The organism is Symploca atlantica LB2515, from assembly GCF_052546295.1.
In genome coordinates this window covers 1-461,373 of record NZ_JBQWMT010000001.1, presented here as the reverse complement: position 1 = coordinate 461,373, position 461,373 = coordinate 1, and the positions used below count along the sequence as shown (strand labels likewise).

The 461,373-nt window shown below is 44.3% G+C and carries 381 protein-coding genes, 3 tRNA genes and 3 pseudogenes; 238 read left to right on the top strand and 149 right to left on the bottom strand.

Annotation, left to right across the window (positions count from 1 at the left end; translation table 11 throughout):
- The first annotated feature begins 384 nt into the window (after positions 1-384).
- From pstS to hppD, 5 genes are all read left to right on the top strand, one after another.
- Complete coding sequence (gene pstS, locus ACT7WV_RS01940) at positions 385-1,431, top strand: phosphate ABC transporter substrate-binding protein PstS (protein WP_445101280.1); 1,047 nt, start codon at positions 385-387, stop codon at positions 1,429-1,431.
- 564 nt (positions 1,432-1,995) lie between these two features.
- Positions 1,996-2,997 (top strand): phosphate ABC transporter permease subunit PstC, encoded by a 1,002-nt coding sequence (pstC, locus tag ACT7WV_RS01935; protein WP_445101279.1) that lies wholly within the window; start codon positions 1,996-1,998, stop codon positions 2,995-2,997.
- 20 nt (positions 2,998-3,017) lie between these two features.
- Positions 3,018-3,902 carry a phosphate ABC transporter permease PstA gene (gene pstA / locus ACT7WV_RS01930; protein ID WP_445101278.1) on the top strand — a complete coding sequence of 295 codons (885 nt, stop codon included), beginning with the start codon at positions 3,018-3,020 and terminating at the stop codon, positions 3,900-3,902.
- Between the two features lie 27 nt (positions 3,903-3,929).
- A complete protein-coding gene (gene pstB / locus ACT7WV_RS01925; protein ID WP_463424208.1) occupies positions 3,930-4,718 on the top strand; it encodes a phosphate ABC transporter ATP-binding protein PstB in 789 nt (262 codons plus the stop codon).
- 193 nt (positions 4,719-4,911) lie between these two features.
- Positions 4,912-6,027: a 4-hydroxyphenylpyruvate dioxygenase gene (gene hppD / locus ACT7WV_RS01920; protein ID WP_445101276.1), complete on the top strand. Its 1,116-nt coding sequence runs from the start codon at positions 4,912-4,914 to the stop codon at positions 6,025-6,027.
- Positions 6,028-6,290: 263 nt separating this feature from the next.
- Here the strand turns inward: hppD and ACT7WV_RS01915 are convergent, their stop codons facing one another.
- Positions 6,291-6,923, bottom strand: a complete 633-nt coding sequence (locus tag ACT7WV_RS01915) for a CPP1-like family protein (RefSeq protein ID WP_445101275.1) — start codon at positions 6,921-6,923, stop codon at positions 6,291-6,293.
- Between the two features lie 511 nt (positions 6,924-7,434).
- Between ACT7WV_RS01915 and ACT7WV_RS01910 the strand changes: the two genes are divergently transcribed.
- Positions 7,435-8,157: a response regulator transcription factor gene (locus ACT7WV_RS01910; RefSeq protein ID WP_445101274.1), complete on the top strand. Its 723-nt coding sequence runs from the start codon at positions 7,435-7,437 to the stop codon at positions 8,155-8,157.
- A 347-nt stretch (positions 8,158-8,504) separates the two neighbouring features.
- On the opposite strand, the gene ACT7WV_RS01905 is transcribed toward ACT7WV_RS01910, so the two are convergent.
- Both ACT7WV_RS01905 and psbH read right to left on the bottom strand, forming a co-directional pair.
- Positions 8,505-8,792, bottom strand: coding sequence for a TatA/E family twin arginine-targeting protein translocase (locus ACT7WV_RS01905; protein ID WP_445101273.1), 288 nt, complete (start codon positions 8,790-8,792; stop codon positions 8,505-8,507).
- A 114-nt stretch (positions 8,793-8,906) separates the two neighbouring features.
- Positions 8,907-9,110, bottom strand: a complete 204-nt coding sequence (gene psbH, locus ACT7WV_RS01900) for a photosystem II reaction center phosphoprotein PsbH (protein ID WP_445101272.1) — start codon at positions 9,108-9,110, stop codon at positions 8,907-8,909.
- 83 nt (positions 9,111-9,193) lie between these two features.
- Between psbH and psbN the strand changes: the two genes are divergently transcribed.
- Positions 9,194-9,325 carry a photosystem II reaction center protein PsbN gene (psbN, locus tag ACT7WV_RS01895; RefSeq protein WP_445101271.1) on the top strand — a complete coding sequence of 44 codons (132 nt, stop codon included), beginning with the start codon at positions 9,194-9,196 and terminating at the stop codon, positions 9,323-9,325.
- Positions 9,326-9,460: 135 nt separating this feature from the next.
- Here psbN and ACT7WV_RS01890 read toward each other — a convergent pair whose 3' ends face one another.
- Positions 9,461-12,733: an alpha-mannosidase gene (locus tag ACT7WV_RS01890; RefSeq protein WP_445101270.1), complete on the bottom strand. Its 3,273-nt coding sequence runs from the start codon at positions 12,731-12,733 to the stop codon at positions 9,461-9,463.
- Between the two features lie 127 nt (positions 12,734-12,860).
- Here ACT7WV_RS01890 and ACT7WV_RS01885 point away from each other — a divergent pair, with 127 nt between their 5' ends.
- Positions 12,861-14,771, top strand: a complete 1,911-nt coding sequence (locus tag ACT7WV_RS01885; protein WP_445101269.1) for a hypothetical protein — start codon at positions 12,861-12,863, stop codon at positions 14,769-14,771.
- A gap of 16 nt (positions 14,772-14,787) precedes the next feature.
- On the opposite strand, the gene ACT7WV_RS01880 is transcribed toward ACT7WV_RS01885, so the two are convergent.
- The gene (locus tag ACT7WV_RS01880) at positions 14,788-17,292 is read right to left on the bottom strand and encodes a DUF3769 domain-containing protein (RefSeq protein WP_445101268.1); all 2,505 of its coding nucleotides are present in this window, start codon (positions 17,290-17,292) and stop codon (positions 14,788-14,790) included.
- Positions 17,293-17,646: 354 nt separating this feature from the next.
- A complete protein-coding gene (locus tag ACT7WV_RS01875) occupies positions 17,647-17,763 on the bottom strand; it encodes a photosystem II reaction center protein I (protein WP_445101267.1) in 117 nt (38 codons plus the stop codon).
- A 425-nt stretch (positions 17,764-18,188) separates the two neighbouring features.
- On the opposite strand from ACT7WV_RS01875, the gene glgP reads away from it, so the two are divergent.
- Positions 18,189-20,750: an alpha-glucan family phosphorylase gene (gene glgP / locus ACT7WV_RS01870; RefSeq protein ID WP_445101266.1), complete on the top strand. Its 2,562-nt coding sequence runs from the start codon at positions 18,189-18,191 to the stop codon at positions 20,748-20,750.
- Between the two features lie 126 nt (positions 20,751-20,876).
- Here the strand turns inward: glgP and ACT7WV_RS01865 are convergent, their stop codons facing one another.
- The 3 genes from ACT7WV_RS01865 to recN form a co-directional block, all read right to left on the bottom strand.
- A complete protein-coding gene (locus ACT7WV_RS01865) occupies positions 20,877-23,186 on the bottom strand; it encodes a CHASE2 domain-containing protein (RefSeq protein ID WP_445101265.1) in 2,310 nt (769 codons plus the stop codon).
- 403 nt (positions 23,187-23,589) lie between these two features.
- Positions 23,590-26,244 carry a GAF domain-containing protein gene (locus ACT7WV_RS01860; RefSeq protein WP_445101264.1) on the bottom strand — a complete coding sequence of 885 codons (2,655 nt, stop codon included), beginning with the start codon at positions 26,242-26,244 and terminating at the stop codon, positions 23,590-23,592.
- Between the two features lie 148 nt (positions 26,245-26,392).
- Positions 26,393-28,219: a DNA repair protein RecN gene (gene recN, locus ACT7WV_RS01855; RefSeq protein ID WP_445101263.1), complete on the bottom strand. Its 1,827-nt coding sequence runs from the start codon at positions 28,217-28,219 to the stop codon at positions 26,393-26,395.
- 469 nt (positions 28,220-28,688) lie between these two features.
- On the opposite strand from recN, the gene ACT7WV_RS01850 reads away from it, so the two are divergent.
- The 6 genes from ACT7WV_RS01850 to ACT7WV_RS01825 all read left to right on the top strand — a co-directional run bounded on the left by ACT7WV_RS01850 (position 28,689) and on the right by ACT7WV_RS01825 (position 35,617).
- Positions 28,689-30,773: an ABC1 kinase family protein gene (locus tag ACT7WV_RS01850; protein WP_445101262.1), complete on the top strand. Its 2,085-nt coding sequence runs from the start codon at positions 28,689-28,691 to the stop codon at positions 30,771-30,773.
- A 305-nt stretch (positions 30,774-31,078) separates the two neighbouring features.
- Positions 31,079-31,624 (top strand): filament integrity protein FraC, encoded by a 546-nt coding sequence (gene fraC, locus ACT7WV_RS01845; protein ID WP_445101261.1) that lies wholly within the window; start codon positions 31,079-31,081, stop codon positions 31,622-31,624.
- Between the two features lie 8 nt (positions 31,625-31,632).
- The gene (locus tag ACT7WV_RS01840) at positions 31,633-32,673 is read left to right on the top strand and encodes a DUF5357 family protein (protein WP_445101260.1); all 1,041 of its coding nucleotides are present in this window, start codon (positions 31,633-31,635) and stop codon (positions 32,671-32,673) included.
- 51 nt (positions 32,674-32,724) lie between these two features.
- Positions 32,725-33,498 carry an ABC transporter permease gene (locus ACT7WV_RS01835; protein WP_445101259.1) on the top strand — a complete coding sequence of 258 codons (774 nt, stop codon included), beginning with the start codon at positions 32,725-32,727 and terminating at the stop codon, positions 33,496-33,498.
- 87 nt (positions 33,499-33,585) lie between these two features.
- Positions 33,586-34,413 (top strand): ATP-dependent sacrificial sulfur transferase LarE, encoded by an 828-nt coding sequence (gene larE / locus ACT7WV_RS01830; RefSeq protein WP_445101258.1) that lies wholly within the window; start codon positions 33,586-33,588, stop codon positions 34,411-34,413.
- Positions 34,414-34,603: 190 nt separating this feature from the next.
- Positions 34,604-35,617: an IS701 family transposase gene (locus tag ACT7WV_RS01825; RefSeq protein ID WP_445101257.1), complete on the top strand. Its 1,014-nt coding sequence runs from the start codon at positions 34,604-34,606 to the stop codon at positions 35,615-35,617.
- Between the two features lie 86 nt (positions 35,618-35,703).
- Here the strand turns inward: ACT7WV_RS01825 and ACT7WV_RS01820 are convergent, their stop codons facing one another.
- Positions 35,704-36,276 (bottom strand): hypothetical protein, encoded by a 573-nt coding sequence (locus ACT7WV_RS01820; protein ID WP_445101256.1) that lies wholly within the window; start codon positions 36,274-36,276, stop codon positions 35,704-35,706.
- 122 nt (positions 36,277-36,398) lie between these two features.
- Between ACT7WV_RS01820 and ACT7WV_RS01815 the strand changes: the two are divergent.
- The 3 genes and pseudogenes from ACT7WV_RS01815 to ACT7WV_RS01810 all read left to right on the top strand — a co-directional run.
- Positions 36,399-37,886 (top strand): annotated as a pseudogene (locus ACT7WV_RS01815) (TIR domain-containing protein); the annotation flags it as partial.
- Between the two features lie 66 nt (positions 37,887-37,952).
- Positions 37,953-38,534 (top strand): Uma2 family endonuclease, encoded by a 582-nt coding sequence (locus tag ACT7WV_RS25780; protein WP_463424207.1) that lies wholly within the window; start codon positions 37,953-37,955, stop codon positions 38,532-38,534.
- Complete coding sequence (locus ACT7WV_RS01810) at positions 38,534-38,695, top strand: hypothetical protein (RefSeq protein ID WP_445101254.1); 162 nt, start codon at positions 38,534-38,536, stop codon at positions 38,693-38,695. Before ACT7WV_RS25780 ends, ACT7WV_RS01810 begins: the two co-directional genes overlap by 1 nt.
- A gap of 39 nt (positions 38,696-38,734) precedes the next feature.
- Here the strand turns inward: ACT7WV_RS01810 and ACT7WV_RS01805 are convergent, their stop codons facing one another.
- The 4 genes from ACT7WV_RS01805 to ACT7WV_RS01790 all read right to left on the bottom strand — a co-directional run bounded on the left by ACT7WV_RS01805 (position 38,735) and on the right by ACT7WV_RS01790 (position 47,042).
- Entirely contained in the window at positions 38,735-39,274 is a 540-nt protein-coding gene (locus ACT7WV_RS01805; RefSeq protein WP_463424206.1) for a transposase, read from the bottom strand.
- Between the two features lie 2 nt (positions 39,275-39,276).
- A complete protein-coding gene (locus ACT7WV_RS01800) occupies positions 39,277-39,573 on the bottom strand; it encodes a transposase (RefSeq protein ID WP_445101253.1) in 297 nt (98 codons plus the stop codon).
- A gap of 196 nt (positions 39,574-39,769) precedes the next feature.
- Positions 39,770-44,863, bottom strand: a complete 5,094-nt coding sequence (locus tag ACT7WV_RS01795; protein WP_445101252.1) for an nSTAND1 domain-containing NTPase — start codon at positions 44,861-44,863, stop codon at positions 39,770-39,772.
- Between the two features lie 85 nt (positions 44,864-44,948).
- Complete coding sequence (locus tag ACT7WV_RS01790; protein WP_445101251.1) at positions 44,949-47,042, bottom strand: caspase family protein; 2,094 nt, start codon at positions 47,040-47,042, stop codon at positions 44,949-44,951.
- A 426-nt stretch (positions 47,043-47,468) separates the two neighbouring features.
- Between ACT7WV_RS01790 and ACT7WV_RS01785 the strand changes: the two genes are divergently transcribed.
- Entirely contained in the window at positions 47,469-48,017 is a 549-nt protein-coding gene (locus ACT7WV_RS01785; protein WP_445101250.1) for a hypothetical protein, read from the top strand.
- A gap of 140 nt (positions 48,018-48,157) precedes the next feature.
- Entirely contained in the window at positions 48,158-48,841 is a 684-nt protein-coding gene (locus tag ACT7WV_RS01780; RefSeq protein ID WP_445101249.1) for an SAM-dependent methyltransferase, read from the top strand.
- 39 nt (positions 48,842-48,880) lie between these two features.
- Here the strand turns inward: ACT7WV_RS01780 and ACT7WV_RS01775 are convergent, their stop codons facing one another.
- Positions 48,881-49,168 carry an iron uptake porin gene (locus tag ACT7WV_RS01775; protein WP_445101248.1) on the bottom strand — a complete coding sequence of 96 codons (288 nt, stop codon included), beginning with the start codon at positions 49,166-49,168 and terminating at the stop codon, positions 48,881-48,883.
- Between ACT7WV_RS01775 and ACT7WV_RS01770 the strand changes: the two genes are divergently transcribed.
- Positions 49,153-49,284 carry a hypothetical protein gene (locus ACT7WV_RS01770; protein WP_445101247.1) on the top strand — a complete coding sequence of 44 codons (132 nt, stop codon included), beginning with the start codon at positions 49,153-49,155 and terminating at the stop codon, positions 49,282-49,284. The genes ACT7WV_RS01775 and ACT7WV_RS01770 overlap by 16 nt on opposite strands.
- A gap of 51 nt (positions 49,285-49,335) precedes the next feature.
- Complete coding sequence (locus ACT7WV_RS01765) at positions 49,336-49,917, top strand: substrate-binding domain-containing protein (RefSeq protein ID WP_445101246.1); 582 nt, start codon at positions 49,336-49,338, stop codon at positions 49,915-49,917.
- Positions 49,918-50,040: 123 nt separating this feature from the next.
- On the opposite strand, the gene gifA is transcribed toward ACT7WV_RS01765, so the two are convergent.
- Positions 50,041-50,241, bottom strand: a complete 201-nt coding sequence (gene gifA / locus ACT7WV_RS01760) for a glutamine synthetase inactivation factor IF7A (RefSeq protein ID WP_445101245.1) — start codon at positions 50,239-50,241, stop codon at positions 50,041-50,043.
- 138 nt (positions 50,242-50,379) lie between these two features.
- The gene (locus ACT7WV_RS01755; protein ID WP_445101244.1) at positions 50,380-51,291 is read right to left on the bottom strand and encodes an alpha/beta fold hydrolase; all 912 of its coding nucleotides are present in this window, start codon (positions 51,289-51,291) and stop codon (positions 50,380-50,382) included.
- Positions 51,292-51,446: 155 nt separating this feature from the next.
- Between ACT7WV_RS01755 and speB the strand changes: the two genes are divergently transcribed.
- From speB to ACT7WV_RS01725, 6 genes are all read left to right on the top strand, one after another.
- The gene (speB, locus tag ACT7WV_RS01750) at positions 51,447-52,355 is read left to right on the top strand and encodes an agmatinase (RefSeq protein ID WP_445101243.1); all 909 of its coding nucleotides are present in this window, start codon (positions 51,447-51,449) and stop codon (positions 52,353-52,355) included.
- A gap of 99 nt (positions 52,356-52,454) precedes the next feature.
- Complete coding sequence (locus ACT7WV_RS01745) at positions 52,455-53,000, top strand: thioredoxin family protein (protein WP_445101242.1); 546 nt, start codon at positions 52,455-52,457, stop codon at positions 52,998-53,000.
- A gap of 238 nt (positions 53,001-53,238) precedes the next feature.
- Positions 53,239-53,967 (top strand): UMP kinase, encoded by a 729-nt coding sequence (pyrH, locus tag ACT7WV_RS01740; protein WP_445101241.1) that lies wholly within the window; start codon positions 53,239-53,241, stop codon positions 53,965-53,967.
- Entirely contained in the window at positions 53,954-54,502 is a 549-nt protein-coding gene (gene frr, locus ACT7WV_RS01735) for a ribosome recycling factor (protein WP_445101240.1), read from the top strand. Before pyrH ends, frr begins: the two co-directional genes overlap by 14 nt.
- A gap of 489 nt (positions 54,503-54,991) precedes the next feature.
- A complete protein-coding gene (locus ACT7WV_RS01730) occupies positions 54,992-56,122 on the top strand; it encodes a geranylgeranyl reductase family protein (protein WP_445101239.1) in 1,131 nt (376 codons plus the stop codon).
- Between the two features lie 170 nt (positions 56,123-56,292).
- On the top strand, positions 56,293-57,435 hold the full coding sequence (locus ACT7WV_RS01725) for a geranylgeranyl reductase family protein (RefSeq protein ID WP_445101238.1): 1,143 nt from the start codon (positions 56,293-56,295) through the stop codon (positions 57,433-57,435).
- A gap of 258 nt (positions 57,436-57,693) precedes the next feature.
- Here the strand turns inward: ACT7WV_RS01725 and ACT7WV_RS01720 are convergent, their stop codons facing one another.
- The gene (locus ACT7WV_RS01720; protein ID WP_445101237.1) at positions 57,694-58,614 is read right to left on the bottom strand and encodes a DUF6816 family protein; all 921 of its coding nucleotides are present in this window, start codon (positions 58,612-58,614) and stop codon (positions 57,694-57,696) included.
- A gap of 206 nt (positions 58,615-58,820) precedes the next feature.
- Between ACT7WV_RS01720 and ACT7WV_RS01715 the strand changes: the two genes are divergently transcribed.
- Positions 58,821-62,567: a CHAT domain-containing protein gene (locus ACT7WV_RS01715; protein WP_445101236.1), complete on the top strand. Its 3,747-nt coding sequence runs from the start codon at positions 58,821-58,823 to the stop codon at positions 62,565-62,567.
- Positions 62,568-62,609: 42 nt separating this feature from the next.
- On the opposite strand, the gene ACT7WV_RS01710 is transcribed toward ACT7WV_RS01715, so the two are convergent.
- The 5 genes from ACT7WV_RS01710 to mnmA all read right to left on the bottom strand — a co-directional run bounded on the left by ACT7WV_RS01710 (position 62,610) and on the right by mnmA (position 67,517).
- On the bottom strand, positions 62,610-63,581 hold the full coding sequence (locus ACT7WV_RS01710; protein ID WP_445101235.1) for a PhoH family protein: 972 nt from the start codon (positions 63,579-63,581) through the stop codon (positions 62,610-62,612).
- A gap of 194 nt (positions 63,582-63,775) precedes the next feature.
- On the bottom strand, positions 63,776-64,192 hold the full coding sequence (locus tag ACT7WV_RS01705; RefSeq protein ID WP_445101234.1) for a KH domain-containing protein: 417 nt from the start codon (positions 64,190-64,192) through the stop codon (positions 63,776-63,778).
- Positions 64,167-64,415 (bottom strand): 30S ribosomal protein S16, encoded by a 249-nt coding sequence (gene rpsP, locus ACT7WV_RS01700; RefSeq protein WP_445101233.1) that lies wholly within the window; start codon positions 64,413-64,415, stop codon positions 64,167-64,169. Before rpsP ends, ACT7WV_RS01705 begins: the two co-directional genes overlap by 26 nt.
- Before the next feature lie 114 nt (positions 64,416-64,529).
- The gene (gene ffh / locus ACT7WV_RS01695) at positions 64,530-65,990 is read right to left on the bottom strand and encodes a signal recognition particle protein (RefSeq protein ID WP_445101232.1); all 1,461 of its coding nucleotides are present in this window, start codon (positions 65,988-65,990) and stop codon (positions 64,530-64,532) included.
- A gap of 423 nt (positions 65,991-66,413) precedes the next feature.
- A complete protein-coding gene (gene mnmA / locus ACT7WV_RS01690) occupies positions 66,414-67,517 on the bottom strand; it encodes a tRNA 2-thiouridine(34) synthase MnmA (RefSeq protein WP_445101231.1) in 1,104 nt (367 codons plus the stop codon).
- Between the two features lie 189 nt (positions 67,518-67,706).
- On the opposite strand from mnmA, the gene ACT7WV_RS01685 reads away from it, so the two are divergent.
- The 4 genes from ACT7WV_RS01685 (at position 67,707) to ACT7WV_RS01670 (ending at position 72,281) form a co-directional block, all read left to right on the top strand.
- Positions 67,707-68,225 carry a hypothetical protein gene (locus tag ACT7WV_RS01685; RefSeq protein ID WP_445101230.1) on the top strand — a complete coding sequence of 173 codons (519 nt, stop codon included), beginning with the start codon at positions 67,707-67,709 and terminating at the stop codon, positions 68,223-68,225.
- 101 nt (positions 68,226-68,326) lie between these two features.
- Positions 68,327-69,916, top strand: coding sequence for an NAD(P)H-hydrate dehydratase (locus ACT7WV_RS01680; protein ID WP_445101229.1), 1,590 nt, complete (start codon positions 68,327-68,329; stop codon positions 69,914-69,916).
- Positions 69,917-70,028: 112 nt separating this feature from the next.
- On the top strand, positions 70,029-71,012 hold the full coding sequence (locus tag ACT7WV_RS01675) for a cellulase family glycosylhydrolase (RefSeq protein WP_445101228.1): 984 nt from the start codon (positions 70,029-70,031) through the stop codon (positions 71,010-71,012).
- A gap of 336 nt (positions 71,013-71,348) precedes the next feature.
- Positions 71,349-72,281, top strand: coding sequence for a sulfotransferase domain-containing protein (locus tag ACT7WV_RS01670; protein WP_445101227.1), 933 nt, complete (start codon positions 71,349-71,351; stop codon positions 72,279-72,281).
- 180 nt (positions 72,282-72,461) lie between these two features.
- Here the strand turns inward: ACT7WV_RS01670 and ACT7WV_RS01665 are convergent, their stop codons facing one another.
- From ACT7WV_RS01665 to ACT7WV_RS01645, 5 genes are all read right to left on the bottom strand, one after another.
- Positions 72,462-73,883, bottom strand: coding sequence for a (Fe-S)-binding protein (locus ACT7WV_RS01665; RefSeq protein WP_445101226.1), 1,422 nt, complete (start codon positions 73,881-73,883; stop codon positions 72,462-72,464).
- Positions 73,884-73,985: 102 nt separating this feature from the next.
- Positions 73,986-75,302 carry an FAD-binding oxidoreductase gene (locus tag ACT7WV_RS01660; protein WP_445101225.1) on the bottom strand — a complete coding sequence of 439 codons (1,317 nt, stop codon included), beginning with the start codon at positions 75,300-75,302 and terminating at the stop codon, positions 73,986-73,988.
- Between the two features lie 193 nt (positions 75,303-75,495).
- Entirely contained in the window at positions 75,496-75,849 is a 354-nt protein-coding gene (locus tag ACT7WV_RS01655; RefSeq protein ID WP_445101224.1) for a DUF1257 domain-containing protein, read from the bottom strand.
- Positions 75,850-75,993: 144 nt separating this feature from the next.
- Positions 75,994-77,505, bottom strand: coding sequence for a stress-responsive protein Ycf46 (gene ycf46 / locus ACT7WV_RS01650; RefSeq protein ID WP_445101223.1), 1,512 nt, complete (start codon positions 77,503-77,505; stop codon positions 75,994-75,996).
- 88 nt (positions 77,506-77,593) lie between these two features.
- Positions 77,594-77,947 carry a slr0373 family blue light stress response protein gene (locus ACT7WV_RS01645; RefSeq protein WP_445101222.1) on the bottom strand — a complete coding sequence of 118 codons (354 nt, stop codon included), beginning with the start codon at positions 77,945-77,947 and terminating at the stop codon, positions 77,594-77,596.
- A 225-nt stretch (positions 77,948-78,172) separates the two neighbouring features.
- Here ACT7WV_RS01645 and ACT7WV_RS01640 point away from each other — a divergent pair, with 225 nt between their 5' ends.
- Positions 78,173-78,850, top strand: a complete 678-nt coding sequence (locus tag ACT7WV_RS01640; protein ID WP_445101221.1) for a response regulator — start codon at positions 78,173-78,175, stop codon at positions 78,848-78,850.
- A 94-nt stretch (positions 78,851-78,944) separates the two neighbouring features.
- Positions 78,945-79,850: an ion channel gene (locus ACT7WV_RS01635; protein ID WP_445101220.1), complete on the top strand. Its 906-nt coding sequence runs from the start codon at positions 78,945-78,947 to the stop codon at positions 79,848-79,850.
- Between the two features lie 214 nt (positions 79,851-80,064).
- Here ACT7WV_RS01635 and ftsH3 read toward each other — a convergent pair whose 3' ends face one another.
- Complete coding sequence (ftsH3, locus tag ACT7WV_RS01630) at positions 80,065-81,906, bottom strand: ATP-dependent zinc metalloprotease FtsH3 (protein WP_445101219.1); 1,842 nt, start codon at positions 81,904-81,906, stop codon at positions 80,065-80,067.
- Positions 81,907-82,796: 890 nt separating this feature from the next.
- On the opposite strand from ftsH3, the gene ACT7WV_RS01625 reads away from it, so the two are divergent.
- The 6 genes from ACT7WV_RS01625 to ACT7WV_RS01600 all read left to right on the top strand — a co-directional run bounded on the left by ACT7WV_RS01625 (position 82,797) and on the right by ACT7WV_RS01600 (position 88,760).
- Positions 82,797-83,915 (top strand): formylglycine-generating enzyme family protein, encoded by a 1,119-nt coding sequence (locus tag ACT7WV_RS01625; protein ID WP_445101218.1) that lies wholly within the window; start codon positions 82,797-82,799, stop codon positions 83,913-83,915.
- Between the two features lie 206 nt (positions 83,916-84,121).
- Positions 84,122-85,135 carry an arsenosugar biosynthesis radical SAM (seleno)protein ArsS gene (arsS, locus tag ACT7WV_RS01620; RefSeq protein WP_463424137.1) on the top strand — a complete coding sequence of 338 codons (1,014 nt, stop codon included), beginning with the start codon at positions 84,122-84,124 and terminating at the stop codon, positions 85,133-85,135.
- 186 nt (positions 85,136-85,321) lie between these two features.
- Positions 85,322-86,194 carry a phosphate ABC transporter substrate-binding protein gene (locus ACT7WV_RS01615; protein WP_463424205.1) on the top strand — a complete coding sequence of 291 codons (873 nt, stop codon included), beginning with the start codon at positions 85,322-85,324 and terminating at the stop codon, positions 86,192-86,194.
- On the top strand, positions 86,175-87,029 hold the full coding sequence (pstC, locus tag ACT7WV_RS01610) for a phosphate ABC transporter permease subunit PstC (RefSeq protein ID WP_463424136.1): 855 nt from the start codon (positions 86,175-86,177) through the stop codon (positions 87,027-87,029). The genes ACT7WV_RS01615 and pstC (ACT7WV_RS01610) overlap by 20 nt, the downstream gene beginning before the upstream one ends.
- Complete coding sequence (gene pstA, locus ACT7WV_RS01605; RefSeq protein ID WP_445101215.1) at positions 87,022-87,933, top strand: phosphate ABC transporter permease PstA; 912 nt, start codon at positions 87,022-87,024, stop codon at positions 87,931-87,933. The genes pstC (ACT7WV_RS01610) and pstA (ACT7WV_RS01605) overlap by 8 nt, the downstream gene beginning before the upstream one ends.
- Positions 87,894-88,760: a phosphate ABC transporter ATP-binding protein gene (locus tag ACT7WV_RS01600; protein ID WP_445101214.1), complete on the top strand. Its 867-nt coding sequence runs from the start codon at positions 87,894-87,896 to the stop codon at positions 88,758-88,760. The genes pstA (ACT7WV_RS01605) and ACT7WV_RS01600 overlap by 40 nt, the downstream gene beginning before the upstream one ends.
- 239 nt (positions 88,761-88,999) lie before the next feature.
- Here ACT7WV_RS01600 and ACT7WV_RS01595 read toward each other — a convergent pair whose 3' ends face one another.
- Positions 89,000-91,597 carry a sensor domain-containing protein gene (locus ACT7WV_RS01595; protein WP_445101213.1) on the bottom strand — a complete coding sequence of 866 codons (2,598 nt, stop codon included), beginning with the start codon at positions 91,595-91,597 and terminating at the stop codon, positions 89,000-89,002.
- A gap of 969 nt (positions 91,598-92,566) precedes the next feature.
- On the opposite strand from ACT7WV_RS01595, the gene ACT7WV_RS01590 reads away from it, so the two are divergent.
- Positions 92,567-93,808 (top strand): IS701 family transposase, encoded by a 1,242-nt coding sequence (locus ACT7WV_RS01590; protein WP_445101212.1) that lies wholly within the window; start codon positions 92,567-92,569, stop codon positions 93,806-93,808.
- A gap of 346 nt (positions 93,809-94,154) precedes the next feature.
- On the opposite strand, the gene ACT7WV_RS01585 is transcribed toward ACT7WV_RS01590, so the two are convergent.
- On the bottom strand, positions 94,155-95,336 hold the full coding sequence (locus ACT7WV_RS01585) for an RtcB family protein (protein WP_445101211.1): 1,182 nt from the start codon (positions 95,334-95,336) through the stop codon (positions 94,155-94,157).
- A gap of 329 nt (positions 95,337-95,665) precedes the next feature.
- Between ACT7WV_RS01585 and ACT7WV_RS01580 the strand changes: the two genes are divergently transcribed.
- From ACT7WV_RS01580 to ACT7WV_RS01535, 10 genes are all read left to right on the top strand, one after another.
- Positions 95,666-96,556: a class I SAM-dependent methyltransferase gene (locus ACT7WV_RS01580; protein WP_445101210.1), complete on the top strand. Its 891-nt coding sequence runs from the start codon at positions 95,666-95,668 to the stop codon at positions 96,554-96,556.
- Positions 96,557-96,565: 9 nt separating this feature from the next.
- Positions 96,566-97,294, top strand: a complete 729-nt coding sequence (locus tag ACT7WV_RS01575) for an HAD family hydrolase (RefSeq protein ID WP_445101209.1) — start codon at positions 96,566-96,568, stop codon at positions 97,292-97,294.
- A gap of 85 nt (positions 97,295-97,379) precedes the next feature.
- Positions 97,380-97,452: transfer RNA gene (locus ACT7WV_RS01570), tRNA-Ala, on the top strand.
- Between the two features lie 305 nt (positions 97,453-97,757).
- Positions 97,758-97,970: a hypothetical protein gene (locus ACT7WV_RS01565; RefSeq protein ID WP_445101208.1), complete on the top strand. Its 213-nt coding sequence runs from the start codon at positions 97,758-97,760 to the stop codon at positions 97,968-97,970.
- A 189-nt stretch (positions 97,971-98,159) separates the two neighbouring features.
- Positions 98,160-99,221, top strand: coding sequence for an amino acid ABC transporter substrate-binding protein (locus ACT7WV_RS01560; RefSeq protein WP_445101207.1), 1,062 nt, complete (start codon positions 98,160-98,162; stop codon positions 99,219-99,221).
- A 9-nt stretch (positions 99,222-99,230) separates the two neighbouring features.
- Positions 99,231-100,433, top strand: coding sequence for an amino acid ABC transporter permease (locus ACT7WV_RS01555; protein WP_445101206.1), 1,203 nt, complete (start codon positions 99,231-99,233; stop codon positions 100,431-100,433).
- Between the two features lie 7 nt (positions 100,434-100,440).
- Positions 100,441-101,652 (top strand): amino acid ABC transporter permease, encoded by a 1,212-nt coding sequence (locus tag ACT7WV_RS01550; RefSeq protein WP_445101205.1) that lies wholly within the window; start codon positions 100,441-100,443, stop codon positions 101,650-101,652.
- 219 nt (positions 101,653-101,871) lie between these two features.
- Positions 101,872-103,470, top strand: a complete 1,599-nt coding sequence (locus ACT7WV_RS01545) for an SAM-dependent methyltransferase (RefSeq protein ID WP_445101204.1) — start codon at positions 101,872-101,874, stop codon at positions 103,468-103,470.
- On the top strand, positions 103,463-105,718 hold the full coding sequence (locus ACT7WV_RS01540) for a hypothetical protein (RefSeq protein ID WP_445101203.1): 2,256 nt from the start codon (positions 103,463-103,465) through the stop codon (positions 105,716-105,718). Before ACT7WV_RS01545 ends, ACT7WV_RS01540 begins: the two co-directional genes overlap by 8 nt.
- 109 nt (positions 105,719-105,827) lie before the next feature.
- Positions 105,828-110,720 (top strand): hypothetical protein, encoded by a 4,893-nt coding sequence (locus ACT7WV_RS01535; protein ID WP_445101202.1) that lies wholly within the window; start codon positions 105,828-105,830, stop codon positions 110,718-110,720.
- Between the two features lie 104 nt (positions 110,721-110,824).
- Here ACT7WV_RS01535 and ACT7WV_RS01530 read toward each other — a convergent pair whose 3' ends face one another.
- Positions 110,825-111,094, bottom strand: a complete 270-nt coding sequence (locus ACT7WV_RS01530; RefSeq protein ID WP_445101201.1) for an HNH endonuclease — start codon at positions 111,092-111,094, stop codon at positions 110,825-110,827.
- 478 nt (positions 111,095-111,572) lie between these two features.
- On the opposite strand from ACT7WV_RS01530, the gene ACT7WV_RS01525 reads away from it, so the two are divergent.
- Together ACT7WV_RS01525 and ACT7WV_RS01520 are read left to right on the top strand one after the other, a co-directional pair.
- Complete coding sequence (locus tag ACT7WV_RS01525) at positions 111,573-112,043, top strand: TOBE domain-containing protein (RefSeq protein WP_445101200.1); 471 nt, start codon at positions 111,573-111,575, stop codon at positions 112,041-112,043.
- A gap of 193 nt (positions 112,044-112,236) precedes the next feature.
- Positions 112,237-112,446 carry a TOBE domain-containing protein gene (locus tag ACT7WV_RS01520; protein ID WP_445101199.1) on the top strand — a complete coding sequence of 70 codons (210 nt, stop codon included), beginning with the start codon at positions 112,237-112,239 and terminating at the stop codon, positions 112,444-112,446.
- A 52-nt stretch (positions 112,447-112,498) separates the two neighbouring features.
- Here ACT7WV_RS01520 and modB read toward each other — a convergent pair whose 3' ends face one another.
- Both modB and modA read right to left on the bottom strand, forming a co-directional pair.
- Positions 112,499-114,385 carry a molybdate ABC transporter permease subunit gene (modB, locus tag ACT7WV_RS01515; protein WP_445101198.1) on the bottom strand — a complete coding sequence of 629 codons (1,887 nt, stop codon included), beginning with the start codon at positions 114,383-114,385 and terminating at the stop codon, positions 112,499-112,501.
- A 278-nt stretch (positions 114,386-114,663) separates the two neighbouring features.
- Positions 114,664-115,476, bottom strand: a complete 813-nt coding sequence (gene modA / locus ACT7WV_RS01510; protein ID WP_445101197.1) for a molybdate ABC transporter substrate-binding protein — start codon at positions 115,474-115,476, stop codon at positions 114,664-114,666.
- Between the two features lie 388 nt (positions 115,477-115,864).
- Here modA and ACT7WV_RS01505 point away from each other — a divergent pair, with 388 nt between their 5' ends.
- Together ACT7WV_RS01505 and ACT7WV_RS01500 are read left to right on the top strand one after the other, a co-directional pair.
- Positions 115,865-116,095, top strand: coding sequence for a hypothetical protein (locus tag ACT7WV_RS01505; RefSeq protein ID WP_445101196.1), 231 nt, complete (start codon positions 115,865-115,867; stop codon positions 116,093-116,095).
- A 198-nt stretch (positions 116,096-116,293) separates the two neighbouring features.
- Positions 116,294-117,067: an amino acid ABC transporter ATP-binding protein gene (locus ACT7WV_RS01500; protein WP_445101195.1), complete on the top strand. Its 774-nt coding sequence runs from the start codon at positions 116,294-116,296 to the stop codon at positions 117,065-117,067.
- Positions 117,068-117,081: 14 nt separating this feature from the next.
- Here the strand turns inward: ACT7WV_RS01500 and ribD are convergent, their stop codons facing one another.
- The gene (ribD, locus tag ACT7WV_RS01495; protein WP_463424135.1) at positions 117,082-118,236 is read right to left on the bottom strand and encodes a bifunctional diaminohydroxyphosphoribosylaminopyrimidine deaminase/5-amino-6-(5-phosphoribosylamino)uracil reductase RibD; all 1,155 of its coding nucleotides are present in this window, start codon (positions 118,234-118,236) and stop codon (positions 117,082-117,084) included.
- A 69-nt stretch (positions 118,237-118,305) separates the two neighbouring features.
- Complete coding sequence (locus ACT7WV_RS01490; RefSeq protein ID WP_445101194.1) at positions 118,306-120,324, bottom strand: WD40 domain-containing protein; 2,019 nt, start codon at positions 120,322-120,324, stop codon at positions 118,306-118,308.
- A gap of 225 nt (positions 120,325-120,549) precedes the next feature.
- Here ACT7WV_RS01490 and ACT7WV_RS01485 point away from each other — a divergent pair, with 225 nt between their 5' ends.
- The gene (locus tag ACT7WV_RS01485; RefSeq protein ID WP_445101193.1) at positions 120,550-121,347 is read left to right on the top strand and encodes an HAD family hydrolase; all 798 of its coding nucleotides are present in this window, start codon (positions 120,550-120,552) and stop codon (positions 121,345-121,347) included.
- A gap of 80 nt (positions 121,348-121,427) precedes the next feature.
- Here the strand turns inward: ACT7WV_RS01485 and mreD are convergent, their stop codons facing one another.
- From mreD to ACT7WV_RS01470, 3 genes are all read right to left on the bottom strand, one after another.
- Entirely contained in the window at positions 121,428-121,982 is a 555-nt protein-coding gene (gene mreD, locus ACT7WV_RS01480; protein ID WP_445101192.1) for a rod shape-determining protein MreD, read from the bottom strand.
- 147 nt (positions 121,983-122,129) lie between these two features.
- Positions 122,130-122,867, bottom strand: a complete 738-nt coding sequence (mreC, locus tag ACT7WV_RS01475; RefSeq protein ID WP_445101191.1) for a rod shape-determining protein MreC — start codon at positions 122,865-122,867, stop codon at positions 122,130-122,132.
- Between the two features lie 126 nt (positions 122,868-122,993).
- Positions 122,994-124,001, bottom strand: a complete 1,008-nt coding sequence (locus ACT7WV_RS01470) for a rod shape-determining protein (protein ID WP_445101190.1) — start codon at positions 123,999-124,001, stop codon at positions 122,994-122,996.
- Positions 124,002-124,336: 335 nt separating this feature from the next.
- Here ACT7WV_RS01470 and ACT7WV_RS01465 point away from each other — a divergent pair, with 335 nt between their 5' ends.
- The 4 genes from ACT7WV_RS01465 to murI all read left to right on the top strand — a co-directional run bounded on the left by ACT7WV_RS01465 (position 124,337) and on the right by murI (position 128,889).
- Positions 124,337-124,708, top strand: coding sequence for a single-stranded DNA-binding protein (locus ACT7WV_RS01465; RefSeq protein WP_445101189.1), 372 nt, complete (start codon positions 124,337-124,339; stop codon positions 124,706-124,708).
- 686 nt (positions 124,709-125,394) lie between these two features.
- The gene (locus tag ACT7WV_RS01460) at positions 125,395-126,921 is read left to right on the top strand and encodes a cation:proton antiporter (protein ID WP_445101188.1); all 1,527 of its coding nucleotides are present in this window, start codon (positions 125,395-125,397) and stop codon (positions 126,919-126,921) included.
- Positions 126,922-127,408: 487 nt separating this feature from the next.
- Entirely contained in the window at positions 127,409-127,906 is a 498-nt protein-coding gene (locus ACT7WV_RS01455) for an AMIN domain-containing protein (RefSeq protein ID WP_445101187.1), read from the top strand.
- Between the two features lie 149 nt (positions 127,907-128,055).
- Positions 128,056-128,889: a glutamate racemase gene (gene murI, locus ACT7WV_RS01450; RefSeq protein WP_445105550.1), complete on the top strand. Its 834-nt coding sequence runs from the start codon at positions 128,056-128,058 to the stop codon at positions 128,887-128,889.
- A gap of 265 nt (positions 128,890-129,154) precedes the next feature.
- Here the strand turns inward: murI and ACT7WV_RS01445 are convergent, their stop codons facing one another.
- Positions 129,155-129,520: a hypothetical protein gene (locus ACT7WV_RS01445; RefSeq protein WP_445101186.1), complete on the bottom strand. Its 366-nt coding sequence runs from the start codon at positions 129,518-129,520 to the stop codon at positions 129,155-129,157.
- A 576-nt stretch (positions 129,521-130,096) separates the two neighbouring features.
- On the opposite strand from ACT7WV_RS01445, the gene sds reads away from it, so the two are divergent.
- Positions 130,097-131,068 (top strand): solanesyl diphosphate synthase, encoded by a 972-nt coding sequence (sds, locus tag ACT7WV_RS01440; protein ID WP_445101185.1) that lies wholly within the window; start codon positions 130,097-130,099, stop codon positions 131,066-131,068.
- Between the two features lie 209 nt (positions 131,069-131,277).
- On the opposite strand, the gene ACT7WV_RS01435 is transcribed toward sds, so the two are convergent.
- Positions 131,278-131,763, bottom strand: coding sequence for a hypothetical protein (locus ACT7WV_RS01435; RefSeq protein WP_445101184.1), 486 nt, complete (start codon positions 131,761-131,763; stop codon positions 131,278-131,280).
- A gap of 92 nt (positions 131,764-131,855) precedes the next feature.
- Here ACT7WV_RS01435 and hetZ point away from each other — a divergent pair, with 92 nt between their 5' ends.
- From hetZ to ACT7WV_RS01375, 12 genes are all read left to right on the top strand, one after another.
- Entirely contained in the window at positions 131,856-133,019 is a 1,164-nt protein-coding gene (gene hetZ / locus ACT7WV_RS01430; RefSeq protein ID WP_445101183.1) for a heterocyst differentiation protein HetZ, read from the top strand.
- Positions 133,012-134,109, top strand: coding sequence for a hypothetical protein (locus tag ACT7WV_RS01425; RefSeq protein WP_445101182.1), 1,098 nt, complete (start codon positions 133,012-133,014; stop codon positions 134,107-134,109). Before hetZ ends, ACT7WV_RS01425 begins: the two co-directional genes overlap by 8 nt.
- A gap of 72 nt (positions 134,110-134,181) precedes the next feature.
- Positions 134,182-136,500: a transglutaminase TgpA family protein gene (locus ACT7WV_RS01420; RefSeq protein WP_445101181.1), complete on the top strand. Its 2,319-nt coding sequence runs from the start codon at positions 134,182-134,184 to the stop codon at positions 136,498-136,500.
- Between the two features lie 2 nt (positions 136,501-136,502).
- Entirely contained in the window at positions 136,503-137,363 is an 861-nt protein-coding gene (locus ACT7WV_RS01415; RefSeq protein ID WP_445101180.1) for an alpha/beta fold hydrolase, read from the top strand.
- Between the two features lie 164 nt (positions 137,364-137,527).
- A complete protein-coding gene (locus ACT7WV_RS01410) occupies positions 137,528-138,610 on the top strand; it encodes a class I fructose-bisphosphate aldolase (protein ID WP_445101179.1) in 1,083 nt (360 codons plus the stop codon).
- Between the two features lie 535 nt (positions 138,611-139,145).
- Positions 139,146-139,484, top strand: coding sequence for a DUF3040 domain-containing protein (locus ACT7WV_RS01405; protein WP_445101178.1), 339 nt, complete (start codon positions 139,146-139,148; stop codon positions 139,482-139,484).
- Between the two features lie 345 nt (positions 139,485-139,829).
- Entirely contained in the window at positions 139,830-141,458 is a 1,629-nt protein-coding gene (locus ACT7WV_RS01400) for a mechanosensitive ion channel family protein (RefSeq protein ID WP_445101177.1), read from the top strand.
- Between the two features lie 797 nt (positions 141,459-142,255).
- Positions 142,256-142,993, top strand: a complete 738-nt coding sequence (locus ACT7WV_RS01395; RefSeq protein WP_445101176.1) for a TVP38/TMEM64 family protein — start codon at positions 142,256-142,258, stop codon at positions 142,991-142,993.
- Positions 142,994-143,109: 116 nt separating this feature from the next.
- Positions 143,110-145,311 (top strand): caspase family protein, encoded by a 2,202-nt coding sequence (locus ACT7WV_RS01390; RefSeq protein WP_445101175.1) that lies wholly within the window; start codon positions 143,110-143,112, stop codon positions 145,309-145,311.
- A 74-nt stretch (positions 145,312-145,385) separates the two neighbouring features.
- Complete coding sequence (locus ACT7WV_RS01385; protein ID WP_445101174.1) at positions 145,386-146,198, top strand: ABC transporter ATP-binding protein; 813 nt, start codon at positions 145,386-145,388, stop codon at positions 146,196-146,198.
- A gap of 85 nt (positions 146,199-146,283) precedes the next feature.
- Positions 146,284-147,165 carry an ABC transporter permease gene (locus ACT7WV_RS01380; protein WP_445101173.1) on the top strand — a complete coding sequence of 294 codons (882 nt, stop codon included), beginning with the start codon at positions 146,284-146,286 and terminating at the stop codon, positions 147,163-147,165.
- 183 nt (positions 147,166-147,348) lie between these two features.
- Entirely contained in the window at positions 147,349-148,608 is a 1,260-nt protein-coding gene (locus ACT7WV_RS01375; protein ID WP_445101172.1) for a hypothetical protein, read from the top strand.
- A 17-nt stretch (positions 148,609-148,625) separates the two neighbouring features.
- On the opposite strand, the gene ACT7WV_RS01370 is transcribed toward ACT7WV_RS01375, so the two are convergent.
- The gene (locus ACT7WV_RS01370; protein ID WP_445101171.1) at positions 148,626-149,135 is read right to left on the bottom strand and encodes a CAP domain-containing protein; all 510 of its coding nucleotides are present in this window, start codon (positions 149,133-149,135) and stop codon (positions 148,626-148,628) included.
- 341 nt (positions 149,136-149,476) lie between these two features.
- Between ACT7WV_RS01370 and ACT7WV_RS01365 the strand changes: the two genes are divergently transcribed.
- The 5 genes from ACT7WV_RS01365 (at position 149,477) to ACT7WV_RS01345 (ending at position 155,553) form a co-directional block, all read left to right on the top strand.
- Positions 149,477-150,772, top strand: coding sequence for a cytosine deaminase (locus tag ACT7WV_RS01365; protein ID WP_445101170.1), 1,296 nt, complete (start codon positions 149,477-149,479; stop codon positions 150,770-150,772).
- Between the two features lie 183 nt (positions 150,773-150,955).
- Positions 150,956-152,125 carry a fatty acid desaturase gene (locus ACT7WV_RS01360; protein ID WP_463424134.1) on the top strand — a complete coding sequence of 390 codons (1,170 nt, stop codon included), beginning with the start codon at positions 150,956-150,958 and terminating at the stop codon, positions 152,123-152,125.
- 5 nt (positions 152,126-152,130) lie between these two features.
- Entirely contained in the window at positions 152,131-153,135 is a 1,005-nt protein-coding gene (locus tag ACT7WV_RS01355; protein ID WP_445101168.1) for a methyltransferase domain-containing protein, read from the top strand.
- Positions 153,136-153,322: 187 nt separating this feature from the next.
- Entirely contained in the window at positions 153,323-154,687 is a 1,365-nt protein-coding gene (locus ACT7WV_RS01350) for an FAD-binding oxidoreductase (RefSeq protein ID WP_445101167.1), read from the top strand.
- A 53-nt stretch (positions 154,688-154,740) separates the two neighbouring features.
- Positions 154,741-155,553 (top strand): creatininase family protein, encoded by an 813-nt coding sequence (locus ACT7WV_RS01345; RefSeq protein WP_445101166.1) that lies wholly within the window; start codon positions 154,741-154,743, stop codon positions 155,551-155,553.
- Between the two features lie 16 nt (positions 155,554-155,569).
- Here ACT7WV_RS01345 and ACT7WV_RS01340 read toward each other — a convergent pair whose 3' ends face one another.
- Positions 155,570-156,937 (bottom strand): sensor histidine kinase, encoded by a 1,368-nt coding sequence (locus ACT7WV_RS01340; RefSeq protein ID WP_445101165.1) that lies wholly within the window; start codon positions 156,935-156,937, stop codon positions 155,570-155,572.
- Positions 156,938-157,380: 443 nt separating this feature from the next.
- On the bottom strand, positions 157,381-157,899 hold the full coding sequence (locus ACT7WV_RS01335; RefSeq protein ID WP_445101164.1) for an EVE domain-containing protein: 519 nt from the start codon (positions 157,897-157,899) through the stop codon (positions 157,381-157,383).
- A gap of 481 nt (positions 157,900-158,380) precedes the next feature.
- On the opposite strand from ACT7WV_RS01335, the gene ACT7WV_RS01330 reads away from it, so the two are divergent.
- From ACT7WV_RS01330 to ACT7WV_RS01310, 5 genes are all read left to right on the top strand, one after another.
- A complete protein-coding gene (locus tag ACT7WV_RS01330; protein WP_445101163.1) occupies positions 158,381-159,148 on the top strand; it encodes a cysteine hydrolase family protein in 768 nt (255 codons plus the stop codon).
- An 89-nt stretch (positions 159,149-159,237) separates the two neighbouring features.
- Complete coding sequence (locus ACT7WV_RS01325; protein WP_445101162.1) at positions 159,238-159,690, top strand: cupin domain-containing protein; 453 nt, start codon at positions 159,238-159,240, stop codon at positions 159,688-159,690.
- Between the two features lie 167 nt (positions 159,691-159,857).
- Positions 159,858-161,501, top strand: coding sequence for a CocE/NonD family hydrolase (locus ACT7WV_RS01320; RefSeq protein WP_445101161.1), 1,644 nt, complete (start codon positions 159,858-159,860; stop codon positions 161,499-161,501).
- Between the two features lie 83 nt (positions 161,502-161,584).
- Positions 161,585-161,947 (top strand): DUF952 domain-containing protein, encoded by a 363-nt coding sequence (locus tag ACT7WV_RS01315; RefSeq protein ID WP_445101160.1) that lies wholly within the window; start codon positions 161,585-161,587, stop codon positions 161,945-161,947.
- Between the two features lie 145 nt (positions 161,948-162,092).
- The gene (locus ACT7WV_RS01310) at positions 162,093-162,443 is read left to right on the top strand and encodes a hypothetical protein (protein ID WP_445101159.1); all 351 of its coding nucleotides are present in this window, start codon (positions 162,093-162,095) and stop codon (positions 162,441-162,443) included.
- Between the two features lie 93 nt (positions 162,444-162,536).
- Here the strand turns inward: ACT7WV_RS01310 and ACT7WV_RS01305 are convergent, their stop codons facing one another.
- Complete coding sequence (locus ACT7WV_RS01305; protein ID WP_445101158.1) at positions 162,537-162,803, bottom strand: hypothetical protein; 267 nt, start codon at positions 162,801-162,803, stop codon at positions 162,537-162,539.
- 409 nt (positions 162,804-163,212) lie between these two features.
- Between ACT7WV_RS01305 and ACT7WV_RS01300 the strand changes: the two genes are divergently transcribed.
- Both ACT7WV_RS01300 and ACT7WV_RS01295 read left to right on the top strand, forming a co-directional pair.
- The gene (locus ACT7WV_RS01300; protein ID WP_445101157.1) at positions 163,213-164,220 is read left to right on the top strand and encodes a zinc-dependent alcohol dehydrogenase family protein; all 1,008 of its coding nucleotides are present in this window, start codon (positions 163,213-163,215) and stop codon (positions 164,218-164,220) included.
- Positions 164,221-164,339: 119 nt separating this feature from the next.
- Positions 164,340-165,488, top strand: coding sequence for a DUF711 family protein (locus ACT7WV_RS01295; protein ID WP_445101156.1), 1,149 nt, complete (start codon positions 164,340-164,342; stop codon positions 165,486-165,488).
- 30 nt (positions 165,489-165,518) lie between these two features.
- On the opposite strand, the gene ACT7WV_RS01290 is transcribed toward ACT7WV_RS01295, so the two are convergent.
- Positions 165,519-166,187, bottom strand: a complete 669-nt coding sequence (locus ACT7WV_RS01290) for a 2OG-Fe dioxygenase family protein (RefSeq protein ID WP_445101155.1) — start codon at positions 166,185-166,187, stop codon at positions 165,519-165,521.
- Positions 166,188-166,344: 157 nt separating this feature from the next.
- On the opposite strand from ACT7WV_RS01290, the gene ACT7WV_RS01285 reads away from it, so the two are divergent.
- Positions 166,345-169,920, top strand: coding sequence for an SMEK domain-containing protein (locus tag ACT7WV_RS01285; RefSeq protein WP_445101154.1), 3,576 nt, complete (start codon positions 166,345-166,347; stop codon positions 169,918-169,920).
- A 195-nt stretch (positions 169,921-170,115) separates the two neighbouring features.
- A complete protein-coding gene (locus tag ACT7WV_RS01280) occupies positions 170,116-170,613 on the top strand; it encodes a hypothetical protein (RefSeq protein ID WP_445101153.1) in 498 nt (165 codons plus the stop codon).
- On the opposite strand, the gene ACT7WV_RS01275 is transcribed toward ACT7WV_RS01280, so the two are convergent.
- Positions 170,584-171,132: an NUDIX hydrolase gene (locus ACT7WV_RS01275; protein WP_445101152.1), complete on the bottom strand. Its 549-nt coding sequence runs from the start codon at positions 171,130-171,132 to the stop codon at positions 170,584-170,586. The genes ACT7WV_RS01280 and ACT7WV_RS01275 overlap by 30 nt on opposite strands.
- Positions 171,133-171,293: 161 nt before the next feature.
- On the opposite strand from ACT7WV_RS01275, the gene ACT7WV_RS01270 reads away from it, so the two are divergent.
- Positions 171,294-173,216, top strand: coding sequence for a pentapeptide repeat-containing protein (locus ACT7WV_RS01270; protein WP_445101151.1), 1,923 nt, complete (start codon positions 171,294-171,296; stop codon positions 173,214-173,216).
- A 221-nt stretch (positions 173,217-173,437) separates the two neighbouring features.
- Here the strand turns inward: ACT7WV_RS01270 and ACT7WV_RS01265 are convergent, their stop codons facing one another.
- Positions 173,438-174,238, bottom strand: a complete 801-nt coding sequence (locus ACT7WV_RS01265) for a TrkA C-terminal domain-containing protein (protein WP_445101150.1) — start codon at positions 174,236-174,238, stop codon at positions 173,438-173,440.
- A gap of 983 nt (positions 174,239-175,221) precedes the next feature.
- On the opposite strand from ACT7WV_RS01265, the gene ACT7WV_RS01260 reads away from it, so the two are divergent.
- Positions 175,222-177,051 (top strand): alpha-glucosidase family protein, encoded by a 1,830-nt coding sequence (locus ACT7WV_RS01260; protein ID WP_445101149.1) that lies wholly within the window; start codon positions 175,222-175,224, stop codon positions 177,049-177,051.
- 99 nt (positions 177,052-177,150) lie between these two features.
- Positions 177,151-178,860 carry an alpha-amylase family glycosyl hydrolase gene (locus ACT7WV_RS01255; protein WP_445101148.1) on the top strand — a complete coding sequence of 570 codons (1,710 nt, stop codon included), beginning with the start codon at positions 177,151-177,153 and terminating at the stop codon, positions 178,858-178,860.
- 48 nt (positions 178,861-178,908) lie between these two features.
- Here ACT7WV_RS01255 and ilvN read toward each other — a convergent pair whose 3' ends face one another.
- Positions 178,909-179,427 carry an acetolactate synthase small subunit gene (gene ilvN, locus ACT7WV_RS01250; RefSeq protein WP_445101147.1) on the bottom strand — a complete coding sequence of 173 codons (519 nt, stop codon included), beginning with the start codon at positions 179,425-179,427 and terminating at the stop codon, positions 178,909-178,911.
- Between the two features lie 300 nt (positions 179,428-179,727).
- Here ilvN and ACT7WV_RS01245 point away from each other — a divergent pair, with 300 nt between their 5' ends.
- A complete protein-coding gene (locus tag ACT7WV_RS01245; protein WP_445105549.1) occupies positions 179,728-180,090 on the top strand; it encodes a phospholipid-binding protein in 363 nt (120 codons plus the stop codon).
- Positions 180,091-180,159: 69 nt separating this feature from the next.
- On the opposite strand, the gene ACT7WV_RS01240 is transcribed toward ACT7WV_RS01245, so the two are convergent.
- Positions 180,160-181,113 carry an alpha/beta fold hydrolase gene (locus tag ACT7WV_RS01240; RefSeq protein ID WP_445101146.1) on the bottom strand — a complete coding sequence of 318 codons (954 nt, stop codon included), beginning with the start codon at positions 181,111-181,113 and terminating at the stop codon, positions 180,160-180,162.
- 220 nt (positions 181,114-181,333) lie between these two features.
- Between ACT7WV_RS01240 and infC the strand changes: the two genes are divergently transcribed.
- From infC to ACT7WV_RS01220, 4 genes are all read left to right on the top strand, one after another.
- Positions 181,334-181,867, top strand: coding sequence for a translation initiation factor IF-3 (gene infC / locus ACT7WV_RS01235; RefSeq protein ID WP_445101145.1), 534 nt, complete (start codon positions 181,334-181,336; stop codon positions 181,865-181,867).
- Positions 181,868-181,950: 83 nt separating this feature from the next.
- Positions 181,951-184,959 carry a HEAT repeat domain-containing protein gene (locus tag ACT7WV_RS01230; protein WP_445101144.1) on the top strand — a complete coding sequence of 1,003 codons (3,009 nt, stop codon included), beginning with the start codon at positions 181,951-181,953 and terminating at the stop codon, positions 184,957-184,959.
- 173 nt (positions 184,960-185,132) lie between these two features.
- Positions 185,133-185,615 carry a Crp/Fnr family transcriptional regulator gene (locus ACT7WV_RS01225; RefSeq protein WP_445101143.1) on the top strand — a complete coding sequence of 161 codons (483 nt, stop codon included), beginning with the start codon at positions 185,133-185,135 and terminating at the stop codon, positions 185,613-185,615.
- A gap of 137 nt (positions 185,616-185,752) precedes the next feature.
- A complete protein-coding gene (locus ACT7WV_RS01220) occupies positions 185,753-188,230 on the top strand; it encodes a GH116 family glycosyl hydrolase (RefSeq protein ID WP_445101142.1) in 2,478 nt (825 codons plus the stop codon).
- A gap of 141 nt (positions 188,231-188,371) precedes the next feature.
- On the opposite strand, the gene ACT7WV_RS01215 is transcribed toward ACT7WV_RS01220, so the two are convergent.
- Together ACT7WV_RS01215 and ACT7WV_RS01210 are read right to left on the bottom strand one after the other, a co-directional pair.
- Positions 188,372-188,686, bottom strand: coding sequence for a hypothetical protein (locus ACT7WV_RS01215; RefSeq protein WP_445101141.1), 315 nt, complete (start codon positions 188,684-188,686; stop codon positions 188,372-188,374).
- Positions 188,687-188,862: 176 nt separating this feature from the next.
- Complete coding sequence (locus tag ACT7WV_RS01210) at positions 188,863-190,194, bottom strand: hemolysin family protein (RefSeq protein ID WP_445101140.1); 1,332 nt, start codon at positions 190,192-190,194, stop codon at positions 188,863-188,865.
- A 184-nt stretch (positions 190,195-190,378) separates the two neighbouring features.
- Here ACT7WV_RS01210 and mfd point away from each other — a divergent pair, with 184 nt between their 5' ends.
- Positions 190,379-193,873 carry a transcription-repair coupling factor gene (gene mfd / locus ACT7WV_RS01205; RefSeq protein WP_445101139.1) on the top strand — a complete coding sequence of 1,165 codons (3,495 nt, stop codon included), beginning with the start codon at positions 190,379-190,381 and terminating at the stop codon, positions 193,871-193,873.
- Positions 193,874-194,154: 281 nt separating this feature from the next.
- Entirely contained in the window at positions 194,155-194,505 is a 351-nt protein-coding gene (locus tag ACT7WV_RS01200) for a Mo-dependent nitrogenase C-terminal domain-containing protein (protein ID WP_445101138.1), read from the top strand.
- A 472-nt stretch (positions 194,506-194,977) separates the two neighbouring features.
- On the opposite strand, the gene ACT7WV_RS01195 is transcribed toward ACT7WV_RS01200, so the two are convergent.
- From ACT7WV_RS01195 to gyrB, 3 genes are all read right to left on the bottom strand, one after another.
- Positions 194,978-195,514: a proprotein convertase P-domain-containing protein gene (locus ACT7WV_RS01195; RefSeq protein ID WP_445101137.1), complete on the bottom strand. Its 537-nt coding sequence runs from the start codon at positions 195,512-195,514 to the stop codon at positions 194,978-194,980.
- A gap of 1,756 nt (positions 195,515-197,270) precedes the next feature.
- Positions 197,271-197,987 (bottom strand): biliverdin-producing heme oxygenase, encoded by a 717-nt coding sequence (locus ACT7WV_RS01190; RefSeq protein WP_445101136.1) that lies wholly within the window; start codon positions 197,985-197,987, stop codon positions 197,271-197,273.
- A 260-nt stretch (positions 197,988-198,247) separates the two neighbouring features.
- Positions 198,248-200,170 (bottom strand): DNA topoisomerase (ATP-hydrolyzing) subunit B, encoded by a 1,923-nt coding sequence (gyrB, locus tag ACT7WV_RS01185; protein WP_445101135.1) that lies wholly within the window; start codon positions 200,168-200,170, stop codon positions 198,248-198,250.
- Positions 200,171-200,297: 127 nt separating this feature from the next.
- On the opposite strand from gyrB, the gene miaA reads away from it, so the two are divergent.
- From miaA to glcD, 4 genes are all read left to right on the top strand, one after another.
- Positions 200,298-201,347 carry a tRNA (adenosine(37)-N6)-dimethylallyltransferase MiaA gene (gene miaA, locus ACT7WV_RS01180; protein WP_445101134.1) on the top strand — a complete coding sequence of 350 codons (1,050 nt, stop codon included), beginning with the start codon at positions 200,298-200,300 and terminating at the stop codon, positions 201,345-201,347.
- 196 nt (positions 201,348-201,543) lie between these two features.
- The gene (locus ACT7WV_RS01175; protein WP_445101133.1) at positions 201,544-203,448 is read left to right on the top strand and encodes a WG repeat-containing protein; all 1,905 of its coding nucleotides are present in this window, start codon (positions 201,544-201,546) and stop codon (positions 203,446-203,448) included.
- 158 nt (positions 203,449-203,606) lie between these two features.
- A complete protein-coding gene (locus ACT7WV_RS01170) occupies positions 203,607-204,347 on the top strand; it encodes a GDSL-type esterase/lipase family protein (RefSeq protein ID WP_445101132.1) in 741 nt (246 codons plus the stop codon).
- Between the two features lie 117 nt (positions 204,348-204,464).
- Entirely contained in the window at positions 204,465-205,949 is a 1,485-nt protein-coding gene (gene glcD, locus ACT7WV_RS01165; protein ID WP_445101131.1) for a glycolate oxidase subunit GlcD, read from the top strand.
- A 331-nt stretch (positions 205,950-206,280) separates the two neighbouring features.
- On the opposite strand, the gene ACT7WV_RS01160 is transcribed toward glcD, so the two are convergent.
- Complete coding sequence (locus ACT7WV_RS01160; RefSeq protein ID WP_445101130.1) at positions 206,281-207,030, bottom strand: glutathione peroxidase; 750 nt, start codon at positions 207,028-207,030, stop codon at positions 206,281-206,283.
- 226 nt (positions 207,031-207,256) lie between these two features.
- Between ACT7WV_RS01160 and ACT7WV_RS01155 the strand changes: the two genes are divergently transcribed.
- Complete coding sequence (locus tag ACT7WV_RS01155) at positions 207,257-209,989, top strand: CHAT domain-containing protein (RefSeq protein ID WP_445101129.1); 2,733 nt, start codon at positions 207,257-207,259, stop codon at positions 209,987-209,989.
- Between the two features lie 179 nt (positions 209,990-210,168).
- Here the strand turns inward: ACT7WV_RS01155 and ACT7WV_RS01150 are convergent, their stop codons facing one another.
- Complete coding sequence (locus tag ACT7WV_RS01150) at positions 210,169-211,389, bottom strand: urease accessory protein UreH domain-containing protein (protein WP_445101128.1); 1,221 nt, start codon at positions 211,387-211,389, stop codon at positions 210,169-210,171.
- Positions 211,390-211,482: 93 nt separating this feature from the next.
- Here ACT7WV_RS01150 and ACT7WV_RS01145 point away from each other — a divergent pair, with 93 nt between their 5' ends.
- The gene (locus tag ACT7WV_RS01145; protein WP_445101127.1) at positions 211,483-212,133 is read left to right on the top strand and encodes a hypothetical protein; all 651 of its coding nucleotides are present in this window, start codon (positions 211,483-211,485) and stop codon (positions 212,131-212,133) included.
- Positions 212,134-212,812: 679 nt separating this feature from the next.
- The gene (locus ACT7WV_RS01140; protein ID WP_445101126.1) at positions 212,813-213,589 is read left to right on the top strand and encodes a WecB/TagA/CpsF family glycosyltransferase; all 777 of its coding nucleotides are present in this window, start codon (positions 212,813-212,815) and stop codon (positions 213,587-213,589) included.
- Between the two features lie 146 nt (positions 213,590-213,735).
- On the opposite strand, the gene ACT7WV_RS01135 is transcribed toward ACT7WV_RS01140, so the two are convergent.
- Entirely contained in the window at positions 213,736-214,590 is an 855-nt protein-coding gene (locus ACT7WV_RS01135; RefSeq protein ID WP_445101125.1) for a methyltransferase domain-containing protein, read from the bottom strand.
- Between the two features lie 196 nt (positions 214,591-214,786).
- Here ACT7WV_RS01135 and ACT7WV_RS01130 point away from each other — a divergent pair, with 196 nt between their 5' ends.
- Positions 214,787-216,121 carry a TrkH family potassium uptake protein gene (locus ACT7WV_RS01130; RefSeq protein ID WP_445101124.1) on the top strand — a complete coding sequence of 445 codons (1,335 nt, stop codon included), beginning with the start codon at positions 214,787-214,789 and terminating at the stop codon, positions 216,119-216,121.
- 115 nt (positions 216,122-216,236) lie between these two features.
- A complete protein-coding gene (locus tag ACT7WV_RS01125; RefSeq protein ID WP_445101123.1) occupies positions 216,237-216,932 on the top strand; it encodes a potassium channel family protein in 696 nt (231 codons plus the stop codon).
- Here the strand turns inward: ACT7WV_RS01125 and ACT7WV_RS01120 are convergent.
- Both ACT7WV_RS01120 and queA read right to left on the bottom strand, forming a co-directional pair.
- The gene (locus tag ACT7WV_RS01120; RefSeq protein ID WP_445101122.1) at positions 216,921-218,246 is read right to left on the bottom strand and encodes a tetratricopeptide repeat protein; all 1,326 of its coding nucleotides are present in this window, start codon (positions 218,244-218,246) and stop codon (positions 216,921-216,923) included. The two genes, ACT7WV_RS01125 and ACT7WV_RS01120, sit on opposite strands and share 12 nt — an antisense overlap.
- An 89-nt stretch (positions 218,247-218,335) precedes the next feature.
- Positions 218,336-219,577: a tRNA preQ1(34) S-adenosylmethionine ribosyltransferase-isomerase QueA gene (queA, locus tag ACT7WV_RS01115; RefSeq protein WP_445101121.1), complete on the bottom strand. Its 1,242-nt coding sequence runs from the start codon at positions 219,575-219,577 to the stop codon at positions 218,336-218,338.
- Positions 219,578-219,733: 156 nt separating this feature from the next.
- Here queA and ACT7WV_RS01110 point away from each other — a divergent pair, with 156 nt between their 5' ends.
- Entirely contained in the window at positions 219,734-220,123 is a 390-nt protein-coding gene (locus tag ACT7WV_RS01110; protein ID WP_445101120.1) for a hypothetical protein, read from the top strand.
- Positions 220,124-220,261: 138 nt separating this feature from the next.
- Here ACT7WV_RS01110 and ACT7WV_RS01105 read toward each other — a convergent pair whose 3' ends face one another.
- Positions 220,262-220,792, bottom strand: a complete 531-nt coding sequence (locus tag ACT7WV_RS01105; protein WP_445101119.1) for a YraN family protein — start codon at positions 220,790-220,792, stop codon at positions 220,262-220,264.
- Positions 220,793-220,954: 162 nt separating this feature from the next.
- Here ACT7WV_RS01105 and ACT7WV_RS01100 point away from each other — a divergent pair, with 162 nt between their 5' ends.
- On the top strand, positions 220,955-221,491 hold the full coding sequence (locus tag ACT7WV_RS01100; RefSeq protein ID WP_445101118.1) for a pentapeptide repeat-containing protein: 537 nt from the start codon (positions 220,955-220,957) through the stop codon (positions 221,489-221,491).
- A 72-nt stretch (positions 221,492-221,563) separates the two neighbouring features.
- On the opposite strand, the gene dnaG is transcribed toward ACT7WV_RS01100, so the two are convergent.
- Complete coding sequence (gene dnaG, locus ACT7WV_RS01095) at positions 221,564-223,507, bottom strand: DNA primase (RefSeq protein ID WP_445101117.1); 1,944 nt, start codon at positions 223,505-223,507, stop codon at positions 221,564-221,566.
- A 189-nt stretch (positions 223,508-223,696) separates the two neighbouring features.
- Between dnaG and tftA the strand changes: the two genes are divergently transcribed.
- The gene (gene tftA / locus ACT7WV_RS01090; RefSeq protein WP_445101116.1) at positions 223,697-225,052 is read left to right on the top strand and encodes a hormogonium tapered terminus morphoprotein TftA; all 1,356 of its coding nucleotides are present in this window, start codon (positions 223,697-223,699) and stop codon (positions 225,050-225,052) included.
- Between the two features lie 19 nt (positions 225,053-225,071).
- Here tftA and ACT7WV_RS01085 read toward each other — a convergent pair whose 3' ends face one another.
- Both ACT7WV_RS01085 and ACT7WV_RS01080 read right to left on the bottom strand, forming a co-directional pair.
- Entirely contained in the window at positions 225,072-225,842 is a 771-nt protein-coding gene (locus ACT7WV_RS01085) for a hypothetical protein (protein WP_445105548.1), read from the bottom strand.
- 223 nt (positions 225,843-226,065) lie between these two features.
- Positions 226,066-228,921, bottom strand: a pseudogene (locus ACT7WV_RS01080) (CHAT domain-containing tetratricopeptide repeat protein).
- Positions 228,922-229,055: 134 nt separating this feature from the next.
- Between ACT7WV_RS01080 and ACT7WV_RS01070 the strand changes: the two are divergent.
- Together ACT7WV_RS01070 and ACT7WV_RS01065 are read left to right on the top strand one after the other, a co-directional pair.
- Positions 229,056-229,283 carry a DUF433 domain-containing protein gene (locus ACT7WV_RS01070; RefSeq protein WP_445101113.1) on the top strand — a complete coding sequence of 76 codons (228 nt, stop codon included), beginning with the start codon at positions 229,056-229,058 and terminating at the stop codon, positions 229,281-229,283.
- Entirely contained in the window at positions 229,280-229,648 is a 369-nt protein-coding gene (locus ACT7WV_RS01065) for a DUF5615 family PIN-like protein (RefSeq protein WP_445101112.1), read from the top strand. Before ACT7WV_RS01070 ends, ACT7WV_RS01065 begins: the two co-directional genes overlap by 4 nt.
- Positions 229,649-229,864: 216 nt before the next feature.
- Here ACT7WV_RS01065 and ACT7WV_RS01060 read toward each other — a convergent pair whose 3' ends face one another.
- Positions 229,865-235,666, bottom strand: coding sequence for a CHAT domain-containing protein (locus tag ACT7WV_RS01060; RefSeq protein WP_445101111.1), 5,802 nt, complete (start codon positions 235,664-235,666; stop codon positions 229,865-229,867).
- A 512-nt stretch (positions 235,667-236,178) separates the two neighbouring features.
- On the opposite strand from ACT7WV_RS01060, the gene ACT7WV_RS01055 reads away from it, so the two are divergent.
- A complete protein-coding gene (locus ACT7WV_RS01055; protein ID WP_445101110.1) occupies positions 236,179-236,826 on the top strand; it encodes an ABC transporter permease in 648 nt (215 codons plus the stop codon).
- A gap of 89 nt (positions 236,827-236,915) precedes the next feature.
- Here the strand turns inward: ACT7WV_RS01055 and ACT7WV_RS01050 are convergent, their stop codons facing one another.
- A complete protein-coding gene (locus ACT7WV_RS01050; protein WP_463424133.1) occupies positions 236,916-237,563 on the bottom strand; it encodes an ABC transporter permease in 648 nt (215 codons plus the stop codon).
- Positions 237,564-237,794: 231 nt separating this feature from the next.
- Here ACT7WV_RS01050 and ACT7WV_RS01045 point away from each other — a divergent pair, with 231 nt between their 5' ends.
- From ACT7WV_RS01045 to ACT7WV_RS01025, 5 genes are all read left to right on the top strand, one after another.
- On the top strand, positions 237,795-237,980 hold the full coding sequence (locus ACT7WV_RS01045; protein ID WP_445101108.1) for a hypothetical protein: 186 nt from the start codon (positions 237,795-237,797) through the stop codon (positions 237,978-237,980).
- A gap of 605 nt (positions 237,981-238,585) precedes the next feature.
- On the top strand, positions 238,586-241,468 hold the full coding sequence (locus ACT7WV_RS01040; protein WP_445101107.1) for a GAF domain-containing protein: 2,883 nt from the start codon (positions 238,586-238,588) through the stop codon (positions 241,466-241,468).
- Between the two features lie 150 nt (positions 241,469-241,618).
- The gene (locus ACT7WV_RS01035; protein ID WP_445101106.1) at positions 241,619-243,619 is read left to right on the top strand and encodes an ATP-binding protein; all 2,001 of its coding nucleotides are present in this window, start codon (positions 241,619-241,621) and stop codon (positions 243,617-243,619) included.
- A gap of 78 nt (positions 243,620-243,697) precedes the next feature.
- The gene (locus tag ACT7WV_RS01030) at positions 243,698-244,624 is read left to right on the top strand and encodes a diguanylate cyclase (RefSeq protein WP_445101105.1); all 927 of its coding nucleotides are present in this window, start codon (positions 243,698-243,700) and stop codon (positions 244,622-244,624) included.
- Positions 244,625-244,757: 133 nt separating this feature from the next.
- Positions 244,758-246,101: a hybrid sensor histidine kinase/response regulator gene (locus ACT7WV_RS01025; protein ID WP_445101104.1), complete on the top strand. Its 1,344-nt coding sequence runs from the start codon at positions 244,758-244,760 to the stop codon at positions 246,099-246,101.
- A gap of 328 nt (positions 246,102-246,429) precedes the next feature.
- On the opposite strand, the gene ACT7WV_RS01020 is transcribed toward ACT7WV_RS01025, so the two are convergent.
- Positions 246,430-247,389 (bottom strand): ABC transporter ATP-binding protein, encoded by a 960-nt coding sequence (locus ACT7WV_RS01020; RefSeq protein WP_445101103.1) that lies wholly within the window; start codon positions 247,387-247,389, stop codon positions 246,430-246,432.
- 151 nt (positions 247,390-247,540) lie between these two features.
- Positions 247,541-248,410, bottom strand: a complete 870-nt coding sequence (locus ACT7WV_RS01015) for a glycine betaine ABC transporter substrate-binding protein (protein WP_445101102.1) — start codon at positions 248,408-248,410, stop codon at positions 247,541-247,543.
- 368 nt (positions 248,411-248,778) lie between these two features.
- Between ACT7WV_RS01015 and ACT7WV_RS01010 the strand changes: the two genes are divergently transcribed.
- The gene (locus ACT7WV_RS01010; protein WP_445101101.1) at positions 248,779-249,609 is read left to right on the top strand and encodes a metallophosphoesterase; all 831 of its coding nucleotides are present in this window, start codon (positions 248,779-248,781) and stop codon (positions 249,607-249,609) included.
- Positions 249,610-249,827: 218 nt separating this feature from the next.
- Positions 249,828-250,973, top strand: a complete 1,146-nt coding sequence (locus ACT7WV_RS01005) for a histidinol-phosphate transaminase (protein ID WP_445101100.1) — start codon at positions 249,828-249,830, stop codon at positions 250,971-250,973.
- Positions 250,974-251,050: 77 nt separating this feature from the next.
- Here the strand turns inward: ACT7WV_RS01005 and ACT7WV_RS01000 are convergent, their stop codons facing one another.
- Both ACT7WV_RS01000 and ACT7WV_RS00995 read right to left on the bottom strand, forming a co-directional pair.
- A complete protein-coding gene (locus ACT7WV_RS01000) occupies positions 251,051-251,638 on the bottom strand; it encodes a hypothetical protein (RefSeq protein WP_445101099.1) in 588 nt (195 codons plus the stop codon).
- 1,018 nt (positions 251,639-252,656) lie between these two features.
- The gene (locus tag ACT7WV_RS00995; protein WP_445101098.1) at positions 252,657-253,292 is read right to left on the bottom strand and encodes a GNAT family N-acetyltransferase; all 636 of its coding nucleotides are present in this window, start codon (positions 253,290-253,292) and stop codon (positions 252,657-252,659) included.
- Between the two features lie 1,181 nt (positions 253,293-254,473).
- Here ACT7WV_RS00995 and ACT7WV_RS00990 point away from each other — a divergent pair.
- The 3 genes from ACT7WV_RS00990 to ACT7WV_RS00980 all read left to right on the top strand — a co-directional run bounded on the left by ACT7WV_RS00990 (position 254,474) and on the right by ACT7WV_RS00980 (position 259,649).
- Complete coding sequence (locus ACT7WV_RS00990; protein WP_445101097.1) at positions 254,474-258,208, top strand: response regulator; 3,735 nt, start codon at positions 254,474-254,476, stop codon at positions 258,206-258,208.
- A gap of 138 nt (positions 258,209-258,346) precedes the next feature.
- Positions 258,347-259,108, top strand: a complete 762-nt coding sequence (locus ACT7WV_RS00985; protein WP_445101096.1) for a DUF3747 domain-containing protein — start codon at positions 258,347-258,349, stop codon at positions 259,106-259,108.
- Positions 259,109-259,397: 289 nt separating this feature from the next.
- Entirely contained in the window at positions 259,398-259,649 is a 252-nt protein-coding gene (locus ACT7WV_RS00980; protein WP_445101095.1) for a hypothetical protein, read from the top strand.
- 238 nt (positions 259,650-259,887) lie between these two features.
- Here ACT7WV_RS00980 and ACT7WV_RS00975 read toward each other — a convergent pair whose 3' ends face one another.
- From ACT7WV_RS00975 to ACT7WV_RS00960, 4 genes are all read right to left on the bottom strand, one after another.
- On the bottom strand, positions 259,888-260,736 hold the full coding sequence (locus ACT7WV_RS00975; RefSeq protein WP_445101094.1) for an ABC transporter permease: 849 nt from the start codon (positions 260,734-260,736) through the stop codon (positions 259,888-259,890).
- A gap of 138 nt (positions 260,737-260,874) precedes the next feature.
- The gene (locus ACT7WV_RS00970; RefSeq protein ID WP_445105547.1) at positions 260,875-261,858 is read right to left on the bottom strand and encodes an ABC transporter permease; all 984 of its coding nucleotides are present in this window, start codon (positions 261,856-261,858) and stop codon (positions 260,875-260,877) included.
- Positions 261,859-262,010: 152 nt separating this feature from the next.
- Entirely contained in the window at positions 262,011-263,135 is a 1,125-nt protein-coding gene (locus ACT7WV_RS00965; RefSeq protein ID WP_445101093.1) for an ABC transporter substrate-binding protein, read from the bottom strand.
- Between the two features lie 205 nt (positions 263,136-263,340).
- On the bottom strand, positions 263,341-264,471 hold the full coding sequence (locus tag ACT7WV_RS00960; protein WP_445101092.1) for an ABC transporter ATP-binding protein: 1,131 nt from the start codon (positions 264,469-264,471) through the stop codon (positions 263,341-263,343).
- 269 nt (positions 264,472-264,740) lie between these two features.
- On the opposite strand from ACT7WV_RS00960, the gene mrdA reads away from it, so the two are divergent.
- Positions 264,741-266,534: a penicillin-binding protein 2 gene (gene mrdA, locus ACT7WV_RS00955; RefSeq protein ID WP_445101091.1), complete on the top strand. Its 1,794-nt coding sequence runs from the start codon at positions 264,741-264,743 to the stop codon at positions 266,532-266,534.
- Between the two features lie 307 nt (positions 266,535-266,841).
- Here mrdA and ACT7WV_RS00950 read toward each other — a convergent pair whose 3' ends face one another.
- Positions 266,842-267,282, bottom strand: a complete 441-nt coding sequence (locus ACT7WV_RS00950) for a hypothetical protein (RefSeq protein WP_445101090.1) — start codon at positions 267,280-267,282, stop codon at positions 266,842-266,844.
- A gap of 58 nt (positions 267,283-267,340) precedes the next feature.
- On the opposite strand from ACT7WV_RS00950, the gene ACT7WV_RS00945 reads away from it, so the two are divergent.
- Positions 267,341-268,003, top strand: a complete 663-nt coding sequence (locus ACT7WV_RS00945; protein ID WP_445101089.1) for a class I SAM-dependent methyltransferase — start codon at positions 267,341-267,343, stop codon at positions 268,001-268,003.
- A 243-nt stretch (positions 268,004-268,246) separates the two neighbouring features.
- Positions 268,247-268,426: a ribbon-helix-helix domain-containing protein gene (locus ACT7WV_RS00940; protein ID WP_445101088.1), complete on the top strand. Its 180-nt coding sequence runs from the start codon at positions 268,247-268,249 to the stop codon at positions 268,424-268,426.
- A 303-nt stretch (positions 268,427-268,729) separates the two neighbouring features.
- On the opposite strand, the gene ACT7WV_RS00935 is transcribed toward ACT7WV_RS00940, so the two are convergent.
- On the bottom strand, positions 268,730-269,791 hold the full coding sequence (locus tag ACT7WV_RS00935; RefSeq protein WP_445101087.1) for a mannose-1-phosphate guanylyltransferase: 1,062 nt from the start codon (positions 269,789-269,791) through the stop codon (positions 268,730-268,732).
- A gap of 214 nt (positions 269,792-270,005) precedes the next feature.
- Between ACT7WV_RS00935 and ACT7WV_RS00930 the strand changes: the two genes are divergently transcribed.
- Positions 270,006-271,499, top strand: coding sequence for an LCP family protein (locus ACT7WV_RS00930; protein WP_445101086.1), 1,494 nt, complete (start codon positions 270,006-270,008; stop codon positions 271,497-271,499).
- 103 nt (positions 271,500-271,602) lie between these two features.
- Positions 271,603-272,133, top strand: a complete 531-nt coding sequence (locus ACT7WV_RS00925; RefSeq protein WP_445101085.1) for a pentapeptide repeat-containing protein — start codon at positions 271,603-271,605, stop codon at positions 272,131-272,133.
- On the opposite strand, the gene ACT7WV_RS00920 is transcribed toward ACT7WV_RS00925, so the two are convergent.
- Positions 272,119-272,829 carry a GDSL-type esterase/lipase family protein gene (locus tag ACT7WV_RS00920; RefSeq protein ID WP_445101084.1) on the bottom strand — a complete coding sequence of 237 codons (711 nt, stop codon included), beginning with the start codon at positions 272,827-272,829 and terminating at the stop codon, positions 272,119-272,121. The two genes, ACT7WV_RS00925 and ACT7WV_RS00920, sit on opposite strands and share 15 nt — an antisense overlap.
- Before the next feature lie 282 nt (positions 272,830-273,111).
- Between ACT7WV_RS00920 and ACT7WV_RS00915 the strand changes: the two genes are divergently transcribed.
- The 6 genes from ACT7WV_RS00915 (at position 273,112) to ACT7WV_RS00890 (ending at position 277,063) form a co-directional block, all read left to right on the top strand.
- Entirely contained in the window at positions 273,112-273,342 is a 231-nt protein-coding gene (locus tag ACT7WV_RS00915) for a DNA-directed RNA polymerase subunit omega (RefSeq protein ID WP_445101083.1), read from the top strand.
- Positions 273,343-273,358: 16 nt separating this feature from the next.
- Positions 273,359-274,000 (top strand): hypothetical protein, encoded by a 642-nt coding sequence (locus tag ACT7WV_RS00910; RefSeq protein WP_445101082.1) that lies wholly within the window; start codon positions 273,359-273,361, stop codon positions 273,998-274,000.
- Entirely contained in the window at positions 274,000-274,365 is a 366-nt protein-coding gene (locus tag ACT7WV_RS00905; protein ID WP_445101081.1) for a DUF1818 family protein, read from the top strand. Before ACT7WV_RS00910 ends, ACT7WV_RS00905 begins: the two co-directional genes overlap by 1 nt.
- 47 nt (positions 274,366-274,412) lie before the next feature.
- Positions 274,413-274,486 (top strand) — tRNA-Pro (locus tag ACT7WV_RS00900).
- Between the two features lie 192 nt (positions 274,487-274,678).
- Positions 274,679-276,496 (top strand): purple acid phosphatase family protein, encoded by a 1,818-nt coding sequence (locus ACT7WV_RS00895; protein WP_463424132.1) that lies wholly within the window; start codon positions 274,679-274,681, stop codon positions 276,494-276,496.
- A gap of 135 nt (positions 276,497-276,631) precedes the next feature.
- Positions 276,632-277,063 carry a ribosomal maturation YjgA family protein gene (locus ACT7WV_RS00890; RefSeq protein WP_445105546.1) on the top strand — a complete coding sequence of 144 codons (432 nt, stop codon included), beginning with the start codon at positions 276,632-276,634 and terminating at the stop codon, positions 277,061-277,063.
- Positions 277,064-277,173: 110 nt separating this feature from the next.
- On the opposite strand, the gene ACT7WV_RS00885 is transcribed toward ACT7WV_RS00890, so the two are convergent.
- Positions 277,174-277,539 carry a response regulator transcription factor gene (locus ACT7WV_RS00885; protein ID WP_445101079.1) on the bottom strand — a complete coding sequence of 122 codons (366 nt, stop codon included), beginning with the start codon at positions 277,537-277,539 and terminating at the stop codon, positions 277,174-277,176.
- A 697-nt stretch (positions 277,540-278,236) separates the two neighbouring features.
- On the opposite strand from ACT7WV_RS00885, the gene ACT7WV_RS00880 reads away from it, so the two are divergent.
- Together ACT7WV_RS00880 and ACT7WV_RS00875 are read left to right on the top strand one after the other, a co-directional pair.
- A complete protein-coding gene (locus ACT7WV_RS00880; RefSeq protein WP_445101078.1) occupies positions 278,237-278,575 on the top strand; it encodes a hypothetical protein in 339 nt (112 codons plus the stop codon).
- 77 nt (positions 278,576-278,652) lie between these two features.
- Positions 278,653-280,110: a bifunctional orotidine-5'-phosphate decarboxylase/orotate phosphoribosyltransferase gene (locus ACT7WV_RS00875; RefSeq protein ID WP_445101077.1), complete on the top strand. Its 1,458-nt coding sequence runs from the start codon at positions 278,653-278,655 to the stop codon at positions 280,108-280,110.
- 77 nt (positions 280,111-280,187) lie between these two features.
- Here the strand turns inward: ACT7WV_RS00875 and larB are convergent, their stop codons facing one another.
- From larB to ACT7WV_RS00850, 5 genes are all read right to left on the bottom strand, one after another.
- Positions 280,188-280,970 carry a nickel pincer cofactor biosynthesis protein LarB gene (gene larB, locus ACT7WV_RS00870; RefSeq protein WP_445101076.1) on the bottom strand — a complete coding sequence of 261 codons (783 nt, stop codon included), beginning with the start codon at positions 280,968-280,970 and terminating at the stop codon, positions 280,188-280,190.
- Positions 280,971-281,030: 60 nt separating this feature from the next.
- Positions 281,031-282,764 carry an ABC transporter substrate-binding protein gene (locus ACT7WV_RS00865; protein WP_445101075.1) on the bottom strand — a complete coding sequence of 578 codons (1,734 nt, stop codon included), beginning with the start codon at positions 282,762-282,764 and terminating at the stop codon, positions 281,031-281,033.
- An 87-nt stretch (positions 282,765-282,851) separates the two neighbouring features.
- Positions 282,852-284,762, bottom strand: coding sequence for an ABC transporter substrate-binding protein (locus ACT7WV_RS00860; protein ID WP_445101074.1), 1,911 nt, complete (start codon positions 284,760-284,762; stop codon positions 282,852-282,854).
- Between the two features lie 39 nt (positions 284,763-284,801).
- Positions 284,802-286,598 (bottom strand): ABC transporter substrate-binding protein, encoded by a 1,797-nt coding sequence (locus ACT7WV_RS00855; RefSeq protein WP_445101073.1) that lies wholly within the window; start codon positions 286,596-286,598, stop codon positions 284,802-284,804.
- A 53-nt stretch (positions 286,599-286,651) separates the two neighbouring features.
- Entirely contained in the window at positions 286,652-288,436 is a 1,785-nt protein-coding gene (locus tag ACT7WV_RS00850) for an ABC transporter substrate-binding protein (protein WP_445101072.1), read from the bottom strand.
- Between the two features lie 666 nt (positions 288,437-289,102).
- Here ACT7WV_RS00850 and msrA point away from each other — a divergent pair.
- From msrA to ACT7WV_RS00830, 4 genes are all read left to right on the top strand, one after another.
- Positions 289,103-289,765, top strand: coding sequence for a peptide-methionine (S)-S-oxide reductase MsrA (msrA, locus tag ACT7WV_RS00845; protein ID WP_445101071.1), 663 nt, complete (start codon positions 289,103-289,105; stop codon positions 289,763-289,765).
- A 504-nt stretch (positions 289,766-290,269) separates the two neighbouring features.
- On the top strand, positions 290,270-292,753 hold the full coding sequence (locus ACT7WV_RS00840; protein WP_445101070.1) for an ATP-dependent Clp protease ATP-binding subunit: 2,484 nt from the start codon (positions 290,270-290,272) through the stop codon (positions 292,751-292,753).
- A gap of 206 nt (positions 292,754-292,959) precedes the next feature.
- Positions 292,960-293,700 (top strand): cytochrome c biogenesis protein CcdA, encoded by a 741-nt coding sequence (locus ACT7WV_RS00835; protein WP_445101069.1) that lies wholly within the window; start codon positions 292,960-292,962, stop codon positions 293,698-293,700.
- Between the two features lie 9 nt (positions 293,701-293,709).
- Complete coding sequence (locus ACT7WV_RS00830; protein ID WP_445101068.1) at positions 293,710-295,122, top strand: cytochrome c biogenesis protein; 1,413 nt, start codon at positions 293,710-293,712, stop codon at positions 295,120-295,122.
- Between the two features lie 98 nt (positions 295,123-295,220).
- Here the strand turns inward: ACT7WV_RS00830 and queF are convergent, their stop codons facing one another.
- The 8 genes from queF to ACT7WV_RS00790 all read right to left on the bottom strand — a co-directional run bounded on the left by queF (position 295,221) and on the right by ACT7WV_RS00790 (position 302,401).
- Positions 295,221-295,646 carry a preQ(1) synthase gene (gene queF, locus ACT7WV_RS00825; RefSeq protein ID WP_445101067.1) on the bottom strand — a complete coding sequence of 142 codons (426 nt, stop codon included), beginning with the start codon at positions 295,644-295,646 and terminating at the stop codon, positions 295,221-295,223.
- A 21-nt stretch (positions 295,647-295,667) separates the two neighbouring features.
- Positions 295,668-296,042, bottom strand: coding sequence for a hypothetical protein (locus ACT7WV_RS00820; RefSeq protein WP_445101066.1), 375 nt, complete (start codon positions 296,040-296,042; stop codon positions 295,668-295,670).
- Positions 296,043-296,203: 161 nt separating this feature from the next.
- Positions 296,204-296,575: a phasin family protein gene (locus tag ACT7WV_RS00815; protein WP_445101065.1), complete on the bottom strand. Its 372-nt coding sequence runs from the start codon at positions 296,573-296,575 to the stop codon at positions 296,204-296,206.
- A 229-nt stretch (positions 296,576-296,804) separates the two neighbouring features.
- Positions 296,805-297,407, bottom strand: coding sequence for a Uma2 family endonuclease (locus ACT7WV_RS00810; protein ID WP_445101064.1), 603 nt, complete (start codon positions 297,405-297,407; stop codon positions 296,805-296,807).
- A 37-nt stretch (positions 297,408-297,444) separates the two neighbouring features.
- Positions 297,445-298,311, bottom strand: coding sequence for an NAD(P)-dependent oxidoreductase (locus tag ACT7WV_RS00805; RefSeq protein ID WP_445101063.1), 867 nt, complete (start codon positions 298,309-298,311; stop codon positions 297,445-297,447).
- A 145-nt stretch (positions 298,312-298,456) separates the two neighbouring features.
- Positions 298,457-300,205, bottom strand: coding sequence for a M48 family metallopeptidase (locus ACT7WV_RS00800; RefSeq protein WP_445101062.1), 1,749 nt, complete (start codon positions 300,203-300,205; stop codon positions 298,457-298,459).
- A 107-nt stretch (positions 300,206-300,312) separates the two neighbouring features.
- Positions 300,313-301,362 carry a DUF1611 domain-containing protein gene (locus tag ACT7WV_RS00795; protein WP_445101061.1) on the bottom strand — a complete coding sequence of 350 codons (1,050 nt, stop codon included), beginning with the start codon at positions 301,360-301,362 and terminating at the stop codon, positions 300,313-300,315.
- Positions 301,346-302,401 carry a dipeptide epimerase gene (locus ACT7WV_RS00790; protein WP_445101060.1) on the bottom strand — a complete coding sequence of 352 codons (1,056 nt, stop codon included), beginning with the start codon at positions 302,399-302,401 and terminating at the stop codon, positions 301,346-301,348. The genes ACT7WV_RS00795 and ACT7WV_RS00790 overlap by 17 nt, the downstream gene beginning before the upstream one ends.
- 100 nt (positions 302,402-302,501) lie before the next feature.
- Between ACT7WV_RS00790 and ACT7WV_RS00785 the strand changes: the two genes are divergently transcribed.
- Positions 302,502-302,714 (top strand): high light inducible protein, encoded by a 213-nt coding sequence (locus ACT7WV_RS00785; protein ID WP_445101059.1) that lies wholly within the window; start codon positions 302,502-302,504, stop codon positions 302,712-302,714.
- Between the two features lie 116 nt (positions 302,715-302,830).
- Here the strand turns inward: ACT7WV_RS00785 and ACT7WV_RS00780 are convergent, their stop codons facing one another.
- The 6 genes from ACT7WV_RS00780 to ACT7WV_RS00755 all read right to left on the bottom strand — a co-directional run bounded on the left by ACT7WV_RS00780 (position 302,831) and on the right by ACT7WV_RS00755 (position 311,034).
- Entirely contained in the window at positions 302,831-303,127 is a 297-nt protein-coding gene (locus tag ACT7WV_RS00780; protein WP_445101058.1) for a DUF6464 family protein, read from the bottom strand.
- A 397-nt stretch (positions 303,128-303,524) separates the two neighbouring features.
- A complete protein-coding gene (gene speD, locus ACT7WV_RS00775; protein WP_445101057.1) occupies positions 303,525-303,923 on the bottom strand; it encodes an adenosylmethionine decarboxylase in 399 nt (132 codons plus the stop codon).
- A gap of 112 nt (positions 303,924-304,035) precedes the next feature.
- Positions 304,036-305,745 (bottom strand): ATP-binding protein, encoded by a 1,710-nt coding sequence (locus ACT7WV_RS00770; protein ID WP_445101056.1) that lies wholly within the window; start codon positions 305,743-305,745, stop codon positions 304,036-304,038.
- 384 nt (positions 305,746-306,129) lie between these two features.
- Positions 306,130-306,570, bottom strand: coding sequence for a response regulator (locus tag ACT7WV_RS00765; RefSeq protein ID WP_445101055.1), 441 nt, complete (start codon positions 306,568-306,570; stop codon positions 306,130-306,132).
- Positions 306,567-310,340: a PAS domain S-box protein gene (locus tag ACT7WV_RS00760; protein ID WP_445101054.1), complete on the bottom strand. Its 3,774-nt coding sequence runs from the start codon at positions 310,338-310,340 to the stop codon at positions 306,567-306,569. The genes ACT7WV_RS00765 and ACT7WV_RS00760 overlap by 4 nt, the downstream gene beginning before the upstream one ends.
- A 52-nt stretch (positions 310,341-310,392) precedes the next feature.
- The gene (locus tag ACT7WV_RS00755; protein WP_445101053.1) at positions 310,393-311,034 is read right to left on the bottom strand and encodes a hypothetical protein; all 642 of its coding nucleotides are present in this window, start codon (positions 311,032-311,034) and stop codon (positions 310,393-310,395) included.
- A gap of 299 nt (positions 311,035-311,333) precedes the next feature.
- On the opposite strand from ACT7WV_RS00755, the gene ACT7WV_RS00750 reads away from it, so the two are divergent.
- Positions 311,334-311,468, top strand: a complete 135-nt coding sequence (locus ACT7WV_RS00750) for a hypothetical protein (RefSeq protein WP_445101052.1) — start codon at positions 311,334-311,336, stop codon at positions 311,466-311,468.
- A gap of 32 nt (positions 311,469-311,500) precedes the next feature.
- Here ACT7WV_RS00750 and ACT7WV_RS00745 read toward each other — a convergent pair whose 3' ends face one another.
- The 3 genes from ACT7WV_RS00745 to ACT7WV_RS00735 are packed head-to-tail and all read right to left on the bottom strand — an operon-like array spanning position 311,501 to position 316,177.
- Positions 311,501-314,023: a phospholipid carrier-dependent glycosyltransferase gene (locus tag ACT7WV_RS00745; protein ID WP_445101051.1), complete on the bottom strand. Its 2,523-nt coding sequence runs from the start codon at positions 314,021-314,023 to the stop codon at positions 311,501-311,503.
- A 14-nt stretch (positions 314,024-314,037) separates the two neighbouring features.
- On the bottom strand, positions 314,038-314,475 hold the full coding sequence (locus ACT7WV_RS00740; protein WP_445101050.1) for a GNAT family N-acetyltransferase: 438 nt from the start codon (positions 314,473-314,475) through the stop codon (positions 314,038-314,040).
- Positions 314,447-316,177, bottom strand: coding sequence for a glycosyltransferase family 39 protein (locus tag ACT7WV_RS00735; protein ID WP_445101049.1), 1,731 nt, complete (start codon positions 316,175-316,177; stop codon positions 314,447-314,449). The genes ACT7WV_RS00740 and ACT7WV_RS00735 overlap by 29 nt, the downstream gene beginning before the upstream one ends.
- 733 nt (positions 316,178-316,910) lie before the next feature.
- On the opposite strand from ACT7WV_RS00735, the gene ACT7WV_RS00730 reads away from it, so the two are divergent.
- Positions 316,911-317,558: a hypothetical protein gene (locus tag ACT7WV_RS00730; RefSeq protein WP_445101048.1), complete on the top strand. Its 648-nt coding sequence runs from the start codon at positions 316,911-316,913 to the stop codon at positions 317,556-317,558.
- A gap of 126 nt (positions 317,559-317,684) precedes the next feature.
- Complete coding sequence (locus ACT7WV_RS00725) at positions 317,685-319,223, top strand: ammonium transporter (protein WP_445101047.1); 1,539 nt, start codon at positions 317,685-317,687, stop codon at positions 319,221-319,223.
- A gap of 70 nt (positions 319,224-319,293) precedes the next feature.
- Here the strand turns inward: ACT7WV_RS00725 and pruA are convergent, their stop codons facing one another.
- Complete coding sequence (pruA, locus tag ACT7WV_RS00720; RefSeq protein WP_445101046.1) at positions 319,294-322,281, bottom strand: L-glutamate gamma-semialdehyde dehydrogenase; 2,988 nt, start codon at positions 322,279-322,281, stop codon at positions 319,294-319,296.
- A gap of 150 nt (positions 322,282-322,431) precedes the next feature.
- Between pruA and coaD the strand changes: the two genes are divergently transcribed.
- The 5 genes from coaD (at position 322,432) to ACT7WV_RS00695 (ending at position 326,816) form a co-directional block, all read left to right on the top strand.
- The gene (coaD, locus tag ACT7WV_RS00715) at positions 322,432-322,986 is read left to right on the top strand and encodes a pantetheine-phosphate adenylyltransferase (RefSeq protein WP_445101045.1); all 555 of its coding nucleotides are present in this window, start codon (positions 322,432-322,434) and stop codon (positions 322,984-322,986) included.
- Positions 322,893-323,579 (top strand): ATP synthase subunit B family protein, encoded by a 687-nt coding sequence (locus ACT7WV_RS00710; protein WP_445101044.1) that lies wholly within the window; start codon positions 322,893-322,895, stop codon positions 323,577-323,579. Before coaD ends, ACT7WV_RS00710 begins: the two co-directional genes overlap by 94 nt.
- A gap of 144 nt (positions 323,580-323,723) precedes the next feature.
- Positions 323,724-325,073, top strand: a complete 1,350-nt coding sequence (gor, locus tag ACT7WV_RS00705; RefSeq protein ID WP_445101043.1) for a glutathione-disulfide reductase — start codon at positions 323,724-323,726, stop codon at positions 325,071-325,073.
- Positions 325,074-325,277: 204 nt separating this feature from the next.
- A complete protein-coding gene (dapB, locus tag ACT7WV_RS00700; RefSeq protein WP_445101042.1) occupies positions 325,278-326,105 on the top strand; it encodes a 4-hydroxy-tetrahydrodipicolinate reductase in 828 nt (275 codons plus the stop codon).
- A 9-nt stretch (positions 326,106-326,114) separates the two neighbouring features.
- The gene (locus ACT7WV_RS00695; RefSeq protein WP_445101041.1) at positions 326,115-326,816 is read left to right on the top strand and encodes a phosphate ABC transporter permease; all 702 of its coding nucleotides are present in this window, start codon (positions 326,115-326,117) and stop codon (positions 326,814-326,816) included.
- Between the two features lie 395 nt (positions 326,817-327,211).
- On the opposite strand, the gene ACT7WV_RS00690 is transcribed toward ACT7WV_RS00695, so the two are convergent.
- The 7 genes from ACT7WV_RS00690 to ndhN all read right to left on the bottom strand — a co-directional run bounded on the left by ACT7WV_RS00690 (position 327,212) and on the right by ndhN (position 333,711).
- Positions 327,212-327,283 (bottom strand) — tRNA-Gln (locus ACT7WV_RS00690).
- Between the two features lie 200 nt (positions 327,284-327,483).
- Complete coding sequence (locus tag ACT7WV_RS00685; RefSeq protein ID WP_445105545.1) at positions 327,484-329,205, bottom strand: R3H domain-containing nucleic acid-binding protein; 1,722 nt, start codon at positions 329,203-329,205, stop codon at positions 327,484-327,486.
- Positions 329,206-329,376: 171 nt separating this feature from the next.
- A complete protein-coding gene (ldpA, locus tag ACT7WV_RS00680) occupies positions 329,377-330,597 on the bottom strand; it encodes a circadian clock protein LdpA (RefSeq protein ID WP_445101040.1) in 1,221 nt (406 codons plus the stop codon).
- A gap of 333 nt (positions 330,598-330,930) precedes the next feature.
- The gene (locus ACT7WV_RS00675; protein WP_463424131.1) at positions 330,931-331,551 is read right to left on the bottom strand and encodes a vWA domain-containing protein; all 621 of its coding nucleotides are present in this window, start codon (positions 331,549-331,551) and stop codon (positions 330,931-330,933) included.
- Positions 331,552-331,990: 439 nt separating this feature from the next.
- On the bottom strand, positions 331,991-332,446 hold the full coding sequence (locus ACT7WV_RS00670; protein WP_445101038.1) for a salt stress protein, Slr1339 family: 456 nt from the start codon (positions 332,444-332,446) through the stop codon (positions 331,991-331,993).
- A gap of 29 nt (positions 332,447-332,475) precedes the next feature.
- Entirely contained in the window at positions 332,476-333,081 is a 606-nt protein-coding gene (locus ACT7WV_RS00665) for a vWA domain-containing protein (RefSeq protein WP_445101037.1), read from the bottom strand.
- A gap of 171 nt (positions 333,082-333,252) precedes the next feature.
- Positions 333,253-333,711 carry an NAD(P)H-quinone oxidoreductase subunit N gene (gene ndhN / locus ACT7WV_RS00660; protein ID WP_445101036.1) on the bottom strand — a complete coding sequence of 153 codons (459 nt, stop codon included), beginning with the start codon at positions 333,709-333,711 and terminating at the stop codon, positions 333,253-333,255.
- Between the two features lie 788 nt (positions 333,712-334,499).
- On the opposite strand from ndhN, the gene rplC reads away from it, so the two are divergent.
- The 30 genes from rplC (at position 334,500) to prfA (ending at position 352,783) form a co-directional block, all read left to right on the top strand.
- Positions 334,500-335,135: a 50S ribosomal protein L3 gene (rplC, locus tag ACT7WV_RS00655; protein WP_445105544.1), complete on the top strand. Its 636-nt coding sequence runs from the start codon at positions 334,500-334,502 to the stop codon at positions 335,133-335,135.
- Positions 335,136-335,224: 89 nt separating this feature from the next.
- A complete protein-coding gene (gene rplD, locus ACT7WV_RS00650; protein ID WP_445101035.1) occupies positions 335,225-335,857 on the top strand; it encodes a 50S ribosomal protein L4 in 633 nt (210 codons plus the stop codon).
- Positions 335,850-336,152 carry a 50S ribosomal protein L23 gene (locus ACT7WV_RS00645; RefSeq protein ID WP_445101034.1) on the top strand — a complete coding sequence of 101 codons (303 nt, stop codon included), beginning with the start codon at positions 335,850-335,852 and terminating at the stop codon, positions 336,150-336,152. The genes rplD and ACT7WV_RS00645 overlap by 8 nt, the downstream gene beginning before the upstream one ends.
- 55 nt (positions 336,153-336,207) lie before the next feature.
- Positions 336,208-337,071: a 50S ribosomal protein L2 gene (gene rplB, locus ACT7WV_RS00640; RefSeq protein ID WP_445101033.1), complete on the top strand. Its 864-nt coding sequence runs from the start codon at positions 336,208-336,210 to the stop codon at positions 337,069-337,071.
- Between the two features lie 113 nt (positions 337,072-337,184).
- The gene (gene rpsS / locus ACT7WV_RS00635; RefSeq protein WP_445101032.1) at positions 337,185-337,463 is read left to right on the top strand and encodes a 30S ribosomal protein S19; all 279 of its coding nucleotides are present in this window, start codon (positions 337,185-337,187) and stop codon (positions 337,461-337,463) included.
- A gap of 45 nt (positions 337,464-337,508) precedes the next feature.
- On the top strand, positions 337,509-337,868 hold the full coding sequence (gene rplV / locus ACT7WV_RS00630) for a 50S ribosomal protein L22 (RefSeq protein ID WP_445101031.1): 360 nt from the start codon (positions 337,509-337,511) through the stop codon (positions 337,866-337,868).
- Between the two features lie 44 nt (positions 337,869-337,912).
- On the top strand, positions 337,913-338,641 hold the full coding sequence (gene rpsC, locus ACT7WV_RS00625; protein ID WP_445101030.1) for a 30S ribosomal protein S3: 729 nt from the start codon (positions 337,913-337,915) through the stop codon (positions 338,639-338,641).
- A gap of 131 nt (positions 338,642-338,772) precedes the next feature.
- Entirely contained in the window at positions 338,773-339,186 is a 414-nt protein-coding gene (gene rplP / locus ACT7WV_RS00620) for a 50S ribosomal protein L16 (protein ID WP_445101029.1), read from the top strand.
- 9 nt (positions 339,187-339,195) lie between these two features.
- Positions 339,196-339,456, top strand: a complete 261-nt coding sequence (rpmC, locus tag ACT7WV_RS00615; RefSeq protein WP_445101028.1) for a 50S ribosomal protein L29 — start codon at positions 339,196-339,198, stop codon at positions 339,454-339,456.
- A 6-nt stretch (positions 339,457-339,462) separates the two neighbouring features.
- The gene (rpsQ, locus tag ACT7WV_RS00610; RefSeq protein WP_445101027.1) at positions 339,463-339,711 is read left to right on the top strand and encodes a 30S ribosomal protein S17; all 249 of its coding nucleotides are present in this window, start codon (positions 339,463-339,465) and stop codon (positions 339,709-339,711) included.
- 144 nt (positions 339,712-339,855) lie between these two features.
- Entirely contained in the window at positions 339,856-340,224 is a 369-nt protein-coding gene (rplN, locus tag ACT7WV_RS00605) for a 50S ribosomal protein L14 (RefSeq protein ID WP_445101026.1), read from the top strand.
- Entirely contained in the window at positions 340,224-340,586 is a 363-nt protein-coding gene (gene rplX, locus ACT7WV_RS00600) for a 50S ribosomal protein L24 (protein ID WP_445101025.1), read from the top strand. The genes rplN and rplX overlap by 1 nt, the downstream gene beginning before the upstream one ends.
- Before the next feature lie 105 nt (positions 340,587-340,691).
- Positions 340,692-341,237, top strand: a complete 546-nt coding sequence (rplE, locus tag ACT7WV_RS00595) for a 50S ribosomal protein L5 (protein WP_445101024.1) — start codon at positions 340,692-340,694, stop codon at positions 341,235-341,237.
- Between the two features lie 27 nt (positions 341,238-341,264).
- Positions 341,265-341,666 (top strand): 30S ribosomal protein S8, encoded by a 402-nt coding sequence (rpsH, locus tag ACT7WV_RS00590; protein WP_445101023.1) that lies wholly within the window; start codon positions 341,265-341,267, stop codon positions 341,664-341,666.
- A gap of 133 nt (positions 341,667-341,799) precedes the next feature.
- On the top strand, positions 341,800-342,339 hold the full coding sequence (gene rplF, locus ACT7WV_RS00585; RefSeq protein ID WP_445101022.1) for a 50S ribosomal protein L6: 540 nt from the start codon (positions 341,800-341,802) through the stop codon (positions 342,337-342,339).
- A 2-nt stretch (positions 342,340-342,341) separates the two neighbouring features.
- On the top strand, positions 342,342-342,704 hold the full coding sequence (rplR, locus tag ACT7WV_RS00580) for a 50S ribosomal protein L18 (RefSeq protein ID WP_445101021.1): 363 nt from the start codon (positions 342,342-342,344) through the stop codon (positions 342,702-342,704).
- 109 nt (positions 342,705-342,813) lie between these two features.
- Positions 342,814-343,335, top strand: a complete 522-nt coding sequence (rpsE, locus tag ACT7WV_RS00575) for a 30S ribosomal protein S5 (RefSeq protein WP_445101020.1) — start codon at positions 342,814-342,816, stop codon at positions 343,333-343,335.
- A 54-nt stretch (positions 343,336-343,389) separates the two neighbouring features.
- Complete coding sequence (gene rplO / locus ACT7WV_RS00570; RefSeq protein ID WP_445101019.1) at positions 343,390-343,839, top strand: 50S ribosomal protein L15; 450 nt, start codon at positions 343,390-343,392, stop codon at positions 343,837-343,839.
- Positions 343,840-343,908: 69 nt separating this feature from the next.
- Positions 343,909-345,255, top strand: coding sequence for a preprotein translocase subunit SecY (gene secY / locus ACT7WV_RS00565; protein WP_445101018.1), 1,347 nt, complete (start codon positions 343,909-343,911; stop codon positions 345,253-345,255).
- 148 nt (positions 345,256-345,403) lie between these two features.
- Positions 345,404-345,976, top strand: coding sequence for an adenylate kinase (locus ACT7WV_RS00560; protein WP_445101017.1), 573 nt, complete (start codon positions 345,404-345,406; stop codon positions 345,974-345,976).
- Between the two features lie 370 nt (positions 345,977-346,346).
- Positions 346,347-346,571: a translation initiation factor IF-1 gene (gene infA / locus ACT7WV_RS00555; RefSeq protein WP_006276978.1), complete on the top strand. Its 225-nt coding sequence runs from the start codon at positions 346,347-346,349 to the stop codon at positions 346,569-346,571.
- 274 nt (positions 346,572-346,845) lie between these two features.
- Entirely contained in the window at positions 346,846-347,229 is a 384-nt protein-coding gene (rpsM, locus tag ACT7WV_RS00550; RefSeq protein ID WP_445101016.1) for a 30S ribosomal protein S13, read from the top strand.
- Positions 347,230-347,284: 55 nt separating this feature from the next.
- Complete coding sequence (gene rpsK / locus ACT7WV_RS00545; protein ID WP_445101015.1) at positions 347,285-347,677, top strand: 30S ribosomal protein S11; 393 nt, start codon at positions 347,285-347,287, stop codon at positions 347,675-347,677.
- A gap of 198 nt (positions 347,678-347,875) precedes the next feature.
- On the top strand, positions 347,876-348,820 hold the full coding sequence (locus ACT7WV_RS00540; protein WP_445101014.1) for a DNA-directed RNA polymerase subunit alpha: 945 nt from the start codon (positions 347,876-347,878) through the stop codon (positions 348,818-348,820).
- Positions 348,821-348,872: 52 nt separating this feature from the next.
- Positions 348,873-349,223 (top strand): 50S ribosomal protein L17, encoded by a 351-nt coding sequence (gene rplQ, locus ACT7WV_RS00535; RefSeq protein WP_445101013.1) that lies wholly within the window; start codon positions 348,873-348,875, stop codon positions 349,221-349,223.
- Between the two features lie 62 nt (positions 349,224-349,285).
- Positions 349,286-350,137 carry a tRNA pseudouridine(38-40) synthase TruA gene (gene truA, locus ACT7WV_RS00530; RefSeq protein WP_445101012.1) on the top strand — a complete coding sequence of 284 codons (852 nt, stop codon included), beginning with the start codon at positions 349,286-349,288 and terminating at the stop codon, positions 350,135-350,137.
- 101 nt (positions 350,138-350,238) lie between these two features.
- Positions 350,239-350,694: a 50S ribosomal protein L13 gene (gene rplM, locus ACT7WV_RS00525; protein WP_445101011.1), complete on the top strand. Its 456-nt coding sequence runs from the start codon at positions 350,239-350,241 to the stop codon at positions 350,692-350,694.
- Entirely contained in the window at positions 350,694-351,107 is a 414-nt protein-coding gene (gene rpsI / locus ACT7WV_RS00520; RefSeq protein WP_445101010.1) for a 30S ribosomal protein S9, read from the top strand. The genes rplM and rpsI overlap by 1 nt, the downstream gene beginning before the upstream one ends.
- 113 nt (positions 351,108-351,220) lie before the next feature.
- Positions 351,221-351,472 (top strand): 50S ribosomal protein L31, encoded by a 252-nt coding sequence (gene rpmE, locus ACT7WV_RS00515; protein ID WP_445101009.1) that lies wholly within the window; start codon positions 351,221-351,223, stop codon positions 351,470-351,472.
- Between the two features lie 198 nt (positions 351,473-351,670).
- Positions 351,671-352,783: a peptide chain release factor 1 gene (gene prfA / locus ACT7WV_RS00510; RefSeq protein ID WP_445101008.1), complete on the top strand. Its 1,113-nt coding sequence runs from the start codon at positions 351,671-351,673 to the stop codon at positions 352,781-352,783.
- A gap of 55 nt (positions 352,784-352,838) precedes the next feature.
- Here the strand turns inward: prfA and ACT7WV_RS00505 are convergent, their stop codons facing one another.
- Together ACT7WV_RS00505 and ACT7WV_RS00500 are read right to left on the bottom strand one after the other, a co-directional pair.
- Complete coding sequence (locus tag ACT7WV_RS00505) at positions 352,839-354,320, bottom strand: carotenoid oxygenase family protein (RefSeq protein ID WP_445101007.1); 1,482 nt, start codon at positions 354,318-354,320, stop codon at positions 352,839-352,841.
- A gap of 95 nt (positions 354,321-354,415) precedes the next feature.
- Positions 354,416-355,891: a folate/biopterin family MFS transporter gene (locus ACT7WV_RS00500; RefSeq protein WP_445101006.1), complete on the bottom strand. Its 1,476-nt coding sequence runs from the start codon at positions 355,889-355,891 to the stop codon at positions 354,416-354,418.
- A 173-nt stretch (positions 355,892-356,064) separates the two neighbouring features.
- On the opposite strand from ACT7WV_RS00500, the pseudogene ACT7WV_RS25775 reads away from it, so the two are divergent.
- The 7 genes and pseudogenes from ACT7WV_RS25775 to ACT7WV_RS00460 all read left to right on the top strand — a co-directional run bounded on the left by ACT7WV_RS25775 (position 356,065) and on the right by ACT7WV_RS00460 (position 363,570).
- Positions 356,065-356,748, top strand: a pseudogene (locus ACT7WV_RS25775) (response regulator).
- Between the two features lie 162 nt (positions 356,749-356,910).
- Positions 356,911-357,744 (top strand): sensor histidine kinase, encoded by an 834-nt coding sequence (locus tag ACT7WV_RS00485; RefSeq protein ID WP_445101005.1) that lies wholly within the window; start codon positions 356,911-356,913, stop codon positions 357,742-357,744.
- A gap of 136 nt (positions 357,745-357,880) precedes the next feature.
- Positions 357,881-358,867, top strand: coding sequence for a sodium-dependent bicarbonate transport family permease (locus tag ACT7WV_RS00480; RefSeq protein ID WP_445101004.1), 987 nt, complete (start codon positions 357,881-357,883; stop codon positions 358,865-358,867).
- A gap of 4 nt (positions 358,868-358,871) precedes the next feature.
- Entirely contained in the window at positions 358,872-359,165 is a 294-nt protein-coding gene (locus ACT7WV_RS00475) for a P-II family nitrogen regulator (protein WP_445101003.1), read from the top strand.
- 263 nt (positions 359,166-359,428) lie between these two features.
- Positions 359,429-360,100 carry a carbonic anhydrase gene (locus tag ACT7WV_RS00470; protein ID WP_445101002.1) on the top strand — a complete coding sequence of 224 codons (672 nt, stop codon included), beginning with the start codon at positions 359,429-359,431 and terminating at the stop codon, positions 360,098-360,100.
- A 589-nt stretch (positions 360,101-360,689) separates the two neighbouring features.
- On the top strand, positions 360,690-362,603 hold the full coding sequence (locus tag ACT7WV_RS00465; protein ID WP_445101001.1) for a CHASE2 domain-containing protein: 1,914 nt from the start codon (positions 360,690-360,692) through the stop codon (positions 362,601-362,603).
- 118 nt (positions 362,604-362,721) lie between these two features.
- Positions 362,722-363,570: a universal stress protein gene (locus ACT7WV_RS00460; RefSeq protein WP_445101000.1), complete on the top strand. Its 849-nt coding sequence runs from the start codon at positions 362,722-362,724 to the stop codon at positions 363,568-363,570.
- Between the two features lie 84 nt (positions 363,571-363,654).
- On the opposite strand, the gene psbM is transcribed toward ACT7WV_RS00460, so the two are convergent.
- From psbM to ACT7WV_RS00440, 4 genes are all read right to left on the bottom strand, one after another.
- Positions 363,655-363,771 carry a photosystem II reaction center protein PsbM gene (gene psbM / locus ACT7WV_RS00455; RefSeq protein ID WP_445100999.1) on the bottom strand — a complete coding sequence of 39 codons (117 nt, stop codon included), beginning with the start codon at positions 363,769-363,771 and terminating at the stop codon, positions 363,655-363,657.
- 387 nt (positions 363,772-364,158) lie between these two features.
- Positions 364,159-364,521: a 2Fe-2S iron-sulfur cluster-binding protein gene (locus ACT7WV_RS00450; protein WP_463424130.1), complete on the bottom strand. Its 363-nt coding sequence runs from the start codon at positions 364,519-364,521 to the stop codon at positions 364,159-364,161.
- 112 nt (positions 364,522-364,633) lie between these two features.
- Complete coding sequence (locus ACT7WV_RS00445) at positions 364,634-366,658, bottom strand: TolC family protein (RefSeq protein ID WP_445100998.1); 2,025 nt, start codon at positions 366,656-366,658, stop codon at positions 364,634-364,636.
- Between the two features lie 220 nt (positions 366,659-366,878).
- On the bottom strand, positions 366,879-367,403 hold the full coding sequence (locus ACT7WV_RS00440; RefSeq protein ID WP_445100997.1) for a PadR family transcriptional regulator: 525 nt from the start codon (positions 367,401-367,403) through the stop codon (positions 366,879-366,881).
- A 134-nt stretch (positions 367,404-367,537) separates the two neighbouring features.
- Between ACT7WV_RS00440 and ACT7WV_RS00435 the strand changes: the two genes are divergently transcribed.
- From ACT7WV_RS00435 to ACT7WV_RS00420, 4 genes are all read left to right on the top strand, one after another.
- Positions 367,538-368,827: an efflux RND transporter periplasmic adaptor subunit gene (locus ACT7WV_RS00435; RefSeq protein WP_445100996.1), complete on the top strand. Its 1,290-nt coding sequence runs from the start codon at positions 367,538-367,540 to the stop codon at positions 368,825-368,827.
- Between the two features lie 133 nt (positions 368,828-368,960).
- A complete protein-coding gene (locus ACT7WV_RS00430) occupies positions 368,961-372,173 on the top strand; it encodes an efflux RND transporter permease subunit (RefSeq protein WP_445100995.1) in 3,213 nt (1,070 codons plus the stop codon).
- Positions 372,174-372,363: 190 nt separating this feature from the next.
- Positions 372,364-372,570: a hypothetical protein gene (locus tag ACT7WV_RS00425; RefSeq protein WP_445100994.1), complete on the top strand. Its 207-nt coding sequence runs from the start codon at positions 372,364-372,366 to the stop codon at positions 372,568-372,570.
- A 145-nt stretch (positions 372,571-372,715) separates the two neighbouring features.
- Complete coding sequence (locus ACT7WV_RS00420) at positions 372,716-373,186, top strand: GNAT family N-acetyltransferase (RefSeq protein ID WP_445100993.1); 471 nt, start codon at positions 372,716-372,718, stop codon at positions 373,184-373,186.
- Between the two features lie 43 nt (positions 373,187-373,229).
- Here ACT7WV_RS00420 and gmk read toward each other — a convergent pair whose 3' ends face one another.
- Both gmk and remA read right to left on the bottom strand, forming a co-directional pair.
- On the bottom strand, positions 373,230-373,793 hold the full coding sequence (gmk, locus tag ACT7WV_RS00415; protein ID WP_445100992.1) for a guanylate kinase: 564 nt from the start codon (positions 373,791-373,793) through the stop codon (positions 373,230-373,232).
- Between the two features lie 18 nt (positions 373,794-373,811).
- Positions 373,812-374,078, bottom strand: coding sequence for an extracellular matrix/biofilm regulator RemA (gene remA, locus ACT7WV_RS00410; protein WP_445100991.1), 267 nt, complete (start codon positions 374,076-374,078; stop codon positions 373,812-373,814).
- Positions 374,079-374,419: 341 nt separating this feature from the next.
- Between remA and ACT7WV_RS00405 the strand changes: the two genes are divergently transcribed.
- From ACT7WV_RS00405 to ACT7WV_RS00380, 6 genes are all read left to right on the top strand, one after another.
- Positions 374,420-375,310: a mechanosensitive ion channel family protein gene (locus ACT7WV_RS00405; RefSeq protein WP_445100990.1), complete on the top strand. Its 891-nt coding sequence runs from the start codon at positions 374,420-374,422 to the stop codon at positions 375,308-375,310.
- Between the two features lie 18 nt (positions 375,311-375,328).
- The gene (locus tag ACT7WV_RS00400; RefSeq protein WP_445100989.1) at positions 375,329-377,101 is read left to right on the top strand and encodes an Rqc2 family fibronectin-binding protein; all 1,773 of its coding nucleotides are present in this window, start codon (positions 375,329-375,331) and stop codon (positions 377,099-377,101) included.
- Between the two features lie 569 nt (positions 377,102-377,670).
- Positions 377,671-378,282, top strand: coding sequence for a cysteine dioxygenase family protein (locus ACT7WV_RS00395; RefSeq protein WP_445100988.1), 612 nt, complete (start codon positions 377,671-377,673; stop codon positions 378,280-378,282).
- Positions 378,283-378,337: 55 nt separating this feature from the next.
- Positions 378,338-378,685, top strand: a complete 348-nt coding sequence (locus tag ACT7WV_RS00390) for a nucleoside triphosphate pyrophosphohydrolase (RefSeq protein WP_445100987.1) — start codon at positions 378,338-378,340, stop codon at positions 378,683-378,685.
- 31 nt (positions 378,686-378,716) lie between these two features.
- Positions 378,717-379,184 carry a VOC family protein gene (locus tag ACT7WV_RS00385; protein ID WP_445100986.1) on the top strand — a complete coding sequence of 156 codons (468 nt, stop codon included), beginning with the start codon at positions 378,717-378,719 and terminating at the stop codon, positions 379,182-379,184.
- A 186-nt stretch (positions 379,185-379,370) separates the two neighbouring features.
- Complete coding sequence (locus ACT7WV_RS00380; protein WP_445100985.1) at positions 379,371-379,760, top strand: protease complex subunit PrcB family protein; 390 nt, start codon at positions 379,371-379,373, stop codon at positions 379,758-379,760.
- A gap of 192 nt (positions 379,761-379,952) precedes the next feature.
- Here the strand turns inward: ACT7WV_RS00380 and ACT7WV_RS00375 are convergent, their stop codons facing one another.
- Positions 379,953-380,117 carry a hypothetical protein gene (locus ACT7WV_RS00375; RefSeq protein ID WP_445100984.1) on the bottom strand — a complete coding sequence of 55 codons (165 nt, stop codon included), beginning with the start codon at positions 380,115-380,117 and terminating at the stop codon, positions 379,953-379,955.
- Positions 380,118-380,450: 333 nt separating this feature from the next.
- Here ACT7WV_RS00375 and ACT7WV_RS00370 point away from each other — a divergent pair, with 333 nt between their 5' ends.
- Together ACT7WV_RS00370 and ACT7WV_RS00365 are read left to right on the top strand one after the other, a co-directional pair.
- Positions 380,451-381,428 carry a M48 family metallopeptidase gene (locus tag ACT7WV_RS00370; RefSeq protein WP_445100983.1) on the top strand — a complete coding sequence of 326 codons (978 nt, stop codon included), beginning with the start codon at positions 380,451-380,453 and terminating at the stop codon, positions 381,426-381,428.
- Between the two features lie 298 nt (positions 381,429-381,726).
- The gene (locus tag ACT7WV_RS00365; protein WP_445100982.1) at positions 381,727-383,082 is read left to right on the top strand and encodes a hypothetical protein; all 1,356 of its coding nucleotides are present in this window, start codon (positions 381,727-381,729) and stop codon (positions 383,080-383,082) included.
- Positions 383,083-383,113: 31 nt separating this feature from the next.
- Here the strand turns inward: ACT7WV_RS00365 and ACT7WV_RS00360 are convergent, their stop codons facing one another.
- The 4 genes from ACT7WV_RS00360 to ACT7WV_RS00345 all read right to left on the bottom strand — a co-directional run bounded on the left by ACT7WV_RS00360 (position 383,114) and on the right by ACT7WV_RS00345 (position 386,863).
- Positions 383,114-383,617, bottom strand: a complete 504-nt coding sequence (locus ACT7WV_RS00360) for a pentapeptide repeat-containing protein (RefSeq protein ID WP_445100981.1) — start codon at positions 383,615-383,617, stop codon at positions 383,114-383,116.
- Positions 383,618-383,838: 221 nt separating this feature from the next.
- Complete coding sequence (locus ACT7WV_RS00355) at positions 383,839-384,264, bottom strand: hypothetical protein (protein ID WP_445100980.1); 426 nt, start codon at positions 384,262-384,264, stop codon at positions 383,839-383,841.
- A 37-nt stretch (positions 384,265-384,301) separates the two neighbouring features.
- Positions 384,302-386,296 (bottom strand): FHA domain-containing protein, encoded by a 1,995-nt coding sequence (locus tag ACT7WV_RS00350; RefSeq protein ID WP_445100979.1) that lies wholly within the window; start codon positions 386,294-386,296, stop codon positions 384,302-384,304.
- Positions 386,297-386,311: 15 nt separating this feature from the next.
- The gene (locus ACT7WV_RS00345) at positions 386,312-386,863 is read right to left on the bottom strand and encodes an FHA domain-containing protein (protein WP_445100978.1); all 552 of its coding nucleotides are present in this window, start codon (positions 386,861-386,863) and stop codon (positions 386,312-386,314) included.
- Positions 386,864-386,958: 95 nt separating this feature from the next.
- Between ACT7WV_RS00345 and ACT7WV_RS00340 the strand changes: the two genes are divergently transcribed.
- A complete protein-coding gene (locus ACT7WV_RS00340; protein WP_445100977.1) occupies positions 386,959-387,402 on the top strand; it encodes a hypothetical protein in 444 nt (147 codons plus the stop codon).
- Here ACT7WV_RS00340 and nfi read toward each other — a convergent pair.
- On the bottom strand, positions 387,385-388,053 hold the full coding sequence (nfi, locus tag ACT7WV_RS00335; RefSeq protein ID WP_445100976.1) for a deoxyribonuclease V: 669 nt from the start codon (positions 388,051-388,053) through the stop codon (positions 387,385-387,387). The genes ACT7WV_RS00340 and nfi overlap by 18 nt on opposite strands.
- A gap of 400 nt (positions 388,054-388,453) precedes the next feature.
- Between nfi and ACT7WV_RS00330 the strand changes: the two genes are divergently transcribed.
- Positions 388,454-389,536: a hypothetical protein gene (locus ACT7WV_RS00330; RefSeq protein ID WP_445100975.1), complete on the top strand. Its 1,083-nt coding sequence runs from the start codon at positions 388,454-388,456 to the stop codon at positions 389,534-389,536.
- Between the two features lie 33 nt (positions 389,537-389,569).
- Here ACT7WV_RS00330 and dprA read toward each other — a convergent pair whose 3' ends face one another.
- Entirely contained in the window at positions 389,570-390,694 is a 1,125-nt protein-coding gene (gene dprA, locus ACT7WV_RS00325; RefSeq protein ID WP_445100974.1) for a DNA-processing protein DprA, read from the bottom strand.
- 266 nt (positions 390,695-390,960) lie between these two features.
- On the opposite strand from dprA, the gene ACT7WV_RS00320 reads away from it, so the two are divergent.
- Entirely contained in the window at positions 390,961-392,049 is a 1,089-nt protein-coding gene (locus ACT7WV_RS00320; RefSeq protein WP_445100973.1) for a Fe(3+) ABC transporter substrate-binding protein, read from the top strand.
- Between the two features lie 58 nt (positions 392,050-392,107).
- Here the strand turns inward: ACT7WV_RS00320 and ACT7WV_RS00315 are convergent, their stop codons facing one another.
- From ACT7WV_RS00315 to ACT7WV_RS00300, 4 genes are all read right to left on the bottom strand, one after another.
- Positions 392,108-392,755 (bottom strand): ElyC/SanA/YdcF family protein, encoded by a 648-nt coding sequence (locus ACT7WV_RS00315; RefSeq protein ID WP_445100972.1) that lies wholly within the window; start codon positions 392,753-392,755, stop codon positions 392,108-392,110.
- A 70-nt stretch (positions 392,756-392,825) separates the two neighbouring features.
- Positions 392,826-393,437 (bottom strand): hypothetical protein, encoded by a 612-nt coding sequence (locus tag ACT7WV_RS00310; protein WP_445100971.1) that lies wholly within the window; start codon positions 393,435-393,437, stop codon positions 392,826-392,828.
- 1,091 nt (positions 393,438-394,528) lie between these two features.
- Positions 394,529-395,188 (bottom strand): DUF2301 domain-containing membrane protein, encoded by a 660-nt coding sequence (locus ACT7WV_RS00305; RefSeq protein WP_445100970.1) that lies wholly within the window; start codon positions 395,186-395,188, stop codon positions 394,529-394,531.
- Between the two features lie 95 nt (positions 395,189-395,283).
- On the bottom strand, positions 395,284-396,087 hold the full coding sequence (locus ACT7WV_RS00300) for an SAM hydrolase/SAM-dependent halogenase family protein (RefSeq protein WP_445100969.1): 804 nt from the start codon (positions 396,085-396,087) through the stop codon (positions 395,284-395,286).
- A 296-nt stretch (positions 396,088-396,383) separates the two neighbouring features.
- On the opposite strand from ACT7WV_RS00300, the gene ACT7WV_RS00295 reads away from it, so the two are divergent.
- From ACT7WV_RS00295 to ACT7WV_RS00270, 6 genes are all read left to right on the top strand, one after another.
- On the top strand, positions 396,384-397,022 hold the full coding sequence (locus ACT7WV_RS00295) for a DUF1361 domain-containing protein (protein WP_445100968.1): 639 nt from the start codon (positions 396,384-396,386) through the stop codon (positions 397,020-397,022).
- 714 nt (positions 397,023-397,736) lie between these two features.
- Positions 397,737-398,858 carry a phospho-N-acetylmuramoyl-pentapeptide-transferase gene (gene mraY, locus ACT7WV_RS00290; protein ID WP_445105542.1) on the top strand — a complete coding sequence of 374 codons (1,122 nt, stop codon included), beginning with the start codon at positions 397,737-397,739 and terminating at the stop codon, positions 398,856-398,858.
- A gap of 583 nt (positions 398,859-399,441) precedes the next feature.
- A complete protein-coding gene (locus ACT7WV_RS00285; protein WP_445100967.1) occupies positions 399,442-399,606 on the top strand; it encodes a hypothetical protein in 165 nt (54 codons plus the stop codon).
- Positions 399,587-399,793 carry a hypothetical protein gene (locus tag ACT7WV_RS00280; protein WP_445100966.1) on the top strand — a complete coding sequence of 69 codons (207 nt, stop codon included), beginning with the start codon at positions 399,587-399,589 and terminating at the stop codon, positions 399,791-399,793. Before ACT7WV_RS00285 ends, ACT7WV_RS00280 begins: the two co-directional genes overlap by 20 nt.
- Positions 399,794-399,957: 164 nt before the next feature.
- Positions 399,958-401,019: a glycosyltransferase family 2 protein gene (locus ACT7WV_RS00275; protein WP_445100965.1), complete on the top strand. Its 1,062-nt coding sequence runs from the start codon at positions 399,958-399,960 to the stop codon at positions 401,017-401,019.
- Positions 401,020-401,038: 19 nt separating this feature from the next.
- Entirely contained in the window at positions 401,039-401,725 is a 687-nt protein-coding gene (locus tag ACT7WV_RS00270; protein WP_445100964.1) for a response regulator transcription factor, read from the top strand.
- Between the two features lie 1,218 nt (positions 401,726-402,943).
- Here the strand turns inward: ACT7WV_RS00270 and ACT7WV_RS00265 are convergent.
- The 4 genes from ACT7WV_RS00265 to ACT7WV_RS00250 form a co-directional block, all read right to left on the bottom strand.
- Entirely contained in the window at positions 402,944-403,654 is a 711-nt protein-coding gene (locus ACT7WV_RS00265; protein WP_445100963.1) for a PHP domain-containing protein, read from the bottom strand.
- A gap of 502 nt (positions 403,655-404,156) precedes the next feature.
- Entirely contained in the window at positions 404,157-405,368 is a 1,212-nt protein-coding gene (locus ACT7WV_RS00260; protein ID WP_445100962.1) for a HetZ-related protein, read from the bottom strand.
- Positions 405,369-405,803: 435 nt separating this feature from the next.
- Positions 405,804-406,466, bottom strand: coding sequence for an L-threonylcarbamoyladenylate synthase (locus tag ACT7WV_RS00255; protein WP_445100961.1), 663 nt, complete (start codon positions 406,464-406,466; stop codon positions 405,804-405,806).
- 53 nt (positions 406,467-406,519) lie between these two features.
- Positions 406,520-406,663, bottom strand: a complete 144-nt coding sequence (locus ACT7WV_RS00250) for a hypothetical protein (RefSeq protein ID WP_445100960.1) — start codon at positions 406,661-406,663, stop codon at positions 406,520-406,522.
- An 8-nt stretch (positions 406,664-406,671) separates the two neighbouring features.
- On the opposite strand from ACT7WV_RS00250, the gene larC reads away from it, so the two are divergent.
- The gene (gene larC / locus ACT7WV_RS00245) at positions 406,672-408,072 is read left to right on the top strand and encodes a nickel pincer cofactor biosynthesis protein LarC (protein WP_445100959.1); all 1,401 of its coding nucleotides are present in this window, start codon (positions 406,672-406,674) and stop codon (positions 408,070-408,072) included.
- Positions 408,073-408,168: 96 nt separating this feature from the next.
- On the opposite strand, the gene ACT7WV_RS00240 is transcribed toward larC, so the two are convergent.
- Positions 408,169-408,804, bottom strand: coding sequence for a DUF6658 family protein (locus ACT7WV_RS00240; RefSeq protein ID WP_445100958.1), 636 nt, complete (start codon positions 408,802-408,804; stop codon positions 408,169-408,171).
- Between the two features lie 1,467 nt (positions 408,805-410,271).
- Between ACT7WV_RS00240 and aroF the strand changes: the two genes are divergently transcribed.
- The 3 genes from aroF to ACT7WV_RS00225 all read left to right on the top strand — a co-directional run bounded on the left by aroF (position 410,272) and on the right by ACT7WV_RS00225 (position 412,263).
- Positions 410,272-411,138, top strand: coding sequence for a 3-deoxy-7-phosphoheptulonate synthase (gene aroF / locus ACT7WV_RS00235; RefSeq protein ID WP_445100957.1), 867 nt, complete (start codon positions 410,272-410,274; stop codon positions 411,136-411,138).
- 150 nt (positions 411,139-411,288) lie between these two features.
- On the top strand, positions 411,289-411,744 hold the full coding sequence (locus tag ACT7WV_RS00230) for a hypothetical protein (protein ID WP_445100956.1): 456 nt from the start codon (positions 411,289-411,291) through the stop codon (positions 411,742-411,744).
- 75 nt (positions 411,745-411,819) lie between these two features.
- Positions 411,820-412,263: a hypothetical protein gene (locus ACT7WV_RS00225; protein ID WP_445100955.1), complete on the top strand. Its 444-nt coding sequence runs from the start codon at positions 411,820-411,822 to the stop codon at positions 412,261-412,263.
- A gap of 117 nt (positions 412,264-412,380) precedes the next feature.
- Here ACT7WV_RS00225 and rsgA read toward each other — a convergent pair whose 3' ends face one another.
- From rsgA to grpE, 5 genes are all read right to left on the bottom strand, one after another.
- Complete coding sequence (gene rsgA / locus ACT7WV_RS00220) at positions 412,381-413,508, bottom strand: small ribosomal subunit biogenesis GTPase RsgA (protein ID WP_445100954.1); 1,128 nt, start codon at positions 413,506-413,508, stop codon at positions 412,381-412,383.
- On the bottom strand, positions 413,505-413,774 hold the full coding sequence (locus ACT7WV_RS00215) for a sulfurtransferase TusA family protein (RefSeq protein WP_445100953.1): 270 nt from the start codon (positions 413,772-413,774) through the stop codon (positions 413,505-413,507). Before ACT7WV_RS00215 ends, rsgA begins: the two co-directional genes overlap by 4 nt.
- On the bottom strand, positions 413,771-414,895 hold the full coding sequence (dnaJ, locus tag ACT7WV_RS00210) for a molecular chaperone DnaJ (protein ID WP_445100952.1): 1,125 nt from the start codon (positions 414,893-414,895) through the stop codon (positions 413,771-413,773). Before dnaJ ends, ACT7WV_RS00215 begins: the two co-directional genes overlap by 4 nt.
- A gap of 163 nt (positions 414,896-415,058) precedes the next feature.
- Positions 415,059-417,059, bottom strand: coding sequence for a molecular chaperone DnaK (dnaK, locus tag ACT7WV_RS00205; RefSeq protein ID WP_445100951.1), 2,001 nt, complete (start codon positions 417,057-417,059; stop codon positions 415,059-415,061).
- A 142-nt stretch (positions 417,060-417,201) separates the two neighbouring features.
- The gene (gene grpE / locus ACT7WV_RS00200; RefSeq protein WP_445100950.1) at positions 417,202-417,996 is read right to left on the bottom strand and encodes a nucleotide exchange factor GrpE; all 795 of its coding nucleotides are present in this window, start codon (positions 417,994-417,996) and stop codon (positions 417,202-417,204) included.
- Positions 417,997-419,136: 1,140 nt separating this feature from the next.
- On the opposite strand from grpE, the gene ACT7WV_RS00195 reads away from it, so the two are divergent.
- The 4 genes from ACT7WV_RS00195 to ACT7WV_RS00180 all read left to right on the top strand — a co-directional run bounded on the left by ACT7WV_RS00195 (position 419,137) and on the right by ACT7WV_RS00180 (position 424,430).
- On the top strand, positions 419,137-421,140 hold the full coding sequence (locus ACT7WV_RS00195) for a GspE/PulE family protein (RefSeq protein WP_445100949.1): 2,004 nt from the start codon (positions 419,137-419,139) through the stop codon (positions 421,138-421,140).
- A gap of 62 nt (positions 421,141-421,202) precedes the next feature.
- Positions 421,203-422,327, top strand: coding sequence for a type IV pilus twitching motility protein PilT (locus ACT7WV_RS00190; protein WP_445100948.1), 1,125 nt, complete (start codon positions 421,203-421,205; stop codon positions 422,325-422,327).
- Positions 422,328-422,568: 241 nt separating this feature from the next.
- A complete protein-coding gene (locus tag ACT7WV_RS00185; protein ID WP_445100947.1) occupies positions 422,569-423,783 on the top strand; it encodes a type II secretion system F family protein in 1,215 nt (404 codons plus the stop codon).
- Between the two features lie 56 nt (positions 423,784-423,839).
- Entirely contained in the window at positions 423,840-424,430 is a 591-nt protein-coding gene (locus tag ACT7WV_RS00180) for a hypothetical protein (RefSeq protein ID WP_445100946.1), read from the top strand.
- A 23-nt stretch (positions 424,431-424,453) separates the two neighbouring features.
- Here ACT7WV_RS00180 and ACT7WV_RS00175 read toward each other — a convergent pair whose 3' ends face one another.
- Positions 424,454-426,400, bottom strand: coding sequence for a cation:proton antiporter domain-containing protein (locus ACT7WV_RS00175; RefSeq protein WP_463424204.1), 1,947 nt, complete (start codon positions 426,398-426,400; stop codon positions 424,454-424,456).
- 390 nt (positions 426,401-426,790) lie between these two features.
- Positions 426,791-427,831: a (S)-8-amino-7-oxononanoate synthase BioU gene (gene bioU, locus ACT7WV_RS00170; RefSeq protein ID WP_445100944.1), complete on the bottom strand. Its 1,041-nt coding sequence runs from the start codon at positions 427,829-427,831 to the stop codon at positions 426,791-426,793.
- A 368-nt stretch (positions 427,832-428,199) separates the two neighbouring features.
- Between bioU and ACT7WV_RS00165 the strand changes: the two genes are divergently transcribed.
- The 3 genes from ACT7WV_RS00165 to ACT7WV_RS00155 are packed head-to-tail and all read left to right on the top strand — an operon-like array spanning position 428,200 to position 429,275.
- Positions 428,200-428,409 carry a DUF2997 domain-containing protein gene (locus tag ACT7WV_RS00165; RefSeq protein WP_445100943.1) on the top strand — a complete coding sequence of 70 codons (210 nt, stop codon included), beginning with the start codon at positions 428,200-428,202 and terminating at the stop codon, positions 428,407-428,409.
- 36 nt (positions 428,410-428,445) lie between these two features.
- Positions 428,446-428,832 (top strand): DUF1257 domain-containing protein, encoded by a 387-nt coding sequence (locus tag ACT7WV_RS00160; protein ID WP_445100942.1) that lies wholly within the window; start codon positions 428,446-428,448, stop codon positions 428,830-428,832.
- The gene (locus tag ACT7WV_RS00155) at positions 428,832-429,275 is read left to right on the top strand and encodes a ferredoxin (protein ID WP_445100941.1); all 444 of its coding nucleotides are present in this window, start codon (positions 428,832-428,834) and stop codon (positions 429,273-429,275) included. The genes ACT7WV_RS00160 and ACT7WV_RS00155 overlap by 1 nt, the downstream gene beginning before the upstream one ends.
- A 133-nt stretch (positions 429,276-429,408) precedes the next feature.
- Here ACT7WV_RS00155 and tnpA read toward each other — a convergent pair whose 3' ends face one another.
- Positions 429,409-429,852 (bottom strand): IS200/IS605 family transposase, encoded by a 444-nt coding sequence (tnpA, locus tag ACT7WV_RS00150; RefSeq protein ID WP_445100940.1) that lies wholly within the window; start codon positions 429,850-429,852, stop codon positions 429,409-429,411.
- Positions 429,853-429,855: 3 nt separating this feature from the next.
- On the opposite strand from tnpA, the gene ACT7WV_RS00145 reads away from it, so the two are divergent.
- Positions 429,856-431,178 (top strand): IS200/IS605 family accessory protein TnpB-related protein, encoded by a 1,323-nt coding sequence (locus ACT7WV_RS00145; protein WP_445100939.1) that lies wholly within the window; start codon positions 429,856-429,858, stop codon positions 431,176-431,178.
- Between the two features lie 102 nt (positions 431,179-431,280).
- Here ACT7WV_RS00145 and ACT7WV_RS00140 read toward each other — a convergent pair whose 3' ends face one another.
- The 3 genes from ACT7WV_RS00140 to ACT7WV_RS00130 form a co-directional block, all read right to left on the bottom strand.
- Positions 431,281-432,966, bottom strand: a complete 1,686-nt coding sequence (locus ACT7WV_RS00140) for a DUF4335 domain-containing protein (RefSeq protein WP_445100938.1) — start codon at positions 432,964-432,966, stop codon at positions 431,281-431,283.
- Positions 432,967-433,062: 96 nt separating this feature from the next.
- Positions 433,063-433,650 carry a DUF3038 domain-containing protein gene (locus ACT7WV_RS00135; protein WP_445100937.1) on the bottom strand — a complete coding sequence of 196 codons (588 nt, stop codon included), beginning with the start codon at positions 433,648-433,650 and terminating at the stop codon, positions 433,063-433,065.
- A 206-nt stretch (positions 433,651-433,856) separates the two neighbouring features.
- Positions 433,857-436,337 carry an endonuclease MutS2 gene (locus ACT7WV_RS00130; RefSeq protein WP_445100936.1) on the bottom strand — a complete coding sequence of 827 codons (2,481 nt, stop codon included), beginning with the start codon at positions 436,335-436,337 and terminating at the stop codon, positions 433,857-433,859.
- A 215-nt stretch (positions 436,338-436,552) separates the two neighbouring features.
- On the opposite strand from ACT7WV_RS00130, the gene ACT7WV_RS00125 reads away from it, so the two are divergent.
- The 6 genes from ACT7WV_RS00125 to ACT7WV_RS00100 all read left to right on the top strand — a co-directional run bounded on the left by ACT7WV_RS00125 (position 436,553) and on the right by ACT7WV_RS00100 (position 444,010).
- The gene (locus ACT7WV_RS00125; RefSeq protein WP_445100935.1) at positions 436,553-437,716 is read left to right on the top strand and encodes a GuaB3 family IMP dehydrogenase-related protein; all 1,164 of its coding nucleotides are present in this window, start codon (positions 436,553-436,555) and stop codon (positions 437,714-437,716) included.
- Between the two features lie 578 nt (positions 437,717-438,294).
- On the top strand, positions 438,295-438,618 hold the full coding sequence (trxA, locus tag ACT7WV_RS00120; protein ID WP_445100934.1) for a thioredoxin: 324 nt from the start codon (positions 438,295-438,297) through the stop codon (positions 438,616-438,618).
- A 559-nt stretch (positions 438,619-439,177) separates the two neighbouring features.
- Entirely contained in the window at positions 439,178-440,242 is a 1,065-nt protein-coding gene (locus ACT7WV_RS00115; protein ID WP_445100933.1) for an LOG family protein, read from the top strand.
- A gap of 87 nt (positions 440,243-440,329) precedes the next feature.
- The gene (locus ACT7WV_RS00110) at positions 440,330-441,529 is read left to right on the top strand and encodes an anhydro-N-acetylmuramic acid kinase (RefSeq protein WP_445100932.1); all 1,200 of its coding nucleotides are present in this window, start codon (positions 440,330-440,332) and stop codon (positions 441,527-441,529) included.
- A 255-nt stretch (positions 441,530-441,784) separates the two neighbouring features.
- Complete coding sequence (locus tag ACT7WV_RS00105; protein WP_445100931.1) at positions 441,785-442,249, top strand: hypothetical protein; 465 nt, start codon at positions 441,785-441,787, stop codon at positions 442,247-442,249.
- A gap of 225 nt (positions 442,250-442,474) precedes the next feature.
- A complete protein-coding gene (locus ACT7WV_RS00100) occupies positions 442,475-444,010 on the top strand; it encodes a serine/threonine protein kinase (protein ID WP_445100930.1) in 1,536 nt (511 codons plus the stop codon).
- A 96-nt stretch (positions 444,011-444,106) separates the two neighbouring features.
- On the opposite strand, the gene ACT7WV_RS00095 is transcribed toward ACT7WV_RS00100, so the two are convergent.
- The 4 genes from ACT7WV_RS00095 to ACT7WV_RS00080 all read right to left on the bottom strand — a co-directional run bounded on the left by ACT7WV_RS00095 (position 444,107) and on the right by ACT7WV_RS00080 (position 448,346).
- Positions 444,107-445,516, bottom strand: coding sequence for an NAD(P)(+) transhydrogenase (Re/Si-specific) subunit beta (locus ACT7WV_RS00095; RefSeq protein ID WP_445100929.1), 1,410 nt, complete (start codon positions 445,514-445,516; stop codon positions 444,107-444,109).
- Positions 445,513-445,806: an NAD(P) transhydrogenase subunit alpha part 2 gene (locus tag ACT7WV_RS00090; RefSeq protein ID WP_445100928.1), complete on the bottom strand. Its 294-nt coding sequence runs from the start codon at positions 445,804-445,806 to the stop codon at positions 445,513-445,515. Before ACT7WV_RS00090 ends, ACT7WV_RS00095 begins: the two co-directional genes overlap by 4 nt.
- A gap of 88 nt (positions 445,807-445,894) precedes the next feature.
- Positions 445,895-447,040, bottom strand: a complete 1,146-nt coding sequence (locus tag ACT7WV_RS00085) for a Re/Si-specific NAD(P)(+) transhydrogenase subunit alpha (RefSeq protein ID WP_445100927.1) — start codon at positions 447,038-447,040, stop codon at positions 445,895-445,897.
- A gap of 1,018 nt (positions 447,041-448,058) precedes the next feature.
- The gene (locus tag ACT7WV_RS00080; RefSeq protein ID WP_445100926.1) at positions 448,059-448,346 is read right to left on the bottom strand and encodes a hypothetical protein; all 288 of its coding nucleotides are present in this window, start codon (positions 448,344-448,346) and stop codon (positions 448,059-448,061) included.
- A 342-nt stretch (positions 448,347-448,688) separates the two neighbouring features.
- Between ACT7WV_RS00080 and ACT7WV_RS00075 the strand changes: the two genes are divergently transcribed.
- From ACT7WV_RS00075 to ACT7WV_RS00025, 11 genes are all read left to right on the top strand, one after another.
- The gene (locus ACT7WV_RS00075) at positions 448,689-449,228 is read left to right on the top strand and encodes a DUF2808 domain-containing protein (protein WP_445100925.1); all 540 of its coding nucleotides are present in this window, start codon (positions 448,689-448,691) and stop codon (positions 449,226-449,228) included.
- 172 nt (positions 449,229-449,400) lie between these two features.
- Positions 449,401-449,538, top strand: a complete 138-nt coding sequence (rpmH, locus tag ACT7WV_RS00070) for a 50S ribosomal protein L34 (RefSeq protein WP_445100924.1) — start codon at positions 449,401-449,403, stop codon at positions 449,536-449,538.
- A gap of 61 nt (positions 449,539-449,599) precedes the next feature.
- A complete protein-coding gene (gene rnpA / locus ACT7WV_RS00065) occupies positions 449,600-450,022 on the top strand; it encodes a ribonuclease P protein component (RefSeq protein WP_445100923.1) in 423 nt (140 codons plus the stop codon).
- The gene (locus tag ACT7WV_RS00060; RefSeq protein ID WP_445100922.1) at positions 449,994-450,386 is read left to right on the top strand and encodes a PH domain-containing protein; all 393 of its coding nucleotides are present in this window, start codon (positions 449,994-449,996) and stop codon (positions 450,384-450,386) included. The genes rnpA and ACT7WV_RS00060 overlap by 29 nt, the downstream gene beginning before the upstream one ends.
- A 68-nt stretch (positions 450,387-450,454) precedes the next feature.
- Positions 450,455-450,676, top strand: a complete 222-nt coding sequence (locus ACT7WV_RS00055; protein ID WP_445100921.1) for a hypothetical protein — start codon at positions 450,455-450,457, stop codon at positions 450,674-450,676.
- Positions 450,677-450,727: 51 nt separating this feature from the next.
- Positions 450,728-451,885 carry a membrane protein insertase YidC gene (yidC, locus tag ACT7WV_RS00050; protein ID WP_445100920.1) on the top strand — a complete coding sequence of 386 codons (1,158 nt, stop codon included), beginning with the start codon at positions 450,728-450,730 and terminating at the stop codon, positions 451,883-451,885.
- Between the two features lie 2 nt (positions 451,886-451,887).
- Positions 451,888-452,379: a Jag family protein gene (locus tag ACT7WV_RS00045; protein WP_445100919.1), complete on the top strand. Its 492-nt coding sequence runs from the start codon at positions 451,888-451,890 to the stop codon at positions 452,377-452,379.
- A 142-nt stretch (positions 452,380-452,521) separates the two neighbouring features.
- Positions 452,522-453,025: a YceD family protein gene (locus ACT7WV_RS00040; protein ID WP_445100918.1), complete on the top strand. Its 504-nt coding sequence runs from the start codon at positions 452,522-452,524 to the stop codon at positions 453,023-453,025.
- A gap of 82 nt (positions 453,026-453,107) precedes the next feature.
- Positions 453,108-454,622: an AAA family ATPase gene (locus tag ACT7WV_RS00035; protein WP_445100917.1), complete on the top strand. Its 1,515-nt coding sequence runs from the start codon at positions 453,108-453,110 to the stop codon at positions 454,620-454,622.
- Between the two features lie 91 nt (positions 454,623-454,713).
- The gene (locus tag ACT7WV_RS00030) at positions 454,714-455,187 is read left to right on the top strand and encodes an SH3 domain-containing protein (protein WP_445100916.1); all 474 of its coding nucleotides are present in this window, start codon (positions 454,714-454,716) and stop codon (positions 455,185-455,187) included.
- A gap of 376 nt (positions 455,188-455,563) precedes the next feature.
- Positions 455,564-455,740 carry a hypothetical protein gene (locus tag ACT7WV_RS00025; RefSeq protein ID WP_445100915.1) on the top strand — a complete coding sequence of 59 codons (177 nt, stop codon included), beginning with the start codon at positions 455,564-455,566 and terminating at the stop codon, positions 455,738-455,740.
- A 73-nt stretch (positions 455,741-455,813) separates the two neighbouring features.
- On the opposite strand, the gene ACT7WV_RS00020 is transcribed toward ACT7WV_RS00025, so the two are convergent.
- The gene (locus tag ACT7WV_RS00020) at positions 455,814-456,485 is read right to left on the bottom strand and encodes an SH3 domain-containing protein (protein WP_445100914.1); all 672 of its coding nucleotides are present in this window, start codon (positions 456,483-456,485) and stop codon (positions 455,814-455,816) included.
- A gap of 483 nt (positions 456,486-456,968) precedes the next feature.
- Between ACT7WV_RS00020 and ACT7WV_RS00015 the strand changes: the two genes are divergently transcribed.
- Positions 456,969-458,066: a peptidoglycan-binding domain-containing protein gene (locus ACT7WV_RS00015; protein WP_445100913.1), complete on the top strand. Its 1,098-nt coding sequence runs from the start codon at positions 456,969-456,971 to the stop codon at positions 458,064-458,066.
- A gap of 31 nt (positions 458,067-458,097) precedes the next feature.
- On the opposite strand, the gene ACT7WV_RS00010 is transcribed toward ACT7WV_RS00015, so the two are convergent.
- The gene (locus tag ACT7WV_RS00010; RefSeq protein WP_445100912.1) at positions 458,098-459,483 is read right to left on the bottom strand and encodes a GH1 family beta-glucosidase; all 1,386 of its coding nucleotides are present in this window, start codon (positions 459,481-459,483) and stop codon (positions 458,098-458,100) included.
- A 408-nt stretch (positions 459,484-459,891) separates the two neighbouring features.
- On the opposite strand from ACT7WV_RS00010, the gene ACT7WV_RS00005 reads away from it, so the two are divergent.
- Positions 459,892-461,298, top strand: coding sequence for a hypothetical protein (locus ACT7WV_RS00005; RefSeq protein WP_445100911.1), 1,407 nt, complete (start codon positions 459,892-459,894; stop codon positions 461,296-461,298).
- Positions 461,299-461,373: the final 75 nt, after the last annotated feature.

Genomic DNA, 461,373 nt, shown 5'->3' with positions numbered 1-461,373 from the left:
ACAATGCTGCTATTCGAGGCTGCACTTATTAATAAATCACCTTTTTTTTGACAAATTTTCTTTTTACTATACGTAATAAATAAAATAATTAATAGAGACTGCATCAATAATCAAAACTAATCTCTGAGTCAGTTAGTTTAAAAGTAGAAACAACACAAATTACTTGAATATCATATCCCAAGACTTGAACATCATATCTCAAGAGATGATTGACTAAAATTAAAGTTAGGCTAGCATACAATGAGCCAGTTTGCTTCTTAAAAATAACTTAAACAAAGCTTTTATTTTTGATTACCTTAACTTAAAAAACTAAGCATATTATCTGCAAGAGATCCAAAGATGCTGGGACGCTGGTATCTATACGCCTCTTTAGGAATAAGTAAGATGACTTTCTCTACGACCAATTGGCGTCGTGCTATGACAATTTCCGTAGCCACGTTCGCTCTTTCTGTCAGTTCTTTAGGAGCGATTGCCCAAGCACTCACCCTCAATGGTGCGGGAGCGTCATTTCCTAAGCCTCTTTACGACCGCTACTTCTCCGAGTTCAAAAAACAAAAAAATCATCAGGTTAATTACGAAGCCATTGGCAGTGGCGGCGGCATCAAGCAATTCATTGCCGACACGGTTGACTTTGCTGGTAGCGATGCGCCTCCAAAACCAGCAGAGATTGCCAAAATGAAACATGGCATGCTTTTAGTTCCTACTGCAGGCGGTGCCGTAGCCGTTGCTTATAATCTTCCTGGTGTTTCTGATCTCAAGTTGTCTCGAGAAACCCTGCCAGCAATCTTCATGGGCAAAATTACTCGTTGGAATGATGCTAAGATTGCGGCACAAAACCCTGGCGTCAATCTGCCCGACAGACCGATTAGAGTAGCTGTGCGCTCTGATGGCAGTGGAACTACCTTTATCTTTACCAGTCACTTAAGTGCCATTAACTCGGAATTTGCCGATAAAGTTGGCGCAAACAAGGCACCTACTTGGCCCGGAACCACAGTCGGTGGTGCCAAAAATGCTGGTGTCGCTGCTGTGGTACAGCAGAATGAGGGTGCTATTGGCTATGTAGAAGCCGACTACGCTACTCAGAACAAACTCTCTACCGCCATGATTGAAAATAAGGCTGGTAGTTTCGTAGCACCTACTTTGGCAGATGCGAATAAGGCCCTAGAAGGAGTGGAGTTTAACAACGACTTCACTACCAAAAATTCCCAAGATCCCAGTGATGGCTATCCTATTGTTGGTGTCACCTGGCTGCTAGTTAAGAAACAATACGGCGACGCTGAGAAAGCAGCAGTGATGAAAGAGCTAGTTGAGTGGATTCTCACTGACGGTCAAGACATTAATGGTGAGCTTCAGTACACCGAGATTCCTAACACGGTAGCTCAGCGCGCGATTAGTTCAATAAAAGAAGGCGTTTCCGTGGCTGGTAGATAGGAACATCTGAAGTTGTTGTCTAGCACTTCAGTATATTAGCCCAAGGTTACAAGTCCTTAAATTTAGTTTCTTCGCTGGTTTTGGGGACATCACCGTATTGGGGATATCCTCTCATTGTCTGAGTGACATCCCACACTCAATCAAAGATTAGAGTGTGGGGTTCCAAAAATCACTTCTTGGATTTCCTGGTTACTCCCTTGCGGGATTTCGACACTTACCTAGGCTGAAACGAGTATATTTCAACCCCCGGTAGCTCGTCTGCCCAGGCAGTTTCCTTTCCTGCTAGCCCAGCAGTACTACTAGGTTTTGTTTCGCTCTTTTTCGCTACTCAACTCACGGTGCAGCAATTGTCCCGCCGAAGGCGGGCCCGCTTCGCTAACAGCTAGCGGAAGTGAGCCTATGTATAGAGTCTGGCTAGTTTACCACTTAGGTGCTGGGGAAGTCGATGTTGTTACTGAGCTTGTCGAAGTATCCCGGCGCTAATTCTAGCAATATAGCGCGGGTTCCTTCACTTCGTTCAAGGACATGCTTATAGCTCCCCCAAACCCCTTCAAATAGATAAATATGACTAATTTTTCTAAACAAGCCGACAATTGGCAAGAGCAACCTACGGCAACTGATGCTGAATTGGATCTAACTAGTAATCAAGGAGAAGGCTTCTGGCTAGAGCAAGGATTTACAGGATTGGTTTGGATCTTTGCTATAGCAACAGCGGCAGTCCTTTTTTGGATGAGCTGGATAGTTTTTAAAGATGCTCGACCAGCCATTGAGGAATTCGGTCTGCAATTTCTCTGGAGCGACAATTGGAATGTCGGAAATCTCAAGTTTGGCGCTCTACCTTTTATCTATGGAACTTTAGTAAGTTCCGCCCTGGCTTTATTATTAGCAGTTCCTACAGGATTGGCAGTAGCAATTGTCACCAGTGAAGATTTTTTACCCCTATGGGTGCGATCGCCTTTGGGATTCCTCGTTGAACTCATCGCTGCTATTCCTAGCGTAATTATTGGCTTGTGGGGCATTTTTGTCCTAATCCCCTTTCTGTTACCTTTCCAACAGTGGCTATTTAGCAATTTTGGCTGGTTTCCCCTCTGGAGTACCGAACCCTTTGGCCCAGGAATGTTTTCTGCTGGTGTTGTGCTGGCGATTATGATCTTGCCGACTGTCGCCGCTATTAGTCGGGAAGTGCTACTGGTAACTCCTCAAGAGTTACGTAGTGCCTCTATGTCATTAGGCGCTACTCGCTGGGAAACGATTTTGAAAGTTGTCTTACCCGCTGGTAGTTCCGGTGTTTTGGGAGCAGTTATCCTCGCCTTAGGGCGTGCTTTAGGGGAAACAATGGCGGTAACGATGGTGATTGGTAATTCAATCAACATCAGCCCTTCACTCCTAGCTCCTGGTTATACTATTCCAGCAATTTTAGCTAACCAATTTCCTGAAGCCTTAGAAGATTTGCACATCGGGGCTCTGATGTACTTAGCGCTGATTCTTTTTGTCATCACCTTAGTAGTTAACATCATTGCCTTGCTAATAGTTCGGTGGTTTGGTCCAAAAGAAGTTAAAAATTAAAGATTTTTCCCCATATTGATATGACTAATGACCAACTTTTCGAGAGGGAAATTCACCAACCCCTACCTCTAGGTCGAACCTTGTTAAGCAGAGGCATGACAATCATTGCTTTCGCCCTTACAGCTGCAGCGTTGTTACCTCTGTTTGCTATCTTATTTGAAATTCTCTACAAAGGACTCCCTCAACTAAGCCTCGAAGCGTTGATTTCTCTGCCAGCACCCGTGGGGCAAGAAAATGAGCCTAACGGTTTCGCCAACGCAATCCTGGGAACCTTGATCATGATAGTAATTGCTTGCCTACTGAGCGTGCCTTTTGGTCTACTCACAGGTATCTTTTTATCAGAGTTTGCCAAGGATTCCGCGATCGCTTCTTACATCCGCTTTATTGTCTCCATCCTCAGCAGCGTTCCCTCGATTGTGGTTGGCGTCTTTGCCTACGGTGTCATCGTCTTAGCTTTTGGCTTTTCTGCTTTGGGTGGTGGTTTTGCCCTGGGTATCATTATGCTACCGATTATTGCTTTAAGCACTGAAGAAGCCTTAAAACTGGTGCCAACTTCCCAGCGCCTTGCCTCAGCTGCCTTGGGAGGCGGACGTCTACCTACTACTTTCCGGATTGTGGTATCTGCGGCTCTTCCTAGTATCACTACAGGTATTTTGTTGGCTCTTTCTCGTGCTGCTGGTGAAACTGCTCCATTGATATTTACCGCCTTATCGACTCAATTTTGGCCAGACGGATTGTTGAGTCCAACTCCTTCTCTATCGGTACTGATTTACAACTACGCCCAATCACCTTTTAAGGAACAAACTCAACTAGCTTGGACAGCCTCTTTGGTTCTGATCGGGCTAGTTTTGCTCAGCAGCATTTTGTCTCGTCTGGTAACTCGCAAACGCCTAGAGAATCGTTAAATCATGTCAGTTTTCCCTGTCACAGAAATAAACGGGGCTTTGACTCCGGCCATGAACGTTAATAACTTAAGCTTCTACTATGGCAATAGCAAGACAAAAGCGATAGAAGGAATATCACTGGAAATCTACGAAGGTCAAATCACAGCGATTATCGGTCCTTCTGGTTGTGGTAAATCAACCTTTCTCAAAACCCTCAACCGGATTGGTGAACTAGAGGGAAAAGTAAGGGTCGAAGGTACAGTGAAGTTTTTTGGTCAAGACATCTACCATCCCCAAGTCAATCCCAATCGAGTGCGCCGCAGAATTGGCATGGTTTTCCAAAAGCCCAATCCTTTCGCTATGAGCATTTATGATAACGTTGCTTATGGAATCCGGTTGGTGGGTCGCCGTAATCGAGAAGAATTAGATCAAGTGGTTGAATCAGCGCTTCGTGGTGCTGCTCTTTGGGATGAAGTCAAGGATAAGTTGAATCAATCGGCCCGGGGACTTTCTGGTGGTCAACAACAGCGGCTTTGTATTGCCAGAGCGTTGGCAGTGAAACCTAAGATCTTGCTGATGGATGAACCTTGTTCGGCTCTTGATCCAATTGCCACTATGAAGATAGAAGAACTACTCAAAACCCTTAAAAAGGAGCTAACAATCGTCATTGTTACTCATAATATGCAACAGGCTTCTAGGATCTCAGACTATACTGCCTTCTTTAGTACTGATGAGAGTCGTATCGGTCAGTTAGTGGAATTCGGAGCTACCCCAAGGCTGTTTACAGACGCAACCCATCCCAGCACCCGCGAATATGTGGAAGGTCGCTTTGGTTAAGGTATTAGCTATCTTTTCTGAAAGTAACCGTGTACACTAAAGCGCAAGCTGCGTTAATTGAGGCTAATATTCAGCGAGAAAGCCACCCATTTTTATGATTTTGGGCGATTCTGTCTCAGGAGTGGCCTGTAAATCCCAGAAAAAAGGCAGAATTTACAATCAGGTAAGCTTTTAGACTGGATTTCTACCACTAATGAAAATTGATCACGTTCACTTCTATGTTGAAGATGCCAGAGCGCTCCGTAACTGGTTCGTTCAGCTCCTAGGCTTTCAATTAGTTGCCAGCGGTAGCAGCAGTCACACTCGCACGGAAGTGGTCAACAGCGGCTCAATTTACTTTGTTTTATCTTCACCCAGAAACTCAACTAGTCCGATTGCTAAGTTTTTGAGTAGGCATCCCCCCGGTGTTGCAGACTTAGCTTTTCTCGTCCAGGATGTCGCAGTGTTGATCAAAAGAGCTCTGAAACACGGTGTTGACGTCCTGCAACCAGTTCGGGAATGCTCTTTGGGTGGGGGAAGTCTCAAGTGGGGCAAATTTGCTGCTTGGGGATCACTGACTCACACGATTCTGGAACGTAGTGCTATTGGTGAAATGTCCTGGATACCAACCCCGGTGGACTGGGTTGAAGATACCAATAGTAGCGAAGTACTCCCTCTGAAAAACCAGAAAATTGAGGGCAATTGCCATCCCTTACAGTTGTTTACTAACATTGATCATGTGGTGCTCAATGTGGCGGCTGGTGATTTAGGGCAAGCGGCACGCTGGTATCAAGAGGTTTTGGGATTCCTTCCACAACAGATGTTTGCGATCAAAACTGAGCAATCTGGCTTATGCTCTCAGGTAATGGTTCATCCTGGTGAAGGGGTACAATTGCCGATCAATGAACCAACTTCGGCTAATTCTCAGATTCAGGAATTTCTGAATGTGAATCAGGGGCCAGGCATACAGCATATTGCCTTGCGTACTAGCAATATTCTACAGGCAGTCGCCCAACTTCGGTCTCAAGGTCTACCGTTTATTGAGGTTCCCCCTAGCTATTACACTCAACTGGAGCAGCGATACCCCTTTGACTTAAAGGAATGGGCAGAAATTGCGGCTCAACAAATTTTGGTTGATTGGCAGCAAGAACACCCCAAAGCCTTATTGCTTCAGACTTTTAGCCAGCCAATTTTTAGAGAGCCTACTCTATTTTTTGAGGTAATTGAGCGTCGCCAACAAGCAAAAGGTTTTGGGGAAGGAAATTTTCGTGCTTTGTTTGAAGCCATTGAGCGGGAACAGCTCCAAAGAGGAAGCTTGAGTACAAAGTAACTAGGAGACAACAACCCGATTAAACTGCTTCTAGCCCATCTGCGGTCTCTACAGCTCTGAGATGGGCTAAATGTCGATCTTGTACAGCAAGTAACTTGGTTGCCTATTTCGGTGGATTAATTATTTTTAATAAAATTTTACATTGTGTTACCTTCAATGGGACGATTAAAAAGCATGATTATTTTGATGATGGTAAAAGCATTGGCAGAACTACCGCTAGCTTTCTCCACATCAATCTCAAATCAAAAGTTACTTTGGTTTGCTTAACGTAGAAAGCTACTAATCAACCAAAGAATGAAAAAAGTCACCAAGGTGGCAAACTTTTCACTGGTTAAATCATTAATACCGGCGATTGGCGTCCCCATTAAACTGCCTAACCAGCTGCCCAATCCAAAGCCGATAAGTAGACCGATTAGAGTGAGTAAAACAGCTCGCCAAAATTTTTGCTCTTTGCGATTGACAAAGTAAATACTACATCCGAAGCCTAACGCCAAGACCAACGGTAGAGTTGATTCACTACCAGGAGCCGAATAAAAAACACTCAGACTTGCCAATGCCAAGAATGAGACACCTGGCCAGATTATATCGCTGGCAGTTGGTGTATCCAGTAGTTCTTGTAACCAAGCCGGAGAACCATCCATCGGCACTTGAGGAAAACTCGGCTGAGATTGATAGGTTTTCTCCGGAAAACGAATGCGTTCCGGAACCTTAATTTTTCCCTCTTGGCGCATACGCAGGCGATCCATGATAATCGCATCATAGGCAGCTTCCACGCTCTCTACAAGCTTTTTATCATGGCGATGCTGTTGCATTAGACGCCCTTTAGCATCTTGGATTTCATCAAAAGAAGCATCTTCGGTGACCCCAAGTTTTTCATAGGGATTTTGATCCGTCATTCAAAACCTCCGAAACATCCCTTATTTTCACTCTTTATGACAGTGACTCTACACTGGTTATATCTTAGTTAAGAACTGTTGACGCTTTATACTGCTGTTTGCGGGTAACAGCTTAGTTATTGGTGAGTGTCGTACTAGTTCCTCTGAAAGATAGTTTAGCCTGATCTCCGAGTACAAGTATTCGGCGAGACAAGCGATGCCCAGAGCAAACAAGTTCCGCCAAAAATCGGGTGTAAAATCCGGAAGGCTACAGCTTAAGTATGTATATCTACAGTACGCTTACAAAAGTGAGATGCTGCCCACTTACCATTACCAAACAAACTTGCTTCAATTGCCAAAAGTATTCCTGATCTTGGAAAATTGCACAACTGCATTACCGAGGAATGATATCAACAGCTATTGGCATCCCCCAATTCTACGACGATAATTGACTAAAATGCACTAGGCACCTGTTGTGTCAAAAACCTTGCGTCTTGATTCGAGCTCCAGTTCTCCGTGGAAAGTTATGCCCATGGCCTCTGCCAAGATTCTTGTCGTGGATGATGACCCGGCAATCAGAAATCTAATTCAACGCTTTTTAAGTCAGAAGAACTATCAAGTGCAGTCTGCTCATAATGGTCAGACAGCTTTATCGATATTTGAACAGTTCAACCCAGATCTAGTAATTCTGGATGTGAATCTACCTGATGCCCTTGGTTATAACTTGTGTCAGGAAATGCAAAACCGCACTGACGTCTTTGTCCTATTTCTCACTAGTAGGTCAGACGCCGCTGACAAACGCCAAGGGTTTCAACAAGGTGGCGACGATTACATAACTAAGCCTTTCGATTTACAAGAACTAGAAAACAGAGTCGGCGCGATTATGAGGCGTCGGCGGGTTGTTACAGCCACTGAATCTAAACGCCTCGTATTCGAGGATTTAGTTATTGATCCAGGTCGTCGAGAGGTGACCATTAAAGAGGAAATCGTGCCTTTAACCGCCTTGGAATTTGATCTACTCCATTACCTGGCCTGTCATCCTGGTCGGGTGTTGCGTCGTTCTGAACTAATCCAGGAAGTTTGGGAATACGACTATGTAGGAGACCAACGGGTAGTTGACGTTCATATCGGTCAAATTCGCCGTAAAATTGAGGTGGATATTAGTCAGCCTTCCTTAATCCAAACAGTGCGGGGCGTCGGCTATAAATTTGAGGCTCCTTCTCAGCCAAAGAATGGCAAATCAGATATCAAGTAGAGCCGTTTGAAAAAGTCTCAGCAGGATATCTGTTGGAGTTTAACTGGCAATTGCTGCTAGTTAAGAAAGTGCTGAGCTTATTTTTTTGCAAAGATCGTATGCTGCCACCCTTAGCTTGGCTAATAATATCCCGATTAGGGTGAAAAATTAGTGGAGTTGGCTCTTAAAAGAGATAGCCTGCTCAAGCAAAATTTGCTGATACATTTTTATCGATGTCTTTTGGTGGAAATAAAGTCTGGAACTAAATTAGGTAACAGGTTAACAACTGGTACATAGCCTTCCGTTAAACCACACCTTAAAACTTAAAGCCCGCCAAAGCGGGCTTTAAGGGATTCTAAGCATCGGTTTTAGCTTTGTTGAGAGGAAGTAACAGCGTGATTGTTAGACTCAGCTGCATTAGTCTGATTGGTCGCAACTTCTTCAGCTTCCTGAAGTTTGGGCTGCTTCACTGCTTGCTCTAGCTGTTGAGCTTCACGATTAAACTCGCTTTCAAACTCCTTGGAAGCTTCTTGAAAACCTCGAATTGCCTTGCCTAAACTTTTACCAATTTCGGGCAGCTTTTTTGGTCCAAATACCAATAAGGCAACGACCAGAATCAACGCCATTTCCGGTAGACCTATACCAAAAACGTTCACTTAACAACCTCCTGCGATTTTTCGAGTGCTAGTCCCAGTCCCCAGTATAGAACTTACGAAAAAACCCGGACGAGCCGGGGAGTAGAATAGTGATTTTAGTTTGCCGTATCCAGACTACTGGCCTAAGCTTCTCCAATCGACATCTACGCCGTTAATCAGCAATGAGGAGTTGTAAATCTGCAAGATAATCACTAAAAAGAGGAAAAATAGCAGCATAAAGAATGCCATTAGTGGCGTAGTACCCCAACCAGGGGCGACCTTACCATACTCAGAGTTCAGTGGTCTGAGAAGATTTCCTAGCCGCGTCTGTTGTGCCATAGGTCACCTATGATTAATTTTGATCGGTGTTTTGTAATGTTCTGTAATATTATAGGATAATAGGATTCACAATTTATTTAAACATGGAAACCGCAACAGTTCTTAGCATTTCTCTAGGCGTTATTGTTATTGCGATTACTGGCTTCTCTATCTACACCTCGTTTGGACCGCCTTCTGCTCAACTCAACGATCCTTTTGAAGATCACGAAGACTAATAGGTGGTTAGTCGCTAAAAATTTATTACTGCCCAGTGTCTAGCTTCAGCCGTCACGGTGACCACAACCGAACAACCAAAATTTCCCCAATTCTCAATTTTCATGGGGATGTTGTGAGAGTTTAACTATTTATCACTAGTGAGACGCAGGGAAGTCTTCGAGATTCCCTAAAATCCTGAAGCTAGCTATTTGCCAAGGCGCAACCTGGAAAGTTTCTCCAACGTACTGCTCATCAGAGTCAAAAACTGGAGTTTGGGGCAAGTTTACCTGTCTCTCTAATAAATCTACAGCGTGGCTCACTCTCAAATTCAAATCACCCTCCAAAGAAAAATTAGCTGACTCTCCTTGGCATTCGTAACACCGCACAATCCATTGCTCTGGGAAGTCTTCTGATTGCTTAACAGCCTGCAAGACCAGATTAGGGGAAGATAAATCTAGTAACCGACTAATTGGATTTAATAACGTACTGCCAGTTCTTAGAGGATATTTAACCACAACTTGCAGTGGTAGATTTAGTTCATAACCCCGTTGCACCGTACCAGCAGCAGACCAGTTGCCGCCGTGAGGATAGAGAGCATAAGTAAATTGATGGATACCTAGGTCAGCTTGCGGATCCGGCCAAGTAGGACTTCGCAGTAACGTCAGGCGCAATTGAGAAGATTGCGCATCGTAGCCATATTTGCCATCATTGAGCAAGCTGACACCGTAAGTAGACTCACTCAGATCTGCCCAATGTAGAGCCGGGACTTCCCATTTTGCTCCCTCGGCTGCTGTTTGGGGGTTTGTAGGACGTTGGATAGCTGCGCCAGCAATCTCATAGGTAGCCTGGTTGGTTTCTAAATTTAGAGGGAAAGCCGCTTTAACTAAAACATGTTTTTCCTGCCAGTCTACGACTGTCTCAATTTTGAGAAGCTGTGAGTGAGTATCTAAGATATAATCCTGCTGGAACTGCGATTGCCCTAATTGCCGCACAACTCGCAGACGCTGACGTAGCCAACCTCTTTCTATCCATTGGATAGATTTTAACTGGGTTGAGGGTAAGCGGTGCTGCTCATAGTTAGGGTCAATGTTCCAGGCATCCCAGTACTGACCCTCATCTTGGAAAGCTTGTAGCTGATTGCCAGCACCCCTGATGACTTCTCGCTGATGAATTTTGTCAAAAACACTGGTCAAATTCCCAGTGTCTGGGTCAACAATTACTCGCAGATTTTCGTTTTCTAAAATAAAGTCTGCTGGCGATTGAGTACCTGGCTTTGTCCCATGATCACCACAGCACAACCAAAAGACACGATACCCCACAGAAGGCACATCTAACGCCTCAAACAGTAGCGTCGATTTTTCAGCAAGCTGAGAAGGTATTTCCTGACCTGAAAGATCGTAAACTTGCCAATGTTCAATTGTGTCAGGGTGGAGTTTGATAGTTGAGGTATTTAGGGCAACAGCAACAATTTCTGAACGCTGCCAATTAAGGGGATTGAAGACAACAAGGGGTTGGGCGTCTGGTTGTGGTGGTGATGGTAAGGTAATTTGAGAGGCGATCACTCCTAAAGACTCTGCTAAAATCTCTGAAGCAACTTGCTCCACTTCCTGCCAAGCCTGATTAGCCTCTACAAAGACTTCGGGAATGGATGTTCCTGGTAAAATGTCGTGGAATTGGTTAAATAACAGTTTCTTCCAAGCCTGTTCTAGCTGCCTTTTGGGATAGCTGATGCCAGTAATTATGGTTGCCAGAGAAGCAAAGAGTTCTGCTTGGTACAATAACCCCTCACACAAACGATTCCAGCGCTTTTGGTCGGCATGAGTGGTGTAGCAACCGCGATGGAATTCTAGATATAATTCATCATTCCAGATGGGAATTGAGTAATTTGGGGATGGAGAAGGGATTTCACCTTTCTGGTTATCTGTTTGATCTCCCTGCTGTTGCCTTAATTGGCTACTAATCTGCTGCAAGTAGCTCTCGGCCGTAGTAAACTCCAAGCGCGGGAAGAAGGGGGAGTGTTGCCAACGTGCAGCCACCTCCAACATATCCCGGCTAGGCCCACCGCCATGATCCCCCACACCAGGTAACCAGAAGGCGTCTTGAAGATTAGTCTGAATTTCCCAATCAATGGCATAATCTGCCATGGTTATAGGATTAGTATCCATAACCCCAGTGATGTTGGGAGGAGACATAATACTAAAAATTTGCGACCCATCAGGCGATTGCCACCAAAAGGCACCGTAGGGAAACTTCGTAGTGTCATTCCAATGTAGCTTTTGCGTGACCAAGTATTCAATGCCACCTTGCTTGAGAATTTGTGGCAGTTGCCAAGGAAAACCAAAGCTATCAGTTACCCATGCCACTTTGCTTAACTGACCAAATTTCTCTTGGACGTAACGTTGGGCGTAGAGAACCTGCCGAACAATAGATTCAGTATTGATTAAATTTAATTCTGGCTCTACCCACATGCCGCCCACAATTTCCCAGCGACCTGCTGCGATTTGTTGTTTAATAGCAGCAAATAGGTCAGGGCGATGCTGTTCTATCCAAGAATAAAGTGCTGGTGTAGTATGGCAGAATGTCAGACTGGGGAATTCTTGCTGTAGCTGCAATACTGAGGTGAAAGTGCGCACAGCCACATCCCAAGTTTCGCTTACCGTCCACAGCCAAGCCATATCGAGGTGAGCATGACCTAGCATCTGAATACGGCGTTGTTTGGGTGAAGAAACATGCTGTTTTTCTACCAGTGCTTGGAGATTCCGGCGTAGGGTAGAAAGTGAGCAGGCAAATTTTTCCTGATCTGAGACAACTTCCCAATCAATTTCAGCTACAGTTGTCGCCAGCGCGCCTAATTTTTCTGGCTCAAAAGCTGCTACATACTTGCACAAGACAGCTAGTTCATTAGCGACAAAGCCCGGATCGAGTTGATCCCTAGCTTCGTATAACAAAAATGAGCGCATCAATCCGCCAATATCGTGACCAGGACTAACTAACCGCAAGGCTACCGTAACTTCTTCCCCTGGCACTACAGCTGAACTTAGCACCACTCTGGCTGAAGAATCAAATAAATCCCCAGTATGCACTAGTTGACCATTGACAAAAATTTGGGCATCTTGAGCCCACCAAGTCAGTACTAACCGTAAAGTTGAACCCGCTAAAATATAGCCTTGTAAATCTTGGGGAATCACCCAACTTTGACCTAGCCAGATCACTTGATGCCCAGCTGACCAAATAATGTAACCTTTGCTATTAGGCTGGGCAATTGACCAATTTTGCCACCGTTGAGATTGAGTAGCCACAGCCACAGGTAAGTCTTCTAAACGAAATAGCCAGCAGTTTTGAACCTTGACTTGAGTCAAGGCGAGTAGTCTGTCAACGGCTTCGTTAATTTGACGTATTTCAGCATTTGAGGTCACGGGTTGGGTCATCTTTTCGATAAAATCATTGCACCTCTAATTTTTTTGTAGTTAAGGAGCTGGTCGTAGCATACTAAGGCTGACAGTTTGCCAGATCACAAGTTAATCTACCTAATTTACCATTGAGTAACTAACTACCATGCCCTCTGCCCCCCCTGGCCGCTACCGCAGCAGATTATTGAATTTTCTTAACCGGCAATCTCGGCGATTAGCTGATCAAGGTTGGCGCGCAGCAAGGCATCTAAAAGTCGCCGCCATTTGGGGGACGCAAATTCTACTGTATCCGCTATACCTGCTAGTACAAACAGCTCTATCAATTGGACCTCGAATCTCATGGGTACTCAAATCAGGATTACCTAAATTAAAGACATTAACCCAATCCCAACCTCCAGAAAATCCAGCGAATTCAGATGCTGCGATTGTGCAAGTATTAGAGCGGTTGAAAGTTACTAAAAAAATAGTCAGGGAAGGTTTATCAACAACTTCGGCTTCTCAGATAGCATCTTTAGACCAGTCTCTACAAGTTACTCAAGAGTTAGCAAATACCGAGTATGCAGTAATTATTAGCTGGGAAAAAAATCGGAAAAAAGCAATCCCAACTAGCCTGCCACCTGTAATCCCCCAAACTGCAACCTCTCAAAGTGCCACTCAAGCTAATCAAGATTTTGTGATTCAAGGCATCGCGAGTCTTTTGCCAGAACGCACTCTGGTGATAGTGGTTGTACATAATCGCATTTTGGATATTTTGACACCCCAGCAGCAACAAAAACTATCCTCTAGAATTAGTTGGGAAATAGCTGACCTAATGCGTCGTAGGCGTCTAGTTTTTCCGCCGGATCTGAACAAATCTCAGCGTCGGTTTGCTAACTTGGATGGTCCTCCAGTTTTTCCACCAGCAAGGCTTTTCTGGCGTTTAATGGCTTGGGTGCAGACTAGCCCTGTGGCGGTGACAGCAAATCTGTTTGGAGAATCCGCCCTTGTCCCTGTTTCTCAGGATACAAACCAAACTAGTGACATACAACTCCATTCAACTAGCACTTCCCTTAATGACGCTGTTGATCAGAGGACATCACATCAGTTAGTTCCAGAATCTCAAGTCGGCTTAGAGAGGCGTGATCTAGCTAAACCCGGCCTTAGCGGGAATATTCAGAGACTACTCTCACCCAGGTCAAGAGAATCATCTATCACATCGGCAGCATCAGTCAAATCTCCCGATGCCTCTCGGACTAATTTATTTAAGATTCAAGCCTTAATTTACGCTGCAATTGACTACTTTTTTGGCAGAGTTAGTTCGAGGCGTCTTGATGAGGCAGATCCGTCACCATCAACCGTCGCCGGAAACTTTCCAGAAGAGGGGCGTAATCCTAACTTAGGCACTCCTGTGTTTGACGGATCTGCTGGTTTTTCGGGCAATTTACCTCAAAATCTTCCCTCTTTTGCTTCTACTGCTGGGGAAATTTTACCTGCTACAAAACAAGTAGATAAAAATGTTCCCGATCCTTGGTTAACCTCAAAGGATTTATTTGGCAAATCAGAGACACGGGAATTGGCTCGAAATCCTATCTTCTCCCTTGCTGAAAACCAAGATCAAGCTCGACTACCCAGGGCTTTTCAGGGCAGTATACCTCCTGTAAAAGGAAATTCCGTTCAGCGTATTGTCAAGCGTTACTTTGGTCGCAAGCAGTCTCCAGGAAAGCTATCAGCACCTGCTAACAATAAGCAGTCAGCCTTTGATACGACTAAACCCCAACCTCAAGAACTCGTTACCAGTGTACCCAATCCTCTCTCCTCAACCCTGGTGGGTTCCCGTAGCCAAAGTGTCACACAACGGGAGGTAGTGAATAATGTAATTACTACTCCTTCTAGTACTGTGCCAGAAGCACCCTTCGAGTCAGGGGAAAACTGGATTGAAACTCCGGCAACCCCAACAGGCTACGTTAAGCACCCACTAGAGCAATTACTAGAGCGGTTAGACAGCACTCTACTCTGGATTGAGGAGCTAGTGATGAAAGTTTGGCGGTGGTTAAAACGGTTAGGATCTGGTAGCTAGGGTTGGTGTTTGAGTTTTATTGAGTTACTCCCTGGATTACAGGACGCACCTCAGAACCATCAAAGAGCCCCGGATTACCTGTCCAGTTAAAGTCGTTAATCCGCAGGTTGATCGAAGCAAGTTGCTGGACTGGATTGTACCGCAAGAGAATATTGTAGGTACGACGGCTGTATTCCACAAACAAGTCTGTGCTGATTTCGTCTCCAGTCTCTAAATTTAATGATGTCTGGAAACCTACTCTAAATGGGCCATAGATTTGTTGGGTGATGCCACCGGAAAGGACGCTGCTATCTGCAACTCGGTCAAAGAGAAAAGGTGACAGGTTACCCAGTGCTACTTTTGTATAACTGAGGTTAAAACCGGTGAAGTCAAAATACCGCCTTGAAAAATGACCGAGTTGTCCGACTATACCAATCGTGCCACTAAGAGATTCCTGGGTATCGCCATTACTATAAGCACTACCAACACCGCTAACAATCGTGCTTAGTGCCAGGTAGGGGGTTACTGGTGCTGGTGTATATCGCAATCCCTCCGTGGCTGTAGCTGGCAAAGCCTGACCCTGCCAGAGCAAAAAAGCTTTACTTAGAGTAGCAGTGCCTTGATAACGGGTCAGGTTTACTCGGTAGTTTTCCGGAAATGGTTCAAAAAGTTCTAATCCTAGCAAGTCTCTTTGGTCTGTTCTAGCGTTGATCAGCTGAACACCTGCCTGATAATTTAGGTTGATGCCAGTTCTACCTAGAGGAATCACCGGTGAAGTTATCACCGCACCTAGGCTACTCTGAACAGTCTGAAAGCCAAGGGAGCCGTTGAAGAGGCGATCGCGGTAACTATATTCCAAATTAAGGTTATGAGGGAGACTAGTGCCGATAACTTGCCGTAGTCTTACACTTGCTCGTGCCTCGTCTTCTAATTCACCTGGATCCAAACTAGTTAGAACCGCAGACCCCACTAGTGTTGTTCGTGGACTGAAAGTGCCATCAAGTCTAGCTTTAAGACCAAACGCTGAGGGGTTGATCACACCACCACCGTCACCATCACTATCCCCAAAAATTGCTTTCTGGACAAAGTATTGTGGTGTAACTTTTAATCTCCAGTTGGGATTGCTGATTAGATTAAAACCGCGCTCAATAAACAAACCACCACGATCATCGTCATCAAAACCTATGTTGAATAGACTGGGCTCTCGTTCACGGCGATCAATCACAATACGATTGCGAAATGTTGGTAAGGAAAAACCTTGATCAAAAACGATGCGGGGTTTTGAGGCAACCACTTCATCGACCAAAGGTGCAATCCGTCGAAATCGAGCCGTATTTGCCCGTAACTCTAACTCTGGTGGTGAAAAGGGGTCGTTGGTAATTCTGACATTAGTCGCGATCGCTTCTTTGCCTTCAAAATCAATCCGATCAGCTTGATAGCGCAAGCGGTTAATATTTCCACCGGATTCCAGACCAGTTAGACTAGGCTGGGTTGCTCCTGTTTCCGAGTCTACATCTACAGAAGCACCAAATCCGAAGGAATAACCGCCAGGATTAGTTATCCCTTGTAAGGGTTGGTTGCTGGTAATGCGATCGCTCACCAGTCGCCGTTCTGGTGTAGCAGCACTCTCCTCAGTGGCAGGATAAACCTCACCACTAGCATTCAAAACAACACCACTGTCCTGGACAAAGTAATACTCAAATCTTTCTCCCCGCAGTACTTGTCCTTCTCTCGTTAGAGCGACATTGCCTTCAGCAACGATGATCCGATTCGGTAAGTTAACTTGGAGGCGATCAGCATCAACTAAGGCACCCTGGAATCGCAAAACAACATTACCTTCGGCTGTAATTATTTGTCTTTGTTCGTCGTATTCTTGTCGATCTGCGGTCAGTTCAATGACGCTATTGTCACTTAAGGGATTAGTTGGTACAGTTGTCTCCGACTCTGGAACTGGAGATGGTTGGGGTGCAGCTTCACCCTCTTCTAGTGCTGGTTTAGCCTCTTGTTCTGGCGAAGGTTGAGTAGTTGGCTGGGGGGCATTAAATTCAAATTCTCTAACCTCTCCCCCACGCTCTTGAGTTAGAAGAATCTGCACCTTTGGTACTGTAGCTTGGTTGCGCAGGTGGAAATGAATATACGCATTATCAACAATTGGGGTTGAGCTTGTTGCCGACAACTCAGCCTGAGTATAGTCATCTTTCAGGGGGGAGGAGTGTTCTTCTCCCATTCTCTTGCTCTGCCTTAGGCTTGCCGTAGTAGTAGAGCTATGGAGATGGTAACTTACCTCACTTGCCGATTGTAGAGAATAACCTAGGGAAATTGGAGGCCCAAGGGCTGCGGCATTTTGAGCAGTTGTCAATAAGGAAGAATTAGGTACAAAACTTTCTGAAGGAATCGGTGTAGATGGTGGAGTTGTTGCCAGGGGTTGGTTTTTTAATGAACCTGAGATGTTCCTAGAGGAATCATCTAGAATGGCGAGTTCCTCAGAGCTTATATATCTAACTATTGCAGGGATTTCAGGCGGTTGAACTGGTTGGGGCATCTTTCAAGACTCAGAGTCGAAGGGAAAGCACCTAGATGTTAACCATCACATGGGGATGAGAAATTTAGGATTTGGGATTATTTATTTTAAGCTCCCTAAGATCCTGAGATTTAGGATTTGCTATTGAGGTTACTGGTTAGATGCACAATTTTTTGCTTTTCCACCAATCAACCCTAATCTCATATCTAAAAAATTGCCAATTCGGAATTGAGTGATACGTCGATTTAGTTTAACCAAGGCTCAAATCTCTAACCTAAAATCTCCAATTGGATCAGCAATAACCGCGCCGAACCTTGAAAAAGGGCGAGGTACACCTCGCCCCTTGACCAAAGTGAGGGATCAAAAAAATCCTATCTAGTCCAAATCCCGGCGATTGGGGTTACGAGCAGGGTCGTTTGACAAGAAGCCAAAGACAAATAAAGCAATGAAGAAACCGACAACGGCGTATACAACTATTTTGAGGGTCAGCATGTTTATATTTTCCAGAGTATCAACAGTTGAATTTCTTAGGGGTTACCATAAAGGTCACCCATCATATCATACCCAAAGGCGGCTTACTTTTCGGTCATGGTACTAAACTAGCTAACTCAATTCTCTGAGACAGTTCAGTGTTAATCTGTTGAGCAGGTCACTTGCTGCATCATTTTGAGGGTTTTCTCTGCTTGCTCCTCTTTGTTAACTGATGGTGGTTTTTCCAGCTAAAAAAAGAGCTTCCAAGAGTGGCATTTTACAACAACTGATGGTTAGCTTTGAGAATGGCATGATCAAACGGAGTAACTTTTTCCCCGCATAACTAGTGGAAAACTGCAAGTTTCAATCAGTAAGACAGTATTAAAAGTTTCTGACCTCCATAAGTACAAAATGTTAACCGTGTAAGACTTGGGACTTCTCGCTCTATGCAGCCAATTCGCACTTTTAATGTCTCTCCTAACCTGCCACAGCAGCTTCAACCATTACGGAAGCTCGCTCATAATTTACATTGGGATTGGAACTTCGAGACTAAAGATTTATTCCGACGTTTAGACCCTGACTTGTGGGAGTCTAGCCACCATAACCCGGCCTTGATTCTGGGTATCATTAGCCAAGAACGACTGAGTGAGGTTGCTGAAGACGATGGCTTTCTGGCGCAAATGGAAAGAGCGTCTCGACAGTTGGACGAGTATCTGCAAGAACGGACTTGGTATCGCAAACATCGAGGCAAAAGCGAAGTTAAAGAATGCTATGCCTACTTCTGTGCAGAGTATGGTTTGGTTGATTGCCTACCAATTTACTCAGGTGGTTTAGGTGTTCTTGCTGGTGACCATCTAAAATCAGCTTCGGATCTAGGTTTGCCTCTTGTTGCAGTTGGTTTGCTTTACCAAGAAGGCTATTTTGCTCAGTACCTCAATGCTGATGGCTGGCAGCAGGAACACTATCCGATCAACGACTTCTACAATATGCCACTGTACCTGGAGCGTCATCCTGATGGTTCAGAATTGCGGATTGAAGTAGACTATCCAGGTCGTACTGTCTATGCCCGTGTCTGGCGCGTGCAGGTAGGGACTGTATCTCTGTATTTGCTCGACACTAATATCGAACCCAACAATCCCTACGACCACGATATCACCGACCAATTGTATGGTGGTGACCTAGATATGCGGATTCATCAAGAGATGATGTTGGGCATCGGAGGGATCAGAGCCTTAAAAGCGTTGGGAATTCAACCGACAGTTTATCATCTCAATGAAGGTCATTCTGCCTTTTTGATTCTAGAGCGCATCCGCCGACTTATAGAAGAAGAGGGTCTCTCCTTTGTCCAAGCCAAACAAGTAGCGCAAGCGACGCAGATCTTTACTACCCATACACCAGTATCTGCCGGATTTGACTTGTTTCCTCCAGACAAGACGATGTACTACGTGGGACACTACGCTAACATCTTTCGCTTATCGAGAGAGGAATTTCTTGCCCTAGGCCGAGAAAAAACCGGGGATTTGGAATCGCCCTTTAGTATGGCAGCCTTAGCCCTCAAAACCTCCAGCTTTGTTAATGGCGTCTCTCTGTTGCATGGGGAAGTGTCACGGGAGATGTTCCACGGACTCTGGCCAGATTTACCACGACAGGAAGTACCGATTACTGCCATTACCAATGGTGTACATGCTCGTAGTGTCGTCGCCAAGCCCAACCAGGAATTGTATGACCGTTACTTGGGTCCAAGCTGGTCAGATAAAGGCTCTGAAGACCTTCTGTGGGAACGTGTGACCTCAATTCCTGATGAAGAGTTGTGGCGCAATCACCAGGGTTGTCGGTCAGAAATGGTGATGTATGTACGGGAACATTTGAAAAAACGCCTTAGTGAGCGCGGAGCAACGCCCGGTGAGATAGCTCAAGCCCAAGAAGTTCTAGACCCTAATATCTTAACCATCGGCTTTGCTCGTCGGTTTGCCACCTACAAGCGGGCAGACTTATTTATGCGGGATATGGAGCGGATTAAGAAAATCTTGATGGGTAACCCAAAGCGGCAAATGCAATTTGTCATTGCTGGCAAAGCCCATCCTAAAGATATGCCAGGGAAAGATTTAATCCGCCAAATCATTCACTCAGCTCGCCAAGCTGGGATCGGGGATCATGTGGTTTTTGTTCCTGGCTACGATGTCCATCTGGCAAGGCTGATGGTTGCTGGTTGCGATGTTTGGTTAAACACTCCCCGGCGTCCTCGGGAAGCCTCTGGAACTTCTGGGATGAAGGCATCGATGAACGGCTTGCCCAATCTCAGCATTCTCGATGGCTGGTGGAACGAAGCTGACTATGTGCGTACTGGCTGGCCGATTGGTCACGGGGAGGATTACGACGATCCTGAGTACCAGGATGAGGTAGAAGCCAACGCTCTCTACGACTTGCTAGAAAAGGAAGTTGTCCCCCTATTTTACGAGCGTGATGGCGAGGGAATTCCTCGGGGGTGGGTAGCGAAAATGAAAGACGCTATCAGGCTCAACTGTCCTTTCTTTAACACAGCCCGAATGCTGCGGGACTACGCTGTACGTGGTTATTTCCCAGCAAGCGATCGCTACTTTACTATGACCAGGGATGCTTATACAGCAGCTAAGGAGTTAGCCGACTGGAAACAGAAGCTCTTTGAGCGCTGGTACGACATCAAGATTGTAGATATTGACGTAGCTGCATCAGAGGAGTTGGTGGTCAACCAATCTTTTCCTGTCAAAACCAGAATTAATCTAGGGGGACTGACTTCCGACGATGTTCAGGTAGAACTCTATCAGGGCAGAGTTGACGCTGATGGACAGATTGTCAATGGTTTACCGGTGACCATGGATTATCAAGGAACCGATGAGCAAAACATCAGTTTTTATGCTGCTGATATTTTGTACCAATCCAGCGGTCTCCAGGGCTTATCTCTACGGGTGTTGCCTAAACATGAGAATCTTGCGAGTTCTTTTGAGACAGGTTTAGTACTCTGGGCTTGATTTAGGGTATAGCCCTCTATATAGAGAGAGGTGGCCGAAAAACTTGCTTGTTTAGCAGGTACGCAGGTTGACAAGATAACTTCTTAACTTGCAACCTGCTATCCCCACAACCCACTAACTTTTCTTTCAAGTATTAATTAGCTTTAACTCCTTGATTACCAAACTGGCTGACTGGTATCTTTCAAAGGATTTGAAGCGCACCATTTTATCTAAGACTATTGCTAATTGATCACTAACCTTTGCCAAAGGACGCCAGTTAATTTCCTCATCATCGGAATGAGGCAAATCGTAGGGAGCAATACCAGTGAGTGCTTGAATTCCAATCATGCCCAAGGCGTAAATATCGCTGGCAAAACTAGGGCGTCCACTATATTGCTCTGGCGGTGCATAGCCACGAGAACCAATGGCAATCGTAGCTTCCTGGTCTGATTGAATCTGTTTAACCGCCCCGAAGTCAATTAAGACAAATTTATTGTCTGGTTCGCGGCGCATAATATTACCCGGCTTGATATCCCGATGAATAACGCTATGTTGGTGGACAAACATCAGAATTTCTAAGACTCCCTTAAGTAGTTCCACTACTTGCGCTTCTGGAAGTCGTTGATCTGCTTGTAGTTCTTCGCTTAAAGAATGACCTTGAATATATTCTTGAACTAAGTAAAATTCTTGCTTTTCTTCAAAATAAGCCATTAGCTGGGGAATTTGAGAATGATTCCCCAATTTTTGTAAAATTTCTGCTTCAGTGCAAAAGAGACGTCTGGCAACCGCTAAAAACTTGGGATCCTGACAAGCTGGTTTTAACTGCTTGACCACACATTGGGGATAACCCGGTAGATGAATATCTTCTGCGAGATGGGTAAGACCAAAACCACCAGAACCCAGAACACGTTGGATTTTATAGCGTCCAGTTAGGAGTTTAGCATCCCTTGTTGTTGATGCTTTGGGCTTGATTAAATTGTCTTTCTCCTCTTCAGACCAGACTTGCGTTGGGTCATCATCTGAGTTTTCTTCGGAATGCCACACCTGAGTTGGGTCATCTGAGTCATCAGGAAGTAGCTCTGCTTGTGTCGATAGCTTTTCTGTTTCAGTTAAGGGAGGTTTATTATTTCTCTCTTTGAGCAGAACATGCAATTGTTGAATATTAAATTCCTGTTCCTTAACTTTTTGCTCAATGTATTGACGCTCTTGCTCCGCTTGTTGTTGCTTGAGCTTAGCCTGGTAGGCACTGTAAATAACAACACCAGTACCGGAGGCAATTAACCCTAGGGCTGGTGCCGCTACTGGCACCCATCCGGCTCCGAGAAAGAGCAGCCACGATGTTCCTGACATCAGACTAAGTAGGGCACTTTCTCCTAGCAGCAGTTGTAGAGGATTGCGGGCAATTAGCACCAGAAGACCGCCAGTAAGTGACCAGCCCCAAATCCACAAGATTTCTCCCCACTCCGACCAAAACCAAAATAGTCGTTGCCCATCTAGTACAGTACTCAGAATTTGACTCACTAACTGACCATGTACTTCAACTCCTGGCATTTTATTGATGTGTTGTTGACCAGAGTTGTAGGGGGTAAGGAAGGTATCTTTAAGGCTAGGAGCAGTAGAACCAATCAGGACAACGCGGTCTTTGATTAAACTGGGGTCAACTTGCTCGTTGAGTACCTCACTTAAAGTAACACTCTCGGCTAAAGAGTTAGCCGAGCGGTAATTGAGCAATATTTGGTAGCCTCCAGTGTCTCCGTTTTGATAGCCACCGTCGTTAGGCAATAATGGATGGAAGACTACTTCACCTAACTTTAGTTGTCCTTCTGGAGTCAGCTCAGGCTCGATTCCCTGTTGTGTTTCTAGATATTTTCGTGCTAGTTGAAAGCTAAAAGAAGATGTCGTGGAACAGGGAGAAATGGGTTCTCCAACAAATAATAAACCCCTCCGGACTACGCTACTGGGGTCAAGAGCAATATCAATAAAGCCAACACGAGGCTCAGGAACCCCTGGCGGAGGAGACGTGCCTGAATCCTTGGCATTACTCATTCTACAGGCCGTGACGATGCGATCGCTTGTTTGCAGCCTCTCAGATAATTCTCCATTACCTGGTGGCACTGGTAAATCGCGATAGATATCCAAGCCGATGACTGCGGGTTGATACTGCTCTAATTGCTTGAGCAGTTTATTGATCACGGCATCAGTCAACGGCCAATCCTTTTGGGCGCTAAGATCTTGCTCGGTAACCTCTACGACTAAGAGACGGGGATCTGGAGGTAAGGCTGGTTGCAACTGCATCATCTTGTCAAAGGCACTTAGTTCCAACGCCTGCAACAGACCTAGTTGACGACCTCCCAGCAGTAAACCAGTGACGGCGATACTGGCTAATAATGCCGGATTTTTCCACACAGAGCCACCGATACGCTTCAAACGAGACGAGACTGTAGACAGCCTAGTCACGATAGAGAGCTTTGTGTTTGAGCTTGTTTGAAGCCCGCTCTGGTTTTGGAATTCGGGGTTTGGAGTTAACTTCCCACTTGTCACTTTCACAAGCTGACCACTTACAACTAATAATTAAAAAATAAGCAATAGATCACCCTCAGCATCGCGTTTCGACCAAAATTAAATAGTGACGCTTACCAACTTTAACTGCTTGTCACAGAAATACCTGTGATCGTCTCCCCATTGACGCTAGTGAAGTTAGGGAAGTTTCTCCTAGGATATAGCCTGCTCATCCAGAAAAACAGCTTAATTGTTGATTTACCCTCATATTCCCTATGCCCATACTAGCTGTAGAGGAGTATGGACTTGACTTTCATCGATCTTAAAAAATAAATAGACAATGAGCTTTTTTGGGTTCACCCTACTTCTCTGTCATTGTCCAGACACCCTCCCAATCGTCGAGTGGGGGATTGTTAACAAAGTGCTGACTCCGTTCCATGTATAGTTTGGCAGCTTTATCGTTCGGATCCAACTCTTCGACAATAGTGGCAAACTCGTTCCAAGCTTGACGAAACTTGCGATCCAGGTAAAGTTTGCGCCCTTGGTGGTAGGTATCAATTAACTTCCTCTGTTGATCAGAAATGGAGCCGTTCTTGAGTCCCACCAATGCATAAATCGATACAGGCTTGCTTCTACCCTTGACGATGATCTTGTCGAGTTCACGAACCACTACCTGATCTGCACAGGGTTTTAGGGTGTTTTCGCTAATAATGATGTCGCAGCCGTATTGCTTGGTAGCACTTTCCAAGCGAGAACCCAAGTTTACACCATCACCAATCGCGGTGAACTCCATCCTTTTACTAGAGCCAATATTGCCACTGATTACGGTGTCAGAGTGAATACCAATACCAATACGAACTGCTGGCTTGTTTTGTTGAGCGCGATGCTCATTAAACTCAATTAGCCTTTTGCGCATATCCAATGCAGTTTGCACTGCTCTCCAAGCATGATCCACTAAGGGTAACGGCGAACCAAACACTGCCATTATGGCATCGCCAATATATTTGTCTAGGGTGCCTTTGTGCTGAAAAACTGCCTCGACCATTGACTCAAAATATTCATTGAGCATACTAACCACTTCTTCTGCCTGTAATTGTTCTGTCAAAGTGGTATAGCTGCGAATATCAGAGAAAAGAACAGAAACTTCTTTGCGATCGCCCCCTAGTTTAGTATCGTCAAGTTTCAGTAACTCCTCTGCCAACTCTTGAGTCATGTAGCGATACATGGTGTTCTTGAGTCGCTTTTCATGGCTGATGTCTTCCATAACCACCAGCACACCACGTACTTTCGCTTCCTCGGTAGCGTCAGTAATAGTATTAATTGACAAATTAACACTACGCTGTTTCTGGCTTCCCTTAGACAATAAAGTCTGATCAGGATAGTATTGCTGGCGTGCTTTGGGGTCGCTGCCTATTAAAGCCTCATGGAACCATTGAGCAAATTTATTCCTATCGAGTTTGTCTTTGTCCTCGACTTGGAGTACTTCCGTAATTAGTTCCCCTTCTAAACGTTCTAAGCGCAGTGTTTCAGAAAAACCCAGTAATTCCCTGGCTCTTTGGTTCACCGCAATAATTCGGCCTTCTTTATCTGTAGAAATCACTCCGTCTGAGAGACTGCGCAGGATATCGCGCTGCATTCGCTCCTGCTGTTTAACTATGGCGAATAACTTGGCATTTTGTAGGGCGACACCAGCTTGAATATTAAACGCCTCCATGAACTCCTGGTCAGCGCGATTAAAGCTAGCACGCCAGCACTCAGGTGCCTCTGGCCAATGAACTGGATTGTATTCAGGATGGTCACCCGGTTTCTTTTTGTTGACTAATTGTGTGACACCAATTAACTCACCGTCGGCGTTAAACACTGGCATACACAACAAACTACAGGTGCGATAATTTGTCTTTTGATCTGTTTGTCTAGAAGTTTCAGCGTCCTTACGGGGCTGACCATCATCTTCATAGTACAAATCAAAGCCAATATTCAATGGTTTGCCACTGATAGCTACCTGACCAGCAAAAGAATGCCGATCCTTAATAATCCGAATCTCTTGTAAAGCGCCATTGATCGGAAGTTTTGTCCATAGTTCATCGCGTTCATCATCAATCAGCCACAGCGTGCTGCGGTCTGCATTCATTAAAAGTTTGGCTTCATCCATCACCTTCTTGAGGGTTTCTTCAAGGTCTAAACTAGCTTTGCTCAACGAGTTATTGGCGTTGATTAAGGCATCAACTGCTCTTTGTCTTTGAGTTGCTTGCCTTAGTGACCGAGAAGACTCCAAAATCAGGCGCATTAAAGGAGCAAATTCCTTGAAAATCCTCTCATCTTCCCCGTTAAAGCCTTGGAGATCTATCCTTTCTTCCAATGGCGCACTAGGGTCGTTTGGAGAATTTAACTTATTAATCAACTGGACTACCGCTAAGAGATTTCCTTGCTCTGTTAAGAGGGGAAGAGCAAGCATGGTGTAGGTTCGGAATCCAGTTCTCTCATACTGAGCTTTTGCTTCACCTGAGCGAGGATCGTCAAAAACATCGTAGGGGATATTAACAGGTTCTTTAGAGGTAGCCACCTGAGCAGCAATACTGCCCTGATCGGAAGGAATACGAATTTCTAAAGAACCGCTACCGTCTTTGTCAACGATTGCCCATAATTGATTTCTATCTTCATCATTTAAAAAAATGGTTGTTGTCCCGGCACCTAAGAGCTCCCCCGTTTTTGCCGTAATTGAACGGAGCATTTCATCGAGAATGGCATCAAACCCTTGGCTGTCGAGGACGCTGTCGAGCATCGACAGGGTTTGGTTGACCACCTTGAGCCTATTTTCCACCTCCTGGACGGCTTTTCCAAAGCTATTTTTATTAAGGGGAGCGAGAAACGCAGAAAAGGTTCCCTTGCTTGGTGCTAAGGCATCGCTAGACGATTGCTGTGTTTCTTGCCGACTCTGAACTTCGACCTCTGCGGGGGTATCGGTGTTTGTCTCACAAGGCTCCGAAGTAGACCGAGGGGAAGGTGCAGCTGTCATATCTCTTGTTTGAGTCAGAGAACTTTTATTTAGTTTAGAGAACTCGGACACCGAATGAGGCTTTGAGTATTCTCTAGGCAGACCGCTGATGGTTAGGGCCCCTGTCAGCCAATTTTAGACTATTCTCCTCTTAGAGTTCATTAGTTAATCAGTTTTGGCGGGAATTAGCAGCCTTTGTCAGGAGAGATTCAGCAAAAGTCATTGCTTCTTGGGCAGATTGTCCCCCGGCAAGTTGAGCGATTTCTTCACTGCGTGTGCGGTGATTATCTAGAAGACTGACACGAACTACAGTGCGCTCATTGGTTAGTTCAGAGGGCAAAAGTTGGGCTTCAATTGCGGGCACAATTTTGCTGTTACCTCGATTTGATGATGGTTTTTTCGTCTTAGTTACTGAGTCAATTGCCTCTGGCAGAGAACAGGGGGTAATTACTTGCTTATCAACTCGGAAGTGACGATCTGCCATGGCGGCGATTAGAGGTTGATGGGTAACACAGAGGACTTGATGTTGATGCGCTAGCCGGTAGAGTCTTTCGGCGATCGCCTGTGCCACATGACCCGAAACACCGACATCAATTTCATCAAAAACCTGGGTTTTAGTAGCTTCAGTGGCATTGGAAAAACAAGCTTTCAGAGCCAGCAAAAAGCGGCTCATTTCCCCGCCGGAAGCCGTGATCGAGAGGGGTTTTAATGGTTCTCCTGGGTTAGGAGAAAAGTAAAAAGTAACTTGATCGGCACCACTGGCGGTGGGGGCAATAGGCGCTATTTCTACTTGAAAGAGTACTTTTTCCATTGCCAAGGGTTTCAGTTCAGTTACCAAAACTCTTTCTAGTTCTTCTGCTGAGGTACGGCGCAGTTGGGTCAATTTTGCTGAGTGATTTCTTAGGGTTTCTTGACACAGTAATTGAGTTTGGGTTAAGTCCTCCAGAGATTGACCAGAATCGGTCAGTTCTGCCAGTTCTACCTCTAGCTTTTCGTAGTAGGCAATTACGTCACTAAGGGTAGGACCGTATTTGCGGCAAATTTGCTTAAGAGCCACAAGACGCTCTTCTACCGTTTGTAGACGCTCTGGATCCGTCTCCAGTCCCCCTCCATAAGCGTTAATTTGATGACTTGCTTCTACCACCTGCGTCAGCGCCACACTAACTAGTTCTAGCAATGGCTGCAATTGGTCATCATATCGTGCCATTTCCTGTAAGTTTGCTTCGGCTTCTCCTAACAAATCGGCAGCCGCCGCAGCTCCGCTATCACTTTGGTAGAGTGCTTGATAAGTTTGGTAGCTTTGTTGTTGTAGCTCTACCACATGGCTCAAGCGCTGGCGTTCTTGTTCAAGCTGTTCGAGTTCTTCTGCCTCTTTCAGGTTGGCAGCGCTCAGTTCTTGAATTTGATATTCTAGCCAGTCAAGCTTTTGTAGGCGTTCTTGCTCGGATTGCCGCCGTTGTTCTAAAGCTTGTGACGCCTCTTGGTAAGCAACGTAGGCAGACTCTACTAGCAATCGCTCCTGGAGTATGGAGACACCTCCAAATAAGTCTAGTAAGCCTCGCTGTTGCGCTGGTGCCATCAGTTGCAGCGTTTGACCTTGAGCGGTGATTTCTACTAAGCGATCGCGCAGTAGTTCGATGAGTTGCCGATTGACCAAGACGCCATTAACTCGCGATCGAGATCGGCTGCTTCCCTGATTAGCCGTAATCTCTCGGCTACAAACTAAATCCGTCTCATCAAGCAAGTCAATTTCCTGCTCACTTAACCACGCCCTCAAATTCCTGTCCGCCTGAAAGGTGGCTTCCACTAGCGCCCTTTTTGTACCAGTACGAATTAGTCGGTTGCTGACTTTCCCACCCAAGGCAACATCAATGGCATCCAAAATAATTGATTTGCCAGCACCTGTTTCACCAGTCAAGACATTAAGACCAGTGCCAAATTCTAATTCTAGATTGTCAATTAAGGCGAAGTTATGAATTCGCAAAGAAAGCAGCATGGCAGTTTGAGACTTTTAACGGGGGTTAAATACTTTTAAAGGACACAATGAACAAGCAGGAGAAATAATCATCAATCAAGGAACCTCTGTGGCGATCTTGCCCCAGAGACTTGAGGACACAATATGGTCTTACCCCTGGCTGAATCTTGTCAAGTATTGTTTATAATGTCGCCGTAACATCCCAAAGGAGTAAGGCGGGTCACCAAGTTCGACTAGAGGGAAGAAGCAATAAACAATAAATACCCAGATACTTATAAGCAACAGACTTTGCTCATAGTAGTTGAACCCAGATAAGACGGCGATAATTGCTACTAGTAATCAGTTTAAAGTTATTGTCCAGTTGATTGTGAGGTTAACTTTTCTGCTTTCTGGAAAGTTCTAGGCAATCTGAGACTAGATAGTACTTAGGTCTACAAGAGTTATTGTTACAATACTTTACAGAGCTGCTCCTATCGGTAAGTAATAAGTTATGAATCTTAAAACAGTTTCCCCAGCCTCCCCAGAAACAGACTCAAAAGCCTTGATGGAAAAGCAGGTTGTGCCCATACCAACAGCGCCAATAGCTGTCGAGTCTAACTCAAGTCAGACAGCAGTGCCAGCACCACCGACCAAGCAACCGATAGAGAATAAGCCACCTGTCATCGAGGAAGAGGCGCTGCGTTATGACCCAGTGGCGATCGCTGCTGAATACAGCAGATCTCCTTTACAAGTCCTAGGGAGGTCTTTAGGAATTGTTCTGCCATTTGTCTTCTTTGCTGTCGGCATTTGGTGGGATGGTCTTTGGGGTAGGCGCACCTCGAATGAGCGGCGTAGAGCGGTTCAGATGCGGAAAATATTGACCAACTTGGGGCCTGCTTACATTAAGGTAGGACAAGCCCTTTCAACACGGCCGGATTTAGTGCCACCGCTTTTCTTGGAAGAGTTGTCACGCTTACAAGACCAGTTGCCAGCTTTTCCTAATGAGGTTGCTTTCCAATTTATTGAAGAAGAATTAGGCGCTCGCCCAGAGCAAGTTTACGCTGAACTCACTCCAGATCCAGTAGCGGCGGCTTCCTTGGGGCAAGTTTATAAAGGCAAGCTTAAGACTGGGGAAACTGTGGCAGTGAAAGTACAGCGACCGGGATTAGCACGTCGTATTGCCCTAGATATCTACATCCTGCGACTCCTTGCCATGTGGGTGCAGAATAACATCAAGCGGGTGCGCAGTGACTTAGTGGCAATCATGGATGAATTTGGCACCCGCATCTTTGAAGAGATGGACTACACACAAGAGGGGCGCAATGCTGAGCGCTTTGCCCAGCTTTACGGTCACCTGCAAGATATTTATATTCCCCACATTTACTGGCAATATACAGGTCGTCGTGTCTTAACCATGGAGTGGGTGACAGGCACGAAGCTAACTGATATGGAGGCGATTAAAACTGGTGGAATTGACGCCAAGTACTTAATTGAAGTTGGGGTTCAATGTTCATTGCGCCAGTTGTTGGAACATGGTTTCTTTCACGCCGATCCTCATCCCGGCAACTTACTAGCAACTCCAGACGGCAAACTAGCTTATCTTGATTTTGGCATGATGAGCGAGGTCAAGCCTTATCAGCGCTACGGTTTACTTGAGGCTGTAGTTCACCTGGTTAATCGCGACTTTGAAGGCTTGGCTAAGGACTATGTGAAGTTGGAGTTTCTCACGCCAGATACCGATCTGACACCAATTATCCCAGCATTGGCAAATGTTTTTAACGATGCCTTGGGTGCCAGTGTTGCGGAACTTAACTTCAAGAGCATTACTGACCAGTTATCGGCTTTGATGTATGAGTATCCGTTCCGGGTGCCTGCTTACTATGCGCTGATTATTCGTTCTCTAGTAACCTTAGAAGGGATTGCAATTAATGTTGATCCCAACTTTAAGGTACTTAGTAAAGCCTATCCTTACGTGGCTAAGCGCTTGTTAACCGATCCCTCACCGGAATTAAGGACTTCTCTAAAAGATTTGCTGTTTAAAGATGGCAGTTTCCGCTGGAATCGTTTAGAAAACTTATTGCGTAACGCTGGCCAATCACAGGATTATGACATCAACCAGGTCTTGGATCAGACTTTAGATTTTCTCTTTTCTGATCGAGGTGCCTTTATCCGTGAAAGATTAGTAGATGAAGTTGTTAAGGCTTTAGATGCCTACGGTCGTCGGACTTTCGACAATGTAACCTATTCTCTGCGCGAACGGGTTGGCTTAGCTACAAGCAAGCAAGTTGCCACCAAGGTGGAAGCTTCTCAGAATGCACAAAATCTCCAGAAAATTTGGGAGATTCTCAAGGAAACTCCTGGTTTTGATCCGATGCAGCTAGTGCCAGTAATTCCTCAACTCCTGATGAAGCAAGAAACTCAGCGCATGGGTCAAAAAATTGCTGGTCGTTTAGCGCAGCGAGTAATCGCGCGGATGATTAGAGAGGCATTACTCCAAGATGTTTCTGAGGAAGTACTGCACAATGGTCACAAGAACAGCCAGAAAGAGGCTCCGGGGACAAAATTCATTCTACCCCCGGCCGCAGCGATTCGGTAAGAATTGGTTAATCTACTCTGCCCTATAGATAACAAAAGAGTCTATTTGGGGAGGCGAGGAATATAAGGGAAGTTTAACAACAGATTCTGTCTACCCATCTTACGAGTACCCCCTGTCTTGGAGCGGCTAGGGGGTAATTTCTTGGCGTTCCACCATCAAGGGATCAAGACAAACAGGACAATCCCAATTAGACCGATCTTTTAGACAGGCTTACTCCTAACCTACCGTAACCATTAAACCTATATATTATAAGGGGAAGCTTAGAGTCTTCAACTTCTCAACCAACTGGTAAGGAGCAGACCGTTATGCCAGAATCAGTTTTGCCGATGCCGATCATTTTGTGGCAAGTCGTATTGCTATTAGTCGCGATCGCACTGGAAGCTATAGTTATGTACCGGAGGCTAGGAATCAGCCGCAGAACCAGTGTTCAATATGCTATTTCAATTAATCTAATCTGGAGTGTCGTCGGTTGGTTAGTTTGTTTTTTACTTTTCTACCTGCTATCTCCAGAATTAAAAACTCAGCTCATTAGTTTTATTTTTTTTGGTCACACTCTGGATTTTCCCCGAGAAAACTTAGGTTTAATTATTGCTTCAATTGGCATTGTTATCTTCTTTGCTGCCTTCCTAATTAAACTCAAGGGACTAGAATTATTAGAAGCTTTTCTACAGAGTTCTCAAGATTCTGCTGATTCAGGTAACAGACCACGCCTAACAGATCGGCTTAATCGAGCAATTGTTTATACCGATGCTAACGAAGCCATGGTCGTTTTCTTGGCTAATGCCTATAGCTGTAGTGCCATTTTAGTACTAATGTTTCTTCGTTATTTGATGATCGACGTTCAGGGCTAATATTTATTATGAAATTTTTCGGCAACTTAATCAAACTTATTGCTGAAATCTTCCTGGTCAAATGGCTGCTAAATACTTTTAAACCACCTGGTTTTTTTTCCTGGCAGACCCTATTTTGGCTCAGCATATTTTCCTACTTTATGTCAGTCCTGGCAAATTCGTCTGGCTTAGGACGTCATTTTCTAGCCAATATGGGTTGGCTGTTTTTAATCTTAATGGTTGCCTGGTGGGCGAGTACTGCTAAAGATTTGAAAATCGGTGGTCCAAATGGGATTCACTTGGCTCCCTGGATTACTGGGGCGCTGTTAAGTGTTTATATCTTCGAGATTCTGGGTAGTAATAGAGGGCAAATTACGCCAGAGACTATAATCTTCTGGCCAATAATCTCGGCTCTGTTGGTGGCGATTGCCCTGTTTGTGGGAGAAGGATTCAAACTAACAGCTCCGCCGCCGGATAAGCGTCAATTCCTAGTAATTTTATTAGGTACTCAGGTACTCTTAAGCTGTTGGTTACAGTTTTACTTTGTGGTACAAAACTGGTTAGAACAATACCCTAGTATGCTTGCTGACGACTTAAGTGAAAGTGCTTTCTTGGTGAAACTGGAATCTCCACAGTCCGCAAGACCTAGAGGAGCTGCTATCTTGGACTTGATGGGTTCGGAGTTAGAAAAGCAGTTCAGGGATATGCCTTGGTCACAGGTAGAACGAGTACTTCTACCAGAAGAGCGCAATAAGTTGATCAATGAGGTGAAACAGAAAGCTCAACAAATCATTGCCCCAGTTGAGGAAGACAAGTATTGGGAAATTACTGATAAAGTATCATCTCAGGGTTCTGGATATAACTTGGAACTGAGGGCGATTTGGCAAGGGCCTCGTTTAAAACCTCAACAAGAGTATTCTTTGGCTAAGTCTTGTCAAATGACTCAGGTTTTCCCACAAACTGGTAATGCAAATAGCTCAGTTACTAATGTTGAGTGCGGCCCAGTTAGGGGCTGGGGAATCGGCAACCCTGTAGTTATCAATATCCCCAAAATACCTGATATTCCATAAAACTAAGTCTTGATTAGATAATGATTTGAGGATCACAATTGGAGGTGAGGGGTGAGTTTGGGCAGAATTTGGGCAATCGCCTCCAATGGTTTTCGGGAAGTGATTCGCGATCGCATCTTGTATCTCATTGGTTTGTTTGGTCTACTGTTAGTAATTGCCCAACGACTTTTACAGGAAGTAGCAGCAACTACAGAGAATAAAATTTTTCTAGACTTTGGTCTGGCGGCAATTGGTATCTTTGGCGTAATTGTTGCTGTGTTTGTCGGTAGCAGTTTAATCAGCAAAGAAATAGAAAAGCGCACCGTATTGGTCTTAATTTCTAAACCAATCAGCAGTGCTGAATTGATTATTGGCAAACACCTGGGGCTATCTGGCGTTCTCGCCGTGCTACTGGTCGCCATGACCGTAATTTATCTGATTCTCCTCAGTTTATCTAAAGTTGATTACCCACTGGTTAGCATCCTGGTGTCAACGGTTTACCAGTTTTTAGAGTTATCTCTAATTACAGCAATATCTCTATTATTTGGTGTATTTACTAGCCCCATCCTAGCAACACTGCTTACCTTTGGGGTTTATTTGATGGGTTCTTCCAGTCGCGATTTAGTAGATTTAGGTAAATTGAGTGAAGACCCTGGGATTAAAATATTTACTGAGGGTCTTTATCTGGTCTTACCAGATCTATCGCGCCTCAATTTGAAAAATGAGGCAATTTACAGTCTCTTGCCCTCCCCATTGACGCTGCTTGCTAATTTAGCTTATGGTCTTCTCTACACATTCCTCGTCTTAGCAATCACGATCTTAATCTTCTCACGACGTGAATTTTGAGGCGGTCTTTATCATAGTAATCTCAGGGAGAAAATCAACAGTCAGATAATTAGCTATATCAATAACAATAGAGATTTTTAACTAACAATGCTAGAGCATAAATTTAAGCAATTAGAAAAAATATTTTCTGAAATGGAACAGGCTTTAATTGCCTACTCCGGTGGCGTCGATAGTACTTTAGTTGCTAAGATTGCCTACGATGTTTTGGGTGATCAGTCTCTCGCGATAACTGCTGAGTCTCCTTCGCTACTTCCAGAAGAATTAGAAGATGCCCGTATCCAAGCCGCCACCATTGGTATCACTCATGAGATAGTCCAAACTCATGAAATGGACAATCTTAATTACACCTCAAACCCCATCAACCGCTGCTATTTTTGCAAAAGTGAACTCCACGACACCCTGAAGCCTTTAGCACTACAGCGAGGCTATCCCTATGTGGTGGATGGGGTAAATGCCGACGATTTACAAGACTATCGCCCAGGAATTCAGGCGGCCAAAGAAAGGGGGGCACGATCGCCTTTAGCCGAAGTGGGTTTAACCAAAGCCGAGGTGCGCCAACTCTCTAAGCAATTGGGACTTTCTTGGTGGGATAAACCAGCGCAACCTTGTCTAAGTTCCCGTTTTCCTTACGGTGAAGCAATTACTGTCGGTAAGCTACAAAGGGTAGGGCGTGCAGAAATCTATTTGCGTAAGCTGGGTTTTTCCAATCTGCGCGTTCGTTCTGAGGGAGACACAGCCAGAATTGAGTTGCCGCCAGAGCAAATTAAGCAGTTCGTCTTAGCGGTAGAGTTACCCCAAGTAGTGGCAGCTTTTCAGGAGTTTGGCTTTGTTTACGTCACCCTAGACTTAGAAGGTTATCGCAGTGGCAAGCTAAATCGTATCTTAAAACCGGAAGAGTTGGGCGTTAGAGCCTGAACTTATTGAGTAATAATCAGGACTTACGCAACTGGCACAGCGTGAGCGCAACTTTATAGTATTTATGTACTATGTCAAAGTGGCGTACCCAGATGGCATTGCTGAAATTAGTAACAGTGATTGGCTATGTTAAGTATTCTTCAAATCATGAGAAAATTAGTTGAGGACGCATAAAAAAATCTTTTAGTTGATGAGATTTACTAAACTTAACTATTGTCAGTATTTGTTAAGTAGTCAAATTAATTATACTCTGACAAATTTGGCAGAGCATCTAGAGCAGATTAGCCATGATAAAATCAACCGCTATCTCAAAAATGAAAAGCTAACACCGCGCCTACTTTGGGATAATCTCAAAGATATCATCGAAATAAATAAGAATTCATATGTCGTGTTTGATGATACAGTACTTGATAAACGACATGCCACAGAAATAGAGACAAGTAAACGGCAGTATAGTGGCAATGAACATGGTGTTATCCAAGGAATTGGTGTCATAAATTGTATATATGTCAATCATGAACTCGGAAAGTTTTGGGTAGTGGACTATCGTATTTATGACCCAGACCGAGATGGAAAAACCAAGATAGATCATGTAATAGAGATGCTACAAAACCTTGTGTATCATAAGGTTTTGCCGTTTCAAGCTGTCTTGATGGACACTTGGTATGCAACCAACAAACTGATGTTATATATTGATGGTTTAGGGAAATATTATTATTGCCCTCTGAAACGTAATCGGCTTGTTGATGATACGTCAGGTCAAGAAAATTATAAAAAAGTTGATTTGTTATCTTGGGATGAGCAGGAGTTGAAATCCGGTAAAATAGTTAAAATAAAAAAGTTCCCAGGTGCTAAAAAAGTGAAACTATTCCGGGTGACTGTCTCCACCGACAGAACGGATTTTATCGCTACAAACGATTTATCTCAAGATTCTACGGACGTTGTACAAAAAGTGTGTAAGGTTCGATGGAAGGTTGAGGAGTTTCATCGAGAATTAAAACAATTGACTGGGATTGAATCGTGTCAATGTCGCAAGGGTCGCCTTCAAAGAAACCATATTGCCTGCGCTATTTTAGTTGGGCTTAGACTCAAAGATTTAGCTTATAAAAGTAGTCAAACAATTTATCAAATTAAACATGGATTATTGTCAAATTATTTAGTTCAGCAACTCAAACGTCCGGATGTTCCCATGTTTGTCCTCTAGTTGTTTAGCGCTTGGCGCGGCGTAGCTACGCCCTTGCTTGTGACAGTTGCGTAAGTCCTGATAATTTTATGTTGGCGATCGCTTACCTACACCCAGACTTTGAAGACATAGAGAAAATATACAAGATAGCAAGCTCCAATCAAGCCAATACTGATTTTCCCTGGAAGAGATTTGTAGGTTCTAAACAGAATCACACAACCCACGATCACAACTAGTATTTCTAGCTGGGTAACAATTCTGCCGTAGTAATTAGGATCCCAATAAGAAACAGGGCTTCTAAATCGCCAATCAGAAAAGGGAAAGAAATGACGGTGGGCATCATCGTGGTGCAGGGGTAAATCGCCCAACACATGCAGCATCATGCTGGTAAAAAGCAATCCTCCTACTTGGGAATTAACCCACACCGATATCAGTAATCCTACTAACATCAGTGGCACTGAGTTAAATAAGTCAATCAAATTCTGCCAACTTTCCTGATAGTAGGATTGAGTCCAAATTATCCGCTCTGGCTTACCCAGAATAATCTTCTCAACAAAGTAAAATAGGAACATTGGAGCATCTGGTAAAACTGCCCCTAGCACAACAGGCGTGAGGATTTGGGACTGATCGCGTCGTCCTAAACAGAGTAAATTGACAACGACATGAGCAGGAGTATTCATCTAGAGAATGGGTAATAAATTATCTGAATTAAAGGTCAGATTGTTTTATCCCAAGCTAGCACTTGTTGCTTGAACAGGGATATTATTATTATCGAATAATACATCGTAAAGGAGCAAACACTGTGTCAGACGATGCATTACAATTCAATCCAACAGCTAATATTTACATCTCTTATGCATCCTCGGAGCAAGCTTTACTCGATGAGTTACTCAAGCATTTAGCAGCTTTGCCGTGGGATAATATTGCTATTTATTCTTATCATCAAGGACAAATTTCAGAACTTAGGCAAAGAGAGGAAATTGAATCACGGATTAATGCCGCTGATGTAGTTGTGATCATAGTGAGTTCTAGCTATCTTGATTCGGTGGATAGGAGAAGATGGGAGTTAGATGAAATTGCCGGAAAATCCGTTGTTATTGCTATCAATTTAAGTCCTGTTAGCTTAAAAGCTTCCCAATTACAAAGAATTTGTTCTGCATGGCTTGATTATTCTTCTGTTACCTCTCGGTCAGGTCAGCTGGAGAAATTAAAAATTGCAGCAGCAACTATTTATGAAAAAGTATCTTTCTTAAACTTGCTACACCCTGAAGCTGGTGAGGTTCTAGATGACATTAAAACAATCGGTGAATCCTATTCTTCTAGGGGAGTAGAGGTAGAGGCGGGTGTAAAATATGGAAAACATGTTAATGTAAACATTGCTAAAAGTTCTCTATCAGTTGAAGAATCTCAGAGATTACAACACTCTGCTACTGAATATTCAGAGCCGTTTTTCAAAGAACAACTTGGGCAAGTTTATCGAATTTCAGAAATTTCTCAACAACCTACGAAGACTAACAAAGACCTAGTAGATTGCAGCGTCTTTAGTCCTCCGGCTGTTGCTTGCGGCGATATTTTTTTAGTTCAAGTTTTTGTCCATCTCCCTGAGCAAGCTGAAATTGCCAAACAACAAGCACAAGAGTTTGACTCAGATGCCAAACAATTAGGAGTAAGAAGTTTAGGAATTCCTCTTGAACGAGGAACAGAACTGACTTTTTATCTCTCTATTCCTAAGCTTGAAGTTGATGAACCCATTCAGCAATTAAATTGGCAGGGAAGAGCCGAATCAGTGCAATTTGGAGTAACGGTTCCTGATGATTTGAGTCAGAAGACCGTGATTGGAACTATTACTGTGAGTCAAAATAGTATTCCCCTTGGACATCTGAAATTCAAACTATCGATTATTTCTACTGCCTCTACTGCAAAAGAACCCCAACCCCTAGGAGATGCGGCACGAATCTACAAAAAAGCCTTTGTTTCTTACTCGTCAAAAGACCGTAAAGAAGTCCTAAAACGAGTACAAGGACTTGCTGTTACTGGAATTGAAGTATTTCAGGATATTTTGAACCTAGAACCAGGCGATCGCTGGGGGAAGGAACTCTATCGTAATATTGATGAATGCGACCTTTTTCTGTTGTTTTGGTCTACAGCCGCTAAAGAGTCGGAGTGGGTGCTGAAAGAGGCATTATATGCTCTGGAACGGCAAGGTAAGGATGGATTAAATCCGCCTGAGATTATTCCTGTGATTATTGAAGGGCTGCCTCCTGTTTCTCCTCCGAATCAACTGCAACATCTTCATTTCAATGACAAACTTCTTTATTTAATAGCACTGTCTAACTCAAGGGTAGGTACTTGTCTTATGTCTATGACTATTGCAGATTTAGAGCAATTACAAGCCGAGCATCCTGATTGGCAGATGGAGTTAGTAGAGGGGAATATTTTAGTTATGGGGCCGTCTGATTACGAGTCAGAGGAAATTGGTTCTCGGTTGTTGACTTTCCTTAATAATTGGGTGATGCCTCGTCGTTTGGGTCGGGTGACAGGCTCTAGTGCTGGTTTTATTTTGCCTAGTATAGAAGAAAATGGGAGTAAAAATGGTGAGGAGCAACCAAGAAATCTCCGCGATCCAGATGTGTCTTTTGTTCGAGCGGATAAACTTAAGAAGACTAAGCGCGATTTTGTGGAACTGTTGCCAGATTTGACGGTTGAAGTGAAGTCTAAGACTGACAGAATTAAGCCGCTTGTAGAAAAGATTGAGTTATTTTTGAAGCTCGGTACTCAGGTTGGTATTTTGATTGACCCGGATAAGTTGACGCTTGCTGTCTATCGTTTAAATCAGCCTGCTGTTGTACTCAAAGATGGAGATACTCTGACCATTCCAGAGTTACTACCAGGGTGGGAATTAGCTGTATCAGAATTATGGCCTCCTGAGTTTGACTAATGAATTGGGGATGGTTGATAAGATGGGTTTTTAGGGTTAGCGATCGCTTTACTCACTTCGCGATCGCCCTACATTCCTTCTCTTCTCTTATCGGAGACGTTCCGCGAACAGGCCCTAGTGCAGGCGTTGCTGTTAACGAAGCGGGACGAAGTCCAGGCTAGCGCAGATCGCAACTTTTATAGAACCCATTTGGGATCTATCTAGCCATTTGCCAGTCTTTTGAGCATCAGTCGGACAAAACAAAGATTAATTTTGGTGGTAGAATTCTCAAGAGTTTTTTCAAAGTTCTTGACCAAACTTTTACATCTCTCCATCCAAGAATTGCTTCTTTCAATAACCCACCTTGCTTTGACTGGAACAAAACCTGTTTTTCCTTCTTTTTCTTTTTGGGTTTTGTCTGGTTTGGCTGATAGATTAAATCTAATCTTGGTCATTATCTGGGGATAAACTTTTTTCAACTCTTCTGCCAATTTTTCAGGATGATATCCGTTGTCAAGAAGGATAGTAATTTTGGGAATATTGACAGGTTTAGATTGGAAATAATCAATATTATCTGAGAGCATTTCAATTAAGCCCCGGTCATCGGAAATCGATGCTTTGGTGCAGTGAGTAAAAAAAGGAAATCCCAAAGTATCTACGGCTAAGTGCCTTTTGATGCCGTTTGTTGATTTGTAAAAACAAAAACCAGACGATTCTTTACTAGCATTACAAGTGTTCTTTACCGCCTGTGAGTCAATAATTATTAAGGTTGTCCATAATGGTTTTTTTTAACCTTCTGCCGCAGTTGTCCATGCAGAATATCTCGTATTTTCTCAATTATTCCTTGTTCTCGCCACTGTTTGTAATGCCAAAATACAGTCGAATAGGGAGGTAGATCTTTTGGCAAATCACACCAATTACAACCATTTTTGAGTTGATAGAGAACCCCATCTAAAATTTCCCTCTTGCTCCATGTTGGGGGTTTGGTTCTTTTTTTCTTAGGTAGGAGGGGTTCAATAATTTCCCACTCTTTATCTGTCAAACTGCTTGAATAGCTCATTGTCTCTTAGATCAACTCAAGTTATGGAAGGTGCCAAGCACCTTCGACAAAGAACGGTGCAGGGCAATCACACAGTTCGAGTAAGTTTGTATTCGATAACCAGTATCTTGGATTATTATACCGGAGAATGTAAAGATACCAAATGGGTTCTATAGAGTGGGTTAGGTGAAGTGTAACCCCCTCTATAGATTCCTATTTACGGCTGAGACTTACCAATACCATCGCATAAATGGCGATCGCTGCTCGTCTCATCAAGATTGGTTAGATAATCACGCATTCTATCGCAACCTTTTGCAAGTAAATCGTCAAAGCTTCCCAACTGCCATAACTTAGCGCTACCATCACTTCCAATAACAGCCAGTGTACTACCATCAGGGCTAAAACTAATGCTGGTGATACATTTATCTACCTGAATGTTGCATTCATGGCCTTGAAATTTTGTTAGCAACTTTCTGCCTTGCAAGTCCCACAACTTAACGATATTTTTACTATCTGTACCAACGCTAGCCAGTAAACTGCCATCGGGACTAAAAGCTAGGCTGTCTGAACGTTCTGGTTTTATTTCTCCTAGTAAAATATCCTGTCTTTCTCCCGACATATTCCACTGGGAAACAGTGGCAGCGACTGCCCCGCTAAATGTGTCTTCTGTGACTATTCTTGGCTCATCATTTAGTTGAAATTTGATGCCATATACTGTATAACTAGAGTCAATTTTTGATGAAGATTTCTCCAACTCTAACTTGTCACTATCCAATCTCCATAATTTAGCTAAATAAGTATCAGCTCCATCAGTATCTTCGCTATCAGAACCTAATGTGGCGAGACGTTGACCATCAGGGCTAAAAACGACACCTATGACATTTTTTGAGTGTGCTTTGATTGACCCTAACTCCTTGCCATTCTGGCGGAACAAGCTAACAGTACCATTATCACTGCCAGTAGCAATAATCTTGCCATTAGGGCTAAAACTGATACCTGTGACTTTGCTTGAAGTGGCAGGAAATTCCGATAATTGCTTGCCACTGGGGTCGAACACACGGATAGTGGTACCGTCATTACCTACAGTAGCAACAGTCTTACGGTCAGGACTAAAACTGATATTCTGGATACCGTCTTGCAGAAATTGATATTGGTTTGATTCGTTTGGTTGTGGGACATCTACATCCCATAAGCGTACAGTTCCATTCTCGTCTTGTGTAGCTAGCTCCTTGCCATCTTGACTAAAAATTATACTTTGAACTGTGCCGGAGGGTAATTTAATTTCGTTAAAATTGGTTAATGCACTTTCACCATAAGCTGATAGGTTATAAATGCGAACAGTATTATTAACAGCGAAAGCAACTAGCTTACCATCAGCACTAAAACTATTTATTTGAGCTTCAGCAATATGAGCTTTATCGATTTTATCGATATCTGAAACTACAACTTCTTCCAATTTAGTACCGTTCCAATTCCACATTTTCGTATGAAAGCTGCTTCCATAGATTTCGGTGAATACTATATAATTTCCATCACGACTGAAAGAGACTCGTACCTCTTCAGATGAAGGTTTTATTATATTAGGTATTGGGATTGGTTGGCTTGATAAACCTGACAATATTATCCCATCATCTTTTTGATAAGCAACTATCGGACTGTTATCACTTTTAAAACCAAAACCAACTGTGTTTTTATCCAGTGTTTGGTTGCGGCCTTGTATATTCCACCACCGAACACTTTCATGAATATTTGAGTAGTGTTCCTTATTGTCGTATCCTCTTGTAAAAAATGCCTCACTATTAGGACTAAAACTGAATTCATTAATTCTGTAACCTACCTGAAAATTCCTGCCCAGATTATTTCCATTCCAGTCCCACAGACGAACCTTGCCTGTTGAATCAAGGGTAGCTATTTTGCTACCATCAGGGCTAAAAAAGACGTTATCAGAAGAATCTCCTTTAAATTGATGTCCTGGTAATTGGATAACTGGTTGTTCTTTTCTTTTTATGTCCCATAGTTGGACTGTGTCGTTATGGCTTTTGGTTGCTATCAATAACTGACCATTCGGATGAAAAAACATACTCCGTACTTCCATCCCTTGCATGGGTTTCCATCGGTTACGTTCTCTCATTCCATAGAAAACTTTTCGCAAGGTTTGTACTACTTGCTTCCGTAACTGAGGGTTTGGTGGGACTGCTTGTAACAGAGGATAACTAAAATTTTTTCCTGCCTGTGCGCTACTAATTAGCGCATCTAGTTCTTCATTTGAGAGAAAAAGTGCTTCAGAAGCTTGTCTAGAAGTGCTAATTTGATTTATTACTGCCTTCCTCTGCTCACTTAAAGCCCACCAAGTCAACCTCGACAATACCAAGATTACTACTATCACAGCCCCCCGAAACGCAATAGTATATCTGCGTCTTTGCCAAACGCTTTGCTGTACGAACTCAGTTTCTACCTGGTTAAACCAGTAGTCATAAGCTTTTAGTCTATTTTTTAATACATCCAGGTAAGGGTTTCCATTCCAAAGAAACTGCCTCTTTTTCTCTCGGAGACGTTCTTGAACATTCTTCTTGATTTTGTTTAATAAGTCTTCGGCAGAGTCAATTCTCTTATCGCACCAATCCCAAAAAGGTTCAGTCTTGCCTAATAAACTTGATGACTGTTCCTTACTTTTCCACTCAAGGGCGACTGGTGTTAGTTGCCGTTGTAGGAGTAAATCTCGCTGCTCCTTCTGCTGCCATTGCTGTAACTTATCCCAGCTTCTGACTAAGAAATCATGAGCTGGCTCTACATAAGATTCCCCCGTTGCTTGTCCACTGATAATGAGGCGAGCTTCAACGAGACGATCGATAACTTCTTTGACACGCTTATTTTCTTCATCATCTGCATACACAAACTCTGAGCGTGGTACCCGACGCCGTGCTGACTCTCCACCCTCAGTTGTCACCATTCGCAGCATTACCCGCCGCAAAGTAGCTCTTTTGTCATCATCGAGTAAGTCGTCATATTCTTTATTCGCTCTGCGTGTTAGTGAACCTGCAACACCTCCCTCTTTGTCAAAATCAGCATCAAGTTTTAGGGCGCGATCGCTCGTTTCCTGAAGTCTCCACTTCTCGGCGAGTTTCAGGTAGAGTTCGCTAAGGGTGAAAGATAGCAAGGGTAAAGCTCCGGGCATTTGCCCCACTTCACCAATCAGTCTATCTACCAAGTTAGACGGCTGGAAGTACAAAGCCATCTCTGCTGCCGGACGCTCAATCGCTTGCCGCAACTCATCAGGATACATAGCCCGTACTGGAAATCGTGCCTTTGTCCAGTGAGACTTCAACGCATCCGAGTTAAGGAAGCGAGGTTCAAAATCGGAGCGCAACGTTACTATAATTCGGAGTTGCTCAAGATTTGCACTCAGAGCTTTTTCTAGCAGGCTTAAAAACTGTTGCCATTCCTCTTGCTTGTTCTCCTGCTGAACTTCCTGAGTCGCCTGGTTTGAGGGCTTTTTATGCTGCTGTTGTTGGTTGTTTTGCTTATCTTTTTCCTTGCTCTGACTGAGAGTAATTAACTCTTCAAGTTGGTCGATCGTCAGCAACAGCTTGACACCAGGATTCTTGTGGCTCCATGCCCTCACAATATCAATCAACTGATTGGGGTCTGACTGTAAGCGCAAACTTAGTGGATCGAGGCAATCCGAAACGACTTGCTGTAACTGCTGTTTTTCCGCTGAATTCCGGCATAAAGTATATAGTTCCTCTTCATGCTCAACAATCACCAACTGCTTGGCTTTTTGGGTATCCTGCTTCCACCCTTTAGTAATTGAGATGAGTTTCTCAACTTCTTTTTTCAAACGCAAGGTTTCTGAACTTTCCTCTCCATTGTCATATGAAGAGTCAGCAATTTTTTTGTCTAAATACTCAACTTTTAGTTTCAAAACTTCACTAATAAAATTCAGGCTATCTAAGCGATCGCTGACCTTAAGGAAATTCAGACTATCTGGTTGATTACTATCAGTGACATCAGCAAGAGGCAAAATTGCCTTGGCTAAGGCTTTGAAGGGTTGCTCTCCCGGACGCATGGGCTTGAGAATACGCCAGTGATGAGCATAGTTAATCGGTAAAAATTTCGGGGACACCTGAGAAAAAGCCTGAACTACGGCTGATGTCAGTATGTAAGCGCTAACAAAATAGACGGCAAATACGTCGGATTTTGATAGTTTTTTAAAACAAGGAATTAACCCGGCTTTGACAATACTTGACTTACCAGAACCCGATACCCCTAAAACTACAGTTAGCGGTTGTTTAGGCGCAGAAACTCGAATCAATAATTGTTTAATTAATTCTTTTCTGCCAAAGAAAAATTGGGAATGCTCTTCATCAAAAGACTCTAACCCTCGATAGGGATTGTTTTTTTCATTAACTTTCGGTGCAGGTTTTAATTTTAGTTCAGCACCAGGAGCTAAAAAGATATATTCGCCTCGCTCGTGCTTGGGCAAAGACCATAATCCCGGTGTTTGGCGTTCCTTAGAACCGATTTCTACATGATCGCGCAGATAGAGATAAAGTTCTGTTGCCGTAATTACTCCATCGCCTGCGGGTTGACCATTTTTGCTAGCAGGAAAGACATCCGCTTCACCCTGCAAAGCCCTAAACAACCCCTCAGCAAAGGGTGAGTGATTTGTCCCTTCAACCGTTCCTCGGCTATCACACAAAGTATCGAATGCTTCTTGGTCGTGAGATGCTGAAGTAATGGCTTGCCATGCGGGTGAATTGATAAAGCGATCGTAATGCTCTTTATGAATAACTCTAGGAAATGTTCCCCCTTTCCTAGTACTTGACCAACGGAATCTTCCAGCAAAGCAACAATCAAGAACCACCAGGAAATGACGACAATTGAGCGCTGCTAAATATTTGTATAACTCCTGCATCGGCAAAAGACTGTCTCGTTTTTTGCTGTCAGCATCTAGCGGCACGAGATAGCCTTTTGGCCCCTCATCACTGTTATCAGGTATTCCATGTCCAGCAAAGTAGAATAGTAAACGGTCTTCTTTTGTCGGATTAATTTCTGATGGTAGTCTCTTACTTAATAAATTTAGTAAGTCGTTCAACGTGGGTTGATACTTATTCTTAACAGGCAATTCTTGCCCTTTGAGATACTCCTTATAAGTCTCATCGGCTACCAAAATCACATAGTCATACTTATGCTCTATAGCTAATATCTCTGCTAGCCGTTCAGCATCATATCTTGCCGTCTGTAGCTTTGGGTAATCTTGGTATTCATTAATCCCAATCACGACTGCCAAACTGCGATTAAATTCTGCCATATTCAGCAAGCACCCTTTTTGTATTTGGTTTAACTCAGACTTGTATCCACTGTGGGCATTAAACGCTCATTACCCCATTTACGACTTAACTGGCTGTCACCTTTACCGTCACCTGCTTCGTCGTCCAGCCTCGACTGGGATCGGCGTAAACTCTTCCAGCTTTTGTTGTCTCACGAGGTTGATTGTCAGCGCCAATAGTCGCTAAGAGTTCTTCTAGCAAGTTGCTTGGCACTTTGAGTCCTCTTGTTGCACTTTTGGGAATTGGTTGGTCGAGAGGCGGTAATTCGAGCCATCGGAAATCCGGTTGCCCGACGGTAGCAAACACTTTATAGATATCTGTTACCTCGTTGTATCCTTCTAGAACATCGAGCATTTTTATTGGAATCAGCTCTTCTTGCTCAGGATCGAACGGTTCAAACCTTGCCCCCTCATTCAATAATTCAAGTTGGTCGATCGCCCAATCGGATTGTAGATTTAGTAAGGTAACATTGAGTACTTGAGAATAGTTATTTCGGATACGTAAAAAAATCCATTCCCCTGCCTTCACGGTCGGATTCATGGGGTCATCAAACGGCTCAGGTGTTGGTCGTCTTCCTGGTTTATAGTTGGTTTGCTTGCCTGCTAATTCAACTACGAGTTTATTCGTTAACGGTGTAAAATTGTCAAGCTCCTCAGTGGCTTTATATTTAGTGAGATGGACTAAGCGCTTCACCACACCTGTAGCTGCATTGCGCTCTCCAACCTTCAGGGGTGGTCGTAAATTGGCAATTGGCGTTCCGGATGCATCCCAAATCTTGTACTCACCTGCTGTGTTAATCGCAACTTGGTAGTCGGCAGCTTCATTCTCAGAAACTAATTTCACCCAGCCATTTCCAGCCAACGCCGTCTCAATTGCTTGCAAGGCTGCATTCTGTTCGATACCTGGAGGCAATTGGCTTTCTGGTTGATAAACTAGACGCACTTTCCGGACAACCTCGACGGGGGCTGACAGGAGTACAGCTTGTGCCGCTTGCTCGATTTCTCCTGCACGAATCGTCTTAACAATCTGGGCCCAAGCATCTGTTGCACCGATTTCTGTGATTTCTGCGATCGCTAATTGCTTCTCTTCCTGCGTGAAATCGGTTGTTCCTGGTGGATAGATAGCCAACTGTGCGCCTTCGCTTAGACCTTGCGCTTGACCTGCATTCAATTGCACACGGACTAGATTTGTTGCTGCATCTACCTGCATCACCGTCACGGCATACTGTAGGGATGCAGAATCGCTGCCAAAGACTAAACGGTTGCCCTCCCCAAAAAGCATGGGCGTTTGTGAAGAAAATTTACTGTGGACTTTGGCGTTGATGCGATCGTAGATTACTCTATATGTCAGGTCTGGACTATAGTTTTTTAGAGAATCCAGCAGCCAATAGGTCAACGCTCCGTTGTTTTCCTTACCGTTGAATGGATACTCGTTAGCGAGTTCGGACGGACGGCAGGCAGCCAACATCACATAGCCCTTAGCTCCTGGCAGGAAACTAATATTTGATTTACCACTACGAGTTGTTTCTTGTGCCAAATCCTGCCAAGTTTTCGCTAAATCCGCAGCCGATGCCACCAAGCTTTCTGTTGGTCGCGGTGTTGTATCAACAGTTTCCCTATCTGCGCCGCGAATAGCAGAGTCACCTGCTCGTGTTGTTCCTCCAGAATGGCAGCTATCCAGTACGACTGTAACAACTAACCCCTTATCCACCATCGTTTGTAGGAGTGCTGCTAACTCAAAATCGCGGAGATATCGCGCTTTCGGGTTGCCAATATTAGTGGGAACGAGCGCCTCATCAATTCCCTTTGTTCCCTTGAGTTCTAGGGAATTTGTCACAGCACGTCCCCCGTGACCAGAGTAGTGAATATACACCTGGTCTTGAGGTTGAGCCCTCTCGGTAAGTTCTTTAAACTTCCCTACAATATTCTCGTAGGTGGGCCACTGCTCTGGTGACTCAGATGGCTCAGAAGATCCGTCTACATTAGAAGCTGTGAGCTTGTAAATCCGTTCTGATGGCAAATTGAACTGGCGCTTTAGGAAAGCCTCTACATCAGTAATATCACGCACACATCCATTAAGGCTCCTATAGGAAGCACCATCAGGTAATTGATTAGGTAGATAGCAATCGATACCGATTAGCAAAGCATAGAAATCATTCATCGGTTAAAACCTGTATCAATACTTTTGATACTTTTTCCCTAGGAATCTACCCCTGAGATAGATTCTGACGAAACCTACAAGTCATGAAGAGCAAATTTCGGATTTTACACAAACTTTTAATGAGCAGATGTCTAGTAAGCAATCAGCTCAGATATGCCATTAAGACAGCCTCTGTGCAATTACCAACTCAGATACGGAAGCTGTATGTCGTCTATTACCAATTTGAATCTGAAGTTACCCCTAGACGGGGATTTCAGCCTCAATTACCGCGATGTACAGAGGCTGTTCCATTTAAAGTCTAAAAATTTTGTTCGTGAACAATATCTGCAAAAATGGGGAAAATTCTTTATTGAGCCTAAATTTTTATCGTTTTTCAGACTTCAAATTAGCACCATCAACAATTTTAGAATAAGGACGAAATAAACTATGCAATTACTACGCAGTGGATTAATTGCTGTTGTAGCCCTAGGGGTAGCAGTCTCTGCTCAAGCGCAACAGGTTTCTGAGGTGCAGGTTAGTGCCATGGTAGACGCTCTGCGCATGGTTGCACCACAGACAGACACGCCAAACGATGGACTTTATAGCCGATGGCAAGTTAAAGGGGACATCATCCCCGATTGGTCTAGACGATGTACTGGAAACGAACTGACACCCACGCAATTTGAGAATAGCCCAGAAACAGCGCGAGCCATTGTATCCTGTATCCTGAAACGTGAGCTACAACAGCAGTTTAGTGCTACCAATAATAATGAGACAGCGTCCGTGAGTCGCGTTGCCTGCTGGTGGCTAACTGGCAATCAAACAGGTTGCGACAGTGGCCCACAGGCTGCCTATGTCCAAAAAGTTCTTGGTTCCTACCAGGAGGCACGCTCAAGGCAATCGGCACCAAGTCCCTCTCCGTCTCCATCGCCGAGTCCATCACCAAGTCCCTCTCCTTCTCCATCGCCGAGTCCATCACCAAGTCCCTCTCCCTAAAGCTGGATACTTTAGCCATACTGAGTAATAAAGATTGAACAGATTAGGGGTATACAACTTGTACACCCCTAGGTTCTTGTTGCTATATCTACTTTTGTTAATCTTTGGTGTGCAACAAGACAAAGAAGCTCGGAGATAACATGGCATTTAAGCTAGAAAAAGTTATTCCTTGGGGACGTTCCCTCAAAGAATATGTGGGAATGTTTGCCCTCACAACTGACAACTTTAAAGTGAAAATTCTCGATTGTGCTGGTGGCCCTGCCAGCTTCAATACCGAGATGACTCGTCAAGGATACCAAGTTATCTCTTGCGATCCAATTTATCAATTTAGAGCTAACGAAATTGCTCAGCGTATTCAAGAAACTTATCAAACAGTGGTAGATGGCGTTAAGGCAAATCGGGAAAACTATAATTGGCAAAATGCTCAATCACCTGAGCAACTAGGGCAAATTAGAATGTTAGCAATGCAGCAGTTTCTAGAAGATTTACCGCTAGGAATTCAACAGGAACGTTATATTAACGGCGAGTTACCAGTGCTGCCATTCCAAAACAGTCAGTTTGAGTTAGCTCTTTGCTCGCACTTTTTGTTTACTTATTCCGATTTACTCTCACAAAAGTTTCACCTTGCCTCAATTTTGGAATTGTGCCGCGTTGCTGATGAGGTGCGTATTTTTCCTTTATTAAACATCTCAGGAGAGCCATCACTACTGTTGCCATGGGTAATGAGCGAATTAGAAGCCCAAAACTATCGCGTGGAGATTAAACAGGTGCCTTATGAGTTTCAAAAGGGTGGTAACCAAATGTTGCGAGTGTGGAAAGATTGACAAGGTTGCAAATATCACTAAGAAAACGTGGTTTTATTGTTACCCCATACCACCGACAGTTTGATAAATTGAAAAATCAAACGTTGTGCGCAGCACGCCCACATATTGGGTATCATTTTCACTATTGTTTCCGGGATTAAATATCACCCAAAAATCAGGAGTTACTGAGATATGATCGTTCACACGCCAGCTATAAAATGCTTCGATGTGATAGGCATTTTCCTGATTTTGGCGAACATCACTCTGGGATAGGTGTGGTGGTATACCAAAGAGAATTCCTGGCAGATTGCCCTCACCTCCTAGATCGGAAAATGATAAGTGCTTCACACCGAGATTTGAAGCAGGAAATTGCAGCAATTGATAATTTGCACCGTCGTAGGGTAGACGGTATCTTAGTAGCCGACTCTCGAATTAATAAACACCATACACAGCAACTAGCCTAAATTGCTGTACCCACAGTTTCTATTAATAGTCAAACTGAAGAGCAACCGGAAATGTTTCACTCAGTGGCAATAGACGACTACTTAGGTGCTAGATTAGCTGTAGAACATCTCATCAGTTTGGGACACACTCGCATTGGTTATTTGGGCGTAGGCGATCGCAGCAAGTCAAACCAGCAGCGTTTAGCAGGATATTGCCTGGCTCTAAGTGCAGTTGCTTTACCACAAATGATTGATTGGGTGGCAATTAATGAGCAAGATAATATCAGAGCTAGTGATGTGAATACTGGTCAAAGAATGGTGTCTAAGTTAGTCTCTACCGGGGTAACAGGCATCGTTTGTTACAACGATATGGTAGCGGTTGGCGCTCTCTTGGCTTGCCATGAATTAGGTATTTCAGTACCGCAAGATTTAAGTATAGTTGGGTTTGATGGTATCGCTCTTTCAGGTTACGTTACACCACCACTGACTACAGTTTGCCAGCCCATGTTAGAAATTGGTCGCTGTGCTATGCAAATGTTACTCGATTTACTAGCAGAAAAAACTGTAGAAGATCGAGTTTTAAAACCTTTCTTGGTGAAGCGAAGTAGTAGTGCAGCATTAAAGGCGGAAGCTGGACACTCCCTGTCTTTTTAGCTATGCATTACTCCGATTTTTCTTAACAATGCGTCAGACTTAAAAGAAGGGGAGGGTTGAGGTGGAGTATTAGCCGGAACAATGCGGCAAAACTCCCCTTCAACTCTCGAAGCGCGAGTCAACCTAACTTAGTGAAGCATTGCTGCGGTCGTAGGTTTTCCGGAAGCTAGGATGTGGTTTGCCTTGGATGTGGTTCCAGTAGTTAACCTTGTCCACTTGCATACCAACTTCAGCGGCGGTTCGACCGAGCATGGATTGCTCACGATTTTTAATCAGACGATGGTGGCGCGTCATTAAAGCGCGAGCTTGTTCTTGAGTAGACATCTTGGAGTTCTCCTGAGAGCTCTCTGAAGTGTGCTTTGAAGGGTTTTACCACCCTTGAGTACAACTTTAGCAAAAAATTCTGTAAAAAATGCTACAAAAGTGCAGAGTTTTACGTAAAGAAATGTAAGGTTGATTAGGTCACCGTTGGGCAGAATGCTGCAAAATCCAATCGAGCAAAACTGGGTTGACTATCTCTGGAGCTTCATCTTGGGGGCAATGACCCAAACCTGCTAAAGGAATAAACTCTTCCACTGTCGGAAAGTTAGCTAACTCCCGCCCCAGTTCAATCGGTTCCCAGGGATCCTCTGTACCCCAGAAAATTGTGGCGGAGCAGGGTAAAATAGGCAGCAGGTCTTCTGGTAGTGGTCCTTGAGAATAGCGGGTGAAAGCAATAAAGACATCCCCTGCCCCGACATCTGCTGCTGGTGCCATCAGCATATCCACCAGTTCGTCTGTTACGGCTTCAGGATGCCGATAGGCTTGCAAAAGGATATTGCGTACTACCTTGGGTTTGGCAAGTTGACCAAAAAACAGCTGACCAATCCAGTTAACACTGAGCAACCCTTGAACTAATGGAGCGCCAAAACTTCGATACCAGGGAAGTTCGGCACGTTTACGGTCATGTAGTAGGCGCAAGGAACAATTGAGTAGAGCAATTCCCAAGGCAATATCAGGATGATCTACTGCGGCTTGCATAGCAGCGATACAACCAATGGAATTACCTATCAAGAAAACTGGACCACCAACGACTTCGCGACAAAAATCAGCAATTTGCTGTCCCCACGTTTCAAAGGTGTAGTCCACCTCAATGCCAGGAGCAGGTTTAGCTGAAGCACCAAAGCCAATCAAATCAATGGCATAACACCGACAGTTTTCTGCCAATACTGGTAAGTTCTTGCGCCAGTGCCCGGAAGATGCACCAAAGCCATGTACCATCACGACTGCTGGTCCTTGATTTCCTTGAGTTTTATAGCCAATGGGGAAACCCCGCCAACTCCAGGTTTTTGTCTCGATGTTAGTGCTGATTGGGGCAGTGGAGGAGGAACTCATAGAGGTAAAAGATACGGTTACAGACCTTTACTCTTTACATTGTGTAATAAAACTAAATATTTTATCCTCCTCGACTCTTGATCAACTTTTTCCTTTGCTGGCGTATCTAAAATTGTATTACGCTTAATTTCTGCAAAGTCTTTGGTGTTTCCTGAATGTTGGCTCAAACATCTACCACTGTCATCCCCTTTCTCGGCCCTGAAATTCGGGCGTCCTACGACGCGTCGCGAGTGGTCATCTTGCCAATTCCCTACGAGGCAACGACCACCTATCGCAAAGGCTGTGAGAATGGTCCCCATGACCTTTTAGAAGCTTCTGTACAACTGGAATATTACGACGAGGAATTGGAGCGAGAAACTTGCTGGAATGCGCAAATTTACACTCACGAAGCTATTGCCGATACCCGTAGCACTCAACCAATTTCCTCGGAAAAGATGCTGCAAGTCACCCGCGAAAAAGTATCGCAGTTGATTAGTGATGACAAGTTTGTAATTGCCCTAGGTGGTGAACATAGCATTACCACCGGCATAGTAGATGCCTATCGTCTTGCCTCCCCAGAATCATTTACCGTGATTCAGATAGACGCCCATGGTGATATGCGTCATGAGTATGAAGGCTCAATTCATAACCATGCTTGTGTGATGCGTCGAGTTATAGAGATGGGTTTGCCAACGCTGCCTATTGGCATCCGCAGTATCTGCCAAGAAGAGGCTGACTTAATTAAAGAAAAATCAATCCCTGTAATTTGGGCGCGGGAGATTGCTCAAGATTCTGATTGGATAGAACGGGCGATATCGAGAATCTCTACGAAAAAAGTGTTTATTACCGTCGATTTAGACGGAATTGACCCGGCTTTGATTCCAGGGGTAGGGACGCCAGAACCTGGTGGCTTGAACTGGTATGCTCTGACTGCGTTTTTGAGACGAATTTTTGAAACTCATCAAGTTCTTGGCTGCGATGTTATGGAACTAGCACCAGTAGCTGATTCTGTAGTTTCTCAATTTACCGCTGCCAAACTCGTCTATAAGTTAATTGGCTATCAAAGTCTGGCTAGAGGCTGGTAAGGACAACTAGAAGAATTCTCCATTACCTCCGATCCATAATACATAATGGGTTCTGGTGGTGAGAATTTTTGTTGATACAAACTAAGCCCTATAACTCTAATGGAACAGATTGGTACTCCCGTTGGCAGTTATGCTCCGGATTTTGAACTACCGGGAGTTGATGATCAAGTCCACCACCTCTCCCGCTACTTGGAACAGTCAAGGGCGGTAGGGGTAATTTTTATCTGCAACAACTGTCCCCAGGTTTTGTCCTATCTGGAAAGACTCAAACAACTTCAAGCCCAGTTTCAGAACCAAGGATTTACCCTGATTGGTATTAACGCCAATGATGTCAGACAACATCCAGAAGAGGGATTTTTAAACATGAAAAAGTTTGCCCAGGAAAGGAATCTTAATTTTCTTTATCTTTGGGATTCAACTCAAGATGTAGCTCGGAGTTTTGGTGTAAAGAAAACCCCAGAGGCATTTCTCATTGATGAAATGGGGATCGTTCGCTACAGAGGTCTAATTGATGATAATGCCCAAAATCCCCAAGCTGTAAGGCTGCCTTATTTACAAAACGCGATTAGGGCCCGACTAGTAGGGCAAGATGTTTTCCCACCAGCAACGGAGGTAGTTGGCAGTTCTCTTGAATGGCGAAATTAACCAGTGGAGAGTTGACGAGAAGCCAGGGAACTTAATAAAAGAAAATTTTTCTGTAGACTGCTTGTGTGACTATCTGTAATCTAGGCATTTGTGCTAACCTGACTCTTAGGAATTGCTCCCAAGCAGCAAATTGTCTTTGAGCTATAAGAGAAACACAAAAGTTTTGTCAATAGAGACATATAAGTTTTTGTGCTGTTATCTTATGGGGGAGGTAATTTGAGAAAAAAGAAGTCGTGGCATGGGGATGAAATACCGGAGGGTTTTACTAAAGCTGAGCGGTGAAGCCTTGATGGGCGAACAGGGCTACGGCATTGATCCAGAAGTAGTGCAGGAAATTGCCTCTGAAGTAGCAGAGGTAGTGAGCGGTGGCGTTCAAATGGCAATTGTTGTCGGTGGCGGCAATATTTTTCGCGGTCTCAAAGCCTCAGCGGCGGGAATGGATCGTGCAACGGCTGATTACATTGGCATGATTGCTACTGTGATGAATGCTCTGACTTTGCAAGATGCCCTCGAACAAATTGGGATACCGACACGAGTGCAAACAGCAATTGCTATGCAAGAAGTGGCAGAACCCTATATCCGGCGTCGTGCTATCCGTCATCTGGAAAAAGGACGGGTAGTGATTTTCGGTGCAGGTTCGGGAAATCCTTTCTTCACCACTGACACTACCGCTGCACTAAGAGCAGCGGAAATCGATGCTGAGGTAATTTTTAAGGCTACTAAAGTTGATGGGATTTATGACTCTGATCCCCATCTCAATCCTAATGCCCGTCGCTATCAAACGCTTACTTACGGACACGTCCTCGCTCACGATTTACGGGTGATGGATGGTACCGCGATCGCACTATGTAAAGAGAATAATATCCCGATTATGGTATTTGATCTTACAGTGCCCAGCAACATCCACCAGGCTGTTAAGGGAGAACCTGTAGGAACAATTGTGGGAGGTTTTTGTGAAGTTACCTGATGCCGAAAGCAGTATGAAGAAAGCAGTTGAGGCAACTCAACGGGCTTTTAATACCATTCGCACGGGACGTGCCAGTGTTAGTCTACTCGACCGGGTGATGGTTGAATACTATGGTACTCCAACACCCCTAAAGTCTCTGGCTAGTATCAACACGCCGGATGCCAGTACGATTAGTATTCAACCTTATGACAGAAACACCTTGAACATTATCGAGAAAGCAATTTCTTTGTCAGATATTGGCTTAACTCCCAACAATGATGGAGAAGTTGTACGGTTGAATATTCCCTCTCTGACTAGTGAAAGACGGCAAGAATTTGTGAAAATGGCAGGAAAGTTTGCTGAAGAAGGTAGAGTTTCCATTCGCAATGCTCGCCGCGACGCTATCGACTTTGTTCGTAAACAGGAAAAAAATAGCGAAGTTTCTGAAGATGAATCGCGAGATATTCAGGACAACGCCCAAAAATTGACCGATAAGTACATTGCCAAAATCGATCAATTGCTAACTGAGAAAGAAAAAGATATAACTACCGTCTAAAAACAACAGTATAACTGTAAATTTCGGCTCAGTTTAGCACAGAAGGTAAGGGTCGCCCTAGATAGCCAACTATTACCCAGTGAGGTTTACCCTTCACTAGCAAGGTAAAATACGGCTGATCACAGGCGTCCCCCCATACTCCTACAAAAAAATATTCAATTGCTTCTTTATTATTGTTTATTTCAGATTAATAGCTGAGGACATCTAACGGGTGACCACAAAAAAAAATCCGGATATAATGCGGAAGCTAGGAAAAAACTAGAAGCAGTATTAAAAGGTATCAAGGCTGGCGATTTGCTGCCGAAAGACCAGCGAAAACGCTGCTTTTTTTTAACTGATTACAGAGAGGAACTGCTTAATTTTACCAGTTAGTGTATTTTACCATCCAATCTATTAACCGGTGATAGTCCTCTCAAAAAATTTTAGCTTCACCGGTCAGCTCTAATCCCTAATTTATTGAACCGTATTCAGGAGTAAAACATAAGCATTATGTTTGACTGCGTAATTGTCGGTGCCGGCCCTGCTGGCGGAACTGCAGCATATCATCTTGCCAAACGAGGGCACTCGGTTATGGTTCTGGAAAAAGAATCATTACCTCGGTACAAGCCCTGTAGCGGCGCGGTTTCGCCACAAGTACAAAAGTGGTTTGATTTTGACTTTTCACCCGTTATTTCTCTAAAAGCTGAAACAGTTCGTTATACCTGGAATCTGGAAGATCCAGTAGAAGTCAAACTGGAGACAAAAGAACCAGTATGGATGGTGCAGCGAGATGTTTTTGACCACTTTTTGATTGAGCAAGCACAAAAACAGGGAGCTGAAATCCAAGACCAAACTGCAGTTACTGGCGTTGAGTGGAAAGGCAGTCACTGGCAAGTAAATACAGCTAACGGGCCAGTTGAAGGTCGCTACCTGATTGCTGCTGACGGTGCCAAAGGACCGATGGCAAAATGGCTAGGTTTCAAGGAACGTAAGCAACGTTTGGCAGCATCCCTAGAAGCTCAAAACCTAGCATCGGCTAACAGCACACAGATCCAGTTTGACTTTGGTCAGGTCAAAAACGGTTACATCTGGAAGATTCCTAAAGCCGGTGGCTACTCAATTGGCATTGGCACATTGCGGGGCGGTGACCAGAAAAACTTGCAACAGTTGGCAGCAGATTATGCCAAGAAGTCTGGCATTGACCTCAAAAATTGTCAGCAGTACGAACATGCTTTGTGTGTCTGGGAAGGTAACCAAAAGCTACATGGGCAAAACGCCCTCTTAGCAGGAGAAGCCGCATCTGTTGTAGATCCCATGACCGCCGAAGGGATTCGTCCCTCGATGCTGAGTGGCCTGAAGGCAGCGGAGGCAATTGATGGCGCTTTGGCTGGTCAAGGAGATGCCCTAGAAAAATATACCCAGTTCATGAATGAAGAATGGGGCTCTGATATGGGGTGGGCTGGTAAGTTAGCTGGCACTTTCTACCGCTTTCCTAAAATTGGCTACAAAGTGGGTATTAAGAAGCCTCAGGCTACCGAACTTATGCTCAAGATTTTATGCGGAGAACTACGTTACTCAGAAGTAGTCAACCGTGCCCTTAAGCGCCTGGGTGGTGGTCTAATTCCAGGAATGGGTGGTTAACAACAACAACATCCAACTTGAGAATAAATACCAAAGCACTACCAAAGAAGAGTAATATCGAATCTTGATGCACCGCTATCTAAATTAAAGTCCTTTGGCATGATTAACAGCTAAATCAGCCTTGGCAGACAAATTCGGTGCAACAGGAATCGATATCAAGCTTAAGCAAAATGTTTGACTGTATAGTCGTCGGTGCTGGTCCTGCTGGTGGAACTGCCGCCTATCACCTTGCCAAACGGGGACACTCTGTTCTGATTGTAGAAAAAGAGTCCTTGCCTCGATATAAGCCCTGTGGTGGCGGTGTTTCACCAATAGTACAAGAGTGGTTTGATTTTGACTTTTCACCAGCCATATCTGTAAAAGCAACCAAGATTCGCTATACCTGGTATCTAGAAGATCCGGTAGAAGTGAAACTGGATAGAAAAGAATCAGTATGGATGGTAAAGCGAGACGTTTTCGACCATTTTTTAGTCCAGCAAGCAGAAAAACAAGGTGCCGAACTCCGAGATCAGACGGCAGTGACTGGTATTGAATTTAAAAGCGATCGCTGGCAGGTCAACACGATCAAAGGCACGGTCGAAGGTCGCTATTTAGTGGCTGCTGATGGTGCTAAAGGACCAATGGTCAAGTGGCTCGGCTTTAAGCAACGCAAAAGACGCATGGCAGGAGCTCTTGAATCAGAAGCATCAGTACTAACTTCTGGTGAGCCGATTATTTACCTTGACTTTGGTCAAGTCAAAAATGGCTATATCTGGAATTTTCCCAAGGCAGAAGGTTACTCAATTGGCGTCGGGACATTCCGGGGCGGTGGTACTCAAGACCTCAAAAGTATGGTGACTGAATATGCTCATCAGTTCGATGTAGATCTTAATAGCTGTCAGCAGTATGGTCATGCTTTGTGTTTATGGGATGGTAGTCAAAAGCTGCACGCGCAAAATGCGTTACTAGCGGGGGAAGCTGCTTGTATCGTTGATCCATTTACAGCCGAGGGGATTCGCCCTTCGATGTTTAGTGGTTTGAAAGCTGCTGAAGCAATTGACCGTGCTTTGGCTGGCGAAGATAACGCACTAGAAAAATATACACAGGTGATCAACGAAGATTGGGGTTCTGAGATGGGGTGGGCTAGTAAGTTAGCTGGTACTTTCTACCGCTTTCCCAAAGCTGGTTATCAACTTGGTATAAAGCAACCTAGTGCGACTCAGAGCATGCTGAAGATTATGTGCGGGGAATTACGTTACTCAGAAGTAGTCAACCGTGTCCTCCAGCGCTTAAGTAGTAGCCTCATTTCCGGGATAAGTGTCCAAGTTCGATGAGCTTGCTCACACTTCGGTTACCAAAACTGTTACCAGCCTCAAGTCACTAGTCTATTGCCTCTAGAATCCAATTTTAGCTAAGACTCCTCATGCTCAATGCCGTGGAACGTTCTGTTCCACGGTTTTTTATTGGATTTGAGAAAAGAAAATAGTCAATTGTTGCTGTCCGGGCAAATGGTTAATCGAAAATTGAATCTCAGCGCCCAAGAGCGGTCTTTCCTCCTCTACCCTTTCAGAAGAGGGTGATGTTGCTTCCCCTCAGGCTGGAGGGAAGCTGGCTGTCAACTCCACTGGCAAAAGTTCTAGTTGGTATCGATAGAGGGCGACTGGTTTGTCCACAGCTTGGAAATAATCTGCATCCTGGGGTGAAAGGTAAACTGCGGTGACCTGGTCAGCCTCGATTGCTAAACTAGGTGAGCGGCGTAGTCGATATGCTGTTGTTGTTTCTACCTGGTTGAAGTAAGGTTGGGGTGTCCCACGAAAGATTTGATGGGTAACTTCTGTAGCAATAAATTGATCAGAACTCAGTGTCTCGCTGGCTCGACCAGTAACTACCGAGATCAGTTGACGACCTTTACGCAATAGTGTGATTTGACGATTTGGTGAATTAGGGTCTACCTTGACAGCTCTAATTAAGCGATCGCCCAAATAGGCTTTGGCAATATTCAAGCCGTTGAATGCCCGATCTGCCACGACTCCAGTGAGATTAATGTTAGCCACATTTGGAGTTATTACTTGAGACTCTCCACAAGAGCTATCTTCACAAAATTGTGAGTTTTGAGTCTTGATGGGAAGAAACTGACCGCTAATAGCTATTTGTTGAGAATGACCAGATGGTGCAATTGGTTGGCTGACGGCTTGAAAGCGTACTGTGAAACTAACCCCTTGATTAAGGTAGCGGCGATTGCTTTCAAAACCTGGCGTAACAATCTCCGGAGCTAAAGGCGCTACTTGAGCAACCAAAGTACTAGTAACTTTCCAAGTGCCTGCCATCCAGTCAGGATAAATCAAATCACCTTCAGCCGAGCCAACTAGTGGTTTACTCTCCCATAGAGGAAACTGTGCTAAACGATCAGCCAACTGCCCGGCTTGTGCTTCCCCTCCGCAGAACAATAAAACTATAACTAGGCAAAATCCCCAAATTTCTCTCACTTTTCGCCACAAGTTAGTCAAAAACATGACTATTTTACTAAGCTCACAAAAACAAAAGATAGTATCAAGCTGCATTTAATCTCCAAGAAAAGAACAAATATCTATAATCAGACTAAACTTGGGGAAATAATGACGGTTTGCCCTCACTAGTATTCTTCGGTGCACTATCAGTGAGAGCAAGACACTGCCGTTCATTGAGACGCTCCGCATCTATCGCTTCAGGGATTTGCCAGATGAAACTAGCTGTGAGGGTAATCAGTCAGTCGATAGCTGCTCTCTATTTTTCTACAGGGTTCCTTGGTCTGAGACAAGTTCAAGCAGAGGAAATCACTCCAGCCGCTGACGGCACTGGCACTACAGTGTCGGCTGAAGGCAATCTTTTTGAGATCAGCGGCGGCAGTCTTTCTGCTGATGGGAGCAACCTCTTTCACAGCTTTAGTGAATTTGGTCTCAGTCCAGACCAAATTGCTAACTTTCTGTCACAACCAGCCATCCAAAACATTCTAGGTAGAGTCACCGGTGGGAATGCCTCCTTAATTGATGGTCTAATTCAAGTTACAGGAGGCAACTCTAATCTGTTCTTAATGAATCCGGCTGGTATCGTTTTTGGCCCTCATGTTCAGTTAAATGTACCAGCTTCTTTCTCCGCTACAACCGCGACTGGTATTGGTTTTGGTAATGATCAGTGGTTCAGTGCTTTTGGTAAGGACAATTACTCAATCTTAATGGGTACACCAAGTACTTTTGCCTTTGGCACACCTGGAACGCCAGGAGCAATTATCAACATGGGTCAACTGGCAGTAGCTCCAGAACAGAGTTTAACCTTACTAGGTGGCACGGTAATTAGCGTCGGTAATCTGGAAGCACCAGCAGGAAGCGTTACTGTGACCACTGTACCAGGGAAAAGTTTGGTTAATATTAGCCTGGCAGGACACCTGCTTAGTCTGGAAGTTCAGCCTCCTCAGACTACTTTGACTCCTCTGTCTTTGCCTCAGCTTTTGACCGGAAGTAGCACAGAGCATGCTACGGCAGTCAGTCTAAATTCAGATGGTAGCGTGCAACTGACGGGTTCGGGTTTTTCTGTGGAGTCCGGTGATCTAATAGCGAAGAATGTCAAAGCGCAAACGGCTAGCCTGAGTGCATTCCATAATCTGACTTTAGTAGAGAGCCAGCTAAGTACAACCGGAGACTTAAACCTGCTAGCGCAGCAGGGGATTTTGGTCAGAGATAGTACAGAGGCTCCTTTTCTGGCTCAGGCAGGAGGTAATCTTTATCTCCAGGGCAATCATCACCTTGATATCCAAGCGCTCAACTATTCCCGAACACCTTTTCAAAGTGGGGGTAAGTTAAGTTTAGTCAGCGATGGTGATGTCTCTTTGGATGCTCATTTTGCTAGTGGCGGTGGTTTCTCGCTGCTTAATTTATCAAATGCTCCCACCAACTTTGCTAGCCTTTATGACCCGATTATCAGCGCTAAGGGAAATGTTGAGTTTGGCGATTACACTGGTGTTGCCCTTAAGGTCGAGGCTACAGGTAGTATTCAAGGAGGGAATATTAACATTATTGGATCAGACACTGACACCTCTATTCCTGCTACAGATCCCCACTTTCAGGAGTTAACAGAAAGCCGAAGTCTGATTTTACAAGCAGGGAAAAATACACTGGATAATCCTGTTAATGTTCCTCAATTTGGTGTAGGAGGAGATTTTACTACAACCGTTGCACCCTCTGTACCTGCCAGTATTGTTACGGGAAATATTGACGTGAGTTCTGCTGCTGCTGGTATCGATCCCATAACCTCTAGTAATGCTGGTTCTGTAATTTTGGAAGCGACCGGGAACATTACTACTGGCAGCATAATTACTACAGATGTGGGTAGTGCTAATTCTGGTTCTGTAAACTTGTACACCACAGCAGGCAACATCTCTACTGGTACTATCAATACTAGCGAGTCTAGCGATGGCAATGCTGGTGATGTAACCTTGTCAGCTCCAGGTACTCTTACCGTTAATGGCGATATCATCACGACGGATCGAGGCCTTGGTGATGCTGGTGATGTAACTTTTTCAGCTCCTTTGGAGAGCGGTAGCAACCAAACCACAATAGATACTAGGGATTTTGGACCAGGTGATGACAGCCTCAACGATGGCATAGTTACTGACACTCCGGAGCCACCACCTTCAGAAACTCCAGAAATACTACCTCCGAGTGTTCCTGAATCATCGCCTCTGAAAGCTCCAGTACTGCCACCGCTTTCAGAAACTCCAGAAACACCGCCTCTAGAGAACCCAGAGCTGCCAACTTCAGAAACTCCAGAAACACCGCTTCCAGAGAACCCAGAGCTGCCAACTTCAGAAACTCCAGAAACACCGCCTCTAGAGAACCCAGAGCTCCCAATCTCAGAAACTCCAGAAACACCGCCTCTAGAGAACCCAGAGCTCCCAACTTCAGAAACTCCAGAAACACTATCCTTAGAAGCTCCCAAACCGCCACTTTCTGAAATTCCTGATACTTCTTATCCTGAAAACCCAGAAATTAGCAACCTACTGATACAACAGCCCCGATTACTGCTAACACCGGTCGATCAACAGCCGATTGAGACCGCTGACTATACAAGGGTGCCAGTTTTAGCTGGCAGTGACCCAGTATATTTCCTGGAAGAAGCCTTTACCAAGGAATTCGAGAATCATTTCCAGCGACCATTCAAGGCAAAAATCAATACTTACAATGATGTCCGTAATTGGATTAGGCAACTTGATCAGGCTACAGGGATTAAGACAGGAGTAATTTATGCCAGTTTTACGCCGATGTCTGCTGGAGTTGCAGAAACTGAATGTGATCAAGCATCACCGCCATCATCGCCTTCCACAGAGAGAGATCTACGCTTTGGTTGGCGACGCTCTGAGATGCCAACGCAACAGGAAGGCTGTTCAACTCAAAACAGCGAGCAGCTAGAACTGGTAATGGTTACAGCCCAAGGAGAGCCGATGCGCTGGCGAGTTACTGGGGCTAGTCGTGACACAGTTTTAGCAACAATTCAAGAATTTCAGCAGGCATTAACCAATCCCCGGAAAACTAACGCGACTAACTATCTGAGCTGGGCAAAACAACTTTACCAGTGGCTTGTGGCACCATTGGCAACGAGTTTAGAGTCCTATGAAATTCAGAGTCTGGTTTTTTCCATGGATGAAGGTCTGCGTTCTCTACCAGTGGCGGCTCTCCATGATGGGCAAAAATTTCTGGTGGAGAGGTATAGCGTTAGCCTAGTGCCTAGTTTGAGCCTGACTAATTCTCGTTATCGAGATTTAAGGCCACTCCAGGTTCTGGCTATGGGTATGTCGGAATTTACAGATCAAGCTCCTTTGCCAGGAGTGCAGACAGAATTAGATCTAATTACTGAGAAAGTTTGGCACGGTCAATCTTTCCTCAACGAGAAATTCACACTGAAAAATTTTCAGGATCAGCGCCATCAAGGCAGATTTGGTATTGTTCACCTAGCAACCCATGCAGAGTTCCAGCCTGGAAATCCCCATAATTCCTACATTCAGTTATGGGATCGCAAGCTACGGCTTGATGAGTTCAACGAGCTACAACTGTCTGACCCACCAGTGGAGTTGTTGGTACTAAGTGCTTGTAGAACTGCTCTGGGAGATCGGGAAGCCGAGTTAGGTTTTGCTGGTTCGGCATTACTGGCGGGGGTGGACTCTACTCTCGCAACGCTGTGGCATGTTAGTGATCAAGGTGCTTTGGGTCTAACGACGGAGTTTTACTCTCAGTTGAGTCAGGGAGCCAGCAAAGTCGAGGCCTTGCGACAAGCACAGTTAGCGATGATCAAAGGTCTAGTACGCATCGAAAATAATCATCTATATAGCTCTACTAAGAGTGTTTGGTTACCACCAGAATTTTCAACATCTGTCAACCAAAGCTTATCTCATCCCTACTACTGGGCGGCTTTTACCCTAATTGGTGAGCCTTTTTAAATATTATTGAAAACCTTAAAATTGCCTTTTGCCTTAACATTTTTAGTTTTCATATTTTTCGTAAGCTGCGACAATTTGCTGAACCAGGGGATTGCGGACAACATCCTGGGCAGTCAGTTCGCAGAAAGCGACGCCATCAATATTGCCCAGGATTTTTTTTGCTACTGCCAATCCTGATTGTTGGTTTGCTGGTAAATCGGTTTGGGTAACATCGCCAGTTACTACCATACGAGAGCGGAAACCTAGGCGAGTTAACACCATCTTCATTTGTGCTGGTGTTGTGTTCTGAGCCTCATCGACGATGACAAAGGCATTACTTAGGGTACGCCCTCTCATGTAAGCCAAAGGAGCAACTTCAATAACGCCTCTTTCCATCAAACTGGGAATTTTCTCGGCATCAATCAGTTCATAAAGAGCGTCGTAGAGGGGGCGCAAGAAGGGATTGACTTTCTGTTGTAAGTCTCCTGGTAAAAAGCCTAGCTTTTCACCAGCTTCGACAGCTGGTCGTGTCAGAATTAGTCTTTCATACTGAGAATTCAGTAGAGCTTGGGCTGCTATGACTACTGCTAGGAAGGTTTTGCCACTGCCTGCTGGGCCAATGCAAAAGGTCAAGTCTTTGTTGAGGATGGCTTGAACATACTGTCGTTGCCGGAAAGTTTTGGCTCGAATTACCTCACCGCGACGAGTACGGGCAAGAATGTCCTGTTGTAAATCTTGGAGTTTATCGAGTTGCCGAGTATCTAGGGCATGGAAGGCGGTAAGAATATCCACTTCCGTGACATTTTTGCCTTCTTCCCAGAAGGGTTTCAGGGATTGCACCAAGGCATAAGCCCGTTCAACTTTCTTTTCTGTGCCGGATATCAACAGTTCCTGCCCTCGCAGCACCAAGACAGCACCAGTTCGTTGCGATAGGGTTTGGATGTTCTTTTCTCGGTCACCGGCTAAAGCGATCGCACTTTCTTGACTCGGCAGTTGAATTGTCTTCGTACTTTCTGTTTTTGATACTTCGTTCATGCCAACTGTGGCTTTAGAAGTTGAAAGTTGAAAGTAATCTCAAGTATGAAGTTCAATGGACCAAACGGTCAACAGGCAATAGAAAGAGTTTTTACTCAACTGTGAGTGAGGTGGTTGCTAATCACCCTCTTTTTTATACCCTTGAGAGTTGAGTCTTCATGCTTGAGCTTTCAACCTTCTAACCTTCAACTCTTTTACTCAGAGCGGAATTTGGGAGCTGCTTTTTTCGCAGACGGTCGTGTCGGCGCTCCTCTTTTTATTTTTACGCGGTCGCTACCAGAGGAGCTCTCTCGGCGGGAGGTTACAGTGTCACTATCATAGATATCCAGATTAGCAGATTGACCCGCTGCTTGGGCAATTGCTTGAATTAACGTCCGAATAGCTTGAATGTTGCGACCACCCCTACCGAATACTCGCCCCTTATCTGCTCCTTCAAATGCCAAGCGAATCCAGACTCGCCCATTGGTATTTAAGCGCTCGCAATCTACACTCAAGGAACTCGGCGACTCTAAGAATGGCTCTATCAAAAACCTTACGAGACCAACATAATCAGGGTTGGCATGTTGAGTTGAGGCAGAACTAATCTCAGGCACTGACTTGTTCAAAGACATTGGCTTTTCGCAAAATGCTGCGCACTGTTTCTGTCGGCTGAGCTCCATCTTTGAGGCGCTTGACAATTGCCGGAACGTTCAGCCTTGTTTCATCAGTTCTGGGATTGTAAAAGCCCAGTTCTTCTAGGGGACGACCATCGCGGCGGTCACTACTATTCATCGCCACGATTCGGTAACTAACTTCGCGCTTTTTGCCGTATCGTTTTAGTCTCAGTTTGATCATTTTTGCTAATAATTCTCCTGTTTGATTCTAAGCGATCATCGAGGCTGGAAGATTAGTCGAGTGGAAATTTTAACCTATAAGTCTTTCCCACCGGGTGTATCCAACTTTAAACCTTTACAACTGACCAAATCCCTTCTTCTTCTTTTCCTTTTTCTTTTTCTTTTGAGAATTGCTACCCCGCCAACCAGGCATTGAAGGACGATTGCCGCCCATACCGCCCATACCACCCATACCGCCCATACCACCCATACCACCCATACCGCCCATTCCCGGCATCTGGCCTTGACCCATTTGCTGCATGAGCGATCGCATTTTGGTAAACTCACTCACTAGGCTGCTAACATCTCTGTCGGTATAACCAGAACCACTGGCAATCCGGCGTCGGCGGCTAGGAGAACTGGCTAGCAAATCAGGGTTACGGCGTTCTTCAGAGGTCATGGAGTTAATCATGGCTTCTGATTGCTTGAGTTTATCTTCTCCCTTTGCCAGTTGGTCAGAACTCAGCTTGCCCATCCCTGGAACCAACTTCATTAAGCCGCCGAGAGAACCCATGTTCTTCAACAACCGCATCTGTTTTAAGAAATCGCTGAAGTCATACTTTGCCGAGAGCATTTTCTCTTGTAGCTTCTCAGCATCTGCCAAGTCAACCTGCTCAGTAATTTTCTCGACTAGGGTGATCGTATCTCCCATGCCGAGAATTCTCGATGCCATCCGTTCAGGATAAAACGGTTGCAACGCTTCAACTTTCTCACCGACACCAACAAATTTAATCGGCTGACCAGAAATCCGCCTTACCGAAAGGGCTGCACCACCGCGACTGTCTCCATCTAGCTTGGTGAGAATTGCTCCGGTAATGCCAATTTGTTCGTGGAAGGTGCGGGTGAGAGTTGCCGCCTCTTGACCCGTCATGGCGTCTACAACCAAGAGGGTTTCGTGAGGTTTCACGGTTTCTTTGATGCGGGCGAGTTCCCCCATCATTTCTTGGTCTATTTGTAGTCTGCCTGCGGTGTCGATAATTACTGTATCGACGCCCAGTTCCTCAGCTCTAGCGACACCTTGGCGGGCAATCTCTACCGGGTTGGCATCCTTACCCAGTTCAAATACTGGGATGTCAATTTGTTGACCTAGAGTAATTAACTGGTCAATTGCTGCTGGTCGGTAAACGTCTGTAGCGACCATCAGGCAAGTAAGTTCTTGCTTGCGCAACTGTAAAGCTAGCTTGGCAGTTGCGGTGGTTTTACCAGTACCTTGTAAACCAGCCATCAGTATAACTGTCGGCGCGGTGTCGGCTTTGGCTAGGGGAACATTGGTTTCCCCCATGACCTGCACTAGCTCATCGTAGACAATTTTGATGAACTGTTGGTCAGGACGGACGCCGGAAACTACCTCAGCACCCTGGGCCTTGGCTTCTACTTCGGCGACAAAATCTTTGACAACTTGGAGGTTAACATCTGCTGATAAGAGGGCGCGGCGTACTTCTTTGAGGGCATCTTGTATGTTGCTCTGAGAAATTTTGTCCTGGCCTCGCAGTTTTTTCCAGGCGTCTTCTAAGCGTTCGGCTAGGGCATCAAACATATGTCAATTTTTTTAGTTGATTTTTAATGTACTCCCAAGGTGTCTGTTTGCCAGACTTCTTACACAATAACGTTTTAGTAAACCTTGATTATAACCGAGGCAGGATACAGCAAAGTAGGGACTAGGCTAGGAAATACTGATTCAAGTGTCAATTGACAATTAAACAACTTCCAATTGACACTTTACTTGATTAGCCTCAGCAAGAAGGATTCAGCGGTAAACAGCGATCGCTTTTGCCCGGTCATTCCTGAGAATACCGGGGCTTAATTGTGTTTATAGCCGTTGATAAAATTCCAAACTAGGGAATTACTCAATAGGAGATAACTCCCCAAAAAAACCGCTATCTCTCTATTTACCAGATTAGTTTAGGCAAAAGGTCTATTGAACTATTTTCTTGGGAAGCAAAAAAAACACCCTAAAAGATTAGATCTGTTGACTATCGCTAACCACGGACTTCTCAATAATGCCTCCACCCAACAGCAGATCACCGTTGTAAAAAACAGCCGCTTGTCCTGGAGTAATACTGAACTGTGGTTCATCAAAAACCAGCTTCAGGCGATCGCCTGTAAGTGGAATCACTGTCACAGGGACAGCAGGTGAGCGGTAGCGGACTTGCACTGAGGCTTTAATGGGATTAGTGGGTACTGGAATCGACACCCAATTGACTCGCCCAACCTGACATTCTGATTGATTAGCACTGTGGCGATCGCCAACAATTACGCGGTTACGTACTGGATCTAAGGCGATTACGTACAGGGGTTGAGCAGCGGCAATACCGATTCCCCGACGCTGTCCAATAGTGTAATGGTGAATCCCACTATGTTGACCTAATACTTTGCCCTCAGAGTCAACGATGTCGCCTTGAGTTGGAGAAATGTACTTGTCCAGAAATGTCTGCATTGAGCCGTGAGACTCGACTAAGCACAAGTCTTGACTTTCTGGCTTATCGGCAGTCTTGAGTTGGTACTCAGTAGCAATGCGCCGAGTTTCTGTCTTCTTGACTTCTCCCAACGGAAATACTGAGGCTGCTAGGAGATCCTGAGTCAAGTCATAAAGGAAGTAAGACTGGTCTTTTGTTAAGTCTAGGGCTCTGAGCAACTGATAGCGATCGCTCTCGGCATCATACCTGATACGTGCGTAATGACCAGTGGCAATCTTGTCAATGCCCAGCTTTTCTTGGGCATAGTTGAGCATCGGGCCGAATTTCACGGCTTTATTGCACTGAGAGCAAGGTAGAGGGGTAATTCCGGCTTGGTAGCCAGACACTAAATAATCGATAATATTTTGCTCAAAGACATCACGACTATCGACAATATGATGGGGAATACCCAGTTGTTCACAAATAAACGCAGCATCGACCATCCCCTCAGAACAACATTGACCTTTCCCTTTCATTAACCAAAGGGTTAGACCAACTACTTGATATCCTTGACGATGCAGGGTGGCGGCAGCGACGGAACTGTCAACCCCGCCAGAGAGGCCGACGACAACTTTGTTCATGGAATCACACGGAACATTTTTTGACACACAACATAATCTAGGCTAACAGTTCACCAAAATTCTGTTCAACAAAAGTTAGTAAAAGCTTTAACTCTCAACCCCTGCTTACCTGTCTTGGTTGAGAGAATTTATTCTTGTTGAATTTTCCGATAGTCTTTTAATAGGGAAAAATGTCACGACACCCATCAGCTCCAGTTAATTGGGGAAGCTTGCTTAATGACAAAATTTAGCCTACTCAGACTTCCGAAAAAGCCAGTTAAGGCGGCTGCTTGGATATTTTTACTCTTGCTTGAGAGTTGGGTGATACCTCCTCTTGCCCCGGCCAATGCTCAAAGTACGCCGGAAGAAAGGATATTTGGGGATGATTTGCCGCCGCCATTGCCCTCATCTGTCCCAACAATCGATTCTCCACCTTCGTCTTTGCCCTCAAATTTACCAAGGGAAGCCCCCCCAGAGCGTGAGTTGAATTTCCAGGCTCCAGAACCACTAAACTCACAAGGTAATCCTGACTCTTCCTCCTATTTCGTGATCATTCCTGGAGAACCAACTCAATTGTCGGATATTGCGGCTCAGATTTCTCAGCTTGGCTTCGGGCAAAACGCAGTGCAACAAAGAGCAGGATCAAGAGGAGCGCACGTTGCAGTTGGTCCCTTTGACAAACGTCAAGAGGCAGACTACTGGAGTAGCTATTTACAGTCTATGGGTATGGATGCGCGAGTTCATTTTGGTAGATAGGTGGTGAAGTGATAAGGGGAGAAAAGCGGATTTGTGCGTTGACTGGGTAGCCTCACTCCCACCTTGATCAAAAACCTATCAATTACTGGAGGGAAGCAATCGTGAGACAACCTCAAAATCGGCAAGAAGAAATAGAGAAAGTCGTGGTAAACGCCCAGCAAATGCGCGAGATTGAAGGGCGCATCTTTGAGGCAGGAATGCCAGTAGCGGCTTTGATGGAAAAGGTGGCTGGGTTGATTGCTCAGCGAATTCAAGAGTTTTACCCCCCGGATCAACAGCACCGAGTTGGTGTGTTAGTTGGGCCTGGTCATAATGGTGGTGATGCTTTAGTGGTAGCCCGTGAATTGCACCTGCAAGGCTACGATGTAGTGATTTACCGTCCCATTGCCAAGCTCAAGGAACTAACTTCGCAGCATGCTCAGTATGCGGATAGTTTGGGGATTCCTTTTTACGAGCAGATTCAACCTTTACATCAATGTGATTTGATTATTGATGGCCTGTTTGGCTTTGGGCAAACGCGATCCCTTGAAGGTGAGATTGCTCAGGCAGTTGAGCTATTAAATCAATGGTCACAGCCTGTGGTTAGTATTGACCTGCCTTCTGGTATCCACACTGATACTGGTGAAGTGTTAGGTACTGCTATCCGTGCCAGCAAAACCTTTTGTTTGGGGTTATGGAAACTGGCGTTTTTGCAAGACCAGGCTTTGGAGTATCTTGGTGAGGCGGAACTAATTGATTTTGGTATCCCCCCGATGGATGTCTGGGCAATTCTGGGTCAACCAGCGGGGATGCAACGCCTGACAGCCGCAGTGGCACGAGATTATTTGCCTTTACCAAGGAAACAGACGACTTATAAGTACAAAGAAGGGCATTTACTGCTGATTTGTGGCTCAGAGCGCTATTCTGGTGGGGCGATTTTGACGGGCTTGGGAGCACGGGCTAGTGGCGTGGGGATGCTCTCAATTGCTGTACCGGAGTCTTTGAAACCTTTACTGGTTAGTCATTTGCCGGAGGCACTGATCATTGGTTGCCCAGAGACAGACTCAGGTGCGATCGCGCATTTGCCAGAAGCAGTGGACTTGAGTGATTATAATGCGATCGCCTGTGGCCCTGGTTTGACGCTTGAGGCAAAATCACTGGTGCAAGAAGTATTAGCAGTTGCTTCTCCTTTAGTGTTAGATGCTGATGGTTTGAATAGCCTTGCCGAGATGAGAACCGTGCCTACTTTATTAAGGCGTCAGGCTCCTACAATTTTAACTCCTCATATTGGTGAGTTTAAGCGATTATTTCCTGATTCAGCGCAGTTACTGCCGGATAGAGTTAGTGCAGTGCGTAAAGCCTCACAGCTTAGTAAAAGTATCGTGTTATTGAAGGGAGCGAGAACGGCGATCGCAGATTCAGGAGGCTCTCTCTGGCTGATTCCTGAAAGTACACCTGCTCTGGCTCGTGGTGGCAGTGGTGATGTTCTCACGGGACTAATCGGGGGTCTAGTGGCGTATCCCGCCTTGAGGGAACAGCCTTTGGCAGCAACGGTAGCAGTGGCTGCTTGGTGGCATGCTCAAGGTGGGATTTGGGCTGCTCAGGAGCGGACTGAGTTAGGGGTAGATGCCTTTACTTTGTCTGAATACTTAATACCTGTAGTACACTCTCTCCAGTCCTACTCAATAGTGGGAAATCAACAAGCTCTGTAGTTATTTCACTGCTGTTCTACAGATTGATTATTTGGTCACAATTGATGAAGAATAGATGCTGAAAATAAATAAGCAATTAAGAAAAATAATCTTATTTATCTTACTATTTTGTGTGAGCAGCTTACTTATTGCCTCCCTGCGACAGAAGTTTGCTCCCAGTTTTTATATCCAGGGACGCCATCTTTATGCCAAGGATGGAGAAAAAGTAGTCCTACGCGGCGTCAATAGGATGGCTGTATGGGTAGAACCAACAGGGGAATTCAGTCTACCTCAAATTGAGAAAACTGGTGCAAACGCTGTCAGAATTATGTGGATGTTGGCAAAACCGGCAGCAGAATTTGAGGCAATTATCAAGAATACTGTTAAATTGGGAATGATTCCGATAATTGAAATTCATGATGCTACTGGTAACTGGAGCAAACTACCAGCAGTAGTAGATTACTGGATTGATCCTGCCACAGTAGAAGTAATCAAGCGTCATCAAGACTATTTGCTGGTTAATATTGCCAATGAAGCTGGAAATTATCAAATTTCAGATGATCAATTTAAACAAGGATATAAGTCTGCTGTTTCTAGGATGAGGGCAGCAGGTATACACGTACCTCTGATTATTGATGCCTCTGGCTGGGGCAGAAATATAGAGCAGTTATTGAATACGGGACTATGGTTACAAGAGCAAGATCCTGATCATAACCTGATGTTTTCCGTTCACTGGTGGCACAGCGATAATGATCAAGAAAGAATTACCCAGGCACTTGAGCAGTCTGTGGAGTTAAATCTTCCTTTAATGGTGGGTGAATTTGCTCATAAGGAAGTTGGTTGTAAGGGAACTATCGCTTATCAACACTTGATCAAAGAGTGTCAACGTTTGGCAATAGGATGGCTAGCTTGGTCATGGGGAGGTAAGCCAGGTAATGCTGATTGCCACGAAATGGACATGACACCAAGCGGACTTTTTGCAGATTTACAAAACTGGGGTAAAGAGGTTGCCGTAACTGATGAAAATAGCATCAAAAACACTTCGGTTAGACCTCAGTTTATTCGTCAAGCTAGTAATAGCTTAAAAGCAAAGCCCAAAATGTTATTTAGTAGATAAAATAGCTCAATTATTTTTATTTGTCGAATAAATATTTTAGTGATTATAAGTAAAACTTTTTTCTGTGCGTGTAAAATTATAAGTTTTTAATAAAGTTATGAAAAGCACAAATGAATCCTTCCTTATTTGGCAATTATTTTTATTTAAAAAATTTATGGACATCACTAAATTTATAAGTTAGGCTAGGCGTGTTTGCCGTTTTTATATATTTTTGATTCATTTATTTTTTGCTTGCATATTTAAACAAACTCGTAAAAACTTTACAGATATTTCATGAACTATTAGCAAAGAAAGTCTACAATTCAAAATAATGGTTAAGTAGTAAAGGAAACTATCATGCGGCTACCAGATTTTTTAATTATCGGTTCTTCCAAGGCAGGAACAACAACTATTTACCATTATTTATGTAAGCATCCACAAGTTTACATGAGTGACCCCAAAGAGCCGGAATATTTTGCTTCTGAAAAAGATGAAAACTACGCTAAAGGAATAGATTGGTACGCTTCACATTTTAGTAAAGCTGAACCACATCAAGTCTGCGGTGAAGCATCAGGAAGATATACGCATTGGCCAAAGTTTTCCGCAGCTTCCGAGCGAATTGCAGCAGCGCTTCCTCAGGTAAAGCTAATCTATATTATGCGGAATCCAGTAGACCGAGCCTATTCTCATTACGCGCAAGATATCAAATATGCTCAAAACTTACTGGGTAAATTCGAAGTAACTGAAACCTTTGAAGAAAATATTAAACAGGATAGCTATTATTTAGATTGCAGCAATTACATGCAGCAAATTGAACAGTATCTGCGATTCTTTCCCAAGGAATCATTCCTATTTTTGCTGATGGAAGATTTAATCCAGCAACCAGCAGATATTTTGCACAAAATGTGTAATTTTCTTGGCATCGATAGTGGAGTTGATTTAGTTGGAGAAAAAGAGATTAAAGCTAACGAGGGGCGTCACCATAATGAGTGGTTCTTGCGCTCACGAATTACAGATCCCCTCAAGAAAATTCCGGGAGTTGCCCAGGTAGCCGCCTTGTTACCCCAAGAAGCGCGAGACCAAGCTTACCATTTATTAACAAACTTGCCCTATAAGCAGTCGATGGAAGAAAAATATATACCTCAGCCAATGCTTCCAGAAACTCGTCAGATGCTATTGGAAAAGTTTCGTGAACCTAATCAGAAACTGGCTGAATTTTTGAATCGTGATCTATCTCATTGGGATACTCAATTAAAGTCTGCGATCACCTCTGGAACTGCCAGAAGTTAGGTTTACCTTCAATACTAACTATTGGCAGCTAAACTTGCAGTCAAGAAACACTGCATCAACTTCCTTGTCGGATTGGGCAGGCTACAAAGAAAGCATCAACATTGCCCCATGCTAATCGCATTACCGAAAACTGATCGCAGTAAAATCATTGACTGCATCCCTAATTACTCTCAATCATCTCTATTGTTCCAGCTTAATTCCCCTAATCGCATAATCCAACAACTCCATCGGATGCATCAGGGTAATCTCTTTTTCTTTTAACTGCAAATGCTTCTGAATTTGCAAAGAACAACCTGGATTAGATGAAGCAATTAAATCTGCACCAGTATTCAGCAGATTTTCTACCTTTTGCTGTCCCAACTCAGCAGCTACTTCTGGTTGCAGCATGTTGTAAACTCCAGCACTACCACAACATAAAGCCGCATCTATTGGTTCCTGTAACTTCACACCAGGAATTTGCCGCAACAACTGACGGGGTTGCACCGAAATTTTTTGCCCGTGCAATAAATGGCAAGCATCTTGATAAACTATTGCCAATGGTTCGTCAGTTAGTGGCGAAAGCTTTGCCGTCAAACCCACTTGTGCCAAAAATTCTTGAGCATCTTTTACCTTAGCGGCAAATTTTAGAGCTTTTTCTGCATACTCTGGATCGTTTGCCAAGATGTGTCCGTATTCCTTGAGAGTATGACCACAACCAGCCGCATTAATAATTACAGCATCGACATCTGTATCGGCAAAACTATCAATCATCTGCCGTGCCAAGGCTTGCGCTTGTTCAGTTTGTCCTTGGTGTTCCGGGAGTGCTGCACAACAGCCTTGAGTTTTGGGAATAACTACTTCACAGCCATTAGCAGTTAAAACACGCACCGTGGCTTCGTTTACAGGCGAGAAGAATAAGCGTTGCACGCAACCCAGAATTACACCCACACGGTAGCGTTGCTTCCCTTGGGCAGGTATAACATTTGGCAGATTGTCCCGAAAAGAGTCTAAGGTAATTTGTGGCAAAATTGAATCCATCGCCGCCAAGCGAGGAAATACTTTCTCTAGTAATTGAGTAGAACGCACCAACTTTTGCAACCCCGATTTCTGATAGAGATAGAGGGGAGCAAGTAAGGGACGTAAGCGTTCAGGATAGGGAAATAAATTAAAGATTAGACTTCTAACAATGCGATCCGGTAAATGGCGTGGTTGGTTCCGTTCAACTTGATGTCTTGTCGCCGAAATCAACTTGTCATACTGGACGCCAGACGGACAGGCACTCACACAGGCAAGACATCCTAGACAAGTATCAAAATGTTGAGTTGTTGCCTCAGCAAGGGCAGCTTCACCCTGGTTAATCGCATCCATCAAGTAAATACGACCCCTCGGAGAATCCATCTCTTTGCCAATCACCCGATAACTAGGACAGGTAGAGAGGCAAAAGCCACAATGAACACAAGTATCGATCAGTTCCTGCTGTGGTGGTTTGTCTAAATCAAAGCCAGAGATGAGAGTTTGAGGCGTTCCTTCAAGGGAAATATTCTGCGAAGATGCAGCTGAACTCTTACTAACAGAGTCAGGTGTTGGGAACTGAGGATTACTATTGGGAGATGCAGTCTGCATAGTCTAAAGTATTTTATCAACTTGGTGTTTAATTTCTTGGGCAGAAGACGGGAGCAAAAAGCTGTTGTAACCTGCAACCTTTAATCTTTCCACCTGCAACCTCTAAATCCCCTCCACAAATCGGCAGGGACTCAAAAGATTTTTTGGGTCAAACTGCTGTTTAATACGGCGCATCATATCCAGAGTATTGCCGGCGTAACCCCAGACATCTAACTGCTGCTTCAATGATATCGGTGCTTCTAACACCGTCAGGAAGCCACCATGAGATTGGCAGCGCTGCCGCAGTTCCCTAATTGTTTGAGAACCTACTGTTGCTGAGTTAAGCCGCAAGTTTCCTAGTCCACTCCCGGCATGAATTAACCCTAATGCATTAGCAGAAGTCAGGTTATCTAGTTCAGTTAGAATTGCGACAGCGGCAGTGGGTAATACCCCTATTTTGCAAGTAATTCGTTCCTGTAGAGAGTCTGTCCAAATTTGTTTTGGTAATGATTGCCATAGATTTGCTTCCTCTGCATCACCATAGAGAGTGCCTGTTAAACTTAGTTTCTGCCCAACTTCTAGTAACCGGGTAGACTGTTCCTTAACGCTCTTGTTGACACTTTGGAAACGCACCATCAAACCCATACCCTGTCCCCAACCTAATTGGGCAACCAACGAAGTTGATAGCAAATCTACCGCAGTGGGTGTCAAAGCAGAAGCCAATAAAGTTTTCGTCGCACTTGTCAACGCTTCTGCTTCACCTGTCAATAAAACTGTCCCCGATGTCTCCGGCAGAGGATAAACTCGTAAAGTTGCCTGGGTGATCATGCCCAATGTCCCGTAAGAGCCGGTGAATAACTTCATCAGGTCATAACCTGCAACATTTTTTACTACCCTTCCCCCAGCTTTGGCAATTTGCCCATCGCAGCGAACCAAGGAGATGCCTAATAGCAGATCTCGAACCCCACCATAACGCTGGCGCCAAGAACCACTGTCTGCTGTGGCAATGATACCGCCGACGGTGGCTTCTTGGGGATATGCTGGTTCTAAAGGAAGAAATTGACCAGTTTTTAAAAGAATCTCTTGTAAATCGGTGAATTTGACTCCGGCTTCCACAGTAACAGTCAAGTCACCAACAGCATGTTCAATGACACGGTTCAGGTGTTCGGTACTGACGACAATGTCAACTTCCTTGCCTAAACCCCCCCAACCTAGTTTAGTACCACGGCCACAGGGGAGAACAGTCCAGCCTTGGCTATGAGCGCAAGTTATTACACTAGACATTGTTTCTACAGTGCTAGGGAAAACAACAGCACTGGGAAAGTTACCTACGGGATTCACTTTTGCGATCCGCTCTTGCCAACCTGGCTGCGAGTTTTCCCCATCATTAATACCAGAGTTACCAACAATCAGTTGTAGTTCTTGCGCGATCGCTTTCATCAAAGGTTATATCTAAAATGAGGCTCTTCCAATAGCCTATACCTTTGATGGTAAATAATCCCATATCTATTTTCCCCAGAGGAGTATAGATATGGGACTATGAGTAAATATCCATCTAGGATTTTATTAAGGGAAAAAACGGGTTAACCCGAACCAAATTGGTCAACCCGTGAGCTTGGGAACGCTAGGGATACTACTTTTGCAGCACCAGCTTGACGTTAGCGTTTTGTAGACCGCGCTGCTTGACTTCTGTCAAGGTCTTGTTGACGGCATACTTCTGGTTGATCGAGTTGATCAGCTCGGTTTGGTTATGCTTTTTGGCAACGCCCCAGAGGTCAGCAATCAGGTCGAAAGAACCATCGCTATTGCGAGACCAACCTAGGTCATACTCACCTTCAAGAACGGCAACGATGTCTGAACGAACACGCTGACCATTGTAGCCACGAACGTCGGCTTCGGTCTTAACGGAGATGCCCAAGTCACTGAGAGAAGCCTTCAAGATTTCGGCGTCTGTGATTTTGGTACGGAGGGTGCTAAAGTGAGACATTTGGATTTCCTCAGTAGAGATAGAAAAGAAACGAAAACGTAGCGTTTTTAGGTGACTAGCCGCTAATAGTAAGCGCGGCTTTTTGTCAAACTGCTAGCAAGATGTTGCTAGCCTTTACTCCTGTTGGGAGCAGGAGAAAGCTTGTTAAAACTCCAGTCGCTGATACTCAGCAACAGAAGAGGCTGCAGGTCGCGCACGCTGCCTAGCCCAGTCCCTAAGGGCTGCAACCTGCTCGGTCATCGTCCTAGAAAGCGGCTGAGTTGACTTAATTGCCGCAATGATGTCGAGTTGAGTGAACTCCCGATCTTGAGCGAAAGCTTCGTACATCGCTGCAATTAGCGCTTGCTCAATTTCTGCCCCAGAGAAGCCATCTGAGACTTTCGCTAGTTGCTCAATATCGAAGCGATTGATATCTCGACGCCGCTTACTAAGATGTATTTTAAAGATTTGCTGCCGCTCTTCCGTGGTCGGCAAATCTACAAAGAATATCTCATCGAAACGACCTTTGCGGAGAAATTCCCCTGGCAAGCGTTCCACTCTGTTGGCTGTTGCCATGACAAATACTGGGGATGTTTTCTCTTGCATCCAGGTTAGGAAGGAACCGAATATACGGCTTGAGGTACCCCCATCAGAGTCGGAAGAGCCACCGCTGCCAGCGAAGGATTTATCTAGTTCATCGATGAATAGGATGACTGGCGAAATCGATTCTGCAGTTTTTAGGGCGTTGCGGAGGTTAGCTTCTGACCTACCCACCATTGAACCATCATACACCCTGCCCATGTCTAGGCGTAGTAGGGGCAGACCCCACAGTCGGGATGTTGTTTTAGCAATCAGAGACTTACCACACCCAGGTACACCGAGAATCAACATACCCTTCGGCTGGGGCAAACCGTATTCCCTTGCCCTTTCAGTAAAGGCATCGGAACGTTGTTTCAGCCAGCGCTTGAGTTCTTCCAAGCCTCCAACCGCATCCAGTGTCTCATCCTCTTCAATATAGTCTAAAATTCCGTTGCGGCGGATGAGTTGTTTCTTCTCTGAAAGTACAATATTAACTTCACCTTCGGTGAGACGCCCAGCTTTAACGTGAGCTTTGCGATAGACTTTTTCTGCCTCGTCTCTGGTCAAGCCCAAAGCAGACTTGAGTAGTTTTTCCCTAACTTCTGTACTGGTGCGACGAGACTTAGATAGTTCAAGCTGATGAGAGAGAACCTGATTGAGTTCAGTCAGGTCTGGCAAGGGGTAGTCGAGTACAACTACTTCTTTCTCCAGCTCGATTGGAACCTGCTGCACCGGAGACATTAAAATAATAGCTTTTTGTGTACCTTTGAAGCTAGCGATCGCATCCCGAAGCCATCGGGTCGTTGCTGGCGCATCAATAAATGGATGTAAGTCTTTAAAAATATAAATACCGGCTTCTTTCTGCTGAATAACCCATTGGATTGCCGCTTCAGGGGAAACAGTATTGTGTTGAGTTATCTGGCGTGATTGACCGTACTCAACAATTCCGTGGGTTACAGTCCAAACGAAAACACGTCTCTGTTGGGACTTCGTCTGAGCAATTATGGCGATCGCTTTTTCCGTCCGCTCTTCCTCAGAAGTCACGAGGTAAATAAGAGGGTACTGAGCTTGAATTAAAATACTGAGCTCTTCTTGCATAACTATCGACCTAACTAGAGAAAGCACAACCACTGCTCAAACCAGATCAAGAGAGCAACGTGGTCTACTCTTCTTGACTTAAGCAACATCAACAGGGAACTAACTCTTCTTCCCCATGAGAATTTGTACTAGAACTTACTTCTTCCCGTTCTCTCACCTTTTCCACCGGGAGCTCATCTATTGCACCGGGCTGGTTTTTCAGGGTGACCATTTCATCTTCTTTGATGACTAGAGGGCTACTACACTCTGGGCAAGCGTAGACCCGATGGCTACTCCCGTAGGCTGCTTCTACTTCGTCTACCACTTCTGGGTGCCGCATGTAGAAGACAATTGCCCTCTCAACCATTCCCGACATTGATTCAGAATCAACAGCCGCTCGGATTTTGAGCTGGCGATGGAGTTCCGGCGGGAGATACAACGTAACCTTTTGCTTGTCTTGCATATACTTTCAATCGTTTTACCCGGGTATGTATGTAAGATTATCGGTTTATTGAGATGCTGTCAAGACGCTTAGCCAGCATGACAGCATTATTATTACATTACTTTACATAAACTGATTAATTAACGGCAAGAGAATTGCTCAGCCAAGAATTTCCCAAAAGTCACATCCCCTGGGATATTTGATATTTGTAAAATAGGTTTGACCGCATTGCCTTTAACAACAGTCATGTCATCCGAAACCCCGCCATCTCTAAATTTGCCTAGGGAAATTACACCCTTACGGATCTTGATTGTCGAAGATGACCCGATGATGCAGCTAGGTCTAGAACAATCTTTAGCAGCGCAGCCAGAAATCACCATTGTGGGACAAGCCGAAGATGGCTACATGGGAGTCGAGGCCGCAAAAAAGTTAAGGCCCGACCTAGTAGTGATGGATATTGGTCTGCCACGTTTAGATGGTATTGCCGCCACCGAGCAAATTAAAGCAGCACTTCCCGATGTCAGAGTGGTGATGTTAACATCTCATACTACTGAGCAAGAAATAATTGCGGCCCTATCTAGTGGTGCAGATGCCTACTGTATTAAAGGGGCGGATGTAGAACGTTTACTTAAAGCGATCGCGGCTGCTGCCGAAGGCGCTACCTATCTTGACCCTCAAATTGGTCGTCAAGTGATCAAGCATCTCTCACCACCTTCTCCGGCGGCCAATGCCAATAATTTGTCGCAGAGGGAGATGGAAGTCTTAAAACTGATAGTCGAGGGCTATAGCAATCCAGAAATTGCTTCTGCTCTCTACCTAAGTGCTAATACAGTCAAGACTCATGTACGAGGGATTATGAACAAACTAGCGGTTGACGACCGAGTTCAGGCTGCCGTTGTCGCACTTCGCTCTGGTTGGGTTTGATCTAATTCTATCTTTGCTGAACTAAATATTCTTTCCAGGGCAGTCCATAGAATCTGATTTCTGATTAGGGATAATCCACACCGAATGAAACTGAATGGATAAAACTCATCGCACGCTCCCCAGGACACGCCTCGTCAACCAGGATAGACGCAGTGGAGTAAACATTCTCATCAAAGGTTCATCGTCCGGTTATTGGCGCGATCCTTACCATTTGCTGCTTACTCTTGAATGGTTTCCTTTCCTCGCCCTAATTGCGGTAAGTTATGTACTCACCAATGCCCTGTTTGCTCTTTTGTATCTGGCGGGAGGAGACTGTATTGAAAATGCCCGCCCTGGATCTTTAGCCGACACATTTTTCTTCAGCGTGCAGACAATGGCTTCCATCGGCTACGGTGCCATGTATCCTCGCACCGACTATGCGAACGTATTAGTTGCTATTGAAGCCTTGGCAGGTTTGACGGGTCTATCAATGGCAACGGGGCTAATGTTTGCCCGCTTCTCTCGTCCTACTGCCAGAGTACTCTTCTCTCAGGTAGCAGTTGTTGCTCCCTACAATGGTGTACCTACACTGATGTTCCGTGCCGCCAACGAGCGTCGTAACCAAATTCTTGAAGCCCAAATGGGTGTCAGCTTAGTGCGCAACGAAATCACGGCAGAAGGGTATTTCATGCGTCGGTTTTACGACCTCAAGTTAGTTCGTAGCCAAACATCTATCTTTTCATTAACCTGGACTGTAATGCACAAAATTGACGAGAGTAGTCCCTTGTGCGGGTTTACAGTGGAGTCGCTGGACGAGGCTGAGGCAGAGATTGTGGTTACTTTAACTGGTCTTGATGAAACAGTTTCACAGACCATTCATGCTCGTCACTCCTACATTGGTTCGGAGATTTTGTGGGGTAAAAGTTTTGTCGATATCTTATTAAGGGGGCGGGACGGGCGACGTGTAATTGATTACAGTCGTTTTCATGACGTCTTACCTGTAGAAATATCCAGAAACTAAATCTCGGCTGAGGCAGCAATCAATTTCATACTAAGTTGTGTTAATCCGAGGAAAACACCTGTTCTCTATTCCACTTAGATTTAACGGTAGTATGTCTGTTACTTCCTCCTGAGCTTGTACCTCCTATCTACCAAAGATACAAAGATAAAAAAAAGAAGGGACAGCAGATGCGCCCCTTCTACCTAATTAAGCATTCAGCAAATTTCTACTCTGGCTAAGCGATCGCTGCCATTTTGACATCACTATTAGCTAACACCTCTTGTAGTTCCTCTGCGTCCACAGTTTCCTTCTCAACAAGCATTTCTGCCAATTTGTCAAGAACATGTTTGTTACCTACCAAAACCTCTTTAGCGCGCTGGTAGGCTTGATCTACAAGCTTACGGACTTCTTCATCAATCGTGGCAGCCGTAGTGTCTGAGAAATCTCGGTCTGAGGCAATCTCCCGACCAAGAAACATGTTGCCATTCTGGCGTCCCAGAGCAACAGGGCCAAGACGTTCGCTCATGCCGAAGCGAGTTACCATCTGACGCGCTACACGGGTAACCTGTTGCAAGTCACCGGAGGCACCAGTAGTTACTTCTTCTTCGCCAAAAATAATTTCTTCAGCGAGCCGACCACCCAAAGCTACTGCCATTTGGTTTTGTAGGTAAGAGCGGGAATACAGGCCAGAATCCATTCGGTCTTCACTCGGCGTGAACCAGGTCAAGCCACCAGCACGACCACGAGGAATAATGCTAATCTTCTGCACTGGATCATAGTCAGGCATTAAAGCACCAACCAAAGCATGACCAGCTTCATGATAAGCAACCAGAGTCTTGCGCTTCTCGCTCATAACTCGGTCTTTCTTCTCTGGCCCTGCCAGTACGCGGTCAATGGCGTCGTTAATCTCATCCATTGAGATTTCTGTGAGGTTGCGACGTGCTGCCAAGATGGCGGCTTCATTGAGCAGGTTGGAAAGATCTGCACCAGTAAAACCTGGGGTACGACGGGCAATTTTCTCCAAGTCTACGTCCTTTGCCAGCGTCTTGCCGCGTGCATGGACGTTGAGAATCTCGAGACGCCCTGCGTAGTCAGGTCGATCTACCACCACCTGTCGGTCGAAACGACCAGGGCGCAGTAGCGCAGCGTCCAAAACGTCTGGGCGGTTTGTAGCAGCAATAATGATGATGCCTGTATTGCCCTCAAAGCCATCCATCTCGGTCAGTAACTGGTTGAGGGTTTGCTCCCGTTCATCGTTACCGCCGCCCAAGCCCGCACCGCGCTGACGCCCCACAGCATCTATTTCGTCGATAAATACGATGCAAGGAGCATTAGTTTTGGCTTGTTCAAACAGATCACGGACACGGGAAGCACCGACACCTACGAACATTTCCACAAACTCAGAACCTGAGATGGAGAAAAAGGGTACACCAGCTTCACCAGCTACTGCGCGAGCCAAGAGCGTTTTACCAGTTCCTGGAGGTCCAACTAAGAGTACACCTTTAGGAATTTTGGCACCAACAGCAGTAAAACGGTCCGCATTTTTGAGGAAGTCAACTACTTCGTTAAGTTCTAGTTTGGCTTGCTCAATACCAGCAACATCTCCAAAGGTTACCTGGGTTTGCGGCTCCATCTGCACTCTGGCTTTGGATTTACCAAAGTTCATGGCTTGAGAGCCAGGACCATTCTGAGCTCGCCGTAGCAAGAAAAATAATCCGACCAGGAGTAGCACTGGGAAAAAGAGGCTGCTGAGCGCTCTAAACCAGAAGTTTTCGTCCTTCTGGGGCAAAACTGAAATGTCTACACCATGCTCACTGAGAATGCTGATCAGTTGTGGGTCATTGGGAAGGTTAACCAAAACTTGGTTGCCATCTGGAGCAACGGCAATTGCTCTAGTGCGGTCAGCACTTAACTTAACCGTATCGATCTTATTAGCTTCAACTTCTTCAATGAGTTTGCTATATTTCCAGGTTTCCTGGGTTTGGCGGTTGCTGCCATCAAAAAACGCTGTTGCCAAGGCGATGACTACTATTGCTAGCAATGCATACAACCCAGCGTTTCTCCATTTTTTATTCACTAGGTGTTACCTCCTAATACTGAGGATGTGAAAATGTCCAATAGGCTTCTTGTATGAACTAATGTTAACCTTTATCAGAATTAATTGACATTCTATAGAAGAGATTGCCTTGAACAGTCTTCACTGAAGCCTTGATCTATCTGCTAGTCTAGCGCTTGTCCTTAGACTGACCCAAGTCTCTGAAACTAGACCTCGACTGGCTTCTTCCTTAAAAAAATAGCGATCGCTATTTTCCGTAGTGTAATACCTGATTTCTAAGGGGAGAGCACAGAGAGGACGCTTCTAGTGAGTCGGTAAAATTTCTGATGATTTACTAGGAGCATCCCCCTGACCATCGGAAACAAGGTAATAAATAACTTTAGTGCTTTGTACTGGTTATAGGGGTAAATTAAATTTACTTATCGGTGACTGGGAAGATTGATAATTTAAAAATATGATAAATTTTATACAAAATTTTTGATAAAGAATTTCATTAAGCTGGTAACTTGTTAACTAGTACTAACTTAAGATAAGTGTAACGGCATAGGAATCTAGAATGGGTAGCCTCTTGCAATCTGTGTTTCTTTGTTGAACAGTGTCTTACACCAAAATCGGCTGTAGGAAATTCACTGTAATATTTGCCAGGTGCTAGATAATTGGAAGCTTTAAGCAAAATAGTCTCCGATTATCTTCAATTGCTGAGGCAAAGGTGCCAAGCATGGGCTTAAGTTCCCTTTATCCAAATCAGGGTGATCAGTGAGTCTCAAGGGAAAACCAGAGGCTCGTCAAGGCTGCAACCAGAATCATCAGTAATGAGTAAGAACACTTTTAATCTAACTGCATCATCCCCTAATGATGACAGCCTCATCTTCTTAGGCAAATTTTTCATTAGCTGGGTGTTTCTGTGCATAATGGCTGACCTCAAGAGAGGTAGATTAATTCCTGGTATGGTCGCTTCTTTTGAGTCTACAAACATTGATCCGGCTTCAGTTTCTGTTGCCACCTGCCTCTTATTGATGGCGGATCTGACTACAGTAGAGATCGATTTTACTAAAGTAAAGGATGCATTTAAGGTTCCTAAACCAGTTATCCTCACCCTAGTTATGAAGTGGCTGAGTAACAGAAGTAGACAGTTAGCAAATCTGCATTATAAGGTTAGCGAGAATCCTCAAGGTATAGAAAACAAAAATATTGAAATCCAAGATCCGTTTTGCCTAACAATCGATTTGAGCATCTATGAGAACCTTCCCAACCCTGAGATTGGCATAGAAATGGTTGCCATTCCTGAGGGTACATTCATGATGGGTTCACCTAAAGATGAAGAACATCGTTCTTACCGGGAAAATCCGCAGCACTTGGTAAAAATTCAACCCTTCTTTATGGGTAAGTATCCCATCAGCCAAGCTCAATGGCGAGCTGTCGCAGCCCTACCCCAAGTTAGCTGTCCCCTAATGCCTGATCCATCTGCATTCAAAGGGGCTGATCGTCCTGTAGAGCAGGTTTCTTGGTATGAAGCAGTTGAGTTTTGTGCAAGGCTTTCTCGGAAAACTGGATGGGAATATCGACTGCCTAGCGAGGCAGAATGGGAATATGCCTGCCGTGCTGGCACGACAACAGCATTCAACTTTGGTAAAACTATTACCCCAGAATTGGCAAATCATCACAGTATAGAAAGTTATGGCTTCAGTTCTAATGGGAAGCAATGTGGTGCAACAACCCCGGTAGGAAGTTTTAAAATTGCCAACGCTTTCGGGTTATACGATATGCACGGCAACGTCTGGGAGTGGTGTTCTGATCCGTGGCACTCAAACTATCAAGGAGCGCCGTCAGATGGCACTATTTGGGAAAGCGCAGGAGATCAGCGGCGTCGGTTACTGCGGGGTGGATCTTGGCGCGTCTATCCTAAATACTGCCGTTCAGCCTTTCGCGTTAGTGACTATGCCAACACCAGGAATAGCCAATACGGTTTTCGGTTGGTGCTATCACCGCCTCTTGACTACCCTAATCTCAGCAAGAACTTATCTAACTGAATTTTAATTAACTTTTGGTTAGTCAAACGGCTCACCATATTCTTCGGGTAGTTGGCAAGATGGCATCTGTTGTGCTTGGTTGGACAACTATCAAGTGAAGCTCCCTCATCAATGATCGGAAATATTTCCGTCAAAAAATAAGTAGATACTAGAGCTTAGGTAGCAGTGCAGAGCAACCACGACAGATGCAGATTACGAGGATAAACATGGTTCAAAAACAAGTTAGCAATGGCATAGCGAATCCAGTTGTCGTGCCTTTTCAAAACCAAGTTAAAGCACCATTAACTAAAAATAAAATTACAGTTTTACAAATTAACTTAGGTAAGCGCTGTAACTTGGCTTGTGCTCACTGCCATGTAGAAGCTGGACCAAAACGGACAGAAGAACTTTCTCCAGAAATTTGTGGACAGCTAATAGAATTAATTCATCGATTCCCCCAAATTAGGACTGTTGACTTAACTGGGGGGGCACCAGAGATGAATTATGGATTTAAGCTTTTAGTAGAAGCGGCACATAAAACTGGTAAGCAAGTAATTGTCAGGTCAAATTTGACCATTTATTTTGAGCTGGGATTTGAGGATATCCCAGAATATTTCGCTAAGCATCAGGTTAAGGTTGTTGCCTCACTACCTTGCTATTTAGAAGACAATGTGGACAAAATGCGAGGTAAGGGCGTTTATGATGATTCAATTCGGGCAATTCAATGGCTCAATCAGCTAGGGTATGGGAGAAATCCTAATCTGATACTTGATTTAGTCTATAATCCACCACTGCCAGTAAGCAAAAATTTTTCGCTAACTCCCGATCAAGCGAAGTTAGAGAAGGACTATAAAAAGTTTCTCAAAGAACATTTTAATCTTGACTTTAATCAGTTATTTACAATCACCAACTTACCAGTTGGGAGAACCAAGTTTCATTTGCAAAGAACCAAACTACATCTTCCCTACCTGAAGTTTTTAGAGAGTAACTTCAACTCAGGAACCCTGGAGCATTTGATGTGTCTCAATGAACTCTCCATTGACTATCTTGGGAATGTCTATGATTGCGATTTCAACCAAATGGAAAGTATAGCAGCCCAGTCTGGTGCAGGAGAAAAGTTGACGGTTGGCAAGTTATTAGCTGCTGGAAGTTTGGACATCATTGAGGAGATTTCCACAGCCTCTTACTGCTATGGTTGTACCGCTGGTTGTGGTTCTAGTTGTGGCGGTGCCTTGATTTAAAGACCTCTCTGTGTCAAGTATCAGACTAAGACCACTTTACCTATTGCAACTACAACCATTGGGGTGGATTTCAGCCCGTTTCTACTGATAACTATTTCTAATAGTGCCATAAATGAGATTAGCACATCTTTGTTAAGTAACGGTTAAAATGTGACCGTTTACTCAAACAGGATTTTGCATGTGGTCATGTCTGTGTTTAGTCTGGCTGTAACTTCCCTAGGCAGAAGTAAAATTTGCCTAGGTTTTGCCGCTTGCCTCTGGCTGCAATCCTGCACCCAAACCCAGGAAGTAACAAAGTTACCAACTGATTCATTACAAGGCAAGCTAGTCTTAACGGGCTCTAGTACAGTGGCACCACTAGCCTCAGAAATTGGCAAGCGCTTTGAAGCTGAGCATCCTGATGCACGGGTGGATGTACAGACTGGAGGCTCATCTCGGGGCATTACTGATGCTCGTCAAGGAGTTGCTAACATTGGCATGGTTTCTCGCTCCCTCAAAGAAGAAGAAAAGGATCTCCAGGCTTTCACTATTGCTCGTGACGGCATTGGTATTATCTTGCACCAAGACAATCCGGTGCAGTCTTTAAGTGATCAACAAGTAGTCGATATCTACACAGGCAAAGTTGACAACTGGCAGAAAGTTGGGGGTAAGAACGCAACAATCACTGTAGTCAACAAAGCTGAGGGGCGCTCTACCTTAGAACTTTTTACCGATTACTTCAAACTCAAGAATAGTGATATTAAGGCTCAAGTAATTATTGGAGACAATGAACAAGGGATTAAAACAGTAGCAGGTAATCCTAACGCCATTGGTTATGTGTCAATTGGAACAGCGGAATACAGCCTTACGAATGGAGTTCCGATTAAGCTACTGCCAGTCAGTGGGATAGCAGCTACCACGGAAAATGTACAGAATGGCACTTTTCCCCTTTCCCGTCCCCTTAATTTGGTCACCAAAACCCAACCACAAGGGTTAGACGAAGAGTTTATTGATTTCGCGCAATCTCCACAGGTGGAAGATATTGTCAAAGAGCAACACTTTGTGCCACTCAAAAACTGACGCAATCCTGATCGGGATACTTCGCTGCTTCGCTCTAGTAGCGGGTGTCATCGTGATTTTGATTATGCTATTTCTGGTGGGGGAAGCGCTGCCAATTCTGCGACAAGTGGAACTACTGCGTTTCCTGAAAGATCCTTCCTGGAATCCCGCCGAGCAATTTTACAACTTTACCCCAATGCTTTGGGGCACCCTCTTAATCACAGTCGGTTCTGTAGTTATTGCCGCACCATTGGGAATTTGTTGTGCAGTTTTTTGTCAGTACTATGCTCCTCCAGTAATTGCCACAGTTTTCCGACGGCTGATTGAGTTATTGGCAGGGATTCCCTCTGTTGTCTATGGCTTTTGGGGTTTAGTCGTGCTTGTGCCCTTAATTGGACGCCTCCAGCCACCAGGAACCAGCTTATTAGCCGGAATTTCCATCCTCACAGTAATGATTTTGCCCACTATTGCCCTGACAGCAGATGCCAGTTTTGCCAAAGTGCCTGCCGACTATTTGCGGGGTGCAGCGGCACTGGGAATCTCGCGTTGGGCAACAGTGCGGGGTGTGGTTTTGCCTGCTGCCAAGTCAGGACTATTTACTGGCTTGATTTTAGCTACAGGACGTGCGATCGGTGAAACGATGGCAGTGCTGATGGTTTGTGGCAATGTCGTGCAGACGCCCAAAAGTTTCTTTGAGCCAATGCGGACGCTCACTGCCAATATTGCCTTAGAAATGGCTTATGCCACAGGAAATCATCGCTCGGCGCTTTTCGTCAGTGGTTTGGTTCTGATGGCAATGATTGTGGCACTTGTCGCTGCAGCAGAAGTGGTGAGTAAGGGGCAAATTTATGAATGAACAGCCAGGAGTTAAATCTCAGGCGTCAGAATCTAGTTTCCTTTCATTTTTTCGGAGGGTTAAGCCCTCTGACAATCTTCCCTCCCTACTTCCCACTATTATTGTCTGGGCAGTCGCTCTTGCTGTAACCGCTGTCTTCCTCTGGATTTTGAGTGATATTATCCGGCACGGTGTGGGACAAATTTCTTGGGAATTTCTCACCAGCGAGCCAGCTAAAGCAGGACGCGAGGGGGGTATTGGGCCAATTATTGTCTCAACTGTTCTGATTTTGGGCGTGTGTCTGGCAGTTTCCCTGCCCATCGGAGTAGGTACGGCAGTACTATTGGCTGAGTTCACGGCTACTGAAAGTGCTTTTGGGCTGCTGGTGCGTCGCAGCTTGGATGTTTTGGCTGGGGTGCCATCGATTGTCTTTGGACTGTTTGGCAATGCCTTTTTCTCGAAGACACTGGGGTTAGGATTTTCTATTTTATCCGGTGGTTTGACCCTGGCTTGCATGGTGTTGCCGATTTTGATCCGCGCCACCGAAGAAGGATTTCGTGCTGTTCCGCCAGATTATCGACTGGGAGCATCAGCATTAGGAATCTCGCGCACAACTACACTCTGGCAATTGCTCTTACCAGCAGCTGCACCTGGATTATTGGTGGGATTGGTATTGGGAATAGGACGTGCGATCGCTGAGACGGCAGCTTTAATCTTTACTAGTGGCTACGTGGATCGGATGCCTGAGTCTTTACTCGATTCTGGGCGATCGCTCTCGATTCATATTTTCGATCTGTCAATGAATGTTGCTGGTGGGGATGCTAATGCTTACGCTTCTGCTTTAGTACTGCTAGTTTTGCTGTTGCTGATCAACGGCACAGCATCATGGATGACTCAGCATTGGTTACATCGGAGGATTACCTGATCGTGATTGAGCCTGAACCTCTAGAGACAATTGAGCAATCATCCCTTAATTGGCAATCGTCTGTGCCTTTAATTGAGACTAAGCAGCTAAGTTTGCATTACGGTAAGAAAGCCGCTTTTACAGACGTAAATTTGCCAATATATGGTGGTTGTATTACAGCACTGGTTGGTCCTTCGGGCTGCGGTAAGACGAGTTTCTTGAGTTGCCTCAATCGCTTGACCGATTTGATTCCTCGTACCGTTGTCTCAGGAAGTATCCGTCTGGGTTCGTTGGATGTACTTGATCCTCAGATTGATGCGATCGCACTGCGTCGCCGCGTCGGCATGATCTTCCAAAAACCCAATCCTTTCCCTTTTTCTATTTGGAAGAACCTATCATTTCCTTTACGGGAACATGGCATAAAAAATAGGGAAGAAATTGATCAGATGATCGAAACGACCCTACAGGATGTGGGATTGTGGGACGAAGTAAAGGATCGCCTCAATGTCCCTGCCCTCTCCCTCTCTGGTGGTCAAAAGCAGCGTTTGTGCATTGCCCGTGCTTTGATTTTAAAACCGGAAGTTCTCCTGTTAGATGAACCCTGTAGTGCTCTTGATCCCCTCTCCAGTGGTCTAGTCGAAGATCTCATTGCTAGTCTGCGAGGAAATTACACACTGTTGATTGTCACCCACAACCTTGCCCAAGCCCGACGCATTGCTGACTATGTTGCCCTATTTTGGGTTCAAAATGAAGTGGGACGATTGATTGAGCACGGTTCAGTACAGCAGATTTTTGAAACGCCCCAGGAGTCTTTAACTGCCGCTTATGTCAATGGTATCAGAGGGTGACTTACCGACATGTCTCTGGCGAGTAAGTGCAGGTTTCTCCAAGACTCTTTGTTAAAGACATTGACTGAGCTTTTAAGCCATAGGAACTTTGGATTACCAGCAATTCATCGTTTTTTTCTATAGGCTGCATTTCTGCATTTAATTGGGCTAAACCTATTCTTTAGATCACCAGAATCCGGTTCGCAATTCATCTTATCGCCTAACCGAAAGGGAGGTGACGAGATCAACTGAGATCGAAGTTAAATTTTTCCTTCTGGAAGCAATTGTGTCTTTAATAGCAATCTAGCAGCATCTTTGTCTACGGGTCGAGAGAAAAAGTATCCCTGTCCATATTGGCATTGCATCGCAATCAGTGGTGATATTTGCTCTGAGAGCTCAATTCCTTCTGCCACTACATCCATACTCAAGGCTCGGGCTAGCTTGACAATCGTCTGGATGATCTCTAAGTTCTCACCCAGTGAACCAATTCGGCTGACAAAGGAGCGGTCAATCTTGAGGGTGTTTACCGGAAAGTGTTGCAAACGAGACAAAGAAGAATAGCCAGTGCCGAAGTCATCAATACACAAATTAATCTTTCTTTCCTTGAGTTGCAGGAGCAAAGCCCTTACCAAATCTGGGTTTTCCATGACCTCACTTTCTGTAATCTCCAGCTTGAGACTGCTAGCCGCCAGTCTTGTTTCCTTGAGAATTTGGTCAATTTGCTCTAAGACATTCGGTTGAGTAAACTGTTTGCAAGAAAGATTGACGTTGATTGTCAAAGGTGGGCTGCCCCTAAATTCTTCTTGCCATGCCTTCATCTGGCTACAGGCTTCTCTGAGTGTCTGCCAGTCTATTAGAGTAATCAGTCCCGTTTCTTCTGCTGTAGGAATAAATTCGTTGGGAGATACCAAACCCCGATGAGGATGCTGCCAGCGTAACAATGCCTCAAAACCCTTAATTCTGCCACTAGCAAGGGAGACAATCGGTTGATAATATACCTGAAACTCTTGCCTTTCAACCGCTCGTCGCAAATCTGTCTCTAACTGCAATCTATCTACAATACGGCGATGCATAGTGCTATCGAACACTTCGTAGCAAGATTTGCCTTGCGCCTTGGCGCGATACATGGCAATACTAGCATTGCGCAGTAAGTCTTCTGGTTGCAAGAAGCCATCATCTCCTAATTGGTGATGATCACTGGTAGTACTAAAAGCGATGCCAATGCTGAGAGTCATGAACACTTCCGACTCTTCAAAGCGGAAAGGCAAATTCAGTGTTGTCTGAATCGCATCAGCTACACGATTGGCAGCGCTAAGATCTTGGATACCTTCTAAAAGAATAGCAAACTCGTCTCCCCCCAGACGTGCCAGTGTATCGGTAGAGCTTAGGCACCTCTGAAGCCGACTAGCAAAATGCTGTAGCAATTGGTCACCAACTTGGTTTCCTAAGCTATCGTTGACCAGCTTAAAGCGATTTAGATCTAGAAATAGCACAGCCAACAGATAAGGCGGATTTTGGGGATGGCTCCTCGAACTCTGTTTGACTCGTTGAACTGCTTGCTTTAAACGATCCATGAATAGAGCACGGTTAGCAAGTCCTGTAAGCTGGTCGTAAAAAGCATTGTAGATTAGTTGCTCCTCTGCCTGTTTGCGCTCGGTAATGTCAAAGGCGTAAATGCGAAAGCACTGGATTTCTGGCAGATAGTGCAGCACTTGTTCGTAATAAACTTTTCCGATTTTTACCTCCCTGCGCAGAGAGCCTTCCTGTTGCAATATCTTTGCCATCGATAAAACTCCTGCCAGAAACGGATGCTCGAAACCAGTTTCCTGTAGATTAGGTAATATCTGCATCGCTTCAGGATTAAGATACTTAACGTTACCCTCTAAATCTGTTTCAACCACAGGATTAGGGTTGAGTAAGGGAAAAGAGGCCAACCGAGCAGTCTCTTGCTCAGCAAATCTTCGCTCTGTAATGTCTCGTCCCACTGACTGAAACTCTAGGAGGTAGCTATTTTCTTCCCCTGTTTTGGTTAAAGCAAGCGAAGTTGGTTGCAGAGAATGAGAACCAGGATAATGAGCCGATTCTTCAAAAATTATCCTATCAGTCCACTGCTGCCAGCGAATATCTCCATTAGACATTATCAGACGATATTCTCTAGTGGCGACTGGGTTTTTCAGGCTCAAGTTGGCGATATGGTGTGGCAATTTATCGCGATATTCGGCAGGAATCAGGGTGAAGAAACTGTGACCAATTAGTTGATCACGAGTTTTGTTAAAGTAGCGACAATACGCGTTGTTAACAAATGTCAGAGTGCCATCGGACAAAAACCGACAAATTGGTTCTGTTTGCTCTTCAACAATGGCACAATATCGTTGTTTATTATGTTGCAAATCTTCTTTTAATTGCCTGTGTTGAGTAATATCAATCCCGGCATAACAAAACAAGTTAAGTCCGCCATTTTTTTTGAATACAGGCTGGCTACGCCACTCTACCAAAAGTTTTCGACCATCCTTAGTCAATACCCAACTTTGGTTGAGTATTGGCGATCTCGCTTCTTCCTCAGAAGCCTGATTTCGCATCTGGACGAAAGTACTAGAGAATTTTTTCCGGTCGGCTTCCCCAATGAAAGTTGATAGGTAATCGCTTTCTACAACCTCGTTGAAGGTGTAGCCTAGAGCGTCAAGAAATCCTTGATTCATCATAAGTGTTTTGCCGTCGGCAGCAACCACAGCAAAAAAAGCTGAGCTGGTTTCAATTAAAGTTTTGACTATGTCTCTTTCTTGGCGTAGCTGTTCCCAACTTTGTTGACGCTTTGTCAATAATTTTGATAGTCTCACTGCGGTAGCCATTAGTTTCATTAGTCGCTCATTAATTTTTAGCAATCGACCAATTAACAAAGTGAGTAAAATGGCAATCAAATAATAGAATAAGGAGACTATTGAATCCAAGTTAACTTGTAACCAAAACAATTCTGGTTTCATGAGATAGTAATGCTCTTTTAGCATATGTAATCCCTCAAAGAATCGACGTTCCAACAATTTGCAAATAAACGCTATTAGCAAGCTTTAGTAATTAACCTCACTACCATTGCTGGAACTGACGTCGATTTCTCAAAGCTTATGACGTCAATTTTCTGAAGGCTAATTATGTAGGATTATTACGGATCTGCTCTGAGGGTTTTAGCCATTGGCTTTTAGGAAAATTCAGCACAAAGCTAGAAAACTACCTAAAAGCATAACTTGTTCCGCTTGGTAAATGCGTAGCTGGAGATGCAACTCTCAAAGCATAGTGCCTACTTGCCTGTATTTCTAGATTGTCACACTGAGCTTAAAACCCATTAGCTAGAAACCCGATAAAATTACCCGAATTTATTAATTAGTCTCAAACACCCTAGCTTTGTGTAACCGATTAGTAGACTTACTCAGGCTTAAATGTCGCACCTGAAGCACATGTTTGACATTTTTATAAGCTCTATTTTACTTCAATTTGCTATATTTATGCATTACTACTTGCTGCTTAGTGTATCAGAAACTTTTTTGTAAATTTTAATGCCAAATGTTGAGTTTTGCTCAAAACAATTGACTTAACTCGATTACCGTAACCAATGAATTACAATAATTGCCAATATTACCAGCAATCTTCAGAAAAATTTGATAATAACAGCCTAGTTTGGTCTTTTTTTATCCCCTCGATTGATCAAAGTTGTCTCATTCCTTCATTTCCTAGCGGGACTTAAACGAAAATAAAGAGTTAATAAAGGTATAATTTAGGCATGGCAGCCATTTGACATTAGAGTGTAAGACAGGAAAGAGACAACCCCCGCCGCCATGCCTCCTTGCTTCGATAGATGGTGCAAACGCTTTGATGATGTCTGGAGACATCAAGCGCAAAAAAGGGAGTTTAGGAACTATATTGGGGGATTATTAGGGGAAAGTGAAGGAAAAAACCTGTCTCAAATGGCGGATAACGCGGTGGGAGTGACTTACCACCGATTACATCATTTTTTAACGGAAGCCCCCTGGAATGCTCAACAGGTAAATGAGCGGCGTCTACTGGTGATGAATCAGTGTAGCCCAACCCGAATAAGTAGAGGATTCACGTTAATTGTAGATGACTCAGGACATAGGAAAAGTGGCAATTTCACGGCGGGAGTAGGACGACAGTACATTGGAGAAATCGGGAAGACAGACAACGGAATAGTAGTGGTAACAACTCATCTATATGATGGGAAAAAAAGCCTACCGTTAGATATAGAGTTATCTCAACACGCTAGTTCTTTAGCTGAAGGAAAAAAAGATATTGAATTCCAGAAAAAGCCGGAGTTAGGCTTAGCATTAATTGACCGCAGCATGAACAGAGGATATCGACCGGGTATCGTATTAATTGATGCTGGGTATGGAAATAACACAACGTTTTTGCTGGAACTGGAAAAAAGGAAACTCAAGTATATAGGAGGATTAGCCAAAAACCGTAAGGTGATAATTGAAATAGGGATAAGTCAACGAGAAGAGATTCGCCTAGATAAGTTAGCCGAATCCTTGTCGCCAAAAGATTTTACCCCTGTTCAAATCAATCTAGATAAACTGAAAACCGTTTGGGTGGCTCCTGTAGAAGTTGAACTCTCACAGCTTGAAGGAAAGAGAACAATTGCTATCGTCATGAATGCCTCAACCTTCGACCAAGCTAGTGATGTTGACTATTTTATTACCAATGTTGAATCAACAAAAGCCACAGCCGATTGGATAGTAACTACCTACTCTCAAAGAAATTGGGTAGAAGTTTTCTATCGGGAAGCCAAAGGCTGGTTGGGTTTATCTGAATATCAAGTCAGAGATTATAGAAGCCTGATAAGACATTTCATGCTTGTGTTTTGTGCCTATACATTTATTTTATGGCACACTTTAACCGGAGGATTAAGACGGCGTTGGGCATCGAAACCTTTAAACACCTTTACTGAAGCATTAGAGGCGTTTCGGACAGCGATGTCTTTCCGTTTTATGGAGTGGTTGAACCACAATCGGGACGTATTCTTTGCTCACAAAGCTGCTTTGGGCTTTGTTTGGGCTTGAAATCTGTCTAAGTCCCACTAGGCATCTTTAACAATAAATGGGCAATATTTAGGTTGTTTTCAAATCTTTATAGAGGGTATTGTTATTCTTTGAGATACATAGATACACGCTTAGCAACTATCTCTGGATAAGAGAAAAAGCATTATTTTTAATTACTCTAAAATTAGAAAATACCATAAGTCTTATCCAATAATTTTTCTTACAGTCATCGAAAAAACTAAACCCTAGCCGTAAAAGGTAGGGTTTAGTTTTTAGTGAAGCATGAAACCTAGATGGCGGATGACGAAATTGAGAGGGAAAATAGTTTACTACTTAACTTAGGCAAAATTCTGATGGTGTTACTTACTCAACCTTTAACGCAGACAACTTGTTTAAGCTGAGCCACAACCTCCACTAAGTCAGATTGATTACTCATTACTTGATCAATCGACTTGTAAGCACCTGGTATTTCGTCTAAAACGCCTCTATCCTTACGACACTCAATGCCCTGAGTTTGCTCAACTAAATCATCCAATGTGAACTGCTTCTTTGCCTTAGTGCGAGACATCAAACGACCAGCACCGTGGGAGCAGCTACAGTAGCTTTCATGATTACCCTTGCCCTTAACAATAAAAGACTTTGCCCCCATCGAACCAGGGATAATGCCATAGTCTTCTTCACGTGCCCTCACTGCACCTTTACGGGTAAGATAGACTTCTTCGCCGAAGTGTACTTCCTTCTCAGCATAGTTATGATGACAGTTCACTGATAGTAGAGGTTTAGTCTGCTTGCCACCGGTAAGATGCTTTTCTACAATTCGCTGGAAACGAGTCATCATAATCTCGCGGTTGCAACGAGCGTAATTCTGCGCCCACTGTAAATCGCGCCAGTAAGCCGCAAATTCCGATGTCCCAGCCACAAAGTAAGCCAAATCTGGGTCAGGTAGACGATATTGAGCCAACTTTGCTAATTCTTTGGCAGTGCTAATGTGGCATTGAGCAAGCATATTACCGATATGGCGCGAACCAGAGTGTAGCATCAACCAAACTTGGTTTTCGTTATCAAGGCACAATTCAATAAAGTGGTTGCCACCACCGAGAGAACCCAGTTGTTTCATCGCCTTGCCATCCAAACGCTGCACTCCTGAGTGCAATTCCTTGAAATCGCCCCAACCCTGCCAGTTGGTTACCGCTTTCTCAACGTCTTTATTTTGCTCAAAGCCAACCGGAATAGCTGCTTCAATATCCAGCCTAATTTTTTTGAGTTTTCCTTCCAATTGCTTAGCAACGAATGGTGTTTTAATCGCCGCCATACCGCAACCAATATCTACCCCCACGGCGGCTGGAATTACTGCGTCTTTAGTAGCTAGCACAGAACCCACAAGAGCACCCTTACCTAGATGAACATCCGGCATCAGTGCCACATGCTTGAAGACAAACGGCAGCGAAGCCACATTTTTTGCCATTTTTGTTTCCTGAGAGCCAAGGGCATGATTTGCCCAAGAGAGAACCGGCTTTGGGGTGGTAATTTCTAGCTTCTCGTATGGCATAAAATTTAGCCTCTAACAGCGTTTGAATAAGATACTAGATGACAGATGTGCGTTGATAGCGGTTTTGACGACAACTACCGCCTATTACTGTCATTTTTGGCGTAACTTGCCTCTATTAATTAAGTAATCAAGACTGACAAGAGATTGCCCTGGCATTAAGTCTTTATGTTACAAATATACTACAAAAAACACCTATCTGTAATCTGAATTAGACACCACTGGTCAAGCCTGGGTGTAAGGGATAAACTACTTTAAGATTTGTAAAAAGGGTAGAGTCGTTTTGCTTTGCTCAGTGTTACAGCAGTCCAAGACAACACAGGTTTCAAGCCATGCCAGTTCGTAAGGACACAATTTGGGAACGTTTCTTATCACCGATTGTCAGAAGCTTGATTGATGAAGAAAAGCTGCGACAGTTTTACGAAAGCACAGACTGGCAAGCCGAAAGCGATCGCTTCCGACGCTCCGATTTAGTTTATCCTCACTATTACAGTAGTCAGAACTTCCATGGAATTGAGGGCGGCTATCTCAATGGTGGTGCGGCAACCACCTACGATCCGATTACTCAATACGTTTTACCACCAAACGAAACTTGGATACGCCAAGGTTTAATTGATGCTATTAAAGGACAACCCAAGAGGATTTTAGACTTAGGCTGCGGCACGGGTTCGACAACCTTAATGTTGAAGCAAGCTTTTCCCCGAGCACAAGTAGTTGGTTTGGACTTGTCGCCTTATATGCTGGTAATGGCAAACTACAAAGCTCAAAGAGCCGGGTTAGATATTCAGTGGCATCACGGCAATGCTGAAGTAACGGGCTTTCCCGAAGCTTCATTTGACTTGGTTTCGGCATCTTTGTTGTTTCACGAGACACCGCCCACAGTGGCTAAATCGATTCTGCGTGAATGTTTCGGGTTATTAAAACCCGGAGGACAAGTCTTGATTCTCGATGGCAATCAGAAAACTTTACGTCAAGTGGATTGGCTAACTGAAGTTTTTGAAGAACCGTATATCAAGGATTACGCTGTTAGTAGTGTTGATGCCTGGATGGGAGCAGCAGGTTTTGCTACAGTGCAAACACAGGATTTGTGGTGGGTACATCAAATAACCCAAGGAATGAAACCTATTCCGGTTAAAGATACGGCTGTGTCAGCTTCTCAGGTAGATACCAAGAGCAATTTAGAAGATTTTGGTTCCAATGGCTTTCCCGCCCCAGCTTTTTAGTACAGCAGCATGACTCTAAAAGCAGTTCTGTTTGATTTCAACGGCGTAATTATTAATGATGAGGTAATTCACCAACAGCTAATTGAAGAAATTCTCATCGGAGAAAATTTACGTCCCTCGGCAGATGAGTACCGTGATGTTTGTTTGGGTAGAAGTGATCGCGCCTGTCTGCGGGAGTTACTTAAGCTTCGGGGTAGGTTAGTTAAGGAAAGTTACTTAACTGAACTAGTCAAGCGTAAAAGCGAAAGTTATCAGCGCCAGTTAGCCACCCTAGATAAACTGCCCATCTATCCTGGTTTAGAGGATTTGATTTTCAAAATTCGTGTTGCTCGATTGCCGATGGGTATTGTTACTGGGGCAACTCGTGAGGAGGTAGAGTTGGTGCTCAGTAGCGCTAAATTAGCACAAAATTTTACGGTAATGGTTACTGGAGAAGATGTAACGATTAGTAAACCAGAACCAGATGGTTATCTTCTCGCCGTAGAAAGACTAAATCAAAAGTATCCTGAACTGAGGGCGCAAGCCTCTGAATGTCTGGTTATTGAAGATACTTTCGCAGGGATCGAAGCTGCTAAACGAGCTGGAATGTCAGTAGTAGGCGTGGCAAATACCTATCCCTTTCACATGCTTCAGCGTCAGGCAAATTGGACTGTAGATTACCTTCACGAGTTAGAACTAGATCGAGTGCAGCAGCTTTATCAGCAAAAGCTGCCTCAACAAACGAGAAGGTTAGGTTGAAGATACAGTCAATTCAGCCTCTATGACTACCCCTAAGTGGGAGAGACTAGTAGGCTCTGAATGCTAAAATATTCTTGCATGGTATGGGGAATTAGCTCAATTGGTAGAGTGCTGCGATCGCACCGCAGAGGTAACGGGTTCGAATCCCGTATTCTCCATAATCGCTTTTAACCTTAGTTTTAGGTAATTTTCCAAGAAAGAACTTACCACAATATCGTCAATTTATCCTGATTTTTAAGTCAAGTTATTCATCCCTTTGTTAAGGGTCTGGTAACTCTTGTATCATATTGCGTGATTTCGCCTCTGGAATTTCTAGATTCGGGTATCTTAAAAAAAATGAATAAATTATTAAAGAACTCTAAAAGTAAGCTAATGTTCTAAACTAAATCACGATACGGGACTATAAAATCAGTTTTCTCGTAGCTCCCCTAATGCGCCTACTTTGATCTATTCAGGAGATTTCATGAATCCTACAATGCTGCGCCAGTTATGGTCTTTAATTGAGAAGACTCAAGCCAATCTTTTGCTGAAATTGGATGATGCCAGCCTGGTGCAGTCCCTGCTGCAGCAATTTAAACAAGAGAGGACACTGAATCACGAGGAAATTCACATCCTGAATGACTATCTTTACAATCGGCTATCTTTAATTCGAGATCTAGCTCAGCAACGCTATTAAATTAAGTAACAGTGATTCTCAGAATTAACAGCGACTGATAGTACCGTAGATTGCTTAATTTTCTGGTTTGCTAGCATTTTAACAACAATAAAACACACTAGAATACACCGAATTTTTCTAGTAAATCTGCTGCTAGCTAACAGGTTAAAGTGTATTCGTTATGGTAATAGTGGAAGTAAAAAAGCGTTTATGCGTAAATGGAGTTGGTTGCTGCTAGCGGTCATGATTTTTGTAGCTCCTCTAGCAGCTTGTAGAAGCCGTTCTGGCGATACCTCAGCTCAAGGAGGCAGCGCCTCAGGGTCGAGCTTGCTTAATAAAGTGACAGAACGTGGCAAAATTCTGTGTGGAGTTAGTGGAAATTTACCTGGTTTTAGCTATGTGGAGCAGCAGGGTAATTACTCTGGACTAGATGTAGATATCTGCCGTGCTATAGCTGTAGCAATGTTTGATGATCCAGAAGCTGTAGAGTTTCGCAACCTTAATGCCAAAGAGAGATTTACAGCATTGCAATCAGGCGAAATAGATATTCTTAGCCGTAATACGACATGGACGATCAGCCGTGATACTTCTGTAGGTCTAGAGTTTGCGCCTACCGTATTTTACGACGGTCAGGGAATGATGGTGAAAAAAGGTTCCGGCATCACCGAATTGAAAGGCTTTGAGGGGAAATCAGTCTGCGTTCAGACGGGAACCACCAATGAGCAGAACCTAGCAGACCAGATGAGTAAACTAGGCGTCAAGTACACACCCATTGTCTTTGAAGATGTCAACGCCACTTACGAAGCCTATGCGCAAGATCGCTGCGAAGGTGTTACGAGCGATCGCTCTCAGTTAGTATCTCGCCGTAGTGTGCTACCGAATCCTGATAACCATGAAGTTCTTAAGGTAGTGATGTCAAAAGAACCTCTAGCACCAGCAGTTAAAGACGGCGATTCCCAATGGTTTGATACAGTGAAGTGGGTAATCTTCGGCCTGATCGAGGCAGAAGAACAGGGAATTAACTCCCAGAACATTGACCAATTTGCTAATAGCAATGATCCAGTAGTCAAGCGATTACTGGGGACAGAAGGAGATTTAGGTAAAGGCTTAGGTCTGTCTAACGATTTTATGGCACGTGCCATTAGAAAAGTCGGCAACTACGGCGAGATTTACGAGCGTAACCTCGGTGCTAACACGCCATTTAAATTGGAACGGAGCCAGAACGACATCTGGGAAAATGGTGGTTTAATGTATGCACCACCGTTCCGCTAAAGTCAGCCAATGAGTAGGTTACCTCAACCAGGCAACACCCACAATGGCATCAACTGGAGACAGTTGCTACGGGATGTCCGATTCTGGAAAATTGCCGGACAGGTAATTGCTATCGTTGTGCTAGTCAGCGTGGTGGCAATCTTCACCGACAATCTCCTCTATAACTTAGGGCGATTAAACATCGAGCTAGGATTTGACTTCTTAGATTCCCAAGCGTCCTTCGATATTGGTGAGAGTTCGATTGCCTACGACCGTTCCAGTAGCTATGCTAGGGCGCTCTTGGTCGGGTTGATTAACTCCTTAAAGGTAACAGGGCTGGGGCTGATTTTCGCGACAATTATCGGCTTAGTAGCAGGAATTGCCCGTCTCTCCGATAACTGGCTACTACGGAAGCTTGCCTTAGTATATGTTGAGATATTTCGTAACTTACCTTTACTGCTGCAACTTTTCTTCTGGTACTTTGCCGTTTTCTTAAAACTACCGCCTGTAGAGAAAGCGATCGCACTACCAGGTAGAATCTTTTTCTCTAATCGCGGTGTGTTTCTTCCCTGGTTTTCCAGCCATCAAGCCACAGCTATCTGGTTAGTGTTGCTGGGGGTGGGAGTTGTGGCGGCACTTGGGGGCTGGCGTTGGCGATCGCAGATGATGGTCGAGCAAGGTCGCCCCAGTTTCCCCGTGCTGTGGGCATCTGGAGTGTTTCTCTGCGCCGTTCTGCTAGCTTTAATTATTACCAAGACAGGGCCATTCCTCTTCAGTCTGCCCCAAATGAACGATGCTGCACAACTAGAGGGCGGATTACGGCTAACTCCAGAATTTTGCACCATCCTCGTTGGACTGGTAGTTTATACTGGCAGCTTCATCGCCGAGATTGTCAGAGGGGGAATTCAGTCAGTTCCCCAAGGTCAGAGGGAAGCAGGAAGCGCCTTAGGATTAAAATCAGGTCAGCTAATGCGACTGGTGATTTTGCCCCAAGCGTTGAGAGTAATTATTCCTCCACTGACAAGTCAGTATCTCAACTTAGCCAAAAATTCTAGTTTAGCGATCGCGATCGGTTTCCCCGACATTTATTTTGTTGCCTCTACCACCTTTAACCAGACAGGTAGGGCTGTTGAAGTCATGTTGTTAATTATGGTTACCTACCTCACAATCAGCCTAACCATCTCCGTACTAATGAATCTCTTCAACCAGCAAGTGCAAATTAAGGAGAGGTAAGCTAAGCGTGGCAGATACGGATCATCTATCCCCAAGTGTTCCTCCGGCTACCCCTTCCCTCTCTGTATGGGAATGGTTGCGAACTAATCTGTTTAGTACCTGGTATAACGTCATTCTGACGATTATTTGTCTAGGTGTAATCATTCTAGGATTGAGAGGTTTACTTGGCTGGATCTTCGGTGTAGCCCAGTGGGCAGTTATTGAAGCCAACTTGCCCTTGTTCTTTGTTGGTCGCTTTCCTCAGGCACTTTACTGGCGGCTTTGGCTTTCTCTAGTGATGATTGCTGGGTTAGTGGGTCTAACTATAGGTAGTTTTCAGTACAACAGCCGTACTGGGAAGCGCACTCTCTTGTTAGTCCTTGGTGTTGCTATTGCTGCAGCACTCCTGCTACCTGTGGAACTCATGCCACGCCTGTGGATGGCGGCGGTTATTGCAACCACTGTTGCTGGCTTTTTGCTGGGAAGGCAGTTTTTCAGTCCAGAAATTAGCAGTTGGCTGCCCTTGGGGTGGGCTTGCTTATTTATCGTTATTTTATGGCTGGTTAAGGGAGGTTTGGGTCTAGAACCGACAGAAACCAGTGTCTGGAACGGTTTGCTGCTGACGTTAATCACGGCACTCTTTAGTATTGTTCTTTCCTTTCCTCTGGGTGTTTTGCTGGCACTGGGACGCCAAAGCACTCTGCCTGTAGTGCGCTGGTTTTGCATCCTTTATATTGAAGTGATTCGCGGGTTGCCCCTAATTGGTATTTTGTTTTTAGCTCAAGTAATGCTGCCGTTATTCTTGCCACCAGAATTTGAGCGGATGGATCGGGTAGTTCGAGCGATCGCAGGATTAGTTTTGTTTAGTGCAGCTTACCTAGCAGAAAATGTACGTGGCGGACTGCAAGCTGTACCTAGGGGACAAGCTGAAGCGGCACAGGCTTTAGGATTAAATCCAGCACTGGTAGTCTGGCTGATTGTTTTACCCCAAGCGCTAAAAGCGGTTATTCCAGCAATTGTGGGTCAGTTTATTGGGTTATTTAAGGATACATCTCTACTGGCACTGTTTGGTTTATTGGAGTTAACAGGGATCGCGCGTTCGATTTTGGCACAGCCCCAATTTTTAGGGCGTTATGCCGAAGTTTATTTATTTATTGGTCTAATTTACTGGGTCTTCTGCTACGGTATGTCTTGGGCAAGTCGCGATTTAGAGAAGCGATTAAACGTTGAACAACGCTAGCAATTGCTGTAGCCTCCTGGCTGTTTGATGAAGTTCGTCATCGGAAGCGATCGCTTCAAAGCCGATTATCCTTCTTGATAAAGGGGGTAGTCAACCCGGATTTGGTATCACCACTACATTTGGGGATAACTCTGATTTTGATAAACTCTTCTGCACTACCTATCTATCAAATAAAAATAAGACTTCTCTTTTTAGCTCATGGAAAATTCAACCCTCCCCATGAAGCAAAGAGTAAAACTTAAACTAACTCCTCTTTCTCATTCTCCTCTGTGGCAGTCGCAACGGGAGTATTTTATCCAGCATGGGGTTTCCGCTTGGCGACAGAATATTGTACCCAGTTATATCACATCGAATCCCTTTATTGCCCATGCTTATACTCAGGTGGTGTTTGGTTATCTAGACGATATTTTGCAACAAACTCCTAATGGCAACTTAAACCAACCCTTTTATATTTTGGAATTAGGTGCTGGTTCGGGGCGATTTGCTTTTCACTTTCTCAAACAATTTTGGCAAGAATATTCAGAACGTTACGAACATCTACCCGTTCAACCCCAGGTGCGTTACGTAATGGCAGATATTGCTCCTGCTAACATTCAATTTTGGCAAGAACACGAACAGTTAATTCCTTTTGTGGAACAGGGGTTATTGGATTTTGCCTTGTTTGATGCTTGTCGGGATACATCTCTCCAGCTTTTGGTTTCGGGGGAAACCCTTAGTGCTAAGACTCCACCCAATGGGATTGCAGTAATTGGCAACTATTTATTTGATTGTATTCCCAATGACTTGTTTGAAGTTAAGGATGGGCAACTATACGAGTGTTTGGTGTCTTTGACAGATGATAAAGAAGAAACTGTTACCGAACAGTTATTGAATTTAGAAGATGTTGAAGTGCAATATCATCTTCAAACTTGTAGAAAAGATTATTACAAGCGAGATATTTGGAATCAAGTGTTGAAGCTGTATCCCGCAGCTTTAAACCAAGGGGCGTTTTTATTCCCTACTGGAGCATTACAATGTCTGGAAAATCTACAAACTCTTTCCCAAGGAAGATTTATGTTTTTGTCGGGGGATAAGGGGCAGAGTCGTATTGAGGCGTTTGAAGGGCGAAGAAAACCGTCATTGATGAAACATGGCAAGTTTTGTTTTTCCCTATCGGTTAATTATCATGCTTTGAGTACCTATGGGGAAGGAATGGGAGCGACAGTGTTAAAAGTTCCCCACGTTCATAGCAGTCTCAATATTATGGCGTTTTTGTGGGGTCAACACTCTCAGAGTTTTCGACAGACAAAACGGGCTTATCAAAAACATATTGTTGAATTTGGACCCGATGATTTTTTTGCTATTAAGAAGGGGGCGGAGAAGAATTATGAGGATTTGAGTTTACAGCAGATTGTAGGACTTTTGCGATTGAGTCGGTGGGATGCAAATATCCTAATTGGTTGTTATGAGGTATTGCTGGAATTATTACCTAAAGCAACTTCTTGGGAAAGGGCGAGTTTCTATGAAGTTATTCAAAAAATATGGCAGCAATATTACCCGTTGCAGGAAGAACATGACCTCGCATTTTATATTGGTTCTTTGTTAGCGAGAATGGGCTATCAGGGTAAAGCTATTCCTTTCTTTGAACGTTCGATTCAAGTTTATGGTGCAGATGAATGTGTTTATTTTAATCTGGCTTTATGTCATCAGCAAGTGAATCAGACTCAAGCATCCTTGGGTTATTTGGATTTGATTTTAAGTGGGAATCAAGATAATTTTGATGCTTTGCAGTTAAAACAAGAAATTTTAAATTCAAAGGAAGTTATTGAAAATGAATGAAAAAATAAATGTATTTTTGAAGAATAGGGCTGAATATTATTGCAACTTACTTAAAGAACTTATAGGTTCTGAAGTATGCAAGTGTGAGAATGACAGCGATCATTGTCAATGTACAATTAAAATATCAAATGAAATATCAAAAATCAATAAGACTCAATTAGGATTTCTAGAAAGCGAAGATGTTTCAAAGCTTGAGGTAAATGATTGGTTAGGAATAATTTTTACGGCTGCTGACGAAATCGTACAAGAAGATTTTGAAGGGTATAATTTTCAACAGTTTCCAACAAATAAAAAAGTAGTTGGGGATGATTTTGTAGTTCAGTCTCTATATAGTTACCTTTCCCCATTAGTAGGATTTTGGCTTAATTATGATGTATTTAGGTTGGCATTCAAACATGAAGTAAAAGACCAACCCGAAAAAAACGGGAACTACCAAAGCTTTACAGACGAAAATTGCCATTTTCTGAATACAAGTAGAATAAAAAATCGAAACCCGAGCATCCGAGATAGAATCAAACAATTTACATTTACTTATAAAACCGACTCAAATCCTCAAAAAATAGAATTTAGGTTTTATAAAAATGCTCCTATAATTTGGTACGAGAAAGATCATGAAAAGATGTTGTCTTTACAAGATGAGACGTTAACCCTAATAGATAAACAAGCAGAAAACAAAGAGAGCGATACTTATTTTTATTTCTGTCTTGATAGCAAACTTTATGGTGTAAATTTTGAGATAGTTGAAGACAAAAATGTATCTAGATCGCGTCCAATAAATGGAGCAATGCGTGCTGATGAAGTTGAAGATAATAATTACTGTTGGACTGGTAATAAATTATTTAGCGTTGCATTAGGGTTACATATCGAAAAATATAAAGATTCATGTAGTGATGAATTCTATTGCCCAACTAATACCCCTTGGAATAAGAATGATTTGATTAATAAAATTAATGATTCGTCTGTGTCAAATGAACAGCAAATTAAGAATAAGAAGAAAACAAAAAAAAATATGCAAAGTGAAATTCAATACTATAGGGAAAAAGAAAATGGAAAACTAAAAAAATCAAGGCAAAAAAATAAACCAGAAAAACCAAAACTACCAGTAACTTATAACGATGAAATTTCTTCTAGCTTCAAAAGTAAATTCAAGACTGGAAAAAGTAGGTCAGAGAATGGTAAAAAGGACGATCCCGATCCTTTGAGAAAGAAAAAAAAGGGGACTAGAGATAAAACGAATGACACTACACCAGGTGAAGACCTTAAGAGTAATTCTAAGGAAAGAGAGTCAGCAGGTTCTGTAATGGGAGATTATCTCTTACTCTTAGGAGAAGGTGAAGAATTTAAACTTAAAAAACAAGATAATACAGAATTATTATCAGTAGCAAAAAAATATTTATCTGCTAATGAATTGCGCGATGCTGTTTTAAAGAATGATGAAAAATATACATCGGATAATTCTAAACCCGATCAAGAATGGTGTCATCTCTTAGGACATGGAGACGGAGGAAAAGAAACACCTGACAACTTTGTATCGGGTAGTAATCATTGTAATACCGAACAATTAGCCATTGAAGCAGGTCAACGTATTATAACTCATAAAAAATCTAATGATTTTAAAGCAAAAATAACTGCTTATTTAATGGACAAACATCCTGATAATAAAGAACAAGATTTACCCCAAATAATAGACAAAGAGAATAAACCTATCCAACCTCCTTTAGCAAAAAGTATTAGATATAAAATTTATTGTAAGAAGCAAGGAAATGGAAATGGTTCCTTAGAGTCAAAAGGAGAAGAGTTAGAAAAGATATTCGACCATGTTTTTGATGCCCAAAGTGAAAGCTTTGACTACAATCAATTCAAGATTCTGCAATGGACGGTTCGTAGAGTTTTAACTGTTGCTTCTGGTGATATAGATTTAATTGAAAAATACCAGAAATCATTGCTAAAAAGGCTTTATAACAATTTAACCGAACAATTAGTTAATGATAATAAAGAATTATGCAAAGTCAAAAAAATGATAGGTAAGACTTTAGAGATTTCTGGACTTGTAGAATGTAAAAGTGAAGATGTAGAAAATAAACCAAACTTTGCTTACTATTTTGATGACACGACTCTAATGTTGAAGACGGTCGATCAAATTATTCTAAAATCTACTACACCAAAAAGAAGTTCTGAAACAAATTCGACCTCTGAACCTATTCAAAAATCACCACGAACACCAGGAAAATCGGACACAAAAAGCTAATTTCAAAAGAATAAATCAGTTCTACTTAGTACCTAATGTCTCCCATCTATTTAAAAAATACTATATGTAACAATCAATAATTCTTACTATATATTTTATAACATTCATTATGAACAATGAGACTTTAGTAAACCTAAAATTACAAATAGAAAATCTTTCCGATGAACAATGGTCATTAGGAAGAGAGACTATTACTGATGATAATATTATCAATCAATGGTTAACCTGTTTCAATGCCGATACTATTCCCCTTACCAATGTCACTATATCAGAATCAGAAAACCAGAATATATTAACCCTATCAGGAACAACTAACCTATTACAAATTAACGATCTACAGATAGAAATTATCTTTTTTAGATCCCACGATTTAACACGACCAGACAGTGAAGAAATCCAATGCTTAATCAAACCAATTAATTTTCCTGATACTTGGAATCTCGCTACAGCTTATCCCAATCTCCCAGGATATATTGACTTTTCTCCCGATAAAAATTCTTTAGGTCGTCAGGAATCTTTCTTAAAAGATATTGACTTCCACCATGTCACCCTTCTATTTTCCAGTTATGACTTTTTAGCTGCTGACCAAGAAAATCAATGCAACGGACACAATAATCTCCAAACCTTACTTAAAGATTACCCAACTCTAAACGGACATTTATTACAAGTAGGACTTAACTTTCAGGCTACAGTAGAAACAGACAGTGAAATTTGGCAGCAAGTCAAACAAATAAAACCAGACCTAGATCGACTATCAGTATTAGGAAATATTTCCCAACGAGATGATGGCGAACGATTAGAAATCAGCCATTATTTTTTAAACCCAGAGACAAAAACCTATCCCCAACTCACCCTAGATGAAACTTCAGGAGTGGGTATCACCCTCAAACGACTGGTATTAACCAGTGGACTAACAGAATTTAGTAGTCCTTCTCCTAGATTTGCCTTTGAAATCGGCATTGGTTCGGATAACCAAGAACTAGAATTAACTCTAGCACTAGCCATGGGTAGCCGTATTGCCACGATTACAGGTGACTTTGGCGCGGGAAAAGTCTTTTCCCTCACAGAGATGGGAGACATCTTGGGACTAGATAATTTATCCAGCTATTTACCCCAAGGTACAGCATTCGGACAACTAGGATTACGGGATCTCAACCTGAATATTTCTCTATCTCCCCTGAAAATTTCCGAGATTGCCTTTAATGTCACCACAGAAAACCCTTGGGAGATTCTAGACGGTAGGGTTTACGTACAACCCCTCCTGAAATGGAAAAAAGTCTACTCTAATAACGGTCAACCTGCACTAACAACCTTAGATATTGTGGGACTTTGGCAATTAGGACATACAGATTTGATCCTCTTTGCCTCTCCTGCTACAGGGGATGTCTTTGCCCAAATGGATGTCGGTCAATCCTTGGATGCAAGTGCCTTATTTGCCCAGTTGCTACCAGGTAAGGAAAAGCCCAATTTTGCATTGCTGGACATGGACTTGAGTGCCAATTACAAGCATAAGTTCTTTTCCTTAGATATTGATTCGGGGGGTAGTTGGGCGATTGATTTGGGAGGGGAAACTTTATATGTCTATAACTTAGACATGAGTGCCGAATATAACCCAGAAAACGGACTGACAGGCATTATTACGGGCATCTTTGATGTGGGGGGTTGGGAAATTGGCATAGAAGTAGAACTAGAAGAACAACTGCGAATACAAACCACCATCCCAGAACTAAATGTTTCTGACATCTTAGAACAATTCCTCACTGCTATTTCCCTTCCTTCCGAACTTCCCGACTTTGTTCTAAATAACCTAGATGTACAAGTAATCCCTTCCCTTGGTGCATTTGAAATTCAGGGACAATCATCTACACCCTTAGAGATTTTCTCTGGTTTTAACTTCACCCTCAGTTATTTTCGCACTGTTCGAGATGCAGCCAAAAATGTCAACTGCGATTTGGGTTTAATTTTACAACTGGGAGAAGTTCCCTTATATCTCACCGCAAACTACAGCCGATTTGATAATGGTAGCGAAAGTAAAGATAAGCAAACAGAATGGATATTCACCGCATCGGCAACAGAAAGCTCGATTCCGTTGGGAAATTTAATTGAATCTCTCAGGGAAATGGTAGGTTTAGACTATTCCCTTCCTGCTGAAAACCTTGCGATTAGAAACGTCAATTTAACATTTAATTTAGGGAATGAAGACCGATATTTTAGATTCTACTGTCTGGTCGATCGGGGAAAAAGGGAATACGGGGAATTAACCTTTGCAGCAGATAAAGAAATATTGGTAACTGAAACATTACAAGCCAACAGTGAATGGTCATATCTGTTTGAGATGAAATTAAGCGACCAAAACCAAGGTATTAATTTTAAAAATCTTGCAGACGATTATCTTCCCCGACAATTTGCTCTACCTGATGAAATAGAATCTATTGGACTATCAAATCTAAAATTATCTGCCACACCGAAAACAGGTGCTGTTTCCCTCAGTAGTGAATCAACTGAAACTTGGCAAATCCCTATCGGTGTTAATGGACTAGAAATCAAAGATGTCGCCCTAGCTGTCAACCGAACAGTAACCCAAGATAAGAAAAAAGCAACTACAGGAACTATCGGGGGTATCCTAAAAATTGGCAGTACCCCTTTCCCGGTTACTTATAATTTTCCTGGGGATTTTGTGCTAAGAGGAAAAGTTTCTTCTTTCAGCTTGTCACCACTAATTCGATACTTGTGCGGTGACGAAATCCTAAAACGCACGCCAATCCCTGCAAGCATAATCGCTCTCAGCTTTTCCGATATTGATATTACCATCGCTCCCCAAGCCAAAACCTTCTCCCTCGCAGCAGCAGAATCACCTTTAGGTAGACTAGAATTTCTCGTCCAAAAAATGCCCGATGGAGACTGGGGATTTACTACGGGTTTTATTCCCCCAAGCACCTGGAAATTCTCCCAAATTGCCGACGAACTTAGCGTCCTAGATGGGCTTAAATTCTCCAATACAGCCCTGATTCTATCTTCAGATAAAAACCGTAATTTATCCTTAACTACCCTTGAAACTCCCCGTAGCGACATATCTGTAATTCGAGGATTAAACTTCTTCGCCAATCTCGATTTATCGGGTTTGGGGGTTGATGAACTTCTGGGTATTACATCCCTTAACGTTTATACAGCCATCAGTGGTAAACCCACCGATATCGTTCTAGAAGCTTCCATTAATGGGGAATTTCAACTATCTGACACGGTTGCTTTTGGAGACATTAAATTTCGCTTACAACCTTCCCCTAGCAATTTCTCTCTAACTTTGCTAGGAGCATTAACTGTAATCATGAATGATAGCCAATTACAGTTTATTGGCGGGATGGAAGTCGAACCAAGAGGAGCAGTTTTACAAGCAACCATGTCTGGTATTTGGAACGAACCTTTCAATACTAAAGGTGTTTCTATTGCTCATGTAGCATTGGACTTAGGAGTAAGCTTTGCCCCCCTCTTACCCACTATTGGCATAGCTGGAACTTTACAAATCGGTGACTTTGAAGGCGCAATGGCAGCTAAATTTGATTCTGCTATGCCCAGTCGCAGTATGCTAGCTATTGAATTCAATCGCTTGTATTTGATGGATGTAATCCGTACCTTCTGCGGTGCTACTGTTACCAATGCCATTCCCGATAAACTAGCGGAAACTGTACTGAATATCGGTTATGAGAATGTAAAAATATACATAGTTCCCCAAGATACCCAAATCGGCGAACTCTATTTTGAGCAAGGCTTTAGACTAGAAGGAACAATGCTCTTCTGGGGTTTGCGAGCTTATGGCTACATGAATATCGACTATTTAGAGGGAACAGAAATTAGAGGAGAAGTAGAACCTATCAATCTCGGCGGAATATTTAAGCTGACTGGAGCGGGAAATAAACCCAAACCCTCCTTATACCTTAAAGCCAGTCCTCAAAAACCACCCAATCTAGATATTTCGGGTGCGGTAGAGTTATTAGGGTTACGTAGCGAAACTCAACTCAGCTTTTCGGAAAAAGGATTTGATTTCGTGACATCAGGAAGAATTTTCGATAAGTTTGAGTGCAACATTGAAGCAAAAGGCAAAGATTTTACCAAAGGTGGAGATTTTTGGGTTAAAGCAACCTTACGAAACGATCTATTTGTCTGTTTACGCAAAAAAGCCACAGAAGCAATTGAAAAAGCTACTGAAAGTGTAGTCGGAGACCTCTCAGAAGCTCAAGAACGTATCGAACGCGCTCAAAGAGAAGTCAAGAAGCTGAATAACGATATTACAAATATGCGACGAGAGGTTAACCGCGAACGAGAAAGAGATACCAAGCGACTTCAAGATGCCCAAAGAGAAGTCAAAAAAGCAGAGAATGAAGTAAACAAACTTGAGAAAGATATCCGCAATAGTCACAATAAAATAAAAGAACTCAAGAGAGATATCAAAAACAAGAAAAAGTCAATTGGCAGAACCAAAAATCTACTCAAAAAAGGTTCTCGTACAGCAGAATTTGCTGCCTATTCCACCAAAAAAAGTGCTGAAATTGGGGTTATTGCCACCAAAATTGGCGGACTAGAAACCGCTAAAGCAACTGCAATTGGAGCGTTAAAAGTTGCCAGAGAAGTATTAAAGGGAATTGATGCTGGAATTAAAATACCTGATATCGATCTTGACCCCAGAATAGCAGGTTTGATTGCTGCTCGCGAAACTGCCAATGTAGTCCTTGAAGCAGCTGAGCTTTTCTTAGAAGGATTGATAAAAACTATGGGTGCGATCGCAGAAGTAGGTAAATTTATTATTGATTTTGGTCTGGGGGGAATATTGGATATTCGCGCAGCTAGTTTTGAAGGCTCATTGAGTGCAACTCAAGGTGGTAGCGTGGCTTTATCTTTAACTGTGGTATTTATGAACAAAAGCCCAGAAACTTTGAACCTTAATTTTAACTTCAATGACCCCCTCAGTGGAGCAAATGCTTTAGCGAAAAAACTCTTACCTAACTGATTTAGAGATGACACTCTTGTTTTGGGACAAATGAGTTATTAAGAAAATATAAAAGGCGTGGTGTTTTGGCTTACGTCGTAGAATATAAAAGAAGAGTTGTTCATTTATAAATATTTTACTTTGTGGAATAAACATAAGGGTGTACACAGCGGAATTAAATTCTCTATTCTGTTATCTTCCGGAGTGAAATTGGCATGATGTACACAGAGAATGGCTACAGTCCATTCAGAGCGAGTGAGGTTACTAGGCTTCTCGCCAGGACGAAAAGATTGCTTACCACAATGACGACAGCGCCAACCCGCAGCCTCTTTTACAGTTAGGGCGATTTCTGACCAATTTTCGGGGTAGCGCTGAACTCCTATGCTACTCAACAAGGGGGAATTAAGGGGGGTTTATTGGACTTATTCAAGAGGTCTACTGGTTACCAGTTTATAGTTAAGTTGACGAGGGAACTTAGTAATGACACAGATTAAAGTCGTTTATAGGGTATTGAGGACAACAATTACTTGAATTTTTTATCTTGTTGGGTTTACTTTGCTTGTTGTCTCATGTTTTTACTGAAGAAATTATTTAACACACAACGATTCTATTGTTTGTCCGGGTAACCACGGGAGATTGTTCTACCAACCTCACACCTACAGCCAAGATTAAGGTGGCAAGTATCCAGGCAACGAAGGCTAGAAATCTTCTTTTTTTCATAAAAATCTCCCGCAGGATGAGCGTCCCAACAAAGGGATTTTGAGGAAAGCAAGGCAGGAATTACTGCTTTCCCTGAAATATTTAAGGCTCAAACTCCTTGCTAGGATCATACCAACTAAATGAGTACTTTACCAACTAAGTTGGTATGCTTCTATGCCAAGAAAACAGCAAGGATGGATCACTTTTCAATCCTCTCCAGAGGAGCGAGAAATTCTAGAGCAGTATTGCCAGGAGTCGCAGCGCACCAAAACAGAGATTCTCAGGGAACTGGTGCGTAGTCTTAAGCAGCAGTCATCGTTACCAACGAAGCAATCAATTCAGCCAAAGGCAAAAGACGTAGGTGATTATGAGGTAGAATTTCTTGGTGCCAAATCAGAGCATCAACCAATCAGAGTTAGCGCCCGCAATGTTCTTCAGGGAACCATCAAACAAGTTATTGCTGATTCTGTGAACACTCTGATTACTCTAGAAATTGCTCCTGGCGTTGAACTTACTTCAGTGATTACTAGAGTCTCCGCAGAAGAGTTAGGTTTGTCCGAAGGAGAAAAAGCTTATGCCGTGATCAAGTCCAGTAACGTCATGATCGCGGCGGCTCAAGCAGGAGATCTATTTCTAGTTCATTGAGAGCAAAATACCTAAATATCTTTACAGTCTTCTTAGGTAATTAACACTTGCGCCTGATCACTTTAGCTTGTCAAGGAGTTCAGGAGACTGATCTCAACAAAGAAAAATAAACTGTGATAGGATTAAGGGTCGTGTTAACATTTAACGATTGGGAAAAATCCCAAATCAATACTTTACACAGGAGCATCAGGGGATGAAAGTAAGCGCACGCAACAACATCAAAGGCACGGTGAAAAAAGTCATAGCCGGAGCTGTTAACAGTGAGATCATTATAGAAATAGCTCCCGGTATTGAGATGACGGGGATCATTACCAACTCTTCTAGCGAGCGGCTTAATATTAAAGAAGGTAGTGAGGCTTACGCAGTAGTCAAGGCATCAGATGTAATCATTGCTGTTGATTAATCTGGATCAGTCACTCTACTGATAGCTGACTTTTGACTAGGCAAATAAAAGGTCAATCCTCTAACAAAATAAGGTTTAGTGGATTTAAATAAATGTACCAAGGGAAGGGTCGGTCTTTGAGACCGCCCCACTTTTCCTTGTAGACTTCTACTTGCAGGTGATACTCCTGAGAGTTTTGAGGAGGAGTATGTAACCTGACATAGAGAGTCTTGCGGTGTTGTGTCTCGCTCGTACTTACCAACCAGCAAGGAAAGGTATTCTCCTGATTCGGTTCCTTGAGAAAGGTAAGGAGATGAGCGCGAATTCCTACATGGCTCAATTGGTAGGCGATAGGTTCGACAACACGGAGAGTGCATTCCCAATCAAGCGCTTCCACCGTTTCAACATCAACCATCCGAGCAGTAGAAAAGTTCTTGCACTCGGTAATTTGGGCAACTGTAAAATTAGCTGGTCGCTCAAAAATTTCTTCTTTCGAGCCACTAGCAATTACTTTCCCTGCTGAAAGAACTAGCAGATTACGACAAACTCGATAAGCTTCTTCTAGCTTATGGGTAATAAATAAAGTCACCCCATCATAAGCCTCAAGAACCTCGATCAGCAACTGTTCTATCTGGCTACGCAGATAAGCATCTAGTGCTGAGAGGGGTTCATCCAGGAGTAAGGCTTGTGGATTGATTGCCAAGGCTCTAGCCAAGGCTACTCTCTGCTGCTGTCCCCCCGAAAGCTGGTGAGAGTAGCGGTTTTCTAAACCCGACAATTGCACCAGGTTGAGATATTTCGCTACCCGTTGAATACGGTCTTCTTTGGGTAAATCTTGCAGACCAAAGGCAATGTTTTGAGCTACCGTCAGGTGTGGAAACAGGGCGTAATTTTGAAAAACCACTCCAATGCGGCGATGGCGGCTAGGAATATTAATCTTGCGTTGTGCATCGAAGAGGACTCGCCCATTTAAGACAATACGACCTTGGCTGGGGTTTTCCAAACCAGCGAGGCAACGAAGAGTCATACTCTTGCCAGAACCAGAGGCTCCTAAAATTCCCAAGGGTTTACTATCTGCCGTAAAAAGGGTTTCTAGGGTAAAACCAGGGAGGTTCTTTTGCAGATTGACCAACAGTTCCGCCTCTTGTTTGGCAGGCGCCAAGCGCTCGTTATTTTTTCTCGCCAGATATCTACCTGATTGATTAACTTCTGGGCAAGATATTTCCTGAAACTGACCTAGAATCAGGAAATTGAACAGTTTTTTGGTGAAATTATTCGCCTTGATACCTACAATCTTTTTGGTGTTTTGAGAATCAGACCAGTAATTGATGATAGCAATTACACTCAGGGATATAACTACCATCAGTAGCACCCAATTCAAGGCTTCGCCCATCTTACCGGCTTCCGCTGCAAAAAAAATCGCAATTGGCATAGTTTTCGTTCTGCCTGGAATACTGCCAGCAATCATTAAAGTTGCACCAAATTCCCCCAACGCTCTAGCAAAAGCGAGGATAGTACCAGCTACAACTCCCGGCCAAGCTAGAGGTAGAAGCACCTGCCAAAAAATTTTCCTCTCAGAAGCACCCAGCGTGCGAGCACAGCTAATTAAATTAGTCTCAACTTGCTCAAAAGCTCCCAGCACAGCTTTGTACATTAAGGGAAAAGCTACTACAGTAGCGGCAATTACTGTAGCTGGCCACGTAAAGATGATGTTGATTCCTACTGACATCAAAAGCTGTCCCAATGGGCCATTTCTTCCTAGTAGCAGTAGTAGCAAAAAACCTGCCACTGTGGGCGGCAAAACTAGGGGTAGGGTGAAAAGACCATCAATAATCCCTTTGCCCTTGCCTTGATATTCCAGCATCCAGCGTGCTGCTGCAATGCCCAAGAAAAAGGCAAAGATGGTGGCAATAAAAGCGGTTTTAAGGGAAATCCATAAAGGAGATAAATCAAGTTCCATACGCCTAGTTACACCAGTAATAAGTTTTAAGTAATAAGTAATAAGTACTTTTAGCGGTGTTGCCGGAAATTTGTCTGCAATCCTGGATACTTTCCCTACTTATTTACTTTAGGACTTACGTACCGTAGGAGCCAGCTCAAGGGTTTGAGATTCCAGCTCCTGCGAAGCCGCTACGCTAACGCTATCGCCAGAGAATGACGTAATCTCTTACTCAGTGCGTAAGTCCTGTACTTATTACTTATTAATCGAACACTCCTTTTTGAGTTGAGGGAAATAGCTTACTCAACCATGCCAAAGTCGTACTCCTCAAATACTGCTTTTGCTGTATCTGTTGAAAGAAATTGGACAAATTCCTGGGCAGGTTCAGGATTTTTACTGTCTTTAATTACTGCTACTGGATAGATGATTGGTTGATGAGAGTCTTCTGGAGCTGTAGCGGCTATCTGAACTTTGCCTGAAATTTTGGCATCGGTTCCGTACACTAAACCGGCATCAACGTTACCTGTTTCCACATAAGATAAAACCTGGCGGACATCCTTGGCGAACACAAATTTAGATTGAAGAGGATCAAATAACTTGAAGTAAACGAGGACTTCCTTGGCATACTGTCCCGCTGGTACACTTTCTGGCTCTCCGATTGCTACTTTGTTTACTTGATTAGTAGTTAGTTGTTGGAAATCAGAGATGTTCGTCTTATCCTTAGGCGTAATTAAGACTATTGAGTTTTTTAAGAGGTCTTGGCGCGTACCTTCCAGCAAGAGGTCTTTCTGTTGTAAAGTATCGATCCACTTAGGAGCAGCCGAAAGAAAGACATCTACCGGTGCTCCTTGTTCAATCTGTTGCTCTAAAGAACCGGAAGAGCCAAAGTTATAAGTAATAGTGACGTTGGGCTTTTCCTGTTTGTATACTGGCTCAATGGCTTTCATCGCATCTTGCAGGCTAGCAGCAGCGGATACCGTTAGCTCTACTGGTTCTGACTGTGCAGTTGAAGTTTCTGAGGGAGTGTTGGTTGTTGCTTGATTGCAGCCAACTGTCACCACTAAGGCGGGAAACATCCAAGCAATCAGGGTAAGAGCTTGTTTTCTCTTCATGGGCACTAACTATATACTTGTAGACCGTCAATGGGATGGACTATTGAGCAGCGGGTAAAAGCCTAAACCTGTTGCGAGGATTGTAGCAGCAAAATCAGTTCATTACCAACCAAGTTGGTAAAATTTTTTGACCAAAAATGACGTCACGCAGACCCTAGAGGGAATACCTGCTTCAATAAGTCAAAATCTATTGAGGGGTAAAACTAAAAGGCGACTGCAACGTAACAAACCCACAACATAAGTTAAAAAAAGTTGTTTTGGCTACAGCAATGATCACATTACTGAAATTATCTTGCAATAGATAGAGGTGCAGTTGTAAGCTAAAGACATTCAAATCTAAAGAGATTATTAAATCCTTTTAGGTGAATACGTTTAGTGGTAATTAGTTATGAGTTCATCAATATTGCGTCAACTTTGGTCTTTGATAGAAGCCACTCAGACTTCTACTCTTATGAGTCTCGACGATACCAAACTGGTAGAAAGCTTGATGCAGCAACTAGAAGAGCAACGTTTACTTAATCGCGAAGAAACCAATTGCGTGAGCGTTTACATTAGATCTAGGATCTTACTGATTCGTGAGTTAGCTCAGGCGAGGTTAGTCACAGACCCCTTGAGATAAAAAGGTCAGAGTGCTGATGTCAGCTCTAGCTGAGGTTTGACTGCTCTATGACTGAAGTATGGTGAACAGCAAACTGCTCTCAATGCTTATGATGTAGCGTAACTTACTTTTGCTATCCTAGCGGTGACTTTGGCAATCAGTCTGTTTAAGATAGAGCGGAAAAACTATAGTAGTTTGGTCACCGACGCCTCAGCAACTATGACCTTAAACTCGAACACCAGCAACTCAGAAGAGTCAGAAGCAGTGATTGTTGCTCAAGAAGTCCATAAGTGGTACTCCAGTAACAAGTTTCATGTACTGCGTGGCGTCAGTATGAGCGTCAATAAAGGGGAAGTTGTAGTGGTAATGGGACCTTCAGGTTCCGGCAAATCAACCTTTATCCGTACTTTCAATGCCTTAGAAGATTACCAACGGGGACAGATTATCATTGATGGCATTGAGCTATCCCACGATCTCAGGAACATCGACGCGATTCGTAAAGAAGTGGGCATGGTGTTTCAGCAATTTAACCTGTTTCCCCATCTATCCGTACTGAAAAATGTAACCCTAGCACCAATTTGGGTGCGACGCTGGCCTAAGAAACGAGCAGAAGAAGTGGCGATGCAGTTGCTAGAGCGTGTTGGTATTTTAGAGCAAGCACACAAATATCCCGGTCAACTCTCTGGGGGACAGCAGCAGCGGGTGGCAATCGCTCGTGCCCTGGCAATGCAACCAAAAATCATGCTGTTTGACGAACCTACCTCTGCCCTTGATCCGGAGATGGTAAGAGAAGTACTCGACACAATGCGATCGCTTGCTGAAACAGGGATGACAATGGTGATCGTTACCCATGAGGTTGGTTTTGCCCGCGAGGTGGCAGATCGGATTGTTCTCATGGATAGTGGCGTGTTGGTAGAACAGGGGCATCCCCAGGAATTCTTCCAGAATCCCCAAGAAGAACGCACCCGTCAGTTTTTAGCTCAAATACTTTAAAACAGGGTTGTAGGTTAGGGAGTTAACCTAGGCAAATACCCCTCAATCAGATAGTCTGACCCTAGCTGATACCCAGTTACTCTCTCTAAAATTAGGGCTTCTGTCATCTTACTAAAACCCAAATCTCCTACTGGTGAAGCAGCATCTTGACCACCGATAATTTTTGGGGCGACGAATGCCAGTACTTTTTGCACTGCACCATCAGCGATCGCTCTTGCCCCTAAAAATCCACCACATTCCCACAAAATACTCGACAGTTGCCGATCATACAGGTGCGTCATGACCTGAAGCGGTGTTAAGGGGGTTAATTCCACCACTTCCACTCCTTTATCGATCAATTGCTGCTGTAGATCTAGATTAGCTCCTGCCTGCGTGAATACTAAGGTAGGGGCTTCAGTTGTTCGCCACAGATTAGCTTCTACTGGCAAATCGAGGTTACGACTCATCACTACCCGTAGTGGATTGCGGCTGTCTGGGTTATGGCTAGTAAGATAGGGGTTATCTTGACGTACCGTATTGCCGCCAATAATCACGGCATCGCAAGCCGCCCGTAGTTGATGTACATAGGTCCGAGCTTCTTTACCCGTGATCCATTGACTATGACCACTACTAGCGGCAATTTTACCATCCAGGGTCATAGCGTACTTCAATATTCCCCAAGGACGCTGGTAGAGAGTGCGATGAATAAAAGCTTCATTGAGCTGAAGGCAAGCCGCTTCTTCTACACCCACCACCACTTCAATTCCTGCTTTTCGTAATTCCTCAATACCATTGCCTGAAACGCGGGGATCAGGATCAACCATACCTATCACTACTTTCGTCACTCCTGCGGCAATTAAAGCTTCTGAGCAGGGCGGCGTTCGTCCGTAATGATTGCAAGGTTCTAAATTTACATAGATAGTTCCTCCCCTAGCCTTTTCTCCAGCTTCACGCAGGGCAAAGACTTCGGCATGAGATTGACCAGCAGCAGGATGAAAGCCTTCGCCGACAATCTCTCCATTCCTGACAATTACAGCACCCACTAAGGGATTGGGACTAGTCAGTCCCATGGCGCAGCGGGCAAGCTGGATACAGCGCTGCATCATGGCACACTCGAAGGGCGTTCCTACAGGAGATACTAGCGATGTTAGTTGAGAATTTAGTGGGACATCTAAGGGAGAGTTTTCCATCAGCTTGGTTTTGTCGTGCCTACCCCTGAGTTTTAAGAATCAGGAAGGCTATGTCTCTTTGATCATCACCTATTGTGGCAACTGCCAAATTTTGATCGTATTGTCAGCACTACCACTGACTAAGATTTTGCCATCGGGGCTCAGGGCGAGGGAATTAATGTAACTGGAATGGCCGGTGAGGGTGCGGATTTCTTTGCCCGTGGCGAGATTCCAAATTTTGATCGTATTGTCCGCACCACCACTGATTAAGATTTTGCCATCGGGACTCAGGACTAGGGAATTAATATAACTGGAATGGCCGGTGAGGCTGCGGATTTCTTTGCCTGTGGTGAGATTCCAAATTTTGATCGTATTATCCGCACTGCCACTGATTAATGTCCTACCATCGGGGCTAATAGCGAGAGAATTAACGGAACTGGAATGCCCAATGAGAGTGTGGATTTCTTTGCCCGTAGCAAAATCCCAAATTTTGATCGTATTGTCCGCACTGCCACTGACAAGGATTTTGCCATCGGGGCTAATAACTAGGGGCTTAACCGAACTAGAATGCCCGGTAAGAGTGCGGATTTCTTTGCCCGTGGCAAAATTCCAAATTTTGATCGTATTGTCCGCACTGGCACTTACTAATTTCTTGTCGTCGGGACTAATGGCGAGGTAATTAACAAAGCTAGAATGCCCGTTAAGGGTGCGGATTTCTTTGCCCGTGGCAAAATCCCAAATTTTGATCGTATTGTCACCACTGACTGTGGCAATATTGCTCCAGTCATGACTAATTCCAAAGTAGTCAATATGTTTAGCATTTTTAACAAGAGTACGGATTTCTTTGCCAGTAGCGAGATTCCATATTTTAATTGTCTTGTCAGCACTGGCGCTAACTAATCGTTCCCCATCGGGGCTAATGACTAGGTAATTAACGTAACTGGAATGTCCATTAAGAGTTTTAGCAAAGGAAATATTTTTATAAGCAATAATATAGGGAGAATCTAAGGGGTAAACATGCCAAATAGTATAGGAAGCTAATCCCATAGCTAGAACAACCACTCCTCCAATTAACCAGTTTGATGGCTGTAAACGTTGCTTGCTATTTCTAGGAATTTTCAAAGATAGCTGAGTTAGAGAAGACTGAACTCTTGTGATCACTCCCTGATTATTTGTTGGGGTAAATTGAGACCATTCTTTAGTAAGCTGAGCTATTTCATCTAAGATTTCTTGAGTATTTTTCGGTCTAGCGGCTGCTGTAGGAGCCATTAGCTTATCAATAAAGTTGGCTAGTTGTACCGAGATTGCAGGTGCATGATTGCGCCAATTTACTTGATCAGTGAAGGGCTCGTAAATGCTCGGATCTGTAGCCTCTTTACCAGTCAGTAAATAAACGAAAGTACGCCCCAAAGCATAAAAATCTGACTGCGGCACTGCATGGCCTTTTTCTTGCTCTGGGGGCGTGTAACCAGTAGAACTAATTTTAGTAACACTACCTGCACCAGCGACTTCAGCTAGATAGGTATAGGTCAACTCTCTAGCTGTTCCAAAATCAATTAACACCACTTGCCCAGTGGAGCGGAGCATTATATTTTCTGGTTTAATATCACGATGGAAATAGTTTTTTTGATGAACTAGATGCAAAATCTCTGCTAACTGCTGCAACCAATCAAGAGCTTGTTTTTGAGAGATGGGATTATTGCCCTGTTGCCTCATCCACTGCTTTAAGTTGAGGCCATCAATTTTCTCCATAATGATGCAGTGTACAGGCACAGCAGGGTTTCTGGGCAAAAATTGGAAGTAGCCATCTTGGTCTATTTTCGGTATACCAGGATGATTCAACTGCCCTAAGACGGCTGCTTCTTGCTTAAATAGCTCAATGACTCTAGGGTGAGAGTTGTGCTTTTGCTTAAGTACTTTCAGTACTTTAGGCGTTGAGCCGCTATAGGCTTCATAAACTTTGCCAAAGCCGCTGTGATCACTGAGCAAACGCATTACCTGATAGTGCCCTTGTATCAGCAAATCTGAACCACAATTGCGACAAACACGATTGTTAATGTTTGCCGGATCATTGGGCTGAGGGCAGCTGGGATTAATACAGTAGCTCATGGCTGCCTACATAATCGTTGTATCCCCAATCATAGAATGGGGATTGTTAATTATCTACTCAAGGAATTATTAACAACTAAAAACTGCTAGTCTTGAAAAGTTTGCGCTTAACTATCTTTGGTCAATTTTCTTGATGAAAGTCTTTTAAAAATCTGAATTAAAATTTGTGTAAGAACTGCTAGAGTGTAAAGATGTATTTCTAAATTTTCTGCTTAGTAAAGATTTATGATTGCCGTTGCTGCCTCAGACAGGCAACCCCCCCAGTCCTACTGGCATCAAAACACTGCTCCAGATTTGCGACAGCTAACAGTATTCTGCGACTTTGATGGCCCTGTAGTGGATGTCTCCAATCGCTACTATGCTACTTACCAAATTTCTCTGGCTGAGACCAAAGCCTTTTACCAAGCTAGAGGTATTAACTTACCTATTCAAATGCTTAGTAAAGAGCAGTTCTGGCAAATGAAGCAAAACCGTGTTCCTGATGTAGAAATTGCCATGCGTTCGGGTTTACACAGGGAACAAATCGATAGTTTTTTGGAGCGTGTCATAGAAATTGTCAATCAACCCGAGTTGTTGAAAAAAGATCGGTTGCAGCCAGGGGTAAGTTGGGCATTAGCTCTGCTACATTCTCAGGGTACACGTTTGGTGTTGGTAACATTGCGCTGTCAATCACAAGCTACACAGATTTTAAGAAATCACGGCTTGACTCGCCTGTTTAGTGGTATTTACGGAACCCAAAACGCCCAAGCAGCCTATCAAAACTATACCCAGGTGAAAACGCAACTACTAGAACGAGCCATCAGGGAACAATCCTGTTTAACTGGGTATCCCTTATCAGCTTGGATGGTGGGTGACACAGAAGCCGATTTATTAGCTGGAAAGGCGCTATCACTTCCTACCATCGCTCTAACTTGCGGTATCCGCTCTCATTTTTACCTCAAGCAATTTCAACCAACTTGCATGCAAAACAATCTGCTGGCTGCTGCTCAATACCTGTTAGAAAACCTCAAGAATCAAGGTTAAACTATAGACAATTAGGCAGTGGCTGCGACACTTTCTGGCTCGTAGCGTAGCCGATCCTGTTTGTCCTCAAGTATTATTACTCAATTGATTTGAGATTGCTCCATCAAGCTCAAACGCTCCCACCATCGGTTGAGCGGATAATAAACTACCGGCGCCCATAAACTACTAAGAATTGCAGAGGAAAGAGCAATGCGCTGGTGATCAGCCCAAATTTCTGCCAGGTTGCGATCGCCCATTAAACTATATTGAATTGCGGTAACCGTCTCTCCGACCACCGCCATGCCAAAAACAATTAAGGCTACAGAAATAAAATCTTCCTGAATATACCGTTGCTTCTGAATGCGAGCGGTCAAAATTCCCACTACAGCAAGACTCAAAACATGGCTAGGGTAAGGAGCAGTCATGCCATCTTGAATCATTCCCAGTGCCAATCCAGCTAAAGCGCCCTGAAAAGCTGTACGCTTGACGCTCCAAGCTACAACCCAAATTAATAGCCAATTGGGAGCAATTCCTAGTAATTCCATCCCCTGTAAACGTACTGGTAAGACCATCAGGCAGATGAAAACTGAACAAAGAGTTACTAAACAATTGATAATCTGACGAAACCAGGGTGAGTACTGAGAAAGGTTGTTCAAGAGCTTAGTTCTCCGGTTCTTCGCTACTAGCTTCTTTCAGCTCCTAGCCATTTATGGACACAGCATTTGTTAAGGTTATTATCTCAATTTTAATAAAAAAAATGAGCCATTCAACTCAACTGAACTTCTATTTAACTAACAGATTTCTTATTGAGGAACAATAATTACCCACTCTAAATAATTTACCGGTGCAGTCAACTCAATGACTGCCTCTGGAGCGGGGCTTTTGTCAAGATTCACCGACTCTACCCTTCCTAGTGGTAAACCTGCCGGAAAAAGCTTACTGACGGGCGAGGTAGCGATAACGTCACCACGACGGACATCTGGCACCTTATCAAAAAACTCCATAACTGCCCGATTAGAGCCTTGTCCCCGAATAAAACCCATGCTACGACTACGGCTAATGACGCTACCCACCCGACTGGTAGAGTCACTAATTAGCAGCACGCGACTACTGTTAGGAGTCGTACTGACAACCCTACCTACTACACCGCCGGCGCCCATGACTACGGAACCAATCTTGATCCCATGTTGACTACCTCGGCCTAAAGTTACTTGTTGCCACCAATGGTCAGCACTGCGTCCCACAATCGGAGCAATAATTCCTCCGTTTATTTTTTCGGCTTCCACATAACCCAAAAGCTCTTTTAGCTTCTGGTTTTGGCTTTCCAGTTCAACCAAGCGCTGTTGTAGTTCAAGTAACTGGGCATCTTCAAGACGCTCCTCTTGCGTGGGTAGAGATTGAAAGGGAAGAGTAATCAACTGGTAAGCCTCCAATATTGCTGCCCCTTGAGTTTGGCGAAGCACCCAGGCAGCACTCAAAGTTAGCCCTCCCAAGACAATTGCTATTCCATGCCGATCCCACCAGCGACGCATTATATACATAGCTTGTTCATCAACCGCCAGCTTCAAACCGACGTGTGTTCTCCGATACTCCAGGTAAATGGCTCATTTCTCTAAAACAAGACTCTAACAAGGCTCGTCCAGACTGATATTTTAATGGTTAACCACCTAAAGATGACTAGAACGTCCACTAAATACCCTCTCTAACTGTTTAAAATTCTCTAGAACACGACCTGTTCCCAAAACTACACAACTAAGGGGGTCTGCTGCCACATGGGTTACGATACCAGTCTCGTGACTGATGAGGGTATCTAGTCCTTTAAGTAAAGCACCTCCACCTGCCAACATAATGCCTCGGTCGATAATGTCTGCTGCTAGTTCCGGTGGTGTTCGTTCTAAGGTGCGTTTGACGGCATCAACAATCACAGAGAGGGGTTCTGACATGCTTTCCCGGATTTCCGGTCCCTTGATGGTCACGGTACGCGGTAAGCCAGACAGCAAGTGCAAGCCCCGTACCTCCAAGGTAGCATCATCATCATCATGAGTCGGATAGGCTGAGCCAATCTGAATTTTGATTTCCTCGGAAGTGCGCTCTCCGACTACCAAGTTATGAACCTTTTTCATATACTGGGTAATCGATTCACTCAGCTCATCTCCAGCAATACGCACAGACTCACTAAGAACAGTTCCTTGCAAACTGAGGACTGCTACTTCGGTAGTGCCACCACCGATATCGATAATCATGTTGCCAGTTGGCTCTGCCACTGGTAGTCCAGCGCCGATTGCTGCCGCTACTGGCTCATCAATTAGGTAAACATCTCTGGCACCAGCCTGAGACGCGGCCTCCATTACTGCTCTTCTTTCCACACCAGTGACACCACTGGGAATACCAATGACAATCCGTGGTGAAACCAAGGTTCTGCCTTCATTGACTCGGCGAATGAAGTGCTTAAGCATTAGTTCCGCCGTGTCAAAGTCAGCAATCACACCATCGCGGAGAGGGCGAAGGGCAACTACATTTCCTGGGGTTCTGCCCAACATTTTTTTAGCATCCTCACCCACCGCCAACGGAACTTTTAAGTCCTGATCTATGGCGACCACAGAAGGCTCTTGGAGAACAATGCCCTTACCTGATACGTATACTAAAGTGTTAGCAGTACCCAAGTCTATACCCATATCTCTTGATAGAGAAAAGCGACTGAAAAGACCCACTCGTTTCTACCCCCCAAAAAAAACTAAATGCTGCTGTGTATAGCCGAAATGTAACCTAGCCGTAACCCTAACCGAGGTGGATTCTATTACGTTTTCTAGGGTTAGTCTAGTAAGGTGGAGAAATTCGCTATCATCGGTAGTCAGAAAGAAGCTGAAATTATCATTCAAGTGATTTACTCGTTTCTCCGGAGAATGTTAAGTAAAGGATATTGGTTGGTTAATTGGTAGTTTTGCTTGCTCCACTTTTTCGACTAACTCTGGATAAACACTGCAAAACAGGTTTAGATGTAATAAGACTTATGAGTTTAAATGTTGTTAATTTAATTGGTCGCGTTGGTACAGACCCCGACGTCAAGTACTTTGAATCCGGCAGTGTTCTATGTAAACTGACACTAGCAGTTAACCGCCGTAGTCGCAATAATGATCAACCCGACTGGTTTAACTTAGAACTGTGGGGGAAAACTGCGGAAGTCGCGGCTAATTATGTTCGCAAAGGAAAGTTAATCGGAGTACAGGGTTCTCTCAAGATTGACCGTTGGAGCGATCGCACTACAGGAGCAGAACGCTCATCCCCTGTGATTAGAGTGGAACGCCTTGAGTTATTAGGTTCTAAGCGGGATAACGAAACTAGCTCTTTTGATAGCTACAGCGATAGCGATACAGAATTTTGAGCCAGGTGAAAGGTAAAGTTATATCTCATCTGCCGCTAAGTTAAGTATATCCCAAACCATAGCCAGCAGTTGTGTGCCTAGCTTCTCTTTAAATAACTCACCGGCTTCGGGTAAGTCACTTGGCGGCTAAAATCTAAAACTTCCATGTAAAAGAAATCTGCTGCCGAATCGGTTAGCGATGTTAAGTTTAGGGATCAAACTTTCTCTAACAAACCTCTAAAAGATAACATCTGCGGGGTTCTACAACAAGAAAAAAACAGAAAATTTTGATTCATCTGATCACTTCTCCTCACCGGAATAGCGGACACCACTAAAAGAGGTTCCTGGACTCCTAACAGAGCCTTATTTTGCTTTCAGTCTGCCATAGCAATGCCTGATTATTTTCAGCTGTTACCGTTTTAGTAACTGATCAAGATTCTCATTTCTCTCCAAGCTACCTCATATCGAGGAGTCCTGAGTCAGCAACAGGAGGATTCAGAGGAATAGCTCTCTCTAACCCATTTAAGCGCTATAGCGAACTAGCCATTATCTCCTCTCCTTCTCCCTAGCAAATTAGTAGTGAAATCATCAATAATCCCATGAATAAACTTTCTGTATAGTGCTTAGCAGTAAACTTAATAACCCAGGGAAAGGATTGATTGCATTGAGAAGCTTGTAGAGTAGAAAGAATGATTTCTTAGTGAATAATGGCTGATGCAACTGCCTGGGTGAGTTTCTTCTCCCCTATCCCTTCACCTTCTTTTCTCTATTTTCACCAACCTCTGTTAGCAACTGCGAGCGAGGGGACAGCAACCGAAGCTGAAAACGAACCAATGGTACTAGCCGCAGTACTACTGAGTTTAATTGTGATTTTCTTTGCCAGCAAACTGGGTGGCGAGATTTGCGCTCGGATTAATTTACCACCGGTATTAGGTGAATTAGTGGGCGGCGTCATAGTGGGAATTTCTGCCCTAAATCTGTTGGTCTTCCCTGAAGCCAGCGCAGATAGTACAAGTTCCTTAATTATGAACTTTCTTCAGAGTACCGCTGGTCTGACTCCAGAGGCGGCTAACTCAGTGTTTGGAACACAAAGCGAGATCATTTCCGTTTTGGCGGAACTCGGTGTTGTGATTCTCTTGTTTGAAATTGGACTAGAGTCAGATTTACAAGAGTTGATCCGAGTTGGGCCTCAAGCCGCAGTGGTAGCAGTGGTAGGGGTTGTAGCACCTTTTTCTGCTGGTACTGCCGGTTTAGTTTATTTATTTAACGTTCCTGTTGTACCGGCAATTTTCGCCGGTGCTGCGCTGACAGCTACCAGTATCGGGATCACGGCCAAAGTGTTAGCAGAAATTGGTCGTCTCAGTTCCAAAGAAGGTCAAATTATCATTGGTGCAGCGGTTCTCGATGACGTCTTAGGCATTATTATCCTAGCGGTCGTTGCCAGTCTGGCAAAGACAGGAGAAATTGTTATTACCAACGTCATCTACCTCATTATCAGCGCTGGTGTTTTCCTAGTGGGTTCAATTTTACTGGGCCGCTTCCTGAGTCCCTATTTTGTCAGCTTAGTTAAGGAGATGAAGACGCGCGGTCAAGTATTGGTGACTGCAATAACTTTTGCCTTAATACTGTCTTATGTTGCTGCAGCTATTGGTCTAGAAGCAATTTTAGGAGCATTTGCTGCTGGACTAATTTTGGCAGAAACCGATAAACGCCGAGAACTAGAAGAGCAGGTAATTCCCCTTGCGGACGTTCTGACACCGATTTTCTTTGTAGTCGTAGGTGCAAAGACTGATTTAAGCGTTCTTGACCCAACCGTTCCCAGCAATCGGGAAGGCTTAGTCCTGGCAATTTTCCTGATTGTGGTGGCAATCATCGGTAAAGTAGTCACAGGTTTTACTGTTTTTGGTCAGCCTGGGATCAACCGACTAGCAATCGGTGTTGGTATGATTCCACGAGGCGAGGTGGGGTTAGTGTTTGCTGGTGTTGGCGCAGCAAGCGGCGCTCTTTCGGAAGCTACTGAGGCGGCGATTATCGTGATGGTTATTTTGACCACATTTATTGCGCCTCCTTTGCTAAGGTTAGTATTTCAGGAGTCAGAATCGGAAGCTACTCTTGAGCAGACAGGCGTATTTGAGGGTGCTAGCCAAGGAGCAGCGCCAGTGGAACCGGGTGTAAATCCTCAGGAAGCATCCAAGAAAGCTGAAATGCCACAGGAAACTAGACAGGACGACTGAAGAGTGAGACTAATCTTTGGCAAAAAGTGCAATTGGCACTTCCAGATTGGGTGTTGCAAAAATCAACAAAAACTGACTCGATGTTTTCAACCGTGCCATTTCTTCAGTAAAGTTGCCCGATGTTAGGAGAGCTCCAATCAAGTAAAGGGTAAACTTTCTACAAAATGCCCCTTAAGGGGTTAAATTATCAAAAATTAGGGAGCCTGGTTATTGACTAGTAACTTTCATCTGCTAGGCTATGTCATCTAGCTTAGGCTCCCTTAGGACTACGGGTAATCAAAGAGTCAACCTGCAACAAGAGTCAACCTGCAACTTAATAAGCCGTAGGTTTATTAAGGCAATCTAAAAAAGGCTTTTTGAGCCACGGCAATATCTCCCCTAATTTGTGATCATGTCCTCCATCTTGGGAAAAGTGTGTACTAAAAGTCGCACCAATCAGCAAATGGCTATTCGATGCAGCAATGCCCTTTTAAAAGGAGCAATAATTTTGAAATCTCGCTGGCTACTGCTAATACCTAGCTTTTTAAGTGTTTTTTTGTTTGCCTTATCGGCTGGAGCGCGTCAACTGGTGTTTTGGCGTTTTGAAGCGAATCAAAATCGACTAGAATTCACTACAGACGTAGGAGTTCAGCCAAGAGCACAACTCATTGCTAATCCGACCCGCGTGGTTATTGATTTGCCCGGAATTAGTTTGGAAGGCCCTACAGATTCCCAGAAAGTGGGAGGTACAGTTAAGGAAATTCGAGTAGGGCAATTCGATAACCGAACAACTCGAATTGTTATTGAGTTAGCACCTGGATACACCCTGGATCCTCAGCAGGTGAAATTCCGAGGCTTGACGCCCAATCAATGGACGGTTCAATTACCAAGACCTGAAAGGGTTGGGCTTGTGCCCGGTCAACCCTTGGTCGCAGACAACAGCAACAGCTTCGAGAATCCATCCGCATCACAAAATTTGCTGTTGAAGCTGAAAGAAAATCCCTAAAATTGTCCAGCAGAATAAATCCAACGTCACTCTCTTAACAAACATCGGTGTCCAACTTTTCTGTCTCTCATCCCAGTGACTCTCCTGGGCAAAATAAGCCTGAATCCTATACAGGAAAACTTCTTGTTAATGAAAGCCTTGAATCTGGTATTACCAACAACAGAGAACCGCAGCGGAGCCGAATTGGTATTTTCGACAGCGGTGTAGGTGGTCTAACCGTTCTCAGAGAACTGTACCGACAATTACCTAACGAATCAGTTCTCTACTTTGCTGACACGGCACGTCTACCTTATGGGATGCGCTCTTCAGGTGAAATTTCGCAGTTTTGCTTTGAGATTCTTACCTGGATGGTACAACAGGACGTCAAAATGGTCGTCATGGCCTGTAATACCAGCGATGCTCTAGCACGGGAAGCCCTATGCCGTGAGTTTAATATCCCAATTTTGGGGTTGATTGTACCAGGAGCACGTGCCGCTGTAGCCCAAGGCACTCGCTTTGGGGTAATTGCCACCCCAGCTACTGCTGCCAGTAATGCTTATCGACGTGCCCTATTGGAATTTGAACCTAATGCTAAAGTTTGGCAAGTTGGCTGTCCAGAGTTCGTACCTTTAGTAGAGCAAAACCGCTTGCATGATCCTTACACAGCTGAAGTGGCCCGCCAGTACTTAACTCCTTTGCTAGAGCAGCGAATTGATACCCTCATTTACGGCTGTACCCATTATCCGCACCTAGCTCCCGTATTGAGAGAGATTTTGCCATCAAGTGTAGTTCTTGTGGATCCAGCATCCCATGTAGTTACCACCACTGCCCAAGAACTGGACTTAATGGGACTGAAGAATTCTAGGTCTCCACTACCAACGCGTTTTTGTGTTAGTGGCTGCCCTCAACAGTTTGCTCAGCTTGCAGTACAGTGGCTAGGTTGCACTCCAGTCGTAGAAAAAATCCACCTACCTACAGTATCTCACCCATCGGTGCCGATCTAACCTACATTTGATACTTTTGCTGACAATCAATCAGATGCATCAGGACCAAATCATGCTCGATAGTTTTTGGTCGTTTTTCGGCTGAATGCTGATTAAAGTTAGCAGAATAGTTCAAAACACGAGATATGGTGGTTGTTTTTTTTTTGCAAAATAAGCCAATACACCCTTGGTGCGGCTACTTAGCAGCCGCACCGAAAATAAAATTTAAGTGCAAGATATAAATGTCAACCAGCTTAGGAAACTTAGCCCATAGATAGCGATGGAGTTAAAGCTTTTGAAAAAGCTGACTATTTTGCCTATTAGCTTCTTTGATGCTCTGCAAACGACTAGGTTCTGCTAGAGAAACGCTGCTAGAGTCAGCTTGGTTAGATAGGGGGATTGCCAGTTCTCTGGAAACAGAAGGTAGATCTGGGGAAACCCTTTCGCTAGAACGTGATGAGCCGTTGTCAACCTGAGCGGTCTGCCTCAGAGAATCTTTGTCTACATAATTAGCATAGGCGTCCTTCCAAGCATTAGTGAAGTAACGGGAATTTTTGATCGTCCGCTGCGCTAAGATCAACAGCAAATAAATACCTAGCAAATAACCCGTTGCCAGGAGCGGAATGATTAGGGCGGTGTTATTGTAAATCATCGTGATGAACCAGATTTGGATAGATGAAGATTTCGATGCCAGTTCTTACAACAGCAGACCCAAGCCCGTCACAAGCCGAGGGACTGTTCTAATATGAGAAACTTCAGGGACGCAGGACTTTGTTCCCTTATAAATTTCTTATTACTTCTTGCTTGGTCGCGCCAGCTACCTACCATCAAGCTTGAGCCAAACTCGGCTAAGCTGAAATTCCTCTATTTTATTCCGAGAAACGACCTGAATCAGTAATAAAACTGAGGTTTTACCAGGGACAGTAGACTATCTCTGCCTAGCACAATGCACCTTGAACTTGTGTGCAAGGATGTCACTTTCACCCTACCACTACCTCGGAATCAATAAAATTTTTAGTTTTTTAACTCCTCAATATTAAGATTAACACAAGAATCCAGGCGCATTGAAGCGATTTTTTCATACAATTAACAAGTTGATACAATTGCTGCTATTACCTTTTAAGGAGTCTATTAGTCAAACAAAACTTTCCTGTAAGGAACGCTTGACCTAGAATTAAGGAAAGAATATGTAAACTTTCGTAACCTTACTTCATTAGTGGGCGGATCCATGACCTCAGTGACCTCTCTCTTTGCCCCTGTCGAAGCCGACCTGTGTCTACTGACCGAGAACTTGAAAAAACTAGTGGGTGCCCGTCACCCAATACTTTATGCCGCAGCTGAACACTTATTCGGTGCTGGGGGAAAGCGGGTAAGACCAGCAATTGTGCTGTTAGTCGCACGGGCAACGATATTAGAGGGCGACATCACACCACGTCACCGGCGTCTAGCAGAAATCACAGAGATGATCCACACAGCGTCTCTGGTGCATGACGACGTTGTAGACGAATCAGAGGTACGTCGAAATGTACCTACAGTCAATAGTTTGTTTAACAACCGTGTAGCAGTCCTAGCAGGAGATTTTTTGTTTGGTCAATCGGCTTGGTATCTAGCTAACCTGGATAACTTAGAGGTAGTCAAGCTGCTCTCAGAAGTAATCAAGGACATGGCAGAAGGAGAAATTCAGCAAGGACTAAATAGATTTGATACTACTACTACCATCGAAGATTATCTACAAAAGAGTTACAACAAGACTGCCTCGTTAATTGCCAACAGCGCCAAGGCGGCGGGGGTTTTAAGTGGCGTATCCTCAGATACTGCCAATTGTTTGTATCACTACGGACGCCATGTTGGATTAGCCTTCCAGATCGTAGATGACATTTTAGACTTCACTGCTTCTACAGAAGTCTTAGGCAAACCAGCTGGATCTGATTTAGTTAGTGGTAATCTAACAGCACCAGTCTTATACGCTCTGGAAGAAAAGCCCTACTTAGAGGTGCTAATTGAGCGCGAGTTTACCCAACCAGATGATCTTAAACAAGCACTTGGGCTAGTTGAAGAAAGTCAGGGTATTGAGCATTCCCGCGAACTAGCTGCCTACCACGCCAAGGCAGCAGTACAATACCTGAGCAACTTGAAAGCCTCAGAATCCTCTCAAGCACTGATTGACGTGGCAGATTACGTCCTGAGTCGTATTTATTAACCGAACCAATTCGACTCTTCTTGACAAATAACTCTAGGAAATTCAAAAAGCCCAACGCGAAAGCTACCTCTACATCTTGATCAACTGATACAGTTGTCTTCAAAAGTTCACCAAAACTTCATAGTAGTGAGAATCCTTAGCTGTGATAAGAGATTCAAGGGCTTTTTTTATTGAAACTTCAACTAGAGCAGCCGATGGCAAAACCATTATCAAGCGATATCCGAGGGCGGATTGTTAGGATATGACCTAGGTGCTGACCGATTTTGTTGCAGTTCCGCTTGAATCAATTTTCGCAGGTCATCTCTATGAACTTCTGTACCAAGAGTGAGATTACCGGGTGTATCAAAGAAAACTATGCTGCTGACGACCTCAAGCGCCAACATGTGGAACAAAATATGAGTTACTGGCACAGGCATTGCAATGATTTGAGGATCTGAAACAGACTGAAAATCAGCAGCGTCTTTGAGAGTAGAGAAGGCATAGATGACGTTTTTCTCAACATCAGGTTGAGAACGGTTACTCAAAGTTGTCAGCACCCAACCCTGGTCAATGGTTTGGAGAACATAATACTCCGAATGTTTAAGCTGACTGGCAAGGAGTGTCAGTATCGGTGCGATCGCCTCAACAACTTTAGGCGTAGTCCCATCTTGGGGGGCATTGTCAATAAGGAGTTGAATTTGTTGTTTTAAATCCATAGAAGCTGCAGCAGAGAATATTCTGATCTATGGTCAGAGCCTATCAGTTGTAGTGCTTGTTATGTTAGGGTCTTTCTTAAGTAATGAAAACTATGAGGGAAGTCTGCCGGGGCGTGGAGGCAATTTTTCAACTGCTATTTAACGAATTCCGGCGGTCAACACGAGCTTCAGATCTCAACTGTCGCGAGGTGTCAGAGCGTTTAGCCTGTGAAGTTACCAGAATCTGTAATGAGAGTACTCGTATCCAAACATCCGGAGACATTGAAAGCTGGGCCAAAACACTAGCAAATCATCGTCTCAAGCAATGTCTACAATATTATCAGTTAGGTTCTCGTGGGGGACGGGTAGAACTACAGAGTACCCTGAGTGCGATCATCTACCGCTATATTACGCCCTCTCACATGCCGACAGGTTATCAGGCGCGGTTAACCTTAATCGAAGATTTCTTGCAAGGTTTTTACGTAGAAGCCTTAAACGCCTTCCGGCGCGAAAACTCTCTTGATGAAGCTTATCGCCCACGCTCCTTGCTAGAGTTAGCAGAGTACATGGCATTTACCGAACGCTACGGCAAGCGACGTATTCCCTTGCCAGGCCGTCGGTCTCAGCAATTGATTATCCTGCGCGCGCAAACCTTTTCCCAACAGCAACCTCCAGAAACTTCTGTAGATATGGATACCGCTGCTGAGGGAGGGTCACCAGATTCAGACTATACCTGGAACGACGCTGCAACACAGCAGGTGCGAGAGGTAATGGTAGCATCTGAACCCGAACCTTTAGAAGCTAACCTTCGGGAAAGGGTAATCGAAGAATTGCTAACATATCTTGAAGAGCGCCAACAGGGCGATTGTGCCGACTACTTTACCCTACGCCTGCAAGATCTGCCCACTAACGAGATCGAAGAAATTTTAGGTATTACCCCCAGGCAGAGGGATTATTTACAGCAAAGGTTCAAATATCATCTGATTAGGTTTGCTCTGTCTCATCGTTGGGAACTAGTACACCAGTGGCTAGAAGCCGATTTAGACCGGAATCTAGGTCTAACCCCGATAGAATGGGAACAGTTTCAGACAAAAATGGATTCCGAGCAGGCACAACTACTAGAACTTAAGCAACAAGGCAGCTCAATTGCCGAAATTTCTCAAACTCTAGGTTGTACAGTTACCCAGGTGGAAAAGCGATGGTTTAAACTGCTTGAGCTGGCATGGGATATTCGCAATCGTTCAGGATCCGGATCAAGTGCATCTCTAGATGAATAGTGACATGGATAATAACTCGGACGTCCTCTATAGCCGCTTAATTGCTTGGCTAATAAAAGAGTCCGTTACCGCTGCTACCACACCGGAACACGGACAGGCACAAGACACTGTCCCTGCTGGTGAACTCTCAGCAGCGGATTTTGAGTTGGATCAATTAGACCCACTTGATTTAGAAGAAGTGAACATTGCACCCTTTAACACTGACAATACAGCTCAATTTCTCACACAAGGGGATTTAGGAGATGCCCTTGCTCATGAGGCAATTGAACCAGGCAGTGAACAGAACCCTGACCAATTGGGAGGAATGCCGATCGTGCAAAAACGTTTTGAGGCTTTATTAAAGCGCCGACTAAAAGTTGAAATTGAACGTCACCCCCCTCTTTTCCCCTGGGAAACAGAAATTTCTGATTATGAATCTGACACTGATGACGTTTTAGCCAATCGGTGGGTTCCTCCCATCGACCTCTGGATGCCACAGCTAGACAAACTTGCTCTGCCTGTCTCACTCCCAGAAAACGTCTTAGTGCCACTGCTAGAAGCCTGCTCTGAAGTGGTAGATTCACAACTTAAGCTGGGGCGACAAATGGTTAATGCAGTAAAAAACTTATTCCCCGACCAATTTCAGTCACTAGACCCTCTAGCGGGGATGGTAATTGGCTATGGTATGGGTCGTAACCCCGATGCACTGCAATTACCGAATATCAGTTACGACGATGCTTCTGCCGAGCAAAGAATGACCTTAGCGCTGTTAGCAGCCAAAGAGATTATCAACACACTGAGTGTCCAGATTTCACCCACTAAAACACCAGTAGAGCGACAGTGGCAAACTTCTGCCGGTATCGTGAGCCTCAAGGCACATTACCAAAAACAAGAAGAAGTTACTTCAGTCTATGTCAGGGGTCATTTGCCTCGCGGTGGCAGTCTGGCACTACAAGCACCAGGAGCATCAGCAACATCACAGCGCACTAATCCAGGCTACCTGAGTGTCGAACTATTTGAGGTACAACCCGGTCAAACTTATCCTTTAGAGGTTCGGTTCCATGAATCTGAATCGGCACCTCTAAGATTTGCTCTGTGTCCGACTTTGTAATTTATTCTTTGTTAGCAAGTTGACGATCAAAAATCGATAATCAATGATCAATTGACAAAGAACTAAATACCAATGACCAATGAGATTTGGCAGCTACGGCGTCTACCCTTTCTGGGTCAGGTTTGGCGGCGTCTTCAACAGATGCCGCCCCCTCAAACAGAAAACTCAATTTTGCTCCGGGTGTTGGTACAAGGGTTAGTAGTTGTCGGTATTCTTGCTACAGATATTGCCGCCCAAACTCAGATGAGCTTCTGGGCAATACCACTAAGTATTGTAGGAGCAACCTGGAGCTGGTATCGCCGTAGTCACCGTAACATCGCCCTCAAGTTCTTGCTGGCGATAGGAATGCTCTTGGCAATGGGAGCCTTCTTTAGAAACCTGTTGACGCAACTCAACGATACCCGCTTGGCTTTGGCACAGTTGCTAATTATGGTGCAAGTTCTCCACAGCTTCGATTTACCACGCCGCAAAGATTTGGGGTATTCGATGGTAATCGGACTGATTCTGTTGGGTGTTGCTGGAACCCTGAGTGAGACTTTAACCTTTGCCCCACTGTTATTAATATTTTTAGTAATCGCCCTTCCGGTGCTCGTCCTCGACTACCGCTCACGCCTTGGTATTTCTACCAAACTCAAGCCTCAAAACTCTTCAGTCGGTACTCACCGTTCTAGAATTTTAACGACGAAAAGTCTCAGTCTATTTCTGGTAGTAATTTTAGGGCTAGGTTTGGTCATTTTTGCCCTGATGCCTAGGCTTCCCGGCTATCAGTTACAGACTTTCCCTGTGAGTGTACCAGAGGATTTCGGCAACCAGAATTTTGATGAGAATAATCGCGGTATCGTCAACCCAGGATATGTCCGCAAGGGCAACCAAAACGGCAACGGTACTGGTGGAACGACACAAAACGAGACTACAGGCCCAGGAGAACTTGATGACACCTTTTACTACGGCTTTGGCAGTAAAATTAACCAGAATCTCCGAGGGGAACTCCAGCCTAAAGTAGTATTGCGGGTGCGTTCCCAGGCACCAGGATTTTGGCGTGTACTCTCGTTTGACCACTACACAGGTCAAGGTTGGGAAATTTCTCGCGAAAATCGGGTCATCGAGTTAAATCGACCAGAATGGTCCTATCAGTTTCTACTGCCTCCACCTCTAGTGGGAGGTCAAACCAAAGAGGTAGTTCAAAGTTACACAGTAGTATCGGAACTGCCCAATATTATCCCGGCTTTAACTTATCCCAAGCGACTTTACTTTCCCACACGGGAAGTAGCCCTCGATATTGAAGGTAACTTGCGATCGCCCTTAGGCTTGATTGAAGGACTAACCTACACAGTTATTTCAGACGTACCCTACCGCACCCGCGACTTGTTGCAACAAGCAACCGACAACTACCCAAAGAATATTCAAGATTACTATTTGGATGTTCCTCCGAAAATTGCTGAGCAAGTACGGCAACGAACAGAAGAACTTCTAGCCACCTCCGCTAAACCTATCACTTCATCCTATGAGAAAGCGTTGTATTTGACGCAGGCTCTCAAGCAACGCTACTCCGTTCCAGAAAACCCCTTGGGATTGCCTTTTTTAGAGGAAAACGAGGACTTAGTAACCGCCTTTCTGTTCAAGCACGAAGGAGGTTACCCAGATCACTTCTCCACGACTTTGACGATCATGCTGCGCTCAATTGGCATCCCAGCGCGACTGGTAGTCGGTTTTGGCACAGGTCAGTTTAATCCCTTCACGGGTTTTTACGTTGTCCGCAATACAGATGCCCACGCCATGACCGAAGTCTACTTCCCCGACTACGGCTGGTTCGCCTTTGACCCCATTCCCGGTCATGAATTAATTCCTGCTTCAGTAGAAGAATCTCAAACCTTCGGAGTCTTGCGACAGTTTTGGCAGTGGGTAGCAGGTTGGTTACCATCACCAGTAACCAGTTGGCTAGGTCAAGCTGGGAATTTGCTAATTCGCTCCCTGGCTAGAGGAATTGTCTGGTTGTGGGGAATTTTATCCAACGGTTGGTTAGGCTTGTTTACTGGTTTAATTTTGGCAGTGATCTTTAGTTTCCTTAGCTGGCTAGGTTGGCAGCAGTGGAGAAACTGGCGCTACCGTCGCTGGTTAGATCGATTACCACCGATGGAAAGCTTGTACCAGCAAATGCTCAAGGTTTTAAGGATTAAAGGATACATTAAACACCCGGCTCAGACTCCCTTAGAGTATGCCAGCACTCTACATCAACACCAACCACCAGAATCTATCCAGGTGATTGATGAGATTTCCCAAGCTTATGTCAGTTGGCGTTATGGGGGCGCAAGACCCAACATCCCAGAATTGCGACGGCAATTACGTAACTGGGTTAAACAAGATCAACTCAAACCAGACCAGAAGTATTAGCAATGCGAGCCAAAATCAGGGATACAGAAATATACTTTGATGTTGAAGGTTCCTCTTTAGTCGCGGATGGCTCGCGGATGCGTGAAAAGCCAGTGGCTTTGGTCATTCATGGGGGACCAGGAGCAGATCACAGTTCCTATAAACCGGCATTTTCTCCTCTGAGCCAGAAAATGCAACTAGTCTACTTTGACCATCGGGGTCAGGGAAGATCAGCACGGGGCCCCAAAGAAACCTATACCTTAGACAATAATGTTGAGGACATGGAAGCCTTACGCCAGTATCTGGGTCTTGACAAAATTGTCGTACTTGGAACTTCCTATGGCGGTATGGTTGCCCTTGCTTATGCAGTACGCTATCCCCAATATGTCTCACATTTGATCGTGATCGCTACCGCAGCTAATTACCGTTTTTTGCAGCGGGGTAAAGAAATTCTGGCAGAAAAAGGAACTGACGAACAAAAAGCGATCGCTTCTCGTTTGTGGGATGGCACCTTTGAGAATGAGCAACAGCTACACGAGTATTTTCAGGTAATGGGCTCAATGTACTCGCTCACCCATGACCCTTCCTCACCCCCTAAATCTTGGAGCAGAACTATACTTTCGATAGATGCAATTAATATTGCTTTTAGTAGCTTTCTACGCCATTACAATGTCCTCGACCAATTACACAAAATTACCTCACCCACACTGGTAATTGCAGGACGGCATGACTGGATTTGTGCGCCAGAATTTTCCGAGGAAATTGCTCAAGCCATTCCCCATGCAGATCTGAGAATCTTTGAAAATAGCGGTCACTTGATTCGAGTCGATGAGCCAGAAGCACTCCTAGATGCGATCGCGGGTTTCTTGGTATATAAAACTTAACTGATAGAAACTGTACTAACTTCCGCGAACTATGGCCGAAAAATACTGATCTACCTAGACTGGATCTAACATAGGCTTGTACTAGCTTTCTTAGTGCTTATTTAAGTACTATTCAACTTAAAAGTTTTTTTGCAAAAATCACTGAAGTCCTGAGGAAAAGTGATATGACCGCTACGTTATCGGCACCCCAATCTATTGCATCTTGGCTTGGAGAAGAAGCCGAAGACTTACTAACTTACCAGGCTAAGCTTGACAAACGGCTGTTGCATATACCCGCACCAGACTCAGTAGAACGGATTTTTGGCAATAGCGATCGCCCAGCTCAAGTCCTGCGCAGTCTCCAGCAATTGTATTCGACTGGACGCCTTGCCAATACAGGTTATCTTTCTATTCTGCCAGTGGACCAGGGGATAGAACACTCCGCCGCCGCCTCTTTTGCTCCTAACCCTGCCTACTTCGACCCAGAAAATATCGTCAAACTGGCTCTTGAAGGTGGTTGTAATGCCGTTGCTACTACCCTGGGCGTTTTGGGAATGGTTTCTCGCAAGTATGCCCATCGCCTCCCGTTTATTATGAAAATTAACCATAATGAACTACTCACTTACCCCAATCAAAATGACCAGATTTTGTTTGCTAATGTTGAGCAAGCCTGGAATTTAGGGGCGGTGGCAGTGGGAGCTACAATTTATTTTGGTTCTGAGCAATCAAGCCGCCAGATTCAGGAAGTAAGTCGCGCCTTTGCTCACGCCCACGAACTAGGTATGGCAACTATCCTGTGGTGCTATCTCCGTAATAATGCTTTTAAACAGGACAAAGATTATCATCTTGCTGCTGATCTGACAGGTCAGGCAAACCATCTAGGCGTTACCATCGAAGCGGACATCATTAAGCAAAAGCTGCCGCAATGTAACAATGGCTACGGAGCGGTTGCCAAAGCTACGGGTCAGAAATACGGTAGAACAGATGAGCGAGTCTACTCAGAACTCAGCACCGATCACCCAATTGACTTAACTCGCTATCAAGTACTTAACTGTTATGCTGGCCGTGCTGGTTTGATTAACTCAGGTGGTGCTTCTGGAAAAAATGATTTCGCTGAAGCTGTGCGCACTGCTGTAATCAACAAACGAGCTGGTGGTTGTGGGCTAATTTCCGGTCGTAAGACTTTCCAGCGCTCTTTTGAGGAAGGTGTTAAGTTGTTCCACACAATTCAGGATGTTTACTTATCAACTGAAGTAACTATCGCTTGACCTCCCCAGCAACTGAGACAAGAACACCGATTGGCGTTGCACAATCAAGGAATAAAGAAGACAAGGGGGAAAGGAATCGCCCAAAATGCCCGATCATCCTGTAACTAGAAGGCGCCCACTGATTGAGGAATCGGCAAACTATTTTGGGCAGATGGGAGATCAGCTAAAACGGCTGATCTTCTATCCCATGGTCACTCGCAACTCTTGAAGGGCTACTCTAGCTTTAGTAGAGAATTCTCTATACTTTCAATTTGTCCTGACGCGGCAATACTCATGCTGAAGGAAAAAACAGTAGATGTACACTGATGATTGACCTCAGCGACTCCTTCCCGTTGAGGTTTTTTTTATTAGATAATAAAAACTTAATGATTGTTGAATATAGCCAGTGCTGAGGCTCTAAGGTTAAAGTTATAGAGAATTATTTGGATCAGCGATGGCTGGCAAAATTGCTAATAATTCCGTTCCAGATTGATTAACATTGTTAATAAGGGTACTAACTAAAACAATATTCTCAACCTAGACAGAGTAAGTACAAATGAATTCTCAGAATGATCAAAACAAGAGTCTTCAGCGCCGTCAACAAGAGCTTGAAGAGCGAGAGCAAGCAATTCGACTACGAGAACTAGAAGCTGAACTCTATCGAAAAGAACCACCACTTTATCAAACAGTCTCTCAAGACTCTCAAGAAAAACGCGAAAGTTTACTGAAACAGTGGCAGAGGAAACTAGGTAGAGTAGCAAAGTTTGCAGCTCTAATCTTAGTTGTCATTGCCAGCTATAAGATAGCTGTACAGCTTGCCGGCATAATTATCGTCGGCACGATTGCTTTTGTTTCTTACAAACTCTTCCTTGAGTCTGATAAGTCTGATAAGTAGCATTGAATTAAAAGAAATGATTAAAAAACTTAAACAGTAAGTTTAAGTAAACTTTTGGTTTTAATTAAATTAAATATCTGTATTTGAAAATGGAAGATTGGTGATGGCAGATAGAAAGAGGATACCCAAATTTAAATAGAAAAATATTCTAAACCTTGGCCTACACTCAGAGAACAAGGAAGAGCAAAAGCTGATGCCATGCTAAAAATGCCAGGGACACTATAGCAATCATAAATGAGATGCAAATACCTTCCCCTTGTCACCCTTGTTTAAAAATTAAATAGGATTAGCTATAGCTTCATACTGAAGGCAAAAGGTGTTGTAAGTTCCCAAGGGCAACAGAGAGTGAACATTTTAGTTATCCTCGCTGAAGTCAGCCTTGTGGTTGGCTTTTTCTTTCTGCTCAATTGGCTTTCTCTAAGAGTCTTCAAGCAGACGATGAAGGTTCCTTGGCTCAAGCAGAGGGAGAGGCGTGCCAAAATTCTGCGCCGGAAAATCCAGGGGCGATTGGTTGTCTGTTGTATTGTTTTCTGCCTCGTCGTGGTGAGTGTTAATGGTGTGCTGATCTATCGAGGTGAAAACCTTCAGAGATACACCTTGGGGTTAATGCGCCTTATACCATCAGGGTTTTGGGTAACCCTAGCCACTGGTACTGCCAAAAGTGTGGCTGTTCTGATTGCGGTGGCGATCGCACTGAGAATCCTTCGTGGTTGGCTAGACTTAGCTCGCGATCGCGCCGAAAACTTTGAACAACTTACCGCCAATGACGAGAGTATCGAAAACTTCTTTAGCTTCTTCAAAATCAACTTCACCAACAGTATCTGGCTGTTGTCAATAGTCTGGTGTACTCAATTTTTCCGACTCTCGGAAGTAGTTACCCAGTATCTGTATGTTCTGCTGAGGATTTACGTAATCATTGCGCTGGGGTTACTGATCTTCAAAGCAACTGCCGCGATTATCGATAGTCTTGATGCTCTCAGCGATAAATATGATCGTGTTGATAACTTCCTGGGGTTTTATGACCGTCTCAGGCACCTTGTTCCCTTCTTAAAGCGATGTCTGGAATATATAATTTACGTCAGCATGGCGACGCTGGTTGTCGGACAAGTGGAGTTAATCGCCGATTTAGCAAGCTACGGCCCCAAAATTATCAAGATTATTGGCATCGTCTTTTTGAGCCGAGTCTTGGTAGAGGTGGCTCACTTGTTGGTCGAAGAAGCGTTGCTCAAGAACCAGAATATCACTGACCTACAGAGACAAAGACGACTGACCCTGATTCCCTTGCTCCAGAGCGCCCTCAGATACATTATCTACTTCTGTGCTGGCATCAGTATACTTGAGGCTCTGAACATAGACCCCACCCCAATCCTAGCTGCGGCTGGCATTATCGGTCTGGCTGTCGGTTTGGGAGCGCAGAACTTGATCAATGACATAGTCTGTGGCTTTTTTATTCTCTTTGAAAACTATTACTTGGTAGGTGACTTTATCGAGACTAACGAAGCCAAAGGGATTGTTGAGGCAATTGACCTAAGAACTACCCGCATTAGGCATCCGAACGGTCAACAGCATATTATCCGCCACGGACAAATGGAGCCGATCATCAACTACTCTAAACAATATATTTACGCAGTAGTAGAAGTGGGTGTAGCTTATGACTCTAGCCTCGATCATGTTTACAGAGTTATCGAGGAAGTAGGATTGCAGTTAAAGGAACAATATTCAGATGTCCTCGAAGCCACACTAGTAGATGGACTTGATAAATTTGGCGAGTCTGAACTGTTGCTGCGTACAGTCACCAAGGTTAAGCCGGGAAAGCACCTACCTCTCCAGCGAGTGCTGCGCAAGATGATTAAAGATGCCTTTGATCGGGAAGGAATTGAAATTCCCTTTGCCCGTCGCGTGTTAATTTTCAAGAACCAAGAAGAAAGCAACCAGTCTGTAACTAATGATTTTAAGAGCGATTTGACTAGCTAGTAAGAAGCTTCTTGCCATCAGTTGTTGTCTGTGAATGGCTAGAGAGAGACTGACTTAAAATGATGGGTTTCTGAAAATAGCGATAACTAATGGATGCGTTTGGGGCTGCCATCTCTTAGATTACGCCAGCAATCTGTTTTCTATTCGTTGCTGGTTACGGCTTTTTCAACCTGAAAATAGTGCGATCTCTACAACTGTAGACTCAGATCAAAAATTATGAGCTACTGCTCGATTTATTTATCCGCCCACTGACTCACCTGCTGTCACTACTCATCATCCGCCACCTCAATACCAAAAGTCTGCCGAGCTCCTGCTGCTCTATAGGGTTTATTTTTTGATACTGAGCAACTATATTTAGGGAAATGTTTTCTGGATTTTCCTGGGCCAGTTGCAAGGGAACGAAAATGCTTTCTAGTTGCAAAGCTCTCCGGTTAATGCCTCGAATTTCATATTCCCGGCAGTCATACTTCCGTCATTCGTAGTATTTGCCTATACATCTTTGAATAAAAGATTGTTAAGCTGAGTATTTGAAAAGTGGCACAATTTAAGCTTTAATTTTAATCGGGCTTAAATAAAGACGGAATTACAAGAAAAGCTGCTTCGCTTTTTGATCACTAGCTGACATCATGCAACAGAAGCTGCAACAGCCCAATCCGAAAGCAGACCAAAAGTCTGTAGAGAAAAAAGCAGCCTGCATCTCAGTAATCATTAATACTTTTCTCAGGTAATACTAATGTTTACATTAAATAATGTTGTCTAAAAATAATGGCTACCGCAAAACCGAGAGAGAGTGAGTCATGAGAAATGAATTAAAACCCCACAGGGTCAGCAGAAAAATTAAACGTTTTTGCAGTTTTTCTTCAATTTTAATCCTCATAGCTACTCTGATTATCGCCCAGGCAAAATATTTTAACGTTCAGGAAATTTTAAGGAACGCCTTAAACTGGATTGACCATCTAGAGTACTACAAACCAATCGCCTTTATTGTCATCTATAACTTAGCTACTGTACTATTTGTACCAGGAGCTATTCTTACTCTTGGCGGTGGTATTATTTTTGGTTTAGTTTGGGGTTCAGTCTACGTTTTCATTGCTTCAAGTTTAGGCGCTACCTGTGCTTTTTTGATTGGGCGTTACTTATCTCGCAGTTGGGTTTATCAACAAATTGAAGGTAACCACAAGTTTCAAGCAATTGATCGGGCTGTTGCCAGAGAAGGATTTAAAATTGTCTTCTTGACGCGCCTTTCCCCTGTGTTTCCTTTCAATCTTTTAAATTATGCCTTTGGCATAACGCAAGTTTCCTTAAAAGACTATTTTTTTGGCTCATGCGGCATGATTCCAGGAACTGTTATGTACGTTTACCTGGGACATTTGGTGGGTGATCTAGCAATGCTCAGCACAACAGAAATTAATCCCCAAGCAAAAGCTGCCCGATGGGGGATTAATCTACTTGGCTTAATTTTGACGATCGCAACTACAGTTTACATAACTTATATTGCCAAAAAAGCCTTAGAAAAATCCAAATTTCCTCAGTAGCAATTCAATTATTTTACTTAATTATTTAAACTTGCTTTTATGAGTCAGGCATTGTAGCTTTAAAAATTCCTAATAATAACTAAACTAGTTTGGTAAACAATTTTAGGATTGAGCTCATGCCTCCCATTAAGCGCCGTCGATTCTTACAGTTTGCCAGTTCTACTTTGGCAACACTAGGCTTGAGTCAGCTAAATATACAGCGACAAGGTTTTCGTTATGCCAGAGTTTTGGGACAAACTACACCCCGCAAATTGGCGTTGCTAGTAGGAATTAATCAATACCCCCAAAGTGAACGCTTTGTCAGCTTAAAAGGCTGCGTCAATGATGTGGAATTGCAGCGAGAGCTACTAATTCATCGCTTTGGTTTCAAGGCAAATGATATCTTGATCCTGACCGACAATCAAGCAACTCGTCAAGGTATTCTACAAGGCTTTGAAGAGCATTTAATCAAACAAGCCAAACCGGGAGATGTGGTAGTATTTCACTTTTCCGGACACGGTTCTCGCGTTGCTGAACCCAGCAAAGTCAATCCCGACCAACTAAACAGTACCTTTGTCCCAGCCGATGATGGCTCCCTCCTACAACAAGGTATAGTTACAGATATCATGGGTCGAACACTGTTTTTGTTAATGTCCGCCTTAAAAACTGAGCATGTCACAGTGGTACTCGATAGTTGTTTTTCTGGTGGTGGAACTAGAGGGAACTTTCGCGTACGTTCTGCTAACGGCGGTGCTAACTTACAAACCACCCCAGCAGAATTTGAGTATCAACAGCAATGGCTTTATCGGTTAAAACTTCCCAAAGAAGAATTAGAAAAAAGACGCAGTATTGGAGTAGCTAAAGGGGTAGTAATTGCCTCAGCACGCAGAAATCAACTGGCAATCGATGCAGCTTTTAATGATTTTTATGCGGGTGCTTTTACCTACCTTTTAACTCAGTATCTTTGGCAGCAAACTAGTACAGTAGAAAATGCGATCGCCCAGATCAGCCGCGATCTTAAGCAGATCTCATTTCAAGTACCTCTAGCCGATATTAAACCAGGAAGCGGCAATGAAAGGAAGCCTGTCTATTTTGTCAATCAACAAATCCCGCCAGCAGAGGCGGTAGTTACTCAGGTAAACGGGAATCAAGTTAAGTTGTGGCTAGGGGGATTAAATTTCAGCAGTATTGAAGCCTTCAACCAGGGAGCAAGTTTTTTGATTGTGAATTCTGACGGGCGCAGTTCCGGAGAGGTCAAGTTACAATCTCGTGATGGTTTAATTGGAGAAGGGACTATAGTCGAAACGGCTACTATGCCCTCCTTACAACCAGGGACTTTACTGCAAGAATCAACAAGAGCTATTCCTGGTAATTTAAAGTTACGCATCGGTATTGACCCAACCCTGGTAAATGATACTACGGTGGCTAGGGAGGCACTAGCTACCATGGGACGTTTTCAGGGAGTGCCTTTTCAAGGAACAGAGGTGCCTTACCAAGGTGAGATACACTACCTCTTGAGTCGGATGATCCCAGAAGTTATTCAAGCATGGCGTTCTTCTTCCAGCAACCTCAAAGAAGAAGAGATTCCCCCAGTAGGAAGCATTGGGTTGTTGTCCCCAGGACGAGACGAGGTACTTCCTGACTCATTTGGTGAACCGGGAGAGACAGTAAAAGATGCTCTCTTTCGCTTACAAACTAAACTCAAATCTTTACTAGCAGTCCGCATTGTCAAACATACCCTGAACGCCAACTCATCGCGGTTAAATATAGCAGTGGCAATGACGCCAGAGAATCAGCAAGAATTGATTGCTGAGGCATTTACAACTCGCGATCGCAGTAGCATAAAAGAAAGCAACCGCCAGCTTTCCCAACAGTTAAAGTTAAATACGCCCTTTCAGTTCCGGGTGACGAACCAAGAATCTCAACCCCTGTACCTGAGTATTCTAGTAATTGACCCCACAGGAGGACTGACTGTTCTGTTTCCCAATCAGTGGCACAACTCAGAGGAGAAAACGCGATTAGAGGCTAAGCAAACGCTGCTGATTCCTAACCCAGAATTAGACGGTTTTCAGTTAGTGGCGGGATCTCTGGGAATTGGCGAAGTGCTAGTAATTGCCAGCCAAGCACCACTCAAAAAAGCCCTGCTGACCTTACAATCATTAGCAGCAGAACTCAGACGAGATCGCGGGCCCCTGACGCCCCAGGAACCAGTTGCAGTGATTGGTGATTTACTCGATGACTTAAGTACAAGTCGTGGCACCGGAAGTACCACTAATGTTAGTCAAGAAGTGAGTGCTAGTGAAATAGCAACACTCTCGGTCACCTTTGAAGTAATTTAGTAGAGGTGTTTTTGCTCAAATTCAGCACAATTACCCTTGATCAAGAACCGCCACTAGGAGTGCATTGATTTCAGATGAGTCCTCGCCCTCTCATTGCCCTTCACGACGTCAGCAAAGTTTACTCTAATGGCACTCTTGCCTTGCAAGAGATGAACCTTACCATTGAACAACAACAATTTGTCAGTATTGTCGGGTCATCTGGATGCGGTAAAAGTACGGTGCTGCGGCTAATTGCTGGCTTGGGTAAGCCCAGTTCCGGCATGATCGAACTTAAAGAAACTCAATCATCATCGGAGTTAGCTTTTGTTTTCCAAGAATCCGCCCTGATGCCTTGGGCAAATATTGTAGAAAATATCCGTCTACCCTTAAAACTGGCGGGTGTCTCTCAACAAAAATCCCGTGGATTAGTGCAAGAAGCGATTAATCTTGTAGGTTTGGCTGGATTTGAGCGCAGTTATCCCCGCGAACTCTCTGGCGGCATGAAAATGCGGGTATCGATTGCTAGGGCGCTGGTTACTCAACCAAGTATTCTACTGATGGATGAGCCTTTTGGCGCTTTAGACGAAATGACCCGTTCTAAGCTTAATAGTGATTTGCTGGGTTTATGGCAACAGCAACGCTGGACAGTGGTGTTTGTTACTCACAATATCTACGAAGCAGTATATTTATCAAATCGAGTGATTGTTATGGCATCCCGTCCCGGTAGAGTAGTAGCTGATATACCAATTGAGGCGGCTTATCCTCGTACTGAAGAATTTCGCACTTCTCGGTTGTGCAATGAATACTCTCGTGAGATTTCTGCTCGTTTACAGGAAGCAGTCGCAGGGTTTGAGCATCACAAAATAACTAAGAGTACTGATCAACTACTTGACTCAGCAGTTAACTAAAGTAACCACAATTCCTGAGCATAATTGCTAGATTGACCGATAGAAGGTGACAGCAGACAGTACTGCCAATTAAGAGTTTGCGAATATGCCATCCAGGAAAACAGAAAGTTATGCCAATGGAAGTAATCAAAACTCTACTAGAGTCAACTCAACTGTTATTTTTTGCAGGAGGCTGCTGAAAAAATTAGCATCAATAGATGTAATTGCTCCGGTAGTAGTAGGTATAACAGTATTACTAATCTGGGAAATTTTGGTGCGAGTAACAGGAGTACCATCTTATTTACTACCTGGGCCATTGTTGGTGCTACAGACACTAATAAGTGAATGGAATGCATTATTTAATTCACTGATAATTACTTTGCAAATTACAGTATCTGCTTTAATTTTGGCGACTGTATCTGGTCTTTTAGTGGCAACTTTATTTACCCAAAATAAATGGATTGAGCGGAGTTTATTTCCTTACGCAGTAATTTTACAAACAACGCCAGTAGTAGCGATCGCTCCTTTAATTATTGTCTGGCTGAGAAACAATACTTTTGCTGCCTTAGTGGTTTGTGCTTGGCTTGTGGCATTTTTCCCGATTGTTTCTAATACAACCTTAGGACTCAAAAGTGTTGAGCAGAACTTAAGTGATGTTTTCCAGCTTTACAAAGCATCCCGTTGGCAAACTCTCCTCTATCTACGTTTACCGAGTGCTTTACCTTATTTCTTGGGAGGATTACGAATTAGTGGCGGCTTGGCGTTGATTGGTGCAGTAGTCGCTGAATTTGTTGCTGGAACGGGCGGGGCGCGCTCAGGAATTGCTTACCAAATTCTCATGTCTAGCTACAATTTAGAAATTCCTCGCATGTTTGCTGCCTTATTGATGACTACGAGTTTGGGCGTGATGATCTTCATCGTGTTGACAGCTTTGTCTGATTTATTGCTAAGCAAATGGCATGACAGCACTCTTAAAAGAGAGAATTAAAATGGTTAAATGCTTAATTGAAAAATGAGTCTATAAGCCAGATTTTGGTGTGTACAGCTCAATTTGTTATTTTCTCTTGCCTGTGAAGTTAGTGATTAATCTAACTTGAAACCAGCCGATTAAGGTAGGAGCGAGTTATCCTGAAAAAATAATGACTAGCTAGTTAACTGACTAATCTTACTTATGAGTATTGATGACAAGCGGGAAACTCAATCCGAGCAACCAATCAATTCATCTACCTCAGCAGAAAAACAATCATCCGATTCTCCTCTGATTGATGTCGCCATTGAGGTAAACGAGGCAATTACCGACACGGTTTCCCAAACGAGTAAAAATCTTGCAGAAACTGTAGCCGGAGTCTCCAAGGTAATCGAGGATGTAGCAAAAACTGCTGCAACAGTTAGTGAAACTGTTGGCGGTGCAGCCTCAGAAACCACCCAACTTGCAGCCCAGCTAAGAGAAGCAGCACAACAGCTTTTAGAACAGGCTACAGCAGGTACAGGACAAACTTTGGCTGCGATCGCAGAAAATCCCCTACTGAAGTTTATTATCAAGCTTCCAGGCGCAGATTGGTTCTTAACAATAGTTGGTCAGGTAGATGAGAAGCAAGCACTCTCCGGTGTCAGGGAGCTACAGTCTAAGTATCCCAAAGAAACCCCCAGCCAGATTGCTCATCGTCTGATGGTTGAGAAGTCTCTGTACGCAGGCGGTATTGGACTAGTAACCAACATTATTCCCCCCATTGCCGTTGCTTTTATCGGGATTGATTTAGTGGCAACAACTAAATTACAAGCAGAAATGATTTATCAGATTGCCGCCGCCTATGGTTTAGATTTGCAAGATCCAGCACGCCGGGGTGAAGTCTTGGGGATTTTTGGCTTATCTTTGGGTAGCTCAGGAGTCCTCAAAACTGGGTTAAGTGTCGTGGAAATTCTTCCTGGTGTGGGGGCAATGGTGGGGGCTTCTAGTAATGCTATCATGCTTTACGCCCTAGGTTACGTCGCTCGCCACTTCTATGAAGCGAAGACTAATCCTCAAACACAGCCAGTTACCGCCGCTGTTCTTCAACAGGAAAGCGAGGACTATCTCAAGGCAATGGTTGCTCAGCGAGTGATTATGGATCAGATTCTAGTTCAAATGATTTTGACTAGTTGTCCCGAAAAATCTTGGTCAGATATTGTGCCTGAGTTACAGCAGCTTGCTTTGCCAAGTAGCTCTGTAGATAGGATAGCTGCTAATCTACAATCTCCTCAACCCCTAGAGGCGCTCTTAGAGCAACTGCATCCAGATTTAGCGCCTTCTTTACTGGCTCGGTGCTATAAAATTGCTCAGCTTGATAGCATGATTACTCCAGCAGAAACGGAGGTTTTAGTAGCAATTGCCCAAAAGTTTAATTTAGAGTTGAGTACCATTGAAGACGCTCTGAACTCTCAACAAAAATAGCAGTCCTCAAAAGATTTTTAAATAGAAGGTGTGCCAAAAAGCTGCGACCAATAATGCTTGTGTACAGACGAATAATTCCTCGCATAACCAAAGCCAATTTCTTTTAGTTCCGGGTCTAGAATATGGCTTTTGTGTACAGGACTATCCATCCATGCCTCAACTGTTTCCTGTGGAGTAGTTTGTCCTGCTGCTATATTTTCAGCTATTTTTTGCCAAGCATAGCCCGCAGCTTCAACCCGCCCTTGAGTACTAGAACCATTAGAGCCAGTATGAGAAAAAAAGCCATTTTTTGCCATATCCTCAGCATGACTCTGTGCCGCTTGACCCAAATGGGAGTTAAGTTGTAAGGGAGGAACACCGACTTTTGCTCTTTCCTTATTAGTCAATTGCCATAACTCAGCTTCATAAGCGGCTTGTGCCAGCAAAAGAGGAGTAGGAGACTTTGATTGTGCTAAGTTACTCTCTTGAATTAGCACTATTTCTGGTGCAGAGGCTGCTCTTGTCAAGCCAGGAGCTATGGTGGTCAAACTAATACCTAGGAGAGCAGGTATTAGAAAATCAATTAATCTCTTTTTTGCAGAGAAAGTACTTTGCTTTAACACAAATTTTTAAGTTTTTTGCTGATAGGACTTCGTAGAATGTTTATTTAATTTAGCAGATGGCCAGGATAATTGGTCAGTCGGAAAAATTCAGATATTTGCTCAAAAAAGTCAGAAAAAGTCAGGTTTATTAGTAGAAGCGACGAGATAAATCATAGTGTTTCTTAGATGAGTGCTATACAATTTGACCTATTTCCCAACCCTTCTCTTACAGGGAGAGTGCAGAAGAAGTTTGGTACATTAAAACAATATTTACTTTATACATTCAGATGATTACTACTTCAGGGCGTTACTGGATAAAAAATGCCCATGTGCCAGCTTCTTTAATAGAAAATGCCAATTTACCCAAGCCAATTAAACAGGAGTTGTGCTTGGTAGATCTGGAAATAGCCGACGGAGTGATCGCTCAAATTACTCCCTCAGATGGTAGTGATACTGCTTCTCTGCCAGTTTTTGATTTGCACAGAGGACAAGTGTGGCCTTGTTTTGTGGATATGCACACCCACCTCGATAAAGGTCATATCTGGGAGCGTACGCCTAACCCGGATGGTACGTTTGCTAACGCCCTAGCAGCATGCCAGATTTATAGCCAAAAGCACTGGTATGCTGAAGATGTCTATCGTCGCATGGAATTTGGTCTCAAGTGCAGCTATGCTCACGGTACGAAAGCTATCCGCACTCACATCGACTCTTTTGCTGAGCAGGGAAAAATTAGTCTAGAGGTGTTTCAAGCTCTGCAAAAGGAGTGGCAAGAAAGAATTACCCTACAAGCAGTTTCCCTAGTCACCCTAGATTACTACCAAACAGCTCAAGGAGTTGCCCTAGCTGACAAAATTGCTGAGTTAGGAGGTATTCTTGGGGGCGTTGCTTATACAAATCCCGCATTAGATACCCAACTTGATCAAGTATTCCAGTTAGCTGAAGAACGGGGTTTAAATCTTGACTTTCACACTGATGAAAACAACAATCCCGATTCTATTTGCCTGAAAAAGGTAGCAGAAGCTGCTCTACGCAATCAGTTTACAGGGCAAATTATTTGTGGTCACTGTTGTAGTTTAGCCGTACAAACAGCAGATTTAGTTGCAGAAACTCTGCAACTGGTAAAGCAAGCAGGCATTGGTATTGTTAGTTTACCGATGTGCAATCTTTATCTACAAGATCGACAATCTAGCCGTACACCACGATGGCGGGGAGTAACATTACTAAACGAACTAAAAGACTACGGCATTCCCGCTGTTATTGCTAGTGATAACTGCCGCGATCCTTTTTATGGTTTTGGCGACCATGATCTTTTGGAAGTCTTTACTCAAGCAGTACGGATTGCCCATTTAGATACACCTTATAGTGATTGGCCTAGTGCTGTTACTAAGACAGCAGCTGAGTTAATTGGTTTGCCCAATGTGGGAAGGATTGCTGTAGGGCTACCTGCTGATTTAATTTTGTTTAAGGGACGTTACTTTAGCGAATTATTATCTCGCCCGCAGCAGGATCGTGTTGTCCTGAGAAATGGTAAAAAAATTGAGACTAAGTTGCCGGATTATGCAGAATTGGATAGTTGCTCGTAAGTAGAAATTAAGGAACCACTGATACACACAGATAAAAAAGGATAGATGGCTGGTAATTAGTGTAAATTAGTCATGACAATACAATCACCTAAAATGTAGAAAACCTAATTCCTTTATTGCAGTTTTGTCCCAATTTCAGCATTTTAACGAAATTAACTATTATCAGTATAGAGTTTATCTTCAATGCGAACCACAATAAAAAAATCAAATTTTGTCCTAAATCCTTACATGAAAAGCAACAATTGGTGGGCGACTTATCAAATCTTAAATACAGTTGTCCCTTATGTCTTTTTATGGTTTTTAGCAGTCAAAGCAGCTTTTATTTCCTTTTGGTTGCTGCCGCCAATCATGATGATGATCACACTCTTTTCCGTGCGCTGTTTTTCTTTAATGCATGATTGCGGACACTATTCCCTCTTTAGTTCAAGAAGGGTTAATCGAGTCGTTGGTTTTATTTTGGGTGTCATTAATGCAATACCCCAATACCCCTGGTCAAGAGGACATGCCTATCACCACAAAACCAACGGTGATTGGGATCGCTATCGTGGTCCTTCTGCCTTGCTCTCGACCAACGAATTTGCCAAACTCAGTCCATCGGCTCAAAGGTGGTATGAATTTCTCAGGCACCCGTTGATGATCTTTCCCGGAGGTTTTTTCTACCTTGCTATTAAGCCAAGACTTGCTCTGATCGCAGGAACCTATGATTTTATCGGTCATCTGCTGACTTGCTGGAAGCAAGATCTAGGCATGAGTTTAGCGGTAATTATCTCCTCTTATAAGTCGAAAAATTGGTACACTACAGCTGAGTTTTGGGATCTACTGTTCAACAATATTTGCGTAGTCGGCGGCTGGATTTTTCTCGGCTATTCACTGGGATTTGGTTTCTTCTTGAGCGTTTACTCAATCACGCTAACTTGTGCTGCGGCGATCTTCATCTGCGTCTTTTTTGTGCAGCACAACTTTGATGGATCTTACGCCCATAAAACCGAAGGTTGGGACTATTTGCTGGGAGCAATTCAGGGTAGTAGTTACCTAGAGTTGCCCTGGTTTTTCAAGTGGTTTTCCGCAGACATTGGCTACCACAATATCCATCATCTCTCAGAAAGAATTCCCAATTACAACCTCGAAGCTTGCCACAATAAGAATAGTCACCTGCTGGCTCAAGTAAAAACACTGCGCATGGCAGATATTCCTGACTGTTTCAAATTTATACTGTGGGATTCTGCCTCAAGTAGCCTTGCCTCGATCGCATCATTTCGTCAAACTGCCCAATCTCTTACTCTAGATACAGAACAAAGTCTTCTAGAAAGAACTGATATGGTACAAACGATTGTTAAAAATGTTGAGGCTTAATTCTGATGCATCTATTTTTTTCTGTGTTGGGTATTCTCCTGACAATATTAATAGTAGGGCTTGTTTTCTATCTGTTCACCGCCCGTCGCTACCAATCATCTGACTCTGTAGCTAATTCCTATGACCAATGGACGGAAGACGGCATTTTGGAGTTTTACTGGGGTGAACATATCCACCTGGGGCATTATGGTTCGCCGCCACAGGACAAGGATTTTTTGAAGGCAAAATCTGACTTTGTGCATGAGATGGTGCGTTGGGGTGGTTTAGATCAGCTACCTCGTGGCACCACTGTTTTAGATGTTGGTTGTGGCATTGGTGGAAGTAGCCGCATTTTGGCAAAGGATTATGGGTTTGCCGTCACCGGGATTACCATCAGCCCCCAACAAGTCCAACGCGCCCAGCAACTCACTCCCCAGGAACTGGATGTACAGTTTCAGGTAGATGATGCCATGGCACTCTCATTCCCTGATGCGAGTTTTGACGTGGTTTGGTCGATTGAAGCCGGGCCCCACATGCCGGATAAAGCCATTTTTGCCAGAGAGTTGATGCGCGTGATCAAGCCCGGTGGTGTACTGGTTGTTGCCGATTGGAATCAGCGGGACGACCGCCACCAGCCCCTTAATGTTTGGGAAAGACCCGTAATGCAACAACTACTCGATCAGTGGTCCCATCCCGCATTTGCTAGTATTGAAGGCTTTTCTGAGCTTTTGGAGGCAACAGGCTTTGTTGAGGGAGAGGTGACAACCGCAGACTGGACAGAACAAACCCTTCCTTCCTGGCTTGATTCGATCTGGCAAGGCGTGATTCGACCGAGTGGACTGGTGCGATTTGGTCTACCGGGTTTTATCAAATCTCTGCGAGAAGTCCCCACCCTTCTACTGATGCGGCTGGCATTTGGCACGGGTCTTTGCCGATTCGGGATGTTTCGTGCTCAGCGGGCTAATGTACTACCGCTATCAACGCAGACCGTTTCAACTGCAACGGGTCAAGCTTACGAGCAACTTTATTAGTTTGTCGTGAAAAACCAAGATTGGGGGGCTTCCCCCCAAGCCCCCCGTTGGGGGACGAGTGCCTCCCCCAAGCCCCCTGCACAGGGATTGATCGGTTGAGATGAATTTTGTTAAATCAGTGCCATTCCACGTAAAGCCGCGTTAATCTGCCGCTAAAGTTCGACTATCAACAAAAAATTCATAACTAATGACTACGAAGCCATCAATAGATTGGGATGCTCTAACTTCTGAACTAGAGGGGATAGAAGTTATCACCGAACCTACACAAATTGCTAAATTGTCCCTTGACTACTATCACTTTAGTCCAGTACTACAAGGTCAATTGGCTGATAAGAGAGGGGATTTAGTGGTTCGTCCTAGTAGTGAGGAAGAAGTACTACGAGTGGCGGCAGTTTGCGTTAAATATCAGGTGCCGTTAACAGTTCGGGGGGCGGGTACAGGTAACTATGGTCAGTGTATCCCTCTCAAGGGTGGCGTGATTCTCGACACTACTAAGATGAATGGGATTCGCTGGATTAAGCCAGGATTGGCTTGTGTTGAACCTGGGGTAAAATTGGCAGCTTTTGACAAAAAAGCAAGGGAGACAGGCTGGGAGTTACGTATGGCTCCTTCTACCTACCGCACAGCCACGATTGGCGGCTTTATTGGTGGAGGTAGTGGCGGAATTGGCTCGATTACTTATGGTCAATTACGCGACTGCGGTAATCTTCAGGCAGTGAGAGTTGTCACGATGGAAGATCAACCACGTGTAATTCAATTACGCGGCAATGACGTACAAAAGGTAAATCATGCCTACGGCACCAATGGCATTATTACTGAGTTAGAAATTCCCCTTGGTCCTGCCTATCCTTGGGCGGAATTAATTGTTGTCTTTGACGACTTTATGACGGCAGCTAAATTTGGTCAATCCCTGAGTTATGCCGACGGTTTAATTAAGAAATTAGTCAGCATCCATGCTTGGCCCATTCCTTCTTATTTTGCAGCTTTAAAGAGTTATCTCCCAGAAGGTAAGCATTGTGCTTTGCTGATGATTGCTGAATCTTCTCTTGAACCATTGCAAGATTTAATTGAGGAATACAGCGGTCAAGTTACTTATAATAAAACTGCCCAAGAAGCTGGTAAGGGAACTCTGCTGGCAGAGTTTACCTGGAATCATACTACCTTGCATGTCCGTAGTGTTGACCCCACACTTACCTATTTACAGAGCCTTTTTCCCGTGGATAAAAACCTGACTTTGGTGGAGCAAATGTGTCAGCACTTTGGCGATGAAGTGATCATGCATTTAGAGTTTCTCCGTCTTGGTGGAGAAATCATGCCAGCAGCACTGCAAATAGTACGTTATACGACGGAAGAACGCTTGAATGAGATTATTAGTTATCACGAAGCCAATGGTGTAATGGTTGCTAATCCCCACACCTATATTCTGGAAGATGGGGGTATGAAAACTGTGGATCTGGAGCAGTTTAAATTTAAGAAAATGGTCGATCCTTATGGGTTACTTAATCCTGGCAAAATGAGAGCTTGGCAGGAGTTGAAAAACTCTCATGGGTAGGGTTAAACCTAGTAGGAAAATTAAGCCGGATTGAGTTACCTATAAAAACAATAATGCATAGCCCTATACCCCCAGAACGTTTTTTCCCCTACCTCACCTGGACTGATATCCAGGCGATGCCAGATAAAGAGAATGTGGTAATTATTCAACCCGTAGGTTCTATTGAGCAACATGGCCCTCACTTACCTCTTATTGTCGATTCGGCAATTGGTGTCGGCGTTCTTGGTAAAGCCTTGACTAAGCTGGAACCAGATATTCCTGCTTATGCTTTACCCAATCTTTATTACGGCAAATCCAATGAACATTGGCATTTTCCTGGTACTATTACCCTTTCTGCCCAAACACTCTTAGCAGTACTCATGGAAATGGCAGATAGTATTTATCGGGCAGGTTTTCGCAAATTAGTATTAATGAATTCCCACGGGGGACAGCCACAAGTCATGGAAATTGCTGCACGAGATATTCATCAACAGCATGAGGATTTCTTGGTTTTTCCCTTATTTACTTGGCGAGTACCCTATCCCGGCAAAGAGTTAACAACTCCAGAAGAATTAGAATATGGCATTCATGCTGGAGACTTAGAAACTAGTGTGATGCTCTCACTACTGCCAGAACAGGTAAGAATGGATAAGGCAGTTAAGGAATATCCCCATGGCTTGCCAGAAGATAGTCTGTTGAGTATGGAAGGAAAGTTGCCCTTTGCCTGGGTGACGCGGGAGTTAACTGCTAGTGGTGTGTTAGGAGATGCTACAGCAGCAACCAAGGAAAAAGGCGATCGCTTATTAGAATCCGTCTCTGATAGTTGGGCAAAGGTAATTAAAGATATCTATAAGTTCCGCCAGCCACAGTTGTGGAAAGAAAGCTGAACTATTTTGCCTTTAGTTAACGTGCCATCATTCTAGTTGTTGCTAAAGGCAGCGTAAACCAAAAAGTGGCTCCTGCTCCCGGACTACTAATCACCCCAATTGTACCCCCATGAGCGCTGATAATCTGCTTACAGATATATAGCCCCAAGCCCAAACCAAGAGTCTGTCTGGCAGTAAGCCCACGAGAGTAGAGGTCAAATACTCTAGCAGATTGTTCCTCACTCATGCCTACGCCGTTATCGCTGAGAGTACAGCGCATCCACTTTCCTTCTAATTGAGCATCTAAAGTCAAATTTAGTCCAGGTCGGTTGTACTGGAGTGCATTAGAGATCAGGTTTTCGTAGACGCGCCTTAACTGGAGAGAGTCCACTTTCAATAGTGGCAGTTCAGTAGCAATATGCTGACTCACATTTGCCTTAACTTGGTCTAGAAAAGGCTGCATGTCTGCAATTACAGAGTCGGTTAAGACTTTAAGATCTATTGAATGAGTACGAAGCTTAATTCCTCTGGCTTCCGTAGCATAAGCTTCTAGCAAGGTATCAATTAATTGGACTTGGCGATCGCTACTATTGATCATCTGTTCGAGAATTCTCGGAGATACTCGTGCTTCCTCCCCAGAGGTACGACGCAGGTTTTTGAGTACCATCATCATGCCGAGAATTGGGTTGCGCAAGTCGTGGGAGACTGCATGAAGAAAAACTTCTAGGCGCTGATGTACTTCTAACTCCCGCTTCCATAGGCTTTCGTAGAGATAAACCCCAACGTTAGCAATAAAGCACATCAAAACGGCGTCAGCGAGATTTAAGAAAATTACATTGCCGTAAGGTATAGAAGGTGGCACGGAAAGATCCCTCATGCCCAGTAGACTCATCAGAACAAAGTAACCTAGCGTTCCTACCTGCGAGATTAAATGGTAGCGCCACTGAATGGGTATCAAGATTGCTTGACCCAGAAATAGGATAGTTACATCGGGTATACTTGCCTGTCCTTGCAGTGTCGCCTGGATTTGCGGTAACAGCGAAATTGACCAAGAAAAACCTAAGAAAATTAATTCTGGATAACGTTTTGCTATGGGAGTTTTGAGTACAGTCAAGCACAAAAATAAGCCCAACTCCTGAACCGCAAAAGGAAAGTACAGACGCAACCAAATCTTTTCTTGGCTGAAAAATCGCTCCGGATTGCCACTAGCATTTAGCGCCGGAACCACCACCAAGAGATTAAGGATGAAGTAAATCAAGACCAAAACTATGGCAATCGAGATCCCCACAGGCAATCGCTCTAACCACAAGCGATGCCGTCTCTTTTGGTACTCCTTGGAAGTCGGGGTCGCTTTAAGCTGCTTACACCAAGCTAGAATCGCTTTCAGGTATGAGGATAGCTGCATCTTGCTCGGAAAATCATCTTCACAGCGTTCTCTCAAGAACACATATTTACTGCCTCTTGAGCCTAGACTAATTAGTGATCATCCTGCTACACCCAATAGTCTCATCCAGTTGGGTGAGTCGAGTGGTTGAGGTCAGACCCCATTAACTTTACATAAGTTAATATAAGTCTGTACTCACCAATTCTCGTAACTATGGCTAACTCTGAAGAACGCAAAAAGCAGATTATGGAACACATCAAACGCACAACAGAACTTCCTCAGCAGTCTGCGACTAATACCAATTCAGATTCTAGGAAAAGACAAATAATGGATCATATTAACAGGACACGCTTCTAGAAGCTGAAGCCTCTTGTTTGAGGTTTAAACGATTGAAAACTTCGATACTCGAAACCCTGCTTGCCGTTGCCTTAATACGTGGCGGTAGGCATTGTCAGTTGATTACGCTAACGCTCTCCAGACATTAGAGGACTTGTCAAGAAACTTTCCTCTTTGTCTCCCTTCCTTTCTGGGGATACTTTAATTTCCAGAATCTTTTGAGCTACAGTTTCCGCGACAGGCATTACCGATAACCGATTTCCTGACTTCACTACAATTAGCTCTTCAGAAGTAAACATCTCTTTTAGTGTCGTCAATGATATTGGGTGGGCAAAAGTTTCTAGGAATTCTAGGGCAACTGTTTGCCAACGCGGGGATTCAGGAGTAGATTTAGGGTCGTAATATTGACTATTTTGCTCAAATTGGCTCGGATCAGCAATACCTGTTTTTACTACCTGCGCTAACCCAACAATACTGGGAGGTTTAGTGTTGGAGTGATAGAAAAAAGCTAAATCTCCTTCCTGCATTTGACGTAAAAAGTTGCGAGCTTGATAATTGCGAACACCGTCCCAAATAGTCTCGCGCTGTTGTTGAAGATCCGCGATGCTATAGGTTTTGGGTTCTGACTTAAGTAGCCAATAATTCATGGCAAATAAAAAATGGGAAATGGATTACAGACTACAGTAGATTTTGTTTGTCAAGGAATACTAATATTAGCCTCTTCTAACTAAATACAGTGGGTTAGAGAACTGCGGTTGCTCGAACAAGTAATCCTCTACAAATATTCCACCAGACAACAGCCGTACTTCTCTTGAGGAAGTAGCTTTTGGGCTTTAGTTTCCCATCAATGACTATAGCGATAATCTTGTTTGCAATTCTATAGTTTTATGCCTTGTTTAAGTAATTTTATCTTTTATTGTCTAGTCAATATGATGAGACTTTTAATTTTAATTATAGCTAGCCATTTTGATAATACCAATCACTGCGTTGTTGTCAACTAATCTAGATAAAGTTTTGTAAAAACTGGTCTCCAATACCTGTTTTTTCCGATAATTTAGCCTTGGATCAAACTACTATTATTTTCTTTACCGGCAAAGAGATTGGATGTTTTTAAAGAATACAAATCCTATGCAGCGACCTATGTATAGCTTGGGTGTGCCACCAAATGCTTGGAGAGTGAACGATGCGACTGCAGATATTACCCGTCCACCACTAACTCCCCGTATTGTTACTGTAACTACAGATACTAAAACCCTAAACTTGGATGTGGCAAAAGCGGCGATTCTGGTAATTGATATGCAGAACGACTTTTGTCATCCAGAGGGTTGGCTTGCCCATATTGGAGTAGATGTAACACCGGCCCGTGATCCGATCAATCCTCTGACAACCTTGTTACCAGAATTACGAGCCGCCCAAGTGCCCATAATTTGGCTGAATTGGGGAAACCGCCCCGATTTACTCAATATTGGCGCTGGATTGCGGCATGTTTACAATCCAACAGGCGAAGGTGTCGGACTCGGTGATTTACTACCTTCTAGGGGAGTACCAGTGCTGATGGCCGGCAGTTGGGCGGCGGCTGTAGTGGAAGAATTAGAGCAACACCCAGAGGATATTCGTGTAGATAAGTATCGCATGAGCGGTTTTTGGGATACTCCCCTCGATAGCATTTTACGGAACCTGGGCAGAACCACTCTGTTCTTTACGGGAGTGAATGCTGATCAGTGTGTGATGGCAACATTACAGGATGCCAACTTTCTTGGCTATGATTGTATCTTGGTCAAAGATTGTACCGCGACAACTTCTCCAGAGTATTGTTTACAAGCAACCCTCTATAATGTCAATCAGTGCTTCGGTTTTGTGACAGATTCATCAGCAATTTTAGCCGCAATCAAATAGGGAAGTAATTTCAAGTTTAGCCTTAGTAATTCTCAGTTAAACCAGAACTAAGCACTGATAAATTTCCACTCCTACAAGAGGAATAACCGATGGATTCCCGTTGCATGATTCCGGTAGTTAAATCTCCCCAAGACTATCAGACATTTCGCATTAGTTCTAATGACAGCAATCGCTTAGCAATAGTCTTTGATCCAGCCGCTTCTGATATTTCTTTGACCTTTTGTGTGGAGATTTTTGATGTGGGTGGTAAGACTCCTCCCAATCGCCATCAAATTGCTGTAGAAATGTTCTTTATCCTCAAAGGAGAAGGCTTAGCTACCTGTGACGGCAAAACCATTGCTATTCGTCCTGGAGACAGTCTTTTAGTTCCTCCGACGGGCATTCACGAAATCGAAAATACTGGTTCTGGCCGCTTGTATGCACTGTGCTTGATGGTGCCTAACGAGGACTTTGCCGAACTAATTCGCAGTGGCACTCCCGTGGAATTAGACGAAGAGGATTTGAGAGTTCTGGGTCGCACAGATGCACTGGTATCTTGGTAAGAAATTAGGGCGTTGCACAATCAGGTAATCAAAAGGGGGATAAGGGGGAAAGAATCCCCAATCATCCTGTAACTATGCAACGCCAATAGTTAAGTCCCTCTAGTTACTAGGTACTGGTAGAATGATGACTTCGTTCTTTCCTGTCAGTGCCTTTGGCAAACGTTTTGATGAAGGTTAAAAAAGAAACTTCATCCATGGTTACCCGTGATGGGGTACGGTTGGATGCTGATATTTATCGTCCGGATGCTGAGGATGAGTTTCCCGTATTACTGATGCGGCAACCCTACGGCAGAGCGATCGCTTCTACTGTAGTTTATGCCCACCCGGCGTGGTATGCTGCCCAAGGCTATCTGGTAGTTATTCAAGATGTCCGGGGACGTGGCACCTCAGAAGGTAAGTTTGACCTGTTTGCTTACGAAGTTGAGGATGGCTTCGAGACTGTTAACTGGGCAGCCAGCTTGCCTGGTAGCACTGGAAACGTCGGTATGTATGGCTTTTCTTACCAAGGCATGACTCAGCTTTATGCTGCGGCTGCGCACCCGGTTGCTCTGAAAACCCTATGCCCTGCAATGATTGGCTATGACTTATATAGCGATTGGGCTTACGAAGGTGGCGCTTTTTGTCTGCAAGCCAACCTGGGTTGGGCAATGCAGCTAGCGACGGAAACAGCACGTTTACAGGGAGACGAACCAGCGTATCACAAGCTTTACGCAGCTTCGCGAAATTTGCCCCTCTACGATCAATATCCTGCTCGTCCTGATATTCTCAAGGCATTAGCCCCAGACTCTTTTTACCATCAGTGGCTCAATAATCCCTATCCTAGTGAATATTGGGAGCAACTTTCTCCTCGGCAGTTGATGCAAGATGTTGACCTACCAATGCTTCATATTGGTGGGTGGTTTGACACCTTCTTAAGGGGCAATATTCATCTATACAAGGATATGGCAGTCCGCAGTACTCAACTGCAACATCTGCTGATTGGTCCTTGGGCGCATATTCCTTGGGGGCGCAGAGTGGGAACTGTAGACTATGGTATTGGGGCTAATAGTCCCGTTGATCAGTTACAGGTGCGTTGGTTTGATCAATTTCTTAAAGGCATTGATACCGGTTTTCTCGATGAACCACCTATTTGCCTGTTTGAGATGGGTAGTAACCACTGGCGTTATTGCGACGCTTGGCCGAGTAGTCCTCAAAAATCTTATTATCTAGCGAGTTCTGGTTTAGCCAGTTTACGAGATGATGCAGGTTTTTTAGTAGAGGATGATAACATTGCTTTATGTCAAGATGTCTTTGTCCATGATCCTTGGCGTCCTGTTCCAGCTTCGGGTGGTCATGCAGCCGTACCCTTTGGCTCATGCGATCGCTCTGCAATTGATTGTCGCACGGATGTCTTAACTTACACCTCCCCAGCGTTACGAGAAGATTTGCTTTTGGCGGGGGAAGTAGTGGTAGAAGTCTGGTGTACAGCAGATACTCCTAGTTTTGATTTGTGTGCTGTACTCTCTGAGGTACATACTAACGGCAGGGTCTACAACTTCACTCAAGGTTATCTGCGAGTCAATTCTGCTCAAGAGACGGCACTGCTGAGGATTAGCTTACAGCCGACTTGCATGCGCCTTACTCAAGGTAATGCTTTACGTTTGAGTTTAAGTGCAGCTTGTTTTCCTGCCTATCCCGTTAATCCGGGAACTGGTGCAGCGGCTGGTGAAACTCGCCTGATAGATAGTCAAATTGTTACTTTAAAGGTGAGTTGCGGGGGAGATTACTTATCGCGAGTTGTCTTACCAGTAGTTCTACCAACTTCCGATTGAACTAGTTTTATTAGACAACTTTCCCAAGACACTTGCTAATAACTGAAAAACAAGACAAGAAACAGAGAAATACACTGAAGATATTGTTAAACAAACACGATGAAATCATCCTGCACATCACGCAACCTCAACCATGGGAGCAAGCAAAACTACAGGGAACTTACCGAGGTGATACCCTTGACTCCGAGGGCTTTATCCATTGTTCCACACCACTACAAATCAATCAAGTAGCAAACACCTTTTTCCTCGGCTACAAGGAATTAATTCTGCTGTGCATTGATGCTGAACGGGTGCAGGCTGAAATTCGCTATGAAGGTTTAGACGGACAAAATTACTTCCCCCATATTTATGGTCCTCTCAACATTGATGCCGTTTTTCAAGTTCTTGATTTCCAGTCTGGCGAAGACGGCAAGTTTAACTTTTTAGCAGCCAATTACGACTTCTGATAAACCTCTAGCAAAAATCAACAAATCCCATCAAATTCGTCTCTTGGCTATATGTAATGCAGTCAAAAAATCAAAACAGCATTTTGGCAGTTTCCTATAATTAAAGTTACCCAGTTAGTTATTTAAAGTAATTTAAACTAATAAAATGTTGTTACGAGTGCTTGGAGTGGCTTTGACTTTGGTGTTAATATTGTTACTTAACAGAAGTTGTACTCCAGTCTTTGCCTCACCTGCTCTGGAGTCCCGTCTTTCCCGATTAGAATTAAACACCACTCAACTTAGGGCAGAGGTAAATCGCCTGGAATCTCAGGTATCTAGACTGATGGCAACGGAGTCTCGATCTCAGACAGGCAATCTGCCAGTACCACCTGTACAGCTTCCCTCCCAAGCAAGTTCCTCAACTTTGGCAGATGATCCTACTTTTAAACGGCTAGCCACCTTGGTAATCGAACTCAAAGAGCGGATTGTTAACCTAGAAAACAGGCTCAATGAGTAAACGAAACTAAGCATCCTGTTGTCGCTGAATAGCCCAAAGTAAGACAATCGTGTAAATTCTCTTCCTGTAAGTTATTGCGACCTTGGCATCGAATCAATTATACTTGTAGCATCGAGCAAAGGCATTTTCTTCAGCTTCCTCTCGATTTTGCAGTTTTGCCTGTAGCTCTTGGGCAGTTTTCTCACTGATAGAACCATTAGATAGCTGTTGAAGTGCCTCAGTATACTGCTGGTGAGCCTTGACTACCTGATCTTCCGCAGCACTGCAAGAGTTGGTTTGCACCATCGGAACAAAACAACCGTAACAGAGAAATTGCAAGAGCATAATTAGGAGGCTTAATAAAGTTTTTTCTCTCGCCATGGCGATAGCAGTCAATTGCATAAGCCTATGTTTAACTTGAGTAATGTACTACTCTTTAAAATACGTAAAGCGATATTGATTTCAGGAATCTTCAATCAAAGCCTTGGTAGAGCGTTGTTTTCTCACTAGCTGTAAGATGGTGTCTCTGAGCAAACGAGGCTAAAGCTTGAGTTGGTAAAACCAAGCAATATTTTTCCTAAGAACACCGGGTATTATTAGCTTTTGAGGATCAAAAGTGTAGGTAAATGCTAAGTAACTGCTTAATCCCTTACGATTAAATGCATTTTAATCTCAATTAAGCCTCTGATAATAACATACCTATCAATTACCTGCCACCTCTGCGTTGATTTTGTCTAGCTGCGGTAGAGTTTTTAGTAAAAGCAACTCGTCTAAAGCACAAAAAAGACCTATGAAAGCAGTATTAATGACCGCAGCAGGCGAACCAGAAGTGCTGCAACTCCAGGAAGTACCAGAACCCAAAATTACACAAGATACTGAAATGCTGGTGCGTCTCCACGCTGCTGGTATTAACCCGATTGATACCAAACTGCGTAGCCGAGGCACCTTCTATCCTGAGGAAATGCCCGCTATCCTAGGCTGTGACGGTGCAGGTGTGGTGGAAGCTGTTGGTTCTGGGGTTAAGCGGTTCCGAGTCGGTGACGAAGTGTACTTTTGTGCGGGAGGACTAGGAAAGTCTGGTACAGGCAACTATGCTCAACTAACGGTTGTTGATCAGCGATGGGTGGCTCGCAAACCAACGTCCCTCTCCTTTGCCGAGGCTGCGTCCGCACCCTTAGTGCTAATTACCGCCTGGGAAGCACTCTATGACAGAGGACGTCTAGAACCCGGCCAAAAAGTACTAATTCACGCGGGTGCTGGTGGGGTTGGCCACGTTGCTATCCAACTAGCAAAACTCAAAGGGGCCGAAGTTTGTACTACTATCAGTTCCCAAGAAAAAGCGCGCTTAGTCCGTCAGCTAGGTGCTGATCATCCTATTATCTACAAACAAACTGACTTTGTGGAAGCTACCCTTGACTGGACTCAGGGAGAGGGAGTTGACCTGGCTTTTGATACTGTAGGAGGGAAAAGTTTCTACGATACTTGTGGTGCCGTGCGGGTTTATGGGAACATAGTGACCATTCTTGAACCTAACCCCAGCCAAGGTAATTTGAAAACTGCTAGGCAGCGAAACCTCAGCATCAGCTTAGAACTAATGCTCACTCCAGCCTTACTGGGACTAGCTGCTGCTCAAGAACACCAAGGTGAGATTCTTACGCAATGTGCCAGCTTAATTGACGAAGGCAAGCTGCAAGTTCACCTAAGCCATACTTTTCCTTTAGAAGAAGCTGCTGCTGCTCATCAAGCGCTGGAAACTGGCTCAATGACTGGCAAAATTGCCTTAATTATTGAAAATTGAAAAGCTCGCCGCGCGGGTCAATTGTCAATAGAAAATGGAAAATTGAGCTTTTACAGCAGGATTCGGCTAGTATCGTCAATTTTCTATTTTCTATTTTCTATAAGTTATTTAAACACTAAATGAAAATTAGAGCAATTACAATGGGGATATCGCTTCAGTCTCCCCAAGTCCAAGAAAAAATTAGGCAAGCTGCGGATTTTAATCATCAAATAAAGAGTTTTTTAGCACAGCAAGGATACGAAGTTCAAACAACTAGAATAGCCACTAATCCTTGGTGCGAATATTTACCGGGTTTATCTCCACCGGAAATTGTCAGCGAAGTTCAAAAAATCGAACAAATCTGCCAAAGTCTAGATGTCAGCTTCTTCAATATCGGTTACGCTGATTCTCCAGAACAGATTGCCATTATCCCCGAAATCAATAGCAATACTTCAATTATTTATTGTTCTAGCAAAATTGGAAGCCTAGCAACTGGTATAGACTTGCCAAATACTAGAGAATCTGCCCAGGTTATCAAGCGTATCTCTCAACAAACAGAAGGGGGAGCTGGTAATTTTCGATTTTGCGCTTGGGCAAATTGTCCAGCAGGAATCCCCTTTTTTCCAGCGTCGTATCATGAGGGCAATGCATCTTTTGCACTCGGTTTGGAATGTTCTGACTTAGTAATGCAAGCCTTTTCCCAATCTAGTAACCTCACAGAAGCCGAAAATAATCTCAAATCAATTTTTGTCGAGGAAGTTAGTAAACTCGATGAATTGTGCCAAAGAGTTGCCGAAAAATTCGCGATTGAATACAGAGGTATTGACTCATCACTAGCACCTTCTCTTGATAAAACAGAGAGTATTGCCTTTGCTTACGAATCCCTAGGATTAGGCAAGTTTGGTCAACCAGGAACATTAGCAATTTCGGCGATTATTACTCGCGTTTTACAGAGTTTACCAGTCAAATTGTGCGGTTACTCTGGTCTGATGCTTCCTGTGTGTGAAGATGTCGGACTTGCCCAGAGAGCTAATGAGCAAACTTACAATCTTACTGATTTATTATTGTACTCAGCAGTGTGTGGTTGTGGTCTGGATACGGTGCCCATTCCGGGTAAGATCACGGTGGAAAAAATTGAAGCAATCTTACTCGATATGGCAAGTTTAGCTCTTAAGTTAGATAAACCCCTCTCGGCGAGATTATTTCCGATTCCTGGTAAACAAGCAGGAGAAATAACAGAATTTAATTCACCTTATCTTGTAGATTGTCGAATTTTCAATGTTGAGTAATTTGGGGTTTCTTGAAACTGCAACCTAATACTAATCAGAAATTAAACTAGGAGAAGTCAAAACAAAAACATCTCTTGTTCCTGATGACTCTGCTATTGGTTTAATGGGAGTGGTGAAATGGAAGAACTCGTGATCATTGACTAAGAGTAGTTCACCTGGATGCAGGATTTTACTAAACACAGGTTTTTCTCGCTTAGCTATATAGAGATGTGTCTCTCCTCCCTGAATATTGTCTCTATCAACGGAAAAGATACCGATAAAATCAGTGCCATCTCTATGGATACCTTCGGGTGCTGGGTTGCCATAGTTTTGGGGTGAACAAGTGGTTCTGATTTGATGAACTCCTATTTCCGTTTCAGGGTGAAGTTTACAAGAATCACTAAAGGCTAAAACCAGATGTTGGAAAGTTTCGTGTTCTATCAGAGCATCTTCTAGTTCTGCGAATTCTCTCTTAACATCACCGACTAAAGGATTATAGTTTTTGCTTTGATAAAGGTAACCATGAGGCAGCTTGATTAACTCGTCACCTGAGATTGTAAAGCGAGATAATCTTCGGGAGCGATAGTTACCTTTGATATAAGGGTCAGTCGGAAGATTGGTGAAGAATTGCTTGATGCCTTCTAGTTTGATTGAGTTTACTTTTTTGAAAGTAAACATGAAGGCATATTCTAATTCCGTGGATTTGAATAGTTTTTGCATGGTTTGATACCATTTTGTCTCGATCCCCTTCTAGTTACTACTTAAGAAGGTTTACATATTTATTATAGATGAAAAAAACTAAGGCAGTGGTTAAACTTGCAGCCTAGACAAACCCTTGAGCTTGAGCGCTGCGAGACATAGATATTTAAGAGAATTCATGAATCTTAAGCAATCGCTAGATAGAATCAGCCATTTTATGTCACTGTTTGTCACCCAGGTAAGAGCTGAGACAGCAATGGGAAAAACAGACATCAACAAAGTGGCTGAGACTGTATTAATTCCTATCCTTGCTGAAGTTTACGGCTATAAAGAACTCAAGAATCTGAACTACACGGAAGATAGTAACTATCCCGGTATTGATTTGGGAGACGAGACGGCGAGGGTAGCGTTTCAAATTACATCAACACCGGATAGCAAAAAAGTTAAACATACTTTGCGTAAGTTTGTCGAAAATAAATTCTACGAAAAGTATGACAGATTGATTATTTATTTTTTGACAGAAAAACAAAAGTCTTATTTGGGCAAGGGTTATAAAGAAATAATTCAAGGTAAGTTTACCTTCGATAAAGACAAAGATATTTGGGATTATCGGAATATCCTCAATGAGGTTGCCAATTTTCAAATTGAGAAAGTACGTAAAGTTGAAAGCATTTTAGAATCAAACTTTGGTGACGGAAGAAGGCAGCCTGAATGGGAAGTAATTGATAAGGTCGAACAAATCATTAGTGAAAAAAGTCAGTTGTTTGTAGGACGTGAAACAGAGAGCCAGAAATTAGACAGATTTTTGCATGAAAACTCCAGTGGTTTAATGCTCGTGAAGGCTCGCGCAGGGTTCGGAAAAACAGCACTATTGGCTAACTGGCTGAAAGAACGGCGGGAAAAAAGTTATTTTATCGCTTATCATTTTTTCAGCGATCGCACTCAAGCTATCAAGAGTGCTTATCGTAATCTGCTATGGCAACTGTATAATTACTACGAACTAAGTTATGAACAGTTGCCAAGCGATGAAGAGGAGCTGAGGATAAGGTTTTATAACCTTTTGCGAGAACAGGATATAAGAGAAAACAAAGCCTTAATTATTGTCATAGATGGTTTAGATGAAGCAGAAAAGCCCTTCTCGCCTCCTTTTCCTGTCTCACTGCCTAAAAATGTTTTTGTAATTGTCTCAGCTAGAGCAGAGAAAGGAGAGGAGCCAAAATATCTAGAAGATTGGACAGAATACTCTCAACCGCCTTTACACTTGGAAAAATTATCTGGTGGTGCGATCACAAACTGGCTACAACAAACTAGTGAATTAGCAGCATTTGCAGAAGATACCAGTTTTGTTGCTCAACTTGATGAAATTACCGAGGGGTTTCCCCTTTATCTAAGCTACCTAATTGATGAGTTGAATCATGCAGCAAAACAGGAACAGGATTTACAAGCAATCTTGGCACGTACGCCTAAAGGGTTTGAGCAGTATGTAGAACAGCAGCTAAGGAACATAGACGAATTAGAATTACCGGATGAGCGGTGGCAGTTTTTTGCACTGTTAGCGGTAGCGAAAGGGATACTTACAAGGGAAGATATTAAAGCGCTGACTGGAATGCGAGACAGGCAGTTACGGCAACTGCATCTATGTTGGCAGGTAACGCGATGGATGAGAATTTCTGAAGGAAAGCTCTATGCTTTTGCCAACCCTTTGCTAGCTAAGACGTTTGGCGACAAGCTAGGGGACGATGCCGAAGATGCCTTGCAGCATTTAATCGACTACTGTGCCGAATGGCAGGACAACAATAGTGCTTATGCGTTGCGGTATTATGCAGAACATTTGCGGGATGCGAAGCGGTGGGAGAAGTTATATGTGATCGCACGGGATGAAGATTTTGCTTCTACCCAACAACAACAGTTACCCGATGAACCTGATTTACCTCTGAAGACAGTGCAAACTGCCTTGCTAGGTGCTGCGGAAGAAGACAAGGCAGAGATAATGGCAGAGTTTCTGCTGGTACACGCACACAGACTAGGGCAGACCAATACTCAAGAGTCACCACTGGAGGCATTGCGATCGGGTAGTTTAGAGCGAGCTTTGAAACTAGCTGATCAGTATGAACTTGAGCGCTGTGTACTGTGCTATCTGCTGTTGGCATGGGAGTTGAAAGATACAAGTAGGCGGGAGGAAGCGCGGGAGACGTTGGAGAGGTTGAAGGAGAAAGAATTACCTCGTTTCCCGAACGATCCATATAATTGGCAAAGTGATTATGCTGCATACTTTCTCGCGTATGTTTTTAATATAAATAAGGAAAGCTGTACCGTTCTAGTTCAGCATATTTTGGATAATTATCACCGTCGCCTTCTCTGTAAAATTTTGAGCGAGCATGGAAACTTTGACGCACTCAAAAAAATAGTAAGTTCACAAGAAGAAATAAAGTGGATTAATTATGCGAACAAATGCAAGATTGCTAAAGAAAATGAAAATCAAATAAGACAACCCGATGAGCTGTGGACAAGAGCATTTGGACATGCCGAGACAGAAAATTTTCATGCTTTACTGGAGACTACTGCTGAAGGAATAGACGGCTTAACACAAATAGAAGTTCTAGGCTTTATAGCAAAGGGACTAGCAAGCAAAGAGAAAACTCAAAAAGCCAGGTCTATCTTTGCTACTGCTCTCCAGATTAAACAAGGGGTTGAACCGGCATTTTCCCAGGCATTTGCGCTAGCAGATGTAGCAGTGGAACAGGTAAAAGTTGAGAAGGAGGTAGGAGCTAATACTGCCAGCCTTGCTAACCGGATTGCTCAAAGGATTAATGACCCTACTGAACAAGCGATTGCCTTAGCACGAATAGCAGAGGTAATGGCAAAGGCAGACAAGCACGAAGAGGCGAAAATTATTTTTGATCGTGCTAGCGAGATTCCCCAAACAATTCAAATTCAACAAAAACGTGTAAATAGCTTCATCGCTATAGCTAAGGCACAGGTGAGGGCAAAGAAGTATACCGACGCACGTAAAAGTGTGAAGCTCATCGAATATCCAGAGAACAAAGCTGAGGTTCTGGGAGCCATCGCGAAGGCAGAGGCAGAAGACGGACAGTGGGAAGAATCACAGATAACGCTCACTACTGCTTTTGAAATTGCAGAAAGACGTTATATGGAATGGGAGCGAGTAAAGATTCTATGCACAATAGCAGAGGCACAAGCAGTTAAGGACAAAGAGGCTGCACAACTCACCTTAGAACGAGCAAGGCGAGAGGGAACTAAGTACTTATGGAAAATAGCAGAAGCACAGGCAAAGATAGGAGAAATTCCCAATGCCATTCAGCTACTAAACGAGATTGAAGATCAATGGGAGCAGATTATAGTGCTTTTTTGTATTGCCTGGACTCAGTTCAAGCAAGGAGAAAAAGTGTCAACGCTTGATACTGCTGTTGATGCTAAAGACAAGATTGAGGGTGAAGAGAAGCGAGAGAAAGCACTCAAAGTAATTGCTAGGATACAAGCATGGGCAGGTAAGGGAGAGGAAGCAGTAAGGACAGCAGAAAGGTTTCTCACTGAGCGCAACAGGTATCTCCCAAAAGTTGCTGAAGTCTTTACTGAGACAGGAGATAAGCAAAACTTCAAACGCCTGTTAATTCCCTGTGCCTATTACCTAGATGCTGCCTATGAAATGTGCGGACACCTAGCAAAACTCTATCCCACTCAAGCAACAGATATCGCCAAGGTTCTCAAAAAGTTTACCGTCAGTTCAACCTAAAAACCAATGAATCCATCAACCCAACAAACTTATGCCGAGTTGCGTTCTATCATGTCATTCTGAGCGAAGCGTGAAGCGCAGCTATAGCGAGGAACGAGCGTCAGAATCTGGACAGATGCTTCGCTACTGTTCCTTTGCTTCGCTCAGGACTCCGCTCAGCATGACAAATTCTACCTTAGACTGCAACTTGGTATTATGCCCAAACAAGACCCAGCCAAACTAAAAAAAGTATCTGTAAACCTTCCCTTCGGCATCGGCGGCGCAGAATGGGAAGCCGATATTACAGAACGAAAAGCAGCTTGGTCACTCTACATTGAACTCGTCACCCGCATCACGACACAATCCCTAGAAGCAGACCAAGGACTCCTGCGAGAAGCCCTCACCTCTCTCCATAATATGTTTACCATCACCCGCCAAATCCTTAGAGAAGCCGGCCCCGATGTAGGCATCTCAATCGCATCAGTTGGCGGTATTGCTATTGCAGTTCTCAACAAAGGTTTACGCCCCTTTCTGGCAAAATGGCACCCCTTACTACAAACCTGGGAAGCCCAGAAACCACCCACAACCAGCCCCAAAGAACATGAAAAGAACTGGTCTTTAGAACCCCAGATGCGACAGGAATTGCTCTTACTTAGCAAAGACTTAGAGCAATATGCTCATGCCTTAGCAGAAATCGTCGGAGTTGACGAATAAAAGAATATTTCGTAATCTCAAATACCCAATTTGACAAGCACTATAATCGCACTCATTCAAATAATCCAAAGGATACCATTCATTCTTACTAATTGATTCAAAATAACTGCCATCCTGCTGTGGAACTTCCGGCTCTATACCAGTTACATCAGCATAATACATATAACATATTTCATTAGTTTGAGTACCCACAATATACTTACCTAAAGGCAAAACCTCAACAGAAAAACCCGCTTCTTCATATACCTCTCTAACCGCTGCTTCCTCTGGCGATTCCCCCTGATCTATCGCCCCAGTAATTGGACAAGAATAGAGCCGATGTTCCTCGTTAATATCAGGAATATCAATACAAAGAGGCTGCTGTCGAATGAGAACCTCATACTCTTGTTGAGCCTCACTTTTTCTCACCAGAAATATCGCCACGGAATCTTTACCTTTTCTTTCCAGGTAATGAAAACCCCTAGCCGTTGCTTTAACGGTAATCCAATTAGTACTAAAAATAATTTGTTCTTTGTTCATCGGCTAACTTGAAAATTGTGCTGGTATTCGGGTACAAGCAATTATAAAGTTGAAAAAATATCTTTCTTCTCCCAATCAACCTCAAAATGCTGCATTTGGTTCCCCGACTCCCCAACTTTGATACCGCTGGCGAAGTATTTTGCAATTTTTTGAGACTACTGATGGGATTACTGATAATTCTATTACTCGTTCTACTTGCCACACCAGCATTAGCAGCAACCCCAGAAAGAACACCCTTAACCTTAGAATTACTGCAAGAAAGAATTGACTCCCCCGTTCAAAGTGAAGGTTTCTCCACCATTGACCTCCGCCAGTTGATTATTGACTTAACTAAGGAAAACGCCGAATTTCGCGACCAGTTCTACCAGCAATTGCAGAGCCAGCTTAATCGCTCTAAGATGCCTCTAGGCTTAGATTTGAGTGACTCTTTGATTCAAGGGGAATTTACCATCAATAGACTGGGTTTGCAAGCAAGCCTCTCTCAAGGTTCCTTACCTGCCTTGTTGACACCAGTAGAACAAGAACAACTTAAACGTGACACTCGCTTTTTGCCGGAACCAGTGGCGCAAATGCCTGCAATTACAGTCTTCCGAGGGCCGCTAACCATAGAGCGATCGCGTCTGACGGGTGATCTTAACTTTGCCAATACCTTCTTTCTCCAACGAGTACAAGCCTCAGAAGCCACTTTCATCCAGCAAGGAAACTGGTCTAATATTAGTTTCGGTAGGTCAGTAGACTTTAGCCGCGCCCTATTTGGTCAGGATATTGACTTCAGCGAGAGTACTTTCTTTGGCGAAGCTGGGTTTAACCAAGCACAGTTTCGAGGAGTAGCTAACTTTAGCGGTAGCACTTTCCACACAGACGCTAATTTTAGTAATGTTAACTTTGAGGCACTAGCAAACTTAACACGCACTCAGTGGCTCAAAGATGCCGATTTTACTCAGGTCAACTGGCGCGATCGCTCACTCTTTAGCAACAGTCGCTTTTCTCAATCTTTATTACTCGCTGATGCCACCTTTAAAGAATCTACCACTTTCCGGGGCAGTCAGTTTCAAAAACCAGTACTGCTACGCGATGTCAGCCTACTTAATCAGGTTGATTTTAGCAATACCAGATTTGCCCCCAGTGCCTATCTCAAAGTTGCCGGATTGACTTTTGACTCTGACCAAGCAAAGATTTTCGGTGATGCGGGTGAGATTGGTCGTCTCTTATCTGTCCCCATTCTCCAAGGTAATGAAGATGTTCTCCGCAATTTAATCCTCAACTTTCGTCAACAAGAACAAATTTCTGATGCTAATCGAGTTGAGTACAAGATGGAGATCTTGCGACTGCAACAACTGCGTCGCCGCCTCATCGGTAGCTCCTTTTCAAACATGTTACAAGTAAGCTGGGCAATAGATGCCTTGCACTGGTTGAAGCTAAGCCTGCTACTGCTCTTAAGCGCTGATGGCACCAGTTTTGGGCTAGTCTTGGGTGTCGGCATGGTTGCGATCGCTTATTTTGGTCTGTTGTTCTGGCTGCTTGATCGTTGGCGGCGGCAATATCTGAAACCCATTCTCGCAACTACTTTAGAAACTGTTTGTATGTCAGGGAGCTTTGCTACAGTATCCTTAGCTGGGGTGTTCACTATCTTCCACACAGGTGAACAACCCTGGGTAACGCTTCTCTGTTTGATAGGAATTTTGCTGCCAGTACCACTGTTTCTAGTCTGGCGACTCTACCAGGAAAGTCACTCTTGCGACTGGATGAATAATACTTACTTTGTGGAAGATGGTGCTGCGCGCCAGTTACGTTTGTTGATTGGACGTTTACCAATTAGGCCTCGTTTTGGCTTCTTTCGCGATCGCTACATGCCTATCTTATGGGAGCGTCGCTGGAATTGGCTCAACTACTACGATTTCAGCCTCAATAACTTTCTCAAATTCGGCTTTAATGACATTCGCCTACGAGATGAACATCTCCCAGGTGCGATCGCTACTTTAGTTTGGTATCAGTGGAGCCTAGGTATTCTCTACGTAGCTCTCCTATTGTGGACTCTTTCACGCACAATTCCCGGACTAAATTTACTAATTTATCTCAAGTAAATAGGTTGCCATTATTAATATTCTCGTTGAGGCAGGAAGCAGAAGGCGGGAGACAGAAGACAGGAAGAGGGAAAAGCAAGGGAGAATTTCTATTAGTTAGGGAACTCCAAGAAAAAATTATCCAATGTCATTCTGAGCATAACGAAGAATCTCCGAGATACTTCACTTCGCTACCGCTCCATTAAGCATGACAACGGGGTATTTTATTTTTGGGAAGTCCCTTAACGCTCCAAAACTTGTGGATTTGAATCTTGCTTATCTTGCTCTTCTTGCTTATTTTGCTCCTCTATTAATTTTTGCTGCATGGCTACAGCCTCCCTGTGAGCTCGTTCTCCTGCAATACCAGCACGACGGGAGTCTAGCTCTGCCAAGGCTGGCAAGCGACCATACAGAATTAATATATCGTGGGGACGAATGTGAGTTGAGCCTCTTGGCGCACCCACGTAGGTTTTATCAGCTCGCTGGATACCAAGAACTAGGGCACCTTCTGAGCGTAAACCAGCTTCACTGAGTAGTTTGTTGGCTAGCCAATCTTCAGGTTCTACCTTCAGTTCCATTACACCGTATTTACCATGCAAACGCAATAAACCAGCGTAATCGCGCAAGTCTATATCCGTCCAACGCTTCAAGGCCCAATTGACTAGACGAGATATCAGGCGATCAATCCAGCGATTTTTCGCCAATACTAAAAGTAACGCTATTCCCGCCAATAACAGCAAGAAACGAGACAACCAGTCAGCCGGTCCTGCGGCGCTAATGAAAGTAAGAACTAAAGAAGAGACTACCGTGACAATCCCGGCATTACCCAACATCATCAACAACATCAAAATACGACGTCGCACCGGATGGGACACCACTTGTTCTGACTCGCTGGTAGTAAAGCCTGCACCCGTAAACGCTGAACGAGCTTGAAATTTAGCAGATTCACGTGATAAGCCTGTAAGAGTCAATGCCTCTGTAGCAATCCGGGTAATGACTAGCGATAAAGTAATGACCGTCAGCAATGAAACTAGCGCTGCCAAGTTGAGCTTCTCCTTTGGTTTGCACTGAAAAACCACCATCTTACCTTGAGAAAATGATGGTTGGTATTTACAATGCTAACGACATTACACCAGGAGCGGATACTAATCTAAATTAAGTAGAAAATATATAGTTAATATTTAATTAAAATGAACAAAGTAGAGCATTGAAGTTCGCTTTAGGCTTTTTACCAGCAAAACATTGTTATATAAAAATTAATCATAAAGGTTCGTCAATGGTTATTTAAGCCATCATCAGAACCAAGAGAATAGCAAAAACCTAAATTATTGTTTTTTTTTAGAATCCTAGAAATTATATTCTTCTTCTTTTTTTATATCTATGAAAACCAATTTATGGTAATCGACTTAGTTTAGTAAACTCTTAGATCTGCAAAGCTCAACCTACAAACAGAGAAAGTATAGATTTTACTAAAGTTAAAGAAGATAGCAAAACTAATTCCACCCTGGGAGTGATGACGCTAGCTTAACTTTTTTTTGCAAAAAAGAATTTAGTTAAATTTGTCATTTTATGTCTCAAGGAAGAATTAAAGATTATCAAGCTTACGTCATTATGGTTGGAAAGTGGTGGGGAGTGGTTTAACTACTCTCTCTTATCTGGTCTTTATCCAAAATTCTGATAATTGTCTGCGGTAAACACGCTTAAAAGAAAGTCGATCATAGCAAATAGCAAACTAAAGCAGACATCAAACCCAGAAACACGAAAAATAAAGTTAAAACTACTTGGGATAAGCTTTGACCAAGCTTCTTGTCCCATTTTTTGAACAGCTAAGGAGAGTTAAACAAGATTAATCAGAGAATATCGATTCTCATTTAAACCAAAAATAATTATTCAGTGGCAACTACTAGCCAGGTACAAAATGGAGTATTTAAATATAGCTAAAAATGGTTTCACACCGTCATTTTTAAGACTTTTACTTCATCAGGATAGTAGCTATTAGCCATCGAAAAGTAAAAGGAAGTTCAAAATGCCAAATAACCATGAAAAACTTGAACAATGGTGGCGAGAACCTTTCCTCAATCGTAGAGCATGGACTTGGGAAGATGCCAACAATTCTCTGCGTAATGGAGAGTGGTGGCAGCACGCCGTAATCTATCAAATTTCTCCTCAAAGCTTTAAGGATAGTGATAGCAACGGTGCCGGAGACCTCGACGGCATTATTGAGAAGCTGGGTTACATTACCTCTCTGGGGGTGGATGCCATTTGGCTATGCCCAATTTACGAATCCCCGATGGAGGACTTCGGCTATGATATCACCGACATGCGCGAGATCGATCCACTCTTTGGCTCCCTGAAAGATTTTCAACGGTTGCTGGATGTTGCCCACAGCATGGGCTTGAAAGTGATCATTGACCAAGTTTGGAGTCATACCTCAGACCAGCACCCCTGGTTTCTGGAGAGCCGCCAGAACCGTGATAATGCCAAGGCTGAGTGGTACGTTTGGGCCGATCCTAAGCCCGATGGTTCGCCCCCCAACAATTGGCTTTCAGCATTTATGGGCCGCAGTGCTTGGCAGTGGGCATCGGAGCGGGAACAGTTTTACATGTACAATTTCCTCTCAAGCCAACCTGACCTTAACTGGCATAATCCGGAGGTAGTTAATGCTATTCTCGAACGCGCCAAATTTTGGCTAGAACTCGGCATTGATGGTTTCCGTATCGATGCACCCAACTTTTTCATGCACGATAAACAATTGCGGGACAACCCACCCCGTCCAGAAGACGCTCCCCGACCAGAAGGGGTATCTCCCGATAATCCGATGGTACGGCAAATGTTTAAGTACAACTTCTGCCGTCCCGAAACATTAGAAGCACTCAGACCAATTCGCGAACTAGTAGACCAATATCCAGGTGTCGTTACTTTGGGTGAAGTCACACTGTGTGATGACTCCATTGCCCTGGCCAGTGAGTACGTAGCTGGCAATCAACGACTACACATGGCTTACCACAGTGGTTTATTAATCGACGAACCGATCAGTGCAACTCTGATGCGCCGCATGATGGAACGAGTTAAGACTAACTTTGTACAAGGCGGCGATTGTTGGATTGTCGGGAATCACGATTACGGTCGTCTCAGATCGCGCTGGACAGGGAAAGATGCCCACGGTAATCCTTATCCTGAAAAGTTCTACCATCTGCTCGCGGCACTTTTACCGTGCTTACCTGGCGCATTGTGTTTATATCAGGGAGACGAACTCGGTCTAACCGAAGCTATTGTCCCAGATGACATCCCGGTTGAGGAGATTAAAGACCCGTTCGGCAAAGCACTTTACCCAGCTATCCCCGGACGAGATGGCTCCCGTACACCGATGCCTTGGTGTGCCGATGAACCCAACGCCGGGTTTACTACAGCCAAAAAACCTTGGTTGCCAATTCCTGAATCTCACTATCCTCGGTCTGTAAATCTCCAAAACCAAGACCCTAAATCACTGTTGAATACTTGGCGTCGTTTGCTACACTGGCGCAAAAAGCAACCTGCCTTAGAAGCAGGAAATTTTGAGATTCTCGATACCGAAGAGCCAATTTTCGCTTTTATTCGGGAATATGCAGAGCAGCGCTTACTCTGTATTTTCAATCTCAGTGATCAGCCCGCTCGCTATGACTTATCTGCCTATGCCAAGTGTGAAGAAAGCAAAGGCTTAGGTTTTGAAGTCAAGAGGAAGGACAATACCCTGGAACTCCCTGGCTATAATGCTTTCTTTGGCAATTTGGCTCCCAAAACAGTAGAAAATAGCCAAGTCAACGGAGCGATCGCAACCAGCAATCAGCGTATCGAAAGTGAATATGTCTCCCGGTAATTGCCGACACCCCCTAGCACTTGCAGACTCAGCCGCTTGATACCAAACCAAGATGAGCGGTTCATACTCCTAAAAAACAGACGATAATTTCCCTTGCTTATGTCAGACCAATCAACTCTCAATCTCCAATCTCCAATCTCTAATTCTCAGTCCCCTGATTGGTGGCGTAGCGCCGTCATTTATCAGGTTTATCCCCGCAGCTTTATGGATAGTAATGGAGATGGCATCGGCGACCTCAAGGGAATTATAGAAAAGCTTGATTACATTTCATCCCTTGGTGTTGATGCTGTTTGGGTTTCACCCTTTTTTAAGTCCCCGATGAAGGACTTTGGCTATGATATTTCTGATTACCGTGCCATTGAACCAATGTTTGGCACCATGGAAGATTTTCAGCAGCTACTGAGGAAAGCGCACGCTCACGGCCTAAAAATTCTCATCGATCAGGTTTGGAACCATACCTCAAATCAGCATCCCTGGTTCTTAGAAAGCCGCCAAAGCCAGGATAATCCGAAAGCTGACTGGTATGTTTGGGCAGATGCCAAACCTGATGGCACGCCACCGAATAACTGGCTATCTACCTTTGGCGGCATTGCTTGGACTTGGGACGACCAACGGCAACAATATTACCTACATAACTTCCTTGCCGAACAGCCAGATTTGAACTGGTATAACCCAGAAGTAGTCGAAGCAATTTTGGATACTGCCCGCTTTTGGCTAGATTTGGGCGTGGATGGTTTCCGCCTCGATGTGGTTAACTTCTTTATGCATGACCAGCAACTGCGGGATAATCCACCGCGACCTAAAAATCGCCAGCGACCCGCTGGTGCTGATAGTAACGATCCTTTTTTCTCCCAACTGAATAAATACAATTTCTGCCAACCAGAAAATCTCCAAATACTCGAACCGATTCGTGAGTTAATCGATAGTTATCCAGGGACAACCACCCTAGCAGAAATTAGCTCAGCTGAAGATGCCATCCTCACTTCTAGCGAGTATGTCAAAGGGGATAAACGGCTGCATATGGCTTATAACTCCTCGTTAATGACCGATGAACCCTTGACTCATGCTCGGCTGCGAACCCTAATTGACCAGGTAGAAACTCTGTTTGAGGACGGAGTAATTTGCTGGACTGGTGGCACTCACGACTTTCCTCGGGTTAAGTCCAGGTGGAGAAAGTTTATGATAGATGATCAGTTCAGCCACGAAGCCTTCGACCATATGTTCGCGGCACTTGTCCTATCTCTACGAGGAAGTTACTGTATTTATCAAGGGGATGAATTGGGTCTAACCCAGGCCCATATTCCCTACGAAAAAATGCAAGATCCTTTTGGATTAGCGGGTTATCCGGCAATTCTTGGCAGAGACGGTTCGCGTACACCGATGCCTTGGCTCAAAGAAGGCCATAACGCTGGGTTTACTACTGCGGAGGAGCCTTGGCTACCAATTCCTGAAGAACATCGTTCCCATGCCGTGGATCAGCAGGAACATAGCCCGAATTCGCTACTCAATAAATATCGTTGCCTGATCCAGTGGCGTAAAAAACAGCCTGCTCTACTTCAGGGAGATTTGACTCTGCTGGATACACCAGAACCGCTGCTAGGCATAGAGCGCCAATGCGACCAACAGCAACTATTATGCCTCTTTAACTTAAGTCCGATGCCCATCCACCATAACTTGGAGCAATACTCAGAATACCTAGAAGCCGACGAGTCAGATTTCTTGGTTAGAAGGTATGAAAACACCATAGAAATTCCTGGCTATGGTGTTTTCTTTGGCACCAAACCGCCTTCAAGCAACGCTAGTTCTTGAGTTCAATAATCGCCATCCAATCAAGCTTGATTGCAGCTGGTTAGAGATTTAAACTTTCGCTTCCAGAGACTTAAGGTATTCGGTGTTAACGCCTGATTCTCTAGTAAGGGCCAGCTTACCAGTACGGGCCATTTCCCGGATGCCAAACTTGCTTAGTACCTGAATAATTGCCACCATTTTACCTGGATCTCCCACAATTTCTAGAGTGAGGGAATCCTCTGCAATATCTACTACGCGCGCGCGAAATACTTGTGCTAATTCAATAACTTCTGAGCGCGTCGAACTAGTAGCATTGACCTTAATCAACATTAACTCCCTTTCTACGCAGGGGGTGGTGGTGATGTCCTGCACTTTGAGTACATTAATCAGCTTGTAGAGTTGTTTGGTCAACTGTTCAATAGAACGGTCATCTCCGGGTACTAACATCGTAATCCGAGAGATACCAAACTGCTCAGCAGGACCCACGGCAAGACTTTCAATATTGAAGCCTCGACGGGCAAATAGACCGGCAATACGACTTAGGACACCGGCTTCATCTTCAACTAGAACCGAGAGGGTATGTTTCATCAGTTAGAACCAGAGCGGTACGCAAATTGATTAAGTTAAGCGATCGCTAATAATGTGTAGTCATTTTGACGTAAACCGCTAATTGTATCGCATTTTATAGAATTACTAAACAGCTTAATCTGTTGAAAATGTCGTATCCTGGGATTGTTTGCCGACAAATCTAGCAACTTAAACAGTCTTTAGACCTGCGCACGGTAATGGAAAGAATTAGAGAGAGAAAAATATTCTTTTCGACAGATGCTCTCAATTCCACTGCTCACTGATAATTATCTAGTCAATAAGCGTTTTACTAAAAAAGTCATGGGTTGGTTACAAAGACTGTTTGGAAAGGAAGCATCTGAAAAAGCTCAAGCTAGCAAAAAGACCACCACGTCTCCAACAAAGGCTGCTCCCGCAGCCACTAGCACTGAGCAAATCGCCCCAGAAAGAGTAGGTTTAGAGGGAGAATACGACCAAAGCGGTTTGGCTAAGCGAGTCGCCCTGGCTTTTGACCAAGACAACGAACTCAACGACGAAGGAAGACTCTGGGTAGCTCAAACTGGTAGTACTGTTGTTCTCAAGGGAGAAGTGGCTAGTCAGCAGATTCTTGACAAAATGGTCACTGTTGCCAAAAGTGTTAAAGGCTGTACTGGCGTTGAAACTGACCAGGTTGCCGTTGGCTAAATTTTTCTGATTACTTGCTAATTTAAGAGCAAAAATCCTTTGTCTGGAGTCGAAGCTAGGCAAGGGTTTTCAGCAATTGGAAGAGGCTGGCGAAGTACTATAGTCTTCTTTGGGAAGAAACTTAAGCGTCAGCCAGTTTAACAGAATCTGGTTTACCTGCTCAGGACATTCATCATGAAGGCAATGACCTGCATTCTCTATCTCAAAAAATTCTAGATGGGAATTAAGCTCAACAAACTGACGCGCCAACCCTGGGGGGATCATGCGGTCTTGATTTCCCCACAGAAGAAGCATCGGAATATCCAGAGTTGGCAATACTTTTTTGACGGGAGGGCCAAACTCCGCCGAGAGCATACCTCTCAAAAGCGCGCTAAAAGTAGTAGCTGCACCCTTGTCTTGAGCAGGTTCTGTAAGAATCTCAACTAACTCCGTAGTTATTGCTGTTGGGTTAGCATAAGCAATTCCCGCCCACTTGCGAACCACCCCTGGTCGTCTCAACAAATAAAAGAGACTGGAAAGAAGCATCGGCGATGCTACTAAGTTTTCAATAGTCGAGACCACAGGTCGCAGCCAAGGGGGAATTGCCTCTTCTCGCTGACCAAAATCTGGCAAACTGATCATGACAATTCCTTTCACCATTTCTGGATGACTAGCTGCGGCTACTAGACAAACCAGTGAACCAATCGAGTTACCTACCAAGACCACTGGTTGCTGGATGAAAGTTCGCCAAAAGTCGTAAACTTGCTCTACCCAGAGGTCGATCTTATACTCAGCCGACGCCTTTCGGGAAGCCCCAAAACCCAGCATATCCAGAGCATAAACCGTGTGATCTTGAGCGATTACTTCCAGGTTATGACGCCAGTGCCCAATTGAGGCTCCAAAACCATGCAGCAGCATCACTGGGGTCGTCTTCCGAGACTCTGTAGAAAATGCACGAAAATAAGTATAACGAGTTTGCCAACCTCGCCACATCCAGTCTCGTTGACTTCCGACTCGTTGCTGCCAATGCACAGATGTTGTCACAAAAAGCCTCAGGTTTAAAAACTTTTACAAATCATCCCCATTGTAATGGCTTCCTTAAACTTACTTTCCTGAAACGACACACTCGCAGGTGCAGAAATCCCACCTTGCTCGATCATTTTGGAAGTTACGTTAACAACCTGAGCAGAAACTCATTCAGAGTCAGTAGAATGGCAAGTAAATTAGGCCTACTCCTGAATCAACTCAAAAAAAACAGACAAATATGCCTGTGATTGATAAAAAGCGCCAACGCGATATACCTCAGATTAACGAGAAAATCCGTTTTCCCAAAATTCGAGCCATCGGTACTGATGGAGAACAGTTAGGCGTAATCTCGCCTCAAGAGGCTCTGCGCATCGCCGAGGAAAAAGGTTTGGATTTAGTCTTGGTTAGTGACAAGGCAGATCCGCCAGTGTGTCGGATCATGGATTACGGCAAATACAAATTTGAACAGGAAAAAAAAGCCCGCGAAGCCAGGAAAAAGCAACACACCGCCGATGTCAAAGAAGTGAAGATGCGCTACAAAATTGAGCCTCATGACTACCAGGTGCGCGTTAACCATGCTTCACGTTTTCTCAAATCCGGGGATAAGGTCAAAGCCACGATTACCTTTCGCGGTCGAGAAATTCAACATAGTAACCTAGCTGAAGAGTTACTCAAGCGAATGGCAATCGATTTGCAGGACTTAGCAGAAGTGCAACAAGCACCGAAACGAGAAGGTCGCAACATGATGATGCTGCTCTCTCCTAAAAAATAACGTTTCCCATCATTAGATCAATTTCCATTGGTCATTAGTCAGAATAAAGGACTGATGACCAATGAACCAGAACAAAATACTTAATGAAACTGCTCCCTCGTGTTCGTTATCAAGGTAACTGGCTAGGGAAAATCCTACAGTTAGTCAATCTTCGCCCTGAAGAAGGCGAGCGGACATTACTGATGTTCGCTTTTTACACTGCTACTTCAATTGGGCTACTTTGGTTTGAGCATAGTGCAGTGGCCCTGTTTTTAGGCAAGTATGGCGCTGAATGGCTACCGGTTATCTATATCGCCAGTGCCTTGATGTGCATAGGACTAGGCTCCCTTTATTCCTGGTTGCAAAGCATTTTGCCGATGCGGCAAGTCTTGGTGGTAATTGCCTTGCTCACAGCCTTACCATTGTTGATACTTCGCCTTGGCTTGTTTGAGTACTTAGACAGTTTGATCATTTTCGTAACCATTTTTCTGCTGCGGCTATGGATGGATGCGGTAGAAGTTCTCAACGATCTCAACACTCAAATTGCCGCTAATCAACTGTTCAACATCAGGGAAATTAAGCGTACTTACCCCCTAATTTCTTCAGGGTTATTAGTTGCCGATGTTATTTCAGGGTTCTCTTTACCTCTGTTATTATTGGCCGTCGGACTCAACAATGTACTCATTGTAGCGGCCTTGATGATGTTGGTAGGAGCGGGAACTTTGTTTTATTTGAGTCAGCGCTACCAGCAAGCATTTCCTGACTCTCCAGGACGGCAATGGGAAGACGCTGAGCCAGAATTTGCTGCCCAACGCCCCACCGGACCATTAAGGCGCTATATCATCCCTTTATTTGCCTTTTCTATTCTGGGTGAAGCACTATTTCTCCTGATTGAATTTCAGTACCTCGGTCAACTAGAGGTTAAGTTTGAAACTTCAGAAATTGCCGGTTTCCTAGGTTTATTCAGCGGGATTGTTGGTATCTGTGAACTGATTACCCAATGGTTTTTCTCAAGTCGTGCTATTGACAAGTTGGGTGTCTTTGGCGCTGCTATGTTGTTGCCTGCCTCCCTGTCTCTGGTAGGAGTATTAACCTTGACAGGCATTCTGGACTTTTTGTTGCGGCTTGCTGGGAGCTTAATTACTGTCCCCGGCTGGATTACGGGGCTTTTTGTGGGGCTGATTCTATTAAGGTTCCTTGATGAATTGTTGCGTTATACCCTCATTGCTGGTGTTGAACCCGTATTTTTCCAACCACTACCAGAAAGAATACGCAATTCTATTCAGACTTCTGTGGATGGTATTGCCGTACCCATAACCACCGGAATCACTGGCATTAGCATCCTAGCAACCATTTGGATCGCGGAACACAGCGTACTTCCACCCGAGTGGCAGAGTTGGGTGTTTATTAGTGCGATTGTGCTTTTCTCGATAATCTGGCTGTTGAGTGCTTGGTTACTACGCTCAAGCTATGTCAACTTACTGGTACAAAGCGCTGAAGAACGAGGGCGGCTAGGTTTTCCCGACGTAGCCTTGCGGGCTTTCAAACGGGCAGTGGTGGACGTGCTGGAAAAACCCGGTAAGGAAGCCGATAAACGCTCTTGCATTCAACTTCTATGTCAAATTGACCCAGAAAATGTCGGTGAGGTACTCAGTCCCTTGCTAGCCAAACTCTCCGTAAGTTTGCAGCGTCAGAGTCTGGAGGCGATGTTGGAGCATCCTCACCCAGATTATCTTGATGCAGTAACTTTACTGATTGAGCAAACGCCGCCGCCGGAAGTCCTGGCCTTGGCACTACGCTATTTATGGCTGACTCAGACAGAACTCGATCTCCGCCAAATCAAGCCTTATCTCCAAGAAGCCGTTCACCCAACAGTACGAGCAACAGCAGCAGCTTTAATTTTGCGCCGGGGAACACCCACAGAAAAAGCAGAAGCTACCCAAATTCTACGACGGCTGATTACCTCTAAGAATGAAAGAGAACGAATGATCGGTACGCGGGCATTAGGAGATACAGAATATTTGCAAGCTTTGCGGCTTTACATCCCCAATCTCTTGAAGGATGAATCTTTGCGGGTACGCTGTGCTGTCCTAGAGGTGATTGCCACTAGACGTTTGTCTGATTACTATCCATCTTTGATCAGGGGGCTCTACTACAAATACACCCGCGATACTGCCCAACAGGCAATGGTGCGCCTTGGGGACGAAGCGATTCCTCTACTTGTGGAATTGGGTGAAGATCTCCATAAACCAGATTTAGTCAGGCTAACTGCTTGGAACGCCCTGGGTGAGATTGGGACGCCCCAAGCCCTAGAGAAACTGGTACAACAGCTAATGACCAGTTGGGGTAGTAAGCGCCGCAATATTCTCCGTGTTTTACTCAAGATTCCCAAAGAAGCCGGAATTGAAACTGTACTTGATCAATTGGGTCGTAGTGGTGTAGAAGCATTAATCGAGCAAGAATTACTTTTGTTAGGTCAGATTTATGCTGCTTTGCTGGATTTGTCTACCGAAAGTCTTGAACTGGAGTCTCTAGAATCAAGGGAAGCGGATTTGCTGCGCAGCGCGCTACAAGATCTACAAACGGATCTGCTAGAGCGCTGTTTTTTATTGATGAAGTTTCTTTACCCACCTAGTGCAATTCAAGCGGCAGCCTATAATCTAAAGTCAGAGTCACGCTCTAGTGTGGCCCTAGCCTTAGAAATTTTAGACAATACCCTTGATATTCCCCAAAAAAGAGCGTTTCTGGTGGTTTTAGATCGTCGTGTTGTTGCCGAAAAACTGGCTTGTCTAGTGGAGTTAGTGCCTTATCAACCAATGAGCCCAGGTGATCGCCTACGCCGTCTCATTGAACTGCGGCATTTTCTCTCAGGCTGGTCTTTAGCATGTTGTTTTCATTTGGCGAGGGCAGCCCATTACCCTCTAGCACCGGAAGCCACCCTAGTCTGTCTCTCTCACCCTAAAGGTTTTGTCAGAGAAGCCGTTTTAGCTTACCTCAAAGAAGCCTCGCCCCGGGCCTGTAGCGAATTTTTGCCGACGCTGAAACATGATCCAGACCGCTTGGTTGCTGCTCAAGCTCAGCAGATAATTGGAGAATGGGGTTTAATAATCTAATGAGTAGTGCCTTGAGCTAAAGTAGTCGGCTGATTTACTTAATATGCTTGATGGGTAAGGTAAACTTGAGGTTCCCCGCGAGTATGGGCCTTCGCATTCAGGCTAGATCTTTGGCTCAAAACCTCGGTTAAAATCCCTGAAGGCGAAAGCCCCTAGCAGCTAATAGTTAATCGATGTTAACCAGTGTTGAACGTCTATTGTTTGTTAGGGCCGTCCCGATTTTTCAGGAATTGCGGGACGACTTTTTGGTGCGTCTCGCCTCTGTGATGGATGAGCTATCCTTCCCCCGCGACCACACCATTTTCACCCAAGGAGAGGAGGGGCGATCGCTATATATCGTTGTCTCTGGTTTAGTTAGAGTTCATATTGGCGATCGCGATTTGGCACACCTTAAGCAGGGAGCCTGTTTTGGGGAAATGTCTTTGTTTGATGCTGAACCCCGTTCGGCATCGGTGACTACTCTAGAAAATTGCGAATGCCTAATGTTGACACAACTGCAACTTTATGACGCAATCGAGGAGACACCAGGGATTGCCGTAAATATTATCCGTCTGCTTTCCCGCCGCATTCGGGAACTTAATAGTAAGGTAAATGCTTACGAAGTCAAAAATTCTGCCCTAGATCTTTCTCAGGCCGGGAGTAACTTGGCAGGATAGCTCGTCAGGCTTAACCCCAGTGCTAAAAAACCGTGAGGGTAATCAAGGCCCAGGATTGATTTTCAGCTACCCCTATTTACCGAAAAAGACCTCGCGATAATCTTTAATTTAGTCAGGGAGGATGTCACAATCAGGGCATGATCTATCAACCACCGCGCCCAAAAATCCCTGAGTGTAGCTGGAAGCGTCCCCTTGGACTGGGCTGGGACAAACCCTACACTGTCCGCTATGCCAGTAATCTCGACGACGGTCCCTGGCATGGCATGCCCCTTGGTGGTTTTGGGGCAGGTTGCATTGGTCGCTCTCCCCGAGGAGACTTTAATTTGTGGCACCTTGATGGAGGAGAACACACTTTTAGAAGTTTACCAGCTTGTCAGTTTAGTATCTTTGAGCAGCCAGCAAATTCCCCTGCACAGGCTTATGCTTTATCTACTGAACCGCCAGAGGATGGAACACTTAATGCATGGCAGTGGTATCCAGCTAAGCAAAAGTCAGAGGGTGCAACTAGCAGCGACTCTTCGGATTGTCGGCCTGTAATCCCCAATACGGGTACTTATCACGCACTCTACCCCCGGAGTTGGTTTCTCTATAATGGCGTCTTTCAGACGGAACTGACTTGTGAGCAGTTTTCCCCAATCTGGGCAGGCTGTTACCAAGAAAGTAGTTATCCCGTAGCCGTTTTTGAGTGGACGGCCCATAATCCCACCGATGTCCCGATCACCCTGAGCATTATGTTCACCTGGCAGAATATGGTGGGCTGGTTTACCAATGCAATTAGAGACCCCCAGGTGCAAGTGCGGGATGATGGGAGCCCCGTTTACGAGTACCAGCCGCGTTGGGGAGACAGCACTGGTAATTATAATCAATGGATTGTTGATCACTTCCGCGTAGGCTGTTTGTTAGACCGAGTGAGGTTACACGATCAGATTCAGGAAGGGGAAGGACAGTTGTGCATCTCTACTGTCGCCAATCCTAGCCTGGAAGTGTTTTACCATAGTCGCTGGAACCCTAGCAGTAATGGCGCTCAGGTCTGGAGTACCTTTGCTAATGATGGCAGTTTGGGGGATACTCAAAACGAGACACCAGCAGAACCAGGAGAACAAATTGCGGCGGCGATCGCAGTTCGCTTGACGATTCGTCCTGGTAAAACTCGCAAAATTCCCTTCATCTTGGCTTGGGACTTCCCGGTTACTGAGTTCAGTCCAGATATTAATTATTATCGACGTTATACTGATTTTTTTGGTCGCACGGGCAACAATGCCTGGTCGATTGTGCGTACTGCTCTCAAGCATCATCAACTGTGGCAAGAGCGAATTCAAGCTTGGCAGGAACCAATCTTAAAACGAGAAGATTTGCCTAACTGGTTCAAAATGGCACTTTTTAATGAACTGTACCTGCTCTCTGGTGGTGGTACTATCTGGAGCGCGGCAGATGAGCGTGATCCGGTGGGTCAGTTTGGTGTCTTAGAATCTTTAGATTACCGCTGGTACGAGAGCCTCGATGTCAGGCTTTATGGCTCTTTCGCCCTGGCAATGCTCTGGCCGCGACTGGATAAAGCCGTTTTGGAAGCCTTTGCCAGAGCCATACCTACTAGCGATGAGACACCCCGAATTATTGGCTATAACCGGGCAAAAGCTATCCGTAAAGCCGCCGATGCCACACCCCACGACTTAGGGGCAGCTAATGAGCATCCTTGGGAAAAGACAAACTATACAAGTTACCAAGATTGCAATCAGTGGAAAGATTTATCTTGTGACTTTGTCTTGCAGGTTTATCGTGACTTTGTCCTTACTGGTGCCAAGGACATCGATTTTTTGTGGGAGTGCTGGTCAGCGATTGTAAAAACATTGGCCTATCTCAAGAACTTTGATCAAGATGGGGATGGCATACCAGAAAACTCTGGGGCTCCAGATCAGACTTTTGATGACTGGCAGTTGCGGGGAATTAGTGCCTACTGCGGTGGTTTGTGGTTAACAGCTTTGGCGGCAGCGATCGCCATGGGAGAGATTTTAATTGACAACTACCCACCAGTATCGCCTCTGCTAGAGGCACCCGCACCAGAGTCGATCCAAAAACACCTAGAACTCTATCGGCAATGGCGGGAACAAGCGAAACCTCTTTATCAAGAAAAACTATGGAATGGCCAATACTATCGGCTCGATAGCGAGAGTGGCTCAGATGTTGTCATGGCAGACCAGTTGTGTGGTCAGTTCTATGCCCAATTACTAGGATTGCCGAATATTGTCCCGCCAGAGTGCGCTCAGTCTGCTCTCAAGAGTGTCTACGATGCTTGCTTTTTAAAGTTCCACAATGGACAACTGGGAGCAGCCAATGGGGTTAGACCCGATGGCACACCAGTAAATCCTGATGACACTCATCCTTTAGAAGTTTGGACTGGTATTAATTTTGGATTAGCAGCATTCCTCATACAGCTAGGGATGAAGGATGAAGCCTTGCAATTAGCGGAAGCGGTAGTGCGACAAGTGTATCAAAATGGATTGCAATTTAGAACACCGGAGGCAATTACAGCAGCCGGGACTTTTCGTGCCGGTCACTACCTAAGAGCTATGGCGATTTGGGCAGTTTACCAAGCACTTAGCAAGTATAGCGGTTAACAGGAAACAGAGAGAAGTTTTAAAAGTCTCTTGCTGTGGTGAGTTTATCTACTAACCCTACTGGCAACTGCCTATTGTAACCAAGCGTTGCAGTTGCCTCAAAAGGAACACTATAACGCCAGGGTAATTGTCGTCAGAGTGTCACCGAATCGCTGCGCCACTGTAAGCAACTGACCATTCGCCGTTAACGCTGAAACAGATATCAAACCCAAAGTCATAAGCTTTGGCAGCATAGTGGCGATACCCAATCATTAGGGCATTTCGCAAGGCTTCATCGGAGCATTCAACCCGCAAAGCACGGTATTGCAATAAAATGCCCAAACTATTTTTAACTTTGTAGGTGTCTAATATCACCTTGCAGGGCTTGAGTGCTTCCCGATGGAGGCAATCCAAGGAATCAAGCCACAGGGCGATTACTCGCTGGTCTAATTGGGTACTTAGGGTTTGATTGTCCACAATACGAGAAACTTCCGTTTATTCATACTTAATCAGTAATTTAGCATCCCTCTGAGGGAGGATATGATAAAAAACTTACAAAAAATCGATAGGGAAGTTGATCGTTGCCGCCTAAAAACCAGCCCAAAGTACGCCGTCCGGCGAAAGTAAAGGTAGTACAGACTGTTTAGTGAAGTTTAATAAACATCGTTTGTGGTCTGAATTCCTTCTTTGCGCACTGGCATAACCAACATCTTATCAACGCGATTACCATCCATATCCATAACTTCCAAACGCAGACCACCCCACTCAAAATGATCGGCAGCAGTGGGGATACGTCCTAGATGAGTAATCACAAAACCACCCAAGGTGTGATAGTTTCCTCTTTGCTCTCCAGGTAACTCCACAATTTTAAAGAGTTTCCTGAACTCTTCTACCGATAACATGCCATCAATCAACCAGGAACCATCCTCCCTTTGCACCGCTTGCGCTTGCTCCGATTGGTCAACGGAAGGAATATCACCAATAATCGCTTCTAGGATGTCATTGAGTGTCACCAATCCCTGAAGAACACCATATTCGTCTACTACCAGTGCTAAATGGGGACCGGATTGCTTGAACAATTCTAAAACCTTGAGCGCCCAAGTGCCTTCTGGCACGAATAAAGGCTGTCGCAAAGAAGAAGTCAGATCCAAAGGTTGACCGGCAAGGGTTTGGGCTAGCAAAGTGTTAACTTGTACAACGCCAAGTACGTTGTCAATGGTACTCTGGCAAACAGGAAAACGGGTATGAACGCTATTGAGAATTTTATGACGGTTAACCTCTGAGGAATCATCTAGATCAAGCCAGATAATTTCTGGGCGTGGCGTCATCAGAGCACTAACTCGCTGATCTCCTAAACAGAAGACCCGATTGAGCATTTCTTGTTCAGCTTCCTCAAAAGTTCCTGCTTCAGTGCCTTGCTCAATTAAAATTTTAATTTCTTCTTGTGTAACCCCTTGCTCTTGGGAAGGGCCGACGCCCAAGAGACGTAGCACCTTATCCGTCGAGTAACTCAACAAATGAACCGCAGGAGCAGCGATTCTTGACAAACATCGCATCTGAGAGGCAACACTCGTGGCAATTTGTTCCGGGTTGTTTAGCGCCAGTCGCTTGGGTACTAGTTCACCTAGTACTAGCGAGAGGTAGGTAATCACTACAACTACAAAAATTAGCGCAATTGTACCTGCGTGAGGTCTCAACCAAGGAACTAGCTTCAATTGGTCTGCTAGCTGCTCAGCTATGGTTGCGCCCCCGAAAGCACCGGCAAGAATACCGATTAGCGTAATCCCAATCTGAACAGTAGACAGGAACTGATTAGGGGAATCAGCCAATTCTAAAGCAATGCGAGCTTTGATATCTCCCTGCTTGGCCAGTTGCTGCAAACGTACCTTTCTTGCCGAGAGAATTGCGATCTCTGACATAGCAAAGATACCGTTAAAGACAATCAGCAGGAGAATTAAGAAAATTTCGCGAGTTAGGGAGGACATTTATCTAAGAACTGGTAGAGAGGTAACAGTGCCTCTAAGGTTCTAGTATCCAGCATGTCCATCAAATACGAATCTTGTCCCTACAGTAGCAATTCTTATACTGTTTGCCAGACTCCTAAAATGAGGAATATAAGCAGCTATCCATTGGTCTTATCTCATCAACAGTCAATTCATTCCAGAACTCATGGCATTTTCTTCGATCATTAGAACCCTAGAGCGATCACCTCTGACAAGTGAACTGCTCAAGAAGCTCAATCGCCAGCGTTCTCTACATCTTAATGGGATTCCTCGTCTGCCGAAGGGATTAGTAGCATCTGCTCTAGCCAAAACGAGCGGCTGCAACTTGTTTGTCGTTTCTAGTACGCTGGAAGAGGCTAGTCGTTGGGCAACACAACTGGAAGCAATGGGCTGGGAAACAGTCCACTTTTACCCCACATCCGAGGCATCGCCCTATGAGCCATTTGATCCAGAGTCGGAGATGACTTGGGGACAGATGCAGGTATTGGCAGATTTGCTCAAAGCTCAGGAGTCAGTTAACCACAACACCAAAGATCAAAGACCCATTGCCATTGTCGCAGCTCAGGTAGCCCTCCAACCCCACTTGCCCCCAGTAGATTTCTTTAAACCCTACTGTCTGACGCTCAGCCGAGGCATGACTTGGGAATCTCAGACTATCGATGATCAATTAACAAGACTGGGTTACGAGCGAGTTCCCCTCGTCGAAACTGAGGGTCAGTGGAGTCGGCGTGGTGATATTGTAGATATTTTCCCTGTAGCTGGGGAATTACCAGTGCGACTGGAATGGTTTGGCGATCAACTGGAGCGTTTACGAGAGTTTGACCCTGCTAGCCAACGCTCTCTAGACAAAATTGAACACCTACTGCTCACACCGACCAATTTTAGTCCGATTGTCGCGTCAGCCCTCAGTACTCAGAAGGCAGAACACCTCAAAACACTACTCTCAGCAGAAGAACAAGAGCAACTAGAAACTTCTCAGTCTTTAGAAGGTAGCCGTCGCTTCCTGGGCGTCGCTTTTGAGCAGCCAGCATCACTACTAGATTACCTACCAGAGCAGACATTGATTGCGATTGACGAGCCGGAGCAGTGTCGGGCCCATAGCGATCGCTGGGTAGAACACGCTAAAGAACAACGAGAAACCCTCCATCCAGCTTTGCCTCATCTCCACTGCTCTTTTGACGCATCTCTAGAAGACTCACAGCTGAGAAATTTACTGCATCTCTCTGAATTGGTACAGGAAAATACAGAGAATGCGGTCAATCTAGCAAGTAGACCAGTACCTGTAACACCTCACCAGTTTGGCAAGCTGGCCGAAATTCTCCGTAGTGAACGAGAGCGGAGTTTTTCCACTTGGCTGGTCTCTGCCCAACCTAGTCGTTCTGTCTCCCTGTTGCAAGAACATGACTGTCCCGCCCAATTTGTCCCTAATCCCCGCGACTACCCAGCAATTGACAAGTTACAAATCCAAAAGACTGCGGTAGCGGTTAAATATTCTGGACTGGCTGAACTGGAAGGCTTTATCCTGCCTACCTTCCGTCTTGTGGTAGTCACTGACCGCGAGTTTTTTGGACAGCATACTCTAGCGACGCCTAATTATGTGCGCAAGCGGCGGCGTGCTGCCTCGAAACAGGTTGACCCCAACAAGCTTAGTCCTGGGGATTATGTAGTTCACAAAAACCACGGTATCGGTAAGTTTCTCCGGTTAGAAGGGCTTCACCTCAACAACGAAACCCGCGACTATTTGGTCGTACAGTACGCTGACGGTATCCTCAGGGTAGCCGCTGACCAGTTGGGCGTACTTTCCCGCTTTCGTCATAATGGGACTCGTCCGCCAGAACTCAACAAAATGTCTGGCAAGGTTTGGGAAAAGACGAAAAGTCGAGTACGCAAGGGCATCAAGAAACTGGCGGTTGATCTACTACAACTGTATGCCCAGCGTGCGCAACGCTCTGGTTATGCTTACCCCTTGGATGTACCTTGGCAACAGGAGTTAGAGGATTCCTTCCCTTACCAACCAACCCCAGATCAACTCAAGGCGGTACAAGATGTCAAGCGGGACTTAGAAAGCGATCGCCCGATGGATCGGCTAGTTTGTGGGGATGTCGGTTTTGGCAAAACGGAAGTGGCGATTCGTGCGATCTTTAAAGCGATTACGGCTGGTAAGCAAGTCGCTTTTCTTGCCCCAACAACTATCCTGACGCAGCAACATTATCACACCCTTAAAGAACGCTTTGCTCCCTACCCGATCCATGTCGGCTTGCTGAACCGTTTTCGCACAGCCAGCGAACGCAAGGACATCCAAAGACGCATCTCTACAGGTGAATTGGACGTGGTTGTCGGTACGCATCAGTTACTGGGCAAGGGTTTATCTTTTAAGGATTTGGGGCTATTAGTAGTTGACGAAGAACAGCGCTTTGGCGTCAACCAAAAGGAGAAGATTAAGTCTCTCAAAACTCAGGTAGATGTACTCACACTTACGGCAACACCGATTCCTCGCACCCTCTATATGTCTTTATCGGGGGTACGAGAAATGAGTCTAATTACCACACCACCGCCCTCAAGACGTCCGATTAAAACTCATCTATCTCCCTATAATCCAGAGGCTGTGCGTACGGCAATTCGTACGGAACTTGACCGAGGAGGTCAGGTGTTTTACGTGGTGCCGCGCATTGAGGGTATTGAAGAGGTTGCCACGCAACTACGGGAGATGGTGCAGGGAGCTAGACTGGCGATCGCTCATGGTCAAATGCTGGAAGGAGAACTAGAAACAACCATGCTGACTTTCGGCAGCGGTGAGGCAGATATCCTGGTGTGTACGACCATTATTGAATCTGGGTTAGATATTCCCAGAGTCAACACCATCTTGATTGAAGACGCCCATAAGTTCGGTCTAGCCCAACTTTACCAGCTACGGGGTCGGGTTGGTCGTGCTGGCATTCAAGCTCATGCTTGGTTGTTTTATCCCAATCAGAGAGTTCTCTCAGAACCTGCCCGCAAGCGCCTACGAGCGATTCAGGAGTTTACTCAGCTGGGTTCGGGTTATCAATTAGCCACGCGGGATATGGAAATCCGGGGCGTTGGCAATCTTCTGGGTGTAGAACAGTCTGGTCAAATGGAGGCGATTGGTTTTGACCTCTATATGGAAATGCTGCAAGAAGCGATTCGCGAGATTCAGGGGCAAGAAATTCCTCAGGTGGATGACACCCAAATTGATCTCAATGTGACAGCATTTATTCCTGCTGACTATATCCCGGATTTAGACCAAAAAATGAGTGCTTATCGTGCTGTAGCAGCCGCTACCAATAAAGCAGAATTAGTGCAGCTAGCGGCAGACTGGAGCGATCGCTATGGCCTAGTTCCTTCGGCTGCGGTGCAATTGCTCCGGGTACTCGAACTCAAGCAGCTAGCCAAGTCATTAGGATTTAGCCGCATCAAACCAGAGGGCAAACAGCACATTGTTCTAGAAACAGTGATGGAAGAACCTGCCTGGAATTTGCTCAAGGAAAACCTTCCTGAACACCTGCGATCGCGCTTTGTCTACTCTCCTGGGAAGGTAACGATTCGTGGTTTAGGGATTCTCAAGGCAGAACAACAGCTAGAAAGCCTGATTAACTGGTTGGGTAAAATGCGGGGAGCATTACCAGAACCGGCTTTGGTATGAGTTGAGGAGTGGGTTCTCCTTTTGCCGTTAACCGCCACAGGTTATAACGGGAGTCTTCTAGTGCCAATTTTTGGCTGTATTTCACTAAAGCTTAATTAGGGTGTGAGGTTTCTTGTTCATGTCTTTACCCAATTGGTTATTAAGCTTCGTATCGTTGTTGATAGGTGCAACAAGTCAAGAAAAATTAAGCAGCGCTGCGTTAGTGTCAAACCTACTACTGAAAGCAAGGCGAGGCAAAGCAGCACTAAGCGAGTCATTTCACTTGGTATTGACTAATGAGCATGACCAACAACCGGATCCGTACAATCTCCCGATTAGCAGCCACTTATCTTCGTCTCAACTCAGTACTGGGTTACTGGCTTTCCCAAGATCATCTGAATGTACTGCAACCTGTAAGGCGATGGCTGGACGAAATGGAGATTAACGATCCGAAGTGGGCTCGATTTCTTTCTAAGACAATACCCGCTCAATGTCCGTTTGAGCGCAAGATTAAGATATTCGGTCGTCAGGTGGCGCACATTCCGCCGTTATGTAAGCTAAACCCTCTCTACGAGCAATTGGTCAGCCTACGTTTCCGCGCCCTTTGTTACCTGGTTGACCATTGTGGCGAGGATATTCAATCTTATGTTTAACCTAATCTCATCAGTAGGTCGGTATTAATATTTGTCGTTGAGGTAAGGCAGGGGGCAGGGGTAAACTCTTAACATTTGTTGACCCTTTGACTCTGCTCAGGGTCAATACCTTTATTTATTTGTGCCTACCTACTTACTAGTCCGGTAAGCACAGGTGTTCCTTAACCCGTCTCACTAAAAGTGTTGATAATTGGCTCTGGTGAGAGGGTATTTATAGCTGTCTCGACGACACGATCTGCGCTAAGAGGCAGCAAAAGGCTCCATAGCGCAGGTCATAGCTGGCGGGGAAGTAAAAGCAAGTCAAGTTATAGTTCTCCTCACCCCACTAACTCCTTGAAGTAGTGGTCAGTATCGAACAATTGCAACATAGCAGCAAATACTGGTGCAGGGAATTCTATCCCCAAGGAATCAATCAATGAGTTTTCTAAGCGGCAAACTTATTCAGGAAGCCGCTTCGGAAACCACTCTCTCTTTATTCCCCACCTATGGCTAAGCTCCAAGAATCTAGAGAGCCAGAGTCACCGGCAGCACAATCATTAATTATCAGCCGCCACGTACCACTCGAGGGCAAACCATCCAATACCGAAAGTGGTTGGGCCGGAGCATAGTTGCCGCTAGGAATAACAGCATGCTCTGCTGCTGCTGACTCGAAATTCTTCCGCGACTTATTGTTGAAGCTGTAATCACCATTGAGGTCATTGCAATAGCCACTCGAAGAGAATTGCCGTTGACCGGGTCGCCGGAACAAATCGACCACGGTATCGGACTCTAGATGGTGCAAGCGCACAACTAGGTCACCAACCCAGGTGTGGGTGAGGTTCTTTAGTGTGACATGCACGGTGGAAACAGGAAAGTTGTCTTGAATGACAATCTCATCTTGAAAACTGCCATTACCATCAGGGATACTGCCACCCTTGCCTAGAAAAGTAAAAGTTTTGTTATTATCAATTTTTTGATTAATTTCGGCAGCCAACTTTTTATTTACTGTGCTGGTTATGGTCTGAGACATGAATTGATTTCTCCCAAAAACTAGAAGTTCACAAAACTCATAATTTCAGAATTGAAGGCGAAATTTATGTTTAGAAAAAGTGATGTTTTTCACTTCATTAAAAGTCTCTCTGGACTTGTTTAATTTCGCAATCAATCGATTTGAAGTCTTTACTAAAACAATAATTACATTTCTCGATCAATAAATCTAGTCCCTAAAGATATCTTTTTATAAACTTTTTTTTCACCAAATACCAAATAGTCGATACTCACAGCTCAAAACCCTTATTTTATATGGCTTTTTGAGTTAAGCTTCCCTGAAAAAAAATCTCGTAATTATCTAAGGTTTGGGCAAAGATTATTTTTTTTAATAGTCCCAAAAGATCTATATAAATGCCAAGATATCCCCTCTTTATTGGAGATAAATACTCAGAACTATCTTCCTCAAGAAGGTCAATTACAAAGACAAAAAATGTAAAGTATAACTCAGCTAAATTGGTTTTTTATTTCCTGCGAAACAACATCTTAATCTTTTTGGGTCAATACAGATTTTTGTTGCGAGCCATATCAAGCTGTGTTTACAGTCAATACTCTCTATATAAAGTGATCTATAGAAGAGATAGATGACAGCAAAACTTAACCTCAGCGTCAATACTTTGGCATAGTTACTCAGTTACGAGTAATGCAACCAAAATGTTTAGTGCGAACTTTTTCAGCAGCCCTTAAAGTCATACTGTTTATTGAGTAAACGTACAGACAGTAAGATTATGGCGTAAGTGGCTCTTGTTAACGGTTTGGCGCTTTACTCAGTCTGCCTTTGACCAAGAAGACTGTACTTTGTCGGTACATCCCTGCGGTTGATACTTTGCTATTCATAAAATTTTGCATCTTAGGCTAAGAGAGGAATACCCAGTTTTACTTTTTTTCTAAACATGCTGCACTAATAAAAAAAGAATAGTGAGCATTTAGGCTAGTAGAAGCCTGACACCTAAGACTCTCAGCTTGAAGCAAGGAGATTGATTAACAAGCAGCCACGATTACTTCAACCGAGATTAGCAGCATGGCAAGCCTTGTCAGTAGTAGTCTCTAAATGAAAATTGATTTGAGCTTACGATCATTTTTTGTTTCGCTTTAAGATGTCCATCCTAACCGTAAAATTTGAGAAATTTAACTCACTCAAATTCTTGTTAAGAAAAGTCTTTTTTTGTAACTTCCAGAGAAGTAAATGAAATGTGGATAGCAGCAAGAAGAAGACATTTGCTTGCATTACGCGAAACTTCCCGACTCGCCATTAACTTGTCTGACTAGCGTATGACGCGTATTACACTACGATTAATAGTATTCTATTTCTATGACTTCAGCAAAAAAGTCAAGTAAAATTTATCAAATCTTTAGATTTGCTTGGGAGCGGGCACAACAACAAAATATGGCAAGAGGAAAGGGAAAAGCAGAACTAGGAAGCAAGGAAGCGTGCTTTTTCTCCTCCCCTCACCCCTTTTCCCAGACACGATTAACTTTAAATAGATAGCCAAAAACGACAATCCTGGAAGCTAGATGATCGATAAATCACCATCTAGCTTCCAGGATTGGAAAAAGAAGTATGATATTTGAGTAACGCAGCTTTGCCTTTACAGGCAACAACCTCACTTCAATAGTCTATGGGGTTATAAATTACTACGTTTTCTCAAAAAACTGTCGGTCTCAAGCCAACAATCGCCAGATTACCAACTTGTTGCAGACAAATTGTGCTTAGAACTCGATAGACAAGTCCTGATTAGTTATTCAGCGGTAGCTAGTTCCGTGCTACCACGCTCACGGCGATGTGTCAAAGTATTGAAGAGTATTTGACCAACTGCTTTGATCAGGTTACCTTCCAGTTCTTGGAACAGCTTCATGTTCATGTCGAAGGTTGCATTTGCTTCATCGACAATCTTCTCTGCTGTTGCTTCATCAATGGGTAGCTCATCTAAAGCTTGCCGATATTCAGCCTTGAAGGCTTTTTCGTCTGAAATATCTTGAAATTCGTAAAAAGCAGTACCCTTCTCTTCTCCTAAATTCATTGCTCGTTGAGCAATTTTTTTGAGAATTTGTCCGCCAGATAAGTCACCCAAGTAGCGGGTGTAAGAGTGCCCAACCAACAATTCTGGCTCTGAGTTAGATAAGTCCCGAATGCGCTGCACATAGTCTTTGGCAGCAGTTGAGGGGGTCACTTGTTCTCGCCAGTTAGGACCATAGTAGAAGTACAAATCCTTCTCTAGGGTGCTTTTGCGGTCAAGTTCTGGAAAATAAATTTTGGAGATGACTGGATGCGCTTGGTGGCGTTCCATTTCTTCCTCCATTGCTGAGTAGACAAAGTAGAAGTTTGATACTAACTTCCGGTAAGAATTTTTCTCGACGACTCCTTTTAAGAAGCACCTCACAAATCCCATGTTTTCTGCCGCAGTGTGCGCCTTTTTAGTACCCTCGCGCAACTTTGCAGCTAAATTATGACTCATGCTAGATTTGATCTCCCTAAGTTGGATGACTACTGTATTCTTACTTACAATAAGAATTAAAAAGCGCCTTAAACAGTTAGATTAAACTGATATGATGAGAATCTGTATTAAGAATTCTTAAGTGTGCAGGTTCTGACATCGAACTCAGAGTTGACACTGGCATTGTTAAAGCAACATGAATTTTAACTACGGAAATAATAAACAACCCCCAACTTTTTAGTAGTTTAGGGGCAGGGTAAACTGGAAAAGCGCAATTAGCTTTAGATATCGAGGTCGGTAAAATTCAATCGAGAACCGTAGGTTTCGATGAATTCGCGGCGCGGTGCCACCCGATCACCCATCAGTACCGTAAAGATACGGTCAGCCTCAGCAGCATCCTCAATTTCTACCCGCTTCATGGTGCGGGTTTCAGGGTTCATCGTCGTGTCCCACAATTGCTGAGGCATCATTTCGCCCAAGCCTTTGAAGCGTTGGATGTTGTAGTTAGCATTGTCAGGAAACTCCCGAATGCGCTCTTGTAGTTCGCGATCGCTATAACAGTAGTAATGACTGCGACCCCGTTCTAGTTTATACAGTGGAGGACAAGCAATGTAGATGTAGCCTTGATCGACAAGAGAACGTTGGTATCTGTAAAAGAAAGTGAGCAGTAGTGTACGTATGTGCGCCCCATCAACATCAGCGTCGGTCATGATTACGATGCGGTGATAGCGTAGGTTAGAAGGGTCAAACTCCTCTCCTTTAATACCCAAGCCCAAGGCCGTAATCAGGGACTGAATTTCTGTATTTTTGTAGATTTTGGCGTCGTCGGTTTTCTCGATATTGAGAATTTTACCGCGCAAGGGCAGAATTGCTTGGAATTGGCGATCGCGTCCTTGTTTGGCACTACCACCAGCACTATCACCCTCAACAATGAAGATTTCTGATTCTGCTGGGTCTCTAGTGCTACAGTCTGCTAGCTTACCAGGCAGAGGAGAAGACTCTAGTACCGACTTGCGCCGTACCAACTCACGAGCTCTACGGGCCGCTTCTGCTGCTTTGAAGGCCTGGATTGCTTTTTCAAGAATGGAGTCTGCCACCTGGGGACGAAACTCTAAGTATTCAGTTAGTACCTCTCCCACTAGGGAATCAACGATACCCCTGACTTCTGTATTACCTAGTTTCGTCTTAGTTTGACCTTCAAATTCCGGATCTTGAACCTTGACAGAAATGACGCCAGTCAAACCTTCTCGGACATTCTCGCCCCCTAGGTTAGCTTCATTATCTTTGAGTTTGTTGCGCTTGCGGGCAGTTGCATTCATCGTCCGCGTCAAGACTGCCTTAAGCCCTTCTAAGTGGGTGCCACCGTCAATGGTACGAATATTGTTGGCAAAACCCAATAGATTATCGCTGTAAGCATCAATACACCATTGCAATGCCACCTCTACTTGAGCACCGTTACGCTCCCCTTGAATGTAGATAATTTCTTCATGCAAAGGTTGCTTCTCACGATTCATGTAGGCGACATATTCCTGAATGCCACCCTCGTATAGATAAGTTTCTACTCTTGGTTCGTCAGGGCGGTGGTCAGTAAAAGTAATTTTGGTACTAGCATTTAAGTAGGCTAGTTCCCGTAATCGTCCCACCAGGGTAGTGTAGTCAAACTCTATCCCGCCGGTAAAGATTTTTGTATCCGGCTTGAAGGAAACTGAAGTACCCGTGCGGTCTTCTTCAGCGGGTTTGGCTATTAGTTCAGTAACCGGGAAGCCTCTTTCATAGCGCTGGGTGTGTAACTGTTGATCTCGCCAAACCCTTACCACAACCCATTCAGACAGGGCGTTAACTACAGAAACTCCAACGCCGTGCAATCCTCCCGATACCTTATAACCGCCGCCGCCAAACTTACCTCCAGCATGGAGGACTGTCATCACCGTTTCTATTCCCGATTTGCCACTCTTGGAAACGATGCCAGTGGGAATGCCACGTCCGTCGTCGGTGACGGTAACAGAACCATCGGTATTGATCTCAACTTCTATATGGGTACAATAGCCAGCTAGAGCTTCATCAATGGAGTTGTCTACTACCTCGTAAACTAGATGATGGAGTCCCCTTGGCCCGGTAGAACCGATGTACATCCCTGGGCGCTTGCGCACCGCTTCGAGCCCTTCCAGAACTTGAATCTGATCGGCATTGTAACTACTCGTCATGTAAGGGATTCTCCTCAAAAAGCTCGGAGCCGTTGTAATGCTCTAAAATGACAAAACACTCGTAAATTCTAACATAAAAGCCTTGCAGACAGCTACAGAGCAGTTTCAAGAGTCATTTTGATGGGGGATGAACCCTTTGCAAGTTAACATACTAGAGTTAGGTAGCCCAGGGCAAGAGAAAAGTCCCCAAATTTTGATTAACCAAACAGCATCGGTAGATGCAACAGCAGCATTCTCCCAGGCTAAATCTCCGACAGGACTAGTTGTGATTTGCGGTGCCACGGCTACTGGTAAGTCAGGACTAGCGTTAAACTTGGCACAAAGATGGGGTTCGGTGATTATTGGTGCTGATTCCCGTCAAGTTTATCGAGAGTTTGATCTTGGTACAGCCAAGCCGTCGAAGGCACAACAACAACAGGTGCCGCATTACCTAATAGATATCTGTAACCCAACGCAGACGATGACGCTGGCAGACTATCAACAGCAAGCCCAAGCTGTGATTGCTGCCCCTGTTATGCCCTGCTATGCTCCCCCTTTTCCTCCCTTGTTCTTGGTGGGAGGTACGGGTTTATACATTCGTTCCGTGGTGCAAGGGTTAAAAATTCCCAGAGTCGCACCCAACCAGAAATTGCGATCGCAGCTTGTATCCTTAGGTCAACCACAAATCTACGCCTTCCTGCAACAAGTTGACCCAACTGCGGCCCAAAAAATCCATCCCCATGACCAAGTTAGAACATTAAGAGCCCTAGAAGTATTTTACGTCACTGGACGCCCCATATCAGAGCAACAAGGAGAAAATCCCCCTAATTATCCAATTCTTCAAATTGGCTTGACTTGTAGTAACTCTGATGTGCTTACTCGTCGGATTGAACAACGAACTCAACAGATGTTAGAAGCGGGTTTAGTTACTGAAGTAGAAAAGCTATGCCAGAAATACGGTTGGGACTTGCCATTATTGGATACATTAGGCTATCGGGAAATCAAACAATACCTTGCTGGCGAAATTTCCTTAACCAAAGCAAAGGATTTAACGGTTTTACACACGCGGCAATTTGCCAAGCGTCAACGCACCTGGTTTCGCGCTTATCCAGAAATTGAATGGTTTGAAGTTGATGATCCTGATTTGTTAGACAAAGTTGGGCAGCGCCTAGAGAAATTTAGGGCAAATATTCCTTAACTTTTCCCCTGTTTTTCCAGGGAAAGTAGCGAAGAGAAAACGGAGTAGGGAACGCTCTTGCCTACTTTACTATCTATGAGTTGAGTTAGTTGCTCAAATTCTAGTTAATCCAAGCTGCTATAGCTAATAGCAGACAATAACATAGCCAAACAAGCAAAAAAAAGATTATTATTAAACCTTATAGAGGCTTGTGAGCATGAGCTATTGCCTCAATCCCCATTGCCAGGAACCCCAAAATATTGATCAAATAGAGTTATGTCAGAGTTGTGGCTCCAAGTTACTGCTCAAATCTCGCTATCGGGCATTACAAAAAATTGGTCAAGGTGGATTTGGTAAAACTTTCTTAGCAGTGGATGAGGATAAGCCCTCAAAACCCCAATGCGTGATTAAGCAATTTCTGCCTCAAACCCAGGGAGTCCAAATCCTCCAGAAAGCCACGGAGTTGTTTGAAAAAGAGGCGGTACGCCTAGATGAGTTAGGTAAACATGCCCAAATTCCCGAACTTTTGGCCCATTTTGAGCAGGATGGTCAACTGTATCTGGTGCAAGAGTTCATTGACGGGCAAAACTTGGCAGAGGAACTAGCCCGAAAAGGTGCATTTAACGAAGCTAAAATTCGTCAATTACTAACGAGCTTACTGCCTGTATTAAAATTTGTTCACTCTCACCACGTAATTCACCGCGACATCAAGCCAGGAAATATTATTCGGCGTAGTCAGGATGAACAGCTAGTTTTAGTGGATTTTGGGGCAGCCAAATTAGTCACAGAAACAGCCCTGCACGAAACTGGTACTGTTATTGGTAGTCTGAGGTATGCAGCACCAGAGCAAGCGCAAGGTAAAGCCATTTTTGCTAGCGATTTGTACAGTTTGGGTGTCACTTGCCTTTATCTCCTCACTAACGTTAATCAATTTGAGTTATTTGATACTAGTGAAAATCAGTGGGTGTGGCGAAAGTACGTAAATACCGAAATTAGCGATTCTTTGGGGTTAATTTTGGACAATATGGTACAAATGGCTACCAAGCGGCGTTATCAGTCAGCTAATGAGGTGTGGCAAGACCTTGCTCAGCCAAACTTAGCACTAAATACCCAACCATCACCACCCCTAGTTACTCAACCAATGCCCCTGAAAATCGGCAGCAGTTGGGGCTATATCGATCAAACAGGGCGAGTAATTATTCAGCCTCAGTTTGATTGGGCTGATGGCTTCGCTGGAGATTTAGCGGCCGTCAGAATTGGTCGCAGATGGGGTTATGTTGATCGCACAGGAGAGGTAGTTATTCAGCCTCAGTTTGAGGGGGTTGAGTCGTTCTCAGCAGAAGGCATCGCCGCAGTCAGAATGGGTGAGCAATGGGGCTACATTGACCACAGGGGAAAGGTAATCTGCAAACCCCAGTTTAATGAAGCCATGGGCTTTTCTGATGGCATGGCAGCGATTAAGTTGGGCAATAAGTGGGGATACATTGACCAAACAGGGCGTGTAGTTATTAGAGCACACTTTGATGAGGTTAGAAGTTTTGCCGAGGGATTGGCATGGGTCAAAATGCCGAGTAAATGGCTGGGAATATTACAACATGGTTCTCAGTGGGGCTGTATTGATCGAACGGGAAAAGTAGTTAAAGAAAGTGACTTTGATGAGGTTTATGACTTGTCAGAAGGTATGGCAGCCTACAGGATTGGTGACAAGTACGGCTATATTCACCCAACAGGGCAGGTAGTCATTGAACCGCAGTTTGAGATTAACAGCTTTTGTTTAGTCCCTCCCAGCTTTTCCGAAGGGCTGGCAATGGTTAGGATCAACAGCAAGTGGGGCTATATTGACTTAACAGGGCAGGTGATTATTCAGCCGCAATTTACTCAAGCTGGCAGCTTTTCTCTGGGATTAGCGGCAGTGAAAATTGGTTCTAAATGGGGCTATATTGACCAACAAGGATGTTTAGCTATTCAACCCCAGTTTGACCAAGCTTATCGCTTTGCTGATAGTGAAGCACCTAGTTTTCACAAGTCTCCCGCCTTAGGTCTGGCAATGGTAAGAATTGAAGATAACTGGCACTATATTGACCGAACAGGAAAGTTTGTTGGCCCATCATGGCGATGGTAATTTATCCGTGGCTTTTCTCTAGTTGTATGTAGCAATTCTAGGCAAACTGTGAAAAATATCTATTGCGCCTATATCTATAATAAGGTCAATTTTTCTTATAAGTTATTTAGGAGTGCTAGAGATTAATTAAGGGCAACCAGAAAAATCTTATCGAGAAAATGAACGAGACTCTTAAGCTGGCTCTGATTTTTTCCATAATACTGAATCTCTCCTTTGTTTTGTTAGGATTGATTTATGTGAGCAAAAGAGGTGGGTTACCTTATTTGTGGCGTAAACTCTCCTTAAGGCAAAGCGATAAGTTATATGGAAATCCCTACTACCATGACCGAAGAAGCCACTTTGAAACATTAATTAATAGTGAATCAGCGATTATATTTTTGGGAGACAGCCTCACAGATTGCTGTGAATGGTCAGAAATTTTTAGAGACAAAAACATCAAAAATCGCGGCATTGCTGGAGACAGTACAGACGGCATATTACAACGAATAGACGAAATTTTGGCGTCTCTGGATCAGAAGATTTTTATCATGATTGGTATTAATGATTTAATCCAAAATTGCCCAAGATCAACAATAGTGACTAATTACAAACTAATTTTAGAAAAAATCCAATGCAAAAGTCCAAAAACTGAAGTTTTCATCCAAAGTGTGTTGCCGATCAATAATCAGAAATTCCAGGCAAGCCAACAAATAACTTTAAGCAATGAAAAAGTAATTAACTTAAATAAAAATCTCGAAGAATTAGCTCAAGAATTTTCGTTTCAGTATCTAGATTTATTTAGCTTTTTTGTAGATGAGAATAACGAGTTAAACGCCAAATACACATCAGACGGCATCCATCTCAACGGACAAGCCTACTTGCTTTGGCAAGAAATTATCAAGAAAGATGTAGTAAATTAGAATCAGGGCGTCGCTGAATCAACAGGCTAGTAGGGGGCAATAACTCAGTTACTGACCGATACAGGCGTTTGCCTATGCTAGTTTAAGCCATGGCTTTACGACAGGAGGCAACTACTGATGGTGCTTAACAACCTACTTCCCCATCAACAAGCACGTAACTGGAAACCAATCATCAAAGAATTCGAGGCGGCCATTGGCAAAAACGGTGTCGTCCGCCGCAAAGAGGAACTGCTAACCTACGAATGTGATGGTCTAGCTAGTTATCGGCAAAGACCGGCTTTGGTAGTGCTACCACGAACCACCGAACAAGTGGCCCAAGCCGTGAAAATCTGCGACAAACACGAAATCCCTTGGGTGGCACGTGGTGCTGGCACAGGCTTATCTGGTGGTGCACTGCCAGTAGAAAATTGTGTGTTGATTGTCACCGCCTTAATGAAGCGCATCCTCGATATTGACCTAGACAACCAACGGATTGTAGTTCAACCGGGCGTGATCAATAGTTGGGTAACGCAAGCCGTCAGTGGTGCTGGTTTTTATTATGCCCCCGACCCCTCTAGTCAGATAGTTTGTTCCATTGGTGGTAATGTGGCAGAAAATTCTGGCGGTGTCCATTGTCTAAAATACGGGGTCACCACCAACCACGTCATGGGATTAAAACTAGTTATCCCCGACGGTTCTATTATTGATGTGGGTGGATCAGTGCCTGAAATGCCCGGTTATGACCTCACAGGTCTATTTGTCGGTTCAGAAGGTACTCTCGGCATTGCCACAGAAATCACCCTACGCATTCTCAAAATACCGGAATCAATTTGCGTCCTCTTAGCGGACTTTAACAGTATTGAAGAAGCCGGGGCTGCTGTTGCCGAGATTATCGGTGCTGGGATTATTCCTGCTGGTATGGAAATGATGGATAACCTCAGCATTAACGCTGTGGAAGATGTAGTAGCAACTGGTTGTTATCCCAGAGATGCTGGTGCTATCTTGCTAGTAGAAATTGATGGCTTAGAGGTGGAGGTGGCAACCAATAAGCAGCGCATTGCCGAACTTTGCCGCAAGAACGGGGCAAGGAATATCACCACAGCCAACGACCCAGAAACCCGGCTGAAATTATGGAAAGGTCGCAAAGCCGCCTTTGCCGCAGCAGGTCATGTTAGTCCTGATTATTTTGTCCAAGATGGTGTTATTCCTCGGACTCAACTAGTAGGTGTCCTTAGAGAAATTGAAGCTTTAAGTGAAAAGTATGGCTATCAGATCGCTAATGTGTTTCACGCTGGCGACGGTAATCTTCATCCCCTGATTCTTTACGATAATTCAGTGCCTGGTGCCCTACATCAGGTGGAAGCATTAGGCGGAGAAATTCTCCGACTTTGTGTCAAAGCAGGCGGTAGTATTTCAGGGGAACACGGTATCGGTGCTGATAAAAGTTGCTACATGCCGGATATGTTCAGTGAAACTGATTTGGAAACAATGAAATGGGTAAACCAGGTATTTAATCCCAAGGGTTTAGCTAATCCTGGTAAGGTATTTCCTACGCCGCGTACTTGTGGAGAATCTGCCAACCTACAAAAGGTGAAGCAGTTTGAGGGGGCACAAGTGTTTTAATTTTAGGCGACGCCAAGATTAGTGAAGTTTCGTCAGTTATCGTCCGTACGATGAGACTGTAGTACTTGGCGCTGCTGTAGCAAGAAGCTTCTCCAAGTTTTGTGGCTGCGCAAATTCGAGGTATTGACGGGCAAAAGCAGGAGGCAACAGTTCTAGCATCACCTGATTTTCGATCCAAAATTCCACGACATCGAAGAAGGATTCGCGGTTACCATGCAGCACGCGCCAATCTTCACGGGTTTTCCTACAGATAAATAGAAACGCAGATGAATAAGATAATCATCCGCGTCTATTGGTATTAATTAATCTGTCCTAATCTCAAGTCGGCAGCTTAAGCAGCTAAATCAGGATTATTACGCAAGTATTCTTCTAGTGCTTCAGAACCACCGATATTGTTACCATCAATAAATACTTGGGGAGTTGTTGTTGCGCCAGCAGCAGCTCGCAAAGAGCGAGAAGTGATGTCCTTACCCAAGACAATCTCCTCGTAGTCCATACCCTTTTCTTTGAGAAGATTCTTCGCTTTGGTGCAATAAGGGCAACCCACCTTGGTAAACATGGTGATGAACTTGGGCTTAGCCGCATCCGGGTTGATGTACTTGAGCATTGTGTCTGCATCAGACACTTCGTAGGGATCTCCTTCAACTTCTGGCTCAATGAACATCTTTTTGATGACGCCATCTTCAACTAACATTGAGTAGCGCCAAGATCTTTTGCCAAAGCCTAGGTTTTCTTTGTCTACTAGCATTCCCATGCCTTCAGTGAAGTCACCATTGCCATCGGGAATCAGCTTGACGTGTTTGGCGTTTTGCTCTTTGCCCCATTCATTCATGACAAAAGTATCATTGACTGAGAGGCAGAGAATATCATCAACGCCATTTTTTTTGAATACTCCCGCCAATTCCTCGTAGCGAGGTAAGTGCGAGGAGGAACAAGTTGGAGTAAATGCGCCTGGTAGAGAAAAGACGATAACTTTTTTACCTGCAAATAGCTCACTGGTAGTTAGGTCAACCCACTGATTGTTTTCACGGGCTTTGAAGGTAACGTTGGGAACTTTCTCCCCTTCACGGTTTTTGAGCATCTGTATTTACCCCGGAGTTATCTTGTCGTCATAACAAGTTGGCAGTTCAATCGTAGTCATAACGAGTATGACTTGTCAAGTAATGAGCCTCTCTTCTATAGAAAGCAGAATAGCCCTTATACCAAGAAGGTTATCTCCCCCTCCTGGATTAGCGATATTTAAAATAGTTTTAATTTACATTAAAGTATTTGATTCTCACGTCTAGATATTGTCGAGGAATCGTAATATGAAAGATATTTTTAAATATATAATTATTGCCACTGCGGGGCTAATACTCAGCCTCAATTTTCCGGCACTACCTCAAGTCATTGACCAGCAACCTATCCAGAGTCACGACATAGACTTATTGCAAGTAGCTGAAAGACATTACCACGCTACAGAATTTCGGGAAGCAGCGCAAGCATGGCAGCAGGCAGCACAAGCTTATGAAGCTACAGGAGATGTACTCAAACAAGCGCAGATATTAAGTTTAATCTCCTTAGCCTATCAAAAACAAGGACAATGGCAAGAGGCAGAGCGCTCAATTGAGTTGAGTTTATCTTTATTAGAAACATTACCGGAAGTTAGTAAGGCAGTCTCTGCCCAAGTTTTGAACAATCAAGGGCTGCTACAACTGGCCATGGGAAGACCAGAGGAAGCCTTAAAAAGTTGGGAACAGGCAACTGAAAATTACCAGGAAATTGGCGATCAAGAGGGTGTTACTGGTAGCTTACTCAACCAAGCTAAAGCTTTAGAAGCTTTAGGTATATATCGTCGTTCCTACAAAAAGATACTGCAAGCTTTAGGATGTAACGCTGCCGAATGTGCACAATTAAATGAAGACAAAAAATTAGCTCAAATCCAGAAAACTTTCCAAGAAAAACCCGATTCCACTCTTAAGGCTACGGGTTTACGCAGCCTCGGCAATGCCCTTCGCGTCACAGGCAATTTTACACAGTCTGAAGAAATATTGCGGGAAAGTTTGCATGTAGCCCAAAGATTAGGTCAAAGGAAACAGCCATCTTTTTTAGAAGAATTGTCTCAAGAGCAGAGTCAAGCCTTACTCAGTTTAGGCAATACTGAGCGAGCTTTAGCTAGCAGAGCAAAAAATACCAAGGATATTAAAACAGCTAATAACTATCTCCAAAAAGCCTTAATTAACTATCAAAAAGCGGCAGCAACTGCGACTTCCCCAATTACTAAGATTCAGGCACAGCTAAATAAGTTAAGCCTTTTAATTGATGCCGAACAGTCTAATTATATTCAAGCTTTTTTACCGCAAATTGAGCAAGTATTGAGGCAATTGCCTTTGGGTCGTGCTTCTATTTATGCCAGAGTTAATCTAGCTCGTTCCCTGATGCTAATGAGCAAAAAAGATGACATTAATGCTCCTAGCTCATCAGTAATTGCCCAGATTTTGCAAACTGCAGTTGGACAAGCTGAAACTATAGAAGATCGTAGATCACAATCTTACGCCCTTGGTACTTTTGGTGAGTTATACGAGCAGACTAAAGAATGGTCAAAAGCTAAAGAATTTACGAGAAAAGCTCTTGCTCTTGCGAGGGCAATTAAAGCACCTGATATTGATTATCAGTGGCAGTGGCAATTGGGACGATTGCTAAAACATGAGGATATCAAACAAGCAATCGCTGCTTACACAGAAGCAGTTAATTCTCTCCAGACATTGCGTGGTGACTTGGTTGCTCTTAATCCTGATATCCAGTTTGACTTTCGAGAGCAAGTAGAACCCGTCTATCGACAGACAGTAGATTTGTTGTTAAAGTCTGCGGATTTATCCTTAGAAGCTGGTGAATTAACCGAAAATCAAGCAAGACTAAAAAAAGCGCGGGAAGTGATTGAATTACTTCAGATAGCTGAGTTAGATAACTTTTTTAGAGATGCCTGTGTGCAGCAAGAGGAAGCCAATATTGACAACATTGTGGATCAATCAGAGACACCAACAGCCGTCCTCTATTCAATTGTCTTGGCAGACCGTTTAGAGGTGATCTTGAAGTTGCCTAGAAAGACCGATTTGCTTCACTACTACACTAAGGTTGACCAGAATACAGTAGACAGCACGATTGAAGTAATGCAAGAAGAGTTAAGCAAACCGATACCTTCTCAAAAATTGCAAAATCTATCTCGACAGGTCTATGATTGGTTGCTCCGACCAGCTGAACAGAACTTAACCGATAGTGGTGTTACAACTTTAGTTTTTGTACTAGATTATTCACTACAAAATATTCCCTTAGCAGTTCTAGACGATGGCGAAAAATATTTGGTAGAAAAGTATGCTACAGCCCTGAGTCCTGGTTTAAAACTACTAAAACCTGAGCCTTTAGTTAAAAAAAATCAAAACATTCTAGTGGCGGGAGTCAGTGAGAGAGTTAAAGTAGAAAATAGAGTATTTGGCTCCCTAGTTAATGTACCATTTGAACTAGAAGAGATTAAATTTCAGGCTCCTGTAAGTAAGGAATTATTAAACTCTGAGTTTAACGAAACTAATTTCAAGGAGCAGATTAAATCCGCTCCCTTTTCTGTGATTCATATTGCAACTCACGGTAATTTTAGTTCTAATCCAGAAGATACTTTTATTCTGTTGTGGAACCAATTACTTAAGGTTAATGATCTCGATAATTTACTCAGAATTAGTAATACCAGAAACTTAAATCCTCTTGGATTACTGACTTTGAGTGCTTGTCAAACAGCAACAGGTGACAAGAGAGCTGCGCTGGGATTAGCAGGAGTCGCAGTGCGAGCAGGAGCACGCAGTACATTAGCAAGTTTATGGCAGGTGGAGGATGCTTCTACTGCTGATTTAATGATACGGTTTTATCAAGAGTTAGGAAACAACCGTGAGTTAACTAAAGCAGCAGCTCTCCAACGAGCACAAATCTATCTTTTAAAAGAGCATAGTAATAGTAATTATCGGCTGCCCTATTACTGGGCACCTTTTGTTTTGGTGGGCGATTGGCTTTAGCTGTTCTCTTGTGAATTTGGTGACGGAAAATGGAGAATGTCGCTTCGCGGGCAAATAGCTAATAGAAAATCGAAAATTGCTCTTTTAACACCAGAATCTGATTTATAGCCTCAATTTTCGATTTTTCATTTAACAATTTAACCCTTTTCTCAATTAACCAGGAACACGCTAAGCAACAATTATCGATTGTGAGGGTCAACGTATAACTTATCTAGAGATAAAAGTGACCAAAAAGAGTGCCAGCGTAACAACAATACACCGAGGGTGATCACTCCTAAAGCTGCGGCTCGAACTTGATTAGCCCTAGTATCTGCTAATTCACCGAAGTAATGAGAACCGATTGCTACAGCATGAAGGGCAGCCAGCAGTAAAGCGGGCAAACTTAAAAGATGAATTTGTCGCCAATGCTTGCCCAAGGTTTTCTGCAAGCGGTCAAAGCTAGTGCAAGCAGCTGGAGTCATTAACAGCAAGGCCAAAGTGCCGGTAATGATGCCCAGTTGATGCTGCGGTAACAGGAAAGATATCGCCCCAAGATTCCAGTTTAAGGAGTGGTCGAGCATATGACCAGTGTGAGCGATCGCTAGCACAAATGCCCCCACGCCCAAAGCTCGACGGTAACGTAGTGGTGCCGCCCATAAACCACTGAGGGGACGAGCTACTAACGCCAGCATCAGTAATAGCAGCGCGCTGTGTCCCGTATAGTCAACCATGGCATCTGTACGCAACAGGGTTAAAATACCAATGGTGATAGTAATCCAGCCCCCCATGCGAAACAACTGGCTGCGCCTGTCTGCGCCAAGTCGAGATACAGACACGCCGACACCTAGCATCATTGGCATTGTCCCTAACCCAAAAGCCAGCATCGTAGCCGCCCCCAGCCAAAGATTGCCAGTTGCTGTAGCCTTAATTTGAGCAGCGTACAGGAAGCCGCAGGGCATAAAACCCCAAACTCCTCCCAATAAAAGTGGTGTCCACCAGTGAGCTTGGTAGGAAAGCTTGCTCATTGCCGTACTCAAACGCTGGTGCCAACTTCCCTGGATGGGGTGCAGTATTGGCAGACGGGGCAGCCAATCAGGTTTAATTTGCACACATCCAAACCAAATCAGCATTAACCCTGTTAAAGTTGCTATACCCTGACGCAGTCCACTACCAATTCCTGCCAACTGGCCACTAGAAATTAATACTGAGCCGACTCCCCCAAGAGCAGCACCCACCAGAGCATAACTGATAATTCTTCCTAGGTTGAGTAGTCCATGAAAGGCCAGTTGAGCTGGCCACCTCTGAGTAGTTTCTTGCTGCATGGACAAGGAGAAGGCTACTGTCAGAGGGCCACACATCCCTACACAGTGACCGAAACTTCCTAAGAACCCCAGAGCGATAACAAGCAGCAAATCTAACACGGTTTTTCAAGGAATTCACAACAGCTTTCTCTATTTTGTCTAGGGTTTGGGAAACTTTTAACAAGAGTGTTCTTTGTTCGAGTTCATCCAAATATGTCTTATCTATCCAGCACCAGTAAAATTGTTGGCGGAATCATCTGGCTAGCTGGGCTGATTAGTCCAGCCGCTGCTCATAATGTCAAGATTGATGCCAATGTTGGTGCTACCTTCCACATTGAACCCAGTCACAATCCTCGCGCTGGGGAGCCTGCTAGAGCTTGGTTTGCCCTGACTCGTACTGGAGGTAAAGTTATTCCTCTCGAACAATGCAATTGCCAATTGGCAGTTTATCAGCAACCCTCAGCACCGGGTGACTCACCTCTACTTCAACCACCCCTAAAGATGATCTCAGCAGAGGAGTATCAGGGAATTCCGGGAGCTGATCTTGTTTTTCCTCAAGCAGGAGCTTACGAACTGGAGTTAAGTGGGACTCCCAAATCTGGTGCTAACTTCCAGCCGTTTCAGCTAAAGTACACTGTCAACGTCAGTGCAGGTAAAACTTCACCCACAGCCAGTCCTAGCAGTAAAAACTCTGAAGTAGAAGCACAACCTAACCAAGAAACGGCATCCTTCGATGATACAGCGCCATCGCCTCAGTCTTCAGCAGTCCCTTGGCTGATACCTGTAATGTTTTTAGGAGTAATTATTGGGATTGGGGGTTTTTGGTTTGCAGGGGTTAAGACAAATTCAAAAAATAAACCATAATGATTCAGTTTTAGTTTATTTGTTCCCCAAACAGGAGATAGGCCAGTAAATCTCCGTCCCCTAAACAGCAGAGCTATAGCAAGCCTAAATGAATTGTCAGAACTGCATTGCCTGTTTTTTCTGTTCCATTTGTGGTTAATTTTTATCAAGAATTATTTAGAGCTGCTATAGCTGTTGATTTTGTTTAATTACTGGAGCTAGCTGTGTTTATTATTTATTAAAGCTGTGAATCGCTAGTTGATTAACTCCATAAGCTCGTTTGCTGCATTTTTTGCAAAAAAGCAACAGTTTACCCCAATAATCTCTCAAAAAACTTCTAAGATTAGAGTTTACAAATCCACCGTCTTTTGTCAGTAACTTGCAAAGTTTTATTAATAATTGGAGTTTTTCTTTTGAGAAAATACAATAATCAATACGTAACCCAGAGCGTAAATGTTCTGTGTCTCTAAAAACCGCTTATATCTGGCATCTACAAATTCTTGAAAGACGGCAGTCAGTAGTAAGCTTTATCCTGTGAATTCTGGTAAATCCAGGATAGTTTTAGCATTAGAAAGCTTGCTGCTTTAATAACTTGCTAGCTCTGCTGGAGAGAAAATCTTTAGCAATCTATTCTCGTTCGTAATGCTGCCGCTATTGGTCTGAAAACGAACAAAGTTAATTTTAGAAAAGGGTTTTAATAGTGACCGATACTGTTAAGTTTCTCAATGCTAGTTTTGATCGCATGTCCCCAAAAGAAGCTGTCGAAGCTTTAATGGTGCGGTTACTAGCAAGAAAAGGTGGTCGTATCTACTACGGAAATGCCCACACCATGGTTACAGCTAGCAACAATCAGGTATTAGCTAAGGTGCTGCAAGAAAAAGATTTGTTGTTAGCAGATGGAGCTGGAGTACGCTGGGGCAGCGCCTTGCTAGGTACACCCTTAGTCCATAACCTCAACGGTACTGACTTAGTACCGGCTCTGTGCAAAGCAGGAGCTGCTAAAAATCTATCTTTATATCTCCTAGGAGCTAAACCGGGCATAGCAGAAGAAGCAGCAATAAAATTGACTGAAAAATATCCTGGCTTAGTAATTGCCGGAACTCAGGACGGCTATTTTTCTCAAGAAGAAACTCCGCAAGTGCTAGACTCGATCCGAGCGGCTCAACCTCATATATTACTGGTGGGGATGGGCGTACCTCGCCAAGAATTTTGGATCCACCAATATGCTAGCCAACTGCCAGGTATTACCTGTATGGGAGTAGGAGGGCTGTTCGATTTTTTGTCTGAACGTATTCCCCGTGCGCCGCTATGGGTGCGTCAGCATAGTATGGAGTGGCTTTGGCGGCTCACGGTAGAACCCCGTAGACTCTGGAGGCGCTATATCATCGGCAACTGCATCTTTATTGGTCTAGTGCTGACCTATGCTATCGGTAATCTATCTGAAGGTTCAACAATTGCAGGAGAGACTCATCACTGACAATGCAGAGAGAAAATGGAAAATGGAAAATAGAAATTTGAACTGTGCAAATCATTATCCAGCTGATAGTCTCAATTAACCATTTTCCATTAACTAGGGGCGCGCAGCGATGTTTCCTATTGAGAATTTTCAGTTAGAGTCGTCGCTCAACCCTTAATCCCACAGAGTAAGCCATAACGAACCAGCCCCCGACGATAACCCCGGCTCATCAATCCCAAGGAAAGAGCAGCTTCGACTGTAGTCCAGCCACTTTGGAGCAAATCCACAATTGCCGCAGGCTCCAAAGCCGAATCAATTACAATATCCCAAAAGGGTTCAACCGCATCAGACCAGTCTGCCGTGCGCAGATTTTCAAAGCCCAAATTACGTGCCATCCCTTCATACTCTGGCAGTGAAATAACGTAAGGTAAACAGTAAACTCGGTAGATTTCCCCTAGATGCTGCTGCTCATCGGCTGTTAGTGGTCCGGTTGCTGGCATTGGCGGACGGTGACACCAAGTTGCCATCAGAAAAATTCCCCCTGGTTTGAGTACCCGGTAGCACTCTTGGAGAAATTTCTCCTTGTCTGGCATATGTTCACCACTTTCCATAGACCAAACAAAATCAAAACTATCGTCGGTAAAGGGCATATCCAAGGCATCAGCAACCTGGAAAGACACCTTATCTACTAAACCAGCTTCCTGAGCTCTTGCACTAGCTCTCGATGCTTGCACTGGACTGAGAGTAATGCCCGTAGCCTGAGCACTAAACTTCTCGGCCAGGTAAAGAGAACTGCCACCAATACCACAACCAACATCAAGGATTTGCGAGGCTTGTTTCACTTCACCCCAGTTGAGTAGTTCTTCAATCAAGTCAATTTGTGCTTGACGCCGCCCTTTTTTCTCTCTACCGCTGGGGCCGTAGTAGCCGTGGTGCATGTGCTCGCCCCAAACTTTTTCCCACAAACCGGAAGAGGCATCGTAAAATTGTCTAATTTGGCTCTTAAGAGTATTTGATGTCATCGATTACCACGCTTCTGGCTAGACCGGAATCAGCCTAGCAGAGGATACTACAACTTAGAAAGGGGCAGTGTGATCGAGATGGGCGACTACCTTCAACAAGGAAATTCATCTCCTAACAACGAGTGATTGTCGTCTTAGTAAATAGCTGAACCCTAGTTCTTGATATTCTCAATGAGATCCCTGTTTAAACCAATCCATGACCATCTCGCGAACAATTTGCCTTGGATTTCTTGCCCTGATTACCATAGGCACCATCTTACTGATGTTGCCTTTCTCTACAAGCAACGGTACGTGGAATGACCCGATTGTGGCGCTATTTACAGCGACTTCCGCTGTTTGCGTTACTGGTTTAGCTGTGGTTGATACCGGTACTTATTTTTCCGGTTTAGGTCAGTTTTTTGTGCTGGCTCTCTTCCAAGTTGGGGGGTTAGGTTATATGACCACCACGACCTTTATGCTTCTCTTGGTCAGGCGTAAATTTAACTTAAGACATAAAGTCGCAATTCAACAAGCACTTGATCGACGAGGTTTACAAGATAGTGCCTCAATGATTCGCTCCATCATTGCCACCGCTATAATTTTTGAAATCACGGGAATTTTTTTACTTTTACCAGTATTTGTCCCAGATTATGGCTGGGAACAGGGGCTATGGGTTTCGGTTTTTCATAGTATTAGTGCTTGGAATAATGCCGGATTTAGCCTGTTTAGCGATGGATTAGCCGGCTATAGAACATCTCTGCTTTTAAATCTGACAATCACTGGCTTAATTATCTGCGGTGGTATCGGCCAACAGGTAATTTACGAGACTTATCTTGGGATACGCGATCGCTTTTTGAGGAAACCACGTCGGCAGGTTTTTTCTCTTAATTTTAAAGTAGTTACTAGCACGACTCTAGTGCTTTTAATCTTGGGGACTCTGGCTTTCTTTTTTGTGGAAAGAACCAATCCTGAAACTTTTGGAAAACTTAACTTCTTCGAGCAATTACTAGGAGCGTGGTTTCAGTCTGTCACAACTAGAACAGCGGGTTTTAACACTGTTGACTTCGGTAAAATGACTACAGCAGGTTTATTTATTACTATCGCTTTAATGTTTATCGGAGCTAGTCCGGGAGGTACTGGGGGTGGCATGAAAACCACAACTTTGCGAGTTTTGGTTAGTTCGACAAAGGCAACGCTAGAAGGCAAAGAGAACGTTCATCTTTATCAGCGCCAAGTACCGATTAATCTCATTTTGAAAGCAGTAGGTGTCTTAGTTGCTTCCGTGGCAACGGTGATTGCCGCTACGATTTTAATCTCTCTCAGCGACCCCCAATTAGACTTCATTAGACTTTTGTTTGAAGTAGTCTCTGCCTTTGCAACAGTAGGACTTTCTACTGGCATTACGGCAGATGTTGCCGCCTTTTCCAAAATAATTTTAATTGTGACTATGTACATCGGACGGGTCGGCGTTTGGTTGCTGATGGCTTCTCTACTAGGAGATTCCCGTCCCAGTGCAGTTCACTACCCAGAAGAAGACTTACTGGTAGGATAGTCATGCTCAATGCTATTCCTTGGTAACCTTGAAATTAAGAAAAATTTATTTTTTGGAGGCGGTTTATTTTCCAAACCGTTAATCAGTCCAACCTAGATAAACATAAGGAAAAAGGGTGAACTTATCATCATTAGGGTTATTTAGAAGTATCCGTCAACAAGAACAACAATTTGCCGTGATCGGCTTAGGGCGTTTTGGTCGTGCTGTTTGCTCATCTTTGCATAACTTAGGATATGAAGTTTTGGGAACAGATATTGACGAAAAGCTAGTTTCTCGATCCTTGACCGACCATATTGTTTCCCACGCAGTAGAGCTCAACTCAACTGACCCGTTAGCCCTCAAAGAAGCAGGTATTTTTGAATTTGATACAGTAATTATTGCTATTGGTAACTATTTACAAGAAAGTATTATTACCACACTAAATTTGAAAGAGGCAGGAGTACCTCATGTGGTTGCCAAAGCCTCCTCGGAAGTCCACGGTAAGTTGTTAAAGCGCGTGGGAGCAGATCATGTGGTTTTTCCAGAACAGGAAGCTGGTTGTGCCTTAGCGCGATCGCTTACCAAACCCTCAATCCTCGACCGATTTGATATAGATTCTGACCACAGCATTGTAGAAGTATTAGTACCAGAAGAATTCCATGGCAAAACCATCATGGAACTGGAAATGCGATCTCGCTACGGGTTAAATATAGTAGCCGTCGGTCAAAATGATAAGTTTGAGATTAACCCCGACCCCAACAGACGCCTATTTAAAGGTTTAGCGATGGTTGTGATTGGCTCAAACAGAGACATTGATCGCTTACCGGTTTAAGGGTATTTGCGGTTTGGGATTAGTTCCTCTCGGTCTTTCCGGCTCTACGGCTGGCATTTGACTAGGCAAAACTAAGCTATCAGGCGGCGTTTCCTTCAGTTGCTGAACGTACTCGTCAATCTCATCTATCTTGGCTAAATCACCTTCCCTAGCAAATAAGTTCCTCGCTTTGCTCAGAAAGGATAGCGCCTCGTCACGCCGTCCCGAAAGTTCCAGCGCAACACCAAGGCTATAAAAAGCTTCTGGGAGATTGGGGTTACGCAGAATTGCTTCCTGATACTGGGAGATTGCGGCCTCATACTCTCCGCTCTGCTGCAGCGCTACTCCCAAATTGTAATAGGTCAAGGCATCGTTAGCATTAAGCCGTAACGCTGATTGCAGTGCGGATACAGCTTCCTGGTACTGACCAGTTTGGATCAGTGCTACCCCCAATTGTCGATAAGCATCTACATTATTGGGTTGAAGTTCCGTCACCCACTTTAAGCGAGCTGCGGCTGAGGGGTAATCACCTTGCTCAGAAAAAACTAGACCTAGCTGATACTGAGCCTGAGCAAACTTTGGCTCTAGTTTTGTCGCCTTTCTCAAAGAGCTTGCGGCTGCTTCTAGCTCACCTTGTTGAAATAGCAATAGCCCCAAATAGTAATGACCTTCAATCAAATCAGGGTTATTGCGAACTGCTTCTCGAAATCTGGTAATTGCTGGTCCCGTTTGGTCTCTCTCTACTAATAGGAGTGCCAAATTGTACTGAGCTGCTGTTGAATTGGGGTTGAGGCGAATTACTTCTGCATATTCAGAGATGGCATCTTCTGCACTACCTTGTTCTTCAAAAGCTAAGGCTAGATTATAACGAGCTTGAACCAAATTGGGATTAAGAGAGAGTGCTTGTTGATACTCAGTAATTGCCCCCACAACATTGCCTTGTTGATATTGAGCCAAGCCTAAGTTGTAATGAGCCTCGGCGAGATTAGGTTCAAGACGAAGAGCGAGTCGATATTGTTCAGTGGCTAACTCTGGCTTACCTTGCTCCAAGAGGGCATTCCCTAGCAAATAACGCGCCATCGCTATTCCTGAGTCAAACTGAAGTGCTTTACGTAAAGCACGCTCTGCTTCTAGATAGTTACCACGCTTATACCGTTCTACTCCCTGTTGGAAGTAAATAGCAGCATCCAAATTTCCTGTATAGAGACCTTCTACCAACTGCTTACTTCGCCCATGCTGAGAAATTTCTCCAGCATGGGCCTCACCAATACCGCTCAAACCTAGACTGAGAACAATAGTGGCAATCAGAGGTACTTGCTTGTAGTTTTTGGGCATAGGTAGAACACTTTTAGCTGTGGCTATTAGCCTTCAATTATCTGATTTTCAGGCAAATTTGCAGCTATTAGAGGACAAATATCCATATATCATCCCACCATTGTAGCTTCAGGCAAAATCAGCATGGCATCACCAAACGAATAAAAGCGATAATCATCAGCGATCGCTATTTGATACAAATCCAGCAAGCGCTCTCTGCCAATCAAGGCGCTGACTAACATCAATAAACTAGAACGAGGCAAGTGGAAATTGGTGATTAATCCCTCCACCACCCGCCACTGGTAGCCAGGATAGATGAATAAGTCCGTCTTACCACAATAGGCTTGCAATTCCCCAGTAGCCGCAGCTCCTTCTAAGGCTCGTACCGCTGTTGTCCCTACGGCAATCACTCGGCCCCCTGCCTTTTTGGTTTCCCGAATCTTTTCTACAGTTGATGCAGGAACCTCTAGCCACTCCTCATGCATTTGGTGATGGGTAATATCCTCTACCTCCACTGGTCGAAACGTACCAACACCGACGTGTAGCGTAACAAAAGCCTGCTCAATACCAGCGGCCGCACACTGTTCTAGTAGCTCGTCTGTGAAATGTAGCCCAGCGGTGGGAGCAGCAATTGCTCCTGGGGCGTTAGCGTAAATGGTCTGATACTGTTCTGGCGTAGCTTGAGAGTTTGTAATGTAGGGTGGTAGGGGAATTTGACCATGATGCGCCAGCATTGCCTCCCAAGAGTGTCCCTCTGGCACATCGAACTGCAAGATGCGTCCACTAGTAGCCTCATCCCTTGCCAGAACTGTGGCACTTAGAGGGGGGAGTGGGGGAATTTCCCTACCTACGGGTGGGTTAGCTATGGGTAGTTCTCGATGCCTAGATGCTTCAAAGACAATTTTGGCACCTGCTTTAAGACGCCTACCCGGTTTAACCAGAGCTAACCAACAATTATCTGGTTGCTCCTCCAGCAGCAATACTTCTACAGGTGCTCCAGTCGATTTACGACCATAAAGTCGAGCTGGGATCACACGAGTATTATTCAACACCAGCAGGTCAGTAGGGTGCAGTAACCGGGGTAAATCACTGAATATGCCGTGAAAGTGGTCACTAGGCGAATTTACTACCAGCAGTCGTGAAGTATCTCTTCTGCTCAGCGGTGTTTGAGCAATTAGCTCCTGGCGTATTTTATAGTCATAGCTAGAGAGCAATTGATCTGTGTTTGAATTTTCGGTAACCCCCACCTCAGCGGCTGTCACCGCCCCTGGAGCCGTCACTTCTTCAATCGGGGCATCAGTCTTTTGAGATTTGGCATTCATGGGATTAAAGTTTTTTTGAATTCCCTTCACTGCGTTATTTTACTGAGAAGGCATGACTCATCTAGTTGCTAAGTTGGGTAATATCCCCTACCTAATATCGCGTGCTTTTCCCCTACCAATACGTGATCCCCACTGGAATAATAAAGGGTAGATAGAAATGCTGTCTACTCCAAGCCGAGAACCCTTATGGATTACCTCTATTTTCTGGCTAATGCTAGCCTTACCCTACGAGTAGTTGAGTATCTGCACTCAATGCCTCAGCTACCTCTTCAATTTATGACGGTGATTCATCAGATTGATGGTTGGGTCATCAAGGTTAAGATGAAACAACCTCTAACTCCTCACCAACATGGAGACTTTCGCGCCTACATGGGTGAATTGGGCATTCCTTACGACCCAGAAATTCGTCTGCAAATGGCGCTATGGAGCCTAGAGACAGGGCAATCCCCGATAGATGTCATGCGTCGTTACCAAGTTGCTGTGGTTTCTCACGGCAATCCCGATAAGAGTGATATTGAAGCTTTTCGCCAGCAGTTCACCATGGGTTTAGGGTACTGTCCGGAAACTTTAGCTTAGGTAGCTTTCAGTAGGCTTAGGTAGGTAATTTTTCTGAGTTTCACTTCTAGTTTTCTAGTGATGTTCTCTCTCCGCAGATGATCAATTTGATAGGTATCATCTGCGCTTTTATGGGATCTGGTGTTTAGCAAATCTTGCTCAATCAAAAGCGGCAGGGATGTAATCTTGTAAGAGGAGACGGTATCCTGCCACCGAGACTGGTTGACCAAACTCTACAGGGCTTATTTGTCTAGCTCCGCTCTCAACCGTCAAGGGAAGAAGCAGATCATTTTTCTGGCGGTGGCAAGTCTGGGAGAGGCGCAAGCAGCTAACAAGGGCAACGTCGAAGCGACAGGGAAGATTTTGTTTTTCTGGGTATTCGCCTAAAAATAGCTCAGCAGTCCGCCAGAGTTTAGCTTGCTTTTTGGGGGTAATTGCCCACAAACCATCAGCATCCCAGTTTCCCCGGCTGCGCGTTTTGACTTCGACAAAGGCTAAGAGTGGTTGCAATTGATCTTTTGCCTTGAGTTTGGCTGGGTCTTGTTGGATAATCAGGTCTATCTCTCCCCAACGACAACGCCATCGTTGATGTAAGATTAACCAGTTTTGTTGATGTAACCATTGAGCCACTAGTTGCTCTCCTAGTTCACCAACGTTAGACGTTTGGTTTGCCCAAAAATTTGCTGGCATAGATCTCAAAAGGTGGTTAGCGGTTGGTGCTGATTTCAACCCGATAATCTTCCTAAACCTGTATTCTGATTGTTCCTGGCTGATAATATCTAATCCAGGGAGTTGAGGTAATTGTAGTATCTCTGCTTTTCTGCAAAAATGGATTCTTCGGTGACTCAAAAGATGACAAATTATCGGCAAAGCCTGCGTATTCCCAAAATTCTAGGCAATTTGATTCTGCTGTTGGCTATTGGTGCCTGGATTTGGGGGTTAATTCCTGGGGGAATAGCTTACCTAGATGCACAACCTGCCTTCGCGACGAATTACAACAAAGAGGATTTGGCTGATGCCGATTTCTCTGATCGTGTGTTGACTGATGCGAGCTTTACTCTAGCTAATCTGCGTCGTAGTAATTTTAGCAATGCTGATCTGCAAGGTATCAGCTTCTTTAGCGCTAATTTGGAATCATCCAACATGGAAGGAGCAAATCTGACCTACGCTACCTTAGATTCAGCTCGTTTAAGCCGCGCTAACTTAAAAAATGCTGTGTTGGAAGGAGCGTTTGCCTCCAATGCCAGATTTGATGGTGCCATCATCGAAGGTGCAGATTTTACAGATGTTATGCTGCGTGATAGCGTGCAAAAAAAACTATGTGAAGTTGCCAGTGGCGTTAATCCGACTACTGGGCGCGCCACCCGCGACACATTATTTTGCCCTTAATTCCCAGTTTAATTGATGGCCCAGTTACTTCATTAAACATGACTACTGGAAGCTTGTTTTTTGGCAGCAAGGTTATTGCGCTGTTTCAATCACATCAGAGAAAGATACCTGGCGCATTTGCTCTAACTCTTTAAGTCGGCTGTCTGTCTCTAAGAGTTGCTGACAGTAGTATTGCTTGCGTTGTCCATCAGTTGATGGCTCTAGCTTGAGCCATTGCTCTAGACAATAACGCCGACGCTTTTCACAAGCTATTTGTTCTAAACAAGCTACCGCTGCTCGGATAACTAGAGGAGTGCGAATCAGATCTTCAGAATGCTTCTCATCAAGATGAAATAGGTGAGCAACCTGAGCCATCTGTTGAGGAAATTTGACACGGCGGTCTTGCAATAATGAGATTAATTGATCAGGTGCCTTCTTAAATAGTAGATCTGCTTTTAGTACTTGAATTTTGAGAATTTGTTGCCACAAAAAGCGGTGGTGTGAGAGGCTAAAAATCAAATCTCGTGTTTCTAAGCTGGCGACGATTGTCGGTCGGTATTCTGGGTAGTGGAGATAAATTCTCAAGAGTAAAGCTTCGGCTTCTTCGAGAAGGCTATGTTTAGAGGCCGCAAGAAAGGGGAGGTGTGAGCGCTGAATCTCTTTTTTTCGTGAGCGCGATTTGGGTTTTTTGAGTTGAGCCAGTAAGTTTTTGACATGCAACGATGTCAGTCGAGAATCTCCTTGACTAAGCAGTTGCGCGCAGTAATTAATATAGTGGGGGCTGGGTGTAGAGTTCTCTAGCTTTCTGAGTAACTCCAGCATTTGCTCTGCAACTTGCTGAAATTGATCTGCTTGTTTGAGGTCTTTACCAATTAGCAATTGCTCAATTTGCCAATTAAGCCACAAGGGTGCAGCCAATAGTTGTTGTCGATACTTTGCTACTGCATCGGCGTGTTCTTTGAGAAATTCATCAGCATCTTTGCCATCTGCCAAGTTAAGAACTCGTAGTTGGATTTGTCCTTTATAAGCCAAATCAGCGATTTCCCCAATTGCTCGTTGCGCAGCCTTAGTCCCCGCAGCATCAGCATCGAAGTTGAGAACAATCTGTTTGGATTCGGTATAGCGTATTAACTGCCGTACCTGATCTAGGCTAAGCGCCGTCCCTAGGGAAGCAACAACATTAGTAATCCCAGCAGCATGGAGGGCAATTACATCAAAATATCCTTCTACGACAACGGCCTGATCTTGCTCCGTAATGGCATGATGGGCTTTATCGAGAGCAAAGAGAGTTTTCCCTTTATCAAATAGCTGAGTTTCTGGCGAGTTGAGGTATTTTGGCTCCTCTTGAGCGAGAGTTCTACCGCCAAAGCCAATCACCCGTCCCTTTAAATCCTGGATGGGAATTATTAAGCGATCGCGAAATCTATCATAATAGCCACTGCCCGATTTGCGAGGTTTAATCAATCCGGCTTGCTCTACCTGCTGCACCGGTTTGCCCTTCTGTTCCACCAGGTATCTGTATAGAGTATCCCAGCCTGCTGGCGCATACCCCAACTGGAATTGCTGGATTGTTTCTTCAGTTAGACGCCGTTGGGATTGCAAGTACTCTAAAGCTAGCTGGCCTTGTGGTTGCCGCAGAGTATGCTGATAGAAAGAGCTTGCTAACGCCAGAATTTCATATAGTTGCTCTCTGAGGGACAACTGACGCTGTAATTGTTGTCGTGCTTCCGGCTCTAGGGTTTTCACCGAAACTTGGTAACGACGCGCCAGATCTAGTACAACATCACTGAAAGATTGCTTGCCTACCTCCATGAGGAAATTAATGGCATTCCCACCAGCACCGCAGCCAAAACAGTAGTACATCTGCTTGCTAGGATTCACACTGAAGCTGGGTGTTTTTTCCTCATGGAAAGGGCACAAACCCACGTATTCTTTGCCGCGCTTGCGTAGGACAACTTTTTGTGAGATGACATCAAAAATGTCAGCCCTTTGCTTAACCTCTTCAATTGTCTCGGGATGCAGGCGAGGTATTTCCACGTCAGTACAGGCTATATTAAATAGTTGTGTCAGTTATTTTAATTTAAGCTATTTCTTTAGCTGTCTCTACCTACAGATTAAGAAGGCTAGAGGATACAACAGCAAGGGGCTAGTCTTAATATAACTAAGTCCTTATCCTGGATGAGTGAGAGCGAGTGCTAATTGGAGCGCTGAGGGAAATAGCAAAAGATGGGACGAATTTTTATTTCAGCGGGTCACGGTGGTATTGAGCAAGGCAGTCGCGATCCAGGGGCGATTGCTGGTGGCACGACTGAAGCCCAGGAAATGATTTTGTTACGTGATTTAGTGGTGCCAGAGCTAAGATCCCGTGGGTTTGAGGTACTCTCAGTCCCTGATGAACTGAGTTCTAGGGAGACAATTAATTGGATTAATGCCCGTGCTCGTGCTGGCGATGTAGCAGTGGAAATTCATGCTGGAGCCTCCGCTAATCCCAACGTGAGAGGAGCTAGTGTCTTCTACATTGCCACCAATGCTGAGCGCAAGAAAGACGCCGAACTGGTACTTTTGGCTCTCCTACGACGCTTGCCTCAACTGCCCAACCAAGGAGCAAAACCGGACACCGCCACAGGCTTTGGTAGTCTCAGCTTCGCTCGCGATACAATCTTACCCTCACTACAGATTGAGGTTGGGTATTTAACCAATCCAGAAGAGCGGTTTTTAATCCAGAATCGACGCCGTGATCTAGCTTTGGGTATCGCTGATGGACTTGCCGCCTGGAGTCGTGGTTCCTCCGGCAATGGTCAAACAAATGGCTCGGATACGACTTATGCCTCGATCAACATCCGCATCAATAATCAGAATTATGGAGAGCAGGGCATCATTATCAATGGCAATGCCTACATTCCAGTTGATTTGGCGGATCGGCTAGGTGTTGATCTGACTAATGCTCCTAACGTGCGCCGGGTGCAATACCGGGGTGTCGTCTACGTTAAGGCTATTGAACTACGAGACTTCAACATTTCTGTGGGCTGGGATGCCTCCACTCGTACCGTAATTTTGCGCTCTATTTTGCAAATTTGCCCCGGTTATCTTGACCGGATTATGGGGCACGGTAATACCTCTGAAGTGCAGTTGATGATGTTCCTTAAGGCCAATAACGAAAATGCCTTGGCACAATTTCCTGACTTGCCCAAACTTTATCGGGAAGAGGCGGCAATTGAGGGGGTTAACTACGATGTTGCTTTCTGCCAAGCGATGGTGGAAACTAACTTTTTACGCTTTGATAGTAGCCTGAGACCCAGTCAAAATAACTTTGGTGGTTTGGGAGATGTCGCCGGTAGTCCAGATGCAGCATCATTCCCCAGTGCCAGAATTGGTGTTCGATCTCAGATCCAGCTACTAAAAGGTTACGCTAGCCTAGAGCCTTTGGTGCTAGAAGTGGTAGCTCCCCGGTTTCGTTTCGTTACTCGCGGCATTGCTCCCTTGGTAGACCAGTTGAGCGGACGCTGGAGTGCTGACTTACAATATGGCACTAGAGTTTTAGCTGTAATTAGGCGTTTATATGAGTCAGCTAACTTACTTTAATGTTACTGCTAGCTAGTCGCTAAGCAGCTTTGAAAAACCGAATTATTTCGCGGACATGGTCGAGGAATTGGCTGTCTGTTGTCAATTGAGCGATCGCTTGTTGCGATTCGCGGGAAAGTCTTTTATGTTCAGTATCATTAGTAGCACGAAATTCTTCCAATGATGCGCCAACATGAGCCAATTCTTTTTGAGTCTCTTGCCAATAACGCTGATAGGTAGCTACCCAAGAGTATGGTTCTTCAGGATCTAATTTTTCCTCGATCTGTTTAACAATATTTTCTAGGGAATCAAAGCGCTCGCGTAATTCTTTGACATCTTCGCGGGGATATTTAAACTCTCGACGAATCATTGCCAATCGTGCTGCTAGATACTGATAAAGCCGCATTGCGGGCCGCAGACCAGTTAATAATAAAGCAGCACCAGAGCTAACATAACCCACAGCAGTAATACCTGTCGCCGAGAGGGTATAAAGACCAGCAGCCGACAAGAGATGAAGAGCAATTGCTACCACCAATGACCACCTAGCTAAACCTTTTACATAGTCGATTTTTTTACCATCAACAGCAATTTCTTGCTCAGCTGATATCGACGCCTCAGCTAACACTTCTCTTGCTTCCCAATGAATATTCCACGGCACCGTTACTATCGTCAACAGCCACCAAAAACTAGCAACACCAATCACCCAATCCAGGAAATGACCAGCACTGATATGCAACCATTGCAGCAAGCCAAACGTCAGTAACGTCAAAATTCCTAATCCAGTACTCAATCCAATGAAGTTAAACAAAATATAACTATCCTCCAGGCGTCTTATCTTTTACCTTAATCGTGCTCAGCAATTAAGCTAACTTTCCCCAGAGATGTGATAGTTTCCTGAGTTCCACATTGCACCTAGCTGTAGTCAGTTTTGAGGAAACTGTATTTCAGCAGATGGTTATGACAGTTTTGTAAGTTGCACATTCGCTCATTGCATGCTTATTACCCTTCGCTCCACTCAAGGGCATGCTTATTACTTATTCTCTCCACTCTCCCTGCACGACAAAAGCCGACCAATAATAAGGAGAACTCCACTGCTCAGTTTGCCACATTTCCAACTGTGCAGCCCTCATTGCCGCCACAGAAGTTAGTCCTTCTTGCAGCATTTTCTGGTAATATTTCTCCATAAATATAGCTGTCCCGGCATCATTAACACTCCACAAACTAACAGCAACTCCCTTAGCACCTGCATACATAAAGCCTCTCGTCAAGCCGACCAATCCTTCTCCTTTCACCTCTTGACCTAATCCAGTTTCGCAGGCGCTGAGGACAACTAATTCGGCAGGTAAATTTAGGTTGTAAATATCATGAAGACGCAAAAAGCCGTCTTCTTCTTTGCCTTCTTGGTTGAATAAAGAGAGTACTAAACCCGATAATTCTGGCTTTTCTGTATTGAGTAATCCGTGGGTGGCAAGGTGGACAATTTGATATTGAGATAAATCTGAACTGGTGGCTGTGAGGCGAGAAGCATCAAATCCCAGGGCCTGGGTTTGCTGATTTTCTGGTACTAGGGCGAGAATGGTTTTTGCTTCTTGGCTACTGTACTCAAGGCGGTTTAGGGTAACACCTATTTCTACAGCGAATTGTCTTACTTTGTCTGAGGTTGAAGATGGAGATTTGGCTAGCGGGGACTGGGTATAATCTTCCTGGAAACGGGGGTCATTTTGCTGAAAAACTGGGTCGGCGAGTACTGCTAGAGTTTTAGGTGCGGGAGTACGGTTTTTCAAGTCACGGCGGGAAACTGCGATCGCAGTTGCTGAAGGTAAGGTGACAATTTCGTGGTTAACTAATAGTGGAGAGGTCTTACCAGGTATTGGCAACACGGCAAAAGGAATCGTCTGCAAAATACCATCACCCACCACCAACAATCTTTGCCCATTTAATTGTTCCGCTACAGGTGCTAACAGCATCTGGCTTAATTTTTTGGCTGCTTCAGAATTAATCACCTCGCTATTTTCTGATTGCAGAAGTCCCCTCAATTCTTTAGCTGCGGCTTCAATTTCAGCTTGTGGGGGTAGTTCGTAACTATTAATACCTGTCTGAGTTACTGCCCAAAGAAAGCTGCGTTCTTCACCTAGGGAATATTGTAATAGTAGAGTTTCTTCATCAAGAACTTGTTGTTGAATTTCTGGCAGGGTGAGGGGTTCGGGATATTTTAGGGCAGCATAACCAGGGCTTTTAATACGAATTTCGGCTTTAATTTGTTGGAGTTGGTCGAGGAGGGTGTTAATTTCTTGTTTAATTGGGTCGAGTTGTTTGTTGGTATATTGACCGTTGCTGACTAATTGGTGTCTTTGGTATTCTTGGGCGTTAAGTTTTTGTTGGATATTGCTTTCTTTTTCTAGTAATTCTGGGTCTACTCCTTGGCGGATGTCGGCATTAGCTTCGGCGAGGAGTTCAACCAGACTGCGAGCACGAGCCCTTTCTGAGGCGTGGAGGGCTTGGGCATCGTACCCTTTATTTGAGTTTTGCTGGTGCAGTTCCATCAGTAGGTCGATGTAGAACTGGTAGTAATCTTGGTTTTGGGCGAAGTAGGAGGCGCGGAGTTCTTGGCTACCAATTTTGCTGCGGAGTTCTTCGATAATATTGATGGCTGTTTTAATTTGAGTTAAGGCTTCGTTGAGGTTGCCTTGGGTGCGTTCAATCCGAGCAATGTTACTGAGGGTAACGGCTTCCCCTGCCTTGTCCCCAGTTGCCCGACTCAAAGGTAAGGATTGGTTGAAGTAATCTAAGGCTGTTTGCTTTTCTCCTAAAGCGGAGTACACAGCACCGATATTATTGAGGGTAGTGGCTTCTCCTGCCTTGTCCCCAGTTGCCCGTCTCAAAGGTAAGGATTGGTTGAAGTACTCTAAGGCTTTTTGCTTTTGACCTAAATCTAAGTACACACCACCGATATTATTGAGGGTAGCGGCTTCCTGTGCCTTTTTCCCCACCGCCTGAGTCAAAGGTAGGGATTGGTTTAAGTAATCTAAGGCTTTTTGCTTTTCTCCTAAAGCCAAGTACACAAGACCGATATTATTGAGGGTAATGGCTTCTCCTGCCTTGTCCCCAGTTGCCTGAGTCAAAGGTAAGGATTGGTTGAAGTAATCTAAAGCTTTTTGCCTTTCTCCTAAAGCGGAGTACACAAGACCGATATTATTGAGGGTAGTGGCTTCCCCTGCCTTGTCCTCCACCGCCTGACTTAAGGGTAAAGATTGGTTGTAGTACTCTAAGGCTTTCTGCTTTTGACCTAAAGCGTCGTACACAGCACCGATATTATTGAGGGTAGTGGCTTCCTCTGCCTTGTCCTCCACCGACTGACTTAAGGGTAAGGACTGATTGTAGTAATCTAAGGCTTTTTGCTTTTGACCTAAATCTGAGTACACACGACCGATATTATTGAGGGTAACGGCTTCCCATTCCTTGTACCCAGTTGCCCGACTCAAAGGTAAGGATTGGTTTAAGTAATCTAAGGCTTTTTGCTTTTCTCCTAATGCGTCGTACACACGACCGATATTACTGAGGGTAACGGCTTCCCCTTTTTTCTACCCTACTCTTTGAAGAAGTGGAAGTGCCTCTTCCCATTTAACAATTGCTTGCCCTAGAGATTCTGCTGTACCCTGCTGATATAGTTGCAATCCCTCTGCAAATAATCGCTGTGCAGCCGCACTAGTTGCCTCTTGCTCAGTTGCTGTTGGTTGTTGTGTCTGGGCAATTACGCTACCAGGTAAGGACAAAGCATACCTTCCCCCCACAGGTAAGAAGAGAAGGCTAATCAATAAACTCAGACTAGAACGACTCAACCCGAAAAGTAATTTCCTTTGAATTGAGGAAAATTCAATGATTTGGTTCATAGCTGCAACTAGCTTCTCTCGCGTCTACTCTAATTCTGATTACCTATTATTTTCTTCACCGATTTCAGTTGAAATTACGCAGACAGATTGTCTTATCCTTTAAATAGGATGTCCAATTCACTTCAGAATCATTCATGCCCGTCAACTGGCGCGAACACATTGTCAGCAGTTCCGATGTTTTGCGAGGCAAGCCGAGAATTAAAGGAACCCGGATTCCTGTTAGTCTCATTTTGGGCTACTTAGCAGCAGACAACACTTACGACCAAATTATTCAAGAGTTCCCAGACTTACAAAGAGAGCAGATTGCAGCCTGTCTAGACTATGCTCGTGATTTGGCAAGCTTTGAGACAGTGGCATCGTGAGCTTAAAATTTTTCCTGGATCAATGTGTCCCAGCTTCTATTGGACAAAGCTTGCAAGATAGTGGTCATGAGGTGTTGGTTTTAAAAGACTATATTCCAATTGAATCTCCTGATCAAGTTGTTATTGCCAAAGCACAAGAATTAGGGGCAATTTTAGTTTCACTGAATGGAGATTTTGCTGATATTGTCACCTATCCTCCTGCCAATTACCGAGGCATTATTTCTATCCAACTTCGGAACCATCCTGAAATTATTCCTCTACTGATGCAAAGGCTGATAGATTATTTGGTCAATCACAGTGATGTAGAGCAGTATCAAGGTAAGTTATTCATTGTGGAAGTGAATAGGATTCGGATACGAGAGTAGCTGTAGCAGTCCTCAATAACTGCAACTGCCTTCTCTGGCTTCTAGCTAATTCCTACTACTATTACTTACTTCACCGATTTAAGTTGATCATTTAAAGCTTATTGTCAATAATTGGCAAATCCTTGTAGTGCAACCATCTTGGTCGCTACTCATACCCAATTTAAATGTGTGACAAATTAACTCCTGAAAAAATCGGTGAACCGGGAGTAACAGCCTCTACCAAGGACTACCAACAATCGTAAAACCTGCCCAGTAATAAGGATGCGAAAAATCGTAATTCCCTTGTCCTTCTAATTCTGGTGCGGAGGAATTTTCTCCTGGTATTTCCCCTCGCAACATCGCTAGTTGAGCCTGTCGCAAAGCTTCTGCCTTAATGCTAATCTTTGGTTGTCTCAGCTTTTTATAAAAATCTTCTACTAACTCTAGCGTTCCCTGATCACTAACATACCAAAGAGTTGCCAAGGCTGACTTAGCACCGGAAATCACTGCTAACCCAGCAAAGCCTAACTCAGCTTCTTCATCTCCCAACGCCGTGCGACAGGCACTCAGCACCAATAATTCTACTGGCGGTTTATACAATTCAAGGGAGCGCACTTTGTCAAGGGTCAGCTTGGTGTCTGTAAACTGAATGTAAGAATTAGAGGGTTTCCCTGGCAAAAATTCGGCATGAGTTGCCAAGTGGACAATGCCAAACTTACTCTCGGTCATTTGCGACTTGAGGTTCTTCAGCGTAAATTCTTGATTAAGGAAGGATTTCCCTGGCCAGATTTGAGCAATCTCCGTCAACTCTCTTTGCACTGCTGGGAGGGGATTTTTGTTTTCAAACTGACTCGCACCCATAGCTAGCAGCTCAAAATCCTTGATATTCCTGTAGCGAGTATCAGTGAGGCTAATGCTGGGCATCAAACCAACGCTATATTTTTCGATAATAAACCCATTGCCATCGTGGAGGGCAGCGACAGGAATACTCCGCAAACCACGATCCATAATATAAACTAGATGACCAACGCCTTGTTGTTCTAACTCTTCCTCTAGGGGACGCGCTAGCCATTGATACATCTGTCTGGCTGGGAGGAGATAGCCATCAGAGTCTCTAACATTGGTCACACTACCCCGAAATTCTCTCGCCATTGAGAGCACTTGACCTCTGGTGGCGTTAACTGACTTGCGAATCGGTTTCCCTTCCGCCGTAACTAGTATAAGCTCTAAGCGATCGCTATCTTGGTGAGTCTGAGAACGCAATAAGGGTGGAATTTGACTATCCGCTGAGGATTGTTCTGCTGAGTTTGGGTTATCTTCTGGGACTGGGGTAATAGTTTCGGGAACAAACACCGCATAGATAATTGCTGGTTTAATACCAGTGGCGGTCTCTATCTGGCGTAGAATATTTTGTACTTCCGGTAAACTAGTGCCTTCTGTCTCTTCTAGTCCAAAATATTGGGTAAAATCTTGGCTTAATGACTGTTCAGCGCTTCTAATCGCGTCGAATTGGTCATTTATATTCACTACCAATTGTTCTGGCTGGCCTTGGGGGTCAGTGAGATTAACAGGATTAATCTGCGGTTCTTCAAGAAGAGGGGGGCGTGGCGGGGGTTCATCAATACTAATCACCCCTATATTGCCTAGTGTGACTGTGTATAGGAAAGAGGCAAACGGGGCAATGGTAAAATCGCCAGTAGTCAGCGCACCTAGTGTGCCATTAGTGGTGGCATCACCAACATCAAAAGGAATTACACCACTGCCTCCGTGGTTAATAGAGATATTACCCCCGCCTTGACCACCAGCGGTAGAGATACTGGATTGGAGATTGTTACGGTCAGTAAAGCTGCCTGTTGCTCTAAAAAATCGACCAGTTGTGATGCCGACATTGCCACCGCTACCATTATCACCACCCTGAGCATTGATTGAGGTGACTTGAATGTCACCACTGGGGTCAAGGGTAACATTACCGCCGTTGCCGGAACTACCGCTGCTATTAATTGTGCCACTGGTGATGGCTGTAGCAGCGTTGAGGAAAAGTTCACCCCCAGTAGAACCGGAACTGTTAAGGTTGCCTGTGACAATGGCACCGTTTTCGCTAGTAAGAGTGATCTTCCCTGCTATTCCTGTAGAACTAACCTCCAGGTCAGAGGTATTAATATTACCCTGAATAGTGGACACAGAGATTTCTCCTCCTGCGCTTCCACCACTAGCATCAAGTTGAGCAGTATTAATCTTGCCTTCATCGCTACTCAGAGCAATACTACCCCCCGTCCCATTGACAGAATTAGCATTAATATTGGCTGTATTAATATCGTCAGTGGCATTGAAGATAACTCCACCTGCATTTCCCCCATTAGCAGCCGTCGAGACTACTCCAGCAGTAGTATCAATTGCCTCACCAGTCAGGTTAATCTCTCCCCCTGCATCTCCACTGGCATCAAGTTGAGCAGTATTAATCTTGCCTTCTGTAGTGTCTAGATTAATATTACCCCCCGTCCCATTGACAGAACTGGCATTAATATTGGCTGTATTAATATCGTCAGTGGCATTAAATGCGATCGCTCCTGCGTTACCATTCTCAGAAGTTGCCGATATTTCTCCAGCAGTAGTATTGATCGTCCCACCGTTGAAACTAATACTGCCGCCTTGTCCTTGTACACTATTGGCAACTACATCCCCTGTAATTAGGTTTTGAGTGGCATTGAGGTTAATCTCTCCTCCTTCACCAGTTTCAGAGGTACTACTAAGCACACCTTCTGTGGTGTCAATCGTTGTACCAGTGAGACTAATGTCTCCTCCGTTGCCCTGTGACCCATTAGAGAATATATTGGCTGTGGTAATTTGGTTATTAGCCTCAAGCTCAATTGCTACACCTTCATTAGTAGCTGCTGAGCTTGAGCCAAGCTGCCCTGTCGTAGTATCAATACTGCCGTTGTTGCTAGTTAAACTAATCTTGCCACCGGGAGTAATAATATCTCCAGTGGTGATATCTTGATTAGCTTCCAGGGTAACTCTGGCAGTTTCGCTCAAATCCCCGGTAGCAGTTGTTGAACTTGTATCAAGCGTCCCGCCAGTGGTATTGATACTGCCATTGCTAGTTAGAATAATCTTGCTACCGGGAGTAATAATATCCCCAGTGGTGATATCTTGATTAGCTTGCAGATTAATTGCTGCGATGTTGCTCAATCCCCCACCGGTAGTCGTTGAACTATTGTCAAGTGTCCCGCCAGTGGTATTGATATTGCCCGCATTACTAGTCAGATTAATCTCTCCGCCGGGAGTAATAATATTGCCCGTGGTAATATCTTGATTAGCTTGCAGAGTGATCGTGCTAAGTCCAGTTCCAGTGAGGGTAAATCCTGTGGTGTTGATCGCTCCTGAGCCAACAGGCGATTGCAAAATCACTGAGCTATTGAAAGTAGTATCACTAGCTAAGGTAATAGCACCGCTACCGTCAAATCCTCCGATGGTGATTAGGTTAAAGCCATTTTGTAATAGATTAATTTCTGCCCCAGTAAGATCAAGGGTGCCAGGGTTATCAACAGCAGTTCCACCAATAGCGATCGCTTGAGTAGGGGTAAAAGGCTGTAAGCTAAGATCGCCATTGCTAGAAACTGCACCAGCAAAGTCAATTTCGTCTGCTCTCAGGATAAGATTACCATTACCTGAAACTGTACCAGCAAAGTTAATTGCCTTGCTTTCTAGACTGAGGTCACCAACAAAGATTACATCGTCGCCGTAGCTTTGACCTAAGTCTCCAGTAGTTGTGACTCCTCCATTGAGTTGAGTGGTGCCACCGGCATCTGTCGCTAGGTTAAGGACATTGACAAGACTATTAAATTGGGTGGTTCCAGTGCTGTTAATGGTTAAGTTTCCCAGGGGAGTGAAGTTGCCTACTGTCCCCCCGAAACTCACGTTACCTGTGCCGGCATTGACACTCAGACTGTTACCATCGGCAGTTGTGCCATTCACCAGGTTATTTAAGCTAACATTGCCCCCTGTCACCCCTGTTGTGGTGATGGACAAAGTAGGATTAGTGAAGGCCAAATTGCCAGTAAGGTTAAGAGTGCCGCCATTTTGGGTGGCGCTAGAGGTATTAATTTCGGTTCCAGCAAAGGTAATGTTGGTGTCGCCAGCATCAATGGTCACATTACCACCATCACCGGTAATACCAGCGTTATTAATCGCCTGGGAGTTGATATTGCCTGCGATATTGATATTTTGACCAGTCAAGTTAACGTTACCAGCGTTACCGTTGAGAAAGTCCGCGTTAGTGGTGATATTGCCTACAGAGAGGCTTCCCCCCATCGCGGTTAAGTCTACAGCACCCGCCTGTCTAAATAGGGAATCACCTGTATCAATATTGCCAACGGTGACATTTGCCCCCGAAATCGTGAGATTTCTTCCCACTGCTGTGATGGATTGGGTAGAATCCATGGAAAAATCTCCACCCCCAATACCGTCTGCATTGGCAGTAAAAGTAACCGATAGTGGTGCTGGAAGATTAATTCCAGCGGCGTCGATGAAGTTCAAGGACAAACCAGGGTCGATGGTAATATTGTTAGCGGCTTCTAGGATGATATTGCCATTAAAAGTCTCTAGGGCCGCCGCGCTGAGGAAGAAATCTTGACCAACTCCATCTGCTAGTAAAACTTCCCCTGGTACACCACCTGGAGAGGCAATGGGGTCAAATTCATTATCATTGGGACTCGGATCCGTCGCTGTGATAAAGATATTTTCTGGGTCAAATAAAAGGGTGCCATTATTACCGAGAGGCGCACTAACATCAACTTGACCATCAAAGACTAAACTTTGCTTACCCGAAATTTCGACGAAACCACCGTCGCCCCCCTGAGTTCCCCCAGTAGTGATGATTTTACCTAAGAATTCTGTCGCTTCATCTGCCCAAACAATTACACGGCCACCATCGCCCTGAATCAAGGCATCGGCATTAATTGTCGAGTCACTGCTGACGTAGGTGCGAGAGGCATTGGGTACTGTACCTTGTCCTTGATAATTACCGCCAACGAGTACTGTGCCACCGCTGTTATTACCAGAGGCATTGATTGTGGCACCAAATAGCCCAACTTTGTTGCCTAAGACACTTACTGAAGGGGTAGTAGTGAGTGGGGAAGTATTGGAGGCATCAAGGGTGCCAGAAACAATTGTTGTACCTGCTTCAGTGGGTATAGTGGTGCCGGAGTTAGTCAATTGTACCGTGCCATTGGGATTGACTTTGAGTCCTGTCTCCACCTTTCCAGCACTGCCTGTGAGCAAGTTTGGTAAATCTAAAGGTGTGATGGGTAGTATCTGGCCCTGTGCTGTCTTGGGTGACTCAATCTCTAAACTTAGTAAGTTACCGGGTTGAGCAATTCTCACTAGATTTTCACCGGGAACTGCAGCAATGGTAATGTTACCTCCTGGGGCGCTGAGTTTTCCCGTGTTGATTACGTTGCCACCAAGCAAGGTTAAATTCTGTTCTGCCGCAGTTGCAAGATTGCCAGCATTAATAATGCTTCCCGGTTGAGAAAGGTTAAAGGCAAAGTTAGAGGGTGTACCATTTAAATTCTGGTAGTCATTCGGACTCAAGGCATTGAACCAGTTGTCTTGATCGAATCCAATACCAGTGGCAGTGGTAGCCGTAAATGCTGCTGGGACATTGAGACTGGCATTAGGGCCAAAGATTATCCCAGATGGGTTCATTAAAAATAAGTTAGAGTTGCCCCCGCTTACCTGAATTAGACCATCAATAACGGAGGCTTGACCGCCAACAACTCTGCCTAGGATATTGAGAATCTCAGGATTAGATAGAAAGTTGGCAATCTGGCCAGCATCCAGTCCAAACTGCTCAAAACTGTGGAAAAGGTTTGCCCCGTCTCCTGATACTGTGCCTCCTTGGATCGAGAATTGGTTGCCATCAGGAGTAACAATTGTGCCAGTGCCATCCACCGCAGGAATCGGTTCTGCTTGCAGTGGCTGTTGGGCAATGGTGGCACTCAAGCACAGGGTTGCTAGGAATCGGGTAACTTGTTTCATCTAGATGCCTCACCTATAAGCAAGGAACTAACTATTAGTTTGCTGCGAGCACCCTTTCAATTGAATGGTAGTCGTTAATTACCTGACTACTCAAGCCAACCGCCATCGTAGCAACCACCACAGCACGCAACTTGCAGGATTCAGATTTACACATGAAACCCAGCAGTTTGTCAAGATGCCTCTTGGCAGTTATGGCTGAAAATTCTCACTAATCAAGCACTAACTATGTTTACGGAATTTCAGGAATTTTAGCCTCTAGTTGCTGGTGTGCTACTGATTTGACTTTGGACAATGCCTTGTTTGTTGCTAAAAACTAGGAAATTAGACTAGCAATCCTAGACTCCTTAGAGCTTGACTACACCGTTTTTGTTTTCCAAGATTCTGATCTTCGGGTGATCTTGCTGACCCCTGTATACATTTTATACCCATCCATCGAGCTTTCTCCCAGTTGTGGCGATAAAATCAAAGTGCGGTTTTAGTGGTAGGCTCGCTCCAACTTTTCTGGTTAATTCATGAATATCTTGGCTCAAGCTCTAGAATACGCCCTAAGTAACTCCGACTCCTTCTTTCTGGCTCTAGGGCAGCACTTAAAGCTAGTGTTAGTGCCTCTAGCTATTAGCTTGGGTTTGGGTTTACCTCTAGGGTTTCTTAGTGCTAGTTCCCGGACAGCATCTGCTGTATTAATTAACAGTTTTAATAGTTTACGAGTTATCCCTAGTTTAGCAATTTTATTCTTGGCTATTCCCTATTTAGGATTGACATTTCAAGCAGCGGTTGTTGCCTTGACAATTTTAGCTATGCCTCCCATTCTCATCAGTACAGATGTTGCGTTTCGTGGCATTAATCCACCAATCATTGAAGCAGCGCAAGGGATGGGAATGGCACCTTGGCAAGTGCTTTGGCAAGTTAAAATTCCCTTGGCGTTGCCTGTAATTATTGCTGGCATTAAAACTGCGACGGTGGAAGTAATTGCCAGTGCAACGCTTGCCGCTTTTATTGGAGCAGGAGGTTTCGGCAAATTTATTGTACTGGGCTTTGCTTTGTACGACAATGCAATCCTTTTGGTGGGGGCTATTCCTGTAGCTGTATTCGCATTGTTAGCTGAGGTAAGTTTGAGTACCCTGCAAAGATACTTTGTAACACCGACTGCGAGAATTTGAACATAAAAAAAAGCTACTAGTGCCAATGGTTAATTGAGGCGACAAGCCAGACATTGATGTATACAGCTCAATTTTCCATTTATCGTCACTTATTTTCTATTTTCAGAAGCTTGCCTGATTCTTCTAGCCGGACTAGTTAACCACTCTAATCCTAGTAAGATAGCGTTAATTAATAAAGCTAAGAAAGCTACGAGAATTGCACCTGCTAAAATCTTGTCATTGCGAGCTTGAGCAACACCATCAAAGAGTAATGTTCCTAGTCCTCCCGCACCAAACTTAGCTCCGATGGTAGCGATCGCAATTGCCACAATTGTTGCTAAACGCACACCGGCCAAGCAAATGGGTAAAATCAGTGGCATCTGTACCCACCACCAACGTTGCCAGTAATTCATGCCCATACCCTTTGCTGCCTCCAAAATAGAGGGTTCTATTGATTGTGCTGCTACTGAAAAATTGCGTACTAAAATCACTTGGGTGTAGATAATCATCGCCACAATTACTGACTGACTATTCAAGCCAAAAATCGGCACTAATAACACAATTAATGCCAGGCTTGGCAATGTGTATAAAGTTCCTAGTAAACCCATTACTGGAATTTTTAGCCAGGGGTAGCAAGCCACAAGTAAAGCTAACGAACCAGCGATTGCTACAGCAATTATCACTGCCAAACCTGTCATTTTTAGGTGTTCTAATAGGAGATGAAAAACAAGCTGATAATTATTAAAAAGAAAGATCATAACAGTAAACTTTGACTAATAATTAGGCTAAAAATCAGTAAAACTTGAGTCTTACAATTAAAAATAACTAAAAATATTTCCGGCTAATTGGAATCTACAACCGTAGCCTACATTTCATTAAAATTCATAAACTATAACCTACCTATAGAGATATATTTTAAGTAAAAGTAAATATTTACGACTCAGTTACTCTCACCGCCAGAGACCACTGAGGCTATCGCTTTTTAAAGTATGCCTATGATCTTCAAGCACCTGTTAATTCTCAATCCCTTACGTCATTATGTAGCAATTTTGCGAGCAATTGTTTTAAAGGGTATCGGCTTAGGAGTGCTCTGGCCTCATGCGATCGCCTTGGCACTCTTTGCCACAGTGTTATTATTTGTCAGTATTAATAGATTTCGTCATCAACTGAGTTAATTTAGCAAAAGGCAGAGGGTTTATCACTGGTATGTGGTCGTTTCAGCCATTAAATCTGTCCTAACCTTGATAGCGATCGCTATAGTATTTAGATCAGGGGTACTTCACTATGCTCGATAAGCCCCCTTCCAGTTTTAGTGGGGGTCTTCCCGTCCACTCAAGATAAAGGACAAGGCGCGATATTATGAGACTGTAGGTCTAGCGATCATCACTACTTTGGAAAGAAGCCTTGGGAGTGATTTTGATGGGTAAACTAAGGCGGCGTGGGTAGAGCTTTGGTCTTTGATATGTAAGGTGATGATTCCTGCACAGGTGAAGAAAGCCCAGGAAATAGACTTAGAGATATGATTTGGATTAATGCCATAATGGTCTGTTAAGGATTAGCTTTGCATTGAGCAATTACTCATTAGCGATCCTGAAAAAATTAGTAACAATGTATTACAACGCTTACAGCACTTTGGTGGCGAAGGCTACACCGATAAAGTGCTTCCAATAATAGTCAGGTATGTATATCTTACATTCGCCATAATCCTAAGCTCTTCTTCATCCTGACCTAAATGTAAAAATGAACTATCAAATGTTTACGATTTTAATCATTGAAGATTTTGCAGAAGCTCGAAAGGTTTGTCGTTGCTACCCTAGGCAAGATTCAGAGTATAGCTACACGATTGTTGAGGATAAATACTGGAATTCAAGACTACTTAGTTAAGGAACAACTAACATCGCAAAAGCTCCATTATGCAGTTAGCACAGTTTGGTATCGAGCGGCTCTGCACAGTCAACTCTGCGACAGCCGAGAGCGAGAGCGGTTGTTCGGAACCATTGCCCTGCGGATTCGCCAGTCCTCAAAGAGGCAAACCATACTCAACACTACTGTCGAGGAAGTACGACAATTTTTGAGGTGCGATCGCGTAGTCGTATTTCAGCTTAGCCCAGACTTGAGTGGTGAAGTAGTAGCCGCATCCGTAACACAAGATTGGCCCTCTATATTGGGCTGGAAAATGGAAAAACCGTGCTTTTACGATTCAAGTAAAGACCATTTTCTTCAAGGTCAAGCACGAGCCATTGATGATATTTACCAAGCCAACTTAAGTGACTGTAACCTTCAATTCCACGAAGAACTCCAAATCAGAGCCAGTCTTATTGTTCCAATTTTACTTACACCGGATAGGGAAAGGGATCAGGAGGACGAGGGAGACAAAGAGGAATTTATGTTATCAGAGTATTATAAAACCTCTCCTTCATCACCTCGTTATCCCATCACTCCATCACCAAAACTATGGGGTTTACTCATTGCCCATCAATGTGCCACTCCTCGTAACTGGCATAACCAAGAAGTGGAATTAATCGGGGATTTAGCAATTCAAATTGCTATTGGTATTCAGCAAGCACTTTTACTTGAGCAGGTACAACAGGAAAATCGTGAGCGCCGAAAAACAGAAGCTACTTTGGCTGTTTACAAAAAAATTGTCTCCTCTTCTCAAGAAGCAATCTCATTTGTTGACCACCACTATATTTATCGCGCTGTTAATCCCATCTGCGAACAGAGATTTGGCTTGCCAAGTACCAAGATTGTCGGATGTTCTCTTGCTGAAATTTTGGGGGAGAATATATTTACAACTACCGTCAAGCCTTACTTAGATCGTGCTTTATTAGGAGAGAAAGTTCATTATGAGCATTGGTTTAACTTTGAGCAAGCGGGTCAAAAATTTATTCAAGTTTCTTATTATCCCTACTACGAGTCTTCGGGAATCATCTCAGGGGTAGTAGTAAGTACCAGCGATATTACTCAGCGCAAGCTAGTAGAAGAGGCGCTAGAACACCAGCTTCTACATACCCGTTTGCTTCAGCAAATCACGGAACAAATCCGAAAAACTCTGGATACTCAAGAGATTTTTGAGACGGCTGCCTTGAAAATTGGACGAGCATTTGGAGTTAATCGCTGCATTATCCATAACTATACTGCTGCACCCGTACCTAGAATGCCGGTTGTAGCAGAGTATCTAGCCGGAGATTTGGTCTCATTTTTAGGAGAAGAGATTCCGGTTGAGGGAAATTTCCATGCCCAGCAAGTACTCAGTCAGGAAGAAGCAGTTGTCTCTAATAATGTTAAAGAAGACCCTCTGCTGCAACCCTTTGATCACTTATGTCAACGATTTCAAATCAAGTCGATGCTGGCAGTGCGTACCTCCTACCAGGAACAAATCAATGGGGTGATTGGCTTACACCAATGCGATCACTATCGGCAGTGGACTCCTGAGGAAATTGTACTCTTTGAAGCCGTTGCTGCTCAACTCGGTATTGCCCTCGTCCAAGCCCAACTCCTCGAACGAGAAAAACAGCAACGCTACCAACTCCAGCACCAAAATCAAGCCCTAGAACAAGCCACTCAAGTTGCCCAAGCCGCAAATCGAGCCAAAAGCGAATTCTTAGCCAACATGAGTCATGAAATTCGCACTCCCATGAATGCTATTTTAGGCTTTTGCGAATTGCTGCAAAAATGCGTAACTGAACCCCGGCAAAAATCTTATGTCCAATCTATCAGTTCTAGTGGCAACACACTTCTTGCCCTAATTAATGATATTCTCGATCTCTCCAAAATTGAAGCCGGTAAATTAGAAGTGGACTATGCATCCCTCAACCTACGCCTATTAATTAAGGAAATTCAACAAATTTTCAGTCAACAGGTAAGCTCAAAAAACCTAACACTTTTAACAGACATTCAAGAAACCGTCCCAACCGGAATCCTATTTGATGGAGTTCGCCTCCGTCAAATCCTCTTTAATCTCGTCGGCAATGCCCTCAAATTTACAGAAAACGGACACATCAAGATATCAGTTAGTTGGCAAGAAAGGTTGGCAGACAAGAAAAACAAGGAAGATTCAGAAAAATCCTCCCTAGCTCCCCAAACTTTGCTCACTATTGCCATTGAAGACACAGGCATTGGCATTAACGTTGAACAACAACAGCAGATTTTCAAGGCATTTGTTCAAAACGAAGGAAGCATCAATCGTAAGTATGGCGGTACTGGGTTGGGGTTAACCATCACCCAAAGATTAACCAGATTGCTTGGTGGCACGATTGAGGTAAAAAGTCAATTTGGTAAGGGTTCAACTTTTACTTTAAACTTTCCTCAGGTTTCTCTAGCGAAGGTCGAGACACTCGAAGTTGAGTTAGTAGAAATTAAGCAAATTGAGCCAGCGGAAGAATTTGAGGGAGAGAGATTGCTGGAGTTGCTTGAAAAACTACGGATAGAGGAAGAAACCTTCTGGTCGCAACTGCAAATAACGATGAAACGGCGTGAAATTAGAGCTTTTGCCCAACGCTTAAACCAATGGGCTTATGAGCATCAATGTCAGATTTTGCTTGAGTATGTCACAAGATTAGATAATCAACTTAAAGTGTTTGACTGGGAACACTTGCCGGAAACTCTACAGCACTTTCCGCAAGTTAGGAAAGCTCTAGAAAGAAATAGGTTAAATTATTAGTTATAAATTATCTGGGTGCATCCTACCGAAAATTAAGCTATTGGGCATTTAGATGCTTACAGTAATTAAACTGGTAAGTCCCTGTCTTTGTCGGCAAGGCTTAGAAATACAGTTTGTGGCTTTGGAGATTGCCTTCAGAAGTACTTAAAGATGTTGGAATTATTAAAAAAATTATTCTTTTCAGAAAAATTTATCTCCCATGGACACTGTTACCTCTGGCAAAGTAATTTAGTTGGATTGCACGTTGTTTCCGATGCACTGACTGCCATTGCCTACTACTCTATTCCTATAGGACTGGTATATTTTATTCAACAAAGAAAGGATATGCCATTTAAATCGATATTTGGTCTATTTAGCCTGTTTATTATTGCTTGTGGCACTACCCATTTAATAGAGATTTGGACACTCTGGTATCCTGCCTATTGGGTTTCTGGATTTATCAAAGCAGCAACAGCACTAATTTCTTGTTACACAGCTTTGTCTTTAATCCCCCTCATGCCTCAAGCATTGTCTTTGCCAAGTCCTAGGCAATTAGAGGCAATTAATCAGAATTTGCAAGAACAAATTGCTACCACCAAACAAGCAGAAGCTGCACTTTTTGCAGCTAAAGAGAATGCCGATGCTGCTAATCGAGCTAAAAGTGAGTTTCTTGCCAATATGAGCCATGAAATTCGCACCCCCATGAATGCTATTTTGGGGTTTAGTCACTTACTGTTGGAACGAATTATAGATCAACCATCTTTCTCTTATATCCAGTCAATAAGTGCTAGTGGCAAGATGCTGCTTACCTTAATTAACGATATTCTCGACCTCTCCAAAATTGAAGCAGGTAAGCTCAACCTAGACTACGAACCGATTAACTTTCTCAGACTACTTCAGGAAATCCAACAAATCTTCCAACTCAAAGCTACAGAAAAAGGTATTGCATTGTTTGTTGAGATTCAAGGATCCATTCCAACTGGGATGTTGTTTGACGAAGTGCGTCTACGTCAAATTCTGTTTAATTTGATAAGTAATGCTATCAAATTTACGGAGCGAGGGGAGGTGAAAATTTCAGTCCATTGTCATTTAGAGGACAAGGAAGACAAAGAGGAATTTATAGCACCAGAGTCTTATAACACCTCTCCCCCATCTTCAATCTCCCTCACCATTGCTGTCTCCGACACGGGTATTGGGATTGCACCTGAACAACAGCAGCTTATTTTTGAGCCATTTGTTCAAAGTTCAGGACAATACCTAAATAAGTATGAAGGAACAGGTTTAGGATTGGCAATTTCTAAGCGATTGACTCAATTGTTGGGGGGGAGTCTTGAGTTAGATAGTCAACTGGATCAGGGTTCAATTTTCACCATCATTTTCCCGCAGGTTCGTCTTGTAGAAGTTAAACAGCTTGAGGAACCTTTGATTCAAGCCGATGAAAACCTTAATCAATTTCAAACAGCAACAGTACTGGCTGTGGATGATATTCAATCCAACCTTGACCTTATTGAAGGCTATTTTGCCGGAACCCGACACCATCTACTATTTGCTGACGATGGGATTAAAGCAATTGAAATGGCTAAAATGTATCATCCTGATGTCATTCTAATGGACTTAAGAATGCCAGAAATGAATGGGTTAGAAGCAATAAAAGTCTTAATGCAAGAAGAACAGACGCAGACTATTCCCATCATAATTTTAACTGCCTCCAGTTGTCGGTCAGATGAAGCCACATTGAAAGCATTATGTCGGGGGTTTCTCCGCAAACCTTTTAGCCGTTACCAGTTAGTTGAGGAACTCAAAAGAGTTTTGCCCATTCAAACTGACTACAAATCACTTTCTCTAGTGCAACAAACACCAGAGAAAGAGACACCTTTTCTAGAAAATGATGTTAAAAATAAGTCTCGGATACCAGAGTTGATTGAAAAACTTAAAAGAGAAGAGGAAACTCTCTGGCCGCAATTGCAAATAAAGATGAAAAGACGAGAGTTACGAGGCTTCACCGAACGCTTAAATCAATGGGCATTGGAGTATCACTGTCCAGTTTTACTTGAGTATGTCACAAAATTAGATACTCAACTGAAATTGTTTGACTGGAAGCACTTGCCGGAAACCATCAAACAATTTTCGCAAGTTAGGGAAGCTCTGGAAAAAGATGGAAAAACGGGGTGATAGAGGAGAGATTTTATAAGAATCTGGTGCTATGAATTCCTCTTTGGCTCCCTTGTTTTCTCTATACTCTATTTCCTAATGAAACCCTTTAACCCTGAAGAATTTTTGGTCTTAGTTGTTGACGATGTAAGTCATAACTTACAAGTTATTGCCGATATTTTAGAAGAAGTGGGCTACGATACCACTTTTGCCACTAGTGGAGAGCAAGCTCTTGAGCGCGTTGCTACTGCTCAACCTCACCTAATTTTACTGGACTTAATGATGCCAGAAATGAATGGATTTCAAGTTTGCTCTCAACTCAAAAGTGACTCTAGATTAGACGAAATTCCAGTTATTTTTCTCACTGCCAGCCATGAGAAACACCATTTAATTGAAGCGTTTGCCAAGGGAGCGGTTGACTATATTAGCAAACCCTTTAATGCTCCTGAGCTTCTTGCTCGCGTGCGAACTCATTTAGAATTAAAGCATACTCAGGAACAATTGAGACAATGTATGAATGAGCTAGTGAATTTAACAGCAATTGATTCTCTGACCCAAATCTGGAATCATCGCTATATCGGGGAACGTGTTCAACAAGAATTTAACCGAGCTTGCCGGTACAATCGACCTTTTTCTCTGCTGATGTTTGATATTGATGTTTTTAAACACATTAATAATACCCATAGTTATTTTGTGGGAAATCAAGTTCTTAAAATAATAGCAAAAACTGTCTTTAATTCCTTACGAAAAATCGATTCTTTGGGAAGATGGGAAAGAGAAGAATTTCTAATAATTCTACCAGAAATTGATGGCAGAAGCGCCATTGATGTGGCTGAACGCCTCCAAAAATGTATTAGCCAAACTGTAATTCCTGTGGGAGAACAATCTCTTCAAGTAACTATTAGTATTGGAGTGGCTAGCTATCAATCAGTGGATCTAACAATTGATGCAATTCTCCAACGAGCTAGCCAAGCTCTTGATCATGCTAAAAAGCAAGGGAGTAATCAGGCTATTTGTCAATGCTGAATAACAAGCCTATAGTTAAATTATGGATTAATTACTGCTGATTTAAAGCATGAATGTGTCTTAGATAAATACGCAAAAATACGATTTTTGTGTAATTGTATCGAGATTTTAAATAAAATTACCCTCGAATTTAGTGACATTTTTAATTAAACATTTAAATCCGGAAAATTTCTTAATCTTGGTTGTTGATGACATCAACCAAAACCTGCAAGTAATTGGCGATATTTTAGAAGAAGTAGGTTATGAAACCACCTTTGCTACAAGTGGCAAACAAGCTATTGAACGCATAAAAAAAGCTAAGCCTGACTTGATTTTACTGGATTTAATGATGCCAGAAATGGATGGATTAGAGGTTTGTAATCAACTAAAAATGAACCTGCTTTACCGATCTATTCCAATTATTTTTATTACAGCTAGTCACGAACAAAAATATTTGGTAAAAGCCTTTAAGCAAGGTGCTGTTGACTATATTACCAAACCCTTTCAGGGGGAAGAAGTCCTAGTTCGCATCGAAAATCAATTGCGCTTACGACTGCAAGAGCAACAACTCCAACAATTTGCCCAACAAGAACAAGAAAAAGCTACCAAACTTGAGGCAACACTCCAGAAATTAAAACAGACTCAAACCCAACTAATTCAAGCTAAAAAAATGTCAAGCTTGAATCAGATAGTTGCCGGAATTGCCCATGAAATTAATAATCCCATTAATTTCATTTCTGGTAATCTCTATTATGTCCATTCTTACTTCCATAATTTGCTTTCTCTGGTTCAAATTTACCAGGAAATATATCCCAATCCTTGCCCTCAAATTTTGCAGTGTCAGGATGAGATGGAATTCAATTTCCTCAAAGAAGATTGGCAAAGTTTGATCAACTCGATGCAAATTGGAGCCGAGCGCATTAGCCAACTGATTCTTTCACTGCGGCGCTTTTCCCAACTCGATAATTCTAATTTAAAATCTACTAATATTCAGGAAGAAATTGATAATATATTAATGCTTTTACAATACCGACTTAGTGCAGTAGAAAATCGTCCGGAGATCCAAGTTATTAAACAATATAATCAACTGCCAAAGATAACTTGCTACACGAGTCAGCTTAATCAGGTGTTTATGAATTTATTGAGTAATGCGATTGAAGCTTTAGACGAAAAGGCTCAAGATAAGGGTGCAATATTTCAGGAACCACCTACTATTACAATTAGTACAGAAGTCGTAACAAATAATAACACATTTTTACCCACATCTAATGTTGTTGCCATTCAGATTGCTGACAATGGTTGCGGGATAAATCAAGAGGCACAACAGCAAATATTTGACCCTTTTTTTACTACCAAACCATTAGGTAATGGCATGGGTTTAGGATTAGCTATTAGCTATCAAATTGTAGTGGATACCCACAAAGGTGATATTCGTTGTATTTCTTTTCCCGGAAAAGGTACGCAGATGATTGTCGAGATTCCGACTAGCAACTTTTAACGCGACTTCAACCTACAGCACTCTCCGAGTCGGTGTGATACAGTTTCCCCCTAAAGCCCCTCAGGCATGCGCCAAAGGCTTAAGATAAGGGGGTTAGGGTGGTGAAAATGTACTTCATGGATTTGCTAACCCCTGTATCACTCTGTTGGCAGGTTTTAAAATATCCTTATCACTAGTAGACCTCGGTTTTAATCTGCCAACCATTCATAGTGTGAGCGTCCCGCTCACGCGGTCAAGATGTTGCTAAACTTCCGCCATCCTGTACGAGCTTAAGTAAGCTGGTAGTTACTTCTTCCTCTGAAACCAGAGAGTATTTCCCTCTTTAGCTTCACCCCTTAAACCTACTCGCAAAATTACGAATATCTTCCATCGTAATTACACCAACTGTCTTCTCTCCATCAACTACCGTCAGTGTCTGAGCACCAGTCTGTAATAACAGAGATAGCGCTTGGCGCAAATTAGCATCTCTGGTAATTGTTGACTCACTACCATAAGCCTGCTGAGGTATTTCCTTCATTACCGCCTCAACTTTCCCTAAACTCAGCTGTCGCAGCAAGTCATCAGCACCCACTAGCTTATATACAAAATTATTTGCCGGTCGTGTCAAAATATTCAAGGGCGTATCAAACTGCACAATCCGACCTTTTTCCAAGATCATAATTTTATCTGCAAGACGCAGTGCTTCTTCAACATCATGAGAAACAAACAAAATTGTTTTCTTGAGTTGACACTGGAGACGCAAGATTTCATCCTGTAGCGTCTTACGAGTAATCGCATCAATGGCTCCAAAAGGTTCATCCATCAACATTACTTTCGGATCACCAGCTAAAGCTCGCGCTAAGCCAACTCGTTGTTGCTGACCTCCCGATAGCTGCGAGGGATAACGATTGCGGTATTCTTGAGGGGATAGCTCAATCAGTTCTAGTAACTGGTCAATTCGAGCTTGGTATTTCGTCCGAGACCAGCCTAACAGTTTCGGTACAACTGCAATATTTTGAGCTACTGTCATGTGGGGAAATAAACCAGACTGCTGGATAACATAGCCAATTTGCTGGCGCAGTTTGGTAACTTTGAGTTCTCTGATATCAGTCCCGCTAAGGTAAATCTTACCTGATGTTGGTTCGTACAAACGATTGACCATTTTGAGCAGTGTAGTTTTCCCGCAGCCGGATGGTCCTAAAATTACTACCAGTTGACCAGCCTCGATTTCGCAAGTGCAGTTATTTACTGCTGGATGAGATGCACCCGGAAATTTCAGGAATACTTGTTCAAAATGGATGGTGCTCACTAGTTCTTCTGTATTTTTATGTGTGGTTTTTCCTGTCAAACACTGCAAGTTTATTTAAAAAATACATGCAAAATTATCGATGTGTTAGTTGGCAATTAAGTGTTCGACAGATAACTTCTAGAATTGATGTTGAGAGGTAAATAGTCACTGACTAAGGCTTTTTTAAAAGTCCTTCTTGAGCAAGGAATTCTTTAGCTACCTCAGCCGGCTCACGTTTTTTACCGCTTACTTCGTAGTTAAGCCGTTGCATAGTTTCATTGGTAAGCTTGGGAGCAAGAGCATTAAGAGCATTGCTAATGCCTGGGTTTTTGGTTAGTGTTTCTTGACGCACTACTGGAGCAACTTGGTAAGGGGGAAAGAAATTTTGGTCATCGGCGAGCAAAACTAGCTCAAAAGCATTAATCTCACCATCAGTGCTAAAGGCAACAGCGACATCAGCTTGACCATCCTTTAATATCTGATATCTTAAGCCTGGATCTGCGGGAATGAATTGTTTGAGCTTAAAGTCGCTATAAGCTTTTTGTAAACCGGGTAAGCCATCCTCACGAGCCTCAAATTCTGGAGGGCCAATCATTGTCAATTCGCTAGCTTGAGCTGCCATTTCTGAAATTGTCTTGACGCCGTATTTCCCAGAACCTTTTTTAGTCATTACCAAGGCTTGGGTGTTATTGAGGGGCGCAGCCTCCAGCCAGACGAGATTAAATTTTTGCTGGTAGGCGTCTGCTACTGTTTGGTAAACCTGTTGCTGATTGCTAGTTGCAGGTAACTTCAACACTGTTAACAGAGCCGTACCAGTATATTCTGGATATAGATCAATCTGACCACTCTCTAGAGCTGCCTGTGCTACTGGCGTACCACCCAAGTTGAGTTTTCGTTCAACGGGGAAACCTTGATCTTCGAGTACCAGAGCATACATTTCCCCTAAAATAAACTGCTCGGTGAAGTCCTTCGAGCCAACTTTTATGGTTCCATCAACTCCCTGATTACGATCACAAGCGATCGCAGTTAGCATCGCTAACATAGCCAATAAAAGTGGTATCAATAATCTACTAGTTCGGGTTATCAAGGCGCGACTGACCATTTTCAGAGGATAGTCCTTGCTGATGTGACTTGGGGCTACTTTTAAGTAGCTTTTAAATAGAGTAGCTTTTGTTCCTACCTAAGCTTAGCGGAGTAGCTTTGTATCAACATCTAAATACTACTTACGCATCAAAGCCTTGAGCTACCCGGATTTTTAGAACAGACTTCAGGATAAGTAACCAAGTGAGGTTATTCGCACTAGCTCAGTTACTTTTATTCCTCGGTGGGGTCTATTGTTTACTGCTAATGAAATTGTGTCTTTTGGCTATGCTGGAATCTCGCTTGTAAGTATAGTGAAACTAAAGCTGCATGGACTGGATACTTTCGGGACCATTAACTGTAGAAAAGGTGACGGTAGCGATCGCCGATTTACCGGACTCATTACAAGGCACCACAATCGTACAGCTTTCAGACTTCCATTATGATGGCTTGCGGCTCTCGGAAAAAATGCTGGCTCAAGCTATTGAAATTGCCAATCAGGCTGAACCTGACTTAGTGGTTTTGACAGGTGACTACGTAACTGATGATCCTACTCCTATTTACCAACTGGTAGAACACCTTAAGTATCTGCAAAGCCGCGCTGGAGTGTACGCTGTTCTGGGTAACCATGATCTGTGCTACTACCATTCTCAAAGACTAGTAACTGAGGTTCTAACTAGCATTGGGATCGGGGTTTTATGGAACGAAATCGCCTATCCTTTTGGTTCAATATTGCCTCTAGTGGGACTAGCAGATTTTTGGTCTTGTGAGTTCAGTCCCTCACCAGTGATGGATCAACTTGAGCCTGGAATACCTCGTATTGTTTTATCTCATAACCCTGACAGTGCTGAGCAGTTGCAAAAATGGCGAGTTGACTTACAATTGTCGGGTCATACTCATGGTGGTCAGATCGTGATTCCAGGCTGGGGGCCAGTACCCGCACTGCTCAAAAGACTTAGGCAAAATTATCCTAGAATAGTCTGGCGCTGGATACCTTACTTAAAGGAATGTTCCCAAGTGGCTAAGCATTGGGAATGGTCACAGGGACTACATCAAGTAGGGACAAACCAACTGTATGTCAATCGTGGTCTAGGAACTTACTGGCCAGGTAGATTATTTTGTCCGCCAGAGGTTACGATTTTAGAATTGAAATCAAGATAAATTTTGTACTTCTTATTGTTTTTTTAGGGCAAAAATCCTTTAAGATTTGCAAATCAAAATAACCAAGGGTAAGCTGACTGGATAAGCTAGAAACTCTGGGTATGGCAACTTTGTCGAGCCTTGGCGCAAAGCGGTAGGAGTGTCGGTCTTGCGTAGATATCAGGGAAGGCTTCTCGGCTTAATTCGTTGTTGATTGTTATTTGCGAGAGTAAGCATTTATGCTGAGGTTTATCCGATCAGATATTGCCAAATTCACTGCCTATAAGCCTCATCCTGCCAGTGACATTCCTGAGTCAGTGGCATCTTCTCTGGCTGTTGACCACCTCGATACTAATGAAAGTCCCTTTGATTTGCCGACGCAGCTCAAAGAAAAACTCGCCTGGACTTATCAACAACTGATAGAAGCAAATCGTTATCCCGATGGGGGTCATGAAAAACTCAAGGAAGCGATCGCAGAATATGTCACCGAATCAGCAGCCTTGGAGATACCAGTAACTGCGGCTCAGATCTCGGTAGGCAATGGCTCAGATGAACTGATTCGCTCTGTATTGATTGCCACCTGTCTGGGGACAGAAGGTTCAATTTTGGTTGCTAACCCTACTTTCTCGATGTACTCGATTCTAGCTCAGACGCTCGGTATAGGAGTTGTGGAAGTAGAGCGCTCCCCAGAGAACTTTGAAATCGACTTAGAACAAGCTCAAGCAGCCCTTGAGCTTCCTGAGTCACCAGTTAAAGTGGTTTTTGTCGTTCATCCTAACTCCCCCACCGCCAATGCCTTAACTCTTCGAGAATTAAACTGGCTGCGTAGCTTGTCAGAGCAAATCCTCGTCGTGATTGATGAAGCTTACTTTGAATTTAGCCAAACTTCTGTAGTCCAAGAATTGGTACAACGCCCCAATTGGGCAGTACTTAGGACTTTTTCTAAAGCGTTTCGTTTGGCAGCCCATCGGGTTGGTTATTGTGTAGCCCACCCAGAATTAATTGCGGCTCTTGACAAAATCCGCTTACCCTATAACCTGCCCAGTTTTTCCCAAGCTGCTGCCCAACTTGCTCTTATCCATCGGCAACTTCTATTGGAGTCAATTCCTGATACTCTCGCCGAGCGAGACAAACTATTTAACGCCTTATCTGGGTATCCGAATCTACAAGTTTGGTCTAGTGCTGCTAACTTCATTTATTTTCGCCCTCGGCAGCAAGATAAAGCTTCGAGTTATGATACCTTAACTAGGATCGCTGGGGAAATGAAGGCCAAAGGCACTTTATTAAGGCACACCGGTGGCGGGTTGCGCCTAACCGTCGGCAGTACAGAGGAGAACACTCGCACGCTCCAACGTCTAGAAGAGATTATCGCCAGTTATTTCTAGTCGCTTCTTCCCAAGACTAATTCAATTAACTATTTTCTGTTGATGAGGAATCTTCGTCACCTCATGCAGAGAAAAAGTCAACCGACATCTGCCCCTTCATCAGTGTTACGAGCCTTGCGAATAGTTTGGGGAAAGACACCGACTAGAAGTGCGAAGGCTTGATCTGGTAGTTGGGCAATTGTCTCGGAATCAAAGAAGGCTTCAAACTGATTGAGGATCTTCTGAGCTCGCTGCAAAGGAATTGGATTATTGGTGATTTGTTCAGTTAATCTTACCCACTGCCGTCGAATTAAATAAGCCCTCTGCCGCTCTTCAGCTGATTCAGGACAGAGTAATGACAGATTGCCCACTGGCAATACTCGCTGGCAATCTCGATCAAATATCCCTCCTACTGCTGAGCCGGGCCCAGCAAATTCAGCATGATAGCGCTTCAACAGAATTAGACCATTCTTACGCCGACTATTGACAATCATCAGCTGTTTATCGTGCAATAGTCCGAGAATTGCCAATGCCTGTGAATCTGGTGGCATCTCATCCTTGCCTGAGTTCAGGTCTTCCTGTTTCATGGCGCTATAGCCTTGAGAATTAGCGAAACCTGGGCAGCAAGTAAATATCTCCTCTTGATAAAGAGCTGTCTGGCAACGCTGTTTATTTTCGCTCTCCATCTCAACTCATATTGCTTAATTTGCGAAAGCAGGGACGTACCTTGATCGAAAGCACGACTGGAAAACACAATTGTGTAAGTTATTAAGTACACACAAGAAGAGAAGTTTTGTTTACTATTTGTTTTAAATTACCATCACAAAGTTGCCTCAGCTCAGGATTGTTTCCGGCTTTTTTGATTTGTAACTCCATCTTATGGCATGCTGCCGGGCTGCTGGTCGAATCAGGTTCAGAAGATTACTCATGAGGACAGCTCTAGTCTAATTGTTAAACATAGGATAAATACGGAATTTTATGATCAGCAATTGTCAAGTGCCAAGCCAATTCCATTAACAAAGTTTCACCTATTCATCCCAGCAATAACACTTTTCAAGTTTCTCCTGTAGTAGAAATACCATCTAAGGATAATTTTTGATCAAACCCAGTTATATACACAGCTACATTTTTTCCTACTGTACTCAGAAAATCTCATAAACAAAAATTAAAGTGATATGTTATCACAAAAGTTCAATTTAATTTAAGTACTTGAATTACAGATCATCAGAGATGAGTCTGACTAAGTCTGATTAAGATTATGCGGTCACCAGAGAACTAAGCTGACTACTAAATCAATATTTCTAGAGTTATTCCCCAATATCCGGAAAAATGTTTACCTTGCCCGTCCTCAGAGAAAAATAGTTTTGTATGCAGCGGTTTTCCTTGTGGTGGAAGATAAATATCTCAATTGTGAGACAGCTGCCACAGAGGGCTTGCCAGTGGCTATAACCCTCTGTGGCAGCTGGGGAAAATTTTGGCGAATTTGTGTCAACCCAATAAACCTCCTACACTCTCTCAAAGTATGATCCCCCCCCTATCCACCCTAGATCTCTTCGGACATGGGCTAAGGACGTAGGGTCAGGGGGGCAGTTAAGAAAAATCTTGCTTCCTCCCCTTAAAATTATTGATACAGGAGGTTCAATCAACACAAAAATAAAGTTTGACCCTAGCTAGACAGCAGAGGCATCAACTCCAAAAACTTCTTTAACTGCTTGAGAGACTTCCCAAGAACTTTTTTAAGAATAGGCGTTGGGAGTGCCAGGGCAACCAGAAACTCAAGCTAGGCTCAACCTGATATAGGCGATATCCACTTTTGAGGTAAAGCTCCCTTGCCTGATGGTTATTTTCTAGCACGTGGAGGTAAATGTCTTGAAAGTTCCATTCCCTGGCTGTTCGGTCACAGGAAAGGAGTAATTTTCGCGCGACTCCTTGTCTCCGGCAGGATTTTCTTACTGCCAAGTTAGAGATGTAAGGATACTGAATACTACGACATTGCCAGGAAGACTTGGAACGAAGGGTGAGTTCTACAGTGCCGGCAACTTCTTCTCGATAACCGTTGATTGTAGAAACGACGACTACAGCAACCAAGCAAGCATAATGTGGCGAACTTGAGCGGAGTCGGTTGCGCAAATCTTCATAAATTCCCAACTTTAATATTGGGTAGGCCCAACCGAAGAATCCTGTACGAGAGTGAAAGCTATCCGCCAAAATTTCCGCTAGGGTAATTAGATCCCCCACTTGTGCTGTGCGGATGTGTAATTGGGATGCGCCTACAGCAAAGACATCGGGTGCTGTAGGTGCTGAATCATGGGGCTTCCAGAAAGAAAAACAGGGTTTCACAACCGCAAAAATAATTGGGGAAACAAACTAGAGATCACAAGGAAAAGAGTCAAAATTTCCAAGCACTGGCTTGAAAAAATCTATTTCTTCCTCCGTTGTTGCCAGCAAGTAGATCATCCTGGTTACTTGACACTTATCTAATTGTATCGAGCGCTTGGTTCTCTAAGACACCTGAGATTTTTCTTCGGAACTCTCAAGTAATCTACGAAGATCAGCGCTTTGGTAACCTTAGCCACTTACTTTCAACCCTGATACATAAGTTGACAGAATGCATTCGTGGTCAACTCCCCTTGTAAAATTTGGATTAACCGAGATTGAAAAACCAGATGCCCCAGAACCTTGCCTTGGTCTAAGCATTAGGCAGTTCAATAATTCCTAACTAATAGGCTTTCTTTCGGCTATTGACCACGGCACGATAATGGCAGTTTAGTTCAAATCCGACAATGCAGGCAAGAAAGATACGTCCGCCAGCAGCAAGCTTATTAATCGCAGCAGGTTTGCCATACTTTACCAGAGCTAACTTTTCTCCTAAAAATCCTACACTAGCCCCCTCAATCTAGCTTGAGAGAGAGCAACTACCCGTCTATTTCAGTAAATATACTCTATGATTCCATCTCTTCTGCTTACACTTATACTTTTCTGAGGGATAGTATTGTACAAGCAGTGCATCAACGAACAAAGGTTAAGCGCAGTTTGAGCTGTGTTAAGACCTGATAAAAAGCTCACTGTCTTAGTTCACCAAGAGTATTAGTTTAGGTTTGTAAGGCTTGATTTTCACTACTGGTGATAAGAGACCAAAGTCTCTGACCTGATCACAGCAACCGGCACTCTAGGAAGCACCAAAAAGTTAGAAACATTTGGTTCAGTGGGCATTCTTATTAAAAGTATGCTTGAGTCGAAAAACAACCAACGATCAGAAATAAAGTGCTTATTCTGATATTTCCCAATCAAATAACCATACGCTCAAGAAAAAATTAAAATCGACAGGGTGCACCACTGACCATAGCTACAGCTTTGAAGTCTTTACCTAGTCAGATGCTGTTTCAAGCCAGCATCACAATTAGGACTGATAAGTTTAGCCCTGACTTCTCACTCAAGACATCTATAGAAGAGCAGGAAAAATCATTGAATCAGTGCAGACAGTTTTTATTTGACAAGCCTTGGCAGCAGGAGAGCGGTGCATGAAATCCCAAGAAACTATTAGACCCAAACTTCTGGTTGTCGATGACGAGCCAGATAATCTTGACTTGCTTTACCGTACTTTCTATCGAGATTACAAAGTATTAAGAGCCGAAAATGGGCATGCAGCTCTAGAGATTTTGGCAAAAGAGGGAGATGTAGCGGTAATCATCTCTGATCAGCGTATGCCTCTGATGAGTGGCACAGAGTTTCTCAGTATTACTGCTGCTCAATATCCTGATATCATCCGCATTATCTTGACTGGCTATACTGATGTTGAAGACTTGGTAGATGCCATCAACGATGGTAAGGTTTTCAAGTTTGTCAGAAAGCCCTGGAGGGATGAAGAACTCAAGGCAGTGGTGCGCCAAGCAATGGACACCCACAATGTGCTGAAAATTCGCACCAGCCAACTGTGTCAAGCGCTGCGTCGGGAAATGCTGCTTAATAGCGTTACCAATACGATTCGTAACGCCCAGTACAAAGGAAGTGATAGTTCTCCTCTACGGCGGATCCTGCAAACGATTGTCGAAGCAGTAGGTCATGTGCTGGAGGTTGATTTCTGCATTTTGCGTCCTTTTCAGGACGAGCAGTTGGAAGATGAATGGTTTGTTTATCAAAATAAGGAGGAGTCATTACCATCCTCCCCAAGTTATACAGGAGCGGCTCTTGCGGCAAACTCTATTACGAAAAGGAATAGCTTCGTCGAATACTCAGTAACGGAAAGTGATGCATTGGAAGGTGAGTGTCATTTTAGCCATGTTACTCCCCTATCTTGCTCTTACCCTATTTCATCTTCCCCAAAGTGCCTTTTACCTTCAGGCAAAACTTCTACGGTAGACACCGCTAAGCTTAAATCTCCCACAACTCCTTATCCGCAGTGCTTGATCAAGACACTTTGGAAAATTGGTGAAGTTGTCGTGATCAATGATGTTGCGACGGACGAGCACTTTAAAGGTGACACCACAGAAATTAGACAACGAACCCTTGCTTACCAACAGGCAAATATTAGCTCAACGCTGATGGTGCCACTGATTAGTCAACAGGAGCTGATGGCAGTCCTGGCATTGCATCGATGCGGGAAACCTCACGTTTGGGGAGATGATGAGATTCAGCTAGTAGCGATGGTTGCTGACCAAGCTGCCCTTGCTCTTTCCCAAGCACGAGCTTATGAGCGGGTGCGTGCCTTAGCCAAAAGACAGGAACTGGTAAATACTATCACTACTGCTATCCGCTCAACCCTAGAGCCTCAAAAAATTTTCATGGCAATTACTCAGCAGCTAGGGCAAGCACTACAGGTTGATGGCTGTACTTTATCCCTCTGGACAGAAGAGGATGAGTATGTCCAATGTGTTGGCTTCTATGACAGGAAATCGGCAAAAGTCTGGGGCAACTCCGTAGTTTCTGATGCCGAATCCGCTTCCCAGAAACTCAATCACGACCCCTTCTCAGAACTTAACCCCGATAAGTTACCACGGTCAATTGTCCCGATTGATTGCAACCCCATACTTAAAAAGCTTGTAGATACCCAAGAACCAGTAGCATTTTATGATCTAGATAGCCAGCCAGAAATAAGCGGGTTTGACCTGCCAGTGCGTGTGCCTGCTCGCGCAATTTTGGTGGTGCCTCTACTTGCCGATGGCAAGATTATTGGCAGCATTACACTACGCCAACTCGACCAGCCTCGACACTGGAATCGGTCAGATATCGAATTAGCGCAGGCAGTAGCTTCTCAGGCAGCGATCGCTGTTGGGCAATCACAACTGTACCAAAAAACACGGCGGCTAGCTGAGCGATTGCTGGAATTAGATCGGCAGAAAACAGAGTTTTTCCAAAATATTTCTCACGAATTCCGGACACCTTTAACACTGATCATTGGACCTCTTGAATCAGCTATTAGGCAGCAACAGTGTTTACCCTACGATCAGGGTCTGATCGCCCTACGTAATTCCCGACGCTTGTTAAGATTAGTTAATCAGCTATTAGACTTTCAGCGGCTTGATGCCGGTCGGATGCAAGCCAGCTTCCATGTTTGTGACCTAGTAGAAGTAGTTAGCCAAATTGTCGAAGCCTTTCGACCCTACTGTGAGAAAAAAAATATTGGTATTTCTACTCATTTCACACCCTGTCCGCCAGTTTATTTAGATTTGGAAAAATTCGACAAAATACTCTACAATCTGCTCTCTAATGCTGTGAAATTTTCTGGCAACCAAGGGAGTATTAGTGTCAGGGTAGAGCCAATAGCAGACCAAGTCCGGATGAAGATTACAGATACCGGAATTGGCATTCACCACGAGCAAATTCCTTATTTGTTTGAGCGGTTTCAACAGGCGTCTGGTTCAGTCAATCGCACTCATGAAGGCAGTGGCTTGGGGCTAGCTTTAGCTAAGGAGTTAGTAGAACTCCATGGTGGTCAAATTTCCGTAGAGTCCGTTTATTCACAATATACTGCCTTCACGGTTTTGCTGCCCATCGGAAACTCTCACTTGCCACCAGAGCAAGTAATGCAGGTATCTGCTGCTATTGAGTCGAGTCGTGCTGCGGTGGAGTTAGCTGATTTGGGAATCGTATCTCCCCTCTTAGGAGAAGAGGTGAGTAGCCAAAATCAAGAGGACAAAGTTACACAGAAGCTCGAAGACACTCTTCAGGATTCACTTTCTGGTTCTGGGTCTATTTTGGTGGTAGAAGATAACTCAGATTTACGAGCCTATTTATCTAGGATTTTTCAGCAAGCAGGTTATCAGGTTTGGACGGCAAGAAATGGAGAGGAAGGTTTCTGTCTGACCAAGGAGCATCATCCTCAACTAATTGTGACGGATTTAATGATGCCCGTGGTATCTGGTTTAGATTTGATTAGCATGATTCGTGCTTCAGAACAGCTCAAAGGGACGCCAATTATACTGCTTACTGCCCAAGTCAGTGAAAAAAACCGGATTGAGGGGACGGAAGAGGGGGCTGATGCTTATATTTCCAAGCCTTTCCAGGATCGAGAATTGCTGGCAGAAGTGCGCAATTTACTCGCCCTCAAAGCAAATGAGCAGCGAGTTATTAACTTAAATACTTATTTAACTGAGTCGGTACTCAAACGCTTTTTACCTCCGGCAATGGTGAAGGCAGCAGCTAGAGGCGAATTAGTTTTAGATTTGCATCCAGAACCTCGCCCCATCACAGTTTTGTTTAGTGATATTGTTGGCTTTACCCAACTGGCAAATACATTGAGAGCACGCCGAGTGGCTGAATTGCTTAATGAGTACCTTGAAGCTATGACTAATGCCGTCTTTGATAACGGCGGCACGATTGATAAGTTTATGGGAGACGGGATTTTAGCGATTTTCGGCGCTCCCGAAGAAATTTCCCCCACTGAGCAAGTGCGGCTTGCGGTGGCATCAGCGCGGCAAATGCATAGTGCTCTGCATCAGCTTAACCAGCGTTGGCAAGAACGGGGTATTCTTGGCAAAGATGGGTTAGCTGCTGTACAATTCCGTTGTGGCATCCATCAAGGAGCGGCGGTTGTGGGTATGTTTGGTAGCAGTAAACGGTCAGACTATACAGCAATCGGTCCTTGTGTTAACATTGCCGCCCGGCTACAAGAAGCTGCACAACCTAATTCGATTCTTGTCTCGGCTGCTGTGGCGGACTTGCTAGAAGACGATGGCATTAGTAAAGGTCATCCCCTCAAGCTTAAAGGCATCGATGAAACAGTCCTCACTTTTTCAGTTCGACCAGAGTCCAATTAAGCAACTATGCACAATTATTCTAGACTTAGGAATATCAGAGGTTTGTTTTGTGAGAAGTTTTTCAGGGTGTATAGGAGCTAATTACGTTAGATTAGCGTCTATTTTAAAATGCAGGAATTAGCGTAATTGCTTCAAGTTATGAATATTTCACAATGGCTCCAAGTAGTCGTCCTCACAACGGCTTCCTTCTTCAGTTTTGGTGCTTTAAATCCGACAATCGCTGGTACTTTTGATCAGACAGAAGTTAATACCGATGATTTTGTTGCCGTGGCAGTTCCTTTCGGCGACAATCAGCATCAACTATTGATCATCGAACAAGTTTCCCGGCAGCAGCCTTGCTGGAGTGAAAGAGGCGACGGCGACAACCTTGTTACTGTAGAGCCTTTACTCCTAAACTTTGACTTCACAGGAATTTGTCGGCGTAGCACTGACAGTAACGGCTACTCGATTCGCATGGATGGTGAAGACCTAGGTTTAGACTATATTCTCAGAATCGTTGAGCGTGATGGGGAACTAGTGCTAGTTGGTACTCCAGTGAGAATTCCCAATGCTCCAGAGGTCGAAATTGGCAGGACTAGAGGTATCAGCGACAGCATTGACAAAATTTTTCTCGATCCCGGCTGGCGACTGACAAAGAGAACCTATCAAGGAAAGATGTTAGGTCACATATATCTCACCAGTGATGTAACTTCTCCTTTAAATGCATTAGATAACACCAATACTGAGCCTTTGGTTCCGTCTTCTGGAACAGAACCTCTAGCCGTACCTCCCCAGAGAGAATTAATTTTTAGCAATCCACAAAGTGAACCAGATGCTGTTGAAGAAGAATTTCCGCTAACTGATCCTCAAAACACACCTTCTGCTGTTCCAGAGCGGGTGATTCCCGTTTTGGAGAATTAAAGTTTTCTTCTATTGAAGTATTTTAGGTTTTGGAACCGCCCAATTTCTGGGTGGTTTTTTTATATTGTTGATTTTTGTAGAGTTTCTATTAGATACATAAACAATGAAAATTGTTGCATAAATATTCAAAATTAAGAGTGATATCTACTAGAGAGCTGAAATTTGTCAGTAGCACCCTAATGTAATAAGTGGCACTTTGATTGATTAGAGCTATCAAATATAGCTTTCGTCTCAAGTAAATAAAATTGACCAAAATTTGTAGTTTCAGCAATTACAAAGGAGTTAAAAGATGTTTGGTAAAACCCAGATTAATAATTCATCTCAACCTGCCTTGGATATGACAATTTTGCAAGAGTTATCTGAACAAGAGGCAAGTTTAATTACAGGTGGTCAAGTTACCACCGTTTCTGAGTTGACTGATTTACTACCAGTGGGTTGGATGATAGAACCTGATCAGAGAGTTTCTGTGTTGGCTAAATGGAAAAATTGGATGTATACAGAGGAATCCGGCTGGGTTTGTCAGCCAGGTAAGGTTTGCTAAAATTGCAGTGAGTGTATGGTAAATTAAGCTAATTGTTGCCCTGTGGAAGTAGGCAAATCTGGTTATTCTTGGCTTAGGCGATCGCATTTACTCAGACTTACAAGAATAAATCTTAGCTCGCCATAATACTGAAATCACTTAGTTATTAGCCAGGGATAAATGCCTGGTAATTTAACGCTTCCCTATAAAAAATCCCCTCCTACAACGTCAGCTTAAGAGGGGATTTTTGCTGAATATTTCACTGAAAACGTTTCTGCTCACTCCGGTAACGAATCCATTCAGCAACAAAAGCAACTATCCCAGATATCAGGATAAGCATCACACTTAAAGCATTAATATCTGGCTTAACTCCGGTGCGAATGCGGCTAAAGATTTCCATCGGTAGAGTTGTTGCGCCAGTACCAGCAGTGAAACTGGCAATGAGAAAGTCATCCATACTCAGGACGAAGGATAACAAACAACCTGCAATAATGGCTGGCATCAATTCCGGAAGTAAGATTTTCAGAAAAGCTTGTAGGGGAGTTGCGCCTAAGTCGAGTGCAGCTTCTTCTAGATGAGGATCAAGAGCAGCAATGCGCGAGGAAACGACTAAAGCAATATAGGCTAGACAGAACACCACATGAGCCGCCACGATTGTCCACAAGCTCAAAGGTGTGCTAATAACAGCCAGGAAGACAAGGGTAGAGACAGCGATCGCAATATCGGGGACAATGAGCGGTAGGTAGGAGACGCCGCGATACAAGCTTTTGCCGAGAAAACGATAACGTGCTAAACCTACTGCCATAAGAGTACCCAGTACAGCGGAAATAGCAACTGCCACGAGAGCCACAGTTAGACTGTTTTGCAGTGATCTGAGGACGCGAGAGTCGGCAAATAGCTTTGTATACCAACTGAGAGTAAATCCCTGCCAATTAGCGCTATAGGCGGACTTATTAAAGCTATAAAACGTTAGTACCAGGATGGGCAGGTACATATAAAAAAACATTACTAGGGAAAAAATTCCCTGCCAGGAGAAGTGGAATTTCGGTTTAGATTGCAGCATATCGACGGAAATCTCCTCCTGCTGATGGGAGAGTGTATCTGTCATTAAGTCGCACCTAATGCCTTGCTGGCGCTTGTGATGGTTAGCAAATGGAAAATAGAAAATAGAACATTGAGTTGTATACACCAGTATCTGGCTTATCGTCTCGATTTTCCATTTTCAATAATTTTGTTGTTGATCTGTCTAAGGTTCAACGGTTGTATCGCCATACTTAATCCAAAGTGCGATCGCCATACTCACAGCCACAATCAATACCATACTCAAGGCTGAGCCAAACCCCCAATTCTGAGTTGGCCCCAAAAATTGGTTATAGATCAAACGAGCAACCGTCATACTTGATGCCCCACCCAACAATTCTGGGTCAACAAAATCCCCTAAACCGCTGATGAAAACTAGTAAACAACCGGCAGTAATTCCCGGCATGGTTTGGGGAACTGTAACTTTCCAGAAAGTTTGCCAAGGATTCGCACCTAAATCGGCAGAAGCCTCCAACAGACGCTGGTCTAACTTTTCTAAAGAAGCATAGAGAATCAAGACCATGTAGGGTAGAAAGCTATAGGCCATGCCAATCAATACTGCCGGCCATTCATTGAGCAGATTCCACGGCAAAAGCGGTAACAGTGATACTGAGGGCAAACTTATCGCCTCAAGCAAGTTGTTCAGACTCTGCAAAAACGCGTTCAGCCCTTCCAGTAAAGGATTAATTAAAGGTTTTAAGGGGTTGAGTAAAAAAGTATTGAGTACTCCTGTAGGGCGCAAAATCGTAATCCAAGCGTAAGAACGCAGCAATGAGGAAGTCCACAGGGGCAAGATAAACCCTACAAGTAGTAAATTCTGCCATCTTTTTGGTGCTAACTGAGCGATCCAGTAAGCCACGGGAAATCCCAACAGCAGACAAATCACTGTGCTACCAACAGCAAAGAATACTGATCGCCCGATTACTTGAAGATTAATGGGTTCAAAGACCCGAAAATAATTATCCAATCCAGAAGGATTAACTAAATCTCCTGGTCGAATATTGGGCACCAAACTCAGCTCAAAAATTACCAATGTAGGCAACACCAGTAACAAAGCTAGCCAAATACCAGCTGGCCCTAGCAATGCCAGGGGTTCCAGCCACTGCCATCTAGGGCGTTTCTTCTCCTTCGTAACTGGTGGTTCTGCCATGCCATCAGCTGCACTGGGGTTGGTTAGGTAGGGAGGAGGACTTTTAGTGGACACGGCTGCTTAGGTTATTGGCTATTTGTCGTTTTTTTTTGCGGTCAGCACTTGAGCAAGATTTATTGGTTGATTATTAACAGAGGACAAACAACAAAAGACTAACTGCTTGTTAGTCTAGTCCAGTAACGTTCATAAACTTCCTCAAAATCACCGATTGGCGTCAGACTTTCACAACGCTCTAGCGCTGACTCTGAGGGAAATAGACTCTGGTTGTCCTTAACTTCAGGGGGCAGAAGTTGAAATGCTGCTTTATTCGGTGTGGCAAAACTCAATTTTTCACAAATGTGGGCGGCTACCTCTGGCTGTAACATGAAATTAATCCAAGCATAGGCTCCTTCAGGATTGGGAGCTGTTTGGGGAATAACCAATGTATCCACCCAGACAGAGGCACCACTTTGAGGTAGTAGGTACTGCAAGTCTGAGTTTTCTTCTATGACTTCATTAGCATCAGAGGAATAACACATAGCTAGCCTTAAATCCCCACTCAAAACTTGAGGTCGCCAAGCGTCAGAAGTAAATGAGGCGAGGAAAGGTTTCAAACTTAGCAGCTTTTCGTAGGCTTGTTCAAGCTGCTGGGCGTTTTGAGAATTGTAAGAGTAGCCCAACATTTTTAGTGTCGCCCCCATAACTTCTCGAACATCATTGAGCAAAGTCATCCGTTTGGATAATTGCTCTCGGTAATCCCAAAGATAGCTCCAATCTTCTGGTGGTTGTTGTAACTTCTTGGTGTTATAAACTAAACCTGTAGTTCCCCAACTCAGAGGCACACTGTACTGATTTCTGGGGTCATATTCAGGATTTTGGAACCGGGGAAATAATCTATCCAGACCTTCCATACGGGTTTTGTCTAGTTCCATGAGCAGACCTAGCTCCCGCATTTTAATCACCATATATTCCGAGGGATAGATAATGCTGTAACCTGCTCCCCCTGCTGCCTGAATGCGAGCTAGCATCGACTCATTGGAATCAAAGACATCAGCCACTGCCCTGATTCCCGTTTCTTTGGCGAAGCGGTCTAGTAAATCCTGGTCTGTATAGCCCGACCAAGTGTATATGTATAACTCGTCGGTTGAACCTTGACCACTAGTCGGTGGTCGCACATTAGCAAGTGTCCAACCACACCCAGATAACCCTACAGTAGATAATGTTGCTGATGCAGCCACCTGCAAAAACCGACGTCTAGTGGGGTTTTTGGCAGATATCTGTTGCTCCTCATTGGTCATTGGTCACTTATTATTGGTTGTTGGTTATCAGTTATTTGCGATAGTAAACGACGAATAATAGACAATAAACAACCTTACTCTTGCAGATTAATCACCAAGGACTTAGTGTGAACATTGAAAAGCTTAAATGCTTTGTTTACCAAGATTATTAATACTCCAACTCCTGTCAAAATGACGTTCCTTAAAGCAGTACTAGAATCAAAATTTATTCCTCCCAAGCTAGACAATCTGTGGCTGCAAAGCGAGCATAAACTGGGGTATTGGGTTCTGGTAATTTGTTGCTAGTATTGGGCAACATAACGGTAAGACAATCGCCGCTAAGCAATTCGACCATATACTGAACATTAGCACCGAGGTACATAATGTGCTTGAGACGACCCTCAAAACAATTAATTTGCGATCTTGGAGGAGAAAGACTCAAGCGAATTTTCTCAGGACGCACACAGACCATAATCTCTTGAGACTGGCTCAATTGCTTTCTCGGTAATTTAGGTTGTACTAAGAGCTTCAGGCCATTTGCCGTAACCACATGAAGTGTGGCGTTATCACTAGCTTCGATGCGTCCTTTAAAGGAATTTGTTTCCCCAATAAAATTTGCCACAAATGGTGTGAGGGGAGAATCGTAGATTTCTGTTGGGGTGCCAATTTGCTCAATTTTGCCGCTACGCATCACTGCAATGCGATCAGACAGGCTGAGAGCTTCTTCTTGGTCGTGGGTAACCATGATAAAGGTCAGCCCCAATTCTTGGTGTAGATTAGATAGCTCCACCTGCATTTCTTTACGCAGTTTGAAATCTAAAGCCCCCAAAGGCTCATCTAAGAGCAGTACTGCTGGTAGATTGACCAATGCTCGTGCTAATGCCACCCGTTGCTGTTGTCCACCGGAAAGTTGAGCAGGAAACCTATTAGTATAAGCTTCCATTTTTACCTGTTTGAGGGCACTTTTGACCCGATCCTCGACTTCTGATGCTGGTCGTTTTTTGAGACGCAGACCAAAGGCAATATTTTCTGCAACGCTCAAGTGATTAAACAGAGCATAGCTTTGAAATACTGTATTCACAGGTCTTCGGTGGGCTGGAACATGATTCATTAACTCCCCTTGAATCAGAACCTCTCCGGCTGAGGGCGTCTCAAATCCTGCCACCAAGCGCAAAGTTGTGGTCTTCCCGCAGCCAGAGGGGCCGAGAATGCTAAAAAATTCTCCCTGGCGAATATTCAAGTCAACACCACGAACAGCCGTCTCTCCATTGAAAACCTTGAAAACCTTGCGTAGTTCAATATCTAGCTCAGCGGAAGTATCCGGAGAGCCATGTTCTTTGAGTGAAGTTTGATACATAGTGATTACAGGCAGCAGGGATGCACCAATTTGGAGTTAAGTCTGTTAGATGCATTAAGCGTAGTTGATGTACCTGGGTTTATTTTATCTGTCTCTCCCTCGTCTTGATTATTTTTCGCTTCGATAGTTTATGATTTACCTTCATCGCTGCTTGAGAGTCTAGTTACTAGTGGCAGGAGCAATTTTCCGATGTCCAAGATAAGAGAGGATAATCAACGTATAGACTAGGTAAAAAATTCCTTTAGACTTAATTGCTTAAATTTTCTGCTATGACTCTGATTCAGACGAAGATTCAGGCGAACTCAGTAGGTCGTCAACCCACGCCTCGTACTGTCGGACGCAATTACCAATCTGTGATTGTCATGTTTCTCATCAGCATTTTTTTGCTGGGGGGAATTGGCTCTCGTCTAGCTTACTTACAGTTAATTCAGGGTAAACGCAATCAGGAACTAGCAGAAAACAACCGGATTCGCTTGATTCCTAAGCCTCCGGTGCGGGGCAATATTTTTGACCGCAAAGGAAGAATTTTGGCAAGTAGTCGGTTGTCCCACTCTGTGTTTCTCTGGCCGATTGCTCTCCAAGAACAAGAATGGCCCAGAACCCTGAAACGTCTCTCAGAGTTGTTGGAGATACCAGAGGAGGAGATTCAACAACGCTTAGAACAAGCTGGCTATAAATCTACTTCGCTACTCAGAATTGCCCGTGGTATTAGCCCCAGCGAGATTACCGCCCTAGCTGAGTACAGTAGCGAACTAGAGGGAGTAGAGGTAGATACTGAGGCTGTGCGTAACTACCCCAACGGTGATTTAGCGGGTCATGTTCTTGGCTATACTGGCGAACTCAATGAGAAGGAACTCGACAAGCTGAGACCTCAAGGCTATCGTCTCGGTGACATTGCCGGGAAAATGGGTGTTGAAGAGTCTTTTGAGAAACGGCTACGGGGAGAATGGGGCGGTCAGCAGGTGGAAGTAGATGGCGCTGGTCAAGTGCTGCGGATTTTGGGTGAGAAAGAGGCAAAAGCTGGCAAGGATGTCACTACTACTTTAGATCTGGACGTGCAAAAGGCAGCTGAGGCAGCATTGGGTTCTCGCAAGGGAGCAATTGTCGCCCTGGATCCCAAAGATGGGTCTGTATTAGCGATGGTTAGCCGTCCTGCGTTTGATCCAAATATCTTTTCTGGTAGGGTTACCGGAGATACTTGGAAACAGCTACAAGCAAAAGGAACTCCCTTTGTTAACCGCGCGATGCGAGGCTTTCCTCCAGCAAGTACTTTCAAGGTTGTTACGCAAACGGCTGGTATGGAATCGGGTAAATACCCTCCCAGTACGGTATTGCCGACTTACGCTTATCTGAGAGTGGGTGGTACTGCTTTTGGGGAGTGGAATCGAGCGGGATTCGGTCCCATGGGCTATGTCCGCGCTATGGCTTGGAGTAGTAATACTTTCCATGGTCAGATTGGCAGAGGTGTTGGGGGGCCAAAGCTGATTGAATGGGCTCGTAGATATGGGTTCGGTCAAAAAACAGGTATTGAATTGTCGGGAGAATCTAGCGGTTTGATTGCTGATGATGCTTGGAAGAAGAAGAGATTTGACTGGGAGTGGACTGTTGGCGACACGATTAACATGTCCATTGGTCAAGGGTTTACCCAAGCAACACCGTTACAAGTAGCTGTTATGTTTTCTGTGCCTGCTAATGAAGGCTATAAAGTAACACCCCATCTGTTCAAGGATGTTAATAATGAGGATGTCAATCAGTGGCGAAAGTCTTTGAACCTGAAGCCAGAAACTGTAAAAACACTCCGCCAGGGACTGCGGGCAGTAGTTGCTGGGGGTACGGGTAAGGCTCTGAATGTGCCCAATCTGCCTCCATCTGCGGGGAAGAGTGGCACAGCAGAAGCGCCCCCTGGCAAACCTCATGCTTGGTTTGGCGCTTTCGCACCTTATGAAAAACCGGAAATTGTGGTTGTGGCGTTTGCTGAACATTCCGGTGGTGGTGGTGGTTCAGTCGCAGCGCCGATGGTACGTCAAGTTCTAGAGGCTTACTTTAAGGAAAATAAAAAATAAGCTGGCGTTGCCTTGATTTTTCTTGATTAATTTACAGTCTTCTGTCGCTGAGCGGCAATTCTTGATTAGACCTCTTGCATAAATGCTTAAATGTCATGTTGAGCAACGCGAAACATCCTACGCGAGATGCTTCACTCCACTGCATTGGGCTCAGCATGACCTTGAGAGTTATCAGACTTTTGCAAGAGGTCTATTGACTGATACCAGCATTGCAGAGCTATTCTCTAATTTTCCATCAGCTTGCTGTAAAGCTGTTCTTGCTATTTGACACTGATACTTGCTACTTCCACAGTTGATCAATTGCTGCTCAGCGAATTAGGTAAGTACGCCATTTATCCGGAGTTCCTCCATTGGTTTTTTGGCATAAAGCTAGACGCCAGGTTTTTCCTTCTAACTGGCGTTGTAAATAGACATCAAAGGGATTATTTCGCTGATTTACCTGCCGCTTTGATAGCCTAAATTTTAGGGTGTAAGTTCCTTGAAAATGGTATGTAGGTAAGTCATCAATCAATAATGGCTCAACTCCCTTAAGTGTCACTTGAGTAATTTCAAATTTTGGCGGTAAAGATTGCAAACTTTGAGTAAGTTGCTGTTGGGTAAGACTAACTTGTAAGGCGATCGCTTTTTGTACTAGCTGCTTACTGGGTGATAGTCCCAGAGGAGGAGTGCTTGTCCCACAAGCTGCTAGTATTCCCAAGAGTAGGGTAATCAAAACAAAGCTTACAGTTAATTTGGCGACTCTGGGCATAGCAATCTTCAGCGATTAGGATAGTGCAGTCGGTGTGTCTTAATTTTCCCAACCCACTATGTCAAATAAAACTCTGGATCTTGATTCCCAGCTCTATAATTATCTATTATCAGTTTCCTTGCGAGAACCCGATATCCTCCGGCAACTGCGAGCGGAAACTGCCCGTCATCCCTACGCTATGATGCAAATTGCACCAGAACAAGGTCAGTTCATGGCACTGCTTGTGCAATTGTTGGGTGCCAAAAAAACTTTAGAAGTAGGCGTCTTTACAGGTTACAGCTCTTTGTGTGTCGCTCTAACGCTTCCCCCTGATGGTCAAATTATTGCCTGCGATGTCAGCGAAGAATACACTGCAATAGCGCGTCGCTACTGGGAAGCTGCGGGAGTAGCTGACAAAATTGACTTGCGACTAGCACCAGCACTAGAAACACTAGATGAGCTATTGGCAGATCAGCAAGGGGAAACTTTCGACTTTGCTTTCATTGATGCTGATAAGACAAATTACCAAGCTTACTACGAGCGATCGCTCCAATTGCTGCGTCCTGGTGGACTGATTGTCATTGATAATGTTCTCTGGTCGGGACAAGTGGCTGACTCCGAGGTACAAGACGAAAACACCAAGGCAATTAGGGCTTTGAACGAAAAATTACACCACGATCAACGAGTCACACTCAGTCTAGTTCCTATTGCCGATGGACTAACTCTTGCTCTCAAGCGTTGATGAATTCTGAGCAAATTGTTTTCCTGCCCCTAGCCTATTCTTAGCACTTTACTGCTCACAGGTGAAGAAAAAACAACCCGGAGTCGCGACTTTTCAATCCAATTGACTCACTAAAGAAGTCGAGGCTCTGCTGTTACTCAAAGCTGTTAGTCAAATAAATACTAAACCTGAATCAGATGCGACCTAGCAATCTAGATATAGCACTATTATGATCTGCATACCTACAAAACTTCTACATCTCCCATGACTAAACGCTTAGCGACCTATTTGGCAGATGGAATCTATGAACTACTCCAAGAGTGGGCGCACCAGGAACGTCGCTCAATCAGTAGCTTGGCAGCATTCATTCTCGAAAAAGCTGCTAGAGAGCACCAAGAACAAATACTCAAACAACCTCCCGTCTCTGAGCAGCAAGAACGCTGAGTACACAGTCAAGGGCGGTGCTTCCTGCTTTAAATTGTGCAGTTAGGGTTTCTGGCGAAAACTGCCAGGACTAGGACTAGAACCACAGGCATTTCCCTTGTGGTCAACAATCCTAGAATCCTGGCAGTCAGTCTCTGATTTAGAGCTTAGCAATAACCACCCTGAGCAAAGTTGACAGGTAGAAAGTGCCGTGGTGTATTTCAAACGCCTCACTCTAACCTAAATTAATAAAATTCATTACTGAACACCCACGAGCTACTAGTTAAAGGTAAGATTATTTGAGGCTTTCTATCTGAGCAATCCTTAAAGGTAACTTTGCAATTTTGGATCAGCCTTAAGGTGTTGCAGAATCTGCTTAATTTCCTGTGTCCGGTCTTTTTTGACAATTAGGGTGGCGTTGTGATCGCGAACCACAACTACATCTTCAAGGCCAATTGTCACAATCACTTCATCGTCGTCAGAAGCATAAATAATCGCTCCCGTAGTGTCCCGTCCCACATGTTTTGCCAGTTCCACATTGGCATGTTCACCCTGCTGGAGACGTTCTAGAGCATTCCAATCTCCCAAATCGTCCCAACCAAAGGAAGCTGGCAAGACGTAAGCCAAGTGCGTCTTTTCCATTAAAGCGTAGTCGATACTCTTTTTCTGGAGTTGAGCATAAGCAGCAATACCTTGTTCTTCTAAGGGGTTGATAATTTCCGGTGCATAAGTGCGCAGTTCATCTAAAACCACCCCAGCCCGAAAAATAAATATCCCACTATTCCAGCTGAATCGACCCGTAGCCAGAAATTCTTCTGCTGTCTCGCGATTAGGCTTTTCTGTAAAACGACCGACGCTATAAACTGGCAATTCTCCAAAAGTACCAATATTTTGACCCTGTTCAATATAGCCATAACCTGTAGATGGGTAACTCGGAGTAATACCCAACGTCACTATAGAATCCTTAGCTAAAGCCAGTTCAGCAGCAGCATTAATTATTTTTTGAAAAGCTGCTTGGTCTGCAATCCAGTGGTCGGCAGGAAAAAAGCCTACCACAGCATCCTCACCATATTTCCTGGCAATTTCCAGGGTTGCCCAGGCAACTGCTGGTGCAGTGTCGCGCCCCTCTGGTTCCGCCAGCAAATTCTGAGAGCAAAGCTGAGGTAGCTGTTCTTGAACACCTTCAGCCAACATGGCAGAAGTAACTACCCATAATTTCTCTGGGCTTCCTGCCAACTCACTCAGTCTTTGCGCTGTTGCCTGTAGAAGGCTTTTACCGGTACCATCTAAACTTAAAAACTGCTTAGGTCTATGTTTACGGCTCAAAGGCCAAAAACGCTCTCCCTTGCCACCGGCAAGAATGACAGGGATCAAAGATTTCTCCATTACTTGCAGCGTCCCATAATTTACATTTTCTGCTACATCCTAGCCTCAGTTCTGGCAATTAATTTTTTTTTACAGACCAGTTAATTCGATTGCACAAAATTTACTACTTGGGGAATAGCCCTTGATTTGATAAGACCTGAGGTTATAATCCAGCATGAGATTTCAGAATTAGAAATTTTACGCATCAGCTACGGCTATCTTTGGTGAGGTGAGGGTGAAAAAAGATGTTAAACAGTCCCCAACGGGCGTGGAACTTAAGTTTTCTAGAGTTCCAAGCTATTCTCAGACAGATTTTACTTCTGGCATCCTGGATGATGTTTGCGCATCACAACCGCAGCTACCAGTTCCAGAAAAGGTGAAAGTTTCCCATCCCCCCAGAGACGAAAGCGCTCACGTCTCTGACTCAAATCCAGCAGAAAAACCCTACCTGCGATGGTTTTTCTGGAGCGCTACTTTCCTTTTGACAGCAACACTTTCTGCCGGACTAGGAGCAACCGTGGCACTGATTACTCCTTTGTCACCTCTATTGGCACCTCTCAATCAAGGAATAGGTTCAAAAGAAAAATCTTGGAGTCAAAGCTTTCAATACAACCTAGCAAGACCAGTCAACATTCTGGTTATGGGTATTGATCTAGTGCCAGACGCAGCTAACACCTCACCCGAAGTCTTGGCTGGTCGTAGTGATACCATGCTGCTATTGCGCCTTGATCCAACAGACCATAGCGTGAGGATGCTTTCTATTCCACGGGACACTCAAGTAGAAATTCCGAGTGTGGGAATTGACAAGATCAACGACGCTAATGTTAAGGGCGGACCTGGCTTAGCTGCAAGGATTGTCAGTCGTACCTTGAACGATGTGTCGATTGATAGGTATCTGCGCATCACAACCGATGCTTTCCGAGAACTGGTAGATCTCGTAGGCGGTGTTGAGGTTTTTGTACCCTACCCCATGGAATATGTAGACGTTACTCAGAATTTGGAAATTAACCTAGATCAAGGGTGGCAAACTTTAAATGGAGACCAGGCAGAACAATTTGCCCGTTTCCGCAATTATGAAGGCGGTGATATCGCTCGCATACAACGGCAACAAATACTCCTCAAAGCAATACAAAAGCGTTTGTTTAGTCCTACCGTCCTGCCTCGTTTGCCAAAACTGGTGCAGATTATGCAACAGTATATTGACACTAATCTTAGCTGGTCAGAAATCCTAGCACTTGTCGGCTTTGGTCTAGAACTCAAATCAGACGATTTCAAAATGGTACTCTTGCCAGGTCGTTTTAGCACTCCGGATGAATACGCCGCTAGCTATTGGATTATGGACACAGCGGCACGAGATCGGGTGATGCGCGAATATTTTGATCAAAAACCGGAGTGGGAAGTAACAGAACGTCGTCCTTCGCCCCATAACTTACGGATTGCGATTCAAAATGCTACGGATGATCCGCAACTTAGTCGGCGCGTTGTCCGATATCTGGCTAAAAAAGAGTTTTATAATGTTTACCTGGTTCAAGATTGGCCTGATCATCAGCGTCAGACTCAGATTATTGTCCAGCAAGGTGACCTAGAAGCAGCGATCACGCTCAAAAAAATCTTGGGACTTGGCAAGGTTGAAGCCTCTTCTACTGGCATCATTGGTTCAGAACTGACGATTCGAGTAGGGGAAGATTGGCTAGATCAACAGGCACAAGGGTTGGAGGTTAGGGATTGAAGGTGGCAGATTGCCGGTTGAATTCACACTTCGTCCTTCACCTTTTACACTTTAAGCATTCTGGATGTGACTCCTAAGGGTTTCTAAGGTGGGGTGTTTGAAGATGCAAATTTTGAATTCAAAAGTAATAAAAACAGGTCTACTACGTTTAGTAGAACTAATTTTAGTTCTCAGCTTGGCTTTTCTTTGGGTTATCTTAAGTGCCACTCCTGCCTATGCCCAGGACAAGACGGTTAACTATAGCAACACCGATTTAACCAATCGTGATTTCTCTAACGCCGATTTGGTGGGCGCTGTTTTTGCAGCAGCGGAAATGCGAGGCACTAACTTTCAAAGATCTAACCTGAGCAATACTATTTTTACTAAGGGAGTGCTGTTGGAGGCAAATTTAGAAGGCGCTAATCTTTCCCGTACCTTAATGGATAGGGTAACTCTAGACAGTGCTAATCTGACTAACGCTGTCTTCAAAGAGGCGATTATGACGCGCACTCGCTTTTACGACACCGATATCACTGGCGCTGATTTTACCGACGCAATCATTGATCCCTATCAGGTATCACTGATGTGTCAGCGCGCTAGTGGCGTTAATCCTGTGACTGGTGTTTCAACTAGGAATAGTTTAGGCTGCCGCTAGGCTTGTGCTGGTCAACTGGGTTAAGGGTTCCCAATTAATCACTTCCTGTAGCAATGCTTGGTAGCCAGCGACATTGGGATGGAGTCCATCTTGACAAAGGTGTTTGGCTAGCCAATCATTGCCACGAGATTGCCAAATATCAAAAATATCGAGGTAAGGAATCTGACGCTTTAGACAGGCAAGACGTGTGGCTTCTTTATAGTGGTACTGGTCGGCGTGATTGTAATGTAGACAATCTAAGAAGGGCATCTTAGCTTCATCTACAGGCACCATGCCGACGAAGAATACCGGACAAAGTTGCTGTCCCTGATCTAGTAGAGAGGCAAGTTCTTCCTGGAAATTGTCAAAATCTGTAAAATTGCGTCCATCGGAACGTCTGATACGGGGTGAATCGTTGACGCCAACTGAAAGGATAATTGCATCAGGTACTTGGTTTTTTAATTCACCCCGGCTGCGGAATTCCCGCTCTAAACGCTCTTGTACCTGCTTAACCCTGTCACCTCGAACGCCAAGATTATAGACAACATGACCAGGACTATCTGGCAACATCCACTGGCGTCGTAGTCGCTCTACCCAGCCACCTCCTTCTGGGTCACCAAACCCATAGATGATACTATCTCCCAGGACAATCAATTTTAGGGGCTGTGGAGGTATTTGACATAACGACCGAAAGCTAGGAGTTACAAGTGTTTGCATAGACAAAAGTACTGAGCGCGTTAGTTGTTAACAACTCGATACATTTACAGTAATTCACATAATGTTACGCTATCACACGCACTTGAAGATAGTTAAGCAGCAAAAAGAAGATACTATATCTCCAGCAAAGCTGATATTAAAAGGATCCTCAAGTCTTTTGCCCTTAATTCACCTCAGCTTTATCGTAAATTGCCCCCTGTTTTATATTTGTTACCGATGAATCTGAAATATAATTAGATTGGTATTAAATACTTTGCCCAGAAAAATTTCTAACCAAGACTTATGCTGCACAAGCGTTACCACTTTGATTCGAGCCAGATCATACAACGTGCCGAGGAGCTAGTGAGTGCAGCTTCCAATCGTTACAAAATTACAGTGCAAGTGGCAAATCGCGCTAAGCGACGCCGCTACGAAGATTTTGATAATATTGATGACCCGATGGTCAAGCCAGTACTGCGGGCAATTATTGAGATGTCCGATGAACTGACACAGCCGGAAATTATTGGAGATTAGACCAAGGCACAGGAAAATGGCGATCGCATCTCAGATAATTAAAGCGATAAGCCAGGGTAGGGTGGCGAGAGTAGCACTGCACTGTTCTCTCACCACCCTAGCTGGTATCTGCCTATTTCTATTCTCAGCAGAAAATAGACCTTCAGGTGCCTGGAAGTTGATTCCCTTGCAGCCAGCGGCAGCACAGTTCCCCAGGCCACAGGATGTAGGAGAAAAAGTCTACGAGAGCTTGCCGAACTTGCCGCTAGAAAACCAGTACGTCAACAAAGAGACGGGAGAAGTCGAGTCAGGCAATACCCTCATAGACCGCCTAGTCGAGTATCATCTGTACGTGAAAAACCGTCCTCCAAATTACCGTCTTGACTGGAAGTTAACCATAGCCGACTATCTAGGTGCTTACGAGTACCTAGTATCATCCAGCTATCCTGGGAATAACACCTTACAAGAAAACCCCATGGAGGGAGATCGCGCGGCAATTGAAAATCTAACTCGTTCTGAACGAAACGCTTTGATAGACATACTGGTAAGTATTTTTAATCCCAATCGTCCGGAAGCAACAACATCAACACCAAAAACATCACCAACACCACCAGCCAATAACTCTCGGCCTAGACTAAAGCTACCGGAACCAGGAGACGCACAGTTACTTTTGCCTTAATGGAACGTCTGATTAAAAGTGGTCAAGGTTGGCGTCTCGGCTGGGATCCTCAAGCTTCGGAATATCAAGGTTTAGTTGGTGCAGATGACTGGGCAATTGAACTAACTCAAGACGAGTTAGACGACTTTTGCCGATTGTTGGGACAGCTAGCCCAGACAATGAGCGAAATGGCCGATGAGTTGATGGATCAAGAGAAAATTACCTGTGAAGCGGAAAGCGGCTTGCTGTGGATGGAAGTAGAGGGTTATGCTAATGTTTATAGTCTGCGTTTTATTTTGAGTACTGGGCGCTGCTGTGAGGGTGGTTGGCCAGCCAAAGTAGTTCCAGATTTACTTCGAGGGGCTAATTCCCTAAAAGTATTTTAGATGGGTGTTTCAATTGCCGATATTGTGTTAATCTAGTACAGGTTCACCGGGGCGTAGCGCAGCTTGGTAGCGCACTACTTTGGGGTAGTAGGGGTCGTGGGTTCAAATCCCGCCGCTCCGATTAGTAAAAAAATAGCCAGAAACCCTTGCTGGCATAATTTTAGACCTAATACTTCTAAGCAAGAAGTATTAGGTTTTTGCATAAAATTTGCTTATTCCCTTGCAAACTCATGGGGTCAGTGTGATATAGAAAACATGACGCTGGCTCAGCTAATTGCTATATTGCGATCGGCTAACTTGTCTTATTATATCGATGACAAAGCTTCCCTCCAGTCGCCCTCTCTTCATTGCGGCTGTGTTTCTTGTGACCGTAGCCCTTATTTTGCTCATTGCCCAACTTACCAGGCAACCAACCATGACATCTGCACCCCAGCTACTAACTGACCCATTTTTACAACTGCCGACCGAGACTTCAGTGCGAGTGGTTTGGTTTACAGAATTTCCTGGTTCTCGTCACCTTGTTGCTTACGGACAGGAACTCAACAGCAAAGCTACTGCTACCACAACAAAACTCAGCCGTACTCGCGAAGACCAAAAATCCCAAGTAGGAAACCAAACAGAAGAAGGTCAAGTTTACCAGGAACCCATAATGCGGGATATCTGGCGTCACGAAGCCGAAGTAACCGGGCTAACTCCTGGTCAACGGATTCCTTATCAGGTCACGAGTGTACTTGAAGATGGGCAGCAAATAAGCAGCCAACAGTTTACCTTGGCCCCAACACCCCAACCTGAGACGCCCTCAACAATTCTCCTCACCTCTGACCATCAATTGATGCCGATGACAGCAGCCAATCTTCAGAAGGTAAGAGAAACCATCGGTCAAGTTGATGCTGTTTTCCTGGCTGGTGATTTGGTAAATATTCCTGACCGCGCCTCCGAATGGTTTGATGATCATCGGGGAGGTGCCTTTTTTCCCAGTCTTCAGGGTCGTGCCAATTACGAACTAGAAAGAGAAGGCATCAAGGTCACCTATACTGGCGGTGAGTTGATTCAACATGCCCCACTGTTTACGGCAACAGGCAACCATGAAGTAATGGGGCGTTTTGACATGGTTAGTGGCTTGAATGACCAATTCGGTGACCCCTATCCTCGTGGGGCGGCCCAAGAGATTTATCAAAAAAATGCCCAGGGGTTAAACCCCAAGAATAATCCACAAATTAGGGAAGCTTGGTTGAAAAACAACTCCTTTAATACCGACACTTATCAAGAAATTTTTGCTTTACCCCAGAGTGGTTCCGGTGAAAATAATTATTACGCCGTGACTTTTGGGGATATTCGCTTGGTAGTGTTATACGTGACAAATATTTGGAGGACACCCAGCCTTAAAGCTGATGCCAAGGGGAGATATCGCGAAGCGGACGAAGATCTAAATAATCCGGATAATTGGGGATATGGACAGCATATTTTTGAGCCAATAGCCAAGGGTAGCAAGCAGTATCAATGGCTAGAGGCAGAACTCAATAGCCCGGAATTCCAAGAGACGAAGTATAAAATCGTCATGTTCCATCATCCGCCTCATTCCTTAGGTGACAATATTGTCCCAGCTTATACTGACCCAGTGCAGCTAATTGAACGCCAGGAAAGTGGGGAAATTGCAGCAGTGCGCTATGAGTATCCTCAAGAAGCTGATTACATTATTCGCGATGTCATGCCCCTATTAGAGGCTGCGAATGTGCAACTGGTGTTTTATGGTCACTCTCATCTGTGGAACCGCTTTGTTAGTCCTAGTGGGATGCATTTTCTAGAAACTTCCAATGTCGGTAATACTTATGGCGCTTATCTTGGGGACAAGAAGCGTCCTGTGCCAACCGGCTATCAATCAAAATACGCTGCTACAGAAGATCCTAACGGACTAACCTCAGTAGTGCCGACACTGGCACCACTGCTGGGAGAAGATAATCAACCATTGCCTTATATAGCAAGTAATGACATTACAGTCTTCAGTATCTTAGACACTGATACTGGAATAATCAGTAGCTATCGCTTTGACACACTCAAGCCGGAATCCGAGGTAGTTAAATTTGATGAATTCAGGCTTACTCAACTTAGTAAGTCTAGCGACAATTCCTAATTGAATACCTGTCGTTTTTTATCTTAAGTTAGGGTAATTTACTGGGTGGGATAGAGTTGGTGGCAAAAGTCAGTAGTCAGACAATACGACTGTGTTTAATTCAATAAAAAACACTATAAACCAGCACCATTGCCAATGATACGCCGTTTGGTGAGCAACTATCCAATAAGTAGCTATCGAGCAGTAATTTTCTTCACTTTGGGTGTAATCATTCCCCTAGGTTTTGCCAGTAAATTTTATCAAGGAGCTTGGGATTGGTGGGTCAGAGACTATGCTGGTGACATCCTCTATGAGATATTTTGGATTTTGCTAATTGCCTCAATTTTGCCTAAATCTTCCCCTTTTTGCATAGCGTGTGGGGTTTTTAGTGCAACATCATTAATTGAGTTTTTCCAACTGTGGCAACCTCCGTTTTTAATAGAAATTAGGTCAACTTTTTGGTGGCATATGTTGCTAGGCAGTACCTTTGTTTGGTGGGATTTTCCCCACTATTTTTTGGGATGTGTTGCTGCCTGGATAGGGTTAAGATTGGTGAGAAGCAATCTTTTTTTTACCAAATCTCCTTAAACTCAGGCACTCAGCAATTTGCCCCCATTGCTAATGCCACACTGCCTTAGTCTGAGTCATTTTCTCTCTCCTGCTTGTTAATGAGTTTCACGAGGGATAGGAGCAAGTCGCTACGAGCAAATTGAAATTAAACGGTTTATTGTTCCGAGTAGCTCGTCTCGTTTGAAAGGCTTCGTCAGGTATTCGCTAGCTCCTAACTCTTTACCTTTGGCAACCTCAGATTGAGAACTTCTGGCGGTTAGAAAGATAAAAGGGATATTTGCCTTAAATTTCTGCAAGAATCCCAACACTTGGTAGCCGTCAAACCCTGGCATTGAAATATCGCAGATAATTAGATCTGGTCTAAAGGATAGAGCAAAGTTAGCACCACTGCTACCGTTGTCAGCACTCATTACTGTGTACTTTTCCGATGCCAATATTTCCTCAATGTTGAGCCTGATTAGCGGCTCATCTTCGATAATTAGAATTTTTGCCATGCTAAGACAACTTAGTAGAACTTAAGAAGCGAACTCTTGCCAGTATTTAACGGCAATAATTCACTAACTCAATTTTGCGTCTTTTCTCAAGGTAGTGTCATGCTTGTTACTACGCAAGTGACAGATAGTTTGGTGATAACACTCAATTATCTCTCCGTGATCACACTCAACCACTTTAATCTGATCTGCTGATTATTGGGTTAAGGTTTTCCTCAGGATCAGCCTTCTTCAAAGAAAAAAACACATTTACCCACAATGGTTCAACCATAATAGTTGTACAAAGTTTTTCTTGGCAGTTGCCTCCCTATAGGAAATTGTAACTCTTGCTGCTGGTAGTTCAGTCTTGGCGTCGGTGAGCCAGAGTATCTTCCTCTGCTCCGAAGTTAGATCTTTGATCTTTTAGCGCGACTTGGTATGATTTGCCAAATCACTTGAATTGAGGAAAATTCTAGCTGGAATCAGCAAAGAGTTTAACACTTGGATTCTCGTTATGATTATGCCAAAGTGACTCAAAGCAAGGATCCGTTAGCTCCACTCAGGACAGGTTTTGGATTTTTGATTTTGGATTATACTCAAGGGAAAATCCAGAAATTTATCCAAAGTTATCCCTCTTTTGAAGGTAAGGAGTGGGATTAGGGGCGATTCCTTTTAAGAAAATTTATCCCTTGAATTACAAGCTTATCCCGGCAAGACGATCATGAAAAAAATACCTTTATTTATCTTGAGCCTGCTATTAGTAACTGCCTGCACCAAAGAAAGGCAAAATACAGTAAGCAGGCAGATTCAAAACTGGACAGGCACTGATGGAGTATTGGATGTATATGCTGGAGACAAGCTGGTTAATCGTTTTATCCAAATCGACAAACTCTCAACAGCCCATGGAACGATCAGCGCTCAAGAAGTACGCCCCTATCGTTTTGGTTATGGATACTTAGATAAAAATCAAAACTTCCAGGTAGATGAGGGAGAGAAAAAAGTCTATTTCGAGTTTAGTGATTACTCAACTAACTATATTTTTTACGGAAGCCCTAATTAAACTTTCTCTCATTCCCTCAAGGTTAACTGATACTAGTTAACTAACAACTGGAATAAATCCTGCTACTGCGAATCAAGATGAATTTTTTCGACAAATTGAATAATGCGATCGCCAAAAATCAGAGCCTATTGGTTGTGGGACTGGATCCAAATCCCGAAATGATACCCAGTCGTTACTCTAAGCAGGAGGACAATCTAGGTAGTATTGATGTCTTATGGGACTGGCTGCAATTTATTATTAGCGAAACAGCAGAATTAGTCTGCGCTTATCGACCGACTTTTGGTTTTTACCAAGCTTTAGGAATTCCGGGATTAGAACTGCTGCAAAAAACGGTAACAGCTATCCCTGACCATATCCCGATTATTCTAGATGCTAAACATAGTGACCTCAATAGCAGCACTGCCTTTGCCCGAACCGTTTTTCAGGAGTGGCGAGTGGATGCAATTACCCTGACTCCCTATATCGGGCAAGATCAAGTAGCACCCTTTTTGGTTTACCCCGATCAGGCAGTATTTGTACTTTGTTGTAGTTCCAATCCTGCGGCGGCTGCTTTACAACAGTATCCTACACCGGAATTTCCTCTTTATTTGCAGGTAGTCAAGGAAGCAAAGAACTGGGGAATTCCCGAACAATTGGCACTGGAAGTAGGTACTAACGACGCCAATATTCTGGCACGAATCCGCGCTATTGCTCCGGAAAGACTAATTTTAGCTCGCAGTATTTGGGCAGAGGGAGGCGCTGACTTGCAGCAAATACTCACCGCTGGTTTAAATAGCGACGGAGAGGGTTTGCTCATCCCTGTTCCCCTAGATATGTTGCTCGATGAGCAACCATCTGTAGCCATTAAACCTCTGCGGGAGTCAATTAATCAGACTAGAAGTCAGATTTTACGAAAAAATGCCGCCTGTGAGTTGTGGATGCCCGATGTTTGTTTACTTGAGCCGCATCCTCAGCAGGATTTGATTTTGCAACTTTATGACATTGGCTGTATTCTGTTTGGCAATTTCGTTCAGGCATCAGGGACAACATTTCCTTACTACATCGACCTACGCAAAATTATCTCCCAACCTCAAATTTTCCACCAAATGCTCAGTGCTTACGCAGATATACTGAAAAAACTGAACTTTGATCGCATTGCTGGCATTCCCTACGGTTCCTTACCAACTGCAACTGGGCTATCGTTGCGCCTGCATCACCCAATGATTTATCCTCGAAAGGAGGTTAAAGCTCACGGTACTAGGCGGCTGATTGAAGGGAATTTCGAGCCGGGAGAAACGGTTGTCATCGTAGATGACATTTTGATTAGTGGCACCAGCGCCATGGAAGGAGCCCAAAAGCTCCAGTCGGCGGGATTACAGGTCAATGATATTGTGGTCTTTATGGATCATGAACAAGGAGTCAAAGACAGACTCAAAGCCAATGGTTATCAAGCTCATTCGGTGTTAACGATTTCTGAAATTACCGAAACACTTTATCAAGCAGGGCGAATTAGCAATGAGCAATTGCAGGCTTTCGCCCAAACCCATGAACAATAAACCCATCTTGAAAATAAGAGCCAGGAGACTCCAAATCTCCTCATCTCCCTTGTCCCCCTTGTCCTTTATTTATCCATTCAACCCTGATTGTGCAGCGCTATTTTCTGGGCTGTCCTCAAAATTTGCCCAGCCAGAATAGCTGCTCCAAAACCGTTATCAATATTTACCACTGCCACACCAGCCGCGCAAGAATTGAGCATCGTCAATAAAGGAGCAACACCGCCAAAACTAGCACCGTAACCCACACTAGTGGGAACTCCAATCACTGGACAATCTGCCAAACCCGCAACTACGCTAGGTAATGCTCCTTCCATACCAGCAACAACAATCAGCACATCCGCCTCGGCAATTACCTGCCAATTACTCAACAAGCGGTGAATTCCAGCCACACCAACATCGCAGAGGCGCTGCACCTCAAAACCACACAATTCAGCAGTAATGGCAGCTTCCTCAGCCACTGGCAAATCCGAGGTTCCGGCAGATATGAGACCGATAATTCCTGAATGTTTGGTGATTGCTTCACCAGCAAGAGCACAGATCCGAGCAGTTTGGTAGTATTCTAGCCCAGGAACTTTAGCTTTGAGTCGGGCAAAAATTTCTGGTTCAATCCGCGTCGCCATGACGATAGGACTACGCAGCCGCATTGCTGCCATAATTTCAGCAATTTGGTCAGGTGTCTTCCCTAGCCCCCAAATTACTTCGGGAAAGCCAGTTCTCAGAGTGCGATGATGGTCAATTTTGGCAAAATCACCCACTGACTCAAAGGTAAAGTGTTTTAGTTCGTTCAGGGCAACAGTTGGACTTACCTTACCAGCAGCAACAGCTTCGAGTAAGGATTGTAGGGCTTTTGGTTGAGTCACAGTGAAATGCTTGAATTTTAATAGGGTAGGCTGGGCTTACCATTAGATTTTAGTGGAGGGCTAATTTTCTGCTAATGTCAGTTCATGTAAATTCCAGAAACCTCCCCCCAAAGCAGAGAATTTGACATTGGCAAGGCGATCGCGCGTGGCTTGCAAAGTAAGCCGATTCACCAGAAAAAAGACTGGCAATTCTTCGGCAACAATTTGCTGAAATCTTCCATAAATCTCCTGGCGCTTGCTTTCGTCAAACTCCCTAACTCCGGCTTCAAAAAGACGGTCAATTTCCTGCTCCCAGTCAGACACTACCCAACCCTTGAGGGGAGGTTTTCCGGGCCGAGAGCCTTTGTTGAACTGATGGAACGAGCCTTGACTGTGCCAGAAAACCGATAAAATGTGAGGCTCAACTCCTCCTCCCTCAAAGGCACCCAGATAACAATCCCAATCTCTAGTTGATAGCAGCTTTTTAAGTACAGAATTGAAACTAAGCAACTGCAAATCTGCTTGCATGCCAATTTTGCTGAGATCTTGCTTAATCTGAACTGCTGCGTCTACCCGAGATTTATCCTCTGATTTCACCAAAATAGTAAATTGGACGTGGTTACCATCCCAGTCCAGGAGCTGTCCTTGGGGGTTATATTGGAAACCAGCGTCTAGCAGTAGTTGCCTAGCCTGCTGTGGGTTGTAGTTGTAGACTTTTAACCCAGCTTTTGGAGATAAGTGGTAAGGGCTGTGGGTACTAATAGCAGCATGTTGTACTTCACCGAGTCCCTGATAAATATTGTTATTCATCCTCTCCCGGTTAATTGCAGAAGCGACTGCCTGCCGAAAAGCCAAGGTGTTAAACCAGCGAGATTTAATTGGATCTACAAAGGGTTGCCCTTGCTCATTGCTGGCTTGATTGAGATTGAAACCGACAAAACTCACCCCATCACTAGCACCCCCGTTGTAAATGGTATATTTTCCTCGTTTTTCCTCTTGCTTGAGTAAACCAAAAGCCTCAGACTTTACTGGTAAACTATCGAGATCGCCAGAGCGAAATCTGAGTAACTGAGTATCAGTTGATTCAATAATTTGCCAGACAATACGCTCAATATAAGGCTGAGTATTCCCTTGAGTATCTTTGCGCCAGTAGTAGGGATTGCGTTGGAAAACCACTCGCTGATTAGGAGTGTAGCTTTCCATGATGTAGGAACCATTGCCAATAATTTTTGTCGGTTCTGTATCGGTTCCCCAAGTTGAGAGGAACTTGAGATTACCTTGATTGTCAGTGGCTTGCAAAGATTTCTGCAAAGCATGAGCTGGCAAAATTGGTAGTATTCCCACGTATCTCAAAAAAGGAGCAAAGGGTTCCGGTGCCCTAAACATAACCCGCCGAGAATCCAGTTTCTTGACTAAGGGAAAAGCACCACTAGGACCAATGCGCAGCAAACCTTGCACCACAGAAGGAATCTTTTGGTTGAAGTAAATGTCTTGAAAGCTAAAGACAACATCGTCAGCAGTTAGTGGTTGACCATCTGACCACTTAAGAGCTTCCCGCAGGGTAAAGGTAATCTGCTGCTGATCTTCAGAAATTTCCCAAGACTGCGCTAATTCTGGCTCCAATTGAGCACTAAGACCGTTTTCACTAAGCAGTCCCTCATAGATAAAAGGAAAAATACTGTAGGGAGAGCGATTTAAGGCGTAGTTAAAGGTTGTAGGCTCACTAGGAGTGACCAAAACTAATGGCGATACCTGATCTCCAGTCTTGAGCAGGCTTAAGTTGCAACCAGAAAGAGCCAATAAGCAAGACAACACTAGAGCGATTACTAGAGGTGGTGGTCGAAATAAGCCAAGCACAAGCAGCACCCAAACCAACAACAAGACAGTAGTAATTATTTCAATCTAATTATCTACAACTTTGAGCTCGTAAATGTTCCAGACAACACCTCCGAGGGAAGAGTATTTTACCTCGTGTACGCGATCGCGTACTGCGGACAGGGAAAGTGCATTTACCAGGTGAATATAAGGCAAATATTCTTGGGCAATGCGTTGTGTCTGTTCATAAATTGCCTTACGCTTGGCTTCATCGACCTCTCTTGCTCCTTCAATATAGAGACGACCAATTTCTGCCTCCCAATCGTAAACTTCTCTACCCTGAATCGGCGGTTGTCCCGGTAGTGGTTTCTGATTAAAGGTGTGCAAACCGCCATCAGGTGACCAAGCATTTGCCCCATCATTTGGTTCCACGCCACTAATAAAGCCCAACAAATGACAGTCCCACTCCAAAGTATTGGCGAGTTTATCTACCAGCGTATTAAAGGCAATAGGAGTGAAATCAACTTGCATGCCAATTTTACTCAAATCTTGCTTAATTTGCGCTCCCATAGAGACGCGAGTTTTATTTTCCGCGTTGGTAAACAAGGTAAAGCGTACTCGATTGCCCTCAGCATCAAGTAACTGTCCATTTTTGTCGTAGGTAAATCCTGCCTCCATTAGTAATTTTCGGGAGCGTTCAGGATTATATTCGTAAACTTTGAGTCCTTCCTCAGGAGAAATATAATAAGGACTCTGTACAGAAATGGGCGAGTTTTGCAATTCTCCCAGACCTTGCAGAGAATTATTAATCAATCTTTGGCGATCAATTCCATAGGCAACAGCCTGTCTAAACTTTACTGAATTAAACCAACGGGACTTAATCGGATCAACTAGGGGACGTCCGTTTCTACTACCCTTATTAAGATTAAACGAGATAAAATTTACACCCGGTCTTGGCCCTGAAGTATAAATACTAAAATTCCCCCGTTTTTCTTCTCGCTTGAGTAGTCCAAAATGCTCTGGAGGCATGCGTCCCCAACCATCAGTGAGATCTAAACCTCCAGAGCGAAACTGAATTACGGCCGTATCAGTTGATTCAATAATTTGCCAGACAATTCGCTCAATATAAGGCAAAGAATTCCCTTGCTCATCTTTGCGCCAGTAGTGGGGGTTACGCTCTAAAATTATCCGTTGACTAGGAGTGTAACTAACAATGCGGTAAGCACCATTAACCACAACTTTTTCTGGTGCAGTATCCGTTCCCCAAGTAGAGAGAAACTGAGGTTTACCATCAGTACCTTTAGTAATAATTGATTCTTGAAGAATATGCTCTGGCAAAATAGCAATGCCAAATGGGGGACCAGCTATAGAACGTAAAAATGGAGCAAAAGGTTCTGGCAGAATAAATTCAACGCGACGCTGATCAAGTTTGCGAATTTTAGGGAAAATACCATCTGCACCAATTTTGATTGAGTCTTTTGAATCTGTGGGGATTTCCGGATTAAAGACGATCTTCTCAAAAGTAAAGACTACATCATCAGCCGTCAAAGGTTTGCCATCTGACCACTTTAAACCCTCCCGTAGAGTAAACACAAAACGTTGCTTATTATCAAAGCTTTCCCAAGATTGAGCTAAACCTGGCTGAATGGCTGCGGTAAGATCATTAGTTGCAGTTAAGCCTTCAAAGGCAAAGCGAAAAACATTAGGGAACTCTTGATTAAAAGCATAGTTAAAAGTTTTTGGATCACCAAGGTTATGTAACACTAACTGAGATACTTCAGCCGCCTCTGTTTTAAAAGCATGAGGATTACAACCTCCCAGTAATACTGCAGAACCTAGCAAAAAAGTGGCTATTAGCAAGACAGAAAGTGAATGATGCAGGGAATAGTAAAAAGTACGGTCAGTAAACTTGTTGTATACATCAATAACCATCTCTGTTAGCCCACCACAAACTACTGACACCTCTAGATCTGTGTACATCTGTGGTTTTTGATTCATCAGGTTATCTAACTAAAGATAAACTCAATAATCAGCTAACTATTTATCTTCCACAACTTTGATTTCATAGATATTCCACAGAGTGCCACCAAGAGAAGTATATTGCACACCTTGTAAGCGATCGCGTACAGCCGCCAAATTTAAAGGACTGACTAAGTGGATAAAAGGCAAATACTCTTGGGCAAGTCGCTGTGTCTGGTCATAAATTGCCTTACGCTTAGCCATGTCTAATTCCTGTGCCCCTTGGACAAAAAGACTGGCTATTTCCCGTTCCCAATCGGCAAATTTCTGATCAATTATGGGCGGTTGTCCTGGTTGAGGTTGCTGATTGAAATTATGCAATCCCCCATCCAGAGACCAAATCGTTGCGCCACCGTGGGGATCATAACCCCCTCCGCCAATTGCCCCCAAATAAGCATCCCAATCAAGGGTGTTGCTCAGTTTGTCTACAAGTGTACCGAAGTTAATTGGCAGAAAATCTGCTTGGATGCCAATTTTACTTAAGTCTCGCTTAATTTGGGTGCCAATAGACTCAATCCGCCTACCACCAGAATTAGTCAGTAAGGTAAAGCGCACCCGATTGCCGTCGGCGTCCAGCAGTTGACCGGTGCTATTGTATTTAAACCCCGCCCCTAATAGTAATTCTTTAGCTTTTTCTGGGTTATAGTCGTAGACTTTTAGACCTTCTTGAGGAGAGAGATAGTAAGGACTAGTCTCAGGAATCATCGAATTTTGCGGTTCCCCCAGACCTTGAAGGATATTATTAATGATCGTTGGCCGATCAATGGCATGACTAACCGCCTGTCTAAAGGCAACTGTATTAAACCATCGAGACTTGATCGGATCTACCAGTGGTTGACCATTAGGACGGCGAGCTTGATTGAGATTAAAGCACATAAACAGTCTGGTAGTATCCGGGCCGCCCTCATAGATGGTAAAGTTACCGCGATTTTCCTCTCTTTTCAGCAGAGAAAAAGTTGCCGCCGAGATTTCTAGAACATCTGGCCCTCCCGAACGAAACTGCAATAATGCTGTATCAGTATTCTCAACAATTTCCCAAATAACACGATCAATGTAGGGCATCGGGTTACCTTGGGTATCTTTGCGCCAGTAGTAGGGATTACGCCGGAATACCACCCGTTGACTGGTGGTGTAACTCTCCATCATGTAAGGGCCATTGCCGATAATTTGGGCAGGATCAGTATCTGTTCCCCAAGTCGAGAGAAACTGGATTTTTCCTTGGGCGTCTTTGGTGGTTACTGATTTTCTCAGGGCATGGGCGGGCAAAATTGCTGCCCCCCCGCCGTAAAGTAGTAAGGGGGCAAATGGCTCTGGTGAAGAAATTTCTACCCGCCGTTGATCCAATTGGCGTACAGTAGGCAAAGCACCACTTTCCCCCACCCGCAAAACATCCCTGGTAGAAGCGGGAATTTCTGGGTTGAGGTAGACTTCATTGAAGGTAAAAATTACATCTTCTGCCGTTAGTGGTTGACCATCAGACCACTTCAAGCCTTCTCGCAGAGTAAAGACAATTCGCTTTTTGTCTTCAGAAACCTCCCACTTCTCGGCTAAGGCTGGTTCTAGTTCCCCAGTGACACCATTAACACCAATTAACCCCTCGTAAATGTAACCAAAAACATTAGGTGACTCTTGGCTGAGAGCATAGTTAAAGGTTTTAGGATCAGCACCTTCTGTAACAACCAATTGCGGTACTTGAGTAGCCTGGGTGTCAAACTGAGAGATAAACTGAACTGGACTACAGGCTGCCAAGGAAATTGCCAAACTCAATGCCAAAACAATGACAAGACAACGGCGAAGAAAATTCATGGCGAACATAGTTCAAAGCAGAGTTGTCTGTTGTTAGCATTTTCAAGACAACAACAGTTGTACTACCGTTTTTGCACCTGGAGTTCATAAATATTCCAGTTGGTTCCACCCAAAGCCGAGTATTGCACACCCTCAACGCGATCGCGTACTGCTGCTAGTGATAAAGTATTAACCAAATAAATTAGCGGTAAATACTCTTGGGTGAGGATTTGGGTTTTACCATAAATTGCTTTCCGTTTTGCCTCATCCAACTCCTGTGCGGCCTGGATATACAATTGACCCAATTCTGCTTCCCAGTCAGCAACCTCTCTACCTTGGAGGGGGGGTTGTCCCGCTTGGGGTTGTTGATTGAACAGGTGGGAGTTACCATCTGGTAACCAAAGATTAGCCCCAGTATTTGGTTCAATACCCGCTGTAAACCCTAGCATTGCACAATCCCATTCCAGGGTATTACTTAGTTTATCTACAAGCGTACTAAAGGCAATTGGCTGGAAATCAACTTGAATGCCAATTTCACTTAAATCTCGCTTAATTTGAGAACCAATCGCATCACCCGTTTGACTACCAGCCCCAGCTAGCAAGGTGAAACGTACCCGGTTTCCTTGGGCATCTTCTAGCTGGTTTTGACTGTTGTACTTGAATCCTGCGCCTAAGAGTAGTTCCTTAGCTTGCTCTAGATTATACTCATAGGTCTTTAAACCCTCTGCTGGAGAAAGGTAGTAAGGACTTTGTACGGGAATTGGTGAATCTTGCGACTCTCCTAGACCCCGATAGATGTTGTTAATCATCGTTGGGCGGTCAATGGCGTAGGAAACTGCCTGCCTAAAAGCAACCGTATTGAACCAACTAGCCTTAACTGGATCAACTACAGGCTTCCCGTTCCGACTCCCTTGATTGAGATTAAACATAATAAATCTCCGGCCGGTATCGGGACCACCTTCATAGATAGTAAAATTACTCCGCTTCTCCTCTCGTTTGAGTAGACCAAAAGAGGCGGCACTAATTTCTAGAGTATCGAGTCCCCCAGAGCGAAATTGTAACAATGCTGTGTCAGTGTTTTCGACAATTTCCCAAACTACTCGATCAATATAGGGTTGAGGATTGCCTTGAGAGTCTTTGCGCCAGTAGTAAGGATTGCGCTGAAAGACAACACGCTCGTTAGTTTGATAACTTTCTACAGTATAGGGGCCGTTCCAGACTACTTCTTTGGGGTCAGTGTCTGTTCCCCATTTGGAGAGAAATTGGGGATTACCTTGGGAGTCTTTGGTTTTTACCGATGCTTCTAAGGCATGTTTAGGCAAAATCGGCTGTCCGCCGCCAATACGCAAAAAGGGAGCAAAGGGTTCTGGTACAGTAATTTCTACTCGGCGCTGATCAATTTTACGCACACTAGGCAAGGCTCGACTTTCGCCAATGCGCAAAATGTCTCTAGTGCCTGTGGGAATTGCTTCGTTGAAGTAAATATTGTTGTAGGTAAAAATGACGTCATCCGCCGTCAGAGGTTCGCCATCTGACCACTTCAAGCCCTCTCGGAGGGTAAAAATAATCTGCTTTTTGTCCTCGGAAATCTCCCAACTCTCAGCTAGGGCTGGTTCTACTTCCCCAGTCAAGCCATTGGTAGTAATCATGCCGTCATAGGTGAGGCTAAAAACGCTGGGTAGAGAATCGCTGATGGCGTAGTTGAAGGTTTTGATATCGCCGACAATGTGCTGCACCAGTTGGGGTACTTGGGCTGCTTCGCTTTCAAATTGAGAGAGACTACAACCACTAAAAGCGATCGCACTAATCGTAGCTAGTAAAACTCTCAGCCAACGACGCCCAGTCACCCTAAACCTAGAGGATTTCATAGAAAATACTAATTTCTAGTCAACAAATATGATTTATTGACTCATCCTATCCAAGATTACCTAATCTTAGGGGGTAGAGGGTTAATGCTGACCTTAATCCATTAAACTCAGTAGACCAACCCGCCTTCTTCTCAAATTCTTAGATTGCCAAGACCGAGAAAAAGTCGTTCAATGTTAATCGTTATTCTCTTAAGAAAATTATGACCCCCCTGCAAATTATCTTTATAATCGGATTAGCTATTGTTTTGTTCAAGTTTGTTGCCTCAATTTTTGGCTATGGCAATATCCCCGGACTCAATATTTTGGTCACCTTTATTCTCGGAAGCTTTATAGTTTTTGAAATTGTTAAGCTTGTGCAAGTCATGCTTGTTTCTTTTAGCTGACTTGAGTAATCAATCAGCTACAGCATCTTGGTAAAGAGCGATCGCTTGCTTGATGAACCTCTATAGATGAGCTATTTGAGAGTAAGCGATCGCCTCTAGTGTGAATAAATAAAATATTAATTAATTTTTTGTATTGGTGCTGGTACTTTGGGCAGCCTGAGTCAGTTGCTAGTGGTTCGGGTTTTCTCTACAAAAGTTCCAGGATATCCGTACCAGTAATAGATAATTAAGTCGTAATATTAAGTAAGGTAAAGATGTTTATGATAAATCAGAGTCAACACTAATGGTATTATTCGGATTCGGCAAAAAGCACAATCTGCCTAAACTTGAAGAGGCTTTACCCGGAAGAACAGAATTGATGCCGGTACCCTCTCAACACCACGTCAACGGCAATCCCCTCAAGCCACCTTATCCCCAAGGACTAGAGATGGCGCTGTTTGGTATGGGCTGCTTCTGGGGAGCAGAACGCAAATTTTGGCAGCAAGAGGGAGTTTTGAGCACCGCAGTCGGTTATGCTGCTGGGGTAACACCTAACCCGACCTACAAAGAAGTATGCTCAGGCATGACGGGTCATAATGAAGTAGTGCGCGTGGTCTTTGACCCAAAAGTGATTAGCTACGAGAAATTGCTCAAAGTCTTCTGGGAAAGCCACAATCCCACCCAAGGCATGCGTCAAGGCAATGATGCAGGTACTCAGTATCGTTCTGGGATTTATGTCTATTCGGCAGAGCAAAGAAAACTCGCTGAAGCTTCACAGGATGCTTATCAGCAAGCTTTGAAGGCTGCTGGTTATGGAGATATTACTACCGAGATTATAGATGCTCCTGAGTTTTACTACGCAGAGGGCTACCATCAGCAGTACCTTGCCAAAAACCCTGGTGGCTATTGCGGTTTAGGTGGTACAAATGTGGCATGTCCAGTTGGGACAGGAGAAGTGGTTCAGTAGGTGCCAATTAACTTACTGGGGGTTGTCAGTCGTCAGCCGTCAATTGATCAACACTGGTATCATTCCCAGTAAGTCACTTTCGGTGAAGCCAATAGTTTTCATCGGGCTTGGTGGTGCTTTCTGTGAAGTTTTCCCCGAACCTAAGACCCTTCACAATAATATGCCGATTGTTTTTTAATCTAGTGACTTTTCTTGCCTAGGGTTCAAATCCGCTAAAATGACCCTAACCGTGCGATTCTTTCCTCTATTGAGTGATTAAAAGCTTTAGCTGGTTAGTTCAGGGAAGACATGGTCTTTCATTTGGCGATCGATCGCACTACAGTTTGGGAAAACTCCTAATCAACCCTAGAATAGGCGGCAACTACTCCCAATAATTACGGTTGTGCACACTGCTGCATCCCACCGTAGAGGGGTACATTGTCTACAGCAAGTACATAAAACTTTATGCAGGGGTGATCGTCAATTTACCCTGATTATTAAACCGCTAGGAAAGGTGAAACCAGTATGTTTCAACATTTTACAGACAAAGCTGTCAAAGCAATCATGCTCGCCCAAGAGGAAACGCGTCGCCTGGGACATAACCTCGTGGGAACAGAACAAATCCTCTTGGGGTTGATTGGGGAAGGGACGGGGGTGGCAGCTAGTGTATTAAATAACTTAGGCGTTACTTTAGAAGTAGCTCGCATCGAAGTAGAAAAAATTATCGGTAGGGGTTCCGGTGCTGTCCCAGCGGAAATTCCCTTTACACCGAAAGTCAAGCGCATATTTGAGCAATCCTTCAAAGAGGCTAATCAACTAGGACACAACTATGTTGGTACGGAACACTTGTTACTGGCAATTGCCGCTGATAGAGAAGGTGTTGCAGGCAAGATTTTAGAAAATCTTAACATTGACTCGGCGGAAATCCGCAAGCAAGTAATTCGGGCTTTAGGAGAAGTAGCAGCAGCCAGTCCGGCTAGAGGACAAAGAAACTCCTTTCTCAGTGGCATTACCTCTCAGAAAGCTACCTTGAAGGAGTTTGGCAGAAATCTCACTCAACTAGCAGCAGAGGGCAAGCTAGACCCTGTAGTTGGTAGAGTCAAGGAAATTGAGCGTGTTATCCAGATTTTGGGTCGTCGCACCAAGAATAACCCTGTATTGCTGGGAGAACCAGGAGTTGGTAAAACAGCGCTCGCCGAAGGTCTCGCCCAACGTATTGTCAATAAAAGTGTTTCAGATCTTTTAGAAGACAAGCAAGTAATTACTCTTGATTTGGCTTTACTGGTATCAGGTACACGCTTCCGGGGTGAGTTTGAGGAGCGCCTCAAGCAAATTATGGAAGAAGTGCGTGAAGATGGCAATATCATCTTGGTAATTGACGAAGTTCACACTTTAGTTGGCGCGGGTGCAATTGAAGGAGGCATAGACGCCGCTAATATTCTCAAGCCGGCTCTAGCACGGGGCGAATTGCAATGCCTGGGAGCTACTACCCTCGATGAATACCGTAAGCATATCGAGAAAGATGCGGCTTTGGAGCGTCGTTTCCAGCCAGTAATGGTAGGAGAGCCCTCAGTAGAGGAAACGATTGAAATTCTCCACGGTCTGCGTGATGCTTACGAACAGCACCACAAGGTGGAAATTTCTGATGATGCCTTAGAAGCTGCTGCTAAACTATCAGACCGCTACATTTCAGACCGTTTCCTACCAGATAAAGCAATTGACCTAATAGACGAAGCTGGTAGTCGTGTGCATTTAATGAACTATAGCTCGTCTCCTGAGGCAAAAGCCCTGAAGCGGGAATTGCGTAAGGCAATTAAGGAAAAAGATCAAGCAGTACAAGCTCAGGATTTTGAGAAAGCAGGAAAACTGCGCGATGATGAGCTAGAAATTGAAAACCAACTCAAGACGCTTCTCAAAGACGAAGAGCAGCAAAGCGATTCTGTTACTCCCATCGTAGAGGAAGAAAACATCGCGGACATTGTTGCTGCCTGGACTGGGGTGCCTGTTACCAAGCTGACGGAATCCGAGTCGGAACTGCTGATGCACATCGAAGACACCCTACACAAGCGGTTGATTGGTCAGGAAGAAGCAGTAACGGCCGCTTCAAGAGCAATTCGTCGGGCGCGAGCCGGGTTAAAAGACCCCAATCGACCGATTGCTAGCTTTATTTTCTCTGGTCCTACTGGGGTGGGTAAGACGGAACTGGCTAAGTCTCTAGCGGCTTACTTTTTCGGCTCGGAAGAAGCCATGATTCGGCTGGATATGTCAGAGTTCATGGAGCGCCATACTGTCTCTAAACTGCTCGGTTCGCCTCCAGGATTTGTGGGCTATGACGAAGGTGGTCAACTAACTGAAGCCGTCCGACGCCGACCCTACACTGTGGTGCTATTTGACGAAATTGAGAAGGCTCATCCCGATGTCTTCAATCTGCTGCTGCAACTGTTAGATGACGGTCGCTTAACTGATGCCAGAGGTCGCACTGTAGACTTCAAAAACACCTTGATCATCATGACCTCTAACGTTGGTTCTAAGGTGATTGAAAAAGGTGGCGGTGGTCTAGGCTTTGAATTCTCTGATGATCAAGCTGAGTCTCACTACCAGCGCATCCGAGACCAGGTGAACGAAGAACTCAAGCAGTACTTCCGTCCTGAGTTCCTGAATCGCCTTGACGAGATTATCGTCTTCCGTCAGCTAACCAGGAATGAGATCAAACAAATCGCTGATATTCTACTGCGGGAAGTTTCAGCACGCCTGAGTGAACGTCTCATTACCTTGGAAGTTACCGAAAGGTTTAAAGACCACTTGGTGGAAGTGGGCTACGATCCTAGTTATGGTGCCAGACCTCTAAGACGTGCCATCATGAGCCTCTTGGAAGACAGTTTGGCTGAGGCCATGCTCTCTGGTCAGATTAAGGACGGAGACAGCGCCGTTATTGATGTCGATGACCAAGGTCAAGTGAAGTTATTGCCTAGTCATCAGCCTAATTTGTTGCTCCAGACTGTTGGCTAAAATTTGCTAAGAATCTCTTCCTTGCTGATCAGCCATCCCTGAATTTAAATTAGGGGATGGCTTCCTTGTATTTTCTAACTTTTGATAATTGTCTCTATCAAAAGAAAATCGCTTCTCCAAGAGTCTTTCCCTCGCCAAGGGAGGGAATTAAGGCTCCAGTGATCTAGAATGCAAGCAGAATCGGCATTTCCTAAATTAGCTGCCGCATGATGGACACACTTTCTACCCAACTCTACGAACTCCAACAATTTGCCAATCATCTGGTTGATAATCAACTGACTCACTTGAGTTTGGTCAGTATCAGCATTATCTTTGCTGCTGGTTTGCTGACCAGCATGACACCCTGTATGCTTTCTATGCTGCCGATTACAATTGGTTACATCGGTGGCTATGAAGCCAAGGGACGTCTCCAAGCGGCAACCCAGTCAACCTGGTTTGCTTTAGGGCTAGCGACAACTTTAGCTGGATTAGGCATTCTCGCGGCTTCTCTGGGGCGAGTTTACGGTCAAGTAGGTGTTGGCTTGCCTATTTTTGTCAGTATTGTTGCCATCCTCATGGGGTTGAACTTACTAGAAGCATTGCCCTTCAAGCTGCCTTCTTTTGGTGGTATGGATTGGATATCTCAAGACTGGCCAGAGGGTGTGCGCTCTTATCTAATAGGCTTAACCTTTGGTTTAGTGGCTTCTCCCTGTAGCACCCCAGTTTTGGCTACTATACTTGCTTGGATTACTACAACACAAGATTTAGTTTTAGGCGCACTGTTGCTGTTATCCTACACGGCAGGTTATGTTGCACCCCTAATTTTGGCAGGAACCTTTACAGCCTCGATCAAAAAGTTGTTGGAGTTGCGCCGTTGGTCTGGTTGGATTACGCCAGTTAGTGGAGTTCTCCTGGTAGTGTTTGGTGTCTTCTCCTTGCTCTCTCGGATTCCTGGCGGAATTTTTTAATTACTGCAAATGACTGTAGAAAATTCGTTTTTATCTAATATTAAACATCTCTTCCGACGTCAGCTCTTGCCAGTGTTAGCTGATTTAAGACTGGCGATTGTTTTACTCTTAGCGATCGCACTTTTCAGCATTTCTGGTACTGTTATTGAACAGGGTCAATCTCTGGCCTTTTATCAAACAAATTACCCAGAAGACCCAGCCCTATTTGGTTTCCTGAGCTGGAAAGTTTTATTAATTCTCGGTTTAGACCACGTCTATCGTACTTGGTGGTTTCTGTCAATACTCATTCTCTTCGGTAGTAGTCTGACAGCCTGCACCTTTACTCGCCAGTTTCCTGCCCTCAAAGCAGCCCGTCGCTGGCAGTTTTACCAACAACCTCGCCAATTTGAGAAGCTTGCCTTAAGTGCAAAATTAGATAGAGGTTCTTTAGAAGCTCTTACCAAGTTATTAGAGAAACGACGTTACCGCGTCTTTGAGGAAGGTAACGCTCTCTATGCCCGTAAAGGTATTATCGGACGCATTGGGCCAATTGTTGTTCATGCCAGTATGTTAATTATCCTGCTGGGGGCAATTGGGGGGGCAATGACGGGTTTTATGGCTCAAGAAATGGTGGCTAGTGGCGGCACGTTCCAAGTAAAAAATATCATTGATGCTGGTCCTTTTGCCTTACCGCAAGTCCCAAAAGATTGGTCAGTGCGGGTAAATCGCTTCTGGATTGACTACACCCCAGCCGGGGGAATTGACCAGTTTTACTCCGATTTGTCTGTCCTAGATAATCAAGGAGAGGAAGTTGATCAGCAAACAATTTACGTCAATAAGCCACTACGCCACCGGGGTGTAACGTTGTACCAGACTGACTGGGGAATTGCTGCAGTTAGGGTACGCTTGAACAATAGCCCCATTTTTCAGTTGCCAATGGCGCAACTAGATACCGGTGGTAGAGGGCGCATCTGGGGTACGTGGGTTCCTACGAAAACAGATCTGAGTGAAGGGGTATCGCTACTGGCAAGGGACTTGCAGGGTATGCTGTTAGTTTATGATATGAGTGGCAAACTCGTTTCTACCGTTCGCACTGGCATGGGGATACAGGTCAACGGCATTACCTTGAGAATTGTTGATCTTATCGGTAGCACCGGTTTACAAATCAAAGCTGACCCAGGCATTCCCTTCGTTTATACTGGCTTTGGTTTGCTTATGCTGGGAGTAATCATGAGTTACGTTTCCCACTCTCAGATTTGGGCCCTGCAAGCAGGCGATGACACAGCCAAGTCTCCTGAAAAGATGCAGTTTTACATCGGGGGTAGAACTAACCGTGCTCAGGTTGCTTTTGAGCGAGAAATTATCGAGATTTTAGATCAGTTAGACGCACCCTCCCAAGAAGTTCCATCGGTGACGGCACCATCCCTAGTCAGCCAGAATTAATCACCTAGTAGTAGTGATTAATCATCAGAGTTTTTCTGCCAAGTTTGCCCACGAATTAGAAACTCAACCAGAAAAACTCTACGCTGATGCAGTCACGATTATTGATCTTTTTGATGGCGTACTTCAATAACAGTGTGTACGTTGCCGCGAGGTGAGAAATCCCCTTTAATCGTGGCTTCTAACGGTTCGCAAGCCTCTACAAAGTCGTCCAAAATTTGATTGATTGATTCCTCGTGAGAGATGTAGCGATCGCGATAGCTATTGATATAAAGTTTAAGGGCTTTGAGTTCTACTACCCGTTCGTCAGGAACGTAGGTGATCCCAATCGTGGCAAAGTCAGGATAACCGGAAAAGGGACACTTGCAGGTAAACTCCGGCAAGGTAATATTAATATCGTAACGACGACCCAGACGCGGATTGGGAAAGGTAATGAGTTTACCTTCAGCAATCTCCCGTTCGCCGTATTTTATTTGGGGCGTTTTCACTTCAGGTGATGGTTGTTCCTGTGTTTGGTAGTCACTCATCAGTCAGAAAAAATCTTTTATCTAGTTGGATTCCCAGTCAGGGCAATTGTTACTATCCCACCCATAGGGGTGCATAGCGCAAACAAACAGATGACCACTATACACTTGACCATGGTAATGACGGCAACCAATGCAGGCAGAATTTTTCTCTAGAGTTGGTTCTATCGGATATGTAAAACTCTCATCTGTTTCGCCTGCTAGATCATCAATTTCGTAATAGATATCAGCAATCGATTCAAATATATCCTGCAAGTATTGGTCAACTTCCACGCCAACTGTATTCTCTACCTCATCAGCGAAATCCTCGACCATTTCAGTGAAGCCAAGGAAGAACTCATCCACCACATCGGCCACTAATTCAAGTGTTTCAAAGATACTTTTGGACCACCCTTCCATGTTGGCAATTTTTAATAAACAACCATCATACTAGCGACTATTCGACAAGGCTTAAGCGCAATTACCAGCGATCATAGCCTGAATCTAGCGAAACACCAGTTGGGTATTAAGAGCAGTTAACAAATATCGGGGTGAATAATACAATACCTAAAGTCGAGTTTCTATTGACGCTTGAGCCGACGTAGTTCTGCTTGCATGGCTTCAACTTGCTGACGCAAGGCATCAACATCCTGATCCTCGCTTGCAGCTGGCTCTTCATCTTCAGATAAAATCTCAATAAGACGGGGTTTATCTGCTTGAGTCTTCTGATTAGCCGGCTGAGCAGCTTGCTGTTGACCCTGTTGTAATATATCATCAACCAACTTACGAGCTTCTTCAGTGGTCAGCTCACCCTTGGCGACTAGTTCATCTGCTAGTTTCTGAGCTTGAACTCGCAGTTCTGCCAATGTTCCCCCGGCTCTCTCGCTTGCAGCGGCGGCTAGACCAACACCGAGGTAAAATGCTTTTTGAACAATATTTCCCATACCAGTCATGATTAATAAATGCTCCAAGAATTAACTATATAATCCTAGGATACGAGTGAAACCAGGAAAATGACTACCTGACTGAAGTAAGAAATATTATTCTTATTTGACCATAACTTGGCGAATTTTGCGAACAGCATAACAGGAGTTGAAATAAGTTCCGCTGCTCGATCAATATCTTGATGCCTGAAAAAAAGATATTTATATGAGTTGAATTACTCCCAGTTTTGGGGGGATTCTACCAAATTTTACTCAAGTCAAGCACAAATCCGGGTAATACCGATTCACCACTAACACTAACCGGATTCTCCAGACATTCCACAGACAAACCTGGACGATAAATGTAAACCTGCCGATTTTTACGATCAATCAGCCATCCTAAGAGCGTCCCATTCTCCAGATATTCTTGCATTTTTTCTTGAAGGGGCTGCAATTGATCAGACGGAGAACGTAACTCCACCACAAACTCAGGACAAATGGGAGCAAATTTTTTCTGTTGTTGAGCAGTTAAAGCATTCCACCGTTCCCGCTTAACCCAGGCTGCATCAGGAGAACGTTCTGCACCCTTGGGAAGCTTGAAGCCCGTGCTGGAGTCGAAATAAATCCCAGTTCCGTCACGTTCTGCCCAAACTCCCAACTGCACAGTTAACTTAGCATTTCGATTACCCGTTTCCGAGCCAGTGGGAGGCATAATCAGCAATTCTCCGGTAGCGCTGCGTTCAATATGTAAGTCCCGATTAATTTGGCAGAACTCAAAAAACTGGTCATCTGTCAGATCAATTATCGGTTGTAGGTGCAACACGATAGGAGAATTTTCTACTGGGGTTGTTACTGTAGTCATGGCATACTCTTTTTTGGTGCTTTTAGTAATCTGAACTTCAATCTTGTTGAGGATTAATTGCTGCAAACAGCGCTGAATAATCCTGATCCGCCAAACCCAGTTGTAAAGCCATATCTATAACTTTACGCACACCTTCTAAACTACTAACATTTTGCTCAACTAATTGAGCTTCTTTTAAAAACAAATCAGTATCTTTCAACAAATGCTTACTAGGAAAATTCGGATTGTCAAAGTTATAATCAACCATACGTTTTAATTTCTTATCAAAAGTAGGTGCATAAAGCGCACTTTCCCGCAAAATGCCCATAAATTTCTCAACATCCACCCCCTGACGTTGAATAAAACCAAGACTGAGAGCAAAAGCACTAGTTAGGGAAGCAATTAATTGATTTAAGGCCAACTTTAATGCAGAAGCAGAACCAACCTCTCCAATCAGCATTGGTTCGGTGCCAAAGTTTTTTAGCAAATCAAACCACTTATTAAATAACTCCGGTGTTGCTCCCACCATTACTTGCAATTCCCCTGATTTAACTTGAGGAATACTGCCCAAAACTGGGGCTTCTAAATAGTCACCCCCAGCTCCATTTACCGCCTTCTGAATCTCCCTACTTTCTGAAGGTGCAATGGTACTCATTTGAATTACCGTGCAACCAGACAAATGTTGCCGAGAAGCCTTAGACAACAGTACATCTTGAATTGCCGTTGCATTGGTAAGCATCAAAATCACACAATCAGAAGATGTGATCGCTTCTTGTGGAGTCTCGACAATTTCCGCCCCAGATTTTTTGAGTGATTCTAGTTTTAACTTAGTGCGATTATAGGCAACTACCGATAGCCCAGCTTGTAACAAACGCTCCGCCATTGGTTCTCCCATGAGTCCCGTTCCTAAAAATCCGACTTTCATTTGAAATCTCCTAGATGTGCCTGTGATCAACGAAATTGTTAATAGAAAATCTCGCTTCGTGTGTTCAGAGAAAATAGCAAATGGCAAATTGCTCTGTATACACTAGCGTCTGGCTTGTAGTCTCCATTTTCAATTTAACCAATTTTCAATTTTCTAACTTCTTTCTACACCCTTCATCTTCCTGACACTCCTGGCGCTTTTTGTACTCATCCAGCAGTTTTGCTACCCGTTTCTGCATAGCAAGGTGCCGTTCTACACCTTCATAGGTATAGCGATTGTAGCCATTACGCTCAATCTGAGTTTTCAAATTATTAATCCGTTCCTGTGTATCTGGATGCGTTGAGAGCCAAGCAAATATAGGTTCTTCTTCCTCTTGCTGCTCCAGGGTAACCATCAGATTGTATAGTCCATCGGCGGCATAACCCCCACCGACTAAAATCCTCGTACCAAGAGCATCTGCTTGACGTTCCATATCCCGGTTATAGTCAAGAACAATCAGATTAGTAGCAGTACCGCCAAAAGGAATATATTGAGTAACGTTGGCAATCAAATTACCCTCTGTAACTAACTGAAACCCATGAGATAAAACAGCATGAGCCAGTTCATGAGCCAGCAAGCCAGCTAACTCCGCCTCCGATTTCGTTTTTAAGATAGCTCCAGCATTAACAAATACCTTGCCACCTGGCAAAGCGAAGGCATTGAGTTGGTCATCCATGATGAGATGAAACTCGTATTCAAACTCATCTCGACCTGCCACACTTGCTAGTTTACCCCCCACTTCCCGAACGTACTCCAATACCTCTTCGTCTTCTAGCATCGGTAACTGACGTTGTACCCGATTAGCGATGCGCTCCCCGACAGCCGACTCTCCCCGCAACATCAAGGTTGTCGTTTCCACAGCAGAAATCGGCCCAAAGAGATTACCAGTAAAGATGTAACCTAATGCTCCAGTAATCAGATTAGCGATCGCATTACCTCTAAGCTTACTCCGCAGACGCGACTTGTAGAACTCCAGATACTGATCTGCCAAAGTCTCAAATTCCCCAGACAGGGGATTTTTGGGGTTAAGCAGGGCAAATTGTCGCGCCGCCAGTGATGCTTCCAACCACTGTTGTGCTTCGGCAAGTTCTGTTACAGTAGCTTTGAGTAATTCTGGCTCATTAGGATATAAAGTTGAAGCTCGCTCTAATACTTGTAGAGCCTCTTGCTCTTGGTCATAGGTTTCTAATGCCTCAGCGTAGCGTAAATAACCAGGAATAAAATTTGGTTCCTGCTCAACTAAAAACTGGAGTGGCACTAAAGTTTTTGTTTCTAGTTGCTGTGCCAAACCTGCGGCAGACTGACGCCAGTATACTGCACCTGCGGGCGATAGTTTTTTTGGGTCGTAAAAAGGCTCCGGTTCCTCCTCTGTTTCTGCTGCTTCTGTATGCAAAGGGTCTTTAGCTTCACGGTATAATTGCTCCGCTGCGGCAATCTCTCCACTTTTATAAAGTTGGTCAGCTTCAATCAGCTTTTGTTGCCGTGCAATTTCTTCAGGGGTTAATTCTGGTTCTTTTGCTTCAGTGTTTTCCTGAGCACTGGGAGTGGTTTGAGTTTCCTCAGAAGTCTCAGTTTCTTCTGTAGTTGCCTCTGTTTGATCAGCGTCCTCTGGCAAACTAGGAGTATCAGTTTCAATGGTTGTCTCTGAGTTTTCGGTAGCTTCTACTGATTCTGAATCTGTAGTAGTTGCGCCCTCATCAGAAACATCAGTTTCAGTCTCCGCCTGGGCAATAATCTCCAAATTACTGACATTGGCACTCGCCAATTCAGAAGTTTTTAGGGATTGGGCTAAAACAGTCGAGGTTGGCAGCAGAATCCCTAAGGAGATTAGCAGCGAATTACAGAAAAGTTTCATCTGCTGTGCTGAGGATAGTTGCGGTGCGTTTTTTCGGTATCTTCATCCTAGCTTTCAAAAAAAACTTTTCCCCTCGCTAACAAAGATTGACAATTTTCCATGTTCAATTAACTATTACCCATTACCGCTTCTAATAAAAGATCCCCCCCAAAACGAACAGCATCAGTGCAAGGTAACCCTGTCTCCGTCTTTACTTGCTCAATTGCCCTCTCCGCCGCTGCCCGATCCAAGTGAGCCGTATTAAGAGCGATCGCCAGTACCGATGTTTGGGCAAAAGCACCACCTGCTCTGGCAACGGTTTCGTACAGTTTAATTACCTCTGGTAAGGGAGGAATTGGCACATAGTAATGATTGCGGATATTAGTTTGCCCTGCTCGATGTACTAAAACTAATGCCGTTGGTTGAACTCCCCGCAGCAGGGGTAAGGTTGCCGTTGAACCTGGATGCAGCAAAGAACCTTGTCCCTCTACAATTAATAAGTCATGGTCGTTACCGAAGCGCATCACCATCTGCTCGACAGCGCCAGCAGCAAAGTCCACTCTGATGGCATCTAGGGGTATCCCATCTCCAGCAATCATGATGCCTGCTTGACCAGTAGCCAGGAACTTGGAGCGTATTCCTTGGCGCTGTGCTGCTCGATGCAACTCGATACTGGCTGACATTTTGCCGACAGCCATATCAGTTCCCACAGTCAAGACACGCCGATTCTTGAGAAATTGTGACTTACCACTACCCACAGATAATCCCGGTGGCTCTTGACGAATATCCCAAATTCGCTGATGCTCTCTGAGTAATGGTTGTAACTCTGGGTCGGATGCCATGGGGGTATGTAAACCATTAACTACCGACAAACCAGCATCTAGCGCTATTTTTACCTCCTGTTTCCAGGCTTCTGGTAGCACTCCCCCAGAGGGAGCAATGCCAATTGCTAAGATGTTCGGTTCATAGCCTAGTGCGGCAAACATGGAATCAACAATTGGAGCATCACAGTTAATGCCAGTTAGTTCAGGCAAGGACTTGCCAGTACACTGTTGGTCGATTACGGCGACAATGGTTGCAGGGCAATAACGTAGCAGCGTCAGTCCAGTTTTGCCTTCCGGGCCGAGAATCCCTTGATGCAACAAAATGGCGACGCGATCATCAGCTGTTAAACTCATGGCGTTGTACTCCAAGTCCAGGTAAATCATTGGGTATCAGACGTCCTTCTTGCACAGTGGCACCACTGAAGGGGTCGTCAAGTAAGTTCAAGTGGCTATCTAAATCCAGATAATCAGCTAAGGCTGAAAGCTGTGAGGCTGCGGTATTTGCTAGTGTGCTGTCAGAGTAACAACCAAACATGACCTGCAACCCACAGGCTCTTGCGGTGTGTACCATGCGCATCGCCTCGCTTAAGCCTCCTGATTTCATCAGCTTGATGTTAATACCGTGTACGCGGTCTGCTAAGGGTGGAATATCACGGCTAGTAAAGCAGCTTTCATCCACAAAAATCGGTAACGGCGATCGCTTGTAAAGGAGCGGCAAATCTTCCTCTTTCCCCACGGCTAGGGGTTGTTCTACGTGCTTGACTCCCTGATCAGCAAGCCAGCTACACATCTCAATTGCCTGATCTAAATTCCAACCTCCATTGGCATCGACACTCAGCTGCGCTTGGGGTGCCTCTTCTCGGACTGCTAGCAGCATTTCCTGATCAGCAGCAATTCCGGCAGTTGAGCCGAGTTTAATTTTCAGAACACTTGCGCCAGTCAGTGGCACCCAGTCACGTACTCGCTGCTTAGCTCCTCTGGGATGATTAATGCCTACTGTCACTGAAGTTGGCACGATCTGTTGGGGATTTAACCCCCACAACCGCCACAGTGGTATTCCTAGTTGTTTTCCCCGCCAGTCGTGCAATGCCAGATCAATCGCTGCCCAGGCAGCTGAGGGGACTTGAGCCTGGGCTAAAGTTTGCTCAATCTGGTCTCCCTGCCAAGGGCTATAAGCCTCTAGTTTAGGTGCAACAGCTTGTAACATTTTCCAGAGAACCTCTGTACTTTGCTGCTGTTCCTGCTTGGTGGAGAACGGAGATGCTTCCCCCCAACCTTCGATACCCTGTTGCTCGATGCGCACCCAGATATTGGTCGTTTGGGAGGTTGTGCCACGACTAATAGTCAAGGGGAACCGCTTACGGACAGTGAAGGTTTCAACGTTAATACGCATAACTTTTAGCAATTGTCGCGGAAAAACTTTACAAAAGTTTACTGAATTTGTTACATTTATTTACACAAGCAAGCAACACAACACTTATTAGGAGAATCTCATGTACCGCAGTGGAGCTATCGTGGACGACCAAGGCAAAATGAACAACTTTGCCATTGAACCGGAAATTTACGTGCAAGAAAATCCTCGCACGGGTTTCACACCCTACGCTGAAATGGTCAATGGTCGTCTAGCAATGATTGGCTTTATCTCACTGCTGGCTTTTGAAGCAATCAGCGGACGAGGCTTGATTAGCTTCTTGACCAACCTATAGATGCATAGCGAAAAAATATATAATACACCCGTTAGCTAAAGTTGCTACAGGCTTGAGTCAGAGGCGAGTTTGCCCTGGCTCGATTTTTTTAGTTTAATAATGTCTAAGAAGTTCTTTTAGTCTTTTGGTTCGTAGTGCAGGCAATTCTTGCACGGTCCCGACGGATTGATTGCACAACGGATATAAGCAGAACGAGCATTGTATCGGCAAGTAATATCACCAATTAGGTAACCAACTCCTTCAAGATAATGCCTATCGGGGGGATGCTGGTCTGTGGGGCTAATTATCACAACTGATGTTCGAGTTGTTTCTGCTAACCTTGCTTGCGCCCTAGTTTTTACTCGATGCATCACCCATATAGAAAGCGCCGGTGGCGTCAAACCTAAGACAAAAACTAAGATTGTCTCCAACATGCTTTGCTCCTCTGGGGTAACTCTGCTAACTGTCTATTGACAAGAGCACACTCTGTTGCCCCTGATACCCAATTTAGGAGCTTCTAATGGTAAAGGGCAAGGTCAATAGAAACCTTGCCCTTGATTGTTGAATAATCTGGGTTTTTGCTTACCTTGTTTGAGGGTGTTTCTGGAAAGCGGATGATTGGCATTGCACCTCAAGGCAAAGCTTGGTAGTCGGTGCAGCTTGCCTATAAGTACAAATGCTTTAGCTTTTCTGTATTCTGTCAGCGATTATGCCAGCTAAAAGCTTTTCTAGAAAGTTAAGTTAAGCTTCATCTGCCACTCCAGACAATGGCAGTTAAATACTTAAAGCTGTCTAGTACTTTACAAAAAGCTTTAAAGCAGCAAAGAAAGTTTACACAACTGCCTGGTAAGCTGGTTCTGGCTTTCGCTCGTCAATCTCCAAAGTTTCCTCAAAGCCACGAGGAATCTCCCGATATTCCACTCGTTTGGCTTGAAGTATCTTTTGCAAAAGTTCCATTGCCTGCTGAGGTTTGCCACGACCACAAAAGAATAAATCGGCAGCAAAATACCCATATTCAGGCCAGGTGTGTATGGCGATATGAGACTCTGCCAAAGTTGCCGTTGCAGTAACTCCGTGGGGACTGAACTGGTGTACACAAAGATCTATCAGGGTCGCTTCCCCTGCTGAAACCGCATCGAGTATGGCGTTGCGAATCCCTTCAGGGTCATTGAGAAGGCTTTGTGGCGCTCCCCATGCATCAACGACCAGATGAGTTCCCACTTGTTTCATTATGTCTGATTTACTCCACCTGATAAAGTCTCAAACATCCCATTGTATAACATAGTTTCAACTAGTTTCTCAAGCTCTATTTGCCGGGAATCAAGCTAATAGAGGGGACTATCTAATTTCCGCACTTTCCCGGTTGCAGGGGGAGCTTTATGACAAACTCCGTTCCTTTGCTCAACTGGGAGTAACATTCTAACTGACCTTGATGTTTCTCTACCACTATAGAGTAACTAATTGATAAACCTAAACCAGTGCCCACGGGTTTAGTGGTAAAGAAAGGGTCGAAAACACGTTGCTGCTCTTTTGGCATCATGCCAATACCATTGTCAGTAATGCAAATTGCTACTTGCTTGTCATGGGCATTGAACTGAGTGCGAATTCTAATTTCGGGAGCAAGAGAAGAATCTTCCTCAATCATTTTTTCTAAGGCATCAATGGCGTTGCTCAAGATATTCATAAAAACCTGATTCAGTTGACCAGGGTAGCACTCTACTTCAGGTAAGTCCTCGTAATCCTTAATAACCTGAATTTCTGGTCTAGTAGGTTGTTTTTTTAAGCGGTGTTGTAAGATGAGCAGCGTGCTATTAATCCCAGACCACAGGTCAACTTTTTTCATTTTTGCTTGGTCAGAGTGGGAAAAGTGCCGCAGAGAGCGAACTATTTCCTGGATACGGTTAGCACCTTCTTCCATTGAGTTGAGCAAGCGGGGGAAGTCTTCTTTCAAAAAATCGAGATCTAGAGCTTCAACCTCTTTTTGAATTTTGGTACTGGGTGTAGGGTATTGTTCTTGGTAGAGACCAATTAGATGCAGTAGGTTAGAAGTATATTCACTGGCAAAGGCGATATTACCGTAGATAAAGCAAACAGGGTTATTGATTTCATGAGCGACGCCAGCAATCAACTGTCCAAGACTTACCATTTTTTCATTTTGAACCAGTTGAGCTTGGGTATTTTGGAGTTTGTGCAAAGCTATTTCTAACTGTTGTGCTTTTTCTCTTTCTCGCAGTTCTGAATGACACAGAGCTTCCTGTGCTAGTTTTTGTTCTGTAATGTCATTAAGCGTTCCTGTAATGCCAGAAACAGTTCCGTCTAGGGTAAAGGTTAAACGCTGATGAACTTCCATCCAGCAAAATCCTCCGGAGCTAGTAAAGTAACGAATTTCACTCCGAAAATAGTCTTTTTTTTCTTTAATTAGAGCGTTAAAATTTCTGAAACTGATGTGACGTTCTTCTGGATGAATGTAATTTAAAAAAGGAGTACCCAAGCTTTGGGATACTGAAAATCCAGTAATTTCTGTCCAAGCGGGATTCAGAAATATCCAATTACCAGTAATATCAATTTGGAAGATAACTTCCTGAACACTATTAACGACGAAACGGTATCTCTCTTCATTTAAGCGTACGGCTTCTTGCGCCAGTTGTCGCTCAACGGCATAACGTAAAGAACGGAGCAGCAGTTCACTGGAGACGTTTCCCTTAACCAAATAATCCTGTGCACCAACTTGAATTAACTGTATAGCCAGTTCTTGATCATTGCGAGCAGTAAGGACGACAATAGGAAGATTTAGACCGCATTCTTGAATATTAGCAACCGTATCTAGACCTTGAGAGTCTGGCAGTGAGAGATCTAACAAAATAACATCGAAGTTTTCTTGTTGCAATAATTCTCTTGCTTGTTCAAGACGTTGTGCATGAATTAAATCAATTTTTATTGCATTATTTTCTGATAATAGTTCTTGAATTAATTCAGCTTCAGATAAATTATCTTCCACTAAAAGAACTTTCAAATGAGTCCACTTTAGAGGTTGTTGATCAGCAGATTTCATGTGAATGTTTATTTAAATTCCTATTTTCTATTAAAAAATCTGCCGATTAAATTAATGAGAATATCTTATGTTCCTGGCAGTCGATCACCAATTTAGAATCGATAGCTAAAGCTTTTTTTACTCTGTAAGACACAATAAGATGTGGATATTGTAAAAGTTGGCAAATCTTCTACTTACAAAAATATAAATTGCCAAAAACGACTGGAGTTTTGGCTTTTTCTTAACTAGAATTATTTGCTCTCCCCTCTACTACTTTAGGAAAAAGTTTAGTTAGTCCAATGTTTAATTTCGTAATCAACTGGCAATGAGATTTATTCGTTGTTCTATCTCATCCCTGGGCAAAAAGTAGTTGAGCAATATTATATGATATCTTGTTTTTTTCTTCTAGGTGCCTGGTAGAGTCACAATATTGAACCAAAAATTAACAATTCCTCTGACAACTTCAAAAAATTGGTCTAAATCAGAAGGTTTAGTAATGTAGCAATTGGCATACAGTTGATAACATTTGAGAATGTCTTCTTGAGCAGTTGAAGTGGTAAAAACTACCACCGGGATGAGTTTTAACTCAGAGTGTTGCTTAATAGTTTCTAACAATTCACACCCATTCATTTTGGGCATATTCAAGTCTAGCAAAATCAAACTGGGACGACGAGCTTGAGCATAATTTTCCTTTTGATAGAGAAAATAGAGTGCTTCTTCGCCATTACTAACTAAATGTACTTTGTGCAGTAGAGGCAAACTTTCTAAAGCTTCCAGTATCAAATCCCGATGGCTGGCTGTGTCTTCAATTAACAGAATGTCTCTTAATTCGTGTAGTTTGGTCATACATCAAGATCTTGCACTGGAAAGGCCAAATAAAAAGTTGACCCCTTACTCGCTTCCGACTCTACCCAGATGCGTCCGCCATGTCGTTCCATAATCTTTTGACAAATCGCCAAACCAATGCCGGTGCCAGGATATTCTTCTTGGGTATGGAGGCGCTGAAAAATGAGAAAAATACGCTCAGCGTGCTTCGGTGCAATACCAATGCCATTATCTCGGACAGAAAATAACCATACATCGTCTTGCAACTTGGCACTAATTTCAACTAATGGTGGCTCTAGGGAGCGATACTTAATAGCATTGCCGATGAGATTTTGAAACAGTGGTACTAGTTGAGAGCTATCGGCGATTAGTCGAGGGAGATGACTTTTAGTAACCACTACTTGATTTTTAATGATGGTTTGTTGGAGATTAGCTATAACTTCCTCAAGTACCAAATTACAATCTGTGATCTCAAAAATATGCGGCTTTCTACCCACTCGCGAATACTCTAGTAAGTCGTTAATCAGCCGCTGCATGCGTATAGATCCATCCACTATGTAATGAATAAATTTATTAGCTTTAGCATCAATTTTGTCGTAGTAACGTCTTTCTAAAAGCTTGGCGTAGCTGGCAATTGTTTGTAACGGTTCTTGCAAATCATGGGAAGCAACATAGGCAAACTGTTCTAATTCGGCATTAGAACGAGCTAGTTCTTGACGCCGACGGGTTTCTTGCTCTAGAAGCTGAGCTTGATAGAGAGCGATACTTAACTGGTAAGCCAATTGTTGCATTAGCTCAATTTCAAAAGATGTCCATTGTCTAATAGTGCTACATTGTTGAACACACAACAGACCCCAGAGTTGATTTGGGATTTGAGGTTGCTGATTAATATTAATCAACCCCTGACGGAGATGATCAGAAATTTTGCCTTCTTTCCCCTGTTTAGCGATCGCAATAGATTCAGTTTCACTGGTGTTGAGCAAAATTGGCACAATCAAGTTAGCCTGAATCTGATGCTGTTGCATAAACTCTAAATAGCAAGGAGTAAAACCGGCCGAAATGACATGATCACAAACGTGAATACGTCCCTTACGGTATTTTTCCAGGTATCGCTCAGGCAAACACTCATCTTGTATGATCATTCCCAGCATGGCTGTAAATTCAGGCAGTACGACTTCATTGACAACTTTTCCAGAGCCATCGGGCAACAAGCGAAAGAACAAAACTCGGTCAGTTTGCAGGGTTTTTTGCAGTTCGACGACAGTAGTTTGCAAAATCTCTTCAATTTGCAAAGATTGACGGATTTTTAGTGTTACAGAGGTCAATAAATGCCGATACCGAGTTTGTCGAATTTGTCTAGCTGTGGCTTGTTTTTCTTCAGTAATGTCTCTGGATCCACCCTGCAACTTGACAATTCGACCTTGAAGATCTCGAATTGGGACTAAAGTAGTGCGCCACATCCGAGTACCTATCGGCAGTTCCAGAGTCTCTTCGTAGGTGAGTGGTGTCCCGGTTGTTATACAGGCGCGGTAGCGTTTTTCGACATGGATCGCGATGTCTGGTGGCAACACCTCTTGGGGCGTCTTACCAGCCAACTCTGCTGCGCTGATGCCAGTTGCCTTTTCCTGAGCTGGGTTCATGGTTTCATAGACAAACTGACCATCTGGCAAGACATCGACCAAAAAAATGCTCTCGGCTGAATGGTTAAAAATGCCAGCGTAAAGTGCCTCAGAAGCTCGGAGTTCTGCTTGTGCTTGCAGGCGATCGCAATAGCTATAAATTATTTCACCCACTACTCTGAGCAGTTGAGCATCTTCCTGCAACCAATCTTTGCGGTTCTCTCCGGTGTTGTCCAAACCGATTGTTCCCCAAACTTGACCAGACTGCTGGTAGATGGGGACAATCAGCGTAGAACAGACATTAAGCTCCTTGAGCCAATTTTTTTCTGCTTGTGCAGCCAGGGGAAGCTCCTCAACATCTGAGATAACGATATTATGGTTATTATTTAGCTTTGACCAAAGCCAAGGAAAGGAATACTTGTCTAGATTGCACCAGTCCTCAAGGTTCGTAGCTAGGGTTTGAGGCTCGCACCATCGATAAAAATTTTCGCCAAGAGCTTTGCTGGCAGAGAACTGGAGCAGATGAGCGCTATTAGCACCCACGGCAACTCCGAGAATTTCCAATACCTGATTTAAATCCACCGCTTCACTGGTGGCAAGCTTTCTCGACACTTGCGCCAAGGCTGTCTCTAGAACTAATCGGTATCGCAGCTGTTCTTGGACTCTCTTTTGCTGAGTGATGTCTTGTGCGGCACCGTAGATGAGGCGCTGGGATTGAGACTCAGATGGTATGGAAGAAGCGCCACCAACTCCATCTTCCTCTATCGGACATCCATAGTCACGCAGCCAGCGAACCTCTCCACTTTTAGTAATAATCCGATATTCGCTAATATCTGATTGCCCAGAAAGCAAAGCTTGTGCGCGTCGCCAAGCAATGGGTAAATCATCCGGATGAATCAACTTTTGCCAGCCTAGATCTTGCTCGACTTCTTCGAGGGTAAAACCAGAGATACGACTCAAGGCGTCGGTAGTCCAATCTGCCTTAGCTTTGCCGTTCGGAGATAGTCGCAGGGAGTAAGCATAATCCGAGATCAGTTCTGAGACAATGCGATAACGCTCTTGAGTAGCTTGCAACTGTTCCTCAGCTCGCTTGCGTTCTTGGATGTCCTCAACCACACCGATGGTATACTGTGGAACACCTACTGAGTCACGTACCAGTGAAACTGTCAAATTAGTCCATTGCAGTTGACCGTCTTTGCGAATGAAGCGTTTTTCCATAGAAAAAGTGGAAATCTCGCCAGCACATAACTGATGCATTTGCTCTAAGTCAGACTCTAAATCATCTGGATAGGTAATGTCTTGGAAAGTGCGCTCCAACATTTCCGATTTTGTGTACCCCGCCAGGTCACAATAGCGTTGGTTAACCTGAAGAAAACGACCAGAAGGAGCCACTCGAGCAATGCCCACCGCAGCTTGCTCAAAGATGACTCGTAAGCGTTCCTCACTTTCTCGTAAGGCAGCTTCTGCCTGTTTGCGCTCTTGGATATCCTCGACTACTGCAATGAAATATTGCGGAGTTCCGCTAGAGTCGCGCACCAACGATACACTGACATTCACCCATTGCAACTGCGCCTCTTTGCGGACGTAGGCTTTTTCCAGGGAGTAGGTGGAAATTTCACCAACGAGCAATTTGTTGATCAATTCTGCTTCTGCTTCTCGGACATCTGGATGAGTAATATTGATAAAGGCATAGTCTAAAAGTTCTGACTCTGTGTACCCGACAATCTCACAGAACCGTTGATTATAGCGCAGAGGCTGACCGGAAGGGGTCGTCTGAGCAATGCCGACAGCAGCCTGCTCAAAGATTGCCCGGAAACGTTCTTCACTTTCTTGCAGGGCGACAATGGCCAGCTTACGCTTAATTATTTCTCGCTGCAACTGCTCGAATGTATCCTGGGAGTCTCTTGTTTGCTCCTCTTTAGTTATTCTATCTGGCTGGGGTACTTCCTTAAAGCTGTCTTGGTAGTGTTGGCTTTTTCTTGCCAACTCTGGACGAGTGGCAATTAATTTTTGCTTTTGTTGGCGCAACTTTTCCAGGGCCAGCGAAAGCTCATTGATCGCCTCTGCTAGCAGTTCTTCCGGCTGAATTGACGAGTCTTGGGCAGACTGCTGAATCGCCTCTAAGCGTTCTTGGAGAGCCTGAATATCTCCACTCAAGTGAGTTCTAGCCATCCCAGATCAAAGAGCTATAAATAAGCTACTAAACTTGAGCCAAGCTAACATTCTAGCGAGCGCTTAATTCTGTTTGTAACTTATCTAAATCTTGTTTTAAAAAAACCGTTAATTGTCCATTAAAAGCCTTGCCAGTTTCTGTGTTAGTTATTTCCAGCCAATAAGCATAGTGTTTTCCTAAAAATAATTTACCTTCTTGAGCCGAAAGTAAAGGAAGATTGAACCGCCGCCCTCTATCTAAAGTTCTGGGGGTGGGATAGCTATACACTAATCTTGCTTGGCTATAATCTTGATAGATATCTGGGCCATAGATTGTTCGCAGAGATTCTTGGAGGCGATCAAAAGTTACGCCGTTAATCCTGTCGTACAAGGTAAGGCGCTCGCTGCTAATTGTACTGCGATCTCTCGGTGCGATGAGCCGTCCGGGAGGTAGTGCCGAGGCGGTAAAATTAAATCGCTGTGCAGGAGTACTGCTCTTGCTTACGGTCAAGCCATCACCAATGGAGGGCCTTAAAGTAGGATGAGCATTAATCCAGGAAACAACTCTTTGAGCACTTTGACCCGGTAAGGCATCAGCGTTAGTTGTCAAGAGGAAAAAATAAGAGGGAACAAGCAAGCTTCTCAGTAATGCAAAGGGGAAAGGATACTTGTTGTAAATATTGGCCTTGTTTTGTGGATCTTGTGCCTTTTTCATGGTTACCAATTTTCCAGTTAAATCTTAAACTTTTGAGACTCCCTTAAGCTCAGAATGCAATGATTTTAGCCTGCTCTGGGAAAATAATAGCGAAGCTTGTTGTTTTTACTTTGCTTTAGGCGAAGAATAAAGAGTGCTAGTTTTTAAATTGTCCACTCCTGGATGACCGTAACGCCGGAAAATGGGGTTAAATTTACCCAAAAAAAGGTCACTCTTCGCTAGTTGCATATTGCCGTTACTTTAGCTAACTGAAGCGTCATACAGTTGAGCTATCAACCGTGCAAAAGAAAAACAAAACAATGGAAGTTATTATTGGGTGTGTTCTTGTCAGTGCTTTTGGTATGATGAGCGTCATTGCTCTAGGAAAACCGCCAGCTGAACCCAAAAGACTAATACACAAGCAAAGCCTCAGTCATTCCCATAAGGAAGCTTGAAGTGAGCCTGAGATTTTATCTTAACTCTTGGTTTAAAATTTAATTTTCCCAAGCTCTTGCCACGCCAGAAAAATCTTGCCTTGCAAAAGGGCAGCAATACCAGAGAGGGCTTGAACTTCTGGGATGTTAGGGTTTAGGGCAAGGGCAGGCTTAAGGGCTTCCTCGGCGTATCTAGGCTGCCAGTTATAAAGATAGACGAAGGCGAGGTAAGCGTGAGCATAAGGGTTTTGGGGATCTAATTGCGTCACTCGTTGCCAAGCTGCGATCGCTCCCTCGGCATCTTCTTGCAAGACTTGGGAAAAAGCTAGGGCATAAGCTAAATTGAGCTTTTGTGGTGCTGCTTGTAATCGGTATTGCATCGCTAAGTCAGCTTGCACTAGATAGTCTTGAATGGGATCATATTGGTTAATGCGACCAGTTTCCTCAAAGACGGGTTCTAAGGCTTTGGGCCCTTGAGGTAAGTTAGCGGATAAAGTCCGCAGCTGAGTAATTAGATCTAATTCCGGTGCTGGCATCGCGGGGGCAACTGGGTCAATTTTCAACGTCACGGTTGGCACCGCCAGGGGGTAAGTTTCACCAGTTTGCCGATTCAGGTAGGTTGCCTTTAAGGTGTAGGTGCCCGTTGGCAGATTAGCCAGAGGCAGCATGGCCGTCCGTTCAGTTACTCGAAAACTCTTGCCGTCAAGCTGTAACCCTTGCGGAGAGTGTAACTCTCCCATCGCGATACCGTGGTCGTGTAGCCACTGATATTGAGACGAACCTACGATCGGTTGCCACGTCAAGATTACGATACCTGATTGTAACTGTTGCCAAGGGCCAAGCCACTGATAGGTTACTGGTACTGGCCGGCCAGGAGGGGCTGTTTCTGGCACTGTAACTTGTTCTAATTGAATTTGACCAAGTGAGTGACTTAATTGGGGAAGGGGTTGCACCTGTATCGGTGGCTGATTACGGTGGTAGAGTTTTAGAGTACTCTCGTCAGGTAAGTGCCAGGTTTGTTGCAACTGAAAATCTGAGCTTTGCTCAACGGTCTGTACGATGGTAGCTTGAGCTTCTGGGACTGAACCTTGATCACCAGTTTTGGTCAGGAACCAAGAGAGCGATCGCACATCTTGAGATACTTGTTTGGCTTGTGTTCCCACCTGACGCCCGTAGACTTGGAAATTATCTAAGGCACCGTAGTAGTTTAAATTGTGCTGGTTAATCTGTGGTGTTGAAGGCAACACCCCTAAGGTAGTACGTAAGTAGGGTGAAGTTTGGCTAATTTCTGCAATAACTAGAGGATGAGGCCATTTTGAACCGAGATAAGGTGGATGCTGGACACGGGGGCTAAGTATTTGTGTGAAAAATCCTCCACCCAAGGGGAACAGATTGAGCAACATTAACACAATGGCCAGACTAGCAGTACCCCAGCGAATATTTTTGGCCCAACCACCAGGCCATTGGTTTAGACCATAGGCGAGAAGCAGGGAGAGAACTGGTAGAAGAGGCAAGATATAGCGGGCATCTTTATTAATATTTAGGGAACACAAAAGATAACCGCCTATTAAAAATACTGCTAGCCAACTAATTGAAGAAAAAACTGGCGAATTTTTATGTTTAATTTTTAATGGGTAATTTTTAATTACGTAGAACACTAACCCAACTATCGGCACTAATAACAGAGGCCAGGAAACTAAATAAGGCAAAATTTTCCAGTAGTAAATCCAGGCGTCTAGGGTATTAAGGGCAGGATCTCCCTCTGCGATCGCAGAATCAATAGTTGCTCGCTTCCCAGAGGTTAGTATCAGCAGCCAATTGATACGATACCAAGAACCAAAGACCAATACCGATACCAACAAACCAGCACTTAACTGAGCCAGTTTTCCCCAGTAACGCTGTCGGATGACGCCGATAATAGTCCACAGTATTGGTGTCAAAAGAAATAGCAGGGCGGTTTGTTTAACCATCAACGCCAACCCCAAAGAAAGACCGAAAAGTATTGCCCAGATTAGAGTTGTTGCTAGCTGGTTGCGCTTTTCAACTTTCAACTTTGTTGCAAAAGTTTTACGTCGCCAAACAGTAAGACAGCAAAAATTTAGGGTGACAACGGCTGTCAGAGGATAGTCGAGGAGAAACTCTAACCGATATCGATACAGTCCCGGTAATAGCATTGTCAATCCCGCAGCCCATAAACCTACTCGGCTGTTGAATAGCTGGACACCTAAGCTATAAACTGAACCCAAGATCACGGCACTGAATAACAATAGTACCAAGGTTGCTTGTTCTATACCTGTGCCAAAAAGCTGCTGGATCATAGCTGTGGCAATATAGGTTAAAGGCGGTATTTTGGAAGAGAGTTGCCAGAAATTTGCCCACCATTGACCAGACAACCATTGGGGATGCTGCAAAGCCTGCCAGTAGTTTAATGATCCTGTTAAGTAATCTGCTTGATCCCAAGCTGGAATAGACTGATCGAGACTAAACCAGAGGCGATCACACAAGGCTGTTGCTAGCCAAATTGCCCCCAATCCTATCAATATTTTGAATTGATTGCGTTGCTCCTTTTGCACCACCAAACTTACCTGCTTTATCCTAGTTTTTTCCTCATCTTCACATGAGGAATACCTGCTTCGTCAAATCTTTCTCCTTCTAGGGTAAAGCCTAGTTTTTGATAAAGACTTTGCACGTATTCTTGAGCGTGAATTACTACTTCTTTAATACCTTGATTAGCAGCAATCTCTACAGCTTTTTCCATCAGTTGCTTGCCAATCCCTTGACCTCTAGCATGAGACAAGACAGCTAGTCTTTCTATTTTTGCTGTCTGGTTATCTAAATACCTGATTCTAACAGTTCCAATCGGCTGGTTATCTAAGTAGGCTAGGATATGTTTAGCTGCCTGATCTTCGCCGTCGAATTCCAAGGAAGGAGCAACTCCTTGTTCTACTTGAAATACCTGTATTCGCACTGCTTTTATTGCAGTCTGACCTTCCAGATAGTCAACTTTTTTTAGAATAAGGCGACTCATAATTTTCCAATTTTCCCAGTTTAATTATCCCAGCTTCATAGATAGTATTTATTTTAGTCTTATATCGTTCCTTCAGTCCTTGTTCTAAGTTTCGCGAAGGAGAATATACAAATATATCGCTGAAACCATCAGGAATGTCGGGGATATTAGGGTCAACGACCAACTGCAACTTGACTTTTGGCTCAAGTAGATAGCTCAAAGATATTAAATTGCCAGGAAGAACGCCAGAATACTCGTTGGAAGAAGTACTAATTAAAAGGGGTTTATGAGCTTGATTAATTATTCTAGCTACTTGAGGATTTTGGTAACTCACTCCTTTATTCCACCAAGTATTTGCTTGAGAACTAATGCTACAAGAAACCACTCCAGCAATGATAATTACAACTATTGTACCTTGCCAAAAATTTTGTTTAGATAAATGATTGCCGAATGCTTTATTTGTTGAATGGTCATCAACAATCGGTTCAGTTTTCCAGAAAAATTTTCTTGAGCGCCAATGCAGTAAGGTAAATAAAGGAAAACTATAGCTAGATATTTTATTGGCTAACAGGTAAGCAATAGCTAGTTGAATTCCTAAGTAACAGGGTAAGAAGTATCGACTAGATACTGACCGTTGGCCACCCCAAATTAAATCTGGCAACATTAGAGATAATGGTGTCACTAAGATTAAAGTTACAACAAATAACCAGACATACTTAGTAGTATGACAGCACAAAAAATAAACAGCATATCCTACCAATATTAGTAACAGCGGCGGCACTACATAAGTAAAGGGATGACTGATATCTAAGCCAAGGTCTATAAAAAGACAACTTAGATGTAAACCCCAGATTTTCCAAAGGAATGAAGCAGAAACTTCAGTTGTTGTCCACGATGTTTTATCTTGTAATTGCAGGAAATTGTTAATAATGATTAACAGCCATGGTGTAAACAAAATAATAACAGTAACAGCAGCCAAAATATAAGCAAAAACTATTCTAGTAATGCGGCAGCTTTCGGAAAAAAATACATAGATGCCGTGACTAATTGCCACAAAAATAGAAAATAGGAAAGTATAAAAACTCAGTGCTAAAGTTATCGCATAAGTTGCCCAGACAAAAAAGTTTAATTTCGCATCTCTACGCTTGCTATACCTCACGGCACGCAGCAATGAAGCGCTGGATAGCAAAATAGTCACTGTCCACAAACTGTACTCCCTAGCTTCTTGGGCGTAAAGGACGTGAAAAGGAGAGACAGCAATTAGGGAGACTGCTGTCCACCCTACTGTTGAAGATTCAAATAATTCTAAGCAAAGCCAATAAATACTAGGAAAAGACAGTAAGCTAATTACAGCAGATAAGCTTCTAGTTACTGAAATTGAACTACCAATATTTTGCCTCCAAAATCTCAGTATTAAATAATATAGTGGTGGGTGTTCAGGATGTTGTCTTAAAGATCCAATAGTATCTTTTAAGCCTTTTTGGGGACTAAGATGTTGATATTTTTGTAAATCTTTGATGCCTATAACACGACCATCAAAAATTTTCTCAACTACTTCCTCACCTGTATATCCAGAACTCCGTATTGAAGTATAAACTTCATCGTGCCAATAAACTTTATGTTGCAAATTGAAGAAGCGAAAAAAAATTCCTAGTACTAGCAGGATAAGGATTAAGAACCCTAATTTTCCTGACGTCTGTCTCCATTTTCTTAGGTTTGTCACGAATTTTTTGGCTGTCGCCGACTAATCATTACCGTATCTAAGCCTGAGTTTTGAGATTTTTCTATAGTTAAATTGCCTTGACTGTAATTTTTTAACTCTTAATTTTCTTCAAAATAATCATCATAATTGCCTCTTAGCCTCTCACCGGGGCTATCTGTTATTTGTAGTACATCTGTACAAAAAGACTATCTAAAGTTAATCTTGTAGAGCAAATCTTGCAAAACAAGGCAAATCCCGGAAATATCTGAGGCTAAGTTGCAAAATATACTGATGGTTGCTTAAAATATGATAACCACAGAAGCAACCATCAGTATGGTAACTTGGTGGCAGAGTATCAGGTGCAATCGGAGTAGGTTTTGCTAAGCAGCAAAATGATTTAGGGTAGAGCTGTAGAGGTTCCAATCCCTAATCATTTCCACCTCTAGCAAGGTAAATTTTTCTACTCTGGAGTGAGAACTATCAGGATTAGGGTGCATTCGTTAACAACCCACATTCCGGCTTTTCAATTAGCACGGCTTTTTTACGAAATAGAGAGACTATTGCTGTCGTGGATGATTACCTAGCTTAATCGGTAAATGTCCACAGTTCCTGGCTTGTAAGTCAATTGGTAGTTGCTAGTTAACAACTACCTACTGTTTACTAATCCAGTTTTCTAATCAAAAGCAAAAATTTCTTAAGGCTTCCATCTGTATCACTGACAGAAATGATCCGGGTGCGACACTGTAAGTAGAGAATGTGGGTAAAAACTGAGCTTTTACAATGTCTTGATAATGCATTGTTAGCTTCTCAAAAGTTAAAGTCCACAATCATAAGCTGCTTTATGCTCTTTATCACTACAGAGGAACTGGAAATTCAAGGTGTTAACTATAAGGAAGCATCTCAAATTACTTTCCACAATAAGCTGCTTACCAGGGGCTTAGATTTTTCCAAAAAAGCACGACAAAAAGTCAGGGATTTTTGTCAAGACTATCTCGATGCTAATCTTTTTTGTCTGGTTGTAGAAAGTCAGTGGTATTTGACAGTTTGGATTGAAGAAAAAAACACAAAATTTACCGAGAAAAATATAAATTCACACAATAAAAATATAAGAAATAATTTTATTCAACCTTCTTTTTCAGGTAGAGAATCTAGTTCAGTTAGAGAATCTGGAACTGAAGATATAGTAAAAAAAGATTTGCCAGCTCAAGGCTTCGCTGATCAACAATCTTCTAGAGAAAAGTCATCTAGCCTACCCCTACAAGAAGAATCAGTTACTAGAGACTCACTACCCCTGCAAGAAAAAGCCGGTTCGGAAGATATTTCTTCAGATGAGTCATCTCCTAATCAGCAAAACTCTGGAAAACAAAGGCGTGGGAGGAGATATCGAGGAATTTCCTACTAAGTTTTTGGGCATTTTAAGTAAAGTCAATTATCAATTGTTTGTCAAACTTTCAGGATTAGTAAAGGGGAAGCTTGTACTAAACTATAGTCTAATTTTTCCTTGGTTAATCACGCAATTATAATATGTATGTCTAGGCAAAAATTTAAGCAGTTAAACATCCCAAAAACCTGGTTATTTCCCCAGAAATGCTTTGGCTTACTTTTTTTTGTTGGGGTTTTCCTCGTCGGGCTGCAAAGTGCCATTGCCCAAGATTCTCTAACTCTGGAACAGCGCCTCGAACAATTAGAACAAAATTCTCAAACTATTAGGGTTATTTTAGATACTATTTGGGTGGTATTTGCCAGTACCCTCGTATTTTTTATGAATGCGGGTTTCGCTATGTTGGAAACAGGTTTATGCCGCCAAAAAAATACGGTTAACATGTTGTCCAAAAATGTCATTGTATTTGCCATTTCTACCGTAGCTTTTTGGGGAGTTGGCTTTGGCATTATGTTCGGCGACGGTAATTCCTTTTTCGGCACTCATGGCTTTTTCTTAAGTGGAGTTGATAACTCTCCTGCAACTGGCGATACCTACAGAGGTGTTTTCAGTGCTATTAGCTGGGCCGGTATCCCTCTACAAGCTAAGTTTTTGTTCCAGTTAGTTTTTGCTGGAACTGCAGCAACTATTGTTTCAGGAGCCGTCGCGGAACGCATTAAGTTTGGAGCATTTCTTCTTTTTAGCCTGTTTCTAGTTAGTCTTTCCTATCCCGTTACGGGTCACTGGGTGTGGGGAAATGGTTGGCTATCTGGAATAAACTTCCGTGATTTTGCCGGTTCAACTGTCGTTCACTCGGTGGGTGGTTGTGCTGGCTTGGTAGGTACTTTGCTACTCAGACCACGCTTAGGCAAATATCAAGACGACGGCAATCTTGAGAAAAAAAGCTTTAGCTATTCCTACGACAACCGCAGCAGTTTTGGTAGAAAAATTACTGCTATACCTGCTCATAATCTGGGTATGGCAACTTTGGGTGGCTTAATTCTTTGGCTTGGCTGGTTTGGTTTTAATTCTGGCTCGACTCTAGCTGCCAATCCCCAGGCAATTACACATATCCTACTAACCACTAATCTGGCAGCAGCGATGGGGGCAATTGGAGCTACTTTTACCTCTTGGCTGTATTTCGGTAAGCCAGACCTGACCTTTATGATTAATGGTGTCCTGGCTGGTTTAGTAAGTATTACCGCCTCTTGTGCTTTCGTCTATTTACCCTATGCAGTCCTGATTGGTATGTTCGCTGGGATTATTGTGGTCTTTTCCTCAATCTTTTTAGAGAAGAGAGAAATTGATGACCCGGTGGGCGCCATTTCAGTCCACCTCGCCTGTGGTATTTGGGGGACACTGGCGGTAGGACTGTTTAGTGTCGGTCCTGATGTTTTCCCCTGGTATACAGAAAACCTCGGACCGGCGTCAGGATTGTTGCTAGGAGGTGGTTTTCAGCAGCTCTTCGCTCAATTACTTGGTATTATCTCGGTAGGTACTTTTACCGCCATACTTAGTCTCTTTGCTTGGTCAGCTATTGACCTCATAATCGGCTTAAGAGTCTCTCCAGAAGATGAAATCGAAGGTCTTGATCTCAGTGAGCATGGCATGAGTGCCTATGATATTACCCCAGAAGAAGAATACTAACCGCGAAAAACAGCAGGCGAGACAAATGAGTTTGATCATCATCTGTCTCGCCTGTGATTAAACGCTGCGGTTAATCAACTCCTTCTATTGGTGCAAAACCCTGACGTTGGATATTCTCTGTAATAGTGCGCGGTTCCAAGAATTGCAACAAATAATCAGGTCCACCGGCCTTAGAACCGACACCAGACATTTTGAAGCCGCCAAAAGGTTGCCGTGCGACAATCGCCCCAGTAGTAGTGCGGTTAATGTAAAGGTTGCCTACTTCAAATTCTGCTGAGGCTTGTGCAATGTGGGAAGGAGTACGGGAATATATGCCACCAGTGAGAGCATAGTTAGTGCCATTAGCTACCTGGAGTGCTTCTGGAAAATCCTTGACCCGGATTACCGCTACTACAGGACCAAAGATTTCTTCTTGAGCAATCTTGGCATCTGGTGAGACATTGGTAAAAATCACCGGGCCAATGAAATAACCCTTCTCCGGCGCATTCATTGCTAAAGCTAGTTGTGCCTCTTGACTACCTTGCTCAATATAGGCACGAATGCGATCGCGCGCTTTGGCATCAATTACTGGTCCTACCTGAGTACTCGGAGCTTCTGCTACACCAATATTGAGCGATCGCGTCGCTTCTACCATGCGCTCGATAAAGTTATTATAAACCGGCTCCAAGACGATCACCCGCGAGCAGGCAGAACACTTCTGACCACTGTAACCAAAAGCCGACTGCACCACGCCAGCCACTGCCTGGTCAAGATCAGAACTTTCATCGACAATAATCGCGTTCTTACCCCCCATCTCAGCAATGACTCGCTTGAGATGTTTTTGCCCCGGTTGCACAATTGCCGCATCGGCATAAATCCGACAACCTACCTCCTGGGAACCAGTAAAGGCAATCAGATGAACATCCGGATGCTTCACCATGTGGGCTCCGACTGTAGAACCCTTACCTGGGACGTATTGAAATACTCCCTGGGGTATCCCTGCTTCCAGCAAAATTTCTGCAATTTTCGCCGCAATCACCGAGGAAACTTCAGCGGGTTTGAGTAAAGTACAATTTCCCGCCGCCAAAGCAGCTACTGTCATCCCTGTGGCAATCGCAATGGGGAAGTTCCAGGGAGAAATCACCACAGCAATGCCTCGTGGCTGGTAGATATAGCGATTATTCTCACCAGCAATATCATAGTTAACGCCTAGATCAAGACGTTCCATCTCATCGGCGTAGTAGCGGCAGAAATCAATCGCTTCTGAGACTTCTGCATCAGCTTCTCGTAATGCTTTGCCTACTTCTAAGCACACCCAGGCAGATAATTCGGCTCGACGTTGCTCCATTAAGTCGCCGGCTTTGCGTAGTATAGCGGCTCGTTGCTTGGCTGGCGTGCGTCGCCAACTAGGGAATGCTGTTTTTGCCGCTTGTAGTGCCTGATCAGCTTGTGCTACAGAAATTAGTCCAATTTTACCAACCACCTCACTGGGGTTAGAGGGATTGAGAGAATCTACAGTTTCCTCAGTTGCTACGTATTCGCCATTAACTAAGGGTAAATAAGTTTTGCCCAACTGCTGGCGAACCTTGAGCAAAGCTTGCTGTGCTTCCTGCCTTGCTGTTGACTGTGCATAGTCTGTGTCAGGGGCATTGGAGAACGCTTTGAGACTGGCAGGTTCAACTCTCAACTGGTCAGAGTTTAACTCTTTGACTACTGGTGGAGCCAACAATTCTTCAATGGGTCGCTCTTCCAAACTTTGCCGCAGGAAAGAACTATTGGCTGTATTCTCTAGTAAGCGACGAATTAAGTAAGCCATTCCTGGCAGTAGTTCGCCGTAAGGAGCATAAACCCGCACTCGGTGACCCTGCTTAACGAGGGCTTTTGCTAGTTGGTCACCCATACCGTAGAGTACTTGCATCTCAAAGCGACGACGGGGAATCTTCAGGGTTTCAGCAATCGCGATCGCATTTGCTTGGGAGCGTACATTATGGGAGCCAATCGCCGAGTAAATATACTCGTGGTTTTCCAGCATCAACCGGGTTATTTTTTCAAAATTGGCATCAGTGGCTGCTTTATCGTTATAGACAGGTTGAGGCCAACCATGCTGTATCGCTTTAATTGTCTCTTGATCCCAGTAAGCTCCCTTGACTAGCCGCACGGTTACCGGGTAACCGCGTTCTTTTGCCCAAGCAATCACATCCCGAACATCCCGTTCAGAGTCTTGCAGATAGGCTTGAATGGTGATACCAATATCAGTACGTTCACGAAACTCTTCTTCTAACAACAGTTCTTTGAGAATCGAGAGAGTCATGTCTTTGTAGACATACTGCTCCATATCAAAATGAACCGCTGCCCCTAGTTCCTGAGCACGGCGTAAGAGTTTACGAATGTGATCGCATACCTTTTCTTTGCTACCTTGTTCATCGAGCGGGTCGAATTGAGAGTAAAATGCCGTTAACTTGACAGAGACTTGCACTCGCGGCAGAGACTCACCATCAGCTAGATCAATCTCTTCTACCGTTGACCAGCGCTGAGCTTCCTGAGTCAGCTGTTCCATCAAATCCAGATAGCTTTCCAGGTAAGACTGTGCTTCGGCCTCTGTAATCACCGCTTCACCCAAAAGATCCAGAGTGAAAGCCATCTTATCTTTGCGCAGGCGTTCTATCGTTTTAATTGCCTGTTTGATATTTTCACCAGCAATATATTTATGGGCCAGGGTTTCTACTGCGGTGGAGACGGTGGTGGCTGCGATTTGTCCTGGCATTGAGTCAGGGTTGGCAAAATTGAGCATCCCTTTAAGGGTTGTGGGCAGTTCTACCGATTCATCCCCCAGGTATTCCTGCAAATGACGGGCGACTTCCGTTTTACTGCGCAAGGCGGGTAAAGCATCAATGAAACGGAATAGCTGCACCCGCAAACCAGGGTTGTTCATCGCCCAAGCTAGTAACTTATCGTCCCAGCGCATGTTGTCCCGCATGTGGGCAAAGAAGGAACGCTTTTCCCGCGTTGCTTCCAGGAGCTGTTTGGCAATTTCCTGGGTTTTGGCTTCGTAAGTACTTTTCTCTAGTTGTACAACCACCGGTAGATTACTCCTGTTCTGGGCGATAGCAAGATTATGCCAATCTAATATTATATTCTTTAGTATTACGGTTATTTATAGTTTAAGAACTATAAACCACGAACTCCTATAGCTATAATCGCCTGGTGTAACTCTTTAGATGTCTCCCTCGTGATTGCAATTTATCCGGGCAGCTTTGATCCAATTACCCTAGGACACCTCGATATTATAGAGCGCGGTTGTCGGCTCTTTGACCAGGTGATTGTTGCCGTGCTGCGCAATCCTGATAAATCTCCCTTGTTTACTGTGCAACAAAGGGTAGAACAGATTCGTCTTTGTACTAAACATCTGCCAAACGTCGAAGTTGACAGCTTTTTCGGTTTGACCGTGGAATATGCCAAACTGAAGAATGCTCAAGTGCTACTGCGAGGGCTAAGGGTGCTTTCGGATTTTGAAAAAGAACTCCAGATGGCTCACACCAATCAAACCCTATGGAGTGAGATTGAAACGGTTTTCTTCGCCACCTCTAACGAGTACTCTTTTTTAAGTAGTAGCGTAGTTAAAGAGATTGCCAAGTTCGGCGGCTCCGTTGATCATCTTGTTCCCCATCAGGTTGCTCTTGATATTTGCCAATGTTACGCCAAGACTCAGCCAGAATCGATCCCCCCAACCCCGAAGAACCCAGCAACCATAGTCAACCGCCAGTCAATGGACCAGGAGGTATAGATATTCAGCGGGAACTCAACCGGATTGAGGACATGATTTTTGATAGCCCGCATATCCCCTTTACTAGGCGCACTCTGGTCGATGAAGAAATGTTGCTGGCTCAGTTAGACTTGGTGCGGGAAAATTTGCCGGATACCTTTGCTGTTGCTCAAAAAATTGTCCGCCAACGGGAAGGGATTTTACTGCAAGCTGAAGAATACGCTCAAGAACTAGTAGAGGCAGCAGAGCAACGTGCTGATCAGCTTTTGGACGAACTGGGTATTGTTCAGCAAGCAGAACTAGAAGCCTATCAAATCCGCCAAAAAGTTCAGCAAGAGTGTGAAGCTTTACAGCAGCAAACCCTCTCTGAAATTGAGCGGCTGCGTCGCCAAGCACAGCAGGAAATTGAGCAGGTTCGTCTACTCGCACTGGCTGAATGTGAAGATATTCAAAATGGTGCGGACGAATATGCCGACGCCGTTCTCAGAAGTATTGAGCAGCAACTAGGTGACATGCTCAGAGTGATTCGCAATGGGCGTCAGCAACTGCTTGGCGATCCGCCACAGGGCAACATACCAGAGACAGATGCCAACGGGGGTTCTGGACTACGTTAATCACCAATTTCGCCACTAAAGAATTAATCACAAAGGGTTTGCTTCCCCAGAGTTAATTTTGTTTGGTATGCCAAGCTTTAGTTTATTTTGGCTAGATTAAATCGCTTGACTTTCTATACTGAGTCTAGAGAGGGAGTCTGAATTATGAGTTATGATTACGATTTGTTTGTCATCGGTGCTGGTTCTGGAGGAATTGCTGCGGCGCGACGGGCAGCGGAATATGGCACCAAGGTAGGGGTGGCAGAAGTTAGCAACCTGGGGGGAACCTGTGTTAATCGCGGCTGTATTCCCAAGAAGCTCATGGTTTACGCTTCTCATTTTCCTGCTCTTTATGAAGATGCTCAAGGATATGGCTGGAGTGCAGTTGAGAGTAGCCTCGACTGGCAAAAAATGATTACTACTGTCAATCAGGAAGTAGAACGACTCAACGGCGTTTACCAAAGAATGCTCGATAAAGCGGGCGTAGATTTAATCCAAGGTTATGCCAAGTTCCTCGATCCTCATACCCTAGAAATTGGAGAGCGCAAAGTTACAGCAGACAAAGTTTTAATTGCTGTCGGTGGGCATCCTGTTAAACCGGAGGAGATTCCAGGGATTGAACACGCGATTGTCTCCGATGATATGTTTCACCTCAAGGAGCAACCTAAGCAGATCGTGATTATTGGTGGTGGCTACATCGGTGTGGAATTTGCCTGTATTATGCAGGGTCTAGGTTCACAAGTGACGCAACTCATCCGCAACGATCTGATTTTAAGGGGATTTGACGACGATTTGCGCTCTGGAGTTCAGGAGGGCATGAAACAGCACGGTATCCGCATCATCAATCTTACCGAACCCCCAGTGATCGAAAAGACCCCCCAAGGTTTAAAGGTAACAATCAAAGGTGATTCGGAGGAAACGGTAGTCGCAGATGCTGTAAGTCTGGCAGCTACAGGACGCAAGCCAAGTCTGGAGAAACTGGGCCTAGAGAATGCTGATGTAGAAATTAGCGAGGGAGCGATCGCTACTGATGAGTACAGCCGTACCAGCCAAGAGAATATTTTTGCTGTTGGTGACTGCACGGATCGTATTAATCTTACCCCGGTTGCGATTAATGAAGGCCGTGCCTTTGCCGATACTCAGTTTGGCGGTAAGTCCCGGACGATGAGTTACGAAAACGTACCCAGTGCTGTATTTAGTACACCGGAAGCTGCGTCAGTAGGTTTGACAGAAGCCCAAGCCAGGGAAATCTTGGGTGATGCCGTTAAAATTTATCGTGCCCGCTTTAGACCGATGTATCACACTCTCACTGGTCGGGAAGATAAGACAATAGTCAAATTAGTCGTTGACCAGAAGACTGACAAAGTACTCGGTGCTCATATGGTAGGCGATTACGCAGCCGAAATTATCCAAGGCATAGCGATCGCTGTGAAAATGGGAGCAACCAAAAAAGACTTTGATGCTACTATCGGCATACATCCTTCTACTGCTGAAGAGTTTGTCACTATGCGCTGAAGGTCTGGCAAAAATTGAGCTAGGTGCAGCGTAATTCGTCTGTGGTTACAAATTGACAAATTACCTGCCCTACTCAACACTTATCGACGCCACAGAAACCGCTACCTCCAGACTGTATCTACGGGGCAATTTGGACTAACAAGTTTTGTTCTCGCAAACTTGGTCTAAAATTCGCTTGGCGTGTCCCAAGGATATATTGGAATTATGACTAATGAATCTCCCATCCCAGTAGTTGTTAACGGTGCTGCCGGGAAAATGGGTCGTGAGGTGATCAAGGCGGTTTGCCAAGCTGAGGATATGACCTTGCTGGGTGCTATTGAGCGCGACCCTAAATATCTGGGTCAAGATGCCGGTGAAGTGGCTGGGTGCGGTCCGGTGGAAATTCCGATTTTGAACGACTTGCAAGCGACGCTAGTACTTGCCACACAGGAAAAAGTACAAGGAGTCATGGTCGATTTTACTCACCCAAGCAGCGTTTATGAAAATGTCCGAACAGCGATCGCTTACGGTGTTCGTCCCGTAGTCGGTACTACAGGACTCTCTCAAGAGCAAATTCAAGACCTAGCTGAGTTTGCTGAAAAGGCTAGTACCGGCTGCTTAATTATTCCCAATTTCTCTATTGGCATGGTACTGCTTCAGCAGGCGGCAGTTCAAGCGGCACAGTACTTCGACCATGTAGAAATTATTGAGCTACACCACAATCAAAAAGCTGATGCTCCCAGTGGCACAGCAATTCAAACTGCCCAGCAATTGGCAGGACTAGGTAAGACCTATAATTCTCCCACTGTCAAAGAGACGGAAAAACTAGCAGGTGCCAGGGGGAGTGTTGCTGACGACAACGTTCGCATCCATAGTGTCCGGTTACCGGGCTTAATCGCTCACCAAGAAGTTATTTTTGGTGCATCTGGTCAAATCTACACTCTGCGTCACGATACCACAGATCGCTCCTGCTATATGCCAGGAGTGCTGTTAGCAATCCGCCAAGTGACCCAGATCAAGTCTCTTGTTTACGGGTTAGAGAAAATCCTCTAAAAGCTAGATATGCTAATTCCGATCACACGTCAGAAGTTTGAACAAGTCATTCCTTTGCTGGCCACTGGTTCTCAGTACACTTACTACTGGGGAAAATTTCCAGATTTTTTAAAACGACTCTTGATTTCTGTGGTGGCTAGCGTCGTTGTCTTGCTCTTCGGACTCTTCTTAGGAGAAGGATTCGACGGCTTACGCTTGTTACTGTCGATTATTGTGGGGCTTTACTGGTTGTGGGGGCCTGTTTACTGGGCGAGTATGCGTAATCGTCAGATGCGCAGCTACAAATACAGCGGTTTCTGGCGTGGTCGAGTCTTGGATGTGTTTGTCACAGAAGATTTGATTGGTACAGAGGAAACAGTAAATAATCGTGGCGAGTTAGTTATCGTGGAAAACCGAGAGCGACGTCTGAATTTGGAAGTAGGCGACGAAACGGGATTTAAAACACTGCTACAAGCTCCTCTGCGCCGTATCTACAAGGGAATTGCTCCTGGTCAAGTTGCTGAGATGATGGTCATGTCTCATCAAGCTGACTTAGGAAGCATTACCAAAACAACTGATATCTACATTCCCAGTTTCAACCTTTGGGTAAGTGACTATCCTTATTTAAAAAGAGATGACTTTATCCAGGTTAGCTATCAGTTGAGTAAAGCTGATGATAGGGAAACTAGAGCAGAAGGTGTAGTCGATACAAAGCGTCGCAGACGTTACTGAATCAGGAAGAATTAAAGTCTATATTCCACCAGTGGGGCAATGGAAGTATTGAATTTTTGATTCATTAATGTGTTGGAAGTGGAGCGCCCCCCACCTAAATAAAAGATTATTGGTGGGGGTGTTCAAAATTATCATTGGGGGCTGCGCTCAGTATTTCCCGTCTGAACTTTGTTAACTCTAGAATTGCTTTGTCAAGCTTAACCTTGACAAAATCGACATACTAAGCGAGAGCCGAGATATTATCTTCGCTTCTCTACGCCAATAGTTGAATAAAGGTACAGCTTCTGATGGCTCCCCGGCGGAGTAATCAAATGTTCCCTATCGACCAACGCCTCAACAGAAAAGCTAGGGGGATAGGTTGTCTTTATTAATTTTGATCACCAGGGCTTTTTTAACTGGGGTGCTAGGATTCGAACCTAGGAATGGCGGGACCAAAACCCGCTGCCTTACCACTTGGCTACACCCCATTGGTTTCGCCTCATTTATGTTAGCAGTTATTGCCCGGAAAGTGTCAAGCAGTCTGAGAATTTTTGGCTAGTAGGGAGTAGGAGAAATAATTTTCTAGCTTAGCGTGGTCTGGCAGTAGCCCAACCTCAAAAATATTTTAGGTTGGTTGCACCCTACCCTTGACCACGCAAACTCCCTACTTTGGGGAATACGGCTGCTATCAAGCTGGGTAAATCCGCAAGCGCCGATTGGGTTCATCGCCAAAACTGTCGGATTTTAGGCGGTAGTGTTCTACTAACTCATGCTGCATTTTACGCACTTTTGGCGATCTCGGCAACAACTCTACTGGCTGTCCTTTGGGAATAACGATTTGTTCGACCGCTAAGCGAGCTTCTTCTAGAGCCTCGATTTCATCTTCAGAACCGCTTTGAGTAAATAAGCGCAAATCAGCCGCGTCAGGAGTGCCTGGGTCTTCCATATCCAATAAACGCCTCAGGGCACGGGTTATCTGAGGAATGGTACTGGCTTTAAGGGCATGAATTGGCACATGACGAGCTTTGGCAACTGACCTTAACTTGGAGTGGCTTTTAACTTGCGATCGCAACCCCAGCACAGCATCTGCACTATCGATGTCTTTTGTCAACACCACTGGCAAGTTAAGTACGCGTACTACTTGCTCGATTTGATGACGACTGACACCATAAGGATAAATATGTAGTGGCAAATCCTCACCATTGGGCCCCGGTACTCGGTAACCATTGCCAAAGCCATCTTGCTGATGCCAGGATTTATCCAGCAGTTGTTCAAAGTAGCTGTTTTCAGAATAACCTCGGGATGAGGAGCGCGATAGAGGCTTCATTTGTCCCGATGACCGCCAGCCTGTCGGTTTTACTGGAGTTGAGGACAATAAAGTTCTTTCTGGTGGCGTTGCTAGAGGGGCGCTGGGGAATTCGCGGGAAATCTTTACTTTACCTTCGTTGTCTACCGTCCTCTCTTGGGGGTTAGGCTGACGACCCCGTAGTAAACTATCCACGGTGTCAGAGACACTTTCGTGGACTACCCAACGCTGCCGTTCCAGCATTTCTACAGCAATTTCAAAGGTTGGGGGAGCTTTACGCTCTAACACTGTCTTCTGAGAACCTCGGCGTCTGGCTTCATCATCACCTAGGGTCACGGCTTGAATACCACCCACTAAATCAGACAGAGTAGGGTTTTTAATCAGGTTTTCAATACGATTACCGTGGGCAGTTCCTACCAACTGGACGCCTCGCTCAGCAATTGTACGGGCTGCCAAGGCTTCGAGTTCCGTACCAATTTCGTCAATGACAATAACTTCTGGCATATGGTTTTCCACTGCCTCAATCATCACCTGATGCTGAAGTTCTGGACGGGCAACTTGCATCCGTCTTGCTCTGCCAATTGCTGGGTGAGGAATATCACCGTCACCAGCAATTTCGTTGGAGGTGTCAATAATCACAACCCGTTTGTGTAAGTCATCGGCTAAAACCCTAGCAATCTCACGCAAAGCTGTTGTTTTTCCCACACCAGGACGCCCCAGCATTAGAATCGACTGTCCTGTTTCTACCAGGTCACGAATCATGCCAATGGTGCCGAATACGGCTCTACCTACACGGCAGGTTAAGCCAATAATATCGCCTTGGCGGTTACGCATGGCACTAATGCGGTGTAGTGTCCGCTCGATTCCAGCACGGTTGTCACCGCTAAAGTTTCCTACTCGCTCGACGCAACAAGCTAGTTGTGATTGGGTTACTGGTGTCTCGGAAAGGTACTCTGACTGATTGGGAAAGCGTACTTCTGGAAAGCGACCAAGATCCAGAACCACTTCAATCAAACTATCCTTCTGGGGATGTTGCTCTAAGGATGAGTGAATTTCTTCTGGCAGAATTTCTAGTAACTTATGGAGATCGTCTCGAATCTGCATCCTGTTTGAAGTGAGGTTTTCGTCCACGATCGGCACTTGTTGATCTGATAGATTTTGTTGGTCAGAGGGATTGATACTTTGGGGATTCTCCATATTTTCGTATCAAAGGCAGCGATCGCTGCTATTTTTCAGTGGGCTTGTGAAAATCTGTTTTTACTAAGCTTGTTTTAATTAACTGGGTTTGGGGTGCAGTAACTGTTGGTTGCCCTTAAGCTGGGAAACCAGAGAATCGGCTTTTTCCACAGCCTGCCATAGCAACTCAGGAAATTCTTCAAGGTATTCAACAGACGGTCTTTGAGATGATGCCAAAGGGTCATCAACTACTTCCCCATTTAATTTTTCTAATTTGTCTAATAGCGGTGACATTAGCACACGGGCGTAACTGCCGTAAGCTACACCGGCAACATAGGGCTGAGGATTGGGTACTGAGGATGAAAAATTTGGGGTTGGAGATTGAGTGATTTGATCTCCATTACACCCTTGTCTTATCTCCCCGCTTTCCCTTTTGGGTAATAGCCCAGTTGCTCTTAGCTTGCTAACAGTGTGGTTATTGGTGCCGCCAGCCAACTGTATATATCCAGGTAGTCCGGCTGCTAAGACTACTTGGGAAAGTTTTACAGCGGCACGAGTAGTTCCGCTACCAATGTCACCACTCATCGGGCGTCCGTCGGTTTGCCAAACCAAAGTACACGGTAAGGGTGTTATTAGTTCGTAGAGTGCCCATAGATAGTCAATTAAACCATCACCATCTGGGCAGCTAATTGCTAGTAGCTTTAGCTGAGCAACCCAAGGGGTAATCGCTTTCCAGAGTCTTTGAAAATCTCTGAAATGCCCGACTTTTGTATGAATTTCTAGGGCATCAACGCCAGTTTGCAAAATCAGTTCGGATATTACCTCCGGTGTTGATACATAAGAACGAGTGTAGATCAACTGACTAGGGCAAATGGGCAGACAACGACCACAGCCATAGCAACTAGAGTCAATCACTCCGGAAAAACTCTCGTTAATATTCTGGAAAACAATTGCTTGTGCTGGGCAAATCTTTTGGCAAGGACGGGGACACTCTGGCGGACATAAGTCCGGATCAAATTCGGCTTTGCGAAAATGCACGTCTTCCCCATCATTTAAGCTCACCATCAACCACGGTCTGCCTTGGAATCTAAACCCCCGCGCTTGTGCTGCACCAGCTAATTCACCGGCAACTTGTAAGGCATTCTTAGCTGCTGCAATCACCGCCGGGTCAGCTGCTACATCAATGCAATCTGCACCGGCAAGGGTGTAAGACAAAGTAAGATTCCGAACGGCAGGGAGGTTTTGGAAGCTGGCTCCGCAGATTAGCTTGAACCAGTTACCCTCCCTTAAGGAAGTTAAGGGATAGTACATTTGAGTCACCCCTATATGCTAATGCGTCGCTAACAATTTGGGGAGATAAATTTAACTTGTTCAACAGAGGAGCACATATCCTGGCAAGTCAGTGTACCTTTGTGGGGAACAACCGTCACCTCGTTATCTTCCCCACAAAAAAAAGACGGCGAGGACATCACTCCTCGCTGATTAGAGATTTTAGGTCTTACGCAACCAGTACTAAATTCCGTCATTCTGAGTAATAGCAACGTAAGGAGCGTCAGAATTTTAAGCCCTTATCCTGGCATTACGGTGCGTGAGTTCTAGATTTTTGCTAGGATTCTGGCTGCTAGTAGCAATCTGCTCCCAACAAATCACGTTCTAATCAATAACAGCATTAAGCAGCACTTCAGCTAAAGTCATATTTTCCATATCATCCAACGTGACAGTGTCAACAATGTCGAATTGAGCTCCAGCACCTTGCAGTTCATCATCAAGTGCTTTGAGAAAGCGGGTTGCCATCGTATCTTTGCCCACTTGAATGAGTGAAATGGCGAGTTCTTCATCCCGTTCTATTTTACGAGAAGCCTCGATGATTACCTTCATTACAGCTTTGCGGTCATCGGGTTCGCCGTCTGTGACTACCAAAATAGTCTCTCCGTTGGCTTTCGCTTCCCCGGCTACCTTGCGCTGAAGATAGCTATCAGTAGCATCCTTAAGAACACTAGCAAGGTCAGTGCGACCCATCGGGTCATTTTCTTGGAAGACTTGCGAAACCTTATCGGAAGTCACATTGTCGTAGCGTCTAAAGCGACTGGAAAATAAGTAAACGGTAATCCCATCTGGGTCAAGCTGTTCACATTTTCTTGCTACTGCCAAAGTAGACTCCTGCACAGTTTGCCACCGACTTTTACCGCCTGGCTGGTCTTGTATGGACATACTGCCACTTTTGTCGATGATTAAAGTATAGTCACGGTCTTCCACTAGAGAATCTGTCACCAAGTGCTTACCTCCACTGAGTTTCAGTATTTACTGATCTAGCTTATACGACTCACTCAAAATCCAGCCTATTTCAACGGAATGAGAAGATAACTCAATGATTCGTAACTAATCCCACTAATAATTTAGTGTTTAGAGAAATTTTATTTTTAATTAGCCTCTGTATAAACACAAAGTTTTTTAATTACCAAAACTTCGGAAAAGAAAACTATTCTTGAATTTGGTTGTTTATCCTTAAAAAAGGACTATCAAAAAAGAAGTATTTTGCCCAACAATTTTATCTGTCAATTAGCTCAGAAAGACTACATCAATAAATGGTAAAATTAAAATAGTCACCATTCAGATCAAAGATGACTATCTATACCTAATCAGTAGTTAAGTTTATTTAGGCAATGAGCTTGTCTGGCTATCACTTTCCCCGTTAAAAGCGAAAGTGCAAACCTTACTGATGAGTTCCTTGCAAAGCCTGCAAATAATCAGCCGCCGCTTCTAACTTTGAGGGATAGTTATAAGCGAACTCTTCAAACCAAAGACCTTCTTCTGAGTTTTGATCTAGGGCTTTTAGCCAATTTTGAGCTTGCTGAGTCAGTTCTTGGCGTTGTTTTTGCTTTTTCTGCTCTGTCTTGAGTTTTTCTTCTTGTTCCTGGTGCTCTCTTGCAATTTCTTGCTCTCGATCTTGTTCCTCAAATTCTGCTTTAACCTCTGCTAACAGACTTTCCTCTGCTGGGGATAGCCAAGTTGGTTTGTCAGATTGAGGTTTATAAGATGAGGCGAAGTTTAGCTGGGGCTTTACTTCTTTTTCCGGGACAAGAGGCAATTTGGGGCTTTTTTTAGCTGAGTTTTGTTCCTGGTATTCAGACTTTACCTGTGCTAGTAAATCATCTATCGATTCCATCATCTTAATTCTCCCCTTGAAGAGAGAAAACTTTAGTCAACAATGGCATTAATTAACACTTCGGTCAGCGTCATATCTTCCATATCATCCATGGTAACTGTATCTACAATGTCAAATTTTGCCCCGGCACTTTGAAGTTCGTCATCTAAAACTTTGAGAAATTTAGTCGCCAGAGCATCCTTACCAATTTGGATAAAGGAAATTGCCAACTCTTCGTCCTTGTCGATCTGCCGCGAAGCTTCGATAATTACCTTCATCACCGCCTTGCGGTCGTCAGGCTCTCCATCTGTTACCACTAACATGGTTTCTCCATTTTCCTGAGTCTGACCGTGAGTCTTACGTTGCAAATAGTTATTAGTAGCATCAAGTAGTACATTTGCTAAATCAGTACGCCCAGATGGCTCATTTTCACGGAATATTTGTAAAACTTTATCAGCCGTTACGTTGTCATAGCGTTTGAAGCGGCCGGAAAATACATAAACGGTGATGCCGTCTGGGTCTAACTCTTGGCATTTACTCGCTAGAGCTAGTGTAGATTCTTGCATGACTTCCCATCGGCTTTTACCAGCCACTTGGTCTCTAATCGACATGCTGCCACTCTTGTCGATGATTAAGGTGTAGTCACGTTTTTCTATCATAAGAGAATTTCCCCAACTTATTGAGTATCCTTAAAGGTTATCAAAACCTAGGCTCTGCGCTCAGTAATTGGGGTTTATTAATGGGGTTTATATTGGTTTTTACCCCATGACAGGAGGGGCGAAAGCTTTTAGCTTTTTTTATTTTTTATGTCCGGCTTCAAGAGCAAGCGCTTAAGAAGCAGCTAACAGAACTTCTTTGAGTGAGCTCCAGCGGAAGGAGCGATCACCACCCATTTCTAAGGCAACTTTCACTCGCGGTTCTTGCTGGGGCAAGCTACTTAAATATTCAACTTCATCTCTAGATAAAATCGAGCCTTCTATCATCCAAAGAACCAGTCCCTTAGACTTACTAGGTAGCTGCTCCAATTGATAATTAATCACAGGCGGTAGATAATAGACCCTAATTTCTTTCTTGCCCAAGTGAGGAGGACGTACACCGTGGACACGGGTTAGGTAAGCTGCAGGATCGCCTAAACCTCTAGCGGTTAGGTTGAATGTTGTGTAGCCTGCCGCGCGAAGTCTTCGTTGGTAACGTCCTTCAAATCCCCCCTCTAAAGGCATGTACAGTGCCAGAGCGCCGGATTTCTCCAGGTCACGAATGAACGATTTGCCAGTGGTGATCAGTGCCATTGCTACCTTCTTTTATGCCTTAAGTTTTGTGAACTCTGGTTAGAGTATTACTATATAATATCCTTCTGCCTGATCGGTAAGAAATTAACTTTTAGGAAGAACTTAGCTAGACAAAAAGAGGAACATCCACTACCATGTAAGATGGCACTAAAGCGGTACAGACCCTAAGGTGACTGGTTTGAAAGCAGTAATGCAAAAAACCAAGCCTCTCAAAAGGCTTCTCGAAGAGTGTCTTACCGGTTAAATCCGAGCTTAGGGTAAAAACTAAAGTGCTGGGAATATACCAAGAGTCTGTATAGTTTTCTGGCTGAATTCAGATTTACTAGCAGTTTCGTCTCGGCGGGATACTGATTAGTGAATAGCTAATTAAGTCCCAAAGTAATCAAGGCGATGGTATCAGCAAGCGTTATCAAAGAAGATGATGGTTGACAAAGACTTAAGTCCAAGGGCTGCAATGCCCAGGGCTTTAGCTCTGAGGGAAAGCCCCCAGAGCCTGGTCTATCTGAATGCCGACCATAGAAACGGCTTTGAAAGCACACTGGTAGCACTCTAGTAGAGTTGATTTGTAAATCGGCCTGACTGAAGAGTACTGCGGGCAAGCGCTGTTAGTAGCTGAGTCCATTTCATGGCTTTAGTAATCGTTCTGGCTCATAGTCTTACCTAAACTACTAGAAAGCAGAATATTGCTCTCTGGTAGCCGTAACGGCAAAGTGTGTGAGGTGGGGCGAACTTACGCCAAGTCTGATCGCCAATCCTGCTTCACTGTAATGTCTAAAAAGGAGAACCCCGTGTCTGTCGGTATCCTCGGCACTAAAATCGGCATGACCCAAGTGTTCGATGAGGAAGGAAGAGCAATTCCTGTAACTGTCGTTCAAGCCGGTCCATGCACCGTGACCCAAATTAAAACTAAAGAGACAGATGGCTATAGCTCTGTCCAAATTGGTTATAAGGAAGTCAAGCCCAAATTACTCAACAAGCCTGAAATGGGTCACTTGGCAAAGTCTGGTGCCCCCCCATCACGCCACTTGCGCGAGTATCGCTTGCCGGATGTCGGTGAATTTCAGCTAGGTCAGACAGTCGGTGCAGATACATTCTCCGTCGGTCAGATTGTTGATGTCAGCGGCAACAGCATGGGTCGTGGCTTTGCTGGTTATCAGAAGCGTCATAACTTTAAACGCGGACCGATGGCTCATGGCTCCAAAAACCACCGACTACCAGGTTCTACTGGTGCAGGTACAACCCCTGGCCGCACGTTTCCCGGCAAGAGGATGGCAGGTCGCTATGGAGGCAAAAGAGTCACCACTCGCAAGCTTCAAGTAGTCCGGGTGGATCTCGAGCGTAATTTATTACTAATTAAAGGTGCACTTCCCGGTAAACCTGGGACGCTCTTGAGCATTGCACCAACTAAACAAATAGGGGGTTAGTCATTGGTCAATCAGTCATTGGTAATTAGCTGATATAAAACTAAAAACTAATGTAATAGGACTAATAGACTACTCAAGGGAGAAAAAAAATGCTTGATTGTGTGGTGCAAAATTGGCAGGGGGAAGAAGTTGGCAAGGCAACACTAGATCTGCGAGTCGCTAAAGAAGAAAACGCAGCTCATATTGTTCACCGAGCCTTAGTCCGACAACTAACAAACGCTCGTCAAGGAACCGCCTCGAGCAAAACCCGCTCAGAAGTTAGAGGGGGGGGACGTAAACCTTGGCGACAAAAGGGGACTGGTCGTGCTCGTGCTGGCTCGATTCGCTCACCCTTATGGCGTGGGGGTGGTGTAATCTTTGGTCCTAAACCCAGAGAATTTAACCTCAAAATGAACCGCAAGGAGCGGCGGTTAGCTCTGCGTACTGCCCTTGCCAGTCGAGCAGAGGATTTGATTGTGGTAGAAGACTTTGTTGAACAACTACCACGACCGAAAACCAAGGATTTGTTGCAGGCGATAAGCCGTTGGGGGATTGAGTCAGACTCGAAAATTCTTTTGATCCTGCCCCAGAAAGAAGAAATGGTTTATCTGTCAGCAAGGAATCTCTCAACTCTCAAGTTGATTGTAGCAACTAACTTAAATGTCTGTGATCTGCTGTGGGCAAAAAAAATTGTGACAACTTCATCAGCCCTTGCCAAAATTCAGGAGGTTTACAGTGACTGAGTATAACTCCCGCGACCTGGTGGATTTGTTGCTGCGCCCGATTGTCACCGAAAAAGCGACTATGCTCTTAGAGCAAAATAAGTACGTTTTTGAAGTGGTGATTAAAGCTACCAAGCCACAAATTAAAGCCGCTATTGAAAGCCTATTTGATGTCAAAGTAGTAGGCGTAAATACCCTACGCCCACCGCAAAAAAAGCGTCGAGTAGGTCGATTTATCGGCTACAAGCCCCAGTATAAACGCGCGATCGTGACTCTGGCAGAGGGGGACTCGATTGCCCTGTTCCCAGATGTATAAGCTTGGAGACTGTTCTCTAAGAAAATTTAAATAGAGCAAGTCAAGGATATTTGTTATGGGCATCCGTTCTTATCGGCCATACACTCCCGGCACTCGCACGGGTACCGTATCGGATTTCGCCGAGATTACGCGGAGCGAGCCGGAAAAATCTCTCACCAAGTCCAAGCATCGTGCCAAAGGTCGTAATAATCGTGGCGTTATTACCAGTAGGCGTCGTGGCGGTGGACACAAGCGTCTGTATCGTCTGGTTGATTTTCGCCGCGATAAACACAACATTCCGGCAAAAGTTGCAGCAATTGAATATGATCCCCACCGGAATGCTCGGATCGCCCTGCTTTACTATCAGGACGGAGAAAAGCGATATATTCTTCATCCAGCAGGTCTGGCAGTAGGCACATCTGTCATGTCTGGGCCTGAAGCCCCCATTGAAGTTGGCAATGCCTTACCTCTGAGCAACATTCCTCTAGGAACCGACGTTCATAATGTGGAACTAATGCCTGGTCGGGGCGGGCAGATGGTTCGTTCTGCTGGTGCAACCGCTCAGGTGGTAGCGAAAGAAGGTAATTACGTTACCCTCAAGCTACCTTCCAGTGAAGTGCGCATGGTACGTCGAGAGTGTTACGCGACAATTGGGCAAGTAGGCAACATTGAAGATAGAAACCTGAGTTTAGGCAAAGCGGGTCGTAACCGACACAAAGGGCGTCGTCCCAAGGTGAGAGGAAGTGTGATGAACCCGGTGGATCATCCCCACGGCGGTGGTGAAGGCAAAGCCCCCATCGGTAGAAGTGGGCCAGTTACACCCTGGGGAAAACCAGCATTAGGAGCCAAAACTCGTAAGCGGAAGAAAAAAAGTACTTCTCTAATTGTTCGGCGTCGCCGGAAATCTTCGAAGCGAGGTCGCGGCGGTCGGGAGTCTTAGGATTAGAAGGTTGCAGGTTAGATCAACCGGCTCAACCGCTAGCTGTATAAATCTTCAACCCATGACCTTACGACTTTCAATCTATTAACCGGATAACTTTCAACGTTGAAATTATGGGTCGTTCTTTAAAAAAAGGTCCTTTTGTTGCTGATAGCCTCCTCAAAAAAATTGAGGTTCTTGAGGCCAAAGGAGAAAAACAAGTAATCAAAACCTGGTCAAGGGCGTCTACCATTTTGCCCCAAATGGTTGGTCACACTATTGCGGTTCACAACGGACGAACACATGTACCAATTTTCATCAATGAGCAAATGGTAGGTCATAAGCTCGGTGAATTTGCTCCAACTCGTACTTTCAGGAGCCACTCCAAAAGTGATCGTAAGGGGGGGCGCTAGCAGGAAAAGAGAGATTACTCTTAGCTTTTTCGAGCGGAGAAAACTATGGCAATAGATATTACAGCAGAAACTAAAGCGATCGGACGCTATATTCGCATGTCTCCTATTAAGGCAAGGCGGGTACTTGATCAGATTCGTGGGCGCTCCTATCGGGAAGCCCTGATCATATTGGAGTTTATGCCCTACCGTGCCTGTGAACCGGTACTCAAAGTCCTGCGCTCTGCTGTGGCAAATGCTGAACACAATACTGGCCTCGATCCAGCATCTTTAGTTATCACTAAAGCTTTTGCTGACATGGGTCCAAGCTTGCGCCGTTTTAGACCTAGAGCTCAAGGTCGCGCATATCAGATTCGGAAACCAACTTGTCATATCACTGTGGCTGTTTCTCCGGAAGTCAGCGTGTAATTAGGTAAGCCATGAGCAGTAAGAGCAATAAAAGGTAGGGACTAGTGGGACAAAAAATTCATCCAATTGGTTTTCGACTAGGTATAACTCAAGAGCATCGTTCTCGCTGGTTTGCAGATACCAAGCGCTATCCTGAACTGTTACAAGAAGACTACAAAATCAGGCAGTATGTCGAGAAAACTCTCAATAATGCTGGGATTTCCGAAATTAGGGTTGAGCGCAAAGCTGACCAAATTGATCTAGAAATTCATACTGCTAGACCCGGTGTTGTTGTGGGTCGCGGTGGTAGCGGAATTGAGTCATTACGTACGGGTCTACAGCAAGAGCTGGGTAACAATCGTCAAATTCGCATTAATGTAGTCGAAGTGGCGCGGGTAGATGCCGATGCCGAACTAATTGGCGAGTACATCGTACAACAATTAGAGCGAAGAGTTTCTTTTCGGCGGGTTGTGCGCCAGGCAATTCAGCGTGCCCAACGCGCTGACGTTCAGGGTATCAAAATACAGGTGAGTGGTAGATTGAACGGGGCAGAAATTGCTCGGACGGAGTGGACTCGTGAAGGGCGAGTGCCTCTGCACACGCTACGTGCCAATATTGATTACTCCTACCGCACTGCCAAAACAATTTACGGGATTCTCGGCGTCAAAGTATGGATCTTCAAAGGGGAAGTAATCCCGGGTCAGGAAGAACAGCCTACTCCAAATACTGCAGCTCCCCGCCGTCGTCAACAAAGACGCCGCCAACAATTTGAAGACCGCTCAAATGAAGGATGAACAAGGGAGGATGAACAATGAAGGAGAAAAATAATTGTCAGCTGAAAGCCTAATTCTAGAACAGTAATTTTTTTACTTCGTGCTTCATAATTCATAAGTTCGTACCTTCATAACTTCACACTTTTTGCGTCATGTTAAGTCCTAGAAGAACTAAATTTCGTAAACAACAACGCGGACGGATGAGAGGTGTAGCTACTCGTGGTAACGCCTTGAATTTTGGCGACTTTGCTCTACAAGCTACAGAACCCTGCTGGATGACAGCTCGCCAAATTGAAGCAGGTCGTCGTGCTATGACCCGCTATATCCGCCGTGGTGGCAAAATTTGGATCCGCGTTTTTCCTGATAAACCAATCACAATGCGGGCGGCTGAAACTCGTATGGGTTCAGGAAAAGGCTCTCCCGAGTTCTGGGTGGCGGTAGTCAAGCCCGGTCGGATTCTGTTTGAAATTGCTGGAGTTCCGGAAGCAACTGCCCGTGAGGCAATGCGCCTTGCTGCTAATAAGTTGCCCATTAAAACTAAGTTCATTACTCGTGAAGGGGAATAGGTGTAGATTATGCCTCTGCCCAAAGTAGAAGAAGCAAGAAAATTAAGTGACCAGGAACTGGCAGACGAAATTTTAGCGGCTAAGCGCCAACTATTCGAGCTGCGAATGCAAAAGGCAACTCGACGTTTGGAAAAACAACACCAGTTCAAGCACACTCGTCGCCGTATTGCTCAGCTGATGACTGTAGAACGGGAAAGACAAATTACAGCCAGCCAATCGTCAACTCAAGCACCAGACACCGATGTCCCAACAGATGTACAAGAGGAGTAGACCTTAATGGCGGTCAAAGAACGAGTGGGTTTAGTCGTCAGTGACAAAATGAATAAAACCGTCGTGGTTGCCATAGAAAACCGGTCACCCCACCCTAAGTACGGAAAAATCGTTGTGCGAACCAAGCGATACAAAGCTCACGATGAAGAAAATCATTGTAAAGAAGGCGACCGCGTCCGGATCAGAGAAACACGACCCCTGAGTCGCACCAAACGCTGGATGGTAGCTGAAATAATCAGCCGCGCTTCAGTCTGAGATGTCCGGTTATCTATGAATTTTGTGGGGCACCGATAACACACTACCCGTTTAGGGCGTTCACATTGATGAGGACGGCTTGTCGATTAACCCCGAATTGTTCACACCGAAGGCAAAAGCTCCTACAAAATAAGGAGGAAAACCATGATTCAACAAGAGTCCTACTTAAATGTCGCTGATAATAGCGGTGCAAGAAAATTAATGTGTATTCGCGTCTTGGGTGCCGGAAATCGGCGCTACGGCAGTGTGGGTGATGTAATTATTGGTGTCGTTAAAGATGCCAGCCCAAACATGGCGGTGAAAAAGTCTGACGTTGTTAGGGCCGTAATCGTTCGTACTCGCAAGGGACTGCGTCGGGAAAGCGGTATGAGTATTCGCTTTGACGATAATGCAGCCGTGATTATCAACAACGATGGTAACCCTAGGGGAACCCGCGTTTTTGGTCCTGTAGCACGGGAACTGCGCGATAAAAACTTTACCAAAATTGTCTCTCTTGCTCCGGAGGTACTTTAATGGCAACTCAAGTTAAGAGCGAGCAAACTACTGCCGCTAAGCGCTACAAGATGCACGTCAAGAAAGGCGATACCGTTCAGGTGATTTCTGGTCGGGACAAAGGAAAGATTGGGGAAATCTTGAATACTTTACCGAAGCTCAGCAAGGTGGTCGTCAAGGGAGTTAACGTTAAAACTAAGCACGTTAAGCCTCAGCAAGAAGGTGAATCTGGTCAGATTACTACCTTTGAGGCTCCTATACACAGCTCTAACGTGATGCTCTACTCGACTAAGCAAAAAATTGCTAGCCGTGTCTGCTATAGCTTTAACCAAGAAGGACGCAAGGTGCGGATGCTTAAAAAAACTGGCGAAGTCATCGACTAATTAATTATTAGTTATTGTTTTATGTATTTTGCCAATGACAGACCGAAACTTAAAAATAACTCAAAATTTCCCTGACAAAGCCCAGGGAAGAGAAGGACGAAAACCATGACAGAACCACTAAAAGCTCGCTATCTCGAAAATATAGTACCGAAACTAAGAGAGCAGTTTGACTACCAAAACATTCATCAAGTCCCTAAAGTGACCAAAGTCACCATTAATCGGGGATTAGGAGAAGCCTCCCAGAACGCCAAAGCTCTGGAATCTTCTCTAAGTGAAATAGCGGTTATTACTGGTCAAAAACCCGTAGTCACACGCGCGAAAAAAGCGATTGCTGGCTTTAAACTCCGTCAAGGCATGCCAGTTGGTGTCATGGTTACCCTGCGTTCTGAACGCATGTACTCATTTCTCAATCGGTTGATTAACTTAGCGCTGCCCAGAATTCGAGATTTTCGCGGCGTCAGCCCCAAAAGCTTTGATGGTCGCGGTAACTACACCCTAGGTATTAGAGAGCAGCTAATTTTTCCCGAAATAGATTACGACAGCATTGATCAAATTCGTGGCATGGATATTTCAATCATTACGACAGCAAATACTGACGAAGAAGGTCGCGCCTTACTCAAAGAGATGGGGATGCCCTTCCGGGACAACTAAGGCTGTGAGCATAGGTAGTAAGGAATAATGGCGGCAAACGACACAATTGCAGATATGCTGACCCGCATTCGAAACGCTTGCTTGGTGCGGCAGCCAACAACAAATGTACCGGCAACAAAAATGACCCGTAATATTGCCCAAGTACTAAAAGAAGAAGGCTTTATCGGTGATTTTGAAGAGGTGGGCGACGGGGTCAAAAAATTTCTAGTGGTTTCTTTAAAGTACAAAGGCAAAAACCGCCAACCGATCATTAGAACCTTGAAGCGCATCAGTAAACCGGGTTTAAGAGTTTACAAAAATCGCAAAGAATTACCCAGAGTTCTTGGAGGGATTGGTATTGCAATCATTTCCACCTCTAGCGGCATCATGACCGACAGGGAGGCAAGGCGTCAAGGAGTTGGTGGCGAAGTACTCTGTTATATCTGGTAATAAAGAGAAGCATAAAGGACGAAGTATGAAACATAAAATTTCCAACTCATATTTCATAATTCAAACTTTAGATTTCTTTGTCTTCCAGAGTTCATACTTCCTTGAGTAAAAAGTTGATTAGGAGGGTTAAGTCATGTCACGTATTGGCAAACGCCCTATAGACATTCCAAGTAAAGTAACCGTCAAGATTGACGGTCAACATGTTGCCGTCAAGGGACCTAAAGGAGAACTTGACCTAGTTCTGCCAGAACAAGTAACGGTAGAACAAGAAGGTGAGCGAGTACAGGTATCTAGACGGAACGAATCTAGAGTAGCCCGTCAAAGACATGGTCTGTCTCGCACTTTGGTTGCCAACATGGTTGAGGGAGTGTCCAGAGGGTTTGAGAAGCGTCTGGAAATTCAGGGTGTCGGCTATCGTGCCCGGGTGCAAGGCCGTAACCTAATTTTGAGCGTAGGTTACAGCAAAGAGGTTGAGATTGTACCCCCTGATGGTGTCCAATTGGCGGTCGAGAACAACACTAACGTAATTGTTAGTGGCATTAATAAAGAAATAGTGGGCAACACAGCCGCTAAAATCCGTGCTATCCGTCCACCCGAACCTTACAAAGGCAAAGGCATTCGTTATGCCGGTGAGAAAATCCGACGCAAAGCTGGTAAGGCAGGTAAGAAGTAGAAATGAAGCTTACTCGTACAGAATTAGTCAAGCGCAGGCACCGGCGGGTGCGCCGTCGAGTCCAAGGTACTAGTGAACGCCCGCGATTAGCTGTCTTTCGCTCCAACGGGCATATTTACGCCCAGGTAATTGATGATGATAGCCAGCATACGTTAGCTGCGGCTTCGACTCTGGAAAAAACTATCAAATCGCAATCCAAATCGGGAGCTAACTGCGAAGTCTCGGCTGAAGTAGGCAAGTTAATTGCCCAACGAGCACAAAATCAAGGAATCTCTCAAGTTGTTTTTGACCGAGGTGGTAATCTTTATCATGGTCGTGTCAGAGCTTTGGCAGAAGCAGCCCGCGAAGCAGGACTAGACTTTTAGAAAATGCTGGTGGGTCAAGAGGTCATAGGTAATAGAAAATTTTTTCTTCTATTACCAACTTCACTCAACCAATTGCCAAGCAGCTATGTAATTGTTTTAGTATAAAATCATGGCAAATCGTCGAAAAAGTAGTCGTACCAAAGAAAAAGAAAGCAACTGGCAAGAGAGGGTCATCCAAATCCGACGCGTCAGCAAAGTTGTCAAAGGCGGCAAAAAGTTGAGCTTTCGGGCAATCGTTGTTGTTGGTAATGAGCGTGGTCAAGTTGGTGTCGGTGTGGGTAAAGCCAGTGATGTAATTGGTGCAGTTCGTAAGGGTGTCGCTGATGGCAAAAAGCAACTGATCGATGTCCCCCTGACTAAATCCAGTTCTATTCCTCATCCCTCCAATGGCGCAGCTGTGGGAGCTAAAGTGATGATGCGCCCAGCAGCCCCAGGGACTGGTGTAATTGCCGGTGGTGCAGTGCGCACAGTTCTTGAATTAGCTGGGGTTCGCAATATCTTAGCCAAGCAGTTGGGTTCTAATAATCCTCTCAATAATGCCAGGGCTGCAATCAATGCACTTGACTCTCTGCGCACTTTTTCGGAAGTTGCTCAGGAAAGAGGTATTTCTGTCGAGAACCTCTACGCATAGGTTTCTACTAGTGCGTCAATTGTTATTTGTACTTAGCAAAAACTAAAGCAACCTATGAGAATAAATGATGCAGTACCCAAAAAAGGATCTAGATCGCGCCGACGCCGTGTAGGAAGAGGCATAGCAGCTGGTCAAGGCGCTAGCTGTGGCTTTGGCATGCGGGGTCAGAAATCGCGATCAGGTCGGAGTACACGACCTGGTTTTGAAGGCGGACAAATGCCTTTATACAGACGTGTACCGAAGTTGAAGCATTTCACAGTCATCAATCCCAAACATTACACTACAATCAACGTGTGTAAGCTGGCATCACTTCCCGCCGATACAGATGTGACCTTAACAACATTAATGGATGTAGGTATTGTCACAGCCAACGATGGACCGTTGAAAATTCTCGGCGAGGGGGATCTGAATGTGCCGCTAAAAATCAAAGCTGCTGCCTTCACTGCTGGTGCCCGCCAGAAAATAGAGGCTGCTGGTGGTAGTTGTGAAGTTACAGAAGCTTAAATAACTCTCTGGTGCCTTTGCTTATTCCAGTGTTGGCATTTCTCCTTTGTTCTGTAGAGGTAACCATTCATGGTTGTCAGTCGAGACAAATCCCCAACTGCTCAAGAAACTTTTATGCAAATGGCTCAAGCGGCTGGCCTTAGAGGTCGGTTGCTTGTCACCGTTGGTCTGTTGATTTTGGCTCGCTTTGGTGTCTTTTTGCCAGTTCCTGGTATCAACCGGGATAAACTTGCAGATGACATCGCTAACGGTAGAGTTCCCTTCATCGGATTGTTTGATTTTTTCACAGGAGGCGGTATTTCTGCGGTAGGTATTTTCGCCCTAGGAATTTTGCCTTTTATTAATGCTTCAATTATCATGCAACTGCTGACCGCAGCACTTCCGGCTCTGGAAAACTTGCAGAAGAACGAAGGGGAAGCTGGTCGCCGAAAAATTTCTCAGATTACTCGCTACGTAGCAGTGGCCTGGGCAGTGATTCAAAGTATTGGCCTAGCCGTTTGGGCACAGCGCTATGCGAATAATCCCGGACCACTATTTATTGCCGCAACGGTACTGGCGTTAACCGCTGGCTCAATGTTTGTTATGTGGTTGTCGGAACTGATCACCGAACGTGGCATTGGGAACGGAGCTTCACTCTTGATTTTCGCCAATATTGTTGCTGTTTTGCCTCGTACTTTGGGGCAAACAATTGACTATGCTCAGGCAGGCGGTCGAGAAACAGTAGGCCAGGTAGTGATTCTGCTCTTAGTTTTCTTGGTAATGATTGTCGGGATTGTTTTCGTTCAAGAGGGAACCCGCAGAATCCCGATTATTTCAGCAAGACGTCAGGTGGGACGTCGTCTCTACCGGGAGCGAACAAGTTACCTGCCACTAAGGTTAAATCAGGGAGGGGTCATGCCGATTATTTTCGCTTCGGCTGTACTGATTCTTCCTGCCTCTATTGCTGGGTTTGCTGGTGGCGAGAGTGGTGGGGGATTTTTGGAACCGGTCAGAAAAGCACTGGTGCAGGTTTCAAACTATTTGAATCCTAATGGTCAGACGCCATGGCTATACGTCACTGTTTATCTCCTGTTGATCTTATTTTTTAGCTATTTCTACGCCTCTTTGATTGTTAATCCCGTAGATATGTCCCAGAACCTGAAAAAAATGGGGGCGAGCATTCCCGGTATTCGTCCAGGAAAGGCAACCAGTGAATATGTAGAGCGAGTATTGAATCGCCTGACTTTTCTGGGAGCAATTTTCTTGGGGTTGGTAGCAGTGGTACCAACAGCAGTGGAAAGCGCTACTGGCGTCACAACCCTAAGAGGATTCGGAGCAACTTCTTTGCTAATTTTGGTTGGCGTGGCTATCGACACCGCTAAACAAGTTCAGACCTACGTAATTTCACAGCGCTACGAAGGAATGGTCAAGCAGTAGAGTGCTTGTTCGGGAGAGCCTTAGTGATGATGATTAGCCAAGGCGGTGATTTAACTTCAAACTTTCTTTCGGATAAATCAACAATATTCAGTGTAGAGCTTTGCTAATTGCTCAAAAATCGTTGCCAGACATAAAGCGCTAAAAGCTAATGACAAGATTAATCTTCCTTGGACCTCCAGGGGCAGGTAAAGGGACTCAGGCTAAAATTTTAGCCGATAACTTGGCAATTCCCCATATATCAACAGGTGATATCTTGCGGAGTGCGATGGCTGCCCAAACTACTCTGGGTCAAAAAGCACAATCATATTACGATAAGGGAGATTTAGTTCCCGATGATCTGCTCCATGACTTAATAGGTGAGCGCCTTAGTCAATCAGATGCTCAAAAGGGTTGGATACTAGACGGCTTTCCCCGCAAGCTTAGTCAAGCCTCTTTCTTGGAAGAGTTATTGCAGGAACTAAGCCAACAGTGTGATTGCGCTCTTAACTTAGAAGTACCAGATGAGGTTCTTATAATTCGTCTATTGGGCCGGGGACGACAAGATGACAACAAAGATACAATTCGTAGACGCCTAGAAGTCTATCGTCAAGAGACGGAACCTTTGATTGTTTTCTATGGTGAAAGATCACTATTGAAGACTGTAAATGGTGACCAATCCCCAGAGGAAGTTACAGAGTCAGTAAAGCAAGCAGTGGATTCCTGTAAGCCTTCCTGTTCATAATAAAAGGATCAATACTCATACAACTGCTAGTCTCTCGAAGAAATCCGTTGTTTAAGGATTATTGATACCTAGATACGCCAGTAATTCCTTGCCACAAACAGGAAAAGCAAAAAAATAGAGGAGCTTTGATAAGTTAATCATTACTAAACTAATACTTTCTGGTCAGGTTACCATTTTTTTTCAGGGGTATTCTGATGGTGACAATATTGCTCTTAAATATTCCCTGTTGTCTGTTAATCTGCTTGCTGGCGATCAGCACAGTCATTTTGAGGGCAAATTTGATAAAATATGTTAAGAACACTCAAATAAACATTCATACCTAAGCTGGTAGATAGGAACAGTTAACAGAAAGTATTGAGGATAGAACAAGTTGTCTAAACAAGACTTAATTGAAATGGAAGGCACGGTAACAGAATCCCTGCCTAACGCAATGTTCCGTGTAGATCTCGACAATGGTTTCAACGTACTGGCTCATATCTCAGGGAAGATCCGCCGGAACTACATTAAAATTCTCCCTGGTGACCGAGTCAAGGTGGAATTGACTCCCTACGATTTAACAAAAGGGAGAATTACCTACCGACTGCGAAAGAAATAGAAATAGCATATTTTTGTTTATTATAAAGATTTAACAAACAATCCTTCCCAAAGACGCCATAATAAGTGGTATAATGATATGCTTGCATTATAGCCATCTAGGGCATGGAGGTTAGAGTATCCGTTCAACAAGCAAGTTGAACCAGCGGCTGCGAGTAACGTCGCAGTGGAGTTATGGTGATTTGTGGATATTAAGCAAAGGTATCTTTAAGGATAGCTTTTAGACCCTTAAGGATCATTTGTAGCATAAAACCAAGAATAGGGAGAGATAAAACGTGGCACGTATTGCCAGTGTAGACCTTCCTCGCGACAAACGCGTAGAAATTGGTCTGACCTACATTTATGGAATCGGTCTGTCGCGGTCTAAGAAAATTTTGGCAGCAACAGGAGTTAATCCTGATACAAGAGTCAAGGATTTAAGCGATGCCGATGTTGCTACCCTTCGAGGGGAGATAGAAAGCAACTATCAGGTAGAAGGAGACCTAAGGCGCTGGGAGTCAATGAACATCAAGCGCCTGGTTGATATTGGTACATATCGTGGACGTCGCCATCGCATGGGACTGCCAGTGCGAGGACAACGAACTCGCACCAATGGTCGAACCCGCCGTGGTCGGCGTGTAACGATTGCTGGGAAGAAAAAAGCACCCGCCAAGAAGTAACCAGTCTACTAATTTGAAACATTCATCACTACTGATAACAGTCGAATAAAGCGAGATGGCGCGACCAACTAAAAAAACAGGTGCAAAAAAGCAAAAACGCAACGTACCCAACGGACTAGCTTATATTCAGTCCACTTTCAATAACACCATTGTTACCATAAGTGACACTAGAGGTGATGTAGTTTCCTGGGCTTCAGCAGGTTCAAGTGGCTTTAAGGGTGCAAAAAAAGGCACTCCCTTCGCTGCTCAAACTGCTGCTGACGGTGCTGCCCGTCGAGCGATAGATCAGGGAATGCGCCAGATAGAAGTAATGGTTAGTGGTCCAGGAGCTGGTCGGGAAACGGCAATTCGGGCGCTTCAAGGTGCAGGTCTAGAAATTACTCTGATTAGGGATGTGACGCCAATTCCCCATAATGGCTGTCGTCCTCCCAAACGGCGTCGAGTTTAGTCAATAATTTGCTTGTACTAGATATCTAGGAGTGTCAGCTGGTGTAGAGAAATTGCCGTATCCTAATTCTCCGCACTAGATAACCCCGCTGATACTTCAAAATTTGCATGTTGCACTGTTTTTTTGTCAGGAGCAACTTATTAGGAAAGCCCTTTTTGGTGCTTTCTATGGGGTCTTATGAATAAGGGAGATCGCTCTATGGCGCAGTTTCAAATTGAGTGTGTAGAGTCCAAAACACTGAAGAATCAGAGTCAATATAGCAAATTTATTCTAGAGCCTCTCGAACGTGGTCAAGGAACAACGGTTGGCAACGCCCTGAGAAGGGTTCTACTTTCCAACCTCGAAGGTTCAGCAGTGACAGCAGTCCGAATTGCTGGAGTGAGCCACGAGTTTGCCACAATTGAGGGAGTAAGAGAGGATGTCCTGGAAATTCTGCTAAACATGAAGGAAGTAGTCCTCAAAAGCTATTCTCCTGGTCCTCATATTGGTCGGTTAATGGTCACAGGACCAGGAACTGTAAGAGCAGCTCAGTTCGATTTACCCTCCGAAGTGGAAATAGTAGATCCAGGTCAGTATATCGCCACTCTAGCTCAAGGGGCAAAACTAGAGATGGAGTTTCGCATCGAAAAAGGCAAGGGCTATCGAGCAGTGGAAAGGGTGCGCGACGATTCAACAGCTGTAGACTTTCTCCAGCTTGATGCTGTGTTTATGCCAGTAAACAAGGTAAATTACTCTGTTGAAGATGCTCGTATTGACGGCTCCCTCGAAAAAGACCGATTGCTTTTAGACATTTGGACTAACGGAAGTCTGACTCCTCAAGAAGCAATGAGCCAGGCCGCCACCATTTTGGTGGACATGTTCAACCCGCTCAAGAACATGGATCTGGAACCGCAAGACAAGGAATATCCAGACGACGATGATCCAAATGGTCAAATCCCCATTGAAGAATTACAACTATCAGTGCGGGCTTACAATTGTTTGAAGCGGGCACAGATCAACTCCGTGTCAGACCTGCTTGATTATAGTCAAGAAGACCTCTTGGAAATCAAGAACTTTGGTCAAAAATCGGCGGAAGAGGTAATCGAAGCCTTACAAAGACGTCTAGGAATCACGCTGCCGCACGAGAAAGCTAAAACCAGCTAATCGTTAACGGTCAAATTCCATTTTTTTTTGGAGTCTACAAGGATAAAAGAAAATGCGCCATCGGTGTCGCGTGCCACAACTAGGAAAGCCTGCCGACCAAAGGCGAGCTTTACTCAGAAGTTTAGCCACTGAAGTTCTCCGTCATGGTCGGATCACTACTACCAAAATCCGAGCCAAAGCTGTCCAGGCGGAAGTGGAAAAAATGATTACTCTAGCCAAGAAGGGTTCTCTGGCGTCACGACGTCAGGCAATCGGATACATCTACGACAAGCAATTAGTTCACTCACTATTTGAGGGAGTTAAGGAAAGGTATGGTGAACGCCAGGGTGGTTATACCCGCATCCTGCGAACCGTACGGCGTCGTGGAGATAATGCCGAAATGGCAATTATCGAACTGGTTTGATCAAATCAAAAATTAAAAATGTAAAAGTAAAAGTTTTTTGCATTTTTAGTTTTTAAGTGGTTATGTCATTTCCTAAGACTGAGCAAACCCAGCGAGTTGCTATAGTCATTCAGTACCTGGGTACAAATTTTCATGGCTGGCAACGGCAACCTTGCCATCGCAGTGTGCAGGAGGAAATTGAAGAAGTCCTCTCTACATTGCAGCACCGAAAAGTGACCGTACAAGCTGCCGGTCGGACTGATAGTGGTGTTCACGCTGCCGCCCAGGTAGCACACTTTAATGCTATAAGTCCAATACCAGCGTGTAAGTGGGCTGCGGTTCTCAATAGTAGATTGCCTGAGGATATACTAATTAGAGCCTCAGCATCAGTGGCACCTGACTGGCACGCTCGCTTCTCCGCTGTTTGGCGTCGTTATCGATACACTATCTATACGGACGCTCTACCTAACTTGTTTGTGGGACCCTTCAGTTGGCATTATTACCAAACGCCGCTCGATGAATGTCTGATACAGGCAGCTCTAAAACCCTTAATAGGTAAGCATCACCTAGCGGCTTTTCACCGGGCAAATTCGGGGCGTACTCATTCCTGGGTAGATGTTCAGGCAGCAGAATGCTGCCGTAATGGATCCTTCATTCAGATAGAGATTCAAGCCAACGGATTTTTGTATGGTATGGTGCGACTCTTAGTGGGAATGCTGGTACAAGTAGGGGCAGGAAAGCTACGCCCAAACGAGTTTACTGAACTTTGGGTCAACCAGCGGCGTGAGGAAGTGAAATATGCAGCACCAGCAAAGGGTCTATGCTTATTGCGCGTTGGCTATCCAGACTCACCCTTTCCCCCAGAAGTCTGGTTTGACACTCAGCCAAAGTTTCTCTTGCCTTTAAGGATTGAAGGTTGCCAGTCATCAGTTTGAGGCTCACAAGTTATAAGGTTGAAGGTAGAGCAACCTTCAACCTCATAACTTACAACCTTCAATCTTCCAACTTTCAACCTGATAATCTGAAAACCAATACGATGGAAAAAACTTACCTTCCCCCAATCAGCTCACTAGAACCACAATGGTACGTAGTAGATGCCAATGGTCAACGTCTAGGAAGACTAGCAAGTGAGATTGCCATGATTCTCAGGGGCAAAAACAAACCAACTTACACTCCCCATATGGACACCGGTGACTTTGTCATTGTGGTCAATGCAGAAAAAATTGTTGTCACGGGGAAAAAACGTACTCAGAAGGTTTATCGGCGTCACTCAGGTCGCCCCGGCGGTATGAAGACAGAAAGCTTTGCCAAGTTGCAAGTTCGCCTACCTGAACGGATTATTGAAAAGGCTGTTAAAGGAATGCTCCCCAAGAACTCTCTGGGTCGCCAGTTGTTCACAAAGCTAAAAGTTTACGCTGGAGAGAGCCACCCCCATCAAGCCCAAAAGCCCCAAGTACTAACCATTAAGACCGTTCCAGGAGAAGACAACTAATGCAAGCAGAAGAATTAACAGGCCGCGCTATCTACTGGGGTACAGGTCGCCGTAAATCCTCGGTAGCGCGAGTGCGGCTAGTTCCTGGTAGTGGCCAGATGACTGTCAATGGTCGTCCAGGAGACTCTTACTTTAACTTCAACCCCAATTACCTAGCAGCGGCAAAAGCCCCTCTGGAAACCCTAGGGCTAGAAAATGATTACGATATTTTAGTTAATGCCCACGGCGGTGGATTGACTGGGCAATCTGACTCAGTTCGTTTGGGAATTGCTAGAGCCCTATGTGAACTAGACCCAGAAAACCGCGCCCCTCTAAAACTAGAAGGCTATTTGACTCGTGATCCGCGCTCAAAAGAGCGTAAGAAATACGGCTTACATAAAGCCCGTAAAGCACCGCAGTACTCTAAGCGGTAACTTATTGGTGCCATGAGTCATTGATTCTTCAAACAATGACCTGGCACGACAGTAAAATTTAAATTTGTCAACTCGAAGAAAGTTAGAATTATTAAAGAGAGAAAAGGTGTAACATGCCGAAATCTGATATTCATCCTCAGTGGTATCCTGAAGCCAAAGTCTATTGCAACGGCGAAGTTGTGATGACCGTTGGCTCAACCAAACCAGAAATACATGTAGATGTTTGGTCTGGCAACCATCCCTTCTACACAGGTACACAGAAAATGATTGATACGGAAGGGCGAGTCGAGCGTTTTATGCGGAAATATGGAATGTTTGATAAAAAAGCTACGGATGCGAATAACTCTGAATCCAAAGAGAAATAGCTCTTGAGACGGAAGTGTGAAGGATGAAGTATGAAGTATTAAGAGTGAAGTCACTCCTTGGTGTTCTCCGGTTAGGTAATGCTAAGCTGGGCATTCCCCTTCATTTGTAAGACTTGATATTTCAACCTTCATTTCAGATTAGATAATTCACACTTCAAACTTTCCCTAAGCTATTTTGATAGAGCGAGCGCACAAGCCATGGCTGAGACCTACCTACTGGAGAAATTAAAGTCTGTTGAGCAAACCTTTAATGAGTTAACGCGTCGGTTGGCTGATCCTGATATCACCACTAATCCAGATGAGCTACAACGAGTGGCAAAGGCGCGCTCCTCCTTAGAGGAAGTAGTTGTTACCTACGACACTTGGAAAACAACTCAGGAAGAACTAGTAGGGACGCGGCAAGTCCTCAAAGAATCCGGTGGCGATCCAGAATTGCAAGAAATGGCAGCGATGGAAGTTGAGGAACTAGAAACAAAGCTGGAACAGCTAGAAGCAAGACTCAAAATTTTACTGCTACCTCGAGACCCCAATGATGAAAAAAACATCATGTTGGAAATTCGGGCAGGAACCGGAGGTGATGAGGCAAGTATTTGGGCCGGTGACTTGGTGCGGATGTACTCACGCTACGCCGAAACTCAGAACTGGAAAGTCAAGTTATTGAGTGAGTCGCCAGCAGATATGGGCGGCTTTAAAGAGGCAATCCTCGAAATCCAGGGAGAGCAAGTTTACAGTAAGCTGAAGTTTGAAGCTGGTGTTCATCGGGTACAGAGAGTGCCAGTAACTGAAGCTGGGGGAAGAGTTCATACCTCGACAGCAACGGTAGCAGTGATGCCGGAAGTTGATGACGTAGAAGTAGAGATTGACCCCAAAGACTTAGAAATTTCTACAGCTCGTTCCGGTGGTGCTGGAGGACAGAACGTTAACAAAGTAGAAACAGCTGTTGACCTGATCCATAAGCCAACAGGCATTCGCGTTTTCTGCACAGAAGAGCGCTCTCAGCTGCAAAACCGAGAGCGGGCAATGCAAATTATCCGCGCCAAGCTCTACGAGATAAAGCTACAAGAGCAACAGGCGGAGGTCACCTCAATGCGGCGATCGCAAGTAGGTACAGGTTCGCGCTCAGAGAAAATCCGTACTTACAACTACAAAGATAACCGTGCTACTGATCATAGACTAGGGCAGAACTATTCACTCAATCCGGTTTTGGAAGGTGATTTAGAGCCATTAATTCAGTCTTGTATTAGCCAAGATCAGCAGGAACGCTTAGAGGAGTTGGCGGCTTCGACTAACAACGCTGAATTGCTTAATTGAAAATCCCACAGCTTAGAGCTGTGGGATTTTGGGTTCAACTAGTTAAAGCCATCGATTAAAAAACTTTCGGCGTCCAACTGCCATGCAAACCATAAGGGATGTGGTGCTTGAGATGTAGTCTGGCTATTGGCTCTCGGTTTAAGTCGCGACCATCTAAAATCACGATATCAGACCGATGGTGATGAGCGTCGTAGACTAAGGTTAGCACCCAGCCATCATTCTCCTGCGTGGCATCTGGTCTAGGAATTAAGACTGGCTCACTGACATAGCCCCATGGTGCCGCACTCCAGAGTTGTTGCTCACCAGTGGTTACGTCTAGCCTGATAATTGCTTGTAGAGGCGCGTTGCCTATGGCATTATGGGCAGCACCCATGAACAGATAGCGGTAGGGACGTCCAACAAAATCTGGATGAACATAGGGAAACTCGCAGCAGCGCTCTAGTAGCAACTGACGCTGCAGTGCTTGCTCTCTCAAGTTGAGTGTAAATCGCCACAGTTGTCCTGGTCTGAGTGCTTCAAAATCAACCTGGCGGAAATCGCTATTGGCTTCGACTTCCGGAAAATCTTCATAGCAAATGGAGTCAATGCAAATCCTCCCGTCTTGCTCAAAGGCATTAGCATGGTGAAAGACAAAACCAGATGGCGCTTCTAAAATTTGCATTGGTTTTCTGCTATTACGGGGAATCACCATGATGCGGGTGGGTTTATTAGGTTCAAACTTGACACACTCACCAGCGCCTCTAAATCCCAAAGCAAAAGGAATCGGATTAAATCTGACAGGATTTTGGAAGAAAATGCAGTAGTTGGGCGTAATCGCAAAGTCGTGGATGAAGGCAAAACCAGGAATAGTCCTACTCTGACGCCGCAGGAGTTTCCCTGTCGGGTCTAGTTCATAGACAGTAATAGTACTGGAAAGACCAGGTTTAATCGAGAAGTTAACCAGACAAGGAGCCCCCCCATCAAACTCACAACTGGGGTCTATCCAAGGGTGAGCAGCGAAGGCATCACCCTCTGCCAAAATACCATCAAGGTTTTCTTTGTCTAGAGTTTCTAGGGTCTTTGGGTCTAAACGATGAGGTTCAGCCGCTTCCCAGAGTGCTAATAGCTTACTACCCCAGTAAATAACGTTAGTATTAGCAATATTTTTGGTCTGGAAATCTAAGGCATTTGCCAGCCAACCCCCAGGTTTTTGGGTGCCGAAAACACCACGATAGAGAATTTTTCCTGCCTTCTGTTCGGCGAGGAAACCTGCGGTGCGTACAAACCGATTGCGAAAATGAACTCTCCCTGCATCAAAAGCGATCGCACACACCATACCATCCCCATCAAAAGGATGATGGAGGCGCTGACCATTAACATCTAGCAGGCCAGGACCGTTGCGAAACAAAGTGCCTTGCAGTGCAACCGGAACTTCCCCTTCGATGTCATCAATCCAATAGTCATATTCCTTGGGTTGGGATTGATATCCCTTTTGCCAGTCTTCTCGGTTATAGGGGGCTAAAGAGGTTGGTGTCGGCAAATTTTCTTGGGTAAGCATTTTTGTTGAGTGATCAGCGATTACTATTACTTTCTTGTTAGCTATGTTGGGTCTTGGGTCATTGACCAGATTGGCGAAAAGCAGTGACCGGAAAATTATTCAACTGGTTCTTCTAATGGCTTGGAGGCAACACGGTTGCGCAGGAACTCTGGAACTAAGTCTGGTAGTAAAGGCTGTTCCAATACTGAACCAGGGGTATGGTGTTCAAATAGCTCTGTGGGGGGTAAAGACTGGAGATGACCCTCCACTTCGATTTCAGTTTGCGGGTCGCCTGCTGGTAGCCAGCCCAGAAATGGCAAAGGCAATAGGCTAGAGATATTCGTAATCACCACTAGTAACCAGAGGTTGTCAAACTTCGTCTCTGTTACCTCTAGCCAGTGAGTGAGTAAGGCCCCAGATTCGTGGGATAGAAGTCCTGCCAAATTCCAAATCGACATCAACAAGGCAAACAAAGTTGCTTCTACGCCCTCCGGGCAGAGGCGTGCCGAAAGGACTAGTACTGGCATGAAGGCAATCTGTCCCATCACAGTGAGAATTAAGCTGTCTCCCAGGCTGAACCAATGATCGTCAATGCCCAGAACCCGATTAGTATGAGTGACTAGAATCAGGGCTGTCATCCCCAAGGCAGCAGAGAGTACCGTAGTCCAACCCATCATGGTACGGAAGGGAATGTTTTTCAAAAATCTTTGGAATAGCCAGATACCCACCAGAGAGGCAACGCTGGTTACTAAACGTACGCGCCCTAAAAATTCCGGGGCGAACCCCAGTTCATTGGTCGTGAAAAAGAAAAATGCAGAATCTGCCGTCGGTGTGGCTTGCCAAATGAAAATGAACGCAGTGGGTAACCAAATAACTTTTTGAGTAATCGCGCCGCGTAGTTGCTTGAGTTGGCTCTTGACAGTAGAAAGGTCTAGCTTTTTGTTGGTGGGTTCTTCAACAATTAACCAAGCTACTGCTGAGACCAGCAGAGGAAAAGTCGCAGTGATGGCAAAAACAGTTTGACTACTAAACTGTTCTAAGAGCAAACCGCTCAGGTAAGCTGTAATTAAGCCGCCCAGGGCTGAGGTGCCCCAAGTCAGAGATTGTAGAGAGCCAGATTCAGTCAAAGATTCTCGTCGTGCCCGTTCTACTACCAAGGAATCTACAATTACATCGCTGATGGCAACAGAAAGGGAACTAACAAGGATGGCAACTGTCGCCCCCCAAGCGGTATCAACCAAGGTTGCCAGACTCAACCAAGCCGCCGTCCCCATCACTCCAGATAAAACTAGATAGGGGCGTCGCCGGTAACCAAACAAAGGCAGTCCATCTGAAAGAAAGCCAAATAGTGGCTTAATCACCCAGGGTAAGGCAGCAACACCCATCAGCGCTGCCACTTCAGCAGGGCTCAGTGCTAGGTCGTCTTTGAGGAAGAAACTAACAGCTAGACGCGCTAGCCCTAAGATTCCCTGTACAAAATAGACGATTAAGATGGCAATCAACTCAGGTGTCGGTTCGTTGCCAAAAAATACTCTTTCTTTCAAAAAATCCTTTATTTTGTCTAGTTCAGACTGAGATACAAATGGGAGCATTTTTTTAAGAAGAAACAATAATGAACATTTCTTAAGAATTGTCGCCTTTTATATCTTATATTTACTCTCCCAGTGGTTGGAGTTGACCTGCCCTCAAATAACTTGCTCAACTTGGTATTAGCATTGAGATGACTCATGACCACTGAACTAAGACTGTAGGGGTGACGGCAAAAATGCGCGTGTTGTTGGTGGAAGACGAACCAGGCATTGCCCAGTTTATCCGTCAAGGTCTCAGCGAAACTGGCTATGCTGTGGATATCGCTCAGGATGGTCAAGAGGGTTGGGAATACGCCTCGGTAGTTGAGTACGACTTGATTATCTGAGACATCCTCTTACCTCAGATGGATGGATTAGAACTACTAACAGAACTCCGCACAAGGAAAATCTTGACCCCCGTCTTGCTCCTCACAGCAATAGATACTGTAGAAGAGAGGGTTAAAGGATTAGATAAAGGAGCTGATGACTACCTAGCCAAACCATTTGCCTTCCCAGAACTGCTGGCTCGTTTGCGAGCCTTACAGCGACGCCCTCCTCTACAATTGGGGATAACGCTGCGAGCAGGAAACTTGACAATGGACACGGTACGGCGAGAGGTACGCCGTGCAGATCGCCTGATTGAACTTAGTCCCCTGGAGTACAATCTCTTGGAGTATTTGTTGCGTCACCCCAGTCAGGTACTCACCCGTACCCAGATTGGTGAGCATGTTTGGAACTGGGACTTTTGCAGCAATTCTAACGTGGTAGATGTTTACATCGGTTATCTCAGACGTAAGATAGACAAAGGCTACGACCAACAACTAATTGAAACTGTGCGTGGGGTAGGCTACCGTCTTCGGCTTAAGGTGGAAGATGCTTAAGTGGTTGAGGCTGGATCAAAGAACTATTAGGGTGCGCCTGACGAGTTGGTATGTACTGCTGCGGGGGCTGACTCTGGCTTTGTTTAGTAGTTATTTGTATCTCCAGTTAAAGCGCAGTTTACTGGCTCAATTCTATTGGTTGCTTGGTTAGGTGGACTATTTTTGGCTGACAAGGCCCAGGGCCCTATAGATCGTATCACTCGCACCGCCCAGGCAATTAGCGCCAGCGATTTCACCCAGCGCATTAACCATCAAGGACCAGCAGATGATCTGGCGCGGCTGACAATCACCTTAGATCGCATGTTAGATCGTCTACAGGCGGCATTTGAGCATGAACGACGCTTTATCGCCAACGCTTCTCACGAGTTACGCACACCCTTGACTGTGATCAAGGGAGGTATCGGTGTCACTCTTAACCGACTACGTACGCCAGCGGAGTATGAGATTACCTTACAAGATTTGGAAAAAGAGACAGACCGCCTGATTCGCTTAACTCACGACTTGCTTTTCTTGACAAGACTAGAACAGAAACCATCATTTTGTCTACGGTTTCCCATTGACATGAGGGACTTATTAACAGCCTTAGTTGAGCAGATGCAACCTCTGGCTGAGATGAAGCAGATTACTCTAGTGGAGAAATTTCCCGCAGAGTTATTGATCCAAGGACATCCTAACTACCTGATCAGTCTCTTCTCAAATCTACTAGACAATGCGATTAAATATACGCTACCGACTGGTCGAGTAACAGTGCAAGCTCAATCAAAAGGAAATCAAGTATTGGTGGCGGTGCATGATACGGGGGTTGGTATTTCCCAGGAGCATTTACCCCATGTGTTTGAGCGCTTCTACCGTGTTGAGGGAGCACGTTCGCGGAGTACAGGAGGTGCAGGGTTAGGATTAGCGATCGCCTATGAAATTGTTCGCTTACATGGTGGTTCCCTGACAGTTGAAAGTCAACTCAATCAAGGCACTGTCTTTACAGTGAGTCTACCATAGCTGCATCGTACTCTTTCCGGCATATTTATTCACGACTAATCTAAGAAAATCCTTAGAAATATCTCACCATCCTCTTAATAAACAACGGTTAAGTTGGGTTAAGATTTTCTGGACTCAACTACAGGGAAAAGTCTAAATGGATGGCAGTTTAATCCTATTTAACATATTAAATCCACCAGTTTTATTTTTCTTTCTGGGGATGCTAGCCGTTTTCCTCAAGTCTGATTTAGAAATTCCTCAGCCTCTGCCCAAGCTATTCTCACTTTATCTTTTGCTTGCCATCGGTTTTAAGGGGGGATATGAACTTCAAGAGAGTGGAATTAACCCAGAAATCGCCCTAACTCTTTTCGCGGCTATTTTAATGGCAGCGATTGTCCCAGTCTACTCTTTCTTCATTTTAAAACTTAAGCTTGACTCCTATAATGCGGCAGCTATTGCCGCAGCCTATGGCTCTATTAGTGCAGTTACTTTTATTACAGCTAGCTCTTTTTTAGAGAAGCTTAACATTCCCTTCGGTGGGCATATGGTGGCGGCTTTGGCTCTGATGGAATCTCCTGCTATTATTGTGGGCTTAATTCTAGTAAGGTCATTTACCAAAAACGACCAAGACGAGAAAGAAGGTAATAGTGAAAATTCTTGGTCTAAAGTTATGCACGAAGCTTTTCTTAATGGTTCAGTTTTCCTCTTAGTAGGTAGTTTGTTAATAGGAATACTAACTGGAAAAGAAGGGTGGGAAAAGCTACAGCCATTTACACAAGGAATCTTTTATGGAGCGTTAACTTTCTTTTTACTGGATATGGGATTAATTGCGGCTAAGCGTATTAAAGATTTAGCAAAAACAGGGTCGTTCTTAATTGCTTTTTCTGTATTCATGCCTGTAGCAAATGCAATTATCGGCATTTTGATTGCTAAAGCTATAGGCATTTCTCAAGGCAATGCTCTCTTATTTGCAGTACTGTGTGCCAGTGCTTCCTATATCGCAGTTCCTGCCGCTATGAGGTTAACTGTTCCCGAAGCTAATCCTAGTCTTTATGTTTCTATGGCCCTAGCACTAACCTTTCCTTTTAATATCATTGTCGGGATTCCTTTGTACCTAGAAATTATCAAACACTTGGGGTTCTAAGAACATGCAAAAAGTACAAAAGGTAGAAATAATTACGACCTCATTAGAACTAGAAAAGGTAATAGAACTTTTAGAAAAATTGGGAGTTTCTGGTTACACCGTAATCAAAGAAGCAACGGGTAAAGGGGATCGCGGCACGTCAATGAGTGATTTAGGTAGAGTATTCAGCAACAGCTATATAATGACTATTTGCACAGATGATGCACAAACAAAAGAAGTAGTGAAGGCTATTACACCAATCCTAAAAACTTTTGGTGGGGTGTGCATAGTGACTGAAGCCCAGTGGGTAGCACACTAGATTTTTTTACCTAGCCCTTAGCAAGGATGGGAGATAACAACCGCTCTTGAATGCCAAAAATGGTTAATTGAACATGGAGAATAAAATAATATTTTCAATTAACCATGTTCTGTTTGCGACGAATCCCCTGGCTTTCAAGCGAGGCAGCAATCAATCTATCTTCTGCCATCTATTACCTAGCTTCTACCTTCTGAATTAGTATTATTTTCACCATTATATTTTTTTTGTAGGCTACACTTTGAGTATAATTCAAGGTATTTTTTATGGCAATTTCACGGATAATTAACGGTGTCGGTGAATTTCACAAAAATTATTTTAACACCAATCGAGAGCTATTTAACCAACTCTCTCAGGGTCAGACCCCGGAAGTCCTCTTTATCACTTGCTCTGACTCTAGGATTGACCCCAACTTATTAACTCAAACCAAACCTGGAGAATTATTTATTATTCGTAATGTTGGTAATCTTGTGCCAGCTTATGGAGCAATAAATTACGGCGAAGGTGCGGGGATTGAATATGCTCTTACTGCTTTGAATATCAAGCATATTATTGTCTGTGGACATTCTCACTGCGGAGCCATGAAAGGGCTTTTGCAGTTAAATAATCTGGCTGAAGAGATGCCTTTAGTTTACAATTGGTTGAAGGCTTGTGCCGAACCAACTCGTCGTCTTGTCCAAGATAACTACCAGGCTTTTGAGGGGGAGAAACTCTTAAGATTAACTATTGAAGAGAATATCCTCACTCAGATAGAAAACTTGCAAACCTATCCAGTTATTCGCTCCAGACTACACAATGATACTGTTTATCTCCACGCCTGGGTTTACGAGATTGAGACGGGGCAGATATTCGCTTTCAATGCTAGTGAAGGTCAATTTACCCTGCTTGATCAGGTACCATTTCCCGTACCTGATCCTATCGCTGCTATGCATCCTTAATTATTAAGTTGTATCGATAGTTATCAACTACAAAAAGCTAATAATTATGATTACTTACCAACAGAAAGTCTGTAGTTACTAACTTAAGATGTGAGTGCCTGAAATTAATGAAATATGTAGGCACTCATAACTATTTTTAATTTAAAAGTCTTTTAAGTTAAGTAAAATTTTAACAAGATCAAATGTGTTTAATATAATCTAAAATACTTTCAAAATAAGCTAGCATAATACTATCAAAAATAATAAGTAGATGGTAGGAAATAACCATGACTCTTGCAATTAGTTTGGAGAGTAGGTATGACCACCCTAGATTGTGCCAGTGTTCCAGACTGGCTAGAGGGGTATTGCTTCCTAGCTGGCAGATGTAATAATCTAAGGCGGTTTCCCTTCCAGCATCAGCTTGATCAAACTGGATATTTTTCTAGTGGATATCTCTAATACATAGAATTTTTGCTCCTTGCTGGTAGAAAATCATCGATAAAAGTACAACATTAGGCGATCAAACGAGTCGCGCAGGTAACCCTATCGAGTAATCTGGTTTTTATTGCTGCTATGAATTGGTTTTTTGGAGTCTAAGGCATCTGAATTTATGATATTCAGCCTTGCTCGAAAGCTTGTCATTTCCTCGTTAGACTGGGCAAGTGTGCGAGTTGTGGCGTTCGCTACCATCGCCTTAACTACAACAATACTGGGAGTGCGATACCTGGGTGAACTGCAACCCTTAGAATTGGTTGTCTTTGACCAACTAATGCGGCTGCGTACCCAAGAAACAGAAGCGGATCCCCGAATCTTGCTAGTTGCGATCACAGAAAAAGACCTGCGATCGCAAAACCAATGGCCTCTATCAGATCAAGTGTTAGCTAAGCTGTTGAGTAAATTGCAAGCGGCTCAGCCAGCAGTGATTGGTCTAGATTTATATCGGAATCTTCCCGTAAAACCTGGTTATGACGAACTAATTGCTCAACTCAAGCAAAGCAATTTGATGGTGGTTCAAAGGATCAATACTTTAACAGGAGTAGCAGCACCTTCGGGGGTTTCTACAGAGCAAATTGGTTTCAATGATCTAGCAATTGACCCAGACGATGTAGTCCGCCGCAATATCTTGTTCGCTGAAAATGAACAAGGCACCCTCTATTCTTTTTCCTTACGTCTAGCTCTTGCCTATTTAGAAACTCAAGGTATTTCGCCGGAACCAAGCCAGATAAATCCGGAGTATCTTCAGCTAGGTGAAGCAGTCTTTGTGCCATTGACAGCCAATTCTGGTCAATATCAAGCTATCGATGCTCAAGGTTACCAGGTTTTGCTTAATTACCGCTCCGCTGGCCAGGTAGCGCGGCAAGTCACGATCAGCGAAGTCTTGAATGGTGCGATCGAGCCTGGTTTGGTGAAAGACAAAATTGTACTAATTGGCTCGATCGCACCCAGTCTGAAAGATACCTTCGCTACTCCTTACAGTCCCGCCCTCCGGGAAAACCACAAGATGCCTGGGGTGGTAATTCATGCTCAAATGGTCAGCCAAATACTAGACGCTGCGACTGGTAGGCGACTTTTATTCTCTTTTTGGCCTGAATGGGGGGAGATTTTCTGGATTATAAGCTGGATTGGGCTTGGCGGTATCATCGGTCGGATAACCTATCATCCTCTGGCTTTGAGTGTCAGCGCCGTTGTTAGTTTGACTGTTTTGTTTGCCACTGGCTTTTATTTGTTCAGCAAAGCCATCTGGGTGCCTCTAGCTGCCCCAGCAGGAGGATTTGTTTTAACAGTGGCTGTCGTCGTTACCTATCGTTCTTACCACGCACACCAAAAACAACAGATTGTCATGAAGCTGTTGGGGCAGAATACCTCACCAGAGATTGCTCAAGCATTGTGGCAAGGACGCGATCGCCTCCTTAAGTCTGGTAAGTTACCCGGAACCAACCTCACTGCCACCATGCTGTTTGCCGATGTTGTTGGCTTCAGCACTATCTCGGAACAAATGAGTCCCGAAGCTCTGCTGGATTGGTTAAATGAATTGTTAGAAGTAATCACCCATGAAGTGATCATCCGTCAGGGTGTGGTCAACAAGTTTACTGGCGACGGCGTTATGGCAGTTTTTGGAGTACCAACTTCTCGCCTTCACCAGAGAGAGGTAGACCAAGACGCCAGAGCAACCGTAGCTTGCGCTTTAGCTATCAGCGATCGCTTAAAGGAGATGAACCGGAATTGGCAGAGTCGGAACTTACCAGTAATTCAGATGCGGGTTGGGATTTTTACGGGTTCCATCGTCGCTGGTAGTTTAGGTGGCAAAGACCGCTTAGAATACGGCATCATTGGTGACAGCGTTAATATTGCCTCCCGTCTGGAAAGCTGTAGGAAAGACCAACAGCCGACTAACTGTCGCATCCTTATTGGCAAAGAAACTCTGGTTCATCTTCAAGGAGAGTTTCCGGTTGAATCCTGGGGCCCGTTAATCCTCAAAGGCAAACAGCAAATGATCGATGTTTATCGAGTTTTAGACAACTGATCATCGGTTTTTAGTCTGGGATTGAATTAAGTAATATTGCAACTGTTACAGGCAAACAATCAATGGCGGAGCTTTTATAGCAACATCAAAAATAATGTCCTTTGAAAACCGCTGAAAAATGTTTCACAAAATTTTGGTAGCTGTTGCCGGCCGGGGACTGTGTGAAGAGATGCTCAACATGTTGATGGAAATCCCTTCCTTACAACAGGCGTCGATCACGGTGCTACATGTTGTCCCGTCCCAAATTACTGCCGAAGCAATGGCAGCTAAACTAGAAGCAGGAGGTAAGATTCTGGCAGATGCTGTCAAGTCTTTGAAGATAGACCCCAGTAAAATCACTCCCAGACTTAAGCAGGGAGAACCCAAAGACGTAGTTCTCCAAGTTGCTGAGGAAGAGGATTCTGACCTAATTATTACTGGTTCCAGAGGACTTGAGCGTCTAGAATCAATTTTGCAAAACTCAGTTAGCCAGTACGTTTTCCAGTTGACTGACCGCCCGATGTTGTTAGTCAAAGACGATATCTACGTCAAAAAGATTAAACGCGTCATGGTAGCAATGGATAAATCTGTTGCTGCTCAGCAAAGCTTAGATTTGGCACTATCGTTTTTGCGAGACATCAAAGGTAGTCAAATCTTTCTGGTTCATGTTAACCCGGATCCAGAGCGTAAGTCGGGCGCTGATGCAACCGATCCCGAAAAAGACCCAGTGCTAGAACTAGCAGTGGCGGCGGCGAAAAAGCAGGGCGTTGCTTACCAGTGTCTTAACAGTACAGGTCAGGCGGGCAAAGCAATTTGCCAGTTAGCCCAAGAAAATAATATCGACTTGTTGATTCTCGGTTCTCCAGAACGGCGTCCCACCATTGCCAAGAGTCTACCGGATTTAGATCGATTACTGGGAGCTTCCCTCTCAGACTATGTTCGAGTGCATGCCGAATGCCCTGTATTATTGGCACGCACACCGGGTTAAAATCCCCAAGTCGGCTCTCTTAAGCTACAAAAAAACCCTGTCTGGCTAAAAGCTAAGACAGGGGGTTCAATTAGATTGCAGGTTCTAAGAATCTTCTTTGCCTTCGCGGCTAGCTGTTTGAATGTACAGAATCAACAAAAAGACTGTGGGAACCAAGACAAACAGAATGGTTGCAACAAACCCTAAATCGTTAACTTCCATTGAATCGGTGCCTCTAAATTGATTGTTTTTAATCTTAGTGACATTTCCCCTTCATCAAATTAAAATTTTTGACGAGGGCTTCAAACCTTGCGGCTTGAGCTTCCTGCTTCAGTGCTCCTCAAAAAAGGTAGCTCCACAGGCTTTATACGATGTGCCCCACCGCATTTCTGCTTGTTTTTAATTTTCTATGGCGATGCCGCAATTGCAGCTAGCTTCACCATAGAAATTAAAATACACCATTTTTACACCATTTTAATCGGGGGAGGTATGCTACTTGCACACCAATTTGAAAAATCTGGTGCAAGTTTTCTTGCTCCCTGCATTGGTGACTCAAAGAGAACCAAAAAGCCTCACTACGAGACAATCATTGGTAATCTTCCTTAAAGATTATTTAACACTATTAGCTAAATTTTGCGTACCCGTATTGTTTGAAGACGCTGTATTCTTCCGAGATGACGGCTTAGTTTTCACGCTCACAGGCCCATTGGCTAGGGTTTGGCAAGCTAAGCGGTAAGTATCGGGCTTTTTTTTCAGTTTCTGTTTTTCTACCTCAGTTCGAGGCGAAAGATTCTCCATACCCTCAACGATTTCTACCACACAGGTGCCACACTGACCGTAACCGCCACAGTTCATCATCTTGCCCATGAAGGTGTAAAGGTCAATTTCGTTTTGCAAAGCTTTCTCTCTTAAGTTAGCTCCATCAGCAGCAACTACTTCTTTGTCTTCGTTGACAAACTTGATATTAGCCATTACTTCTCCTGGGTTTCACCTTATCCCTATCTTATTAAGGAATATTAAATTATTCAGCTATTTCAGGAAAACTGCATCCTTAGCTACAGTTTGAGAGCATTAGGTTCAGGGGTTATGGCAAATCAAAAAGATTATTTTCTGGCAGATTACTAATAAATCTTTGCAGTTGTGCCAAAGCCCGATTGTACTCCACGATCGCCGTGAGTTGGCTAGATCTAGCTCTGGTAAGCGCCGATTGCTGATTAATGACATCCGTCTGGGTGCCTACACCGGCCTGAAATCGCAATCTTGCCAGTCGTAGGCTTTCTTCTGCCTGCTGAACCGCCACAGAGGTAGTTGCAATATTCTCTTCGTTAGAGTTTAACTGAAAGAAGGACCGTTCTACTTGCAGGCGTATCTGGTCACGAGCATTGGCAAAAGTAGTTTCGTTGATGGCAACATCAACTTCCGACTGCCGCGATCTAGCTCTAGCCGCTCCACCATCAAAAAAGTTCCACCGGAGTCTTGCCTGCAGGGCTACGCCGTCTGTCAGACCTACGCCATCGTCAAACACGTCTATGACATCGTAGCTGGCGATGAGATCTACTTGTGGTCTTACATCAGCTAGAGCAATACGCCTCTGCTGTTGATTAATATTTCTTTGCACCAATTGCTGTTGTAACTCGGCCCGGTTTTGCAAAGCCAGGACAATGCTTTGGGGTAGCGTGAGTTGCCACTCCCCTGCCTTTTGAATGGGGTCAGCTGCTGAGACTTCGACATCCGGAGCTAAATTTAATAACTCTACGAGAGTGCGTCGTGCAATGCGTTGACTACTAATCGCACTAATTAAATTTTGCCGATCATCTGCCAATTGCACTTCTTGCTGTAAGACTTCAAATCTAGTTCCTAACCCGGCTTGTTCAAGCAACTGAGCGTCTCGCAAGTTCTGCCCGGAAGATGCTACCGCGGCCTGAAAAATATCAACTTGCGCATCCGCCTGTTGCAAATTGTAGTAAGCTTCGGCAACATCTAGTCGCAGTTGTTCCGTAACCCGCTCTAATTCTAACTGTTGTAAGTTTACTCCTTCCTCTGCTGCCCTAATTTGCGCTGGTCTACGCCCTGAAGTGTATAGGGAGTAGCTTAATTGCAAGGACGCATTGGCGCTAGTTGAAACTGTATCGGGATCAATATCTTGCGGCGGTCGATTCTGTTGCTGTGCTAGTTCGTTTTCCTGTTGCTGTTGTAATTCTCCGTTGAGTTCCGCATTGGCAGAATCGCTACGGGTTAGATCTGCGGAAAGGCTCGCTGTGGGGAACCGAGCAGCTAAAGCTTCTCTAAGTTGCAACTCTTGACGTTGTAAGTTTAGCACTGCTTCCTGTAACTCCTGGCTGTTACGTCTTGCCAGTGCCAAAGCCTGTTGTAGAGTAATAGGTTGAACGGTTTCTACATCAACTTGTTCTGGTTGGTTAGGACGCGTTAAGGGATTAGGGCTGGGGTTGAGAAAGTCTAACTCTGGAGTTGTAGGTGTTGTCAGAGTCGGCTGTTGGCTGGTTGGTAGATTAGTGGGCGTTTCCGGGATTGGCTGTTGCTCTGCTGGTGGAGGGGGAGGGAGAGGAGGTGCTTCCAATGTTGGCACTTGACTCTCTAGCGGACTGTCTGTGGTTCTCTGAGTTTGCCCTTGGCTTTCTGGAGCAGTTTCTGTGGCTTCCAGCGTAGGTAGCTGATTTTCTAGTTGAGGAGACTCGACAACACTAGAGCCTTGTCCCGGTAGCACAGGTGAACTGGCATTGCCCTCGGTTGGTTCCGAGGCGGCACTTGGTTGACTGGATTGATCATTTGCTGAAAACCCAGCTTCGTGTATTTGTTCGTCGGAAATTGGGAAAATCGACTCCATGGAGTCAATAACCGCTGGCTCACCGAAGGCTGGGACAGGTTCATCCTCCCCAACAGCTGCTCCACTGGCTGCTTGTGCTACTAAAGGAGGTATTGGCTGAGGCTGTTGCGCACCTGCAACGACTGGCTTAGCGTTGCTGCTACTAACTGAATCAACAGTCTGCGCGGTAAGTGATGGTAAATTTTTTGAGGCACTAGGCTCGATACAGCTTAAGGCGATCGCCGCCCCCACACCTAGGGCCACGAAATGATGAGAAGTTGACATAAGTTGGTAATTTGGCCTTTAGTCTGAAATAACGGCTTTTCTTACGAAAATTAGCCCTCACCTGCTGCATAATACCTTGCCAGAAGGCTTGGGACTAAACAACTAAATACATGAAACAGCTCAGCACACTTTTAGCACAAAGCCAAGAATTTTATGATTGTCTCATAAACAACTACCAAGCTACGGCACTTGTAATTACAGAACGCCGTACTCTTTAGCACTATAGTGCTTTTTTCTCTTTAGTAAATTGTTCATTTAGCCACTGAATATCGGATATGAGTAATTCGATACATCGCTCTTTGGCTGCTTGCTGATAAGGATCCGTCAACTGCGGATACTCATTTTTGATGCTTTCTAAGCGTAGTTGACACACCATCAAGCGATGCTCCATTAGTTTCATTCTTTCTGTGGGTTCTAGATGGCTGAAGAAGAAAAACTTGATACCAAAGCGAGATCGACTATTAACCCAGCTTTCTTGAGGATACTCCAGCATCTTTTCGCGCCAACGTTGACGCCCCTGGTTAGTAATACAGTAGGTTTTGCGGCTGACCCCTGTCATTTCTAGCTCAGTTTCCATAGTAGCTGTAGCTATATACTCCCGTTCCTCTAGGCGCTTCAACAAAGGATAAATTGCACCATAGTTAGCGCTCAGGCAGTTGCTCATAAATAGCTCCAGTTCCTGTTTTAAGCGGTAGCCATGGAGTGGTTCACGCAGAAGTAGACCTAAAGTAGCAAGTTCAAGCATTTATATAACAGATTGATATAGTATCCTATAAACTAATTTAAGAGGCTACAGCTCACCTTCGTTTAATAAAAACATAGAAACTGTAATAGTGCCTCCGCATCTAGCCCTAAATCACAATAGCCAAGGCGATTTTAATGGCTAACATTGCAGCCCCCTTCTCAGACAAGTTGCTCGTTACAGCACTTCTAGTCTCATTGCTCACTGGTGCCTGTAGTCGTGGCGAACCACCTGCAGACGCTCAGGGACCGCAAGCAGTTCCGGTCAAATTACAGAGCGTTGAAACTAGCACAGTTGAAGAAAGTTCTGAGTTTGTTGGTAGCTTGGAAGCTAAGCAAAGAGTGGTTCTCAGACCCGAAACTGAGGGTAGAATCACTGATATTTTTACCTCATCAGGTAACAGAGTTACCGTGGGTAATCCGATTGTGCAACTGCGTCCCAATAAAAGTAGAGCACAAGTAGGTGCAGCACTTGCCAATATTAACGCGGCTAAAGCCTCGCGAGATAACGCCCAGGCTCAACTGAGGGCAGCACAAGCAGAACAAATTAGTGCAGCTGCGGATGTAGAACTCCAAAACGATGAGTTTGGGCGGATCTCTACATTAGTGGCTCAAGGTGCTTTTGCCCAGCAACGCCTAGACCAAGTAAGACGCGATCGCAACACTGCCATTTCCAGCTTAAACGCAGCCAAAGAGAGGGTTCAAGCAGCTAGAGCTAGTTTAGATCAGGCAAATGCCGTACTCTCACAAACCCAGTCAGCAGCAGAAGTTGCTAGCGAGGACTTACAAGAGAACAGAATTGTTGCCCCGATCGCCGGTATTGTAGGAGACATCCCTGTAAAAGTGGGAGATTATGTTGAAACCAGTGACACCCTGACCACAATCACGGACAACCAGACTTTAGAGCTAGAAATCCGCATTGATTCCGGTCAAAGAGATCAGCTACGTTTGGGAGTTCCAGTAGAGCTGAAACTCCTGCAAAAAGATAGCCCCGTAATCGCCACAGGTCGAATTAGTTTTATTTCACCTCAATTTGACCCTAATACTCAAAGCATTTTAGCAAAAGCCAGTTTTCCTAATCCTGAAGGTCGCCTACAAGACAAGCTCAAAGTACAAGCCAGAGTGATTTGGCAAGAGAACCCCGGAGTTTTAGTCCCAACTGCCGCTATATCACGCTTGGGAGGGCAAACTTTTGTCTACGTAGCCCAAGCACCAGAAAAATCCGAGCAAGCATCATCTCAGTCGGGAGAAGTTCAGCAAATAGCTCGGCAAAAGCCCGTTAAATTGGGCCAGATTCAAGACAATCAATACCAAGTACTAGAAGGAGTAGAACCAGGAGACAAAATTATAGTTTCTGGCATTCAGAACTTATCTGACGGCACTCCGATTGCTCCTGAACCTCAAAGCTCATCAGCACCTGCCCAGTAAGAATTATGGCGTTGCACACTCAAGGGACGAAGAAAGACAAGGAGGACAAGAAATCGGCGGAAATCTCCAATTATCACGCAACTAGGCAACGCCCGAATTAACTCAGCCCAATCCAACTGCTTTTCTGAAGTTTATGTTTGTTGACTTCTTCATTAAGCGACCCGTCTTCACGACGGTATGCTCCTTAATTATCCTCTTAGTGGGAGCTGTCAGCATTCCCACTTTGCCCGTCGCTCAATACCCCGATATCAGCCCCAAGCAAGTTAACGTCAGTGCTAACTATAACGGCGCTGACGCCCAAACGGTGGAAAATGCAGTAACCACGATCCTTGAAAGGCAGATCAACGGGGTCGAGGGCATGCGCTACATGACCTCAAGTAGCAGTAATGACGGCAATAGCACAATTACTGTGACCTTTGAGTCAACACGAGATCAAGATATTGCCGCCGTTGATGTCCAAAATCGAGTCTCCATCGCCCAACCCCAGCTACCGGATGCAGTAACCCAAACGGGGGTGACTGTTAGCAAGCAGTCCAGCAACATCCTGATGGGGTTTGGTCTTTATACGGAAAACGGTGAGTACGACAATATATTTTTAAGCAACTATGCCGATCTCTACCTGGTAGATGCCCTTAAACGAGTCAATGGCGTTGGTAACGTCAGAATTTTTGGGGAACGTACCTACGCGATGCGCCTCTGGCTTGACCCTAATCAACTCGCCAGCCGTAACCTCACTACTCAGGATGTAATTGACGCTCTACGAGAACAGAACATCCAAGTAGGCGCTGGCCGTATTGGTCAACAGCCAGCCCCAAAAGACCAACAATATCAAATTGACCTGCGGGCAGTCAGTAGACTTGAAAATGTCTCCGAATTTGAAGATCTGGTTTTAGCCACCGGTGAAGAGGGCACGCTGGTTAAACTCAAAGATGTAGGTAGGGCGGAACTCGGAGCACAGAACTACAACACCTTCCTGCGATTTCGCAAAAACGAGGCTGTGGGTTTAGGGATTTATCAGGTTCCCGGCAGCAATGCCCTAGATGTGGGTAAGGCAGTTAAAGCCGAAATGGCTCGACTATCTGAGGATTTTCCACCGGGAGTCAAATATGATATTGGTTTTGATACGACCAATTTCGTTGAGCAGTCCCTCTCAGAAGTAGTCTGGACTCTCCTGCAAGCAGTCGGTCTAGTGGTCTTAGTAATTTTTATTTTTTTGCAGGACTGGCGAACTACCCTGATTCCTGCTATCACCATTCCCGTTGCTTTAATTGGTACATTTGCTTTCGTCAAGGTTTTCAATTTTTCCATCAACAGTCTCACCTTATTTGGTTTGACCCTAGCCACGGGGATGGTGGTTGATGACGCGATTATTGTCGTGGAGGATATCACCACTAAAATCCAAAGTGGTGGAATGAAGCCCCGTCGAGCCGCCATTGAGGCAATGCATGAACTGTTTGGGGCAGTAATTGCCACCTCACTGGTATTGATGGCAGTGTTTATCCCCGTTGCCTTCTTCCCAGGGACTACCGGCGCACTTTATCGGCAATTTGCTCTCACTATCGCTTTTGCGATCGCAGTTTCTACCTTTAATGCCCTAACCCTTACTCCTACCCTTTCAGGTTTATTACTACGTCAAAGACCAGAAAGAGGTGGTTGGATTGGTCGAATTTTTGGGGTGTTTAATAGCTTTCTCGAAGGGCTAAGAAATCTCTACCAGCGAGTTCTTAACTTCCTGACGCGCATTAAAGGCATTGTTATGATCGCTTTTGCTGCTCTGTTAGTATTTACCGCTTGGTTTTACACTACTGTCCCTTCAGCCTTTCTGCCCGATGAAGACCAAGGCTATTTCATTACGATTATCCAAGGACCTGAGGGAACTTCGCTCAACTATACCAGCAAGGTAATGAGTCAAGTTGAAGACATCTTGCTGAAAAATAAGGAAGTACTGGCAACTTTTGCCGTCGGTGGTTTTGGTTTTAGCGGCAATACTGCCAATAGCGGCGTCATTTTCACTACTCTTATCCCTTGGTCAGAGCGTAAAGATCCTTCCGAATCTGCTCTAGCGATTATTGACAGAGTGCGTGGTTCTCTCATGGGGATTCCAGAAGCGAGGATATTACCTGTTAACCCGCCTCCAATTCAAGGTTTGGGTAGTTTTGGCGGTTTTCAATTTCAGCTACAAGACCGTAGAGGGAATTTGGGTCTAGATACTCTGATTGCTAATATGGGTAAGTTACTGGGAGCTGCTAATCAAAATCCAGACTTGCAGGCTGTATTTAGTACCTATGCTGCCAACACACCTCAGATGTTAATTGAGGTAGACCGCAATCGAGCTAAGGCACTACAAGTTGATATTGACGAGATCTTTAATACCTTACAGACTTATTTGGGTTCGCGATATGTCAACGACTTTACTTTGGAACGGCGGACTTATCGAGTGTATGTGCAAGCAGATCAGCAGTTTCGCTCTAATCCGCAGGACATAAACAGCTTGTATGTGCGCTCAAACCAGGATCAGATGATTCCTTTGGGCAATCTGGTGACAGTTACTCCCACCACTGGAGCGCAAACGATTAATCACTATAATCTATTCCGGTCGATTGAAATCAATGGTAGTCCAGCCCCTGGTGCTAGTTCGGGAGATGCCATTCAAGCGATGGAGCAGGTATCAGCCCAAGTATTGCCACCAGGTATGGGCTACGAATGGTCTGGCACTTCCCTAGAAGAGGTTGAGTCTGGTGGTCAAGCCCCAACCATTTTTGGCTTTGGACTAGTCTTAGTTTTCCTGGTACTGGCTGCTCAGTACGAAAGCTATGTTGACCCGGTAATTATTCTCTTCTCGGTTCCTTTGGCAGTCTTGGGCGCTCTTGGAGCTCAGTCGCTGCGGGGCTTACCTAATGATGTCTATTGTCAGATTGGTTTAGTGATGCTAATTGGTTTGGCAAGTAAAAACTCGATTTTGATTGTGGAATTTGCCAACCAACTCCGAGAACAGGGTTTAAGTATTTCCAAAGCCGCAGTTGAAGCAGCTCAACAGCGTCTGCGACCAATTCTGATGACGGCTATTTCCACCCTGTTGGGTATTTTCCCTTTAGTAGTTGCGACTGGTGCTGGCTCAGGTAGCCGACAATCCCTGGGGACGGCGGTGTTTGGCGGTATGCTTATCGCTACTTTCCTCAGTCTATTGATCGTGCCGATTCTCTATATAGTGATCAAGTCGTTTAGCGATCGCTTATTTAATTCTCGTTCCCAAAAGAAACCGAAAAAACATCAAGATGATCGAGATTCCCAAGATTATTTACCAGTGAAAAGCTCTTCCGACAAGGAGCCCTTGAATTTACCGTAAGTAACAAAAATTAAATATCGAGAAAAGTTTCTTTACCTCAGTACCAAGCCCAGGCACAACACCTGGGCTTTTTTTGTCTGTGATGTTAAAAAATCTGACATCAAGGTGGCATTATTCCCTTCTTTTGAAAGAATTAAGGCACAACACAAAAATAACCTAACTAAACTTTGGTTTAGTGAAGGAGGAAAAAATGAATATTAACCTAATCGTGTTCTCCGGACTAGTAAGCTGTACAGTCGGGTTAATGGTAGGAATCGGTCTTGCCGAGATCAATCGAGGTGATAGCAACCCACAAGCCGCTTCTCATTATGCTGCTATTGGTGCAGTTGCGGGCTTGGCAATTGGTGCTGGCCAAGAAATATTGAGAGAACTCAAGCAACAAGAAGACACTGATTAACTGCTCCCCCCTGCTTGAGGTGACACCGGGATACGTCGCTAATAGAAAATTGAGACTACAAGCGAGGCTGGGTGTCATAATTTGCTGGTCACGCGCCTGATTTCTGGTGGGGAAAGGCTCGTTCCTTTAAAAATTGATTTAACTAATGACTGAGCTATCGCCCTCTTTGCCGGTAGGATGCATCCTCCGTCGCGCCTGTGACCAGGATACATGGTCAATTCGCAAATTAGTACTGAGTGCCAAGCTTGACCCTACCCAGTTGCAAACCCAGCAATTTTGGGTTGTTAAGTGTGATGGCGTGCTAGTAGCCTGTGGGCAACTGCGTAACTTTTCTGGCGCGCAAGAGTTGGGCAGTTTGGTAGTTGTACCCGCTTGGCGTGGACGCGGCTTAGGAACTTTAGTAACCAAGCATCTAATTGAGCAGGCTACTCAGCCACTTTATCTAGAGTGTTTGGGTAACAAGCTGGTGCATTTTTACAGTCGTTTGGGTTTTGTGCCAGTCTCCTGGCAAGAATTACCGCAATCCCTTAAGTTTAAGTTTGGTTTATCACAATTAGCCAAGATTTTATTGAGGATTCCGGTGGGAATTATGCAGTATCAAGAGCTAGCAAGGTGAAGCAGAAGAGGTAGCTTGATTGATTACTCTTTCCAGAATCTTCTTAGGTATTTGTTGGCGAAAATATTGCCGCTTCAATGCTGAGAACAGCTTTGGCTAAGTCGTCATTGACAATTTGTAGATCAAATTCATCAGCTGCGGCAATTTCAGTTTTGGCACTACTCAGACGCTTGGCAATTGCTTGTTCATTCTCAGAACCACGACTGCGGATCCGTCGCTCTAGTTCAGCCCAGCTTGGTGGCAGAATAAAAATACGCAAAGCACTGGGAAATGTTTTGTTGATTTGTCTTGCCCCAACCACTTCAATTTCTAAGACAACTGATTGACCAAGTTGCAGGGGCTTTTCGACGGCAGCCCGAGGCGTACCATAGTAATTCCCTGCGTACTCGGCCCACTCTAGAAGTTCACCTGCTGCTACCATTTCCTCGAACTCTTCGCGACTGACAAAATAATATTGTTTGCCGTCAACTTCCCCTGGACGAGGTTGGCGTGTTGTTGCCGAAACGGAAAGATGCAGTTCTGGATGCTGTCGCAACAACGATCTCAGCAATGTACCTTTGCCAACGCCACTAGGCCCCGTCAATACTATCAGTCTGCCTGCTTGCATGTTAAATTTAGCTAAAGCCTAACTATTACCGTTTTGAGAATCTTTACTAATTACGAAGCGGTGAGCAACGGTTTCTGGCTGAATTGCAGAGAGAATAACGTGGCTCGAATCGGTAATAATCACTGCTCTAGTACGGCGTCCGTAGGTTGCATCTACTAGATGTCCGTTCTCCCGTGCCTCATTAATGATACGTTTGATCGGAGCCGACTCTGGTGAAACAATGGCGATGACTCGGTTTGCCGACACGATGTTACCGAAACCAATATTGATCAGCTGAATTTCCATGAACAAGTAACGGCAATGGCCGCATGAGGAGCGATTAAGGGAAACTTATTTTCAATGTTATCTGCAAAAATTTAGCCTTACAAGGCTAAATTTCAGACAAAACCCTGATTTTCGGTTCATAGTGCTTGATTTAACTCTTTTGCTTCAAAACATACAACAGTCTAGGGGTAGATATATAGGTAGCGTTTTTGCCTATTCCAATTAGATGCTCCAGAAAAAGGCAATAAACCTTTGACCTCTCTCTTTCATGATGCCACTACAAACCTCAACCATGTTTTGTTTCTGTGCTGTCGTTATCCTAGAACAGGCTAAAAATTTAAACCAAATTCGTCTTGCAAGCCGTGAACAGTCTTATCGAACAAATTAAATCAAGCTTACTAAATCTAGTTGGTTCAGCGGTTAAAGTTTTGCCAGGAGTTATAGTAGGTATACTGTTTCTCTTGTTGACCCGCTACGCTGCTAACTTAGTCGAAAAGCTAGCTTCTAAAGTGGGAGAGCGCACTATTCGTAGTCAGTCCCTGCAATTACTCTTGGCAAGAACAGCTTATGTTACAGCTTGGGTGATCGGAATTCTCATTGCCAGCGTCATTGCTTTTCCGGGCTTGCAGCTAGGTGACATTATTGCAGGGCTAGGACTGGGTTCTGTAGCCATTGGCTTTGCTTTTCAAGATATTTTCAAAAATTTCTTAGCAGGAATACTGTTACTCCTGCAAGAACCTTTTCGGATCAATGATCAGGTGATCATTGAAGATTATGAGGGAACAGTAGAGCAAATTGACATTCGCACCACGCAAATTCGCACCTACCAAGGAGAGCGAGTACTGCTGCCCAATTCCACAGTATTTACCAGTGCTGTGCAAGTAAGAACTGCTTATGGTAGACGGCGAACAGATTTGGGAGTAGGGGTTGATTACAATACACCTTTACCTAAGGCTACTCAGATTTTGCAACAAACAGTGTCTGCTGTAGAAGGTGTCATGTCTGAACCCGCACCGGAAATGGATTTAGTTAACTTTGGTGATAGCTCCATCGATTTCGTAGTGCGATACTGGACAAAAGCAGAACAGGTTCAAGTGCGCCGAGTCAAAACTCAAGTAATTATCGCGATTAAAAAAGTTTTTGATCAGGCTGACATTAATATTCCCTACCCAATTCGCACGCTTTATTTCTACGATCAGCAACGGTTCGATGATTATCTACCAACTGCCTCAGCTGACGAGGATTCAGATTAAGAAAGAGACGGCTTTGACATGCAACCAGTTGACTTTACTACTCTAACTGCCGCTTGTTGTGAGCTGCGTACTCAATGGGTTCCAGGACGTACCGAACAAGTTTATCAGCGCGATCGCTACACAATTGCCATCGCCTTGCGTACTCTCAAGAGTCGAGATTGGCTGACAATTTCCTGGCATCCCCAGGCAGCAAGAATTTGCATTGGTGATCCACCCCCTAGAACACCCGATACTTTTACCTTCAGTGACCAATTACGCCATCAATTGGTTGGCTTGGCACTGGTTTCTATTGAAGCGATCGCACCTTGGGAGCGTGTCTTAGATTTACAATTTGCCCGACGTCCCGGGGAGCCTGCCCTTTGGCATTTGTATATTGAAATTATTGGTAAATATAGTAACGTCATTCTCACTGATGCCAACAATTTAATTGTTACTGTTGCCCATCAGGTTAACGCTGCCCAATCAACTATTCGTACTGTTCAAACTGGTCAACCTTACCAAGCACCACCTGCTCTTACTGGTACAGCTCCCAGTTTGAATGAATCTCAAGAGCGTTGGCAAGAAAGAGTAAGTTTAGTACCAGGTGCTTTACAGCGTCAGTTACTCAAAAGTTATCGGGGACTAAGTCCAGCCGTGGCACGTTCTCTAGCTAAAGCTGCGGATCTAGATCCTGACCAATTGACCGAAAGCCTGAGTGCAGATCAATGGCAAAAATTGTTTCAGCGCTGGCAAGAATGGCTGCAAATTTTGGGCATGGATAACAGGGAAGAATGCTCAACAACTCAGAGTGCCAAACAGTTTCAACCAGGCTGGATGGAGGTAGGTTATACCGTTATCGGATGGGGAATTGTTCAGCCGACTAAGAATGTCCAAAGCTTACTCAATTGTTACTATACCGCCGAGCTTAATCAGCAAGATTTTGCCCAATTACGTCATCAACTTAGTCAGAAGTTGGTTAATATTCTCAAAAAATTACGTCAAAAGGCTGCTACTTTTGCAGAACGTTTGCAGCAATCTGATCAAGCAGACGAGTACAGACAACAAGCAGACTTGTTGATGGCATATCTCCATAAGTGGGAACCAGGGATGAAGAACATTAAACTTCCTGACTTTGAAACTAACGAGGCGGTCAAGATTCCCCTAAATCCCGAAAAAAATGCTGTACAAAATGCCCAAGCCTTATATAAACGACACCAAAAGCTCAAACGCGCTCGTCATGCTGTTGAGCCGCTACTTCAAGAAGTACAAGCAGAGATTGAGTATTTAGAGCAAGTAGAAGCCGCTTTGCAGCAACTAGACAGGTATTGCACCTCAGAAGATTTGCAGACGCTAGAAGAAATTCGTGAAGAACTTATTGGGCAAAAGTATCTAGAATCTCCAACCCAAAAAGCTCGCCATGGGGTTGATGTCTCTGAACCTTATCGATATCAAACGCCAAGTGGTTTTGAGGTGTTGATTGGTCGCAATAATCGACAGAACGACCTATTGACTTTTCGTACTGCTGGAGATTATGACCTTTGGTTTCATACTCAAGAGATTCCTGGGAGCCATGTCCTACTTCGTTTACAGCCAGGAAGTGAGCCTGAAGTTACGGATTTGCAATTTGTGGCTGACTTAGCTGCTCACTACAGCCGAGCGCGCGAGAGCGATTTGGTTCCTGTCGTTTATACTAAGCCGAAGTATGTCTACAAGCCGAAGGGTGCTAAACCGGGCATGGCGATTTACAAGCAAGAACGTATAGTTTGGGGGAGTCCTCCCCAGGGTCGCAACTACCCAATGATAGATACTTAAGCAAAAATGTAAATTTTAATTAAAAAAGAGGATGTGTTTTCTGTTACTGTAGGTATATACAGAAATCTTCCGGCTGCCGAATTGGGAACGTGCAGCCAGGATTTCCTCAGCTTAGAAATATTTAAGGGTTATTGACCTATGACTGTCAGCTGTCACAACGGCTGACTTTTTTTTATTTACCCAAAATTGGTGGAATTCCCACAAAGTGGGATGTTAGTCCCATGGGATCAAAAAAACCAACAGTAATTTTTCCCTTACCTCGTATCCCTAGGATTATTTCTCAATCAAGATAACAGCGACTGAATTAAAAGCTTACAAGGCTTACGTTATCTATCTGACTTGCTCTCAGAAATAGTTTTAAGTATTTAGGTCTACATCACGAACCAGCTTCTTGGGATTTTGAACATTTTTCCAAAGTATACGTAGACCTGTTCTTATCTGGAATAGTACCACAGATTAGTTAAAAATGAACAAAAATATTTTGGATAAAAGCCTATATTTAAAGCAAACTGGAAAACCTTGCTTTTCAAGCCTAAAATACTAAAGCGACAAATGGGGGGGCAAACGTCATGAAAAGCAGAGATTTATTTGTAACTGAAGACGGCAAATGTCAAGTTGGTAAGTCGGCAAAAGTCTGGGATTTATTAAGAGAAGATTATCGGTTGTACCGATTTCTTACTGAAGTTGAAGATGTCCTCAAACACGATGCAGATGAATACAGTTTTCTCCCCAAAATCAGGACTCTAGTGCGACAGTTAATTACTAACTCTTACTGGATACAAACTCAATATCCAGAGCCTTGCCTTAAAACTGGAACCTCAGTCAAATTGCTGTACGATGAGCTAGGTTTTCCTTTGACGGTGCAAAGTGTGACATTTTCTCCAGGAATAAAATCGATGATTCACAATCATGGCACTTGGGGAGTAGTGGCAGTACTGAAAGGCCAGGAGAAAAACAAATTTTGGCAGCGAAGTAAGGTTCAGGAACTAGAAAATCAAGTGGAGTTAGTTGAAGAAAATATACTCCTTCCTGGAGATATTATTAGCTTCACCACTGAAGCAATTCATTGTGTAGAATCAGTAGGAAATGAGCCAACAGTTACTTTTAATCTATATGGCGAAACCGATTCTACACGCCGATTTGAATTTGACCCAGCTACTAGTACTGCCAAAAAATTTTAGGGATTAAAAAATAAGCGCCGAGTAGTGATAGTCATTTCAGCAGAAGAGATTGAGGATGCGTCAGGAGTACAACAAGCTGGTAAGGGATGGCATTCCTGATTTGATTCGCCAAAATAACCACGAATGTGAAACTGTGGTGATGACAGAAGCAGAATATCGTCAGGCATTGCGAGAGAAATTGCTGGAAGAGGCACAAGAGGCAGCCACAGCCGAAAATCAACAACTAGTCACGGAATTAGCTGACTTGTATGAGGTGATAGATGCAGTCATGGCAGCCTATGGAATTAAGCAAGAATCAGTGTTAGTAGAACAAGAAAGACGGCGAAATCAGCGGGGTGGCTTTGAGCAATGTTTGAGGTTGCTGTGGACTCAGTCGCAGCCAAAAACACAAGAGATAGACTAAGACTAGTGATGCTATGAGCAAGTTATAAGTCATGCAGTCTAGTTCTCATTCCTTTAAGTCTACCCTTGCCCAAGGAAGCCTGCGTCGGATACACCACATTGCCTTGAATGTTCAAGATATGCAAGCTTCGCGCCATTTCTATGGAGAAATTCTCGGACTTAGAGAACTGACGGGGCAAGATATTCCTAGCACCTTAACACAGTTGGTAGCAGCCGGAAAAGTTGCCAACTTTGTTACTCCCGATGGTACTGTCCTGGATTTATTTTCGGAACCGCAACTGACACCACCAGATGCTGATCCAAAACTTGCTTTTACACGGGCTAATCATTTAGCTTTTGATATTGATCCAGAGTTATTTGACCAGGCAATTGAAGTTTTGCGATCGCATCAAATTCTAATTGATCATGGCCCAGTTAGTCGTCCAACAGGGCGAGGAATTTATTTTTATGATCCTGACGGATTTATGCTAGAAATTCGCTGCGATCCTCTAGATAGATAAAAGTCAGCATGCTTGCTGTCAACTTTTTTGGATTTACTTCCCGGTGGGATTTAGATTCCCAGATTAACAGGAGTAGCGCTAATGAGATTATCTCAAAGAACATGGTCAATTTTTGGGGGACTGTTACTAATATTGAGTCTCGGCTTGCTTTTTGGTATTTCCCGGATTAATTTTGCTCAGAGTTCTGTGGTTACTTTTGAAACTATTGAAAAAGCAGCTTATGCAGCGGTAGAGCAACCTTTTGAAAAAGTGATTCAAGATCAGTCTAGCTGGCATAATTTCTGGCGGGAACTACACTCAAGTAAGTCTTCAACGAAACCATTGCCGACAGTTGATTTTAGGGAAAATCTAGTAATTGGAGTAGGGGTTGGTAACAAAAGCAGCGGTGGCTATAGTGTTGAAATTCAAGAGATAAATATTGAGGGTGGTGTGCTGTTAGTCAAATATCTTGAAGAGCAGCCCGGAGCCAATTGTTTTACGACACAAGCCTTAACCCAGCCTTACCAATTAATAAAGGTAAAGAAATTTAAGTTACCGGTTAAATTTAACCGTAAAACTGGGGTGAATAATTGCTAAAAGTTTGTCCTAGAGTAGTTTTTGATCTGTACCCTAGGTAGAGGTGAACTACAGCCAAAGCTGGTAATTACCCTTTGAAGATTAGTTTGCTCTGTTAAACACTATCGGTTTTGTCATATATCGCCTTGAGATACAAATTAATACCCTTTGACACCACCACCGAAGTTGAACAAGAAACGCTCTTACCCTTGCTTACTCCTCTGGTTGCAGGGGTACAGAAGTTTCGTTTTGCTTAACCCAATCCTCAATCAATCCTGCGGCAATCTCGCTCATATCCTTATCTTGCAAAGCACACAAGGCTTTGAACTTGAGCTTTAGGGACTTATCGATATATATCTTCAAAGAATCCTGAGTCACTTTATTCTCATTTGTTGTTTTTCTTCTCAAGAATAGGATACAAAGTAATTTGTATCCAGTTTTGTGACTTAAATCACAAAACTACTGAACTCAACTGCTCTTAGAGAAATCACTAAACTCAGAAGCCAGCACTCTACCGTCCCAAGTATGAGTGCTGGCTCTGTCTTCGGCTAACTAAGGAGATAAATCTATTATGACCGATCAAAAAATATTTAGCGCCGTTTAGTTAGGCTAGCTCTCAGGCAGATTTCCTAACTCCCCTGCGATAGCTCTTATCATGGTAGATGTTTAACGATTAACGACAAATTTCTATTTGCTAGCCCCAGCGTGATTATGCCTACCTACACCGGGATTTCCAGCGAAGCCTTCAGACACCCCCTTGATCAACAAGCTGAGCAAGCTTTACGCAGTGTTCCTGGATTTGACTTGGTAGCCCGTAAGTTTGTGGAATTTCTCTATGAACGGCCCCAATTCGTCTATCTCATGGGCAACAGCATCAAAGTAGGGCCGCGCCAGTACTCTACTATCTATGGCTTATTTAGGGAATGTGTTCGGGATTTGGATATACATCCAGAACCAGCATTATTTGTTAGCCAAAATCCTCAAGTTAATAGCTATGCCTTGGGACAAGAGCATCCTTACATAGTAGTCAACGCAGGGTTATTAGACTTATTCGGCGAACCCGAAATTCGTACTGTTTTTGCTCAGGAATTAGGGCACATTAAATGCGGTCATACCATCTTGATGCAGATGGGAATTTGGGCGATGAATGCTGCCTCTATGCTTAATGAGGTGACACTAGGCTTAGGTAATTTTGTCAGCAGTGGTTTAATTTATGCCTTTTATGAATGGCGTCGCAAAGCTGAATTATCCTCTGATCGAGCAGCTTTACTGGTAATTGATGATCTCAATACGGTAATGCGGACAATGATGAAGGTTTCTGGTGGTAGCGCTAAGTACGCTCATGAGTGCAGTCTTGATGAATTTATCCGTCAATCTGAAAGCTATGAAGAACTCGATCAAGAAGCCATAAATCAAATTTATAAATTTTTACTTTATAACGGTGCTAATAATTTACTCTTAAGCCATCCCTTTCCTGTGGAACGCATACGCTACCTCAGGGAGTGGGCAACTTCAGCAGAATATCACCGAATTCGTCAAGGTAATTACCAACAAGCAAGAGCTGAGGGAACAGTTGAGGTTCCGTCTGAAACCCCAGTAGATCAGGTAACAGTACTGCAACGCCAAATCAAGGAACTGCAACAGGAAATTGATCGTATCAAGTCCCAGTCGAAAAAATCTGAATATTAGCGACTTTTTTAGCGTAACTTAACTTAGCTGTCAGCTAATATTGAGGTAATGCAGCAGCACAGAGAATCATTCAGTTAGTAACTTACAAGAGTTAGCTTGACCAAATAGAAGGTGCGAAATACAAAAAATGTTAAACTCCTAAAAATTTACATCTTTCTTAAAATTATATGAGTTGATTATGCTATCTTTGAAAAGTGGTAGAGTAAGCTTTTTATAAGCAAGGTCTGTGCTTTGGACTTTTAGTTTCTTTTGTTATACCTAAAGCCAAGGATGTAAAATCCTCAGTTTTTTCGCAGTCATGGATGTTCTTTCAGGAAGTCATGAAACTGAGTTGCCAATCAAAAGCAGTAAGCTCGGTTGCGATACTCAGATAGTTCAAGAAGTAATTTACCGTTTTCTATTAGAAACTGTAAAGACAAAATCTCCAGAAGAGGTGTTACTGGAATTTCAAAATCTGCTAATCAACTATAATATATCTGCTACTAATGTAGAAGCTTTTCAAGCGCTCTCAAGGCTAGTTTACGCAAATAACGAGCAAGATTTTCACTATACTCTGAAGAGGTCTTGCTATATTCTCATTAACAATTGGGAAACTTCGAGAAATCATGGTGCGACCAAAGAATTGGTCAAGTTGTTCTCTGAACATAGTCAAATAAAAAAAATAGCGGTATCTAAAGCCGTAGTTCGTCATCATCTCTGGCTAGTTAATTTTTTCCAAAGTCAAAGCTATTACGAACTTAAATTATTTGCTGCGAAATATGGATTTTCTAACACAAGCCACTGGAGTGATCGCTATACTTCATACCTCTTAGTTTCCCAGTATGCTAACGCTAACAATCCGGTAGAGCAGAGACAAGCAGCAAGAACACGCTCTCAAAGACTAAAAGACAATTTCAAATTTGAATTGGCAATGTATACTGCGCGTTGTCAATCTAATATAGCCAATCAAAAATCTCTGCAAAACCCTACAGGCTTTGGAGAAGAAGTGCTGCGCTTTATTAAAATGATTGTTGCTAGAAGAGGCTCTTTTAGTTACGAAAATCTGGCAAACATTTTTCTTGAGCAAACTCGACATCTAAGTTACAAATCTTTTAAACATTCTCTACAAAACTACTTAATAGGTTCTGCAACTCACAAAGATTACGTAGAACTTTTGCAGCAAAAATTTTCAGAAAAGTTAGAAATTCTCTACGAAAGTCACGATCAAAAAGTTCTTGATGAAGCTTTGCTTCTTAGAACATGTAATAAAATTATTAACTATCTGACAACCGAAGAACAGCAACAGCCGTCAGAACTATTCATTTTCTTGATGTCTCAAGAAAATCCTCTGACTTTAGTAGTTATATTGCTCAAGCTGATTTTTGTTTGTCCTCATGCCCGGACTCATTTAGAAACTTGTATTGCTAATTTGATTCAATACTATATGCAGTGTCCGCAAGAAGAATGTCAATGGGTAATTAACTTTTTTGAAATTTTTAATATAACCTTCGCTATTCATGCGGACAATGTCAGGTATAACCTGATTAGCATGGACAAAGAGAAAGAAAACGATTACTCAAAAGCATCTCTAGATACTTATCGAGTTTTTTCTCAACTCAGAAAACAACCTCATCTAGAAGTAGATCAGCCTGAAATGCCCACCGTTGGAATTTAGTTAACAATCTGAAGAACTCTTAATTTTTTCCCTAGCAATCTTCATTTTTGTTACTCCCATCAGGCATTATGGTACGACAAAATTTGGCACCACTTAGGTTTGCTTTATTTAAATGTGCCTGATTTAGATCTGCCTGACGGAGATTTGCCCAACTCAAATGTGCGCGATCTAATTGTGCTCCACGGAGATTGGCTCCGGCTAGAAATGTATGTTTGAGGATCGCTCCTTTTAAATTAGCCCGAGAAAGATCTGCTTTAATTAAACTAGCTCTATGCAAGTTTGCCCCTTGTAGATCTGCACCACTAAGAATTGCGTCATTGAGGATTGTTTGATCCAACTCTGCTTTCATAAGATTTGCTTGATAAAGATTAGTTCCACTCAAATTAGCTCCACTTAGCTTTGCTTTATGCAAATTTGCTCGACTCAGGTTGGCTTCACATAAATAAGCTTTCCGCAAATCTGCCCCCCTCAGGTCAACCTCATGAAAATCTCTTTCTCCTGCTAGATAACGTTGCTTTAGTTCATCGGCATTCATAAACCTAACCTCTTAATTATGTAGGAATTTATTAGCAAAATCTAGAGCCACATTTTAGGAAAAGATTAGCAAACTCAAACCGTAGCTTTCGTGGAGAATCATTGCTTCTTTAACCAGTTATTTGAAAAGTACCTAAATTGGATTTAATAAAAAAATTTAACTCTTTGAGTAAACCATCTGTTGAGGAATTCTCCTTGAGATCATTACCTGCTCAAGAATTGCTACAATAATCGCCCACCACGAAAACGCCAGCGAGGGAATAAAATCCGCATTAGGGTTTGGGATGCCAGATAAACTCCTAGCCAAACTAAGCTGTAGTGGATAACAAACCATATTACTGGCAAATCTCGCGGTACACCAGGCAAACCCCATATTTTCAGATTACAGACAATAAACACGGCTTCCCAAATTCCCGCAAACAGTTGCAAAGTCCCCGGCCAGTCACGGTCCCAACGGAATTTCTGGAGATAGATATACACAATATCCCAGACTAGACCAAACAGGGCAAAATAGCCCAGGATGTAGAAATAACCAGCACCCAAACTTAAACCAACTAGACCTAGATAAAATGGTAATGTAATTAAAACACCCACTGTTGCCAAGAGAAATAATCTAGTTTGCCAGCGACCAAATAAGGTAGGAGTCATGGGATTTTATCTTGTTGATTTTTGATGTTTTGCTAACTCAGGGTGATTGATTAGCAACCCACTTCAACCATTGCCAAAAAGAACCCAAAAAATTCAATCGAGTGATTCCCGGAGCTTTACTTGCCGCGATCGCATCCACTCCACGGAGTGCCGCATATTGCAATCCCAAGAAACTATCAACCGCTGCATAGGGTCCACCTAAAGTAATCGCGCCCGCAGCATACATCTGACCTCTAGAAGTGCGCATCTTGACCAATTCAAAATTGTTGCTGACGCTCAAACGACCCAAAGGATTGAGCGGTAACTGGTAATGAGTCACCAGATCATCAAGCAAAGGAGAGGCAGTAAGCTCAGCTTCTAGTCCCGTAGCATCAATAATAAAGTCGGCTTCTAGACGAACTTGTCCTTTAAAATTTTTCTCTTGGATATAAGTAATGATGCCGTCTGCTTCACGCTCAACCCGTTCGACTTCCCCAAACTCAATTTTATACCAGCCTTGCTTGAGTCCTTGATCAACGATGGATTGCCAATCACGGCGGTCAGCAGTAGTCGTACCACCCCAGTCAGCCAGCAAGTCCTGCCTTTGTTTAGGGTTAGCTTTTTCTAACATGACCCGGAATTCTCCACCCCAGCAGGCTTTGGGCCAATTAAAAGGTTGAAATTCATAGTGATGTTGTACTGTTCGTTGAGCTCGACCAAACCTGTTACCTTGGGGTTTAGGCGATCGCATTAAATGCACGATCCGAATTCTTTGATTATGTTGCCTTACTTCGTATAAGCGCTGCACAATTCGAGAAGCGACTATTCCGCGACCGCGAATCAGCACTGTACCCCCATGTTCTTCTAAATGCTCATAAATGTGATTGTGGGATTCATAGGCATTCACTACTGACTGAAAATCGTGGGTTCTCTCTCGATAAGTTTGTAAATCTGGGAGAAACTTAATCGCCGGGTAACCCGTTGCTAGGTGGACATAACGGGCGATCAAGAAAGCATAGTCACGGCGAGAGCTGGTCGTGCGAGAATAAGCAATGCAATATCGCCCATCAGCGGTTTTGCGAATTGCCCGGACACTGCCATAGCAAAATATCTCATCCCAGCCAATCCGCTGTGTTTCCCGGTCTATAGAATCAAATACATTACCAGCACGAGGGGTGTAAGTCTGGGCAAAAGTCGGTTCAGCAAATACTCGCCACAGATAACGCAGTGACGAACTAAAATTACCTTGCAAAAGGTCATACCATGCCTCTCGCAAAGCGTAACTTGGCCAACCCCAGATATTATCAGGACAGGAATCAGAATTAGAGCGTAATCTTTCCTGGAGTGGAATCTGGGAACTCAGGCAGAGTTGCTTATAACGAGCATAGGGCTGTGGGTCAATGCCCAAGGCTACAATATTAGTGCTTTTGACACCGTAAATTCTCAATAAATCCACCCAGACGAAACTACCTAAACCAGCCCCGATGGCTGCATAGTCCACTTCATTAACGGCGTAACCTGTAGCATGTAGATCCTGTACAACTACCTGCTGTTGCTGAAATATTATTGGGGGAAAAGAAGAGGAACTGGTTAAATTACCTCTATTAGCCAGCGCTACTGATGGTGGCGGTAACTGGCTGGGGTCTGGTAATTGCGTTTCTGGGCTAAAGAAAATCTGCGAATTCCCAGAGGGGGGTGGCAGTTGGCTTCTGGGCACGAAGCCGATGCTGATCACGTAGGGCCCAATTTGCAGCGTGTCGCCATTTGCCAAGGCGCTTTTAGTCTGGCGCTGACCGTTGACTAAAGTCCCGTTACTACTCTTTTGGTCGATTACTACTAAAGAGCCACTTTCCAAGTCAATTAGGGCATGGAAGCGAGAAACCTCAAGACTACTGAGCACCATCCGACAGAGACGATGCCCTTGCATCTGATCAGGCATGCCATTAAAGTCTCGTCCCAGAGCAATTGGCAAATTCAGCAAAGGTTTTCGCTGGTCTCCGGTGGCTGGATCTTCCCAGCTTAACTGAATTCGCAAAGGTGCAGAATTCGTCATCTTTTGTTGTTATTTTTATTGACCCTCTGGCGTCATTAAAACACTCCTGGCTGCGGCGAGAGAGGTGCCACACCACTTACACCCTAAAGCTAATCGCTCGTAGTGAGAAACTCGACCACAATTTGGGCAGTTTAAACCATAGGATACACCATCTGGAGCCGACTGGTTAGCTTTAGCTGTAGTTGAGATTGCTGGTGGCATTAAAATAGTCTTAGGAATAAGATTACTAGTTCCAACTAGAGAAACAGCGACCACTTTGAGTTGCATTTGCCCTAAATAAATAATGCTACCCTGATTTAAGGGTGCCTCACCTTGAGTGATTTGCCGACCGTCCACTAGAGGGGGATTGGTATTGCGTAAATTGCGCAGGCCAAAGGTTGAGGTAGAAAGGTTGAAGAAAATTTCTACGTGAAGCCCTGATACAGTTGGCTCATTTAGAACTAGATCACACCTTACTGGATCGCGACCAAGACGCACTGTGCCAGGGTTTTTACTGGGCTGTTGATCTCTAATTATTTCGATTCTATGGTGATTGTTTTCTTGCCATTCTAAGGTGATTTCATACATAGTCTCAATCTGGGAAGTTTTTACAAGATACTTCAACTGCTAATAATTTGAGTTATTAGGAGAGTTGGAAATTATTTTTTCTTGGCTGGGAATTAATGAAACTAAAAATTATCATTATTGTTGTTTGCTTAGTTTTACTATGGCTAGTTACTCCTGTGCAGGCTGAAAATGCTTTGCCACTTCCTGTCACTAGTGGCGAACTCCAAGAAGAACAGTTACAACCTTTGAAGACTTACTTTTTGGATATTTCACCAGGAAGTACCAAACGAGTCATCGAATTGAATCCACCCGCAACTAAATTGATAGTCTATTCACAGTTAGGGGAAACAGCAATTCGCTGTGGTGATAGGGTCCACAACTATAGCTGTAAGCCAGGAAAGCCACTACTAATTAATTCTGAGCCAGCAACCCCAATTAAGCAATTCTGGGCAGAAAACCCTCATGAACAGCAGATGCGACTGCGAATTGATGTTTATCAGGCTTCTGTTACTGAAAGTAAGGATGGAGCATCTCAAAGAAAGCTAAGTGACTCGTCCTGATGCTAGTTTATCTGCCCAGCGGGTTGTTTCTGGCAGTCGATATTTAGGAGTGCAGCGCAATACATAATCAATTGCCGTAAGTAAGCTGATTCGATGGCCAGGGGAAATATAGAGGGGTTTAACGTTAGTACGCGATCGCACCACAGCACCAATTATCTCTCCCCCATGTCGCAGGGGTTGCCAACAGCCTTTCTCTGGGAGTAGCCCCTCATATTGACCTACTAGTAAAGACTTAGCCGCACCAATTGTAGGGATATCTATCAGTACTCCCAAATGACAGGCTAGACCAAAGCGTCTAGGATGGGCAATACCTTGACCATCACAGATTATTAAATGCGGCGTAATACTAATTTTCTCTAAAGCTTTGAGAACAACCGGAATTTCTCGAAAAGAGAGAAAACCAGGAATATAAGGAAAGGTAGTAGGGCATTGTGCCATTGCGGTTTCTTGTAGCTGCAAATCCGGAAAACTTAAAACCGCCACGGCTGCTCGTGAGATTGTATAGTTTTCCTCAAAACCAACATCAACACCAGCTACATAATGCACCTCTTCAAATTGATCTTCGGTAATTACCTCTGGTTGTAGTTGTTGCTGGATTGCTTTAGCTTCTTCAACTGTTGTTGGCCAAGAGTGATGCTGCGGGATTTCCATACAAATGTTCTAGATAACGCCATCGCTTTTTTTCTGATTATCTGCCAATTGCGTAAATTCTGTTAATTTTTCCAGAACTCAGCTAGTTACTTTCGTTTTTCCTCTGCTATTGTCATGTTTGCCAATAATTTTTAGGGTGCCAAACAAAAAAAATAAGGTGTTTTGGAGAAATTTCGATAGAAACTAAAAAATGAACTCGGTAGTCATAATCAAAAACTTAAAATTTTTCAGGAGCAAATTTTTAGGTAATTTAATATAGGCATTGGACAACTACGTCAAAAAATAGTTATATTTAAATCAATAGATAATGCATTATTTTTTTAACAGCAATTACTCAACTGATTGCAGAGCAAATTGTTAGGCTAGAATAATCAACACCCTCAACACCCTACCCTTACTTATGATAAATACATCAGGTAATCATATAGTTAACTTCTGGGAAGAGCGCTATGTACCGGATATCTCAACACTGTCTTCAAAGGAAAAAAGCTTAGATTTTTCCCGATTAATTGAGCTTTCTTCAACACAAAATAGAGCCAAAACAGTCGCAGAAATTGAGCGTTTGTTGCGGATACAATGTGATTTTGCAGGAATAAAAAGTAATATTCTCTTTTCCTATATTCCCAATGTTGTTAATTTATCTGACACTCAAAAACTATCTCAACACATCCAGTTAATTTATCACAAAGCACTAGGGGTTTATAAACAACAACCACCTTTGTCAGTACCTACTCCCTTCTCTGAGGTCGAAAGACAATCTTTAGGCACTATAGATATCTCTAGTAATTTTTTTAAGCATTGGGTAATGCCCGCAGTAGGGCTGAAAACAACTAAGCAGCTATCAACAGAACTACAACCACTGTTCGAGCAACTACGACAACAACATTTGCTAGCAGATGACCCCCGCGCAATTGGTTTTGTCTCCACGCAATTTCACTTCAGCACTACCTTTGTTTTCAATCACTTAAAACTGCCTGAGCAAGTATTACTTAGCCCCTACTTCAAGTTTGTAGAAGAGCAAGCTTGCATTCCTTGGCAGAGAGTTTGTCGGGCTGCTGCCAAGCATACTCCTGACTCACCAAGCTTAAACCTTGTACAAAAACTCTTACCTGCTAGCCAAGAGATTGCCCTGAATATTCACCACCGTGCAGCTCGATTGTACCCCGATCATTGTAGCCGTCGAGGAAACCTTAATCATCCAGGAGTAAAAGCTTCAAGCATTCGAGATCTAGAAATGTTTCAGGCTTATCTCTGGCTATCTTTGTTAGAGAATAGTCTGGCGGTAGTAGAAGAAGAACTACTTCCTTTATGTACAATGGTCTTCCCTAGCATCGACGTAAAATGGGAATTAGTACAACAAATTATGCCGCTGCTAGTAGAAGAATTTCAGACTCGTGTGGAACCAGAGCAGATGAGTATCTTGTTGCCTTATACCCAAGGAATAGAAAAGCTATTCTCCAAAACTGAGATGAAGGTAGTTTAATCAACTCTCAATTTTCTTCTTCAGCAAGAGTCTCTAGCCTCGTCGATATTGCATCCCCGGTAACTGAGACACTAACCCTAGCAACTCTAACTGCAACAAGATGCCAGAAACTTCCCCTGCTGCCATACCAACTTGTTCCACAATTGTATCCAAGGTCATTGATTCAGAAGTTAATACCTTTAGTACCTTTAGCAATTCTGGTTCCAACTTAGGCAACGGCTTGGGTTGTTCTTGAGCAAGGGAGGGAAGCTGCACTGCTGAGTCGAGATGGGGTATCGCTCCTAACATATCTAACAAATGACCTACACTCAAAATCACATGAGCACCTCGATTTAAAAGTCCTAAACAGCCCGAAGATTGATAATTATCTAAAGAACCCGGTAGGGCGTAAACATCTCGACTAAACTCATTGGCTTGATAGGCAGTAATCAGCGCCCCAGACTTACTGGGAGCTTCCATTACTAAAATTGCACGGCTTAAACCAGCAATAATACGGTTGCGTTGGGGAAATTGGCTACGACTAGGTGTTGTACCAGCAGGGTACTCGCTGAGTATCGACCCCTGCTCCTGAATTTTTTCATACAGGGATTGATTGCGTGGTGGATAAACAACATCGACGCCAGTCCCCAGAACAGCGATGGTTCGTCCACCCGCCTCCAGACAGCCGCGATGAGCTTCTGTATCAATTCCTGCTGCCATTCCTGAAACTACTGTAAAGCCATGCTGGGCAAGAGCAGCACTGATTTTACGAGTCCATCGTTTGCCGTACTCGGAGGGTTCACGAGTGCCAACAATACCCACTATTGGTTTAATGCCTTGATTTTCCTGAAGATCAATTTGCCCTCGATAGTACAAAACTGGGGGTGGCGTTGGAATTTCTCTTAACAGCCGTGGGTAATCGATATCTCCTGGCGTCCAGAAGTAGGGGTTTTTGGCGCAATGTTGCTCTAAAAGCTGCTCCAAAATTAGTTGCGATCGCGTTTGCCCAATTGTCCTTAATAACTTTTCTCCAATTCCCTCTACTACCCCCAAAGCCTGGACGGGAGCCTCCCAAGCCTGGGCTAATGTTCCGAAATGGGTTTGTAATCTAGAAAGCAAGACAGGACCAACGCCAGCAACTTGCGACCAAGCCAGCCAGTAAGCGCGTTCTTCTAGCAACTGCTTCTCCTTTTACTTGAAATTTATAATCATCTTCGATTTTGCTTTTTAGTCTCTTTTTTGTTGAAAGAGAACATATTCAGTTAGCAAATCGTGGTTGTGGGCTTTACTGGTCAAATAAACTTGTAGGAAACTCAAAAGTAATTGATAATCTATCTCGTTACCGTTAGAATGCTTAATCGATGCTTAAGGGAAGATTAAGCACCAATAACCGTCTTACTGGCATCTACTTCACGAAAAAGAGAGCAAAACAACTGAGGAACCTAATGAAAACTACTAAACGCAGTATAGTAGGTGTTTTGACAGGGCTGAGTGTATTAGTGGCAACTGGATGTACTGATCAGACATCTACACAACAACCAGGTTCTGGGGAAGCGGCTGGCAATAAAAGTAATACAGGTGAAGTAAATCTGTACTCATCACGTCACTACGATACCGATGATGAACTCTACAACAAATTTACTGAAGAGACAGGCATCAAGGTCAACCTGATTGAAGCCCAGGCAGATAAATTGACTGAACGAATCAAGAGCGAAGGGGCAAATAGTCCTGCTGATGTACTGATCACCGTTGATATCGGTAACCTTTGGCGTGCTCAACAAGAAGGTATTTTGCAACCTCTTGAGTCTCCAACACTGGAGTCAGCAGTTCCTGAAAATCTACGCAGTTCAGAAGGCTACTGGTACGGCTTGTCGAAGCGGGCGCGTATTATTGTCTATAACAAAGACAAGGTTAAGCCAGAGGAGTTATCTACCTATGAGGCATTAGCTGGGCCTGAATGGAAAGGTCGCGTTTGTGTACGTAGCTCCAATAATATCTATAATCAATCTCTGGTAGCTGAAAAAATTAACACTAAAGGTGTGGCAGAGACAGAGACATGGGCAAAAGGTTTAGTGAATAACTTTGCCCGCCAACCTGAGGGTAATGACGTTGGGCAAATCAAAGCTGTGGCAGAGGGCCAATGCGATGTAGCACTAGTTAATAGTTACTACATTGCCCGAATCCGGAGTTCCGATCAACCAGAAAATCAGGCAGTAGCGTCGAAAATTGGGGTTTTCTTCCCTAACCAAAAAGAAGGCGAAGGCGGCACTCATATCAACATCAGTGGTGGCGGTGTGGCAGCAAATGCACCTCATAAGGAAAATGCTGTCAAGTTCCTTGAATATCTTATTACTCCAGAAGCACAAGAGATCTTTGCTAATGGCAACAACGAGTTCCCTATAGTAACAGGTGTGGAACCAAATCCTACTGTTGCTAGTTTTGGGAAATTCAAAGAGTCCCAGCTTAATATTGCAGCCTCTGGAGAAAAGAATGCAGAAGCTGTCAAACTGATGGATCGTGCAGGCTGGAAGTAAACAGCAAAACAATTGAGTAAGAAATCAGCGTACTCAGTTTTTTGGGTGCGCTTTGTTTCTAGCTTCTCCAATCAACGAAACGGGCATAGATATAAGCAACGGTTTCAGAAATAATTGTCCGTACACCTGCACTCGAAATCCACCATTTCTTTGGTTCGTAACTGATTGCTTTTACAGAAATCACACCAACTTTGACACTGGGAGCAAGAGTTTGCTTGAAAACTAACCAACTTCTGCGAGCGTGGACATCATAGGTATAAAGATTGATAGATTGTATCTTCAAACCTGAGTTTCTTATCCACTGACGCAGGGCGATGGCAGAAGCGGCAGTGCGGTTTCTAACAACTTCTGGAGCTGGAACAGCTACTAGTCTATCTCGATCAAAGCCCAATTCAACTAAAGTTGCTGCCGTAAGCTCAGCAAAATTATCGTATTGTGCCAGATAGAATCCTTTTTCCAGGGGCGTCCCTGTAGTGACGAGTTTCTGATAACCACCCCTTTCAAATTCCGCGATCGCCTCCTTAACGGCAAAATCTGGTAACCAGCCCTCTACAACCAAAATATCTGCTTTGATCGGATGATCAACAGCGAGAAAGGGATGAATATTAGTCAACATAAACCACATTAAAGCGATAGAAGATACGGCAGCAACCAACCGCCCTTGGATTGTCAGTGTCCACTTATTTTGCTGATGAACTAAGCGCATAAAGAAATATTTCTAACAATAAAAGCCATCTTGAGGCATCAATTAAACTAACAATATTTAATGATTACCTTCAATGTAAGTCTGCTTCCCAAATTCCGATATAAAGATAATTTTTCTTTTTCCATTCGATGACACCCTTTAGAGAGTCCAAACTTAAGTAGTACTTCGGAGAATTTTTCTGCCACACTTGTTGTAAACCATGCTTTATTTCTTCGTTGAGGCGACAACCTAACATCCCATTTAAGGTCAACAAGACAATTTGAAAATCAACTTCCATGGCAAAAGATGCCTCCGTTTGCCGAATTACTTCCGATTGTTTATCAAACAAAAATCCTAGGCTTACTTCCTCTGGTATTAATTCATAAAAGACAGCACGGGTATTCGGCCAGTAACCAGACAAATTGCCGGTAGGAACACCTAGTATACGAACCACATGCTTTTTAGCTATTCCTGGCTGAAATGCTGGTATGCCAATGCCAGTGGGTACTTCTCTACATTGATTATCGATAATTTCCCTTACAGGAGGATCAAGTACTCCTGGTGATTCCCTAGGCAAGGTATCAACAGCAGGAAAGATAAAGGAGGTTTCTTTTGGCACTTTGGGTTCGGACAAAACTTGAAAAGGGAACAAAACCTGAAAAATTACCGCTACAAAGCAACTGGCAAAGATTAAAGCGCCCATGACCATTTTTTATATTTTTCAGAGAAGTATTACTACTCGCAATACCGTTTTTTTGAAGGTTGATACACATAAATTGATTAGAGGTCATGGTTCAAACTTCAGACGCTACATAACATGTTCAAATGACATGAAAAATTAACCACGTAGTATAGACGTGCCAGCAGATCACCTTAGTATATACAGCTTAAATAGTCAGTTTTAATAACTCATCTACAATTGCTACATGCCAAAACTAAAAGAGTAAAACTTGTGGAAATTTTTCTAGAAATGCTAAATTTTTGCCTATAGTTTCCTTGCTGAGTTTTAGTTGAGTGTTTTACGAGAATAAAAAAGCTGCACCGTGACTTTATAACCCTTATCTCTAAGGAAAATACACCCCTTTTAGACTCTCACCCTACCTACGCCCTTAGCCCATATCTGAAGGGTTTTAGGAAAGGGTGCGCCATAACGCAGTTCTCTACTTAACTAACTGGCAATCTACAATTAACTATGGATTTAAACCTCTAGAGAGTAGATTGATGTCAAAGCAGATCACCTTTATCTTTCTTTCTGAATACTTTCTCTAGTATCCGCCAAATTCTCTCAAAATACATCTCTATTCTCTATGCCTTGACTGCTAAAAAGTCTGCTGCAATTCATATTTATCCTAGATTAATTCCAAGAATTTCGCACAAGCTTAGGGTTTCTCTTGAAGAAATGAGTTAATCTAGGCAGTAATTAACTCCTAACACTGATATAGGAAGTTTATAACTTCCTATATCAGACTGACGTTAGGGAATGAAATAAGACTTAAAAATTTTATTGCTTAGCTAAAAACAAGAATAAATCAGTTAATTTTTCGATTTGCCCCAGTAATTTAGTTTGTAATTTTGCCATTGCTATTGCCTATTAAGCAGCAGTTGTACTCACTCATACAGGTCATTCCGAATAACATGAATAACAGTATGATTTAGAGCAGCTTCCCGATTCCTGAATCAAATTACTTCAGTGGAAATTTAGGTTTCGATAAAGAAACCGGAGAGCTAAGTTGTTACTTATAATCAGTAACTCCTTCATCTAAGAAGTTTTGTTACCCGATCACGCTGTCAAATCTACAATTGAGCTGGGCGATTTTCTTTGAGATAGGTAAAAACTGACTTATCACCAATGTCAGCAGGAATTGGTTGCACTAGCTTACGCAGGGCAAAAACCATAAAGAAAACAGCCCAGACTCCTAGCAGCAGTTGTTGCCAATAAGTTGGCAAGATGCCAGCGAGGTATCCCAGTAAGAGTATCGGCACTAGAGGTGTCAGAAATTTTGTTTCTAAGCGGTTAAAGCAAAAGGCTTCCTTGAAATAAATACCTGTCAAAGCAACAAAGGTAAAACCAATGCCCAGCATCATACTAGGATGATGATAGAGCGCTAGAGCTAAAGGTTCGCTACTTCTTAGGGTCATTACAATAGCTGCTATTGAGCCAATGCCCCAAAAAACTTGAAGTAGGCGGTGCAAGGGTGCCATGTAAATATGAATAGTGACCAAGCTAACCCCCAGCGCTGCACAGAACAAGGCGTAAAGAGGAGTCAACGCACTGATTACGGCGGAAGTATCTCCTTCTGACAACACCAGCCAGCTACCGATAGCAAAACTCAACGCTGCCACCAGTAAACTAGCGCGGTAGACAATAACACCAAGGCGATCGCTTTGGTTAATGCTAAATTCGCCAAATTGCCCCTGATAAATCTCTGATTCCAACTGCTTTTGTAAAGTCATCACAACTCCTCTCATCTAGATATCCACAGCCAAAAGCGCGGCCATGATTACGCTGCACTTTTTGATAGACATCCGTGTTAGATGTTTTCTCAACTTTAACCTTTTGATTCTTCAGTCAGCACTACTTCAACAGCGGCTTGCCAATCCAAATGCAGCTGAGACTGGGCGCTACCACCGTTAACGGCAATTTCTAACCAATCATGACTACCAATAAAGCTAACCACTTCTCCCGGTTGGCAATCGCTATAGGTTTGACCCATTGGTATCCTGTAGTCACTGGCAACAATCGACCAAGTTTTCCCCTGAACCTCAGCAGCACAGATGTTAGTAACTAAGTTACCGAAATGGTCAATATATTGGATGCAACCTTTAATACCAGTAGCTGTAGTCTTCTTTTCCGGTAAAGCCAGCTCAATCAATGTATTAGGATTAACGACTTTCCCCAGATTTTCTAGAGGCACACCACTAGCAAGATGTGCGCCGACACTAGCAAAGATATCTCGACCGTGAAAAGTAGTACTCGGTGTAGCCTTCACCCAGTATTGGGGGTTGATCAGCTCAACTGCTGCTACTGCTGTTGTTTGCCTTAAGATACCGCTAAATAAACCATTATCAGGCCCAACCAAGAAACCAGTATTGAGTTGCACAGCAACTGCTCTGCGCTGACTTCCCACTCCGGGATCAACTACTGCTACATGTACTGTACCCTGCGGAAAGTAAGGATAGGCGTTCATCAGGCAGAATCTTGCCGCCGCGATGTTTTGGGGGGAGATTTGATGAGTGAGATCTACTACTGTGAGGGCTGGATTAATTTGGGCAATAACGCCCTTCATCACGCCTACATAAACATCACTTAAGCCAAAATCACTCAGCAGAGTGATGAGCCGTTTGTCAGACATCTGTAACTATTAAAACAGGACTTGAGCAATATGGAATGCGCGACATTATTTTGCTTCTACCCGGTAACTATTTGTAGTCTTAGCATGGGAGTTCAAAACAACGTCATTAGGTTCGTCTCTCAGCTGAGAGCTATCCCTTAGATGATTCAGAAATAAGAGCTATTCATCCAACTTCCAGCACTAATAATGCCTTGATGATTAGCCAACAGCTAAATTGCTATTTTTGAGATAGCTATACTATTTTTCAGCACTACTTAGCAAACTAACCAGTTTCAATTCGCCTTTAAGGAATGCCGATGAAAGCTCTAGTTATTGAAGCCATGAAGGCTTGGGAAATTTACAGTGGCTGGATTATTTGGAATTTGTTTTTGGCTTTCATACCATTGGCTTTGAGTTTTTGGCTATTTCGCAAGAACTCTCAGTGGCGTTCCCTGGTGTGGTGGGTTGCATTTTTTGTTTTCGTCGCTTTTTTGCCCAATGCTCCTTACTTGTTAACGGATATTATTCACTTAATTAAAGCAACTCGCGCTGGTTTTTCAGTTTGGGTAATTACCTTAGTAGTGATCCCCCAGCATTTGCTGGCGATCCTGGCTGGGTTTGAAGCCTATGTTATCTCCTTAATCAACCTGGGTTACTACTTACGCCAGCAGGGTGCAGCTAGATTTATTATTTGGGCTGAGTTAATGACCCATGCTCTATCCGCTATTGGTGTCTATTTGGGAAGATTCCGACGTTTCAACAGTTGGGACTTCATTACTCAACCGAATGATGTACTCAATAGCGTGCTCGATGATTTAACTGCTAAGCGCCCAGTACTGGTGATAGCAGTCACCTTTGTGGTGATAGCGGTATTCTACTGGCTAATGAAGCAGGTAACTCTCGGACTTATACTCAGAATGCGTGAAAAAGGCTCCGACGGCACCGCTTCTGATTAAGACGTTAGGATTCAATCACCTTCTCCTGGTAAGCTATTTTGCCCCAGTCACCTTGATTGGTTGTGGGCTTGAGTAAGAGAAAAATTCCCCTGTTGGAACAGCTAACTTGTTTCAACAGGGGAATTTTTGGCAAGCTAGCAGACGAAGGAAGAACTTTCAGAACCTTCAGTAATCAAGCTTTTGCTGAAGTCAGTAGCCCTTGAATGAATAGTGCCATCACTAAGTAATCTAAAACTTTCAGCAAAATAATCAGGATATTTTTTTCAGCGACTGTAAGAAGAAGTAGCGAAGGAAGACAGCTTACTAGCATTGGTTCTTTGTTGATTGCAGTAAGCCATCAGCCGTGGGGTAGTTGTGGCCCACCAAGAAACACGGTGCACAATATACAACCAACATAGAGACTGGCAACAGAAACTAATGGGATTTTGTAGCCTTTCATACCCCTTTTTGGGGTCAAACTTTATTGGCTGTAGAAGCTGGTTATGTCTTAATTAAAATTACTAGTGGAGTTGCTCTTCTATTGCTAACGGCTTGTACAGCTAGATTTACGGTTACTTGTAATGAGTTACTCATAGGTAAATTTGCTGGAAAGGTCTAGTGAGAAAGCCCCGCAGATGTTACGATTCCCATCAGTGCCGTGGGTCGCACGGGAATAGTCAGAACGCAATTAATCGCGTGTGTGAGGATGTTCGAGAAAGGGATAGAAAGTCCGTGATAGAAGTAAAAATATCTTATGGTAGATCTTTAAATCTTACTGGAGCGAGGCTACTGACGTTGCTGGCAGTTGGCTTAAGCTTGACAGCAATAGTTATCGATGGGGCCGCAGGGCGATTGCCTCTGGCGGCGAACTCCATTACTTTGCCTCTGTGGATATGTGCTCTGATTAGTGCTGGCCTGGGGTACTGGGCAATCCCTCTGCTGAGAAAGCTCAAAGTAGGGCAGTTTATTCGAGAGGACGGTCCTCAAACTCATCTGAGAAAAGCAGGCACTCCAACCATGGGCGGGGTGTTTTTTGTACCAGCGGCAGTGTTAGTTGCGCTTGTGTGGTCAGGACTGTTCATGAGGGTGCAAGACTTTGTACCTGTATTGGCAGTCTCAGCGGTCACCCTTGCTTATGCAGGAATTGGCTGGCTTGATGATTGGCAGATTGTACGACATCGGTCTAACAAAGGAATCTCAGCTCGTCTAAAACTGGCGTTCCAAGTTGGCTGCGCAGTGCTGTTTTGTTTGTGGTTAGCTTGGAGTCAGCCAGCAAGTATTACCACCATCAGTTTACCGGCAGGCTTCCTTCTACCATTAGGGGCGCTGTTTTGGCCTTTGGCTGCTTTCGTACTGGTGGCAGAAAGTAATGCCACGAATCTCACAGATGGTGTAGATGGTCTAGCAGCAGGAACCTGTGCAGTGGCTTTGCTCGGACTAGGAGCATTAATCGCTCCCAGCTACCCTGGTCTAATGATTTTTTGTGGCTGTATGAGTGGCTCTTGCCTAGGCTTTGTTGTTCATAATCGTAACCCAGCTGCGGTTTTTATGGGTGATACAGGTTCTCTATCCTTGGGAGCTGCCTTAGCAGCGGTAGGACTTTTGAGTCAAAACCTCTGGTGCCTATTTATCCTGTCAGGCATTTTCTTTGTGGAGTCTCTATCTGTCATTGCCCAAGTTGGTTACTACAAAGCCACAAAAGACGCTAACGGCGTTGGTAAGCGTTTGTTTAAAATGTCACCGTTTCATAATCATCTCGAACTCACTGGTTGGTCAGAAACACAAATTGTGGGTGCGTTTTATCTAATTAACGGTATTTTGGTCTTGTCTTGTTTGGCTTTGAACACAGGCATTTAGGGAAACTACGGCACGAAAAAAGCCGAAATACCAGAACAATTAACTTTCCTTGCTGCCTCATCCTTCAAGGATGTAATTAACAAAAACAACCCCCTCGTCCATTAATTTGGGTATTAGGGGGTTTTTCATTCTAGTCTGAAGGTTACCAACGCTTATAACGCTTATACCGAGTACGCTCCAACTTAGTGGATAGGTGAGACAAGAGCGACAACTATGGATCACAGGTCATCCTAGACTGCCATCCAGTCGAATTTTCCTATCCCAGGAAGGATGAATTAACCGACAGTTTGCGCTCCAATTGACTTGAACGGCTGGAACTTAGAGGGCTTAACTACAGCCTTATTTATTAAAGGTTGATGCTTACGGCAACCCCAGCGCCAATGGTGTCCGCAGGTTTGCCAATTAGTTCTTGAGCATTTGCCGTAAAGTCAAAAGAAGTCAAATATGGCACTATTTTCTACAAACGAACTAAAAAGACTGCTAAATAATCAAAAAGGACATTGTCTATCCATTATCCATCTATCTACCAACTCATCAAGCAGGGCCAGAAATCCGGCAAGACCCGATTCGCTTCAAAAATCTGATGCGGGAAGCCGAGGAACGTCTAGTAGAGCAAGGTTTACGTAGCTCAGATGCACAGGATCTGCTCAAAAAAGCTCAAGAACTTGATCATGGTCAATTCTGGCGTCACCAAAATAACGGTCTAGCGATTTTCGTAGCTCAAGACTTTGTTTGTTACCTTAGGTAAGCAACACTGGGGTAGCTTCGATCCACAAAGTGTCAGCGTGCAGTTGCATGAGCAAAAACAGGCTGGTGACGAAGATCTATTAGATTTGGCAGCGATTTATACCTTTTTGAACGGTGGTAATGTCTTTAGTGTAGAACCAGCTCAGGTTCCAGCCAAAGTAACGGCAGCGGCGGTTCTGCGCTATTAAATTAGCCTCCGTAAGAGTTAAATTAGGGTCAAGATAGAGATTTAAGGGGGGGTTTCTAATTACCGGAGATCCTGCACCTGTTTTAGACCAGGTTGAGTAGTAGATAATTAACTACAACAGGAAACACCAAAGCCAACAACTCCAGTCTCTAAAGATGAGAGCCCATGAACCTGAATCAAGCTGATTACTCGGAAGCTGCTAGTTACAAACCCAAAATCTCGGTGATTGTGCCAGTTTACAATGGCGAGGCTGATTTGGTAGAACTCATCGGTTGCTTGCAGGGGCAAAGCTACCCAGCCCAACAGGTAGAATATATCTTAGTAGACAATGGAAGTGATGATCGCACTGCTGCTCTATTTGAACAACTAGTCTCTGAGGAAAAATCCCTAGGAATAACCCTCCGATTCCTTGAGGAAAAAGAAATTCAAAGCTCCTACGCTGCCCGCAATACGGGGATTCGGGCTGCTAAGGGTGAGTTTCTTGTCTTCACAGATGTTGATTGTCGTCCTCACCCCGATTGGTTAGAGTCCTTAATCCTTCTGTTTGCAGAGCATGAAGTAGGAATCGTGGTTGGTGAAATTGTGGGTAAAGCTGGTAAAACTCTGCTGGAAAAATACGCTGAACGCCATCGAGTTTTGTCCCAGCAACACACTTTAAAGCATAACTTTTGCCCCTATGGTCAAACGGCTAATTTAGCACTCCGGCGGCAGGCAGTTGAACAAGTAGGTTTGTTCCGCCCTCACCTGACTACGGGCGGCGATGCCGATTTATGCTGGCGCATCCTGTTGCAAAGCCACTGGCAGCTTAGAATTGCCCCAGAGGCGGTTGTTGAACACCGACATCGTGCTACTCTTCGGGAATACCAAAATCAATGGCAGCGATACGGTTGCTCTAACCGCTACTTGCACGAACTACACGGCGTTGATTTGATGCCAGAAAAGAAAGCTCAAGAATATCTCTATTGGCTCGGTCGCTGGTTGGTCAAGGAATTGCCAGTTAATAGTGTTAAAGCTCTAGCCGGCAAGGCACCCGCCATCGATATCCTTAGTACACCTCTGAGTATTTTGAGTGCTAGAGCACGTTCTCAAGGACAAAAGTCAGCACAACTGCCAGAAAAAGCCAAAGAAATTGAGTGGTTACCTAATTCCTCAAGTATTAGCAACCAAAAGCATTCTGGACAAGGAAAGCCAACAATTTCCGCTAAATTGAAATTAAATCAAAATTAATCGTGGTTCAGGAGGATAGATGTCGGCACAACTTTTATTGGTAGACGATGAGCCGGGAGTGCGGGAGGCCGTTAAAGATTATTTGCAAGAAAGCGATTTCAGTGTAGAAGTTGCTAGTAACGCTACTGATGCTTGGCAGATGTTACAACAAAGAACACCAGACTTGGTGATTTCTGATGTCATGATGCCTCAGGTTGATGGGTATCAGTTCCTTAAGCAGATGCGAGATGACCCTCGTTTCAAGTCACTGCCAGTAGTGTTCCTGACAGCCAGAGGCATGACCTCAGACCGCATCTTGGGCTATCAGGCAGGCTGCGATGCCTATCTACCAAAGCCCTTTGACCCCGACGAATTGGTAGCAATTGTTGAGAACCTGCTAGAGCGTCGTAAGGCAACATTTGCGTCGGCTGACGGCAGCACAGATTTAGAAGATATCAAGGCACAAATTGCCGCAATCAAGGAAATGTTGCAGGGGCGTAGTGGTATTTCTGCAACGCCTCCGCCCATCCGGATTGACTTAACGCCGCGAGAACAGAGTGTTTTAGACTTAGTAGCTCAAGGGTTGATGAATAAAGAAATAGCTCGACGGCTCAACACAAGTGTCCGCAATGTTGAAAAGTATGTCAGCCGCCTGTTTAGTAAGACGGGAACCAACAGCCGTACAGAGTTAGTACGCTACGCTCTCGAACATGGTTTAACTCAGTAAACGATTGATTCCTTTTTGTTTATATTAAAAATTTTGCTCTCTGTCGATTCTTAGAAGTAGTCTTAACTAGGCTATAGTTTGCCCAGCTAGGTTTGTACGATTTTAAGGTGCCGAGTCGTACCATCCGGGTGAATAAGAGAAGCTAGAAGTACAAACGTGAGCTAAATTGACCCGGAAGTGGAACTTTTATGTATTACCAAGGGCGAGGTTTTTCGCCTCAAGCTAAGGGAAATTTCTTTCTAGAGCAGCAGCTATACCGAATTTAGGTGTGGCAGATTGGTATGTACAAGCTTTATTAGCTCCACAAAAAATAGAGCTTGCACGCCGGAAAGTCTGAATTAGAATTAGGAAATAGCTTTCTGTAAGTTAATTAAATTGGCTGAATTATTAGTGGGTATAAATTCCAGGGATGAGAGCATTAATTTAGCTTAATTGATGACGAGGGCTGTTTCGCCTGTCTTCAGTCTTTCTCAGAGGTAATGTTACTAAATTGAATGTGAACAGTCTTTAACAAGGGGCTAGCAAGAGGAATTTTACTGGCTCTGATGAGGCAGTTCAAGATAGCAGGAATTCCTCAGATGAAGCTTGGTGTCGATAGCCAGAGCTTAACTTCTGCCACGCGGCTTTACAGTTCTGCTGGCTTCCAATCCGATTAGCCGTTGGCTATGGTACGTAAAGTCTATCAGCTATCAAGTCTGAGTCTTCGGCTAGCAACCTAGTATTCCCTAGAGATGTTAAGCTCATTTGCTTTTGATTAAGAAACTTGTCTTTTTATCATCAAATCCTACAAAATTCTGTTATCTTCATCATACATTCTCAACAAATAAATAAAAAATAATGAAAGCTTCACAAAAGCCAACACATTTAGGTCAGTCAGTTGCTTTAGGAGTTGTTTTGGTAGCAACTAGCGTTGGTGTTTTTCTGCTGATGATGATGCAAAGTGGTGCTTTTTAATAAGCAGTTTGCATGGCAATATTCACAATGAGAACCTCTTCTCTTAGAGACTTTTAGCGTAGTGTTGAACAGCCCTGTTAGCTTAGTCTCAAAGTTGAAAGCAAGCTTTTTCCTAGAAAGAGCAGCTAAGTCTTAATCAATATTGGTTTTGATGAATATTGAGAAGTTATCCCCCGTTAACCTTGGTTGTAAACGGGGGAACTTTTGCTATTTGAAGCTGATTAGTATGGGTCGCTTCTGAAGCCAAAATCCCCATTAAGTCAGTTACAGACGTTTAAGTAAACTTAAACCATGAGTATCTGTACCGCAGGTGTTAAGCAAGTTGTAGGCGGCGCTTAGCTGTTTGACTTGCTTAGTTTGTTTGGGGCTATGTTGCCAAGGATCAGGATTGGCGTAAGCGTAGTAGGTTTCGACTCCATCAATACCTAATCGAGCTGCTGCGGGAATCAACTCGTTAGCAGAACGTCGGTAACGAGCCGGGTGAGCCAAGACGGCCAAGCCACCTGCTTTATGAAGAGCAAAAATTACCGCTGCTGCCTGAGCATCCGCTTTATGAAGCGCTTCGCCTCCTAGATAGGGCTGTAAACTTGGATGTTCAGGGTCAAAGGCGTAGCCCAGAATGTGAACTTCCGTATCTAAAAGCTCAGCGGTAATCTCAACACCAGTCCAGAGGTAAGGGAGCAAGCCAGGATGTGATGATTGCTGCTGCAAGTATTCAACGCAGTTTTGAGCTAGCTGATAGCCACGGACAGTGTGGTGGTCAGTAATTGCTAAGCCCTTAAGACCAATAGCTACCGCCTGTTCGATCAATTCTTGGGGCTTGAGTCTACCATCAGAACAAACAGTATGCATATGAAAGTTGTAGGATGTCGGACAACTTTCCGGCTGAATGTTTTCCCAGACTTGCCGGAGCACTTGCTGGTTTTGTGCCGATACCTGGGGTAAAGCGGAAGCTTGAGTAATGTTAACCGCCATAACTGCCTACTACTATATGTTATTTGTGTGATCTAACTAACCAGAGACTAAGTTCAACTGCCACAGGTGGTACGCCTGGAGGAAGGTAATCGGTCATAGTTTTTAATTGTTAACATTACCTTAGCAAAAGTTAGTCAAATCGACTCTCCGAAGTCTTGAGGCAGAGGATTAGAGAAACTTTAGCAAGTTAAGCTTTCTCTCGGTTACTAGTAGCTATTGCTGACCCAGGAGTAAAAATCCACTAGAGAAAATTATCTTTTGTCGGTAGCTCAACTCTCCAATCTAAGGGATGTTAATTGAAACGAAATTATGACGAGATGTTAGCGATCACCATCCTGTTATGGGGTTATACAAGTTAGGAATTGGGACTAAAGCAACAGAAGCCTCAAGCCGCAATAAGTAGCAGTAAATAGCTTTTTTAGAGGAGTATACCCTGATGTGGATCATGCCTCCTCTATCGAACTCCGTACACAAGGCAACATCCTTTGCCATTGCACAGTCCCTACTCTTCGCTTTTTAGAGCTGAGTTACGAGTCTGCCAAGCTACTGCCAGTATCTCAGTCCAACGCTTCTGCACTTTTTTGGGGGTGATATTCAGAGCTTGAGCAATCTCAGTATCACTCTTATGAGCCTGTTTGAGTTGCAATAGCTGCTTGAGTGACTCATCAAGTTGAGCGATAAATATCTCCCACTGCTCGGTAGACATTCCTAGTTTTTGTTCAAGCTCTACCCCCAGCCACTGATGTACTAGTTTCCAGTGAGAAGAGCGAGAGAATTTTTCTACGTGATACTTAAAGCGCTGTTGCAGGTAGTCACGTTGGCGGGGCGTTAGACCGAGGAGTTCGTCTATTTCTGGCGCAGCCAAGTCTTGTAGCTTTAAGACCAGGTAATCTGCGCAGTCAGAGTGACCTTGAGCATCTAGGTATTGCACCAGCTCGGAGACGACGCGATCGCGCAAAACAGCCTCGCTGGGGTCAATGGTTTGAGCCACTAGGCGGGCTCGCACCTGTTGCGCTACCGGTGAACGGTTTTGCTCATGGGCTTCATCACTCTTACCAAATTCAACAGCCTGTTCAATATCCAAAGAGGTTTCGTTGGGCTGGCGTCTAGCAAAACTTTGTGCTCTCAGTACGATTAGTTGCTGACTACTCTGATTAGGCAGGGTAATACGTCGCTTAGCATATTGCTCTGTAAAAGCCATATACTCTGCTAATTCTAGCTGGATACGGGGAGTGTAAGCCTCATCCACTTGATGTTCTCGCCGAAAAGCTTTCAGGGACTCAGCATAAAAGTCTTGCAAAAAGTCTTCAATTAAGTTGTAGCGAGCGGAAAAGCTTAAATTAGATTGAGGTATTGCCACATGGCGATACACTATAACACTCAAGTTACCGTGCAGCTCGATACGACCTTGTCTAGAACCCAAGCGGTAATACTCCAGACACTTTTGCAATCGGTGATGTGCCAGGGTTAATTGCCAGGAACGTACTTGACCGCTCTTTTGGATGCGATGGCTCTTGCGGCAAATCCTTTCTACTTCTAGGGCGATCCGATTTGCCACCGCAAGGATAATACTGGATTTTGAACCAGCATGGGCTTGCAGTTGTGATTGCAACAGCTCGCTCAAAGTTTTGATGTCGGTTTTTTGAGCACTTTCCGGAGCGTGAACGTTGCTCTGGGAAGTTTGATTTATAGACCTGGGAGTCCTAACATTCATGGTATTGCCCCTAAAGACTACTTTTATGAATCGTGACGACATCAGTTAAAGTGTTTGGGTAGCTAAGACCTGCCCGGTTCACTCACTGTTGCTGTCTACAATCCGAATGTAGACCTCCACCCTGAGCCATCGTCTCTTGGTTGTGAGACTAAGACAAGCTGACTATTTGAGAGTTAGCAGCAGTAGCAACTTATCAGCTCAGCATACGGCTGCAAACCTTTACAGTAGATGCATTTGAATGATTTTAATTACCCTGGTTGTAGAAAGCATCCAGAACCGTTCTTAGTGGGACAATCAGAAAACTGGTTTGATTTAAATCCCCTCGTTTCTTGCCCCAGCCAGCTAGCTGTAGCTATTGTTCGTTCACTACTGGGGTCTTTTGAGAAGCAAAAACTGCACCACTGAGGGGGCATTGGCAATGGCCGCCCCTCACTTCTACCCTCGGCGGCTCATCGGCAAAAGCCAAGCCTCGGCTACCTCCCATCCCAGACCTTTACGCACCAACACAGGTTGAGTGTCAGTCATGTCTATGATGGTTGATACCTGAGAGCCAGGTTCTGAGCCATCTTCTACAATTATGTCTACCAAACTGTCGAGAGCGTCAAACAGCTTCGCCTTTTCTAGCTCAGGTGTCGGATTTTCGCCATCTTCGTCTGGTAGATGAGCTGAAGTAGAAATAATAGGATTACCCAATGACTCGAGCAGCGCTTGACACACGCGATGATCTGGAACTCTGATACCACTAGTTTTGCGCTTGGGACTCATCACTAGCTTTGGTACTAGCTTAGTCGCTGGTAACAAGAAAGTATAAGGCCCAGGAATCAAGTGTCTCATAATCCGATAAGCTGGATCACTAACAGAGGCATACTGAGCAATATCTGAGAGAGAAGAACAAAGAAATGTTAGGGGCTTGTCATTGGATAACTGCTTCAAGCGCCTTACTCGCTCTACAGCAGATTTGACTTTAAGGTCGCAACCAATGGCATAGACGGTATCTGTGGGATACAACATCACAGCACCATCTTGCAGTGCGTCCCTTATTTTCTCTATTCGACGTATTTGAGGTGTTTCCGGATGAACACTATAAATATCAGCCATCGGGATTTTCTCTTGTCTTAACAATTAACTCATAAAAGTTACCAGATTTGTCCTCAAGCTGCTGCTTCGTCACCTACACCGTAAAGGGAATGCTGCACACAAGCCCACTGTTGAGGAAAAGTTGAGTGAAGAGAACCTGGTTGACTAAAGCAGTCTCGAAGCAAGTAGGGTAGGGATAAATGCCGGACAGGGGACATATCGATTTATGACAAAGCTAGCGTACCTGGATTGTCAGACAGGAATTTCCGGTGACATGTGTTTAGGAGCACTTGTCGCGGCGGGTGTACCGCTAGAGTATTTAATTGAAAAGCTGGCAGGACTAGGTATTGAGCAGGAGTATCGGTTGAGAGCCGAAAGTGTCCATCGCAATGGTCAGTTGGCAACGAAAGTTTATGTAGATTTGTTCAGTTTTAACCAGCACAATCATAACCTTGACGATGGCAAAGAGCATGTTCACTCACAGGACTTGCAGCATGACCAAGCAGTCACGGATTCATCCACACACACCTGGCACCAACAAGCTGACCAGCAAGATATCCCCAAAACCTTGCCAACACGACACTTGCAAGACATTGAGCAACTAATTAAAGCTGCCAACTTACCGCCACAAGTTTGTCGTTCGAGCCTTGCTGTCTTCCATAAACTGGCAGAGGCAGAAGCAGCAGTACATGGTATAGCGCCCGAAAAAGTTCATTTTCATGAAGTGGGAGCTACTGATGCCATTGTAGATATTGTGGGTACTTGTTTGGGGTTAGATTGGTTAGGGATTAACCAACTTTACTGTTCGGCTCTCCCCACTGGCAGTGGTATAGTGCGGGCCGCCCATGGTCAACTACCAGTACCAGTACCAGCCGTTCTAAAATTGTGGGAATCTCGTCAAGTGCCAGTTTACAGTAATGGAATTGAGCGAGAACTAGTGACACCGACGGGGGCTGCGATCGCTACTACCCTTGCGATTAGCTTTGGTGCACCACCAGCAATGACCATTGAGCAAGTTGGTTGTGGTGCAGGCTCGGCACAGCTAGCCATTCCCAATATCCTGCGACTCTGGATTGGTCAGTCCTCAGAAAAGTTTAAATTTGAACCCGCCAACTCTCAAGCTATAGCCTTTCAAGAACAACCGAGCACTCAATACTCCCTAGAAACTATTTGTGTACTGGAAACTCAAATCGATGATTTAAGTCCCCAGGCAATTGGTTATGTATTTGAGGCACTTTTTAGCGCTGGTGCTGTGGATGTCTTTACGCAGGCAATTGGCATGAAGAAGTCTCGTCCAGGAGTGTTGCTGGCCGTTATTTGTCCGCCAGAGAACTTAAGCACCTGTGAAGAAGTTTTATTCCGGGAAACTACCACTCTAGGCATCCGCCGCCTGACCCAGCAACGTGCTGTTTTGCAGCGGCATATCGATGAGGTTCAGACGGACTATGGGTTGGTGCGTGTGAAGGTAGCCACTCACCAACCCGCGGGCAAGAAGACAGTCGTTAACGTGCAACCAGAATACGAAGATTGTGCTTCGCTGGCAAGGAAATACAGTTTGCCCTGGCGCGAGATACATCAGTTGGCTCTAGATGCTTGGTATCGGCGGCACAAGTCAGTTCTGCCATGAACTGTGATGGGAACAGTAAATTTAGAATATCGAGGAGAAATCCAACCAGCGGAACGTGACCAAGCTGGTTGGATTGATTTTATCTAACTTTTGATACTAATCAATCGCGTCAGTTGCGTTTTCCACAACCCGCTGCGTAGCTTTTGTCGCTTGATTGCTTTTGTCTCCCACAAAGTCAGCAGCATCCTCGGCTGCTCTGGATGTTTTTTGGCTGACGTCTCTAGCTGCTTTCTGAGCTTGGTCTTTCGCGTCTTCAGCTGAGCGGCTAGCAGTTTTGCTGACATCTTCTGCCGCATTCTGGGTATTTTCTCGGATATTGCGAGCGCCTCTCTGAGTACCCTTGCTTAAGTCTTCTGTGACCTCTTGTGTAGACTTACCTACATTTTCTCCAAGTCGCTCAATTCTTTTGCCAAGAGGCGCGCCTTGGCGAATATTCTCACCAAGTTCCCCAGGACTATCTACAGACTGGTTGAGGTTTTTCTTGGCATTGTCTATTAGAGTCTTGGCTTTTGCTCCGGCTGGTGCGGTGTCTCTTCTGGGATCGGCATCAGAGTAGTTGTTCATGCCGCCTTGGTAAGCGGAATTCACACCTTCTTTTCTGAGTTGAGCATCAGTTTTAGCTGAGGCTGTACCACTGCAAGCGCTGCTCACAAATACTAAGACGCCAGCCAGAAATACCGTTAAGATTTGAGTCCACCGAATATTTTTTAAGTAAGCAATTACTTTGTTCATACAATTTTTTCCTCTAAACTGAGTTTTGAGCCTGAAAGCTACTCACAAAATTCCTAGACACGAGAATGTTAACAGCTTGGCAGCTCTCTAGATTTTCCTCACTTAAATAAAATGAGCAAACGAGTGAACTTATGAAGTTGAACTCAAGCTGCTGTATTCAACTATTTCTCTGACCCAGAAACTTATAGCAGTTATCTTTCGGCAACCTTGCTTAGGATATAAGGACGAGGATATCCGACGCCTCTAGCAAAGGTGGCATTCTTTTGATTAACAAAACCAGCTTTTTTATAACCTTGGAGAGATTTATTTTTGGTATCGTTTACGAATGACCACTCACCCTCAGCCTTATCGAAGTTTGCCTAGACAAAAGTAGAGTAAATTACGGTATAGACCTTAAATATGGCGGTTATATTTTAGTTCTGAACGCAGGTAGTATCTGCAAAACCTAGATAAATCAAGTTTTGGATGATTAGTAAATAATTTAAATAGCCACTTGATAACCGGGAAAAAATTTTACACAAATACCAAAACTTTCTCAAAAAACTCTTGAGCTGTAACCAAATATTTTCTACAGGATTTTGTGCGAGTCGATTCGGGGCAAAAACTACACAAGTACTTGACTACTGTCCTGGTTAATCATGCTCATTAACTGGTGCAAAAAAAAATCTTTAACTTTGTCTGACTTGTAATAACTGGCTACATCCCAAATCAACCGAATTCTTTTTACCCGGTACTGGTTTTGTAAATCCTTAATAAACTGCACGTTGTTTTCTGAATTTACCTTCCGAGACTCGCGGACAATAAATTATTTCCTTAGATAAGTAGGTGGGTATAAATAAACACAAAAACCGAACAGCTAATTCCCTTATAGCCAGAGGGTTATAGTTATATCATCTGACATTGTTCCTTTATTTGTGCACACCTACTTGGTTTTTAGCCGCTAAAAACTATCTAATTGACCATCAGAATAGCTTAAAAAAAAAGTAGCAGGCAGGCTGAGTAGTAAATAAACTCAGGAAAGTAAAAAGCCGGGATTTGGGGCTTTACAGTATCTCTTGGCAAATTTGAAGCTACAAGTATTGACGCAGCCTATCAGACTTGCTAGGGTGTAAGGATTCTAGGAATCGCTTCGATTATTCTTAAGAGCGCACCAAAAATGTTCAGCACCAGCTTTCAGTTTTTATTTTGGTATTGGTTTAGGGAGGTTCACCGGAGGTGAATGGAGTTCCGTATGGAATCCCCCGGTGAACCGCAGAGCAAAATCTGCGGTTTTTTTGTTTTTTAAGGAAGTTGAAGGATAGAAGCAATCAATGACAACCTACTTGATCAACTGGTTTTTTGGTTTTTACTTTTGGCCCAGAACTAATTCCGGGTAGGTAAAGCTCTTGCTAACTATTTGTTGCAACCCGGAACCCTAAAGGAACCGGGTTTTTTTCGTCCCATTATCATTGCAGAGAAATCTTGATCATGTTAAATGCCAAACTTGCTATACAGTCTCACTCCGACCACCAGACAATTGTTCGACTTTCAGAACAAGTTGCTTTCGGTGGTGCAGAACTTGTGATTATCGCTGGCCCTTGTACAGTCGAAAATAGACCGCAGATGGAGAAAGTCGCAACTGCACTAAAAGCAGCACCAGTGCAGGCGCTGCGGGGTGGCGCTTACAAACCCCGAACATCACCCTACTCATTCCAGGGATTAGGACTTGAAGGACTAGAGATCTTGTCGGAAGTGCGATCGGGTCACCAGATTCCAGTTGTGACTGAGGTAATGTCGATTGCTCAAATTGAATCTGTTGCTACCCACGCTGATATGCTTCAGGTAGGCAGTCGTAATATGCAAAACTTTGATTTACTAAAAGCTCTAGGTCAGGTGGACAAGCCTGTACTGCTGAAGCGGGGACTTGCTGCGACAATTGAGGAGTTTGTCATGGCGGCAGAATATATCCTCAGCCACGGTAATTCTCAGGTGGTTTTGTGTGAACGGGGTATCCGCAGTTTCGATGATTATACCCGCAATGTATTAGATTTGGGAGCTGTGGCAGCCCTCAAGCAGCTTACTCATTTACCGGTAATTGTCGATCCCTCTCACGCAGTAGGTAAGCGGGAATTGGTAGCGCCACTGGCAAAAGCTGCTGTTGCTAGTGGCGCAGATGGACTGATTATTGAGTGTCATCCAGAACCGGAAAAATCATTATCGGATGCTCGTCAAGCAATTTCTTTAGAAAATATGGTTAATTTAGTTCGTGAATTACGGCCGGTTGCGGTTGCAGTGGGGCGGCAGATTGCTGAATCTTTCCCTCTTTCCCCATTGGCTGTTAGTTCTTTAATGTAGAAAAAAGTGAGGGGTAAAGCATTGCTTTACCCCTCGTCTTAAATAAGAACAAATAGAGAATTTCCCAGATTATCTTCAGGGTTTTTACTGATTACAGTTTTGCTCAAAGATAGCTACGATGTAGCCGAACAAACATCGTAACTTATCACTATGTTAATGCCATACGGGAATCGACTTTACTGGCTATATATGGCTGCAATTTTTTGGGAATCTGTCTTAGTTGGTTGGCTTCTGTCTAACTATAATGCTCACTGGTTGACATTAGCTGGGACTCAAGCTGTGACTTTACATCTTGCTTGGGTTGGTTCCGATGCTATAGCTTTAGCTGTAGCTTGGATTGTTGCCGTAGTCTGGGGTGGAGCTTTAGCTTATGCCTGGCCTAGGAGCTTTCAGGGAACTGGAATCGCTGTTTGGGCAGGCTCTCTTGGTTTAGGCTGGGTTCTCGGATTGATTTTAGTTTTGACTTTAGCTTTCGCTAAAAAAGCAATGAAATCAGTTGACTGGAGTAACGTCCACGCTTTTTGGCTCCTGATACTTGTTACCTGGTTAGGATTTGGCATCGGTAGGATAATAGATCGGGGGTTTTTGTTTGGCTTTAGTAATTAGTTTTCCGCGTAGTTATTGATTTTATGAGCCTTGGTAAACTGACAAACATTTGCCTTAAAAAAGGAAGTTAACCCATTGAAAAGAGCCTTATCACCTCAAAAGCAACTTAGTGTACCTGACTATAACTCAAGAACCCCTAGCTACTATTTGCAACAAATTGATGCCGATATCTTAGATAGCTTCACTGGGGAACAAATTCAGGCAATTACCTCTGTATTAAACCAGGCTATTCCTAAGCCTTCACCCAAAATAGTAGATTTTAGAGTGGTTGTTGATCTCATATTTTCTCGCTTCTATATAGTTTTATTTGTCGGGAAGGATCGGCGAAAAAAACAGCGTCAATATACTTCCAAGAAAATAACCAGAATTGGTAATCTGGTGGCAGCAGCAATTTTGTTGATAGGTATTAACCTGGGATTGAGTGCCTTGATTTTACTTTTTGCTTATTTAACTAAATCTGCCCTGGGTATTAACTTCTTCCCAGGTCATATTTCGGAGACGCTCAAAAATGTACTTTGATGTGCTGTTTTTTTGCCCGTTCTGTTTTGTTTAGGGAAAATTCAGAATCAGCTTATGTTCTGACTCCTAATTCCCATTACTTTTGGTTATAGTCTTAGCAAGTTGGTAGGAAGATGCTCAAAAATCATCAGCCTCTTGATAAATTTCTTCCAGAGCTTGTTGCTGAGTACGACGGGAAGGACGGCGATATTTCTTGTTTTCTAGCTTCGGCTCGTATTGATGTTGACCGGAACCTTTAATTTTTAGCTTTGTACTAGATTCTGAATCAGGTTGATGCTTGAGGAATTCTTGCTGTGCGATCGCTTCTACCAAAAAGCTTAGGTAATGCTCGTAGCGTTCCCAATCTCCTCGAACCGCACAGTTAGGCTCATCGCGGTGCAGGCAGTTACTGAATTGGCAGTTGCGCAAAGCTAAACGCTGTCGTGCTTCTGGGAAGTAATAAGCTAAATTAGCCGGCTCAAAGTTAAGGTCGGGTTGATTGAAGCCGGGGGTATCTGCCAACAAACCGCCTCTGGGTAATTCAAATAGTTCAACATGCCGGGTAGTGTGGCGTCCTCGACCCAGTTTGTTAGTGACTTCTGCCACTCGCAAGTTAATCTGAGGAACTAACTGATTAATAAGACTAGATTTACCGGCACCTGAGAGACCAGCAAAGACAGTGATTTTCTGGTTCAACAAATCACTCAGTTTTTCTAGACCCCTGCCAGTGTAAACACTGATAAATAAAGGTTGGTAGCCCCACTCTGCCAGACGCTGTTGCCACCGAATCCGTTGTTCTGGGGTAACTAAATCACTTTTATTGAGACACAAACAGACATTTAAGCAGGTAGACTCTGCCTTCACCAAAAATCTACTCAGCTGGTAGGGATCCAAAGTTGGTTCTTCTAGGGCAAAGACTAGAAGGATTTGATCTGCATTGGCGACTGGAGGGCGATCTAGCTGTGTTCGGCGAGGCAGCACTTCGCTAATTGCCCCTCGTTCAGCTGTTGAGTCAGGAACTTCCACCAGTACGCGATCGCCTACCATTACCCGTTGACCAATTTTTTTCAGCCGGGAGCGACGAGTACATAGTAGGTTTACAGGTTTAAGGTTTGAGGTTTGGCTTGAACCTTTAAAACTCAATTGACCCTGGTCAAACCCTCTTTCTAGTTGTACTTGGTAAAAGTTTGCTTGTACTGCTAAAACTGTACCTAGTAAAGATGTGGACAATTCAGCAGTTTTGCTGTTAGATGGTATTCCCTTCATGGAGACGCCAGTGGACGTCGTACCTGGAGAACAAAGTAATTATCGCACTCTTGGAGGGCTTCTATTAGGTAGCCCTCCATCACCAAACTATCCGGTACCTGCTCAACAGGTTCTCCAGGGTCAAGCCAAACTTCTAGTAAAGTCCCAGGAGTCATTTGCTCTAGGCGGAGCTTGGTGCGCACAAAGTTAATTGGGCAAGGCGTCCCGCGCAAATCCAGCTCGGCATCAGGCTTTGGGTTAGTGTCCACTGGAGCTTGATTGCTCATCCGCGAAACAGCCCTCCTAAGAACCCTTCTATACCACCTCTTCCTGTGCGTTCACTCTTAATCTCCGCTAGTTTGGTGAGCAGTTCCCGTTCCTCAGAAGTGAGCCGGGTGGGGATATCAATCAAAATCTTGATCAAGTGATCACCGCGACTCACAGGGTTACCCAATTTGGGAACACCGTGATTTTCTAGTGTCAGAACAGTATGAGGCTGTGTTCCTGGAGGAATCGTTAACTCCACTGGTCCATCTACTGTATTGGCTTCTAGACAACAGCCCAAAATTGCCTGCAAATAGCTAATCTTCATTTCCGACAGGATGTTAATGCCGTCCCGTTGAAACTCTTCGTGTTCCTTAACAAATAGGTAAACGTATAAGTCTCCGGGAGGACCATTGCGCACGCCAGCGTCTCCTTCCCCCGAAACACGCAGGCGCGTGCCATTATCTACTCCTGCGGGGATCGTAATTTTGAGCTTTTTCGTTTCTTGTTTGCGGCCTGCGCCTCCACAAGATTCGCACTTATCCTCAATTACTTGTCCTTCACCATTACAGGTTGGACATACAGAGACTTGGGTGAAGCTGCCAAAGGGTGTCCGGGTGGCGCGACGTACTTGACCTGAACCACTACAGGTAGGGCAGGTACGAGGTCTGGTTCCTGGTTTGGCACCATTGCCATTACAGACTTTGCAGGTTTCTAAATGAGGAATCCTGATTTCTTTCTCTCCACCAAATATGGCTTCCTTGAATTCCAGTTTCAAGTCTAGCCTTAGGTCGTCACCCCTAACTGGACCTCCACGCCGGCGACCAGTTTGCTGGCCAACTCCGCCTGTGAAGCCACTGAAGAAACTTTCAAAAATATCGGCAAAACCCATGTCGCCGAAATCTGGATAGCCAGCTCCTGCGCCCGACCCGATACCAGCTTCTCCGAAGCGGTCGTATCGTGCTCTGGTTTCTGGTTCTGAAAGGACTTCGTAAGCCCGATTAATTTCCTTAAAGCGCTCTTCTGCCCCTGATTCTTTGTTGACATCAGGGTGATACTTCCGAGCAAGGCGACGGAAAGCACGCTTGATTTCCTCTTTGTCGGCGTCGCGAGAGACGCCAATAATTTCGTAATAGTCAGCCATAGAGCGCTGATCTGTGTTTTATTATTTAGTGGGGGCAGGTTTAGTATGACTCAGGTGATTAAACTAAAGCAACCAATGGCGCATTTTAGGATCACTTGTATCTACTTACTATTATGTCTATCAAAAAAACAAGCTGAGTGCTACTTGGCTTTTGGAATTAGCTTTAGTCAATATCCACGGCTTCGTAGTCAGCTGTCACAGTCTCCTCATCGAAATCGAAAATCAAGTCTTCTTCTTTATCTGTAGTGGATTGAGCGTTAGTGTGGGTATCTGGAACGTTGTTATGTTCCTCAACCGATTCAAAGTCTTCTGATTCTGGAATGTCAGCAGTATCAGAGGCAAGAATTCCCCCAATTGCAAACACGGTTTGCTGGAAGTCGTTGACTTTTTGTTTAACTTCCTCCACAGTCAGAGAGCTATCTGCCATTAGCTGGGGAATTTGTTCCTTTTCTTGATTAGCCTGTACCTGAAGCACTGTAGCCTGAGGGTTCTCACTCATTAACTTGATCCACAGCTGATCGTTGTCCTGGAGAGTGGACTCCAAGCTGTAAACTAGGCTATCAAATTGGTTTTTGAGTTCTGCCAGTTGCTTGCGTCGGATATCTGCCTCTCGGTATTCCTCTGCTTCTTGACGCATCTGTTCCACTTCAGTGGCGCTCAAGCCTCCGGTGTTAGTAATCCGGATGCTTTGCTCTCTGCCTGTACCCTTATCGGTGGCCGAGACTTTCAGAATCCCATTAACATCTATATCAAAGGATACTTCAATTTGAGGGACGCCACGGAGTGCTGGAGGAATACCGGTGAGCAAAAACTTGCCAAGGCTTTTGTTATCTTTAGCCATAGCTCGCTCACCCTGTAATACATGAATTTCTACAGAGGTTTGTCCGTCTGTCGCTGTAGAAAATACCTGGGACTTACTAGTAGGGATAGTAGTATTCCGCTCAATAATTTTGGTGAAGACTTCTCCTAAGGTCTCAATGCCCAGTGACAGGGGAATCACGTCCAGTAGTAGCAAATCCTCCACCTCACCACCCAGAACGCCGCCTTGAATGGCCGCTCCTAGTGCTACGGCTTCATCTGGATTAACTGAGCGCTCTGGCGACCTACCACCAAAGAACTTCTTAATGGCGTTCTGTACAGCTGGGATACGGGTAGAGCCACCAACTAGAAGAATGCGGTTAATCTCTTCTGGCTTCAAGTCACAGTCTTTAAGGGCTTGGGTCACCGGAGCGATTGTCCCTTCTATTAGTTCGCTGTTGAGTTCTTCAAACTTCGCTCGCGATAGCTCCATCTCCAAATGCTTGGGTCCTGTTTCATCGGCGGTGATGAACGGCAGGTTGATGGAGGTTGTAACCATACTGGAGAGTTCGATTTTGGCCTTCTCAGCAGCTTCCCGCAGGCGCTGAAGAGCCATTTTATCTGTTCCCAGATCAATACTCTCCGTTGCCTTGAAGTTTTCAATCATCCAGACAACAATTACATTATCGAAGTCATCCCCTCCTAAATGGTTGTTCCCGGCAGTTGACTTCACTTCAAATACGCCGTCTCCTAGCTGCAAGACAGACACATCAAAAGTGCCGCCCCCCAAGTCAAACACAAGGATTAGCTGCTCTTCATCCTGCTTGTCTAGACCATAGGCAAGAGAAGCAGAGGTTGGTTCGTTGATGATTCGCAGTACTTCAAGACCGGCAATTGTGCCAGCATCTTTAGTTGCTTGCCTCTGGGCGTCTGTAAAATAGGCAGGAACAGTGATTACCGCTTGCTCAACGGGTTCGCCGATATAATCTTCGGCATCCTTCTTGAGTTTTTGCAGGAGCATCGCGGAAATTTCTTGGGGTGTGTAATCACGACCCCTAATTTTGACATCGACGGTATCGTCGCGACCTTTGACACAAGTGTAGGTTACGCGCGACCGCTCGGCTGCGGTGTCATCCCACCGACGCCCGATAAAGCGCTTAATGCTGTACACAGTGTTATCTGCATTGGTCACTGCCTGCCGCTTTGCTAGCTGACCCACTAAGCGATCGCCTGTTTTACCAAACCCTACCATACTCGGAGTAGTGCGACCACCCTCCGAGTTTGGAATGACGATGGGCTGACCCCCTTCTAAAACAGCGACGCAACTATTGGTCGTGCCCAGGTCGATGCCAATGACTTTTCCCATAGTGCTTCGGCATAAAGATATGTAAAGTTTTTTAATTGCGGATTGAACCAGACGCCATTAATAGCATTAACCTGGCTCAGTTTCCTCGACTCTTATTTTTAATCAGTTTTAGAGACTGATACAGATTACCTCTCTATAGCCATTAGTTTTCTGTCGATTCTGGCGTGCTTTCCTCTGAGGTTAACACGGGCTCCATAGCTGCAGCAACTTTAACCATTGCGTGACGCAATACGCGATCGCCCATAAAATACCCTCGCTGTAGCTGTTCAGTCACCACACCTTCTGGGTATTCATCTGTAGGCTCCCGCATCACTGCTTCGTGGAGGTTTGGGTCAAACTCTTGCCCTTCCGAACGCATGGGAGAAACTCCGATACCTTTTAGAGAGTCCACTAATTGCTTATAAACACTCTGATAACTTTTGTGAATGATCATCTCCCCTTCGCTTTGAGGCTTAATGTGAGACCGTGCTCGCTCAAAATTATCAACGATCGGCAGCAATTTACTAATAGTTTGGCGCTTGACTTGTATTTCTAATTCTTCTTTTTCTTTGCCTGTCCGTTTTCGGAAATTTTCAAAATCTGCCGCAATCCTTACTGATTGAGTTTTTAAGGCTTCAGATTGGCGAGTTTGCTCTTCTAGTTGAGCTTTCAGAGCCTCAATTTCCTGCTTCAGAATTTCTGATCCCCCCGACTCGCTATCAGTTGGGAGTCCCTCCGTTGCTGATGTTCCCTCAACAACCTCCTGATTTTCTCCTTCGTCCTTCACCGCAGAGGTTTCAGAAGTTTGGTCGTCTGGGGATTGTGACTCCACATCAGTTTCTCTACTCAACTGCTCCTCCGTCGCAACTGATCCTTCAGCTTCATTGCTTTGACTAGCTGCAATCGGCTCATCTGCCTGTGGTGAATTGTTATCTAGCTGCTTTTCTTCGTCAATCATGCTCCATTCATCCCAGTTACTTCAGACTGCTAGTAATTCCCAGCTCGTTTGTTTATCTGTGCCACTAGCAACCCGCTTCCCTACAAGTTTTTTCGGGGACACTGCTTAACTAAGCTAGAGGCGTTACACTCTACGTTGAGATGTCGCTACCGTCTCTTACTAGCTACTTTGCTGTGGTGTCCCTTTAACTCCTGCCTTAGCATGGTTCTTTTACAGAGTAATCGGCTTCCCATCATGACTGATAGGCTTTCCCGCTCTGTTAGGGGTTGCCTAGACTAACTATGTTGTCACACACACTTAGTGAGGTTTAATCCCTCCGCAGGCAATTCACCTCTCCGCTGACCTAGCGGCAATATTAGCCTGTTGGCTAATAATTCGATTGTCTCACACTAGCAATCTACCTCCCGAGCAACTACTTTTATCTTTGCTGTGCAGGGAGCCTTTTTGCCGGATTATTTAAACCTTAACAGCTTCTCTAAATAGGCTATTAGGTTGTTATGGGCAAACCGATTCTAGCATTTTTGCTGGTTCTTGCCCTCATACTGTAAATCGGCTGCACTCTTAGGCAAACTTAACACTTTCTCGTGAAAATGCCTTTCTTTACCCTTAGATTTTCTTTTCCTATATTAACCACTATTAAGCACAACAAAATTCCGTTGCTTTCTCCACCAAGACGAGTCGTAGTCATTTTTGCCTAAGTTGATCCTAGTCCACCAAGACAAAGGATAGTTTGTTGAATATTTTTAAGGGAAAGCCAAACTGAGAATAATTGTTTTGAGGAGCTAGATTCTCTGGTGTAGCAGGTCGATGATCCTATAACCATGGTTAGCATTTGTAGCTGTGAGGTTGACCTAGCATGCAATTATGCCTACTAGCTTTGTTTGCTAAACTAAGTGCCTATTCTCACTCTGCTAGAGTCGCTAACGAACTGTTAGTTGACACAATTCGTTACACAAGCAGTATTTCTGGACATTAGGGAAAAGCCGACCTATAACCCAGGTAGGGACACGCCTGTGATCTACCTCTGGGATGCTGAAGCGATGTCACAAATCAGGTCTTTTCCACAGTAAAGCTCAGCAGCAATTTAAGCCACAGCTTTGGGAAATAATTTTTAATGTAAGGAAGATATCCTCACCTACCATGACTCAATCCTCTTCACCACGACGCGCTCTTGTTATCCGCAATAATGACGTCTCGCCCTTCGGCAGGTCACTAATTCAAGCAGGTTACGTTGACAATGACCAAATGCAGCAGGCTTTGGTAGAAACCCGCAAGTCAGGAAGACCACTGACAGAGATCATTGCCGATATTACAGGGCGTCAGCTGACACCAGATTTACTGCGGCAATACAAAAAGCAGCAGCTGTTTGAATTAAAAATACTTTACGGTGTTGAGTCTCTAGATCCGGAAATTAGCGAGATTTCGACTAACCAGCTCAATCAACTGATTAATGCGCTACTTCCCATTGACATCTGTCGTCGCTATCGTCTAGTACCCTTAGCTAAGCATGAAACTCAGCCACCATCAGTCCTGGTGGCAATGGTGAACCCTGACGATTTAGAGGCTCAGGATGATCTAAACCGTATCTTGCGCCCTCAGGGAATTAGTCTGCAACGAATGGTAATTACCCTAGAAGACTACCAACGCCTACTTTCTGAGTATCTAGATGAACAGTTAGCGCGGCAAAAGCAGCAAGACGCAGCTAAATCTGTAGATGTCAAAGGGGTACTTGAGGATATAGACAGTACTTTAGAGGATGCACCAGATGACGCCGAAGCAGATTTAGGTGAAGCCATCAATGATGCTGGTGGCGCTCCGGTAATCAAACTGGTGAACAAAATCCTGGCTAAGGCACTACACGAGGATGTCTCGGACATTCACGTTGAACCGCAGGAAGAGTCTTTGCGCATACGTTTTCGTAAAGACGGAGTGCTAAACCAAGCTTTTGACCCTCTACCCAAAAAAATACAGGGAGCAGTGGCAGCTCGCTTCAAGATTATGGCCGAGCTCGACATTGCCGAGCGTCGTATCCCCCAAGATGGTAAAATCCGACGGATGTTTCAGGGTCGCAAAGTTGACTTCAGGGTCAGTACCTTACCCAGTCGCTACGGGGAGAAGGTAGTTTTGCGGATCTTAGACAACTCTTCCACTCAACTGGGTTTGGATAAGTTGATTACAGATCAAGATGCCCTGGATATAGTTAGGGAAATGGCGAGCCGTCCCTTTGGATTAATCTTAGTCACAGGACCAACTGGCTCTGGTAAGTCTACCACTCTCTACTCGATACTGGCAGAACGCAACGATCCTGGGGTGAATATCTGCACAGCAGAGGACCCAATTGAGTATTCGTTACCTGGTATTACTCAAGTACAGGTACTGCGAGAGAAGGGTAGAGACTTTGCTTCGATTCTCCGTTCTTTTTTGCGGCAAGATCCTGACGTAATTCTAGTAGGTGAGACACGAGATCCAGAAACGGCGAAAACGGCCATTGAAGCAGCTCTAACAGGTCACTTAGTACTAACAACACTACACACAAATGATGCTGCTGGAGCGATACCACGCTTGGACGAAATGGGCGTTGAACCCTTCATGGTTTCCGGTGCTCTGTTGGGAGTTTTGGCACAACGTTTGATGCGAAAAGTGTGTGATGAATGTCGCATTCCTTATCTACCCAGTGCTAACGAATTGAATCAATTTGGTCTAGCAACTTCTAAGGAAGGGGAAATCAGCTTTTATAAAGCTAATTCCCTGAGTCCTGAGGAAATTGCCGGAGCCAGGGAGCGAGGCACACTCTGCAAAAAGTGTCATGGAGCTGGCTACAAGGGGCGTGTAGGTGTCTATGAAGTAATGCAAATCACGGAGCGTATACAAAGCTTGATTAGCGGCGGTGCCAACGCTGAGCGGATTAAGGAAGCCGCCGTAGAAGAGGGGATGACGACTTTACTAGCATATAGCTTAAAACTAGTGGAGCAAGGATACACTACACTCGCAGAAGTGGAGAGAGTTACACTTACTGATTCTGGTCTAGAATCAGAACTCAAAGCTAAGCGCAAGATTTCTCTAACTTGTAGCACCTGTGGTGCCGCTCTACAAGCAGAATGGCTAGACTGTCCTTACTGCATGACACCTCGTTTTCAGGACTAAAAGTAATTGTGTCATTGGTTTTGGATACTACTGACTACTGACTTTTTTAAGGAGACAGTCCAATGGAATTGATGATCGAAGACTTGATGGAGCAAATGATTGAGATGGGGGGGTCAGACATGCACCTGCAAGCAGGGGCACCAGTCTACTTCCGTATTAGTGGCAAACTCCAGCCTTTCGGTGATGAACCACTGACCCCACAGGAGTGCCAGAAGCTGATCTTCAGCATGCTCAATAACACGCAACGCAAGGATTTGGAGCAGAACTGGGAACTAGATTGCTCTTATGGTGTTAAAGGATTGGCTCGCTTCCGCGTCAATGTCTACAAAGAGCGTGGTTACTATGCAGCTTGCCTAAGAGCTTTGTCTTCTAAAATTCCTAATTTTGACCAATTAGGTTTGCCAGATATTGTTCGGGAAATTAGCGAAAGACCAAGGGGATTGGTATTAGTAACCGGGCCAACCGGGTCTGGTAAAACCACCACTATGGCGGCGATGATTGACTTGATTAACCGTACAAGAGCGGAACATGTTCTAACCATAGAAGACCCCATTGAATATGTTTTTTCAAACCTCAAAAGCTTGATTCATCAACGTCAAAAAGGTGAAGATACTAAGAGTTTTTCTAATGCTTTAAGGGCGGCTCTGCGGGAAGATCCCGATGTAATTTTGGTAGGAGAAATGCGAGATCTAGAGACCATTTCTCTCGCAATTACTGCGGCTGAAACGGGTCACTTGGTGTTTGGTACACTACACACCAACTCAGCGGCTCAGACGGTTAACCGGATGCTTGATGTATTCCCACCAGAACAACAACCCCAAATTAGAGCTCAGCTTTCTACTTCTTTAATAGCAGTCTTTAGTCAATGTCTAGTTCCCAAGAAAAACCCAAAACCTGGTGAATTTGGTCGGATAATGGCTCAAGAAATCATGGTGGTAAACCCAGCTATTGCCAACTTAATCCGAGAAGGCAAAACTCCTGCTGTTTATTCTGCTATCCAAACAGGGATGAAAATGGGAATGCAGACCATGGAACAGTCTTTATCTAATTTGGTTAAAGCTGGTGTTATCTCGTTTGAGACGGCAGTATCCAAGAGTTCTAAGCCCGATGAATTACAACGCATTCTAGTGGGTGCAGGAGGTTCAGGAACTGCGGCCGGTAGAACAGCCGCTAGGGCTGCCCAATAGATTTAATCTTGGGTAGGTGCTGATCGGGAATTTACCGTTTTTTAAACTTTTTCCTAAGCACCACTATCGTTGCTACCGAAATTAGTGAAAATCATTGCTTCGCACATTTGGTTGGTCTCCCTTTAGAAGGTACTTTAAAGTTGCCCAGAGCAACAACTTCTATCGAGTAAGGTTGCCCTAAATGTGCGACTCAATGAAGAAGTATTAATCAGATGCTTTACCTTACTTACAAACAGAAACTATGCCTACCTTCATCGCCGAGGTTAAGGATCAAAGAGGAAAACCCTCCAAAGAAAGAATTGAGGCAATTTCTCCAGAGCAAGCTCGTGTAATTCTTCAAAGTAGATACGCCGCTATCGGCAAAATAAAAAAAGCTAATTTTGACTTTGACTTCTCTGCAATCGAGCAAGCTCTTAACAAAGTCACAATCAAAGATAAAGCCGTCTTTTCGCGTCAATTTGCCGCAATGGTTAACGCCGGGGTGGCAATTGTTCGATGTCTGGCTGTCTTATCAGAGCAGTGTACTAATGCCAGACTCAAAAAAGCCTTACTTGCCATTAGTAGTGATGTCCAGGAAGGCACCAATCTCTCTGACTCTATGCGTAAACATCCAGAGTGCTTTGATTCTCTGTACATTAGCATGGTGCAGGCTGGCGAGGCTGGTGGTGTCCTTGACGAGGTACTGAACCGCTTAGCTAAGTTACTTGAGGACATGAATCGGCTGAGAAATCAAATTAAATCAGCCATGGCTTATCCCGCCGCAGTTGGTGTCATCGCAATGCTTGTCTTCTTCTGTATGACGGTATTTTTAATACCAATATTTGGGGAAATTTTTGAGAGCCTGGGTGTTGAATTGCCAGCTCTGACCAGATTCATGCTTTTTATCAGCGATATACTCAGAAGCTGGAAAATTATCATCCCGATAGTTGTTGTTATCGTAACTATTTTTGCCCTCAGACAGTACTATAAAACGCCAATTGGTCGAGTACAAATTGATGGTTTTTTCTTGAAAATGCCAGTTTTTGGTGATTTGAACGAAAAATCAGCAGTCGCTCGTTTTTGCCGAATTTTTGGATCTTTAACTCGTTCGGGGGTGCCGATTCTTAGTTGTTTAGATATTGTCCGAGATACCTCCGGTAATCAGGTAATCGCTAATGCAGTGGATGCGGCTAAGTTAGAGATTCAGCAAGGTGGGATGATCAGCCTTGCTCTACAAAAAGAGCGAGTTTTTCCAATTTTGGCAATTCAAATGATCAGCATTGGCGAAGAGACAGGTGAGCTAGACGCCATGATGATGAAAGTTGCTGATTTTTATGAGGATGAAGTAGAGCAAGCAGTTAAATCGCTTACTAGTCTCATCGAACCAATTATGATCGTTATTCTTGCAGGGATGGTAGGTTTAATCCTGGTTTCTATGTATCTACCAATGTTTAAAGTGTTTGATACTCTTGGATAAAAAAAGCAAGTCCCCAATCTTTTAATTAGTAAATTGTTGCAATCTAACTCCAGAAAATGCCCGTTAAGCAATCAGATTATGAAGCTTTACTAGCGGAATACAGCAACCGCGATGCCGTTATCGTACTGCTCAAAAAACACCGGGCATACCTAGAAATGATTCCTAGTATGCGCCGACCTGGTGATAGTTTACTCACAATTCCCTTGCCAATTGTGCGCATCCGCCAAGCCAAACCATTAACTGAAAATAACGGCATTACCATGACAGCCGTGCCAGAAACCTTGCGCCTACCCTGTGATCTTGCCATTTTGACCTGCGATCCGGAATGGAAAATTAAAATGGGGGTCGAGATTTTAGTTTTCATGCATCGCCCCCAAGAGGACTTTTCTCATCTGTTGAGTCGCTGGCGTCAAACACAAGTCTTACTTGACCAAGATTACGAGTGGTTGATGCCTCCTGATGATCAAAACCTTCTTAGCGAAGGTGCTAATCGCCTCTATCCCCTATTTGTCCTGTTTCCAGAAACACACCAACGGATTCGACGTGGCTTGTTAGGTGCCTGTTTGCCCTTTGTCGAGCACACGCCAGACACCATTAACCAAGAGGAGACTTCAGAGACTTTATTACCGGAAATTCCGCCTACCTAAATACAAGCAAAGGGAACTTAACCTCAGATATTTGCGGGAAAGTGAACAACAATGATCGAGGTTTCTTGGTGAGTACGAGCGATCGCTTCCGGCTCTCCTCCTAGCGCTGACATCCCTATTACATAATTAGGGTGAGTGCTTGCGGTCAAAATCAGCAAGTCATCAAGAAGCAGCAGGCGTGAGACTTTTTTGACAAAGTTGCCTCGCACTTGCTGTACAGGAATCTCGGCACTTAAACCTACTGTTTCCGGCTTGAATGGTGTTTTCTTAGAGCGGGTAACAACCACTAATAGTTGGAGAGTGGCTTTGAGTTCTGTTGCCAGATTTTTAGCCAGGGTAAGATTTGGCTTGAATGCCGCTGATGAAATTTCCCAATCTGCCGCTGCCAAAAGTACTCGTCTGGTATTTTTAATTGGTTGAGTGAACCGTGTAATTAAAACAGGTACGTGGGAACGCCGCACCACATTGTCAATCACACTGCCAAAAAAGTTCTCGCGAGTTGTCGAGTATCCTTTCCAGCCACAAACAATCAGTGTCGCATTCCGTTCTGCTGCAGTACGGGTAATCCCCCGATCAATAGTGTCATCAACTCTACCAATTGGCTCAACATCGCAAGTTGCAGCATGGGCGATCGTCTCCGCAGCTGCCAATAACTGATTCTGTAAAATTTTTGCCTCTGGCGAAACGGGGCTAGTTTTATCCGATAGAACATGAAGAGGCAATAATGTACCTTTAGCCGTTTTTGCCAGAATCAAGGCTAGCGTTAGCAAGTTATCTTCGGTATTAGGGTTAGCCACTGGCACTAAAACCCGCTTTGCTAATGGCTGAGTGCTAATCTGGTCATTGCCTGCACTTGCCGTCTGCGGCTTAACCTGCTTACCCCAGCGCTCTGTAATCCAGGGAGAGGCAATGCAGGTCACCAAAATCATGGCAATAATACCATTGACGGTTAACTGATCCACTAGTTTAATTTCGTAGGCAACTGTGATTGCTGCCAACGTAGAAGCTGCCTGAGCTACGGAAAGACCAAACATCATCATGATGCTGGGAAACTTAAAACCAAACAACTTACCGGGACCCCAGGCTGCCAGAAACTTACTGAGAACTTCCGCCGCAATCATCACAAATGCTACCCAGAGGGATTTTGGTTCTTTGATCAAGATCAGCGGATCGATCAACATGCCGACCGAAATCAGAAAAAATGGCACAAATAGTGTGTTGCCAATAAACTGAATCCGATTCATTAGAGGACTCATTTGGGGGATAATTTGGGTAATGGCAATCCCCGCTAAAAAGGCACCAATAATTGGCTCAATTTCAATTAAACCAGCCACATAAGATACGACAAACAAAGTTGCCAGGACAAACATAAACTCCGCACCTTCATCATGTCCAAATCGCCGGAAAAACCAGCGACCTAGCTTGGGAACTCCCCATAAAGTGGCTAAGGTATAGATTGTCAGAGCCGGAATCAGGAATAACCAAAAGCCAAGGGTAAGGTTTCCCCCATAAGCCTTGACTACAACTGCTAGCACTAAAAGACCTAGCACGTTAGTAATCAGAGTGCCTCCCAGAGTGACCGTTACAGCCTGATTCCTCATAATCCCCAGCTTAGTGAGTACTGGCAAGGCTAAAAGTGTATGGGTGGCAAAACAAGAAGCAACCAAAATAGAAGCCAGAAGACTGTATCCCAGTAGCAACATGGCTCCTGTACCCAGCAACATCGGGAAAGCAAATGTTGCTAAGCCAAAAATTGTTGCCTTATCAGCGCTGTGTTTTAGATCGTCGAGGCTGGTTTCCAACCCCGCCATAAACATCAAAAACAGTAATCCCACAGTACCCAGCAGCACGATAGTACTGTCTCGTTCCAAAAGACCAAGGACATTCGGTCCGACGACCACACCGGCGAGAATTAAACCAACAATTCCGGGAAGTCGCAGTCGCTCAAACAGTAGGGGTGCGACTAACATAATCGCCAAAATAGTCAGGAAGACTGCGACAGGATCTCTAATGGGGTTAGAGAATAAGGAGGCGGCAGTGAACCAAGATGCTGGTACTAGCTTGAAAAAAGCCGGGTAGATAGCAGTCAAGATTATTCCCACAGAGTTTCTCCTAGCAGGACTTTGCTAAAAAATGCGAAGTATTTTGACCTAGAACCTATCTGCAAACTCAGATACTTATCAAATATGGCAAGAGATTAGTCAAAACAGCAATAAAGCAGCCTGAAATTACTGCTCGGCAGTAATTTCAGGCTTGTCAAACAAAACAAAAAATTCGATAACTACCGACCCTAACGAAGCAGTAGAAAACAGCTTTCTTGCTTTAGATAATCATCTTTTGCCCTTGAGATCTAACCAAAGCTACTTGACAAAGTGCGGCATAACTTCGGCAGCAGTAAATAAACCATAAATGCCCCGTTGGTGCAAAGAAACTCCAGCTTTGAGATAGCCAAAAGCTGGTCCACAGACGTTAGCCGCCATACTGGTTTCATCTCCCAGGGTAAAGGTGTGAGTAGAAATCTTCCCTTCAAAAGTACGACCTGTCACTTGGACGTTTGTACTCAAGGGTTTTTTGGGGTTACGGGTATCAACCACACCGCCAACAGTGACGCGATCGCGTGAACAAATTCCAGCCAATTCCAACATCACATCATCAGCATGTTCCATATTCTCCAAGCTGAGGATACCGTTGGTTTGATCTAGTAAATCTTCTATTTCTGCATCACTCATGGCGCGAGCGCGTTCCACATCGTAGCCGGGGAGATGGGCAATATCCTCCCGTATCGTTGCTCGATAGGCTTCCCAGTTGGCGATGCCCACACCAAAGGTAATTTTCACGCTGTGAATTTCTGCATAACTCTGTGCAGCTAGGGCGGCTGCGGCTGTCAATAAACCCGGTGTGGCACCACAGCCAGTCATGTAGGTAATGCCAGCAGCCGATAGTTGATCTTTGAGGGTCAATAACTGCTCCACCGCACTAGTACGCTTGAGGGCATCTACTAAAACTCCCTGCCATCCAGCTTGAATAAATTGCTTGACTACAGATGCCATAAATGTGTTTGGCAAATTTGGCAGTGCCAGAAAATATCCATCTACAGCAGCTTGTCCAATTAAGTCTTGGATGCTTTGGTTACTGAGAGTACCTGTCGGTTCTAAATAACCTAAGGAACCTTGAGAACGGTAAGTAGAAATGCAGCTATCAGGATTTAACCCTGTGGCTTCGTAGGCATAGCCTTTCTGATCAGCTGCCGCTACCAAAATCATCTCGTGTTTGGGAGTTAAAACCCTGGCTGCGGCTTGCCCCAACCCCCCAAAGCCTAAAACTCCTACCCTGACGGCTTCCCCGACTAGAGAATCAGCGGTTGCGGAGTAATGCGGACTTGTGACTTGCTTTCCACCCATAGCACTTAACCTGAAACTAATATCAAACGAACTTTCATTATCTGAGGTCGTTGTCCTTAGATCAGCCCATAGACACAAGTGAGTTGCAATTTTAGTACGTATATTTTTGTAAAGAGACTATTTTTTGCCGATTACTTAGCTTGACGGCTGCGAAAAGTTACGAGAAACTTACAAAATACTAGAGTATAATGCTACTCAAGTATGAAATTATGTTAAGCTTTGCTTCACACTGATAAAATTTTTAGCAACCGGCTAATTGACCACTTTGTGAATCTTTTGTCAATAGCTAAGCAAAAATATCATCAGCTTTTAGCTGAAGCGGTTTAATAGCTCAAGGTTGAAGATTAACCCAGCGGTTAAGCGCAAGCATGGAAACTTTAGAATTCGTCATTTATCCAGACGGTAGAGTACAAGAAAAAGTCACTGGTATTATCGGCTCATCTTGTGCAGAAGTAACAGCAGCTATTGAAGCTCAGTTGGGACGAGTAGTCTCTCAGGAAACGACATCAGAATATTTCACTCAGAAGGTTGAACAATCGTCAGCCGCCACCAATCAAGCTACCTTCAGTAACTGGTAAATTTTTCCCTGCAATTTTTTACAGAACCCAAGCAAAATGTCACACTTTAGCAACATCAAGACTCAAATCCGTAATATTTTATCCTTGCAAGCCGCTTTAACAGATTTAGGTATTGATTGGAAATCTGGCCCAGCCAACGTGCGAGGCTATCGCGGTCAAAGCTGCGCCGCTGAAGTAGTCATCGAACAGGACAATGACTATGACATTGGCTTTAGCTGGAACGGAGAAGAATACGAGCTCGTTGCTGACTTACAGTATTGGCAACAGCCATGGACTGTAAATGGTTTTCTCAACCGGGTAACACAGCGTTATGCCTACAATACCGTAATGAACGAAACGGCGAAGCAGGGCTTTCAAGTTGCTCAACAACAAGAAAATAAAGATGGTTCAATCCGTTTAGTCGTCCAACGCTGGAGTGCCTAATGTCTGATTTATCACCAACTCCCGAGCGTTCTGGTTTCGAGCCGGAATTAGGAGGCTGTTTCCGAGACGCACCAGAGCGTTCTGGCTTCGAGCCGGAATTGGGAGGTGAGTTACGACAAAAGGGCGTTTATGTTGATGAAAATACCTGCATCGGCTGCAAACACTGCGCTCACGTTGCTCGCAATACATTTTACATCGAGCCGGATTATGGAAGATCGCGAGTATTTCGTCAAGATGGCGACTCAGAAGAAGTAACTCAAGAAGCAATTGACACTTGTCCAGTCGATTGCATTCACTGGGTTAATTATACGGAACTCAAAAACCTGGAACAGGAGCGGCAAAACCAGGTAATTACTACTATTGGCTATCCTGTTGGAGCTGGCGTAGTTACTTCCAAAAGCAGACTTCAGAAGCTCAAGAAACAGAGTAAGAAAAGCAGTTAAATAAGCTTTTTTTAGCCTCTCAAATTAAAGCAGAATCCTCGATTCCTAGAGTAGTCGAAGATTCTGCTTTGAGCAAATTCCGTCGCTAACTACCGCTTGACCCTATCGGGTACAAGCGTAGGATGCGCGACGGTCAGGATTTATCAGCTTTACCGTGATTCTTAATGTAAGTAATTAGTACATCAATACTGGCACTAGCTCCTACAGAAATAATCGTCGAGCCATCGTTCCAAAATTCACCACCCCAAAGATATTCTTCCAAATAGTCACCGTACTCCTTCCGCATTCGGCGAGAGGATACGGATTTCACATTTTTGATCAAGTTAACCAAGTTTAATCCTGGATAAGCATCAAACAAGATGTGAATGTGGTCGCCTTCCCCACCCAGTTCAATAGGTTCGCACTCCCATTTCACCAGCAATGTAATGAGGATTTGCTTTAACCTATCCTGCATCTCTTGGGTCAAGATATCTTTGGGATACTTCAATGTGAGGATTAAGTGGTAGCACAACCTGAAAGTCATGTGATTTCTGGATTTTAGCTTTAAATTTTTCTCTTTATTCACTGCTACAATCATTGCATGGGCAATTCAATTGTACGCACAGATCGGTGGCAGTTAGCACCGACACCAGAGCAGGTGAAGCATTTAGAGCGAACAGAGAAGATGTATCGCTCCTACGCTCGTGCTTTGATTGGTGTCGTTTTCACTCACTTTGACCAAATAGTGAGTGCCGACTCTCCTTGTGCGGCAACTGAACGACTCATTCATGCCACCAAAAATAATCCCAATCCTCGATACCAATACTTGGGACGGAATTTTTACAAGTTTCCGTCCTACCTGCGTCGAGCCATTATTCAAGCCGCTATCGGGCAAGTCTCTAGTTTCGTGACTCGTTATTACCGATGGCAGCAAGGACGACGCTCCAAAAGAAATGCACTGCCTCCTATACTCAACGCCGTGACGAATTTGCACGTTGTTTTGTATAGAGGGCAGTGCATTTTGTTTGAAGAAGATTGCGTCCACATCAAGGTCTACAACGGTAGGGAGTGGACATGGGAAAAAATAGGGGTAGTTGGACGCCGAGAACGTCACAAGCTCCCAAACTCTAAGAGTTTGTCACCATCACTAGTAATGAATCACAAAGGAGTGTTCTTGGCAGTTCCCTTCCAGATCACACCTCCTAAGATGGGAAAACCCAAAAAAGTTTGTGGTGTTGACCTCGGATTGAATACAATTGCGGTAGCCTCAATCGTGAGTTCTGACGGCACTGTGACTGCAGGCCGATTCTTCAATAATTGTGCAGCCGACATAGACCGAAGGGATAAGCGATTGCAGGCTATTCGCCACAAAGCCCGTTTAACGATGAGAAAAACGGGCAAGCTGTACAAGGGTTTTTGTCAATCGATTTACCGGAAGGCTCACAATATCAACCGTCAAATCTGTCAGTTAGTTTCTAGGCAACTGGTAGATTGGACAGTACAGCAAGGGGCTGAGGTTATCGTCCTGGAAAACCTTAAGGGTTGGCGACCCAAGGGTGGCAAGAAAGGCTCTACCTTGCGTCAGCGGTTCCATGGTTGGATGAAGAGTCGATTGGCTCAACTCATTACCGAAAAATTTGAAGAACTGGGAGGCAAGGTCGAGTTTGTTTTTGCCCGTGGTACATCTAGTAATGCTTTTGATGGTTCTGGGACTGTAAAACGTTCCAAATCCAACTATTCTCTGGCTACATTCCAGACTGGGAAGCGGTACAATGCTGACCTTAGTGCGAGTTACAACATAGCGGCTAGATATTGGCTGAAAAACATTAAACCCACTCGGAGAAATCGCAGTGGGTCTGTTTCGGGCAAAAGTTCCCGAACGGAACCGAGAATGCCGGGCCTACTCTGTCATTTATGGAGCTAGACGCCACGCTTCTATTCGTAAGAATGAAGCGTGGAGCATTCACAGTTTTCATCTTGATTACTGAGTAATAAAAAGTATTTACAGCCGTTTTTATTAAAGGAATCAGTTCATCTCCTCTACAAAAGTTTGTACCTTGCCCTCCGGGGTAAAAAGTACGCGAATTTTGGGATTTTGCCCTCCCTCTACCGTAGAAACAAAAGGTTCACCGACTAAAGGTAGATCTACGCGGTCTATGTATTCTCCTGCTGCTTTACCTCGGGGGATAATGCGTTGAATTGAACCATCGGCATTCAGCAAGAGACTGTACTCTAGAGTTTGTTTCAAGTCATTGGGAGGTCGCCATCGCTGCTGGAAATAGTTTCTCACTTCTGCGACCTGAGGAATATGGTCAAACAGAGTACTACTAGCAGTAGGACTATTAGTTATGGATGTTGATTGTTTCCACTCAGCTAGGGAAGAGTTAGTAAAAGTTTCACCTGCCGGTGTTTCTGCCGCCGGATCAGGAAAGAAATCTGGCTTGAGAGTGGGTAAATTTATCCTTGGTTGAGGTGTTGTCGGTTCTTGCGGTAGTTTTTGCCTAACAACTTGCCCGGTGACCTCAGAAGAAGAATTGGGCTGGAGACTTGGTAAATCAGGCAGAAGCGGCGGAGTGGTAGGTACTGCGGTTTGACTTTTCCCCGTCTTGACGTTTGGCGATGGAGAAGGAGAAGTTCTCTGACTACTAGTAGTTGGAACACTTCTGGCTTTTGACTTGACCACCTCAGGAGCAGTCGATTCGGGCTGAATGGTTATGCTTGTTGGCGAAGAACCTACGCCGGGATTCGGGCTTAGCGGCACTGGTGCCACACCTGGCGTTGGGGGATTGGGAATGGCCACTGGAGAAGGTGGCGGTAAGTTACTTGAGGAAGCCAGAGGAGTTGGTAAAACTGGTGTGGGCAGTGGAGTAGGTTCTGGTGTCGCTAAAGTAATCGGTGGCGTCTGGGCAATGGGACTGGAATCGGGATCCTGTAGGGGAACACTAGCTTCCTGTTTAGGCTCAGGCTGCTCAAGCAATTTCAGTCCAACGGCAGTTGTTCCCACTGCTAAGAGTAAAACTACGGCGACCCGCGTCCAAGCTGGGGTGACTTTCTGACTACTCAAATGACTTAGATTTGGCAGTGCCACCAACTCAGTGGCATACTCATCCAGAGCCGTTGCTAGGTCAAATAACTGCAATACGCTCAAGTCAACTACTGGCCCAGATTTGTCAGTGGCTAACTGACCGAGAAAGAGGTTATGAGAAAGTAAGCCTTTCGGTTGTAGATAAATTTCCTGGAAAAGAGAGCGAGGTTTGGGAGGGGAAAGTCTAGGTTCTGGCTCTTGTGGGCTATTCGCTGTAGATAAATCTTGCGGGTCGCTTAGTTTTTCCTCTGAAGCTTCTTGTGGTGTAGATACTGTAGGATTTACATCTCTACTCTCCTGGTCAGAGTTATTATTGGTTCCTAAATCGGCAGTTGTAGCTGGTGGTATACCTGCTATGGGCAGTTGCGTCTGAGATTGGTCGAGGAAGTCCTGTATATAGCTGTTTACAGCCTCAGACAAAACTTCTAACTCAGCGCGATCGCCCCGAATAGTTACCTGTTTGTCTTCTGATTGTCGTGGATCATCAAAACGAAGCTCAAAGCGCAGTTTATTAACTACAGATTGGCCCATCCAGCGAGACAAAGGTGAACTTTTTGCCACAATCTGTAGCGTACAAGTGGGGGGAGTGTAGCGTCGCAGAATAGAATTAGACAAGAGCATGATCATTAGTCATTAGCCATTGGTCACTTGATCATTGGTTATTAGTCAATTGGTTTTTGTCATTGGCTTGCCAACAAACAACAAATAACGAACAACAAATAACTAAGATGCTCGATCCAGCAGTGCTAGCCAAAGACGCCGGTGACCGTTAGGACTGCTGTAAAATAGCAGATCGATCAGCAGCTTGAAGGCCAACTGGGTCAGCTCAGCTGACAATACTTTTTCTCCTTGCTCCATACGCTCCTGGTAGGTGTTACTGAAAGTATCCAGGTAATCTCCCAACAAGGCTGCGCGGTGGGGTTCATTGTTGAGTTCTGTCATTTGTTCTAGCAAAGCTACAGCACGACGAATTAATTCCTGGTGCTGTTTAGCAAGGTGGCAAATGATCAGAACTAACGCCCGCGCCTCTTCCACATCTAACTTTTTTCGTCCTCCCGAACTTTTACGCAGGGGATTGGACTGACGCAGACGCCACAGACCCACTCGGTCTGTCACCATTGACTCTAGATTCAAGTCAACTGCTGCCTTGAGCATTGCCTCTGAACCAATACCTGCTAATGCTTCGAGGCTCAGCAACACCAAATCCAGTTGGGCTTTGATGTTGTCAAGCTGCATTGACTCTGGCGCTTGACCTAGAGGCAAATCCTCCCAAGAAGAATCTGGTGTTGGCGTCTTGGCAATAGAGCGCATAACTTTAGAGTAGGGAACCAAATCGATGTTGGTGTTTGCAGTTACCGATCCTGAAACAGGACTACCAGAGTTTACGACAAGTTTCCTCTGCGCTAGTTAAATTCCCCAAGGTTTTGGGCTTTAAATTAAACATTCTTAACTTAAAACTTTATTAATGTTGAGGGAATTTGAAGGTACTATATTAACCTTTAATGGTTAATTTGGTGTCACTTAAGGTAAGCAACAGTAACGCCGGTTCCCCCCTCTACTTGTTCAGCTAGTTCAAAACGTTCGACTAAGGGGTGTTTCTCTAGAAATTGATGAATTCCTTTTCTTAGCCGACCGGTTCCTTTGCCGTGAATAATCCAGAGTCCCCCAGATGCGATCGCTTGAGAAATTGCTTGCTCTAATTCAAACTCAGCGTCTGCAACACGAGCGCCCCTCAAGTCAATCGTATTTTTGGAGGTTCGTACAGGTGGTGTCTTCAGGGAAGAAACAGTTGGGGAAGATATCGGTGTTGATTTTGGTTTGACCGGGATTTCAGCTTTTTGACCATCAAGGGATTCTACATCTGTTAGTGCTACGGTCATTTTCATGAGACCAAACCGTACAGTTAGCTCCCCATTGTCAGTGATTGGACTGATAACCTCAGCCGTTTGATTTAACCGAGGAATACGGAGGCGATCGCCTAATTGTGGCCTAAATCCTGGTTTCTGTTTTGGCGGTGGTGCTACTGGGAGATGGCGCTGGGCAATTTCCTTGAGGGATTCTGTAGCTTTTTGGGCATTTTGAGCACTCGGTGGACCTTGCTGTAACTGACGAATCACTTTGGCAATTTCTGTTTTCGCGTGGGCAATCTCTTCAAGTACCGCTCGCTCTTGAGAAAGTTTTAAGTCTTTCTCCCGCGCCTGTAGTGCCCTTGCCTTCTCAGACACCTCCTGATGTAGGCGTTCGGTTTGTTGCAGCAGCTGAGTTGCTTCTATAGCCTTAGTTTCTTGACGACGCCTTTGGGCTTCTAGACCAGAAATCACCTGATTGACATCCTCGGAGGAGCCACCTACTAGAGTTTGAGCCTGGTCTACTACTTCTGGTTTTAAACCTAAACGTCGAGCGATGGTCAAGGCGTTGGAACGTCCAGGAATTCCCCACAGCAAGCGGTAAGTTGGTTGTAGGGAACTATCGTCAAATTCTACTGAGGCATTCTCAAAGCGCTGATCTTGATATTTCAGGGCCTTGAGTTCACCGTAGTGAGTGGTAGCAATAGTCAGTTGAGCCGTGTTCGCTAGATACTTCAGCAAAGCGATCGCCAAGGCACTGCCTTCTGCCGGGTCGGTTCCTGCCCCTACCTCATCTAGTAGTATCAGAGAAGAATTTGAGGGACGGGATGGTTTAGGAGTGAGGGGGCTAATTTCTGCTGTTGTTATCTCTTCCTGCTGTATTCCTAAGTTGTTCTGTTCTGGGACTGAGCCTATCGCCTCGATAATCCGGCTAATACGGCGAATGTGACCAGAAAAAGTGGATAAACTCTGCTCTAGGGATTGTTCATCACCGATATCTGCCAAAACCTGGTCGAACCAAGGTAATTCCACTGGTTCTCTGGCTGGTAAAAATAGCCCCACCTTTGCCATTAATGCTGCCAAACCGATGGTTTTCAGGGTGACGGTTTTGCCGCCTGTGTTAGGCCCTGTGATTGCCACAACTCCAATCTGCGGCTCAATTTGCACGTCAATCGGTACAACTGTTACTCCATGTTCATGCTGTTGTTGCCATACCAACAGGGGATGTCGCAGTTCTCGCAGAGTAATTTTTTCCTGCTGCTGATTACGGTCAACGAATCTGGGTGGATTTGCTGCCAACCATAGGCTATACCGTGCTCTGGCTGTTGCCAAATCTAGGGTTGTGACCACAGCTAATAACTGCTCTAAATCTGGTATAACGGCTGCGACCTTTTCTGTCAAAGCACGACGTACGGCTTCTTCTTCTGCTTGTTCTTGACGCCGATGTACCCGGAGTTGGTTTCCTGGGCCGACAACGGCATTAGGTTCTATGTATAGGGTGGCACCGGTACTAGAACTATCGTGTACGATGCCCGGAATCGCATCTTTTTGAGGGGCTTTGACCGGAATCACAAAGCGGTCTCCCCGTTGGGTAATTACCTGTTGCTGCAAGGCATTGCTCTGACGCTGCAATATCCCCTGAAGAATCTGATAAATTTTGTCTCGGTAGGACTTAATCTGAGTGCGAATCCCGGCTAGTTTGGGGCTAGCACGGTCAGTAACATCACCCCGATCATCAATGCAACGGTGAATTTCCTGCTCCAGTTCTGGATAAGTCCGAACTTCAGCAACCAGTTCAGCTAAAACTGGTACATTTTCTTGGTCATCGATGAAGCGACGCAAGCGCCGCGTACCGGCTAAGGTCATGGCGATTGCCAAAAGCTCTTCCCCAGACAAAATTCCTTGTCGTTCTACCCGTTCTAGAGACTCCCCAATATCCTGGATACCTTCAAAGGAAAGTCCAGAAATTACCTTGGTCTCTAGTTGATAGACTTCTTTAGTTTGGGCAAGTAAGTACTGGCTCTCAGACTGAGTGGATGGTATTGACAAATGACGAGCGGCGATCACTCCCAACTTTGTGGCGGCAAACGTCGCCAGGTGCTGGCAGAGGCGTGACCATTCTAGTAATTCTAAAGTCTCGGATTGAATCAAAGCTTCGATGCTAACGCTTACCCTATTTTAAGTCGGGTAATCCTGTAGATTTACTAAAAAGTTGCTTCTTGCCATTAAATTAACTATTCTTAGGACTTCCCACTGTCCGCAAGTAGCGATAAATCTTGTACTAATAATTTTTCCCCTACTTGTCCTAAAGCAATCCTTGCTGCAATTTGATAACCTAGCTTAAATAATCAAGGGAAGTGAGAAGCGTGGATATTCAAATTGGGCGAGGCAAGACAGCTCGCAGAGCTTACGGCATAGACGAAATTGCACTAGTACCCGGACAGCGCACGCTCGACCCCAGTTTAGCAGACACTCGCTGGCAGCTTGGAGGTATTGAGCGAGAAATCCCGATCATTGCCAGCGCCATGGATGGTGTAGTGGATGTTCGCATGGCAGTACTCCTCTCGCAGATGGGAGGTTTAGGTGTTCTCAACTTAGAAGGTATTCAAACCCGCTACGCGGATCCAGTGCCAGTACTGGAGCGCATTAGCTCAGTAGGAAAGTCTGAGTTCGTCACCCTGATGCAGGAACTTTACAGTGCGCCAATTCAGCAGGAATTGATTATTAAGCGAGTCGAGGAGATCAAGAGCCAAGGCGGAATTGCTGCTGTTAGTGCCACACCAGCTGGTGCAATGAAATATGGAAAAGTTGTGGCAGCTGCTGGCGCTGATTTATTTTTTGTCCAAGCGACAGTAGTTTCCACTGCTCACCTTTCGCCAGCTTCTATTCTTCCCTTGGATTTAACTCAGTTTTGCCAAGAAATGCCGATTCCGGTGATTCTGGGGAATTGTGTTACTTATGAAGTCACCCTCAACTTGATGAAGGCTGGTGCTGCTGGGGTGTTAGTAGGTATCGGACCTGGCGCTGCCTGTACCTCTCGCGGTGTTTTAGGTGTTGGTGTTCCGCAGGCTAGCGCTGTTGCTGATTGCGCTGCTGCCCGTGACGACTATTATCAAGAAACCGGCATTTATATTCCGGTAATTGCTGACGGTGGTTTAATTACTGGTGGTGACATCTGCAAATGTATTGCCTGTGGAGCAGATGCGGTAATGATTGGCTCTCCTTTTGCCCGAGCCAAAGAAGCACCAGGAAAGGGTTTTCATTGGGGCATGGCAACACCTAGCCCAGTTCTACCACGCGGCACCCGTATTCAGGTGGGTAGCACTGGCACTCTTGAGCAAATCCTTACTGGCCCAGCGCAACTCGATGATGGCACCCACAATCTATTGGGAGCATTAAGAACCAGCATGGGTACATTGGGAGCTAAAAACATCAAAGAGATGCAGCAAGTAGAAGTAGTGATTGCTCCCTCTTTGTTAACAGAAGGGAAAGTTTATCAAAAAGCACAGCAGTTAGGCATGGGTAAATAAATTCCCTGGCAGTGGTTAGACTTTTTTTCCGGAGGCGTTTGGTTGTTTTCTAGCCAATCTGGAAAACTTTTTTTACTGACTAACTGAGGTATCACTGTCAAAACTCAGCCCGTAGCTTACAATAGAGTTAGCGGAGACGCAAGTTTCCGTTCACTCCTCACACCACACTCCGCCCGGACTGCGTTCGGGCGGTTCCTTATTTAACTTTCAATTGTAAGAAGTCTCCCACCTACCCGTAAAGAAGGTGGTGTTAGCGTAGCGGGGCGTTAGCCCGGTGAATGCAGAAGTGCAGCCTACAAAATAAAGACAGCCTTTGCCATGAATCAAAGACCGTGGGACACACGGCTTAAAAGCTCAGTCAATGTCTTCAAAGAACAGTCGCTCAGAAGCCTACACTTACTCGGAGAGAGAAGTGTAGGTAAGTCAGATGATCACTTTTTCTGGGAGCGAGAAATTCTAAGAAAGCAGTCACAGCGAAATTTCTCTGAAGGCATAGCTTTAAAGGTATAGAACAAGGGTTTTGGCTGTGGTAGAATTACCCCTAGAGAAAGAAACAGTGAACGCAAGGATTTCCAGGCATGTCCACAGCCGTACAAGTCACAGATGCCAGCTTCAAGCAAGACGTACTTGAGAGCGAAGTTCCCGTGTTAGTTGATTTTTGGGCTCCTTGGTGTGGACCGTGTCGGATGGTTGCACCTGTTGTGGATGAAATTGCACAGCAGTACGAAGGTCAAATTAAGGTTGTTAAACTCAACACTGACGAGAACCCCAATGTTGCTAGCCAGTATGGCATCCGCAGCATACCAACATTAATGATTTTTAAGGGAGGTCAACGGGTTGACATGGTCGTGGGTGCAGTACCCAAAACCACTTTGGCAAACACCCTGGAAAAATACCTCTAATTGATGACTTTTGGCTAAGTCTAGTCACAGTCTCTTTTATCGGTTAAGCAAAGAGAGGGTATTCGCAGCAGCAAGCTTAGTCTGGGCAAAGCTCTAATGGTTGTTTCTCGATCAACTGGAGATTCTGCCTCTTGAATAACATACGATGGGAATGCTAAGCAGCATTATCAGGAACCCCACCTTAGTTATGGATGACTAAGCAAGCTGAATCGAGGCTTAAGAAAATCTTGACCTCAGCCAAGCCCAGTATAAGTTTCCAGGTCTTTGTTATCTAGCAGAGGTAAATTCTGGAAGGCAATGTTGTGTTAACCTCTTGTGGGTCGAACAGGCTTAAAGGAAGCTTAACTTAACTATAAATAAGTTTCTCGCAAAAGTTGCAAAAATAAAGCGCTATTTAGCACTGATGATGGTGATATGGAGCAAGAAAGTTGTTGCGAGCAATACAACTGCTTATCTGTAAGCCACTCTGAGGAACCCAGGAAAACTGATAGAAAAGTACAAACTACAGCAAGGCAGATGGGATTCTCGATAGAATATAGTGCCATCGGTTAATTATGTCATGACTCTATCTTCCCCTGAGAATGCCCTAAAGTCACTGCAAACTGAGCTAAATGTACTTATTAACCAGCTTCCCCACTTAGAACATGGCAAATGGATTCAAAGAGCACTAGCAGTGTTACTCAGGCTGACAGGGGAGGAAATTGAACGGCTGGACTGGAAAATTTTAACAGCTTCTCTAGAAGATATGGAGCGTGCTTTCCAAGTATTTTATCCCTATCGGCATATTAGGAAAGTCACGATTTTCGGTTCAGCTCGAATTACAAGCGATACTCCTGAATACAGATTGGCTGCTGAGTTTGCTCATCATTTAACCCAGCACGGATTCATGGTGATGACTGGCGCCGGTGGTGGAATAATGGAAGCAGGAAACGTCGGCGCAGGACAAGAAAATTCCTTTGGTCTGAACATTCAGCTCCCTTTTGAGGGTACTAACTCTTTTATTGAAGGCGACCCTAAGCTGATTAACTTCAAGTATTTTTTCACACGCAAGCTGTTTTTTTTGAAGGAAACTGACGCGATTGCTCTATTTCCTGGCGGCTTTGGCACCCAGGATGAAGCTTTTGAATGCTTAACACTTTGTCAAACAGGTAGATCAGGACCAGTACCTTTAGTCTTAATTGATAAAGCGGGCGGCAGCTACTGGCAAGAATGGGATGCCTACATTCATAAGCATCTAATTCAACCTGGTCTAGTAAGCAAGTCAGATGCAAATCTTTACACAATTACCGATAGCTTAGATGTGGCTTACGAGGCTATCAATAGCTTTTACCGGGTTTATCATTCCAGCCGCTACGTTGGTGAGCAATTTGTCATTCGCCTCAAATCTGAGTTGTTGGATGCTGATGTAGAGCAATTGAATAGGGATTTTAGCGACATTTTGGTTAGGGGACGGATTGAAAAAAGTCAGATTTTGCCAGAAGAAACAGCCGATGAAACCTCAGAATTACCTCGCCTAATTTTTCACTTCAATCGCAGAGATTTAGGACGTTTGTATCAGTTGATTGCCGATATTAACCAGATGGGAGCCGCATCTAAAGCAGCTAGCCATCCAGAAATCAAATAGCTTTAAAGTTGGTGAGTAGAAATCGGCTTATGGCTATTCCTGTAGACTCTTAATAGCCGCAAATAAATAATTTTCTTCTTCATCACTATGGTTCGCGTAATTGGTTTAATGAGCGGGACATCGGTAGATGGCATTGATGCTGCCTTAGTAGAAATTACTGGAGGTGAAGTCGATTTAGAAGTTGAGTTACTAGCGGGTCAAACCTTGACCTACCCAGTGGCATTAAGAGAGCAAATTTTGAAAGTCTGTGCAGGGGAAGCTCTCTCAGTAGCAGAGTTAGCGACATTGGATGATCAGATCGCTTCAGAATTCGCCTTAGCTGCCCAGAAAATTCAAATTAACCGCTCTCCAGCTGAACTCATTGGTTCCCACGGTCAAACTGTTTACCACAAACCCAAGAAGTTAAAAGTCGAAGATGTACAGCAAAAAACTGCATCTAAGTTAGGATATTTAACTAGCCTGGCATATAGTCTTCAGTTAGGCCGAGGAGAGGTGATTGCCCAGTTAACTGGTATTAAAACTATTAGTAATTTCCGTTTGGCTGACATTGCTCTTGGAGGAGAAGGCGCGCCGATTGTGCCAAAGGTGGATGCCTATTTGCTCTCTTCTCCTACCCAGCACAGGTGTATCCAAAATGTCGGTGGTATCGGTAATGTTACTTATCTGCCAGCACGTCAAGGCAACTGGTTAGAGAGAGTCTGGGGCTGGGATACAGGTCCGGGTAATGCCCTCTTGGATTTGGCAGTAGAGCATTTTACCGATGGCAGAAAAACCTATGATCAAGATGGTAGTTGGGCTGCTAGCGGAACTAAGTGCGATGCGTTAGTACAAAAGTGGCTCAGCCTTGATTTTTTCCAAGCACCACCGCCAAAGTCTACAGGACGGGAGTTGTTTGGAGTAGCTTATCTTAAGCAGTGTTTAGCAGATAGCTCAACTCATAACCTCACACAAGCTGATACTTTGGCAACGTTGACAGAACTTACTGCCACCTCGATCATGCATAGCTACCGTTGCTTTTTACCTCAGATGCCCGATGAAGTATTCTTGTGTGGTGGCGGTAGCCGTAATCTTTACCTAAAGCAACGTTTGCAAGCTTTACTAGCTCCGGTTCCGGTATTAACGACTGATCAGGCTGGGGTTAACGCTGATTTCAAAGAGGCGATCGCTATTGCTGTTTTAGCTTATTGGCGCAATCTCGGCATTAGCGGCAATTTACCCCAAGTTACTGGAGCTAAAATAGCAACTTTACTAGGAAATATCTTTTCCCCTATCAGCATTCACTGTTAGACTAGCTGCTCGTCAGGGATTTCACCAGCAGAATTATTATTGGTTCCATAAGAAACAATACCCCTGCTACCAATAAGCAACGCATTCCCCTTTAAAGGGATTGGGGAGCTTCAAAGCATTACAGTTATACTTATACATGACTTACCGCCTTTTATTTTGATCTTGATCACTGATACCGATTAGCTTCGGCTAATAGCTAAAGTTGGTAAGGATAATGAAAGGAAAATGTTCGATAACTAGGCAAAGGTTAACATTGTGGCTCACACCTTCTTAATGGAGGCAGGACGCTGGAAACTCAAAGGAAATTGGATCGAGCGCCGATCTATGCCGACAACCGTCATCGGTAATACGATCGTTGACTGGGGTCGGGAAAACTGGTTTACGATAGTCACCAGGCTAGCTTTTCCTAAAAGCGATCGCGAAGATATTTCTTTTCAGTATCGGGGGCATCTTGATCGTGGAGAGCGACAGTACGCCTTTGTTTTACAGCACAGTGTCTTAGGTCGTGTCGAGGGCGAAGGCTGGGTAACTCCCGAATTGATCGTGCAACGCTACTGGGTATTAAATGATCGCCAACGACGCAGCGGTTTCGAGACCCGTCATCAGCTTGATGAAAACACCTACTACCTCTCTGGTAGCATCATGGCGGGTCATTACATGACTAGCGTCATGGAGGCAACATTGGAGCGTCAGATAGAATCACCCTATTCTTCAATATAGACATTAGGGTGAGTTGAACTTGATTAGGCAGCAAATACTGCTGCTGGTTAGCTTTTTTTTCGCTGCAATGCAAGAGAAGGGCAACTGTTAAGTTTCATAAGACTACCAGTCTACTTACTAGGATTTTGGCTTTTTTTCAGATTTTCCAGTTAAGAATTCTCCGAAGTTGCAAAATTGAGCAATAGGTGTAGACCACAAAGGCTCCCAGTTCTTCCTCACTAAGTCATGACTACAGACCCTAACACCGGTCGCTTACTAGCCAATCGCTATCAACTTGTTGAGTTGATAGGTCAAGGCGCTATGGGTAGGGTTTATCAGGCCAAAGATATGCTGTTGGGAGGTGTAATCGTTGCCATTAAGTTCCTCTCCCAGACATTACTCAATGAGAGAATGCGCGACCGCTTTGAGCGAGAAGCCACCATTTCAGCACTACTGGGTGAAAAAAGTCTTCACATTGTTAAAGTTAGGGACTACGGTGTCGATGAGAATGACGTCCCCTTCTACGTCATGGAATACCTGCAAGGTCAGAGCTTAAGCCAGGTGATTCGACAACAACCTCTAAGTCTGGTGAGATTTTTAAAAGTTTCCTGCCAAATCTCTTCCGGGCTACAGCATGCTCACCAAGGCATTGTTTTTCAAGGTAAACTCTCCTCAATTATTCACCGTGATATTAAACCGAGCAACATTCTTCTCATTCAAGACAGTTCTTTAGGTGAGTTGGTCAAAATTCTTGATTTTGGGGTGGCTAAGCTTCTCCAGTCCGATAGCGATCAGACTCACTCGTTTATGGGTACTCTGGCTTACTGTTCTCCAGAACAAATGGAGGGCAAAGAACTAGATAAACGCTCTGACATTTATAGTCTAGGCGTGATGATGTTTGAGATGCTTACTGGTGAGATGCCAATCTTGGGAGAAACGCGTTCTTTTGGCGGTTGGTACAAAGCTCACCATGAACTGCCGCCTAGATCCTTTGAATCAGTCAAGCCAGAACGAAAACTACCCAAGGCACTAAAAAATTTAGTAATAAATTGTCTGGCAAAACAGCCAGAGGATCGTCCGGAAAGTGTCGTAGAAATCCTCAGAACTTTGAGGTCAATAGAGGATAGTCTTAAACCGGGTATGGAATTAGGTCACAAAATTGGCGAAGTACTCAAGAAATCGCCAATTTCATCTGAACCGTTACAATCCCGTGAACCCTCAGCAGATGAAATTTGTCGGCGGACTTCCTGGCCGAAGGATAAGCCTCAAAAATCAATTGTCTTTCCTCACATAATGCGTCGGAGCGAGGAATTTTTAGCTACTCTCTGGGTGATGCTAGCAAAACAGGACATTCAGAACCGTCAAGTTAGCACCCGCTACAATCAATTTTTGTGCGTGATGTCACCCCATCCAATGGTGCTTTGGATTACCGCCCTCCATAACCGTGAACACGGTGCTCGTTGGCTTCCCTGCTACTTAGACCTCAAAACAGTTCTCGGACAGAAAATGGTTAGGCTGTTGGGAGAAGCTGGCTACTACCGTTTATTATTCTTTGCCCTATCGGAGCCAGAGCATTGCAACACTGTGATGACCTCTACAATTGCTTCTGTCCAACGTCAAAGGTTGAGAGAGTGGGCAACCACTAGCAGCGCATTACTCTCTGCTGCTCAACCCCATATGAGTAGAAGGATACTTAAGCAGGAGTACGAAAAGCTCAAGCCGAAGATTCTGATGAAGCTCGAAGCTGTTAATACAGATTATCCCACTGACATTTCAGAATGAAGATTGGGGTGGAAGGTTAGCAAAATAAAAAATTGAAGGCTAAAGCAAATTATCTTCAACCTTCAATCTTAAATTGGTTAACTTGTAACTTTTACCTTAGAGCTGCTTTACTTCCGAAACTAGCTGCGCCACCATATCTTTGGCACTGCCAAACAGCATCATGGTTTTATCTTTGTAAAACAGTTCATTATCAACGCCAGCAAAGCCTGCACTCATACCGCGCTTAATCACAATAGTGTGCTTAGCCTTGTCTACCTCTAGAATTGGCATCCCGTAAATGGGGCTACCAGTATCAGTGCGGGCTGCTGGATTGACTACATCATTAGCACCAATCACCAGGGCGACATCTGTCTCTTCCAGTTGGGGATTGATATCATCCATATCATATAGTTGAGGATAAGGCACATTAGCCTCCGCCAAAAGCACGTTCATGTGTCCTGGCATCCTACCTGCAACTGGGTGAATTGCGTATTTCACTTCAACGCCCAGTCTTTCGAGTTGGTCAACTAACTCACGCACTGAGTGTTGCGCTTGAGCTACTGCCATACCGTAGCCTGGAACAATAACTACATTACGGGCATAACCGAGCATCATTGCCCCTTCTTCAGAACCGATGCTACGTACCACCTTGTCCTCAGCAGTAGCACTGCTACCACTAGCACCGCCAGTAGAACCGCCGCCAAAAGCACTAAAGAGTACATTGGGGAGTGAACGGTTCATTCCCTTACACATAATTTCGGTCAGAATCAATCCGGAGGCACCGACCAAAGCACCCGCAATGATCAGCATGTTGTTCATCACTACAAAACCGGCGGCACTGGCAGCTAAACCAGATAAAGAGTTGAGTAATGAGATGACTACTGGCATATCACCACCACCGATGGGGATGACAAACAAAATCCCCAATACCGATGAAATAGTAACCATTGCCAGGAAGACGGTGGTATTTTCTGGCGTTACCAACAGATAGCCACTACAGGCTAAAAAGCTAATCAATAGCAGAGCATTGAAGGGCTGCTGGAGGGGAAATGTCAGTGGCTTTCCACTAATAAGACCTTGTAATTTAGCAAACGCGACAAAAGATCCGGTAAGGGTGACCCCTCCAATCAAGACGCCAAGTATTACGGTAATCGTGGCATCCAGAGGTATAGATTCTTCAGGAGAGCTCAGTAAGCGCCAAAATTCCCCCACGGCAACTAGCGCCGATGCTGCGCCGCCCAAACCGTTGAGTATGCCAACCATTTGAGGCATGTCGGTCATTGCCACTTTTTGAGCAGTAATCGCACCAATCACTGAACCAATCGCGATCGCCAGCATAATCATCTGGTAGTTCAAAACATGCTGATCTAGCAGCGTCGCTACTACCGCCAGCAGCATTCCTACTGCTGCCATTGAATTGCCGTTCCTGGCTGTTGCTGGTGAACCCAGCTTTTTGAGACCAACAATGAATAAAGATGCCGCGACTAAATAAGTCAGCTGAATTCCAGTAGGCAAAAAGTCGCTCATGCCTTCACCTCTTTTTTCTTGAACATTTGCAACATCCGATCAGTGACGAGGAAACCGCCGACTACGTTGACAGTTGCCAACACCACGGCAATTAAGCCCAAAATCACCGTAAGATTGGATTCTTTAGGACCAGCGATAATTAATGCCCCAATTACGGCAATGCCGGAAATGGCGTTTGAGCCTGACATTAAGGGGGTGTGGAGAGTTGGCGGCACTTTGTTGATCACTTCAAAACCAACGAAAGACGCCAAGACAAAGACAAAAAAACTGGCAATTAATGCTGTTGTCATAGACTGATAGACTCCTTGTCATTTACTAGAGACAATATCTGTAGACAGGATGGGAGACCAGCAAGTCTCTCTGAGGAGATACCGGGTTTTATACAGTTGTGCTGACTTGAGTCAAAGCATCCTTTACTCTTTGATTGCGAATCTCACCATCGCAGGTAACGCAGGTACTGCCAATAATGTCGTCTTCAAAGTTCAGTTGCAGCTCACCATCTTTAAGCATGTACTGCAAAAAGGTAGAAATGTTTTTGGCGTACATCTGAGAGGCATGTACTGGTAGAGAGGAAGGCAAATTAATCGGTCCAATAATCATCACGCCGTCGCGCTGGATATCTTTGCCCGGTTCAGTGAGAGCGCAGTTTCCGCCTTGCTCAGCTGCGAGATCAACGATTACAGCACCAGGACTCATACTGTTCACCATTTCTTCTGTGACTAGTACGGGAGCTTTTCTACCAGGAACCTGAGCCGTTGTGATCACGACGTCGGCTTGCTTAACATGTTCGGCTACTAATTCCTGAGTGCGCTTTTTGGCATCCTCAGATATTTCTTTAGCGTAGCCACCAGCGGCGACGGTTTCTTCTTCAAGTTTTACCTCAACAAACTTGGCTCCGAGGCTTTGTACCTCTTCCTTAACTGCTGGTCTAATATCGAAAGCTTCAACTACAGCACCTAGGCGTCGAGCAGTTGCGATCGCTTGTAAACCGGCAACGCCTGCGCCCATAATAAACACTTTTGCTGGCTTTAGGGTACCAGCAGCAGTAGTCAACATGGGAAAGAACTTCGGTGATGCCGCCGCCCCAATCAGTACAGCCTTATATCCGGCTACTCCTGCCTGAGAGGAGAGAGCATCCATACTCTGAGCACGGCTAGTACGAGGAATCAGCTCCATACTAAAGGCTTTAACTTTCCGAGAAGCTAGACGCTGTGCAATTTCTGGCTTACCCAAAGGGTTAAGGAAGCTAATCAAGACACTCCCCTCGGACATCAGATCAACTTCCTGTTCTTTGGGTACGCCTACCTTGAGTAAGATATCTGCCTGACTCCATAAACTGGCTGTGTCAGAAATAATCTTGGCACCAACAGATTCGTAGGCTTCATCACTAAAAAATGACGCTTCTCCTGCACCAGCTTCTACCCATATTTCTAAGCCCTGTTTAACTAAACGACCAACTATGTCGGGGATCAGGGCAACTCGACGTTCACCCACTTCAATTTCTTTAGCAACCGCTATTTTCATGAACACTCCTTAGTGATAAACCAGAAAAATTACTAGGGATGGATCTGAATCTTTTTAATCTTTTGAGATGAAAGGGCAACCCAGACAATAGCAGCGTTTGCTTGCCTGTTGCCGAGAAAACCTGCTGCTGGATTTTCTACAGATTGCCTTTTACAGAGTAATATTCAGTACTTATACTCACTCTGACCACCGCAGAACCAACCCTGAACATTATCTAATGAGATATCTAAAATCCCGTCAATAACCTACTTAATATTTGGTTTGTCGGGGTGTAAATGTTGATTGAGGCAAAAACACGCACCGCTTAGCAAAATTTGTACCGACGGAATAAAACTTGATACCCGTTGAGAGAATCTTTTCGCTACATATAACCTTCTGAATATTATTAGTGTTGATTCTGCTTGTAGAGAGGTATTTTTAACATGTCTTAGGAATTCATTTTTTTATCCCCGTAAATTTTGGACTCTGCCATCTCTGTTATCTGCTGCCACCTTGGAACCAGAAGCTGCAGTTTCACTCACTGAGTAAAACTTGCATTCCACCATTAGCCCTCGTTTAGACTGGAAATACATCTGCTTTCCCAGGAGAGTAATCAGCAGCACTCATCCACCCTGTTTAATATCATCCACCCTCTTTAATATTTAGTATTAGGCGAGAGTTTAATCTCAGCCAATATAACCTCTGTAAATTTAAAGTATAAATTAAGTAGTTATAATTTAATTTTTGCTTTGTAACTACTATTAATACTTGTTTGCATTTTTTTGCAATTGTTTTAATTTTCCCTATCCTTGGGGTGACAATATTCTTGTTTTTAATATTAGTTAAACAAGTTTAATCAGGCTTTATCCAAGAATGAACTTCCCAATAGTTTGTGTTGATTGAGTCTGAGGGACACACTTTTGACTAGTTACTGGTGAATTAGCCTGATCATAATCTTTTTTAAGTATAAATTCCCCTTTTGACCATCAGCGGGGTCAAAAGGGGAAAATGCTCGAACACTGGTTGTAACTTATCTAGCTCAGCGGTGGTCTGTAATTTCTATGAAAGATGCCATTAAGTTGCGGTATTCTTTTTGTGTAATACTCTGCGAGCCGTACAATTCAGAAAGGGTCTGATTGAGAGCGTTGAATGCAGCTTCTGTCTTAATCCAAGTTTTACCAACCTCCAGTGCTGTTTCTGCTGTGGGGTATTCCTCCTCAGAAAAGACTACTCCACCGTAGAGAAATGTAATATGCCACTTCCAGCCTTCTTTGACAGGTAAAGCTTTGAAGCCAGAGATTTTTAAGGCATGGTGATTTCGATACATTAGCAAATTCAGTAATCAGCTTTAATAAAATTTTAATAATTATAGCTCAATTGGGAACCTTAGCGATAAGATTTATACCACATTTCAATTGACAGGTTGCAGGTTTTGCTTGCTGTTGAAATCTGATAGCGGGGAATCGTTTTCCAGGAATTGAGGCAAGGCTGAATAATTGATTAACTTTTAACCCTGATAGATGGTAATATCTCCATCCGTGGTGGCACTTTTCACGAAGCCTTAACGTCACCGCCTAGAGAGCATTCTCTATGGTTCAAATTGACTAGAGTCAGAGACGCTAAAGTTTAGCAAAGAACTTCAATACCCTAGAGCGAGAGGAGCTGGTACATGTTGTCAACCAAATCTTTTGTGAGACGCTTTATTTCTGCAGTGGCGGTTACCGGTTGTTTAATCACTGGCTTTTCAGTGGGTAGCTGGGCTCAGAGTAACCCCGGACTTACCATCTTTAGCGGTGTTGAACGGGAAAACCTGCTGCGCTATTACTTGGATTTTGGTGGCCGCCCTGGTAATTGGGATCGCTATCGGCTGAGGATTCCTTCCCAAAAAATGGAATTGGGAGTTTCACAGTTCACAGTTAATTATCCCGACTATTATGATGGTAAGTTTGATGAAGAAGAAATTGAAGTGCGTGTTGAGGGAGAAGCAGTTCCGCTATCTGAGGTGAAGTGGGATAAAGAGTACCACCGAATTCAGATTTACTTGCAAGAGCCAATTCTTGCGGGGAATAAGGTGGAATTAGTACTATCTAACGTCAAGAATCCGCGTTTTGGTGGAACTTATTACTTTGAGTGTAGAGCCATGTCACCCGGCGATGTTCCACTACCGCGTTATATCGGCACATGGATTTTGACTATTGGTAATAATTAATATTCCTTGACTTCTCACCTGGTTAAAGTAGCAGGAGAGAAGCCACAAAGATAAAGTTTTTGAGGGTGATTATCTAAATAGCAGTTTGAGTTGAAATTACCCTTGAGATGCTATCCTAATGGATCGTGACTGTTTTTGTAAGTTTATAATTGCCTCTTTGAAGTAACCTCGTATGACTCAGCGTACTCTTCACGGCACTAGCCGCAAACAAAAAAGAAAGTCTGGTTTTCGCGCCCGGATGCGGACTAAGAACGGTCGTGCCGTTATCAAAGCCCGCAGAAGCAGGGGTCGTTATCGTCTCTCTGTGTAGTTCTGCTTTTCCTTAGCAAGCCACAGCGAGTATCTGGCTGGTCAGATACTAGGAGTTTTTTATGGCCTTGCCTCAAGCCAATCGACTTAGGCACAGACGAGATTTTCAAGCAGTTTACCAGAGGGGAATTCGTCGCTCAGGGCGTTATCTGACTTTACGGGGTCTAATGCGTCCTGTGGCTCTAGGGGCATCGTCTCCAAAAACTCCCTTGATAAAAACTCAAAACAATAAGTCTTCTACTCAGATTGGCATATCAATTAGCCAAAAAGTTAGTAAGAAGGCAGTGATTCGCAATCGTATTAAACGGCAAATTCGGGCGGCTATAAAACAGCTCTTGCCAAGGCTATCACCAGACTGGCAATTGGTGGTGGTAGTTAAACTAGGAGCCCAAGAGTGCGATTATGCGCAATTTTTGCGAGAATTAGAGCAATTGTTGGTAGCAGCAGAGGTGCTCAATGGGCATAAAAGAGGAAGCGATTTATGAAGGCGGTCCCCACCCAGGAGATTTAATAATCAATATTTTGTTGGGTTTTACAGTGATTTGCTTGCCTTTGACAATAGGTGCAATTGTGCGAGCCTTGTGGCTGCGCTATCGCATTACTGACCGCCGAATATCTGTAACTGGTGGTTGGCAAGGACGTGACCGTACAGACGTTATATATTCAGAAGTTGCCAAAATCATCAAAGTTCCCCGTGGCTTGGGTGCTTGGGGAGATATTGTTGTTACTCTCAGAGACGGTAGCCGCTTAGAACTGCGCTCTCTTCCGAGATTTCGCGAAATCTACGACCACATTGCCCAAAAAGCAGCAGAAAAAACAGGCAAAAGCATCAATGCGATAAAGAGCTAGCTCTTTATTACCCCAAGTTCAGTCTTCTCTCTATCTGCCCTAATTATTCTGTGGTGCTTTGAGTGAGAGTGGTCAATACCCAATTCTCAAGCTTAAGTAGCTATCACACCTGCCGCTTGAAGAATTGGGAATTCTACATTGTAGGCTTTATCTTGTGGGTGGTCATTAAGTTCGTCTCAACAATTAAGCTAACTCAAACTCTGCCACCAGAACGAGGAAACTTGGAGACAACAGCGCTGATTGGCTGGCGTCTTACGGATAACCAGCCTCGCATTTGGACAAATACTTAGATAGATTAGATTCAGAAAAGTTCACGAGCGCCTAGATTAACTGTAATACGAATGGATTTTGGTATCGGCTTTCTTTCCAACAACGTCATGTTGCCAATCCTGGATTTCTTTTACGGGATTGTGCCCAGTTACGGTCTAGCCATCGTGGCGCTGACCCTGGTAATTCGCTTTGCCCTCTTTCCCTTAAATGCTGGCTCCATTCGCAACATGAGGCGAATGCGAATTACCCAACCGCTGATGAAAAAGCGGCAAGAAGAAATTCAGAAACTATACAAAGAGGATCCTACTAAACAGCAGGAAGAGATGGGCAAGCTCTTCAAAGAATTTGGTAATCCGTTAGCTGGCTGCTTGCCAGTGGTGTTACAAATGCCAATTCTGTTTGCTCTATTTGCTACCTTACGGGGGTCACCGTTTTCTAACATCAACTACGACATCAATCTCCAAATTTTCCCCAGAGAACAGCTTGAGCTCATTCAACCCCAAGCTTTTTCCACGAAGCCTCAAAATATTTACCTTGCAGATGGTGTTCATGCCCCAGTTGCCGCTTTGCTTCCCGCCGGTAATCGTTTAGTAGTAGGCGAGAAAACTCAAGTGGAGTTTCAAACTGTTGAAGGCAAAACCCTAGAACAAGTGCTGGGTGAGTATCCGGATACAGAAATCATCCCTAAGTGGAAGGTAACCAAAGGCGAAGAGCGTCTATTGCTGCACGAAGATGGGACATTTGAAGCTTTGCTTCCAGGGGAAGTTACCCTTCAGGGAACCATTCCTGGGCTAGCTACCAATAGAGGATTCCTGTTCATTGATGCCTTAGGACGAGTCGGTGCCTTTGATGATGATGGCAATATCCACTGGGATATTGTTGGCATGATTCTTTTCTTCGGTATTAGTTTGTACATCAACCAGACTCTCTCTGGTCAGAATGCCACGAATGCCCAGCCACAACAGCAAGCGATCAATAAAATTACCCCAGTTTTGTTTAGTGGGATGTTCTTCTTCTTCCCATTACCTGCTGGTGTGTTGATGTACATGGCAATAGCCAACATGTTTCAGACTATCCAGACCTTTATTCTGATGCGAGAACCTTTACCGGAAAACATTCAGAAGATGGTAGAACAGCAGGAAACAGAAGAAAAAGTAAAATCCGGCGAACCACTTCGAGAGGCGTTGCCTTTTGAGCCAAAACGCTCCAAGAAAAAGGCTTCAAGTTAGTTATGAACGATCAGCCAAGGCAGAGGGGTCAGCAATGGCTTGCAGAAATCATGCGCTTAGCGGGATTGCCTGCCGATGTTGAGGCAACAGACGTTAAGGAACTCCAAGAGGATAGGACAAGCTACTGGTTGACAATTGACCAAACACCACTGACTGTAGAGCAAATTCAAACCTTGATTGGGCCCAAAGGTTCCGTGATCGATGCTCTCCAGTACTTGGCTAATTCCATCCTGAATTTGAGCCAAGATCAGGAGCAGCAAGCTGCCTACACAATCGAGCTCGATGGCTACAGAACTCGACGTCAAGCCGAACTCCAAGCACTAGCTGCTCAAGCGGCTCAAGAAGTGCGGGAGACAGGACAAGAAATGGAACTAAAATCTTTATCTTCAGCTGAACGGCGTCAAGTTCATACCTTTTTCAAGGAGTGGGAAGACTTAGAAACTTACTCTCAGGGACAAGAGCCAGATCGCCGTCTTATTGTACGTCGGCGCTGAAACACTTTGTGTCTCTGGCAATTAGCTCAACCAGTAGAAAAAGTTGCTAGTGTACTCATGAGCCTTAGTAGAGCCGGGTGAGGTAGTACCATTCGGGAAAAACCCTACTGTACTGAGTCATTCAAAGGACGGGATTAGCATCATGGAAGCGATTTATATTCCTTCTCTGCTCAAGCTACCAGAGCAGACTGAGGTAATGGAGATTAATCAACGTCTTGCAGGCCTAGAAACACTAACCGCCGTGCGAGGACGCCTGCAAGTAAAGCACCAAGGAAATTACCTCGAAGTTTCTGCCCAAGGAGCCGCAATTGTAACCCTGGTTTGCGACCGCTGTTTACGACAGTATAATCACCGTTTAGCGATTGATACGTCGGAACTTATTTGGTTAGATGAATCGGTAAACCAACCAGATGATGGGCCGCTGGAGCGGGAGATTCTGCTGGAAGATTTAGTGGAAATGCTGCCACCACAGGGATATTTTCAGCCTGAAACCTGGCTGTACGAGCAACTTTGTTTGGCGATTCCCCTACGTAAGCTGTGTGGCAAGCAGTGTGCTGGAATCCCTGCTACTGATGACGGTAGCGAATCACCAAAAGATCGGCGTTGGCAAGCATTGGAAAGTATCAAGCAACAACTCTCTGGATAAGTCGGGAGTTATCGCTCAAGAAAATATTGAGATCGCAATATTTTCTCAATACTTAATTTAATTTTTAATTCCCCTGTGTACCATGAATTTTAATGAACAGTTCGAGCTGCTTTTAAGGGCTCGCTATCCTTTGGTCTACATTCCGACCCTTGAAGAAGAGCGAGTAGAAGCAGTAATCACTCAGGCGGCACAACGCTTGGGGTCTCGCGCTGTTTATATCTGGGATTTTGTTGACGGGTATCAGGGAAACCCGAACGACAAAGGTTTTGGACGTCGAAATCCATTGCAAGCCTTAGAATTTGTGGAAAAAGTAGCTGACAGAGCCGCTGCTATTTTTATATTGAGAGATTTTCATCGATTTTTGGAAGATATATCGGTTGCCCGAAAACTCAAAAATCTGTCACGATGCCTCAAATCGCAGCCCAAAAACATTGTTATAGTTGCACCATCCGTCTGTGTACCTGCCGACTTGACGGAAGTGCTAACAGTTTTGGAATTTCCCCTTCCCGACGCCTCAGAGATCAAAACCGAAATCGGACGTTTACTAGCCTCTACAGGGAAATCTCTAGACGACAAAGTAACTGATGAGTTAGTACGCTCTTGTCAAGGTCTTTCTCTAGAAAGGATTCGTCGAGTTCTCGCCCGTGCAGTCGCTTTCCACGGTGCAATTCAACCAGAAGATGTAGAACTGATTCTGGAAGAAAAACGCCAATCGATTCGTCAGACACAAATCTTAGAGTTTTACTCAACAGCGGAAAAAATTTCTGACATTGGCGGCTTAGATAACCTCAAAGACTGGCTACTGCGGCGTGGTGGTGCCTTTTCAGAACGGGCTAGACAGTACGGTTTACCTTACCCCCGTGGCTTGCTATTAGTGGGAATTCAGGGAACTGGAAAATCTTTAACGGCAAAAGCGATCGCTCATCACTGGCACTTACCCTTGCTACGTTTAGATGTAGGGCGTCTCTTCGGTGGCTTAGTGGGAGAATCAGAATCCCGTACTCGGCAGATGATTCAGCTAGCAGAAGCCTTAGCACCCTGTATTCTGTGGATTGATGAAATTGATAAAGCTTTTTCTGGAGTCGATTCCAAAGGAGACGCTGGGACTAGTAGTCGTGTCTTTGGTACCTTCATCACCTGGCTAGCGGAAAAGAAGTCGCCAGTTTTTGTTGTTGCTACTGCCAATAACGTCAAAGCTTTACCCTCAGAAATGCTGCGTAAAGGTCGCTTTGACGAAATTTTCTTTGTCGATTTACCAAGCGAGCAGGAACGTAAGGCAATTTTCGAGCTACATTTATCTCGATTGCGGCCTCACAACTTAAAGATTTATGATTTATGCCGATTAGCTAACGAAACCCCAGACTTTTCTGGAGCAGAAATCGAGCAGACTCTGATTGAAGCCATGCATATTGGCTTCAGCCAAAACCGAGACTTTACTACTGATGATATCTTGGCAGCAGCTAGCCAAATTATTCCTTTGGCTCGGACTGCCGAAGAACAGATCCAATTTTTACAAGGCTGGGCTGCTGCTGGCAAAGCACGTATGGCTTCTAAAGACAGCCTTTTGAGTAGCCGTATTCAGCGTCAACGACCGTAATAGTTAGTTATTAGCTGAGTTGTTGTTGGTTAACCGAGTTAAAATTTTCCTTGTAGAATCTTGACTTATTAGCAACAAATAACAACTCCTTATGAGTTTGTCTTTTTCAGGTATTGCTCAATTTATCGTCGGCGTGATCATCGGCATCTCCCTACTAGTGGGGAGTGGGGCCGCCACTGCCTACTATTTCTTTACTAAACTTTCTGCCAACCCCGCCAAACCAATCTTTGCCGAGGAAGTTCCTCAAGAGTCACCAGTTGCCAAGCCAGCTAGTTCTCCGAATAAGCCTCCATCTCAAACTCAGCAAGCTAAGGCTACTCCTAGTAAGCCACCAGAGCAAAAGTTGGCACCCGGAACTTATCAAGCTGTCGTTACCTGGCCAGAAGGGTTGAGTCTTCGCGATGCACCTAGTTTAGAGGCTAACCGCATCGGTGGTGTTGCCTACGATCAGGAAGTAATCATCTTGAAGAAAAGCGACGATCAAAAATGGCAACAAGTACGCTTGGCAGATGGAGAACAACAAGGCTGGGTCAAGGCAGGTAACGTTCGACGAGTTGATAATTAACAAAAATCAAAATTTCACAAGAAAAGTATACTCTTTTCATAAGATTAATCAATGATTAAGAATCAGGAAGTCCTCCATAACAGCATCAAGAAACTAAGACGGCTTCCTGATGTTTAATTTCCCAGGCTAGGACGATAGTTAAATTTCCTTGTCTAAAATTTTATAAAGAATCGCCAAAATTTAAGTTTTAGAGGGAAACTTTTACTAGCTTACAGACTAACCTATTCAAAATTATTCTCATTACTGTTAAGAAAGATAGCTAAAGTTTAATCTTGGTTACAAAATTATCGGTAAGTAAAAAGCAAGTTAAGTAGAAATGGTAGTTTGTATAACTATCGATTAAATTACTTAACAACCTTACTTACGGATAACAGCAATGTACAAAAATAACTCTAACCAAGACCTAATAGGAGGAGCTATCACAGCTGCTTTAGGTGCTGGAATCGTAACATCCTTTGCCGTGAGTCAAGGTCAAAACCCCTTTGTTGCTTTGGCAATTACTGCTTTTTCTGCCCTGGTTGCCCTATTGTGTGTCCGTTTTGGACTGATTTAACTATTGATCCTCAAACTCCGCCCCCGGCTAAACTGGGCGGAGTGCTTAATATGGCATTGTCTTGAACTAACTATCAGTAACAGGCTTCGAGGTTGATATCTCCTAGTTTAGGAAAGCCGTTGGAAACCCATCCCATTTGAGGGGATTGGAGCTCAACCCATTCTCGTCCTTCGCTATCTAAACTAAACTGGGGAGAACTGCTGAGGGCAACCCACTCTCCAGGAAATACCCCACCAATCCTGGGGGAGTAGGAGTTGGGTTTTTTCCGGATAACTAAACCTTCTGGGAGTTCGTATCTTACTCGTCGGCACAATCCTCGTGGTAAATTTTCCTCATACTCCTCTGTTGGTTTAAAAGACTCTTCCTCTACCACGTCAGAACAAGATGTAAGGTTTCTTGACCAGACAAATCCGCTGACGGGTGAACTGACTGCTATCCAACCATCCCTACTACTTTGTTCTGCAAGAGTGACCCGTTCTTTTATTTGTAATGCTCTAATTGGATTAGTAGTCGAACGATCTTGATAGATAAACATCGACCTATTAGCAGCACGGCATTTAGCTACTAGCCTGCGTGCCAACTCAAAGTTATCCCCCGTCTGAGATAGGATTACTTCTGATTGCCGAATCGTATTGGCTAAAGTAGCGCTATTAACAACAGTAGCGGTAGCTTTAAGACCACTTACAGCACTCAACAATAAAGCCAAGAGAGCGACTGGCTTGCCCCAGTGGCTCGTCTTTTTCATGATTTTAACCCTCCTCTCAATGTGTCAGTATCTTAATATCTTTTCAGTTAAATAATTACCCTACAAAATTACCCATACGTTATATAGTTAGTATGATTCTTTGAAGGTAATTTATTAGGCTAATTAGTAGTAAATTAAACCTGGATTGCCAGATATAATGTCAGATCTACCGTACTAACACTGTATTTTCCGGAACCTTCGCTAGGTACATTTGCCAGAGGGAAGGCTTTTTAACTCCTTAGTCTCTATTCCAATACTGAGCAATGGGGAGATTGTGCCTCGCCGTAGGGACTGGACAGGCTTTAAGGGGTTGAGTAGTAATCGAAAAAATTGCTAAAACTTAAAATCCCAGGCCGTCAAAATCAAGCTATAGCTCTTAAATGAACCTGTATCGTAGCTTCAGAGCTGTTTTAACTTTCAAATAAGTCTACAATACGTTGCCTTCGCTTGATAAACTAGCGGGGAAAATTGCTCAGAAAGACTATGGAAATACTTGTCTATCTTCATCTTGCTCTAGCCGACGAGAACCCAACAGAACCCACTCCAGTTTTAATGCTGGAGGTGAAGAAACTTTTTGCACGACTTAGTGAGCAAAAGCTTGCTAGCCATGCACGGATTTATTTGTTGTCACTGGTTGTCATCCTCGGCATTTTAGGAACGGCGGGCGAAGCCTCAGCACAGGAACTGCTCAAAAGAGGTACTAAAGGTTCAGAAGTTACTGAAGTTCAGCGGCGTCTGCGGGAACTGAGATATTTTAATGAGCAACCAACGGGCTTTTTTGGCGAAATAACCGAGAACGCAGTTAAAAAGTTCCAGGAAGATTCTGGGCTACTGGCTGATGGTGTTGTTGGGGAACAAACCGAAGCTGCACTATTTGCTGATTCATCTGTGACTCAAGCAAGGCAGCAGCAGTTACAGACTTTCGACACTCTGCCCCCGCCTCAGATTGGGGGACCAACTTTAGCTTCACCAGGACAAGTAACCTGGCAATCTTTCAACACTCTGCCCCCCCCTCAGGCTTACTCAGAAGAATCCATAACACCCTTTGGAGACTCTAATGAGTATCCTAATTCTGATTTTCGTGAGCGTGAATATCCGGTTGGTGAGCCAATTCGTAAGTATCGCCAGACAGCCCCTAACTATCCTACCTCTGTAGACGAAGTTGTTTTACGAAGAGGCGATCGCGGCCCAGCAGTCAAGAAGCTTCAGGAAGAACTGCGTAGAAGAGGCTTTAACCCAGGTCCGATTGATGGGATATTTGGTAGTCAAACCGAGGTAGCTCTGAGGCGGTTTCAGAGAACCTATCGTTTATACGGTAACGGCATTGCTGATGCCAGGACTCTGGCAGCCTTGGGAATCTATGGTGTTGATGAGCAGAATCGTTACGTGGTGATTGTACCAGTTCGTGATTACGAAACCCTCTCTCAAGTTCGGCAGTATATAAGAAATGCTTTTTTGGCGAGTTTGCTCCGAGGTAACTATGTTAACGCCGGTTCCTTCGACAACCGCTATGAAGCCGAGAGTCTTTCCTATGCACTGCGGGCCCGGGGACTCGATGCACGGGTAGAGTATTTCCAGTAAGACACTCGCGGCATGACCCAATTACCCCTCCTCACACTACCCGGTTACTTTTGATACACTCTTTGTACCAATCGAAACTGGCTTTAGGAATGCGTCTTTGTGTCGGGTAATCAATATAGATCAGACCAAAGCGCCGTTCATAACCGCAAGCCCACTCAAAATTGTCCATTAAACTCCAGAGGAAATATCCTTTCAAAGGATAACCCTCACTCACAGCGCGATGAGCTGCCCGCAAGTGTTCTCGCAGGTACATAATACGATCAGTATCAATTACCTCGCCCTGGGCATTCACTCTATCTTGGGCGGCACAGCCATTCTCGGAGATCAACACTGGCAAATCGGGACGCCCTACTGTCTCACTCAGATGACGAATGCCCCAATAAAGAGAATCAGGTAGGATATTTAACCAAGGCATGTGCAACCTAGGGTAGCCCGGAGGAAAGCTGAGAAACTCGTACCCTAATTGATTATCAGCAGCTCTAACATAAGTACCAGAGTAGACATTAAAACCAAAGACATCCAAAGGCTGATGAATTACCTGCAAGTCACCTTCTTGGATATCCGGTGCATCTGCTGCCAATTGTTCTAGCAGCACTGGACTATAGGCACCAGTGAGGGCAGGAAAAACGATGCCACCATTTTGACCACAGCTAGGGAAAGCCTGTTTTGCTGCTGCGACATGGACGGGTGACTCATTAATCGGAACTGTTACGGCAAAGTTATCTACTAGGGCCACAGAACAGGGAACCGTTGACGCCGCACGGATAGCCTGAACTCCCAAACCATGAGCCAGCAAAGCGTGGTGAGAAGCCTGCCACACTTGTTTGGCTAAGCTAACACGCTTGCCTGGGGCATGAGGCGGTTCTTGGTTAAGAGCATAGCCCATGTGAGTAAAACAGGGAATTTCGTTGATTGTCATCCAGTTAGTAATGCGATCGCCTAACCGACTAACAACAGCCATAACGTAGTCAGCGTAATCAAAAGACATCTGCCGACTCTGCCAAGAACCATATAATTCTTCTAGTGCTTGGGGAGAGTCCCAGTGAAAGAGAGTGGCGTGAGGGGTAATGCCGTAACTGAGTAAGTTATCAACCAGACGCTTATAGAAATCAACTCCTTGTTGGTTAACTTGACCAACACCGTCAGGCATGATTCTCGACCAAGAAATGCTAAAGCGATAGTGCTTAATACCTAATTGTGCCATCAGCTGCACGTCTTGTGGATAGCGATGGTAATGGTCACAAGCGATCGCACCAGTATCACCGTTGAGAACGCGTCCAGGAGTGGCACTGAAGGTGTCCCAAACACTAGGTTTACGCCCTCCTTCGTTTACTGCTCCTTCAATCTGGTAAGAGGCAGTGGCAGCACCCCACCAAAAATTTTCCGAGAATTGGTAACTGTTCGGACGGCTATTCACTCAAAGACCCCTTCTGGTGAAATGCAAATTTGGTTTAACGATATCTAGGTAAGCAAGATTTTTAATGGTCAGGGTTTAGGACTAACTCTCAGTTGAAGGAATGTCTTATCAAAGTTTGCTGTCGTGCTACTAAGTACATAGGCATAGTGTACCTCTCTCCCTGGATGCCAAAAGACGTGGCTGTCCTGTAAAGCTTAGGGATTAGCAAAACTACAAATTTACTAGGAGTATTTTCCTCAGGTGGCAATTAGTGTTTTAAATATGCTCAATTAATAGTACTTTAAGGCTAATTTACGTCCACAGAAATTTTTCATTAATTGCACAAGTGGTTATCTGTACCCCAACTGATTTTTAATTGGTGGTTTATTTCTACCAGGTTGTACTAGTGAAGTTATCGAGATAAAACCAATGGCTACCCAAAATACTAAACTGTCAATTTCTGTGCCGCCTGATGCCCACAAACAGCTAAAAGCCTTCCAGGATAAGCATAAAATCAAGTCTTTATCGAGTGCGATTGTCACTCTTATGGAAAGTTACCTTGAGTTAGCACAAAGGGAAGCTTCTGCTCAAGCCAGAGAACCTGAAACCGACAGTAGCTTAGCTTTTGCTCTGACAAAACGCATCGATGAATTGGCAGCCAGACTAGCACTCGTAGAAGAAGAACTGAGCAAACCTAGTTCTGATCACAGAATAAAACCCAATTCGTCTCTTCAACTAACTCCAACACCTAGGCAACCAGATGACGCCATCTACGGTGGTGGTGAAGCTGCCGATCTTTTCTACGGCTGGGAAGTACCTGCCAACGTATCCTATGTCTTCAGTCGTTTCCAAGAACTCGACAATGACGAAGCAAAAGCTGCCTTTGCAGATAAATGGGTAAGCATGTGTATCCACAGCATTGAAACAGCTTTAGTTGTCTGTTACCCCCTATTGAGAATTATCAAAGAAAAAGAGGTATACAAAACTTCTCACTGGGTAGAAGGTAACAAAATTTATGATTCATTCAAAGATTACTTTAAACACCGATGCCACCGATTTTTCCAGAAGTGGTTGGAACTAGAGTTAACCCACCAGTTCGTGACAGAAAACTGTAGACCATTTCTTGAGGCACTATTACCTTTAGAGAATTCCCTTAAAGGGACTAATAACTGTAATAGTGAGACTGTCTTAGCTACTAAGTCAACTAAAAAGCAATCAAAGGTACAAACAGATACACCTCAATTGGATGAGGCGATAGAAGAATTAGCGACAGACACTAAGTCTGCAAGCAAAACCCTGAAAGAACAACCTAAAACCCAAGAGACAGCCCTAGCTGTAGAGAGACCTCAAGAACTTACACGGGAAAAGGTCAAGCTCATGACCACAGCAGAAGTTGTTCAGTTTTGCGGACTAACTACAGGTCAGCTCAACCGAGGGAAACAACAAGGCAACCTGCCAATAGAGGTATTAATCGATGGAGTGAAGTATAGCATCGACTATGTGAAGAAAGGGGTACAAGGAAGAAACCTTTGGTCAGTCAAACTTTTACAAAAAAAGGAAAACCGTCAAAAACAAAAAAAAGCATCACAGCCTACTCAGAAAAAGACCGACTCTGCCTCCACAGAGAGTCAAACTTCTACCAACGACTCTGCCACTTCTTTCGTATTGACGCAGACATCGCTTAGTGAAAGACTGAAAGTGCCTAGAAGTACCTTTAGAAGAAAGAAAAATCAGATGTCTAAATCTGAGTTTGCCCAATGGACTGGTAGCAAGGATCCAGATGGTATTGCTTGGGTTTACTCAGTAAAGTTAAAACAGTATCATCCCGTAAGCTAGTTTTTTATGCATTGTTTGCTGCGAAGCTGCGACTTAGCAGCCTCGCTACTTTATAAAATTCGATAATCGGGATGA

What these genes read in the sequence shown, in the direction of transcription:
- pstS (WP_445101280.1), top strand. Translation starts at nt 385, where the DNA reads ATGACTTTCTCTACGACCAATTGGCGTCGTGCTATGACAATTTCCGTA.
- pstC (WP_445101279.1), top strand. Translation starts at nt 1,996, where the DNA reads ATGACTAATTTTTCTAAACAAGCCGACAATTGGCAAGAGCAACCTACG.
- pstA (WP_445101278.1), top strand. Translation starts at nt 3,018, where the DNA reads ATGACTAATGACCAACTTTTCGAGAGGGAAATTCACCAACCCCTACCT.
- hppD (WP_445101276.1), top strand. Translation starts at nt 4,912, where the DNA reads ATGAAAATTGATCACGTTCACTTCTATGTTGAAGATGCCAGAGCGCTC.
- ACT7WV_RS01915 (WP_445101275.1), bottom strand. Translation starts at nt 6,923, where the DNA reads ATGACGGATCAAAATCCCTATGAAAAACTTGGGGTCACCGAAGATGCT.
- ACT7WV_RS01910 (WP_445101274.1), top strand. Translation starts at nt 7,435, where the DNA reads ATGGCCTCTGCCAAGATTCTTGTCGTGGATGATGACCCGGCAATCAGA.
- psbH (WP_445101272.1), bottom strand. Translation starts at nt 9,110, where the DNA reads ATGGCACAACAGACGCGGCTAGGAAATCTTCTCAGACCACTGAACTCT.
- psbN (WP_445101271.1), top strand. Translation starts at nt 9,194, where the DNA reads ATGGAAACCGCAACAGTTCTTAGCATTTCTCTAGGCGTTATTGTTATT.
- ACT7WV_RS01890 (WP_445101270.1), bottom strand. Translation starts at nt 12,733, where the DNA reads ATGACCCAACCCGTGACCTCAAATGCTGAAATACGTCAAATTAACGAA.
- ACT7WV_RS01885 (WP_445101269.1), top strand. Translation starts at nt 12,861, where the DNA reads ATGCCCTCTGCCCCCCCTGGCCGCTACCGCAGCAGATTATTGAATTTT.
- ACT7WV_RS01880 (WP_445101268.1), bottom strand. Translation starts at nt 17,292, where the DNA reads ATGCCCCAACCAGTTCAACCGCCTGAAATCCCTGCAATAGTTAGATAT.
- ACT7WV_RS01875 (WP_445101267.1), bottom strand. Translation starts at nt 17,763, where the DNA reads ATGCTGACCCTCAAAATAGTTGTATACGCCGTTGTCGGTTTCTTCATT.
- glgP (WP_445101266.1), top strand. Translation starts at nt 18,189, where the DNA reads ATGCAGCCAATTCGCACTTTTAATGTCTCTCCTAACCTGCCACAGCAG.
- ACT7WV_RS01860 (WP_445101264.1), bottom strand. Translation starts at nt 26,244, where the DNA reads ATGACAGCTGCACCTTCCCCTCGGTCTACTTCGGAGCCTTGTGAGACA.
- recN (WP_445101263.1), bottom strand. Translation starts at nt 28,219, where the DNA reads ATGCTGCTTTCTTTGCGAATTCATAACTTCGCCTTAATTGACAATCTA.
- ACT7WV_RS01850 (WP_445101262.1), top strand. Translation starts at nt 28,689, where the DNA reads ATGAATCTTAAAACAGTTTCCCCAGCCTCCCCAGAAACAGACTCAAAA.
- fraC (WP_445101261.1), top strand. Translation starts at nt 31,079, where the DNA reads ATGCCAGAATCAGTTTTGCCGATGCCGATCATTTTGTGGCAAGTCGTA.
- ACT7WV_RS01840 (WP_445101260.1), top strand. Translation starts at nt 31,633, where the DNA reads ATGAAATTTTTCGGCAACTTAATCAAACTTATTGCTGAAATCTTCCTG.
- larE (WP_445101258.1), top strand. Translation starts at nt 33,586, where the DNA reads ATGCTAGAGCATAAATTTAAGCAATTAGAAAAAATATTTTCTGAAATG.
- ACT7WV_RS01825 (WP_445101257.1), top strand. Translation starts at nt 34,604, where the DNA reads ATGAGATTTACTAAACTTAACTATTGTCAGTATTTGTTAAGTAGTCAA.
- ACT7WV_RS01820 (WP_445101256.1), bottom strand. Translation starts at nt 36,276, where the DNA reads ATGAATACTCCTGCTCATGTCGTTGTCAATTTACTCTGTTTAGGACGA.
- ACT7WV_RS25780 (WP_463424207.1), top strand. Translation starts at nt 37,953, where the DNA reads ATGTCTATGACTATTGCAGATTTAGAGCAATTACAAGCCGAGCATCCT.
- ACT7WV_RS01810 (WP_445101254.1), top strand. Translation starts at nt 38,534, where the DNA reads ATGAATTGGGGATGGTTGATAAGATGGGTTTTTAGGGTTAGCGATCGC.
- ACT7WV_RS01800 (WP_445101253.1), bottom strand. Translation starts at nt 39,573, where the DNA reads ATGAGCTATTCAAGCAGTTTGACAGATAAAGAGTGGGAAATTATTGAA.
- ACT7WV_RS01795 (WP_445101252.1), bottom strand. Translation starts at nt 44,863, where the DNA reads ATGGCAGAATTTAATCGCAGTTTGGCAGTCGTGATTGGGATTAATGAA.
- ACT7WV_RS01790 (WP_445101251.1), bottom strand. Translation starts at nt 47,042, where the DNA reads ATGAATGATTTCTATGCTTTGCTAATCGGTATCGATTGCTATCTACCT.
- ACT7WV_RS01785 (WP_445101250.1), top strand. Translation starts at nt 47,469, where the DNA reads ATGCAATTACTACGCAGTGGATTAATTGCTGTTGTAGCCCTAGGGGTA.
- ACT7WV_RS01780 (WP_445101249.1), top strand. Translation starts at nt 48,158, where the DNA reads ATGGCATTTAAGCTAGAAAAAGTTATTCCTTGGGGACGTTCCCTCAAA.
- ACT7WV_RS01770 (WP_445101247.1), top strand. Translation starts at nt 49,153, where the DNA reads ATGATAAGTGCTTCACACCGAGATTTGAAGCAGGAAATTGCAGCAATT.
- ACT7WV_RS01765 (WP_445101246.1), top strand. Translation starts at nt 49,336, where the DNA reads ATGTTTCACTCAGTGGCAATAGACGACTACTTAGGTGCTAGATTAGCT.
- gifA (WP_445101245.1), bottom strand. Translation starts at nt 50,241, where the DNA reads ATGTCTACTCAAGAACAAGCTCGCGCTTTAATGACGCGCCACCATCGT.
- ACT7WV_RS01755 (WP_445101244.1), bottom strand. Translation starts at nt 51,291, where the DNA reads ATGAGTTCCTCCTCCACTGCCCCAATCAGCACTAACATCGAGACAAAA.
- speB (WP_445101243.1), top strand. Translation starts at nt 51,447, where the DNA reads ATGTTGGCTCAAACATCTACCACTGTCATCCCCTTTCTCGGCCCTGAA.
- ACT7WV_RS01745 (WP_445101242.1), top strand. Translation starts at nt 52,455, where the DNA reads ATGGAACAGATTGGTACTCCCGTTGGCAGTTATGCTCCGGATTTTGAA.
- pyrH (WP_445101241.1), top strand. Translation starts at nt 53,239, where the DNA reads ATGGGGATGAAATACCGGAGGGTTTTACTAAAGCTGAGCGGTGAAGCC.
- ACT7WV_RS01730 (WP_445101239.1), top strand. Translation starts at nt 54,992, where the DNA reads ATGTTTGACTGCGTAATTGTCGGTGCCGGCCCTGCTGGCGGAACTGCA.
- ACT7WV_RS01725 (WP_445101238.1), top strand. Translation starts at nt 56,293, where the DNA reads ATGTTTGACTGTATAGTCGTCGGTGCTGGTCCTGCTGGTGGAACTGCC.
- ACT7WV_RS01720 (WP_445101237.1), bottom strand. Translation starts at nt 58,614, where the DNA reads ATGTTTTTGACTAACTTGTGGCGAAAAGTGAGAGAAATTTGGGGATTT.
- ACT7WV_RS01715 (WP_445101236.1), top strand. Translation starts at nt 58,821, where the DNA reads ATGAAACTAGCTGTGAGGGTAATCAGTCAGTCGATAGCTGCTCTCTAT.
- ACT7WV_RS01710 (WP_445101235.1), bottom strand. Translation starts at nt 63,581, where the DNA reads ATGAACGAAGTATCAAAAACAGAAAGTACGAAGACAATTCAACTGCCG.
- ACT7WV_RS01705 (WP_445101234.1), bottom strand. Translation starts at nt 64,192, where the DNA reads ATGTCTTTGAACAAGTCAGTGCCTGAGATTAGTTCTGCCTCAACTCAA.
- rpsP (WP_445101233.1), bottom strand. Translation starts at nt 64,415, where the DNA reads ATGATCAAACTGAGACTAAAACGATACGGCAAAAAGCGCGAAGTTAGT.
- ffh (WP_445101232.1), bottom strand. Translation starts at nt 65,990, where the DNA reads ATGTTTGATGCCCTAGCCGAACGCTTAGAAGACGCCTGGAAAAAACTG.
- ACT7WV_RS01685 (WP_445101230.1), top strand. Translation starts at nt 67,707, where the DNA reads ATGACAAAATTTAGCCTACTCAGACTTCCGAAAAAGCCAGTTAAGGCG.
- ACT7WV_RS01670 (WP_445101227.1), top strand. Translation starts at nt 71,349, where the DNA reads ATGCGGCTACCAGATTTTTTAATTATCGGTTCTTCCAAGGCAGGAACA.
- ACT7WV_RS01665 (WP_445101226.1), bottom strand. Translation starts at nt 73,883, where the DNA reads ATGCAGACTGCATCTCCCAATAGTAATCCTCAGTTCCCAACACCTGAC.
- ACT7WV_RS01660 (WP_445101225.1), bottom strand. Translation starts at nt 75,302, where the DNA reads ATGAAAGCGATCGCGCAAGAACTACAACTGATTGTTGGTAACTCTGGT.
- ACT7WV_RS01655 (WP_445101224.1), bottom strand. Translation starts at nt 75,849, where the DNA reads ATGTCTCACTTTAGCACCCTCCGTACCAAAATCACAGACGCCGAAATC.
- ycf46 (WP_445101223.1), bottom strand. Translation starts at nt 77,505, where the DNA reads ATGCAAGAAGAGCTCAGTATTTTAATTCAAGCTCAGTACCCTCTTATT.
- ACT7WV_RS01645 (WP_445101222.1), bottom strand. Translation starts at nt 77,947, where the DNA reads ATGCAAGACAAGCAAAAGGTTACGTTGTATCTCCCGCCGGAACTCCAT.
- ACT7WV_RS01640 (WP_445101221.1), top strand. Translation starts at nt 78,173, where the DNA reads ATGTCATCCGAAACCCCGCCATCTCTAAATTTGCCTAGGGAAATTACA.
- ACT7WV_RS01635 (WP_445101220.1), top strand. Translation starts at nt 78,945, where the DNA reads ATGGATAAAACTCATCGCACGCTCCCCAGGACACGCCTCGTCAACCAG.
- ACT7WV_RS01625 (WP_445101218.1), top strand. Translation starts at nt 82,797, where the DNA reads ATGGCTGACCTCAAGAGAGGTAGATTAATTCCTGGTATGGTCGCTTCT.
- arsS (WP_463424137.1), top strand. Translation starts at nt 84,122, where the DNA reads ATGGTTCAAAAACAAGTTAGCAATGGCATAGCGAATCCAGTTGTCGTG.
- ACT7WV_RS01615 (WP_463424205.1), top strand. Translation starts at nt 85,322, where the DNA reads ATGTCTGTGTTTAGTCTGGCTGTAACTTCCCTAGGCAGAAGTAAAATT.
- pstA (WP_445101215.1), top strand. Translation starts at nt 87,022, where the DNA reads ATGAATGAACAGCCAGGAGTTAAATCTCAGGCGTCAGAATCTAGTTTC.
- ACT7WV_RS01600 (WP_445101214.1), top strand. Translation starts at nt 87,894, where the DNA reads ATGGATGACTCAGCATTGGTTACATCGGAGGATTACCTGATCGTGATT.
- ACT7WV_RS01595 (WP_445101213.1), bottom strand. Translation starts at nt 91,597, where the DNA reads ATGAAACTAATGGCTACCGCAGTGAGACTATCAAAATTATTGACAAAG.
- ACT7WV_RS01590 (WP_445101212.1), top strand. Translation starts at nt 92,567, where the DNA reads ATGCCTCCTTGCTTCGATAGATGGTGCAAACGCTTTGATGATGTCTGG.
- ACT7WV_RS01585 (WP_445101211.1), bottom strand. Translation starts at nt 95,336, where the DNA reads ATGCCATACGAGAAGCTAGAAATTACCACCCCAAAGCCGGTTCTCTCT.
- ACT7WV_RS01580 (WP_445101210.1), top strand. Translation starts at nt 95,666, where the DNA reads ATGCCAGTTCGTAAGGACACAATTTGGGAACGTTTCTTATCACCGATT.
- ACT7WV_RS01575 (WP_445101209.1), top strand. Translation starts at nt 96,566, where the DNA reads ATGACTCTAAAAGCAGTTCTGTTTGATTTCAACGGCGTAATTATTAAT.
- ACT7WV_RS01565 (WP_445101208.1), top strand. Translation starts at nt 97,758, where the DNA reads ATGAATCCTACAATGCTGCGCCAGTTATGGTCTTTAATTGAGAAGACT.
- ACT7WV_RS01560 (WP_445101207.1), top strand. Translation starts at nt 98,160, where the DNA reads ATGCGTAAATGGAGTTGGTTGCTGCTAGCGGTCATGATTTTTGTAGCT.
- ACT7WV_RS01555 (WP_445101206.1), top strand. Translation starts at nt 99,231, where the DNA reads ATGAGTAGGTTACCTCAACCAGGCAACACCCACAATGGCATCAACTGG.
- ACT7WV_RS01545 (WP_445101204.1), top strand. Translation starts at nt 101,872, where the DNA reads ATGAAGCAAAGAGTAAAACTTAAACTAACTCCTCTTTCTCATTCTCCT.
- ACT7WV_RS01540 (WP_445101203.1), top strand. Translation starts at nt 103,463, where the DNA reads ATGAATGAAAAAATAAATGTATTTTTGAAGAATAGGGCTGAATATTAT.
- ACT7WV_RS01535 (WP_445101202.1), top strand. Translation starts at nt 105,828, where the DNA reads ATGAACAATGAGACTTTAGTAAACCTAAAATTACAAATAGAAAATCTT.
- ACT7WV_RS01525 (WP_445101200.1), top strand. Translation starts at nt 111,573, where the DNA reads ATGCCAAGAAAACAGCAAGGATGGATCACTTTTCAATCCTCTCCAGAG.
- ACT7WV_RS01520 (WP_445101199.1), top strand. Translation starts at nt 112,237, where the DNA reads ATGAAAGTAAGCGCACGCAACAACATCAAAGGCACGGTGAAAAAAGTC.
- modB (WP_445101198.1), bottom strand. Translation starts at nt 114,385, where the DNA reads ATGGAACTTGATTTATCTCCTTTATGGATTTCCCTTAAAACCGCTTTT.
- modA (WP_445101197.1), bottom strand. Translation starts at nt 115,476, where the DNA reads ATGAAGAGAAAACAAGCTCTTACCCTGATTGCTTGGATGTTTCCCGCC.
- ACT7WV_RS01505 (WP_445101196.1), top strand. Translation starts at nt 115,865, where the DNA reads ATGAGTTCATCAATATTGCGTCAACTTTGGTCTTTGATAGAAGCCACT.
- ACT7WV_RS01500 (WP_445101195.1), top strand. Translation starts at nt 116,294, where the DNA reads ATGACCTTAAACTCGAACACCAGCAACTCAGAAGAGTCAGAAGCAGTG.
- ribD (WP_463424135.1), bottom strand. Translation starts at nt 118,236, where the DNA reads ATGGAAAACTCTCCCTTAGATGTCCCACTAAATTCTCAACTAACATCG.
- ACT7WV_RS01490 (WP_445101194.1), bottom strand. Translation starts at nt 120,324, where the DNA reads ATGAGCTACTGTATTAATCCCAGCTGCCCTCAGCCCAATGATCCGGCA.
- ACT7WV_RS01485 (WP_445101193.1), top strand. Translation starts at nt 120,550, where the DNA reads ATGATTGCCGTTGCTGCCTCAGACAGGCAACCCCCCCAGTCCTACTGG.
- mreC (WP_445101191.1), bottom strand. Translation starts at nt 122,867, where the DNA reads ATGTATATAATGCGTCGCTGGTGGGATCGGCATGGAATAGCAATTGTC.
- ACT7WV_RS01470 (WP_445101190.1), bottom strand. Translation starts at nt 124,001, where the DNA reads ATGGGTATAGACTTGGGTACTGCTAACACTTTAGTATACGTATCAGGT.
- ACT7WV_RS01465 (WP_445101189.1), top strand. Translation starts at nt 124,337, where the DNA reads ATGAGTTTAAATGTTGTTAATTTAATTGGTCGCGTTGGTACAGACCCC.
- ACT7WV_RS01460 (WP_445101188.1), top strand. Translation starts at nt 125,395, where the DNA reads ATGGCTGATGCAACTGCCTGGGTGAGTTTCTTCTCCCCTATCCCTTCA.
- ACT7WV_RS01445 (WP_445101186.1), bottom strand. Translation starts at nt 129,520, where the DNA reads ATGATTTACAATAACACCGCCCTAATCATTCCGCTCCTGGCAACGGGT.
- sds (WP_445101185.1), top strand. Translation starts at nt 130,097, where the DNA reads ATGACCTCAGTGACCTCTCTCTTTGCCCCTGTCGAAGCCGACCTGTGT.
- ACT7WV_RS01435 (WP_445101184.1), bottom strand. Translation starts at nt 131,763, where the DNA reads ATGGATTTAAAACAACAAATTCAACTCCTTATTGACAATGCCCCCCAA.
- hetZ (WP_445101183.1), top strand. Translation starts at nt 131,856, where the DNA reads ATGAGGGAAGTCTGCCGGGGCGTGGAGGCAATTTTTCAACTGCTATTT.
- ACT7WV_RS01425 (WP_445101182.1), top strand. Translation starts at nt 133,012, where the DNA reads ATGAATAGTGACATGGATAATAACTCGGACGTCCTCTATAGCCGCTTA.
- ACT7WV_RS01420 (WP_445101181.1), top strand. Translation starts at nt 134,182, where the DNA reads ATGACCAATGAGATTTGGCAGCTACGGCGTCTACCCTTTCTGGGTCAG.
- ACT7WV_RS01415 (WP_445101180.1), top strand. Translation starts at nt 136,503, where the DNA reads ATGCGAGCCAAAATCAGGGATACAGAAATATACTTTGATGTTGAAGGT.
- ACT7WV_RS01410 (WP_445101179.1), top strand. Translation starts at nt 137,528, where the DNA reads ATGACCGCTACGTTATCGGCACCCCAATCTATTGCATCTTGGCTTGGA.
- ACT7WV_RS01405 (WP_445101178.1), top strand. Translation starts at nt 139,146, where the DNA reads ATGAATTCTCAGAATGATCAAAACAAGAGTCTTCAGCGCCGTCAACAA.
- ACT7WV_RS01395 (WP_445101176.1), top strand. Translation starts at nt 142,256, where the DNA reads ATGAGAAATGAATTAAAACCCCACAGGGTCAGCAGAAAAATTAAACGT.
- ACT7WV_RS01390 (WP_445101175.1), top strand. Translation starts at nt 143,110, where the DNA reads ATGCCTCCCATTAAGCGCCGTCGATTCTTACAGTTTGCCAGTTCTACT.
- ACT7WV_RS01385 (WP_445101174.1), top strand. Translation starts at nt 145,386, where the DNA reads ATGAGTCCTCGCCCTCTCATTGCCCTTCACGACGTCAGCAAAGTTTAC.
- ACT7WV_RS01380 (WP_445101173.1), top strand. Translation starts at nt 146,284, where the DNA reads ATGCCATCCAGGAAAACAGAAAGTTATGCCAATGGAAGTAATCAAAAC.
- ACT7WV_RS01375 (WP_445101172.1), top strand. Translation starts at nt 147,349, where the DNA reads ATGAGTATTGATGACAAGCGGGAAACTCAATCCGAGCAACCAATCAAT.
- ACT7WV_RS01365 (WP_445101170.1), top strand. Translation starts at nt 149,477, where the DNA reads ATGATTACTACTTCAGGGCGTTACTGGATAAAAAATGCCCATGTGCCA.
- ACT7WV_RS01360 (WP_463424134.1), top strand. Translation starts at nt 150,956, where the DNA reads ATGCGAACCACAATAAAAAAATCAAATTTTGTCCTAAATCCTTACATG.
- ACT7WV_RS01355 (WP_445101168.1), top strand. Translation starts at nt 152,131, where the DNA reads ATGCATCTATTTTTTTCTGTGTTGGGTATTCTCCTGACAATATTAATA.
- ACT7WV_RS01350 (WP_445101167.1), top strand. Translation starts at nt 153,323, where the DNA reads ATGACTACGAAGCCATCAATAGATTGGGATGCTCTAACTTCTGAACTA.
- ACT7WV_RS01345 (WP_445101166.1), top strand. Translation starts at nt 154,741, where the DNA reads ATGCATAGCCCTATACCCCCAGAACGTTTTTTCCCCTACCTCACCTGG.
- ACT7WV_RS01340 (WP_445101165.1), bottom strand. Translation starts at nt 156,937, where the DNA reads ATGCAGCTATCCTCATACCTGAAAGCGATTCTAGCTTGGTGTAAGCAG.
- ACT7WV_RS01335 (WP_445101164.1), bottom strand. Translation starts at nt 157,899, where the DNA reads ATGAATTATTGGCTACTTAAGTCAGAACCCAAAACCTATAGCATCGCG.
- ACT7WV_RS01330 (WP_445101163.1), top strand. Translation starts at nt 158,381, where the DNA reads ATGCAGCGACCTATGTATAGCTTGGGTGTGCCACCAAATGCTTGGAGA.
- ACT7WV_RS01325 (WP_445101162.1), top strand. Translation starts at nt 159,238, where the DNA reads ATGGATTCCCGTTGCATGATTCCGGTAGTTAAATCTCCCCAAGACTAT.
- ACT7WV_RS01320 (WP_445101161.1), top strand. Translation starts at nt 159,858, where the DNA reads ATGAAGGTTAAAAAAGAAACTTCATCCATGGTTACCCGTGATGGGGTA.
- ACT7WV_RS01310 (WP_445101159.1), top strand. Translation starts at nt 162,093, where the DNA reads ATGTTGTTACGAGTGCTTGGAGTGGCTTTGACTTTGGTGTTAATATTG.
- ACT7WV_RS01305 (WP_445101158.1), bottom strand. Translation starts at nt 162,803, where the DNA reads ATGGCGAGAGAAAAAACTTTATTAAGCCTCCTAATTATGCTCTTGCAA.
- ACT7WV_RS01300 (WP_445101157.1), top strand. Translation starts at nt 163,213, where the DNA reads ATGAAAGCAGTATTAATGACCGCAGCAGGCGAACCAGAAGTGCTGCAA.
- ACT7WV_RS01295 (WP_445101156.1), top strand. Translation starts at nt 164,340, where the DNA reads ATGAAAATTAGAGCAATTACAATGGGGATATCGCTTCAGTCTCCCCAA.
- ACT7WV_RS01290 (WP_445101155.1), bottom strand. Translation starts at nt 166,187, where the DNA reads ATGCAAAAACTATTCAAATCCACGGAATTAGAATATGCCTTCATGTTT.
- ACT7WV_RS01285 (WP_445101154.1), top strand. Translation starts at nt 166,345, where the DNA reads ATGAATCTTAAGCAATCGCTAGATAGAATCAGCCATTTTATGTCACTG.
- ACT7WV_RS01280 (WP_445101153.1), top strand. Translation starts at nt 170,116, where the DNA reads ATGCCCAAACAAGACCCAGCCAAACTAAAAAAAGTATCTGTAAACCTT.
- ACT7WV_RS01275 (WP_445101152.1), bottom strand. Translation starts at nt 171,132, where the DNA reads ATGAACAAAGAACAAATTATTTTTAGTACTAATTGGATTACCGTTAAA.
- ACT7WV_RS01270 (WP_445101151.1), top strand. Translation starts at nt 171,294, where the DNA reads ATGGGATTACTGATAATTCTATTACTCGTTCTACTTGCCACACCAGCA.
- ACT7WV_RS01260 (WP_445101149.1), top strand. Translation starts at nt 175,222, where the DNA reads ATGCCAAATAACCATGAAAAACTTGAACAATGGTGGCGAGAACCTTTC.
- ACT7WV_RS01255 (WP_445101148.1), top strand. Translation starts at nt 177,151, where the DNA reads ATGTCAGACCAATCAACTCTCAATCTCCAATCTCCAATCTCTAATTCT.
- ilvN (WP_445101147.1), bottom strand. Translation starts at nt 179,427, where the DNA reads ATGAAACATACCCTCTCGGTTCTAGTTGAAGATGAAGCCGGTGTCCTA.
- ACT7WV_RS01245 (WP_445105549.1), top strand. Translation starts at nt 179,728, where the DNA reads ATGGGTTGGTTACAAAGACTGTTTGGAAAGGAAGCATCTGAAAAAGCT.
- infC (WP_445101145.1), top strand. Translation starts at nt 181,334, where the DNA reads ATGCCTGTGATTGATAAAAAGCGCCAACGCGATATACCTCAGATTAAC.
- ACT7WV_RS01230 (WP_445101144.1), top strand. Translation starts at nt 181,951, where the DNA reads ATGAAACTGCTCCCTCGTGTTCGTTATCAAGGTAACTGGCTAGGGAAA.
- ACT7WV_RS01225 (WP_445101143.1), top strand. Translation starts at nt 185,133, where the DNA reads ATGTTAACCAGTGTTGAACGTCTATTGTTTGTTAGGGCCGTCCCGATT.
- ACT7WV_RS01220 (WP_445101142.1), top strand. Translation starts at nt 185,753, where the DNA reads ATGATCTATCAACCACCGCGCCCAAAAATCCCTGAGTGTAGCTGGAAG.
- ACT7WV_RS01210 (WP_445101140.1), bottom strand. Translation starts at nt 190,194, where the DNA reads ATGTCCTCCCTAACTCGCGAAATTTTCTTAATTCTCCTGCTGATTGTC.
- mfd (WP_445101139.1), top strand. Translation starts at nt 190,379, where the DNA reads ATGGCATTTTCTTCGATCATTAGAACCCTAGAGCGATCACCTCTGACA.
- ACT7WV_RS01200 (WP_445101138.1), top strand. Translation starts at nt 194,155, where the DNA reads ATGACCAACAACCGGATCCGTACAATCTCCCGATTAGCAGCCACTTAT.
- ACT7WV_RS01195 (WP_445101137.1), bottom strand. Translation starts at nt 195,514, where the DNA reads ATGTCTCAGACCATAACCAGCACAGTAAATAAAAAGTTGGCTGCCGAA.
- ACT7WV_RS01190 (WP_445101136.1), bottom strand. Translation starts at nt 197,987, where the DNA reads ATGAGTCATAATTTAGCTGCAAAGTTGCGCGAGGGTACTAAAAAGGCG.
- gyrB (WP_445101135.1), bottom strand. Translation starts at nt 200,170, where the DNA reads ATGACGAGTAGTTACAATGCCGATCAGATTCAAGTTCTGGAAGGGCTC.
- miaA (WP_445101134.1), top strand. Translation starts at nt 200,298, where the DNA reads ATGAACCCTTTGCAAGTTAACATACTAGAGTTAGGTAGCCCAGGGCAA.
- ACT7WV_RS01175 (WP_445101133.1), top strand. Translation starts at nt 201,544, where the DNA reads ATGAGCTATTGCCTCAATCCCCATTGCCAGGAACCCCAAAATATTGAT.
- ACT7WV_RS01170 (WP_445101132.1), top strand. Translation starts at nt 203,607, where the DNA reads ATGAACGAGACTCTTAAGCTGGCTCTGATTTTTTCCATAATACTGAAT.
- glcD (WP_445101131.1), top strand. Translation starts at nt 204,465, where the DNA reads ATGGTGCTTAACAACCTACTTCCCCATCAACAAGCACGTAACTGGAAA.
- ACT7WV_RS01160 (WP_445101130.1), bottom strand. Translation starts at nt 207,030, where the DNA reads ATGCTCAAAAACCGTGAAGGGGAGAAAGTTCCCAACGTTACCTTCAAA.
- ACT7WV_RS01155 (WP_445101129.1), top strand. Translation starts at nt 207,257, where the DNA reads ATGAAAGATATTTTTAAATATATAATTATTGCCACTGCGGGGCTAATA.
- ACT7WV_RS01145 (WP_445101127.1), top strand. Translation starts at nt 211,483, where the DNA reads ATGTCTTATCTATCCAGCACCAGTAAAATTGTTGGCGGAATCATCTGG.
- ACT7WV_RS01135 (WP_445101125.1), bottom strand. Translation starts at nt 214,590, where the DNA reads ATGACATCAAATACTCTTAAGAGCCAAATTAGACAATTTTACGATGCC.
- ACT7WV_RS01130 (WP_445101124.1), top strand. Translation starts at nt 214,787, where the DNA reads ATGACCATCTCGCGAACAATTTGCCTTGGATTTCTTGCCCTGATTACC.
- ACT7WV_RS01120 (WP_445101122.1), bottom strand. Translation starts at nt 218,246, where the DNA reads ATGCCCAAAAACTACAAGCAAGTACCTCTGATTGCCACTATTGTTCTC.
- ACT7WV_RS01110 (WP_445101120.1), top strand. Translation starts at nt 219,734, where the DNA reads ATGGATTACCTCTATTTTCTGGCTAATGCTAGCCTTACCCTACGAGTA.
- ACT7WV_RS01105 (WP_445101119.1), bottom strand. Translation starts at nt 220,792, where the DNA reads ATGCCAGCAAATTTTTGGGCAAACCAAACGTCTAACGTTGGTGAACTA.
- ACT7WV_RS01100 (WP_445101118.1), top strand. Translation starts at nt 220,955, where the DNA reads ATGACAAATTATCGGCAAAGCCTGCGTATTCCCAAAATTCTAGGCAAT.
- tftA (WP_445101116.1), top strand. Translation starts at nt 223,697, where the DNA reads ATGGGACGAATTTTTATTTCAGCGGGTCACGGTGGTATTGAGCAAGGC.
- ACT7WV_RS01070 (WP_445101113.1), top strand. Translation starts at nt 229,056, where the DNA reads ATGCCCGTCAACTGGCGCGAACACATTGTCAGCAGTTCCGATGTTTTG.
- ACT7WV_RS01060 (WP_445101111.1), bottom strand. Translation starts at nt 235,666, where the DNA reads ATGAAACAAGTTACCCGATTCCTAGCAACCCTGTGCTTGAGTGCCACC.
- ACT7WV_RS01055 (WP_445101110.1), top strand. Translation starts at nt 236,179, where the DNA reads ATGAATATCTTGGCTCAAGCTCTAGAATACGCCCTAAGTAACTCCGAC.
- ACT7WV_RS01050 (WP_463424133.1), bottom strand. Translation starts at nt 237,563, where the DNA reads ATGATCTTTCTTTTTAATAATTATCAGCTTGTTTTTCATCTCCTATTA.
- ACT7WV_RS01045 (WP_445101108.1), top strand. Translation starts at nt 237,795, where the DNA reads ATGCCTATGATCTTCAAGCACCTGTTAATTCTCAATCCCTTACGTCAT.
- ACT7WV_RS01035 (WP_445101106.1), top strand. Translation starts at nt 241,619, where the DNA reads ATGTTGGAATTATTAAAAAAATTATTCTTTTCAGAAAAATTTATCTCC.
- ACT7WV_RS01030 (WP_445101105.1), top strand. Translation starts at nt 243,698, where the DNA reads ATGAAACCCTTTAACCCTGAAGAATTTTTGGTCTTAGTTGTTGACGAT.
- ACT7WV_RS01015 (WP_445101102.1), bottom strand. Translation starts at nt 248,410, where the DNA reads ATGTTAGCGATGCTAACTGCGATCGCTTGTGATCGTAATCAGGGAGTT.
- ACT7WV_RS01010 (WP_445101101.1), top strand. Translation starts at nt 248,779, where the DNA reads ATGGACTGGATACTTTCGGGACCATTAACTGTAGAAAAGGTGACGGTA.
- ACT7WV_RS01005 (WP_445101100.1), top strand. Translation starts at nt 249,828, where the DNA reads ATGCTGAGGTTTATCCGATCAGATATTGCCAAATTCACTGCCTATAAG.
- ACT7WV_RS01000 (WP_445101099.1), bottom strand. Translation starts at nt 251,638, where the DNA reads ATGGAGAGCGAAAATAAACAGCGTTGCCAGACAGCTCTTTATCAAGAG.
- ACT7WV_RS00990 (WP_445101097.1), top strand. Translation starts at nt 254,474, where the DNA reads ATGAAATCCCAAGAAACTATTAGACCCAAACTTCTGGTTGTCGATGAC.
- ACT7WV_RS00985 (WP_445101096.1), top strand. Translation starts at nt 258,347, where the DNA reads ATGAATATTTCACAATGGCTCCAAGTAGTCGTCCTCACAACGGCTTCC.
- ACT7WV_RS00980 (WP_445101095.1), top strand. Translation starts at nt 259,398, where the DNA reads ATGTTTGGTAAAACCCAGATTAATAATTCATCTCAACCTGCCTTGGAT.
- ACT7WV_RS00975 (WP_445101094.1), bottom strand. Translation starts at nt 260,736, where the DNA reads ATGACAGATACACTCTCCCATCAGCAGGAGGAGATTTCCGTCGATATG.
- ACT7WV_RS00970 (WP_445105547.1), bottom strand. Translation starts at nt 261,858, where the DNA reads ATGGCAGAACCACCAGTTACGAAGGAGAAGAAACGCCCTAGATGGCAG.
- ACT7WV_RS00965 (WP_445101093.1), bottom strand. Translation starts at nt 263,135, where the DNA reads ATGACCAATGAGGAGCAACAGATATCTGCCAAAAACCCCACTAGACGT.
- ACT7WV_RS00960 (WP_445101092.1), bottom strand. Translation starts at nt 264,471, where the DNA reads ATGTATCAAACTTCACTCAAAGAACATGGCTCTCCGGATACTTCCGCT.
- mrdA (WP_445101091.1), top strand. Translation starts at nt 264,741, where the DNA reads ATGACTCTGATTCAGACGAAGATTCAGGCGAACTCAGTAGGTCGTCAA.
- ACT7WV_RS00950 (WP_445101090.1), bottom strand. Translation starts at nt 267,282, where the DNA reads ATGCCCAGAGTCGCCAAATTAACTGTAAGCTTTGTTTTGATTACCCTA.
- ACT7WV_RS00945 (WP_445101089.1), top strand. Translation starts at nt 267,341, where the DNA reads ATGTCAAATAAAACTCTGGATCTTGATTCCCAGCTCTATAATTATCTA.
- ACT7WV_RS00940 (WP_445101088.1), top strand. Translation starts at nt 268,247, where the DNA reads ATGACTAAACGCTTAGCGACCTATTTGGCAGATGGAATCTATGAACTA.
- ACT7WV_RS00935 (WP_445101087.1), bottom strand. Translation starts at nt 269,791, where the DNA reads ATGGAGAAATCTTTGATCCCTGTCATTCTTGCCGGTGGCAAGGGAGAG.
- ACT7WV_RS00925 (WP_445101085.1), top strand. Translation starts at nt 271,603, where the DNA reads ATGCAAATTTTGAATTCAAAAGTAATAAAAACAGGTCTACTACGTTTA.
- ACT7WV_RS00920 (WP_445101084.1), bottom strand. Translation starts at nt 272,829, where the DNA reads ATGCAAACACTTGTAACTCCTAGCTTTCGGTCGTTATGTCAAATACCT.
- ACT7WV_RS00915 (WP_445101083.1), top strand. Translation starts at nt 273,112, where the DNA reads ATGCTGCACAAGCGTTACCACTTTGATTCGAGCCAGATCATACAACGT.
- ACT7WV_RS00910 (WP_445101082.1), top strand. Translation starts at nt 273,359, where the DNA reads ATGGCGATCGCATCTCAGATAATTAAAGCGATAAGCCAGGGTAGGGTG.
- ACT7WV_RS00905 (WP_445101081.1), top strand. Translation starts at nt 274,000, where the DNA reads ATGGAACGTCTGATTAAAAGTGGTCAAGGTTGGCGTCTCGGCTGGGAT.
- ACT7WV_RS00895 (WP_463424132.1), top strand. Translation starts at nt 274,679, where the DNA reads ATGACAAAGCTTCCCTCCAGTCGCCCTCTCTTCATTGCGGCTGTGTTT.
- ACT7WV_RS00890 (WP_445105546.1), top strand. Translation starts at nt 276,632, where the DNA reads ATGATACGCCGTTTGGTGAGCAACTATCCAATAAGTAGCTATCGAGCA.
- ACT7WV_RS00885 (WP_445101079.1), bottom strand. Translation starts at nt 277,539, where the DNA reads ATGGCAAAAATTCTAATTATCGAAGATGAGCCGCTAATCAGGCTCAAC.
- ACT7WV_RS00880 (WP_445101078.1), top strand. Translation starts at nt 278,237, where the DNA reads ATGAAAAAAATACCTTTATTTATCTTGAGCCTGCTATTAGTAACTGCC.
- ACT7WV_RS00875 (WP_445101077.1), top strand. Translation starts at nt 278,653, where the DNA reads ATGAATTTTTTCGACAAATTGAATAATGCGATCGCCAAAAATCAGAGC.
- ACT7WV_RS00860 (WP_445101074.1), bottom strand. Translation starts at nt 284,762, where the DNA reads ATGAATCAAAAACCACAGATGTACACAGATCTAGAGGTGTCAGTAGTT.
- ACT7WV_RS00855 (WP_445101073.1), bottom strand. Translation starts at nt 286,598, where the DNA reads ATGTTCGCCATGAATTTTCTTCGCCGTTGTCTTGTCATTGTTTTGGCA.
- ACT7WV_RS00850 (WP_445101072.1), bottom strand. Translation starts at nt 288,436, where the DNA reads ATGAAATCCTCTAGGTTTAGGGTGACTGGGCGTCGTTGGCTGAGAGTT.
- msrA (WP_445101071.1), top strand. Translation starts at nt 289,103, where the DNA reads ATGGTATTATTCGGATTCGGCAAAAAGCACAATCTGCCTAAACTTGAA.
- ACT7WV_RS00840 (WP_445101070.1), top strand. Translation starts at nt 290,270, where the DNA reads ATGTTTCAACATTTTACAGACAAAGCTGTCAAAGCAATCATGCTCGCC.
- ACT7WV_RS00835 (WP_445101069.1), top strand. Translation starts at nt 292,960, where the DNA reads ATGATGGACACACTTTCTACCCAACTCTACGAACTCCAACAATTTGCC.
- ACT7WV_RS00830 (WP_445101068.1), top strand. Translation starts at nt 293,710, where the DNA reads ATGACTGTAGAAAATTCGTTTTTATCTAATATTAAACATCTCTTCCGA.
- queF (WP_445101067.1), bottom strand. Translation starts at nt 295,646, where the DNA reads ATGAGTGACTACCAAACACAGGAACAACCATCACCTGAAGTGAAAACG.
- ACT7WV_RS00820 (WP_445101066.1), bottom strand. Translation starts at nt 296,042, where the DNA reads ATGGAAGGGTGGTCCAAAAGTATCTTTGAAACACTTGAATTAGTGGCC.
- ACT7WV_RS00815 (WP_445101065.1), bottom strand. Translation starts at nt 296,575, where the DNA reads ATGACTGGTATGGGAAATATTGTTCAAAAAGCATTTTACCTCGGTGTT.
- ACT7WV_RS00810 (WP_445101064.1), bottom strand. Translation starts at nt 297,407, where the DNA reads ATGACTACAGTAACAACCCCAGTAGAAAATTCTCCTATCGTGTTGCAC.
- ACT7WV_RS00805 (WP_445101063.1), bottom strand. Translation starts at nt 298,311, where the DNA reads ATGAAAGTCGGATTTTTAGGAACGGGACTCATGGGAGAACCAATGGCG.
- ACT7WV_RS00800 (WP_445101062.1), bottom strand. Translation starts at nt 300,205, where the DNA reads ATGAAACTTTTCTGTAATTCGCTGCTAATCTCCTTAGGGATTCTGCTG.
- ACT7WV_RS00795 (WP_445101061.1), bottom strand. Translation starts at nt 301,362, where the DNA reads ATGAGTTTAACAGCTGATGATCGCGTCGCCATTTTGTTGCATCAAGGG.
- ACT7WV_RS00790 (WP_445101060.1), bottom strand. Translation starts at nt 302,401, where the DNA reads ATGCGTATTAACGTTGAAACCTTCACTGTCCGTAAGCGGTTCCCCTTG.
- ACT7WV_RS00785 (WP_445101059.1), top strand. Translation starts at nt 302,502, where the DNA reads ATGTACCGCAGTGGAGCTATCGTGGACGACCAAGGCAAAATGAACAAC.
- ACT7WV_RS00780 (WP_445101058.1), bottom strand. Translation starts at nt 303,127, where the DNA reads ATGTTGGAGACAATCTTAGTTTTTGTCTTAGGTTTGACGCCACCGGCG.
- speD (WP_445101057.1), bottom strand. Translation starts at nt 303,923, where the DNA reads ATGAAACAAGTGGGAACTCATCTGGTCGTTGATGCATGGGGAGCGCCA.
- ACT7WV_RS00770 (WP_445101056.1), bottom strand. Translation starts at nt 305,745, where the DNA reads ATGAAATCTGCTGATCAACAACCTCTAAAGTGGACTCATTTGAAAGTT.
- ACT7WV_RS00765 (WP_445101055.1), bottom strand. Translation starts at nt 306,570, where the DNA reads ATGACCAAACTACACGAATTAAGAGACATTCTGTTAATTGAAGACACA.
- ACT7WV_RS00760 (WP_445101054.1), bottom strand. Translation starts at nt 310,340, where the DNA reads ATGGCTAGAACTCACTTGAGTGGAGATATTCAGGCTCTCCAAGAACGC.
- ACT7WV_RS00755 (WP_445101053.1), bottom strand. Translation starts at nt 311,034, where the DNA reads ATGAAAAAGGCACAAGATCCACAAAACAAGGCCAATATTTACAACAAG.
- ACT7WV_RS00750 (WP_445101052.1), top strand. Translation starts at nt 311,334, where the DNA reads ATGGAAGTTATTATTGGGTGTGTTCTTGTCAGTGCTTTTGGTATGATG.
- ACT7WV_RS00740 (WP_445101050.1), bottom strand. Translation starts at nt 314,475, where the DNA reads ATGAGTCGCCTTATTCTAAAAAAAGTTGACTATCTGGAAGGTCAGACT.
- ACT7WV_RS00730 (WP_445101048.1), top strand. Translation starts at nt 316,911, where the DNA reads ATGTGGGTAAAAACTGAGCTTTTACAATGTCTTGATAATGCATTGTTA.
- ACT7WV_RS00725 (WP_445101047.1), top strand. Translation starts at nt 317,685, where the DNA reads ATGTCTAGGCAAAAATTTAAGCAGTTAAACATCCCAAAAACCTGGTTA.
- ACT7WV_RS00710 (WP_445101044.1), top strand. Translation starts at nt 322,893, where the DNA reads ATGTTACGCCAAGACTCAGCCAGAATCGATCCCCCCAACCCCGAAGAA.
- gor (WP_445101043.1), top strand. Translation starts at nt 323,724, where the DNA reads ATGAGTTATGATTACGATTTGTTTGTCATCGGTGCTGGTTCTGGAGGA.
- dapB (WP_445101042.1), top strand. Translation starts at nt 325,278, where the DNA reads ATGACTAATGAATCTCCCATCCCAGTAGTTGTTAACGGTGCTGCCGGG.
- ACT7WV_RS00695 (WP_445101041.1), top strand. Translation starts at nt 326,115, where the DNA reads ATGCTAATTCCGATCACACGTCAGAAGTTTGAACAAGTCATTCCTTTG.
- ACT7WV_RS00685 (WP_445105545.1), bottom strand. Translation starts at nt 329,205, where the DNA reads ATGCAGATTCGAGACGATCTCCATAAGTTACTAGAAATTCTGCCAGAA.
- ACT7WV_RS00670 (WP_445101038.1), bottom strand. Translation starts at nt 332,446, where the DNA reads ATGATGGAATCGATAGATGATTTACTAGCACAGGTAAAGTCTGAATAC.
- ACT7WV_RS00665 (WP_445101037.1), bottom strand. Translation starts at nt 333,081, where the DNA reads ATGATAGAAAAACGTGACTACACCTTAATCATCGACAAGAGTGGCAGC.
- ndhN (WP_445101036.1), bottom strand. Translation starts at nt 333,711, where the DNA reads ATGGCACTGATCACCACTGGCAAATCGTTCATTCGTGACCTGGAGAAA.
- rplD (WP_445101035.1), top strand. Translation starts at nt 335,225, where the DNA reads ATGCTTGATTGTGTGGTGCAAAATTGGCAGGGGGAAGAAGTTGGCAAG.
- rplB (WP_445101033.1), top strand. Translation starts at nt 336,208, where the DNA reads ATGGGCATCCGTTCTTATCGGCCATACACTCCCGGCACTCGCACGGGT.
- rpsS (WP_445101032.1), top strand. Translation starts at nt 337,185, where the DNA reads ATGGGTCGTTCTTTAAAAAAAGGTCCTTTTGTTGCTGATAGCCTCCTC.
- rplV (WP_445101031.1), top strand. Translation starts at nt 337,509, where the DNA reads ATGGCAATAGATATTACAGCAGAAACTAAAGCGATCGGACGCTATATT.
- rplP (WP_445101029.1), top strand. Translation starts at nt 338,773, where the DNA reads ATGTTAAGTCCTAGAAGAACTAAATTTCGTAAACAACAACGCGGACGG.
- rpmC (WP_445101028.1), top strand. Translation starts at nt 339,196, where the DNA reads ATGCCTCTGCCCAAAGTAGAAGAAGCAAGAAAATTAAGTGACCAGGAA.
- rpsQ (WP_445101027.1), top strand. Translation starts at nt 339,463, where the DNA reads ATGGCGGTCAAAGAACGAGTGGGTTTAGTCGTCAGTGACAAAATGAAT.
- rplN (WP_445101026.1), top strand. Translation starts at nt 339,856, where the DNA reads ATGATTCAACAAGAGTCCTACTTAAATGTCGCTGATAATAGCGGTGCA.
- rplX (WP_445101025.1), top strand. Translation starts at nt 340,224, where the DNA reads ATGGCAACTCAAGTTAAGAGCGAGCAAACTACTGCCGCTAAGCGCTAC.
- rplE (WP_445101024.1), top strand. Translation starts at nt 340,692, where the DNA reads ATGACAGAACCACTAAAAGCTCGCTATCTCGAAAATATAGTACCGAAA.
- rpsH (WP_445101023.1), top strand. Translation starts at nt 341,265, where the DNA reads ATGGCGGCAAACGACACAATTGCAGATATGCTGACCCGCATTCGAAAC.
- rplF (WP_445101022.1), top strand. Translation starts at nt 341,800, where the DNA reads ATGTCACGTATTGGCAAACGCCCTATAGACATTCCAAGTAAAGTAACC.
- rplR (WP_445101021.1), top strand. Translation starts at nt 342,342, where the DNA reads ATGAAGCTTACTCGTACAGAATTAGTCAAGCGCAGGCACCGGCGGGTG.
- rpsE (WP_445101020.1), top strand. Translation starts at nt 342,814, where the DNA reads ATGGCAAATCGTCGAAAAAGTAGTCGTACCAAAGAAAAAGAAAGCAAC.
- rplO (WP_445101019.1), top strand. Translation starts at nt 343,390, where the DNA reads ATGAGAATAAATGATGCAGTACCCAAAAAAGGATCTAGATCGCGCCGA.
- secY (WP_445101018.1), top strand. Translation starts at nt 343,909, where the DNA reads ATGGTTGTCAGTCGAGACAAATCCCCAACTGCTCAAGAAACTTTTATG.
- ACT7WV_RS00560 (WP_445101017.1), top strand. Translation starts at nt 345,404, where the DNA reads ATGACAAGATTAATCTTCCTTGGACCTCCAGGGGCAGGTAAAGGGACT.
- rpsK (WP_445101015.1), top strand. Translation starts at nt 347,285, where the DNA reads ATGGCGCGACCAACTAAAAAAACAGGTGCAAAAAAGCAAAAACGCAAC.
- ACT7WV_RS00540 (WP_445101014.1), top strand. Translation starts at nt 347,876, where the DNA reads ATGGCGCAGTTTCAAATTGAGTGTGTAGAGTCCAAAACACTGAAGAAT.
- rplQ (WP_445101013.1), top strand. Translation starts at nt 348,873, where the DNA reads ATGCGCCATCGGTGTCGCGTGCCACAACTAGGAAAGCCTGCCGACCAA.
- truA (WP_445101012.1), top strand. Translation starts at nt 349,286, where the DNA reads ATGTCATTTCCTAAGACTGAGCAAACCCAGCGAGTTGCTATAGTCATT.
- rplM (WP_445101011.1), top strand. Translation starts at nt 350,239, where the DNA reads ATGGAAAAAACTTACCTTCCCCCAATCAGCTCACTAGAACCACAATGG.
- rpsI (WP_445101010.1), top strand. Translation starts at nt 350,694, where the DNA reads ATGCAAGCAGAAGAATTAACAGGCCGCGCTATCTACTGGGGTACAGGT.
- rpmE (WP_445101009.1), top strand. Translation starts at nt 351,221, where the DNA reads ATGCCGAAATCTGATATTCATCCTCAGTGGTATCCTGAAGCCAAAGTC.
- prfA (WP_445101008.1), top strand. Translation starts at nt 351,671, where the DNA reads ATGGCTGAGACCTACCTACTGGAGAAATTAAAGTCTGTTGAGCAAACC.
- ACT7WV_RS00505 (WP_445101007.1), bottom strand. Translation starts at nt 354,320, where the DNA reads ATGCTTACCCAAGAAAATTTGCCGACACCAACCTCTTTAGCCCCCTAT.
- ACT7WV_RS00500 (WP_445101006.1), bottom strand. Translation starts at nt 355,891, where the DNA reads ATGCTCCCATTTGTATCTCAGTCTGAACTAGACAAAATAAAGGATTTT.
- ACT7WV_RS00480 (WP_445101004.1), top strand. Translation starts at nt 357,881, where the DNA reads ATGGATGGCAGTTTAATCCTATTTAACATATTAAATCCACCAGTTTTA.
- ACT7WV_RS00475 (WP_445101003.1), top strand. Translation starts at nt 358,872, where the DNA reads ATGCAAAAAGTACAAAAGGTAGAAATAATTACGACCTCATTAGAACTA.
- ACT7WV_RS00470 (WP_445101002.1), top strand. Translation starts at nt 359,429, where the DNA reads ATGGCAATTTCACGGATAATTAACGGTGTCGGTGAATTTCACAAAAAT.
- ACT7WV_RS00465 (WP_445101001.1), top strand. Translation starts at nt 360,690, where the DNA reads ATGATATTCAGCCTTGCTCGAAAGCTTGTCATTTCCTCGTTAGACTGG.
- ACT7WV_RS00460 (WP_445101000.1), top strand. Translation starts at nt 362,722, where the DNA reads ATGTTTCACAAAATTTTGGTAGCTGTTGCCGGCCGGGGACTGTGTGAA.
- psbM (WP_445100999.1), bottom strand. Translation starts at nt 363,771, where the DNA reads ATGGAAGTTAACGATTTAGGGTTTGTTGCAACCATTCTGTTTGTCTTG.
- ACT7WV_RS00450 (WP_463424130.1), bottom strand. Translation starts at nt 364,521, where the DNA reads ATGGCTAATATCAAGTTTGTCAACGAAGACAAAGAAGTAGTTGCTGCT.
- ACT7WV_RS00445 (WP_445100998.1), bottom strand. Translation starts at nt 366,658, where the DNA reads ATGTCAACTTCTCATCATTTCGTGGCCCTAGGTGTGGGGGCGGCGATC.
- ACT7WV_RS00440 (WP_445100997.1), bottom strand. Translation starts at nt 367,403, where the DNA reads ATGCTTGAACTTGCTACTTTAGGTCTACTTCTGCGTGAACCACTCCAT.
- ACT7WV_RS00435 (WP_445100996.1), top strand. Translation starts at nt 367,538, where the DNA reads ATGGCTAACATTGCAGCCCCCTTCTCAGACAAGTTGCTCGTTACAGCA.
- ACT7WV_RS00430 (WP_445100995.1), top strand. Translation starts at nt 368,961, where the DNA reads ATGTTTGTTGACTTCTTCATTAAGCGACCCGTCTTCACGACGGTATGC.
- ACT7WV_RS00425 (WP_445100994.1), top strand. Translation starts at nt 372,364, where the DNA reads ATGAATATTAACCTAATCGTGTTCTCCGGACTAGTAAGCTGTACAGTC.
- ACT7WV_RS00420 (WP_445100993.1), top strand. Translation starts at nt 372,716, where the DNA reads ATGACTGAGCTATCGCCCTCTTTGCCGGTAGGATGCATCCTCCGTCGC.
- gmk (WP_445100992.1), bottom strand. Translation starts at nt 373,793, where the DNA reads ATGCAAGCAGGCAGACTGATAGTATTGACGGGGCCTAGTGGCGTTGGC.
- remA (WP_445100991.1), bottom strand. Translation starts at nt 374,078, where the DNA reads ATGGAAATTCAGCTGATCAATATTGGTTTCGGTAACATCGTGTCGGCA.
- ACT7WV_RS00400 (WP_445100989.1), top strand. Translation starts at nt 375,329, where the DNA reads ATGCAACCAGTTGACTTTACTACTCTAACTGCCGCTTGTTGTGAGCTG.
- ACT7WV_RS00395 (WP_445100988.1), top strand. Translation starts at nt 377,671, where the DNA reads ATGAAAAGCAGAGATTTATTTGTAACTGAAGACGGCAAATGTCAAGTT.
- ACT7WV_RS00390 (WP_445100987.1), top strand. Translation starts at nt 378,338, where the DNA reads ATGCGTCAGGAGTACAACAAGCTGGTAAGGGATGGCATTCCTGATTTG.
- ACT7WV_RS00385 (WP_445100986.1), top strand. Translation starts at nt 378,717, where the DNA reads ATGCAGTCTAGTTCTCATTCCTTTAAGTCTACCCTTGCCCAAGGAAGC.
- ACT7WV_RS00370 (WP_445100983.1), top strand. Translation starts at nt 380,451, where the DNA reads ATGCCTACCTACACCGGGATTTCCAGCGAAGCCTTCAGACACCCCCTT.
- ACT7WV_RS00365 (WP_445100982.1), top strand. Translation starts at nt 381,727, where the DNA reads ATGGATGTTCTTTCAGGAAGTCATGAAACTGAGTTGCCAATCAAAAGC.
- ACT7WV_RS00360 (WP_445100981.1), bottom strand. Translation starts at nt 383,617, where the DNA reads ATGAATGCCGATGAACTAAAGCAACGTTATCTAGCAGGAGAAAGAGAT.
- ACT7WV_RS00355 (WP_445100980.1), bottom strand. Translation starts at nt 384,264, where the DNA reads ATGACTCCTACCTTATTTGGTCGCTGGCAAACTAGATTATTTCTCTTG.
- ACT7WV_RS00350 (WP_445100979.1), bottom strand. Translation starts at nt 386,296, where the DNA reads ATGACGAATTCTGCACCTTTGCGAATTCAGTTAAGCTGGGAAGATCCA.
- ACT7WV_RS00345 (WP_445100978.1), bottom strand. Translation starts at nt 386,863, where the DNA reads ATGTATGAAATCACCTTAGAATGGCAAGAAAACAATCACCATAGAATC.
- ACT7WV_RS00340 (WP_445100977.1), top strand. Translation starts at nt 386,959, where the DNA reads ATGAAACTAAAAATTATCATTATTGTTGTTTGCTTAGTTTTACTATGG.
- nfi (WP_445100976.1), bottom strand. Translation starts at nt 388,053, where the DNA reads ATGGAAATCCCGCAGCATCACTCTTGGCCAACAACAGTTGAAGAAGCT.
- ACT7WV_RS00330 (WP_445100975.1), top strand. Translation starts at nt 388,454, where the DNA reads ATGATAAATACATCAGGTAATCATATAGTTAACTTCTGGGAAGAGCGC.
- ACT7WV_RS00320 (WP_445100973.1), top strand. Translation starts at nt 390,961, where the DNA reads ATGAAAACTACTAAACGCAGTATAGTAGGTGTTTTGACAGGGCTGAGT.
- ACT7WV_RS00315 (WP_445100972.1), bottom strand. Translation starts at nt 392,755, where the DNA reads ATGCGCTTAGTTCATCAGCAAAATAAGTGGACACTGACAATCCAAGGG.
- ACT7WV_RS00310 (WP_445100971.1), bottom strand. Translation starts at nt 393,437, where the DNA reads ATGGGCGCTTTAATCTTTGCCAGTTGCTTTGTAGCGGTAATTTTTCAG.
- ACT7WV_RS00305 (WP_445100970.1), bottom strand. Translation starts at nt 395,188, where the DNA reads ATGACTTTACAAAAGCAGTTGGAATCAGAGATTTATCAGGGGCAATTT.
- ACT7WV_RS00300 (WP_445100969.1), bottom strand. Translation starts at nt 396,087, where the DNA reads ATGTCTGACAAACGGCTCATCACTCTGCTGAGTGATTTTGGCTTAAGT.
- ACT7WV_RS00295 (WP_445100968.1), top strand. Translation starts at nt 396,384, where the DNA reads ATGAAAGCTCTAGTTATTGAAGCCATGAAGGCTTGGGAAATTTACAGT.
- ACT7WV_RS00285 (WP_445100967.1), top strand. Translation starts at nt 399,442, where the DNA reads ATGCGGGAAGCCGAGGAACGTCTAGTAGAGCAAGGTTTACGTAGCTCA.
- ACT7WV_RS00275 (WP_445100965.1), top strand. Translation starts at nt 399,958, where the DNA reads ATGAACCTGAATCAAGCTGATTACTCGGAAGCTGCTAGTTACAAACCC.
- ACT7WV_RS00270 (WP_445100964.1), top strand. Translation starts at nt 401,039, where the DNA reads ATGTCGGCACAACTTTTATTGGTAGACGATGAGCCGGGAGTGCGGGAG.
- ACT7WV_RS00265 (WP_445100963.1), bottom strand. Translation starts at nt 403,654, where the DNA reads ATGGCGGTTAACATTACTCAAGCTTCCGCTTTACCCCAGGTATCGGCA.
- ACT7WV_RS00260 (WP_445100962.1), bottom strand. Translation starts at nt 405,368, where the DNA reads ATGAATGTTAGGACTCCCAGGTCTATAAATCAAACTTCCCAGAGCAAC.
- ACT7WV_RS00255 (WP_445100961.1), bottom strand. Translation starts at nt 406,466, where the DNA reads ATGGCTGATATTTATAGTGTTCATCCGGAAACACCTCAAATACGTCGA.
- ACT7WV_RS00250 (WP_445100960.1), bottom strand. Translation starts at nt 406,663, where the DNA reads ATGTCCCCTGTCCGGCATTTATCCCTACCCTACTTGCTTCGAGACTGC.
- larC (WP_445100959.1), top strand. Translation starts at nt 406,672, where the DNA reads ATGACAAAGCTAGCGTACCTGGATTGTCAGACAGGAATTTCCGGTGAC.
- ACT7WV_RS00240 (WP_445100958.1), bottom strand. Translation starts at nt 408,804, where the DNA reads ATGAACAAAGTAATTGCTTACTTAAAAAATATTCGGTGGACTCAAATC.
- aroF (WP_445100957.1), top strand. Translation starts at nt 410,272, where the DNA reads ATGTTAAATGCCAAACTTGCTATACAGTCTCACTCCGACCACCAGACA.
- ACT7WV_RS00230 (WP_445100956.1), top strand. Translation starts at nt 411,289, where the DNA reads ATGTTAATGCCATACGGGAATCGACTTTACTGGCTATATATGGCTGCA.
- rsgA (WP_445100954.1), bottom strand. Translation starts at nt 413,508, where the DNA reads ATGAAGGGAATACCATCTAACAGCAAAACTGCTGAATTGTCCACATCT.
- ACT7WV_RS00215 (WP_445100953.1), bottom strand. Translation starts at nt 413,774, where the DNA reads ATGAGCAATCAAGCTCCAGTGGACACTAACCCAAAGCCTGATGCCGAG.
- dnaJ (WP_445100952.1), bottom strand. Translation starts at nt 414,895, where the DNA reads ATGGCTGACTATTACGAAATTATTGGCGTCTCTCGCGACGCCGACAAA.
- dnaK (WP_445100951.1), bottom strand. Translation starts at nt 417,059, where the DNA reads ATGGGAAAAGTCATTGGCATCGACCTGGGCACGACCAATAGTTGCGTC.
- grpE (WP_445100950.1), bottom strand. Translation starts at nt 417,996, where the DNA reads ATGATTGACGAAGAAAAGCAGCTAGATAACAATTCACCACAGGCAGAT.
- ACT7WV_RS00195 (WP_445100949.1), top strand. Translation starts at nt 419,137, where the DNA reads ATGACTCAATCCTCTTCACCACGACGCGCTCTTGTTATCCGCAATAAT.
- ACT7WV_RS00190 (WP_445100948.1), top strand. Translation starts at nt 421,203, where the DNA reads ATGGAATTGATGATCGAAGACTTGATGGAGCAAATGATTGAGATGGGG.
- ACT7WV_RS00185 (WP_445100947.1), top strand. Translation starts at nt 422,569, where the DNA reads ATGCCTACCTTCATCGCCGAGGTTAAGGATCAAAGAGGAAAACCCTCC.
- ACT7WV_RS00180 (WP_445100946.1), top strand. Translation starts at nt 423,840, where the DNA reads ATGCCCGTTAAGCAATCAGATTATGAAGCTTTACTAGCGGAATACAGC.
- ACT7WV_RS00175 (WP_463424204.1), bottom strand. Translation starts at nt 426,400, where the DNA reads ATGTTAGTCGCACCCCTACTGTTTGAGCGACTGCGACTTCCCGGAATT.
- bioU (WP_445100944.1), bottom strand. Translation starts at nt 427,831, where the DNA reads ATGGGTGGAAAGCAAGTCACAAGTCCGCATTACTCCGCAACCGCTGAT.
- ACT7WV_RS00165 (WP_445100943.1), top strand. Translation starts at nt 428,200, where the DNA reads ATGGAAACTTTAGAATTCGTCATTTATCCAGACGGTAGAGTACAAGAA.
- ACT7WV_RS00160 (WP_445100942.1), top strand. Translation starts at nt 428,446, where the DNA reads ATGTCACACTTTAGCAACATCAAGACTCAAATCCGTAATATTTTATCC.
- ACT7WV_RS00155 (WP_445100941.1), top strand. Translation starts at nt 428,832, where the DNA reads ATGTCTGATTTATCACCAACTCCCGAGCGTTCTGGTTTCGAGCCGGAA.
- tnpA (WP_445100940.1), bottom strand. Translation starts at nt 429,852, where the DNA reads ATGATTGTAGCAGTGAATAAAGAGAAAAATTTAAAGCTAAAATCCAGA.
- ACT7WV_RS00145 (WP_445100939.1), top strand. Translation starts at nt 429,856, where the DNA reads ATGGGCAATTCAATTGTACGCACAGATCGGTGGCAGTTAGCACCGACA.
- ACT7WV_RS00140 (WP_445100938.1), bottom strand. Translation starts at nt 432,966, where the DNA reads ATGATCATGCTCTTGTCTAATTCTATTCTGCGACGCTACACTCCCCCC.
- ACT7WV_RS00135 (WP_445100937.1), bottom strand. Translation starts at nt 433,650, where the DNA reads ATGCGCTCTATTGCCAAGACGCCAACACCAGATTCTTCTTGGGAGGAT.
- trxA (WP_445100934.1), top strand. Translation starts at nt 438,295, where the DNA reads ATGTCCACAGCCGTACAAGTCACAGATGCCAGCTTCAAGCAAGACGTA.
- ACT7WV_RS00115 (WP_445100933.1), top strand. Translation starts at nt 439,178, where the DNA reads ATGACTCTATCTTCCCCTGAGAATGCCCTAAAGTCACTGCAAACTGAG.
- ACT7WV_RS00110 (WP_445100932.1), top strand. Translation starts at nt 440,330, where the DNA reads ATGGTTCGCGTAATTGGTTTAATGAGCGGGACATCGGTAGATGGCATT.
- ACT7WV_RS00100 (WP_445100930.1), top strand. Translation starts at nt 442,475, where the DNA reads ATGACTACAGACCCTAACACCGGTCGCTTACTAGCCAATCGCTATCAA.
- ACT7WV_RS00095 (WP_445100929.1), bottom strand. Translation starts at nt 445,516, where the DNA reads ATGAGCGACTTTTTGCCTACTGGAATTCAGCTGACTTATTTAGTCGCG.
- ACT7WV_RS00090 (WP_445100928.1), bottom strand. Translation starts at nt 445,806, where the DNA reads ATGACAACAGCATTAATTGCCAGTTTTTTTGTCTTTGTCTTGGCGTCT.
- ACT7WV_RS00085 (WP_445100927.1), bottom strand. Translation starts at nt 447,040, where the DNA reads ATGAAAATAGCGGTTGCTAAAGAAATTGAAGTGGGTGAACGTCGAGTT.
- ACT7WV_RS00080 (WP_445100926.1), bottom strand. Translation starts at nt 448,346, where the DNA reads ATGTATCGAAATCACCATGCCTTAAAAATCTCTGGCTTCAAAGCTTTA.
- ACT7WV_RS00075 (WP_445100925.1), top strand. Translation starts at nt 448,689, where the DNA reads ATGTTGTCAACCAAATCTTTTGTGAGACGCTTTATTTCTGCAGTGGCG.
- rpmH (WP_445100924.1), top strand. Translation starts at nt 449,401, where the DNA reads ATGACTCAGCGTACTCTTCACGGCACTAGCCGCAAACAAAAAAGAAAG.
- rnpA (WP_445100923.1), top strand. Translation starts at nt 449,600, where the DNA reads ATGGCCTTGCCTCAAGCCAATCGACTTAGGCACAGACGAGATTTTCAA.
- ACT7WV_RS00060 (WP_445100922.1), top strand. Translation starts at nt 449,994, where the DNA reads ATGGGCATAAAAGAGGAAGCGATTTATGAAGGCGGTCCCCACCCAGGA.
- yidC (WP_445100920.1), top strand. Translation starts at nt 450,728, where the DNA reads ATGGATTTTGGTATCGGCTTTCTTTCCAACAACGTCATGTTGCCAATC.
- ACT7WV_RS00045 (WP_445100919.1), top strand. Translation starts at nt 451,888, where the DNA reads ATGAACGATCAGCCAAGGCAGAGGGGTCAGCAATGGCTTGCAGAAATC.
- ACT7WV_RS00040 (WP_445100918.1), top strand. Translation starts at nt 452,522, where the DNA reads ATGGAAGCGATTTATATTCCTTCTCTGCTCAAGCTACCAGAGCAGACT.
- ACT7WV_RS00035 (WP_445100917.1), top strand. Translation starts at nt 453,108, where the DNA reads ATGAATTTTAATGAACAGTTCGAGCTGCTTTTAAGGGCTCGCTATCCT.
- ACT7WV_RS00030 (WP_445100916.1), top strand. Translation starts at nt 454,714, where the DNA reads ATGAGTTTGTCTTTTTCAGGTATTGCTCAATTTATCGTCGGCGTGATC.
- ACT7WV_RS00025 (WP_445100915.1), top strand. Translation starts at nt 455,564, where the DNA reads ATGTACAAAAATAACTCTAACCAAGACCTAATAGGAGGAGCTATCACA.
- ACT7WV_RS00020 (WP_445100914.1), bottom strand. Translation starts at nt 456,485, where the DNA reads ATGAAAAAGACGAGCCACTGGGGCAAGCCAGTCGCTCTCTTGGCTTTA.
- ACT7WV_RS00015 (WP_445100913.1), top strand. Translation starts at nt 456,969, where the DNA reads ATGGAAATACTTGTCTATCTTCATCTTGCTCTAGCCGACGAGAACCCA.
- ACT7WV_RS00005 (WP_445100911.1), top strand. Translation starts at nt 459,892, where the DNA reads ATGGCTACCCAAAATACTAAACTGTCAATTTCTGTGCCGCCTGATGCC.